The sequence below is a fragment of the Enterobacter sp. 6722112 genome (genome assembly GCF_058661685.1).
Genome location: NZ_JBZWGR010000007.1, coordinates 511,188 through 972,560, shown reverse-complemented (window position 1 = coordinate 972,560; position 461,373 = coordinate 511,188). Strand labels below are relative to the sequence as shown.

The 461,373-nt window shown below is 55.5% G+C and carries 401 protein-coding genes, 6 tRNA genes, 3 rRNA genes, 1 other RNA gene, 4 pseudogenes, 1 riboswitch and 1 other annotated feature (1 of these 417 cut by a window edge); of the genes and pseudogenes, 173 read left to right on the top strand and 242 right to left on the bottom strand.

Annotation, left to right across the window (positions count from 1 at the left end; genetic code table 11):
- Nucleotides 1–26: 26 nt before the first annotated feature.
- A complete protein-coding gene (locus tag AC4OVU_RS06115; RefSeq protein WP_110292347.1) occupies nucleotides 27–917 on the bottom strand; it encodes an oxidoreductase in 891 nt (296 codons plus the stop codon).
- Nucleotides 918–1,022: 105 nt separating this feature from the next.
- Here AC4OVU_RS06115 and AC4OVU_RS06110 point away from each other — a divergent pair, with 105 nt between their 5' ends.
- The gene (locus AC4OVU_RS06110; protein WP_015571201.1) at nucleotides 1,023–2,144 is read left to right on the top strand and encodes a YbdK family carboxylate-amine ligase; all 1,122 of its coding nucleotides are present in this window, start codon (nucleotides 1,023–1,025) and stop codon (nucleotides 2,142–2,144) included.
- Here the strand turns inward: AC4OVU_RS06110 and AC4OVU_RS06105 are convergent.
- The 3 genes from AC4OVU_RS06105 to AC4OVU_RS06095 form a co-directional block, all read right to left on the bottom strand.
- Nucleotides 2,074–5,229, bottom strand: a complete 3,156-nt coding sequence (locus AC4OVU_RS06105) for an efflux RND transporter permease subunit (protein WP_110292346.1) — start codon at nucleotides 5,227–5,229, stop codon at nucleotides 2,074–2,076. The genes AC4OVU_RS06110 and AC4OVU_RS06105 overlap by 71 nt on opposite strands.
- Nucleotides 5,230–5,238: 9 nt before the next feature.
- Nucleotides 5,239–6,303 carry an efflux RND transporter periplasmic adaptor subunit gene (locus AC4OVU_RS06100; RefSeq protein ID WP_491928642.1) on the bottom strand — a complete coding sequence of 355 codons (1,065 nt, stop codon included), beginning with the start codon at nucleotides 6,301–6,303 and terminating at the stop codon, nucleotides 5,239–5,241.
- 106 nt (nucleotides 6,304–6,409) lie between these two features.
- A complete protein-coding gene (locus tag AC4OVU_RS06095; protein ID WP_491438137.1) occupies nucleotides 6,410–9,046 on the bottom strand; it encodes a cation-transporting P-type ATPase in 2,637 nt (878 codons plus the stop codon).
- Nucleotides 9,047–9,614: 568 nt separating this feature from the next.
- On the opposite strand from AC4OVU_RS06095, the gene AC4OVU_RS06090 reads away from it, so the two are divergent.
- A complete protein-coding gene (locus tag AC4OVU_RS06090; RefSeq protein ID WP_110292345.1) occupies nucleotides 9,615–9,863 on the top strand; it encodes a DUF1158 domain-containing protein in 249 nt (82 codons plus the stop codon).
- On the opposite strand, the gene AC4OVU_RS06085 is transcribed toward AC4OVU_RS06090, so the two are convergent.
- On the bottom strand, nucleotides 9,849–11,417 hold the full coding sequence (locus AC4OVU_RS06085; RefSeq protein ID WP_110292344.1) for an alpha/beta hydrolase-fold protein: 1,569 nt from the start codon (nucleotides 11,415–11,417) through the stop codon (nucleotides 9,849–9,851). The two genes, AC4OVU_RS06090 and AC4OVU_RS06085, sit on opposite strands and share 15 nt — an antisense overlap.
- Nucleotides 11,418–11,540: 123 nt before the next feature.
- Between AC4OVU_RS06085 and AC4OVU_RS06080 the strand changes: the two genes are divergently transcribed.
- Nucleotides 11,541–13,685, top strand: a complete 2,145-nt coding sequence (locus AC4OVU_RS06080) for a TonB-dependent siderophore receptor (protein ID WP_491928641.1) — start codon at nucleotides 11,541–11,543, stop codon at nucleotides 13,683–13,685.
- Between the two features lie 162 nt (nucleotides 13,686–13,847).
- Here the strand turns inward: AC4OVU_RS06080 and AC4OVU_RS06075 are convergent, their stop codons facing one another.
- Nucleotides 13,848–14,189, bottom strand: coding sequence for a RamA family antibiotic efflux transcriptional regulator (locus AC4OVU_RS06075; protein ID WP_032670430.1), 342 nt, complete (start codon nucleotides 14,187–14,189; stop codon nucleotides 13,848–13,850).
- A gap of 32 nt (nucleotides 14,190–14,221) precedes the next feature.
- Nucleotides 14,222–15,325: a RomA family MBL fold metallo-hydrolase gene (locus AC4OVU_RS06070; RefSeq protein ID WP_017382551.1), complete on the bottom strand. Its 1,104-nt coding sequence runs from the start codon at nucleotides 15,323–15,325 to the stop codon at nucleotides 14,222–14,224.
- Nucleotides 15,326–15,516: 191 nt separating this feature from the next.
- On the opposite strand from AC4OVU_RS06070, the gene AC4OVU_RS06065 reads away from it, so the two are divergent.
- The 3 genes from AC4OVU_RS06065 to nfsB all read left to right on the top strand — a co-directional run bounded on the left by AC4OVU_RS06065 (nucleotide 15,517) and on the right by nfsB (nucleotide 17,239).
- Complete coding sequence (locus AC4OVU_RS06065) at nucleotides 15,517–16,107, top strand: TetR/AcrR family transcriptional regulator (RefSeq protein WP_003858882.1); 591 nt, start codon at nucleotides 15,517–15,519, stop codon at nucleotides 16,105–16,107.
- Nucleotides 16,097–16,465, top strand: coding sequence for an MmcQ/YjbR family DNA-binding protein (locus tag AC4OVU_RS06060; protein WP_003858883.1), 369 nt, complete (start codon nucleotides 16,097–16,099; stop codon nucleotides 16,463–16,465). Before AC4OVU_RS06065 ends, AC4OVU_RS06060 begins: the two co-directional genes overlap by 11 nt.
- Nucleotides 16,466–16,585: 120 nt before the next feature.
- Nucleotides 16,586–17,239, top strand: a complete 654-nt coding sequence (gene nfsB / locus AC4OVU_RS06055) for an oxygen-insensitive NAD(P)H nitroreductase (RefSeq protein ID WP_003858884.1) — start codon at nucleotides 16,586–16,588, stop codon at nucleotides 17,237–17,239.
- A 36-nt stretch (nucleotides 17,240–17,275) separates the two neighbouring features.
- Here nfsB and AC4OVU_RS06050 read toward each other — a convergent pair whose 3' ends face one another.
- From AC4OVU_RS06050 to AC4OVU_RS06040, 3 genes are all read right to left on the bottom strand, one after another.
- Nucleotides 17,276–17,563 carry a helix-turn-helix domain-containing protein gene (locus tag AC4OVU_RS06050; protein ID WP_015571209.1) on the bottom strand — a complete coding sequence of 96 codons (288 nt, stop codon included), beginning with the start codon at nucleotides 17,561–17,563 and terminating at the stop codon, nucleotides 17,276–17,278.
- Nucleotides 17,544–17,873 (bottom strand): type II toxin-antitoxin system RelE/ParE family toxin, encoded by a 330-nt coding sequence (locus tag AC4OVU_RS06045; protein ID WP_017382553.1) that lies wholly within the window; start codon nucleotides 17,871–17,873, stop codon nucleotides 17,544–17,546. The genes AC4OVU_RS06050 and AC4OVU_RS06045 overlap by 20 nt, the downstream gene beginning before the upstream one ends.
- Before the next feature lie 139 nt (nucleotides 17,874–18,012).
- Nucleotides 18,013–18,882, bottom strand: a complete 870-nt coding sequence (locus AC4OVU_RS06040) for a helix-turn-helix transcriptional regulator (protein ID WP_023296063.1) — start codon at nucleotides 18,880–18,882, stop codon at nucleotides 18,013–18,015.
- A 107-nt stretch (nucleotides 18,883–18,989) separates the two neighbouring features.
- Here AC4OVU_RS06040 and AC4OVU_RS06035 point away from each other — a divergent pair, with 107 nt between their 5' ends.
- Both AC4OVU_RS06035 and AC4OVU_RS06030 read left to right on the top strand, forming a co-directional pair.
- Complete coding sequence (locus tag AC4OVU_RS06035) at nucleotides 18,990–20,426, top strand: MFS transporter (protein WP_017382555.1); 1,437 nt, start codon at nucleotides 18,990–18,992, stop codon at nucleotides 20,424–20,426.
- Nucleotides 20,427–20,493: 67 nt separating this feature from the next.
- On the top strand, nucleotides 20,494–21,738 hold the full coding sequence (locus tag AC4OVU_RS06030; protein ID WP_491928640.1) for a mechanosensitive ion channel family protein: 1,245 nt from the start codon (nucleotides 20,494–20,496) through the stop codon (nucleotides 21,736–21,738).
- Here AC4OVU_RS06030 and AC4OVU_RS06025 read toward each other — a convergent pair whose 3' ends face one another.
- From AC4OVU_RS06025 to AC4OVU_RS05985, 9 genes are all read right to left on the bottom strand, one after another.
- Entirely contained in the window at nucleotides 21,739–22,710 is a 972-nt protein-coding gene (locus AC4OVU_RS06025) for a LacI family DNA-binding transcriptional regulator (RefSeq protein ID WP_015571213.1), read from the bottom strand. It lies immediately after the preceding gene.
- Nucleotides 22,711–22,785: 75 nt separating this feature from the next.
- Nucleotides 22,786–23,928 (bottom strand): Gfo/Idh/MocA family protein, encoded by a 1,143-nt coding sequence (locus AC4OVU_RS06020; RefSeq protein WP_110292342.1) that lies wholly within the window; start codon nucleotides 23,926–23,928, stop codon nucleotides 22,786–22,788.
- On the bottom strand, nucleotides 23,921–24,946 hold the full coding sequence (locus AC4OVU_RS06015; protein ID WP_110292341.1) for a sugar phosphate isomerase/epimerase family protein: 1,026 nt from the start codon (nucleotides 24,944–24,946) through the stop codon (nucleotides 23,921–23,923). The genes AC4OVU_RS06020 and AC4OVU_RS06015 overlap by 8 nt, the downstream gene beginning before the upstream one ends.
- 15 nt (nucleotides 24,947–24,961) lie before the next feature.
- Nucleotides 24,962–26,197: an MFS transporter gene (locus AC4OVU_RS06010; protein WP_015571216.1), complete on the bottom strand. Its 1,236-nt coding sequence runs from the start codon at nucleotides 26,195–26,197 to the stop codon at nucleotides 24,962–24,964.
- Nucleotides 26,198–26,491: 294 nt separating this feature from the next.
- On the bottom strand, nucleotides 26,492–27,880 hold the full coding sequence (pheP, locus tag AC4OVU_RS06005; RefSeq protein WP_017382559.1) for a phenylalanine transporter: 1,389 nt from the start codon (nucleotides 27,878–27,880) through the stop codon (nucleotides 26,492–26,494).
- 102 nt (nucleotides 27,881–27,982) lie between these two features.
- Complete coding sequence (locus tag AC4OVU_RS06000) at nucleotides 27,983–29,956, bottom strand: PhoX family protein (RefSeq protein ID WP_023296058.1); 1,974 nt, start codon at nucleotides 29,954–29,956, stop codon at nucleotides 27,983–27,985.
- A gap of 127 nt (nucleotides 29,957–30,083) precedes the next feature.
- Entirely contained in the window at nucleotides 30,084–32,267 is a 2,184-nt protein-coding gene (locus tag AC4OVU_RS05995; protein ID WP_110292339.1) for a TonB-dependent receptor, read from the bottom strand.
- Between the two features lie 201 nt (nucleotides 32,268–32,468).
- A complete protein-coding gene (gene yahO, locus AC4OVU_RS05990) occupies nucleotides 32,469–32,744 on the bottom strand; it encodes a DUF1471 family periplasmic protein YahO (RefSeq protein ID WP_045334432.1) in 276 nt (91 codons plus the stop codon).
- 225 nt (nucleotides 32,745–32,969) lie between these two features.
- Nucleotides 32,970–33,046, bottom strand: a tRNA-Arg gene (locus tag AC4OVU_RS05985).
- A 303-nt stretch (nucleotides 33,047–33,349) separates the two neighbouring features.
- Here AC4OVU_RS05985 and AC4OVU_RS05980 point away from each other — a divergent pair.
- The 3 genes from AC4OVU_RS05980 to fimZ all read left to right on the top strand — a co-directional run bounded on the left by AC4OVU_RS05980 (nucleotide 33,350) and on the right by fimZ (nucleotide 36,195).
- Nucleotides 33,350–34,012 (top strand): EAL domain-containing protein, encoded by a 663-nt coding sequence (locus tag AC4OVU_RS05980; RefSeq protein WP_110292338.1) that lies wholly within the window; start codon nucleotides 33,350–33,352, stop codon nucleotides 34,010–34,012.
- Between the two features lie 24 nt (nucleotides 34,013–34,036).
- A complete protein-coding gene (locus AC4OVU_RS05975) occupies nucleotides 34,037–34,753 on the top strand; it encodes a helix-turn-helix transcriptional regulator (RefSeq protein WP_110292337.1) in 717 nt (238 codons plus the stop codon).
- 809 nt (nucleotides 34,754–35,562) lie between these two features.
- Nucleotides 35,563–36,195, top strand: a complete 633-nt coding sequence (gene fimZ / locus AC4OVU_RS05970; RefSeq protein WP_003858901.1) for a fimbria biosynthesis transcriptional regulator FimZ — start codon at nucleotides 35,563–35,565, stop codon at nucleotides 36,193–36,195.
- Between the two features lie 50 nt (nucleotides 36,196–36,245).
- Here fimZ and sfmF read toward each other — a convergent pair whose 3' ends face one another.
- The 6 genes from sfmF to fimA all read right to left on the bottom strand — a co-directional run bounded on the left by sfmF (nucleotide 36,246) and on the right by fimA (nucleotide 42,252).
- Nucleotides 36,246–36,767, bottom strand: a complete 522-nt coding sequence (gene sfmF, locus AC4OVU_RS05965) for a fimbria assembly protein (RefSeq protein WP_023296055.1) — start codon at nucleotides 36,765–36,767, stop codon at nucleotides 36,246–36,248.
- Between the two features lie 9 nt (nucleotides 36,768–36,776).
- On the bottom strand, nucleotides 36,777–37,784 hold the full coding sequence (fimH, locus tag AC4OVU_RS05960) for a type 1 fimbria D-mannose specific adhesin FimH (RefSeq protein ID WP_110292633.1): 1,008 nt from the start codon (nucleotides 37,782–37,784) through the stop codon (nucleotides 36,777–36,779).
- Entirely contained in the window at nucleotides 37,777–40,335 is a 2,559-nt protein-coding gene (locus tag AC4OVU_RS05955) for a fimbrial biogenesis usher protein (RefSeq protein WP_110292632.1), read from the bottom strand. Before AC4OVU_RS05955 ends, fimH begins: the two co-directional genes overlap by 8 nt.
- Nucleotides 40,336–40,349: 14 nt before the next feature.
- On the bottom strand, nucleotides 40,350–41,042 hold the full coding sequence (gene fimC / locus AC4OVU_RS05950; protein ID WP_017383236.1) for a type 1 fimbria chaperone FimC: 693 nt from the start codon (nucleotides 41,040–41,042) through the stop codon (nucleotides 40,350–40,352).
- 34 nt (nucleotides 41,043–41,076) lie between these two features.
- Nucleotides 41,077–41,619, bottom strand: coding sequence for a type 1 fimbrial protein subunit FimI (gene fimI, locus AC4OVU_RS05945; protein WP_017383235.1), 543 nt, complete (start codon nucleotides 41,617–41,619; stop codon nucleotides 41,077–41,079).
- Nucleotides 41,620–41,688: 69 nt separating this feature from the next.
- On the bottom strand, nucleotides 41,689–42,252 hold the full coding sequence (gene fimA / locus AC4OVU_RS05940) for a type 1 fimbrial major subunit FimA (protein ID WP_015571223.1): 564 nt from the start codon (nucleotides 42,250–42,252) through the stop codon (nucleotides 41,689–41,691).
- Nucleotides 42,253–42,562: 310 nt separating this feature from the next.
- On the opposite strand from fimA, the gene folD reads away from it, so the two are divergent.
- The 5 genes from folD (at nucleotide 42,563) to AC4OVU_RS05915 (ending at nucleotide 47,121) form a co-directional block, all read left to right on the top strand.
- Nucleotides 42,563–43,429: a bifunctional methylenetetrahydrofolate dehydrogenase/methenyltetrahydrofolate cyclohydrolase FolD gene (gene folD / locus AC4OVU_RS05935; protein ID WP_006809817.1), complete on the top strand. Its 867-nt coding sequence runs from the start codon at nucleotides 42,563–42,565 to the stop codon at nucleotides 43,427–43,429.
- Nucleotides 43,430–43,431: 2 nt separating this feature from the next.
- A complete protein-coding gene (gene ybcJ, locus AC4OVU_RS05930) occupies nucleotides 43,432–43,644 on the top strand; it encodes a ribosome-associated protein YbcJ (protein WP_015571224.1) in 213 nt (70 codons plus the stop codon).
- Between the two features lie 282 nt (nucleotides 43,645–43,926).
- Nucleotides 43,927–45,426 (top strand): PTS transporter subunit EIIC, encoded by a 1,500-nt coding sequence (locus tag AC4OVU_RS05925; protein ID WP_003858916.1) that lies wholly within the window; start codon nucleotides 43,927–43,929, stop codon nucleotides 45,424–45,426.
- Between the two features lie 83 nt (nucleotides 45,427–45,509).
- Nucleotides 45,510–46,526: a Mal regulon transcriptional regulator MalI gene (gene malI / locus AC4OVU_RS05920; protein ID WP_017383234.1), complete on the top strand. Its 1,017-nt coding sequence runs from the start codon at nucleotides 45,510–45,512 to the stop codon at nucleotides 46,524–46,526.
- Between the two features lie 73 nt (nucleotides 46,527–46,599).
- Nucleotides 46,600–47,121, top strand: coding sequence for a metal-dependent hydrolase (locus AC4OVU_RS05915; protein ID WP_045334434.1), 522 nt, complete (start codon nucleotides 46,600–46,602; stop codon nucleotides 47,119–47,121).
- Between the two features lie 91 nt (nucleotides 47,122–47,212).
- On the opposite strand, the gene cysS is transcribed toward AC4OVU_RS05915, so the two are convergent.
- A complete protein-coding gene (gene cysS / locus AC4OVU_RS05910) occupies nucleotides 47,213–48,598 on the bottom strand; it encodes a cysteine--tRNA ligase (RefSeq protein WP_017383232.1) in 1,386 nt (461 codons plus the stop codon).
- A gap of 175 nt (nucleotides 48,599–48,773) precedes the next feature.
- On the opposite strand from cysS, the gene ppiB reads away from it, so the two are divergent.
- The 5 genes from ppiB (at nucleotide 48,774) to mnmH (ending at nucleotide 52,842) form a co-directional block, all read left to right on the top strand.
- Nucleotides 48,774–49,268 carry a peptidylprolyl isomerase B gene (gene ppiB / locus AC4OVU_RS05905; RefSeq protein WP_000256009.1) on the top strand — a complete coding sequence of 165 codons (495 nt, stop codon included), beginning with the start codon at nucleotides 48,774–48,776 and terminating at the stop codon, nucleotides 49,266–49,268.
- A gap of 3 nt (nucleotides 49,269–49,271) precedes the next feature.
- Nucleotides 49,272–49,994 carry a UDP-2,3-diacylglucosamine diphosphatase gene (gene lpxH, locus AC4OVU_RS05900; RefSeq protein WP_491928639.1) on the top strand — a complete coding sequence of 241 codons (723 nt, stop codon included), beginning with the start codon at nucleotides 49,272–49,274 and terminating at the stop codon, nucleotides 49,992–49,994.
- Nucleotides 49,995–50,113: 119 nt separating this feature from the next.
- Nucleotides 50,114–50,623 (top strand): 5-(carboxyamino)imidazole ribonucleotide mutase, encoded by a 510-nt coding sequence (purE, locus tag AC4OVU_RS05895; RefSeq protein WP_003858921.1) that lies wholly within the window; start codon nucleotides 50,114–50,116, stop codon nucleotides 50,621–50,623.
- Nucleotides 50,620–51,687 (top strand): 5-(carboxyamino)imidazole ribonucleotide synthase, encoded by a 1,068-nt coding sequence (purK, locus tag AC4OVU_RS05890; RefSeq protein ID WP_047734327.1) that lies wholly within the window; start codon nucleotides 50,620–50,622, stop codon nucleotides 51,685–51,687. Before purE ends, purK begins: the two co-directional genes overlap by 4 nt.
- A gap of 84 nt (nucleotides 51,688–51,771) precedes the next feature.
- The gene (gene mnmH, locus AC4OVU_RS05885) at nucleotides 51,772–52,842 is read left to right on the top strand and encodes a tRNA 2-selenouridine(34) synthase MnmH (protein ID WP_110292631.1); all 1,071 of its coding nucleotides are present in this window, start codon (nucleotides 51,772–51,774) and stop codon (nucleotides 52,840–52,842) included.
- A gap of 87 nt (nucleotides 52,843–52,929) precedes the next feature.
- On the opposite strand, the gene AC4OVU_RS05880 is transcribed toward mnmH, so the two are convergent.
- The 3 genes from AC4OVU_RS05880 to ybbA form a co-directional block, all read right to left on the bottom strand.
- The gene (locus AC4OVU_RS05880) at nucleotides 52,930–54,075 is read right to left on the bottom strand and encodes a porin (RefSeq protein WP_017383228.1); all 1,146 of its coding nucleotides are present in this window, start codon (nucleotides 54,073–54,075) and stop codon (nucleotides 52,930–52,932) included.
- A 182-nt stretch (nucleotides 54,076–54,257) separates the two neighbouring features.
- On the bottom strand, nucleotides 54,258–56,672 hold the full coding sequence (ybbP, locus tag AC4OVU_RS05875) for a putative ABC transporter permease subunit YbbP (protein WP_110292630.1): 2,415 nt from the start codon (nucleotides 56,670–56,672) through the stop codon (nucleotides 54,258–54,260).
- Entirely contained in the window at nucleotides 56,669–57,355 is a 687-nt protein-coding gene (ybbA, locus tag AC4OVU_RS05870) for a putative ABC transporter ATP-binding protein YbbA (protein WP_047057932.1), read from the bottom strand. The genes ybbP and ybbA overlap by 4 nt, the downstream gene beginning before the upstream one ends.
- On the opposite strand from ybbA, the gene tesA reads away from it, so the two are divergent.
- The 3 genes from tesA to AC4OVU_RS05855 are packed head-to-tail and all read left to right on the top strand — an operon-like array spanning nucleotide 57,326 to nucleotide 59,661.
- Nucleotides 57,326–57,958: a multifunctional acyl-CoA thioesterase I/protease I/lysophospholipase L1 gene (gene tesA, locus AC4OVU_RS05865; RefSeq protein ID WP_003858933.1), complete on the top strand. Its 633-nt coding sequence runs from the start codon at nucleotides 57,326–57,328 to the stop codon at nucleotides 57,956–57,958. The genes ybbA and tesA overlap by 30 nt on opposite strands.
- Nucleotides 57,939–58,748 (top strand): SDR family oxidoreductase, encoded by an 810-nt coding sequence (locus AC4OVU_RS05860; protein WP_006809829.1) that lies wholly within the window; start codon nucleotides 57,939–57,941, stop codon nucleotides 58,746–58,748. Before tesA ends, AC4OVU_RS05860 begins: the two co-directional genes overlap by 20 nt.
- Nucleotides 58,749–58,806: 58 nt before the next feature.
- Complete coding sequence (locus tag AC4OVU_RS05855; RefSeq protein WP_003858935.1) at nucleotides 58,807–59,661, top strand: co-chaperone YbbN; 855 nt, start codon at nucleotides 58,807–58,809, stop codon at nucleotides 59,659–59,661.
- A 51-nt stretch (nucleotides 59,662–59,712) separates the two neighbouring features.
- Here AC4OVU_RS05855 and fetB read toward each other — a convergent pair whose 3' ends face one another.
- Nucleotides 59,713–60,495, bottom strand: a complete 783-nt coding sequence (fetB, locus tag AC4OVU_RS05850) for an iron efflux ABC transporter permease subunit FetB (RefSeq protein WP_017383223.1) — start codon at nucleotides 60,493–60,495, stop codon at nucleotides 59,713–59,715.
- Nucleotides 60,488–61,159 carry an iron efflux ABC transporter ATP-binding subunit FetA gene (fetA, locus tag AC4OVU_RS05845; RefSeq protein WP_015571235.1) on the bottom strand — a complete coding sequence of 224 codons (672 nt, stop codon included), beginning with the start codon at nucleotides 61,157–61,159 and terminating at the stop codon, nucleotides 60,488–60,490. Before fetA ends, fetB begins: the two co-directional genes overlap by 8 nt.
- Before the next feature lie 142 nt (nucleotides 61,160–61,301).
- On the opposite strand from fetA, the gene AC4OVU_RS05840 reads away from it, so the two are divergent.
- From AC4OVU_RS05840 to AC4OVU_RS05830, 3 genes are all read left to right on the top strand, one after another.
- Nucleotides 61,302–62,156, top strand: a complete 855-nt coding sequence (locus AC4OVU_RS05840; RefSeq protein ID WP_015571236.1) for a hypothetical protein — start codon at nucleotides 61,302–61,304, stop codon at nucleotides 62,154–62,156.
- A 154-nt stretch (nucleotides 62,157–62,310) separates the two neighbouring features.
- Nucleotides 62,311–63,225 carry an SPFH domain-containing protein gene (locus AC4OVU_RS05835; RefSeq protein ID WP_003858941.1) on the top strand — a complete coding sequence of 305 codons (915 nt, stop codon included), beginning with the start codon at nucleotides 62,311–62,313 and terminating at the stop codon, nucleotides 63,223–63,225.
- Nucleotides 63,222–63,674, top strand: a complete 453-nt coding sequence (locus AC4OVU_RS05830) for an NfeD family protein (RefSeq protein WP_015571238.1) — start codon at nucleotides 63,222–63,224, stop codon at nucleotides 63,672–63,674. The genes AC4OVU_RS05835 and AC4OVU_RS05830 overlap by 4 nt, the downstream gene beginning before the upstream one ends.
- Here the strand turns inward: AC4OVU_RS05830 and cueR are convergent.
- Complete coding sequence (gene cueR / locus AC4OVU_RS05825) at nucleotides 63,671–64,081, bottom strand: Cu(I)-responsive transcriptional regulator (RefSeq protein ID WP_017383222.1); 411 nt, start codon at nucleotides 64,079–64,081, stop codon at nucleotides 63,671–63,673. The genes AC4OVU_RS05830 and cueR overlap by 4 nt on opposite strands.
- A 108-nt stretch (nucleotides 64,082–64,189) precedes the next feature.
- Between cueR and copA the strand changes: the two genes are divergently transcribed.
- The 3 genes from copA (at nucleotide 64,190) to ybaK (ending at nucleotide 68,211) form a co-directional block, all read left to right on the top strand.
- Nucleotides 64,190–66,688, top strand: a complete 2,499-nt coding sequence (gene copA / locus AC4OVU_RS05820) for a copper-exporting P-type ATPase CopA (protein ID WP_017694389.1) — start codon at nucleotides 64,190–64,192, stop codon at nucleotides 66,686–66,688.
- Nucleotides 66,689–66,738: 50 nt separating this feature from the next.
- Complete coding sequence (locus tag AC4OVU_RS05815) at nucleotides 66,739–67,533, top strand: TraB/GumN family protein (RefSeq protein ID WP_110292629.1); 795 nt, start codon at nucleotides 66,739–66,741, stop codon at nucleotides 67,531–67,533.
- A 198-nt stretch (nucleotides 67,534–67,731) separates the two neighbouring features.
- Entirely contained in the window at nucleotides 67,732–68,211 is a 480-nt protein-coding gene (gene ybaK / locus AC4OVU_RS05810; protein WP_021241623.1) for a Cys-tRNA(Pro)/Cys-tRNA(Cys) deacylase YbaK, read from the top strand.
- Between the two features lie 89 nt (nucleotides 68,212–68,300).
- Here the strand turns inward: ybaK and ushA are convergent, their stop codons facing one another.
- Nucleotides 68,301–69,953: a bifunctional UDP-sugar hydrolase/5'-nucleotidase UshA gene (ushA, locus tag AC4OVU_RS05805; protein WP_017383219.1), complete on the bottom strand. Its 1,653-nt coding sequence runs from the start codon at nucleotides 69,951–69,953 to the stop codon at nucleotides 68,301–68,303.
- Nucleotides 69,954–70,117: 164 nt separating this feature from the next.
- Between ushA and AC4OVU_RS05800 the strand changes: the two genes are divergently transcribed.
- Nucleotides 70,118–71,338 (top strand): MFS transporter, encoded by a 1,221-nt coding sequence (locus AC4OVU_RS05800; RefSeq protein WP_110292628.1) that lies wholly within the window; start codon nucleotides 70,118–70,120, stop codon nucleotides 71,336–71,338.
- Between the two features lie 232 nt (nucleotides 71,339–71,570).
- The gene (ybaL, locus tag AC4OVU_RS05795) at nucleotides 71,571–73,247 is read left to right on the top strand and encodes a YbaL family putative K(+) efflux transporter (protein ID WP_017383218.1); all 1,677 of its coding nucleotides are present in this window, start codon (nucleotides 71,571–71,573) and stop codon (nucleotides 73,245–73,247) included.
- A gap of 93 nt (nucleotides 73,248–73,340) precedes the next feature.
- On the opposite strand, the gene AC4OVU_RS05790 is transcribed toward ybaL, so the two are convergent.
- From AC4OVU_RS05790 to AC4OVU_RS05750, 9 genes are all read right to left on the bottom strand, one after another.
- Nucleotides 73,341–74,645 carry an inosine/guanosine kinase gene (locus tag AC4OVU_RS05790; RefSeq protein ID WP_032104066.1) on the bottom strand — a complete coding sequence of 435 codons (1,305 nt, stop codon included), beginning with the start codon at nucleotides 74,643–74,645 and terminating at the stop codon, nucleotides 73,341–73,343.
- 62 nt (nucleotides 74,646–74,707) lie between these two features.
- Complete coding sequence (gene hemH, locus AC4OVU_RS05785; RefSeq protein WP_017383216.1) at nucleotides 74,708–75,670, bottom strand: ferrochelatase; 963 nt, start codon at nucleotides 75,668–75,670, stop codon at nucleotides 74,708–74,710.
- A 124-nt stretch (nucleotides 75,671–75,794) separates the two neighbouring features.
- Nucleotides 75,795–76,439 (bottom strand): adenylate kinase, encoded by a 645-nt coding sequence (gene adk, locus AC4OVU_RS05780; RefSeq protein ID WP_006809841.1) that lies wholly within the window; start codon nucleotides 76,437–76,439, stop codon nucleotides 75,795–75,797.
- 218 nt (nucleotides 76,440–76,657) lie between these two features.
- Entirely contained in the window at nucleotides 76,658–78,532 is a 1,875-nt protein-coding gene (gene htpG, locus AC4OVU_RS05775; protein ID WP_110292627.1) for a molecular chaperone HtpG, read from the bottom strand.
- A gap of 110 nt (nucleotides 78,533–78,642) precedes the next feature.
- Nucleotides 78,643–79,248, bottom strand: a complete 606-nt coding sequence (recR, locus tag AC4OVU_RS05770; RefSeq protein WP_063946043.1) for a recombination mediator RecR — start codon at nucleotides 79,246–79,248, stop codon at nucleotides 78,643–78,645.
- Nucleotides 79,248–79,580 carry a YbaB/EbfC family nucleoid-associated protein gene (locus AC4OVU_RS05765; RefSeq protein WP_003858972.1) on the bottom strand — a complete coding sequence of 111 codons (333 nt, stop codon included), beginning with the start codon at nucleotides 79,578–79,580 and terminating at the stop codon, nucleotides 79,248–79,250. The genes recR and AC4OVU_RS05765 overlap by 1 nt, the downstream gene beginning before the upstream one ends.
- Nucleotides 79,581–79,633: 53 nt before the next feature.
- Complete coding sequence (gene dnaX, locus AC4OVU_RS05760) at nucleotides 79,634–81,562, bottom strand: DNA polymerase III subunit gamma/tau (protein ID WP_110292626.1); 1,929 nt, start codon at nucleotides 81,560–81,562, stop codon at nucleotides 79,634–79,636.
- Nucleotides 80,240–80,304 (bottom strand) — a sequence feature (DnaX frameshifting element). It overlaps the preceding gene by 65 nt.
- Nucleotides 81,563–81,650: 88 nt before the next feature.
- Nucleotides 81,651–82,202, bottom strand: coding sequence for an adenine phosphoribosyltransferase (gene apt / locus AC4OVU_RS05755; protein ID WP_000127359.1), 552 nt, complete (start codon nucleotides 82,200–82,202; stop codon nucleotides 81,651–81,653).
- A gap of 151 nt (nucleotides 82,203–82,353) precedes the next feature.
- Nucleotides 82,354–82,731 carry a DUF454 family protein gene (locus AC4OVU_RS05750; protein WP_015571246.1) on the bottom strand — a complete coding sequence of 126 codons (378 nt, stop codon included), beginning with the start codon at nucleotides 82,729–82,731 and terminating at the stop codon, nucleotides 82,354–82,356.
- 50 nt (nucleotides 82,732–82,781) lie between these two features.
- Here AC4OVU_RS05750 and priC point away from each other — a divergent pair, with 50 nt between their 5' ends.
- The gene (gene priC, locus AC4OVU_RS05745) at nucleotides 82,782–83,309 is read left to right on the top strand and encodes a primosomal replication protein N'' (RefSeq protein WP_017383213.1); all 528 of its coding nucleotides are present in this window, start codon (nucleotides 82,782–82,784) and stop codon (nucleotides 83,307–83,309) included.
- Between the two features lie 12 nt (nucleotides 83,310–83,321).
- Complete coding sequence (rsmS, locus tag AC4OVU_RS05740) at nucleotides 83,322–83,498, top strand: pleiotropic regulatory protein RsmS (RefSeq protein WP_017694394.1); 177 nt, start codon at nucleotides 83,322–83,324, stop codon at nucleotides 83,496–83,498.
- A gap of 1 nt (nucleotide 83,499) precedes the next feature.
- Here rsmS and mscK read toward each other — a convergent pair whose 3' ends face one another.
- Both mscK and acrR read right to left on the bottom strand, forming a co-directional pair.
- Nucleotides 83,500–86,847 carry a mechanosensitive channel MscK gene (mscK, locus tag AC4OVU_RS05735; RefSeq protein ID WP_023296044.1) on the bottom strand — a complete coding sequence of 1,116 codons (3,348 nt, stop codon included), beginning with the start codon at nucleotides 86,845–86,847 and terminating at the stop codon, nucleotides 83,500–83,502.
- A gap of 113 nt (nucleotides 86,848–86,960) precedes the next feature.
- Nucleotides 86,961–87,614 carry a multidrug efflux transporter transcriptional repressor AcrR gene (acrR, locus tag AC4OVU_RS05730; RefSeq protein ID WP_015571247.1) on the bottom strand — a complete coding sequence of 218 codons (654 nt, stop codon included), beginning with the start codon at nucleotides 87,612–87,614 and terminating at the stop codon, nucleotides 86,961–86,963.
- Nucleotides 87,615–87,755: 141 nt separating this feature from the next.
- Here acrR and acrA point away from each other — a divergent pair, with 141 nt between their 5' ends.
- The 6 genes from acrA to AC4OVU_RS05700 all read left to right on the top strand — a co-directional run bounded on the left by acrA (nucleotide 87,756) and on the right by AC4OVU_RS05700 (nucleotide 94,593).
- Entirely contained in the window at nucleotides 87,756–88,949 is a 1,194-nt protein-coding gene (gene acrA, locus AC4OVU_RS05725) for a multidrug efflux RND transporter periplasmic adaptor subunit AcrA (RefSeq protein ID WP_017694395.1), read from the top strand.
- A 22-nt stretch (nucleotides 88,950–88,971) separates the two neighbouring features.
- Entirely contained in the window at nucleotides 88,972–92,118 is a 3,147-nt protein-coding gene (acrB, locus tag AC4OVU_RS05720) for a multidrug efflux RND transporter permease subunit AcrB (RefSeq protein WP_015571248.1), read from the top strand.
- Between the two features lie 510 nt (nucleotides 92,119–92,628).
- Complete coding sequence (gene tomB / locus AC4OVU_RS05715; RefSeq protein WP_006809850.1) at nucleotides 92,629–93,003, top strand: Hha toxicity modulator TomB; 375 nt, start codon at nucleotides 92,629–92,631, stop codon at nucleotides 93,001–93,003.
- 27 nt (nucleotides 93,004–93,030) lie between these two features.
- Nucleotides 93,031–93,249 carry a hemolysin expression-modulating protein Hha gene (gene hha, locus AC4OVU_RS05710; RefSeq protein WP_015571250.1) on the top strand — a complete coding sequence of 73 codons (219 nt, stop codon included), beginning with the start codon at nucleotides 93,031–93,033 and terminating at the stop codon, nucleotides 93,247–93,249.
- 208 nt (nucleotides 93,250–93,457) lie between these two features.
- Nucleotides 93,458–94,009 (top strand): maltose O-acetyltransferase, encoded by a 552-nt coding sequence (gene maa, locus AC4OVU_RS05705; protein WP_015571251.1) that lies wholly within the window; start codon nucleotides 93,458–93,460, stop codon nucleotides 94,007–94,009.
- A 116-nt stretch (nucleotides 94,010–94,125) separates the two neighbouring features.
- Nucleotides 94,126–94,593: a YlaC family protein gene (locus AC4OVU_RS05700; RefSeq protein WP_015571252.1), complete on the top strand. Its 468-nt coding sequence runs from the start codon at nucleotides 94,126–94,128 to the stop codon at nucleotides 94,591–94,593.
- Here AC4OVU_RS05700 and pdxR read toward each other — a convergent pair.
- The gene (gene pdxR / locus AC4OVU_RS05695) at nucleotides 94,565–96,025 is read right to left on the bottom strand and encodes a MocR-like pyridoxine biosynthesis transcription factor PdxR (protein WP_110292625.1); all 1,461 of its coding nucleotides are present in this window, start codon (nucleotides 96,023–96,025) and stop codon (nucleotides 94,565–94,567) included. The two genes, AC4OVU_RS05700 and pdxR, sit on opposite strands and share 29 nt — an antisense overlap.
- Nucleotides 96,026–96,126: 101 nt before the next feature.
- Here pdxR and AC4OVU_RS05690 point away from each other — a divergent pair, with 101 nt between their 5' ends.
- Nucleotides 96,127–96,837 (top strand): GNAT family N-acetyltransferase, encoded by a 711-nt coding sequence (locus AC4OVU_RS05690; RefSeq protein ID WP_110292624.1) that lies wholly within the window; start codon nucleotides 96,127–96,129, stop codon nucleotides 96,835–96,837.
- Here the strand turns inward: AC4OVU_RS05690 and ykgO are convergent.
- Together ykgO and AC4OVU_RS05680 are read right to left on the bottom strand one after the other, a co-directional pair.
- Complete coding sequence (gene ykgO / locus AC4OVU_RS05685; protein ID WP_003859006.1) at nucleotides 96,834–96,974, bottom strand: type B 50S ribosomal protein L36; 141 nt, start codon at nucleotides 96,972–96,974, stop codon at nucleotides 96,834–96,836. The two genes, AC4OVU_RS05690 and ykgO, sit on opposite strands and share 4 nt — an antisense overlap.
- 2 nt (nucleotides 96,975–96,976) lie before the next feature.
- The gene (locus AC4OVU_RS05680; protein WP_015571255.1) at nucleotides 96,977–97,237 is read right to left on the bottom strand and encodes a type B 50S ribosomal protein L31; all 261 of its coding nucleotides are present in this window, start codon (nucleotides 97,235–97,237) and stop codon (nucleotides 96,977–96,979) included.
- Nucleotides 97,238–97,454: 217 nt separating this feature from the next.
- On the opposite strand from AC4OVU_RS05680, the gene AC4OVU_RS05675 reads away from it, so the two are divergent.
- A complete protein-coding gene (locus AC4OVU_RS05675) occupies nucleotides 97,455–99,023 on the top strand; it encodes an EAL domain-containing protein (RefSeq protein WP_110292623.1) in 1,569 nt (522 codons plus the stop codon).
- Here AC4OVU_RS05675 and AC4OVU_RS05670 read toward each other — a convergent pair.
- Complete coding sequence (locus AC4OVU_RS05670) at nucleotides 99,016–99,288, bottom strand: metal-sensing transcriptional repressor (protein WP_015571258.1); 273 nt, start codon at nucleotides 99,286–99,288, stop codon at nucleotides 99,016–99,018. The two genes, AC4OVU_RS05675 and AC4OVU_RS05670, sit on opposite strands and share 8 nt — an antisense overlap.
- Nucleotides 99,289–99,422: 134 nt before the next feature.
- Here AC4OVU_RS05670 and AC4OVU_RS05665 point away from each other — a divergent pair, with 134 nt between their 5' ends.
- Entirely contained in the window at nucleotides 99,423–100,238 is an 816-nt protein-coding gene (locus AC4OVU_RS05665) for a nickel/cobalt efflux protein RcnA (protein WP_017694400.1), read from the top strand.
- Between the two features lie 35 nt (nucleotides 100,239–100,273).
- Here AC4OVU_RS05665 and AC4OVU_RS05660 read toward each other — a convergent pair whose 3' ends face one another.
- The 3 genes from AC4OVU_RS05660 to yczE form a co-directional block, all read right to left on the bottom strand.
- Nucleotides 100,274–103,363: a beta-galactosidase gene (locus AC4OVU_RS05660; protein WP_110292622.1), complete on the bottom strand. Its 3,090-nt coding sequence runs from the start codon at nucleotides 103,361–103,363 to the stop codon at nucleotides 100,274–100,276.
- Nucleotides 103,364–103,466: 103 nt separating this feature from the next.
- Nucleotides 103,467–104,537 (bottom strand): LacI family DNA-binding transcriptional regulator, encoded by a 1,071-nt coding sequence (locus tag AC4OVU_RS05655; protein ID WP_110292621.1) that lies wholly within the window; start codon nucleotides 104,535–104,537, stop codon nucleotides 103,467–103,469.
- 77 nt (nucleotides 104,538–104,614) lie between these two features.
- A complete protein-coding gene (gene yczE / locus AC4OVU_RS05650) occupies nucleotides 104,615–105,226 on the bottom strand; it encodes a membrane protein YczE (RefSeq protein ID WP_491928638.1) in 612 nt (203 codons plus the stop codon).
- 84 nt (nucleotides 105,227–105,310) lie between these two features.
- On the opposite strand from yczE, the gene yczR reads away from it, so the two are divergent.
- Complete coding sequence (yczR, locus tag AC4OVU_RS05645) at nucleotides 105,311–106,732, top strand: MocR-like transcription factor YczR (protein ID WP_045614997.1); 1,422 nt, start codon at nucleotides 105,311–105,313, stop codon at nucleotides 106,730–106,732.
- A 70-nt stretch (nucleotides 106,733–106,802) separates the two neighbouring features.
- On the opposite strand, the gene AC4OVU_RS05640 is transcribed toward yczR, so the two are convergent.
- From AC4OVU_RS05640 to ffs, 3 genes are all read right to left on the bottom strand, one after another.
- Nucleotides 106,803–107,018 (bottom strand): hypothetical protein, encoded by a 216-nt coding sequence (locus tag AC4OVU_RS05640; RefSeq protein ID WP_015571263.1) that lies wholly within the window; start codon nucleotides 107,016–107,018, stop codon nucleotides 106,803–106,805.
- Entirely contained in the window at nucleotides 107,015–107,266 is a 252-nt protein-coding gene (locus tag AC4OVU_RS05635) for a hypothetical protein (RefSeq protein ID WP_006809862.1), read from the bottom strand. The genes AC4OVU_RS05640 and AC4OVU_RS05635 overlap by 4 nt, the downstream gene beginning before the upstream one ends.
- Before the next feature lie 247 nt (nucleotides 107,267–107,513).
- Nucleotides 107,514–107,610, bottom strand: an RNA gene (gene ffs, locus AC4OVU_RS05630) — signal recognition particle sRNA small type.
- A 170-nt stretch (nucleotides 107,611–107,780) separates the two neighbouring features.
- On the opposite strand from ffs, the gene AC4OVU_RS05625 reads away from it, so the two are divergent.
- Nucleotides 107,781–108,092: an MGMT family protein gene (locus AC4OVU_RS05625; RefSeq protein ID WP_003859016.1), complete on the top strand. Its 312-nt coding sequence runs from the start codon at nucleotides 107,781–107,783 to the stop codon at nucleotides 108,090–108,092.
- Between the two features lie 37 nt (nucleotides 108,093–108,129).
- On the opposite strand, the gene AC4OVU_RS05620 is transcribed toward AC4OVU_RS05625, so the two are convergent.
- Nucleotides 108,130–108,657, bottom strand: coding sequence for a YbaY family lipoprotein (locus AC4OVU_RS05620; protein ID WP_110292620.1), 528 nt, complete (start codon nucleotides 108,655–108,657; stop codon nucleotides 108,130–108,132).
- Nucleotides 108,658–108,860: 203 nt separating this feature from the next.
- Between AC4OVU_RS05620 and tesB the strand changes: the two genes are divergently transcribed.
- A complete protein-coding gene (tesB, locus tag AC4OVU_RS05615; protein ID WP_015571264.1) occupies nucleotides 108,861–109,721 on the top strand; it encodes an acyl-CoA thioesterase II in 861 nt (286 codons plus the stop codon).
- A 95-nt stretch (nucleotides 109,722–109,816) separates the two neighbouring features.
- Here tesB and amtB read toward each other — a convergent pair whose 3' ends face one another.
- The 5 genes from amtB to AC4OVU_RS05590 form a co-directional block, all read right to left on the bottom strand.
- On the bottom strand, nucleotides 109,817–111,103 hold the full coding sequence (gene amtB / locus AC4OVU_RS05610; protein WP_015571265.1) for an ammonium transporter AmtB: 1,287 nt from the start codon (nucleotides 111,101–111,103) through the stop codon (nucleotides 109,817–109,819).
- A gap of 35 nt (nucleotides 111,104–111,138) precedes the next feature.
- Nucleotides 111,139–111,477 carry a P-II family nitrogen regulator gene (gene glnK, locus AC4OVU_RS05605; protein ID WP_006809867.1) on the bottom strand — a complete coding sequence of 113 codons (339 nt, stop codon included), beginning with the start codon at nucleotides 111,475–111,477 and terminating at the stop codon, nucleotides 111,139–111,141.
- A 211-nt stretch (nucleotides 111,478–111,688) separates the two neighbouring features.
- Nucleotides 111,689–113,470, bottom strand: coding sequence for a SmdB family multidrug efflux ABC transporter permease/ATP-binding protein (locus tag AC4OVU_RS05600; protein ID WP_015571266.1), 1,782 nt, complete (start codon nucleotides 113,468–113,470; stop codon nucleotides 111,689–111,691).
- The gene (locus AC4OVU_RS05595; RefSeq protein ID WP_017383197.1) at nucleotides 113,463–115,217 is read right to left on the bottom strand and encodes a SmdA family multidrug ABC transporter permease/ATP-binding protein; all 1,755 of its coding nucleotides are present in this window, start codon (nucleotides 115,215–115,217) and stop codon (nucleotides 113,463–113,465) included. Before AC4OVU_RS05595 ends, AC4OVU_RS05600 begins: the two co-directional genes overlap by 8 nt.
- Nucleotides 115,218–115,247: 30 nt before the next feature.
- Nucleotides 115,248–115,706: an Lrp/AsnC family transcriptional regulator gene (locus AC4OVU_RS05590; RefSeq protein ID WP_015571267.1), complete on the bottom strand. Its 459-nt coding sequence runs from the start codon at nucleotides 115,704–115,706 to the stop codon at nucleotides 115,248–115,250.
- A gap of 115 nt (nucleotides 115,707–115,821) precedes the next feature.
- Here AC4OVU_RS05590 and AC4OVU_RS05585 point away from each other — a divergent pair, with 115 nt between their 5' ends.
- The gene (locus AC4OVU_RS05585; protein ID WP_017383196.1) at nucleotides 115,822–116,868 is read left to right on the top strand and encodes a PLP-dependent cysteine synthase family protein; all 1,047 of its coding nucleotides are present in this window, start codon (nucleotides 115,822–115,824) and stop codon (nucleotides 116,866–116,868) included.
- Nucleotides 116,869–116,909: 41 nt separating this feature from the next.
- On the opposite strand, the gene cof is transcribed toward AC4OVU_RS05585, so the two are convergent.
- Nucleotides 116,910–117,728 (bottom strand): HMP-PP phosphatase, encoded by an 819-nt coding sequence (gene cof, locus AC4OVU_RS05580; protein ID WP_017383195.1) that lies wholly within the window; start codon nucleotides 117,726–117,728, stop codon nucleotides 116,910–116,912.
- Between the two features lie 101 nt (nucleotides 117,729–117,829).
- Between cof and AC4OVU_RS05575 the strand changes: the two genes are divergently transcribed.
- Nucleotides 117,830–119,530, top strand: coding sequence for an SgrR family transcriptional regulator (locus tag AC4OVU_RS05575; protein WP_045339388.1), 1,701 nt, complete (start codon nucleotides 117,830–117,832; stop codon nucleotides 119,528–119,530).
- A 66-nt stretch (nucleotides 119,531–119,596) separates the two neighbouring features.
- The gene (gene queC, locus AC4OVU_RS05570; protein WP_015571271.1) at nucleotides 119,597–120,292 is read left to right on the top strand and encodes a 7-cyano-7-deazaguanine synthase QueC; all 696 of its coding nucleotides are present in this window, start codon (nucleotides 119,597–119,599) and stop codon (nucleotides 120,290–120,292) included.
- A 62-nt stretch (nucleotides 120,293–120,354) separates the two neighbouring features.
- On the opposite strand, the gene AC4OVU_RS05565 is transcribed toward queC, so the two are convergent.
- From AC4OVU_RS05565 to bolA, 9 genes are all read right to left on the bottom strand, one after another.
- Complete coding sequence (locus tag AC4OVU_RS05565) at nucleotides 120,355–120,753, bottom strand: YbgC/FadM family acyl-CoA thioesterase (protein WP_017694410.1); 399 nt, start codon at nucleotides 120,751–120,753, stop codon at nucleotides 120,355–120,357.
- A 97-nt stretch (nucleotides 120,754–120,850) separates the two neighbouring features.
- The gene (locus tag AC4OVU_RS05560) at nucleotides 120,851–121,231 is read right to left on the bottom strand and encodes a helix-hairpin-helix domain-containing protein (protein ID WP_110292619.1); all 381 of its coding nucleotides are present in this window, start codon (nucleotides 121,229–121,231) and stop codon (nucleotides 120,851–120,853) included.
- A 148-nt stretch (nucleotides 121,232–121,379) separates the two neighbouring features.
- The gene (gene ppiD / locus AC4OVU_RS05555; RefSeq protein WP_017383192.1) at nucleotides 121,380–123,251 is read right to left on the bottom strand and encodes a peptidylprolyl isomerase; all 1,872 of its coding nucleotides are present in this window, start codon (nucleotides 123,249–123,251) and stop codon (nucleotides 121,380–121,382) included.
- Between the two features lie 212 nt (nucleotides 123,252–123,463).
- Nucleotides 123,464–123,736 carry a nucleoid-associated protein HU-beta gene (gene hupB / locus AC4OVU_RS05550; protein ID WP_002444653.1) on the bottom strand — a complete coding sequence of 91 codons (273 nt, stop codon included), beginning with the start codon at nucleotides 123,734–123,736 and terminating at the stop codon, nucleotides 123,464–123,466.
- A gap of 210 nt (nucleotides 123,737–123,946) precedes the next feature.
- Nucleotides 123,947–126,301 carry an endopeptidase La gene (gene lon, locus AC4OVU_RS05545; RefSeq protein ID WP_014882775.1) on the bottom strand — a complete coding sequence of 785 codons (2,355 nt, stop codon included), beginning with the start codon at nucleotides 126,299–126,301 and terminating at the stop codon, nucleotides 123,947–123,949.
- A 184-nt stretch (nucleotides 126,302–126,485) separates the two neighbouring features.
- Entirely contained in the window at nucleotides 126,486–127,760 is a 1,275-nt protein-coding gene (gene clpX / locus AC4OVU_RS05540) for an ATP-dependent protease ATP-binding subunit ClpX (RefSeq protein ID WP_015571275.1), read from the bottom strand.
- A gap of 127 nt (nucleotides 127,761–127,887) precedes the next feature.
- Nucleotides 127,888–128,511, bottom strand: coding sequence for an ATP-dependent Clp endopeptidase proteolytic subunit ClpP (gene clpP / locus AC4OVU_RS05535; protein ID WP_006809880.1), 624 nt, complete (start codon nucleotides 128,509–128,511; stop codon nucleotides 127,888–127,890).
- A 260-nt stretch (nucleotides 128,512–128,771) separates the two neighbouring features.
- Nucleotides 128,772–130,070: a trigger factor gene (gene tig, locus AC4OVU_RS05530; RefSeq protein WP_015571277.1), complete on the bottom strand. Its 1,299-nt coding sequence runs from the start codon at nucleotides 130,068–130,070 to the stop codon at nucleotides 128,772–128,774.
- 331 nt (nucleotides 130,071–130,401) lie between these two features.
- On the bottom strand, nucleotides 130,402–130,719 hold the full coding sequence (gene bolA, locus AC4OVU_RS05525) for a transcriptional regulator BolA (protein ID WP_003859051.1): 318 nt from the start codon (nucleotides 130,717–130,719) through the stop codon (nucleotides 130,402–130,404).
- 303 nt (nucleotides 130,720–131,022) lie between these two features.
- On the opposite strand from bolA, the gene AC4OVU_RS05520 reads away from it, so the two are divergent.
- From AC4OVU_RS05520 to cyoE, 7 genes are all read left to right on the top strand, one after another.
- On the top strand, nucleotides 131,023–131,601 hold the full coding sequence (locus AC4OVU_RS05520) for a lipoprotein (RefSeq protein ID WP_110292618.1): 579 nt from the start codon (nucleotides 131,023–131,025) through the stop codon (nucleotides 131,599–131,601).
- 45 nt (nucleotides 131,602–131,646) lie between these two features.
- On the top strand, nucleotides 131,647–133,122 hold the full coding sequence (gene ampG / locus AC4OVU_RS05515) for a muropeptide MFS transporter AmpG (RefSeq protein WP_045347526.1): 1,476 nt from the start codon (nucleotides 131,647–131,649) through the stop codon (nucleotides 133,120–133,122).
- 478 nt (nucleotides 133,123–133,600) lie between these two features.
- Nucleotides 133,601–134,548 (top strand): cytochrome o ubiquinol oxidase subunit II, encoded by a 948-nt coding sequence (cyoA, locus tag AC4OVU_RS05510; RefSeq protein ID WP_006809886.1) that lies wholly within the window; start codon nucleotides 133,601–133,603, stop codon nucleotides 134,546–134,548.
- Nucleotides 134,549–134,564: 16 nt separating this feature from the next.
- On the top strand, nucleotides 134,565–136,556 hold the full coding sequence (cyoB, locus tag AC4OVU_RS05505) for a cytochrome o ubiquinol oxidase subunit I (protein ID WP_017383189.1): 1,992 nt from the start codon (nucleotides 134,565–134,567) through the stop codon (nucleotides 136,554–136,556).
- Complete coding sequence (locus AC4OVU_RS05500) at nucleotides 136,546–137,160, top strand: cytochrome o ubiquinol oxidase subunit III (RefSeq protein ID WP_003859057.1); 615 nt, start codon at nucleotides 136,546–136,548, stop codon at nucleotides 137,158–137,160. Before cyoB ends, AC4OVU_RS05500 begins: the two co-directional genes overlap by 11 nt.
- Nucleotides 137,160–137,486 carry a cytochrome o ubiquinol oxidase subunit IV gene (locus AC4OVU_RS05495; RefSeq protein ID WP_006809888.1) on the top strand — a complete coding sequence of 109 codons (327 nt, stop codon included), beginning with the start codon at nucleotides 137,160–137,162 and terminating at the stop codon, nucleotides 137,484–137,486. Before AC4OVU_RS05500 ends, AC4OVU_RS05495 begins: the two co-directional genes overlap by 1 nt.
- A gap of 11 nt (nucleotides 137,487–137,497) precedes the next feature.
- Nucleotides 137,498–138,385, top strand: coding sequence for a heme o synthase (gene cyoE / locus AC4OVU_RS05490; RefSeq protein WP_003859062.1), 888 nt, complete (start codon nucleotides 137,498–137,500; stop codon nucleotides 138,383–138,385).
- Nucleotides 138,386–138,425: 40 nt separating this feature from the next.
- Here the strand turns inward: cyoE and fucU are convergent, their stop codons facing one another.
- Genes fucU through fucI form a run of 3 tightly spaced genes read right to left on the bottom strand, consistent with a single transcriptional unit; the run spans nucleotide 138,426 to nucleotide 142,078 of the window.
- Nucleotides 138,426–138,854 (bottom strand): L-fucose mutarotase, encoded by a 429-nt coding sequence (fucU, locus tag AC4OVU_RS05485; RefSeq protein WP_022647241.1) that lies wholly within the window; start codon nucleotides 138,852–138,854, stop codon nucleotides 138,426–138,428.
- Nucleotides 138,847–140,250 (bottom strand): L-fuculokinase, encoded by a 1,404-nt coding sequence (fucK, locus tag AC4OVU_RS05480; protein WP_110292634.1) that lies wholly within the window; start codon nucleotides 140,248–140,250, stop codon nucleotides 138,847–138,849. The genes fucU and fucK overlap by 8 nt, the downstream gene beginning before the upstream one ends.
- A gap of 49 nt (nucleotides 140,251–140,299) precedes the next feature.
- Nucleotides 140,300–142,078, bottom strand: coding sequence for an L-fucose isomerase (gene fucI, locus AC4OVU_RS05475; protein ID WP_110292616.1), 1,779 nt, complete (start codon nucleotides 142,076–142,078; stop codon nucleotides 140,300–140,302).
- Between the two features lie 407 nt (nucleotides 142,079–142,485).
- On the opposite strand from fucI, the gene AC4OVU_RS05470 reads away from it, so the two are divergent.
- The 7 genes from AC4OVU_RS05470 (at nucleotide 142,486) to AC4OVU_RS05440 (ending at nucleotide 150,779) form a co-directional block, all read left to right on the top strand.
- Nucleotides 142,486–143,985 (top strand): sugar ABC transporter ATP-binding protein, encoded by a 1,500-nt coding sequence (locus tag AC4OVU_RS05470; protein WP_017383184.1) that lies wholly within the window; start codon nucleotides 142,486–142,488, stop codon nucleotides 143,983–143,985.
- Between the two features lie 2 nt (nucleotides 143,986–143,987).
- Entirely contained in the window at nucleotides 143,988–144,971 is a 984-nt protein-coding gene (locus AC4OVU_RS05465) for an ABC transporter permease (RefSeq protein WP_017383183.1), read from the top strand.
- 46 nt (nucleotides 144,972–145,017) lie between these two features.
- On the top strand, nucleotides 145,018–145,968 hold the full coding sequence (locus AC4OVU_RS05460; RefSeq protein WP_000858088.1) for an ABC transporter substrate-binding protein: 951 nt from the start codon (nucleotides 145,018–145,020) through the stop codon (nucleotides 145,966–145,968).
- Nucleotides 145,969–145,979: 11 nt separating this feature from the next.
- Nucleotides 145,980–147,569: an FGGY-family carbohydrate kinase gene (locus AC4OVU_RS05455; protein ID WP_110292615.1), complete on the top strand. Its 1,590-nt coding sequence runs from the start codon at nucleotides 145,980–145,982 to the stop codon at nucleotides 147,567–147,569.
- A gap of 61 nt (nucleotides 147,570–147,630) precedes the next feature.
- Entirely contained in the window at nucleotides 147,631–148,626 is a 996-nt protein-coding gene (locus AC4OVU_RS05450) for a LacI family DNA-binding transcriptional regulator (protein WP_110292614.1), read from the top strand.
- A 28-nt stretch (nucleotides 148,627–148,654) separates the two neighbouring features.
- A complete protein-coding gene (gene fucA, locus AC4OVU_RS05445; protein ID WP_023296022.1) occupies nucleotides 148,655–149,302 on the top strand; it encodes an L-fuculose-phosphate aldolase in 648 nt (215 codons plus the stop codon).
- A 115-nt stretch (nucleotides 149,303–149,417) separates the two neighbouring features.
- Complete coding sequence (locus tag AC4OVU_RS05440; protein WP_017694418.1) at nucleotides 149,418–150,779, top strand: MFS transporter; 1,362 nt, start codon at nucleotides 149,418–149,420, stop codon at nucleotides 150,777–150,779.
- A gap of 32 nt (nucleotides 150,780–150,811) precedes the next feature.
- On the opposite strand, the gene AC4OVU_RS05435 is transcribed toward AC4OVU_RS05440, so the two are convergent.
- A complete protein-coding gene (locus AC4OVU_RS05435; protein ID WP_017383179.1) occupies nucleotides 150,812–151,303 on the bottom strand; it encodes a YajQ family cyclic di-GMP-binding protein in 492 nt (163 codons plus the stop codon).
- 125 nt (nucleotides 151,304–151,428) lie between these two features.
- On the opposite strand from AC4OVU_RS05435, the gene panE reads away from it, so the two are divergent.
- From panE to AC4OVU_RS05410, 5 genes are all read left to right on the top strand, one after another.
- Nucleotides 151,429–152,340: a 2-dehydropantoate 2-reductase gene (gene panE / locus AC4OVU_RS05430; protein ID WP_047051146.1), complete on the top strand. Its 912-nt coding sequence runs from the start codon at nucleotides 151,429–151,431 to the stop codon at nucleotides 152,338–152,340.
- Nucleotides 152,303–152,896 carry a protein deglycase YajL gene (gene yajL, locus AC4OVU_RS05425; RefSeq protein ID WP_015571288.1) on the top strand — a complete coding sequence of 198 codons (594 nt, stop codon included), beginning with the start codon at nucleotides 152,303–152,305 and terminating at the stop codon, nucleotides 152,894–152,896. The genes panE and yajL overlap by 38 nt, the downstream gene beginning before the upstream one ends.
- Before the next feature lie 300 nt (nucleotides 152,897–153,196).
- Complete coding sequence (locus AC4OVU_RS05420; protein ID WP_062938685.1) at nucleotides 153,197–154,465, top strand: PTS sugar transporter subunit IIC; 1,269 nt, start codon at nucleotides 153,197–153,199, stop codon at nucleotides 154,463–154,465.
- 12 nt (nucleotides 154,466–154,477) lie between these two features.
- Nucleotides 154,478–155,803 (top strand): 6-phospho-beta-glucosidase, encoded by a 1,326-nt coding sequence (locus AC4OVU_RS05415; protein WP_015571289.1) that lies wholly within the window; start codon nucleotides 154,478–154,480, stop codon nucleotides 155,801–155,803.
- Nucleotides 155,800–156,522 (top strand): glucosamine-6-phosphate deaminase, encoded by a 723-nt coding sequence (locus AC4OVU_RS05410; RefSeq protein WP_017383175.1) that lies wholly within the window; start codon nucleotides 155,800–155,802, stop codon nucleotides 156,520–156,522. Before AC4OVU_RS05415 ends, AC4OVU_RS05410 begins: the two co-directional genes overlap by 4 nt.
- Nucleotides 156,523–156,548: 26 nt before the next feature.
- Here AC4OVU_RS05410 and AC4OVU_RS05405 read toward each other — a convergent pair whose 3' ends face one another.
- Nucleotides 156,549–157,283 carry a GntR family transcriptional regulator gene (locus tag AC4OVU_RS05405; protein ID WP_023296016.1) on the bottom strand — a complete coding sequence of 245 codons (735 nt, stop codon included), beginning with the start codon at nucleotides 157,281–157,283 and terminating at the stop codon, nucleotides 156,549–156,551.
- Between the two features lie 69 nt (nucleotides 157,284–157,352).
- Complete coding sequence (gene thiI, locus AC4OVU_RS05400) at nucleotides 157,353–158,801, bottom strand: tRNA uracil 4-sulfurtransferase ThiI (RefSeq protein WP_006809903.1); 1,449 nt, start codon at nucleotides 158,799–158,801, stop codon at nucleotides 157,353–157,355.
- 178 nt (nucleotides 158,802–158,979) lie between these two features.
- On the opposite strand from thiI, the gene xseB reads away from it, so the two are divergent.
- The 4 genes from xseB to AC4OVU_RS05380 all read left to right on the top strand — a co-directional run bounded on the left by xseB (nucleotide 158,980) and on the right by AC4OVU_RS05380 (nucleotide 163,046).
- Complete coding sequence (gene xseB, locus AC4OVU_RS05395) at nucleotides 158,980–159,222, top strand: exodeoxyribonuclease VII small subunit (protein WP_003859094.1); 243 nt, start codon at nucleotides 158,980–158,982, stop codon at nucleotides 159,220–159,222.
- Entirely contained in the window at nucleotides 159,223–160,122 is a 900-nt protein-coding gene (gene ispA, locus AC4OVU_RS05390) for a (2E,6E)-farnesyl diphosphate synthase (protein ID WP_110292612.1), read from the top strand.
- A gap of 24 nt (nucleotides 160,123–160,146) precedes the next feature.
- A complete protein-coding gene (gene dxs / locus AC4OVU_RS05385) occupies nucleotides 160,147–162,009 on the top strand; it encodes a 1-deoxy-D-xylulose-5-phosphate synthase (RefSeq protein ID WP_110292611.1) in 1,863 nt (620 codons plus the stop codon).
- A gap of 62 nt (nucleotides 162,010–162,071) precedes the next feature.
- Complete coding sequence (locus tag AC4OVU_RS05380) at nucleotides 162,072–163,046, top strand: aldo/keto reductase (protein WP_017383171.1); 975 nt, start codon at nucleotides 162,072–162,074, stop codon at nucleotides 163,044–163,046.
- Between the two features lie 90 nt (nucleotides 163,047–163,136).
- Here AC4OVU_RS05380 and thiL read toward each other — a convergent pair whose 3' ends face one another.
- The 5 genes from thiL to nrdR form a co-directional block, all read right to left on the bottom strand.
- A complete protein-coding gene (thiL, locus tag AC4OVU_RS05375; protein WP_017383170.1) occupies nucleotides 163,137–164,108 on the bottom strand; it encodes a thiamine-phosphate kinase in 972 nt (323 codons plus the stop codon).
- Between the two features lie 78 nt (nucleotides 164,109–164,186).
- Nucleotides 164,187–164,606, bottom strand: a complete 420-nt coding sequence (gene nusB, locus AC4OVU_RS05370) for a transcription antitermination factor NusB (protein WP_006809908.1) — start codon at nucleotides 164,604–164,606, stop codon at nucleotides 164,187–164,189.
- A gap of 21 nt (nucleotides 164,607–164,627) precedes the next feature.
- Nucleotides 164,628–165,098, bottom strand: coding sequence for a 6,7-dimethyl-8-ribityllumazine synthase (gene ribH / locus AC4OVU_RS05365; protein ID WP_003859098.1), 471 nt, complete (start codon nucleotides 165,096–165,098; stop codon nucleotides 164,628–164,630).
- 87 nt (nucleotides 165,099–165,185) lie between these two features.
- The gene (gene ribD, locus AC4OVU_RS05360; protein ID WP_110292610.1) at nucleotides 165,186–166,289 is read right to left on the bottom strand and encodes a bifunctional diaminohydroxyphosphoribosylaminopyrimidine deaminase/5-amino-6-(5-phosphoribosylamino)uracil reductase RibD; all 1,104 of its coding nucleotides are present in this window, start codon (nucleotides 166,287–166,289) and stop codon (nucleotides 165,186–165,188) included.
- A 4-nt stretch (nucleotides 166,290–166,293) separates the two neighbouring features.
- Complete coding sequence (gene nrdR, locus AC4OVU_RS05355) at nucleotides 166,294–166,743, bottom strand: transcriptional regulator NrdR (RefSeq protein ID WP_003859099.1); 450 nt, start codon at nucleotides 166,741–166,743, stop codon at nucleotides 166,294–166,296.
- A gap of 152 nt (nucleotides 166,744–166,895) precedes the next feature.
- Here nrdR and AC4OVU_RS05350 point away from each other — a divergent pair, with 152 nt between their 5' ends.
- Together AC4OVU_RS05350 and AC4OVU_RS05345 are read left to right on the top strand one after the other, a co-directional pair.
- Nucleotides 166,896–167,435 carry a SadB/YajI family lipoprotein gene (locus tag AC4OVU_RS05350; protein WP_032649957.1) on the top strand — a complete coding sequence of 180 codons (540 nt, stop codon included), beginning with the start codon at nucleotides 166,896–166,898 and terminating at the stop codon, nucleotides 167,433–167,435.
- Nucleotides 167,436–167,703: 268 nt separating this feature from the next.
- The gene (locus tag AC4OVU_RS05345) at nucleotides 167,704–168,588 is read left to right on the top strand and encodes a nucleoside-specific channel-forming protein Tsx (protein ID WP_032670818.1); all 885 of its coding nucleotides are present in this window, start codon (nucleotides 167,704–167,706) and stop codon (nucleotides 168,586–168,588) included.
- An 88-nt stretch (nucleotides 168,589–168,676) separates the two neighbouring features.
- On the opposite strand, the gene AC4OVU_RS05340 is transcribed toward AC4OVU_RS05345, so the two are convergent.
- The 7 genes from AC4OVU_RS05340 to queA form a co-directional block, all read right to left on the bottom strand.
- The gene (locus AC4OVU_RS05340; RefSeq protein ID WP_017383166.1) at nucleotides 168,677–169,357 is read right to left on the bottom strand and encodes a helix-turn-helix transcriptional regulator; all 681 of its coding nucleotides are present in this window, start codon (nucleotides 169,355–169,357) and stop codon (nucleotides 168,677–168,679) included.
- A gap of 10 nt (nucleotides 169,358–169,367) precedes the next feature.
- Nucleotides 169,368–169,733 (bottom strand): VOC family protein, encoded by a 366-nt coding sequence (locus tag AC4OVU_RS05335; RefSeq protein WP_017383165.1) that lies wholly within the window; start codon nucleotides 169,731–169,733, stop codon nucleotides 169,368–169,370.
- A gap of 138 nt (nucleotides 169,734–169,871) precedes the next feature.
- Complete coding sequence (gene secF, locus AC4OVU_RS05330) at nucleotides 169,872–170,843, bottom strand: protein translocase subunit SecF (protein ID WP_003859105.1); 972 nt, start codon at nucleotides 170,841–170,843, stop codon at nucleotides 169,872–169,874.
- 10 nt (nucleotides 170,844–170,853) lie between these two features.
- Nucleotides 170,854–172,701 carry a protein translocase subunit SecD gene (gene secD / locus AC4OVU_RS05325; RefSeq protein WP_491928637.1) on the bottom strand — a complete coding sequence of 616 codons (1,848 nt, stop codon included), beginning with the start codon at nucleotides 172,699–172,701 and terminating at the stop codon, nucleotides 170,854–170,856.
- A gap of 27 nt (nucleotides 172,702–172,728) precedes the next feature.
- Nucleotides 172,729–173,061, bottom strand: coding sequence for a preprotein translocase subunit YajC (yajC, locus tag AC4OVU_RS05320; protein ID WP_003859109.1), 333 nt, complete (start codon nucleotides 173,059–173,061; stop codon nucleotides 172,729–172,731).
- A 22-nt stretch (nucleotides 173,062–173,083) separates the two neighbouring features.
- On the bottom strand, nucleotides 173,084–174,211 hold the full coding sequence (tgt, locus tag AC4OVU_RS05315) for a tRNA guanosine(34) transglycosylase Tgt (RefSeq protein WP_015571303.1): 1,128 nt from the start codon (nucleotides 174,209–174,211) through the stop codon (nucleotides 173,084–173,086).
- A 53-nt stretch (nucleotides 174,212–174,264) separates the two neighbouring features.
- On the bottom strand, nucleotides 174,265–175,335 hold the full coding sequence (queA, locus tag AC4OVU_RS05310; protein WP_015571304.1) for a tRNA preQ1(34) S-adenosylmethionine ribosyltransferase-isomerase QueA: 1,071 nt from the start codon (nucleotides 175,333–175,335) through the stop codon (nucleotides 174,265–174,267).
- Nucleotides 175,336–175,427: 92 nt separating this feature from the next.
- Between queA and acpH the strand changes: the two genes are divergently transcribed.
- Together acpH and AC4OVU_RS05300 are read left to right on the top strand one after the other, a co-directional pair.
- The gene (gene acpH, locus AC4OVU_RS05305; protein WP_015571305.1) at nucleotides 175,428–176,009 is read left to right on the top strand and encodes an ACP phosphodiesterase; all 582 of its coding nucleotides are present in this window, start codon (nucleotides 175,428–175,430) and stop codon (nucleotides 176,007–176,009) included.
- Nucleotides 176,010–176,136: 127 nt separating this feature from the next.
- Entirely contained in the window at nucleotides 176,137–176,739 is a 603-nt protein-coding gene (locus AC4OVU_RS05300) for a peroxiredoxin C (RefSeq protein WP_003859113.1), read from the top strand.
- Nucleotides 176,740–176,788: 49 nt separating this feature from the next.
- On the opposite strand, the gene AC4OVU_RS05295 is transcribed toward AC4OVU_RS05300, so the two are convergent.
- The 7 genes from AC4OVU_RS05295 to phoB form a co-directional block, all read right to left on the bottom strand.
- Entirely contained in the window at nucleotides 176,789–178,168 is a 1,380-nt protein-coding gene (locus tag AC4OVU_RS05295) for a DUF3999 domain-containing protein (RefSeq protein ID WP_040117263.1), read from the bottom strand.
- On the bottom strand, nucleotides 178,165–180,774 hold the full coding sequence (locus AC4OVU_RS05290) for a DUF2339 domain-containing protein (protein ID WP_491928636.1): 2,610 nt from the start codon (nucleotides 180,772–180,774) through the stop codon (nucleotides 178,165–178,167). Before AC4OVU_RS05290 ends, AC4OVU_RS05295 begins: the two co-directional genes overlap by 4 nt.
- A gap of 91 nt (nucleotides 180,775–180,865) precedes the next feature.
- The gene (gene malZ / locus AC4OVU_RS05285) at nucleotides 180,866–182,683 is read right to left on the bottom strand and encodes a maltodextrin glucosidase (RefSeq protein WP_110292607.1); all 1,818 of its coding nucleotides are present in this window, start codon (nucleotides 182,681–182,683) and stop codon (nucleotides 180,866–180,868) included.
- Between the two features lie 163 nt (nucleotides 182,684–182,846).
- Nucleotides 182,847–184,220 carry a proline-specific permease ProY gene (gene proY, locus AC4OVU_RS05280; RefSeq protein WP_017383160.1) on the bottom strand — a complete coding sequence of 458 codons (1,374 nt, stop codon included), beginning with the start codon at nucleotides 184,218–184,220 and terminating at the stop codon, nucleotides 182,847–182,849.
- An 81-nt stretch (nucleotides 184,221–184,301) separates the two neighbouring features.
- Nucleotides 184,302–185,621, bottom strand: coding sequence for a branched-chain amino acid transporter carrier protein BrnQ (gene brnQ, locus AC4OVU_RS05275; RefSeq protein ID WP_003859118.1), 1,320 nt, complete (start codon nucleotides 185,619–185,621; stop codon nucleotides 184,302–184,304).
- 409 nt (nucleotides 185,622–186,030) lie between these two features.
- A complete protein-coding gene (gene phoR / locus AC4OVU_RS05270; RefSeq protein ID WP_017383159.1) occupies nucleotides 186,031–187,326 on the bottom strand; it encodes a phosphate regulon sensor histidine kinase PhoR in 1,296 nt (431 codons plus the stop codon).
- Nucleotides 187,327–187,347: 21 nt separating this feature from the next.
- Entirely contained in the window at nucleotides 187,348–188,037 is a 690-nt protein-coding gene (gene phoB, locus AC4OVU_RS05265; RefSeq protein WP_003859122.1) for a phosphate response regulator transcription factor PhoB, read from the bottom strand.
- Between the two features lie 187 nt (nucleotides 188,038–188,224).
- Here phoB and sbcD point away from each other — a divergent pair, with 187 nt between their 5' ends.
- Both sbcD and sbcC read left to right on the top strand, forming a co-directional pair.
- Complete coding sequence (gene sbcD / locus AC4OVU_RS05260) at nucleotides 188,225–189,430, top strand: exonuclease subunit SbcD (RefSeq protein WP_017694432.1); 1,206 nt, start codon at nucleotides 188,225–188,227, stop codon at nucleotides 189,428–189,430.
- The gene (sbcC, locus tag AC4OVU_RS05255) at nucleotides 189,427–192,558 is read left to right on the top strand and encodes an exonuclease subunit SbcC (protein WP_110292606.1); all 3,132 of its coding nucleotides are present in this window, start codon (nucleotides 189,427–189,429) and stop codon (nucleotides 192,556–192,558) included. The genes sbcD and sbcC overlap by 4 nt, the downstream gene beginning before the upstream one ends.
- A gap of 515 nt (nucleotides 192,559–193,073) precedes the next feature.
- Here the strand turns inward: sbcC and mak are convergent.
- Entirely contained in the window at nucleotides 193,074–193,979 is a 906-nt protein-coding gene (gene mak / locus AC4OVU_RS05250) for a fructokinase (RefSeq protein WP_047727801.1), read from the bottom strand.
- 123 nt (nucleotides 193,980–194,102) lie between these two features.
- Here mak and rdgC point away from each other — a divergent pair, with 123 nt between their 5' ends.
- Nucleotides 194,103–195,017, top strand: a complete 915-nt coding sequence (rdgC, locus tag AC4OVU_RS05245; protein ID WP_047727800.1) for a recombination-associated protein RdgC — start codon at nucleotides 194,103–194,105, stop codon at nucleotides 195,015–195,017.
- Between the two features lie 47 nt (nucleotides 195,018–195,064).
- Here rdgC and ppnP read toward each other — a convergent pair whose 3' ends face one another.
- The 5 genes from ppnP to AC4OVU_RS05220 form a co-directional block, all read right to left on the bottom strand.
- On the bottom strand, nucleotides 195,065–195,352 hold the full coding sequence (gene ppnP, locus AC4OVU_RS05240) for a pyrimidine/purine nucleoside phosphorylase (RefSeq protein ID WP_003859131.1): 288 nt from the start codon (nucleotides 195,350–195,352) through the stop codon (nucleotides 195,065–195,067).
- A gap of 71 nt (nucleotides 195,353–195,423) precedes the next feature.
- Nucleotides 195,424–196,101, bottom strand: a complete 678-nt coding sequence (locus tag AC4OVU_RS05235; protein WP_003859133.1) for an AroM family protein — start codon at nucleotides 196,099–196,101, stop codon at nucleotides 195,424–195,426.
- Nucleotides 196,102–196,337: 236 nt separating this feature from the next.
- On the bottom strand, nucleotides 196,338–196,529 hold the full coding sequence (gene yaiA / locus AC4OVU_RS05230) for a protein YaiA (RefSeq protein WP_003859135.1): 192 nt from the start codon (nucleotides 196,527–196,529) through the stop codon (nucleotides 196,338–196,340).
- A gap of 44 nt (nucleotides 196,530–196,573) precedes the next feature.
- The gene (gene aroL, locus AC4OVU_RS05225; protein ID WP_017383154.1) at nucleotides 196,574–197,098 is read right to left on the bottom strand and encodes a shikimate kinase AroL; all 525 of its coding nucleotides are present in this window, start codon (nucleotides 197,096–197,098) and stop codon (nucleotides 196,574–196,576) included.
- A 144-nt stretch (nucleotides 197,099–197,242) separates the two neighbouring features.
- Complete coding sequence (locus AC4OVU_RS05220) at nucleotides 197,243–197,701, bottom strand: YaiI/YqxD family protein (RefSeq protein WP_003859141.1); 459 nt, start codon at nucleotides 197,699–197,701, stop codon at nucleotides 197,243–197,245.
- A gap of 97 nt (nucleotides 197,702–197,798) precedes the next feature.
- Here AC4OVU_RS05220 and proC point away from each other — a divergent pair, with 97 nt between their 5' ends.
- Entirely contained in the window at nucleotides 197,799–198,608 is an 810-nt protein-coding gene (proC, locus tag AC4OVU_RS05215) for a pyrroline-5-carboxylate reductase (protein ID WP_110293085.1), read from the top strand.
- Between the two features lie 16 nt (nucleotides 198,609–198,624).
- Here proC and adrA read toward each other — a convergent pair whose 3' ends face one another.
- The 5 genes from adrA to AC4OVU_RS05190 form a co-directional block, all read right to left on the bottom strand.
- A complete protein-coding gene (gene adrA / locus AC4OVU_RS05210; protein ID WP_023296005.1) occupies nucleotides 198,625–199,728 on the bottom strand; it encodes a diguanylate cyclase AdrA in 1,104 nt (367 codons plus the stop codon).
- A 102-nt stretch (nucleotides 199,729–199,830) separates the two neighbouring features.
- Nucleotides 199,831–200,151 (bottom strand): phosphate starvation-inducible protein PsiF, encoded by a 321-nt coding sequence (gene psiF, locus AC4OVU_RS05205; protein ID WP_015571316.1) that lies wholly within the window; start codon nucleotides 200,149–200,151, stop codon nucleotides 199,831–199,833.
- 294 nt (nucleotides 200,152–200,445) lie between these two features.
- Nucleotides 200,446–200,706, bottom strand: a complete 261-nt coding sequence (iraP, locus tag AC4OVU_RS05200; RefSeq protein ID WP_003859148.1) for an anti-adapter protein IraP — start codon at nucleotides 200,704–200,706, stop codon at nucleotides 200,446–200,448.
- 208 nt (nucleotides 200,707–200,914) lie between these two features.
- A complete protein-coding gene (locus AC4OVU_RS05195) occupies nucleotides 200,915–202,129 on the bottom strand; it encodes a multidrug efflux MFS transporter (RefSeq protein ID WP_015571317.1) in 1,215 nt (404 codons plus the stop codon).
- A 169-nt stretch (nucleotides 202,130–202,298) separates the two neighbouring features.
- Entirely contained in the window at nucleotides 202,299–202,982 is a 684-nt protein-coding gene (locus AC4OVU_RS05190) for an extensin-like domain-containing protein (protein WP_017383151.1), read from the bottom strand.
- Between the two features lie 103 nt (nucleotides 202,983–203,085).
- Between AC4OVU_RS05190 and ddlA the strand changes: the two genes are divergently transcribed.
- Nucleotides 203,086–204,183: a D-alanine--D-alanine ligase gene (gene ddlA, locus AC4OVU_RS05185; protein WP_110293086.1), complete on the top strand. Its 1,098-nt coding sequence runs from the start codon at nucleotides 203,086–203,088 to the stop codon at nucleotides 204,181–204,183.
- A gap of 3 nt (nucleotides 204,184–204,186) precedes the next feature.
- On the opposite strand, the gene AC4OVU_RS05180 is transcribed toward ddlA, so the two are convergent.
- A complete protein-coding gene (locus AC4OVU_RS05180; protein WP_015571318.1) occupies nucleotides 204,187–204,408 on the bottom strand; it encodes a DUF2754 domain-containing protein in 222 nt (73 codons plus the stop codon).
- A gap of 248 nt (nucleotides 204,409–204,656) precedes the next feature.
- On the opposite strand from AC4OVU_RS05180, the gene AC4OVU_RS05175 reads away from it, so the two are divergent.
- Entirely contained in the window at nucleotides 204,657–204,959 is a 303-nt protein-coding gene (locus tag AC4OVU_RS05175; protein WP_003859159.1) for a DUF2755 family protein, read from the top strand.
- On the opposite strand, the gene AC4OVU_RS05170 is transcribed toward AC4OVU_RS05175, so the two are convergent.
- Both AC4OVU_RS05170 and sbmA read right to left on the bottom strand, forming a co-directional pair.
- Nucleotides 204,960–206,057 carry a DUF1615 domain-containing protein gene (locus AC4OVU_RS05170; RefSeq protein ID WP_047727254.1) on the bottom strand — a complete coding sequence of 366 codons (1,098 nt, stop codon included), beginning with the start codon at nucleotides 206,055–206,057 and terminating at the stop codon, nucleotides 204,960–204,962. It abuts the gene before it with no gap.
- 12 nt (nucleotides 206,058–206,069) lie between these two features.
- Nucleotides 206,070–207,290 carry a peptide antibiotic transporter SbmA gene (gene sbmA / locus AC4OVU_RS05165; protein ID WP_003859162.1) on the bottom strand — a complete coding sequence of 407 codons (1,221 nt, stop codon included), beginning with the start codon at nucleotides 207,288–207,290 and terminating at the stop codon, nucleotides 206,070–206,072.
- A gap of 351 nt (nucleotides 207,291–207,641) precedes the next feature.
- Between sbmA and ampH the strand changes: the two genes are divergently transcribed.
- Entirely contained in the window at nucleotides 207,642–208,802 is a 1,161-nt protein-coding gene (gene ampH, locus AC4OVU_RS05160; protein ID WP_003859164.1) for a D-alanyl-D-alanine-carboxypeptidase/endopeptidase AmpH, read from the top strand.
- Nucleotides 208,803–208,804: 2 nt separating this feature from the next.
- Here the strand turns inward: ampH and AC4OVU_RS05155 are convergent, their stop codons facing one another.
- Nucleotides 208,805–209,431 (bottom strand): helix-turn-helix domain-containing protein, encoded by a 627-nt coding sequence (locus AC4OVU_RS05155; RefSeq protein ID WP_015571320.1) that lies wholly within the window; start codon nucleotides 209,429–209,431, stop codon nucleotides 208,805–208,807.
- An 89-nt stretch (nucleotides 209,432–209,520) separates the two neighbouring features.
- A complete protein-coding gene (locus AC4OVU_RS05150; protein ID WP_110293087.1) occupies nucleotides 209,521–212,295 on the bottom strand; it encodes an autotransporter outer membrane beta-barrel domain-containing protein in 2,775 nt (924 codons plus the stop codon).
- 452 nt (nucleotides 212,296–212,747) lie between these two features.
- On the opposite strand from AC4OVU_RS05150, the gene hemB reads away from it, so the two are divergent.
- Nucleotides 212,748–213,722, top strand: a complete 975-nt coding sequence (gene hemB / locus AC4OVU_RS05145; protein ID WP_015571323.1) for a porphobilinogen synthase — start codon at nucleotides 212,748–212,750, stop codon at nucleotides 213,720–213,722.
- A gap of 128 nt (nucleotides 213,723–213,850) precedes the next feature.
- Entirely contained in the window at nucleotides 213,851–215,551 is a 1,701-nt protein-coding gene (gene olsF, locus AC4OVU_RS05140; protein ID WP_015571324.1) for a bifunctional ornithine lipid synthase OlsF, read from the top strand.
- Nucleotides 215,552–215,630: 79 nt separating this feature from the next.
- On the opposite strand, the gene tauD is transcribed toward olsF, so the two are convergent.
- The 6 genes from tauD to mmuP form a co-directional block, all read right to left on the bottom strand.
- The gene (gene tauD / locus AC4OVU_RS05135) at nucleotides 215,631–216,482 is read right to left on the bottom strand and encodes a taurine dioxygenase (protein WP_017694443.1); all 852 of its coding nucleotides are present in this window, start codon (nucleotides 216,480–216,482) and stop codon (nucleotides 215,631–215,633) included.
- Nucleotides 216,479–217,306 carry a taurine ABC transporter permease TauC gene (gene tauC / locus AC4OVU_RS05130; RefSeq protein WP_017383144.1) on the bottom strand — a complete coding sequence of 276 codons (828 nt, stop codon included), beginning with the start codon at nucleotides 217,304–217,306 and terminating at the stop codon, nucleotides 216,479–216,481. The genes tauD and tauC overlap by 4 nt, the downstream gene beginning before the upstream one ends.
- Nucleotides 217,303–218,070 (bottom strand): taurine ABC transporter ATP-binding subunit, encoded by a 768-nt coding sequence (gene tauB, locus AC4OVU_RS05125; protein ID WP_015571326.1) that lies wholly within the window; start codon nucleotides 218,068–218,070, stop codon nucleotides 217,303–217,305. Before tauB ends, tauC begins: the two co-directional genes overlap by 4 nt.
- Nucleotides 218,071–218,080: 10 nt before the next feature.
- Nucleotides 218,081–219,043, bottom strand: coding sequence for a taurine ABC transporter substrate-binding protein (tauA, locus tag AC4OVU_RS05120; RefSeq protein WP_023295999.1), 963 nt, complete (start codon nucleotides 219,041–219,043; stop codon nucleotides 218,081–218,083).
- Between the two features lie 222 nt (nucleotides 219,044–219,265).
- Nucleotides 219,266–220,198, bottom strand: coding sequence for a homocysteine S-methyltransferase (gene mmuM, locus AC4OVU_RS05115; RefSeq protein ID WP_015571328.1), 933 nt, complete (start codon nucleotides 220,196–220,198; stop codon nucleotides 219,266–219,268).
- Entirely contained in the window at nucleotides 220,185–221,585 is a 1,401-nt protein-coding gene (gene mmuP, locus AC4OVU_RS05110) for an S-methylmethionine permease (RefSeq protein WP_110292636.1), read from the bottom strand. Before mmuP ends, mmuM begins: the two co-directional genes overlap by 14 nt.
- A gap of 157 nt (nucleotides 221,586–221,742) precedes the next feature.
- On the opposite strand from mmuP, the gene AC4OVU_RS05105 reads away from it, so the two are divergent.
- The 6 genes from AC4OVU_RS05105 (at nucleotide 221,743) to AC4OVU_RS05080 (ending at nucleotide 228,858) form a co-directional block, all read left to right on the top strand.
- Nucleotides 221,743–222,852, top strand: coding sequence for an AI-2E family transporter (locus AC4OVU_RS05105; protein WP_017383139.1), 1,110 nt, complete (start codon nucleotides 221,743–221,745; stop codon nucleotides 222,850–222,852).
- Nucleotides 222,853–222,966: 114 nt separating this feature from the next.
- Nucleotides 222,967–224,751: a diguanylate cyclase gene (locus tag AC4OVU_RS05100; RefSeq protein WP_017383138.1), complete on the top strand. Its 1,785-nt coding sequence runs from the start codon at nucleotides 222,967–222,969 to the stop codon at nucleotides 224,749–224,751.
- Nucleotides 224,752–225,134: 383 nt separating this feature from the next.
- Nucleotides 225,135–225,629: a putative pterin-binding protein gene (locus AC4OVU_RS05095; RefSeq protein ID WP_023303170.1), complete on the top strand. Its 495-nt coding sequence runs from the start codon at nucleotides 225,135–225,137 to the stop codon at nucleotides 225,627–225,629.
- Between the two features lie 17 nt (nucleotides 225,630–225,646).
- A complete protein-coding gene (locus AC4OVU_RS05090; protein WP_039271610.1) occupies nucleotides 225,647–227,584 on the top strand; it encodes a putative bifunctional diguanylate cyclase/phosphodiesterase in 1,938 nt (645 codons plus the stop codon).
- A gap of 259 nt (nucleotides 227,585–227,843) precedes the next feature.
- Nucleotides 227,844–228,101 (top strand): YjhX family toxin, encoded by a 258-nt coding sequence (locus AC4OVU_RS05085; RefSeq protein WP_017694448.1) that lies wholly within the window; start codon nucleotides 227,844–227,846, stop codon nucleotides 228,099–228,101.
- Between the two features lie 10 nt (nucleotides 228,102–228,111).
- Nucleotides 228,112–228,858 (top strand): SAM-dependent methyltransferase, encoded by a 747-nt coding sequence (locus tag AC4OVU_RS05080; RefSeq protein WP_110293208.1) that lies wholly within the window; start codon nucleotides 228,112–228,114, stop codon nucleotides 228,856–228,858.
- Between the two features lie 387 nt (nucleotides 228,859–229,245).
- Here the strand turns inward: AC4OVU_RS05080 and AC4OVU_RS05075 are convergent, their stop codons facing one another.
- Nucleotides 229,246–230,802: a DUF262 domain-containing protein gene (locus AC4OVU_RS05075; protein ID WP_491928635.1), complete on the bottom strand. Its 1,557-nt coding sequence runs from the start codon at nucleotides 230,800–230,802 to the stop codon at nucleotides 229,246–229,248.
- A gap of 675 nt (nucleotides 230,803–231,477) precedes the next feature.
- Between AC4OVU_RS05075 and AC4OVU_RS05070 the strand changes: the two are divergent.
- Nucleotides 231,478–232,046: pseudogene (locus AC4OVU_RS05070) on the top strand (site-specific integrase); the annotation flags it as partial.
- 14 nt (nucleotides 232,047–232,060) lie between these two features.
- On the opposite strand, the gene AC4OVU_RS05065 reads toward AC4OVU_RS05070, so the two are convergent.
- From AC4OVU_RS05065 to proB, 3 genes are all read right to left on the bottom strand, one after another.
- Nucleotides 232,061–232,135: transfer RNA gene (locus tag AC4OVU_RS05065), tRNA-Thr, on the bottom strand.
- A 111-nt stretch (nucleotides 232,136–232,246) separates the two neighbouring features.
- Nucleotides 232,247–233,500: a glutamate-5-semialdehyde dehydrogenase gene (gene proA, locus AC4OVU_RS05060; protein ID WP_110292674.1), complete on the bottom strand. Its 1,254-nt coding sequence runs from the start codon at nucleotides 233,498–233,500 to the stop codon at nucleotides 232,247–232,249.
- A gap of 11 nt (nucleotides 233,501–233,511) precedes the next feature.
- Nucleotides 233,512–234,615 (bottom strand): glutamate 5-kinase, encoded by a 1,104-nt coding sequence (proB, locus tag AC4OVU_RS05055; RefSeq protein ID WP_032652660.1) that lies wholly within the window; start codon nucleotides 234,613–234,615, stop codon nucleotides 233,512–233,514.
- Nucleotides 234,616–234,920: 305 nt separating this feature from the next.
- Between proB and phoE the strand changes: the two genes are divergently transcribed.
- Nucleotides 234,921–235,973 (top strand): phosphoporin PhoE, encoded by a 1,053-nt coding sequence (phoE, locus tag AC4OVU_RS05050; RefSeq protein ID WP_017383128.1) that lies wholly within the window; start codon nucleotides 234,921–234,923, stop codon nucleotides 235,971–235,973.
- A gap of 131 nt (nucleotides 235,974–236,104) precedes the next feature.
- Here phoE and crl read toward each other — a convergent pair whose 3' ends face one another.
- The 3 genes from crl to gpt all read right to left on the bottom strand — a co-directional run bounded on the left by crl (nucleotide 236,105) and on the right by gpt (nucleotide 238,370).
- Entirely contained in the window at nucleotides 236,105–236,506 is a 402-nt protein-coding gene (gene crl, locus AC4OVU_RS05045) for a sigma factor-binding protein Crl (RefSeq protein ID WP_006809999.1), read from the bottom strand.
- 56 nt (nucleotides 236,507–236,562) lie between these two features.
- Nucleotides 236,563–237,807, bottom strand: a complete 1,245-nt coding sequence (gene frsA, locus AC4OVU_RS05040) for an esterase FrsA (protein ID WP_017694464.1) — start codon at nucleotides 237,805–237,807, stop codon at nucleotides 236,563–236,565.
- Nucleotides 237,808–237,911: 104 nt separating this feature from the next.
- Nucleotides 237,912–238,370: a xanthine phosphoribosyltransferase gene (gene gpt, locus AC4OVU_RS05035; protein WP_110292673.1), complete on the bottom strand. Its 459-nt coding sequence runs from the start codon at nucleotides 238,368–238,370 to the stop codon at nucleotides 237,912–237,914.
- Nucleotides 238,371–238,628: 258 nt separating this feature from the next.
- Here gpt and pepD point away from each other — a divergent pair, with 258 nt between their 5' ends.
- Nucleotides 238,629–240,086, top strand: coding sequence for a cytosol nonspecific dipeptidase (gene pepD / locus AC4OVU_RS05030; protein ID WP_032652656.1), 1,458 nt, complete (start codon nucleotides 238,629–238,631; stop codon nucleotides 240,084–240,086).
- Between the two features lie 55 nt (nucleotides 240,087–240,141).
- Here the strand turns inward: pepD and dinB are convergent, their stop codons facing one another.
- The 8 genes from dinB to AC4OVU_RS04990 form a co-directional block, all read right to left on the bottom strand.
- On the bottom strand, nucleotides 240,142–241,200 hold the full coding sequence (gene dinB / locus AC4OVU_RS05025; protein WP_045340407.1) for a DNA polymerase IV: 1,059 nt from the start codon (nucleotides 241,198–241,200) through the stop codon (nucleotides 240,142–240,144).
- 107 nt (nucleotides 241,201–241,307) lie between these two features.
- Nucleotides 241,308–241,508, bottom strand: coding sequence for a (Na+)-NQR maturation NqrM (nqrM, locus tag AC4OVU_RS05020; protein ID WP_003863212.1), 201 nt, complete (start codon nucleotides 241,506–241,508; stop codon nucleotides 241,308–241,310).
- A gap of 2 nt (nucleotides 241,509–241,510) precedes the next feature.
- Nucleotides 241,511–242,734: an NADH:ubiquinone reductase (Na(+)-transporting) subunit F gene (nqrF, locus tag AC4OVU_RS05015; protein WP_015571374.1), complete on the bottom strand. Its 1,224-nt coding sequence runs from the start codon at nucleotides 242,732–242,734 to the stop codon at nucleotides 241,511–241,513.
- Nucleotides 242,735–242,744: 10 nt separating this feature from the next.
- Nucleotides 242,745–243,341, bottom strand: coding sequence for an NADH:ubiquinone reductase (Na(+)-transporting) subunit E (nqrE, locus tag AC4OVU_RS05010; protein WP_491928634.1), 597 nt, complete (start codon nucleotides 243,339–243,341; stop codon nucleotides 242,745–242,747).
- Between the two features lie 6 nt (nucleotides 243,342–243,347).
- Entirely contained in the window at nucleotides 243,348–243,986 is a 639-nt protein-coding gene (locus AC4OVU_RS05005; RefSeq protein WP_003863219.1) for an NADH:ubiquinone reductase (Na(+)-transporting) subunit D, read from the bottom strand.
- Nucleotides 243,979–244,773 carry a Na(+)-translocating NADH-quinone reductase subunit C gene (locus tag AC4OVU_RS05000; RefSeq protein WP_017383124.1) on the bottom strand — a complete coding sequence of 265 codons (795 nt, stop codon included), beginning with the start codon at nucleotides 244,771–244,773 and terminating at the stop codon, nucleotides 243,979–243,981. The genes AC4OVU_RS05005 and AC4OVU_RS05000 overlap by 8 nt, the downstream gene beginning before the upstream one ends.
- Nucleotides 244,766–246,001: an NADH:ubiquinone reductase (Na(+)-transporting) subunit B gene (locus AC4OVU_RS04995; protein ID WP_015571375.1), complete on the bottom strand. Its 1,236-nt coding sequence runs from the start codon at nucleotides 245,999–246,001 to the stop codon at nucleotides 244,766–244,768. Before AC4OVU_RS04995 ends, AC4OVU_RS05000 begins: the two co-directional genes overlap by 8 nt.
- Nucleotides 246,002–246,003: 2 nt before the next feature.
- Entirely contained in the window at nucleotides 246,004–247,347 is a 1,344-nt protein-coding gene (locus AC4OVU_RS04990) for a Na(+)-translocating NADH-quinone reductase subunit A (RefSeq protein ID WP_023295963.1), read from the bottom strand.
- Between the two features lie 300 nt (nucleotides 247,348–247,647).
- Here AC4OVU_RS04990 and dpaA point away from each other — a divergent pair, with 300 nt between their 5' ends.
- Nucleotides 247,648–248,388 carry a peptidoglycan meso-diaminopimelic acid protein amidase gene (dpaA, locus tag AC4OVU_RS04985; RefSeq protein WP_006810008.1) on the top strand — a complete coding sequence of 247 codons (741 nt, stop codon included), beginning with the start codon at nucleotides 247,648–247,650 and terminating at the stop codon, nucleotides 248,386–248,388.
- On the opposite strand, the gene AC4OVU_RS04980 is transcribed toward dpaA, so the two are convergent.
- Both AC4OVU_RS04980 and lpcA read right to left on the bottom strand, forming a co-directional pair.
- Nucleotides 248,359–249,126 (bottom strand): class II glutamine amidotransferase, encoded by a 768-nt coding sequence (locus AC4OVU_RS04980; protein ID WP_017383120.1) that lies wholly within the window; start codon nucleotides 249,124–249,126, stop codon nucleotides 248,359–248,361. The two genes, dpaA and AC4OVU_RS04980, sit on opposite strands and share 30 nt — an antisense overlap.
- Before the next feature lie 48 nt (nucleotides 249,127–249,174).
- The gene (lpcA, locus tag AC4OVU_RS04975) at nucleotides 249,175–249,753 is read right to left on the bottom strand and encodes a D-sedoheptulose 7-phosphate isomerase (protein WP_003863232.1); all 579 of its coding nucleotides are present in this window, start codon (nucleotides 249,751–249,753) and stop codon (nucleotides 249,175–249,177) included.
- A gap of 239 nt (nucleotides 249,754–249,992) precedes the next feature.
- Here lpcA and fadE point away from each other — a divergent pair, with 239 nt between their 5' ends.
- Both fadE and AC4OVU_RS04965 read left to right on the top strand, forming a co-directional pair.
- Nucleotides 249,993–252,437, top strand: a complete 2,445-nt coding sequence (gene fadE, locus AC4OVU_RS04970) for an acyl-CoA dehydrogenase FadE (RefSeq protein WP_015571378.1) — start codon at nucleotides 249,993–249,995, stop codon at nucleotides 252,435–252,437.
- A 107-nt stretch (nucleotides 252,438–252,544) separates the two neighbouring features.
- A complete protein-coding gene (locus AC4OVU_RS04965; protein WP_017383119.1) occupies nucleotides 252,545–253,315 on the top strand; it encodes an amidohydrolase in 771 nt (256 codons plus the stop codon).
- A gap of 85 nt (nucleotides 253,316–253,400) precedes the next feature.
- Here AC4OVU_RS04965 and AC4OVU_RS04960 read toward each other — a convergent pair whose 3' ends face one another.
- The 9 genes from AC4OVU_RS04960 to dnaQ form a co-directional block, all read right to left on the bottom strand.
- Entirely contained in the window at nucleotides 253,401–255,002 is a 1,602-nt protein-coding gene (locus AC4OVU_RS04960) for a gamma-glutamyltransferase family protein (protein WP_110292671.1), read from the bottom strand.
- Nucleotides 255,003–255,011: 9 nt separating this feature from the next.
- The gene (locus AC4OVU_RS04955) at nucleotides 255,012–255,887 is read right to left on the bottom strand and encodes an ABC transporter permease (RefSeq protein ID WP_015571381.1); all 876 of its coding nucleotides are present in this window, start codon (nucleotides 255,885–255,887) and stop codon (nucleotides 255,012–255,014) included.
- Nucleotides 255,888–255,889: 2 nt separating this feature from the next.
- A complete protein-coding gene (locus tag AC4OVU_RS04950; protein ID WP_110292670.1) occupies nucleotides 255,890–256,831 on the bottom strand; it encodes an ABC transporter permease in 942 nt (313 codons plus the stop codon).
- 18 nt (nucleotides 256,832–256,849) lie between these two features.
- Nucleotides 256,850–258,364: an ABC transporter substrate-binding protein gene (locus AC4OVU_RS04945; protein WP_026094397.1), complete on the bottom strand. Its 1,515-nt coding sequence runs from the start codon at nucleotides 258,362–258,364 to the stop codon at nucleotides 256,850–256,852.
- A 2-nt stretch (nucleotides 258,365–258,366) separates the two neighbouring features.
- Nucleotides 258,367–259,449: an ABC transporter ATP-binding protein gene (locus AC4OVU_RS04940; protein WP_015571384.1), complete on the bottom strand. Its 1,083-nt coding sequence runs from the start codon at nucleotides 259,447–259,449 to the stop codon at nucleotides 258,367–258,369.
- On the bottom strand, nucleotides 259,446–260,459 hold the full coding sequence (locus AC4OVU_RS04935) for an ABC transporter ATP-binding protein (RefSeq protein WP_015571385.1): 1,014 nt from the start codon (nucleotides 260,457–260,459) through the stop codon (nucleotides 259,446–259,448). Before AC4OVU_RS04935 ends, AC4OVU_RS04940 begins: the two co-directional genes overlap by 4 nt.
- Nucleotides 260,456–261,175, bottom strand: coding sequence for a FadR/GntR family transcriptional regulator (locus AC4OVU_RS04930; protein WP_015571386.1), 720 nt, complete (start codon nucleotides 261,173–261,175; stop codon nucleotides 260,456–260,458). The genes AC4OVU_RS04935 and AC4OVU_RS04930 overlap by 4 nt, the downstream gene beginning before the upstream one ends.
- Nucleotides 261,176–261,562: 387 nt before the next feature.
- A tRNA-Asp gene (locus AC4OVU_RS04925) sits at nucleotides 261,563–261,639 on the bottom strand.
- 132 nt (nucleotides 261,640–261,771) lie between these two features.
- Complete coding sequence (dnaQ, locus tag AC4OVU_RS04920; RefSeq protein WP_003863237.1) at nucleotides 261,772–262,503, bottom strand: DNA polymerase III subunit epsilon; 732 nt, start codon at nucleotides 262,501–262,503, stop codon at nucleotides 261,772–261,774.
- Here dnaQ and rnhA point away from each other — a divergent pair.
- Nucleotides 262,457–263,035, top strand: coding sequence for a ribonuclease HI (gene rnhA / locus AC4OVU_RS04915; RefSeq protein WP_160840538.1), 579 nt, complete (start codon nucleotides 262,457–262,459; stop codon nucleotides 263,033–263,035). The two genes, dnaQ and rnhA, sit on opposite strands and share 47 nt — an antisense overlap.
- Here the strand turns inward: rnhA and AC4OVU_RS04910 are convergent, their stop codons facing one another.
- Complete coding sequence (locus AC4OVU_RS04910) at nucleotides 263,036–263,752, bottom strand: class I SAM-dependent methyltransferase (protein WP_017383714.1); 717 nt, start codon at nucleotides 263,750–263,752, stop codon at nucleotides 263,036–263,038.
- A gap of 32 nt (nucleotides 263,753–263,784) precedes the next feature.
- On the opposite strand from AC4OVU_RS04910, the gene gloB reads away from it, so the two are divergent.
- Together gloB and mltD are read left to right on the top strand one after the other, a co-directional pair.
- Nucleotides 263,785–264,543, top strand: coding sequence for a hydroxyacylglutathione hydrolase (gloB, locus tag AC4OVU_RS04905; protein WP_491928633.1), 759 nt, complete (start codon nucleotides 263,785–263,787; stop codon nucleotides 264,541–264,543).
- Between the two features lie 68 nt (nucleotides 264,544–264,611).
- On the top strand, nucleotides 264,612–265,976 hold the full coding sequence (gene mltD, locus AC4OVU_RS04900) for a murein transglycosylase D (protein ID WP_023295957.1): 1,365 nt from the start codon (nucleotides 264,612–264,614) through the stop codon (nucleotides 265,974–265,976).
- A 52-nt stretch (nucleotides 265,977–266,028) separates the two neighbouring features.
- Here mltD and AC4OVU_RS04895 read toward each other — a convergent pair whose 3' ends face one another.
- The 3 genes from AC4OVU_RS04895 to AC4OVU_RS04885 all read right to left on the bottom strand — a co-directional run bounded on the left by AC4OVU_RS04895 (nucleotide 266,029) and on the right by AC4OVU_RS04885 (nucleotide 268,993).
- Nucleotides 266,029–266,802, bottom strand: a complete 774-nt coding sequence (locus AC4OVU_RS04895) for a class I SAM-dependent methyltransferase (RefSeq protein WP_110293124.1) — start codon at nucleotides 266,800–266,802, stop codon at nucleotides 266,029–266,031.
- Between the two features lie 77 nt (nucleotides 266,803–266,879).
- Complete coding sequence (locus AC4OVU_RS04890; RefSeq protein ID WP_026080641.1) at nucleotides 266,880–267,680, bottom strand: endonuclease/exonuclease/phosphatase family protein; 801 nt, start codon at nucleotides 267,678–267,680, stop codon at nucleotides 266,880–266,882.
- 137 nt (nucleotides 267,681–267,817) lie between these two features.
- Complete coding sequence (locus tag AC4OVU_RS04885; RefSeq protein WP_045911135.1) at nucleotides 267,818–268,993, bottom strand: MFS transporter; 1,176 nt, start codon at nucleotides 268,991–268,993, stop codon at nucleotides 267,818–267,820.
- A 103-nt stretch (nucleotides 268,994–269,096) separates the two neighbouring features.
- Here AC4OVU_RS04885 and yafC point away from each other — a divergent pair, with 103 nt between their 5' ends.
- The gene (gene yafC, locus AC4OVU_RS04880) at nucleotides 269,097–270,005 is read left to right on the top strand and encodes a DNA-binding transcriptional regulator YafC (RefSeq protein WP_110293125.1); all 909 of its coding nucleotides are present in this window, start codon (nucleotides 269,097–269,099) and stop codon (nucleotides 270,003–270,005) included.
- 22 nt (nucleotides 270,006–270,027) lie between these two features.
- On the opposite strand, the gene dkgB is transcribed toward yafC, so the two are convergent.
- The 8 genes from dkgB to gmhB all read right to left on the bottom strand — a co-directional run bounded on the left by dkgB (nucleotide 270,028) and on the right by gmhB (nucleotide 277,315).
- Nucleotides 270,028–270,831: a 2,5-didehydrogluconate reductase DkgB gene (gene dkgB, locus AC4OVU_RS04875; protein WP_047718561.1), complete on the bottom strand. Its 804-nt coding sequence runs from the start codon at nucleotides 270,829–270,831 to the stop codon at nucleotides 270,028–270,030.
- Between the two features lie 160 nt (nucleotides 270,832–270,991).
- A tRNA-Asp gene (locus AC4OVU_RS04870) sits at nucleotides 270,992–271,068 on the bottom strand.
- Nucleotides 271,069–271,123: 55 nt separating this feature from the next.
- Nucleotides 271,124–271,239: ribosomal RNA gene (gene rrf, locus AC4OVU_RS04865) — 5S ribosomal RNA — on the bottom strand.
- Between the two features lie 192 nt (nucleotides 271,240–271,431).
- Nucleotides 271,432–274,336: ribosomal RNA gene (locus AC4OVU_RS04860) — 23S ribosomal RNA — on the bottom strand.
- Nucleotides 274,337–274,506: 170 nt separating this feature from the next.
- A tRNA-Ala gene (locus AC4OVU_RS04855) sits at nucleotides 274,507–274,582 on the bottom strand.
- 105 nt (nucleotides 274,583–274,687) lie between these two features.
- Nucleotides 274,688–274,764: transfer RNA gene (locus tag AC4OVU_RS04850), tRNA-Ile, on the bottom strand.
- Between the two features lie 70 nt (nucleotides 274,765–274,834).
- Nucleotides 274,835–276,376: ribosomal RNA gene (locus tag AC4OVU_RS04845) — 16S ribosomal RNA — on the bottom strand.
- The 16S, 23S and 5S rRNA genes sit together here with 3 tRNA genes alongside, the layout of an rRNA operon.
- Before the next feature lie 372 nt (nucleotides 276,377–276,748).
- The gene (gene gmhB / locus AC4OVU_RS04840; RefSeq protein ID WP_017694475.1) at nucleotides 276,749–277,315 is read right to left on the bottom strand and encodes a D-glycero-beta-D-manno-heptose 1,7-bisphosphate 7-phosphatase; all 567 of its coding nucleotides are present in this window, start codon (nucleotides 277,313–277,315) and stop codon (nucleotides 276,749–276,751) included.
- A 188-nt stretch (nucleotides 277,316–277,503) separates the two neighbouring features.
- On the opposite strand from gmhB, the gene metN reads away from it, so the two are divergent.
- The 6 genes from metN to proS all read left to right on the top strand — a co-directional run bounded on the left by metN (nucleotide 277,504) and on the right by proS (nucleotide 283,083).
- On the top strand, nucleotides 277,504–278,535 hold the full coding sequence (metN, locus tag AC4OVU_RS04835; RefSeq protein WP_110292746.1) for a methionine ABC transporter ATP-binding protein MetN: 1,032 nt from the start codon (nucleotides 277,504–277,506) through the stop codon (nucleotides 278,533–278,535).
- The gene (locus AC4OVU_RS04830) at nucleotides 278,528–279,181 is read left to right on the top strand and encodes a methionine ABC transporter permease MetI (protein ID WP_003856130.1); all 654 of its coding nucleotides are present in this window, start codon (nucleotides 278,528–278,530) and stop codon (nucleotides 279,179–279,181) included. The genes metN and AC4OVU_RS04830 overlap by 8 nt, the downstream gene beginning before the upstream one ends.
- A 40-nt stretch (nucleotides 279,182–279,221) precedes the next feature.
- Nucleotides 279,222–280,037, top strand: coding sequence for a methionine ABC transporter substrate-binding lipoprotein MetQ (gene metQ, locus AC4OVU_RS04825; protein WP_003856132.1), 816 nt, complete (start codon nucleotides 279,222–279,224; stop codon nucleotides 280,035–280,037).
- Nucleotides 280,038–280,143: 106 nt separating this feature from the next.
- Nucleotides 280,144–280,548: an Rcs stress response system protein RcsF gene (gene rcsF / locus AC4OVU_RS04820; RefSeq protein WP_015572735.1), complete on the top strand. Its 405-nt coding sequence runs from the start codon at nucleotides 280,144–280,146 to the stop codon at nucleotides 280,546–280,548.
- Nucleotides 280,545–281,252, top strand: coding sequence for a tRNA (N6-threonylcarbamoyladenosine(37)-N6)-methyltransferase TrmO (gene tsaA, locus AC4OVU_RS04815; protein ID WP_015572734.1), 708 nt, complete (start codon nucleotides 280,545–280,547; stop codon nucleotides 281,250–281,252). The genes rcsF and tsaA overlap by 4 nt, the downstream gene beginning before the upstream one ends.
- Before the next feature lie 112 nt (nucleotides 281,253–281,364).
- Nucleotides 281,365–283,083, top strand: coding sequence for a proline--tRNA ligase (proS, locus tag AC4OVU_RS04810; protein ID WP_003856138.1), 1,719 nt, complete (start codon nucleotides 281,365–281,367; stop codon nucleotides 283,081–283,083).
- Nucleotides 283,084–283,128: 45 nt separating this feature from the next.
- Here the strand turns inward: proS and nlpE are convergent, their stop codons facing one another.
- Genes nlpE through AC4OVU_RS04795 form a run of 3 tightly spaced genes read right to left on the bottom strand, consistent with a single transcriptional unit; the run spans nucleotide 283,129 to nucleotide 284,825 of the window.
- Nucleotides 283,129–283,827 (bottom strand): envelope stress response activation lipoprotein NlpE, encoded by a 699-nt coding sequence (nlpE, locus tag AC4OVU_RS04805; RefSeq protein ID WP_491928632.1) that lies wholly within the window; start codon nucleotides 283,825–283,827, stop codon nucleotides 283,129–283,131.
- A 39-nt stretch (nucleotides 283,828–283,866) separates the two neighbouring features.
- Nucleotides 283,867–284,283: an alternative ribosome rescue aminoacyl-tRNA hydrolase ArfB gene (gene arfB / locus AC4OVU_RS04800; RefSeq protein WP_006810027.1), complete on the bottom strand. Its 417-nt coding sequence runs from the start codon at nucleotides 284,281–284,283 to the stop codon at nucleotides 283,867–283,869.
- The gene (locus AC4OVU_RS04795; RefSeq protein WP_003856144.1) at nucleotides 284,280–284,825 is read right to left on the bottom strand and encodes a YaeQ family protein; all 546 of its coding nucleotides are present in this window, start codon (nucleotides 284,823–284,825) and stop codon (nucleotides 284,280–284,282) included. Before AC4OVU_RS04795 ends, arfB begins: the two co-directional genes overlap by 4 nt.
- Before the next feature lie 195 nt (nucleotides 284,826–285,020).
- Between AC4OVU_RS04795 and AC4OVU_RS04790 the strand changes: the two genes are divergently transcribed.
- Together AC4OVU_RS04790 and rof are read left to right on the top strand one after the other, a co-directional pair.
- Nucleotides 285,021–285,221, top strand: coding sequence for a YaeP family protein (locus tag AC4OVU_RS04790; protein WP_003856146.1), 201 nt, complete (start codon nucleotides 285,021–285,023; stop codon nucleotides 285,219–285,221).
- Complete coding sequence (gene rof, locus AC4OVU_RS04785) at nucleotides 285,208–285,468, top strand: Rho-binding antiterminator (protein ID WP_003856148.1); 261 nt, start codon at nucleotides 285,208–285,210, stop codon at nucleotides 285,466–285,468. The genes AC4OVU_RS04790 and rof overlap by 14 nt, the downstream gene beginning before the upstream one ends.
- 26 nt (nucleotides 285,469–285,494) lie before the next feature.
- Here the strand turns inward: rof and tilS are convergent, their stop codons facing one another.
- The 20 genes from tilS to rpsB all read right to left on the bottom strand — a co-directional run bounded on the left by tilS (nucleotide 285,495) and on the right by rpsB (nucleotide 308,975).
- Entirely contained in the window at nucleotides 285,495–286,781 is a 1,287-nt protein-coding gene (tilS, locus tag AC4OVU_RS04780) for a tRNA lysidine(34) synthetase TilS (protein WP_086524269.1), read from the bottom strand.
- Between the two features lie 58 nt (nucleotides 286,782–286,839).
- Nucleotides 286,840–287,229 (bottom strand): VOC family protein, encoded by a 390-nt coding sequence (locus AC4OVU_RS04775; protein ID WP_003856151.1) that lies wholly within the window; start codon nucleotides 287,227–287,229, stop codon nucleotides 286,840–286,842.
- A gap of 66 nt (nucleotides 287,230–287,295) precedes the next feature.
- On the bottom strand, nucleotides 287,296–289,428 hold the full coding sequence (locus tag AC4OVU_RS04770; protein WP_049134009.1) for a lysine decarboxylase LdcC: 2,133 nt from the start codon (nucleotides 289,426–289,428) through the stop codon (nucleotides 287,296–287,298).
- A 100-nt stretch (nucleotides 289,429–289,528) separates the two neighbouring features.
- Nucleotides 289,529–290,488 (bottom strand): acetyl-CoA carboxylase carboxyl transferase subunit alpha, encoded by a 960-nt coding sequence (gene accA, locus AC4OVU_RS04765; RefSeq protein WP_003856154.1) that lies wholly within the window; start codon nucleotides 290,486–290,488, stop codon nucleotides 289,529–289,531.
- Nucleotides 290,489–290,500: 12 nt separating this feature from the next.
- Nucleotides 290,501–293,983 carry a DNA polymerase III subunit alpha gene (dnaE, locus tag AC4OVU_RS04760; RefSeq protein WP_017383737.1) on the bottom strand — a complete coding sequence of 1,161 codons (3,483 nt, stop codon included), beginning with the start codon at nucleotides 293,981–293,983 and terminating at the stop codon, nucleotides 290,501–290,503.
- 38 nt (nucleotides 293,984–294,021) lie between these two features.
- Nucleotides 294,022–294,618 (bottom strand): ribonuclease HII, encoded by a 597-nt coding sequence (gene rnhB, locus AC4OVU_RS04755; protein ID WP_047726223.1) that lies wholly within the window; start codon nucleotides 294,616–294,618, stop codon nucleotides 294,022–294,024.
- Complete coding sequence (gene lpxB, locus AC4OVU_RS04750) at nucleotides 294,615–295,763, bottom strand: lipid-A-disaccharide synthase (protein WP_110292745.1); 1,149 nt, start codon at nucleotides 295,761–295,763, stop codon at nucleotides 294,615–294,617. Before lpxB ends, rnhB begins: the two co-directional genes overlap by 4 nt.
- Entirely contained in the window at nucleotides 295,763–296,551 is a 789-nt protein-coding gene (lpxA, locus tag AC4OVU_RS04745) for an acyl-ACP--UDP-N-acetylglucosamine O-acyltransferase (protein WP_491928631.1), read from the bottom strand. Before lpxA ends, lpxB begins: the two co-directional genes overlap by 1 nt.
- A 3-nt stretch (nucleotides 296,552–296,554) precedes the next feature.
- A complete protein-coding gene (fabZ, locus tag AC4OVU_RS04740; protein ID WP_003856165.1) occupies nucleotides 296,555–297,010 on the bottom strand; it encodes a 3-hydroxyacyl-ACP dehydratase FabZ in 456 nt (151 codons plus the stop codon).
- A 104-nt stretch (nucleotides 297,011–297,114) separates the two neighbouring features.
- Complete coding sequence (gene lpxD / locus AC4OVU_RS04735; RefSeq protein WP_015572726.1) at nucleotides 297,115–298,140, bottom strand: UDP-3-O-(3-hydroxymyristoyl)glucosamine N-acyltransferase; 1,026 nt, start codon at nucleotides 298,138–298,140, stop codon at nucleotides 297,115–297,117.
- A 3-nt stretch (nucleotides 298,141–298,143) separates the two neighbouring features.
- Nucleotides 298,144–298,638 carry a molecular chaperone Skp gene (skp, locus tag AC4OVU_RS04730; protein ID WP_006810039.1) on the bottom strand — a complete coding sequence of 165 codons (495 nt, stop codon included), beginning with the start codon at nucleotides 298,636–298,638 and terminating at the stop codon, nucleotides 298,144–298,146.
- Between the two features lie 123 nt (nucleotides 298,639–298,761).
- Nucleotides 298,762–301,179, bottom strand: a complete 2,418-nt coding sequence (gene bamA / locus AC4OVU_RS04725; protein ID WP_110292744.1) for an outer membrane protein assembly factor BamA — start codon at nucleotides 301,177–301,179, stop codon at nucleotides 298,762–298,764.
- Between the two features lie 31 nt (nucleotides 301,180–301,210).
- A complete protein-coding gene (rseP, locus tag AC4OVU_RS04720) occupies nucleotides 301,211–302,563 on the bottom strand; it encodes a sigma E protease regulator RseP (protein WP_058700299.1) in 1,353 nt (450 codons plus the stop codon).
- A gap of 11 nt (nucleotides 302,564–302,574) precedes the next feature.
- Nucleotides 302,575–303,432 carry a phosphatidate cytidylyltransferase gene (gene cdsA / locus AC4OVU_RS04715; protein ID WP_003856175.1) on the bottom strand — a complete coding sequence of 286 codons (858 nt, stop codon included), beginning with the start codon at nucleotides 303,430–303,432 and terminating at the stop codon, nucleotides 302,575–302,577.
- 12 nt (nucleotides 303,433–303,444) lie between these two features.
- On the bottom strand, nucleotides 303,445–304,203 hold the full coding sequence (gene ispU, locus AC4OVU_RS04710; protein ID WP_003856176.1) for a (2E,6E)-farnesyl-diphosphate-specific ditrans,polycis-undecaprenyl-diphosphate synthase: 759 nt from the start codon (nucleotides 304,201–304,203) through the stop codon (nucleotides 303,445–303,447).
- Between the two features lie 185 nt (nucleotides 304,204–304,388).
- Nucleotides 304,389–305,588 (bottom strand): 1-deoxy-D-xylulose-5-phosphate reductoisomerase, encoded by a 1,200-nt coding sequence (ispC, locus tag AC4OVU_RS04705; protein WP_023315432.1) that lies wholly within the window; start codon nucleotides 305,586–305,588, stop codon nucleotides 304,389–304,391.
- Nucleotides 305,589–305,680: 92 nt separating this feature from the next.
- Entirely contained in the window at nucleotides 305,681–306,238 is a 558-nt protein-coding gene (gene frr / locus AC4OVU_RS04700; protein WP_017383739.1) for a ribosome recycling factor, read from the bottom strand.
- Between the two features lie 167 nt (nucleotides 306,239–306,405).
- Nucleotides 306,406–307,131, bottom strand: a complete 726-nt coding sequence (gene pyrH, locus AC4OVU_RS04695) for a UMP kinase (RefSeq protein WP_002889306.1) — start codon at nucleotides 307,129–307,131, stop codon at nucleotides 306,406–306,408.
- 149 nt (nucleotides 307,132–307,280) lie between these two features.
- The gene (gene tsf, locus AC4OVU_RS04690) at nucleotides 307,281–308,132 is read right to left on the bottom strand and encodes a translation elongation factor Ts (protein WP_015572722.1); all 852 of its coding nucleotides are present in this window, start codon (nucleotides 308,130–308,132) and stop codon (nucleotides 307,281–307,283) included.
- Between the two features lie 117 nt (nucleotides 308,133–308,249).
- A complete protein-coding gene (gene rpsB, locus AC4OVU_RS04685) occupies nucleotides 308,250–308,975 on the bottom strand; it encodes a 30S ribosomal protein S2 (protein ID WP_003856207.1) in 726 nt (241 codons plus the stop codon).
- A 321-nt stretch (nucleotides 308,976–309,296) separates the two neighbouring features.
- On the opposite strand from rpsB, the gene map reads away from it, so the two are divergent.
- From map to AC4OVU_RS04665, 4 genes are all read left to right on the top strand, one after another.
- Entirely contained in the window at nucleotides 309,297–310,091 is a 795-nt protein-coding gene (gene map / locus AC4OVU_RS04680; RefSeq protein WP_015572721.1) for a type I methionyl aminopeptidase, read from the top strand.
- 62 nt (nucleotides 310,092–310,153) lie between these two features.
- A complete protein-coding gene (gene glnD / locus AC4OVU_RS04675; protein WP_110292748.1) occupies nucleotides 310,154–312,829 on the top strand; it encodes a bifunctional uridylyltransferase/uridylyl-removing protein GlnD in 2,676 nt (891 codons plus the stop codon).
- Nucleotides 312,830–312,861: 32 nt separating this feature from the next.
- Complete coding sequence (dapD, locus tag AC4OVU_RS04670) at nucleotides 312,862–313,686, top strand: 2,3,4,5-tetrahydropyridine-2,6-dicarboxylate N-succinyltransferase (RefSeq protein WP_003856214.1); 825 nt, start codon at nucleotides 312,862–312,864, stop codon at nucleotides 313,684–313,686.
- Between the two features lie 111 nt (nucleotides 313,687–313,797).
- Nucleotides 313,798–314,187: a DUF3461 family protein gene (locus AC4OVU_RS04665; protein WP_015572719.1), complete on the top strand. Its 390-nt coding sequence runs from the start codon at nucleotides 313,798–313,800 to the stop codon at nucleotides 314,185–314,187.
- A gap of 89 nt (nucleotides 314,188–314,276) precedes the next feature.
- Here the strand turns inward: AC4OVU_RS04665 and AC4OVU_RS04660 are convergent, their stop codons facing one another.
- The 3 genes from AC4OVU_RS04660 to dgt all read right to left on the bottom strand — a co-directional run bounded on the left by AC4OVU_RS04660 (nucleotide 314,277) and on the right by dgt (nucleotide 318,661).
- Nucleotides 314,277–315,434 (bottom strand): CdaR family transcriptional regulator, encoded by a 1,158-nt coding sequence (locus tag AC4OVU_RS04660; protein ID WP_003856217.1) that lies wholly within the window; start codon nucleotides 315,432–315,434, stop codon nucleotides 314,277–314,279.
- Between the two features lie 146 nt (nucleotides 315,435–315,580).
- Nucleotides 315,581–317,014, bottom strand: a complete 1,434-nt coding sequence (gene degP, locus AC4OVU_RS04655; RefSeq protein WP_023303104.1) for a serine endoprotease DegP — start codon at nucleotides 317,012–317,014, stop codon at nucleotides 315,581–315,583.
- Between the two features lie 132 nt (nucleotides 317,015–317,146).
- Nucleotides 317,147–318,661 (bottom strand): dGTPase, encoded by a 1,515-nt coding sequence (gene dgt, locus AC4OVU_RS04650; RefSeq protein WP_045344480.1) that lies wholly within the window; start codon nucleotides 318,659–318,661, stop codon nucleotides 317,147–317,149.
- Nucleotides 318,662–318,743: 82 nt separating this feature from the next.
- Between dgt and mtnN the strand changes: the two genes are divergently transcribed.
- Genes mtnN through AC4OVU_RS04635 form a run of 3 tightly spaced genes read left to right on the top strand, consistent with a single transcriptional unit; the run spans nucleotide 318,744 to nucleotide 320,891 of the window.
- A complete protein-coding gene (gene mtnN, locus AC4OVU_RS04645; protein WP_110292742.1) occupies nucleotides 318,744–319,442 on the top strand; it encodes a 5'-methylthioadenosine/S-adenosylhomocysteine nucleosidase in 699 nt (232 codons plus the stop codon).
- Nucleotides 319,435–320,244: a vitamin B12 ABC transporter substrate-binding protein BtuF gene (gene btuF / locus AC4OVU_RS04640; protein WP_110292741.1), complete on the top strand. Its 810-nt coding sequence runs from the start codon at nucleotides 319,435–319,437 to the stop codon at nucleotides 320,242–320,244. Before mtnN ends, btuF begins: the two co-directional genes overlap by 8 nt.
- A 23-nt stretch (nucleotides 320,245–320,267) precedes the next feature.
- Nucleotides 320,268–320,891, top strand: a complete 624-nt coding sequence (locus AC4OVU_RS04635) for a TRIC cation channel family protein (RefSeq protein WP_003856227.1) — start codon at nucleotides 320,268–320,270, stop codon at nucleotides 320,889–320,891.
- Nucleotides 320,892–320,949: 58 nt separating this feature from the next.
- Here AC4OVU_RS04635 and erpA read toward each other — a convergent pair whose 3' ends face one another.
- On the bottom strand, nucleotides 320,950–321,294 hold the full coding sequence (gene erpA, locus AC4OVU_RS04630) for an iron-sulfur cluster insertion protein ErpA (RefSeq protein WP_003856230.1): 345 nt from the start codon (nucleotides 321,292–321,294) through the stop codon (nucleotides 320,950–320,952).
- A gap of 85 nt (nucleotides 321,295–321,379) precedes the next feature.
- Nucleotides 321,380–322,780, bottom strand: coding sequence for a H(+)/Cl(-) exchange transporter ClcA (gene clcA, locus AC4OVU_RS04625; RefSeq protein WP_017383743.1), 1,401 nt, complete (start codon nucleotides 322,778–322,780; stop codon nucleotides 321,380–321,382).
- A 177-nt stretch (nucleotides 322,781–322,957) separates the two neighbouring features.
- On the opposite strand from clcA, the gene hemL reads away from it, so the two are divergent.
- The gene (hemL, locus tag AC4OVU_RS04620) at nucleotides 322,958–324,238 is read left to right on the top strand and encodes a glutamate-1-semialdehyde 2,1-aminomutase (RefSeq protein ID WP_015572714.1); all 1,281 of its coding nucleotides are present in this window, start codon (nucleotides 322,958–322,960) and stop codon (nucleotides 324,236–324,238) included.
- A 111-nt stretch (nucleotides 324,239–324,349) separates the two neighbouring features.
- On the opposite strand, the gene fhuB is transcribed toward hemL, so the two are convergent.
- From fhuB to hrpB, 10 genes and pseudogenes are all read right to left on the bottom strand, one after another.
- Entirely contained in the window at nucleotides 324,350–326,332 is a 1,983-nt protein-coding gene (gene fhuB, locus AC4OVU_RS04615) for a Fe(3+)-hydroxamate ABC transporter permease FhuB (RefSeq protein WP_017383744.1), read from the bottom strand.
- Nucleotides 326,329–327,219 carry a Fe(3+)-hydroxamate ABC transporter substrate-binding protein FhuD gene (gene fhuD, locus AC4OVU_RS04610; protein WP_110292739.1) on the bottom strand — a complete coding sequence of 297 codons (891 nt, stop codon included), beginning with the start codon at nucleotides 327,217–327,219 and terminating at the stop codon, nucleotides 326,329–326,331. Before fhuD ends, fhuB begins: the two co-directional genes overlap by 4 nt.
- Nucleotides 327,219–328,016: a Fe3+-hydroxamate ABC transporter ATP-binding protein FhuC gene (gene fhuC, locus AC4OVU_RS04605; RefSeq protein WP_003856242.1), complete on the bottom strand. Its 798-nt coding sequence runs from the start codon at nucleotides 328,014–328,016 to the stop codon at nucleotides 327,219–327,221. The genes fhuD and fhuC overlap by 1 nt, the downstream gene beginning before the upstream one ends.
- 50 nt (nucleotides 328,017–328,066) lie before the next feature.
- Nucleotides 328,067–330,277, bottom strand: a complete 2,211-nt coding sequence (gene fhuA / locus AC4OVU_RS04600; protein ID WP_185846952.1) for a ferrichrome porin FhuA — start codon at nucleotides 330,275–330,277, stop codon at nucleotides 328,067–328,069.
- A 204-nt stretch (nucleotides 330,278–330,481) separates the two neighbouring features.
- On the bottom strand, nucleotides 330,482–331,429 hold the full coding sequence (locus AC4OVU_RS04595; RefSeq protein ID WP_223864618.1) for a fimbrial protein: 948 nt from the start codon (nucleotides 331,427–331,429) through the stop codon (nucleotides 330,482–330,484).
- Between the two features lie 44 nt (nucleotides 331,430–331,473).
- Nucleotides 331,474–333,951: pseudogene (locus AC4OVU_RS04590) on the bottom strand (fimbria/pilus outer membrane usher protein).
- Between the two features lie 20 nt (nucleotides 333,952–333,971).
- The gene (locus AC4OVU_RS04585; RefSeq protein ID WP_491928630.1) at nucleotides 333,972–334,685 is read right to left on the bottom strand and encodes a fimbrial biogenesis chaperone; all 714 of its coding nucleotides are present in this window, start codon (nucleotides 334,683–334,685) and stop codon (nucleotides 333,972–333,974) included.
- 43 nt (nucleotides 334,686–334,728) lie between these two features.
- Nucleotides 334,729–335,337 (bottom strand): fimbrial protein, encoded by a 609-nt coding sequence (locus AC4OVU_RS04580; RefSeq protein ID WP_017383750.1) that lies wholly within the window; start codon nucleotides 335,335–335,337, stop codon nucleotides 334,729–334,731.
- Between the two features lie 272 nt (nucleotides 335,338–335,609).
- Nucleotides 335,610–338,132 (bottom strand): bifunctional glycosyl transferase/transpeptidase, encoded by a 2,523-nt coding sequence (mrcB, locus tag AC4OVU_RS04575; RefSeq protein ID WP_491928629.1) that lies wholly within the window; start codon nucleotides 338,130–338,132, stop codon nucleotides 335,610–335,612.
- A gap of 152 nt (nucleotides 338,133–338,284) precedes the next feature.
- Nucleotides 338,285–340,714, bottom strand: a complete 2,430-nt coding sequence (gene hrpB, locus AC4OVU_RS04570) for an ATP-dependent helicase HrpB (RefSeq protein WP_110293050.1) — start codon at nucleotides 340,712–340,714, stop codon at nucleotides 338,285–338,287.
- Nucleotides 340,715–340,787: 73 nt separating this feature from the next.
- On the opposite strand from hrpB, the gene thpR reads away from it, so the two are divergent.
- The 9 genes from thpR to panD all read left to right on the top strand — a co-directional run bounded on the left by thpR (nucleotide 340,788) and on the right by panD (nucleotide 347,725).
- Nucleotides 340,788–341,342, top strand: coding sequence for an RNA 2',3'-cyclic phosphodiesterase (thpR, locus tag AC4OVU_RS04565; protein WP_003856249.1), 555 nt, complete (start codon nucleotides 340,788–340,790; stop codon nucleotides 341,340–341,342).
- Nucleotides 341,332–342,036 (top strand): DNA/RNA nuclease SfsA, encoded by a 705-nt coding sequence (gene sfsA, locus AC4OVU_RS04560; RefSeq protein ID WP_015572707.1) that lies wholly within the window; start codon nucleotides 341,332–341,334, stop codon nucleotides 342,034–342,036. Before thpR ends, sfsA begins: the two co-directional genes overlap by 11 nt.
- 176 nt (nucleotides 342,037–342,212) lie before the next feature.
- Nucleotides 342,213–342,668: an RNA polymerase-binding protein DksA gene (dksA, locus tag AC4OVU_RS04555; RefSeq protein WP_001155232.1), complete on the top strand. Its 456-nt coding sequence runs from the start codon at nucleotides 342,213–342,215 to the stop codon at nucleotides 342,666–342,668.
- Nucleotides 342,669–342,727: 59 nt separating this feature from the next.
- Nucleotides 342,728–343,618: a tRNA glutamyl-Q(34) synthetase GluQRS gene (gluQRS, locus tag AC4OVU_RS04550; RefSeq protein WP_023295934.1), complete on the top strand. Its 891-nt coding sequence runs from the start codon at nucleotides 342,728–342,730 to the stop codon at nucleotides 343,616–343,618.
- 42 nt (nucleotides 343,619–343,660) lie between these two features.
- Nucleotides 343,661–345,058 (top strand): polynucleotide adenylyltransferase PcnB, encoded by a 1,398-nt coding sequence (pcnB, locus tag AC4OVU_RS04545; protein ID WP_026080645.1) that lies wholly within the window; start codon nucleotides 343,661–343,663, stop codon nucleotides 345,056–345,058.
- Entirely contained in the window at nucleotides 345,055–345,534 is a 480-nt protein-coding gene (gene folK, locus AC4OVU_RS04540) for a 2-amino-4-hydroxy-6-hydroxymethyldihydropteridine diphosphokinase (protein ID WP_015572706.1), read from the top strand. Before pcnB ends, folK begins: the two co-directional genes overlap by 4 nt.
- Before the next feature lie 123 nt (nucleotides 345,535–345,657).
- Nucleotides 345,658–346,449, top strand: coding sequence for a 3-methyl-2-oxobutanoate hydroxymethyltransferase (gene panB, locus AC4OVU_RS04535; RefSeq protein WP_015572705.1), 792 nt, complete (start codon nucleotides 345,658–345,660; stop codon nucleotides 346,447–346,449).
- 11 nt (nucleotides 346,450–346,460) lie between these two features.
- On the top strand, nucleotides 346,461–347,312 hold the full coding sequence (gene panC / locus AC4OVU_RS04530; protein ID WP_047051290.1) for a pantoate--beta-alanine ligase: 852 nt from the start codon (nucleotides 346,461–346,463) through the stop codon (nucleotides 347,310–347,312).
- Nucleotides 347,313–347,344: 32 nt separating this feature from the next.
- Nucleotides 347,345–347,725, top strand: a complete 381-nt coding sequence (gene panD, locus AC4OVU_RS04525; protein WP_006810068.1) for an aspartate 1-decarboxylase — start codon at nucleotides 347,345–347,347, stop codon at nucleotides 347,723–347,725.
- Between the two features lie 99 nt (nucleotides 347,726–347,824).
- Here the strand turns inward: panD and AC4OVU_RS04520 are convergent, their stop codons facing one another.
- Entirely contained in the window at nucleotides 347,825–348,850 is a 1,026-nt protein-coding gene (locus tag AC4OVU_RS04520) for an IS630 family transposase (RefSeq protein WP_040118421.1), read from the bottom strand.
- A 298-nt stretch (nucleotides 348,851–349,148) separates the two neighbouring features.
- Between AC4OVU_RS04520 and AC4OVU_RS04515 the strand changes: the two genes are divergently transcribed.
- From AC4OVU_RS04515 to AC4OVU_RS04485, 7 genes are all read left to right on the top strand, one after another.
- Nucleotides 349,149–349,754: a fimbrial protein gene (locus tag AC4OVU_RS04515; RefSeq protein WP_045347247.1), complete on the top strand. Its 606-nt coding sequence runs from the start codon at nucleotides 349,149–349,151 to the stop codon at nucleotides 349,752–349,754.
- An 86-nt stretch (nucleotides 349,755–349,840) separates the two neighbouring features.
- Nucleotides 349,841–350,584 (top strand): fimbrial chaperone, encoded by a 744-nt coding sequence (locus tag AC4OVU_RS04510; RefSeq protein WP_045347246.1) that lies wholly within the window; start codon nucleotides 349,841–349,843, stop codon nucleotides 350,582–350,584.
- 81 nt (nucleotides 350,585–350,665) lie between these two features.
- On the top strand, nucleotides 350,666–353,263 hold the full coding sequence (locus AC4OVU_RS04505) for an outer membrane usher protein (protein WP_491928628.1): 2,598 nt from the start codon (nucleotides 350,666–350,668) through the stop codon (nucleotides 353,261–353,263).
- A 36-nt stretch (nucleotides 353,264–353,299) separates the two neighbouring features.
- On the top strand, nucleotides 353,300–353,869 hold the full coding sequence (locus tag AC4OVU_RS04500; protein WP_045347261.1) for a fimbrial protein: 570 nt from the start codon (nucleotides 353,300–353,302) through the stop codon (nucleotides 353,867–353,869).
- A gap of 26 nt (nucleotides 353,870–353,895) precedes the next feature.
- Nucleotides 353,896–354,459, top strand: a complete 564-nt coding sequence (locus AC4OVU_RS04495; protein ID WP_045347243.1) for a fimbrial protein — start codon at nucleotides 353,896–353,898, stop codon at nucleotides 354,457–354,459.
- Between the two features lie 14 nt (nucleotides 354,460–354,473).
- Nucleotides 354,474–355,076, top strand: coding sequence for a fimbrial-like protein (locus AC4OVU_RS04490; RefSeq protein WP_045347240.1), 603 nt, complete (start codon nucleotides 354,474–354,476; stop codon nucleotides 355,074–355,076).
- Between the two features lie 133 nt (nucleotides 355,077–355,209).
- Nucleotides 355,210–356,181, top strand: coding sequence for a fimbrial protein (locus tag AC4OVU_RS04485; protein WP_157843897.1), 972 nt, complete (start codon nucleotides 355,210–355,212; stop codon nucleotides 356,179–356,181).
- 3 nt (nucleotides 356,182–356,184) lie between these two features.
- Here the strand turns inward: AC4OVU_RS04485 and AC4OVU_RS04480 are convergent, their stop codons facing one another.
- The 4 genes from AC4OVU_RS04480 to AC4OVU_RS04465 form a co-directional block, all read right to left on the bottom strand.
- Nucleotides 356,185–357,432: a polysaccharide deacetylase family protein gene (locus AC4OVU_RS04480; RefSeq protein WP_032620926.1), complete on the bottom strand. Its 1,248-nt coding sequence runs from the start codon at nucleotides 357,430–357,432 to the stop codon at nucleotides 356,185–356,187.
- Between the two features lie 63 nt (nucleotides 357,433–357,495).
- Nucleotides 357,496–357,936 (bottom strand): PTS sugar transporter subunit IIA, encoded by a 441-nt coding sequence (locus tag AC4OVU_RS04475; RefSeq protein ID WP_015572698.1) that lies wholly within the window; start codon nucleotides 357,934–357,936, stop codon nucleotides 357,496–357,498.
- Between the two features lie 106 nt (nucleotides 357,937–358,042).
- On the bottom strand, nucleotides 358,043–358,813 hold the full coding sequence (locus tag AC4OVU_RS04470; RefSeq protein WP_003856297.1) for an ABC transporter permease: 771 nt from the start codon (nucleotides 358,811–358,813) through the stop codon (nucleotides 358,043–358,045).
- Entirely contained in the window at nucleotides 358,810–359,736 is a 927-nt protein-coding gene (locus tag AC4OVU_RS04465; protein ID WP_017383763.1) for an ABC transporter ATP-binding protein, read from the bottom strand. The genes AC4OVU_RS04470 and AC4OVU_RS04465 overlap by 4 nt, the downstream gene beginning before the upstream one ends.
- A gap of 107 nt (nucleotides 359,737–359,843) precedes the next feature.
- On the opposite strand from AC4OVU_RS04465, the gene can reads away from it, so the two are divergent.
- The gene (gene can / locus AC4OVU_RS04460; RefSeq protein ID WP_491928627.1) at nucleotides 359,844–360,506 is read left to right on the top strand and encodes a carbonate dehydratase; all 663 of its coding nucleotides are present in this window, start codon (nucleotides 359,844–359,846) and stop codon (nucleotides 360,504–360,506) included.
- Nucleotides 360,507–360,591: 85 nt separating this feature from the next.
- Here the strand turns inward: can and hpt are convergent, their stop codons facing one another.
- Nucleotides 360,592–361,128 (bottom strand): hypoxanthine phosphoribosyltransferase, encoded by a 537-nt coding sequence (gene hpt / locus AC4OVU_RS04455; protein WP_003856303.1) that lies wholly within the window; start codon nucleotides 361,126–361,128, stop codon nucleotides 360,592–360,594.
- 206 nt (nucleotides 361,129–361,334) lie between these two features.
- On the opposite strand from hpt, the gene AC4OVU_RS04450 reads away from it, so the two are divergent.
- The gene (locus AC4OVU_RS04450) at nucleotides 361,335–363,725 is read left to right on the top strand and encodes a glucose/quinate/shikimate family membrane-bound PQQ-dependent dehydrogenase (RefSeq protein WP_003856304.1); all 2,391 of its coding nucleotides are present in this window, start codon (nucleotides 361,335–361,337) and stop codon (nucleotides 363,723–363,725) included.
- 86 nt (nucleotides 363,726–363,811) lie between these two features.
- On the opposite strand, the gene cueO is transcribed toward AC4OVU_RS04450, so the two are convergent.
- Nucleotides 363,812–365,371, bottom strand: a complete 1,560-nt coding sequence (cueO, locus tag AC4OVU_RS04445; RefSeq protein ID WP_032652587.1) for a multicopper oxidase CueO — start codon at nucleotides 365,369–365,371, stop codon at nucleotides 363,812–363,814.
- A gap of 145 nt (nucleotides 365,372–365,516) precedes the next feature.
- On the opposite strand from cueO, the gene AC4OVU_RS04440 reads away from it, so the two are divergent.
- The 3 genes from AC4OVU_RS04440 to speD all read left to right on the top strand — a co-directional run bounded on the left by AC4OVU_RS04440 (nucleotide 365,517) and on the right by speD (nucleotide 367,630).
- Entirely contained in the window at nucleotides 365,517–365,864 is a 348-nt protein-coding gene (locus AC4OVU_RS04440) for a YacC family pilotin-like protein (protein WP_003856306.1), read from the top strand.
- 101 nt (nucleotides 365,865–365,965) lie between these two features.
- A complete protein-coding gene (speE, locus tag AC4OVU_RS04435; protein ID WP_110293010.1) occupies nucleotides 365,966–366,835 on the top strand; it encodes a polyamine aminopropyltransferase in 870 nt (289 codons plus the stop codon).
- Nucleotides 366,836–367,630, top strand: coding sequence for an adenosylmethionine decarboxylase (gene speD / locus AC4OVU_RS04430; protein ID WP_017694500.1), 795 nt, complete (start codon nucleotides 366,836–366,838; stop codon nucleotides 367,628–367,630). It abuts the gene before it with no gap.
- A 31-nt stretch (nucleotides 367,631–367,661) separates the two neighbouring features.
- On the opposite strand, the gene yacL is transcribed toward speD, so the two are convergent.
- A complete protein-coding gene (yacL, locus tag AC4OVU_RS04425) occupies nucleotides 367,662–368,024 on the bottom strand; it encodes a protein YacL (RefSeq protein ID WP_017694501.1) in 363 nt (120 codons plus the stop codon).
- 212 nt (nucleotides 368,025–368,236) lie between these two features.
- On the bottom strand, nucleotides 368,237–370,834 hold the full coding sequence (acnB, locus tag AC4OVU_RS04420) for a bifunctional aconitate hydratase 2/2-methylisocitrate dehydratase (RefSeq protein WP_017383766.1): 2,598 nt from the start codon (nucleotides 370,832–370,834) through the stop codon (nucleotides 368,237–368,239).
- Nucleotides 370,835–371,283: 449 nt separating this feature from the next.
- Between acnB and AC4OVU_RS04415 the strand changes: the two genes are divergently transcribed.
- Nucleotides 371,284–372,738 carry a DUF3300 domain-containing protein gene (locus tag AC4OVU_RS04415; RefSeq protein ID WP_110293011.1) on the top strand — a complete coding sequence of 485 codons (1,455 nt, stop codon included), beginning with the start codon at nucleotides 371,284–371,286 and terminating at the stop codon, nucleotides 372,736–372,738.
- A gap of 10 nt (nucleotides 372,739–372,748) precedes the next feature.
- Nucleotides 372,749–373,540: a DUF2950 family protein gene (locus AC4OVU_RS04410; protein WP_047717362.1), complete on the top strand. Its 792-nt coding sequence runs from the start codon at nucleotides 372,749–372,751 to the stop codon at nucleotides 373,538–373,540.
- A 52-nt stretch (nucleotides 373,541–373,592) separates the two neighbouring features.
- Here the strand turns inward: AC4OVU_RS04410 and lpdA are convergent, their stop codons facing one another.
- From lpdA to pdhR, 4 genes are all read right to left on the bottom strand, one after another.
- Nucleotides 373,593–375,017: a dihydrolipoyl dehydrogenase gene (gene lpdA / locus AC4OVU_RS04405; protein ID WP_003856313.1), complete on the bottom strand. Its 1,425-nt coding sequence runs from the start codon at nucleotides 375,015–375,017 to the stop codon at nucleotides 373,593–373,595.
- A gap of 175 nt (nucleotides 375,018–375,192) precedes the next feature.
- Nucleotides 375,193–377,088: a pyruvate dehydrogenase complex dihydrolipoyllysine-residue acetyltransferase gene (gene aceF / locus AC4OVU_RS04400; protein ID WP_017694504.1), complete on the bottom strand. Its 1,896-nt coding sequence runs from the start codon at nucleotides 377,086–377,088 to the stop codon at nucleotides 375,193–375,195.
- A gap of 14 nt (nucleotides 377,089–377,102) precedes the next feature.
- Entirely contained in the window at nucleotides 377,103–379,766 is a 2,664-nt protein-coding gene (gene aceE, locus AC4OVU_RS04395; RefSeq protein WP_003856315.1) for a pyruvate dehydrogenase (acetyl-transferring), homodimeric type, read from the bottom strand.
- 123 nt (nucleotides 379,767–379,889) lie between these two features.
- Nucleotides 379,890–380,654: a pyruvate dehydrogenase complex transcriptional repressor PdhR gene (pdhR, locus tag AC4OVU_RS04390; protein ID WP_015572686.1), complete on the bottom strand. Its 765-nt coding sequence runs from the start codon at nucleotides 380,652–380,654 to the stop codon at nucleotides 379,890–379,892.
- A gap of 537 nt (nucleotides 380,655–381,191) precedes the next feature.
- On the opposite strand from pdhR, the gene aroP reads away from it, so the two are divergent.
- From aroP to AC4OVU_RS04375, 3 genes are all read left to right on the top strand, one after another.
- Nucleotides 381,192–382,562: an aromatic amino acid transporter AroP gene (gene aroP / locus AC4OVU_RS04385; RefSeq protein WP_015572685.1), complete on the top strand. Its 1,371-nt coding sequence runs from the start codon at nucleotides 381,192–381,194 to the stop codon at nucleotides 382,560–382,562.
- A 164-nt stretch (nucleotides 382,563–382,726) separates the two neighbouring features.
- Complete coding sequence (locus AC4OVU_RS04380; RefSeq protein WP_039271703.1) at nucleotides 382,727–384,124, top strand: glycoside-pentoside-hexuronide (GPH):cation symporter; 1,398 nt, start codon at nucleotides 382,727–382,729, stop codon at nucleotides 384,122–384,124.
- Nucleotides 384,125–384,134: 10 nt separating this feature from the next.
- A complete protein-coding gene (locus AC4OVU_RS04375) occupies nucleotides 384,135–385,085 on the top strand; it encodes a glycoside hydrolase family 43 protein (RefSeq protein WP_047062347.1) in 951 nt (316 codons plus the stop codon).
- Between the two features lie 18 nt (nucleotides 385,086–385,103).
- On the opposite strand, the gene ampE is transcribed toward AC4OVU_RS04375, so the two are convergent.
- Both ampE and ampD read right to left on the bottom strand, forming a co-directional pair.
- Nucleotides 385,104–385,958: a beta-lactamase regulator AmpE gene (gene ampE / locus AC4OVU_RS04370; RefSeq protein ID WP_003856320.1), complete on the bottom strand. Its 855-nt coding sequence runs from the start codon at nucleotides 385,956–385,958 to the stop codon at nucleotides 385,104–385,106.
- Nucleotides 385,955–386,518 (bottom strand): 1,6-anhydro-N-acetylmuramyl-L-alanine amidase AmpD, encoded by a 564-nt coding sequence (gene ampD / locus AC4OVU_RS04365; protein ID WP_017694507.1) that lies wholly within the window; start codon nucleotides 386,516–386,518, stop codon nucleotides 385,955–385,957. The genes ampE and ampD overlap by 4 nt, the downstream gene beginning before the upstream one ends.
- Before the next feature lie 87 nt (nucleotides 386,519–386,605).
- Between ampD and nadC the strand changes: the two genes are divergently transcribed.
- The 4 genes from nadC (at nucleotide 386,606) to hofC (ending at nucleotide 390,677) form a co-directional block, all read left to right on the top strand.
- Entirely contained in the window at nucleotides 386,606–387,499 is an 894-nt protein-coding gene (gene nadC, locus AC4OVU_RS04360; protein WP_015572681.1) for a carboxylating nicotinate-nucleotide diphosphorylase, read from the top strand.
- Nucleotides 387,500–387,673: 174 nt separating this feature from the next.
- A complete protein-coding gene (gene ppdD / locus AC4OVU_RS04355; RefSeq protein WP_015572680.1) occupies nucleotides 387,674–388,111 on the top strand; it encodes a prepilin peptidase-dependent pilin in 438 nt (145 codons plus the stop codon).
- 12 nt (nucleotides 388,112–388,123) lie between these two features.
- Nucleotides 388,124–389,503, top strand: coding sequence for a type II secretion system protein GspE (gene gspE, locus AC4OVU_RS04350; protein ID WP_032670555.1), 1,380 nt, complete (start codon nucleotides 388,124–388,126; stop codon nucleotides 389,501–389,503).
- Entirely contained in the window at nucleotides 389,493–390,677 is a 1,185-nt protein-coding gene (hofC, locus tag AC4OVU_RS04345; RefSeq protein ID WP_017694511.1) for a protein transport protein HofC, read from the top strand. The genes gspE and hofC overlap by 11 nt, the downstream gene beginning before the upstream one ends.
- A 33-nt stretch (nucleotides 390,678–390,710) precedes the next feature.
- On the opposite strand, the gene AC4OVU_RS04340 is transcribed toward hofC, so the two are convergent.
- Nucleotides 390,711–391,754, bottom strand: a complete 1,044-nt coding sequence (locus AC4OVU_RS04340; protein WP_017383777.1) for a GMP reductase — start codon at nucleotides 391,752–391,754, stop codon at nucleotides 390,711–390,713.
- 228 nt (nucleotides 391,755–391,982) lie between these two features.
- On the opposite strand from AC4OVU_RS04340, the gene coaE reads away from it, so the two are divergent.
- Genes coaE through yacG form a run of 3 tightly spaced genes read left to right on the top strand, consistent with a single transcriptional unit; the run spans nucleotide 391,983 to nucleotide 393,550 of the window.
- Nucleotides 391,983–392,603 (top strand): dephospho-CoA kinase, encoded by a 621-nt coding sequence (coaE, locus tag AC4OVU_RS04335; RefSeq protein ID WP_015572677.1) that lies wholly within the window; start codon nucleotides 391,983–391,985, stop codon nucleotides 392,601–392,603.
- Entirely contained in the window at nucleotides 392,603–393,346 is a 744-nt protein-coding gene (gene zapD, locus AC4OVU_RS04330) for a cell division protein ZapD (RefSeq protein ID WP_017383779.1), read from the top strand. The genes coaE and zapD overlap by 1 nt, the downstream gene beginning before the upstream one ends.
- 9 nt (nucleotides 393,347–393,355) lie before the next feature.
- Entirely contained in the window at nucleotides 393,356–393,550 is a 195-nt protein-coding gene (gene yacG, locus AC4OVU_RS04325; protein WP_003856332.1) for a DNA gyrase inhibitor YacG, read from the top strand.
- A 34-nt stretch (nucleotides 393,551–393,584) separates the two neighbouring features.
- Here yacG and mutT read toward each other — a convergent pair whose 3' ends face one another.
- The 23 genes from mutT to leuO all read right to left on the bottom strand — a co-directional run bounded on the left by mutT (nucleotide 393,585) and on the right by leuO (nucleotide 420,751).
- Nucleotides 393,585–393,977, bottom strand: a complete 393-nt coding sequence (mutT, locus tag AC4OVU_RS04320) for an 8-oxo-dGTP diphosphatase MutT (RefSeq protein ID WP_047062368.1) — start codon at nucleotides 393,975–393,977, stop codon at nucleotides 393,585–393,587.
- 57 nt (nucleotides 393,978–394,034) lie between these two features.
- Entirely contained in the window at nucleotides 394,035–396,740 is a 2,706-nt protein-coding gene (gene secA, locus AC4OVU_RS04315; RefSeq protein ID WP_015572673.1) for a preprotein translocase subunit SecA, read from the bottom strand.
- Between the two features lie 58 nt (nucleotides 396,741–396,798).
- Nucleotides 396,799–397,302 (bottom strand): secA translation cis-regulator SecM, encoded by a 504-nt coding sequence (secM, locus tag AC4OVU_RS04310; RefSeq protein ID WP_032103219.1) that lies wholly within the window; start codon nucleotides 397,300–397,302, stop codon nucleotides 396,799–396,801.
- A 280-nt stretch (nucleotides 397,303–397,582) separates the two neighbouring features.
- Entirely contained in the window at nucleotides 397,583–398,500 is a 918-nt protein-coding gene (gene lpxC, locus AC4OVU_RS04305) for a UDP-3-O-acyl-N-acetylglucosamine deacetylase (RefSeq protein ID WP_003856337.1), read from the bottom strand.
- A 101-nt stretch (nucleotides 398,501–398,601) separates the two neighbouring features.
- Nucleotides 398,602–399,753: a cell division protein FtsZ gene (gene ftsZ / locus AC4OVU_RS04300; protein WP_003856338.1), complete on the bottom strand. Its 1,152-nt coding sequence runs from the start codon at nucleotides 399,751–399,753 to the stop codon at nucleotides 398,602–398,604.
- A 63-nt stretch (nucleotides 399,754–399,816) separates the two neighbouring features.
- A complete protein-coding gene (gene ftsA / locus AC4OVU_RS04295; RefSeq protein ID WP_003856340.1) occupies nucleotides 399,817–401,073 on the bottom strand; it encodes a cell division protein FtsA in 1,257 nt (418 codons plus the stop codon).
- Complete coding sequence (ftsQ, locus tag AC4OVU_RS04290) at nucleotides 401,070–401,912, bottom strand: cell division protein FtsQ (RefSeq protein ID WP_003856342.1); 843 nt, start codon at nucleotides 401,910–401,912, stop codon at nucleotides 401,070–401,072. Before ftsQ ends, ftsA begins: the two co-directional genes overlap by 4 nt.
- A gap of 1 nt (nucleotide 401,913) precedes the next feature.
- A complete protein-coding gene (locus AC4OVU_RS04285) occupies nucleotides 401,914–402,834 on the bottom strand; it encodes a D-alanine--D-alanine ligase (protein ID WP_110292512.1) in 921 nt (306 codons plus the stop codon).
- A complete protein-coding gene (murC, locus tag AC4OVU_RS04280) occupies nucleotides 402,827–404,302 on the bottom strand; it encodes a UDP-N-acetylmuramate--L-alanine ligase (protein ID WP_003856345.1) in 1,476 nt (491 codons plus the stop codon). The genes AC4OVU_RS04285 and murC overlap by 8 nt, the downstream gene beginning before the upstream one ends.
- Nucleotides 404,303–404,361: 59 nt before the next feature.
- Nucleotides 404,362–405,426, bottom strand: a complete 1,065-nt coding sequence (gene murG, locus AC4OVU_RS04275) for an undecaprenyldiphospho-muramoylpentapeptide beta-N-acetylglucosaminyltransferase (RefSeq protein WP_110292513.1) — start codon at nucleotides 405,424–405,426, stop codon at nucleotides 404,362–404,364.
- Nucleotides 405,423–406,667, bottom strand: a complete 1,245-nt coding sequence (gene ftsW, locus AC4OVU_RS04270; protein ID WP_006810115.1) for a cell division protein FtsW — start codon at nucleotides 406,665–406,667, stop codon at nucleotides 405,423–405,425. Before ftsW ends, murG begins: the two co-directional genes overlap by 4 nt.
- Nucleotides 406,667–407,983 (bottom strand): UDP-N-acetylmuramoyl-L-alanine--D-glutamate ligase, encoded by a 1,317-nt coding sequence (gene murD / locus AC4OVU_RS04265; protein WP_110292514.1) that lies wholly within the window; start codon nucleotides 407,981–407,983, stop codon nucleotides 406,667–406,669. The genes ftsW and murD overlap by 1 nt, the downstream gene beginning before the upstream one ends.
- 2 nt (nucleotides 407,984–407,985) lie before the next feature.
- Nucleotides 407,986–409,068, bottom strand: a complete 1,083-nt coding sequence (mraY, locus tag AC4OVU_RS04260; protein ID WP_003856353.1) for a phospho-N-acetylmuramoyl-pentapeptide-transferase — start codon at nucleotides 409,066–409,068, stop codon at nucleotides 407,986–407,988.
- Nucleotides 409,062–410,420 (bottom strand): UDP-N-acetylmuramoyl-tripeptide--D-alanyl-D-alanine ligase, encoded by a 1,359-nt coding sequence (gene murF / locus AC4OVU_RS04255; RefSeq protein ID WP_017383785.1) that lies wholly within the window; start codon nucleotides 410,418–410,420, stop codon nucleotides 409,062–409,064. The genes mraY and murF overlap by 7 nt, the downstream gene beginning before the upstream one ends.
- On the bottom strand, nucleotides 410,417–411,904 hold the full coding sequence (murE, locus tag AC4OVU_RS04250) for a UDP-N-acetylmuramoyl-L-alanyl-D-glutamate--2,6-diaminopimelate ligase (protein WP_017383786.1): 1,488 nt from the start codon (nucleotides 411,902–411,904) through the stop codon (nucleotides 410,417–410,419). Before murE ends, murF begins: the two co-directional genes overlap by 4 nt.
- A complete protein-coding gene (locus AC4OVU_RS04245; protein ID WP_110292515.1) occupies nucleotides 411,891–413,657 on the bottom strand; it encodes a peptidoglycan glycosyltransferase FtsI in 1,767 nt (588 codons plus the stop codon). The genes murE and AC4OVU_RS04245 overlap by 14 nt, the downstream gene beginning before the upstream one ends.
- Nucleotides 413,658–413,672: 15 nt before the next feature.
- Nucleotides 413,673–414,038 (bottom strand): cell division protein FtsL, encoded by a 366-nt coding sequence (gene ftsL / locus AC4OVU_RS04240; RefSeq protein WP_063842518.1) that lies wholly within the window; start codon nucleotides 414,036–414,038, stop codon nucleotides 413,673–413,675.
- Entirely contained in the window at nucleotides 414,035–414,976 is a 942-nt protein-coding gene (gene rsmH / locus AC4OVU_RS04235) for a 16S rRNA (cytosine(1402)-N(4))-methyltransferase RsmH (protein WP_003856366.1), read from the bottom strand. The genes ftsL and rsmH overlap by 4 nt, the downstream gene beginning before the upstream one ends.
- Before the next feature lie 2 nt (nucleotides 414,977–414,978).
- On the bottom strand, nucleotides 414,979–415,437 hold the full coding sequence (mraZ, locus tag AC4OVU_RS04230) for a division/cell wall cluster transcriptional repressor MraZ (protein WP_006810119.1): 459 nt from the start codon (nucleotides 415,435–415,437) through the stop codon (nucleotides 414,979–414,981).
- Nucleotides 415,438–416,028: 591 nt separating this feature from the next.
- Nucleotides 416,029–417,033 carry a catabolite repressor/activator gene (gene cra / locus AC4OVU_RS04225; RefSeq protein WP_003856369.1) on the bottom strand — a complete coding sequence of 335 codons (1,005 nt, stop codon included), beginning with the start codon at nucleotides 417,031–417,033 and terminating at the stop codon, nucleotides 416,029–416,031.
- 179 nt (nucleotides 417,034–417,212) lie between these two features.
- Nucleotides 417,213–417,704 (bottom strand): acetolactate synthase small subunit, encoded by a 492-nt coding sequence (gene ilvN, locus AC4OVU_RS04220; protein ID WP_003856371.1) that lies wholly within the window; start codon nucleotides 417,702–417,704, stop codon nucleotides 417,213–417,215.
- Nucleotide 417,705: 1 nt separating this feature from the next.
- Nucleotides 417,706–419,430: an acetolactate synthase 3 large subunit gene (ilvI, locus tag AC4OVU_RS04215; RefSeq protein ID WP_015572665.1), complete on the bottom strand. Its 1,725-nt coding sequence runs from the start codon at nucleotides 419,428–419,430 to the stop codon at nucleotides 417,706–417,708.
- A 376-nt stretch (nucleotides 419,431–419,806) separates the two neighbouring features.
- Nucleotides 419,807–420,751 carry a transcriptional regulator LeuO gene (gene leuO / locus AC4OVU_RS04210; RefSeq protein WP_017383788.1) on the bottom strand — a complete coding sequence of 315 codons (945 nt, stop codon included), beginning with the start codon at nucleotides 420,749–420,751 and terminating at the stop codon, nucleotides 419,807–419,809.
- Between the two features lie 628 nt (nucleotides 420,752–421,379).
- On the opposite strand from leuO, the gene leuL reads away from it, so the two are divergent.
- The 5 genes from leuL to leuD all read left to right on the top strand — a co-directional run bounded on the left by leuL (nucleotide 421,380) and on the right by leuD (nucleotide 426,239).
- On the top strand, nucleotides 421,380–421,466 hold the full coding sequence (gene leuL / locus AC4OVU_RS04205) for a leu operon leader peptide (protein ID WP_057979999.1): 87 nt from the start codon (nucleotides 421,380–421,382) through the stop codon (nucleotides 421,464–421,466).
- Between the two features lie 91 nt (nucleotides 421,467–421,557).
- Nucleotides 421,558–423,129, top strand: coding sequence for a 2-isopropylmalate synthase (gene leuA, locus AC4OVU_RS04200; protein ID WP_017383789.1), 1,572 nt, complete (start codon nucleotides 421,558–421,560; stop codon nucleotides 423,127–423,129).
- Complete coding sequence (gene leuB / locus AC4OVU_RS04195; protein ID WP_017694521.1) at nucleotides 423,129–424,220, top strand: 3-isopropylmalate dehydrogenase; 1,092 nt, start codon at nucleotides 423,129–423,131, stop codon at nucleotides 424,218–424,220. The genes leuA and leuB overlap by 1 nt, the downstream gene beginning before the upstream one ends.
- A 2-nt stretch (nucleotides 424,221–424,222) precedes the next feature.
- The gene (gene leuC, locus AC4OVU_RS04190) at nucleotides 424,223–425,623 is read left to right on the top strand and encodes a 3-isopropylmalate dehydratase large subunit (protein WP_017383791.1); all 1,401 of its coding nucleotides are present in this window, start codon (nucleotides 424,223–424,225) and stop codon (nucleotides 425,621–425,623) included.
- 10 nt (nucleotides 425,624–425,633) lie between these two features.
- Nucleotides 425,634–426,239: a 3-isopropylmalate dehydratase small subunit gene (leuD, locus tag AC4OVU_RS04185; RefSeq protein WP_015572662.1), complete on the top strand. Its 606-nt coding sequence runs from the start codon at nucleotides 425,634–425,636 to the stop codon at nucleotides 426,237–426,239.
- A 91-nt stretch (nucleotides 426,240–426,330) separates the two neighbouring features.
- On the opposite strand, the gene AC4OVU_RS04180 is transcribed toward leuD, so the two are convergent.
- The 3 genes from AC4OVU_RS04180 to sgrT form a co-directional block, all read right to left on the bottom strand.
- A complete protein-coding gene (locus tag AC4OVU_RS04180) occupies nucleotides 426,331–426,483 on the bottom strand; it encodes a Hok/Gef family protein (RefSeq protein ID WP_010427008.1) in 153 nt (50 codons plus the stop codon).
- Between the two features lie 216 nt (nucleotides 426,484–426,699).
- Complete coding sequence (locus tag AC4OVU_RS04175) at nucleotides 426,700–427,878, bottom strand: sugar efflux transporter (protein ID WP_015572661.1); 1,179 nt, start codon at nucleotides 427,876–427,878, stop codon at nucleotides 426,700–426,702.
- Nucleotides 427,879–427,999: 121 nt separating this feature from the next.
- Nucleotides 428,000–428,152: a glucose uptake inhibitor SgrT gene (sgrT, locus tag AC4OVU_RS04170; RefSeq protein WP_023303076.1), complete on the bottom strand. Its 153-nt coding sequence runs from the start codon at nucleotides 428,150–428,152 to the stop codon at nucleotides 428,000–428,002.
- Nucleotides 428,153–428,240: 88 nt separating this feature from the next.
- Here sgrT and sgrR point away from each other — a divergent pair, with 88 nt between their 5' ends.
- From sgrR to thiQ, 4 genes are all read left to right on the top strand, one after another.
- A complete protein-coding gene (gene sgrR / locus AC4OVU_RS04165; protein ID WP_023303075.1) occupies nucleotides 428,241–429,896 on the top strand; it encodes an HTH-type transcriptional regulator SgrR in 1,656 nt (551 codons plus the stop codon).
- A 36-nt stretch (nucleotides 429,897–429,932) separates the two neighbouring features.
- Nucleotides 429,933–430,033, top strand: a riboswitch (TPP riboswitch).
- A gap of 31 nt (nucleotides 430,034–430,064) precedes the next feature.
- Complete coding sequence (gene thiB / locus AC4OVU_RS04160; RefSeq protein WP_284965368.1) at nucleotides 430,065–431,048, top strand: thiamine ABC transporter substrate binding subunit; 984 nt, start codon at nucleotides 430,065–430,067, stop codon at nucleotides 431,046–431,048.
- Nucleotides 431,024–432,634, top strand: a complete 1,611-nt coding sequence (thiP, locus tag AC4OVU_RS04155) for a thiamine/thiamine pyrophosphate ABC transporter permease ThiP (protein WP_491928626.1) — start codon at nucleotides 431,024–431,026, stop codon at nucleotides 432,632–432,634. The genes thiB and thiP overlap by 25 nt, the downstream gene beginning before the upstream one ends.
- A complete protein-coding gene (thiQ, locus tag AC4OVU_RS04150; RefSeq protein ID WP_047055968.1) occupies nucleotides 432,618–433,319 on the top strand; it encodes a thiamine ABC transporter ATP-binding protein ThiQ in 702 nt (233 codons plus the stop codon). The genes thiP and thiQ overlap by 17 nt, the downstream gene beginning before the upstream one ends.
- A 477-nt stretch (nucleotides 433,320–433,796) precedes the next feature.
- Here the strand turns inward: thiQ and AC4OVU_RS04145 are convergent, their stop codons facing one another.
- Complete coding sequence (locus AC4OVU_RS04145) at nucleotides 433,797–434,564, bottom strand: DedA family protein (RefSeq protein ID WP_047055966.1); 768 nt, start codon at nucleotides 434,562–434,564, stop codon at nucleotides 433,797–433,799.
- Nucleotides 434,565–434,682: 118 nt separating this feature from the next.
- The gene (araC, locus tag AC4OVU_RS04140) at nucleotides 434,683–435,528 is read right to left on the bottom strand and encodes an arabinose operon transcriptional regulator AraC (RefSeq protein ID WP_003856402.1); all 846 of its coding nucleotides are present in this window, start codon (nucleotides 435,526–435,528) and stop codon (nucleotides 434,683–434,685) included.
- Nucleotides 435,529–435,865: 337 nt separating this feature from the next.
- Between araC and araB the strand changes: the two genes are divergently transcribed.
- The 6 genes from araB (at nucleotide 435,866) to rluA (ending at nucleotide 446,090) form a co-directional block, all read left to right on the top strand.
- Nucleotides 435,866–437,575 carry a ribulokinase gene (gene araB, locus AC4OVU_RS04135; RefSeq protein WP_047731000.1) on the top strand — a complete coding sequence of 570 codons (1,710 nt, stop codon included), beginning with the start codon at nucleotides 435,866–435,868 and terminating at the stop codon, nucleotides 437,573–437,575.
- Between the two features lie 10 nt (nucleotides 437,576–437,585).
- Nucleotides 437,586–439,088 carry an L-arabinose isomerase gene (gene araA / locus AC4OVU_RS04130; protein ID WP_015572656.1) on the top strand — a complete coding sequence of 501 codons (1,503 nt, stop codon included), beginning with the start codon at nucleotides 437,586–437,588 and terminating at the stop codon, nucleotides 439,086–439,088.
- Between the two features lie 86 nt (nucleotides 439,089–439,174).
- Entirely contained in the window at nucleotides 439,175–439,870 is a 696-nt protein-coding gene (gene araD / locus AC4OVU_RS04125) for an L-ribulose-5-phosphate 4-epimerase (protein ID WP_015572655.1), read from the top strand.
- A 156-nt stretch (nucleotides 439,871–440,026) separates the two neighbouring features.
- The gene (gene polB, locus AC4OVU_RS04120; protein ID WP_110292500.1) at nucleotides 440,027–442,384 is read left to right on the top strand and encodes a DNA polymerase II; all 2,358 of its coding nucleotides are present in this window, start codon (nucleotides 440,027–440,029) and stop codon (nucleotides 442,382–442,384) included.
- Nucleotides 442,385–442,511: 127 nt separating this feature from the next.
- The gene (gene rapA, locus AC4OVU_RS04115) at nucleotides 442,512–445,418 is read left to right on the top strand and encodes an RNA polymerase-associated protein RapA (protein ID WP_015572654.1); all 2,907 of its coding nucleotides are present in this window, start codon (nucleotides 442,512–442,514) and stop codon (nucleotides 445,416–445,418) included.
- A gap of 12 nt (nucleotides 445,419–445,430) precedes the next feature.
- Complete coding sequence (gene rluA / locus AC4OVU_RS04110) at nucleotides 445,431–446,090, top strand: bifunctional tRNA pseudouridine(32) synthase/23S rRNA pseudouridine(746) synthase RluA (RefSeq protein WP_110292499.1); 660 nt, start codon at nucleotides 445,431–445,433, stop codon at nucleotides 446,088–446,090.
- Nucleotides 446,091–446,121: 31 nt separating this feature from the next.
- On the opposite strand, the gene djlA is transcribed toward rluA, so the two are convergent.
- A complete protein-coding gene (gene djlA, locus AC4OVU_RS04105) occupies nucleotides 446,122–446,937 on the bottom strand; it encodes a co-chaperone DjlA (RefSeq protein WP_015572652.1) in 816 nt (271 codons plus the stop codon).
- A 239-nt stretch (nucleotides 446,938–447,176) separates the two neighbouring features.
- Between djlA and lptD the strand changes: the two genes are divergently transcribed.
- Genes lptD through apaH form a run of 6 tightly spaced genes read left to right on the top strand, consistent with a single transcriptional unit; the run spans nucleotide 447,177 to nucleotide 453,906 of the window.
- Nucleotides 447,177–449,528, top strand: coding sequence for an LPS assembly protein LptD (gene lptD, locus AC4OVU_RS04100; RefSeq protein WP_491928625.1), 2,352 nt, complete (start codon nucleotides 447,177–447,179; stop codon nucleotides 449,526–449,528).
- A 53-nt stretch (nucleotides 449,529–449,581) separates the two neighbouring features.
- Complete coding sequence (surA, locus tag AC4OVU_RS04095) at nucleotides 449,582–450,868, top strand: peptidylprolyl isomerase SurA (RefSeq protein WP_017383803.1); 1,287 nt, start codon at nucleotides 449,582–449,584, stop codon at nucleotides 450,866–450,868.
- Complete coding sequence (pdxA, locus tag AC4OVU_RS04090) at nucleotides 450,868–451,854, top strand: 4-hydroxythreonine-4-phosphate dehydrogenase PdxA (protein ID WP_015572650.1); 987 nt, start codon at nucleotides 450,868–450,870, stop codon at nucleotides 451,852–451,854. The genes surA and pdxA overlap by 1 nt, the downstream gene beginning before the upstream one ends.
- Nucleotides 451,851–452,672 (top strand): 16S rRNA (adenine(1518)-N(6)/adenine(1519)-N(6))-dimethyltransferase RsmA, encoded by an 822-nt coding sequence (gene rsmA, locus AC4OVU_RS04085; protein ID WP_003856423.1) that lies wholly within the window; start codon nucleotides 451,851–451,853, stop codon nucleotides 452,670–452,672. Before pdxA ends, rsmA begins: the two co-directional genes overlap by 4 nt.
- A gap of 3 nt (nucleotides 452,673–452,675) precedes the next feature.
- Nucleotides 452,676–453,053 carry a Co2+/Mg2+ efflux protein ApaG gene (apaG, locus tag AC4OVU_RS04080; RefSeq protein WP_003856425.1) on the top strand — a complete coding sequence of 126 codons (378 nt, stop codon included), beginning with the start codon at nucleotides 452,676–452,678 and terminating at the stop codon, nucleotides 453,051–453,053.
- Nucleotides 453,054–453,057: 4 nt separating this feature from the next.
- Nucleotides 453,058–453,906 (top strand): bis(5'-nucleosyl)-tetraphosphatase (symmetrical) ApaH, encoded by an 849-nt coding sequence (gene apaH / locus AC4OVU_RS04075; protein WP_015572649.1) that lies wholly within the window; start codon nucleotides 453,058–453,060, stop codon nucleotides 453,904–453,906.
- A gap of 39 nt (nucleotides 453,907–453,945) precedes the next feature.
- On the opposite strand, the gene folA is transcribed toward apaH, so the two are convergent.
- From folA to kefF, 3 genes are all read right to left on the bottom strand, one after another.
- Nucleotides 453,946–454,425, bottom strand: coding sequence for a type 3 dihydrofolate reductase (gene folA / locus AC4OVU_RS04070; RefSeq protein WP_003856431.1), 480 nt, complete (start codon nucleotides 454,423–454,425; stop codon nucleotides 453,946–453,948).
- 114 nt (nucleotides 454,426–454,539) lie between these two features.
- Complete coding sequence (gene kefC / locus AC4OVU_RS04065; RefSeq protein WP_023295908.1) at nucleotides 454,540–456,405, bottom strand: glutathione-regulated potassium-efflux system protein KefC; 1,866 nt, start codon at nucleotides 456,403–456,405, stop codon at nucleotides 454,540–454,542.
- Nucleotides 456,398–456,928: a glutathione-regulated potassium-efflux system oxidoreductase KefF gene (gene kefF, locus AC4OVU_RS04060; protein ID WP_017383806.1), complete on the bottom strand. Its 531-nt coding sequence runs from the start codon at nucleotides 456,926–456,928 to the stop codon at nucleotides 456,398–456,400. Before kefF ends, kefC begins: the two co-directional genes overlap by 8 nt.
- Before the next feature lie 371 nt (nucleotides 456,929–457,299).
- Here kefF and AC4OVU_RS04055 point away from each other — a divergent pair.
- Nucleotides 457,300–459,519: pseudogene (locus AC4OVU_RS04055) on the top strand (autotransporter outer membrane beta-barrel domain-containing protein); the annotation flags it as partial.
- Between the two features lie 252 nt (nucleotides 459,520–459,771).
- Here AC4OVU_RS04055 and AC4OVU_RS04050 read toward each other — a convergent pair.
- A complete protein-coding gene (locus tag AC4OVU_RS04050; RefSeq protein ID WP_001567660.1) occupies nucleotides 459,772–460,794 on the bottom strand; it encodes an IS110 family RNA-guided transposase in 1,023 nt (340 codons plus the stop codon).
- A gap of 80 nt (nucleotides 460,795–460,874) precedes the next feature.
- Here AC4OVU_RS04050 and AC4OVU_RS04045 point away from each other — a divergent pair.
- Nucleotides 460,875–461,373 (top strand): annotated as a pseudogene (locus AC4OVU_RS04045) (autotransporter family protein) (its annotated part continues 305 nt past the right edge of the window); the annotation flags it as partial.

Sequence of the window (461,373 nt, the reverse complement as noted above, 5' to 3'; positions counted from 1 at the left end):
GGTCTTCCTTCTCGCCAGACCCTGGCTCACCCCGGCCCCTCGCTCCCCGCCGCCAGAAGCGGCACCACCACATCGCTGACGGGCACCGCAATCCCGTGCCTGCGGCCATAGCGCTGGATCACACCGTTGCGGATGTCCCACTCCATCGGGCAATCCGCCTGACGGTCGGCGAGGATCGACGTGCCCAAATCCACTGGCGCGCGCTGAAAGTTCGCCAGAATCTCCTGCGCCACGTCATCGGCCAGCTTCGCCCCCTCGGCGCGGGCGACGGCCAGCCCCTCGCGCAGGTAGGCCAGCGCCAGTTCGCTGATATCCTCGCGCCTGAACATCCCGGCGCGGCGATTGGCCAGCACCATCAGCCCGGCGACCGCGTTTTGCAGCAGCTTGCGCCAGGCGACGGTGGGGAAATCAGCCGAGAGTTCAACGTCACAGCGCGTGCCGCGAAGCGCCTCCACCACCCGCTGCGCCTGCGGCACGTCCGGCAGCGTAAGGCGCGGTTTGGCGCGCAGCCAGACGGAGGCATCCGGCTCGCGCTGGGCAGGGAACCAGACCACCGAGGGCAGCACCGTTGCGCCATTGACCAAAGGCGCAAGCTGGGCTTTCTGCTCCACGCCGTTTTGCAGCGCGCAGACCACGGTGTTTTCATCGCACAGAGCGCGCAGCCACCCGGCGCTGTCGGCATTTTGCGTCGTTTTGACCGCAAAAAAAACAAGGTCAACGGGGCGCGTAATGACGCTGGGATCGGTGAGTACCGGACCGGGCACCACAATTTCACCCTCATCATGACGCAGGCGCAGTTCCGGATGCGCGGTGCGCCCACACAGCAGCGGCGTGCGGCCCGCTTCATGCAGCACCGCGGCGATGGTGGTCCCAATCGCACCGGGTCCTGTCAGCGCAATGGTTGGATAGTCAGACATGGATCACTCCCCTTTTGCTAAGCCTGCTATCAGTTATACCACCCTGAAAAGAGCGCGCCACGCCCATTGTCTATACTCAACTCATAACAGACAACGGAGTGCGCCATGCCTTTACCCGACTTCAAATCCTCTGAACCTTATACCCTCGGCATTGAGCTCGAACTCCAGGTGGTTAACCCGCCGGGTTACGATCTGAGCCAGGACTCCTCTGCCCTCATCGCCGCCGTCAAAGACGACATCAAAGGGGGGGAAGTCAAACACGACATCACCGAAAGCATGCTCGAAATCGCCACCGGCGTGTGCCAGACCATCGACCAGGCAGCGGCGCAGTTTTCAGTGATGCAGCAGAGCATCCTGCGCGCGGCGGAAGATCAGCATATCCAGATCTGCGGCGGTGGGACGCATCCGTTCCAGAAATGGCAGCGGCAGGAAGTGTGCGACGACGAGCGCTATAACGTCACGCTGGAGCGCTTTGGCTATCTGATTTTGCAGGCGACGGTGTTCGGCCAGCACGTACACGTCGGCTGTCGGACCGGGGACGACGCCATTTACCTGCTGCACGGCCTGTCGCGCTTTGTGCCGCACTTTATCGCCCTGGCCGCCGCATCACCGTATATGCAGGGCACGGACACGAAGTTCGCCTCATCGCGTCTCAACATCTTCTCGGGCTTCCCGGATAACGGTCAGATGCCGTGGGTCAACAGCTGGCAGGAGTTCGAGGGGCTGTTCCGCCGCCTGAGCTCCACCAGCATGATCGACAGCATTAAGGATCTGCACTGGGACATCCGCCCCAGCCCGCACTTCGGCACCGTCGAGGTGCGGGTGATGGATACGCCGCTGACGCTCAGCCACGCCATTAACATCGCCGGGCTTATTCAGGCGACGTCGCACTGGCTGCTGACCGCGCGGCCGTATAAGCATCAGGAACGGGATTTTCTGCTCTATCGCTTTAACCGTTTTCAGGCCTGTCGCTACGGGCTGGAAGGCATTCTGACGGACGTACATACCGGCGAGCACAAAACCGTGGCGGAAGATATCGCCTGGCTGCTCGAGCAGGTTGCGCCGTCGGCCGAGAAGCTCGGCGCGACAAGCGCAATCAATGAGATTGCCCTGCTGTTAAAGCAGGGCAAGAGCGAGGCGCAGCGCATGCGGGACTTTATCGCCGATGGCGGCTCGCTGATTTCTCTGGTGCAGAAGCACTGTGAGCTGTGGGCGACGAGTCCGTAAGGCCGTGGCCCCACTCGCGCAGGCGCTGGAACAGCACGAACAGCGCCGGGATGAACACTATCCCCACCACGGTCGCCACCAGCATGCCGCTGAACACCGTAGTGCCGATGATGCGGCGGCTCTGGGCACCCGCCCCGGTCGCCAGCATCATCGGCAGGACGCCGATAATGAACGACACGGCGGTCATCATTACCGCGCGGAAGCGGCGCGATGCCCCCTCCCGTGCGGCATCGACAATCGCCATTCCATCCATGCGCCGGGCGCGGGCAAACTCCACGATAAGAATTGCGTTCTTGGCGGCGAGGGCTATCAGTAGCACCAGACCTATCTGCACATACACGTCGTTGGCGTAGCCCGCCAGCCACAGCCAGACCAGCGCCCCGCCGATGGCGAACAGCACCGAGAGCATCACGCTCGCCGGCAGCGTCCAGCTCTCGTACTGGGCGACGAGGAACAGCCACGCCATCACCACCGCCGCCAGCACGATCCATATCGCCTGATTGCCGGTCTGCTGCTCCTGATACGACATGCCGCTCCAGGCGTAGTCGTACCCGGCTGGCAGGTTTTCCGCCAGAATCTCGCCCATCGCCGCCATTGCGGTGCTGCTGCTCACCCCTTCCGCTGCCGAGCCGCTCACCGATACCGACGGGAACTGGTTGTACTGCTGTATAAATGGCGCGCCGACGGTCGGCGTGATGGTGATGAGGTTGCTCAGACGCACCCGCTCGCCGCTGTTGCTGCGCACGAACAGCTCGCTGATTTGCTCCGCGCGCTCGCGCCACTGCATCTCGTTCTGCATCACTACGTGGTAGACGCGGTTGTTGACGCTGAAATCCCCGGCGCGCGTGCCGCCAAAGGCGGTTTGCAGGCTGCTGAAGATGCGTGACACCGGCACGTCGAGGCGGGCCGCGCGCTCGCGGTCAACGGTGAGCGTCATCTGCGGCACGTTGCTGCTCCAGGTGGTGAACACGCGGCTCAGCTGCGGGTTCTGGTTGGCTTTCGCCAGCACCTCACGCGTCACGCGCTCCAGCTCCGCCGGGCTTTGCCCCGCCTGCGCCTGAATGCGCAGGTCGAAGCCGGAGGCGTTGCCCAGCCCCGGCAGCGTCGGCGGCGCAAAGGTCATGATGGTGGCTTCCGGCAGGGCCAGCAGTTGCCGCTGCAAGGCGCCCATCACCTCATCCAGCGGCGGACGCTCGCTCCAGTCTTTGAGCATGATGGAGATAAACCCGCCGTTCGATGCGCTGGTGCCGTTGAGGATGTTAAACCCGGAGACCTGAATCACGTCTTCTACCGCCGGGTTGTTAGCGATCAGCTCGCGCGCGGTGGTCATCACCGCTTCGGTGCGCTCCAGCGAGGCTGCCTCCGGCAGCTGGACGCTGGCGAAGAAGTAGCCCTGGTCTTCCTGGGGCAGGAAGCCTTTTGGCATCGACATAAAGCTGAATACCACCACCGCCGCCGCGCCTGCGGTGGCCAGCAGCGCCAGCCACGGGCGCAGGTTTAAAACGTTCACGATGCGGGTGTAGAAACCGCGCGTGGCGTCCAGCCCGTGGTTAAAGGCGCGATAGAGTGCCGCAGGTTTCTCCGGTCGCGGGCGCAGCAACAGCGCGCACAGGGCGGGCGTAAGAGTCAACGCCACCAGGCTTGAGAGCGTGACGGCAGTCGAGAGCGTCACCGCGAACTGGCGGTACAGCTCGCCGACAATCCCCGGCAGGAGCGCCACCGGCACAAACACCGCCAGCAGCACCAGCGTGGTGGCAATCACTGGCCCGGCAATCTGGCGCAGCGCCAGCGCGGTCGCCGCCGTCCGGCTCTGCCCTTCCGCCATCAGCGTTTCGACGCTCTCCACCACTACGATGGCGTCATCCACCACCATGGTCAGCGCCAGAATGATGGCGAACAGGCTCAGCGTATTGGCGGAGTAGCCGAGCGTATAGAGCACCGCGAAGGTGCCCACCAGCGACACCGGAATGGCAAGGGCAACAATCAGCGTCGCGCGCCAGCTTTGCAGGAACAGGGACACCACGACCACCACCGCCAGCATCGTCAGCGCCAGCGAGACGCCAATCTCTTTGATGGTGGCGGCCACAAACGAGGTGGTGTCGAATTTGACTTCATAGACCAGATCGTCCGGGAAGCGCGTGGATAACCGTTCCAGCTCCGCGCGCACCGCATCGGCCACGCGCAGGGCGTTAGCGGACGGCGTCGGGTAGATGCCGAGGTAGGCAGAGTCGTGCCCGTTCAGCTGCGCGCCAGAGCTGTAGCTGCGCGAGCCAAGCTCGATGGTGGCGACGTCCTTCAGGCGCACCAGTTGCCCCATATCCCCGGCGCGGATAATGATGTTGGCAAAGTCGTCGGCCTGATTTAAGCGCCCCAGCCCGTTAATGGTCAGGGTCTGCTGCTGGCCGTTAAACACCGGCGGCGTGCCGACCTGGCCTGCCGCCCCCTGCACGTTCTGCTCGCGCAGCGCCTGCGCCACGTCATCGCTGGTCACGTTCAGGGCGTTCATGCGGTCCGGACGCAGCCAGATGCGCATGCTGTAGTCCCGTGCGCCAAACATCTGTACCTGCCCGACGCCCGGCAGACGCGACAGCGCCTCGCGCACCTGGGTGCTGGCGTAGTTGCTGACGAACAGCGGCGTGTGGGTGTTGTTCGGTGAGTAAAGGCTTACCCCCATCATCAGGTTGGTGGCGCGCTTGCGCACCTGCACGCCGTTTTGCTGTGCCTCGGTCGGCAGCTGCGCCACGGCCTGCGCCACGCGGTTCTGCACGTCGATGGCGGCGAGATCCGGGTCGGTGCCTGCCGCAAAGGTAATGTTCAGGCTATAGCTACCCTCGTCCGAACTGGTGGACTCCATATAGAGCATATGATCCACCCCGTTCAGCTGGGTTTCCAGCGGCGTGGCGATGGCCTCCGCCACGTCAGCCGAGCTGGCGCCCGGCCATGACGCTGACACATTCACGACCGGCGGGGTGATCTGCGGGTACTGCTCCACCGGAATAATCCTCAGCGCGATGGCCCCCAGCAGGGTGATGACCAGCGCAATCACCATCGCAAAGCGCGGGCGTTTGATGAAAAACGTCAGCATGATGGCTCCTTAATTCAGTATCTGGACGGCAACGCCTGGCTGCACGCGCTGCGCACCGTCAGTAATCGCTCGCTCACCGGGCTTCAGGCCGGAGGCAATCTGGAACTGCTGGCCGATCTGTCCGGCGACCTTCAGCGGACGCATTTCGGCTTTATCCTCGGCGTTAACCACCCATGCGAAGAACCCGCGGCCATTCTGCTGTACGGCAGCGGCGGGCAGAGTCAGCACTGGTTGCTCACTTGACGGACGCAGGTAGACGTTCACGTTGCCGCCGGGCAGCAGCTGATGGCGCGGGTTGGCGAACTCGGCGCGCAGCATCACGCTGGCGGTGCCCGGGTCGATGCGGTTGTCCACGGAGGTGAGTTCCCCGCTGATGCGCTGGCCGTTGCTGTCAATCAGCGCCTGCCAGGCCTGCTTCATGGCGCTGATATCCGCATGCTGTCCGGCTTTAGTGGCAAACGTGCCCTCTTCCAGCGCAAAGGCAATGCGGATGGGATCGAGCTGCACCACCTCCACCAGCACACCGCTGGCAGGATTCACCAGGCTGCCGACGTGAAAGTTGCTGTGCCCCACGCGCCCGTCAATCGGTGAGGTAATGCGCGTGTAGTTGAGGGTGACGCTGCGGGTGTCGAGCCGGGCTTTCGCCTGCTCCAGCGCGGCGCTCGCTACGTCGCGCTGCATGCGGGCGTTGTCCACGTCGTGGCGGCTGATGGCGTTGCTGCTGCCCAGGCTTTCGAAGCGTGACAGCTGCTGCTGCGCCTGACGCAGCGTGGCTTCGGCGCTTCTCACTTCGGCCTGCGCCAGACGCAGGGCGGCGCGCGGCTCGGCGTCGTCCAGTTCGAACAACACGTCGCCTTTTTTCACGTACTGCCCGTCGCGGAAGTGGATTCTGGTGATGACGCCTTCCGTGCGGGCGCGCAGTTCAACGGTGTGGATAGCTTCAATGCGACCCGGGATCTGACGCTCGGCGGCGTGGGCGGTCTGCTCCACGGTGGCGACACGCACGGGAATGGCCGCGGCGAATGCGGGTGGCAGGGTGCAGGCGAGGAGCGCGAACAGGAGTGGGAATTTCATGGGAGTACCTCGGCGTTGTTTTCCCTCACCCCGGCCTTCTCCCACAGGGAGAGGGAGGTCAGAGTTCCCTCTCACTGTGGGAGAGGGTTAGGGTGAGGGCAAAAGGTTATGCAGCCTTACGGAACCTGCGGGTCAGTCGCTTCTCGATTTCGACGACGAAGAACATCACGCCCGCCACCGCCAGCGTCACGAACCAGTAGCGCAGCGGCAGCGCTTCGGTGCCGAACAGCATCTGCATAAACGGCAGGTAGATAATCGCCGCCTGGAGCAGGAACAGTACGCCCGTTACCAGCCAGATCCCTTTGTTCGCCAGCAGGCCGCGGTTCAGGGAGAACCCGTCGGTGTTGCGGCAGTTAATCATGTATACCCACTGGGCGCAGACCAGCATCTGCAACAGCACGGTGCGGATGAACTCCGCGCTGTGGCCGCGCGGGGCCAGCCAGGCTTCCAGCGCAAAGGCGGCGATGGCAATCATGGTGCCGACGAAGGCCACGCGCCAGACGGCGTAGGCGTCCATCACGTGCTGCCCGGTCTGACGCGGCGGGCGGCGCATAATGTTGCGCTCGGCGGCCTCGAAGGCCAGGCCGAAGGAGAGCGTGGCGGAGGTCGCCATGTTCATCCACAGGATCAGCACTGGCGTCAGCGGAATGATGTTCCCCGCCAGCAGCGCAATCACAATCAATAGCCCCTGCGCCAGGTTGGTCGGCATGATGAACAGAATGGTCTTCTTCAGGTTGTCGTAAACGCGACGCCCCTCTTTTACCGCGCTGGCGATGGTGGCGAAGTTATCGTCCGTCAGGACCATGTCCGCCGCCTCTTTGGTCACTTCCGTGCCTTTGATGCCCATCGCGATACCCACGTCCGCCTGGCGCAGCGCCGGGGCATCGTTCACGCCGTCACCGGTCATGCCGACGATTTCGCCTTTGTCCTGCAACGCTTTCACCAGGCGCAGCTTATGCTCCGGGCTGGTACGGGCGAAGATGTCATACTTCACCGCCGCTTCCGCCAGCTCGGCGTCGTCCATCTTCTCCAGCTGGTAGCCGGTAACCGCCTGCTCGCTGTTGGTGATCCCCAGCATCTGGCCGATGCTCATCGCCGTCTGTGGGTGATCCCCGGTGATCATCTTCACGCGGATCCCCGCCTGCTGGCAGGCGTTAATCGCCTCAATCGCTTCCGGACGCGGCGGATCCATCATCCCGGCAATGCCGAGGAAGATCAGACCGTGGCTCAGGTCGTCGTGAGTTAATGCCTGCTCGCCGTTCGCTGGCTTGAACGCCGCGGCGACCATGCGCAGCCCCTGACGCGCATAGCGCTCCATCTCCGTTTCCCAGTACGCGCGGTCAAAGGCTTGCGCACCGTTGCGGGTCTGCTGCTGCTCACACAGGGCGAAAATCACGTCCGGCGCGCCGGTAATCAAAATCTGCTCCTCACTGCCAATCTGGTAGTGGGTGCTCATGTACTTGTACTGAGAGTCGAACGGGATCTTGTTAACCAGCGTGGTCACGACCGGCTCGAGGTGGGCCTTGGCCGCCAGCACCTTCAGCGCGCCCTCGGTTGGCCCGCCGGTGATGCCCCACAGGCCACGCTCGTCCTGAATCAGCTGGCTGTCGTTACACAGGTCGATGGTGCGCAGGTACTGCTCCAGCACAGTGCCCGGCTGGATCTGCACCGGCTCGTCGCTGCCTTCGAGGTAGATGTTGCCCACCGGCTCGTAGCTGTTGCCGTCCACGCGATAGCAGGTGTCGGCGGTGATGATGGCTTTCACCGTCATCTCGTTCATGGTCAGGGTGCCGGTTTTATCCGAGCAGACCACGGTCATCGCGCCCAGGGTTTCAACCGTCGGCAGCTTGCGGATAATCGCCCGCTTGCGCGCCATCGCCTGCACGCCCAGGGAGAGGATAATGGAGATAATCGCCGGCAGACCTTCCGGCACGGAGGCTACCGCCAGGCTAATCAGGGAGAGCAGCAACTCGCCCATCGGGATCTCGCGGAACACCAGGCTGAAGACAAACAGCGCGGCCATCATCGCCAGAATGATGGCGAAGATCGCTTTGCCCAGCTTGTCCATCTGCACCAGCAGCGGGGTGCGGTGTTTTTCAATGCCCGCCATCATCTGGTTGATGTGGCCGAGTTCGGTCTCCTGGCCCGTGGCAATGACCACGCCCACGCCGCCGCCCGCGCTGACCGTCGTACCGGAAAAGACCAGGTTCGTGCGGTCGCCCAGCGGTAATTCGCCGTTCAGCGGGCTCGTGTGTTTATCCACCACGGTGGATTCACCGGTCAGAATTGCCTCTTCCACGCGTAAATTATGCGCTTCGATTAAGCGCATATCCGCCGGTATACGATCTCCTGCGCGCAACACAATAATATCGCCCGGGACGATTTCCGTCGTCGGGATAGTTTCATGGTTGCCGTTACGAATAACGCGCGCCTCGCTGGAGAGCATATTGCGAATACTCTTCAGGGATTTTTCCGCGTTACTTTCCTGAATGTGGCCAATTAAGGCATTGATTACCGCCACGCCCAGAATAACCAGCGTATCAACCCAGTGTCCCATTACTGCCGTTAATACGGCGGCTGCCAGCAGGACGTAAATCAGGACATCGTTAAAATGCGCGAGAAAACGCAGCCAGCCCGGCTTGCCTTTTTTCTCCGGCAGCGCGTTCGGGCCATGCTTCTGTAAACGCGCCTGCGCCTCGGCACGGTCCAGGCCATTAGCCTGGCTCTGCGCCTGAGCAAGCACCTGCTCTACGGTCTGCTGGTACGCCTGCCCGCCTGCCCGCCTGCGGGTGGCATATTCTGCGAGAAATTTTTTTTGGTCATGGTATTTTTCCTTCAATATCCGGTGGACGGAAGCCGGAATTCCTTTCTGGCTTTAAATAATTCATTTTTAAGTCTTGCGGGTTAAATTGATCTACCGCAATATATTGACTACCCGGTTATTCAAAACTGATTAAAATTATTTCGACGCGTTGATTTTTACAAAATATTTCTAAACCAACACTAAACGAGGAGGAAGCATGTTTGGTATTTATCGCGGACGGCGTCTGGCGTTATACATTGTCGCAGCCATTGTTATTGCGACGTTAATTGGATATAGCACCTATAGCTTTGTAAAATTATTTTCGTGAGAAAGACGTTTATTTACATAACGCGATATTAATTTAATCGCCCCGAAAATATTATCTATTTTCAGTTATTAATTCGCAGAATAACGGTGGCCTTTTACCCAATTTTGCCAGCGGGGATGATATTGCTTTACGTTTCAGGATGCCGGACAATGACATTTTTAACTGACGATTAACATTACGATGAAAGACCCGTTAGAATCGCTGCTCACCGCAGGGGGCATTTTGCTGATGGCCCTGCTCTCCTGCCTGCTGTTACCCGCGCCGTCGCTGGGTCTGGTGCTGGCGCAGAAGCTGGTTCAGACCTTTCATATGGTCGATCTGAATCAGCTGTACACCATTCTGTTCTGTCTGTGGTTTTTGGTGCTCGGCGCCATCGAATTCTTTATCCTGCGTTTCATCTGGCGCCGCTGGTTTTCACTGGCGTCGTAAGCCAGTGAGATCGCGCATCCCGTGGATCAGCGCTTCACACCAGGCCGCGTAGTCGTGGCCGCTGGATGAGGGGTGGAAGCTGACGCGATAGCCTTTTTTCCTCAGCACCTGTTCAAAATCCTGCGTGGTGCGATAGATGCCGCCGCCCGGCCCCGTGGTTTCAAACTTCCCGGCCTGTAACCAGAAGCGCACCGGATACGGTGGAGACTGTTGGTATTGACGCGTCAGCCAGCCGGGAGCGTCACCTTCCGGCGCCCACCAGTATGAACCGGAAAGGCTCAGCACGTTGCCAAACAGGCGCGGATAGCGCAGCGCCACCCATGAAGAGGCAATTCCCCCGTAGCTTGATCCTGCCAGTACGGTTTTCTGCCGCTGCAAGCCGATGCCCTTCCCCCGCAGCCACGGCAGCAGCTCGTGCGCCATAAAGTCAGCAAAATCCGGGTTCGGCGGCAGCTCGTTGCCGCGACGGGCGTGATCGAGGCTGTCGATAAACACCACGTTAATCGGAGGCAGGTGATGTCGGGCAATCAGACCGTCCAGCACGTTGGCAAAATGGTATTCGTCCTGATAAACCTGTCCGTCGAAAAGGATGAGCGTCCAGCGTGCAGGCTGTGCGCCGCGCGGTTGGTAGATCATCACGTCGCGGGCATTGCCGAGGATGTTGCTGCTCAGCCTCTGGCGGCTCAACGTCCCGTGTAACAGCGGCTGTGCCGTAGCCCGAACGGAGCAGTAGCGCGCCGGGCTGAGATCGAGCAGAGAATAGCGATTCCAGCGATCGGTCTTCTGCTCCCCAAAGCTATTCGGGTTAAGCGGATCGGCCTGCGCGCTTACCAGGATGGCGCGGCGTTGATCGCGGGCAGAGCCTTCAACGATCGGCACATCGGGGGCGAGCTTGTACTGCATCACCGTATCAGCGGGGACCACGTAGCTGCGGAACCAGACGTCGCTGTTGCCCAGACGGAACAGCGGATCGTGATCCCCCGCCGGAGAGCCGAGAATGAAGACGTTATCCCGCGCGCCGCGCCACAGAAAGGTCACCCGCTTATGGCTCGCATCTACCGGCTCCACCATCGGCGTTCCCTGTCGACGCCGCGCCTGCCAGAACGCCTCGGTACTTCCACCGGCAGAAATGACGTTTGCCAGCGCCTTCAGCGTCGGGCTTTCTGGCGCCAGCATCTGCACGCGTGGTAACGGAGAGGTCTCTTTCATCCGCCACTGAAAACGCCACGGCTTGCCAGCTTCGCCGTGTAGCACCAGCGAGGTGTTCTGTTTCACCGGCAGGGCAAACAGCAGCGTGTGTTCCCCGTCCGCAGGACCGTTTTCGATCAGCGTGCGGATGCGACGGTTTTGCCCATCCAGCAGGCGCGCATCCGTCACGCCATGCAGCGTGGCGGAAACGTAATTTTCATCCAGCTCGGGCAGGGAGAAGCAGACTTCGCCGCTGGCATCAAACTTTCCCTGAACATCGCCCTGCCGGGACGACTGCTCGCACGTTGCCGCCACGGCGGGCAGCGCGCCGATCCCCAACAGCAACCCACTCCATACCCTCTTCATTACCGCTTGTTCCCCAACGAAATTTGTTAACAACGCTAATGCAAATGGTAATAATTTGCAATATCATCAACGGCGTTTTACCGGTGTTTTTATGGCGATAGCAACCAAGGACGTTCAATAAAAATGTTTAAAAATAATAAGATAATGCAGCTCTGGCTGCTGAGTCTGGCGACGACCAGCGTCGCGGCTCAGGCAGAAACGAAAGAAGAAACGATTACGGTGACGCAGGGCGTTACTGAAGAGCCCACTGCGCCCGTAAAAGGCATTGTGGCGACGAAAACGCTCTCCGCCACCAAGACCAGCGCGGAGATCGTGAAGACGCCGCAGTCGGTATCGGTGATCACCCGCGATCAGATGAACATGCAGGACGTCACCTCCGTTTCGCAGGCGCTGCGCTACTCGGCGGGCGTGTTTACCGAGTACCGGGGCTCGTCTAACCGTAACGACGAGGTGTTTGTGCGCGGCTTTAGCTACGTGCCGAAATTCCTCGACGGCTTAAGCTTTGGCGCAACGGCTTCCTCACAGACGGGCACAGTTGACCCGTGGCTGCTGGAGCGCGTGGAGCTGGTGCGCGGCCCGGCGTCGGTGCTGTTTGGACAGGTGAATCCGGGCGGGTTAATCAGTATGACCAGCAAGCGCCCGACGGCGGAGGCCATTCACAACGTGCAGTTCCGCACCGGCAATAACGATCTCGCCGAAGGTGCGTTTGATTTCGGCGGCAAGCTGAGCGACGACGGCCGCGTGCTGTATCGCGTGAACGGTATCGCCCGTACGCAGCATAATCAGGTGGACGATTATAAAGAGACGCGGATGGCGATCGCCCCGGCGATCACCTGGTACCCGAACGATCAGACCCGCTTTACGCTGCTGACCAGCTACCAGAAAGATCCGGATGCCGGATACCGCAACTTCCTGCCCGCGTATGGCACGGTGAAAAGTGCCGACGGGAAGTACATCCCGCGCGACTTTAACGTCAGCGATCCGAATTACAATCAATCCTGGCGCGAGCAGACGATGATTGGCTACGAGCTGGAACACCAGTTCGCCGACAACCTCACCTTCCGCCAGAACGCCCGTTACGCCACCATCAAGCAGAAATATCGTTATCTGGTTTACGCCAACAGCGCGGCCAACAGCACGGTGTTGACCCGTCGCGCCCAGCGTGAAGAGCGCACGACCAACGAATTTGGCCTTGATAACCAGCTGGAATATCTACTGGAGACCGGAAGCGTCAACCACACCCTGCTCGGCGGGTTTGATTACAAGACCAGTAAGGATAAACAGCTGCTGGCGCGCGGGAGCGGCTCACAGTATGACCTCGACTGGACAAACCCGGTTTACGGCGTGAACGTGGATGAAAGTACCTTCAAAACGGCCACCGACGAGCAGCAAAATCTCGACCAGATGGGCCTGTATCTTCAGGATCAGATGAGCTGGAACAACTGGGAGTGGCTGGTTTCCGGGCGCTACGACTGGAGCGAAGTGCGTACCAGCGACTTCACCGACAACAGCTTAACCCAGCAGAACGACAACAAATTTACCTGGCGCACTGGCCTGCTGTACGCGTTTGATTCTGGCCTGTCGCCGTACATCAGCTACAGCACCTCGTTTGAACCGAACCTGCAAACCAACCGTGCGCCGGGCGTCGCGCCATTCAGGCCCACTACCGGGGAGCAGACCGAGATTGGTCTGAAATATCAGCCGGTCGACACCACGCTGATGACCCTGGCGCTGTACGATTTGACTCAGGACAACGTAGCGACCTATAACAGCGCTGAAGGCTGGTTCGAAAATGCGGGCAAGGTGCGTTCGAAAGGCGCTGAAGCGGAAATCCACGCCACGCTGATGGATAACATCAACCTGATTGGCTCCTACACTTACACCGATGCAAAAACCGAAAGCACCACGGTGGCGGGAACTGAAGGCAAAACGCCTGCGCGCATTCCAGCGCATATGGCATCGGCGTTCGCCAGCTATACCGTTCCGGGCGGAGCGCTGAAGAGCCTGACCGCTGGCGTGGGGATGCGCTACATCGGCACCAGCTACGGCGATGCGAAGAACACCTTCAAGGTGCCATCGGTGGATCTGTATGACGCGATGCTGCGCTACGATCTGGGCGAGATGAACCGCAGCCTGAAAGGGGCAAGCGTGCAGTTCAACGTCAATAACGTGGCAGACACGAAGTATGTGGCGTCATGCGCAAGCGATACGGCGTGCTTCTACGGGATTGGCCGGACGGTGACGGCGACGGTGAATCACAGCTGGTAGTTAAAGCCGGGTGGCGGCTATGCCTTACCCGGCCTGGATGTCCGCGCTATACGATGTGTTGTAGGCCCGGTAAGCGCAGCGCCACCGGGCAACTTAAAGGCACCGTGCACACAAAAAAGCCGGGTGGCGGCTACGCCTTACCCGGCCTGGATGTCGTCAATTTCAATGTGTCTGGCGGTGATTCTCTTTGCGATACGCCCCGGGCGGCTGGTTGAAGGTGCGGGTAAAGATGCGGGTAAACGTCTGCTGCGAGTCAAACCCGTAGCGCAGGCAGATATCGTACACGCGCTCGTCTGACTCACGCAGATCGCGCGCCGCCATCAGCAGCTTGCGTTCGCGGATGTAGCGCCCCAGACTTTCGCCTTTGTACTGCATAAACAGCCGCTGTAAATGCCATTTTGAGTAACCCGCATGGCGGGCAATCTCTTCGATGCGTAACGGCTGGTGTAGATTGTCATCAATCCATTCGACAATCGTATCAATGACCTGAGCGGAAATCGTCATACTGCTCTCCCCCTCTGCTTCTCGCTTAAACATTATTCCCACCACTCGCGAAATTGTTGCGTGGTATCACTCACCCGCACGGGCTCGCCCAGCTCCGGCGTCAGCAGCCGGTAGTTTTTATCCTTACTGGCTTTCGCCAGCTGGATCAGTGGATCGTTCCAGGTATGTTTCGCCAGCACAAAACGCCCGTTATGTCCCGGTACGACCGCTTTGGCATTGAGATCTGCCGAGGCCTGCGCCGTTTCTGCCGGGTGCATATGGATGTACTTCCAGTCCTGGTCGTACTGGCCGTTTTCCATGATGGCTAAGTCAACTCCGCCAAACTGCTCGCCAATCGCTTTGAAGTGCGGGCCGTAACCGGAGTCTCCGCTGTAGTAGACCTTTCGCTCTGGGGTGACAAACATAAAGCTGCCCCACAGGGTCTGGTTACGCTTAATGCCGCGCCCGGAAAAATGGCGCGCCGGCAGAACGTGCACCGTCAGCGTATCGCTGATATGCACCGACTGGTTCCAGTCCCGCTCGTCGATAATCTCAGGGTTCATCCCCCAGTAGCGCAGATGCGACCCCACGCCCAGCGGGGTGACCACGCGCTTAACCTTCGGCAGCAGCGCCTTGATGGTGGCGTAATCCAGATGGTCATAGTGATCGTGGGAGATAATCAGCAGGTCGATCTCCGGCATGCTCTCCGCACGCCACGGGTACTCCCCCGCAAACGCTTTATTGAGGAAGGAGAACGGTGCGGCGTAGCTACTCAGAACCGGATCGATCAGGATGCGTTTCCCCGCCAGCTGCATATACCAAGAGGAGTGGCCGAGCCACACCAGCGTGTCCTGTTCAGGCGACAGGCTCGCCAGATCGGTTTTCACCAGCGGCAGCGGCTGCGCAGGACGGGCGTTTTCGGTTTTACGGGTAAGGAACTGCCACCACGCCACCAGCATATTTTGTTGCCCGGTAAAGCCCGGCGTAGGGAGCGTGTTATGGAATTGCCCGTCGCGATAGTGCGGAGAGGCTTCCACTTCAGAGAGCTGCGCACCCTGCGGTGGCTGGCCAAATCCGGCATTCAGTACAAACGGTAAACTGGCAGCTGAAGCAATAATCATGACTAACACCACGCAGATGAATAGAGGCTTTTTCATTTCCTGACCCGCCTACGCGCCCCATCCGATGGTTTGCGCGGGTGACACTTGATTATGAGTGAGTAAGCACTCATTATAGATAGGATGATTACGCCGTCAAGAAGGTTTTCGTTCTTTGACATTCCGCGTTGCAGCGTATCAAGGCTCGTGTTTCAATCAGGGCTTTTACAATTGACGGGAGGAAAAATTTAGTGGCACGTCCGAAGAGTGAAGATAAAAAACAGGCCTTACTGGAAGCAGCAACGGCTGCGTTTGCGCAGTCAGGTATTGCCGCCTCAACGGCGTTAATTGCCCGTAATGCGGGCGTCGCTGAAGGGACACTGTTTCGCTACTTTGCTACCAAAGACGATCTGCTGAATGCCCTCTACCTGCATCTGAAGCAGGATCTCTGCCAGACCATGCTGGCGAATCTCGATCGCACCATCACCGAGCCAAAAGAGCATACCCGCAATATCTGGAACAGCTATGTAGACTGGGGCATTCGTAACCCCCTGGCGCATGCGGCTATCCGCCAGATTGGCGTCAGTGAAAAGCTGAACGCCGAAACCGAGCAGGCGGTGAAAGACATGTTCCCGGAACTGCATGAACTGTGTCGTCGTTCGATCCGCCCGGTGTTTATGTCTGACGAGTTTAAAACCTTCGGTGATGCAATGTTCTTATCGCTGGCTGAAACCACCATGGAGTTTGCCGCCCGCGATCCGTCCCGTGCCGTCGATTTTAAAGCGCTGGGCTTTGAAGCCATGTGGCGCGGGCTTGCTGAGGAAGATAACCATGGACAGTAAATCCTTGCAGGAACATGCCAGACGCGTCGCGCTGGAGATGCCTTTTACCGAACATTGCTGGCCGTTTGGCCCGGAGTATGACGTGTTTAAGGTGGGCGGGAAAATTTTTATGCTGATGGCGACCGCACACGGTCGGGCCCACGTCAGCCTGAAATCCGATCCGGAAAAATCGCTGCTCAATCAGCAGATCTACCGTGGCGTGGAGCCCGGTTACCATCTGAATAAAAAACACTGGATCTCACTTTATGGCACGGACGACATCACGCCTGAACTGGTCACCGACCTGATTACGGATTCGTGGAATCTGGTCGTTGATAAACTGCCGAAAAAAGATCAGAAGTGGATTCGGCCAGCCTGATTGTTCGTCTGAGACGAACAGAATAAGCGCTCGAATCGCACTTATCTTTTCCCGCTTCGCGCGGTAATCTGCTTTCCTTTCACGCCCGCCCGCGGGCGAATTTCATCACCAGGAGTTGTTATGGATATTATTTCTGTCGCCCTGAAACGCCACTCTACCAAGGCGTTCGACCCAGCCAAAAAACTGACCGCAGAAGAAGCGGAAAAAATCAAAACGCTGCTGCAATACAGCCCGTCCAGCACCAACTCCCAGCCGTGGCACTTTATTGTTGCCAGCACTGAAGAGGGTAAAGCGCGCGTGGCAAAATCCGCGGCGGGCACCTATGTGTTTAACGAACGCAAAATGCTGGATGCCTCTCACGTGGTGGTGTTCTGCGCGAAAACCGCGATGGACGATGCCTGGCTTGAGCGCGTTGTCGATCAGGAAGAGGCTGACGGCCGTTTCGCCACACCAGAAGCAAAAGCCGCGAACCACAAAGGCCGCTGCTATTTTGCCGACATGCACCGCGTGGATCTGAAAGATGACGACCAGTGGATGGCGAAGCAGGTTTACCTGAACGTCGGCAACTTCCTGCTGGGCGTGGCCGCGATGGGCCTGGATGCGGTACCCATCGAAGGGTTTGACGCCGCGATCCTCGACGAAGAGTTTGGCCTGAAAGAGAAAGGCTTCACCAGCCTGGTGGTGGTCCCGGTCGGGCATCACAGCGTGGAAGATTTCAACGCCACGCTGCCGAAATCTCGCCTGCCGCTGAGCACGATTGTGACTGAATGCTAAGCGCTTCTGGCACGCCGGCTATCGGCGTGCCCGTTTTCAGTAAAGCGTTATCTGCGGATGCTTTACCCCGCACACCAGCGCATAACGCGTTAATGTATCGAGACTCGCCCGGGTAATATTTGCTTCCATTCGTGATACCGTCGGTGCGCTGACGCCCATCCGCTCCGCCACCTGGGCGCGCGTCAGACCAGCATGATTGCGCCATTGCGCCAGCATCTCCCGCAGGCGTTCCTTGCGCTCTTCTGCATCAAAGGAAGCCTGAACTTCTGAATCGCTTAACAGTTCAGCTCTGAGTTCGTCCCAGTCAATAATCTTTTTGCTCATCCAACATCTCCTGTTGTCGTTTCAGTGCCAGACGGAGTTCAGCAGAGGGCGTTTTTTGCGTCTTCTTGATAAACACCCGCAGCAGAAAAATGGTTCTTTCCCGCTGATAAACGTAGATCCCACGAGTATGGATCAGCCCGACGGTTCGGATTTCGAACAAACCATTGGGTAAGGGTTTGCTGTCAGGTTCACGCAATACTGTCGGGTTGTTGCGTAATTTATCAAGCTGGCGAATCAGCTTCGCCTGTACTCCCGCAGGCAATGAGAGGATCTCCTCCCTGACTGCCGCATGAACGATAAGTCTGAACACTGTATTTCATCCCTGATAATATTAGCATGTAAGGCAATTTGCATTAAAGGCTAATTTTGCCTTTCGTGATTCACCTTACCAGCTTATTCCAGGCAGGACCGGATCCGCGTTGATTCCCTGAAAGCCCCTCGCAAAAAACTTATTTCCCCTGCTCCGCCAGCCACGCCATCGCCCTCTCCCCTGCCTCATCCACGGGTAAATAGACCAGCAGCCGCGATCCGTTTCGCGGCGCGGAGTACCAGTACATCTGCTGGAGATGAAAATCCCCCAGCTCGGGATGGGTGAACAGCTTGAGCTGGTTCTCCACGCCGCGCACGTCGTTACGCTGGTGCCACAGGGTTTTGAACTCTTCGGACACCGCAAAAAAACGCGCCAGCTTCGCTTCCCAGAGCGGGTCGCCACGGTGCTCAGCCATGGCCGCGCGGAAGTAGGAGACGAAAATCGGCAGCACGTCGTCACGTTTGCCGAGCCGCGCGCGCCACGCCGGATGGGTGAGGAACAGGTAAATACAGTTGCGATCTTCCGGCGGGATGGCGTTGAAATCGACGCCCATCAGGTGGCCGAAGCTGTCGTTCCACGCCACGATATCGAAATTCGGTTTCTGAATACTGGCAGGTTTCGGCATCAGGGTATCCAGCAGGCGACGCGTGCCTTCGCTGATCCCCTCGCAGCACACCGCCTGCGGGGCTTCGCCCGGCGGCAAACCGGCGAGCACAAAAAGATGCCGGGCTTCGGTCGGGGTGCATTGCAGCGCTTTTGCGATGGCGGCCATCACCGCGCTGGACGGATTGACGTCCCGGCCCTGCTCCAGCCAGGTGTACCAGGTCACGCCGACATCCGCGAGCATCGCCACCTCCTCCCGACGCAGGCCCGGCGTGCGGCGGCGGCCGCTGCGCGGTAAGCCGAGGCGCTGCGGATCGAGGCTTTCGCGCCGGGCTCGCAAAAACGCGCCCAGCTGCTTGCGGGTGTCATCCTGGAGAGAGGTGACAGGTTCAGACATCAGCGTCATAACATCTCCTGCATGGTAGTGTCAGTACCAGTATAAGCAAGAACTGGTACCCGTTTATCAGATGGTTGATGCTACGACTCTACGCTGTTTGACGCAATGGAGTCACCATGAATACGTCAGTTGTTTCACCGGGTCGTGCGGGCCTGATACTGCTGTTAACCGGCCAGATGCTGCCGCTGATTGATACCTCAATCACCAACGTGGCGCTGGATTCCATCACCCATTCATTACACGCCACCGCCACCGAACTGGAGCTGATCGTCGCCCTCTACGGCGTGGCCTTTGCCGTCTGCCTGGCCCCCGGCAGCAAGCTGGGCGATAACCTTGGCCGCCGTCGCCTGTTTATGTGGGGCGTGGCGTGTTTTGGCCTGGCCTCGCTGCTGTGCGGCATGGCGGGCAATATCGAACAGTTGCTTGGCGCGCGCATTCTTCAGGGCGCGGGCGCCGCGCTGATCATGCCGCAAATTCTCGCGACGTTGCATGTGACGTTAAAAGGAACGGCACACGCCAGAGCGATCAGCCTGTTCGGGGGGATCGGCGGAATTGCGTTTATCGTCGGCCAGATGGGTGGCGGCTGGCTGGTGTCGGCGGACATTGCCGGGCTGGGCTGGCGCAACGCCTTCTTTATCAACGTGCCGATTTGTCTGGTGGTGCTGGCGCTGAGCCGTCGCTACGTGCCGGAAACCCGCCGCGACACGCCGTCGCGCATTGACTGGACCGGGACTGTCCTGCTGACGGCAATACTGTGCTGTCTGCTGTTCCCGATGGCGCTCGGCCCGCAGTGGCACTGGTCGTGGCCGCTGAAGGCTGCACTGCTGGCGATTGTGCCGCTGGCCTGTTTGATGGTGCTGAACGCGCGCAAAAAAGAGCGTGAGAATGCCCACCCGCTTATCGCGCCGCGCCTGTTGCAGTTGCGCAGCATCCGCTTTGGCGTGCTGATCGGGATACTCTTTTTCAGCGTCTGGTCCGGGTTCATGTTCTGTATGGCGTTGACCATGCAAAGCGGTCTGGGGATGGCGCCGTGGCAGTCCGGGAACAGCTTTATCGCGCTCGGCGTCACCTATTTTATTTCTGCCTGGTTCGCCCCACGCCTGATTGCCCGCTACAGCACCAGCGCCATCCTGCTGACCGGGCTTGCGATTCAGCTTGTCGGTCTGGTGGCGCTGATCGCCACGTTCCGTCACTGGGGTATGCAGAATACCGCGCTGACGCTGGCCCCGGCCACCGGGCTGGTGGGTTACGGGCAGGCGCTGATTGTAAACAGCTTCTACCGTATCGGGATGCGCGATATTCAGCCTGACGACGCGGGGGCCGCGAGCGCGATTTTAAGCACGCTGCAACAGGCTGCGCTGGGGCTTGGCCCGGCCATTTTCGGCGCGATTTTGCTGCACGGGCTGCAAAATCATCACGGAGATTATACCCAGGCGGTCAACGTCTTCCTGATGGTGGAAACGGCCATGATGGTGGTGCTGGCGCTGGTCACGCTGCGTATGCGTCATCGTCTGTGTTTACCGGTCGTCAAGGCCTGTCCGGCGACAAAATAAAACTGCCTGAATTTGCATAATAGATCCGCAGCCGCCATTATGGGGCTGCATCAATACAGGAGACGTTATGCAGGAATTAATTGCTCAGGTTGAAGAGTTAGGGATTGAAATTAATCACACCACCTCTTTAGTGATTATCTTTGGTATTATTTTTCTTACGGCCATTATCGTTCATTTTATTCTGCACAAAGTGGTGCTGCGCGCATTCGAGAAACGCGCCCAGGCCAGCAGCCATTTATGGTTGCAGATCATTACGCAGAACAAATTATTTCACCGTCTGGCGTTTACCCTCCAGGGGATAATCGTCAACGTTCAGGCGGTTCTGTGGCTGCAAAAAGGCAGCGAAGCGGCGGAATTACTCACCACCTGCGCGAAATTGTGGGTGATGGTTTATGCCCTGCTCTCCTTCTTCTCGTTGCTGGACGTGATTTTCAATCTGTCGCAGAAAATGGCTACCGCCTCGCAGCTGCCGCTGAAGGGGATATTCCAGGGCGTTAAGCTGGTGAGTGCCATTCTGGTGGGGATACTGATTATCTCCCTGCTGATCGGTCAGTCACCCGCCATTCTGATAAGCGGCCTGGGTGCGATGGCCGCCGTTCTGATGCTGGTCTTTAAAGACCCGATACTGGGCTTAGTGGCGGGCATTCAGCTCTCCGCCAACGACATGCTCAAGCTCGGCGACTGGCTGGAGATGCCGAAGTACGGCGCCAACGGCACGGTGACCGACATCGGCCTGACCACCGTTAAAGTGCGCAACTTCGATAACACCATCACCACCATCCCGACCTGGGCGCTGGTGTCCGATGCGTTCATCAACTGGAGCGGCATGTCCGCCTCCGGTGGTCGCCGCATCAAGCGTAGCCTGAATATCGATACCACCAGCATTCATTTCCTCGACGAGCAGGAGCAGCAGAAACTGATTCAGGCGGAACTGCTGAAGCCGTATCTGGCGGCGCGTCATGAGGAAATTAACCTGTGGAATCAGCAGAACGGCGAAGGGGAATCGGTATTAAACCTGCGCAAGATGACCAATATCGGCACCTTCCGTGCCTACCTGAATGAATATCTGCGTAACCACCCGCGCATTCGCAAAGATATGACGCTGATGGTGCGCCAGCTCGCGCCGGATGCCAACGGGCTGCCGATTGAAATATATGCCTTTACCAACACGGTGATCTGGGCGGAATACGAAGATATTCAGGCCGACATCTTCGATCATATTTTCGCGGTGGTAGATGAATTTGGCCTGCGTATTCACCAGTCGCCAACCGGAAACGATATTCGCTCGCTGGCTGGCGTCATCGCCAGATAATCAGGAGCTGGCGCGGGAAATAAAGCGCCAGTCCATCATGACCCTTTCCGTGGGCGCATCCGGGTTGTCGATCTTATTTAACAGCAGATTGACCGCCTTGCGCCCGATATCCCGCGACGGCTGTTCAATAGTGGTGAGTGAAATCATCTCCGCCAGCTCAGTGCCGTCAAAGCCGACCACCGCGATATCTTCTGGCACCCGCAGCCCTGCCTGCTGAATGGCGCGCAGCGCCCCCGCCGCCAGCGTATCGGAAACGGCAAACACCGCATCCGGCGGGTTTGCTTTTAACAGATTTTGCATCGCCGCCATGCCCGCACCAGAGCTGAGCTCACTGGCGTACTCCACCGCCTGATAATCCAGATCCCGCAGGTGTATGACGCTCTTATAGCCGCGCTCGCGCAGACGGGCATATTTGTAGCTGAGGTCGTGGTTGATGAGCGCAATGCGTTTGCGTCCCCCGTCGGCAAGCTGGCTGACAACGTGCTGGGAGGCATCAACATCATTAATCCCCACGCAGGAGACCGCGCCCGCATCGGCGTATTCAGCGCACTGCACCCACGGCGCGTTGCCAATCAGCGCGGCCAGCTCCGGCAGTTTCGAGAACGCATCCATGGTGATAATGCCGTCGACGATTTTGCCGGAGAGCAGGCTTAAGCCCGAGCGGGAGCGCTCAATATCCGAGCCGGAGTTGCACAGCAGAATGCGATAGCCGTTCTTTTCTGCCTCGGCTTCAATGCCCTTCACCACTTCGGCGCAGAACGGGTTGGCGATGTTCGAGACCATCACCAGGATCATATAGCTGCGGGCAGTGCGCAGCTGACGCGCCAGCAGATTGGGCTGATAGTTACTCTCCTGGATCGCCTGCAAAACGCGCTCGCGGTTTTTCGCCTTCACGGTATCGCTGTTATTCAGTACGCGGGAGACCGTTGCCACGGATACCCCGGCCAGTTGAGCGATTTTCTGAATTGACATAGCGACGATACATCCTGCGGTTAGCGTTTTGTGCAGGCTACCATAAATTGATTGCCCGGCGAACCGGGCAATGCGTCAGTATTCCACGCGCACCCAGCGCTGCTGCTGATGACTTTTCATAATCGCATCAATGATATACATCACACAGGCGCCATCGTGGAAGGTGGCAAACTGCGGATTATCCGGCATCGCGCCCGCCTGCACGGCACGGTAAAACTGCGCCATCATATTTTTAAAGGCATCCGGCCAGCCTTCAATGTGCCCGCCGGGGAAGTGGGCGCTGTCGGCCACGTCACGGTTCATCAGGCCCGGATCGTCGCAGAGTATCTGGTTTGCCCTGGCGCGATGGCCGACCCACAGCTGCTGCGGGATTTCCTGATCCCACGCCACCGACTGCTCGCTGCCGTTAATTTCAAAGGTCAGGCGATTTTTTCGCCCCGCGCTCACCTGCGAGACGCTAAAGCTGCCCTTGCTGCCGTCGTCAAAGCGGAACAGCACCGAGCCAAAGTCTTCGGTGGTGACCGGTTTGTCTTCATATTCCGCCTGCTCGTCATGGGAGAAGGTCTGATGACCGCCCGCGCTGGCCTTGCGCGTCGGCCAGACGGTGGATAAATCAGCCATCACCCCGGTAATACGCCTGCCGGTCACATACTGTACCGTATCGCACCAGTGGGAGCCGATATCCGCCACCGCCCGCGACGCGCCACCGAGCGCGGCATCCACCCGCCAGTTGTAGTCGGTTTCCAGCAGCATCCAGTCCTGTAAATAGCTGCCGTGCGAAGCAAACAGCCGCCCGAGGCTGCCCGTACGCATCATGCTCGCCGCCTGGCGCACCATCGCAAACTGGCGATAGACAAAACTCACGCCATGCACCACGCCTGCCTGCTCCGCCAGCGCCACCAGCTCGCGCGCCTCGTCCGGCGTCATGCACAGCGGCTTTTCGGAAAACACGTGCTTGCCCGCACGCAGGATCTGGCAGTTAATCTCCGCGTGCAGGTGGTTCGGCGTGCAGTTGTGCACCGCGTGCAGATTAGGGAGCGCGAGCAGTTCCTCCACGCTGGCACAGGCGTGCGGCACATTGAGCTGGTGCGCCTTTTCCTGCGCCTTAACGAGCGAGCCGTCACAGAGCGCGACCACCTGCACAAACCCGAGACGCCTGAGCGCCTCGATATGTGCCGGGCCAATAAACCCGCTGCCGATAATCCCGACGTTAATCATGGCTGCCCCCTGCGGCGAAATCATCAAACGCCCGTCCGGAAACCGGGATGATATGACGGCGGATAAATTCACTGCCCTCACTCGCGCCGGTATCGCCATCCTTCAGGCAGCATTCCCACTCCAGCACCGCCCAGCCGTCGTAGTCGTACTGGGTCAGCTTGCTGAAAATGCCCTTAAAGTCGATCTGTCCGTCGCCGGGCGAGCGGAAGCGTCCGGCGCGGTTGATCCACGGCTGGTAGCCGCCGTAGACGCCGCTGCGCCCGCAGGGGCGGAACTCGGCGTCCTTCACGTGGAACGCTTTAATGCGCGCATGGTAGATATCAATAAAGGTCAGATAGTCCATCTGCTGGAGCAGCATATGGCTTGGATCGTAGAGAATATTACAGCGCGGATGGTTATCGACCAGCGCCAGAAAACGCTCGAAGGTGACGCCGTCGTGCAGATCTTCCCCCGGATGCAGCTCAAAGCAGACGTCCACGCCCTGCTCGTCGAAGGTATCCAGAATCGGCCGCCAGCGGGCTGCCAGCTCCCCGAATGCATCCTGAAAACGCTGCTCGTTGTGCGGCGGCCACGGGTAGAAAAACGGCCAGGCCAGCGATCCGGAGAAGGTGGCGTGTGCTTTCAGGCCTAATCGGGCCGAGGCGACCGCCGCCTGCTTCAGCTTTTCCGTCGCCCACGCCTGAAGCGCCGCCTCGTTACCGCGCACGGAAGCAGGGGCGAAATGGTCAAACGCCTCGCTGTAAACCGGGTTTACCGCAACAAGCTGCCCTTCCAGATGGGTCGACAGCTCGCTGATGACCAGCCCATGCGCGGCCAGCCTGGCGGTGATGTCGTCGCAGTAGGCCTGACTCTCTGCGGCTTTCTCCACATCAAAGATATGCGGATGGTTGCAGGGGATCTGCACCGCTTTGTAACCCTTCCCCGCCGCCCATCCTGCCAGCCCGTCGAGCGTGTTGAAGGGCGCTTCCCCGCCAATAAACTGCGACAGAAAAATGCCCGGTCCTTTCATTGTCCTCATACCACCTCCTGAACGTTACGCCTTGTCATCGTCATACTTAAACGTGAGAAGGAAAATCAGCGCGATCGCCGCGGCAGCCACCGCCGGGATCCACCAGAATGTGACCCACGCCTGCGGCACGGTCTGCCCTGCCACCAGACGGTTGTAGAGCGCGCCGGAAATCTGCGAGCCGAGCAGCATGCCGATGCCGTAGGTGAACATCACGATCATGCTCTGCGCCTGGCCTTTGACCTTTTCGCCCGCCACGCGGTCGGTGTAGATAAAGCCAACGACAAAGAAGAAATCGTAGCAGACGCCGTGGAGCAGAATGCCGAGATACAGCAGAATGCGCCCCTCCTCGCTGACGCCCAGCGCGAACATGGCATAACGCACGAACCACGCCAGCATGCCGATCAGCAGCATATATTTCACGCCCAGGCGGCGGAACAGCAGAGGAATAACCAGCATGAAGACGATCTCAGACATCTGCCCGAAGGACATGGCGGTGCTGACGTCGGCAATGCCGGCATCCGCCAGATACGAGGCGGTGTAGGCGTAATAGGTGCCGAGCGGGACGGAGATCAGCATCGCGCAGACGGAGAAGACGAAGAAGTGGCGGGTTTTGAGCAGAGCGAAGGCGTCCGCGCAGAAGAGATCCCGCACCTTTACCGGCAGGCCTTTCGCCGGGGCGGGCGTGTGCGGCAGCGTCAGGCTGTAGATCGCCAGCAACACGGAGCTGACCGCCGCCACCTGGAAGATGGTGACGCTGGACGCCACGCCGGTGACGCCGATGAAAATGCCCGCCGCGATCCAGCCGATGGTGCCGAACACGCGCACTACCGGGAAGGTTTTATCCACGTTCGCCAGACTGTGAAACGCAATGTTGTTGGTCAGCGCCAGCGTCGGCATATAGCAGAGCGTGTAGCCAAACAGCAGGCCAATCAGCAGCGCGCCGTTCTCAGCAATCAACGCCCCCGGCACGAACCAGAGGATCGCCGCGCCCGCGAGGTGCATCACCGCCATCACCTTCTGCGAGGCAAAGAAGCGGTCCACCAGCATCCCGAGCACGAACGGCGAAAGAATGGAAGCGATGGGTCCGGCAGAGAACGCGTCGCCAATCAGCAAAGACATGTTGTGCCGGGTCATCACCAGGCCAAGCGTGACCGACCAGCTACCCCAGATAAAAAATTGCAGAAACATCATCAGCGACAGACGCGGCACCAGCAGCCGGTGCTGTGTTATCGCCTTTTCACTACTCTCAGTTGACACCATGATAAGCCTCACCCGGAAAAAGTAATCGATTACAAATTCGCTCAAATGAAAAGTAATCGATTACAAAATAAAGATCCTGTGGATCAAAACAGAATTGGGAGGGGAGTCACGATAAAGGTGAAGGGGAGGTGCCGGGTGACGGCTGCGCCTTACCCGGCCTACTAAATAACGTCCCCGAACATGTAGGCCCGGTAAGCGCAGCGCCACCGGGCGTGAAGGCGGGTGCGGTCTGGTTTGGTGCGGTCTGGTGCCCTCACCCCGGCCCTCTCCCACAGGGAGAGGGAGAAAACCGCGCTACTTTTTGCGTGAAAGCTTAAACGCGATAAACAGGAACACCACCCACACCGGCAGCAGCATCGCTGACAGGCGCATCTCATCCATGGTGCACATCAGCACCAGAATCAGGCCGAGGAAGGCGATACAGAGGTAGTTCCCCGCCGGATAGAGCAGCGCTTTAAACTGCGTCTCGCGCCCCTTGCGTCGCATCGCCGCGCGGAAGCGAAGGTGCGCCAGGCAGATCATGATCCAGTTCAGCAGCAGCGTGGCGACAACCAGCGCCATCAGCAGGCCAAACGCCTCTTTCGGCAGCAGATAGTTAATCAGCACCACCAGCGAGGTGATAGCGCCAGAAAGGAACAGCGAATTGATCGGCACGCCGCGACGGCTGACGCGGGTGAGGAACTTCGGCGCGTTGCCCTGTACGGAGAGCCCAAACAGCATGCGGCTGTTGGAGTAAACCCCGCTGTTGTAAACCGACAATGACGCCACGAGAATGACGAAGTTGAGCGCCGAAGCCACCACGTTGCTGTTCAAATCGTGGAAGATCATCACGAACGGGCTACTGTCAGATTTCACTTCTACCCACGGATAGAGCGCCAGCAGCACCACCAGCGAGCCGATATAGAACAGCAGGATACGGTACACCACCTGGTTGACCGCTTTCGGAATGCTTTTGTGCGGATCGCGCGCTTCAGCCGCGGTGATGCCAATCAGCTCCAGCCCGCCGAAGGAGAACATAATGACCGCCAGCGACAGGATCAGCCCTTTCCAGCCGGTCGCCAGAAAGCCGCCGTGCTGCCACAGGTTGTCGATGCTTGCACGCTCGCCGCCGTGACCGGAGAACAGCAGCCACAGGCCAAAGCCGATCATGCCGATAATCGCCAGCACCTTAATCAGCGCAAACCAGAACTCGGTCTCGCCATACAGGCGCACGTTCACAAGGTTAACGGCGTTAATGATGATGAAGAAGGCCGCGGCCCAAATCCACGTCGGCACGTCCGGGAGCCAGTACTGCATATAGATGCCGGCGGCGGTCAGCTCTGCCATGCCCACCAGCACGAACATCACCCAGTAGTTCCAGCCGGAGAGGAAGCCTGCGAACGGCCCCCAGTATTTATAGGCAAAGTGTGCGAAGGAGCCGGACACCGGCTCTTCAACGACCATCTCGCCGAGCTGGCGCATGATCAGGAAGGCGATAATCCCGGCGATAGCGTAACCCAGCAGAACCGCCGGGCCAGCCATTTGAATGGCGGGGCCGATGCCGAGAAACAGCCCGGTACCGATCGCGCCGCCAAGGGCAATTAACTGAATATGTCGATTTTGCAAACCACGTTGCAGCGTCGGACTCTGATCCGACGAAGCTTCAGCGCTACCATGGCCTGAAGCGGATGACGCGTCTTTCACGCCCTACCCCTGTCTCTTTTTTAGAAGGGGCACGTTTTAACACTTCATGCTGGTGGTAGCAAGCTTAACGCCGGGCCAGCGCATGCGCCCGGCGGATAAACGTCACGACCCGATGATCCCGCCGTCCGCTTTGGTAATCACCACCGTTGACGATCGCGGACGCCCGTTCGGGCTGGCGTCTGGCCAGTTGGAAACAGCGCGCGGATTGGCCGGGTCGGTAATATCATCCCCGCCCTCCCCCGGATGCTGAATGTTGATAAACAGCGTGCGGTTGTCCGGCGTAAACGCAATGCCGGTGATTTCACATCCGCGCGGCCCGGTCAGAAAACGGCGATACTCGTTGGTGCCCGGAATGGTGGCGACCATCTGGTTATTGCCCATCCCCTCGTACGCTTTCTTATTGATGGTGCTGGAGGAGACGTCGGTCTGGATCCACAGGACGCCCTGGTGATCGAACGACAACCCATCCGGGCTGCCGAATGCCGCGCCCTGCATGGAGCCTTTGGCCTTCGGATCGTCGCCGTCGGTACGCCCGGCCATAACCAGAATATCCCACTTAAAGCGTGCGGCGGCAGGATCGGCACCCTCTTCGTGCCAGTGCATGATGTGACCAAATACGTTGTTGGCGCGCGGGTTAGCGGCATCGACCGGTGCCTTCCCCTCTTTACCGCGATCGCTGTTGTTGGTGAGCGTACAGTAGACGCTGCCGCTGGCGTGCGGATCGACGGCAATCCACTCGGGACGATCCATTTTCGTTGCCCCCACCGCGTCGGCCGCCAGGCGGGTTTTGATCAGCAGATCGCCCTGGCTTTCAAACCCGTTGCTTTTATCCAGGCCATTTTGCCCGAAGATCAGCGGCAGCCAGTCGCCGCTTCCGTCCTGGTTGAACCTGGCGACGTACAGCGTGCCGGACGTCAGCAGCTGCATATTGGCTTCCCGGTTCGCGGGATCGTATTTTTTGTCGGAGACAAACTTATAGATGTACTCAAACTTCTGGTCGTCGCCCATGTAGACCACCACGCGATTATCGGCGGCGAGCGTGACGGCGGCCCCCTCATGCTTGAAGCGGCCCAGCGCGGTGTGCTTGCGCGGCGTGGAGGTCGGGTTGTAGGGATCGATCTCCACCACCCAGCCGAAACGGTTGGGTTCGTTAGGGGTTTTATCGACGCTGAACCGCTCATCCACCTCGTTCCAGCGATAGGACTCATCGCTGTCGCTAATGCCGTAGCGTTTTTCCAGCGGATTGAGATCGGCTTTTTTCACAAAAATGTCCGACCAGTTCTCCTCGCAGGTGAGATAGGTGCCCCAAGGCGTGTGGCCGTTGGCGCAGTTCTGCATGGTGCCCAGAACGCGTTCCCCCTGCGGATCGGCGGCGGTTTTCATTAAATCCTGATGCCGCGCCGGGCCGGTAAGCTGCATCGGCGTATTGACGGTAATACGCCGGGCGAAGGAAGACGGACGCACCACCTCCCAGCCGCTGCCCGTTTTTTTCACTTCCACCACCGACACGCCCATCGCGTTCTGCCCCTTGCGGGCTTTATCGAGGCTCCAGTTCGCCGTACCGTCGGTAAACAGCATCCCGTTATCGATGTATTCATGGTTCAGCGCCAGCAGGCCATGTTCCGGGTTTTGCGCCCCCTGCGGCAGGCTAAACCACGCCATGCCGTCGTGGTGCATGCCCGCCTGCACAGCCTGTTCGTCTGTGGTATTGCTGGCGTCCGGCTTAAATGCCGGCATGTTGTCTTTGATCCCCGTCGGATCACCCCAGCGATAGAACGGGCGGGCAATATAGCCTTCTGGCACCCTGACCGTGTCTTCCGTGGAGACGTCGATGCTGGTAAAGCCCAGGGAAACTGCTTTTGCCAGCGCAGAAGGCTTCGATACCGCGGCAATGGCATTTTCGGGTGTGATCAGATACGGGAATGATACGGCGGCCCCCGCTACGGCCCCCATCTGGAGAAAACGGCGGCGGGAGAGAAACACCTCTGCCACCTCGGAGAATACCGGGTTAGCGCTGCGGTTACTGATATCGTCGCGATGTTCTTTTTTAAATACGGATTTGAGGGGTCTGCCCATAGCGGCTTCCTGTCATTGGCCAAGAGGTAAGGATGTGGCGACCAGTGTAAGAAGCTTTTATTACAATTTTATAACACGACAACGAAGGGATTGGGGCGTCCCTGCCCCGGATAACGAGGTGGAACGCTTAGAACTCGTAGCCAACCGAGACCTTAAAGGTACGCGGCTCGCCCTGAGTGATGTAAGTACCGGAATCGTCCACGCTTGACCAGTAGTTCTCGTTGGTCACGTTGTCGATGCCAGCCCGCACGGTCATCTGGTTTTCATTGTGGTTCACCGCGAAGCGATAGCGCATACCCAGATCCAGCGTGGTGTAGCTGTCCAGCTTTTTGGTGTTCGCAAGATCGGCATACTGCGTGCCGGAGTGGTTAACGCGCGCGGTCGCCGTCAGGCCTTCAATCGGCTTGATGTCGTACTCTGCGCCCAGCACGGCGTAGAAGCTCGGAATACCGATCGCATCGTTGCCCTGATTGACGCCGTTTTTGGTTTTGGTCAGCTCGGCCTGCAACCAGGTGGCGCTGGCATTCAGGCGCATCCCGAGCATGGGCTCGCCGAAGACGTTCAGCTCCACGCCGCGGTTACGCTGTTCTGCATCCAGGCCGTAGTGACCGCTGTCGTCAAGGATCGCCGACGGCATTTTGATCTCAAACAGCGCCAGGGAGCCGCCCACGCGGCCAAAGTCCGCCTTTACGCCCACTTCGTTCTGCTTAGAGTGCACGATACCGGTGCTCTGGCCGTAGTTAGTAGCAGTGTTCGGCGCAGTTTCACCGGGCTGTAACGCCTCGGTGTGGTTGGCGTAGAGGGAAATTTCCTCCCACGGTTTATAGACTACGCCGTAGGTTGGCATCCAGCGGCTGCCGTCGAAACCGTCCGCGTCGTTTTCCGCGCCGGTGATTTTGTTGTACCCACGGATGACAACTTTCTGATGACGTGCGCCTGCGGTGAACAGCAGCCTGTCATCCAGCACGCCCAGGGTATCACTCAGCAGCCAGCCCTGCGTGCGGGTGCGCCCGCTGGTCAGCGGATCGCTGTATTTGCCGCCTAAGCCGCTGAAGTTGCTGCTGTCCGGCATAGCCACGCCGGTGTTGTGGTAGATATTGGTGGTTGGGTTATCCGCCGCAGCCGACATCTTCCACGCGATTTTTTCGTTTTTGGTCATCGCCGAATACCCGACGTTCACCTTATGCGAGACGAAGCCGGTAGTGAAGTTACCGCGAATGCCCGCCATGCCGCTGACGGAATCGCTGATGCGGTTGGTATCAAGGCGGCTGACCGTCGCATTACCGCTCTTATCGAGGAGCTTCGGCGCGCTGTAGATCCCTTCTTCGTGCGCGTGCTGCGCGCCGAGACCGGTATACGCCGTCCAGCTATCGGTGATGTCATACTCGCTGCGCCACATCCCGAACTCGTTTTCGATATCGCTGTAGGCCCACTTCTGCGAGAAGTTGCGATCGTTCTTCGGCGGTTCAGGCACAAAGTCCACCGCCGAGATGTTGACGCTGGTCGGGCTGCCGTGGAAGGTTTTTTTCTGGTAGCCCAGGTCCAGCGAGGTGCGGAAGCGGTCGCCTCTGTAATCCAGTCCGGTGGAGAGCAGCGTGGTGCGGCGGCGGTCGTTCGGCACGCCGGTTTCGCCTTCGCGATGCACGAGGTTCACGCGCGCGCCAAACTGGTCGTTATCACCAAAGCGACGACCCGCATCCAGCGTGGTGCCAATCTGGGAATTCGAGGTGTAGTCGACGCCCACTTTCGCCTGCGGGGTGTCGCCCGCGTGTTTCGGCTCAAGGTTGATCATCCCGCCCACGCCGGAGCTTGCGGCGCCGTTCATCAGCGAGTTGGCGCCTTTGAAGATCTCGATGCGGTCAACCATCTGGGCATCCACCACCTGACGCGGCAGCACGCCGGACAATCCGCCAAAGGTCATATCGTCGCCGTCAAACTTCAGGCCGCGAATGCGGAAGGTTTCCGCGCTGTTGCCGTACCCCTGAACGAACTGCACGCCCGCGTCGTTAGCGACCACGTCAGCAATGGTTTTCGCCTGCTGATCTTCCACCAGCTTCGAGGTGTAGCTGATGATGTTGAACGGCACGTCCATGGCGTTCTGCTGACCGAGCATCCCCATTCGTCCGCCGTTCGCCACCTGCCCGTCAAGGAAGGCGGGCACCAGCTGGTCGCCGCCGGGTTTGAAATCACTCCCCGCGGTGGACTGGACGACAATGGTGTCCTCTTTTTTCTCATCCGCCGCAAAAGCGGAGTGGGTTACCGCGCCGATGGCAATCGCCAGCAGTGTTTTGTGCATTGTGGTGTTGTTCATAATGAGCTCTTAACGTGCGCGCAAAAATGACCCGTTGTCGGGCCTTAAATGTTATTAAAAGAAATGCAAATGAGAACTATACGCATTATGCATGCGTAATCAAGTGTCAACGGGCCTCTCTGAGCGAGAAGCGGCAAGAAACAATGTTGAGGGGGAGATACGGCGCGCAACCACCCCGCAACAGGGGTGGTTGCTAAGGCATTATTTTTTCTTGTAAATATCGGCAGTGCCGTGAATTTTGTTGTTGGTGTTGCCGGAAGTCAGCACCAGCACATCAGCACCTTCTTTATCGGCTTTCTCAATCAGCTCTTTTTTCGCGTCGTCTACTGAGACTTCATTGGAAGTGCTAACCGTACCGATTTTTTCATACTGTGATTCAACTTTCTCAAACTCGTTTTTCGTCAGCAGTTCAGCCGCAAAGGTATTGGTGGTAAACAGAAATGCAGCGCCCATCAAAATAGCAGTCGTTTTTTTCATAACCTTTTTCCTTGAGATTAATCAGCAACTACAAAAAGCCCCACGAGTAAGAGTGAGGTGATATGAGCATGGTAGAGGAATAACAAAATTGCCACAGCGTAAGAAAAATACTGTTATAACAGTCAATTGTGCTGTGAAAAATGTGCGTTAACGCTACTTTCGCGAGGGGTGTTTCATGGAGAAAATCAGCAGGGCGTCGCGCGGGCGGCAATCTGTGAAAATTAATGGCACGCCCTGTAGGATTCGAACCTACGACCTACGGCTTAGAAGGCCGTTGCTCTATCCAACTGAGCTAAGGGCGCACGGAGAAGAGTGTACTTCGCGGTGGTGAAACGCCTGGAATTATACGGTCAATGCGTAGTGAGTCAATGCCTTTTCCGCCTTCTCTGGCGATAATGACTAGCTGATTGTAAATACGGCTGTTTTTTCAACATTTATCCCTCTTTTACGGGCTGCGAAAAGGCTTAGCCGCTTTTAAGTAACGCCTGCTGTTTTCCTGTTCACTTCACCTTCACACTGTCCTGCGGTATCCCGGCCGCCTGGAGGCTGGAAGTGAACAGGACGACGGAGTGACAGCGCCAGAACAGACAGGTTTCCCCTCGTGCGTGCAGCACATCTCACACGACATTACAGGCATTAAGCTTGAACCCATTGTCGCCCTCTCCTCTTCACGCACGGTGGGGGCCGAAGTGCTCAGCGTGCTGTCGCCGCATCAGCAAAGCGAAAGCTTTTTCCAGGACTGGTCAGCCGCCCGGGCGCTTATGCTGCTGGAAGCACAGATCGCCGCGTTAAAAAACCCCTTCCCCTGTGACAACCTTTTCATAAATTTGCCGATAACCGTTCTGACCATACCGGAAATGTTCCAGCGTTTACTGCAACTTAACAGCCCACCGCTGAACATTGAACTCGTGGAGCCTGCCTCGTTCTTTTCACTCTCAGACCCGGCGCGTCTGAGGGTGAGTTGTGCGCTTCAGCAGTTGACCGCGCGAGGACACCGGATCTGGCTGGATGATATTGATGAAGCGTCAGGACAAGCATTTTTATCCTGCCGCCTGCCATTAAGCGGAATAAAAATCGATAAGATCGCTTTCTGGCGTTTACGTGAAACGCAGGCGCTGACACAGCTGGTCACCCTTTGTTCAAAAATCGCTGCGAATGTGCTTATTGAAGGCATTGAAACAGAACGGGACCGTACTTGCGCGCTTCATGCTGGCGCGCGCTTCGGTCAGGGATATTATTGGCCATCCTGGAGATGGCAGGAGGACTGAACGGTCATCGCCAAGAGGGAAGCTATGCGAATGACAGTGCGCCGTTACCGGCGTCGTCGGACAGGAAGTGATTCACTGGGTTCTACGCACTCGCCTTTTGCTCTCCCATTTTTTGATCGTCTCGAATATTTGAGCCAGTCAATCAACCAGACCCGCAAAACCGATGCTCCCTTTATCATTCTGGTCACACAGGATAATTTTTTCCGTTCCGGTTTACTGAGCGGGCAGTCGCCCCTGAGCAGTTGCTGCGACTATTCCACGCTGGAAGCCGCCCTCAGTGATTTAAATCACTGGCCTTCATCGCGTCTGGTAATAGACATTGAGAGCCGCGCCTCGCCGCTCATCGACCTGCTGGACCGATTACGCCGCCACAGCCTGTTCGCCCCCTACCTGACACCCTACCTGCTCGTCCGCGCCGATGATTATGATGCTCGCCTGTTTTGTAAAGCGGCTGGCCCTTTTCATGTGCTTGAACGCCAGCTAACGGCGCTGGCTATGCAACAAACCTTGCTGGAAGCACCGTCACCGGCCGGCAACCGCAAAGAGTGGTTTTCACGGGATGAATGGCCGATCTTACAGGCGCTGTCGCAGGGGAGCTCCTTGCGGCAGATCGCGCAGTTACAGAACCGCCCCTACAGCCGCATTATTTACCGTCTCAGCTGCATCCTGGCGAAACTTGGGCTGAATCATCGTCATGAGTTGCTACATCTTCTCAACAACCTCTCAGATTTCACGTATTAACGTATTCAGTAACTTCTTAATTCCTAAAGACCTTTAGGAAATTACTTAGGATGTATGTTAAATTTTTGTGTTTTTTAACAAAACTTTCGATTTTATAACTATTCCTAATTCCAGGTCTTAAACCATGCGAAATGCTGCCGGTACGCTCAACGAGAGTGATTTTATCCATGCGTTAAGGTTCTGGCGCTTCAGTTAACAGGATGATAATGGTGTAAAAACAAGCGATTCACCTGTAAAAGAATGCGATGAGAGGTGAAGAAAACAGCAGATAGTACTGTTCTGTTGTTGGGAACGGCAATTTGCCAGGAGGCGTTTGAAACGGAGAGATGACGCACGAAATGGCGGATTTCAGGGATGGCAGGCAGGCGGGATGCTGGTTGTCACAGCCTGCTCGCTGTTAACATTCATTTAACATACAGTAAAATCGTTTATTTTTTGTTATTACATAAAGATGAAAGTGTGTGGTAAATGCAATATCAGGACATTTTTGCTAATTTTAAAAAGTTAGTGATTCAGATCCAGAACATAATAATCAGCAATATATGGATATTAATTTACAGGCTTTTCGGACAATACTTAAACGGTATAATAAGACGTGTTTGACACGCGAATAAGAAAAATCATTTTGCCATAACCAGCCTTATGAGATAACTGCGCTGAGGCATTGATATCACCACTACGTAAACAAGGATGCTTTCGCTCTTCCCAGGGACATTTACCGTACAAGGATCTGCGCAATTATCCTTCCGGCTTTTCGAGAGTTTTAACAAAACTCAGCATAACGCTTTTAACAATCTGAGGCATAAAAAATGAAACCGGCATCCGTTATCATTATGGACGAACACCCTATCGTCAGAATGTCGATAGAAGTCCTGCTACAGAAAAATAAAAACATCCAGGTCAAACTGAAGTCAGGCGACAGCCACGAGGTGCTTGACTGTATACGCAACCACCCCATTGACCTGGTCATTCTCGATATTGAAATGACGGGCACGGATGGGTTCGTATTACTGAAAAGAATCAGGAACTTAAATAAAGACATTAAGGTTCTTTTCCTCTCTTCGAAATCTGAAGCCTTCTACGCAGGACGCGCCATCCGCGCCGGGGCAAATGGTTTTGTCAGTAAGCGAAAAGATCTGGGGGAAATTTATAACGCGGTGGAAATGATCCTGACGGGCTATTCCTTCTTCCCCTCAGAAACATTGAGTTTTATAAACCATCTGGGCTCGCGGACGGGCGCCGCTGTGGATATGCCATTATCAAATCGTGAAGTGACGGTTCTGCGATATCTGGCGAACGGATTATCTAATAAGGAGATTGCGGATCAATTATTACTTAGCAACAAAACAATTAGCGCCCATAAGTCTAATATCTTTTCCAAGCTGGGCGTGCAAAGTATCGTTGAATTAATTGATTACGCGAAAGCGCACGAATTACTGTAATCCTACCCTCTCCCTGCAACATATAACCGTTACAGGGAGAGTGGATACGATTAATTATAATTAATCATGAAAGTTGCATCGGCGTCAGCCCGTCCCGGCTGCGGGTTATCCGCCGTGGCGATATAATTGGCATAAAACGACAGTTCGGCATTTCCCTGCGCATCTACCGCCACCGTCTGGCTGGCCTGCTGCAACGCGAGGCGCGTTTTATCCCGGTCGAGGATCTCCACGGCCACGTTGCTGGCCGCGCTGGCATCATTCAGCGCCAGCAGGCTATTATCATGCCCGTCCATCTTCCCCGTAAATGTGACCGAAGCCGCCCCCGGCGGACATCCGGTCAGCTTCAGGGTGAACGGTACAGGCTGCGTCCGGCTCCCCGTTGTGCGAAGCTGTTTCGTGGGCCAGGTGCCGAGCGTGACGGTTTTATTGCTGTCGTCCCCCTCCGCCACGCAGGTAAAATCCACGATATTGCCGTAGAGCTGAATGTTAATTTCCCCAAGCGCCGTCTCTGCGTGTGCAGGGGAGCAAAGCGCAAAGAGCGCGACGGCTAAATACCGCATTCCGTTTCGCATACCTGCTCCTTAGTCGTAGTCGACGCGTAAATAGCCGCGAGAGGTAAAACGCCCCTCGGCAGGTTTTTTACCGGTTACGCTGACGGGCCACGCGCGGATCCCCACCTGCGCCTGAGCGCTGTCGTCCAGACGGAACGGGATTTTGCTGGTCAGGTTGTTGGGCGTCAGCGGCACGCCATTACTGTTGGCAATCACAAAACCCACATCCGCGTTATCGGAAACCAGCGCACTGCCTGAAACCTTCTCCGCTTCAACACGCATCGTGAGCATGGCGTTCGCCTCGACGTTGGTGCATTTGATGCCGATGGTTTTGCTTTGCGCTGAGATCCCCTCCGGCTTATTCCCGATGCCTGCTTTACTGAACAGGGAGGCGCCGATGTCGCCGAAATCGAACTCCACCACATTCCCGGCATTAATTTCACAGCTCTGAGGTACCTGAATAGTCCCGCTGTAGCTGATGGTATAAACCGGCGTGGTGAGCGGATCCGAGGAGGTCGTGGTGACGTAAACCCGGAACATGGTCGCCCGGGGGATCACCACCATATTGATAAAGCGTCGGGTCACTTTAAGCCGGAAGACGAAGCTGGAATCCTGTACGCCAAACGGTTTGTTTTTAGACACATTCGGGTGGCTCCCCATCTGAATGTAGCTTTTGGGCGGATAAAACGTGCCAGCGTAGCTGTCGGTGATTTTCATCGCCCCGTCCAGATAGTCGTTTAGCTTCAGATACTGGTAGCCATCGCTGGTGCCCGTAACAGGGAAATCGGTAACATAGCTGCGCTTGGTGGTGTTCCCGGACGTTCCCTTAGGGCAGACGGCGTTGACGCCCACCCACTGGGACTTCTCGCTGAGCGTGACAATCTGCCCCACCTGGTTATTGGAGCTGTTAAATTTATCCGTCAGGTCGTAATACACCTCCGTCGGCACGCCATTTTCATTGACGCAGACCGTGGCGAAGGCCTCAGATAGCGGAAAAAACGCCAGCAGGGATAGCCCCAGATAATGGATTTTATTCACAGCGGATCCCCTTAAGTGTGATCGCCTGTTGCAGGCTTTGTTCTGGCAGGCTGTAGGGCGCACGACACTGGGACTGTTTCCCGTCTCCCCACTGAATCAGCAGTTCTCCGCTCAGCGGCAGCCCGCTCAGGTAAATCTGACCGTCATCTCCCACCATGCTGGTTACGCCGCTCTGCGTCTCACGCACCACCGCCCCAAACGGTACAGGCTGGTTATCACGCTTCACGGTGAGCAGCGCACGCACGCCGATGCGGGTGTCAAAACTGGCGCGCACCAGCGCACCGTTCGTCGGCACGACGCTGGAAACGTTATTTTCAATGTCGGTGTTGTTGCTCATGGTGTTGGTGTCGAGCGCCACGCGGTTGTAACGGTACACCGTGGCGTACGGCATCACCGCATAGCCACGCCAGTCTGTTTTGACGCCGGTCTGGTTTTCGACGCTCACGCCTGACGCGCCCGGCGCTTTGATCAAGACGTTGGTATCGCCCAGCGGCTGACTGAATGTGATGCCGTCTGAATGCCCTACCACGCCGCCGGAGAGCTGCCAGTTGAGGTCGTGCTGATCCCGGGCGTAGTTGTAGCCCACGCCCAGCGTGCCGTACGTCGCCTGCCAGTTAGCGCTGGCGCTGCCGCTGGCACCGTTATTGCTGGTGTGACCCTGCGTGACGCTGTAGTTCAGGTTACGATCCTGGAGCAGCGTTCCGCTGATCCCGGTCTGCCAGCTGGTATCACCGTCGCTGTTACGGCTGGCAGAGGCTGTGGCATAGGCCCGGTCGATCGCGTTATCGCGACGGTAGCCGTGACGGGTGAACAGGCTGAACGGGACGGAGACGTTGAACGAGGCGATCCGGTCGGTTCCGTCAATGCCGACGGCCTTGTTCCACGACCAGGATAAGGCGTAGCTGACCCCTTTCACCCCGCCCGCGTAGCCAAGCTGATACCAGACGTTGGATTCGCTGGTGCCCCAGTAACTCTGCTGGCTGCCCGACACGTACACCGAGCCGTAATCGCCGAGAGACTGGGAGATATTGAGCTGGAAACGCCCTTTTTTATTCAGCGTCAGGTTGTGATAGCTCTGCACGTCCGGCACGCCGTCATCGTCCTGATCGTCGCCATACTGGTAGCCTTCCATTGTGCGCCAGGCCACATCGTCGAGGGTGTAGAAGCCTTTGGTCGAGTAGCGATAGCCCAGCAGCTGGAAGTTGGTGCCGAATCCGTTAAGGGATTTTGCGTACAGGAACCGCAGGGACTGCCCTTCATGGCGGCTGTCATCGGCAAGCTGGCTGCGGGCATGGGTGAGATCAAGTGAAACCGCCCCCCAGTCACCGAGGTTTTTACCCGCGCCAATGGCGATGGCGGTATAGCGCGAGGCCAGCTGCGTTCCGCCGTACAGCGTGTAGCCGTCGGCAAGACCCGCAATCATCGTACCCTGAGTAAAGAACGGCGTGTCCTGCTCGCTGTTGCCGCTGCGATAGTCCCCTGCCACCAGATCGTATTTCCAGCGTCCTTTACGCTGGAGCAGCGGAACGGTGGAATACGGGACGGTGTAGCGCTGCTGGCTGCCGTCCTTCTCTTCCACCGTCACCTCCAGGTCACCGCTTGAGGAGGTCGGGTTAAGATCAGTTATCGCAAAAACCCCCGGCTGCACATAGCTCTGGTAAATCACGTATCCGTTCTGGCGGATCACCACTTTGGCAGGGGTGCGGGCGATTCCGCGCACGGTAGGCGCGTAACCTTGCAGGCTGTCCGGGTACATACTGTCGGACGAATAGAGGCGACCACCGCGAAAACCAACGCTGTCGAAGACATCGTTACCGGTGTTGCTGTCGCCAAGCACCAGCTCGCTTTTCAGCGGGATGATCGTACGCTGCGCCCAGGTACCAATATTTTGCCAGCGGCTGTGCCGCTGGCCGTTGCTTTCGGTATAACGCCACGCGCCGTTATTGCGTAATCGCCAGGCGCCATAGTTCAACCCGCTTTGCAGGTTCAGATAGTAGCTGTCGTCGTCGCTGCCCCGGTTGCCGGTAAAGCTGTAGTTCAGCAGCGCGGCGGGGATGCCTTCATCCCACTGTTCAGGTGGAATATACCCGCGGGCGCTGTTTTGCATCGCCACCTGAGGCAGGCTGACGTTCAGGCGCAACGAGGCGAAGTTGAACGCCGTTTCGCTGCCCGGAATAGCCGTGGTGAGCGGAACGCAGGTATCGCCCTGCACGTTGCTCAGTTCCGGGAAGGCGGCGATATTGACGCCAAAGCGATCGAGCATCGCGCGCGTAATGCACGGCGACAAACCGCCCGCGACCGGCGGCGTGTTGTCAGCTTGCTCAAACCGCACGTCCTGCGTGCCGATAAACTCATCGTTACGCCAGATATCGACGCGATAGACGCCCGGTGCCTGCTGGTGGCCTTTTTCAAAACGCGACAAATCCGCCACGTTCGCCGTGTCATCGGAGAGAAACGCCGGGTTAAAGTAGCTTTCGCCCCAGCCAGCGAGTGGCCAGAGCGTTGCCATCAGTGCCAGCGCAACCGGGCAGTAACGCCATTGAGTGTTCATCGCCCTGTCTCTGCTCACAGGCTGACGCTACGCGCCGGCGTAATGGCGCCATAGTCATTCACACTCTGCCAGGAGAGCGTGCCGCTCGCAGCGGCAGGCAGCACCTGCTGCGCCGAGCTTTTAGGAGCAACCATCAGGTTATCCAGCGTCTGACCGCCGAGCTTCAGATTGACCAGCGTGACGTAATACGGCGAGGCATTGCTCACCTTAAGATGGTTGCCGACGCGCTCAAAGCGCAGCTGTGAGAGCGCCTCTTCCGGCGGCATCGCCAGGTTAGCCGGGCGAACAAACAGCTTGATACGTGACAGAATAGCCAGTTGCAGGACGTTGTTGCCGTCCTGATGTTTTTTGCTGACGGAGGGAATCGCTTTGACGTTCATGTAAAAGAGTGATTCGCGATCGGCAGGCAGCGCCGGGCCTGCGTAGATAATGCGCAGGGTGTTTTCGCTGGCCGGCTCGCTGACAAACAGCGGCGGCGTGACGGCAAAGGTTTTTTCCTTTTGCCCGTTGGCATTTTCTATCCACGCGTTAATTAAATAGCGCTCTTGTTTATTGCTGTTGGTGATCGCCAGCGACGTTTGTTTGGCATCGGCCGGATAAATAACGCGCGTCGCGCCCAGCGCAATTCCGCCGGACGCATTCGCGCTGGCAGAAACCATCATCAAAATAAAAGATAAAAACAGTCCAGGTTTAATCAGGGTGTTCATCACAACCGTACCTTTAATAATTAGTTCGCAGGCGTCAGGGATAAATCAACGTAAACCAGACATTCGACTGAATAGTGCCTGGTACAAGGTGTTCGGAAATTGCCCGGTAGCGGGCGCTGAAATGAAATACCAGCTCGCGGGTGTCAATGGGTAACCAGCTCACCGCCGTCGCGTTCGGGATGATCTGACGTTGCTGTTCGTCAAAAAGCGCCAGCCCGACACCACTGCTGACCGCATTTTCCCCCGGCCGCGATGTCGCCAGGAAAACCTGCGGGTCTTCTGCCGGTGTCACTCCCTGGAACTGGATCCCCACGGTGCGGGAGACGTCCACGCTGCAATCCAGCAGACGTACGGTGAAAGGCACATTAACCGTGGAAAAGCTGCCGACGCCGGAAAAGGCGTTTGTGCGGTATTGCCCCATATCCACGCGCATATTCTGGCTGTCCGGGGCCACGGCGCAGCCGCCATTAACCAGCTCTCCCCTGAGGTGTACTTTGCCGCCGTCTATGACCACGGTATGTGCGTTTACCGCTGAGGCAATCGCAAGGGCACACAGCAGTATCCCAGTCCTTGTCATCCTTCGCTCCCGGTATAGGCGATCAAAAGACCTCTTCCCTGAGGCCAGCCACATCCCTGTACTCAGGCATTACTCGTATTTCATTACGAATGTTGCGTCCGCGTTTGCCTGGCCTGGCTCGGTGGTCGCCGCCGTGGCTTTATAGCGCGCGGTGAAGTTCAGGGTGTTAGTCCCTTCAATCAGGTTCTGCGCCGCAGAGAAGGTGGCGCCGTCCGGGGTCAGCGTGGAGGATTTGCTGTCGAGGATCTCAATACCCACGCCCTTCGCGGAGTTGTCGTTATTACCGGAGCTTACCGCCAGCAGCGTTTTGTCGGTGGCGTCGATCTGGCCGGTAAACGCGACAGCAGCGGTTTTCGCTACCGCAGGATCGCAGTCGTTCAGTTCGATGGTGAACGGAATATTGGAGGTGGTGTCACCTACTTTAGTGAATTTCGCGGTACGGTACTGGCCAAGATTAACCGTCTGCTCTGAAGAGTCAGTATTCACTGAGCACGCGGCATTCACTAATTCACCTTTAAAATGCACCGTACCACCGTTTACAGATACAGGCGTGGTAGTATCTTCTGCGTGAGCGGCACCCGCGACCAGGGCCAGAGTTGCAATAACAGTAGAAGCAATGTTGCTGAGTTTCATGTCTATTCCTTTAAAATGTAAATAACCCTTCCCGCGCATATTCGGGAATAAGAAATACGATCAATTAAAAAATTGAAGGCTTATTTCGGAGAGGACAAAGTAGCTCAGGAATTTATTTTGTAATATGTCAAAACGCTGCCATTTTGCCAGGTCACATCCTAATCACCTCTAAGAAATTGACCATGCCCTGAGAAGGGATTTTGCGGGACATCGATGAAATCTCGTAAAGGGTGACTGACAGCGGCGCTCGCTTCTGACAAAATACAGGCAATCCCTCCTTTCTAACGTTACAGACGGAATCTTCTCTCTGATGGCAGCAAAGATTATTGACGGTAAAACGATTGCGCAGCAGGTGCGCTCTGAGGTTGCGGAAAAAGTGAAGGCGCGTAAAGCCGCCGGATTTCGCGCCCCCGGGCTGGCCGTTGTGCTGGTTGGCAGCAACCCGGCTTCGCAAATTTATGTCGGCAGCAAACGCAAAGCGTGTGAAGAGGTGGGGTTCGTCTCCCGCTCTTACGATCTGCCGGAAACCACCAGCGAAGCGGAACTGCTGGAACTGATCGACACTCTGAATGCCGATAAAGAGATCGACGGCATCCTGGTTCAGCTGCCACTGCCTGCGGGCATTGACAACGTGAAGGTGCTGGAGCGCATCGCGCCAGACAAAGATGTTGACGGTTTCCATCCGTATAACGTAGGCCGACTGTGCCAGCGCGCGCCACGCCTGCGTCCGTGCACCCCGCGCGGCATCGTGACGCTGCTGGAGCGTTATAACATCGATACCTATGGCCTCAACGCCGTGGTGATTGGCGCCTCCAACATCGTGGGCCGCCCGATGAGCATGGAGCTGCTGCTGGCGGGCTGTACCACCACCGTTACCCACCGCTTTACTAAAAACCTGCGTCACCACGTCGAAAACGCCGATCTGCTGATCGTTGCGGTCGGCAAGCCGGGCTTTATTCCGGGCGAGTGGATCAAAGAGGGCGCAATCGTCGTGGACGTGGGTATTAACCGTCTGGAAAATGGCAAAGTGGTCGGCGACGTGGTGTATGAAGATGCCGCAGCGCGCGCATCCTATATTACTCCGGTCCCGGGCGGCGTAGGCCCGATGACGGTAGCAACACTGATTCAGAATACCTTGCAGGCGTGCGAGGAGTATCACGACGTAGAGGACGCGTAATCATGGCAACTTTTTCTTTAGGTAAACACCCGCACGTTGAGCTGTGCGATCTGTTGAAGCTGGAAGGCTGGAGCGAAAGCGGCGCGCAGGCGAAGATCGTCATCGCCGACGGGCAGGTAAAAGTAGACGGCTCGGTGGAAACCCGCAAGCGCTGCAAAATTGTCGCGGGTCAGACCGTGAGCTTCGCAGGACAGAGCGTGACCGTGACGGCCTGAGCTGTCTGATGCCCGGTGGCGCTGCGCTTACCGGGCCTACGTACTGTCTCCGTTTGTAGGCCGGGTAAGGCGAAGCCGCCACCCGGCAATTTCTCTCACAATCCCCTCACACCCATCACGGTTAATTATCGATCAACTTCAAATAATCACTATTCCCTCTGGCGAAATGTGAAAATTAAGTTGCGCGATTTTCAGACTTTCCCCACGATAAGTAGAACGTTCTACTAAAACGTTCTACTTACAATAACAGCGTGAAAAAAGCGCTACTCGGGGGAAATCAGCATGAGCCTGATATCAGGGTTTGTTAAATCGCTGTCTAAGTTATCGATGATTGGTCGCGCCTTAATGCTGCCAATTTCACTGCTTCCCGCTGCGGGCCTGCTGCTGGCCTTCGGCGATAAGTTCCATCTGCCGCTGATGATGAACGCCGGCGGGGTTATCTTTGATAACCTGCCGATGCTGTTCGCCATCGGCTCTGCCGTTGGACTGGCTTCGGAATCCGGCATTGCCGCACTCTCTGCGGCGGTCTCCGTGTTTGTCACCAACATCACCATCAGCACCGTGCTGAGCATCACGCCGGAAATGGCCTCTCAGGGCGGCAAATACGCCATGGTCGTTGGCATTCCGACGTTGCAGATGGGCGTCTTTGGCGGCCTGATCTGCGGTATTCTTGCGGCCTGGTGTTACAACCGCTTCCACACCATGCAGCTGCCGGAGTTCCTCGGCTTCTTCTCCGGCAAGCGCTTTGTGGCGATTGCGACGGCGTTTCTGTCGTTCCTGCTCGGCCTGCTGCTGCCGTACGTCTGGCAGCATATTCAGTCCGGGATCGACGCCCTGTCCGTGGTGGTGAACGGCGATAACCAGGCGGCCTCGACCTTTATCTTCGGGCTGGTGGAGCGCGCGTTGATCCCGCTCGGCCTGCACCATATCTGGTATCCCTCCTTCTGGTATTCGTTCGGGGATTACACTACCCAGGCGGGTCAGGTGATCCACGGTGACCAGACCATCTGGTTCAAGATGCTGGAAGAGGGAGTGAAATCCTTCAGCAGCGACACCTACCAGAACGCCGGGAAATTCATGCAGGGCGAGTTCCCGCTGATGCTGTTCGCACTGCCCGCGGCGTGTCTGGCGATGTACCACGAAGCGCACACGAAGAATAAGAAAATCGCGGCCGGTATTCTGTTCTCCGCTGCCCTCACCTGCTTCCTGACGGGCATCACCGAGCCGGTAGAGTTCACCTTTATCTTCGTGGCGCCGATCCTTTACGTCTTCAACGCCATCATGGCGGGCCTGGCGTACATGACCATGTACCTGCTGCATGCGCACATCGCCAAGTCGTTCTCGGCGGGCTTTATCGACTACCTGTCGTTCGGGATCCTGCCGTCGTTTAACGGCTATCAGACCAACTTCCTGAGCGCCATTATCATCGGCATTCCGATGGCATTGATCTACTACTTCACCTTCCGCTTCGTGATCCGTCGCTTCGACGTGAAAACGCCGGGCCGCACCGAAGTGACCGCCAGCGCGAATGACAAGTCCGATTCCGAACTTGCCACCGAAATCATCGGCCTGCTGGGCGGTGCGCAGAACATTGATTCCGTCGGCTCCTGCATCACGCGTCTGCGTCTGGAAGTGGCGAAGAGCGAAGCGGTGGACCGGGACGGGCTGAACGGGCTTGGCGCGCGCGGCGTGGTGTTCGTTGGCGATAACGGAATACAGGTGATTTTCGGGGCCAGAGCACAGTTTATCGCCCAGACCATGTCCACGATGATTGGCAAATAATAAGATGCCTGAAGGAGGCGTCTCCTGTACGCTGGGGGACGCCTCTTATCTGGCTGATAATCGGGAAATTTCAGGGAGCGGTTTTGAAGAAAGTCAGCATTATTGATGTCGCAAAGCATGCGGGCGTGTCGGTTTCTACCGTTTCGCTGGTGCTGCGCCAGAAAGGGAAGATCTCAGAGGCGACGATCGGGAAGGTCAATGCCGCCATCACAACGCTGGGCTATGTTCATAACGTCGCCGCTGCCAATCTTCGCGCCAACACCTCCAACTTAATCGGCCTGATCCTGCGCGACTTCAGCGACAGCTTTTCCATCAAGGTGATGGCGAGCATCGTTCAGGAGCTGGAGAAACAGGGTTATATGGTTTTTCTCGGTCAGCCGCTGAACGACGGCGAACATCTTGAGCGTACCCTGCTCTCATTTAAGCAGCAGGGCGTGGCGGGCGTCATCTACCTGGCGTCGGACACCCGCGCCGCCTCTCTTCCGGAACACATTCGTCACTGCCCGCTGCCGCTTGTGGCGGTTTCGCAGTCGTTGCTGGAAGAGAAATGCAACCTGGTGATGCGCGATAATCGCCAGGCGGCGAACCTGGCCGCGCGTTATCTTATCGAGCGCGGGCACCGTAACATCGCCTACATTGGCGGGCGCGACGGGTGCCGTATCCGCGAGCAGCGCCTGCTTGGTTTTCGCAGCGCGATGACGCAGAGCGGCCTGGTCTGGCGTGAGGAATATTCTCCCGCCTGCACCGATGACACGCAGGCGGCGGCCATGGCGACTCGTCAGCTGCTGGAGAAGAACAACACGATTACCGCCCTGCTCTGCCATTCACCGGACGCGATGATCGGTTCAATCTCAGGTATTCACCAGGTGGGGCGCACGGTGGGTAAAGACGTGTTTTTAACCCAGCAGGTGGCGCTGATTGGTTTTGAAGATATGCTCCACATTAATCTCACGTCGCCGTCACTGACTTACGTTTCGTCTGCCAGCGAAGAGACCGGCCGCCAGGCGGCAGGGCTGATGATCCGCAGGCTGAAAGAGCCGGATCTGCAAACGCAGCGCATTACCCTCTCCGGGCAGCTTATCGCGCGGGAATCGGCGTAAAATCAGAATTTAGCACAGGTTTGCTGCGGCGGATCTGCTGCTATATTCCCATGATTTGCCATGGATAAATGCAATGCCTACCATTATCACCCACGCTGCCGTACCTCTGTGTCTGGGCTTAGGGCTCGGAACTAAAGTCATCCCACCCCGCCTGCTGTTTGCCGGGATCGTCCTCGCCATGCTGCCCGATGCCGACGTACTGGCGTTTAAATTCGGTGTTGCCTACGGGAATATTTTCGGCCACCGCGGTTTCACTCATTCGCTACTGTTTGCCCTGGTGGTGCCGATACTCTGCGTGCTGGCAGGCCGACGTTGGTTCAGGGCCAGCCTGACGCGCTGCTGGCTGTTTTTAACCGTGTCATTGCTGTCGCACAGCCTGCTGGATTCAATAACGACAGGCGGGAAAGGCGTCGGCTGGCTGTGGCCATGGTCTGATGAACGCTTCTTTGCGCCGTGGCAGGTCATTAAGGTCGCGCCGTTTGCGCTGTCACGCTACACCACGCCGTACGGGCATCAGGTAATCATTTCAGAACTGCTGTGGGTGTGGCTGCCGGGAGTCGTGCTGATGGGGTTGCTGTGGTGGAGGCGGAGGTAAAAGAAAAGCCGGGTGGCGGCTACGCCTTACCCGGCCTACGGTCGTGATTTTGTAGGCCCGGTAAGCGTTAGCGCCACCGGGCGTTACGGACCTACTTACGACGCCAGGTGGTTCCCTGCGGGCCGTCTTCCAGAATAATGCCCATCTCGGTCAGACGGTTACGCGCCGCATCCGCCGCCGCCCAGTCTTTCGCCTGACGCGCTTCGAGACGTGCTTTGATCAGTGCTTCAATTTCCGCCACTTCACCGTCGTCCGCCTGCGCGCCGCTTTGCAGGAACAGGTCCGGCTCCTGCTCCAGCAGGCCGAGCACGGAAGAGAGCTTACGCAGATGAGACGCCAGCGCATTGGCCGCCGCCATATCTTCTGACTTCAGGCGGTTCACCTCACGCGCCATGTCGAACAGCACGGAGTAGGCTTCCGGGGTGTTGAAGTCGTCGTTCATGACCTCAACGAAGCGGGCCTCGAACGCCTCACCGCCTGCGGCCGGAACAGATTTATCGGTGCCGCGCAAGGCGGTATACAGACGCTCCAGCGCAGCGCGCGCCTGCTTCAGGTTCTCTTCGCTGTAGTTCAGCTGGCTGCGATAGTGGCCAGACATCAGGAAGTAGCGCACGGTTTCCGCGTCGTAATACTTCAGCACGTCGCGCACGGTGAAGAAGTTACCCAGCGATTTCGACATCTTCTCGCGGTCAACCATCACCATCCCGGAGTGCATCCAGTAGTTCACGTACTCGCCGCCGTGTGCACAGGTGGACTGCGCGATTTCGTTTTCATGGTGCGGGAACATCAGATCCGAACCGCCGCCATGGATGTCGAAATGGTTGCCCAGCTGCTTGCAGTTCATCGCGGAACATTCAATGTGCCAGCCCGGACGCCCTTCGCCCCACGGGGATGGCCAGCTCGGTTCGCCCGCTTTGGACATCTTCCACAGCACGAAGTCCATCGGATTACGCTTCACGTCAACCACGTCCACGCGCGCACCGGCCTGGAGCTGGTCCAGATCCTGGCGGGAAAGCGCACCGTAGGTTGGGTCCGTCGGCACCGAGAACATCACGTCGCCGTTGTCCGCCACATAGGCGTGACCGCGCTCGATCAGCTTTTGGGTGATATCAATGATTTCATGGATATGGTGGGTCGCACGCGGCTCGCTGTCCGGGCGCAGAATATTTAAGGCATCAAAATCCTTGTGCATTTCGGCGATCATGCGATCCACCAGCGCAACAAAGCTTTCGCCATTTTCATTAGCACGTTTAATGATTTTGTCGTCGATGTCGGTGATGTTGCGCACGTACTTCAGGTTATAGCCCAGGAAGCGCAGGTAGCGAGACACCACGTCAAACGCGACAAAGGTACGGCCATGGCCGATATGACAGAGATCATAAACCGTAATACCACACACGTACATGCCGACTTCCCCGGCATGGATAGGTTTAAATTCCTCTTTTTGGCGCGTCATTGTATTAAAGATTTTTAACATCGAAGATTCCATGTAAACACGTGTGTGGATTGTTTGTTCCTTATAATACCCATAATTCGGAGTACGGTCAGCACACAATGCAAGGTGATCGTGTCCTGTGGTTATGCTATAACAAGCCCCTATATGTGACCCGAGCACGGGTCGACGCACCACAATAACGGAACAGGATGCAAAAATGGTTACTTTCCACACTAATCATGGCGATATCGTAATCAAAACCTTTGATGACAAAGCGCCTGAAACAGTTAAAAACTTCCTGGACTACTGCCGCGAAGGTTTCTACAACAACACCATTTTCCACCGTGTGATCAACGGCTTTATGATCCAGGGCGGCGGTTTCGAGCCTGGCATGCGCCAGAAAGAGACGAAAGAAGCGATCAAAAACGAAGCGAACAACGGCCTGAAAAACACCCGTGGTACGCTGGCAATGGCCCGTACTCAGGCGCCACACTCTGCGACCGCACAGTTCTTCATCAACGTAGCGGACAACGACTTCCTGAACTTCTCTGGCGAAAGTCTGCAAGGCTGGGGCTACTGCGTATTCGCAGAAGTGGTTGAAGGAATGGACGTGGTCGACAAGATCAAAGCCGTTTCTACTGGCCGCAGCGGTATGCACCAGGACGTTCCTAAAGAAGACGTTGTGATCACAAGCGTGACCGTCAGCGAGTAATTCGTGGCGACACTCTTTATTGCGGATCTGCATCTGCAAACAGAAGAACCGGCGATAACCGCCGGTTTTCTGCGTTTTTTACGCGGTGAAGCGAAAAGCGCCGACGCGCTGTACATTCTGGGCGACCTGTTTGAGTCCTGGATAGGCGACGACGATCCGAACCCGCTGCACCGTGAGATAGCTGCGGCCATTAAAGTGCTGGTGGATTCCGGCGTCCCCTGCTATTTCATTCACGGCAACCGTGATTTCCTGATCGGCCAGCGCTACGCCCGCGAGAGCGGTATGACGCTGCTGCCGGAAGAGCAGGTGCTCAACCTCTATGGCCGCAATATTCTGATCATGCACGGCGACACGCTCTGCACTGACGATACCGGCTACCTGGCGTTTCGCGCCAAAGTTCACACCCCGTGGATCCAGAAAGTGTTCCTCGCCCTGCCGCTGTTTATCCGCAACCGCATCGCCGCCAGAATGCGCGCGGGCAGCAAGGCCGCCAACAGCAGCAAATCGATGACCATCATGGACGTCAATCCGCAGGCGGTGGTGAAGGTGATGGAGAAGCATCGCGTTCAGTGGCTGATCCACGGCCATACCCATCGTCCCGATGTGCATTCCCTTATCGCCAACGGCGAGCCCGCCCATCGCGTGGTTTTAGGCGCCTGGCACAGCGAAGGATCGATGGTCAAAGTTACGCCGGAAGGTGTCGAACTGATCGCCTTCCCGTTTTAACGCCTCCCCGTCTTTTCGCTCATTTCCCGACCACGCAACCGTTTTCCTTGCCGGTATTACATGCTATTCTCTGTGCCCTCGAAAGCAGTGTGTTCCGCACCACAGGAGTTTTAAGACGCATGTCTTCCCGCAATAATCCGGCGCGTGTCGCCATCGTGATGGGGTCCAAAAGCGACTGGGCTACCATGCAGTTCGCCGCCGAAATCTTTGAAATCCTGAATGTTCCGCACCACGTCGAAGTGGTTTCCGCGCACCGTACGCCGGATAAACTGTTCAGCTTCGCCGAAAGCGCCGAAGAGAACGGTTACGAGGTGATCATTGCCGGTGCGGGCGGCGCAGCACATCTGCCGGGCATGATTGCCGCCAAAACGCTGGTGCCGGTACTGGGTGTTCCCGTGCAAAGCGCCGCGTTAAGCGGGGTGGATAGCCTTTACTCTATCGTCCAGATGCCGCGCGGTATTCCTGTCGGTACCCTGGCGATTGGTAAAGCAGGTGCGGCAAATGCCGCCCTGCTGGCCGCGCAGATCCTGGCGACGCATGATAAAGAGTTGCATCAGCGTCTGGCGGAGTGGCGTAAAGCCCAGACCGATGAGGTGCTGGATAACCCGGATCCGCGGGGTGCAGCATGAAGCAGGTTTGCGTTCTTGGTAATGGTCAGCTTGGCCGGATGCTGCGTCAGGCCGGTGAGCCGCTGGGTATTGCCGTCTGGCCCGTCGGGCTGGATGCCGAGCCGGAAGCCGTGCCGTTCCATCAGAGCGTGATCACCGCCGAAATTGAACGCTGGCCGGAAACCGCCCTGACCCGCGAGCTGGCGCGCCATAACGCCTTTGTGAACCGCGACGTCTTTCCGATCATTGCCGACCGTCTCACGCAAAAACAGCTTTTCGACAAGCTCGGCCTCGCGACCGCGCCGTGGCAGCTGCTTTCCGATAAGCGCGAGTGGGATGACGTCTTTGCGATGCTGGGAGACCTGGCGATTGTGAAGCGTCGCGTCGGCGGCTACGACGGCCGCGGGCAGTGGCGCCTGCGCGCGAACGACACCGCCGAGCTGCCGGACGACTGCTACGGCGAGTGCATTGTTGAGCAGGGCATTAACTTTAGCGGTGAAGTGTCGCTGGTTGGCGCGCGCGGGCATGACGGGCACACCGTTTTTTACCCGCTAACGCATAACCTGCATCAGGACGGGATTCTGCGCACCAGCGTCGCCTTCCCGCACGCCAATGCTGACCAGCAGGCGCAGGCGGAAGAGATGCTCTCTGCCATTATGCATGAGCTGGGCTATGTGGGCGTGATGGCGATGGAGTGTTTCGTCACGCCGTCGGGTCTGCTGATCAACGAACTTGCGCCGCGCGTGCACAACAGCGGCCACTGGACGCAAAACGGCGCCTCCATCAGCCAGTTCGAGCTGCACCTGCGCGCCATCACCGATCTGCCGCTGCCGCAGCCGGTGGTGACCAGCCCGTCGGTGATGATCAACCTGATCGGCACCGATCTGAACTACAACTGGCTGAAGCTGCCGCTGGTGCACCTGCACTGGTACGACAAAGAGGTGCGTCCGGGGCGTAAGGTCGGCCATCTGAACCTGAACGATACCGACACGGACCGTCTGAGCGCCACGCTGGAAGCGATTGTTCCCCTGCTGCCGCCAGAATATGCGAGCGGTATTGTCTGGGCGCAGTCAAAACTGAAGTAAGTATCCCTCGCCGGGGAGTTGACCTTCCCCTTCCCCGGCGTACAATCCCCGCCCATTGCTGCTCAGTTTTCTTCTGGAACCACCATGAACGATGGAACGGACTATCGCGCGATCCTCGCGTCCGATACCCCTTTAATCGACGTTCGCGCGCCGATCGAATTTGCCCAGGGTGCGATGCCCGCCGCACTCAACCTGCCCTTAATGAACGACGACGAGCGTGCCGCCGTCGGCACCTGCTATAAACGCCAGGGTCCGGACGCCGCGCTGGCGCTCGGCCATAGCCTGGTCAACGGCGAGACGCGCGAGGCGCGCATCAGCGCCTGGCGGGAAGCCAGCCTTGCCCATCCTGAGGGCTACCTTTGCTGCGCGCGCGGTGGCCAGCGCTCACACATCTCCCAGGCCTGGCTGAAAGAGGCGGGCATCGACTACCCGCTGATCCGCGGCGGCTATAAGGCCCTGCGTCAGACGGCGATTCAGGTGACCATTGAGCAGTCACAAAAGCCGATGGTGCTTATCGGCGGCTGTACCGGTAACGGTAAAACGCTGCTGGTTAAGAAGCATGCGCAGGGCATCGATCTGGAAGGGCTGGCGCACCATCGCGGCTCGTCGTTTGGCCGCACGCTCACCCCGCAGCTTTCTCAGGCGAGCTTCGAGAATCACCTTGCGGTTGAGCTATTGAAAAAAGACGCCGCGCGCTGGGTGCTTGAAGACGAGGGCCGGATGATTGGCTCTAACCACCTGCCGGAGTGCCTGCGCGACCGCATGGCTGAAGCGCCTGTCGTAGTGGTCGAGGATCCGTTTGAGATCCGTCTTGAGCGCCTGCGCGAAGAGTATTTCGTCCACATGTGGGCCGACTTTTCTGCCGCCTACGGTGAAGAGGCGGGCTGGAAAGCGTACAGCGAATATCTGCATCACGGCCTGTACGCCATTCGTCGCCGTCTGGGGCTGCAACGCTTTGCGGAATTTACCGCCCTGCTGGATGCCGCGCTTGTCGAGCAACAGCGTACTGGCAGCACTGACGCGCACTTCAGCTGGCTTGTGCCGTTGCTGAAGGACTATTACGACCCGATGTACGGCTATCAGCTGGAGAAAAAGGCGGAGAAGATTGTGTATCGCGGGACGTACGAAGAAATTGCTGAGTGGCTCGATCGCTGAAAAAAGCCGGGTGGCGGCTACGCCTTACCCGACCTACGCGTACTTTTGTAGCCCCGGTAAGCGCAGCGCCACCGGGGAACAAACCACTTAGAAGTCGTAACGCAGACGCACCAGGTTCATATCGCCCAGGTTGTCGGTGCTGGAGGTGAACACGTGTTCGTAATCCACGCGGAAACCGTAATCCAGCTGGAAGCTGATACCCACACCGTTGTCGATGCGCTGGTAGTTACGGCCATTCACGTACTCAATACGGTCGCCCATGAAGTACGGCTGGATGGATTTCACCGCATACTGACCAACCGGGAACTTGTAACCCGCAAAGTATTCAATACCCCATGCATCACCGGCGAAGTAGTCGTTAACGGACACTTTTTTGGTGGTCAGGAAGTTCTGATACCAGCCGCCGCCTGCGGAGAAGGTCCAGTTATCCGGCGTCCAGCTCAGGGCGGTACCAAGGATGTTCTGGTCGTAGGATTTGCTGTCGCCGTTGTCCGGGTTACGCATGTCCGCGCGGGTGTAGTTCCACGCTGCGCCCCAGGTCAGATCGGTAGTCAGGTGATAATCGATACCCAGTGAACCGCCGCCTTTACGTTTGTAACGCAGGCCGTTGCCCGGCAGGTATTCGCTGTCTTCAAACAGGTAAGAGGCGTAGATGTCAGCATCGCCCACGGTTTTCTTGTACTTCAGCATCTGGCGTGAACGGTAAGAGCCGTCATAGTCGCCGTTGATCCCGTTACCTGGCGCCTGACCAATCATGTCGTAGTCCCAGATATCGGTTTTTGCGCCCACTACGTCATAGTACACGCTGTTCTGCTGGCCGAAGGTCAGCGTACCCCAGGTGTCGCTCTTCAGACCGGTGTAGAGCATACGACGAGAGGTGTCGTGCGCGCCGTCGGCGTAGTGATGATCCCAGTTGAACTGCGCCGGAATGTTCACACCCAGCTCGTAGTAGCTGATCCAGCTGATGTCATCGAACAGGTAGTAATCCGCAGCGAAACGGAAGCGGGTGCCGCCGTCAAAGCCGTTGCGCTTGTAGCTGTTTTTGCCGTCATCACCGGTCATATTCTGGAACTGAGGACGAATACTGCCGCCAACGGTGAAGTTCAGGCGGCTCAGCGGGTTACCCGCCTGCGGATCCTGTTTCAGAAGGGTGATTTCCGCCTGAGATGCGAAAGAAGCCAATGCCACTGCTGCGCCGATCGTTGTCGCCAGCGCTGTTTTTCTTATAGTCATTCTTTTTCCTTGATAGACACGCTGCTAAATATTTAGCTGGTGAATATTAACCGGAAAAATTCGGGCTGTGTGGGCGGGTTTTTAATGTTTTGTGCTACTAAATGCAGGGGCATTAACGATTTGTGCCGTTAAGCGATGACGAACCAGCAGAAATGCCGGTGCGTCATCATCACATCAGTAAACTAGCTGACAAACTGGCGGAATAGCGCTTTACCTTTCAACAGCCGGGTTCCGAGCCAGCCGCCGCACAGGGACAGCAGCACGGCGCCGCAGACGGGCAGCGTGAGCCACAGCCGCCAGTCGGGCTCCCACGGGAAGTCGAAGACTTTGCTCTGGAGTACCGCCAGCGCGGTTTCCGCCCCGATGGCCGCCACCAGGCCCGCCACCAGACCGAGCAGGGCAAATTCGCTCCACAGCGTGGCGCGCAGCAGCCGTTTACTTGCTCCCAGCGTGCGGTAGACCACCAGCTCCTGATGACGCTGACGCATGCCCACCTGCACCTGCGCCAGCAGCAACAGCACACCGCAGACGGTCACCAGCACTACCATCACCTCCAGCGCGCGGCTCACCTGCTCCAGCACCTGCCCGACCTGTTTGAGGAGCGCGCCGATATCCAGCAGGCTCACCGTCGGAAATTCCCGGTTAAGCTGCGTCAGCATGCCGTTGCCGTTTTCCCAGCGGAAGCTGGTGAGCCAGCTCTGGGGCTGTCCGTCCAGCGCACCCGGCGGGAAGATGAAGAAGAAGTTTGGTCGCAGGCTTTCCCAGTCCACCTTACGCAGGCTGGTAACTTTGGCGGTGAAATCCTGGGTATCACCGGTGAAGGTCACGCTGTCGCCGAGGTTCACGTTCAGCCGTGTTGCCAGCCCCTCCTCCATCGACACTTCCCCCGCTTTCGGCGGCCAGGTGCCGGCAACGATCGGGTTATGGTCCGGACGTTTCGCCTGCCAGGTCAGGTTGAGTTCGCGATTGAGCGATTCATCCTTATTTCCCTCCGTCGACTGGCCGTTGATCTGCGTCAGGCGGGCGCGCACGATCGGATAGAACGATTCCGGAATAATGTGATGCTCAGACAGGAAACCCTTCAGCGGCGTCACCTGTTCGGGAGCAATGTTGATCAGGAAATAGTTCGGGCTTTCCGGCGGAAGCTGTTGCTGCCAGCGATCCAGCAGATCCCCGCGCAGCACCAGCAGAAGCGCCAGCAGCATAAACGACAGCGAAAATGCCGAGAGCTGGCTGAGGGTAGACCACGGCTGGTGCAGCAGTCGGTTAACCGCTAACCGTATGGGGAGTGATTTAACTGTCAGCTTTCTCAGGACATTAAGCAGTATCCAGCCCACTACGCCGCACAGCAGCGCCAGCACCACCGCGCCCGCCAGCACCGCCCACAGCAACGTACTGCCGCCCATCAGCCAGGCCAACAGCCCGACCGCCACCGCAATAATCACCGGCAGGTAGAACTTCAGCGGCCAGAGGCTGGCCACCACATCGCGGCGCAGCACGCGCAGCGGCTGGGTGGCGAGCAGCAGCCGGTACGGGCGTAACCCTACCAGCAGGGAGATCGTCGTCATCGCGCCGATGGCCCACAGCCACGGCCAGAGGCTGGCAGGCGGTAATGCGGCGGGGAGTACCGGTTTGAGCAGCACCATCAGCAGCTTTTCAAACAGCAGCCCTATCGCCCCGCCGGTCAGAGCCGACAACGCCAGCACCATCAGCCACTGGCCGACAATCAGCTTGCGCAGCTGCGCGCGGCCCGCGCCGAGGGTTTTGAGGATCGCCGCCAGATCGTAACGGCTGCGGCAGTAGTGCCCCATCGCCACGGCAACCGCCGCAATGGCAAGCAGCAGAGTTAACAGCGCCGACAGCAGCAGGAACTGCTGGGAACGTTCGAGGGATTTGCCGAGCGCCCCGTCATCCTGCTCCAGCCCGTACCAGCGGTGTTCCGGCTTGAGCTGCGGCAGGAGCCATTTTTCGTACGCCTCCAGCTGCGCAGGCGTCCCGCCAAACTTATACCGCCAGGTGACACGGCTTCCCGGCTGGACGGCGTTGGTTTTCGCCACATCAGCGCTGTTCATCAGCAGGCGCGGCGCAAGCTGGAACGGATTAAATCCAGAGTCGGGCTCCTGCACCACTTCCCCGGCAATTTTGAGTGTCGCGTCGCCGACGTCGATACTGTCGCCGGGTTTCAGGTTCAGCAGCGCCATCAGTCGCGATGCCAGCAGGACCGTACCGGCCGTCGGTTTTAGCCCCGGCGGGCTGGTTTGTAAGTCACCGTACATCGGGTAGATGTCATCCACGGCTTTTACGCTTGCAAGCTGCGGCGTGTCGCCCGCAAAGGTCATAGTCTGAAAGGTGATCTGCTCCCCTACCTTCAGCCCCTCTTTGCGCGCTTCCTCAATCCAGCCCGGCGGCACGGGGCGAGAACTTTGCAGAGCCCGGTCCCCGGCCATAAATTCCCGACTCTGCTGGCTAAGCCCTTTCTCCATACGATCGCTGACGCTACCGAGCGCCAGCACGCAGGCCACCGCCAGGCTCAACGCCAGCCAGACAATCAGCAGCGAGGGCGAGCGCCACTCGCGCCAGAACCAGCGGGCAATCATGCTTCCTCCTGAAGAATACCGTTCACCAGCCGCAGGCGGCGGTCGCAGCGGGCGGCCAGCTGCGGATCGTGGGTAACCAGAATCAGCGTGGTGCCGTGCTCGCGGTTGAGGGAAAACAGCAGATCGGCAATTTTGTCCCCGGTTTTACGGTCGAGATTGCCCGTTGGCTCATCGGCAAACAGCACTTCAGGGCGCCCGTTAAACGCCCGGGCCAGCGCCACGCGCTGCTGCTCACCGCCGGAAAGCTGTGCCGGAAGGTGGTCGAGACGTTTTCCCAGCCCCAGCTGTTCCAGCAACGCCCTGGCGTGATCGCGGCTTTCACGGGTATTATCACCACGCAGCAGGCCGGGCAGCTCAACGTTTTCCAGCGCGTTCAGCGTCGGGATCAGCATGAATGACTGAAAGACAAACCCGATATGCCGGGCACGCAGCGCGGCGCGGGCCTCTTCATCAAGCGCGTGGAGGGGCTGGCCGACCAGGTTCACTTCCCCACTGCTGCCATCGTCCAGACCGGCGAGAATGGCCAGCAGCGTGGACTTACCGGAACCGGATTCACCAATCAGGGCGATGGTTTCGGCACGTTTGACAACGAGTTCAACTCCGGTGAGGATGGAAAGCTCGTGTTCTCCCTGACCGACGGACTTCTTAAGACGATGAACTTCAACAATGTTTTCCGCTGGCATTTGCCCTTCCTGTTTTTGATGCTGATGACCTTCCGCGCGGCGGCTGCGGACACGTTATTGATTCTGGGCGACAGCCTGAGTGCGGGCTATCGTATGGCCGCCAGTGCGGCCTGGCCCGCCCTGCTCAATGATAAATGGCAGTCCCGGGCGTCTGTCGTGAACGGCAGCATCAGCGGCGATACGTCGCAGCAAGGCTTATCGCGCCTGCCTGCCCTGCTTAAGCAGCATCAACCGCGTTGGGTGCTGGTTGAACTGGGCGGTAATGATGGTTTGCGCGGCTTCCAGCCTCAGCAAACGGAGCAAACGCTGCGGACCATTTTGCAGACCATTAAGGCCGCCAATGCCCAGCCGCTGCTGATGCAAATTCGCCTGCCCGCCAACTACGGCCGTCGGTATAATGAGGCGTTTAGCGCGATCTATCCTAAGCTTGCCAAAGAGTTTGATATTCCGCTGCTGCCATTTTTCATGGAAGAGGTCTATCTGAAACCCCAGTGGATGCAGGATGATGGCATTCACCCCAATCGCGATGCCCAGCCGTTCATTGCCGACTGGATGGCAACCCGGCTGGCTCCTTTAGTAAAACATGACTCGTCAAACAGCTGAGAACCTGACAGGTAAAGTTATGCAAAAATCGGTCTTAATAACAGGATGTTCCAGCGGAATTGGCCTTGAAAGCGCCCTTGAACTGAAACGTCAGGGGTTTTGGGTACTGGCAGCCTGCCGCAAACCCGAGGATGTCGAACGCATGCGAGGGCTGGGATTTACCGGCATTCTGCTGGATCTCGATTCGCCAGAGAGCGTAGAGCAGGCCGCCGATGAGGTTATCGCCCTGACCAACAACCGTCTTTACGGTCTCTTCAACAATGCGGGCTACGGCGTGTACGGCCCGCTACAGACTCTCTCACGGGAACAGCTGGAGCAGCAGTTCTCCGCAAACTTTTTCGGGGCGCATCAGCTTACCATGCGCCTTCTCCCCGCCATGCTGCCGCACGGCGAAGGGCGCATCGTGATGACCTCCTCGGTCATGGGCCTGATCTCCACGCCGGGCCGCGGGGCTTACGCCGCCAGCAAATATGCGCTTGAAGCCTGGTCCGATGCGTTGCGCATGGAGCTGCGCCACAGCGGTATTAAGGTCAGCCTGATTGAACCGGGCCCGATCCGCACCCGCTTTACGGAAAACGTTAACCAGACGCAGGCGGACAAACCGGTCGAAAACCCCGGCATCGCGGCGCGTTTTACGCTTGGGCCAGAAGCCGTCGTTGCCAAAGTGCGCCACGCGTTTGAGAGCGATACCCCTAAAATGCGCTATCCGGTCACGCTGGTAACCCATGCCGTCGGCTGGTTGAAACGCCTGCTGCCGGGGCGGATGATGGACAAAATTTTGCAGGGTTGAGTTGAAGCGACGACGCTTACCCCCATGTAAAGAGTAAACCGATAAAAGAGAATGCCGCATGTCCGTACAGAATATCGTCAACATAACTGAAGCTAACCTGCAACAGACGCTCGAACAGTCAATGACTAAACCGGTGCTGTTCTACTTCTGGTCTGAACGCAGCCAACACTGCCTGCAACTGACGCCGGTCCTGGAAAGCCTTGCCGCGCAGTACAACGGTCAGTTCATTCTGGCGAAGCTGGATTGTGACGCCGAACCAATGGTGGCTTCCCAGTTTGGCCTGCGCGCGATCCCAACCGTCTACCTGTTCCAGAACGGTCAGCCGGTGGATGGCTTCCAGGGGCCGCAGCCGGAAGAGGCGATCCGCGCCCTGCTGGATAAAGTTCTGCCGCGCGAAGAAGAGCTGAAAGCGCAGGAAGCCATGGCGCTGATGCAGGAAGGTAAGTACGACGAGGCGCTGCCGCTGTTAAAAGACGCGTGGCAGCTGTCGAACCAGAACAGCCAGATTGGTCTGCTGCTGGCAGAGACCCAGATTGCGCTGCACCGCCCTGAAGACGCGGAAGCCGTGCTGAAAACGGTGCCGATGCAGGATCAGGATACCCGTTATCAGGGTCTGGTGGCGCAGATTGACCTGCTGAAACAGGCGGCCGATACCCCTGAAATTCAGCAGCTTCAGCAGCAGGTTGCGGACAACCCGCAGGATGCCGCGCTGGCAAGCCAGCTGGCGCTTCAGCTTCATCAGGTGGGGCGTAACGAAGAGGCGCTGGAGCTGCTGTTTAGCCATCTTCAGAAGGACCTGGGCGCCGCAGACGGACAGGCGCGGAAGATGTTCCAGGAGATCCTGGCCGCGCTGGGTACCGGTGACGCGCTGGCGTCGAAATATCGTCGTCAGCTGTACGCGTTGCTCTACTAGCAAAAAAATGCCCGGTGGCGCTAACGCTTACCGGGCCTACAAAAGCCGATATTACCCCGTCTTTTTCAACTGCGTCACCACCAGCTGGTGGCGCGCGTTGTAAAACTTCCGATAGGTCAGGTAGCAGGCAATGATGGTGGACAGGCTCGCCGTAGAGAGCAGCATAAACGTCACCATAATCTGGTACTTAATCGCTTTTACCGGATCGATACCGGCAAAAATCAGCCCCGACATCATGCCCGGCAGGCTCACCAGACCCACCGTTTTGGCGGAATCCACCGTTGGGATCAGCGAAGAGCGAATGCTGTCGCGGATCAACCGCGCCGAGGCCACCTTCGGCGTCGCGCCCAGGCTTAGCTTCTCCTGAAGCTGCTGCTGTTCACTGCTGAACCGTTGCCCCAGATTGTTGTAGCACAACCCGACCGCCACCATCGCATTGCCCGCAATCATCCCGGAAATGGGGATCACCTGCATCGGCGTAAATTCTATCGAGCCGGAGAGTACCAGTACCGCCAGCGTTAACGCGGTCCCGGTAGTGATGGCGATCAACGACGAAATGAACGCTTTATCGATGTATTTACTGCGTTTCTGCGCGTTCCATGCCGCGTTAAAGCAGATAAACAGCACCATCAACAGGGTCAGCACGGCATGATTGACGTTGAAGATGTATTTCAGCACATAGCCGACGATGATGAGCTGAATGACCGCGCGGGCGATACTCCAAAGAATATCTTTTTCCAGCCCCAGCTTTTCCCGGTAGCTGACCACAATCGCCACCAGCACCAGGACCATCGACAGCGCCAGCGATTCGTTGGTTATGTTATGTTCACCCACGATGAGCCTCCTCCATTTTCCCGCCCTGCGGCCTGAGCGTGATGACATCATCCGCATGGGTAATTTCATTTGAATCATGCGTCACCCACAGCACGGCAATATTCTGCTCCCGGGCGTAGCGATGGATAATGTCATTGACGTTGCGCTTGTTAGCGTCATCCAGCGCGCTGGTGATTTCGTCCAGCAACAGCGCCTTCGGCAAGAATTGCAGGTTACGGATCAGCGAGACGCGCTGCTTTTCCCCTCCCGACAGTTCGGCGATCGATTTGGTCAGCGTCTCCGGCGAAAGCCCGAACCGGGTCAGATCGTCGGTAAACTTTTTCGGATCAGGCGTTTGGTTGCGGATGTGCCAGGGGAAAACCAGATTGTCGTACACCGTGTCGCCAAACAGGGACGGCGTTTGCACGCAGTATGACACCTGCTGGCGATAGCTTTCCGGTGAAAGCGTGGCGATATCTTTTCCTGCAAACAGGATGGTTCCCTCCGTTGGGCTCAGTAGCGAAGCCACAATTTTCAGGAGGGTGCTTTTGCCGCAGCCGGAGGGGCCAGTTATCAGTTTAAATTCGCCCGGAGAGAGACAAAAATCGACGTGCTGAAGGATGGTGTTATCACCCACACGAAAGCCAACATCCCTGATATCCAGAAGATTTTTTTTATTATTCATTCCGATTCCGTTAACCGCTGTAATAAGAACAGCCTTTAGCATAATCCTTTCCGCTACGCAGCGCGAATAGCCTTAACCTATAGCAAGTGTTAAACTTTTTGCTCGCTAATTGTCACCTCTATAACTACAGGAAGTCAGCAACATGACACATATCTTTTATGAGTTCTCTTCCCTGAAGCCTGGTGTTCCTGATGTGGAAACATTAATGGAAGTCATCAATTCTTCTGAACTCACGCGTTTTGTCATGGGTGCAGAGGTGGTCGATTTTGTTAAGAAGGCGCTCATCGTTAACACCACAATCGGTAGCTTTAAAAACTGCTATTTTGCTTTCGATGATGGAGCGTACTTTCTCGAATTTGACGGCAAGGGTAAATCCAGACGCTTTACTGAGGTGCCGGACTGGTTCGTTTCCCCCGCGGAATTTGCCCGCTCGCAATGGCTGATTAACCATGATCTGGCCGATGTGAAGGCGACGGCGTTTATTGACGTGCTGATGTCCTACCCGCTTAAAGAGCGCCGGGCGCACTGCAATCTGCTGTTTGGTCTGGATCTGCATAAGGTCAATGTGGTTCCGGCGCCTACAGCCCCTGCCGGAAAAATGGGCAATAAAAACGGAAAAACCACCAAGCCTCGCGTCACAGATCTCGGCTCTTTTGAGCTTTTTACCGCGTTCTTTGCGCGTATGAAAACCGCCGTCAATGCTAATGAATTCCCTACCCTACAGGTGCTGACCGGCCAGGAGGATCTTACAAAAGCGCCGCACAGCTTAAAGCAAGGGATCAGAACCTGGTTTAAGGCGATTACCGGCGATCTGCCGCCGAACAACAAACGTGTCGGGGCGGGCAATGCGGTATTGTTCTGCGCTCCCGTTCGCGAGCAGATCCAGCAGATAGAGGCCATCGGCCTGGAAAAATACTATCAGGGCTTATCAAAAGCTATCGCTGACGCCGGGGATGGGTTTATCACTGACTTCAGCTATACCTGGTCTGAAAAGTAACGCTTTGCGCCCCGCATCCCGAACGGGGCGTTTTATTTCTGCCAGTCCGGTTCCCACCTCTTTACAGGGGCGAAATCCTGTTCGTTAGCCGATATACTTACGTTCAACAAATACGCAATTTTTCTCGTTACGGCATGCAAAACAGGAGGTTTTTATGCTCATCGTTGTTCCTGTCCTTATTTTCGTTGCGCTGGTTATCGTGGGCGCAGGCGTCAAAATTGTCCCGCAGGGTTACCAGTGGACCGTCGAACGCTTCGGTCGCTACACCAATACTCTTCAGCCGGGTTTAAGCCTGATCGTCCCGTTCATGGACAGAATTGGGCGTAAGATCAATATGATGGAGCAGGTGCTGGATATCCCTTCCCAGGAAGTCATCTCCAAGGATAACGCCAACGTCACCATCGATGCGGTGTGCTTTATTCAGGTGATTGATGCGCCGAAAGCGGCCTATGAGGTGAGCAACCTGGAGCTGGCGATCGTCAACCTGACCATGACCAACATCCGTACCGTGCTTGGCTCAATGGAGCTGGACGAAATGCTCTCCCAGCGCGACAGCATTAATACCCGCCTGCTGCACATTGTGGATGAAGCCACCAATCCGTGGGGGATCAAAGTGACACGCATTGAGATCCGCGACGTGCGCCCACCGGCAGAGCTGATTGCTTCCATGAACGCGCAGATGAAGGCCGAGCGTACCAAGCGTGCCTATATTCTTGAAGCCGAAGGGGTGCGTCAGGCTGAAATCCTGAAAGCGGAAGGGGAAAAACAGTCGCAGATCCTGAAAGCCGAGGGCGACCGTCAGTCTGCCTTCCTCCAGGCGGAAGCGCGTGAACGTTCGGCAGAAGCGGAAGCCCGCGCGACGCAAATGGTCTCCGAGGCGATTGCCGCCGGGGATATCCAGGCCGTGAACTACTTCGTCGCGCAAAAATATACCGATGCGCTAAAGGAGATCGGCTCCGCGAACAACAGCAAGGTGGTAATGATGCCGCTGGATGCCAGCAGTCTGATGGGATCTATCGCCGGAATTGCCGAGTTGATCAAAGACGGCGGAAACGAGCGTAAAAAATGATTGAGCTCATCGTTGCACATCCTCATGCGTTCTGGCTAAGCCTTGGCGGTTTACTGCTGGCCGCTGAGATGCTTGGCGGCAACGGTTATCTGCTGTGGAGCGGGGTTGCCGCGGTGATTACCGGGCTGGTCGTCTGGCTGCTGCCTGTCGGCTGGGAGTGGCAGGGCGCGCTGTTTGCCGTGCTGACGCTGCTGGCCGCCTGGCTGTGGTGGCGCTGGCTGAACAAACGGGTGAAGGCGCAGAAGCCGGTCGACGCGCACCTCAACCAGCGTGGGCAGCAGATCGTGGGTAGACGCTTTACGCTTGATAACGCGCTGATCAACGGACGCGGTCATATGCGCGTGGGGGACAGTTCGTGGCCGGTGGTGGCCGACGATGACCTCAGCGCCGGCACGCGGGTTGAGGTCATTGCGGTGGAAGGCATTACCCTGCGGGTTAAAGCCTGTTAGGCGTGGGTTTTACGGTGGCAGCAGCCGGAAAGATTGTCGATAATCGGGCACTCGGCGCTGTCATCTCCCGGGCAGGATTCTGCCAGCTGTAACAGTTGCTCACGCATCGCCTGTAATTCGATGATATGGCGTTCGATCTCCGCCACTTTTTCCAGCGTACGTTTTTTCACGTCGGCACTGTGGCGTTTCGGATCGTTAAACAGGTTAACCAGCTCGCCGCACTCTTCAAGGTTAAATCCTACCTGTCTTGCCTGGCGCAGTAACGTCAGTTCATCAAGATGCAGCTGCGTATAGCTGCGGTAGCCGTTTTCACTGCGCAACGGTGGCGTCACCAGCCCTTTTTCCTCATAAAAGCGAATCGCTTTGCTGGTTAAGCCGGTTTTTTTCGCAACATCGCTGATATTCACATTTCCCCCTTGACCTTCCCCTTGATGGAAGGTTTAACCTTCATAACAGTTAGCGAAAAGCAGAGTGAAGGTCAACAATTGACCAGAACATTATACGGGAGTTTTGTTATGTCTCACACTATTGACCTGACACTGGACGGCCTCTCCTGCGGCCACTGTGTCAAACGCGTTAAAGAAAGCCTGGAGCAGCGTCCTGACGTGGAAAGCGCTGAGGTGAGTATCGATCATGCCGCCGTGACCGGCAGCGCCAGCGCCGACGCGCTGATTGATACCATTAAACAGGCCGGTTACGGGGCGGAGTTAAGCCACCCAAAGGCTAAACCGCTGGCAGAGTCATCATCCCCGTCGGAAGCACTGACAGCGGCCACTCCTGAGCTTCCGGTAGCTGATGATATTGATGACAGCCAACAGCTGCTGATCAACGGCATGAGCTGCGCCAGCTGCGTCTCCCGGGTACAAAACGCCTTACAGGCGGTACCGGGCGTCGCACAGGCACGGGTAAACCTGGCGGAGCGTACTGCGCTGGTGATGGGCAGCGCCTCCGCCGCAGAGTTAGTGCAGGCCGTGGAGAAAGCGGGCTACGGGGCGGAGGCCATCGAAGATGATGCCGAGCGCCGCGAGCGCCAGCAGGAAACGGCTGTCGCCACTATGAAGCGTTTCCGCTGGCAGGCGATTGTCGCCCTGCTGGTCGGTATTCCGGTGATGGTGTGGGGCATGATGGGTGACAACATGATGGTCACCGCTGACAACCGCACCCTGTGGCTGGTGATTGGTCTGATTACCCTTGCGGTGATGGTGTTTGCTGGCGGACATTTCTATACCAGCGCCTGGAAGAGCCTGAAAAACCGCACCGCGACGATGGACACGCTGGTCGCGCTCGGTACCGGCGCGGCGTGGCTGTATTCGATGAGCGTGAACGTCTGGCCGCAGTGGTTCCCGATGGAGGCGCGCCATCTCTATTATGAAGCGAGTGCGATGATTATCGGTCTGATTAACTTAGGCCATATGCTCGAAGCCCGCGCGCGTCAGCGCTCGTCGAAAGCGCTGGAAAGATTACTCGATTTAACCCCGCCGACGGCCCGCGTGGTCACGGACGACGGGGAAAAAAGCGTTCCGCTCTCAGAGGTACAGCCGGGAATGACGCTGCGCCTGACCACCGGCGACCGCGTGCCCGTCGACGGTGAAATCACCCAGGGCGATGCCTGGCTGGATGAAGCGATGCTGACCGGCGAGCCGATACCCCAGCAGAAATCTCAGGGCGATGCGGTGCATGCGGGTACGGTGGTACAGGACGGCAGCGTACTGTTCCGCGCCAGCGCGGTCGGGAGCCATACCACGCTGTCACGCATCATTCGCATGGTCCGCCAGGCGCAGAGCAGTAAGCCGGAGATTGGTCAGCTTGCCGATAAAATCTCCGCCATTTTTGTGCCGGTGGTCGTCGGTATTGCCCTGCTGAGCGCGGCGATCTGGTATTTCTTCGGCCCGGCGCCGCAGATTGTCTACACCCTGGTGATCGCCACCACGGTGCTGATCATCGCCTGCCCTTGTGCCCTTGGCCTGGCCACGCCGATGTCGATTATCTCTGGCGTCGGACGCGCCGCCGAATTTGGCGTACTGGTCCGTGATGCTGACGCCCTGCAACGGGCAAGCACGCTGGACACCCTTGTCTTTGATAAAACCGGCACGCTCACCGAGGGCAAACCGCAGGTGGTGGCCGTCAGTACCGTTGGCTGTACGGAGACGGACGCCTTGCGCCTGGCCGCCGCGCTGGAACAAGGTTCCAGCCACCCGCTGGCGCGCGCCATCCTGGAGAAAGCCGGTGATGGCCGTCTGCCGCAGGTCAGCAACTTCCGCACCCTGCGCGGTTTAGGGGTCAGCGGTGAAGCCGAAGGCCATACGCTGCTGCTGGGCAACCAGGCACTGCTGACTGAACACGGCGTTGATACGTCCGCGCTGGACGCAGAGCTAAACGCGCAGGCCTCTCAGGGCGCGACGCCGGTTCTGCTGGCGAGGGATGGTCAGGTGGCGGCGCTGCTGGCCGTGCGCGATCCGTTACGCCAGGACAGCGTAGATGCCTTACAGCGCCTGCACCGCGCGGGCTATCGTCTGGTGATGCTGACCGGGGACAACCCGACCACCGCCAACGCCATTGCGAAAGAAGCCGGTATTGATGAGGTGATCGCGGGCGTGCTGCCGGACGGCAAAGCGGACGCCATCAAGAACCTGCAAAGTCAGGGTCGCCAGGTGGCGATGGTGGGCGACGGCATCAACGACGCCCCGGCGCTGGCGCAGGCTGACGTAGGCATTGCGATGGGCGGCGGGAGCGATGTCGCCATTGAAACCGCGGCGATCACCCTGATGCGCCACAGCCTGATGGGGGTGGCGGATGCGCTGGCGATTTCGAAAGCCACGTTGCGCAACATGAAGCAGAACCTGCTGGGGGCCTTCGTCTATAACTCGCTCGGCATTCCGATTGCCGCCGGGATTTTGTGGCCGCTGACCGGCACCCTGCTGAACCCGGTTGTTGCGGGTGCGGCGATGGCGCTCTCGTCAATTACCGTGGTGAGCAACGCTAACCGCCTGCTGCGGTTTAAACCGAAGGATTGAACCTTGTACCCGTACGCGCTAGCATGAACCTTTCCGATCATGGAGCGCGTATGGGTCTGTTTAATCGTCTAAAAACATCGTTTCGCGCCCTTTTTCCCCGCCGTTATGCCTGGCCCGGTATGGATATTTCGCTTCCGGGCGGGCAGCATCTGCACCTGGTGGGAAGCATTCATATGGGCACGCAGGACATGTCCCCCCTGCCCTCCGGCCTGATTAAACTGCTGAAGCGCGCCGACGCGCTGATCGTCGAAGCCGACATCTCCGGCCATGAATCGCCGTTTGCCGGGCTGGAAAGCGATCGCCCCCTGGCGGAACGTCTTAACGGGACGCAGCTGGCTGAGCTTACCCGTCTTGCGGATGAGACCGGCGTCTCGCTCTCAATGCTCGACACTCTGCCCCTGTGGCAAATTGCCATGGTGCTACAGGCCACCCAGGCGCAGCGCCTGGGGCTGCGCGGCGATTACGGTATCGATTATCAACTGCTGAATGCGGCAAGGGCGCGCAACCTGTCCGTCATTGAACTGGAAGGCACGGACAGCCAGATTGCGCTTCTTCGCCAGCTTCCCGATGACGGCCTGATACTGCTGGATGATACCCTGACCCACTGGCACACCAACGCGCGTCTGCTGCAAACGATGATTGGCTGGTGGCTGGATGCGCCGCCCGCAGACGGTAAGCTGGCGTTACCGTCGACGTTCAGTGAATCGTTGTATGATGTCCTGATGAACGCGCGCAACCAGGCGTGGCGGGAGACGCTATATGCCCTGCCTGCCGGTCGTTATGTTGTCGCGGTTGGCGCGTTGCATTTGTACGGAGAAGGGAATTTGCCGTCGCTGCTGAAATAAAAAAATGGCCAATATTTCTATTGGCCCGTCAAAGAGGAATTTCATCGTTTTTATTATACCGAAGTGACCTTCGGCTGAGCCGATTGTCGCTCAAAGTGACCATCACTGCCAATACTATTGCGCAAGATGGTGCTATTTTTTAGACAAACGTCAGGCGTATGCTGCTGGTATGAATCGTCTGTCGTAAGAAGGATAGCCATGACTCCCGCCGTTAAATTACTCGAAAAAAACAACATTTCTTTCCGGATCCATACCTACGATCACGATCCGAACGAAACCAACTTTGGTGATGAAGTGGTGCGCAAGCTGGGGCTGAACGCGGACCAGGTCTACAAAACGCTGCTGGTCGCGGTGAACGGCGATATGAAGCACCTCGCCGTGGCAGTGACGCCCGTCGCCGGACAGCTTGATCTGAAGAAAGTGGCCAAAGCGCTGGGAGCGAAAAAGGTCGATATGGCTGACCCGATGGTTGCGCAACGCACAACGGGTTATCTGGTCGGCGGGATCAGCCCACTCGGCCAGAAAAAGCGTCTGCCGACGCTGATCGATGCGCCTTCGCAGGAATTTGAGACGATCTATATTTCTGGCGGCAAACGCGGGCTGGATATCGAACTGGCCGCAGGCGATCTGGCGAAAATGCTGGACGCTAAATTTGCAGATATTGCGCGCCGGGATTGAGAAAATTGCCCGGTGGCGCTGCGCTTACCGGGCCTACGATTCAAATGTAGGCCGGGTAAGGCGAAGCCGCCACCCGGCAAAAAAACGCACTACTGCCAGCTCACCTCGCCTTTCGGCTCATACATGTTCACGTCAATCGGTGAATTTTGCTGGATAAACTGCTTCAACACTTCCGCATCAATAAACCCGGTATTTACATAGCCCGGTTTGTTATCGATATGCGGATAGCCGTCGCCGCCGGTGGCGTTAAAGCTTAACGTTGCCAGGCGGTAGGTTTTCGCCGGATCAACCGGTTCGCCTTTGATTTTGAGATCGTTAAGCTTGCCGTCCTTCGCGACGAAGCTGACGTTAGCAAACTGCGGATACGCCCCGGAATCCGGCTTCATCTGCGCCACGGCGGTCAGGTAGTCAATCACCTCCTTCCCGCTCATGTCCGCATAGACCACCACGTTGCCAAACGGCTGCACTTTGAGCACGTCTTTATAGGTGATGTCTCCGCCTTCAATGGAATCACGAATACCGCCGCCGCTCATCACGCCGAAATCCGCATTCGTGCGCGCCATCTGCGCGGCCAGCACCAGACGCCCCATGTTGGTCTGTACAAAGCGGACTTTGCTGCGGTCCCCTTCCAGTCGTCCGTTAAGCGTGCCAATCTTCACGTCCAGCTGCGCTTTCCCTTTGCTCTGGAACGGCGTCAGCAGCGAGAGCATCTGCTGGTTTTCAGCGATCTCTGGCGTGTAGAGTACCCGCTCGCTTTTGCCGTCCGGGTAGGTCACTTTCTTCTTCAGGTTGACCGGGATGAGCTGATAGTGCACCAGCTTCATCTCGCCGTTACGGAATTCGAAATCCGCGCGGCCAACGTATTTACCCCACTCGTGGGCCTGTACAATCCAGATCCCGTTCTGACGATCCGGCGCACACGGCGTGCCGGGCACATAATCTGCCTGCTTTTTATTCTCAGAAGCCATGCAGACCGGATCCTGTGAGTGACCGCCCACAATCATCGCCAGCGAGCCCGCTGGAAGGCTGCGCGCCATCTCCACGTCGCCCGGCGCGTTAGAGCCGTGCTGACCGTTATCGTAATGCCCCATGTGGGTGGTCGCGATAATCACATCCGGTTTTTCATTCTGCTGCAACTCCTGGATCACCAGCTTCGCTTCGTCCGCCGGTTTACGGAATTCGATGTCGGTGAAAAATTCAGGGTTGCCAATTTTGGCCGTATCATCGGTGGTTAAGCCGATGACCGCGATCTTCAGATCCTGACGCTTAAACAGCGCCCACGGTTTAAACAGACGCTCGCCGGTGCTTTTCTGATAAATATTGGCGGAAAGGAACGGGAATTTGGACCACTTCTCTTGCTGGCGCAACACGCTCAGCGGATTATCAAACTCGTGGTTTCCGACCGCCATCGCGTCGTAACCAATTAAATTCATGCCGCGGAAATCAGGCTCGGCATCCTGTAAATCAGATTCCGGCACCCCGGTATTAATATCCCCGCCCGACAGCAGCAGGACGCTGCCGCCCTGGGCCGCGACCTCTTTACGAATGCCGTCCACCAGCGTTTTTTGCGCCGCCAGGCCATATTCACCGTATTCGCTGCGCCAGAAATGGCCGTGATGATCGTTAGTATGCAGAATGGTAATTTTATAGGTTTTATCTTTTTCATACGCCTGCGCGGGCAGGCTTGTCAGCCCCCATGCGGCGATGAGCGCCAGCGCGACGCCACGCTTCATTAACTTCATTTTCTCTCTCCCTGACCCATAGACAAACGCAAAAATTACAGTGACTCACAAGAATAGACAAATAAGTTTTCAGAATTGCGACTTTCTTCAAATGTCACGGACGGGTATGTTAGTCGGATAATAATTACTCCCTGCATCTCTAATAACAAATCGACGTGGTATTTATGGCAATCAGTGAATCAACCCAGCCCGTCCAGGGCGCTCCGGCGTCGCCGCCGAAATCGCGCACTTCCTTTAAAGTATTAGGCGCAATCAGTCTCTCTCATCTGCTCAACGACATGATCCAGTCGCTGATTCTGGCGATCTACCCGCTGTTGCAGTCTGAGTTCTCATTAACCTTCGTGCAGATCGGGATGATCACCCTGACCTTCCAGCTGGCCTCTTCGCTGCTACAGCCGGTGGTGGGCTACTGGACGGACAAATACCCGATGCCATGGTCGCTGCCCATTGGCATGTGCTTCACCCTGAGCGGGCTGGTGCTGCTGGCCATGGCGGGCAGCTTTGAGGCGGTACTGGTTGCCGCGGCGCTGGTGGGAACCGGTTCATCGGTGTTCCATCCGGAATCGTCCCGCGTGGCACGTATGGCCTCAGGCGGACGTCACGGGCTGGCGCAGTCTCTGTTCCAGGTGGGGGGTAACTTTGGTAGCTCCCTCGGTCCTCTGCTGGCGGCGGTAATTATCGCGCCTTACGGCAAAGGCAACGTGGCGTGGTTTGTGCTGGCCGCGCTGCTGGCGATTGTCGTCCTGGCGCAAATCAGCCGCTGGTATGCCGCGCAGCATCGCGTAAATAAGGGAAAACCTGCCGCGAAGATAACCAATCCCCTTCCGCGCAATAAGGTTATCCTTGCCGTCAGCGTGCTGCTGGTGCTGATTTTCTCGAAATATTTCTATATGGCGAGCATTAGCAGCTATTACACCTTCTATCTGATGCAAAAATTCAGATTATCAGTACAAAACGCCCAGTTCCACCTCTTTGCCTTCCTGTTTGCGGTGGCGGCAGGCACGGTGATAGGCGGCCCTGTGGGGGATAAAATTGGACGTAAATATGTCATTTGGGGCTCTATCCTCGGCGTCGCGCCGTTTACGCTTGTTTTACCGTACGCAACGCTGGAATGGACCGGAATATTGACGGTGATTATTGGTTTTATTCTCGCATCGGCATTTTCAGCCATCCTGGTCTACGCGCAGGAGCTGCTGCCGGGACGTATCGGTATGGTTTCCGGCCTCTTTTTCGGTTTTGCCTTTGGCATGGGCGGCCTTGGCGCTGCCGTGTTGGGGATGGTTGCAGACCACACCAGCATCTTCCTGGTCTATAAAATCTGCGCTTTCCTGCCACTTCTGGGGATGTTGACCATATTCCTGCCTGACAATCGTCATAAAGCGTGACTTCACGGCTGCCAAAGTTAAACTTTGGCAGCCGGATAACCTGATGCCATAAGGCTTTCCTCTCCCTCCCCTCAGCAAATTTATCAAAATCTGCCTTTTTTCATGCTTATTGCCTTTTTATTGTGATTTCAACAATTATTCATAAACATAAGCGTAAAAATTGTCATAAACTATTAATCGGCTTTTTGGTATTTGCACCAAAAATGGATCACCCATCGCGAAAGGAGACGGAATGCACCACGCCACACCGCTTATCACCACCATTGTTGGTGGACTTGTGCTCGCTTTTATTCTCGGCATGATTGCCAATAAATTGCGTATTTCGCCCCTGGTAGGCTATTTACTGGCGGGCGTGCTGGCAGGGCCCTTTACGCCGGGTTTTGTCGCTGATACCAAACTGGCGCCTGAGCTGGCGGAATTGGGCGTGATCCTGCTGATGTTTGGCGTCGGACTGCATTTTTCCCTGAAGGATCTGATGGCGGTAAAGTCGATCGCCATACCGGGAGCGATCGCCCAGATAGGGGTGGCGACGCTGCTGGGCATGGCGCTTTCGGCGGTGCTGGGCTGGTCAATCATGACCGGTATCGTATTTGGGCTGTGTCTTTCAACCGCCAGTACCGTGGTGCTGCTGCGCGCGCTTGAAGAGAGACAGCTGATAGACAGCCAGCGCGGGCAAATCGCGATTGGCTGGCTGATTGTTGAAGATCTGGTGATGGTGTTGACGCTGGTACTGCTGCCCGCCGTCGCCGGGATGATGGAAAAAGAGAATATCGGCTTCGCCTCGCTGGCGCTGGATATGAGCATTACCATCGGTAAGGTTGTGGCGTTTATCGCCATCATGATGCTGGTGGGCCGCCGTCTGGTGCCGTGGATCATGTCCCGCAGCGCCGCCACGGGCTCGCGTGAACTGTTCACGCTTTCGGTCCTTGCGCTGGCGCTGGGCATTGCCTTTGGCGCCGTCGAGCTGTTTGACGTCTCCTTTGCGCTGGGCGCGTTCTTCGCCGGGATGGTGCTGAACGAGTCCGAGCTGAGCCACCGCGCCGCGCACGATACCCTGCCGCTACGTGATGCATTCGCAGTGCTGTTCTTCGTCTCCGTCGGGATGCTGTTCGACCCGCTGATCCTCATTCAGCAGCCGCTGGCCGTGCTGGGTACGCTGGCAATCATCATCTTTGGTAAGTCCGTTGCCGCCTTCTTCCTGGTACGGATGTTCGGCCATTCGCCGCGCACGGCGCTGACCATCGCCGCCAGCCTGGCGCAGATTGGCGAGTTCGCCTTTATTCTGGCCGGTCTGGGGATGGCCCTGAACCTGCTGCCACAGGCGGGGCAAAATCTGGTGCTCGCGGGGGCGATCCTCTCCATCATGCTAAACCCGGTATTGTTTGCCCTGCTGGAAAAATATCTCGAGAAGACCGAAACCCTCGAAGAGCAAACCCTGGAAGAGGCGATTGAGGAGGAGAAACAGATCCCGGTGGATATCTGCAACCACGCGCTGCTGGTCGGTTTTGGCCGCGTCGGCAGCCTGCTCGGTGAGAAGCTGATGGCCCAGGGCATTCCGCTGGTGGTGATTGAGACGTCACGCACCCGCGTCGACGAGCTTCGCGAGCGCGGCATCCGCGCGGTGCTGGGCAACGCGGCTAACGAAGAGATTATGAATCTGGCGCATCTGGACTGCGCCCGCTGGCTGTTACTCACTATCCCGAACGGTTACGAGGCTGGCGAGATTGTCGCCACAGCCCGTGAAAAATGCCCGCATATCGAAATCATTGCCCGCGCCCATTATGATGACGAAGTGGAGTACATCACCGAGCGCGGCGCGAACCAGGTGGTGATGGGTGAGCGTGAGATTGCGAATACGATGCTGACAATGCTGACGAAACCGCCGGTTGAAGAGGCGGTGACGGGTTAAGTTTTGTGCGGCCTGATGCCCTCACCCTGGCCCTCTCCCACAGGGAGAGGGAACAAACACTAAAAACGGCAACCACAGGTTGCCGTTTTGCTTTTACCTGTCCCAATACGCCTCTTCGAGGCTGTCTTCCCGTTCCGGCAGCCCCCGCGTTAAGCGCGGTGAATGCTGGTTCAGCACCTGATAACTCACGCGGTTCGCGTACTTGCACACCTGCGCCAGCGAGGAGTAGGTCAGCCAGTTGAAGGTGTGCTTGCTGGAATTCGGCACATTGGTTTTGTGGTAGGCGTTGGCGGTGATGTCGTGCAGCAGCGCGGCCAGCGCGCCGTCGCCCGCGCCGTTGGTGTTCATGATCTTCTCGGGGCCACCCATATACGGTGCGATGTGGGAGAAGATACGCAGCGGGTTGATGCAGTCTTTATGACGCATGGCGCGGCTGAACTCGTACTGGTTAAATTCGGCGATTGCGCCCGGCAGCAGCGGGTGCTGGGTTTTCCGCTTGCTCTCTTCTTCCGTGAAGCCCGCCATATACAGCCCGACCGGCCCGGCGGTGCAGAGCACCAGATCTACCCAGTCCAGCGCCTTATCAGACGCCAGCAGCGGATCGCTTTCGCCGGTCAGCGCTTCGGCTTCTTCTTCATTCATCGCCAGAATCGAGACGTGTTCTTTCAGGAAGGCCTGCCACCACTCCGGGTTGTCGGCAATGACGAATTTGGTGCCCAGCGTCAGAACCACAGGCACGTTGTATTTCTTCGCGTACTCAATTGCCTTCATGGTTGCGTCCGGCATTGGTTCGCCCGGCTTGCAGCGCACCAGATAGGAGGTCAGTACCAGCGCAGACGCGCCCGCGATCACCTCTTCCGGGATACTTTCAGCGCGCAGCTTGTTCATATGGCCGGGGCTGATGGCAAAGGTACGCTCGCCGGAATCGCTTATCAGCGTAAAGCAGCGGCCAATCGGCCCGTCAACGCCCTGCAAATAGTTCAGATCGGTGCGGCTGGAGGTATTGCACAGGTAGCGGTAGGCATAGCCACCGATTTCGATATTGCTGCACATCACGCCAAGCAGCACCGAGCGGTCGTCTGCCAGTACGGAGTAGTTGTGCATGGTGTTGCCGATGGTGCCGCCGGCAAACTGGTGGGTGATAAGATTTTCGCGCACCAGCTCCTGATACAGCGCTTCAGCAACGTCATCCTCAATCACCAGCGAGTGCCCGGCGCTCAGACCGTAACGTGCGACAAACGCATCATCCACTTTGGCTTCAATGTCCACCAGCGTCTGATCGATACCGACCACCCAGGCAGCGCTGGTTTCGCTTTCCTGCTGAATTTGCTGTAACAGCGGATCGCGGGCATCGACGGGGAAATAGTGTTTGGACTTACGTTTACCGGGAAATTTCATGGTCTGAACTGTGCAAAGAATACGAGCCGGGAATGGTAGCACAAACCCGGCCCGTAACGCGATCAGCGGCGGGTGGTGACCAGTGAGACCATCATGTCGATGTGTTCAGGGGAGTCGTTAAGCGCAGGAATGTATTCGTATTTCGTTCCGCCCGCCTCCATAAAGAACTCTTTGTTCTGGACGGCAATCTCTTCCAGCGTTTCCAGACAGTCCGCCGAGAAGCCCGGCGACATCACCTGAATGTGCTTCACGCCCTTCTCGCCCAGCATTTTAAGCGTTTCATCGGTATACGGGGTCAGCCACGGTTCACGGCCGAAGCGCGACTGGAAGGTCATCATCACCTTCTCAGGCGGCAGGCCGAGGGCGGAGACCAGCTCGCGGGTGGTATCGCGGCAACGCTGGGGGTAATCATCCCCTTCGTTCGCGAAACGCTGCGGAATACCGTGATAGGAGAGCAGCAGCAGATCCGGCTCGCCGTGTTTTTCAAACGACGCGCGCGCGCTGCTGGCAAGCGCCTGAATGTACAGCTCGTTATCGGCGTAGTCGCGGATAAAGGTGATGCCCGGTATACGGCGGCGGGTCGCCAGAATGCGCGCCAGTTCGTCCCAGACGGCAGCCACCGTGGAGCACGAATACTGCGGATAAAGGGCCAGCACCACAATGTGTTCAACGCCCTGCGCCAGCAGAGAGTCGACGGCGCTTTCCAGGGACGGCTTACCGTAGCTCATGCCGAGCGCAACGGGCATGTCCGGCAGGCGGGCGGCCAGCGCCTTCTCCTGACGACGGCTGTACACCATCAGCGGCGAGCCCTCTTCCATCCACACGGACTGATAGAGCTTTGCCACACGCGGGGAACGAATCGGCAGAATGACGCCACGCAGCAGTGGCCACCACAGCAGTCTTGGGGTATCCACGACGCGCGTGTCGCTTAAAAATTGTCGCAGGTAGCGTTTGACCGCCGCTGGAGTAGGTGCTTCTGGGGTGCCCAGATTGGCAAGCAGGATGCCGGTTTTCGCCTGACTCATTCACGCCTCTTAACCATTTGATAGGCTGTCAATTGTAGCGGAAATGCGTTTAAACGAAACCCATTGCTGTAATAGGTAAGATGAGAATTTTTCTCACCCGGGGCTCCGGGTGAGAGAGGTGCGCTTAGCCGAGGATTTTTTCCAGCTCTGCACGTACGTCAGCCACGGCTTTGGTGCCGTCCACTTTCGCGTATTTGGTGTTACCCGCCTGCGCTTCTTTGGTGTAGTAGCCGATCAGCGGTGCGGTCATCTGATGGTATTCCACCAGGCGTTTACGCACGGTCTCTTCCTGATCGTCTTTACGGGTGGTCAGCTCTTCGCCGGTCACGTCGTCTTTGCCTTCAACCTTAGGTGGGTTGAATTTGATGTGGTAAACGCGGCCAGAAGCAGCGTGTACGCGACGGCCAACGATACGGTCAACGATCAGCTCGTCTGGTACGTCGAACTCCAGCACGTAATCCACGTTGATGCCCGCTTCTTTCATGGCGTCAGCCTGAGGAATGGTGCGCGGGAAGCCGTCCAGCAGGAAACCGTTACGGCAGTCTTCCTGAGCAATGCGCTCTTTAACCAGCGCGATAACCAGTTCGTCGGTCACCAGTTTGCCTGCGTCCATGATGTCTTTCGCTTGTTTACCCAGCTCGGAGCCAGATTTAACAGCGGCGCGCAGCATGTCACCGGTGGAGATTTGCGGAATACCGTATTTCTCCATGATGAACTGAGCCTGAGTTCCTTTACCCGCGCCCGGAGCGCCAAGCAGAATAATACGCATTGCGAAAATCCCCTCAAAAGTCGATTCAATTTTTCAAAAAGCGCTAAACAATACCACCAGAACGGGTATGGCTCAAGGAAGGCGGGAAGGCTGAAACGGTTAACGGGGGGAGATAATTTGGCTTCGTGCGGTCTGGTGCCCTCACCCTAACCCTCTCCCTGTGGGAGAGGGAACTCTTTCACCCTCTCCCACAGGGAGAGGGCCGGGGTGAGGGAAGATTACGCCAGCAGCAGCGCATTCACACGTTTAATGAACAGGTTAGGATCTTCCAGCGTACCGCGCTCGGCCAGCAGGGACTGATCCAGCAGCAGTTCAACCCACTCCGCAAAGCGGGCGTCGTCCTGGGTATCCGCCGCGCGTTTCACCAGCGGGTGATCCGGATTAAGCTCAAAGATATATTTCACATCCGGCACGGCCTGGCCCGCCGCAGCGAACAGTTTCGCCATCTGGGTGCTCATTTCGTCCGCATCGGTGGTGACAATGGCTGGCGTATCGGTCAGACGGTGCGTGAAGCGCACCTCTTTCACGCGGTCGCCCAGCAGCGTTTTAACGCGCTTAACGAACGGCTCCAGCGCCTTCTCGGCTTCTTTCGCGCTGTCGTCCACTTCATCCGCCAGCTTATCGATAGACTCGTCGGCTTTGGCAACGGACTGGAAGGATTTACCGTCGAACTCGGTCAGGTAGTTCATCATCCACTCGTCGATGCGGTCAGACAGCAGCAGCACTTCGATGCCTTTCTTACGCAGTAGTTCCAGATGCGGGCTGCTCTTCGCTGCCGCATAGCTGTCGGCGGTGATGTAGTAGATCTTCTCCTGCCCTTCTTTCATGCGGGAGACGTACTCTTCCAGCGACACGGTCTGGGCGGAGGAGTCGTTGTGCGTAGAGGCGAAGCGCAGCAGTTTAGCGATAGCTTCCACGTTCGCAGTATCTTCCGCCGGACCTTCTTTCAGCACCAGGCCAAACTGTTTCCAGAAGGTCTGGTATTTTTCCGCATCGTCCTTCGCCAGTTTTTCCAGCATCTGCAACGCACGTTTGGTCAGGGCGTTGCGCAGGTTACGGGTGACGGTGCTGTCCTGAAGAATTTCACGGGAGACGTTCAGCGGCAGATCGTTGGAGTCTATCAGGCCACGCACAAAGCGCAGGTAGTTCGGCATGAACTGCTCGGCGTCGTCCATGATGAAGACGCGCTGCACGTACAGCTTCAGGCCGTGCTTGTGATCGCGGTTCCACATGTCCCACGGCGCCTGCGCCGGAATGTACAGCAGGCTGGTGTACTCCTGTTTCCCTTCCACACGGTTGTGGCTCCAGGTCAGCGGATCGGTGAAGTCGTGGGCGATGTGCTTGTAAAACTCGTTGTACTCGTCGTCTTTAATTTCAGCTTTATTACGCGTCCACAGCGCCTGCGCCTTGTTGATTTTTTCCCAGGAAACCACGGTTTCGCCGTCTTTCTCTTCCTGTTTTTCAATCTCAACCGGCAGCGCGATGTGGTCGGAATATTTGCTGATGATGGAGCGTACGCGCCAGTCGTTCAGGAAATCGTCTTCGCCTTCACGCAGGTGCAGGGTGATTTCGGTGCCGCGATCCGCTTTGGTGATGTCATCAACGGTGTACTCGCCTTCACCTTTAGACTCCCACAGCACGCCGTTCTCGGCGCTGTCGCCCGCGGCGCGGGTGCGCACGGTGACTTTATCCGCCACGATGAACGCCGAGTAGAAGCCCACGCCAAACTGACCGATCAGCTGGCTGTCTTTCGCCTGGTCAGAGCCCATGGACTCCAGAAACGCTTTGGTGCCGGATTTGGCGATGGTCCCGAGGTGGTCGATCACCTCGTCACGGTTCATCCCGATGCCGTTATCGGCGATGGTCAGGGTGCGGTTCTCTTTATTGAACGAGACGCGCACGCGCAGTTCGCCGTCGCCTTCATACAGATCCGGGTTAGACAGCGCGCGGAAGCGCAGCTTGTCCGCCGCATCGGAGGCGTTGGAAATCAGCTCACGCAGGAAAATTTCTTTGTTGGAATACAGGGAATGGATCATCAGGTGCAGAAGCTGTTTTACTTCTGACTGGAAACCACGGGTTTCTTGTCCTTTCATCTAAGTCGACCTCAACAATGCCATTTAATGGGGTTGTAAAACGTTGAGTGAGAGATGGGGATAAGGGGGGAAATTTTCAAGCGGAGGCCGCGCGCGCAGCCTCCGTTTGGTCAGAAAATAATCTTGTGACGTCCGGCCAGCGAGTGCGACAGCGTGGTGCCGTCGACCATCTCCAGCTCACCGCCGACCGGCACGCCGTGGGCGATGCGGCTGGCGTCAACGCCGTACTGCGCGCACAGCTCGGCGATGTAGTTGGCGGTTGCCTCCCCTTCCACCGTCGGGTTGGTGGCGAGGATCACCTCTTTGATGGTTTCCGACTCCAGGCGCTGCTCCAGGCGATCGAGACCGATATCGTCCGGGCCGATGCCATCCAGCGGGGAGAGATGCCCCATCAGCACGAAATAGCGGCCGGAATACTGCCCGGTTTGTTCGATGGCGTAGATGTCCGCCGGACTCTCCACCACGCAAATCTGACCGTTTTCCTGACGACGCGGGTTCGTGCAGATGTTACATACGTCCTGCTCGGTAAAGGTCCGGCAATCCGCACAGTGGCCAATTTCTGACATGGCGCGGGTCAGAGCCTGCGCCAGGCGCATCCCGCCGCTGCGGTCGCGCTGCAATAGCGTAAACGCCATACGCTGCGCCGACTTCGGGCCAACGCCCGGCAGGCAGCGCAGTGCTTCCATTAACTGCGTGAGCAGCGGACTGGTTTGCATCAGAATGGCATCTTAAAGCCCGGCGGCAGTTGCATACCGCTGGAAACAGAGGCCATTTTCTCTTTCTGGGTTTCGTCGATACGGCGAGCGGCATCGTTAAACGCGGCTGCAACCAGATCTTCCAGCATCTCTTTGTCGTCTTCGAGCAGGCTCGGGTCGATTTCAACGCGACGGCAGTTATGCGCACCGTTGATGGTCACCTTGACCAGACCGGCACCGGATTCACCCGTGACTTCCAGCTGAGCGATCTCTTCCTGCATCTTCTGCATTTTTTCCTGCATCTGCTGAGCCTGCTTCATCAGGCCACCCAGACCGCCTTTTCCACCAAACATAGGCTTCTCTCTTCTTTCACGTTAAGGATTACAACCGTAAGTCAGACTCACGATCAAATGGGGCGAATACTCTCTTCATCCAAATCGGCGTCGAAGAACCGGCGCAGGGTCTGGATGTTGTTATCCGCAATTATCGCCTCGCGCGCCTGCGCGAGCTTCTCTTCATAAATGGCCTGACGCCACTCGAGCGGCGTTTTCACCGCCGGATTATCATCTTCAATGATAGTCAATTCAACCGGTACACCCTGTAATGCGGTAAGCGCCTCGGCCAGCGCCTTTTGCGCGCCAGGGGAGTTGAGGTGCCGCTGGCCAGGGCGCAGGTGCAGACGCACCTGATTACCGTCCTGCTCTTTCCAGGCGTTCAGCGCGACCTGCTCCAGCAGCTTCGGCAGTTGCAGTTTGCTGACCTCGGCGGCCCAGGCATCGCGCTCAATGGATTCTTCCGCGAGCTTCGCGGATAGCTCCGGCGTTTTTTCATGCTCCAGCGCCTTTTTCAGCGCTTTTGGCGTGGCGACCACTTCCTTGACCGTTTCAACAACGGTGGTCGCCTTCCAGCGGTATGCCTCTTCTTTCGCCGGGGCTTTTTGCTCGAGCGCGGACGGTGCCGGACGCGACTGCACGCGCTCCGTTACCGAGGCCAGTCGTTCAAGCGCGGCGTTGTTCACCGGCCGCGCTCTTGCAGGCGCTGCCGGTTCACTCTTTTTTGGTTTGGTTGCTCCCTGCGCACGTTGCAACTGGCTTCGTGCGGCAAGCACCGAACTGGTGGCATCCGACAGCGGCACGTTTTGCGGCGGCGGCGATGCCGGTTGCGGTGGCACCTGCTGCGGTGACATTACCGCGGTCGGCGCTACCGGCGCAAAGGACTGCCGGGGCGTTTCCGGCTCCGGCAATGGCTTGCGCGGATGGAAGGCCAGCGCGCGCAGCAGCGTCATTTCAACGCCCATCCGGCGATCCGGTGCAAACGGCAGCTCTTTGCGGCCAATCAGCAGCGTCTGATAATAAAGCTGAACGTCAGCCGGCGGCACGGTGCGCGCAAGTTCACGCATCCGCTGTTCAATGGTCGCCATGTCCGCGCCAATGGCCGACGGAGACAGTTGCAGCATCGCCACGCGGTGCAGCAGGCTGAGCATCTCGACAAGCAGCGCTTCCCACTCAATGCCACGGGCAGCGGCGTCGTTGACGAGCGCCATCACTCGCTCACCGTTGGCGGCAATCATCGCTTCAATAAGCGACAGCGCCTGATCGTCATCCAGCGTGCCGAGCATGGTACTGACCGCGTCGGTGGAGAGTTTACCGTCACCGCTGGCAATCGCCTGGTCGGTCAGGCTCAGCGCATCGCGCAGGCTGCCGTCCGCGGCACGGGCCAGCAGTTGCAGCGCACGCGGCTCGTGGACAATGTTCTCTTCATCGAGGATATGCTCAAGCTGAGCGCGGATCTGCTCAACGTCGAGCGCCTTCAGGTGGAATTGCAGGCAGCGCGAGAGGATCGTGACCGGCAGCTTTTGCGGATCGGTGGTCGCCAGCAGGAATTTGACATGCGCAGGCGGCTCTTCCAGCGTTTTCAGCAGGGCGTTGAAGCTGTGGCGCGACAGCATGTGCACTTCATCGATCAGATAGACCTTGAAGCGGCCGCGCGCCGGGGCGTACTGCACGTTGTCGAGCAGATCGCGGGTATCTTCCACTTTGGTGCGCGAGGCGGCGTCGATCTCAATCAGATCGACAAAACGCCCCTGCTCGATCTCACGACAGTTGTCGCACACGCCGCACGGGGTGGCGGTGATCCCGGTTTCGCAGTTCAGACCTTTTGCCAGCAGACGGGCAATAGAGGTTTTACCGACGCCGCGGGTGCCGGAAAAAAGATAGGCGTGATGGATGCGACCTAGCGACAAGCCGTTCGCCAGGGCCGTCAGCACATGTTCCTGACCGACAACGTCAGCAAAGGTTTGTGGTCGCCATTTACGGGCTAACACCTGATAACTCATGGGCAGGCTCTGCAACGCTGGAAGGTGAATTAATGGAGGGGAATGCTATCACAACCTCACCCATTGAGCGAGGTTGTGAGATACGGGATTAATGTCCCGGGAATGGCACCAGGCTGTAGCTGGTAATACCCTGTTTTTCCAGGCGCTGCTCGCCGCCGAGATCGAACAGGTTGATGATGAATGCCGCGTCGGTCACTTCCCCGCCCAGACGACGGATCAGCTTCACGGTCGCTTCGATGGTGCCGCCGGTTGCCAGCAGATCGTCCACCACCAGCACTTTGTCGCCTGGCTTGATGGCATCAACATGAATTTCCAGCTGATCGGTGCCGTATTCCAGCTCATAGCTCTCAGCAATGGTTTCACGCGGCAGTTTGCGCGGCTTACGCACCGGCACAAAACCCACGCCCATCGCCAGCGCAACCGGTGCGCCAAACAGGAAGCCACGGGCTTCAGTACCTACTACTTTGGTGATCCCGGCGTTTTTATAACGCTCAACCAGCAGTTCAATGCTGAGGGCGTACGCTTTCGGGTCTTCCAGCAAGCTGGTGACATCGCGGAAAAGAATGCCAGGTTTTGGATAGTCCTGGATACTTTTGATGCTATTTTTCAGATATTCAAGCTGCTGTGCAGTTGCGGTCATCGGTTTGTGCCTAAATGAAACAGTGTTACTCACGGCGCGCGACGAGTCGGTCAAAGTAACAGTTGTTTAACCTTTGACCAGGCGCACCTGTGCTCGAAAACGGTCGAATTTACTGGCTGTGCGCCATAATTGCAACCGCCATGATGAGGCTTCAGTGCTTTTGTTGCTTTTCATCAACCACGGGGATCCGCCACATAAAGATCAGCAGGCAAACCAGGATCGCCAGCAGCAGAATGCGCACCCACATCATTTTCACCAGCCATAACGAGACGGCGAAGGTGATCAGGATGAAGGCAATGGCGCGCGGCTTAGCCCCGGGCGGCATGGCCCGGTGTTTTTGCCAGTGCCGCAGGTAGCCGCCAAACCACGAGCGGTACAGAAGCCAGTGGTGAAAACGCGGCGACGAGCGGGCGAAGCACCAGGCGGCCAACAGGATAAACGGGGTGGTCGGCAGCAAGGGTAAAACCACACCCAGCGTGCCCAGCACTACCGCGAGCCAGCCAATGATGATTAAAATAGTACGCTGCATAATGCGAATCGTTATCAAACTGAACGGCTACTTTACCACTGGAGAGCGCCTTGAAAACAGCACTGCTTCTTGAGAGGCTGCAAAATCAGCTGATCGCGCTGCGGGCGCAGGCCACGCCGTTGATGGGCCACGCCACGCTGAAACCGCGCTTTGACCGGCAGCTCTTCCGCACCCGCAGCACCGTCATTGAGGATTATCTTGCTGAAGCGCAGACCAATCTCGACGAGCTTCGTCACGCGGTTGAGAGTGAACAGCAGGAACAGGTCGCGTGGCTTGCGGAGCATCTTACCGAGCAGATCACCGCCCTGCACCGCGAAATCGCCGCCTGGCCGTTACGGGCGTGGGACAGCGCCTCGCCGGGGCTCGGTAAATGGCAGCGCAAGCGGCTGGAGAACCAGGAGTTTGAGCGCCGTCTGTTTGAGATGAAGCGCGAGCGCGAAGCCCGCCTGAACACCAGCGAAACGCTGGAAGAGCAGCAGTTATTAATGCGTGAAATCAGCGCGCTGGAAGGCCGCATCGTCCGCTGCCGTCAGGCGCTGGATGAGATTGAACGCGTCATTGAACGCCTGACCCGTTAACAGGAGCCACTGATGTCACTGGAAAATGCCCCCGACGAGGTCAAGCTGGCCGTCGATTTAATTATGCTGCTGGAAAATCACGAGATCCCGGCGGAGACGGTGCTGAAAGCGCTGGAGATTGTGCGACGAGATTTTGAGGGGAAACTTCCCCCTCACCCTACCCTCTCCCCAGAGGGGAGAGGGAAATAGATTAGGCGGGAGTAGGGTCGTCCCCCTTAATCTCGCGCTTCACTTCCGTATGCTCATCGCCTTTCTCGTTGCGCAGATGAACCTCAAGCTGGTTAAAGGCGATATTAATATCGTTTTCACGACACAGACGGTCAATGGTGCGGTTCAGCTCATCGACGGTGTAGCTGCGATCGCGCAGTTCGCGTACGTACAGGCGCAGCTCATGATCCAAAGTGCTCGGCCCGAAGGTGGTGAAGAATACCGCTGGCGCAGGATCGTGCATCACTTTTGGATGGTCGGCTGCCGCCTTCAGCAGTACCTCTTTCACCTTGTCCAGATCCGAGCCATAGGCCACCCCGAGTCGGATCACCACGCGAGTGGTGGTATCCGAGAGCGACCAGTTGATCAGACGCTCGGTCACAAACGCTTTGTTCGGGATGATCACCTCTTTACGATCGAAGTCGGTAATGGTGGTCGCACGAATGCGGATCTTGCTGACGGTCCCGGAGAAAGTACCGATGGTGACGGTATCGCCGATACGCACCGGACGTTCGAACAGGATAATCAGGCCAGAGACAAAGTTACCGAAGATCTCCTGCAAGCCGAAGCCCAGACCCACCGACAACGCCGCCGCCAGCCACTGGAGTTTATCCCACGAGACGCCCAGCGAGCCGAATACCGTCATCGCCCCGACAATAATAATGACATAGTTCAGGATGGTGGTAATGGCGTACGACGCCCCCTGACGCAGGTTCAGCCTTGAGAGCACCAGCACTTCCAGCAGACCCGGCAGGTTGCGGATCAACGCCCAGGCAACCACTGACGACACCAGCGCAAAGAGCAGGCTGCCCATGGTGACGCTTTTCATTACCGCAGCGCCCGCTTCGGTACCGTTGTATTGCCAGAGCGTGATACTGTCGAGGTAGGCGAAGACGGTAATTAAATCAGACCAGATGGCCCAGAACATCACCGCAAACAGGGCGATCATCACCAGCATGGTAATACGCATCGTTTGCTGGTTAACCTGCTCCAGAGCAATGGTCGGCTCTTCCTGCGGCTCTGCCCCTTCAGCCCCCTCTTTCACCTGATGCTGCCGACGGGCAACAGCACGACGATAAGCAATGCGGCGCGCCGCCACGCTCAAACCACGCAGCACGGTCTGGAACAGCAGGTTCCATACAATCACCAGATAAACCGTTTCGATCCAGCGACCGGACAGACGCAGCGTGGTATAGAAGTAACCCGTCGCCGTCAGCACCATCAGCGCCAGAGGAATGATCGCCAGTACCGTTACGGTAGCCAGACGAAGATTGTGGGACTCTTTATCCCGCCAGCTGTCGCGGCACATTGGCCACATCAGAACGGCAATCAGCAGCAGGTTCAGCATAATCACCAGTTGCCCCAGCACGTCATCCATCAGGTGCAGCGGGGAAAGCTCCGCCACAACTGACCAGAAGTGCAGCGGCAGCAGCGCGAGGCTGATGCGCACAATCTGGCGACGCCAGTGGCTGGTGAGTTTTTCCGGCATGTTGAAGTGGCGGACGGCGACGCCATCTTTTTCCAGCACTTTCCAGCACAGACCAAACACCAGCCAGAACAGCGCCAGCTTCTTGCTGAACGCCCACAGCAGATCGCTGATATTCAGCTGCATGGTCAGCAGGATCAGGCCCACGGCGAGTATCAACAGGCAGACCGGCAGAGCACGGATCAGATCGATCAGGATCGCTTTCGGGGTGTGCAGTTGGCTGTCGTTACGCAGTTGCCCCACTTCCGAGGCCAGCTTCGCCTGGTACTGTTTCAGCCATTTCAAACGCCAGCGTATGACGCCAGCGATGAGCAGCAAAGGCAGCCCCGTCAGGAAGGCAATCATCACCGCAGGCCAGGCTTTCTCCCAGTTCACGGTAATTTTCATGCTTTTGATCTGGGATTTCAGCGTTTCCGGGAAAGATTTAAACCAGTCCCAGTCCATGGGTTTATTGCTGTTCACCCAGAAAATCTGCTGGGTCAGGATCTCCTGGAGGCTTTTAGAAACGCTCACCAGCTGCTGCTGGTTGATTTGCAGGTTAATCGCCATCATCAGCTGGTTGCCCAGCTGCTTGTTAAGCTGATCGAGCAATTCGCGGCGCATGTCCACCACCTGCAACAGCGCGTCGTGAACTTCAGCATTCACTTCACCTGAATGGCCCTCTTCCACTTTGGCAACGAAGGTATCGCTCTGAAATAGCGCATCGCGCTGCTGGTTAACGTCAAACTGTTCAAGACGCAAATCCGCAATGCGGTTGGTCATGTCTTCCAGCTCGTCGGCGGAAGGCAGCGTCTGCTGTTGCTGGTAGAGAATGCGCGACAGCAGCAGGCTGCCCTTCAGGACGGCAATCTGCTCCTTGACGTTGCGCTCGGCCTGCAAAGCGCGATCCAGCCAGTTTTTGACCTTAATATTCTGCTGCACCAGCGCGCTGCCGCTTTCAGTCGCCTGAATCAGACGCTCGCTCAGTTGGTGGTTAATCTCCAGCTCCTGCTTCACCAGCGGGTTGGCCTGAATACGGGCCGTCTCGTCTGGCGAAACCGCTTCCTGCGCCGTTTTTTCAGTCAGCGTCAGGCGCTTGCTGTTCACCGCTTCCTGCAACAGCTGAAGCTGATGCTCAAGCCGGTTGATATTCGCGGTCACGTAGTCACGCTGTTTTTGCAGCGCATCCTGTAGCACCGTGTTGCCTTCCAGGCTCTTACGCTGCTGTTCAATCTCCGCGTTTAGCAGCGTCTGCTGGATGTTCAGCAGCGTTTGCTGGGTGGGACGAAGCGCCCCTTCCCCCACGGTGATGCCATTCAGACGGTTACGTATCTGCTGTAGCTGTTGCGACGCCGAGTACATAGCGTTCTGCACGCGCTCAGGCTGGGTTTGCAGCGAAACCAGCTGGCTGTTGTAGGTTGAGAGATCGGACTGCGCCGTTTGCAGATCGTCCAGCAGCTGCGCCACGCGCGACTCAAGCTGGCGCAACGACAGCGTGGCAAGCGTTTTTCGGGTTTCATCGTCGTTATCGACGTCGCTGAGCGCACTCAGCGCCTCCGTTGCCTTACGCATGTTCTCCGGCGCCTGAGCGACCTTCTGCCGTAGCTGGGCCGTTTCGGCTTTGATGCGATCGATCTTGTCCAGCGTTTCCAGGGTTTCCGTCAGATCCTGCTGAACGAGTTTTTCCTGGGCGGAGAGATCTTTTTGCTTATTCAGGGTGTCGAGTTGCGACTGAACATCAGCACGCGTGGGAATGTCACTGCCGTTGTCTGCACGGGCCCATGAAAGCGGCGCGGCTGCAAAGTAAAACAGCAGGATCAAAAACAGGGCCAGAACAGGATGTTGCGAGCGATTGATGTGCAGCATAGTTGTGAATGTGATGTGAGAAATGACCGGAAATAGTCGGGCATGAAGGATATCACGCCCGGCTGAAGCAGAATAGTACGACGGAAAGGGTCTACGATTTTTCCCATGCCCGATCAGGCAGAGCGCGGGCTAAGTTTACTTTGAAGGGTCGGACAGAGCTGGCACATCTCAAGAAAAATTTCGACGTAGCTGCGCGCCTCTGATCTGAGATCGAACGACTCCGGAGCAAAAAGCCAGTTTTCCATCAGGCCGGAAATATAGCTGCGCATCAGGATCGCCGCCCGGCGGGTGAGTAATGTGGCAGGAAGCATTTTGGCCTGCATGCACTCCGTGAGGACCTGTTCGATGCGATCGTAGCTTTCCAGACACAGGTCGCGCTGCGCCTGCTGAACCACCGCCATTTCACCAACGAACTCACATTTATGGAAGATGATTTCCATCATCAGACGACGACGCTCTTCAACAACCGTCGCTTCAAGGATATATACTAGAATTTCTCTTAACACTGAGAGTGGATCGTGAGGGAATTTTGCCCGATACTCACTCTCAAGATCGCTAATGCTGGACTCTGAAAGCTCCCAGATTTCACCAAACAGATCGGACTTGTCTTTGAAATGCCAGTAAATCGCTCCCCGCGTGACGCCCGCGGCCTGAGCAATCTGTGCCAGCGAGGTTGCCGAAACACCCTGCTGTGAGAACAAACGCATTGCCACATCCAGAATGTGTTGTCGGGTTTCCAGCGCTTGTTGTTTGGTTTTTCGTGCCATACGTTGATGAATTTACAGGAGTCAGATTTACATACATTTATGAATGTATGTACCATAGCATGACGATAATATAAACGCAGCAATGGGTTTTTAGACTCAGGACCCTTGATCAATTTGAAATCGGACACTCGAGGTTTACATATGAACAAAAACAGAGGGTTAACGCCTCTGGCGGTCGTTCTGATGCTCTCAGGCAGCTTAGCGCTTACAGGATGTGACGACAAACAGGCTCAACAAGGAGCTCAGCAGGTGCCAGAAGTTGGCGTCGTGACGCTCAAATCCGAACCTCTCCAGATGACAACAGAACTACCGGGCCGCACCAGCGCCTACCGCATTGCGGAAGTGCGTCCGCAGGTGAGCGGTATCATCCTGAAACGTAACTTCACCGAAGGCGGTGATGTCAAGGCAGGCGAGTCTCTGTATCAGATTGATCCAGCAACCTATCAGGCGTCTTATGAGAGCGCTAAGGGCGATCTGGCCAAAGCCGAAGCGGCAGCCAAAATCTCGCAGCTGACGTTGAATCGTTACAAGAAACTGCTCGGCACGCAGTACATCAGCCAACAGGATTACGATTCTGCCCTGGCCGATGCACAGCAAGCCAACGCAGCCGTTGTGGCGGCGAAAGCGGCGGTAGAAACCGCGCGTATTAACCTGGCCTACACCAAAGTGACCTCCCCTATCAGCGGTCGCATTGGTAAATCAGCCGTCACCGAAGGTGCGCTGGTGCAGAACGGTCAAACCAACGCGCTGGCCACCGTGCAGCAGCTCGACCCGATCTACGTTGACGTCACCCAGTCCAGCAACGATTTCCTGCGTCTCAAACAGGAGCTGGCTAACGGCACCCTGAAACAGGAAAACGGTAAAGCCAAAGTGGAACTGGTTACCAACGACGGTATCAAGTTCTCACAGACTGGCACACTGGAATTTTCTGATGTGACCGTCGATCAGACCACCGGCTCTATCACCATCCGGGCCATTTTCCCCAATCCGGATAAAACCCTGCTGCCGGGTATGTTCGTACGCGCCCGTCTTGAGGAAGGGACTAACCCAAGCGCCATTCTGGTTCCTCAGCAAGGTGTGACCCGTACGCCACGCGGCGATGCGAGCGCACTGGTTGTGGGTGCCGATAACAAAGTCGAAACACGCAATATCACTGCAACGCAGGCGATTGGCGACAAGTGGCTGGTAACGGAAGGTCTGAAAGATGGCGATCGCGTAATTATTACTGGTTTGCAAAAAGTTCGTCCTGGTGCGCAGGTCAAAGCTCAGGAAGTGAAATCTGACGACAAACAACAAGCGTCGGCCGCTGGCCAGTCAGAACAAACCAAGTCTTAACATAAACAGGAGCCGTTAAGACATGCCTAATTTCTTTATCGATCGCCCCATATTTGCGTGGGTGATCGCCATAATCATCATGCTGGCCGGGGGACTTGCGATCCTGAAGCTGCCTGTCGCGCAATATCCAACGATTGCGCCGCCGGCAGTGACGATCTCCGCAACCTATCCGGGCGCTGATGCCAAAACGGTGCAGGATACCGTTACGCAGGTTATCGAACAGAACATGAACGGTATCGATAACCTGATGTACATGTCCTCAAACAGTGACTCAACCGGTACGGTTCAGATCACCCTGACCTTTGAATCCGGTACGGATGCGGACATTGCACAGGTTCAGGTGCAGAACAAATTGCAGCTGGCGATGCCTCTGCTGCCGCAGGAAGTACAACAGCAGGGCGTGAGCGTCGAGAAATCGTCCAGTAGCTTCCTGATGGTTGTCGGCGTGATCAACACCAACGGCACCATGACGCAGGAGGATATTTCCGACTACGTGGGCGCCAACATGAAGGACGCCATCAGCCGTACGTCTGGTGTGGGTGACGTTCAGCTGTTCGGTTCCCAGTACGCGATGCGTATCTGGATGGATCCGAATAAACTGAACAACTTCCAGCTGACGCCGGTTGACGTGATCAGCGCAATTAAAGCGCAGAACGCCCAGGTTGCCGCCGGTCAGTTGGGTGGTACACCGCCGGTGAAAGGCCAGCAGCTTAACGCGTCGATCATCGCGCAAACGCGTCTGACCTCCGCCGATGAGTTCAGCAAAATTCTGCTGAAGGTGAATCAGGACGGTTCGCAGGTTCGCCTGCGTGACGTGGCGAAGGTTGAGCTGGGCGGCGAGAACTACGACATCATTGCGAAGTTCAACGGTAAACCGGCTTCCGGTCTGGGTATCAAACTGGCGACGGGCGCGAACGCCCTGGACACCGCGACGGCTATCCGTGCAGAACTGAAGAAGATGGAACCGTTCTTCCCGTCAGGTCTGAAAATCGTTTATCCGTATGACACCACGCCATTCGTTAAAATTTCGATTCACGAAGTGGTGAAAACCCTGGTTGAGGCGATCATTCTCGTCTTCCTGGTGATGTACCTGTTCCTGCAAAACTTCCGCGCAACGCTGATCCCAACCATCGCGGTGCCGGTTGTACTGCTCGGGACCTTCGCGGTGCTGGCGATATTTGGCTACTCGATAAACACCCTGACGATGTTCGGGATGGTGCTCGCCATCGGCTTGCTGGTGGATGACGCCATCGTGGTGGTCGAAAACGTCGAGCGTGTCATGGCGGAAGAAGGCCTGCCGCCGAAGGAAGCAACCCGTAAATCAATGGGCCAGATCCAGGGCGCGCTGGTCGGTATCGCGATGGTACTGTCTGCGGTATTTATCCCGATGGCCTTCTTTGGCGGCTCTACCGGTGCGATTTACCGTCAGTTCTCCATCACCATTGTTTCGGCGATGGCGCTGTCGGTACTGGTTGCACTGATCCTGACGCCAGCCCTGTGCGCGACGATGCTGAAGCCGATTCAGAAAGGCGGTCACGGCGAGCATAAAGGCTTCTTCGGCTGGTTCAACCGCATGTTTGATAAGAGTACGCACCACTACACCGACAGCGTGGGTAACATCCTGCGCAGCACCGGTCGTTACCTGCTGCTCTATATCATCATCGTGGTGGGGATGGCTTTCCTGTTCGTTCGTCTGCCAAGCTCGTTCCTGCCAGATGAAGACCAGGGCGTGTTCCTGAGTATGGCGCAGCTTCCGGCCGGTGCGACGCAAGAGCGTACGCAAAAGGTGCTGGATGAAATGACCGACTACTTCCTGACCAAAGAGAAAGACAACGTCGAATCCGTGTTTGCGGTTAACGGCTTTGGCTTCGCGGGTCGTGGTCAGAACACCGGTATCGCCTTCGTTTCTCTGAAAGACTGGTCTGAACGTCCGGGCGCAGAGAACAAGGTAGAAGCCATTACCGGCCGCGCGATGGGCACCTTCTCACAGATTAAAGATGCGATGGTCTTCGCCTTTAACCTGCCAGCGATTGTTGAACTGGGTACGGCGACCGGCTTCGACTTCCAGCTGATTGACCAGGGCGGTCTGGGCCACGAAAAACTGACTCAGGCGCGTAACCAGCTGTTTGGCGAGGTGGCAAAACACCCTGACCTGCTGGTGGGCGTACGTCCTAACGGTCTGGAAGATACGCCGCAGTACAAGATCGATATTGACCAGGAAAAAGCGCAGGCGCTGGGTGTTTCCATCAGCGACATTAATACCACGCTGGGTGCAGCCTGGGGTGGCAGCTACGTCAACGACTTCATCGACCGTGGTCGCGTGAAGAAAGTCTACGTGATGTCCGAAGCGCAATACCGTATGCTGCCGAACGATATCAACAACTGGTATGTTCGCGGCAGCGATGGCCAGATGGTGCCGTTCTCCGCCTTCTCAACCTCGCGCTGGGAATACGGTTCACCGCGTCTGGAGCGTTATAACGGCTTGCCATCGATGGAAATCCTCGGTCAGGCAGCCCCGGGCCGAAGCACCGGTGAAGCCATGAACCTGATGGAAGAACTGGCCAGCAAGCTGCCTGCGGGTGTCGGCTACGACTGGACCGGCATGTCCTATCAGGAACGTCTGTCCGGTAACCAGGCCCCTGCCCTGTACGCCATTTCACTGATTGTGGTGTTCCTGTGTCTGGCGGCATTGTATGAGAGCTGGTCGATTCCATTCTCCGTTATGCTGGTGGTTCCGCTGGGGGTTATCGGTGCGCTGCTTGCCGCAACGTTCCGTGGGCTGACCAACGACGTTTACTTCCAGGTGGGCCTGCTGACAACCATTGGCTTGTCGGCGAAGAACGCGATACTAATCGTCGAATTCGCCAAAGATCTGATGGAGAAAGAAGGAAAAGGCCTGATTGAAGCAACGCTGGAAGCCGTTCGTATGCGTTTGCGTCCAATCCTGATGACGTCCCTGGCATTTATCCTCGGCGTTATGCCGCTGGTTATCAGCTCCGGCGCGGGCTCCGGCGCACAGAACGCAGTAGGTACCGGCGTAATGGGTGGGATGGTAACCGCGACCGTTCTTGCGATCTTCTTCGTACCGGTGTTCTTCGTGGTGGTTCGCCGCCGCTTCAGCCGTAAGAATGAAGACGTTGAGCACAATCATTCGGTAGAACATCACTGATACCGGTTTCACATGATAAAAAGGCCGCATTTGCGGCCTTTTTCTTTTTCAGAAAAAATCATAAAATAGACCTATTGCCTTTCTATTTATTTTCCTCCTTTTTAATAAGGCCTATCATAATAGGCCGATAACTTACACCAGGAACTCAGCATTCTTTTATTATCATTTCGTGACGTAAATTATTCGGACTATTCCTAAGCAATGGAAAATATCTGAAGATATCTGGTTTCGGACTTCACATGAAACTTTGCGCTAACTCAATGAATTCTAAGGAACCGATAAAAATCGTCTTTTTTATTGATTAACGCGTTCGCTGCAAAAGGTAGATTTGCGTAAAGGCTCGAACAGTAACGATTTAATTGTAATTTTTCGTAATAGCGCGGTGAAATCTTGATCAGAGTGGCTTATAGTTAGAGTTATCAGGAACACAGCTCCCGTGTGGCTAAGCAAGTTGTATCCATCCCGACATGATGTTCGGTGAGTAAAAAATCACTCAGAAGGGGATGCGCTATGGACGAGTACTCGCCAAAAAGGCATGATATCGCGCAGTTGAAATTTCTCTGCGAATCCTTGTACCATGACTGCCTTGCCAATCTTGAAGAAAGTAACCATGGCTGGGTGAACGATCCAACGTCTGCTATCAATTTACAGCTTAACGAGCTGATCGAGCATATCGCCACCTTCGCACTTAATTATAAAATTAAGTACAATGAAGATAATAAGTTGATAGAGCAAATTGATGAATACCTGGACGACACCTTTATGTTGTTCAGCAGCTACGGCATTAACGCACAGGATTTGCAGAAATGGCGTAAATCAGGAAACCGTCTATTTCGCTGCTTCACTAATGTCAGCAGAGCTAATCCGGTTAGTCTTTCCTGTTAAAATTATTACAATTACTAAGGTGAATTTATGTCTGATAAACCATTAACAAAAGTCGATTATTTGATGCGCCTGCGACGCTGCCAGTCAATTGACACCCTTGAACGAGTTATTGAGAAAAATAAATACGAGCTGTCTGATAATGAACTGGCGGTATTTTATTCAGCTGCCGACCATCGTCTTGCTGAGCTGACCATGAATAAACTGTATGACAAGATCCCCTCTTCGGTGTGGAAATTTGTTCGTTAATCGTTGAAGAGAGACTGTAAAGGCATTACGCCCGTTGTTAAGCTGAATTTACCTTTCGAATTACGCTTCAAATGCAAACGCCAGGTTCCCGTATAAAACGTATTTATGCGCAAGAATGTTGTGACTCCCGTCACAGCCACTTTTAGGGAACGTTCCCTTTCTGGTTAATCCTCTTTACGCTGCGTAAAACGATTCCAGAGAGGTTCCCATGAGTGAAGAAAAACAGAAGATGATTGCAGGTGAATATTACCGCCCTGGCGATGACACGCTGAGGGCTGACCGTTTACGCGCGCGTCATCTTGTTCACCGCTATAACCATACCGCACCCGATGAGAAGGCCGAACGTCGCGCCTTATTAGCTGACCTGCTGGGTCAAAGCGAAGGTGCGTATATAGAGCCAAGCTTCCGCTGCGACTACGGGTATAACATCTATCTGGGCAACAATTTTTACGCTAACTTCGATTGCGTCATGCTGGACGTCTGCCCTGTCCGCATTGGCGATAACTGTATGCTTGCACCGGGAGTGCACATTTATACGGCCACGCATCCTCTGGATGCGACCGAACGTAACAGCGGGCTGGAGTACGGTAAACCGGTCACCATTGGTGATAATGTCTGGATCGGCGGACGCGCGGTGATTAATCCAGGCGTGACCATTGGCGATAATGCGGTTATCGCTTCCGGCGCGGTAGTGACCAAAGACGTGCCGGCCAATGCGGTAGTGGGCGGGAATCCGGCGAAAATCATTAAAATGATCTAAGCGCATCCTGAGTAACTGTTATGCTTTTTCCTGGCATAACTGTTACTTTCATCGCATAAACCCCTCTCATAAAATAGGCAGATCACCTGTATTTTTAACAATCATAAAGGCAAAAAATGACAGAGATACAGCGCCTGCTTACCGCCACCATCGACGATCTCAATACCCGCGAAAAGCGCGACAATCGCCCGCGCTTTAGCATCAGCTTTATTCGCAAACACCCCGGATTGTTCGTCGCCATGTACGCCGCCTGGCTGGCAACGCTTATCGTCATGCTGAAGTCTGAAACACTGGTCGATTCCGTCTGGCTACTGGTTGTGCTGTTCGTGGTGTTTAACGCGTTTTTCTTTTTCGACGTCAATCCGCGTTACCGGTATGAAGATATCGACGTACTCGATTTCCGCGTGTGCTACAACGGGGAGTGGTACAACACGCGCTACGTGCCGAAGGAGCTGATCGACAGCATCCTGCACTCGCCAGCCGTCGAAGCCGGGCAAAAAGAGAAGTTGCAGAAAATGGTCATCACTAAGGGCCAGCTCTCTTTTTATGATGTCTTTACCCTTTCCCGCCCCACTGCTGTGTAATGAGCGCCTGAAGACGTCGGATACCCGGCGCAAACTGCGAAGCAGAGGTATTACCGTAACCTAAAACCAGACCGGTTTGCCCCTGCTTCGTCTCAAGGTAATACCCGCTCAGCGCAGCGGGTGCCAGCTGAAACGCTCTCGCCTGCTCCACCAGCCGCAGGTCGTCGATACCGTCAATTGCCAGCGTCAGATGCATTCCCCCTTCCCCGGCAAGAACACGATGCGGCGTATGAAGCTCTGCGCTCAGCACCTCCCGCAGCTGGCGGTAACGCTTACGATAAAGGCGGCGCATGGCGGCAAGATGTCGTGCATAGTGGCCTTCCTCAATAAACAGCGCCAGGGTGCGCTGTTCAGCGCGATGCCCGCCGCGCAGCAGCGAGCCGATGGCCGGACGCGCCGCCTTCGCCAGCGCTGGCGGTAACACCATGAACCCCATCCGGAGCGATGGAAACAGCGTTTTGCTGAACGTCCCCAGATACACAACGGGCGCATTGTTGACCATTCCGAGCATCGCCGGGACGGGCTCACCGGTATAACGAAATTCGCTGTCGTAATCATCCTCAATGATCCACGCGCTGTGCTGCCGGGCCAGTTCCAGCAGCGCCAGACGCCGCCGCGCGCTGAGCACGCTTCCGCAAGGGAACTGATGCGATGGCGAGGTAAAAATCAGCGTGGGTGAAGGCGCAGACAACCCTTCCCAGCACATCCCCTCGTCATCCACCGGTATGCCGGACATCGCCAGGCCGGTTTTGACGAAAGCGCTTTTGGCGCCGCTATAGCCGGGATTTTCCACCCAGGCAACATCCCCCGGCTCGCTTAACAGCATCGTGCACAGATTGACGCCCTCCAGCGCCCCTTCGGTTATCACAATCTGGCTGGCATCGCAGTCAATGCCGCGGGACAGCGCAAGATGGCGGGCAACGGCGGCCCGCAGCGTCGGCTCGCCGGCCGGGTCGCCATACCCTAACAGGGTGCTTCCCTCCTCGCGCAGAACACGATCGTACAACCGCCGCCACAGCGGTAAGGGGAAATAGTTGATGGCAGGCGTTCCCGGCGTAAACGCCATCACCGGGGTGTCGCGCGGCACAGGCGCGGGCAGCAGGGCGACACGTTTTGTCAGCCTGACGTCCGGGTCCGGTAATGTCCGGGTAATCGTCCGAGGAGCGAATTGCCCCACCCGCGTACCCTGGCGGCTACGCAGCAAATAACCTTCGAGCGTGAGCTGGTCCAGCGCCGCATTGACGGTGTTTCGGGACACCGAGATCTGCTGCGCCAGCGTTCGCGAGCCGGGCAAATGGCTGCCGGACCGGAGCCTTCCGCACAGTATGGCCTCCCGCAAAGCAAGATAGAGCGCACGCTGGAGCGTCTCTTCCCCACGTTTTTTCAGCGCAGCATGGATCAAGGTGTAAAGCTCATCACCCGGTATATTCATCTTTCCTCCTCGTGGTACCAGAAAAACATAGCCTGGTGGTTCTTTTTAAGGAACCAGCAATTCATTAATCTGGAGATCTTTTCAATATGACGGGAATAAAGATGAATACATTCAATGAGTTTGGACAACCTGTAGGTGAAAGCCTTTTCGACTGGCAGCCTCGCCCGCACCCGTCCCGGGTGATACTTCAGGGTCGCTATTGTCGGCTTGAGCCGCTGCGCGTGGAGCATGCCCCGGCGTTGTTCTCTGCGTATTCCCTGGCCGGAGATACCCGAAGCTGGACGTGGCTGCTGCGTGAACCCGATGCCACCGCAGAGGAGTTTGCCGAATGGGTGGCGAGCGTGAGCGAATTAGCCGATCCCATCCACTTTACCGTTATCGATAACCAGACCCAGTCTCCTGTCGGGACGCTGTCCCTGATGCGGATCGATCCTAAAAACGGCGTTGTGGAAGTGGGATATGTTCACTTCTCGTCACTGTTAAGTCGCACGCCCATGTCGACAGAAGCGCAGTATCTGCTGATGCGGTACGTGTTCGATACCCTGGGCTACCGGCGTTATGAATGGAAGTGCAACAGCCTGAACGAACCCTCCCGCAAAGCGGCTCTGCGTCTGGGCTTTCAGTTTGAAGGGCGTTTTCGCCAGGCGCTGGTCATTAAAGGCCGAAACCGGGACACCGACTGGTTTTCAATTCTCGACAAAGAGTGGCCAGTGCTGGCGAGCGCGTTTGAAAGCTGGCTTGCCACCGACAATTTTACCGCCGATGGCAAACAGAAAAGCTCCCTGGAAAGCTGGCGAGAGACGCGCGTTTAGCGTCTTTTTTTACGTCCCTGCACCGCCTTAAAGCGCGGGTTAGATTTGCAGATCACGTATAAGCGTCCCTTGCGTTTGACTATCTGGCAATCCGGGTGACGCTGTTTTGCACTGCGCAATGAGTTCAGCACCTGCATGATTAGCCTCGCTTCGCATCAAGAAAGCCACCAAAACGCTTGCGGAAGCGTGCCGCGCTGCCATCCGTCGAGAAGGTCTTCTGCTTCCCGGTATAAAACGGATGTGATTTAGAGGAGACATCAAGGGTAACGTAGGGATACGTTTTCCCCTCCAGCTCAATTTCACGGTCTGTCTTAATTGTTGAGCCGACTTTAAAGTATTCATTAGCCGTGGTGTCGTGAAACACAACGGTGCGATAGGTTGGATGGATATTCGGTTTCATCTCTGGTCTTCATGTATTGTTATAACATAACAAAATACTATCTGAGCTTTGCTGCAAAAACAACCCCTGTCACGCACAGCCTGTTTTTGAAAGGTTGATTCAGATACCTGCCTGAGACTGTCACATGCTATAACTATATCATTTAGCGATAAAAAACTTTTTCTTCTGGCGCGCAAACTCCAGGCCCAAGGTGGGCATATGGAAAGGATAAAGCAGCATGCGAACCCGACATCTGGTCAGCCTGGTAACAGGCATACTGATCTTCTCTGTGCTGGTCCCTGTGTGCCTCAGTATCTGGCTGGCGCATCGTCAGGCAGAGGATAAATTTGTGGACGCTCTGGACAGCTATGCCTCGCGCGTCCTGATCCGTACCGACAGAGTCGTTGCGCAGGCAAAACAGGCGCTCACGCACCTACAGACATTCCACGCCCCACCCTGCACTCCCCCGCATTTACGCGAAATGCGTCGGGTTGAATTCTCATGGCGCTATATTCAGGAAGTGATGTATATCGATAACCAGAAGCCGCTCTGCTCATCCCTTGAACAATCCAGTAATACGGCGATCTTACCGCCCCCGATGCGGATCACCGCAGACGGGTATAGCGCGTGGCTCACCTCGCAAAACGACCTCGGCATTCACCGCTATATGGCCGTTCTGGGGAAAGGACATTATCTGGTGATGGTTGATCCTGCCTCGCTTGTGGATGTTGTCCCGTTTGGTGAAATTTCGATGGATGCCGCCCTGGTGGGCAGTGAAACCCATCGGATATTTGCCAGAAGCAATATTGTCGACCCGTATATTCTTTCTGTCGTTAAGGAGCAGCAGGACGTTACGCGCGTACAATACAACGGCTCGATGTACGTGTTGAAACCTGTACCCGAACTGGGTTTTACGGTGATCGCGTGGGCGTCGTTAAAACCGCTGGCGGAATCGTGGCACCAGCAGCTGATCATCTGGCTACCGGCTGGCATCTTGCTAAGCCTGGCTGGTGCCCTTATTGTCCTGCGCATCCTCCGCCGTTTGCTGTCACCGCGTAACCGCCTGATCGACGCAATCAACAACCGGGAGATCGAGGTTTACTATCAGCCCATCGTAGCGCTGTGCAGTGGAAAACTGGTGGGTGCTGAAGCGCTGATGCGCTGGCCGCAGCCAGATGGCAGTCACCTGTCGCCCAATCTCTTTGTGCCGCTGGCTGAGCAGACGGGGCTTATTTCAACGCTGACGCAGCTGGTGGTGAATAAGGTGTTTGAGGATTTAGGCGCCTGGCTGCATCATCACCCGGAACTGCACATTTCTGTCAACCTTGCGCCATCGGATTTAGCGTCCCCCGAGCTGCCTCGCCAGCTGAGTCAGTTGCTCAACAAATGGGGCGTCCACCCGCGCCAGATCGCCCTTGAATTAACCGAGCGCGGCTTTGCCGATCCCGCCGTCAGCGTGCCTGCCATCGCTGCGTTTCGCCGCGCCGGACACGCTATCTACATTGATGATTTTGGCACGGGTTACTCCAGCCTGAGCTATTTGCAGGATCTGGATGTCGATACCCTGAAGATTGATAAATCCTTTGTGGATGCGCTGGATTACAAGAACGTGACTCCCCACATCATCGAAATGGCCAAATCGCTTAAACTGGCGATGGTCGCAGAAGGCATTGAAACTGAAGGGCAGATCGAATGGTTGCATCGCCACGGCGTGCAGTACGGCCAGGGCTGGTATTTCAGCAAGGCGCTGCCTAAAGAGGATTTCATTCTCTGGGCCGGGCACAACCTGGAGAAGCACATTACTTAAGGTACGATTTGATCACCTGCATCACGACCCCGAGATCGGCCTCGCGCTGCGCTTCCTCTGGCTCTTTCACCACGTGATCGGTTAAATGCCCCTCAATCACTTGCATCATCATACCGTTTACCGCGCCCCTGATCGCCGCCAGCTGCTGTAACACCTCGGCGCATTCATGATCGCTGTTAAGCATTTTTTCCAGCGCAGCGCTTTGCCCCTGAATTTTTTTCAGGCGGGTCAATAACTTCTTTTTATCACGAACTGTGTGTGACATCGCTTAGCTCCTCTTTGGTGGCGTAAAAAGCATATCACGCTCTACTCCCCCTGGGTATTTTTCTACTGGGGGGTAGTATTATACTACTGGGGGGGAGTAGTATTCTCGGCATGTTTTCCACCCCGGAATGTTCAATGAACGATTTTTCTTCTCTTCTACAGCAGGGTAACGCCTGGCTGTTTGTCCCCAGCGCCATCCTGCTTGGCGCGCTCCATGGCCTTGAGCCAGGCCATTCAAAAACAATGATGGCGGCTTTCATTGTGGCGATCCGCGGTACGCTGAAACAGGCTGTGTTGCTTGGGTTGTCCGCAACGCTGTCTCATACGGCGGTCGTCTGGATCATTGCGATGGCGGGATTATGGTTTGGTCGGGGATGGGATGCAGATACTTCTGAGCCCTGGTTTCAGTTGATTTCCGGGGTTCTGATCGTGTTGATCGCCCTGTGGATGGCGTGGCGAACCTGGCATGAGAGCCAGCCGCATCACCACCATGATGATCATCATCACCATCATGATCATCACGACCACGCGCATCATCACGACCACACGTCTCCTCTGGTTGAAGAGGAGTGGCAGGATGCCCACCAGCGCGCACACGCCCAGGACATTAACCGACGCTTCAACGGTAAAGAGGTCACCACCGGGCAAATCGCGCTATTCGGCCTGACCGGTGGGCTTATCCCCTGTCCGGCCTCCATTACGGTGCTGCTGATCTGCCTGCAACTGAAACATTTCGCGCTCGGCGCCACGCTGGTGTTCAGTTTCAGTATCGGACTGGCGCTCACTCTCGTCGCCTCTGGCGCAATTGCCGCATTAAGCATGAAACATGCGGCGAAGCGCTGGCCCGGCTTTAGCGCCTTTTCGCGCAAGGCGCCGTGGATCTCAGCGGCACTGATCGCGGTAGTCGGGATTTATATGAGCATTCACGGCGCAAGCGGGATCCTGAGATAAGCATTGCGGCCACGGCAGTGGCCGCACGTGTCGGCTCAGCCGTTCTGCTGCCAGCTAAACGTGTAGCGCAGCCGGCGGTTTTGCAGAATGAAGGCCGGGGCTACGCTCGGGCTCCATGAGTCGTCTCCCCCTACGCCCATGTGAAACGCATCAAGATTCAACCAGCAGCCAGCCTCTTCCCGCAGCAAGTGCTGATGCGTTGTCTCATGCAGCTGTCGCTGGCTATAACGGCTCAGGGAGAAATGGAACTGTCCCTGCAACTGATGGGAGCCAAACGTCAGCTCGCGGGTGTCGCAGCGCAAACCATTTTCCGTCGGGAAGATATACGGCGTCTGCATCTCTTCCAGCGGTAACGCCCAGCGCCCCTGCTGCGCCGCCAGTTTTCTGTCCGGATAGTTCTCCAGTGGCCCGAGCCCCAGCCAGCGCACCGTTTCCGGGATATCCGCCAGCATAACGCTCAGGCCCACGCGAGCGGGCTCAGGAATGTCAGATGCCACCGTCACCTGCACATCACCGTGCAGTACCCCGTGGTCATCAATCCGCCAGACCTTGCAGCTGATAAACAGCGCTTTACCCTGATGCTCCCAGACGTGCTGCGTGGTCACCACCACCTCACGGGCATGCTGCTCCGCTTCACACTGGAGGAGGCGCGAGGACATCTCATACATCCCTGCCGCTTTCCAGCGTTCCACCCACGCGTTCGGATCGATGCGGGTCGCCTCGCTGACGCCAATGTCATTGTCCAGCGGCGCACGGGTGAAGTTATCCGTTAGCGGGGAACGGAGCGTTTCAGCGCCCTCGTTCCACCACTGGGTCAGGTTTCCGGTGAGACGGCTAAACTGCCAGCGCTGCTGCTGATGAGTAATGTCCAGCGCTTCGTCCTGCACCGTTAGCTGCGGAGGGGTTCCGCCTGCTTTCGGTGGCGCAAGGTACAGCGGAGCCGGGAGCGGCCACTGATCCCAGGCACAACGGTGGCCGGGCGGCGACCACGGCGTGGCATGCGGCTGAACGATCTCCACGTTGAGCCAGACCTCGCCCGGCTCAGCATCAAGCTCAGGCAGCGGGATCTCAACGCGCTGCGTCTCCTGAGGCGCAACAGAGAGGGGTGTTTCGCCGGAAGCCAATACCGCACCGTCACGCGCCACTGACCATCGCAGATGCTCGTTGTCAGTATGACGGAACAGATAATCGCTCTGGATATCGACGACCAGCGGAACGGTGCTCACCAGCGTAAAGGTAAAGAACTGCTGGGCACGCTGCGCCTCGTAAAGGGCGGGGTGCGGAGTGCGATCGGGAAACACCAGCCCGTTGAGGCAGAACTGACGGTCGTTGGGCTTATCGCCAAAATCGCCGCCGTAGGCCCAGTATGCCGTGCCGTCTTCCGCTTTTTTCGTCAGCGCCTGATCGACCCAGTCCCAGACAAACCCACCCTGCAACCGGGGATGGCTGCGGAATGCCTGCCAGTAGCTGGCAAAGCCGCCAAAGCTGTTGCCCATCGCGTGGGCATACTCGCACAGGATCAGCGGACGGGTTTCGTCCGGCATGCCGATCCACTTTTTAATCGACCACTTTGGCACCGCCGGGAATGGCTGATCCTGATCGACGCGGGCATACATCGGGCAGACAATATCGGTAGCGGCCGTACTGGCGCCACCGCCTTCGTACTGCACCGGCCGCGTGGGATCGGCGGTTTTCAGCCAGCGGTACAGCGCATCGTGATTCGCCCCATGCCCGGACTCATTCCCCAGGGACCAGATGATGATGGACGGATGATTCCGGTCCCGCTGCACCATACGCGTTACGCGTTCGCTCATGGCAGGCAGCCAGCGCGGATCGTCCGCCAGGCGGCTCATCGGCACCATGCCGTGGGTTTCAATATTCGCCTCATCGACCACGTACAGGCCGTAGCGATCGCAAAGCGTGTACCACAGAGGATGGTTCGGATAATGCGAGCAGCGCACGGCGTTGAAGTTATGCTGCTTCATCAGTTCGATGTCGCGGCGCATGGTCGCCTCATCCATCACCTGCCCCTTCTCAGGATGATGTTCGTGACGGTTCACGCCGCGGATCAGCAGCGGTTTGCCGTTAAGCTTCAGCAGGCCGTTGCTGATTTCGACGCGTCTGATACCGACATCGCAGGCTTCAGTCTCCAGCACGTTACCCTGCGCATCCCGAAGCGACATTGTCAGCCGATAGCATTCCGGTGTTTCAGCGCTCCACAGCGCGGGAGCGTTCACGGGGATCGCCACCGTGAGCCGTTCTGCCCAACTGCCACGTTCGTCCACGATGGCCGATCCGGGCTGCTGCGTGGTTTGCGCGCAGGCTTCGCCGTTACGCCACAGGGTAAACGCCACCTCGCATTCGGCGTAGCGTGAGCCTTCCAGCGCAACGTCAACCCGGAGTATCGCCCGATCGCATTCGGCATTCAGATCGGTCACGATCTGATAATCGGCAATTCGCGTTTCCGGCTTGTGCAGCAGCGAGACGTCACGGAAAATGCCGCTCATCCGCCACATGTCCTGATCTTCCAGGTAGCTTCCGTCGCACCAGCGTAACACCATCACCGCCAGACGGTTCTGCCCCGGTCGCAGCACCGCGCTAAGATCGAACTCCGCAGGCAGACGGCTGTCCTGCGAATAGCCCACCCACTGGCCGTTACACCACAGATGAAAAGCTGAATTCACCCCGTCAAAAATAATGCGGGTTTGCCCGCTGCACAGCCAGGCATCATTCATCTCAAATGTGAGCGAGTAACAACCAGTTGGGTTTTCAGCCGGAACATACGGCGGGTTCACATTTATCGGATAGGTGACGTTGGTATAGATGGGAGTGTCAAATCCCTCCATCTGCCAGTTCGACGGCACGGGCATCCCAACGGCGTCAGCCAGATCGTCCGTTATCCATGCCTCGGGAACCTGCTCTGGCGACGGGAAAAAGCTGAATCGCCAGACGCCGTTAAGCAGACGCTTGCTCAGCGAAAGTTTATCCTCGCGGGCGAAGGTTTCATCGCGCCAGCTATGAAAAGGCGCGTGTGTGGCCAGACGATTCCACTGCGTCACGCCCGGGTTTTCCCAGTCACGACGCGCCAGAAGTGCGCTGAGGGTCAGCGGCAATGTAGAAGACATATCAACCTCTTTGCGAAGCGCTCACAATTTTAGCCAACATGCCCTGGTAAACGATGGCGGTAAAGACTTTGATCGTCACCAGGCGAGCACGATCACAAAAGTGCTAGCTGCGCGCCAGTTTCTCCGCCAGCAGCGCCAGCGTTCTGAGCTGTTGTGCCAGATCTTCACGATCGGCCTGCTGTGCGGCGCGCGGCGCGGTGGAATGACGTACTATCAACGTAACGGGAAGTTGTTCCTGCCAGCATTCGTCGTGATTGGCAGGTGCCATCAGCCACTCCACGCTGCGCTCACCGGCCTCGCGGAACGCCTGCCGAACGGTGGTGAGCGGAGGTGAAAACCACGCGCTGTCAGCCGTATCATCAAATCCGACAACCGAGATCTGCCCCGGTACCGCAACGCCTTTTTCCGCACAGGCGCGTAAAACGCCAAGCGCCATCTGATCGTTAGCGACGAGGATCGCCTCCGGCAGCTGCGCGCCCGCCAGGAGCTGATGCCCTTTCTCATAGCCCGAGGCCGCGCTCCAGTCGCCCTGCGCCACCGCAAACGCCTCCACGCCGGCCCGGGCCAGCGTGGTTTTCCATCCCGCCAGACGAGCCCGGGCAGAGACAGAACTTTCCGGCCCGGCGAGCAGCGCAATTCGCTGGTGCCCCAGCGAAAGCAGATGCTCTGCCCCCAGGCCAGCGCCCTGTTCGGCATTGAAAACAAGGCTGTTAACCCGAGCTGTGGGGGAAACATCGAGAAAAAGAACCGGGGTCGGCGAGGCCATTTCCTGAAGCATTTCTGCCTGTGCATCTTCCAGCGGAACGTTCACCAGCAGCGCCTCCACGCGCTGCGCCAGTAATTCCTGCAAAGCAGCCTGACACTGCGCGGGTTGCTCCACCATGGAGATGAGTACGCTAGCCCCCTGCTCCACTGCCCGGGATTTTACAGCTGAGGCGATTTGCGACGGCGCATGCAGCGCCAGATCGCTGGTCATTAGCCCCAGCGTGCGGGTACGTTTCCCGGCCAGCTGCTGCGCGCCACGGTTAGGCACATAGTGTAGCGCCGCCATGGCCTGCCGGACCTTTTCCCGCGTACGGGCAGAAACGTGTTCTGCGTCGTTAATCACCCGGGAAACGGTCTGATAGGAAACGCCCGCCACGCGGGCAACGTCATAAAGAGTGATCGCTTTCATACATTCTGGCGTCGTAAAAAGAGAAGTCTCTATTCTGACACAGTTACGCCATCATAGCCTGTGAGCGCTTCGCAAAATTAAACAATCCGCTCCGGCCGCGCGGCTTTCTGAATGCGCGGTCCCTGACGAAACCACGGCAAACAGAGCTGGATCAGCGGGCCGATGGTTAATGCATACAGTACGGTTCCAACGCCAAACGCTCCCCCGAGGAGGTAGCCGACGATCAACACGGTCACCTCGATCGCGGTACGCACGCTGCGGATCGACCAGCCCAGCCGGGCATGTATGCCGGTCATCAGACCGTCGCGCGGGCCTGCGCCAAAACCCGCGCCGATATACATCCGGGTGGCAAGGGCGTTAACCACAATGCCGGAAACCAGCAGGGTGATGCGCACGGGCAGCGAGGTGAGCTCAGGGATCAGCGCCATTGACGCATCGGCCGCCAGACCAATACAAATCACATTACTGATAGTACCCAGTCCCGGCAGCTGACGCAGCGGGATCCACAGCAGCAGCACCGCGGCCCCGGTTAAAATAATCACCGTGCCGATACTCATCCCGGTCTGGATGGCGACGCCAAGGTGAAAGACATCCCACGGGTCGACACCCAGATCCGAACGAATAAACATCGCGGTTGAAAGCCCGTACAGGCCTAAACCGACATAAAGTTGTACCAGACGACGTACCATTTTCTCTTCTCCGAAGAACCAGGTTCCATCTTCGGTGAAAATGGCACTATGATTAATGTCCAGTTTTCAAATAGTGGACTGCATATGTCATCACGTCGTTTTGGAAGCCAGTCTCTGGTACGCCTGTTAGGGCACTGGCAGCAAGCCTCTTCCCGCACCCCGCTGTGGCGCCAGCTGGCTGACGCGTTACGCCTGTTAATTCTGGATGGCAGGCTGGCGTTAAACACGCGCCTGCCCGGAGAGCGGGAACTGGCCGCCGCTCTGAGCGTAAGCCGCACCACCATCAGCAGCGCGCTGGCGCATCTGCGGGAAGAGGGTTATCTGGAGAGCCGTCACGGCAGCGGTTCGCGGGCGATCCTGCCAGACCGCCGCGCCGTGCCCACGCTTTCTACTGCCAGCGCGGCGCTGGATCTCTCAACCGCCGCACTCAACGCGGGACCAGAGATCCACCAGGCCTACGCCCACGCGCTGACGGCCATCACGCCGAATCTGGCGCTGACCGGGTACGATCAGCTTGGGCTTCCGGCGCTGCGTGAAGCTATCGCCGCCCGCTACACCGCACGCGGTCTGCCCACCCGGGCAGACGAAGTGATGGTGGTGAACGGCGCCGTCAGCGGCTTCGCCCTGATCTTGAGAATGATGACCGGTCCCGGGGATCGCGTGGTGGTGGATCATCCCACCTACCCGCTGGCGATAGCCGCTATTCAGGGGGCGCTATGCCGGCCCGTGGGCGTCTCGCTGCCTGAAACGGGCTGGGATACCGACGGTTTTGCCGCAACGCTTGCCCAGACAGCCCCGCGTCTGGCCTATCTGATGCCGGATTTTCATAATCCAACCGGACGTTGCATGGATGCCGCGACGCGCCAGACCATAACCGACATCGCCGCGCAGACCCGCACCACGCTGGTGGTGGATGAAACCATGGTCGATCTCTGGTTCGATGTTCCCCCGCCGCCGCCGCTGGCCGCCTTTAACCCGGAGGCCACGGTGATGACGCTGGGTTCCGCAGGTAAAAGCTTCTGGGGTGGGCTGCGTCTCGGCTGGATCCGCGCCTCGTCACGCACTATCGCCACCCTCGCGCAAACGCGCGACACGCTGGATCTGGGCTCTCCGGTGCTGGAACAGCTGGCCACGCTGTGGCTTATCGAAAACAGTGCAACCTTCCTGCCTGCCCGGCGGCAAATGCTGGCAGAACGGCGCGACCGCTGCGGCCAGATGCTGCGGGAACATTTCCCCGAATGGCGGTTTCAGGAAGCGGAGGGAGGGCTTTCATACTGGATTGAATTACCCGGCATGCTGGCGACACAGCTGGCGGCACGCGCCGAAACGACAGGCATCATTATGGGCACCGGCACGCGTTTTGGACTATCAGGCGCGTTTGACCGCTACCTGCGTATGCCCTTCTCACTCAGTTCACCAGAACTTGAAGAGGCATTATTGCGGATCAAACCGCTGTGGCGTGCATTAAATAAAAGTGTAGCGCCAGTAAAACGGAGCCTGGTGTAAATTATTCGCCAGAAACAATAAAAACTGCTGACTGTATCGCATGCAGTCAGCAGTTTACATGAAGAACAACTTAATGTTGAGGAGGGATCGGGAAGCCTTTCAGCGAAATAATGAAATTATCCCCTTCTTTCTTTATTTTTGCACCGGTATCACACCAGTCAGACGCAATACGAAAGAACTCATCACTTCCTACATTCCAGCCAAGACGAACATGTTTCACGTAGCCGGAACGTAACAGGTTGCAGGCCTCGTTGTAGTCACTGGCAGTCGATAGTTGTTGTTTCATTTTCTCTTCTTCAGAAGTTTACGTAGTGCTTTGATTTCTTTAGGAGTAAATGGAGTTACGCTCTCTTCTTCCGTATGCTGATTATCAACATCCTCTTCCGATACTCCCGCCTCTTCTACTGCTTCAAATGCCAGCAGCAGCAGTTTCTCTGTGGTCACGCTTAAATTCTCATTATTGTCTTCCGCATAGTGGCGAAGTCTTTCTTTTAGCGCTTCATCAATTTTAACGTTTAAAACCGCAGTAACCATGATTGTCACATCCTTTCGGAACACGTGTTTAATTTAATACACGAAGATAAGTTTGTTATCCAGATATATATTTTTTAGCTTATAACAGAATAAAGGCATCGAAAAATAAAATGACAGTCTATTATTACAGGTTTATGACATTATTATTTCAGTTAAATGAAGGTTGCATTACAAAAAAAACAATAGTCACATAATTTAGAAGGTTTATTCAGGGGAACGACTGGAGAGGAGCTCAAATGGGTGGGGGCCCTGCCAGCTACATCCCGGCACCCACGTCGTCTGCCCTGGCTGCTTCCTTCCGGACCTGACCTGGTGAACAGAGTAGCGTTGCGGGAGAACCAACAGAGCCCCCATTGAGAGCGTTGATAACCAACGCGCTGGCGCATTATCCCTGCGGAGCACCTCAATTGCAAGCTGCTGGCAACCGGATGCTGGATTATTGCGCAAACTGCCCCGACAATCTTCTTTATCTTCGTATAACATTACCCTTCGCTGATTTCCCGCAGGAGAAACAATGGACGAACATGACACTTTCCCACAGCGAGTGTGGCAAATCGTAGCCTCGATCCCGGAAGGCTGTGTCACGACCTATGGGGAAGTCGCCCGGCTGGCGGGTTCTCCGCGTGCGGCGCGTCAGGTAGGCGGCGTGCTGAGGAGGCTACCGGAAGGAAGCACGTTACCGTGGCACCGGGTCGTCAATCGCCATGGCGCCATTTCCCTCACCGGGCCAGACTTGCAGCGCCAGCGTCAGGCTTTACTTTCAGAAGGGGTGCAGGTGTCCGGGGCAGGACAAATTGATATGCAGAAGTATCGCTGGGAGTACTGACGCCCTCTCCCGTCAACATGGAGAGGGCGAAAGAGAATTACAGCTGTGTTGGCGGTGTAGGCAGAGTCGGCTGATTGTTCTGCGTTGCAACAGGTACTTCAGTTTGCTGCACCGGTACCAGGGTCAGGTCGATTTTGGTGCCGCCTTTGTTGACCGCTTCCTGCACGGTATCGGTGATAAAGACCAGCTTATCGTTGATCGTTACCGCCGCGCTCAGGAGGATACGCGCATTGGGTTGCACGTCAGACGGGTTGTACGGCAGCACAAAGCTGAACGGCGCCTGTTTACCCTCTGTACGAACCGCGCGCTGCGCAAGCACTTTGGACGGCGCATCCGCCAGGGAAGCATCAGACAGCGTGACCGTTAAAACCGCATCCGGCGGCAGCGCAACCTTCTGTTTGATCCAGATCGTACCGGAAACATTTGGCTGCTGAATAGCTTGCTGTGAAAGGGTGTTAATCCCGTTTGCGCTTGCTGCTGGCACCGGTACATCGGCACTCTTACCAGCACAGGCGGACAACGCTACCGCAATTGCTACACCACTGAGCATAGGCACGAGTTTCATTGAAGTCTCCTTATCATCAATGCACCAGCGGGATCGATCCCATCTGATGTCGTTTTATTCACATAACGAATACAAGTGTGGCACAAATCACGGATTTATGCCTAATTTCGTCCGGATATTAAGATTATTCTACCCATCGGACCACTTTCATTTCTGGGTTATACTCAGCGTATCTTTCGCCACGGCGTTTATTGAGGACCACTATGAGTCAGGCACTGAACAATCTGCTGACATTACTGAACCTGGAAAAAATAGAAGAAGGGCTATTTCGCGGACAGAGCGAAGATTTAGGCTTACGCCAGGTTTTTGGCGGCCAGGTCGTGGGGCAAGCGCTGTATGCCGCCAAGGAGACCGTCCCGGCAGACCGTCTGGTGCACTCGTTTCACAGCTACTTTTTACGCCCCGGTGACAGCGCTAAACCGATTGTTTACGACGTGGAAGTTCTGCGTGACGGTCAAAGCTTCAGCGCCCGTCGCGTGGCGGCCATCCAGCATGGCAAACCCATCTTCTACATGACCGCCTCGTTCCAGGCGCCAGAGCCGGGCTATGAGCATCAAAAAAAGATGCCGTCTGCCCCGTCGCCGGACGATCTGAAATCGGAAACCGAAATTGCCCGCGCTCTCGCGCATCTGCTGCCGCCGCAGGTAAAAGAGAAGTTTCTGTGCGATAAACCGCTGGAGATCCGCCCGGTCGAATTTCATAACCCAATGAAGGGGCATACCGCTGAGCCCGCCCGCCAGGTGTGGATCCGCGCCAACGGCAGCGTACCCGCAGATTTACGCGTGCATCAGTACCTGCTGGGGTATGCGTCGGATTTCAACTTCCTGCCGGTTGCGCTACAGCCGCACGGTGTGGGCTTCCTCGAAAAAGGGATGCAGGTAGCCACAATTGACCATTCCATGTGGTTCCACCGTCCATTCGATATGAATGAATGGCTGCTTTACAGCGTGGAAAGTACCTCTGCGTCCAGCGCGCGCGGCTTTGTACGCGGGGAGTTTTACACTCAGGATGGCGTGCTGGTGGCTTCTACCGTGCAGGAAGGTGTGATGCGTAATCGCGGGTGATGTAAAAAGCCCGGTGGCGCTGCGCTCACCGGGCCTGCGAATTGTGCTTTTTCAGGCCGGGTAAGGCGAAGCCGCCGCCCGGCAAGGCACTCAAATTATGCGTTATAGGCATTCTCGCCGTGGCTGTTGACGTCCAGGCCTTCGCGCTCCTGCTCTTCCGGCACACGCAGCCCAACGGTCATATCAGCCAGCTTGTAACCGATAAAGGCCACAACACCGGACCAGACAACGGTGATCGCGATGCTTTCCAGCTGTACCAGCACCTGATGCATCATGGTCACGCCTTCTGCGTAACCCACACCGCCCAGAGATTGGGCAGCAAAGATACCGGTCATGATACAGCCGACGATGCCGCACACACCGTGTACGCCGAATACATCACACGGATCGTCAACGCGCAGAACACGTTTCAGTGCGGTAACGCCCCACAGCCCCGCCAGTCCTGCGACGATACCGATCAGCAGCGCACCGCCCACGCCCACGTAACCGCACGCTGGCGTAATACCTACCAGACCGGCAATCGCCCCGGAACAGGCACCCAGCAGCGATGGCTTGCCGCGAACGGCCCACTCGCCAAATACCCATGAGAGGATAGCGCCGGCGGTTGCCACAACGGTATTCACGAAGGCCAGCGCGGCGATTTCGTTAGCGGCGCTGGCTGAACCTGCGTTGAAGCCGAACCAGCCAAAATAGAGGATGGCGGTGCCGGTAAAGACCATCGGCAGATTGTGCGGCTTGAATGCTTCCTTCCCGAAGCCCACGCGCTTACCAATCAGGTAGGCGCCTACCAGACCTGCTACCGCGGCGTTGATGTGCACAACGGTACCGCCCGCAAAGTCCAGCGCGCCATGGGAAGCCAACAGACCACCTCCCCAGACCATATGCGCAATCGGGATATAGGAGAGCGTCAGCCAGACCACCACGAAAATCAGTACCGCAGAGAAGCGGATACGCTCAGCCAGCGCGCCCACAATCAGCCCCACGGTGATGCAGGCGAATGAGCCCTGGAACGCGACATGAATATACTGATAAAAACTGCCCATCACCGCGGTCAGTTCGATATTTTTCAGCATCGCCCAGTTAACGTTGCCGAAGAAGGCGTTGCCCTCCCCGAAGGCCAGCGAGTAACCGTAAACCACCCACAGCACACACACCAGCGCGAACGTGACGGCAACCTGCGTCAGCATGGAGAGTACGTTCTTGCCGCGGATCAGGCCGCCGTAAAACAGCGCGATCCCCGGAATCGTCATGAACAGCACCAGCGCGGTGCAAATCATCATAAAGGCGTTATCGGCTTTGTCTGCCACAGCAGGTGCAGCCATTGCCAGGCCCGGCAGCAGTGCCAGCGAACCCAGACCTGTTTTCATTGTTGCTTTCTTCATTTTCTCGATCCCTATCACTGTGTGCCAGGAGTTACTTACAACGCCGCTTCGTCAGATTCGCCGGTACGGATGCGAATGACGCGCTGTAGTTCGGCAACGAAAATTTTGCCGTCGCCAATTTTTCCGGTGTAGGCTGCTTTGCTGACGACATCAATCACCTCATCAAGCTGATCGTCGGCAATCGCCACATCAATCTTCACTTTTGGCAGGAAGTTAACGCTGTATTCCGCCCCGCGATAAAGCTCGGCATGACCTTTCTGACGCCCAAAGCCTTTCACTTCGGTGACAGTCAGTCCCTGAATACCCATGGAAGACAGCGCTTCACGCACGTCTTCGAGTTTGAATGGTTTGATTACCACCGTAACCAGCTTCATATATCCCCTCCAGTCAGAATTCGGTAATGGCCGCAGCTAACACGAAAGGGATATTGCAAAGGGTGTGCCAGAAGTGAAAGGTGAGGAGGAAAGCGCCGCGGCGCGGATGCGCCGGGAAGAGGCGAAAAAAAACGCACCATGGCAGTGCAGGGTGCGTTTCAGTTTTGCACCAACGGTTAAGTCTGTTAGCGCATTGCCTTGTTATGGTGCATCAGGCGCTGAGTGACTCTTCCTCGCGCGCGCTGGCGGCCAGTTCGTCGCCTGCCAGCTGCAACTGATACATCTGCCAGTAGCGTCCTTTTGCCTCAAGCAGCGCTCTGTGCGTCCCCCGTTCAACGGCCTGGCCACGGTGCAGCACCAGAATGGTATCGGCATCGACGATGGTTGAGAGGCGGTGGGCGATTACCACCAGCGTAGTGCGATCCCGCACGGCAGCCAGCGCCTGCTGGATCGCCTGCTCGGTACCGGAGTCAATGCTTGCGGTCGCTTCATCCAGAATTAACACCTGTGGCGTCTCAATCAGCACGCGCGCCAGCGCAAGAAGTTGCTTTTGCCCGACCGAGAGATTATTGCCCTGCTCACCCAGCCGGGTATGGATCCCCTCGCTTAACCCGCGCGCCAGATCCGCAAGCTGCACCGTTTCCAGCACCTCCCATACCTGCTCAGGCGTGAAAGGTCGTCCCAGCGTCACGTTGGCATAAAAGGTATCCGCCAGTACCACCGGATCCTGCTGCACCATCGCGACGCCCTTACGTAACGCGTTGTGGCTAAGCGCGGCAAGCGGCCGTCCGTCCAGACGGATCTCCCCCTGCGTCAACGGATAGTAGCCCATCAGCAAACTGGCGAGCGTGCTTTTGCCGCTGCCGGTATGCCCAACCAGGGCGACAAAACCGCGCGACGGTACCTCGAGGTTGATATCCTGCAAGACAAGCTGGTCGTCGCGGTAGGCAAACGAGACATGATCAAACGCTATGGATCCACTTTCCAGCGGGCGTTCGTCATCGCCATAGGTCTGACGCGGCCTGTCCATCAGCTCGAATACACGCTCGCCCGCAACCACCGCCTGTTGCAGCATCGATTGCTGCGTGGTGAGTTCAATCAGCGGTTCGTTAAGGCGTCCAAGGTAGCTGATAAATGCGTACAGTACCCCCACCTCGATGGTTCCGCGCGTCGTCAGGCCAAACAGCATCAACAGCCCGCACAGCACCAGCGCAGAGAAGAGGCTCAGCAGCGGGCGTAACAGGAAGCCATCCAGCCGTAACGTCTGCATCCGCGCCATATAGTGCGAGCGGCTGGCTTCTCCCATTCGCTCGCCAAAACGCGCCTGCTGGCGAAACTGCTGGATAACGCTCATGCCGTTGATCACTTCGTTGAAGCCATCATTGATATCTGCGAGGTAAGCGCGCACGCGACGAACAATCGGCGTGCTGTAGCGCTGGTAAATTACCATCACAATCAGCACCGCCGGGAAAATAGCGATCGCCACCAGCGCCATACGCCAGTCCAGGCTGAACATCGCCACCAGCATCGCGCCAATCAACGCGGCACTGCGCAGAACCGTTGCGACAACGGTTACATAGAGGTCGCGGATCACCTCGGTGTCATTGGTGACGCGCGAAATAACCTGCCCGACCGGCTGAGTATCAAACTCGCTCAGCGGCTGGCGCAGCGCGGCATCCATCACATCCGTGCGAAGCTGCTGGACCACGCCCACGGCGGCCCGGTTAAACAGCAACGACTGCGCATAGTGCAGCCCCGCCGCCGTCAGCTGTAGGCCGACATACGCCACGCCCAGCCCCGCCACCAGCCCCAGCGGCAGATAGTTTTTCGCCACCATATTGTCGATGAAATAACTGATAAGCAGCGGACCGGTCACCTCCGCAATCGCGGCGATCCACAGCAACAGCACGGCGATGGAAAGCGGTTTGCGCCACGGTGAGCCATAGGCCAGCAGCCGTTTTAACGTCGGCCACATCTGTCCAAACTTACGCATCGGCGACCTCCTCATCCAGCGCGGCTTCAAGCTGTTGATAGCGGTACATATCCCGATACCATCCGGTCTGCCCGGCAAGCTGCTCATGCTGACCACGCTGAGCAATATGCCCGTGCTGAAGCACCAGAATTTCACTGGCTTCGGTAAGGGCCGACAGACGGTGCGCGCTGATGATGACCGTGCGCCCCTCTCCCCACTGGCGAAGGTTATGCAAAATTTGATGTTCAGTACGCCCGTCAACTGCGGACAGCGCATCATCCAGTATCAGGATCTCAGCGTCCAGCAGCAGCGCGCGGGCAATAGAGATACGCTGTTTTTGTCCGCCGGAGAGCATAACGCCCCGCTCACCCACTTCCGTATCGTAGCCCTGCGGCAGGCGCAGAATATCCTCGTGGACGCTGGCCAGACGCGCCACGTGCTCGATCTGGTCCTGTGTCGCCGTCGGACACCCGAGCGCGATATTGTTGGCAATGGTGTCTGAAAACAAAAACGGCGTCTGGCTGACGACCGCCAGGCGGCTGCGCCAGTCATCCAGCAGCAGACGTGGCAGAGGGACGTCGTGGAAACGGATATCGCCTTCGCTCACGTCAAAATGGCGCTGAATCAGTGACAGAATGGTGCTTTTACCGGAACCCGTCGGGCCACAGATGCCCAGCATCTGACCAGGACGCAGCGTGAAACTGACGTTCTCAAGCACCGGATGTTCCGTTTGCGGGTAGATAAAGGCGCGGATATCAGCCTTGAGAATACCCGGACCTTCCGGCACCGGCTCGCTGCCATCGTTCACGACCGGCACTTCCGCCAGCATGGCGCGGATACGGCTGTAAGCGGCGCTCCCGCGTTCAACGATATTAAACATCCAGGCCAGCGCCAGCATCGGCCAGATCATCAGCCCAAGGTACATCGCAAAGCTGGTTAACTGCCCGAGGGTCATCGTGCCTTGCACCACCATCCAGCTGCCGCCGCCCACTGCCAGCAGGTTCGCCATGCCAATCGCAATATAAATTGTCGGATCGAAACGGGCATCAATACGCGCCACGCGCATGTTTTTCGCGCCGGTATCGGCGGCGTCGGCGGCAAACAGCGCGGACTGGCGGTCTTCCAGACCAAACGCTTTAATCATGCGGATGCTGGTCATGCTCTCCTGGGTGCGATCGTTCAGCGACGAGAACGCCGCCTGCGCCAGCTTAAAGCGTTCATGGAGCTGCTCGCCGTAGCGGTTAATTGCCAGCGCCATCAGCGGCATCGGCAGCAGCGCCAGCAGCGTGAGCTCCCAGCTAATTTGCGTAGACATCACAATCAGTACCGCACAGCCCATCACCAGGGAATCCACCAGCGTTAGCACCCCTTCACCGGCGGCAAACACCACGCGGTCTACATCGTTAGTGGCGCGGGCGATGAGATCCCCGGTACGGTGACGCAGATAAAACTCAGGGTGCTGGCGGCTCAGCTGGCGGTAAAAGTCCTCGCGCAGCTCAACGGCAAGCTGATAGGACGCGCCGAACAGCAGCACGCGCCAGACATAACGCAGCAGGTAAACCACCACGGCCGTCAGCACCAGCGTACCGCCCCACATCATCACCCGTGCGGCGGTGTAATGTTGTTCCGTAACGCCATCCACGACGTAACCCACCACTTTGGGCGGGATTAGTTGCAGAATGGCAATGATAATAAGCAGGGCCACCGCGCCGAGGTAGCGTTGCCACTCCCGACGAAAGTACCAGCTTAATTGGGCAAATAATCGCACGCGGTCTTTTCCTGAAGGTATTTTAAGAAGTTATTCAATGGGTAACGCTGTGGTGTATTTAATCTGTTCCATGGCGAAACTGGAGGTGACATCGGACAAGCCTGGTACGCTATTGACCAGCCGCTTGTAGAAATCATCGTAGCGCTTCATGTCTGCCACCTGAACGCGCATCAGATAGTCGTATTCCCCCGCCATGCGCCAGAAGCCGAGCACTTCGGGCATGTCGGAAACCTGGGTGACGAAGCGGCAGTACCATTCGCTACTGTGATGCTGCGTTTTTATCAGGACGAAGGCGGTCAGTCCAAGCCCCAGTTTTTCGGGATCCAGCAACGCCACGCGTCCCAGCAGAATGCCATCATCTTCCAGCTTCTTGAGGCGCTTCCAGCACGGTGTGGTGGTCAGATTAACGGCATCTGCCAGCGCCTGCAAAGAGAGGGTGCAGTCGCTTTGCAGCAAAGAAAGCAGCTTACGATCAATTTTATCTAACATAGCCACCTCGAAGAGAAAATTATTCTCCTTACATTCTATTTTAAAGGTCAGATAGCAACAATTTTTTCTGTGCTTTTCGCTATGCTGGGCACAAAATGACAAACGGATAACTACGATGAATAGCACCTGGGTTAAACATGCCATCAGCGAAATAAATGCCGACTATCAGCGCTCGGCAGACACCCACTTGATCCGCCTGCCTCTGCCTGGATTTCCCGGCATTCAGCTTTACCTGAAGGATGAAAGCACCCATCCTACCGGCAGCCTGAAGCATCGCCTGGCGCGTTCACTCTTTTTATACGGTTTATGTAACGGCTGGATTAAAGAAGGCACCACGATTATTGAATCGTCGTCCGGATCAACTGCCGTCTCCGAAGCCTACTTTGCCCGCCTGCTGGGCCTCCCGTTTATCGCCGTGATGCCCTCCTGCACGGCGAAACGTAAAGTCGAACAGATCGAATTTTACGGCGGACGCTGCCATTTTGTGGAAAGCGCCTGCGAAATCTATGCGGCCTCCGAAATGCTGGCCCGCGAACTGAATGGTCACTATATGGACCAATTCACCTTCGCCGAGCGCGCCACCGACTGGCGCGGCAATAATAACATTGCGGACAGCATTTTCCGCCAGATGACCCACGAGCCGCATCCAGTTCCCTCTTACATTGTCATGAGCGCGGGCACGGGCGGAACCTCCGCCACCATCGGACGTTATATCCGCTGTCAGGGTTATGATACGCAGCTGATGGTGGTTGACCCGCAAAACTCGGTGTTCCTCGATTACTGGCAATCCCGCGATGCCAGCCTGCGCAGCCCCGTGGGGAGCAAGATCGAAGGGATTGGTCGCCCGCGCGTCGAACCCTCGTTCATTCCGGACGTTGTGGATGAGATGCTCCGCGTGCCGGACGCCGCCAGCGTCGCGACGGCGCACTGGCTGGAGACACAGCTTGGCCGTAAAGTCGGGGCTTCCACCGGCACCAATATGTGGGGCGCGCTACAGCTGGCCGCGAGGATGCGCGAAGAAGGCCGTACCGGCTCTGTCGTCACGCTGCTGTGTGACAGCGGGGAGCGCTACCTGGACACCTATTACAACGCAGAATGGGTGCAGGCAACTATTGGCGATGTAGAACCGTGGAAAGCGCAGATTTCGCAGCTGGTGAAATAAAAAAAAGCCAGGCTTTAGCCTGGCTTGCTGGAAGGGTCTCACTATTCGGGGGAATATGGGAGGTTATTTTTGTCCAGCCAATGCGTCAAAAAATGGGACACCGCTTCGTTACGACAGTGTCCGATAACCGGTAAATGCGGGAGCGCGGCGATAAGTTGCGGCATCGCGTTCCCCATAATCAGTCCACGACCCACGCTGCTCAGCATCTCGTGGTCGTTCATGGCGTCACCAAAGGCCATACAGTCCTGCATCGTCAGCCCCAGATGATCGCTCAGCACCGCCAGCGCAGATCCTTTGTTACAGCCCACCGGCAGCACTTCAAGGCAGTCCACCGCCGAGAAGGTCAGGTGCGCCCGGTCGCCCAGCGCCTCGTTTAGTTGAATACGCAGGCGGCAGAGATCGTCGTGATCGCCACAGAAGCAGATCTTGGTCACCTTGTGTGCTGGAATGCGGCGCAAATCGATAAGCTGATATTTAAAGCCGCTGTAAACGTGAGCGTGCAGCAAGGCCGGGATCTCACGCCCGGTAAACCAGCCTTCATCATTAAAAACATGCACGCTGGCCTGCGTATCCCAGGTGCTGTGCAGGACAATGTCCGCCACTTCCGGATTCAGATCCTGACGGTGCAGCATATTGCCGTCGACGGAGTGAATGCGCGTCCCGTTGCCGGTGATCAGGAACGCATCGAGGGCAAATGTTCCCAGCAGATGGCGCATCTCGAGAACATGACGACCAGTGGCAAACGTCAGGGTGACTTCACGCTCGCGCAGGCGCTTAAGTGTGTTCAGGGTTTTCTCCCCTAAACGGTGATCCGGCATTAACAGCGTGCCGTCCATATCAAATGCAGCGAGCCGAGCCATAATTACTCCCGAAATGTGATGCGGTTAACTTGTGCATCAGTATTACGTGAGATATACGGAAGTAATAGTGAATAGATGATAATTATTGTTCCGGGTTTTTCATGCGCCAGCTTAATCGTCTTAACCAGTATCAGCGTCTGTGGCACCCCTCCGCCGGCGCACCGCAGCAGGTTACCATCAGTGAACTTGCCAGCCGCTGCTTTTGCAGCGAGCGACATGTTCGCACCCTGCTGCGCCAGGCGCAGGAGGCGGGCTGGCTAAGCTGGCACGCCCGCTCCGGACGAGGTAAGCGTGGGGAATTACGCTTTCACGTCACCCCGGATTCGTTGCGTAATACGATGATGGAAGAGGCCCTGAAAAGTGGACAGCAGCACAACGCGCTGGAGCTGGCCCAGCTCGCGCCTGAAGATTTGCGATCGCTGCTGCATCCGTTTATGGGCGGGCAGTGGCAGAACGATACGCCGACGCTGCGTATTCCCTACTATCGCTCGCTGGAGCCGCTTCAGCCGGGGTTTCTCCCTGGCCGGGCGGAGCAGCATCTGGCGGGACAGGTATTCTCAGGTTTGACGCGTTTTAATGGTACCAGCAGTGAACCCACGGGCGATCTGGCGCATCACTGGGAAATCTCCGCTGACGGCCTGCGCTGGCATTTCTACATTCGCTCCACCCTGCACTGGCATAACGGCGATAAAATAGAGACGGCACAGCTCCGGCAAAGCCTGACGGCGCTGTTATCGCAGGCCGGCATGGGCACGCTTTTCCGCAGCGTCTTACGTATCGAAACCACGCATCCGCAGTGCCTGACGTTTATTCTTCATCAACCTGACTACTGGCTGGCGCACAGGCTGGCAACCTACTGTAGCCGTCTGGCGCATCCCGATTACACGGTGGTGGGCAGCGGTCCCTTTCGGCTGAGCGTTTTTGAGCCTGAACTGGTGCGTCTGGAAAGCCACGAGCAGTATCACCTTGGCCATCCGTTGCTTAAGGCTATCGAGTACTGGATCACGCCCCAGCTTTTTGACTACAGTCTGGGCACCAGCTGTCGCCACCCGGTGCAAATCGCCATTGGCGAGGCCGACGAGCTGGCCAGCCTGCGGCTGGTGAGTAACAGCACCAGTCTGGGTTTCTGCTACCTCACGCTGAAACAGAGCCCACGTCTGAGCGAACTTCAGGCAAAGCGGCTGATTAATATCATTCATCTCTCAACGCTGCTGCACACGCTTCCCCTGAACGAAGGGCTCATCACCCCTACCGAGGAACTGCTTCCCGGCTGGGCGATCCCCCAATGGCCTGATTTAACCGACGTTGCGCTGCCAGAGGCATTGACGCTCGTCTACCACCTGCCGGTTGAGCTTCACACCATGGCCAGCCAGTTAAAAGCATACCTTGCGCGGCAGGGTTGTGAACTGACCGTCATCTTTCACGACGCCAAAACGTGGGACGGGTGCCAGCAGCTTGCCGATGCAGACATCATGATGGGAGACAGACTGATTGGCGAAGCGCCAGCGTACACGCTTGAGCAGTGGCTCCGCTGCGATGCGCTCTGGCCGCATCTGCTGAGCGCACCGGCATACGCCCATTTGCAGGCCACGCTGGATGCGGTGCAGACGCAGGCCGACGAACGTGACCGACACGCAGGACTTCAGGCTATCTTCAGCCGGTTAATGGAGACAGCCGTCCTGACGCCGCTCTTTAACTACCAGTATCAAATCAGCGCGCCTCCGGGCGTCAACGGCATACGCCTTAACACTCGCGGCTGGTTTGACTTCACCGAAGCCTGGCTTCCTCCCCCAAACGCGTGAAGAAGCTGGTCGCCGCTTTAGCCAGGCGTTAACATGACGCTTTTACTGTAACTGTCGAGATGATCTATGAAACGTGCCGTCGTCGTGTTCAGCGGAGGACAAGATTCCACCACCTGCCTGATTCAGGCGCTTCACCAGTATGATGAAGTGCACTGCGTCACTTTTGATTATGGTCAGCGTCATCGCGCTGAAATCGATGTCGCTCGTGAACTGGCCCTCAAACTGGGCGCCCGCGCTCATAAAGTGCTGGACGTGACGCTGTTAAATGAACTGGCCGTCAGCAGCCTCACCCGCGACAGCATTCCGGTGCCTGATTACGAACCGGATGCCAGCGGCATTCCGAACACCTTCGTACCGGGCCGCAACATTCTCTTCCTGACCCTGACGGCGATCTATGCCTACCAGGTGAAAGCCGAAGCGGTGATCACGGGCGTATGTGAGACCGACTTCTCTGGCTACCCGGACTGCCGGGATGAATTCGTGAAAGCACTCAATCACGCTGTCGATCTGGGAATGGCAAAAGAGACCCGCTTCGAAACGCCGCTGATGTGGCTGGATAAGGCTGAAACCTGGGCCCTGGCCGACTACTGGGGCAAGCTGGATGTTGTTCGCAACGAGACCCTGACCTGCTACAACGGCATTAAAGGGGACGGCTGCGGGCAGTGTGCCGCCTGTAACCTGCGCGCGAACGGTCTGAATCATTATTTTGCGGATAAAGCGGGCGTGATGGCCGCGATGCAGAAAAAGACCGGGCTGAAATAAGGGCTACCTGACCGTGCTGTCGAACGGTAAGTGTCGACAGCACAGTTATTCCTGAACATTTCTTACGCGATCATCAGCTCCAGCTTTTCGCGCAACTCCCCTTCCAGCGGCAACGCTTTCTGGGTTTTGAGATCGATACAGACAAAGGTGATCAGCGCATCGGCCACCACCTGCCCTTCTGGCTCCAGCGTAACGACCTGGCTCAATACACCACTTTTGCCATTCAGTTGTTGGACCTCACTGGTCACGGTGAGCACATCCCCCAGCACAGCCGGGCGGCGGTAGTTAATGTTGATATTGACGACCACAAACGCGATGTTGTGTGCGGTCAGCCACTGGAAGCTTTCGCTGTTCTCCAGGCCGTCCCAGCGCGCCTCTTCAAGAAATTCAAGGTAGCGGGCGTTATTGACGTGCTGGTAAACATCGAGGTGATAACCACGGACTTTGATTTGTGTCTGCATAGCGCAATAGCCTTTCGTTGTTATAGGTTCAGAGGTCATAACTGGTATGACCTCTTTATCCTGGCAAATTTTTGCCGCAGTGCAAGTGATTACGCGATTACAGCGTCAGGTGTGCGAGATTGCGCTCAACCAGCGCGCTGCCCATACCCGGCACCTGCTTGAGATCGTCAAGGGTTTTGAAAGGGCCATACTCTTCACGATAGCTGACGATGGACTGCGCTTTTTTTAGACCCACACCATTCATAACGCGAGCAAGATCGTCCGCAGAGGCAGTATTGATACTGACCCGCGTACCCTCGTCCTCAATGGCTTTCGTGCTGGCCGTCGCGTTGGCTTTAACATGACCTTGTGACGTTGCATCGGCCTGGTTTTGTGCAGCCTGCGCTTTAACCGAGGGGGACGCCGCCAGCGCGCCCGCACTCATCCCGGAAGTGGCAATAGCCAGTGTAATTAACAGTGCTTTGATTCCACATTTCATGCTGTTTTCTCCTTGTTTGTTGACAGCCACGCCACGATAACCGCACGGGAAAACAGGGACAAACAACAGATTGCAGAAATGGAAAAGGCCGCGAAAGCGGCCTTTAGTTTTTGCAGAGCGTTACTAAAATCTGCGAGCAGATACGTAATTATTGCTCCTGAGTGACCACATCACCCAGTTTGATTTTGGCTTCTTTACGCAGGTTGCTCATCATCGCTTCGAAAGCAATCTGGGCATTGTTCTGGGTAATTCCCTGAACCATGGCCTTCTTCTGCGCGTCTGGCAGCGTACCGGCTTTTACTTCATCCAGCGCCAGAAGCACCACGTTACCCTGCATATCGGTCGTGGTGCCAAAGACAGGTTTGTCTTTCGCCGGCAGGCTCAGGCCAAACGCCGCCTGGCTGACAGGATCCTGACCGGTACGGCTCAGCGTTTTTGCTTCGCCAAAGCTCAGGCCAGCCGCTTTCAGCGCATCGTTCTTACCGGCTTTCAGATCGGCCAGAATTTTCTCTGCATCCAGTTTTGCCTGCTGTGCCGCTTTGTTGTGTTTGACCAGCGCCACAACCTGATCTTTCACTTCCGCCAGGGGCTTCACTGCCTCGGCTTTGTGCTCGCTGACGCGCAGTACGAACGCTCGGTCACCATCAACGGTAATGATGTCTGAGTTGCTGCCCGGCGTACCGTTCTCACCGACCAGACCACCATTGAAAATGGCATCTGAAACTGGTTTGAAGTTCAGTTCTTCCGGCAGGTTTTCGTGGCTGAACCAGCCCGTCTCAACCGCTTTAACGCCAGCAGCCTGCTCAGCACCCGCCAGTGATTCGTTGTCGTTGCTTGCGGCATCGCTCACTTTCTGTTGCAGAGCATAGAAGGCGTCCAGCGCTTTCTCCTGCTTCACTTTCGCAGCGATATCATCACGAACGTCAGCCAGCGGCTTGGTTTTCGCCGCCACAACATCGTCCAGACGCGCCACCAGGAAACCAACGGAGGATTTGATTACACCAGACAGTTGGCCTTTCTCTTTCAGGCCTGCATTTTTCAGCTCGTCCGGGGTAGTGGACTCTTCCAGCCAGCCCATATCACCGCCGTTTTTGGCAGAAATAATGTCGGTGGATTTTGCTTTCGCTAAGGTGGCGAAATCAGCGCCTTTGTTCAGCTCGTCCAGCACGGCTTTCGCTTCTGCTTCCGTTTTGGTCTGGATCACGCTGTAACGGTTACGCTGCGGCTGAGTGAACTGATCCTGATGCTGGTCGTAATAAGACTGGATCTCGGCGTCAGTCGCGTTTTCCTGCATCGCAGCTGCATCCAGCTTGATATAGCTTACGCGGAACTGTTCCGGAGAGATGAAGTTGTTCTTGTTTTGCTCGTAGTAAGCATTAACTTCAGCGTCGCTAACCTGCTGTTTCGCTGCCAGTGCGTTGACATCAATCGTCGCTTCACGCACCACGCGTTGCTGCGCCACCAGTGCCGCCAGCTCTTCAGTTTCGCCTTTCAGCATGAAATCGGTGCCCACCACCGCGTTAATCAGCTGTTGCGTGGTCAACTGGTTACGCAGCGCCTGAGCGTACTGGTCAGCCGTCATACCCATCTGGTTAACAATGCTGTTGTAACGCGCGTTGTCGAACTTTCCATTAGACTGGAAAGCCTGCGTCGAGAAGATGGCTTTTTTAACCTGCTCATCGCTGATGCCCAGACCCAGGCTTTTCGCGTACTGATCCAGCAGCGCTTCGTCGATAAGGCGGTTCAGCGTCTGCTGACGCAGGTTTTTCATATAGCCTTCGTTGGCTGCAAGTTCAGAGTATTGGTCGCCCAGCTGTTGCTGCATGCGGTTACGTTCACCAGCAAAAGCGTTCTCGAACTGCCCACGGCTAATTTCCTGGCCATTCACTTTTGCGGCGTAGTTCGCGCCACCGCCGATGAGGTAACTACTCACACCGGTCAATATGAACGACACGATAATGATACCGAAAATAATCTTGAGCACGAGACTGTTAGCAGCCGTGCGTAAGCTGTCCATCATGGTGTAACAACACTCCGCTGTAGGTGACTGGTTACCTGACGCTGACGGAAAATCCTGACCGTCGCGCGTAAAGGCGTATTGTGACAAGAAAACAGGGCAATTGTCAGCCCACAACTCGCATAAACTCGCACAAATCAGGTCTGGACAAACAAAAAAGGCACATCAAACGATGCGCCCTTGTACTTTTCAGCTTCCCTGGAGCGGGAAAGCAATCAGTTTACTGCGTCTTTCAGCGCTTTACCTGCACGGAAACCCGGCACTTTAGCGGCAGCAATGGTGATCTCTTTACCGGTCTGAGGGTTGCGGCCAGTACGGGCTGCACGCTCTTTAACCGCAAAAGTACCGAAGCCTACCAGTGCAACGTCGTCCCCAGCTTGCAGAGATTCAGTAACAGAAGCAATTAAAGCATCTAAAGCACGTCCCGCTGCAGCTTTAGAAATATCAGCACCCGCAGCAATTTTGTCAATCAGTTGAGATTTATTCACTGTTCTCTTCCTCTCTTTATAATTTATATCGCACCTGAATCCTTCACAGCGCGACCGCGCAGCAGTTATATCAGTCCTGCTATGACCTTACAACACCCGTTGTTGATGGCTAACCCAATCAGCAATCTAAATTAGCTATACAAAAAAAGGCTGGCAAGTACGAAATGACTTACCAGCCTTGTTTTTATTGGCGCTCTTTGCGCGAGGTCACTATTTTGCGGTTACAACCTGCATTCCGGACGGTTCATTTTGCAGTGCGAGAGTCAGAACTTCCTCAATGCGTTTCACCGGATGGATCTGCAAATCGGCAATAACGTTGTCCGGAATCTCTTCCAGATCGCGTTTATTTTCGTAAGGGATCAATACGGTTTTGATCCCACCGCGGTGTGCCGCCAGCAGTTTTTCTTTTAACCCGCCGATAGGCAGTACCTGACCACGCAGCGTAATTTCACCGGTCATGGCCACATCAGCACGAACCGGGTTCCCTGTCAGGCAGGAAACCAGCGCCGTACACATGGCAATACCCGCGCTTGGGCCATCTTTCGGCGTCGCCCCTTCCGGAACGTGAACGTGAATGTCGCGTTTTTCGTAGAAATCCGGGTTGATACCCAGTTTTTCCGCACGCGCGCGCACCACGGTCAGCGCCGCCTGGATGGACTCCTGCATCACTTCACCCAGTGAACCGGTGTAGGTCAGCTTGCCTTTGCCCGGGACACAGGCGGTTTCGATGGTCAGCAGATCGCCGCCCACTTCCGTCCATGCCAGACCGGTCACCTGACCAACGCGGTTTTCGTTGTCCGCACGACCGTAGTCGAAGCGCTGAACGCCAAGGTAAGCATGCAGATTGTCGCCGTTAATCACAATGTGCTTCAGGCTCTTATCCAGCAGCAGCTGTTTCACCGCCTTACGGCACAGCTTAGAGATCTCACGCTCGAGGCTACGAACGCCCGCTTCACGGGTGTAATAGCGAATGATGCCAATAATCGCGCTGTCCTCGACGGTCAGCTCGTTGGCTTTCAGCGCGTTACGCTCAATCTGTTTCGGCAGCAGGTGCTGCTTAGCAATGTTCAGCTTCTCATCTTCGGTATAACCGGAGAGACGGATCACTTCCATACGGTCCAGCAGCGGGGCCGGAATGTTCATGGAGTTGGAGGTCGCCACGAACATCACATCGCTCAGGTCGTAGTCCACTTCCAGGTAGTGATCGCTGAACGCCACGTTCTGTTCTGGATCAAGCACTTCCAGCAGCGCCGACGCCGGATCGCCACGCATGTCCGAAGACATTTTGTCGATCTCATCGAGCAGGAACAGCGGGTTTTTAACCCCCACTTTCGCCATCTTCTGGATCAGCTTGCCCGGCATAGAACCGATGTAGGTACGGCGGTGACCGCGGATTTCCGCTTCATCGCGTACGCCGCCCAGCGCCATACGGATATACTTACGTCCGGTCGCTTTGGCGATGGACTGGCCCAGAGAGGTTTTACCCACGCCTGGAGGCCCTACCAGGCACAGAATTGGGCCTTTGATTTTGTTCACACGGCTCTGTACCGCGAGGTACTCAAGAATGCGGTCTTTCACGCGTTCCAGGCCGTAGTGGTCGGTATCGAGGATTTCCTGCGCCTGACGCAGGTCTTTTTTGACCTTGCTGCGGGCATTCCACGGAACCTGCACCATCCACTCAATATAGCCGCGCACGACGGTCGCCTCTGCCGACATCGGAGACATCATTTTCAGCTTCTGCAACTCAGCTTCGGCTTTCTCTTTCGCCTCTTTCGGCATCTTCGCCGCGTCGATCTTACGCTTCAGCGCTTCGTTTTCATCCGGCGCATCGTCCATCTCGCCGAGCTCTTTCTGAATGGCTTTCATTTGCTCGTTCAGATAGTACTCACGCTGCGATTTTTCCATCTGCTTTTTGACGCGGTTGCGAATGCGCTTCTCAACCTGGAGCAGATCGATCTCAGACTCCATCATCGCCATCAGGTATTCCAGACGTTCGTTAACGTCGGACATTTCCAGCACGGACTGTTTGTCAGCAAGCTTCAGCGGCATGTGCGCAGCGATGGTATCCGCCAGACGTGCAGGATCGTCGATGCTGTTCAGCGACGTCAGCACTTCAGGTGGGATTTTCTTGTTCAGCTTGATGTAGCCTTCGAACTGGCTGATCGCGGTGCGTACCAGCACTTCCTGTTCGCGCTCATCAAGTTCCGGTGAATCAAGGTACTCTGCCTTCGCAGAGAAGTGCTCGCCATCGTCTGACAGAGTGGTAATACGCGCACGCTGTAAGCCTTCCACCAGCACCTTCACGGTGCCGTCTGGCAGCTTCAGCATCTGCAAAATAGAGGCCACGGTCCCGACGGTGAAAAGATCGTTTACACCCGGCTCATCCGTTGATGCTTCCTTCTGCGCAACCAACATGATTTTTTTATCATGATCCATGGCGGCTTCGAGGCAACGGATAGATTTTTCCCGCCCTACAAATAAGGGTATGACCATGTGCGGATAAACCACCACATCGCGCAACGGCAATACGGGGATTTCAATGCGTTCAGAACGCTCAGGATTCATAGAGCTCTCTCTTAGTTTAGTGTCCGCCAGGTAAACTGGTCATGTAACTGTGCTTCACACAACCATTAACATGTAATCCAGTATATGGGGATGTTTCCCATACATTCAACGCCATGAATACGGAAAAAGTAAAGGGGAGATAAAATCCCCCCTTTTTGATTAACTGATTGTATGAAATGGTGAATTATTCGCCAGATGCCTGCTGCGCTTCCGGTTTACCGTAAATCAGTAACGGCTTGGACTGGCCACCAATGACGGACTCGTCGATCACGACTTTTTCAACGTCTTCCATAGAAGGAAGATCGTACATCGTGTCGAGCAATGCTGCTTCTACGATAGAACGCAGGCCACGGGCACCGGTTTTACGCGCCATCGCTTTCTTGGCAATCGCGTCCAGTGCTTCGTCACGGAATTCCAGCTCAACGCCTTCCAGATTAAACAGCGCCTGATACTGCTTGGTCAGCGCGTTTTTCGGCTCTTTCAGGATCTGAATCAGCGCGTCTTCGCTCAGTTCATTCAGGGTCGCCACAACCGGCAGACGGCCGATAAATTCCGGAATCAAACCGAATTTGATCAGATCTTCCGGTTCAACCTGCGCCAGCAGCTGGCCTTCGTTTGGTTTTTCAGACGTGGCTTTCACCGTTGCGCCAAAACCAATGCCGGAGCCGGTTTCCACACGGTGAGAGATCACTTTATCCAGGCCTGCAAACGCACCACCACAGATAAACAGGATCTTGGAGGTATCAACCTGCAAGAATTCCTGCTGCGGATGTTTACGCCCACCCTGCGGTGGAACAGCCGCAACCGTACCTTCGATCAGCTTCAGCAGCGCCTGCTGCACGCCCTCGCCCGAGACGTCACGGGTGATCGACGGGTTGTCTGATTTACGGGAGATTTTGTCGATCTCATCGATATAGACGATCCCGCGCTGGGCTTTCTGTACGTCGTAATCGCACTTCTGGAGCAGCTTCTGGATAATATTTTCTACGTCTTCACCCACATAACCGGCTTCGGTCAGGGTGGTGGCATCCGCCATGGTGAACGGAACATCCAGCAGGCGCGCCAGCGTTTCCGCCAGCAGGGTTTTACCGGAACCTGTAGGCCCGATCAGCAGAATGTTACTTTTGCCCAGTTCTACGCCATTGCTGGTATCGCCGTTACGCAGACGTTTGTAGTGGTTGTATACCGCCACCGCCAGCACTTTTTTCGCCTGCTCCTGACCAATGACATAGTCGTCCAGGTGGTGGCGAATCTCGTGTGGCGTTGGTAACGCGCTGCGCTCACGGTGCGGCGCGACTTCTTTAATCTCTTCGCGAATGATGTCGTTACATAAATCGACGCATTCGTCGCAGATATACACGGACGGCCCGGCAATCAGTTTACGCACTTCATGCTGGCTTTTGCCGCAAAAAGAGCAGTACAGCAGTTTGCCCGAACCATCTTTGCGTTTATCTGTCATGAGTCCAAACCTCTTTTTAAGTTCTATGTGCCGCACATGACGACGCAAATGCCATTCTCAGACGCAAGCTGCTTACAGGCAACGTGCCGCCCTACCTTAGTATAGCGGCACACTCGCGTCGCGGGCATCAATTACGATGGGTCAAAATGGAGTCGACTAAGCCGTACTCAACTGCCTCTGGTGCAGAGAGGAAGCGATCGCGCTCGGTATCGCGCTCGATCTGCTCGAGAGGTTGACCCGTATGCTGCGCCATAAGTTCATTCATGCGCGCTTTTACTTTCAGAATTTCTCGGGCGTGGATTTCAATATCCGTCGCCTGGCCCTGGTAACCACCCAGCGGCTGGTGAATCATCACGCGGGAGTTAGGCAGGCAGAAACGCTTACCTTTCGCCCCTGCGGTTAACAGGAAAGCACCCATGGATGCCGCCTGCCCCATACAGATGGTACTGACATCCGGCTTGATGAATTGCATGGTGTCATAAATTGACATGCCCGCCGTAATCACACCGCCTGGCGAGTTGATGTACAGGTAAATGTCTTTTTCCGGGTTTTCCGCTTCCAGGAACAGCATCTGCGCCACGATCAGGTTAGCCATATGGTCTTCCACCTGGCCGGTCAGAAAGATAACGCGTTCCTTGAGCAGACGGGAATAGATATCGAAAGAACGCTCACCGCGTGAGGTCTGTTCAATAACCATTGGCACCAGCGCCATATGGGGTGCAAAGTTATCTCGTTCGCCACTGTATGACATTTCCGTCTCCTGGTTCAAAATTGAAAACACCTGCTGTACTGATTGTAACCTTATGGACGGATTATCAGCCAGTCTCAATCATCGTGATTACATACTAATGGGGGTCGTTATGCCCTATTTCAAGCATAACAACGTTTTGTTGTAACGCTAACACTGAAAGGGCGTTTTAGCACCCTTCCAGGACTAAAGCTGTGATAAAAAAAACCCGTCGCCGGAGGGCAACGGGTTTTTTGTTCAAACTTTAAACCGTCGGGGCGAAATTACGCCTGCTGGTTCATGAGTTCGGTGAAAGAGGTCTCTTTTTCGGTCACTTTCGCTTTCGCCAGTACCGCTTCAACAGCCTGCTCTTCCAGTGCGACGTTGCGCATGTTGTCCATCAGCTCTTTGTTCTTACCGTAGAACTCGATCACTTCAGATGGATCTTCGTATGCAGAAGCCATCTCCTCGATCAGGCCTTTCACACGCTCTTCGTCAGCTTTCAGCTCGTGGGTACGAATCACTTCGCCCAGCAGCAGGCCGACAACAACGCGACGTTTCGCTTGCTCTTCGAACAGCTCGCGTGGCAGTTCCATCGCTTGCTGCTGGTTGCCACCGAAGCGCTGTGCAGCCTGACGGCGCAGAACGTCGATTTCGCTGTCGATCAGGGCCGCAGGAACGTCGATGTCGTTCGCTTTCACCAGACCTTCAATCGCCTGAGACTTCACGCGGTTACGTACAGCGCCGTTCAGCTCGCGCTCCATGTTTTTACGCACTTCGGTACGCAGGCCCGCAACAGAACCATCTTCCACGCCGAAACGCTTGATGAATTCTTCGGTCAGTTCTGGCAGTTCGCGCTCTTCCACTTTCTTCAGGTTGATAACGAACTTCGCTGCTTTACCTTTCAGGTTTTCAGCGTGGTATTCTTCAGGGAAGGTCACGTCAATGGTGAACTCTTCGCCAGCTTTGTGGCCTTTGATACCGTCTTCGAAGCCTGGGATCATACGACCCTGGCCCATCGCCAGTACGAAGTCAGACGCTTTACCGCCTTCGAACTCTTCGCCGTCTACAGAACCGGTGAAGTCGATGGTTACGCGGTCTTCCGCGTCAACAGCGCCTTCTTTCTCTTTCCAGTTCGCCTGCTGCTTACGCAGGGTATCCAGCATGCCGTCAACGTCTTCGTCAGTCACGGAAACGATCGGTTTTTCAACTTCGATAGATTCCAGACCTTTCAGCTCAACTTCCGGGTACACTTCGAACTCTACGGAGTAGGTGAAGTCTTCGCCCTGCTTGTATTCACCTGGAACGTAGTTCGGCGCGCCGGCTGGATTGATTTTTTCTTTGATGATCGCGTCGATAAAGTTGCGGCTCATCAGTTCACCCAGCACATCCTGACGCACGGAAGCGCCATAACGCTGAGCAACAACATTCATTGGTACTTTGCCCTTGCGGAAGCCGTCAATACGTACTTTTTTTGCTACGTTGACCAGCTCGCTTTTCACAGCAGTTTCGATGCTGTCAGCAGCGATAGTAATCGTTACACGGCGGCCAAGGCCTTGAGTGGTTTCAACTGAAACTTGCATCTTGTTACCTCAAAAAAATCACAGTGCTCGGTCAACTCTGAATCTGTCTGTTATACCGGGATGCTCTCTTATGTGCAGATTCACATTCCCTGTCGCCAGAATCATCCCGAAGACATTCAATAAGACGCGGCATTATAGCGGCATCACTTAGGTGAGTCGAGAACGGTTGGAGCATGTTGCTGCGGCTTTTTTCACACTTTAAGGCTATTTTTAGCCTTAAAAACGCGCCATCCGCTCAAAACTCAGACAAAACAAAACGGCCCGAAGGCCGTTTTGACGAAATCTGTAAGCAACATACTGGAAAAACTCCGGCGGTTGCAAATCCGATTTATCAGGCGATGGTGCCTGCACCCCGACAAGGCGGTGATGCGAATACCGTATCCTGTAGCCCTTCCCATTCCTTAATGGTGTAGGTATGCAGCGCCAGCGCATGTACGGTTGTGGAGAGTTCTTCCGTCAAGGTGCTGTAGATCAAGCGGTGTCGGTTCAGGAAACGTTCTCCCGTGAAGCGATCGCTGACCAGAACCACTTTAAAGTGGCTTTCAGAACCTGCCGGCACGTTATGACGATAGCTTTCGTCGACAACTTCGAGAAACACAGGGTTGAACGCTGCCCTTAATTTTTCTTCTATCTGTTCACGTATCATCATGAAATCACTCCTCCGACAACGCTAAGGTGTCACCCATCCCTTTAAATATTAGCCGCTTTTACCGGTTCCATTACACCTTGACAACAAATATTTAGCTTTCGTCTGATTTTCTCATCCAAACGAATGAAGTTCACTATGAGGTTCATACGTTTTGTCACTTACAGGCAGAGAAAAGCGGAAAGGCGGTCAGTTTTCGGACAAGGCGATGAATTTACATGCGTTGACCACTTCCCCTGGCCGTTAGCGATGTTATGATGGCGGCAATTTTTCTCTCTTTGCTTACGATTCGTTGAGAACCCGAAAATGTTAAAAAAACTCTTCTTTCCGTTGGTAGCACTCTTTATGCTCGCCGGCTGCGCGACTCCGCCGACGACCATTGACGTTTCACCAAAAATTACCCTGCCTCAGCAGGATCCAAGCCTGATGGGCATCACAGTCAGCATTAATGGCGCCGATCAGCGTCAGGACCAGGCGCTGGCGAAAGTGACTCGCGACAACCAGCAGGTCACGCTGACCGCCTCCCGCGACCTGCGCTTCCTGTTGCAGGAAGTGCTGGAAAAACAGATGACCTCCCGTGGCTACATGATTGGCCCAAGCGGCGCGGTTGATCTGCAAATCATCGTGAACAACCTGTACGCTGACGTCTCCCAGGGTAACGTTCGCTACAACATTGCGACCAAAGCCGATATCGCCATCATTGCTACCGCGAAGAACGGCAATAAAATGAACAAAAACTACCGTGCAAGCTATTCCGTTGAAGGCGCATTCCAGGCCTCCAACAAAAATATCGCTGACGCGGTTAACAGTGTGCTGACTGACACCATTGCCGACATGGCACAGGACACCAGCATTCACGACTTCATCAAGCAGAACGCCCGTTAATCCTGCTGACTGACCCGGTGCTTCACCGGGTCAGTTCATAAGAACATGTCCAGTCACTACTTACGTATTTTCCAGCAACCGAAATCAGCTATTCTGCTGATCCTTGGTTTCGCCTCCGGTTTACCCCTTGCGCTCACCTCCGGCACGTTACAGGCGTGGATGACGGTTGAGAACATCGATCTTAAAACCATTGGTTTCTTCTCGCTCGTCGGCCAGGCTTACGTCTTTAAGTTCCTGTGGTCGCCGGTGATGGATCGCTATACCCCACCGTTCCTCGGGCGCCGTCGCGGCTGGTTAGTGATGACGCAGGTGCTGCTGTTGCTGGCCATTGCCGCAATGGGTTTCCTTGAGCCGTCAACACAGCTGCGCTGGATGGCCGCGCTTGCGGTGGTCATCGCCTTCTGCTCCGCTTCGCAGGACATTGTTTTTGACGCCTGGAAGACGGACGTCCTGCCAGCAGAAGAGCGTGGCGCCGGTGCGGCAATTAGCGTGCTTGGCTACCGCCTGGGTATGCTGGTTTCCGGCGGGCTGGCCCTCTGGCTTGCCGACCGCTATCTCGGCTGGCAGGGAATGTACTGGCTGATGGCCGCTCTGCTGATCCCCTGCATTATTGCCACGCTATTCGCGCCTGAACCGAGCGATGTGATTCCGGTCCCCCGCTCGCTGGAGCAGGCCGTCGCCGCACCGCTCCGCGACTTCTTTGGTCGCAATAATGCCTGGCTGATCCTGCTGCTGATTGTCCTTTATAAGCTTGGCGACGCTTTCGCCATGAGTCTGACCACCACCTTCCTGATCCGCGGCGTCGGGTTTGATGCGGGCGAAGTCGGCGTGGTGAACAAAACCCTGGGACTGTTTGCCACGATCGTCGGCGCGCTGTACGGCGGCGTATTGATGCAGCGCCTGTCGCTGTTCCGCGCTCTGCTGATCTTCGGCATCCTTCAGGGCGCATCGAATGCCGGTTACTGGCTGCTGTCGATCACCGACAAGCATATGATCAGCATGGCGACGGCGGTATTCTTTGAAAACCTGTGTGGCGGTATGGGCACTGCGGCATTTGTCGCCCTGCTGATGACGCTGTGCAATAAGTCATTTTCCGCCACCCAATTTGCGCTACTGTCTGCCCTTTCTGCCGTCGGGCGCGTATACGTTGGCCCCGTCGCGGGCTGGTTTGTTGAAGCTCACGGCTGGCCGACGTTTTATCTCTTCTCGGTGGTGGCGGCGGTGCCGGGGATTTTATTGCTGCTGGTCTGTCGCCAGACGCTGGAATATACCCAGCGGACGGAACACTTCATGCCGCGCACGGAATATCAGGCTGCCTATCGGTTTGCCCTGCGTCTGCTGATGGCTGGTTGTCTTGCGCTGGTAGTGTGGCTCGCGGTACTCATCTTGAATGCGACGACCACCTTGTCGCTTCCGTTTGAAACCCAGCTGCTTGATGCAGGGGTGTTACTCGCCATCGTGGGTATCCTGACCGGTGGGATGCTGGATTTCATGTCATTGCGGAAAACGCAGATGACATGAAGTAAAAAGCGAAAGGTTATTTCCCGTTGTAATAACGACACGAAATTATAACGGCGAAATAACCGCCATCGGCAAAAAAAATATTTGTTGTTTTGTGCGGGATAGCATTCGGAAATTATTGGAGCTTATTTCGCTACGCTATTTTCCGTTAAACGATTCAGCATTCGAAAGATTGAATTTTCGTTTTTTAGTTGTCTTTTTATTGATAATTAATTGTTAATTATTTGTGTATTTTTCACAATGGTTATACCAATTGTCCCTTTTGCGGTATGCTGGGGCACCCTTTCGTTATAACGCCCGCTCCGTGCGGCTTCCCCCGGAAAACGCGACATAATTTGCAACACTTGTGACATGTGCGGCAGAACCCGGTAACACCTTCCTGACACAGGGCTAATGATGTTTACAGTAATGTAACCTTCCCGTAAAATGCCCCCACACTTTAAACGCCACCAGACTCCCGTGGAATTGAGGTCGTTAAATGAGACTCAGGAAATACAATAAAAGTTTGGGATGGTTGTCATTATTCGCAGGCACTGTATTACTCAGTGGCTGCGATTCTGCACTACTAGACCCCAAAGGACAGATTGGACTGGAACAACGTTCATTGATACTGACGGCTTTTGGCCTGATGTTGATTGTGGTTATTCCTGCCATCTTGATGGCTGTTGGTTTCGCCTGGAAGTATCGTGCGAGCAATAAAGATGCGAAGTATAGCCCTAACTGGTCACACTCCAATAAAGTGGAAGCTGTGGTCTGGACGGTACCTATTCTGATCATCCTGTTCCTTGCTGTACTGACCTGGAAAACCACTCACGCACTTGAGCCGAGCAAACCGCTGGTTCACGATGAAAAACCTATTACCATTGAAGTGGTCTCCATGGACTGGAAATGGTTCTTCATCTATCCAGAACAGGGCATTGCTACCGTGAATGAAATCGCCTTCCCGGCGAACACTCCGGTTCAGTTCAAAGTGACCTCCAACTCCGTAATGAACTCCTTCTTCATCCCACGTCTGGGCAGCCAGATTTACGCGATGGCCGGTATGCAGACTAACCTGCACCTGATCGCGAATGAAGCAGGCACCTACGACGGTATCTCCGCCAGCTATAGTGGCCCGGGCTTCTCGGGTATGAAGTTCAAAGCTATCGCTACGCCAGACCGCGCGACTTTCGACCAGTGGGTTGCAAAAGCGAAGCAGTCTCCAAACACCATGTCTGACATGGCGGCGTTCGAAAAAGTGGCTGCACCTAGCGAATACAACAAGGTGGAGTACTTCTCTAACGTGAAACCGAATCTGTTCAAAGACGTTATTGGCAAATTTATGGATCACGGCATGAGCATGGACATGACCCAGCCTGAAGGCGAGCACAACACGCACCAGGGTATGGAAGGCATGGACATGAGCCACGCGGAAACCGCTCACTAAGGGGCCGAGGAAGAAAATGTTCGGAAAATTGACACTGGATGCAGTGCCCTACCATGAACCGATTATTATGGTTACGGTGGCTGCAATTATCATTGGTGGCGCGGCCTTAGTTGGCCTGATCACTTACTTCGGTAAGTGGAGCTACCTGTGGAATGAGTGGCTGACTTCGGTTGACCACAAAAAACTCGGTATCATGTACTGCATCGTCGGTATCGTCATGTTAATTCGTGGCTTTGCGGATGCAATCATGATGCGTAGCCAGCAGGCGCTTGCGTCTGCGGGCGAAGCCGGCTTCCTGCCACCGCACCACTACGATCAGATCTTTACCGCCCACGGCGTTATCATGATCTTCTTCGTGGCGATGCCGCTGGTAATCGGTCTGATGAACGTGGTCGTTCCGCTGCAAATCGGCGCGCGCGACGTTGCGTTCCCGTTCCTGAACAACCTGAGCTTCTGGTTCACGGTTGTCGGCGTTATCCTGGTTAACCTGTCACTGGGTGTGGGCGAATTTGCTCAGACCGGCTGGCTGGCCTACCCGCCGCTGTCGGGAATTGAGTACAGTCCGGGCGTGGGCGTTGACTACTGGATTTGGGCGCTTCAGCTCTCCGGTGTCGGTACCACCCTGACCGGTATTAACTTCTTCGTGACCATCCTGAAGATGCGTGCACCAGGTATGACGATGTTCAAGATGCCAGTATTTACCTGGGCATCTCTGTGCGCCAACGTCCTGATTATCGCGTCGTTCCCAATTCTGACCGTCACCATCGCGCTGCTGACCCTGGATCGCTATCTGGGCACCCATTTCTTCACGAATGATATGGGTGGCAACATGATGATGTACATCAACCTGATTTGGGCCTGGGGTCACCCGGAAGTGTACATCCTGGTTCTGCCGGTGTTCGGTGTGTTCTCCGAAATCGCGGCAACCTTCTCGCGTAAACGCCTGTTTGGTTACACCTCTCTGGTGTGGGCAACCGTATGTATTACCGTACTGTCGTTCATCGTCTGGCTGCACCACTTCTTCACCATGGGTGCGGGCGCCAACGTAAACGCCTTCTTCGGTATTACCACCATGATTATCGCGATCCCGACCGGGGTTAAGATCTTCAACTGGCTGTTCACCATGTACCAGGGTCGTATCGTGTTCCACTCAGCTATGCTGTGGACCATCGGCTTCATCGTGACCTTCTCCGTAGGTGGGATGACCGGCGTACTGCTAGCGGTACCAGGTGCTGACTTCGTTCTGCACAACAGCCTGTTCCTGATTGCGCACTTCCATAACGTTATCATCGGTGGCGTGGTCTTCGGCTGCTTCGCTGGTGTGACCTACTGGTGGCCAAAAGCGTTCGGTTTCACCCTGAACGAAAAATGGGGTAAACGCGCGTTCTGGTTCTGGATCATCGGCTTCTTCGTGGCGTTTATGCCGCTGTACGTGCTGGGCTTCATGGGGATGACCCGTCGTCTGAGCCAGCAGATCGATCCGCAGTTCCACCCAATGCTGATGGTTGCAGCGGGCGGCGCAGCGCTGATTGCCTGCGGTATTCTGTGCCAGCTGATTCAGTACTACGTGTCTATCCGTGACCGTAACCTGAACCGCGACCTGACCGGTGACCCGTGGGGTGGCCGTACGCTGGAGTGGGCGACCTCTTCTCCGCCTCCGTTCTATAACTTTGCCGTAGTGCCGCACATTCACGAGCGTGATGCATTCTGGGAAATGAAAGAAAAAGGTGAAGCGTACAAGCAACCTGAGCATTACGAAGAGATCCATATGCCGAAAAACAGCGCCGCGGGCATGGTTATTGCCGCTTTCGCAACGGTATTTGGTTTCGCAATGATCTGGCACATCTGGTGGATGGCGATTGTTGGCTTCGCTGGCATCGTAATCAGCTGGATTGTGAAGAGCTTTGACGAGGACGTGGACTACTACGTACCAGTCCGTGAAGTTGAAAAGCTGGAAAACCAGCATTTTGACGAGATTTCTAAAGCGGGGCTGAAAAATGGCAACTGATACTCTGGCGCACTCAACTGCCCACGCGCATGAACATGCGCACCATGATACAGGACCGACGAAAGTCTTCGGTTTCTGGATCTACCTGATGAGCGACTGCATCCTGTTCTGCTGTCTGTTCGCAACCTATGCCGTTCTGGTGAACGGCACAGCGGGCGGCCCGACCGGTAAGGACATCTTTGAACTGCCGTTCGTTCTGGTTGAAACCGCACTGCTGTTATTCAGCTCCATCACCTACGGCATGGCGGCTATCGCCATGTACAAAAACAACAAGAGCCAGGTTGTCTCCTGGCTGGCGTTGACCTGGCTGTTTGGTGCTGGCTTTATCGGGATGGAAATCTATGAATTCCATCACCTGATCATGGAAGGTTTCGGCCCGGATCGTAGCGGCTTCCTGTCAGCGTTCTTCGCGCTGGTAGGCACCCACGGTCTGCACGTGACCTCGGGTCTGATCTGGATGGCGGTGCTGATGTTCCAGATCTCCCGTCGCGGCCTGACCAGTACTAACCGTACCCGTATTATGTGCCTGAGCCTGTTCTGGCACTTCCTGGACGTGGTATGGATCTGTGTGTTCTCTGTTGTCTATCTGATGGGGGCGATGTAATGAGTCATTCTAACGATCATGGCGCTTCCCACGGCAGCGTAAAAACCTACATGACAGGTTTCATCCTGTCGATCATTCTGACGGTGATCCCGTTCTGGATGGTGATGAACGGTTCTGCATCTAAGCCTGTTATCCTGGGCGCAATCCTGGTGACCGCGGTGATTCAGATTCTGGTGCATCTGGTTTGCTTCCTGCACATGAACACCAAGTCCGATGAAGGCTGGAACATGACGGCCTTTATCTTTACCGTGATTATCATCGCTATCCTGGTAGTCGGTTCCATCTGGATTATGTGGAACCTTAACTACAACATGATGGTTCACTAAGAGCGGCGAGTATGTTTAAGCAATACCTGCAAGTCACGAAACCAGGCATCATCTTTGGCAACCTGATCTCCGTAATCGGAGGGTTCCTGCTGGCCTCTAAAGGCAGCATTGATTACACCCTCTTTATTTACACGCTGGTCGGTGTGTCACTGGTGGTTGCGTCCGGTTGTGTATTTAACAACTACATCGACATGGATATCGACAAGAAGATGGAAAGGACCAAAAATCGGGTGCTGGTTAAAGGCCTGATTGCTCCTTCCGTCTCGCTGGTGTACGCCACCTTGCTGGGTATTGCTGGCTTTATGCTGCTGTGGTTTGGTGCTAACCCGCTGGCCTGCTGGCTGGGGGTGATGGGGTTCGTGGTGTATGTGGGCGTCTACAGCCTGTATATGAAACGTCACTCCGTCTACGGCACGCTGATTGGTTCTCTCTCCGGCGCGGCGCCGCCGGTGATTGGCTACTGCGCCGTCACGAACGAGTTCGACAGCGGTGCGCTCATCCTGCTGGCTATCTTTAGCTTGTGGCAGATGCCGCACTCCTACGCCATCGCGATTTTCCGCTTTAAGGATTATCAGGCGGCGAACATTCCGGTTCTGCCGGTCGTGAAAGGCATTTCGGTTGCCAAGAACCACATCACGCTCTACATCATCGCTTTTGCCGTGGCAACGCTGATGCTCTCTCTGGGCGGTTACGCCGGATATAAATATCTGGTGGTAGCAGCTGCGGTGAGCGTATGGTGGCTCGGCATGGCCCTGCGCGGTTACAAAGTGGAAGATGACAAAGTCTGGGCACGCAAGCTGTTTGTGTTCTCGATTGTCGCCATCACCTCCCTGTCCGTGATGATGTCCGTAGACTTCATGGTGCCTGATTCACAAAACCTGCTGACTTACGTCTGGTAAGAAGGCTGATGTAAAAACGCCGGGTTTAGCCCGGCGTTTTTTATTGGTACGGCGTAACCCCTTTCTTTAACAGTATATTGCCGTATTTCGCGGTCTCGCCCGTCACCACGATGGCGTACGCTTTCTGTGCCCGCGCATAAAACGCATAACGGTCAATACGCGTAATCCCCTCCCCTTCCGCCTCACCAAAGAGTGCGTTGCGATAGCGCGCTTCTACCTGTATATCGAGCGTATCCCCGTCGACAGGGGCCATCATCACCAGCGGTGGCGCATAGCTGTCCAGTTCAAACAGCGGTATCACCGCGGCCAGCAAATCGCTGATGAGCAGGCCATCTGCGCGGATCGTCTTTGGCCCCAGGCTGTGCGCGGGAAAGTGAGCATCTGCAAAAATAATCTCGTCACCATGACCCATTTCTGCCAACGTTTTCAGCAGCTCGGGTGAAATCAGAGGGGATATCGTTTTAAGCACAAGGTTGCTCCTCAGGATAGAAATAACGGTAACGATAGTGGACCCGATCGCGAGCAGCCTCAGCGCTGGCCGTTTCTCCGACGCCCCACCATCCGTACAAAGACGCCCCCAGCACGGTCGTATCAGCCTCTTCAAGAACCTTCACCGGGATCCCAAGCGCATTGGACTTGAGCTGATTCCACAGCATATTGCGGCTACCTCCCCCCACCAGCAGGAGTTCACGCGCCTTAAATTGCGCGATCGCCTCCAGCGCCAGGCATTTTTCTTGCAGATGCACCGTGAGTCCTTCCAGGGCTGCGCGGTAAAAATGGGCTGGCGTTGTGGTGAGCGTAACGCCCTGCCAGCCGGCGAGTGGAGAATCGAGCAGTTGGGTATTCATCGTGACGCCATCCGCGCCGTTCGGAATTGCCGCCGCCTGAGCCAGAATAGTGTCCCAGTCGGTACCAGGCGACCAGAACAGCGCGCGGATCCACTCCAGTACGCCAGACGCCAGATATTGCATTCCCGGATTATAGAGCCCCGTCCGGCTATCCAGTTCGCAGGTCGCACCCGGGTATTGCCCCAGTAAAGCGGTATCAACCTGCGAGGTGCGCGCCATTAAAATCTCCCAGGTACCCGAAGAGAGAACTGGCTCATTAATTCCCGCCCCGGCGCCAAAAAGGGCAAACTGCGTGTCGTGCCCGGCGGAGATCACCGGCACACCGCAAGGCAATCCGAGCCTGGATGCAGCGTCGGGCCGCAATTCACCAATCCTTTCTCCGGGGGAAACCAGCGGCGGGAAAAGGGAATGAGGCACGCCGATCTTGCTTAAGATCGTTTCACTGAAGCGCTGCTGATGCAGATCGAACATCTGACTGGTACCGGCCATCGTGAGATCGGTCGTCATCTTTCCAGTCAGGCGATGGTTGATTAGCGAGGAGATAAAAAGCCAGGCGTGAGCACGCTGTAACAGATCGGAATGGTTGTCCTGAAGCCAGCCTAGCTTATACAACGTGTTAAAACTAAACTGCCCAACGCCGGTGATCTGCTGTAGTTCTGCCGGGGAGCATGAACGGGCAACCGCTTCCATCACCGGCACGGTTCGCGGGCACTTCCAGCTGATGATCGGGTAAAGCAGTTCTCCCCGCTCATCTACCAGTGCGCCATCCACGCCAAAGGTCGTCACACTCATTCCGCACAGTTGATGCTCGCTCAGCGCTGCGCTGATTTTCTGACAACAGACGGCAAACCGTTGCATGATGGCGTCGAGCGACCACTGGTGCCAGGCCGGATTTTCAGCGGCGCTTTCGCTTTCGTTCGCCACCGCGGCGCGCGCCACAATATTCCCTTCGGGATCCAGCGCAATGGCGCGCACGTTCGTCGCGCCACAATCGAGAACCAGAAAACATTTTTTCATCGCGGTCCCCACAGGCTGCCAGCCCGCCGGAGCAGGCTGGCAGGCCGGATTAATGTTTGTATAACGGTCCGTAATTTTCACAGGCGCGGTAATCCTGCCCTTCCGGATCCATACCGTGAGCGCCCCAGGCCGTCGGCCGATAAATCAGCGCCTCCGGTACGTTATGCATGCATACAGGGATGCGCAGCATGGACGCCAGGGTGATGAAATCAGCGCCGACGTGCCCGACGGTTAATACCCCGTGGTTAGCGCCCCAGTTCGCCATCACTGAATAGACGTCGCTAAACGGGCCTTTACCGGTCAGGCGTGGGGCAAACCAGGTGGTGGGCCAGGTTGAATCGGTGCGCTTATTCAGAATGTCATGTACGTGTTCCGGCAGCTCAACACTCCAGCCTTCCGCTATCTGTAATACCGGACCCACACCCTTGATGAGGTTTACGCGGGTCATGGTAAATGGCACGCCACCCCGGGTGAGGAAGTTTGATGAGAAACCGCCCCCGCGGAAGTATTCATGCACCGCCGGACACCAATGGGTTGCGGCCAGGCACGCGTTGGCTTCCTGCTCAGTAATGTCCCAGTGTGGTTTCAGGGTCGGTTTCCCCTCGGCGTCTTTCTGCTCCGCTGTACCGTCCAGCGCCGCCGAGCCGGAGTTGATCAGATGAATAATGCCGTGCTCAGCCCGTCCAGTGAGCTTCTGGCCGGTAACACGCTCAACCGACTCCGGCGACCAGTAGGTGCGTACATCAGCAAAAATCTGCGCGGTGCCGGTCATCAGATGCCCAAACAGCATCGCTACCCCGTTAAGGCTGTCATTTTCCGTCGCCACTACCAACGGCTGGCGAATACCGTTCCAGTCGAAAGAGCTGTTCAGCAGCGCCTCTGCGGTATCGCCATTTGGATACTGATCCGTCCAGTGGCGCTGCCCCTGGAAACCGGACGCAATGGCGTTATAGCCCAGCGATTCCTCCACGCGGCCCATCGCAGCGAGTTTAGGGTTGCCCTGCATCATGTCGCGGATGCACATCGCCATTAGCAGGCTCTCCCGCAGGATCGCGGCATTTTCCTGTTCATTGCGACGATACTGCTCTGCGTTTTTATCCTCGCCGAAACGGAAATGTGCCTTCGCCCAGCTCAGGGCCAGCTCAAGTTCTTGCTCGTCGTAAATCTTATGATCGATGCGGCGACGCAGTTCGGTCATATCCACCGCCTGCACCTTCATCCCCAGCCAGGATTCAAAGAAGTTGTGATCGACAATCGAGCCCGCGATCCCCATTGAGACACCGCCCACCGACAGATAACTTTTCCCCTTCATGCTGGCGACCGCCAGGCCCGCCCGGGCGAAGCGCAACAATTTTTCCTCAACGTCTGCCGGGATGGTCTCGTCGCCCGCATCCTGTACATCGTGGCCGTAAATGGAAAACGCCGGGATCCCTTTCTGGTTATGCGCTGCCAGCGCCGCTGCGAGGTATACCGCCCCCGGACGCTCGGTGCCATTAAAGCCCCAGATCGCTTTCGGGCGCAGCGGATCCATATCAATGGTTTCACTCCCGTAACACCAGCAGGGGGTGATGGTGATCGTCAGACCAACGTGGCACGTGCTGAACTTCTCTTCGCAAGCGGCGGATTCCGCCATTCCGGCAATGCAGCTGTCGGCAATTACGCACTCTACGGGCGTACCGCAGGGGTGGCGTAATTTTTCACTGAGTAGCGCCGCCGTGGCTTTCGCCATGTTCATGGTCTGCTCTTCCAGAGACTCGCGTACGCCCATTCGGCGGCCATCAATAACAGGTCGAATGCCAATCTGGGGTAACGCTTTTATCGTTTTCATAGCCCTTCCTCACGTTGGTTAACCTATCCGTCTCAGGGGCATAGCCGTGAAAAAGCGCCCGGGCAGCACCGTGAACGGAAAGCGGTGAAATTTGCTAACTCGAATTAGCTTAGGGTTCTCACTAAAAATGAGACAAGATAAATGTGCAGGATCTGTGAGCAGTTTCACGATGAGAGGTCAAAATTCGATCAGCGTCAGGTATTACGATTCAGCAAAAACTAAACATATCGTTTAAATTCAATTAAATAACAAAATACCTTTGCACGACGTCACAATTTGAATACAAATGATTTGGCTAAATTATGACCCTAAAATAGCTTTTAAGGACGAAAGCTAAGTCGAGTTAGCTTAATAACTAAATCACTGTGGCTTGTGATTCATTGCCTTTCCAACACAGGAATTTTGCAATGTCAGAGACTCTTATTCAGATGACGCGCATCACCAAACGCTTTCCCGGCGTGCTGGCGCTGAATCAGGTTGATTTCGATTTACGCCGCGGCGAAGTTCATGCCCTGTTAGGTGAAAACGGTGCCGGCAAATCGACGCTGATGAAAATATTATCCGGTGTTTACCAACCCGATTCCGGTGAAATTCGCTTTGAAGGGCAATCCGTATCATTCAGCGATCCGCTAAGTGCTCAGCACGCAGGTATTACGATTATCCATCAGGAATTTAATCTCTTTCCCGATTTAACCGTGGAAGAGAATATCTTTATTGGCCGTGAATTCTGCAAAAATAGTCGCTGGCAGTTAGATAAACGCGCCCAGCGACAGGCGGTTGAGAAAATACTGCACACGCTGAATTTAAAAATCGCCCCGGACGCCCGCGTCAGTGAATTAACCGTAGCCCAGCAGCAGATGGTTGAAATTGCCAAAGCGATTTCGGTCAATGCCAAAGTGCTAATCATGGATGAACCCACCGCCGCGCTGACCGAAAGTGAAATCGAGAGTTTATTTGACGTCACGCGGATGCTCAAGGCTCAGGGCACGGGGATAGTCTACATCTCGCACCGTCTGGAAGAATTGGCGCTGATCGCCGATCGCGCGACCGTCATGCGCGACGGACAATACATCGCCACCGTAGATTATGAAACGGTTCAGATCGGCGAGCTTATCGCCATGATGGTTGGCCGCAATCTCGATAACATCTACCCAAAACGCCCGCCGCATCAGCGCAGAGAAAAAGTGCTGGAGGTGAATGGCCTGACGCGAAATGGTGTACTGCACGACATCAACTTTACCCTCTGGCGCGGTGAGATCCTCGGCCTCGCTGGCTTAATGGGCGCAGGCCGAACGGAACTGGGCCGGGCCCTGTTTGGCGCCGATGCGATCGACGCCGGTACCCTGACGCTGAACGGCACCCCCACACGGATTAAAGACGTGGCTGACGCCATTGAGAAAGGCATCAGCTATTTAACAGAAGACCGCAAAAAAGAGGGACTCGCCCTCGGCCTTTCCGTTGAGATGAACATTATGCTCGGCAATTACCCGGACTACGCCGGCGCCGCGGGTAATGTCGATGAAAAACGCTGCCGGGAGTCCAGCCAGAAACTGGTGGATGCGCTGCGAATAAAAACGCCGCATCTGGAACAGGCGGCACTGAATTTAAGCGGCGGTAATCAACAGAAGATCATTATTGCCCGCTGGGTCTGTAAAGATACCGATATTTTAATTTTTGATGAGCCAACCCGGGGAATTGATGTTGGCGCCAAGCTGGAAATTTATGAACTAATGAACCGCCTTGTCGCTAAAGGTAAATCGATCATCATGATTTCATCCGAACTGCCGGAAGTATTAGGAATGTGCGACCGCATACTTGTGATGCGCAGCGGCCACATTGCCGGCGAAATAGAGGCTGAGCACGCCACCCAGGAAAAAATCATGCAATACGCCACGCTGGAGGATTAATCATGTCCGTTACCGTTCCATCGCCGCAAAGCGGAAGTCATACGATGAAAATAAATAAAGCGCTCCTGATGCGTCTGGCGCCTCTTTTTAGCCTGGTATTGCTGGTTCTGTTTTTCAGCTTCAGCTCACCGTTCTTCTTTAATACTGAAAATATCATGACTATCGCCCTGCAAACGGCGGTGATTGGCATCATGGCCATTGGCGTAACCTTTGTGATTATTACCGCCGGGATCGACCTGTCGCTCGGATCGGTGGTGGCGTTCTCAGGGGTTGCGGTGGGCATCGCCGCCGGGTTTGGTATGCCGCTGCCGGTCTGTATTCTGGCAGGCGTGCTCGCCGGCGGGCTTTGCGGCTATGTGAACGCGTTTCTGGTCACCAAAATGACCATACCCCCGTTTATTGCCACCCTCGGCTTAATGATGTCGGTACGCGGCATCAATATGGTGATGACCGATGGCCGCGCGATTTATTTTTCTGACTACCCGCAGTTCAAGCTGCTAGCGCAGGGTCGCCTGTTCGACGTCCTGCCTTACCCGGTGTTCTACCTGGTCATCGTGGCACTGATCGCCATGTGGATCCTGAAGAAAACGGTGATGGGCCGCTATATCTACGCTGTCGGCAGCAATGAAACGGCGGCACATCTTTCCGGGATCAAAGTCCAGCGAGTGAAAATTTTCGTTTACGCCTTATGCGGCCTGTTAACCGGCGTGGCCGGGGTGATCCTCGCCTCTCGTCTCAATTCAGGCCAGCCAACCGTAGGCGTGGGTTATGAGCTGGAAGCCATTGCGGCGGTAGTGATCGGCGGTACCAGTCTGATGGGCGGCGTGGGCACGATTGGCGGCACCATCATAGGCGCGTTCATTATGAGCGTGCTGAAAAACGGCCTCAATCTCATGGGCGTGTCCCAGTTCTGGCAGATGGTGGCGATGGGCGTGGTCGTCGTTGCCGCCGTCTACCTGGACACGTTACGTAAAAGAATGCGTTAGGTTCTCGATACAACAAGCCCTGCCAACCCTACAACGGAGCAAAATAATGAAAACCAGCCATATCCTGAGCGCCCTGTCGCTCGTTGCCATCCTGTCCAGCAGCGCGCTGGCAAAAGATTTGAACCTGCCGGTAGTCAGTAAAGGTTACCAGCACGAATTCTGGCAGACGGTCAAAATGGGGACGGAAGCTGCCGCAAAAGAGTTGGGTGACAAAACCAGCTACGTTGGCCCTGCCGATGAAACGCAAATCGCCGAGCAGATCCAGTTAGTCGAAAACACCATGGCACAAAAGCCAAACGGCCTGTTGCTGGCCGCGCTTGATGCAAACGCCCTTGCCCCGCTGGTCGAAACCGCCAACAGCCGGGGGATCAAAGTGGTGACCTTCGACTCGGGCGTGAACTCCGATATCCCGGCCAGCTTTGTCGCCACCAATAACCGTAAGGCGGGCGCACAGGCTGCGGATGCGCTGGCGGAGCAGGTAGGCCAGAAGGGGAAAGTGGGTATTATCGCCCACGTAGCCGGAACGACGTCCGCCATTGAGCGCTCTGAAGGATTCAGCGAGCGAATGAAAGAGAAGTACCCGAATATTCAGGTACTGCCGGTGCAATATAGCGACGGCGACCCGCAAAAGGCGATGGATAAAACCATTGATATGGTTCAGGCCAACCCGGATATCGCCGGTATTTATGCCACCAACGAAGGCTCAACCCTGGGCGTTGCGAACGCTATCGACAGCCAGAATCTGAAGGGCAAAGTGAAAGTCATCGGTTTTGACAGCACCGAAGCCATCATTAACTTCCTCAAAAACGGCGTGATTCAGGGCTTCGTGGTGCAGGACGCGTACCAGATTGGTTATCAGGGCATAAAGGCGCTGAACGCGGTGATTTCCGGACAGACGGTGGCTAAGGAAATTGATATTCCAGTGAAATATGTCAATGCGCAGAATATCAACACCCCTGAAATTGATAAACTGTTACATCCGTTTGGTAAAAAATAAGGAAGTTTATGATGAGTGACGGCTATTTCCTCGGGGTCGATGTGGGTTCAGCCAGCGTTCGTGCTGGGCTTTACTCTGCGCAAGGCGAGCGTTTGAGCTTCGCGCCCCGTCCGATTTCGCAGTTTCACGCCAGCAACGCGCGCGTGGAACAGTCCTCCGCGGAGATCTGGCAGCAGGTTTGCGCGGTGGTGCGGGAAGCCGTCGACTCCTCTGGGATCTCACCCGACGCCATTCGTTCGATTGGCTTCGACGCCACGTGCTCGCTGGTCGCGCTGGATGCTGAGGGTAACGGCCTGAGCGTGTCCCCCGACAGTCCGGCATCGCAGGACATCATTATGTGGATGGATCATCGTGCTCACGAAGAAACTGTTCGCATCAATGCCACACGCGATCCGGCCCTGTGCTACGTGGGCGGCGAGGTGAGTATTGAAATGGAACTGCCAAAACTGCTGTGGTTGCAGCGACATCATCCTGAAACATGGAATCAGGCCTGGCGCTTTTTCGACCTTGCCGATTTTCTGGTCTGGAAAGCGACGGGCCAGGACGCCGCCAGCCTGTGCACCCTCACCTGCAAATGGAACTACCTTGCGCATGAGGCGCAGTTCAGCGAATCGCTGCTCAGGGAGGTGGGGCTGGAGACCTTACTGACAAAAATTCCCGATACTATTCTGGACGTCGCTGAATGCGTCGGGAAACTCAGCCCACAGGCAGCGCAAGCTCTGGGGTTGCCCGAAGAGGTGGTTGTGGCAAGCGGCATGATCGATGCCCACGCGGGTGGCGTGGCGCTGACGGGCTCACACCCGGAGGGCACGCTGGCGCTCATCAGCGGAACCTCGAACTGCCATATGCTTGCCAGTCAGACGGAGATCCATACGCCCGGCGTCTGGGGGCCTTACTGGAGCGCCATGCTGCCGGGCTACTGGCTGACGGAAGGCGGGCAAAGTGCTGCCGGGGCGCTGGTCGACTGGACGTTGCGCGAGCACGGAGCCAGCGCAGACCTGTTTGCAAAAGCAGAAGCGGCGCAACGCCATCCGGTGGCGCTGCTCAACGACTGGGTAGCCGCGCTTGAACAGGAAGAAAAATATCCCACCCGCAACCTGCACATTCTGGCCGATCACCACGGCAACCGCTCGCCGCGTTCGCGTCCGGATGCGCGGGGCAGCGTGGTCGGTCTGACATTAGAAACCGGTGAACGTGCGCTGGCGAGGCTCTATCTGGCCACGCTACAGGCCATAGCCTATGGCACACGACATATTATGGATACCCTGAAACATCACGGGCACACCTTGTCGCGCATTGTCATTTGTGGAGGAGCCACCCATAACCGGCTCTGGCTGCGGGAGTATGCCGATGCCACGGGCTGCGATATTCATCTCTTAGCCGAAGAAGATGCCGTCACTCTCGGCGCGGCCATTTGCGGCGCTGTGGCGAGCGGTGCATGGGCAACGCTCACCGATGCCACCCGGGAAATGGTCAAAGCCGGCGACATCATCACCCGTCGGCCGGAAACCGCGGCTTTCCACAGGCAAAAATATGAGGCGTACCTGATGCTGTGGACCCAGCAGCAGGCGCTTAATCTCCTGATGCAGCAGGAAATGTAATGGCAGGATGCGTATGCTTTATCAGCAGTTTTTTACGTACGTTAAGGATTGAGGCGTAGCGATGGCCAAAACAGTTGAACAGATAGCGAAGGATCTGAATTTATCCGTCACCACCGTGCGGCTGGTACTGAGCGGGAAAGCCGAACAGTATCGGATCAGCGTGAAAACACAGTCCCGAATTAATGAACACGTCGAGCGCTTCGGCTATACCCTCAACCATTCGGCGCGCAGTCTTAAGCTAAACAAAACCGAGACGCTGGGACTCATCGTGCCCAACATCTCGAACGTGTTCTTTGCAACGCTCGCCGAGAAACTCGAACTGCGCTGCCGCCGTTCGGGCTACCAGCTGATGATCAGCTGTACTTACAACGATGTGGATTACGAAAATAAGCTGGTCAAAGCCCTGATGGCGCGCAACGTGGACGGCTTGTTTATCGTTCCCTCGACGCTGGAAAACCAGCAGCATCATTTGCGGCAGATCCAAAAACCACTGGTGCTCCTCGACCGGGATTTTGGCTTTACTGACAACGCGCTGGTTGAGAGTCATAACGAGGCCGGGGGGGATGAACTGGCCCGCAACATGCTGGCAGAGAGAAAAACGCCGCTCTGGTTCCTTGTGGGCGATACCGCACTGCCCAGTATTACGGACCGTCTGAACGGCTACTTACAGGCCCTGAAAACAGCCGGTATTCACCATCGCGAGTGGGTCATCGAAGGGCCGGACAATACGCCGGAGGGCGGATATGCCCTGATGGATTCGCTTATCGACAGCCAGGGTGTTCCGCAGGCGTTTATCGCCTCATCGTTACCCGTTCTGGAAGGGGCAATTGAAGCCCTGCGGACGCGTACCGGCACCGTGCCCCAACACATCAATATCGGCACCTTCGATGAGCACCCCATGCTGGGGTTCCTGCCTAACAGCGTCTGGTCCATGCAGCAGGATGAAAATACCTGGGCGGAAAAAGCGTTTGAACTGATGCAGCGAGCCATCGACGGCGAAGCGGTCAACGAGACGGCGAAAGTCGATATGAAGCTGGTCAAACGTTCCCGCCAGTAAAAATAAAACTGTACCCGGAGAATAAAAAATGGAACGAGCCCGATTAGCCAGAGACATTATCGACACCTGCCTTGAGATGACCCGCATGGGGTTAAATCAGGGCACCGCCGGCAATATCAGCGTTCGCTATCGCGACGGCATGCTGATTACGCCGACCGGGATTCCCTACGAGCATCTGACCGAAGAGAGTATCGTCTATGTAGATGCACAGGGGCGACACGAAGAAGATAAACTGCCCTCCAGCGAATGGCGTTTTCATCAGGTTGTGTATCAGACCCGCCCGGATGCTAACGCCGTCGTCCATAACCATGCGGTTAACTGTACCGCCGTCTCGATACTCAACCGCCCCATTCCTGCTATTCACTATATGATTGCCGCCGCCGGGGGAAACTCCATTCCCTGCGCCCCTTACGCGACCTTCGGGACGCGCGCGCTGTCAGAGCATGTCGCGGTCGCATTACGCGATCGCAAAGCGACGCTCTTACAGCACCACGGCCTGATAACCTGCGAAGAAAATCTTGAAAAGGCACTGTGGCTGGCGCAGGAGGTAGAGGTGCTGGCAAAACTCTACCTGACCACGCTGGCGATAGTGGATCCCGTTCCGGTACTCAGTGACGATGAAATTGCCATTGTTCTTGAGAAATTCAAAAGCTACGGATTGCGCGTCGAGGCGTAATTTTTTTATCCGGGGGTGCTTTTATCACACCCTCGTAATATCTCTTAAACAAACACCTATTTACCGCACTTATCACCCCGCCTAAACTATGGCCTGCTTTTTGGTAGAGGTGGTAATGAACGATTATAAAATGACGCCAGGCGAACTGCGTGCGACCTGGGGTTTAGGGACTGTTTTCTCGCTGCGGATGCTTGGCATGTTTATGGTCCTGCCCGTTCTGACCACATATGGCATGGCGTTACAGGGTGCCAGCGAAGCGCTAATCGGTCTGGCGATTGGTATCTACGGTCTGGCGCAGGCGATATTCCAGATCCCCTTTGGCCTGCTCTCCGACCGCGTGGGTCGCAAACCGCTGATTGTCGGCGGGCTGCTGGTGTTTGTACTTGGCAGCATCATCGCCGCCCTCTCCCACTCCATCTGGGGAATTATTCTTGGGCGCGCCCTGCAAGGTTCCGGGGCGATTGCCGCCGCCGTGATGGCGCTGCTGTCAGACTTAACCCGCGAGCAAAACCGCACCAAAGCCATGGCGTTTATCGGCGTCAGCTTCGGCGTCACGTTTGCCATTGCCATGGTGCTGGGGCCTGTTATTACTCATGCGCTCGGCCTGCACGCCCTGTTCTGGATGATTGCGGTGCTGGCGACCATCGGGATCGCACTCACGCTGTGGGTTGTGCCTGACAGTAAAAACCATGTCCTGAACCGTGAATCCGGGATGGTGAAAGGCTGCTTCAGCAAAGTCATCGCCGAGCCGCGCCTGCTTAAGCTGAACTTCGGCATTATGTGCCTGCACATTCTGCTGATGTCCACCTTCGTCGCCCTGCCCGGTCAACTGGCCGCAGCAGGTTTCCCGGCGGCAGAGCACTGGAAAATTTATCTGGTCACAATGCTGATCTCGTTTGTCTCCGTAGTGCCCTTCATTATTTACGCCGAAGTGAAGCGCAAAATGAAACGCGTCTTCGTGGGCTGCGTGGCGTTACTGCTGATTGCCGAGATTGTGCTGTGGGGCGCTGGCCCGCATTTCTGGGAACTGATCGCCGGCGTACAGCTGTTCTTCCTGGCGTTTAATCTGATGGAAGCCCTGCTGCCGTCGCTTATCAGCAAAGAGTCTCCGGCAGGATACAAAGGCACCGCGATGGGCATTTACTCCACCAGCCAGTTTCTCGGCGTGGCGATCGGCGGGTCGCTCGGCGGCTGGGTGGACGGTCTGTTTGACTCCCAGACCGTTTTCCTCGCCGGTGCGCTGCTGGCGATGCTCTGGCTGTTTGTTGCCAGCACCATGAAAGAGCCGCGCTATGTAAGTAGCCTACGGGTAGAAATTCCCGATGACGTGGCAATCGGTGACGCGTTAAAACAGCGTCTGGAAGCGACAGAGGGCGTGAGCGAAGTGCTGATTGTCCCGGAAGAGCGCAGTGCGTATGTCAAAATTGACAGCAAAGTGACTAACCGCTTTGAGGTGGAGCAGGCGCTGAAGGCCTGAAAAAATGCCCGGTTTAGCCGGGCATGATTGTCTTAATCGCGGAAGTTTTTAAACTGGAATGGCTGACCGAGATCGCCGCCACGCACCAGCGCCATCACGGATTGCAGGTCATCACGGGATTTTCCGGTCACGCGGATCTCTTCACCCTGGATCTGCGCCTGCACTTTGAGCTTACTGTCTTTGATAAGCTTAACGATTTTTTTCTGTACCGCGCTCTCAATCCCCTGCTTCAGCTTCGCTTCCACAAACCAGGTTTTGCCGCTGTGAACAAAATCTTCCGGTACATCGAGTGAGGTCCCTTCAATGCCGCGCTTGAGCAGCTTGGCGCGCAGAATATCCAGCAACTGGTTGACCTGGAAATCAGACTCGCTCAGGACTTTGATCGTCTTGTTCGCGTCGTTCAGTTCAATGGTCGCCTCAACGCCACGAAAATCGAAACGTGACTCAACCTCACGGACAGCATTTTCTACGCCGTTACGCGCTTCCTGCAAATCAACTTCAGAAACAATATCGAAAGATGGCATCTTTTCTTCTCCCTTCATTTTTGTTGCGTTGCATAATACCCGCAACGAGGCATAACGAGAAGCTTAGCTGATGGCGCTATACTTGGCGTCATAGCACCTGGCGCCGTTGCAGGTGAGGAGGAACGATGAAAGTAACAGTGCTTGGATGCGGAGCCCTTGGCCAACTCTGGCTTACAGCGCTATGCAAACAGGGACACGACGTTCAGGGCTGGCTGCGAATTCCCCAGCCCTATTGCAGTGTGAACGTAATTGGTACAGACGGTTCAATTTTTAACGAGTCTTTGACGGCAAACGATCCGGAATTTCTCGCCACCAGTGATTTGCTGCTGGTCACGCTGAAGGCCTGGCAGGTCTCCGATGCGGTGAAAAGCCTGGCCGCCCAGTTACCTGAAAGCACGCCAATCCTGCTGATTCACAACGGTATGGGTACCATTGAAGAGCTAAAATCTGTCCGGCAACCGCTGCTGATGGGGACAACCACCCACGCGGCACGTCGCGACGGTAACGTCATTATCCATGTTGCCAGTGGTATCACCCATATCGGTCCTGCGCGTGAACAGCCCGGCGATTACAGCTATCTTGCGGATACCCTGCAAAGCACGCTGCCTGACGTCGCCTGGCACAATAACATTCGCGCGGAACTGTGGCGCAAACTGGCGGTCAACTGCGCGATCAATCCGCTGACCGCCCTGCTGGATTGCCCTAACGGTGAACTGCGTCAGCATCCCGATCGGGTAGCGCTGATTTGCCGGGAAGTTGCCGCCGTCATTGAACGCGAAGGCTACCACACCTCAGAGTCCGATTTACGTTATTATGTCGACCAGGTCATTGAGAGTACGGCAGAAAATATCTCCTCAATGTTGCAGGATATCCGGGCTATGCGGCATACCGAAATTGATTACATTACCGGTTATCTGTTAAAACGCGCCCGGGCACACGGTATTACCGTTGCGGAAAACAGCCGTCTGTTTGAGTTAGTAAAACGAAAGGAGAGTGAGTATGAGCGCATCGGCACTGGTATGCCTCGCCCCTGGTAGCGAAGAGACAGAAGCGGTCACCACCATTGATTTGATGGTGCGTGGTGGTATTAAGGTTACTACCGCCAGCGTCGCCAGCGACGGAAGTCTGGCGATTACCTGCTCGCGTGGGGTGAAGATCCTGGCGGATGCACCGCTTGTACAGGTGGCGGACGGTGATTACGACATGATCGTTTTGCCGGGTGGGCTGAAGGGTGCAGAGTGTTTCCGCGACAGCCCGCTGCTGGTTGAAACCGTTCGTCAGTTTCATCTTTCCGGGCGTATCGTCGCGGCAATCTGTGCGGCCGCAGGTACGGTGCTGGTTCCGCACGACATTTTCCCCATCGGCAATATGACAGGCTTCCCTGGCCTGAAGGACACAATTCCGGAAGACCAGTGGGTGGATAAACGCGTGGTCTGGGATCCGCGCGTTAACCTGCTCACCAGCCAGGGGCCGGGCACCGCCATTGATTTTGGCCTGAAGATTATTGACCTGCTGGTTGGGCGCGAAAAAGCGTACGAAGTGGCGTCATCGCTGGTGATGGCGGCGGGGATTTATAATTTCTACGAAGCCTGATGTCCTCCCGGGCTGGCAACGCGCTGGCCCGTCTGCCCTACAGAAATAGTGCAGCCAGCGTCACAGTTCTGCGATTCATTTTCCTGCCCTGAAGCGTCTCCCCACCGTTTTACCCTTTCAAAAACCCTTTATTTTCAGACAAATAATCAAATCTGCACCGCATTGCATGCCTGTTTGACAGGCTAAAAGAACCGTGAAAAACCGCATTCAACTGGTATATACCAGTTTAAAAATCCGCCAACAAAGCCTGATAACATCAACAGCGGCGGGAGAGCAGAAATCTCTTCTGGAGTAAGCAATGTGATTACATTTCTTGAGCACAGAGTCATTCCTGTACTGATTCGCGTAGGCGAAAATAAAATACTGGTCGCCGTGCGCAACGGTATTGCGCTGACCTTACCCTTCACCATCACCGGTAGCCTGTTTCTCATTCTCGCCAATCTACCGATACCCGGCTGGAGTGAATGGCTTGGCCCGTTTGCCGAAAAGCTCAGCGCCCCGGTGGGCGTTACCTTTGGTGCGATAGGGCTGATTTCTGCGGTGGGTATCAGCTACAACCTCGCGAAGGAGTACAACCTCAACGCTATCACCTGCTGCATAGTCACGCTGGTGGTTTTCTTACTGGCGCAACTCAACGACAGCTATCAGCTCAACGTTGACAATCTTGGTGCGGCGGGGCTGTTTTCTGCCATCATCCTGGCGATTTTGACGGTGCACATCGTGCGATTTTTTATCCGGCACAACGTCGTGATCACCCTGCCGGAGGGCGTGCCTCCTGCCGTGGCGCAATCTTTTGCGAGCCTGATCCCCGCCGCGGTAGCAATCACTCTGATCTGGCTGATTAGGGTCATCCTGAATTTTGATATCAACCACTTCTTCACCCTGCTGCTCAGCCCGCTCGTCTCCGGCCTCGGTTCGCTGCCGGGCATGCTGGTGCTTATTTTTCTGATTTCGCTGCTGTGGTGCTGCGGCATACATGGCGACAACGTGCTTTCCGGCATCACCAGTCCCATTTTCCTGAAATACATCGCTGAAAATACTCAGGCCTATCTGCATCATCAGCCCATTCCCCATATTACCGCCGACGGGTTTTATATCGTCTTTATGTGCCTGGGCGGAACGGGCGCGACCATGGGGCTGGTCATTGCCATGCTGCGTTCCCGCAGTCGGCTGTACAAATCAGTGGGCAAGCTCTCCCTGCCCTCCGCGATATTTTGTATTAACGAACCTGTCATTTTCGGTTGCCCGATAGTCTTCAACCCACTGCTGATGATCCCGTTTACCCTGACGCCGATGATCCTGTGCATCTCAACCTGGTCGCTGATGTACTTCGACATCATTGGTCGCCCCGTCTTACAGATCCCCTGGACCATGCCGCCGATTTTCGCCGCATGGTTCGTGACCGGCGGCAATATCCCTGCCGTGATCTGGTCCGTCTGCACGCTGGTTATTTCCGCCCTGGTCTGGCTGCCGTTTTTCAAACTGGCCGAGCGCAAACAACTTGAAACCGAAGCGGCCGAAGAGAATGCCCGCCGCAACGCAGACACGCTTTCCAACCCCATCTTGTAAAAAGGAACCACGATGAAAAAGCTCAAGGTTGTCACTATTGGCGGCGGCTCCAGCTACACGCCAGAATTGATCGACGGTTTTATCAAACGCTACGCAGAGCTGCCGGTCACCGATTATTATTTGCTGGATATTGAAGAGGGAAAAGAGAAGCTGGAGATTGTCGGAAAGCTGGCCCAGCGCATGGTAGCTGAAGCCGGGCTCCCAATGAATATCCACCTGACGCTCGATCGGGAAGAGGCGCTGAAAGATGCCGATTTTGTCACCACGCAGCTGCGTGTCGGCTTTCTTGATGCCCGCATCAACGATGAAAAAATCCCGCTAAAATACGGCGTTCTGGGGCAAGAGACGACAGGTCCCGGCGGGTTTATGAAAGCTCAACGCACGATCCCGGTCCTGCTGGATATCTGTAAGGACATGGAAAGATGGTGCCCGAACGGCTGGCTGATTAACTTCACCAACCCGGCCGGGATTGTCACCGAGGCAATCACCCGCCACTCGGCCATTCGGACCATAGGCATTTGCAGTGGCGCAAACAGCATGATGATGGACATCGCCAAAGCCTACGGCGTGCAGAAGTCGGACGTTTACGCACGCATTATTGGTCTGAACCATCTTATTTTTGCCGACCAAATTTTCCTCAAGGGAGAGGATTATACCGACGACTTTATTGAAAAACTGGCCGAGGGCAGCGCAAATAACTCCCTGAAAAATATACCGGACATTGGGTTTAGTGCCCGCTTTGCCAGGGCACTCCACATGTACCCTATCTCTTACCTCAAATACTATTTTTTGACCCGCGAGATGACCGACGCCGCGCTGCGCGATGCAAATACTAAGGGAACCCGCGGCGAGCAGACGCGCGAAATTGAGCAACGGCTTTTTACGCTTTATCAGGACCCCCATCTCGCGCACAAGCCGAAAGAGCTGGAGCAGCGCGGAGGCGCCTGGTACTCCGATACTGCATGCTCGATCATCAGCGCTATTTATAACGATAAAAAAGAGATCCACGTCGTAAATGTTCCTAACAGGGGCACAACACCCGATCTGCCGGATCACGTTACGCTGGAAACCAACGCCATGATCGACCGAAACGGCGCGCATCCCCTCGCCTATGGCAGGCTGCCCGTGAAGATCCGCGGCCTGATCCAGAGCGTGAAGGCCTATGAAGAGCTCACCGTTGAGGCCGCTGTCACTGGAAATTACGACACGGCGCTGCTGGCGCTGAGCGTAAATCCCCTTGTGCCTTCTGCCGCCGCGGCAGAACAGATCCTTAATGAATATCTTGAGGTCAACCACCGTTATTTACCCCAGTATGCTAAACGTAAGGACGCACAATGAACGTAGAACAGACAGACGATTATGCGGCGCTGAGTGACGCCGTGGCGAAAGCGGTCATTGAAACCGTTACGCAAAAACCCGATGCGCTGATTTGCATCGCGGGTGGAGATACGCCGCTGGGCGTTTTTGCCGCGCTTGTGCACGCCAGCAAACAGGGTAGGGTCGATTTTTCCCGTGCGGCATTTGTTGGCCTGGATGAGTGGCTGGGGCTCGGTCAGGCCGATAAAGGCAGCTGCCGGGAGATGGTATGGGGCCATTTCTTCAGCCACCTGGCCCTGCGCGACGATCAGATCTGTTTCTTTGATGGCCTGACGCAATCCCCCGAGGAAGAGTGTCAGCGTGTGGATAACTTTATTACGGCCCACGGTGGGCCTGACATCATTGTGTTGGGGATCGGTATGAACGGCCATATCGGCTTCAATGAACCGGGCGCCGCCCTCGATACCGGTTGCCACATCGTGGACCTGGATGCGGTGACGCAGGCCGTTTCGGTTAAATACTTCGGCCAGCAGCGTCATATCCGTCAGGGCATTTCGCTGGGGATGAAGACTATCCTGGCCTCACGGGCCATTATTTTGATGGCAAGCGGCGAGAAAAAAGCCGACATCATCGCAACAACCGTCAATTCCGCACCGGACCCGGCGGTTCCCGCGACGCTGCTAAAGCCGCACCCACGGTTAAGGATCATTGTCGATAAAGCGGCAGCCGCTAAGCTGTAAAAGAGAAACAGGCGCTGATGCGCCTGTTATCGTTTGATGTGCATATTCTTGACGCGGAAAATATCTGCCCGGTTGTAGCTGATGGAGAAGTTAAATGCTCTACCGTCATCGAGGCGCGTGACTTCGGTAATTTTCAACATCGGCTGGCCTGGCAGAATATTGAGATGGGCCGCCAGCTCCTCATCAAAAAGATCCGCTTCAATCAGTGAATCGGCGTCGCTGATTTTCTTACCGGTAAAGTCTTCAATATAGCCATACAGCGATCCCACTTCGAGAATAGCCTGCGGAACAGTGGCAACCACCTTGTGAGGAATATTGCTGTCTTCAATTAACACCGGCTGTCCGTCCAGTAAACGGATACGGCGAATAAACCAGACATCATCACCCTGCGCAATTTCGAGGTGCTGTGCCAGCGCCGCGTCGGCGTGAAGGGTCGTCAACGTCAGCAAGCGGCTGGTTACGTTGACCCGCCCCTGAAATTCACGGGAAAACCCGAGAATACTGTCACTCTTTTCATTATTCAGAATGTAAATATTGCTGGCAGTATTCTTTAAAACAAACATGCCCTTGCCGTGGATACGCTCGATATACCCTTCCTGTACCAGCATCGCCATGGCTTTCTGAACCGTTACGCGCGTAACGTCATAAATACCGGCAAGATCGCGCTCCGACGGAATGCTTTCGCCCTTTTTGTAGACTTCATTGAGAATATCTTTTTTGATTCTCTCTTTGATTTCCCAGTACTTATGTTTTTTTTCCATTGTCGATTACCCGGCCAAAAAGAGCATAGAATCGCAGGCCCGGTAGCGCTCGCGCCACCGGGCGAGAAACTACGGGCGATACACCTTCACGTTCGCGAAGCCCTGCTCACGCAGATACAGCGCCTGCAAACGGCTCATGACCCCACGTTCGCACCACAGCAGATACGTTTTGCTCTGGTCGAGATCGCCAAACTGGGTGCTCAGCTTGTAGAACGGCAGCGAAACCACCTCGACGCCTTCCACCTGCAACGGCTTGTCATCCTGCTCATCAACAGAACGGATATCCAGAATCGTATCGTTAGCACCGAAGCCGCTGACCGTCTCCACCTCAACCACTTCCTGCTCGGTCTGCTGAGCGATCTCACGGATATCGATGTTGGACGCTTCCGCCACCACTTTTTCCAGGATGCTGAAATCGAAGTTCTCTTCTTCCGCTTCGATCTTCGCCTTCACCGCTTTGATGGTTGGACTTTTTGAGATCACACCGCAATATTCCGGCATGGTGCGGGCAAAATCTTCAGTACCGATTTTACGCGCCAGATCGATGATGTGCTCTTTATCGTGAGAGATCAGCGGACGCAGGATCAGCGTATCAGACACGTTATCGATAAGACGCAGGTTGGTCAGCGTCTGGCTGGAGACCTGCCCCAGCGCTTCACCGGTGACCAGCGCCTGCACGCCGTAGCGCTCAGCCACTTTAGACGCCGCACGTACCATCATGCGCTTCAGCACCACGCCCATCTGACCGTCGTCCACTTTTTCGAGGATTTCGCCGACCACCGGCTCAAAGTTGATCGCCACAAAACGCACGCGGTGAGAGCTGCCGAAGCGGTTCCACAGGTAATGCGCCACCTGACGTACGCCGATTTCATGCGCCGCGCCGCCCAGGTTAAAGAAGCAGTAGTGCACGCGGCAGCCACGACGCATCAGCATATAGCTGGACACGCCGGAGTCGAAACCACCGGAGATCAGCGACAGCACATCTTCCTGAGTGCCGATAGGGAAACCGCCAATACCTTCATAACGACCCTTGACCAGCAGCAGGCGATCGTTTTCGATCTCAAGGTTAACGGTGACGTCCGGGTTAGTCAGGCGCACGCGCGCCGTTTCAACGTGCTGGTTCAGACCACCACCGACGTAGCGCTCAACCTCAATAGAGCTAAACTCATGCTTACCCCGGCGCTTCACGCGCACGCAGAACGTTTTCCCTTCGATCTGGTCGCGGTACTGCACCAGCGCCTTTTCGAAGATATCGTGCATATCGGTGAAGGGAACGTCTTCCACTTCCAGAATATGGTGAATACCCGGGATACGGGTCAGCGCGTCGCGAATATCAAGACGTTTGTTTTCGTCTTTCGCGCGGACTTCTACGTGGTCCCAGTGACGCACCACGGCGAGCGTTTCGTCGTAGTGTTTTAATACGTTACGAATGTTCCCGGTGAGAATTTTAATAAAGCGCAAACGCACGGATTGGCTTTTGATGGTGATTTCAGGGAACAATTTAATGATAAACTTCATGGCGGCAATGTTTCTTAGGCAAGCTTATAAAGGCTTGTAGTGGAAAATGATACAGCAGCCCACACCCGTGGCTGCATCCAGGCGCGCAAGTATACCACCATCGCGCCACTCGCGTTATTTGATAATTGCCCCGAGTCCGTTACCATGTCAGGGCGAAAAATTTAAGAGTCAATTCACTATGCCGAAGAAAAACGACGCACCGGCCAGTTTCGAAACTGCGCTGAGTGAACTGGAGCAGATCGTTACCCGTCTTGAGAGTGGCGATCTCCCGCTGGAAGACGCGCTCAACGAATTTGAACGCGGCGTGCAGCTCGCGCGCCAGGGGCAGGTAAAACTCCAGCAGGCCGAGCAGCGTGTGCAGATCCTGCTTTCCGACAGCGAAGACGCTAAAACCACGCCATTCACACCGGACGCCGAGTAAATGGATTTTTCCAACGCGCTTCAGGCGCGCATCATCCGCGCCAACGATGCGCTGCGCCGATTCATTGAGCCGCAGCCTTTTCAGAACACTCCACTGGTTGAAGCCATGCACTATGGCGCACTCTTGGGGGGTAAACGCCTGCGTCCGTTCCTGGTGTATGCCACGGGCAATATGTTCGGTATCAGCGATAACACGCTGGACGCCCCGGCAGCCGCCGTGGAGTGTATCCACGCCTATTCGCTGATCCACGATGATTTGCCGGCCATGGACGATGACGATCTGCGTCGCGGTCAGCCAACCTGCCATATCAAATTTGGCGAAGCGAATGCCATTCTGGCGGGGGATGCGCTGCAAACCCTGGCCTTCTCCATTCTGAGCGATGCGCCGATGGTTGAGGTGAGCGATCGCGATCGTCTGGCAATGGTGTCCGAACTGGCAATGGCCAGCGGCGTCGCCGGGATGTGCGGCGGCCAGGCACTGGATTTAGAGGCTGAAGGGCGTCAGGTTACTCTGGAACAGCTGGAGCGCATCCACCGTCACAAAACGGGCGCACTGATTCGTGCAGCCGTTCGCCTGGGCGCGCTGAGCGCGGGTGAACGCGGGCGTAAAGCCCTGCCGGTTCTGGACAGATACGCAGAAAGTATCGGTCTGGCATTCCAGGTTCAGGATGACATTCTGGATGTGGTGGGCGATACTGCAACATTGGGAAAACGTCAGGGTGCGGATCAGCAGCTTGGCAAAAGTACCTACCCCGCCCTGTTGGGCCTTGAGCATGCCCAACGTAAAGCCCGGGATCTGATAGACGATGCCCGCCGGTCGCTGAATGAGCTGGCCGCGCAATCGCTGGATACCTCGGCACTGGAAGCGCTAGCGGACTACATAATCCAGCGTGATAAATAAACTATAAATCTCGATGAGCCTTTGATGAGTTTTGATATTGCCAAATACCCGACACTGGCGTTAGTTGACTCCACTCAGGAGTTACGTCTGTTGCCGAAAGAGAGTCTGCCGAAGCTGTGTGACGAGCTGCGTCGCTACCTGCTCGACAGCGTTAGCCGCTCCAGCGGCCACTTCGCCTCCGGACTTGGCACGGTTGAGCTGACCGTGGCGTTGCATTACGTCTATAACACGCCGTTCGATCAGCTGATCTGGGATGTAGGCCACCAGGCCTATCCGCACAAAATTCTGACCGGACGTCGCGATAAAATTGACACCATTCGCCAGAAAGGGGGCCTGCACCCGTTCCCGTGGCGCGGCGAGAGTGAATATGATGTGTTAAGCGTCGGCCACTCTTCCACCTCCATTTCTGCGGGCATTGGTATTGCCGTTGCCGCCGAAAAAGAGAATAAACAACGCCGCACCGTCTGCGTGATTGGCGACGGGGCGATCACCGCCGGGATGGCCTTTGAGGCCATGAACCACGCGGGCGATATCAAACCGGACATGCTGGTGATCCTCAACGATAACGAAATGTCGATCTCCGAGAACGTCGGCGCGCTGAATAACCATCTGGCGCAGCTGCTGTCCGGCAAGCTTTACTCCTCACTGCGTGAAGGCGGTAAAAAAGTCTTCTCCGGCGTACCGCCGATTAAAGAGCTGCTTAAGCGTACCGAAGAACACATCAAAGGCATGGTCGTGCCGGGTACGCTGTTCGAAGAGCTGGGCTTTAACTATATTGGCCCGGTGGACGGCCACGATGTGCTGGGCCTGGTGACGACGCTTAAAAACATGCGCGACCTGAAAGGCCCGCAGTTCCTGCATATCATGACCAAAAAAGGGCGTGGTTACGAACCGGCGGAAAAAGATCCGATCACCTTCCACGCGGTGCCTAAGTTCGACCATACCAGCGGTTGTCTGCCGAAAAGCAGCGGCGGGATGCCAAGCTACTCAAAAATATTTGGCGACTGGCTGTGCGAAACGGCGGCGAAAGACAACATGCTGATGGCGGTGACGCCTGCCATGCGTGAAGGCTCCGGCATGGTGGAGTTTTCCAAAAAATACCCGGACCAGTATTTCGACGTGGCTATCGCCGAGCAGCACGCGGTAACCTTTGCTGCGGGCCTGGCGATTGGCGGCTACAAGCCGGTGGTAGCGATCTACTCTACCTTCCTGCAACGCGCCTACGATCAGGTTATCCATGACGTTGCCATTCAGAAGCTGCCGGTGCTGTTTGCTATCGATCGCGCGGGCATTGTGGGGGCTGATGGCCAGACGCACCAGGGCGCGTTTGATCTCTCCTTCCTGCGCTGCATCCCTGATATGGTGATCATGACGCCAAGCGACGAAAACGAGTGTCGTCAGATGCTGTATACCGGTTACCACTATCAGGACGGCCCCTGCGCGGTACGTTATCCGCGCGGTAATGCCCTTGGCGTTGAATTACAGCCGCTGGAAAAACTGGATATCGGTAAAGGTCTGGTGAAACGCCGTGGTGAAAAAGTGGCGATCCTGAACTTTGGTACGTTGATGCCGGAAGCGGCAAAAGTCGCTGAAAACCTGAATGCGACGCTGGTCGATATGCGCTTCGTGAAGCCGCTCGATGAATCTCTGATTCTGAGCATGGCGGAAAGCCATGACGTGCTGGTCACGCTGGAAGAGAACGCCATCATGGGTGGCGCGGGTAGCGGCGTGAACGAAGTGCTGATGGCGAACCGTAAAGCCGTTCCGGTGCTTAATCTCGGCCTCCCTGACCACTTCATCCCGCAAGGCACCCAGGATGAGGCGCGCGCCGACATTGGTCTGGACGCCGCCGGTATCGAAGCTAAAATCCGCACCTGGCTGGCCTGATCCCTCCCCTTTTCTGCTCCTGCTATGCTTAAACGTATTGTTTAAACAGCAGGAGCGGAACCATGCAATACACGACATTAGGAAAAACGGACCTTAAGGTGTCCCGGCTTTGCCTGGGATGCATGACGTTTGGCGAGCCTGACCGGGGAAATCATGCCTGGACGCTGCCGGAAGAGAGCAGCCGCCCTATCATCAAGCGCGCCATTGACGGCGGCATCAACTTCTTCGATACCGCCAACAGCTACTCAGACGGCAGCAGCGAAGAGATTGTCGGCCGCGCCCTGCGAGATTTTGCCCGTCGTGATGACGTTGTGGTCGCCACTAAGGTGTACTACCCGTCAGGCGATCTGGCGGAAGGCCTTTCTCGCGCGCAGATCCTGCGTTCCATTGATGACAGCCTCAGACGCCTGAACATGGATTACGTCGACCTGCTGCAAATCCACCGCTGGGATTACAACACCCCGATCGAAGAGACGCTTGAAGCGTTAAACGACGTTGTGAAAGCCGGTAAAGCGCGCTACATCGGCGCATCGTCCATGCATGCCTCACAGTTTGCCCAGGCGCTCGATCTCCAGGCGCAGCACGGCTGGGCGCGCTTTGTCACCATGCAGGATCACTACAACCTGATTTACCGGGAAGAAGAGCGCGAGATGCTGCCGCTCTGCTACCAGGAAGGCGTGGCGGTGATCCCGTGGAGCCCGCTGGCGCGCGGAAGGTTAACCCGTCCGTGGGGGGAAACTACCGCCCGGCTGGTATCGGATGAAGTGGGTAAAAACCTGTATGACGATACAGAAGCCAGCGATGCGTTAATTGCCGAACGCTTAGCCGGGATCGCCGACGATATCGGTGCAACGCGCGCGCAGGTGGCGCTGGCGTGGCTGCTGAGCAAGCGCGGTGTCGCCGCGCCGATTGTGGGCACATCGCGGGAAGAACAGCTGGATGAGTTGTTAAGTGCGGTGGACTTATCGTTGACGCCGGAGCAGATTGCCGAGCTGGAGACGCCGTATCAGCAGCATCCGGTGGTAGGGTTTAAGTAAACACTTGCCGGGTGGCGCTACGCTTACCCGGCCTACAAATAAAGTGCGATCGTAGGCCGGGTAAGGCGAAGCCGCCACCCGGCAAAACACTCACCCAAAGTGATCGTACCCTTTCCAGTCAAGCGTAACCGGGGCGCCGTCGCGGACAAACAGCAACCCTTCACTTTCCGGCATCACCTGCCCGATGCAGGTAAATTTCGCCCCCAGATGCGCTAGCGCCACATCCAGCGTCCCGCGATTCAGCTCAGGCACGGTGAAGCACAGCTCATAATCTTCTCCACCGGATAACGCCCAGCGCAGCGCCTGTTCAGGTTCGACATGGCGAAGCAGTTGCTCCGACAGCGGGAACAGATCCAGGTCAACGCGTGCGCCCACGCCGCTGGCCTTCAGGATATGGCCGAGATCGGAGATCAGCCCGTCAGACAAATCGATAGCCGAACTGGCCCGCTCGCGGAGCGCCTGACCGTGCAGAATACGCGGCGTTGGCCGCAGATGGCGCTTCACCAGATACGCCGCATCGTCAGCCTCTTCAACCGTTAAGCGATTCTGAAGGATAGCTAACCCCGCGGCGCTGTCGCCCGGCGTACCGGTCACGTAGATCCAGTCGCCTGGTTTTGCACCCGAGCGCTTCAGCGCGCGCCCGGCAGGCACATAGCCGTGGATTGCCAGGGTCATGGACAGCGGACCGGCGGTGGTATCACCGCCAATCAGCTGCATATCGTAATAATTCAGCTGTTCAAACAGGGCATCGCTGAAGGCTTCAAGCCAGGCTTCATCCACCTCCGGCAGGGTCAGAGCCAGCGTCAGCCAGGCCGGGTCGGCGCCCATTGCCGCCAGATCGCTGACGTTCACCGCCAGCGCTTTATACGCCAGATCGGCAGGATCGATATCCGGCAGGAAATGACGCCCACACACTAAGGTGTCGGTGCTGATTGCCAGCGTCTGTTTTTCGGGAATATTGAGAAGTGCGCAGTCATCGCCAATGCCGGTTTCAACATCAAGACGAGAGGTTCTGACACGGTCGAAATAACGGGCAATCAGGGAGAATTCGCCGCATGCCATACGTTATGCCTCAGCAAATTAAATAAAAAAACCGGAGCCGCACTGCCAAAAAGGCAATGCAAGACTCCGGTTTGCGGATCACTTTTTGTGGGGACGGATCGCAGGTGCGGCTTTATCCAGCACGCCGTTAACAAACTTGTGGCTGTCTTCAGCGCCGAAGGTTTTCGCCAGTTCGATCGCTTCGTTGATGGCCACTTTGTACGGCACATCATCACGTTTAGACAGCTCAAACAGCGCGATACGCAACACTGCTTTTTCGACCTGGCCCAGCTCTTCGAGCAGACGGGACAGGTATGGCTTCATCAGACCATCGAGATACGCGCTATTAGTCGCCACTCCCGACAGCAGTTCACGGAAGTACAGAACGTCAACGTCTTTCACGTCCTGTTCTGACAGGAACTGGTATTCAACATCAGCGATGTCGTTCTGGGACAACTGCCAGGAGTAAAGTGCCTGGACGGCACATTCACGGGCGCGGCGACGAGCAGCAGGTTTCACGGAATTCCCCTTACAAAAAAATCAGGCCTTGATGGCTTTCAATACATTGATCATTTCAAGCGCGGTCAGTGCAGCTTCTGCACCTTTGTTACCGGCTTTAGTGCCAGCACGTTCGATGGCTTGTTCAATACTTTCGGTGGTCAGCACGCCGAACGCGACAGGGATTTCAGCATCCTGTGCAACGTGTGCCAGACCGTTGCTTGCACCGCCCGCAACGTATTCGAAGTGCGCAGTGCCGCCACGAATAACGGTACCCAGCGCAATCACCGCGTCGTATTTACCGGTTTTCGCCAGCGCGCCCGCTGCCAGTGGCAGTTCGTAAGCACCTGGTACCCAAACGACGGTAATGTTGTCATCTTTAACCTGGCCGATACGTTTCAGGGCGTCAACCGCACCTTCCAGCAGGCTATCGTTGATGAAGTTGTTGAAACGCGCAATGGTGATGGCGACGCGAGCGTCCGGGGTAGCTACAGCAGCTTCAATAATGTTCATACTCTTCCTTTACGGGTTCATTTGGCCCCGCAGGGGGGCGGATTTTATCATAATACTTTGCGCACTGCTTCCCTATTTCAGGAGCAATTACGCTGTCGTTAAATGGAGGCAGACATCCGGGCCTACCGGACGAATCTCGCTGAATGAGAGTTGCGGCGCATCGGCCAGTTTTTCAAGGCCGGGCAACACAAACAGGCCGCGCGCGTCGTTACCTAACAGTTTAGGCGCAACGTAGACGAGAAGCTCATCCACCAGCCCCGCCTGAAGCAGCGCGCCGGCAAGCGTCGGGCCGGCTTCAACCCAGATGCTGTTGACCTGCTGTTTGCCGAGCAGCATCATCAGCACCACGAGATCGAGATGCCCGTTATGTTCCGGCACCATAATACTGCGCACGCCTTGCGGCCATTCGCGCGTATCTTCTTTGGTGCGGGCAATCCAGGTTTCACCCGGCTGCTGCACGATGCGGTGCTCCGGCGTCACGCGGTTCTGGCTATCAATAATAATGCGCAGCGGCTGACGCAGGTTCTCCTGCGGATAGAGCGCTTGGGTATCCGCATTCAGCTCTTCCCAGCGCACGGTCATGGCCGGATCGTCAGCCAGTACCGTTTCACTGCTGGTGAGAATAGCATGGCTTTGCCCGCGCAGACGTTGCACATCGCGCCTTGCCTGCGGCGAGGTGATCCACTGGCTCTCGCCGTTCGCCATCGCCGTGCGGCCATCCAGTGAAGCGCCAAGCTTAAGCTGGATAAAGGGGAAGCCGGTGCGCATGCGCTTCAGAAAGCCTTTATTCAGGGCTTCCGCATCCTGCATCATCAGGCCGTGGCTGACGTCGATACCTTCCTGTTGCAGACGATACAGCCCGCGGCCCGCCACCTGCGGGTTAGGATCCTGCATGGCGGCGACAACGCGCGAGACGCCCGCCGCAATCAGCGCTTCACAGCACGGCGGCGTACGTCCGTGATGGCTGCATGGCTCCAGCGTCACGTAGGCCGTCGCGCCACGCGCTTTCTCCCCCGCCATGCGCAGGGCATGCACTTCGGCATGCGGCTCGCCTGCGCGGTAGTGAAAACCTTCCCCCACGATCTCGCCATCTTTAACAATGACGCACCCGACATTGGGGTTAGGGTGAGTGGTAAACCGACCGCGCTGCGCCAGCTTCATGGCGCGCGCCATGTACATCTCATCGTGCATGGGCTTAATCCTGTAAGCGGGCGATCTCTTCGCCAAACTCTTTGATGTCTTCGAAGCTGCGGTAAACGGAGGCAAAGCGGATATAGGCGACTTTATCGAGCTTCTTCAGCTGTTCCATCACCAGATTGCCGATCATTTTGCTCGGCACTTCGCGCTCGCCTAACCCCCGCAGATAAGATTTAATATGGTTTAACGCCATTTCGACATCATCGGAGCTGACGGGCCGTTTTTCCAGCGCCTTGAGCATCCCGCTACGCAGTTTCTCTTCATTGAACGGTTCGCGCACATCGTTACTTTTTACCACGCGCGGCATTACCAGCTCTGCCACCTCAAAGGTGGTAAAACGCTCGTTGCACACCAGACACTGCCGACGACGACGCACGGAAGACCCTTCGCCTACAAGACGCGAGTCGATGACTTTGGTATCCACAGCGGAGCAAAATGGGCAATGCATACGATGTCCCTGTTATCTGGTTAACTGATTTCTATTTTACCCTGAACTGGCCCGACAACAAAGGAAGAGCTTTTTGAGACAAAGGATCTATGCCTGACGGCACTATCCTGTCTACCATTGCAGCAATCTGTGATTTCAAGGAATTAAACGCAATGACAAGACGTTACCTGAAAATAGTGCTGGTGGGGAGCCTGTTCACGCTCAGCGCCTGCGCACAGCAAAGCGAAGTCCGCGAGATGAAACAAAGCGTGAATACGCTTAACGTGGCGATGGACAAACTTAACAAAGAAACCGTGAAGATCACCCAGCAGAACGCGCTGAATGCCAAATCCAGCAATGGCGTTTATTTATTGCCAGGTGCAAACACGCCCGCGCGTCTGAACAGCCAGATTGGCACGCTAAAGATGTCTGTGGTGAATGTTGCAGCGAATGCCGATGGTACTCGCGCAACATTACGCATTCAGGGTGAGTCCAACGATCCGCTTCCCGCGTTCAGCGGCACCGTAGAGTGGGGCCAGATTCAGGGCACCACGGAGAGCTATCAGGAAGTGAACGTGAAGAATCAGCTCTTCACCGCCCCCGCCAGCACGCTGGCGCCGAGCGATGTTGATATCCCGCTCCAGCTGAGCGGACTGACCCCAGAACAGCTGGGCTTTATCCGTATTCACGACATTCAACCCGCCGCGCAATAACCCGCCCTTCTAGCGGAGTGAAATGTCACTCCGCTAACATTTACATTTCGTATGGATTGGCAACATAAATGATTGCCGCTACAATCCCGCCCGTCTAAAGTACGCAAACGTGAACGCAATCGATTACGTATGTGAGAGATATGTGAAACAACACATATTTTTGTGAGCAAGGATTCCTATAATAGGCTCCGCAGAAATACGAAATATTTAGAAACGCAATTCGCGCATTTTTCACTCCCGGAAGGGAATTTCAATCAGTGGCATGATTATGAAAAAAACATTATTCGCAGCCGGTGCAGTTCTGGCACTCTCCACCTCTTTCACTGTTAACGCAGCGGAAAACGACAAACCACAATACCTTTCCGACTGGTGGCATCAGAGCGTTAACGTTGTAGGCAGTTACCATACCCGTTTCGGACCGCAGATCCGTAACGATACTTACCTCGAGTACGAAGCATTCGCTAAAAAAGACTGGTTTGATTTCTATGGCTACATGGACGCACCGGTATTCTTCGGCGGTAACACCGACGCGAAAGGTATCTGGAACCACGGTTCCCCACTGTTCATGGAGATCGAACCCCGCTTCTCCATTGATAAACTGACCGGTACCAGTCTGGCGTTTGGTCCGTTCAAAGAGTGGTATTTCGCAAACAACTACATCTACGACATGGGTCGCAACAAGTCCGGTCGCCAGAGCACCTGGTACATGGGTCTGGGTACAGACATTGAGACTGGCCTGCCGATGAGCCTGTCCATGAACGTCTACGCAAAATACCAGTGGCAGAACTACGGCGCCGCGAACGAGAACGAGTGGGACGGCTACCGTTTCAAAGTGAAATACTTCGTGCCAATTACCCAACTGTGGGGCGGCAACCTGAGCTATATCGGCTTCACCAACTTTGACTGGGGTTCAGACCTGGGCGATAACGATTTCCGCGACCTGAACGGCAGAAAAGCGCGCACTAACGACTCCATCGCGTCCAGCCACATCCTGGCGCTGAACTACGATCACTGGCACTACTCTGTTGTTGCGCGTTACTGGCACAACGGTGGCCAGTGGAACGACGACGCCAGCCTGAACTTTGGCAACGGCGACTTCAGCGTTCGCTCTACCGGTTGGGGTGGTTACCTGGTCGTGGGTTACAACTTCTAATCAGTGCGGATTCCGCCCGGTGGCGCTACGCTTACCGGGCCTACGATCCGAATGTAGGCCGGGTAAGGCGTAGCCGCCCCCCGGCTTTTTACTGCCTCACCTTGCGCAAAAAATCTGCCAATGACCTGTCCGCACTCTCGCTAAACCGCCTCTCCGTCTGCACAATATTGAGGCATCGGTCGAGCCGGAAACAGCGGTAGTCATCGCGTCGCTCGCACCACGCAGCCAACAGCCAGTGCTCCCCCCAGAAGAACAGCCCAAGCGGCTGCACCTCACGCCAGGTTAACTGCCCGGCCTCATCACGATAATGCAGCGCCAGCACGCGCTGCGCAGATATCGCCTGATGAATCACATCAAATCCGCTGCGGGAATGGGGCTGAAGCGCAATATCCGGCGCATATATACGCGTCTGCTCCGCCTTGCGGCGGCTCTCTTCTGGCAGGATCGCCAGCACTTTTTCCTGGGCCGACTCCAGCTCGCGCGACAGCGATTCCCCGCCCCAGGTTTTGAGCAGGCGAATCGCCACCATCAGCGCCTCGGACTCTTTGTTGGTCAGCATCAGCGGGGGTAAATCAAAACCCGACATCAGCCGATATCCGCTTCCCGCCTCGCCTTCCACCGGCACGCCGGAAAGCGACAGGTCGCGGATATCGCGGTACACCGTGCGCTCGGACACGCCAAGCCTTTCCGCCAGATGCGCTGCCGTTGTCAGACGCCTGCCCCGAAGGATCTGCACAATCTGGAACAAACGGTCAGCGCGTCGGGTCATCGGTTTACTCTCATACCGGTTGATGGAGGCCGACGCGATTACCTTCGCTGTCGGTAAACAGGGCTATAGTGCCAATGCCTTGCGGCAGTTCCAGCGGGCCAAACACGCACTCACCGCCCGCAGAAGCAATACGATCGAGCGTGGCCGCCAGATTGTCAGTATGCAGGTAAATAATAGCGCCCTGCGAAGACGGTGTAACGCCGTCAAATTTCGCCAGCGCGCCGCCGGTGGCCGGATCCTCGTGCGGGAAAATCGCCAGATCAGCCACGTCCATCTTCTCGCGCCGCAGCGCGACCTGCATCACCGACTCATAAAATTTGATGGCGCGATCCATATCGGCGACCGGAATTTCAAACCAGTTAATAACACTTTTCATACGTCCTCCTGCCTGTTGTTAGGGTTCAGAAGGAGTCTACGACAGGGCTCCTGACAGCATACTGTCAGGAGTGTTTGTGAGATGCAGACAAAAAAAATCCCGGCCAACAGGCCGGGATTTCGATACTACATAAGACTCTTACGGCAGAATGGACGGCTGATCCGCCCCTTCTTTCTCGACTTTCTGCTGGATCAGATGCTCGCGCTTCATGCCCAGCTTCAGCGCCAGTGCGGACGCGACGTAGATAGACGAGGCCGTACCGATAGACACACCGATCAGCATGGTCAGCGAGAAGCCTTCCAGCACCGGGCCACCGAACAGGAACAGCATCAGGATCACCATCAGGGTGGTGCCGGAGGTGATCAACGTACGGTGCAACGTCTGGGTCAACGACACGTTAAAGATTTCGTACGGCGTGCCGCGACGGATCTTACGGAAGTTTTCACGAATACGGTCAGATACCACAATACTGTCGTTCAGTGAGTAACCGATAACGGACATCAGGGATGCCACAATCGTCAGGTCAATCTCAATGTGGAACAGAGACAGTATGCCCATGGTGATCACCACGTCGTGCGCCAGGGCGATAACCACGCCTGCCGCCAGTCGCCACTCAAAGCGGAAACCGACGTAAATCAGGATCGAGATCAGCGCCACCAGCAGCGCCATCGCACCGGTCTGCGCCAGGTCAGCACCAACGCTCGGGCCGACAAACTCAATACGCTTAACCGTTGCATCCTGGCTGGTCGTTTCGTTAATAACCTGGACGACCTTGCTGCCCAGCTCCTGGCTGCCGTTGGCATCGTGTACCGGCGGCATACGCACCATGATGTCGCGGCTGCTGCCGAAGTTCTGTAGCAGCGGCTCTTCAAAGCCCGCTTTTTGCAGAGACTCACGCATCTGGTCCATATCGACCGGTTTTTCCAGGGTAATTTCAATCACCGTACCACCGGTGAAATCCAGACCCCAGTTAAAGCCTTTCACGCCCATAATGACGATGGACAAGATCAGCAGAAAACCTGAAATGCCGAAGGCCCAGTAGTCCCAGCGCATAAAGTCCCAGACTTTACGGCCGTGGTTCAATTGTTCAACAGTATATTCCTGTGCCACAACGCACTCCTCAGATAGACAGCTTTTTGACGCGCTTGCCGCCGTACAGCAGGTTCACGATGGCACGGGTGCCGACAATAGCGGTAAACATCGACGTTGCGACACCGATACCGGTAGTAATCGCAAAGCCTTTGATCGCGCCAGTACCCACTGCATACAGGATAAGAACCTTAATCAGTGTTGTTACGTTCGCATCGAAGATGGAGCTGAACGCCCCTTTGTAGCCTTCTTCAATCGCCTGCTGTACAGAACGACCGTTGCTCAGCTCTTCTTTGATACGTTCGTTTATCAGTACGTTGGCGTCGACCGCCACCGCAAGGGTTAGAACGATACCCGCAATCCCCGGCATGGTCAGCGTCGCCCCCGGCAGCAGGGACATGATACCGATGATCAGCACCAGGTTGGCAATCAGCGCGGAGGTCGCAATCAGGCCGAACTTCTTATAGAAGAAGATCATGAAGATGATGGACACCGCCAGACCGGCCAGACACGCTTCCAGACCCTGTTTGATGTTCTGCATACCCAGGGTTGGACCGATGGTACGTTCTTCAACAATCTGAATTGGCGCAATCAGCGCACCGGCACGCAGCAGCAGAGAGAGCTGACGCGCTTCGTTCGGGTTGCTGATACCGGTAATACGGAAGCTGTTACCCAGACGAGACTGGATGTTGGCGATGTTAATCACCTCTTCCTCTTTCACCAGCACGGCACGGCCATTGGCGTCTTTCTTACCGCTGTCTTTGTACTCCACGAACAGGGTCGCCATCGGCTTGCCGATGTTGTCCTTGGTGAAGTTAGACATGATGTTGCCGCCTGCGCTATCCAGCGAGATGTTAACCTGCGGCTGGTTGTGCTCATCCTGGCTTGAAGTGGAGTCGGTGATATGGTCACCGGTCAGGATCACGCGTTTGTACAGCACAACAGGCTGGCCTTCGCGGGTCTGTTTCACTTCAGAATCGCCCGGCACACGGCCTGAAGCCGCAGCAGCCTGGTCGACATTGGAGTTAACCAGACGGAACTCCAGGGTCGCCGTCGCGCCCAGAATCTCTTTCGCACGGGCGGTATCCTGGATACCCGGCAGTTCGACCACGATACGGTCAGCACCCTGACGCTGTACCAGTGGCTCAGCCACGCCCAGCTGGTTTACACGGTTACGCAGAATGTTAATGTTCTGCTGAACGGCGTATTCACGTGCTTCACTCAGACGCGCGTCGGTCATTACCGCACGCAGCTGGTTGCTGCCCTGAGAGGTGATCACCAGATCGCGGTGACGCTGAGACAGATACGTCACAGCCTGATCGCGTGCCGCGCTGTCGCGGAACGTGATGCTCAGGCCGTAGTTATCTTCTTTACGTACGGTGGTGTACGGAATGCCCTTATCGCGCAGATCGCTGCGCAGGCTGTCGATATTCTGTTCCTGTAGCTTGCCGAGCGCGGTATCCATATCCACTTCCATCAGGAAGTGAACGCCGCCACGCAGGTCAAGACCCAGTTTCATTGGCTCTGCGTTCAGCGCAGCCAGCCAGCGTGGGGTTGCAGGAGCAAGGTTAAGCGCCACGACATACTTATCACCCAGCACGCCCATCAGCGCTTCACGTGCGCGGAGCTGCGTGTCGGTGGTGTCGAAGCGAGCAAGAATTGCGCCCTCTTCCAGTGCCACAGACTTAGCGGTAATTTTTTCTTCTTGTAACGTTTTCTGGACCTGGATCAGCGTTTGCTCACTGGCGGCGACACCGCGCGCGCCAGTGATTTGAACGGCCGGATCCTCACCATACAGGTTGGGAAGCGCGTACAGCAGGCCGACGATAATCACGACGACCAGCATGATGTACTTCCACAAAGGATAACGGTTTAACACGGCAGTTCCCTTTGGGAAAAGTTGGGATTACAGCGCCTTCATGGTGCCTTTCGGCAGAACGGCAGCTACGAAGTCACGTTTGATAACCACTTCAGTGGTGTCGTTGAGGGCGATAGCAATGTAGCCGTTTTCCGCTACTTTGGTTACGCGACCCACCAGGCCACCATTGGTCAGGACTTCATCGCCCTTCGCGATGGAGTTCATCAGGTTTTTGTGCTCTTTAGTACGCTTCTGCTGTGGACGCAGGATCATGAAGTAGAAGATCAGACCGAACACAACCAGCATCAGAATCAGAGACATCGGGCTGCCCTGCGCTGGTGCACCCGTTGCTGCTACCGCATCAGAAATAAAAAAGCTCATTCAAATTCCCTCATTATTAAAATTAATCAACGTTCAACGGTGGAACATCCCGCCCCTGACGTTGGTAGAAATCGGTCACGAAGCTCTCTAATTTACCCTCTTCGATAGCCTTACGTAAACCAGCCATTAAGCGCTGATAATAACGAAGATTATGAATGGTATTGAGACGCGCCCCCAAAATCTCGTTGCAACGATCGAGATGATGTAGATACGCGCGAGAATAATTGCGACAGGTATAGCAATCGCACTCGGAATCGAGCGGGCTGGTGTCACTCTTATGCTTCGCGTTACGGATTTTCACCACGCCATCGGTAACGAACAGATGACCGTTACGCGCGTTTCGGGTTGGCATAACGCAGTCGAACATATCAATGCCGCGACGTACGCCTTCCACCAGATCTTCTGGTTTACCCACACCCATCAGGTATCGTGGTTTATCCGCCGGGATTTGCGGGCAGACATGCTCCAGAATGCGGTGCATGTCTTCCTTCGGCTCACCCACAGCCAAACCGCCGACAGCGTAGCCATCAAAGCCTATCTCTACCAGACCTTTAACCGAGATATCGCGTAAATCTTCGTAAACGCTGCCCTGGATAATGCCGAACAGCGCATTTTTGTTTTGCAGGGCGTCAAAACGGTCGCGGCTACGCTTCGCCCAACGCAGGGACATCTCCATAGAACGCTTGGCGTAGTCCCAGTCCGCCGGGTATGGCGTACATTCGTCGAAGATCATTACGATATCGGAGCCGAGATCGTACTGAATCTCCATAGACTTTTCCGGATCGAGGAAGATTGGATCGCCGTTGATCGGGTTACGGAAGTGTACGCCCTGCTCGGTGATCTTACGGATATCGCCCAGGCTGAAGACCTGGAAACCGCCGGAGTCGGTGAGGATCGGGCCTTTCCACTGCATGAAATCGTGCAGGTCGCCGTGGAGCTTCATGATCTCCTGACCCGGACGCAGCCACAGGTGGAAGGTGTTGCCGAGGATAATCTGTGCGCCAGTGGCTTCAACTTCTTCCGGCGTCATTCCTTTTACGGTGCCGTACGTGCCCACAGGCATAAACGCGGGGGTTTCTACCACGCCGCGATCAAACACCAGACGACCGCGACGCGCGCGGCCATCGGTGGTATCGAGTTCAAATTTCATTTTTTCTCCGACGTCAGAAAAACAGTCCAACGTTGTAATACGGTGCCGCGGACTTATTCCCCGACACGCTCATTCAAAGCCTGCGGATTGTACGTGATAAACATCGCGTCACCGTAGCTAAAAAAGCGATATTTTTGTTCTACCGCAGACTTGTAGGCGTTCATCGTATGCTGATACCCCGCAAACGCGGAAACCAGCATAATCAACGTCGATTCAGGCAGATGGAAGTTGGTCACCAGCGCATCAATGACTTTGTACTGATAGCCCGGGTAGATAAAGATCTGCGTATCGCCAAAGAACGGCTCAATCAGCTCGCTTTTCGCGGCCTGCGCAGCGCTCTCAAGGGAACGTACCGACGTTGTACCGACGGCCACGACACGATTACCGCGCGCTTTCGCCGCCAGCACCGCATCCACAACCTCCTGTGGCACTTCGGCATACTCAGAGTGCATGATGTGGTCTTCGATGCTGTCCACGCGCACCGGCTGGAAGGTGCCTGCACCAACGTGCAGCGTCACGAAGGCCATCTCAATGCCCTTGGCGCGCAGCTTTTCCAACAGCGGTTCATCAAAGTGCAGGCCCGCCGTTGGCGCCGCCACCGCGCCAGGCTTCTGGCTGTAGACGGTCTGATACAGCTCGCGGTCGGCCTCTTCGTCCGGGCGCTCAATATACGGCGGCAGCGGCATGTGGCCGATAGCGTTCAGGATGTCGAGCACCGTGCGCTCGTCGTTGAATTCCACTTCAAATAGCGCGTCGTGACGCGCGGTCATGGTCGCTTTGATGCTCTCGTCATCCCCCAGCAGCAGTTCAGCGCCCGGCTTCGGCGCTTTGGAGGCGCGAATATGTGCCAGAATACGTTTATCATCGAGCATACGTTCGACCAGCACCTCAATCTTACCGCCGCTGGCTTTACGGCCAAACAGACGCGCCGGGATCACGCGGGTATTGTTAAAGACCAGCAGATCGCCAGGGTTGAGCTTGTCGAGCAGATCGGTGAAAGTACCGTGCGTCAGCGCGCCCGTTGGCCCGTCCAGTGACAGCAAACGACAGCTGCTACGCTCAGGCATGGGGTAGTGAGCAATCAGGGATTCAGGTAGTTCAAAGGAGAAATCGGCGACGCGCATGACGTATACTCGTGACTTAAAAACAGGCGGCATAGTCTAGTGCTCACACCCTTTTGCTGCAACAACTAGCCGCCACCGGACAACGAAAACGCATGAATTTTCTCGCTCATCTGCATCTCGCTCATCTCGCGGACAGCTCCCTCTCCGGCAATTTGCTGGCCGATTTTGTACGCGGCAACCCCGCGGAAGCGTACTCCCCTGAGGTTGTCGACGGGATTTTTATGCACCGCCGCATCGACGTGCTGACCGATAACCTGCCGGAAGTGACGGAAGCCAAAGCCTGGTTCCGCCCCGAAACCCGACGCGTGGCGCCGATCACGCTCGACGTCATGTGGGATCATTTCCTGTCGCGCCACTGGTCCCGGCTGTCGCCTGATATGTCGCTGCCTGAGTTTGTGCGCTACGCCCACGCGCAGGTGTCGATCATTTTGCCGGACTCCCCGCCGCGCTTTGTGAATCTGAATAACTATCTCTGGTCTGAACGCTGGCTGGAGCGATACCGCGAGATGGATTTCATTCAGAACGTCCTGAACGGCATGGCGAGCCGTCGACCGCGTCTGGACGCGCTGCGCGACTCATGGCATGACCTGGATGAACATTATGATGCGCTGGAAACCCGCTTCTGGCAGTTCTACCCGCGTATGATGACGCAGGCGAAAAATAAAGAACTGTGAAGTCGGTTCGATTGATAGGTAAAAGCTGGTGGAACGATTGTTACCACCTCTTTGTCTTATTCCCGTACTGCCTCTATACTGGCCCGCGTTGCGTTCCAAATAACCTTAGTATCTACAGGAGAATCATATGGTTCTGGTAACTCGTCCGGCTCCGGATTTTACAGCTGCCGCCGTTCTGGGCAATGGTGAAATCGTTGAAAACTTCAACTTCAAACAGCACACCAACGGTAAAGCGACCGTTCTGTTCTTCTGGCCAATGGACTTCACTTTCGTTTGCCCGTCTGAGCTGATCGCGTTCGACAAACGTTACGAAGAATTCCAGAAGCGTGGCGTGGAAGTGGTTGGCGTCTCCTTCGACTCTGAATTTGTACACAACGCATGGCGTAACACCCCTGTCGAAAACGGCGGCATCGGTGCAGTGAAATACGCGATGGTTGCGGACATCAAACGCGAAATCCAGCAGGCTTACGGTATCGAACATCCGGACGCTGGCGTTGCACTGCGTGGTTCTTTCCTGATCGACGCGAACGGCATCGTTCGTCACCAGGTTGTGAACGATCTGCCGCTGGGTCGTAACATCGACGAAATGCTGCGCATGGTTGACGCGCTCCAGTTCCACGAAGAGCATGGTGAAGTGTGCCCGGCTCAGTGGGAAAAAGGTAAAGAAGGTATGGCGGCTTCCCCAGACGGCGTAGCTAAATACCTGTCTGAGAACGTATCCAGCCTGTAATCGGCACGGTTTACCAAAAAACCCGCGAATACGCGGGTTTTTTTATGGCTTATGCTGCGCCGTCTTTTTTTACCTCGCGCCAGATGCGCCATGCCATACCCGCAAGCACCATCACCCCCGCAATCAGTACGCCCCAGACCATCAGCGTTTTCATTCTGCTTTCCTGCTCAGCCGCAGACGTCGCGGTTAAACGCGCCTCGCCACCCAGCGGGACAGGTTCCAGCGTATCCGCCATCGGCAGGGCTGCCAGATCGTAGGTTTTACGCAGTTCGGTCGGGATCAGCATATCCGTCTCCACGCTCGCCGGTTTCGCAGCCCCGTTCCCCCACGCGAGCAGGTACGGCCCCTTCCCCTGCGCGTTAAACACCAGATCGTAGCGCACGCGTTGCCCGGTCACGCCAGGCAGGTTCTCAGGCAAACGCGCATTGAGGGTCTTGATTTTTACCGCCTCGACCAGCCCGCCAGGGAGCGGAACAGGTTCAGACGTTTTGCCGCCGAGCTGGTAGATCACCTCTTTTTTCAGCGTATGCCACCGATCCTTATCCGCCTCCCGCCAGGCTATTTCTGCCGGGAGAACACCGTCGCCATTCAGCATGAAGCCGATCGCACTCAGAGGCTGCGGATGTTTCCAGCGCCACACGGCTTCGCTTTCGGATAACCGCTCCCCCTCTCCCGCCAGGCTAATGTGCTCAGATTCCGGCTGTTCAGTCGCGTTAATCGCGTTGACGCCGGTTAACGTCAGGGCAGAACGCCCCGTGTTCAGCACCAGCAGCAGATAACGATTCGCCTCAGGCGATAACACCAGATCGGTATCGATGCGGTCGAGCTTCAGGCGATCCTGTCCACTCATCACGTCCAGCAGGGGCATCTCTTCGCGCAGGGTATACCAGTTTTTCAGATCCTCGCTGTAATAGACCGATGCCGTCCCCTGCCACGAGCCCTGCGGCGTGTCCCAGAAAAGCTGGAGCTGAGAGAGCGGAACCTCCGTCGCGTTTTCCGGCAGGGTCAGCAGATAGTGCTGTCCGGCAGCCGCCGCGTGTTGCCCTTCCAGCACAATTTCCACGCCGTTTCTGGCCCGTAGCATAATTTTATCGCCGCTGTCCTCTTCTCCGCCCGGCGAGGCGTTAAGCGCAAAGAGGCGCAGCGCCGTGGTGGTCGGTGCCGGCTGCGGACGCGTCGTGGTAACCAGGCTGAACGGTACCGGCTCGCCCGACTGATTAAACACGCGCACGTCGCGCAGATCGGGCGATGTGCTCTGCTGATAAACCGCCAGCGGCAGCATGACCCGATACCACGGCGAAGAGGCAGAGGTATCAAGGGACAGGCCATAGGCATAATCCCGCGGGGATTCCGCTGGCGCGCCCTCGCAGAATGCCGGACCGGCCACGGCCAGCAGTGCCGCACAAACAACCGCGTTCATCCATTTCATTTTTCTTCTCCTGCTTTAGGCGGTAGCGGCGAGAAATAGCCCACAATCAGGACCAGGATCGCCACGCCAATAAACGCGACGGCGCGCGCCAGGCCGCCACCGCCCGCGCTGTCCACCAGCATCAGTTTGAGCATGACCACCCCCAGTAGCGCCGCACCGCCAAGCCACTGCTGACGGGAGGCGTGACGGGTGGCGCGGATCATGACCACCAGCGCGCACAACATCCAGAACAGGGCAAAGGTGGTCTGAATAAGCCGCGAATGCCACAACGACTCCCAATTCCAGGCCACCTCGCCGTACCACGCCAGCGCGCGCAGCAATGCGCCGTTAAGCCACCAGAAACCCAGGGCCATCAGCACAACGGCGGGCCACGGACGGGACTGCGCAAGCGATGCCGGATAGTAGCGATCCACTTCCCGATAAAACACCACCAACCCCAGCAGCGCGAACGCCGCCCCTTCCTCAAGCGGGTTCACCAGCGGCAGCCATGTCTGTTGATAGACCACACCGTCCTGCAAATTGGTCACGACCAGCAATACCACCAGCGCCACAACCACAGGGATCGCGGCAAGGCAGGCGTAGAGCGCAGGCCATACCCGGAACGGCCACCCGCGACGCCGTACGGCCGCGGAGAGCGCCATAATCACCCCACCGCCAACAGCCATCGCAATGCCGCTTCCCCAGGCCGCCATGCCCCACGGCAGGGAGCGGGCAAACCAGTAAAGCTCGGCGGCTATGGCGAGTAAAATCATCCACACCAGCGACAGATGCAGTCCCATTGAGATGCGCGGCAGAAGTTTATCTTCGTCGCGCCGCAGCAGCATCAGGGCGGCAGGCAGCGCAATAGCCCAGGCCAGATTTGCCCAGCTGGCCGCCAGGATTTGCTGTTGCCAGATCTGATACAGCACCATCAGCAGCATCACCGGCCACAGCAGCCATTTGCTGGCATCCAGCTCCCGCCACGCCAGACGAGCGGCAGCCTGCCGCCATCCCCAGGCCGACGCCGCCGTCAGCGCCATTACGCCTTCCAGAACCGATAACTCCTGCTTCAGGAACAGCTGCGACGCGCCCAGCAGCGCCACTAACCAGAACAGCAGCCCACCGGCCAGCAATGCCCAACTGCCCGGCAGTGCGATTTTCTGCCACAGCCAGGCCGCAGCCAGCCAGCAAAGACTGAGCACTGCGAAAATAAGCAGCAGGCTCAACGAGGTGACGCCGTCCATTTGCGCCCATATCGCGCTGCCGAGCGCCAGCACCAGCAGCGCCGTCCCGCTATAGCTCATGCGCCGCTGCTGCTGTTGCACGCCCAGCCAGAGAATACCCAGCCCTTCCAGCGCCCAGGCCATCGCCGTCCAGCGCGCTGAAAGCGCCAGCGGAATGGCAAGCGTGGCAAACCCGCCGCCGATCGCCAGCGCCGCCATAATCAGTGGCCGCCCGACAGACGGATAGCGTCGCAGTGCGAGAAACGCCAGTGAGAGATAAAACGCCCCATAGCCCAGCGCGCTGAGCGCCGGGCCGTACGTCCAGTGAGACGTCATGCCATACTGCATCCCAAAACCAATCAGCGGCGGAGCAAACAGCAGTGCGCCGTCAATAATCTGTTTGCCTTTTTCCTGCGCCCGCAGCGACAGCGCCACGCTAAACACGCCAAAAATAAGCGTATTGGCAATCAGGAACAGCTGACAAATAACATAGTCTTCCGGCTGGTAGTCGCTCAGCCCCCACACCCCGCCAACGCCAAACGTAAAGAGCAACCCGAGCAGGTTGAGCTCGCGCCAGTGCTGCCAGATGCTGATGACGAGAATGCCGATGGATAACAGGAGATAGAAGGAGAACAGCGCCACAAAGCTGCCGCCTCCGGTAGACAACAGCAGCGGCGCAAGGTATCCGCCGAGGCTCGCCAGCATGGCAAGGCTCAGCGCCTTTTGCAGCACGGCCAGCCCGACGCTCGCCGCGCAAATCACCACCAGCAGCGTAAACGCCAGCGTCATCGGCAGCATTTGCCACAGCCGGAATGCGCCAAAGACGGTTAGATAAAGCACGCCGGTCGCCCCGCCCTGGAGGATCAGCGCGTAGATCCGCTGCCTGTGCCGCAGCCGCCATCCAACGGCCAGCAGAACCATGGCAAACAGCGCCGTGGCGGCAAGACGCAGCTCAAGCGGAAACAGTGAATGTTCAACGGTATAGCGCAGCAGGAAAGAGAGGCCGAGGAAGAGCAGTACAATCCCCAGTTTTGCCAGCGGATTGCCCTGCATAAACCAGCGCGTCAGCGAGGACAGGATGCCGCCAAAGGCGGAAGGCCGTTTTGCCGCCGGTACAAGCGCTGGTTCTGCTTCAGTGACGGGCGGTTCGGGACGCCAGGGATCGACAGGTGCGGTAACGGCTTCTGCCACCGACGCTGGCGTCTCCACCGGCGCGGCGGTCTGCACCGGCTCCGGCGCTTTCTCAGTGACACCGCGCTGCTCAAGCGCCTCAATGCGCTGGCGAAGCCGGGCGATCTCCTGCCGCGCCGCCGTGCTTCGGTTAAAACCTATCACCGCGAGCACGGGTGCCACGACCAGCGCAAAAACCAGGAACAAACAGCCAAGGATGTAAAGCTCGTCCATGTTTCCACCTTCACCGTAAACGATCCGCTAAGATTGACACAAATCGTTGCATTTGCGCCATCTTAAAAGGTGAAAACCATTCTGCCTGCGCTTAGCTGCCGAACCAGACCGCAGCGGAGATCGCGGGCAGCGTGAGCACGCTCTCCTGGAACGTCGCTTTACCCTCTTTGATCTTCCACGTTTTACCGGCCAGCAGCGGTGAATCTTCCAGCACCACTTCACACGCCTCGCCCCGGTTGATCGCCACCAGCACGCGCTGCTGGTTATAGACGCGGACAAACACCACTACGTTATCGTGGGCGTACATCACCTGACAGCCCCCGTAGCGCAGGGCCTGACTCTGCCTGCGCAGCGTCGCCATACGCTGGTACAGGCTGAACAGATCCTGATCCTGTTTTTCACTCTCCCACGGGAAGGTTTTACGGCAGAACGGATCGTTATTCCCCTCCAGCCCCACTTCATCGCCATAGTAGATGCAGGGTACGCCCGGCCAGGTAAAGAGCCAGGTCACCGCCAGCGGCAGACGCGCCACATCTTTACCCAGCAATGATTTAAAGCGCGCGGTATCATGGCTGTCGAGCTGGTTAAACATCCGCAGCTGCTGCTGATGCGACAGGCCAGCGCGATAGTTTTCCATCCACGCCATGCAGGTTTCGGCGTCGATATGCTGCGGATCGTAAGAGATATCGGTGTTAGCGAGGAAACCCCACAGCGGGAAGGTGAAGCCGCGATAGTTCATCGCCGCGTCTTCTGCATCAGCCTGCAACCACTGACGCGCATCGCCAAAGTGCTCCCCGAAGACGAACGCTTCCGACCGGGCCGCTTTTGCCGACCGGGTAATGGCGGCGACATGTTGAAGGTTATTCCGCGCCCCGCCTGATTCACCCAGCATATGCACCACGTCCAGCCGCCAGCCGTCCATGTTCCACGGCGCTTTCAGCCAGTGGCGCACGATGCTGTCGTCGTCGCCGTAGATCTCATTCACCAGCGATGGCGACTGGAAATCGAGCTTCGGCAGGCTCGGGTAGCCCAGCCAGTCCAGGGCGCGGCCATTCTCATCAAAACTGTACCAGTCACGCTGCGGTGAGTCCGGATTATGGCATGCGCCGCTCATCGACTGATTATGACGGTCAAACCACGCGTGAGAATCACCGCTGTGATTGAACACGCCATCAAGGATCAGGCGCATACCCTCTTTTTGCGTGTTGTGCCGCAGCCGCAGCAGCGCCTCGTCACCGCCAAACTGCTCGTCAACGTGGCGGTAGTCCTGCGTATCGTATTTGTGCACGCTTGGCGCTTTAAACACCGGGTTCAGGTACAGCGCCGTGACGCCGAGCTTTTTCAGGTACGGCAGTTTTTCGCTGATACCGTCGAGATCGCCGCCGTAAAAGGTCGATCCCCCCGCCTGGGCGGTCAGCGGCTCGTCCCATTTTTTCAGAATGATGTCGTGACCGACCGCATGATGGTAATAAACCTTGTCCTGATCGGCGTTGCGCTTTTCGCTGCGCGCAAAGCGGTCCGGGAAAATCTGGTAAAAGACCTGATCGTTAACCCACTGCGGGCCGTTATCCGGGTGATCCACGGCAAACTGCTCCAGCCGGGCCGGAGGAAAACGGCTGAAGCCCTGCGGGGTAAACCACAGCTGCCGGTTGTTCCACAGCAGCTTGAAGCCGTAGCGGCGACGCGGCTGCCCGCTGCGCAAATCGATATTTGCCCGCCACGCCGTGACGCCCGGCTGCGGCTGGCTGCGCACTTTGTGCATTTTCAGCGACGTTTCTTCGTTATCCACTTCGGCGCGCAGGGTCACACGTTCAGGCTGATTGTCCCCTGCCAGCCAGAGCGTAATCACGAGGTTGTCTTTGTTTTGCTTAACAAATGGGGCAACCGGAAGGTGCCAGGCGTTTAACATCACGAATCCCCTTTGATGAAATTGACGTCACCTTGCCACAGGGTGATTAAAGATAGCTCATCGTGTTCGGGATTATTGGGGGAGGAGAACGGAGGAGGAGATTTTTTCCAGGGCAAAAGGGAGTGTAGGCCGGGTAAGCGCAGCGCCACCCGGCATTTTTACCTTACTGTGCTTCCGCCAGCTGACGATCGCGGCGACATTTAAACATCCAGCCCACCAGCAGCAGGACGATCCACGCGAAGCCCACGTACAGGGAAATACGGGTATCCGGGTGATAACCAATCAGGCCAATGATGAAGACCAGGAAGATGAGACCGACAATGGTCGTTGGCACGCCGCCCGGCACTTTAAACTTCAGCGCTTTGGCCTCTTCTGGCGACAGGCGGCGACGGAACGCAATCTGCGATAGCAGGATCATGATCCACACCCACACCGTCGCAAAGGTCGCCAGTGACGCAATCACCAGGAAGACGTTCTCCGGCATGATGTAATTCAGGTAAACCGAGAACAGCAGCGCCACGGTCATGACCAGCACCGTTACCCACGGGGTGCCGCGACGCGACGTTTTGGCAAACACCTTCGGCGCACTGCCCTGCTCCGCCATGCCGTGCAGCATACGACCCACGCCGAACACGTCACTGTTGATGGCCGACAGCGAGGCGGTCAGCACCACAAAGTTGAGAATGCTGGCGGCAAACGCAATGCCCATATGCTGGAAAGTCAGGACAAACGGGCTGCCGTTGGTGCCCACCTGGTTCCACGGGTAGATGGACATAATCACAAACAACGTGCCCACGTAGAACACCAGGATACGCATCGGCACCGAGTTGATGGCGCGCGGAATGGACTTCTCCGGATCTTTCGCTTCCCCGGCGGTGATGCCGATAATCTCAATACCGCCATAGGCGAACATGACCATCTGGAGCGACATGACCATCCCGAGCCAGCCGTTGCTGAAGAAGCCGCCGTTGCTCCACAGGTTATGGATGCCGGTTGGCTGCCCACCGTTGCCGATACCCCAGATGATGATGCCGAAACCGGCGAGGATCATGATGATAATGGTCGCGACCTTGAAGAAGGAGAACCAGAACTCCAGCTCGCCAAACACCTTCACGCTCATCAGGTTGACGGCGCAGATGATCAGCACCACGCTCAGTACCCAGATCCAGTGCGGCACGGCGGGGAACCAGACCCCCATATAGATGCCAAACGCCGTCACATCGGCAATGGCGACAATCAGAATTTCGAAGCAGTAGGTCCAGCCGGTGATAAACCCGGCCAGCGGGCCTAAGTTTTCTTGTGCGTAGCGGGAGAAGGAACTGGCAGAGGGGTTGTGAACCGACATCTCCCCCAGCGCACGCATGATGATATAGGCCGCCACGCCGCCGATGATGTAGGCCAGCAGAACGCTTGGGCCGGCCATTTTGATGGCATCTGCCGAGCCATAAAAAAGACCGGTGCCGATAGCCGAGCCCAGCGCCATAAAGCGGATGTGGCGGGTGCTCAATCCACGTTTAAGTTTGTTAGTGCTTTCCATTAAAATCTTGCCATTCAACACGAAAAAAACAAAAAACCACGGGGCCTTAAGCCCCGTGGTTAAACAATTTGTTGCCGTTGATTAATGGGCGTTGGATGTCACCTGACGCCCTGCCGCACGGTCCCAGATAATCGCCAGAACCAGCGCTACAACGGAAGGCATCAGCCAGGCCAGGCCCTGCTCGGACAGCGGCAGACGCTGTGTCCAGGCTGGCAGGATTTCTGCAAATGCTGATGCTTTGATCCCGTCTAGGATACCAAAAATCAGGCTGATAAACATGGCCGGCGCAATAATTCGCGTCGAGTTATGCCACCACGGGCGGGTGAAGCTCAGCACCACCAGCACGATACATGGCGGATAGATCGCCGTCAGCACCGGAATTGACACCTGAATCAGGTGGCTCAGACCGAGGTTTGACACCGCCATGGAGAAGATGCCAAGAATAAACACCAGCGTGCGGTAAGAGAGCGGCAGATACTGAGCGAAGAACTCCGCGCAGGCGCAGGTCAGACCCACCGCCGTCACCAGACAGGCCAGGAAAATCAGCGCCGCCAGCAGCATGCTGCCTGCACCACCAAAGGTATGCTGCACGTAAGCATGCAGGATCGCCGCGCCGTTTGCGCTCTGATCGACCAGCGTTGCGCTATCTGAACCCAGACGGAACAGCGCCAGATACAGCAGCGTCAGGCCGACACCGGCCATCAGGCCAGCCCAGATGGTGTAGCGAGTCAGCAGGCGCGCTTCGGTCACCCCGCGGGAACGCGCGGCGTTAACGATAACAATACCAAACACCATCGCACCGAGCGTATCCATTGTCAGATAGCCGTTCACGAAACCGTTTGAGAACGCCGCGTTCTGATAAGCGTCCATCGCGGAGCTGATGGGCCCCGCAGGCCAGACGATGGCCGCAACCGCCAGCACGATCAGCGCCACAATTTTCAGCGGAGCCAGGAAGTTACCCACGGTATCCAGCAGTTTGCCGGGATAGAGAGAAACCAGAATCACGATGGCGAAGTAAATGAGGCTGTAAATAAACAGCGGCATCGCGCCGTCACCGGTCAGCGGGGCGATACCCACTTCAAAGGAGACGGTCGCCGTACGCGGGGTCGCGAACAGCGGGCCAACGGCCAGATAGCAGACGGTTGCCAGCAGAACGCCAGCCACTTTGCCAATCGGGGTGCTGAGGCTGTCCACACCGCCACCGACTTTCGCCAGCGCGATAACGGTCAGTACCGGCAGGCCCACGGCAGTAAGCAGGAAGCCAAACGCAGCCGTCCAGACGTGTTCACCCGCCTGTAAGCCAACCATTGGAGGAAAAATGATGTTACCTGCGCCAACGAACAGCGCAAATGTCATAAAGCCCAGCGCGATAATGTCACGCGATTTCAAGTGATGGGTCATAAAACCTTACTGCCTGTGGATGTGGTGTTGAATACGTTGAGATTTTCGCCATCCCGCACGGGACGATACAGCGGAAAATTTGCTCAATTTCAGCGGGATATGCTCCCGTCCTGGCGTGGCGAAGAATAGTTTTTCGATTTACCACGCAAATACAGTCGGTCTGACAGTATATTGGGGGCAATTTAAACGCTTATAACGTTTAAAGGCAAGAAGGGATCGTAAAACCAGAACAATATGCCAGCATGAAAATTCAGACCAACATAATATGCCATGTATAAGAAAAACTCATGGCTAATCATGCGAACAAAAAAGCACCAGCCGTATAATATTCATCCGCGTTTCGCTTGACTGCAAAGCAAACGGGCCAGCAATCGCTGGCCCGTGGAAAGGTAGCCTGACACATCTGCCGTCAGGCGCTTTTTTTGGCAATTAATCGTTCCGGAATCACGAAGCTAAAGCGCGTGCCCTTACCCAGGGTGCTTTCAATATTGAGCCGGCTTTCGTGGTGGCTGACGGCATGCTTCACAATTGCCAGTCCCAGTCCGCTCCCGCCGGTCTGCCGCGAGCGCGCCTTATCCACCCGGTAGAATCGTTCGGTGAGACGCGGGAGGTGCTCGGGCCCAATCCCCGGCCCGTTGTCCTCGACGCTAAACTCAGCGCCCGCCGGGGTATGCTGCCAGCACACCGCGATATGCGTCCCTTTCGGGGTATGATTCACGGCGTTATAGACCAGGTTTGAGATAGCGCTTCGCAGCTCATCTTCACTGCCGAGCACTTTCAGCGTGTTATCAACGTCAAAACTCAGGGTGTGCTGATTATGACTCAGCGTTTGGGCTTCGCGCTCCACCACCCGCAACATCATCGGCACATCAATGATGTCGTTTAGCGCCAGCGACGGGGCAGCCTCAATCTTTGAAAGCGTCAGCAGCTGTTTGACCAGCCCTTCCATGCGGAACGTCTGCTCCCGCATGGTATGCAGTGCTTTCTCACGCGGCGCCCCCTCAAGCGTTTGCTCCTGCATCATCTCCAGGTAGCCCTGAAGCACCGTCAAGGGCGTACGCAGCTCGTGGCTGACGTTGGCAAAGAAGTTACGTCTCGCGCCCTCAAGCTGGTGCATCTGGGTAACGTCCCGCGCTACCATCAGCCACTGCCGATCGCTGTAGGGCATCACGCGGATTTCCAGATGGCGACCGTTATTGAGCTTCAGATTGTGCGGGCGCGAAAAATCCCGCTTTTTCAGATACAGCGTGAACTCGGGATAACGCAGAAGGTTCAGGATGTTCTGACCATTATCATCCGGCCAGCGCAGGCCCAGCAGCTGTTGCGCGAGGCCATTACACCAGAAGATTGTCCCTTCTTCTGTCGTCAGGATCACCGCGTCCGGCAGCGACTCCGCACCGCTACGAAAGCGTTTGATCAGGCTTCCCAGCTCACGACGGCGCTTTTTGTTACGCATCTGCATCTGGTGCAGGCCGTAGAGTAGCGGTTCCCAGCTCCCGCTTCCCGGCGGGGGTGTCATACTTCTGTCGACCCACAGCCACCAGGAGAGACGCAGTAAATTCCAGAAATGCCAGACGAGCAATCCCGTCACGGCCACCAGTAAAAACCACGGCAGATAGCCAAAGATAGCCCCCAGAATGAGGGCCGGAATACAGCATAAGATCAGTTCAAAGACGAGCCTTTTCCATGACAGACGTTCCAGCACGCGTCACACTCCTGTCATTGTTCAGAAACGGGTCGAGAAACGATAACCCGTGCCGCGGACCGTCTGTACCATGCGATCGTGGCCGCTCAGTTCCAGTGCTTTACGCAGGCGGCGAATATGGACGTCAACCGTTCGGTCTTCGACATAGACGTTAGTTCCCCAGACGTTATTCAGCAACTGTTCGCGGCTGTAAACGCGCTCCGGGTGGGTCATAAAGAAGTGCAGGAGTTTAAATTCGGTCGGTCCCATATCGAGGGGATTTTCACCGGTCATGACCCGGTGTGAGGTAGGATCCAGGCTCAGCCCCTGCATCTCAATCACCTCTTCCACCGCCATCGGTGAAATACGGCGCATCACGGCTTTGATACGCGCCACCAGCTCTTTCGGGGAGAACGGTTTAGTGATGTAATCGTCCGCGCCGGTTTCCAGACCGCGCACGCGATCCTCTTCCTCGCCGCGCGCCGTCAGCATTACCACCGGGATATCGCGGGTCATCGCCTCGCGTTTGATATGCTTGATAAACTGCAATCCGGAACCGCCAGGCAGCATCCAGTCCAGCAGGATCAGATCGGGCCAGGGTTCATTCAGCTGGTTCACCGCGCTGTCATAATCTTCCGCTTCAACCGGCTGGAAGCCATTTTGTTCAAGCACGAAGCACACCATTTCACGGATCGGAGCTTCATCTTCTACGACCAGAATACGTCTCGCCATACTTTGCCCTGTCTTATCGTATTTAAGTTACAAGTCTGTAATGCGGCGTCATTATGCGTCAGATTTATGACAGATTTATGAAAAACATTACCACTATAAATAGCAAACTGTTGTTTTATTACAGCGGTTATTTTCCGTTCCCCGAACGTTTATAATCCTGCTTTCTTATTATTGCCACGGATCTTTTATGCGCATACTTCACACCTCAGACTGGCACCTGGGTCAAAATTTTTACAGCAAAAGCCGCGCCGCGGAACATGAAGCGTTCCTGAACTGGCTGCTGGAGACGGCTCAGGCTCACGAGGTGGACGCGATTATTGTGGCGGGCGACATTTTTGATACCGGATCGCCGCCGAGCTATGCGCGTGAGCTGTACAACCGTTTTGTGGTCAACCTCCAGCAAACCGGTTGTCACCTGGTGATTGTCGCCGGAAACCATGACTCGGTGGCGACGCTGAATGAATCCCGCGATATTCTGGCGTTCCTCAATACCACCGTGGTGGCCAGCGCCGGACACGCGCCGCAGATCCTGAAAAAACGCGACGGCACGCCGGGCGCAGTGCTGTGCCCAATTCCGTTTTTACGCCCGCGCGATATCGTGCAAAGCCAGGCAGGTCTGTCCGGCAGCGAAAAACAGCAGCATCTGTTGCAGGCCATCACCCGCTATTATCACCAGCAACATACGGAAGCCTGCGCCCTGCGCGGCGATCAGGCCATTCCGATCATTGCCACCGGGCACCTCACCACCGTCGGAGCCAGTAAGAGTGATGCGGTGCGCGAGATCTATATCGGTACGCTGGACGCGTTTCCGGCGCAAAACTTCCCCCCCGCCGACTACATTGCCCTCGGGCATATTCACCGGGCGCAGATCATCGGCGGCTGCGAGCATATCCGCTACTGCGGCTCGCCCATTTCGCTCAGTTTTGACGAAACGGGCAAGGCCAAATCCGTGCATCTGGTGAGCTTCACCGGAGGCAAACTCAGCGCCGTTGAGACGCTTGAGGTGCCGGTCACCCAGCCGCTGGCGGTGCTGAAAGGCGATCTGGCCGCCATTACCGCTCAGCTTGAGCAGTGGCGCGGCGCAGCGCTTAATCCCCCCGTCTGGCTCGATATCGAAATCACCACCGACGACTACCTGTACGATATGCAGCGTAAAATACAGACGCTGACGGAAGACCTTCCCGTGGAGGTGCTGCTGGTACGCCGCAGCCGCGAGCAGCGCGAGAAAATACTGCTCAACGCCCAGCGTGAAACGCTTAGCGAACTTCGGGTTGAAGAGGTGTTCGCGCGGCGGCTTGCGCATGAAGAGGTGGACGAGGCCAGACGCACCAGGCTTAACGAGCTGTTTGCCCAGACCCTGCATTCCCTCCATGACGAGGACGAAAACGCATGAAAATTCTGAGCCTGCGCCTGAAAAATCTGAATTCGCTAAAGGGTGAGTGGAAAATTGATTTCACCGCGGAGCCGTTCGCCAGCAACGGGCTGTTTGCCATCACCGGCGCAACCGGCGCGGGTAAAACCACGCTGCTGGATGCCATCTGCCTGGCGCTTTACCACGAAACGCCGCGTCTTAATAAGGTCTCTCAGGCGCAAAATGACCTGATGACGCGCGATACTGCCGAATGCCTGGCGGAAGTAGAATTTGAGGTCAAAGGTGTTGCTTATCGCGCTTTCTGGAGCCAGAACCGCGCCCGCAACCAGCCGGACGGGAACTTACAGGCACCGCGCGTTGAGCTGGCCCGCTGCGAAGACGGCAAAATTCTGGCCGACAAAGTCACGGATAAGCTGGAACAAACCGCCACACTCACCGGGCTGGACTATGGTCGCTTTACCCGCTCGATGCTGCTCTCTCAGGGGCAGTTTGCCGCCTTCCTGAATGCCAAACCGAGCGATCGCGCTGAGCTGCTGGAGGAACTGACCGGCACGGAAATTTACGGCCAGATTTCTGCCATGGTTTTTGAAAAACACAAAGCGGCACGTAACGCGCTGGAGATGTGCGAAGCGCAGGCCGCAGGGGTTATGCTGCTGAGCGAGGAACAGCAGCAGCACTTACAGCAAAGTTTGCAGGCACTTACTGACGAAGAAAAAGTCCTGCTGGCACAGCAGCAAAGCCAACAGAAAGATTTTCAGTGGCTTACGCGTAACGACGAACTGATACGTGAGCAGCAGCGCGCAGCCGCTTCGCAGCAGCAGGCGCAACAGGCTCTGACGGACGCCGCGCCCCAACTGGCGAAGCTCAAGCTGGCACAGCCCGCCGCCCAGCTACGTCCGCTGTGGGAGTATCAGCAGGAGCAGACCACCCGCCTGTCGCAGACAACAGAGCGAATTGTTGAAGTAAATACTCGCTTACTCCACAGAGCGGCGCAGCGCTCGCGTATCCGTAACGGTGCGCTGCGAAACCGTGAACAGTTGCAGGCAGAGCACACGGTACTGACGCAGTGGCTGACCGAACACGATCGTTTCCGTCATTGGGGGCAGGAAATTGCCGGCTGGCGGGCGCATTTTACGCAGCTGAATCGCGATAAAAATCAGCTTGTTGCCCAGGCAGCGCGCATGGCTGAGCTTCGTCAGAAGCTGGCTGAGATGCCTGAAAGTAGGTTGACGCTGACGGCTGAGGATCTCGCGACGGCAATGGAGCGACAGGCACAATCGCGGGCGCTCCGCCAGCGTCTGACAGCGCTTCACGCTCGCTTTCAACCGCTGCAAAAACGGCTGCGCCAGAATGCGGAAAGCGTGCAGAAAGCGCAGGCTGAGCAGGCTAAGCTCAATGAAACGCTGATCCTGCGGCGTCAGCAGTTCAAAGAGAAAAATCAGCACTATGCCGACCTGAAAGCGCTCTGTGAGCGTGAGGCGACAATCAAGGATCTTGAGAACTATCGTGCACAGCTCGAAGCGGGTAAGCCTTGCCCGCTCTGCGGTTCACGCGAACACCCGGCAGTTGTGCAATATCAGGCGCTTGAACTGACCGACAATCAGCGCCGCCGCGACGCGCTGGAGAAAGAGGTTGCCGCGCTAAAAGAGGAAGGATTGCTGGTGCTCGGGCAGGTGAATGCGCTGACCCAGCAGATCCAGCGCGAGACAGAGGAAGCACAGACTCTCTCTGAGGAAGAGCAAGCACTCACTAAAGAGTGGCTGGAGGTCTGCGCCTCCCTGAACATAGCGCTGAATATTCAGGATGATATTGCCCCCTGGATGAGCGAACAGGAACAGTATGAACGCCAGCTGTATCAGCTCAGCCAGCGTCTGACGCTGCAAAACCAGCTCAATGAACAGGAAGGTCAGGCGCGCCAGTACCAGCAGCAGCTGACGGCGACGCGTCAGGCGCTGGCGGCCTCGTTACAATCGCTGTCGCTTAGCGTGCCCGATGAAGGGGCTGAAAGCGCCTGGCTGAGCGCGCGCGAAAGCGAATATACCCTGTGGCAGGAAAAACAGGCCCAGCACGGTACGATTCAGGAAGGTATTAACGCCCTGATGCCCATTCTGGAAACGCTGCCGGTTACCAATGATGCAGAAGCCGACGCGGTTATCCCTGAGAACTGGCGCGGCATCCACGACGAATGCGTGTCGCTGCAAAGTCAGCTCACCACCCTACAGCAACAGGAGACGCTTGAGCGTGAACGGCTCCAGCAATCACAGGCTCAGTTCAACGCCGCGCTGACCGCGAGCTGCTTTGCCGATCGGGAAGCATTTCTCTCCGCCCTGCTGGATGAAACGTCGATCCGCCAGCTTGAACAACAAAAGCAGACGCTGGAGAACCAGCTCCAGCAGGCCACGGCGCTTTCGGTGCAGGCAAGCATGCAGCTTCAGGCGCATCAGGCACAGCGCCCCGAGGGGCTGGAAACCGATGCCGCAACGCTTCAGGCGCAGTTACACCAGCTGGCGCAACAGCTTCGGAACAACACCACGCATCAGGGGGAGATCCGCCAGCAGCTCAAACAGGACGCCGATAACCGTCTGCACCAGCAGGCGCTTATGCAGCAGATTGAGGAGGCGGCGCGTCAGGCCGACGACTGGGGCTATCTCAACGCGCTGATAGGCTCCAGCACCGGCGATAAATTCCGTAAATTCGCCCAGGGGCTGACGCTGGATAATCTGGTGTGGCTTGCCAACCAGCAGCTCAACCGTCTGCATGGCCGCTATCTGCTTCAGCGTAAAGCCAGCGACGCGCTGGAGCTGGAAGTGGTCGATACCTGGCAGGCCGATGCGGTACGCGATACCCGTACCCTTTCCGGCGGGGAGAGTTTCCTGGTCAGTCTGGCGCTGGCTTTAGCGCTTTCCGATCTGGTCAGTCACAAAACGCGCATTGACTCGCTGTTCCTGGATGAAGGATTCGGCACGCTCGACAGCGAAACGCTGGACACCGCGCTGGACGCGCTCGACGCGCTGAACGCCACCGGGAAAGCCATTGGCGTGATCAGCCACGTAGAGGCAATGAAAGAGCGCATTCCGGTGCAGATCAAAGTGAAGAAGATCAACGGGCTGGGATATAGCAGGCTGGACAGGGAGTTTGCGGTGCAGTAAATGGGGGGATGATGCGCTCTGGTGCCCTCACCCTGGCCCTCTCCCTGTGGGCTGAGAGTTCCCCACAAAATAATGCCTGCACAGACGGCCCCTCTCCCTTGAGGGAGAGGGCTGGGGTGAGGGGGAACATACGGCTCTGGTGGTCATTCCGTTCACGTTATGTTCCTTGCTACTCTGTCACGACATGAGCGGTGAACGTGCCAGGGTGGCTCAGTCGCCACCACCCTGGCGACCCGGGCTTCCGGCGGAAAATCGCCGCTTCGCGGTGCCTTCGGCTTATTCCTTCCGGCTTATCGGGGACGGGCGGAGGTAACATCCCTGTAAAGCCCGCCCTCTCGGCGCATCCCTGCGCCTCGCCCCGGCCTACAGGAAACGCCTCAGCGATTTACAGCCGGACCGAGGCATCGCTGAAAGCCCTCAGTTATTCTGAGGCAACGTTATAGCTTTTGCTTTCAAATTACTGGGGTAGCCTCTCCCCACGGGGAGAGGCTACAAACATCAAAAACGGTTTGCGTTTATTCCGGCCAGAGCCACGCCGCGCCGCGTACGCCGCTGGAGTCACCGTGGACGGCTTTGCGGATCGGCGTTTCGCACTCGCCGCCAAATACCCACTGTTTCACCAGCGTTGGCACCGTGGCGTACAGCCGGTCGACGTTGCTCATGCCGCCGCCCAGTACAATCACGTCGGGATCGAGGATATTGATCACATGCGCCAGGGACTTAGCCAGCCGCATTTCGTAGCGGCTGAGCGCCAGTTCAGCCACCGGATCCTGCTCCTCAACCAGACGCATAATCTCGTTACCTTTCAGCGGCTGGCCGCTCAGACGGTGATAATCGGTGGCAAACCCCGTGCCGGAGATAAAGGTCTCAATACAGCCCTGCTTGCCGCAGTAGCACGGCACTTCGGCGCGGTATTTGAGTTCATCTTCATCCATCCACGGCAACGGATTGTGCCCCCACTCGCCCGCGGTGCCGTTGCCGCCAATATGCGAACGCCCGCCGATAGCCACGCCCGCCCCGCAGCCAGTGCCGATAATGACCGCAAATACGGTCTGCGCGCCAGCTGCTGCGCCATCCACGGCCTCAGACACCGCCAGGCAGTTAGCGTCATTCGCCAGACGCACCTCCCGGTTCAGGCGTTGGCTTAAGTCTCTATCAAACGGCTGACCGTTGAGCCAGGTGGAGTTGGCGTTTTTCACCACGCCGGTATACGGCGAAATGGAGCCGGGGATCCCCATCCCGACCGTGCCCGTCTCGCCCGTTGCCTGCTCTGCCATATCGACCAGGCGGGCAATCGTCTCTATGGTCTGGTGATAATCATCGCGCGGCGTAGGCAGACGGTGGCGAAACAGTTGCTCCCCCTGCTCGCTCAGCGCAATAACTTCTGTTTTGGTGCCGCCCAAATCAATCCCAATACGCACAAGACACTCCTCATTATTTTGATTATCAACAGAGTAGAAGCCCGCTTCCCGATTAGCAATGCAAGCGATGCGACAATTCGTTATCATGCCCGCTGATTTAACGACAAGGCCGTGGAAATTATCATGCTGTGGTTCAAAAATTTGATGGTTTACCGTCTCAGCCGCGACGTTTCGCTGCGTGCAGAAGAGATGGAAAAACAGTTAGCCGCTTACTCCTTTACCCCTTGCGGTAGCCAGGATATGGCAAAAACCGGCTGGGTTCCGCCAATGGGTTCTCAAAGCGATGCGCTGACCCACGCCAGCAGCACGGGGCAAATCATCGTTTGCGCCCGTAAAGAAGAGAAGATCCTGCCGACGCCCGTGGTTAAGCAGGCGCTCGAAGCGAAGATCTTCAAGCTGGAAGCTGAACAGGGCCGTAAGCTTAAAAAAACCGAAAAAGATTCGCTGAAGGATGAAGTGCTGCACTCGCTGCTGCCGCGCGCTTTTAGCCGCTTTAGCCAGACCATGATGTGGATCGACACTGTTAACGGGCTGATCATGGTGGACTGCGCCAGCGCCAAAAAAGCGGAAGATACGCTGGCGCTGCTGCGTAAGAGCCTTGGCTCATTACCGGTGGTACCGCTGGCGCTGGAAACGCCGATTGAGCTGACCCTGACCGAGTGGGTGCGCAGCGGGACTGCCGCGCAGGGCTTCCAGATCCTTGATGAAGCAGAGCTGAAAGCGCTGCTGGAAGATGGCGGCGTGATCCGCGCGAAGAAACAGGATCTGGTGAGCGACGAAATCGCCGTGCACATTGAAGCGGGCAAAGTGGTGACCAAACTGGCACTCGACTGGCAGCAGCGCATTCAGTTTGTGATGTGTGATGACGGCTCCGTGAAGCGCCTTAAGTTCTGCGATGAACTGCGCGATCAGAACGAAGATATCGACCGCGAAGATTATGCTCAGCGCTTTGACGCAGACTTTATCCTGATGACCGGCGAGCTGGCGGCGCTGATTCATAACCTGGTGGAAGGTCTCGGCGGCGAAGCGCAGCGCTGACAGGCAAAACGCAGGCCGGGTAAGCGAATGCGCCACCCGGCATGCTTTTATTTCAGATAGCGGCACAGATAAGAGGTTGGCTCTGCAACCTGCAAATGGAACTCGCTGTGGCCCGGCACGTTGAAGACCTGCCCGGCACTATAGACTTTCCACTCCGTTTCACCCGGCAGCAGGACGTTCAGCGCGCCGCTGACCACCGTCATCTCTTCCGCTTCTGCGGTGCCAAAGGTGTATTCCCCTTCCGCCATTACGCCGACACTGGCGCGGCCAGTGCTGCTGCTGGTAAAACCAATGGATTTCACTTTACCGGAAAAGTATTCGTTACTTTGAAGCATGAACTGGCCCTTATATTTATAGAGAAAAATCCACTATAGGGGCCATGCTCATGACCTGTCACGCAAAATCATTACACCAGTAATTCTGACGCCAGGCGCGCCATCAGGACGTTAGAGAGCAGCACCGGAACATCCAGCGCCTTTTGCAGTAAATCACGATGCCGCTGATGGAAGCCCAGGCAGTCGAGCATCAGGACATCCGCCCCTCTGTCGATCAACTCCTGCCCGGCCGCAATCAGCTTCGCTTCGCTGTCCCAGAACGGGTTTGCCAGCGCGTACAGCGGGGTGTGCTCCAGCGCGGCCCACTTCACCGTCTGGTTATCCAGCAGTTCCTCAACGGGAACGATGACCCCAACCTGATGACCATCAACAATTGAGGCCACCAGCGGGGGGATAATCCGCATCGGTTCGAGCAGAATGGCATTACGCGCGCTGAGCCCTTTAACGGGTGCCGTGCTCATCAGCAAAATAACGTCATAGTCCTGATTGTCGAGCACTTCGATCACGCCCTGTAGCGCGCGTTCGATTTTCTGGCGCGACACATGCGCCAGTTTACCGTCACTGAGTAACGTTGCCAGGGGATCTTCCCCCTCTCCGACCGCGTAGTCTTCCATGACCTCTTCCCGACTCAGCTTCCCTAACAGACTGAGATGCGTAATTTGTTGTTCAGAGACATGCTCGGTTAAGAGCGGTAATACTTCGCTTACAGGCACCACACCAATCGTGAGGATCGCCAACGTCGCCTTCATTTTGATCGCCTTCCGTTACTACCACAACTGCCACACAGGTACAGGCTCACTACGCTGCACTGTTCATTTTTTCAACAAAACAGCACCAAGGGTAGCAGGGGATCTCTACACCGTAATGTAAAGATCGACTGGCCTTTCCGAATCCACCTGTAATAACTAAATATTAACTGCTGCTTAACATCAGCGATATGTTAAAAGTGTGATTCAGGCACGGTTGTAACGAATTCGGATTCCTGTCAGGACTTCTCAGGATCCTCATAGCGCCGTTTCGCATCCAGCGCTTCCTGTTCGGTTTCATGTTCGCTGATCAGCGAATCAGGTTTAGGGTGATCGGCACGCAGCTGGTACCAGGTTACGGTCTGATCGCCGTTACCTTTTTCAACGGTAACGATGCGGGCTTCACGTGGATAGGGAGGTCTGGTTGGCATAGCTCATCCTTTTTTTATGTCTGAGCTATGAGTATAGACGGCTGTTAGCTGGCGCAAGCCAAACGCAGGGCGGTAATAATCTGAATCGCAACTTTCTCGGGTGACGCTGACGCATCCACAACGTGGTGTGCCGCCTCGCGGTACAGTGCATCGCGTTCGGCGAGGACGTCGCTGACCTCTTCACTCAGCGGTTTCGCGGTCAGCGCCGGGCGCTGTCCCTCTTCCGGAAACGCCTCCAGCCGCCCCACCAGCGTAGAAACCGGGGCACAGAGGTAGATCACGACACCCTTTTCGCGCATAAACTGGCGGTTATACGGCGCCAGAATAATGCCCCCACCGGTCGCGATCACGGTTGACGGCGCGGTCACCGCTTCCAGCGTGGCTGTTTCACGCGCACGAAAGCTCTCCCAACCCTCATCTTCAACGATATCGGCGATGGTCTTACCGGCATTCTCCTGGAGCCAGTGGTCAGTATCGACAAACTGACTCTGGCACAGACGCGCCAGCTCCAGACCAACGGTGGTTTTCCCACAGCCGCGAGGGCCAACTAAAAAGATGGGTGGGTTCATAACCAGGTGTTCCCCTTGCTGCCGGATAACTGAAGGCTGTAAAGAAATGATTGCAGTAGATGTTGCGCTAACTTTACTGCAAAGCGGTACGGAATGACAAGCCTGTGGAAGCCACACTGTACCACAAAACCGCCCGGAGGTGGGCTACGCCGGGCGGCGCTTCACTTCCAGCAGCCATTTATCCAGCTCGGCGGCAAACTGCTGGCGATCGCGCTGCGACAGGCTGTCCGGCCCACCGGTTTGCACGCCGCTGGAACGAAGCGTATCCATAAAATCACGCATGGTGAGCTTCTCCCGGATCGTTGCCGGCGAATAGCGTTCTCCGCGCGGGTTCAGCGCCGCCGCCCCTTTCGCCAGTACATCGGCAGCCAGCGGGATATCCGCGGTGATCACCAGATCTCCTGCGTCACACAGGCGTACTATCTCGTTATCCGCCACGTCAAACCCGGCCGGAACGCGCAGAGAACGGATGTATCTGGAGGGCGGCACGCGGATATTCTGGTTCGCCACCAGCGTCAGCGGCATCTGCACGCGCTCGGCAGCACGAAATAAAATCTCTTTGATGACATTCGGACACGCGTCCGCATCAACCCAAATCGCCATAGTCTCTCCCCATTATGATTCTGGTGACTATTGTCGCCTGCATTTCGTTGTTAAGCTATCAATGAGAGATAACAACGCATAATAACGGAGAGACGTGATGGATAAGAAAATCGGGTTTATCGGCTGCGGAAATATGGGCAAAGCTATCCTCGGCGGACTGATTACCAGCGGGCAGGTGCTGCCGGGGCAGATTTGGGTCTATACCCCATCCCCGGATAAAGTCGCGGCGCTGCGTGATGAGTATGGTGTCAACGCTGCCGAAAGCGCACAGGACGTGGCTCAGGTGGCGGATATTGTCTTTGGCGCCGTTAAGCCGAATATCATGATTAAAGTCCTGAGCGAGATCACCTCCAGCCTTAACAAAGAGACCCTGGTGGTATCGATTGCCGCAGGCGTGACCCTCGATCAGCTCGCCCGCGCGCTGGGCCACGACCGTAAGATTGTTCGCGCCATGCCAAACACCCCGTCGCTGGTGAATGCCGGTATGACATCCGTTACCCCGAACGCGCTGGTCACATCTGAAGACGTGGCGGATGTACTGAATATTTTCCGCTGCTTCGGCGAAGCGGAAGTGATTGCCGAACCGATGATCCACCCGGTAGTCGGCGTGAGCGGCTCTGCCCCGGCGTATGTCTTTATGTTTATCGAAGCCATGGCCGATGCCGCCGTACTGGGTGGAATGCCGCGCGCGCAGGCCTACAAATTTGCAGCGCAGGCGGTGATGGGTTCGGCCAAAATGGTGCTGGAAACAGGTAAACATCCGGGCGAACTGAAAGATATGGTGTGCTCACCGGGGGGCACAACCATTGAAGCCGTGCGCGTGCTGGAAGATCGCGGGTTCCGCTCCGCCGTGATCGAGGCGATGGAAAAATGCATGGAAAAATCAGAGAAGCTCAGTAAGTCCTGATGCGCTACGCCGGGCGTCAGGCGGCCACTTCGGTGCGGCCCCGTCCGGCATTTTTGGCTTTATAGAGGGCCACGTCCGCCGCCTTTAGCCATTCACGATAGTGGGTGAACTGCGCCCCCCAGGGGGCAACCCCAACGCTGATACACAACCTCGCCATAGGTGCTCCGTGCAGCGGCATGTTGACCAGCCGTTCGTGGACGCGCGACATCGCAGCAATCGCGCTGTCGGCAGGCGTGCCGGACATGATCACCGCGAACTCATCCCCGCCAAAACGGCCAATATAATCGCCTGAGCGTAGGGTCAGCTGAAGCTGGCGCGTGATGGCGACAATCGCTTCATCTCCCACGTCATGCCCCCAGGTGTCGTTGATCGTCTTGAAGTGATCGATATCGATGAGCAGTATCGTCGCCTGTCGATGGCTTCGACGGCAGGCCTCAAATTCGTTACGTAGCAGCGTTTCCCAGTGACGGCGATTGAATACGCCGGTCATTCCGTCGCGGGTACTCATCAGCTCAAGCCGACGCTTATGCTCTGCCAGACGGATCGCCGTGCGGTGGCTGAGCCAGGCAAACAGTATGGGGTAGACCACCAGCACGGGGAGCGTCAGCCACAACGCCAGCGGTTCAGAGGTCAATACCACAGGAGTACCCGTGGATTGCACGGTGAGCAAGGCAGACAGGGCAAGCAGCGCCAGTCCTGTCAGAAATAACCGACATCCCCCCGATCCCATCATATTCATGCCGATCATCACGATCAGCGCCGCCGTTGGTAGCGCATTGAACCCTGTTAGCCCCATCCAGACACCGGCAATAATGGCATCGATTTTCAGATTAACAATTTCACTGCTGTGGGGTTCAGCCGAACGAAAAGCCAGCTGCCAGGCCAGATGGGGCCAGACAAAGACCCAGCCCACCAGCAATAACCACCAGACGCCGGAAAGAAACTGGCTCACCAGAACGCTGGCAAGCGGAACAAATAGCGCCGCCAGACCAACGATGCGTGCCAGCCGTATTCGCCGGGCAAATCGCAGACCGGAACGGTATGAATCATCCTGAGAAAGCTGCTGGTGCCACGCTTCCCGAATGTTCTCGTGATTGTCATAAAACTCATCATTCATCATTTTTGGGAATATTCTGAAACATTTTCCCAAATTATAGAGAGGGGGATAGCGGGGAAAGTATGAAATTTTGGGTGAGCCACAGCCGTGACTCACCCGTTAGCACTACGCCTGTTTTTTGAGGCACGCGCTCATAAACTTGCTGCGATCGTCGCCTTTCAGCATCTGCTGTGTCGCCTGGGCGTTGCACTCACGCATTTTTTGCTGCTGTGGGGTCAGGCTTTTTTCACCGGGTTTAGCCGCACCATTTTTAAGGCAGTCGCTCATGTACGTTTTACGGGCATCCCCTTTCAGGCTTTGCGATGTCGCCTGTTGGTTACAGGTCGTCATGCGCTGCTGCTGGGGCGTTAACGTTTTCTCTTCCGCGTGTGCTGAGGCGATCAGACACAGGCCAGAGAGCAGGGTAACCAGTATTGTTGTTTTCATTGCACCATCCTTTATGTGAAGTTCCACGTTAAGTCTGGCTCGTTACGGGAAAAAAACCACCCAGCGACTCTGATTTTCGCCGGGCTCTGCGGTTATTTCAGCCCTGTATCGGCACAATATTCATTAACCGGTTTCGCCGGGGGGGAGGCGGTAATTAATAACAGAAATTATGCGGTGAAAGGTGTGCTCTGTCTCAATTTAATTTTCCCTGCATAAATGTGTAAAAATAAAAACAGAGCGACGCCAGGCATCCTGCATGACAATTCTGTGACACGTCATTTCACCTCAGACAGGTTAGCTGCGAGGATGCCTTAAAAGCTTCTTTACGTATTGCTGAAGCAGCTCCGCATCTTCCGCAGGCACCTGGGAATCAGGACGCGCTTTTTCCAGCGCGCCTTCAACGTTGTCGATCAACGCCTCCTGCTCCGGTTTTGCCATCTGTCGCAGCAGCGCCGTCACAACGATTTCCAGCGCCTCGACCTGGGCAACCAGCTCTTTCGACTCTTCTTCCTTTTGGGCAAGCTTAACCAACAACTCAGCAATGAGATTTTTCATGGTGCTATTTCCTTATGTGATTTCCCCTGAAATTAACACCCTCTCTGAATAATGAAAAGCATGGATTGGCTTTATCTTATGCAAAAGTGACATCGCTGCCAAAAAAGATATTTCAGCGCGAAAGCGAAACGTTTTCCTGAAAGAAAGGCGCCGCATTTCGTTATATAAAAATGCGGCGTTCATAAGAATAAATAATATATTATCGTGTTTACCGGGCCGACTTTGCCTCAGCGATTCGCCTGCGGCGTCGCAAGGCAAAGGCCAGTTGAATAATATTCAGCAGGACCACCACCGCCGTCGCGGCAAATACCCAGCGGAAACCCGCCATCGCCGAGACCGAGGCGCCGATAAGCGGGCCCGCTACGTTGCCTAAATACATGAACGACTGGTTGTAGCCAAAAATGCGGCCGGTTACCTGGTCACTGGAATATTTCACCAGCAGCGTCTGAACAGCGGGCAGCATGGCGCCATCTGCGAAGCCAAGCAGGAAGCGCAGGATGCCGAGCTGAAGAGGTGTGGTGACGAATGACATGGCAAAGAAAAGGATCACCGCAATGATGAGCGTTGCCATCAGAATACGTGCCGTACCGATCCTGTCGCCCAGTTTCCCCAGACGCGGAGCAGACATCAGCGCCGACACGCCCGGCACCGCGGCAATCATCCCGCTCAGAAAAGCAATGTTGCTGCTGTCCGGCGCCATCGACTTGATAAACAGCGCCAGAATCGGCCCTACCGAACCGTTACAGAGCTGGATCACCATCGTCGTCACAAAGAGGCTAATCATCAGGCCAGGATAAGGCAGCGAGGCGAAAACCGCTTTTCCGCTCAAGCGTTCGGATTTACTGACAACAGGCCGCCCGCCCTCTTTAATCAGAAAAAGGGTGACCAGAAAGCTGATCGTTAGCAGGATCGCGGTAATGATAAAGACCGCACGCAGCCCGACATGGTCCGCCAGGAAGCCGCCGAGCAGCGGGCCGCCAATGACCCCGCTGATCTGGGCCGTGGAAAGCGTGCTGAGCGCCCAGCCGCTTCGCTCACGCGGTACCTGTGAGGCCACCAGCGCCATGGCATTCGGAATGTAACCGGAGGTCAGCCCCATTATCGCCCGCAGAATAAACAGCTGCCAGACGTTGGTGGCGAAGGCCTGGAGCAAAATGGCTATCGCCATCCCCAGCGAGGCGCGGAGCAGCATCAACTTGCGCCCCTTGCGATCCGCCAGGCTGCCCCACATCGGCGACACAATGGCGGAGACCAGAAACGTCACGCTGAACGTCAGGCCGGACCACATCGAGAGCGCTTCATGGGAAGTCACTCCCAGCTGCGACACATACAGCGGCAGGAAGGGCAATATCTGGCTGATAGCCAGTCCGGTGAAGAAGCAGCCGAACCAGACTGAAATGAGATTAACTTTCCAGGATTCCATAACAGAAATAGTCTTCATTTTTAGGCGAATTCGCCGACAGATTAGCAAGTTACGCGCAATGACATAGCGCCAGAGATGCGGCCTTGCAGACTTTGGTGTTTTATCTTCCCAGTCATCATATTTGTGAAATAAGTCACAATTTATCCAATTTTTGGCGGAAGATTATGCTTCATCGACATAATCCATAGCCGCGCATCCCCAGATGGAAATGGTTGGCATGGGCGGCATTATAGTCCGGCCCCAGACCGTTACCGTAATAGCCACAGCTTGCCGAGAGCAGGGCCTGTAGCCAGGGCTGCGTCTTTTCCGCTTTCCAGCCGTTCAGGACGGTAACGCGCTGTCCATTTGCCAGCCTGAAAGCGCTGATATCCAGCGCATCCGCCGTGGCATGTTCGCTGCGCCGCGCATCCGGGCGGCTGTAGATATTGCGGCAAGCGAAGCTGCCCAGATGTTCAATACGCGTAAGCTCGCTTCCGGTCCAGGTTTTGGTGAGCGGTCGGGCCTGCTGGCTGACAAACAGCGCCGAACTTAACGCCAGCGGACAACTGGCCAGAAAGCTGCTGTTCAGGCTCACCGGGCCAAAATCGCGCACGCGCACCACGTTACTCAGCGGACACTCACCGGCGCTGTCAGCGACAGCCTGGGTACGGATAAGCTGGCGTTGATTCGCCTGCGCTAACAGGCTTTCGCATGCCTGCGGTGTTAAACGTCGAAGTTTAAACTGGGTTATTTTTCCGGGCGGATCGTCAAGCGTAAGCGGCACGAAAGGATTGTAATACGGCGGCAACCAGCGGTAGCCCACCGTGGCGATCCCGGCAATAACAATAAGAATAAGCAGACCTTTTCCTTTCACGCGCCCCCCTTCAGCATCCCCAAAACATTATGGCAGAAGGCCGCGAAACCCGCCGGGCATCGTGGTATGTTATGGGCTTTTCGTCAGACTGGAAGAGAGTGAGATGGCAAAGCAGCGCGTAGGTATTGTCTTTGGGGGAAAATCGGCAGAGCACGAGGTGTCATTGCAATCGGCTAAAAATATCGTTGATGCGATTGATAAAAGCCGTTTTGACGTGGTGCTGCTGGGCATTGATAAACAGGGCCAGTGGCATGTTAACGATGCCAGCCAGTATCTGTTACACGCTGACGATCCGGCGCACATTGCCCTTAATCCTTCTGATATCAGCGTCGCAACGGTTCCGGGCGTGGAACAGGGACAGCTTATCGATGCCGGGAACGCGCAGGCGCTGGCACAGATTGACGTGGTATTCCCTATCGTTCACGGCACGCTGGGCGAAGACGGCTCCCTGCAAGGCATGTTGCGGATGGCGAACCTGCCGTTTGTCGGTTCCGATGTGCTGGGCTCTGCCGCCTGCATGGATAAAGACGTCACAAAACGTCTCCTGCGCGACGCCGGTCTGAATATTGCGCCGTTCGTGACGCTCACTCGCGCCAACCGCGATAAACACAGCTTCGCGCAGATCAAGGCGCAACTTGGCCTGCCGCTGTTTGTGAAACCGGCGAATCAGGGCTCGTCCGTCGGCGTCAGCAAAGTCACCAGCGAAGCGCAGTTTAACGATGCCGTTCGTCTGGCCTTTGAATTTGACCATAAGGTGGTAGTTGAGCAGGGAATTAACGGTCGTGAAATTGAGTGCGCCGTACTGGGCAACGACTTCCCGCAGGCGAGTACCTGTGGTGAAGTGGTACTGAACAGTGACTTCTATTCCTACGACACCAAATATATTGACGACAAAGGTGCCCAGGTTGTGGTTCCCGCCGCGCTCGATCCTGACGTTAACGACAAGATCCGGGCGATCGCCGTTGAAGCCTATCAGGCGCTGGGATGCTGTGGGATGGCGCGCGTCGACGTGTTTCTGACGCCGGATAACGAGGTGGTGATTAACGAAATCAACACTCTGCCGGGCTTTACCAATATCAGCATGTACCCGAAGCTGTGGCAGGCCAGCGGGATAAGCTATCCGGAACTGATCACCCGCCTGATTGAACTGGCGCTGGAGCGCCACGCCGCTGACAGCGCCCTGAAAAGCTCCGTTAACTAACGGTTAGTCGGCTTTCTCTGCCGTCGTCGTCTCATCGGGACGACGGCGGATAATAAATCCCGCCAGCCAGAAACTGATTACCCAGGTTACCAGCCCAACCGCATAGGTTTGCCAGCCTTTCGCTTCAAATCCCAGCAGCCCGACAACACCGTTGAGAATAAAGATCAGCCCGATCGCAAAGGCGTAGTAATGCCAGTCACGGCGTAATTTGGAAGTGAGCTTCATGACAACTCCGGCAGAAAAAAAACTATCCTCTCACAGTTTGATAAAGGCGTCTGTGGCGGATACGTAAATTCTGAAATGCAGCGCAGTTTCACTTATGTTATCAATTTGTGACGTGATGCAGAAATCGACAATCCAGGAGAAATCCTGAGCCGAATTTCCCACGATTCTGATATTGACAAATGCTATGACCTGTCACACTCACCCTGTACGACGCGTATTAACACAGAGTGATATTATCGGGAGGTCTTATGGCAGACTTTACATTGTCGAAACCGATTTTTGGCGGAAAACAACCAAAAACCTCCACGGCGGGGAATATTGCCTATGCCCTGTTTGTTCTGTTTTGTTTCTGGGCAGGAACCCAACTGCTGAATATGCTGGTGCATGCCCCTGGCGTGTATGAGCATCTGATGCAGGTGCAGGATACAGGCCGCCCGCGCGTTGAAATCGGTTTAGGCGTGAGCACCGTATTTGGACTCATTCCCTTCCTCGCGGGCAGCATGGTTCTGGGCGTGATTGCCCTTGTCCTGCGCTGGCGCAACCGCCACTGATTACAGTCCCATACAGCGTGCCCGACGATCTTCAACGCGTTTCGCGAACCAGGCGGTCGTCAGGTTACGCGTGATCTTCGGGCTTTCCAGCTGAATGCCTGGCAGAATGGCTCTGGGTAAAGCCTTTCCACTTTTCTTCTCGGCCAGCGCAAAGACCTGCTTATACAGATCCGTTTTCTCAAACGCCAGGCTGTCGCCCTTCTCCAGCTGTCGGCGAATGTCGCTGTTGCTCATCTCCAGCTTCGTCGAGAGTTTTCGCACCGCACGTTCGGTGGTCCCGGCCTCACTGCTGCCGTAAGCAATGAGATCGCCGTCCAAAGCGAGCTTCACACCGCTGGCGCGGCTTACCGCATTCTGGAAGGCTGCATTTCGGCTGGCATACCAGCCCGCGTTAAAGTCGGCAAAGCGATACAGCGGTTTATCGTAGTTGGCCGGATAATTCAGCAGGTGATACGTCCCAAACCACAGCCCACCGCGCAGGGAGAAGACCTCCTGACGTACCGTACCGTCGATATCCCACGGATAGCCGTCGGTATGCTTTTCCGCAAATGCGATACTGACCTGCATCGGACCGCCGGTATGCACCGGATTTAGCGAGCCAAACAGCTTCTGCCCCATCGGCACCATATTGATGAAATCATCGAAAATGGCGCTAAGCTGTTTCTCGGTTTTCACCGTATCCAGCCGTTCACTGTAGCTTTTACCGTTTGGCGAGGTGATTTTAAGGGCGGTATGCACCAGGAAAACCGGGATATGCATCGATTCGGCCCGGCGGTCGATCTCCTTCCAGGCGATTTTGTTCAGGCCAGGCACTACAGGATCTGACTGATACATCGATTCCTGCTGCGCCACCGCGAGCACCGAGCAGATATTCTCCTCGGTAGGCGCGATCTTCTGGCTTTTGAAGGTCGCTGCCAGCGCATCAGCCCACTCACTGCGATCCTTCACGCTGGCGGGCATCTTTTGCCGCACCACGCTCGCCACATCAACGGGCTTCTCCCCTTCTTTGAGCGGGGCAGCCCCTTTTTCGGCACAGCCCGCCAGCACAAAAGCGGCGAGTAACGTCAGCGGTAATGCACGTGGTACGGCAAATGGCATAGCAATTCCTTTTTAACCTAATGTATGGGTGACTTCCTGCACGTCCTTATCGTCCAGCTCACGCTCGAAACTGCGTAAACGTTTGTAGATGGACATCAGCTCCACCAGCGTAGTCCAGGAGCTGATCAGATACTGGAACGAACCGCGAACCTGACCAAAGACGTTGGTGATTTGGGTCATCAGACCGAGCGTAATCGTACCCGCAACGATGGACGGGAACAGCAGGAACAACCCGAAAACGTTATCAACCTGAAGATAAAGAATGCGCGCGATATTGAAATACATGTAATGGAAATAGAGGCGGAAATAGTTACGACGTACGGCGCCAAACAGCTCACGCACGGTAGGCGGTGACGCACGGTTGGCATCGTCTTCGCCATACACCAGTTCTTTACGGTAGGCCGCTTCCACGCGCTGGTTTTTAAACTCCAGCCCCGGCAGCTTGATCCCCACCACCGCCAGCAGCCCCGTTCCCATCAGCGACCAGACAATCGCAGCAATCACCAGGCCGTATGGCAGATGGCCGACAATCGGCAGCTCCGGAACGTGCGACGAGAGCGTCACCAGCACCGGCAGGAAGGCGATCAGCGTCATGATGGCGTTGATAAAGCTCACGCCCATATCTTCCAGAGTAGAGGCAAAACGCATGGTGTCTTCCTGCACACGCTGTGCGGCACCTTCGATATGCCGCAGGTGCTGCCAGTGTGCCATATAGTGTTCGTTCATCGCGGTACGCCAGCGGAACACATAGTGGCTGACGAAAAAGTTATTCATCACGCCAATCACCACGGCGATAAGGGCGATGCCGAGGAAGATCCCCACCTCATGGTAGAACTGGTTAATGGTCACTTTATGCGGCGAACTCAGCGCCGTCTGGATCAGATCGTAAAATGGCGCATACCAGGCGTTGACCGCTACGCCCACTTCCACCAGGAACCAGGTGACAAAGATGATTAACGACGTGCCGAGAATCGACCAGTATTGCCAGCGGTGAGGAGAATAGACAAACCAGAACATGGCAAAAAGCCCTACGCAGAGCACGTAATAAGCGTAGAAAAGCAGATAGCTCATGGACCAGAAGCGCGCTGCGCTAATGGGAATATCGCCCGTTGCCCCCGTAAGACGGGTCAGCCACGCGCCGCCACCGGCCTGCCAGAAAATGACAGCCAGCAGCGCCCAAATAAATGCCGACAGGAAAAAGGGCCCCGGCTTTGGGAAAAAAGACTTAAACATTGTGCTTCCTTCTTGTTGTTATGGCTGTTGCTGTGTTCAACATATCGCCACACGAAACCTTGCCTGTGCCAGCCTCCCGGCTCAGGCAAAAAAGTGAGACCTGCGGGTGAATTATTAGTTCGCTTCACAGTTTTCAGGAATTGTTTCGGTGCGTTTCATTCGCAACAGCGATCGTAGCGTCTATCATACGGTCGATGTCACAAAATGGGAGCCACGCCGCAAGTAAATTGTTCAAATTTACCCACGGTTACGTTTTTCTCGCTATCGTTATGCAAATCGGGCCATTGCCCGACGCCGATTAGTAGTATAACTACCCGTAACTTTCCTTATTCACTTGATGGATGCTTTTCGTTGAAACGTTGTCTGCTCTCTATCGCCGCGCTGTGTGCGGTGAGCCTGTCCACCGCCCAGGCAGCACAGCCTCTGACGGCCCCGGTTCTGGCCTCTGACATTGCCGATCGCTACGCGAACCTTATTTATTACGGCAGCGGTGCGACGGGAATGGCGCTGGTCGTGATCGACGGTAACCAGCGGGTGTTTCGCAGCTTCGGTGAAACACGACCGGGAAATAACGTTCGTCCGCAGCTGGATTCCGTTATCCGTGTCGCATCGATAACCAAGCTGATGACCAGCGAAATGCTGGTGAAACTGCTCGATCAGGGCGTGGTGAAACTCGACGATCCACTCAGCAAATATGCACCGCCCGGCGCTCGCGTTCCGACATATCAGGGAACGCCGATCAGACTGGTGAATCTTGCGACCCATACCAGCGCCCTGCCGCGAGAACAGCCCGGTGGCGCTGCGCATCGCCCTGTCTTTGTCTGGCCAACCCGCGAGCAACGCTGGAACTACCTGAGCACAGCAACCCTGAAATCGGCCCCGGGCTCGCAGGCCGGCTATTCTAACCTGGCGTTTGATCTGCTGGCCGACGCTTTAGCGACGGCGTCGGGTAAACCTTACCCTCAACTGTTTGAAGAGCAGATCACGCGTCCGCTCGGGATGAAAGATACCACGTACACCCCTTCCCCGGACCAGTGCAAGCGTCTGATGGTGGCGGAAAAAGGGGCCAGCCCGTGCAATAACACGCTGGCCGCCATTGGCAGCGGTGGCGTTTACTCTACGCCTGGCGACATGATGCGCTGGATGCAACAGTTCCTCTCATCGGATTTTTACGCGCGTAGCAATCAGGCCGACCGAATGCAGACGCTCATCTACCAGCGTGCTCAGCTACGACGCGTCATTGGCATGGATGTTCCAGGTAAAGCCGATGCCCTCGGCATGGGCTGGGTGTATATGGCGCCAAAAGATGGCCGACCGGGGATTATTCAAAAAACCGGTGGAGGTGGCGGGTTCATCACCTACATGGCGATGATTCCGCAATCAAACGTAGGCGCTTTTGTGGTGGTCACCCGGTCGCCAAATACACGCTTCGTGAATATGAGTGATGGCGTAAATAATCTGGTGGCCGAGCTGAGTGCCAATAAAGCGCAGGTGCTTACGGCCTCTAACTGATCTCAATAGTCCGTGGGCAAACGGTTGATACTGATCAGTTTGCCCCGGCTCATATTGATGTAGTTCCCCTGTCGCAGCGCCGCCAGAACCTCAGCAACGACCGAACGAGAAATACGAGTGCTACGCTGAATATGATTCATAACACCAATTTTTGAACGTAGCGTGTCATCCCACTCGGCCATATTGATCAGCATCGCCCGGATTTGGCTATAGGAATTATTTCCGACCAATTGCATGTCACGTTTTCCCAATAAATGGTTAAGCCATGACAGCCAGCAGAAAGCCTCTTGCCAAAGTTGCGCGTCCTGAATAAGCTGGTACGCGTCAGATGCCGGTAAATAAAATCCGGTACAAGGCGTCTGTGCCATCAAAGAATATTCAAGATAGTTTTCATTTATCCATGCGCTTAAACCGTGGATATACGGTGCCCGCGCAATACCCATAAGTAATTCGTCTGATTTACGGTGGACGGCCGTCAGGCCGGATTGTATGACAACGGTCAATGGTTCATCATCATTATTGCCGGTAGTTATTAATTGTTGTGGTTCGATCTTAAATGGGGTACCGGCGACTTCCAGACACTTTATGAGCCGGCTTAATTCAGAAAGTGGCTTCGCATTAACGTTCATGCATACCTCAAGTCATCTGTATCTGTCGGTTCTTTATAATTTTTAAAACACATAAAAAAGCGGGGGAAAAATCCCCCGCGCTTTCTATATTACCAGGTGTATTTCACACCCAGGTTTGCTCCCCAGTTCTGGTCAACGTCGCCGCCGCCCAGATAAGTCGCATCAGTGTAAGCACTGAAGTTTTTCGTGAAGCTGAACTGAGTGCCCAGTCCCACGCGAACCGCAGAGCCTTCCACGCCGTTATCAATGCTGTCATTGTTGATATCAGCATTGTTGTCGGCATCGTCATACACGTAAGCCAGTTTGAAGTAAGGCGTTAATGCCTGCTCGCCGCCGTAGTTGAAGGTATAACCTGCATCCACGCCGAGTTCATAACGCATACTGTCGTAAGACTGACCATCGATACGCATGTCGTTGCTTAGCTGGTAGTCATCACCGGACTGGAACAGGCCAGAGATCGCCGCGTAAGGCGTGACGTAGCCAGACAGGTTTGGTTTCCAGTCATAGCCCAGTTTCATCCCGAAACCAACGGCGTCAGTCGTGGTATTACCGTCAACATACTGACCGTTGCTCATGGTAGCAGAGAGGTCGTTGTTGAAGCGGGTGTAGCTCAGGGAGCTGTCGAGGAAGATGTCGTTCATGAACTTCGCCGACGCGTAGATCATCGCAGTCTGGCTGTCCTGATCGACCTGACCAGTACGATCGCTGATATCACCCTTCGCGAAACCAGCCGCACCACCGACAATCCACTTCGCGTTATTACCGTCGATCTGAGTATCCAGACCTACCATAATGCCGCTTACGTCCTGATCGTAGCTAACGGTGCCATTATCCGCGTCAAAGTTGCCGCCGAAATAGCTCACCCATGCGCCGCCGTTATCTGCCAGGCCATGACGGCTGTTGGTCAGACGGGTACCCACGGTATCCTGTTGCAGATTCCAGATGTTGGTATTAGCAGAAGGAATGCTCAGCGCCATGTTGGCGTAGTCAGTCAGCTCTTCCTGCTGGAGAACAACGGTGTCGCCCTTCTGCTGCGCCTGATAGGTGTATGCACCTAAATCAGCTTTGTTTGCCGCAGTAAAGCTGGCAGCGGTATCCGCGTTATTGTCATAGACGCGAACGATCTCTTTGTTTTCGTAGTCAGCTACGGAGCCTGCGCCGGTCGCATCGTCGATGCGCACTTTATAGTTACCGGCAACGTCACCGTTCACCGCCAGATGGCCGTCAGAGTTCAGCGCGACAACACCATAGTCGTAATCCGCTTTAGAGCGATCGTTGGTGATATAGCGTGCGTTGTTCAGGTCGCTGTTCAGCACATAATCACGGCTGGCAACGTTAAGCACACCGCCATCGGTCAGCACCATATTGTGCGTATCAACCTGACCCAGACCCAGCGCCAGCTCTGCACCGTTGTCCACGGTAATGGTGTTGGCATACAGCTCAGCTGTCTCTTCAGTGAGTGCAGCACGGCTGTAGCTATCCAGATACAGGCTGTCGGTAGCCAAACCACCGCTGTCGCCAATATTCAGGCTAGACGCATTGGTCAGGGTGATGGAATCTGCCAGCAGGCCGGAGTTTTCAACATTGACCTGAGACTGGTTGTTCACCGTCAGCGCGTCGATGTTGGAGATCTTACGGGTATCCCACTCGGAACCGTTATCCAGCGCCACGTTGAACAGGCCGCTCTGATAAACTTCTTCACCTGCAACATGACCGTTGCTGTCAAAGGTAGAATCAGGCCAGATGCTGTTTGGAGAAAGCGTGTGCCAGTCTACATCGCTGTAGCCTTCACCATACATCTGCGCCGTGCCGATGGCTTCAACGCTGGACTGCGCGGCACCCACCCATTTACTGCCGTTGGTCAGCGTGACATCCAGCTTGTCGGTATCATCCCAGCCGTTGGTGGTTGGGTTATAGACGCCGTCATCGGTGGTATCCGTTGCCGGATCGCCATTCTCGTAGAAGTTGTTATCAAAGGTGCTGGCGAAAAGGATGTCGCCGGTAATGGTAGAGTGATCGAAGGTAGCGGTGGTCTGCATAGCGTTATCAGACGCGCCAGCAACAACGATCAGCGCCGCATCATCCGCAGCCGTGGCGTTGGTTTCACCGTAGTCGCTCGGCTTCGCCGTTTGACCGTAGAAGCCACTGGTACCCAGATCGCTGTACGCACCAGAGGTCAGCACAGAATCTTTCACCACCAGCGTATCGGTAAAGATATTGCTGCTGTTAGCAACGCCTTCAACACCGTCGTATGGCGTGTTATCCAGCTCCTGATAACCCTGCGTCAGCGTGATGCCCGCGATATGGGAGTTGTTCTGAATAACGATGTCAGATTCAACGTCCAGCGTGATCGCGTTACCCAGACCATAGGTGTCCAGATAATGCGTTTCAGTGGTTTCACCATTGACGACATCGTAGGCGTAATGCTCGTAGGTATCGTTGATGGTGGAGTTATCAACAGTCAGGCTAAAACGATCATACTGGGTATGAGTGGTACCGTCAGTATCCACGCCATCTGCACACGTCGTGGTCATACACTCTGACGTGATCATGCCGTTAATGGTGCTGTTAGAAATACTTAACGCGTTCGCACGGCCATTGACACCATCATCCAGATAGTATGTCGAAATAACTCCGTTTACGGTTGATTTATTGATGACTGGATAAATGTCACCATCATGTGTGGCATCTGAATAATCCCAGTCAGCATAACCATAATACCAGGGCGTGGACGCGGTATTGTCATAGCCAAAAGTATTATATGTTGTGCCGGATATATCTTTCGCATTGGCCTGAGAAGCGATAGCCAGTGTGCAGGCTAATGCAAGTTGTGATACAACCAGTTTCTTTTTCCATGTTTGCATTGGGTCATCCCTCCTCAGGGACGTAAGCAAGTTTGTCCATCAAATCATTTAGCAACATTAAATTGCGGAAGGAATTATGCAGTTTCACTTCGAAAAGGTTCAATGAATGATTCCATTAAGTCCGTATTCAGACAAATAAGCTTGTAAACCCAGGACAATATCAATCATTATGAATAAATATTATAAATTCAACTGATTGCAAACTACTTTAGTTGCTTCGGCACATATAATAAAAAGCAATAAATCATTTATATTTATAATCCCGAACCAATATAGAAACCTCACCAATATTACATACCACACTGAACACCAGAATAAGCTTTATAATATAGACAAAATACATACAGCGAATATTAGTCGATTTCGAAAATCTAAAAGACAACTTTAGTAAAACACCGCTCCCTGCTTTCAGGTACACTATACCTCTTTGTTCCACAAACATCAGGCATACCATGACCGATTTAATTGCACGTCCCCGTCGCCTGCGCAAGTCTCCCGCACTGCGCGCCATGTTTGAAGAGACAACACTGACCTTAAACGATCTGGTGTTGCCGATTTTTGTTGAAGAAGAGATCGATGACTACAAAGCCATCGACGCGATGCCGGGCGTGATGCGCATTCCTGAAAAGCATCTGGCCCGCGAGATCGAACGCATTGCGAATGCGGGCATCCGCTCGGTAATGACGTTCGGTATCTCCCACCACACTGACGCGACCGGCAGTGATGCCTGGAAAGAAGACGGCCTCGTCGCCCGCATGTCGCGCATCTGCAAAGAGAGTGTGCCGGAGATGATCGTCATGTCCGATACCTGCTTCTGCGAATACACCTCTCATGGCCACTGTGGTGTGCTGTGCGATCACGGCGTGGACAACGATGCGACCCTGCTGAATCTGGGCAAGCAGGCGGTAGTTGCCGCCGCTGCGGGTGCGGATTTCATTGCGCCTTCTGCGGCAATGGATGGGCAGGTACAGGCGATCCGTCAGGCGCTGGACGCTGCGGGCTTCACCGACACCGCCATCATGTCCTATTCCACCAAATTCGCCTCCTCTTTCTACGGTCCGTTCCGTGAAGCAGCCGGCACGGCGCTGAAAGGCGATCGTAAAACCTATCAGATGAACCCGCTGAACCGCCGCGAAGCGATTCGTGAGTCTCTGCTGGATGAAGCCCAGGGCGCTGACTGCCTGATGGTGAAACCAGCTGGCGCATACCTGGATATCCTGCGCGACATTCGCGAACGCACCGAACTGCCGCTGGGCGCCTACCAGGTGAGCGGCGAGTACGCGATGATCAAATTCGCCGCGCAGGCGGGTGCCATCGACGAAGAGAAAGTGATCCTCGAAAGCCTGGGGGCGATCAAACGCGCGGGCGCGGATCTGATCTTCAGCTATTTCGCGCTGGATCTGGCTGAGAAGAAAATTCTGCGTTAATCCGCTTTAGCGCCGGGTAACGACTTCGCCTTACCCGGCCTGCTCTCTGCGCTAATCTTCACCAAACTGCAATATAAACGACATCTCCTCCTTCTACTGTCTGGGCAAGACGGCAGGAGGAGTGATCAATGTTTAGTCTCGACAGCGTTCTTGATGACCTTTGGCCTCAGGCGAGGCCCGCACCCTGGCAAAAAAGTCTGTTAAAAAGACTGCTTCACGAAGACGAATTTCAGCAGTTTGCCGCCAGCCACCGTCACCTGAAAGGGCTGGATATGGTGGAGCAGGTACTGGAACACCTTGATATTCACTGCTCCGTTTCCGCCCGCGACCTCGAACAAATCCCCGAACACGGCCCACTCATTGTGATAGCGAACCACCCCACCGGCACCCTGGATGGGCTGGCGCTGCTGTATGCCGTTTCCCGCGTGCGCCGCGACGTCAGGGTTGTTACCAACAGGATGCTGTCCCACCTTGAGCCCCTCAGTTCATTGTTTATTCCCGTGGATAATATGGGCGGAAGAACCGCAAAAGCTTCGCTGATACAGATGGAGCAGCACCTGCAAAACGCCGGCGTGCTGATCTTCTTTCCGGCGGGCGAAGTTTCCCGCCCAACGCGCAAAGGCATCCGCGATAAAAAATGGCATCCGGGCTTTATCAAGCTGGCCGGCAAACTACGGGTGCCGCTACTCCCGGTACATATCCAGGCGCACAACAGCCTGCTGTTTTATGCCAGTACCCTGGTCTCGCCAACGGTATCCATGCTGCTGCTGATGCAACAGATGTTTCGCCGCCGTCACAGTCAGCTGCCGATCAAAATCGGCCAGCAGATTGCCTGGAATGACCGGTTTAGTTCTACCCTTTCATCGCGTGAGATGGCCGAGCAGTGTCGTCAGCACGTGATACGTCTTGGCAAGGGATTGCCTGGCGTCTTTAAAACCCAGTGCGCCATTGCCCGCCCGGAAGACAGGGCGACGCTCAAGCGCGAACTGGCGCAGGCCGAGTGTCTGGGCAAAACGAGCGATGGTAAGGCCATCTATCTTTGGCAGCGCAACGGGCAGGAAGAGGCGCCTCTGCTGCGCGAGCTGGGGCGGCTGCGCGAGATTGCCTTTCGTGCCGTGGAGGAAGGCAGCGGGAAGCGCCGGGATACCGACAGCTACGATGATGACTATCTGCACCTTATTCTGTGGGATGACGATGACCTGGAGATTGTCGGCGCGTACCGCTTTATGCCAACGGCCATGCAGGTGGAAAAGCGCGGCGTCGAGGGGTTGTACAGCTACAGCCTGTTCCACTACGACGAAAAAATGCAGGACATACTGGAGCACGGTATTGAGCTGGGGCGCAGCTTTATACAGCCGCGCTACTGGGGGCGTCGCGGTCTGGACTATCTGTGGTCAGGCATTGGCGCCTATCTGGCACGCTATCCCCATTACCGTTACCTGTTTGGTCCGGTGTCCATCTCCGGCGGCTTACCGCCAGCCGCACGGGATCTGCTGGTGGCGTTTTATCGTCTCTGGTTTCCGGCCAGCCATCCCCTAGCCGCCTCGCGTCAACCCTACCCGGCCTCACTTCCGGACGTGCTGGCACAGTTTGGCGGAGTGGATTACGTGGATGACCTGACAAAGCTGAAATCCCTGCTCGGCAACCTGGGTTGCGGCATCCCGCCGCTCTACAAACAGTATTCCGAGCTATGCGAACCCGGCGGCGTGCAGTTTATCGATTTCGGCAGCGATCCGGCGTTCAATAACTGTATCGACGGGCTGGTGCTGGTGGATCTGTGTTATCTGAAGGCAAACCGCTATCAGCGGTATATAGAAGCACACCTTTAGCTCCGTTGCCCGGTGGCGCTGCGCTTACCGGGCCTACAATTAAACGTAGGCCGGGTAAGGCAACGCCGCCACCCGGCAATCAAGGCGCACGGTAAAACGGCTTATCCCCCAGGATAGTCGCCCGCTGCATAATCCTTCGCTGCGGCAGGTAATCCGCATTGGCGTAATGCTGCGTGACGCGGTTATCCCAGATCGCCAGATCGTTCTCCTGCCAGCGCCAGCGCACCTGGAACTCCGGTTTGGTGATGTGCGCGAACAGGAAGCCGAGCAGCGCCTCACTCTCTTTTTCCGCTACGTCCACGATACGCGTGGTAAACCCTTCATTCACAAACAGCGCCTGTTTGCCCGTCACCGGATGGGTACGCACCACCGGGTGCAGCAGCGGGGGATGTTTTGCGACCGCATCCAGCCAGCGCTGGTGCTCCTCTTCGCTTTTGCGGTACTTGTACTCCGGGAACGATTTTTTGAAGTCATGCTCCGCCCGCAGGCCGCTCAGCAGAGTCTGGAGCGGCGCGGAGAGCGCCTCAAACGCGGCAATCCCGCTGGCCCATAGCGTATCCCCACCCGTTTCCGGCAGCTGTTTTGCTGCCAGAATCGCCCCGGCTGGCGGTGTGTCGATAAAGGTAACGTCCGTGTGCCAGTTGTCATTATCGGGCGGGTTATCGTTATGGGTGTCCAGCACGATAATTTCCTCCACCCCTTCCGCATGCGGGTAGACCGGGTGGATATGCAGGTCGCCAAAACGCAGGGCCAGCGCGCGCTGCTGCTGCGGGGTAATGGCCTGTTCCCGCAGGAATACCACCTGATGACGCAGCACCGCGTGGTACAGCTGCTCAAACTGGTTATCGCTCAGCGGACGTGTTACGTCCAGGCCCGACACCTGCGCGCCAATATATGGCCCCAGCGGGGTAATGGTCAGTCGTTCACTCATTGTATTTCTCCATGCCAGGGCGTCAGGCGACGCTGTAGCGCGCGCAGTCCCAGTTCTAATCCAAAGGCAATCGCGGCGATCACCGCGATCCCTGCCAGTACCACGTCAGTCGCCAGGAACTCTCCCGCCGACTGCACCATAAACCCAAGGCCGCGCGTGGCGGCTATCAGCTCTGCCGCCACCAGCGTAGACCAGCCCACCCCAAGGCCGATGCGCAGCCCGGTCAGTATCTCCGGCAGCGCGCCTGGTAAAATGACGAACAGCAGTATCTGCGCGCGGCTGGCGCCGAGCGACTGCGCCGCACGTATGCGTACCTGCTGCGCACTTTTTACGCCAGCCAGGGCCGACATGGCTACCGGCGCAAATATCGCCAGGTATATCAGTAAGATCTTTGACGTCTCGCCGATGCCAAACCAGATCACCATCAGGGGCAGGTAAGCCAGCGGCGGGACGGGACGGTAAAGCTCTATCAGCGGGTCGAGAATGCCGCGTACCGTCGGGCTCAGTCCCATCGCGATCCCCACCGGAACGCCAATAATGACCGCCGCCAGCAGCGCCACCAGAATACGCATCAGACTGGCGCCTAAATGCTGCCAGAGCGTGGCATCCATAAAGCCCTGCGGCCCGGCGATGGTAATCAGTTTTTCCAGAACCTGGCCTGGCGGGGGCAGAAACAGCGGGCTGACCCACTGCTGCGCGGCAACCGCCCACCATACCGCCAGCAGCACCACCAGCGTGCTGAGGCTTAAGGTGAGCTGGCGAGAGAACGGCCAGCGTAAGGCAAGGCGCGTCCGCCGCGTTTTTTCACTGAAAACAATGCTCATGAGAACGCCTCCCGTTGCTCAAACACGCGGCTTAAGACGTATTCACGCTGTTCAATAAACAGCGGATCGGATTTGATGCTGCGTACCGGCTCTCCCGCCACATAGCGGCGGGCAAACTCAAGCGGCAGGCGCTCCAGCACGCGTCCCGGCCCCGGTGAGAGCAGCACCAGCTCCGTCGCCATAAACACGGCCTCTTCGATATCGTGGGTGATTAACAGCACCTGCTTGCCGGTTTCGTGCCACAGGCGCAGCAGCAGGGTTTGCATCTGCTCGCGGGTGAAGGCATCCAGCGCCCCGAAAGGTTCGTCCAGCAACAGCAGCTGTGGGTTAGCCGCCAGCGCACGGGCGATCCCGACGCGCTGACGCTGCCCGCCTGAAAGCTGCCAGATAAAGCGTTTTTCAGCCCCCTCCAGCCCGACCTTTTTCAGCATATCGCGCGCCGTATTCAGGCGCTGTTCACGCGCTACACCTGCCAGTTGCAGACCAAACGCAACGTTTTCCTGAACGTTTCGCCACGGGAGTAATCCTTCATTCTGGAAGACCACGCCGCGCTCTGCGCCCGGCCCCGTTACCCGTTTTCCTTCCAGCTGGATCGTGCCGTGCTGATACGGTACAAACCCGGCGATCAGGTTCAGCAGCGTCGTTTTCCCGCAGCCGGACGGCCCTAGCACCACCAGCAGTTCACCGCTGTCCAGCGTCAGGTTGATCTCTTCCAGGGCGGGTTTGCCGCCGTAATCGGCAGACAGGTTTGTAATGTTCAGCATTGCAGCCCCCTTATTTCACAAAGCGATCGGTCACGAACTGGCTGTAATCCGCCGCCACCGCAGGCACTTTGCCCTGCTCTTTCAGGAACGTCGCAGTGTCAACAATCGCTTTGCTCACCGGCCCGTTCAACTGCTGGACCTGCTGCGCAGGCGTCAGATAGGTGTTGCCTTTTACCAGCCCCGGCACGTCAGCTTCCGGCACGCCGCTCAGACGTGAGAGTTTCTCCAGGTTGGCGGGCTGTTTCAGCCATTCATCCGGGTTGCTGATGTATGGCTGCTGTGCGTCGATGGCGCTTTTGGCGAAGGCTTTCACCACTTCAGGGTGTTTCTCGGCAAAGTCCTTACGTACGACCCAGACGTCAAGGGTTGGCGCGCCCCACTGCCCCACTTTTTCGGAGTCGGTCAGCACGGTGCCCTCTTTTTCCAGCTCGTTGACGGCGGGGGCCCAGACGTATGCTCCGTCGATGTCGCCACGCTGCCAGGCGGCAATAATCGCCGGAGGTTGCAGGTTAATGATCTGCACCTGGCCCGGCTTAATGCCCCAGTGTTTCAGCGCTGCCAGCAGGCTGTAATGCGTGGTGGAGATAAACGGCACCGCGATGCGTTTGCCGATCAAATCTTCGGGTTTCGTTATAGTTTTCTTCACTACCAGCGCTTCGGAATTTCCGAGCTGCGACGCCAGCAGGAAAACTTCAATCGGCACCTGCTGGCTGGCGGCCACCGCCAGCGGGCTGGAGCCCAGGTTGCCAATCTGCACATCGCCCGAGGCTAACGCCCGCACAATCGCCGCGCCGCTGTCGAACTTGCGCCAGTCGACGTTCGCCCCGCTCGCTTTGGCGAAGGTGTTGTCCGCCTGCGCGACTTTCGCCGGCTCAGCGGAAGTCTGATACGCGACGGTGACGTCCACCGCCTGCGCCTGAAATGCCCACAGCGCCAGTGCGCCGAGAAGTGTGATTCGCGATGAAATTGCCATAGTGCCTGCTCCCCTTGTTGTTATGAGGGCAGTATTTCCGGCGCGAGAATTTTGATAAAGGAATAAAAAAGAATCGCTAATGACGATTCGTTTTTAGAAAAAAAGCGGGAAAGGATAGTGAATTTTGTGCGGTTGTTTCTCCGGGTGGCGCTGCGCTTACCCGGCCTACGGTTCGTGCAATTTGTAGGCCGGGTAAGGCGCAGCCGCCACCCGGCAAAGACCTCAGCGCTGAACCGTCAGCGCAGCAATATCCTGCGGCGTGGTGCGACAGCAGCCGCCAATCAGCTTCGCACCGGCATCCAGCCACTGCGGTAAATACCCCGCCAGCGTCTCGCAGGCGTCACCATGGTGATGCCAGGTTTTGCTCACCGCATCATAATGCTCGCCGGAATTCGGATAGACCACCAGCGGCAGCGACGTCAGGCTGTGCAGATGCGTCAGCGCCGCGGTGGTGTTTTCCAGCGCGATACAGTTGATCCCCAGCGCGACAACCTGTGGATAGCTTTCGAGCGCAGAAACGACATCCCGCAGCGGCGTCCCGTCACTCAGATGCTCGCTGTCACGCAGGGTAAATGAGAACCATGCCCGGGCGCGAGGATACGCCGTCAGCATCGCCGCCAGCACCTTAATCTCCGGGAAAGAAGGCAGCGTTTCACAGGCCAGCAGATCCGCGCCCGCATCCAGCAGCGCCTCCACGCGGGGACGGTGGAACGCGGTGAACTCTTCAGCGCGACGCACATAATCGCCGCGATATTCAGATCCATCGGCAAGGTACGCGCCGTACGGCCCTACCGACCCCGCCACCAGCAGCGTGCCCGCCTGCGCATTCTCTGCCAGGTACGCTTCCCGCGCTTTGCGTGCCAGCTCTACGCTTTTGCCAATCAACGCCCGGGATTGCGCCTCGTCCAGCCCGCGTGCGGCAAAGCCCGCAGGCGTGGCCTGATAGCTGGCGGTGATCGCCACCTGTGCCCCCGCGCGGTAGTAGTCGAGGTGCACGTCCCGGATCAGCTCCGGGTTTTCCATCAGCACTTTGGCCGACCAGAGGCTGTCGGCAAGGTTACAACCGCGCGCTTCCAGCTCCGTTGCCATCGCCCCATCCAGCACGACAAACGGCTGGTTTTCAAGGAGGGCGGTAAGCGGATTATTCTGCGACATGTTCAGGCTCCTGCGATGTCAGGTTTCGGGTCAGGTAGTACGCACCATAACACAGGGCGACAAACGGAAGCCCGCAATAAAGGGCAATACGCTGGCTGGGGTCAAACCACAGGCCGATACAGGCCACCAGGCAGAGGATAAAGCCAAGCACGGGCACCAGCGGATACCATGGCGCGCGATACTGCAACGCCGAAAGCGGCTGCCCGGACTGCACGTGACGGCGACGAAACACGAAGTGTGACGCGCAGATGCTGATCCACACCGCCACCACCGCAAAACCGGAAATAGCTGACAGGGCCACAAACACCGTATCCGGCGCAACCACGCTGGAGAACAGCGCCAGCACGCCACCCAGCATGGAAACGGAGAGCGCCGTCAGCGGCACGCCGTTTTTGTTGACGCGGGCAAAGCAGCGCGGCAGCGTTTTCTCGTTAGACAGAGACCACAGCATACGGCCAGAGGCATACAGGCCCGAGTTCGCCGCCGAGAGGATCGCCGTCAGGATCACGAAGTTAAAGATATCCGCCGCATACGGAATGCCGACCTTTTCAAACACCACCACGAACGGGCTTTTCTCCACGCCAGCCTGCTGCATCGGGATCAGCGCCGCCAGCACAAACACGGTGCCAATAAAGAAGATGATGAGCCGGGCGATGGTGGTGCGAATAGCAACCGGAATAACCTTGTGTGGGTTTTCCGTTTCTCCTGCCGCGATGCCGATAAGCTCCGTTCCGGAGAAGGCAAAGTTGACCGCCACCATGGTCATCAGGATCGGCAGACCGCCGTGCGGGAACCAGCCTTCGGCAGTAATGTTGCTTAAGCCCGGCGCCGGTGAACCGTCCTGCATCGGGATAAAACCGAAGATCGCCGCCCCGCCGAGAATAATGAAGGCGATGATGGTGATGACTTTCACCAGCGAGAACCAGAATTCCCCTTCGGCGAAGAAGCGCGTGGAAATGACGTTAAGAGCAAAAATCACCACGCAAAAGACGACGCACCACGTCCAGACGGGAACCTGCGGGAACCAGTACTGCATACAGAACCCGGCTGCGGTAAAGCTCGATCCCAGCGCCACTGTCCACGTAAGCCAGTAGAGCCAAGCCACGGTATACCCTGTCGCCGGGCCGAGATAACGAGCGGCGTAGACGTGGAACGCGCCGGTTTCCGGCATCGCCACGGAAAGTTCCCCCAGGCATTGCATAACCAGCCAGACCACCAGCGCACCAATAAGATACGCCAGCAGCGTGCCCGCCGCGCCGGTTGTCGAAATGATGTATCCGGTATTGAAGAATAACCCTGTGCCGATAACGCCCCCCAGCGAGAGCATAATCAGGTGACGGGTTTTCATGGTGCGCTTAAGCTGCCCGTTTTGTTGTTCTGTTTGCATATTACCTTCTAAACGTATGGACATCTAAACATCCAAAGAAGGGTGTTATACCGCGATTGTTAACAAAAGGCCACCCGGCACGACTTCGGCGCAATTATTGGTAAATCTTTAAATCAGTTCTATAGTCGACACAGTTTCTTCTTCACCAGGACTCACTATGCGATTTAACGGACTGACCAAAGGTTTCTTTATTCTCATCCTGGCCCTTGTTACCTGGGCTTTCTTTGACGTGCTGTCACCCTATTTCTCGGCGATTCTGTGGGCCGCGATCCTGACCATCATTTTCAACCCGGTGAAAAACAAATTGCGTACCGCGCTGGGCGATCGCAACGGGCTGGCTTCCCTCCTTACACTCGGCATTATCTGCCTGATCGTGTTTATTCCGTTGATGGTGATCCTTTCCTCGCTCGCGGTGGAACTGAACATGGTTTACACCAAGCTGCAACAGAACAACACGCAGTTCCCGGAAGTCATCGCCGGTATTTTCAACCGACTGCCGGACTGGGCCAGCGGCTTCCTGGCGGATCACAACCTGACCAACGCCGCGCAGATTCAGAAAAAGCTTTCCGATGTCGCGTTACAGGGTGGACAGTATCTGGCGGGAAGCGCGTTCCTGATTGGTAAAGGGACGTTCGGCTTTGCTATTAGCTTCGGCATTATGCTGTACCTGCTGTTTTTCCTGCTCAAAGACGGGCCCTATCTGGTGCGCCAGATCCTCGACTCGCTGCCGCTGTCTGACTTTGCCAAACAGCACCTGTTCGCTAAGTTTGTCGGCGTCTCGCGAGCCACGGTAAAAGGTACGGCGGTCGTGGCAGTGGTTCAGGGTACGCTTGGCGGTATCGCCTTTGCCATCGTCGGTATTGACGGTAGCGTACTGTGGGGAGCGCTGATGGCGTTCCTCTCCCTGGTGCCCGCCGTCGGCTCGGCTATCGTCTGGGTTCCCGCCGCGATCTTCCTGTTTGCCACTCACCAGCTGTGGCAGGGTCTATTCATTGTGGGCTTTTTTGTCATTATCGTCGGGCTGGTGGACAACCTTTTACGTCCGCTGCTGGTGGGCAAAGACACCAAAATGCCGGACTACCTGATACTGATCACCACGCTCGGCGGTATGGAGCTGTACGGCATTAATGGTTTTGTGATTGGGCCGCTGATTGCCGCCCTGTTTATCGCCTGCTGGAACCTCTTCTCCGGCCGCGACCACGCAGGCAACGCCGAGGAGCTGGACGCAGACTTTATCGAAGAGGGAAAAAACCCTCCGGATCTCTAACGAAACGCGTTTTGTCAGGCGGCCCTGTGCCGCCTTTTTTTTCGCGATAAATCAGGGGTTTTCTATAATCTGAAATGAACGCTCTTCCACATTTGTCGTAGAAGGATCCAACAGGTGCGAATCGCCACGATCACAAACTGGGCCTATGGTGTCACGGTGTGCCTGACCATTGCCTCCGGTATCGTCATGCTGATGGCTTCCCATGCCGACAACGTAGAGCGTCAGGCTGTTAAGCAACGACAAATTTTTGACCAGCTTACGGAAGAGATTGAAGCAGAAACCTGGATGCTCTCCGATTTAGCGCGCCTTTACGCCATCAAAAAAGAGCCCGATGTGCTGAAAGCGTACCAGGCGAAAGAAGGTGAACTGAAGAATATTGAACACAAAGTGGGACAGTTAAAAGATACGGGCGCAACGGGCGAAGAGCTGGCGCTGCTGTATGAAGGGCTGAAGATTGTTGATGGCCTACAGGATGAACAGCAGGCAGCAATTGCCAGCGTCGCCCGGGGTGAGGAACAACAGGCCATTGCGTTACTCTTCGGCAAAATCTACGAACTTGAAACGGAACGCGCCCAGAGCAAGATTGACCATTTTCGTATGCTGCTGGATAAGCGCATTATTGCCGATGTCCAGGCGGCGACCAACACGTCGAAAACGCTGCGTACCGCCTCAGAGGTGATGGTCGGCCTGACCGCCCTGCTCTTCTTATTCGTGATGGGCTTTATTCTCAAGCACCGCGTGCTGCGCCCGGTGGTGCGCCTCAGCGATGTGGTTCACCGCCTGGCCTCACAGGATTACGCCGTCGAAACGCCCAATTTCAACCAGGTCGATGAGATAGGCGATATGGCGCAGGCCATTCGCATTTTCCGCGAGAACGGGCTGGCAAGGCAGCGGCTTGAAAAAGAACGCGACGCAGACTGGGCCATCCGCGAGCTGCTCGCACGAATGACCCAGCGCTTGCAGGGGTGCGAGAACGTCAGCGACGTGATTGAGGTGGCAGAGCTGTTTGCTCCCAACATTGCGCCGGGTATCGCCGGACGTCTGTATATCATGGATCGAAACCCGTGGGAGATGCGCTGTGCGGCGGAATGGTTATCTCCACAGGGAGAAAAAAATGCTTTCCACCCCGATCAATGCTGGGCCATACGCCGTGGTCAGAGCCACCCACCGGTCAACGGCGAGCCGGATATCGGTTGCCAGCATCTGCCTGAATCACAAAAAGACAGCTCACTGTGCGTGCCGCTCATTGCGCAGGGGGAAGCCATTGGTTTGCTGTCGTTTCAGAATATCACGCCTGAAACGGCACCGTCCCGCGCATATCTCGAATTAATGGCGGAAGCCCTGGGTCTGGCGCTGGCCAACCAGCGTCTGCGCGATGCCCTGCTGGAAAAAGCGCTATTCGACCCGCTCACCGGCTTGCGTAACCGTCACCACCTGGAAGATACCCTGCGCACTCAGATAGCTCAGGCAATGCGCAATGATGAGCCGGTGAGCTGCATGATGATCGACATCGATCACTTTAAAAGCATTAACGATCGCTTCGGCCATGAGGCTGGCGATCATGTGATTAAGAGCGTGGCGACAATTGTTCAGCGTGCCGTGCACGATGCCGGCCTGGCCTTCCGCTTTGGTGGCGAAGAGTTTCTGGTGCTGCTAACGGGTGCGGATGAGGAAGCGGCTCACGCCTGCGCAACGGAGATTTATAACGGCGTCCATACGCTGTCGCTGCGCTATGGGCTTGCTGAGATTGGCCCGGTGGATGTGTCGATCGGGATCGCCAGTTACCCGCAGCACGCCCAAAGCGACGACCTGCTGCGCGCAGCAGATGTGGCGCTTTACCGGGCGAAAGAGCTGGGGCGCTCGCGGATCGTCAGTTTCAGTATGCTGGAGACGGGTTAACCGAAAATCCCTGCCAACGACGTCAGAGGTATGCGCACTCTCTTATTCCCTCACATTGAGGGTGCGTTATCATTCTTTGTACAAATAAATCAATCTTAACGATGCCACCATTGATAAAAAATGGGGGTGCGTAAATATATCAATAAATCAAAGCGATCATTTTTTAAACCCGGGTGGCTAATTACACTGAGTTTTTATGTTTTAAAAAACGTAAGCTCCAGCCAGAGGTCTGCAATCACGGGGCAAACAACGATTATCCATTTGATTTTAATACATTTAATGAAGTATCGTTTGCAAAAAGCCGTGGCGTTCAACAAAATAGACAAACTTATAGGATAATTAACTTATAATTCTTATACTTCTGATAAAAAGAGGAGGCCAATATGCGAATAATCCTAATGCTGTGCTGCTTTTTGGTACAAAGTTTAAGCTGGGCTGGCGAACTGCCAAAGCCTGTGGGCAAACCCATCTTAACCATTACCGGTAATATAGAAAATACGAACGAAAATGGAAAAGCCGTTTTTGATATTGCCAGCCTGGAAAAACTGGGGATGGTGAGTTTCCAGACGACCTCTCCCTGGTATAATGGCCGCACGAAGTTTGAGGGTATCCCGATGCGCAAACTCATGGAGTATGTGGGTGCAAAGGGTTCGGTCCTGAATGTGGTTGCACTCAATGATTACACGACCGTCATCCCTCTCAGCGACTTCCAGAAATACAACGCCATCCTGGCGTTAAAGGTCAATGGCGAATATATGCGCATCCGCGATAAAGGTCCGTCATTCATCGTCTACCCTTATGACAGTCTTCCTGAACTCAATAATCAGATTTATTACTCGCGATCGGCCTGGCAGGTTAGCAAAATGAAGATTGAATAGTAGTTCAGGAGAACATAATGAACAGGATACTGGTTGGTATCATTTTTTCTCTTTTTATCACTACGGGATATATAGCCTTTCTTGTCTACGACCGTCAGCAGGAGTTGCAAAAATTGACTCACTACACTGAGTCCTGGTCTGTAGCCCAACTGGTATCTGAATATTACCGATTTGAATCATGGATTGGACTGTACGCAACCGAGACTGATGACGTTACGGTAGACCAGGTTCGCATGCGCCTGGAAATCATGCTGAGCCAGAATGATTTATTGAAAGAGGGCGGCCTGGGTCGTTATATAAACAGCGCGAAAGCGCATCAGGTGCTCGCCTTACGCCTGGAAAATATACTGAACTATCTGGATGGTCATCTTGAGAAAATGAGCCGTTCAGAGTTAAAGCTCTATCTGAAAAATATGCATTCACTGGATGCACCGCTAAGCCAGCTTTCATCAACGGCTTTAACAAAAGATGTTAATACAATCAATGAAACTAACCTAAAAATACAGGTTCTGTATTATATTTATTCAGCACTTTCGCTGTTACTGGTTATTTTAAGCTTCATACTGGGCTTTTTGATTATCTATCAAAATAAAAACATCCTCAAAGCACATACACAGGTTAAAACGTTGGCTGAAGAACTTCAGCTGTCCAAAGAAACCCTGCAAATCCAGAATACAAAACTGGAATACGATGTTTATCATGACTCCCTTACCGGTATGAAAAACCGTCTTTTCTTCTGGGATGATCTCAATAAACTTAATCTACAGGCTGAGGAAAAACATATTTCGGTCACGGTGATGTTATTCGATTTAGACCGGTTCAAAGAGGTGAATGATACCTACGGTCATGATGCTGGCGATTTACTGTTACGTGAGGTATCCACGCGCCTTAACGCTTTGAGCCGCTTTTCAGAGACATTTTATCGTTTGGGCGGCGACGAATTTGCGTTTCTCTCCAGTGGCTTAACCGAAGCCGCAGCCGTTTCACGCGCGCGAGAAATCAGTGATAGCATCAGCAAGCCCTATACAATTAATAATCAACTCATCAAAATAGCCACCTGTGTGGGTATTGTTTTATCGGATAACGAACGACGTTCAGATTACCTTTATAAATTTGCCGATCTGGCGCTCTATGAAGCCAAGAAAGAAGGTTCTCAGCAAATCAAAGTCTTCCGCCAGCGAATGCTACAGAAGTTGCAGGAGAGCAGAACCCTTGAAAATGATATGGCAAGAGCAATAGAGAATGATGAGTTTATTGTTTATTACCAGCCTATTGTGAATTCCGTCAGCAAGGAAATTTACGGCTATGAAGCGCTTATTCGCTGGATGCACCCCGTCAAGGGGATGCTCTCCCCGGATAGCTTTATTTTCGCCGCTGAAAAAACAGGCATGATCAACGAGATAGGTAAAACTGTACTTAAGCTGGCCTGTAGGGAAGCGGTCTCCTGGGCTGTTCCGGCCAGGATCTCCGTCAACGTCTCGCCTGTTCAATTGGGCAGCAAATCATTTATTAATACGGTGCAGTCCGTTCTGGCTGAGACCGGGCTACCGGCAAATCGTCTTGAGTTAGAGGTCACAGAGTCATCCCTCTTCAGTGACAGAAATAACCCCATTACGATCCTCAAAAAACTCCGCGCACTGGGCGTAAGAATTTCTATTGATGATTTTGGCACGGGTTATTCGTCGCTCTCCAGACTCAGCGAACTGAATTTTGATAAAATCAAGATCGATAAATCTTTTGTCAATCCGATATCTACGCAGGAAGATGCGCTTAATATTGTGAAGCTGATTACCGGTATGGCTAAAAGCCTTAATATGGGCGTCATAGCTGAGGGCGTTGAGACCGAAGAGCAGCTTGAGCGGCTTCAGGCTCTGGGTTGCGAGCTTGTGCAGGGATATCTTTTCAGCAAACCACAGCCTCAGGTCGACAGCAAAATTAAGAGCGGCCAGGAATGATCCCCTCTCCTCAGCCCGATACCAACCGGGATCACATTTTTCGCCCCTGGGTATTCACTGACAATAAACAGGTGTTATCATTCACCCCGTAAATACCTATCAACTCAATCCGAGGCTTTGATGCTGGAGAATGTAATCATCCGATAATCAGCTTCCCGACCTTTCCAGGCCGGACTGATTATCAATGCGCCGAAATCGTATGCGGACACCGCTGTGTGTTTGCACGTTTTGCACATGATGATTAAACAGGTTTTCCAGTATGAATTTATCCCGTCAGGAACAACGTACCTTACACGTTCTCGCCAAAGGTGGCCGTATTGTGCACGTCCGCGATAACTCTGGCCGCGTCACCGCCGTTGAATGCTATAGCCGCGAAGGGCTACTGCTGGCTGACTGCACCCTCGCCGTTTTCAAAAAGCTCAAAACCAAAAAGCTGATCAAATCCGTTAACGGTCAGCCCTACCGCATTAACACCACCGGGCTGAACAATGTTCGCGCTCAGCCTGATAATCGTTAAGGAGAGGATGATGGATATCCCACGTATTTTTACTGTTAGCGAAAGCGAACACCGCATTCATAACCCCTTTACACCAGAGAAGTACGCGACGCTGGGCCGCGTGTTACGCATGAAGCCAGGCACACGCATTCTCGATCTCGGCAGCGGCTCGGGAGAGATGCTTTGTACCTGGGCACGTGATCACGGTATTACCGGTACCGGCATCGACATGAGCCAGCTCTTCACCACGCAGGCCACGCGGCGCGCAGAGGAACTCGGCGTCAGCGAACGCGTCCATTTCATTCATAACGACGCGGCCGGCTACGTCGCGAATGAAAAATGTGACGTGGCGGCCTGCGTTGGCGCAACCTGGATTGCGGGTGGCGTAGCCGGGACGATGGATCTGCTGGCAAAAAGCCTCAAGCCCGGGGGAATAATGCTCATCGGCGAACCGTACTGGCGTCAGGTACCCGCGACGGCAGAGATAGCTCAGGCCTGCGGCGTCTCGTCGATTGCAGACTTTCTTACTCTGCCCGGTCTGGTTGCGTCTTTCGATCAACAGGGCTATGACCTGGTTGAAATGGTGCTGGCTGATCAGGAAGGCTGGGACAGGTACGAAGCCGCAAAATGGATGACCATGCGGCGCTGGCTGGAGGAAAACCCAGACGATGACTTCGCGCAGGAGGTTCGGGCGGAGCTGACGATAGCGCCTGAACGTCATGTGACGTACACGCGGGAGTACTTTGGCTGGGGGGTGTTTGCGTTAATGGCGCGATAACATGGCGCTGGCGGTATAGCCTTTAGGGTTATGCCGCCGTTCAACTTCTTTGAGGTACAAAACGATGACGCGAAAATGTGCAGCCAATGGCAATATTTGCTGCCATGGTCTGAGAACGAGATTTACTGGAATGCAAGGTTACCGTTTGATTTGAAATGGGGCCCATAATAAGAATAATTCAAGAATACAAATAACTGTTAAAAAATAAGTTTTATATGGGAATATAAAAAAATGCCCCCACCGTGAGACTAGAGACCATTAAAGTAGTCCCATATTCATATAAAGGTTGAGGCCAGTAAAGGAAGGTGTCATACCATTCTCATATATGACACCTTGAAACGCATAAAATAACAATTGCAGCAATAATATCAAGCAAAACGATTCTGATCAGTTTTTAATCGCTTGATTGCAATAAGGATGTGTCAATTGACCATTATCACTATGCCCAACCCCACCTTCTCTAACTCGAATGACATGATCGTATGACACTGATTTAGTAGCATCCAAATAACCTTTACAAATAGGGTATTTTATAGCGGAAAATAGTGCTGCATTAATAAATATCTTACTTTTTTGGTCATCGCTGAATTTCTTTGATTTTGCTGCAAGATCACCAGCAACAATTTTGCCTTGAAGGCCAGCTAGTTGAATTAACTCTACCTCAGATATTTCATCACTCAATTCTAATCTCTTTATTAAATTATCCAAGAACTCTTTATATTTCAAATCCCTTGCCCTATGACTATTTTTCTGAATAATCATAGAAATCAACTCCTTATCTTTTACTAAAATTGACTCTAAATCAGATCTCACAGCAGTGAATTTTTTAAAGAATCCTTTATCGTTATTATTTATCTTTTCAGCTATTAAAGCTGAAGTACCTAAAAACATGGGACTGGTATGTCTACCTGTTGGCCCATAAAAATAAACTGCTGGATGTAATCCTAAGCTACCATCACCATTTCCCGTAATAACCTCAGCCAATTTGATGGCATTAGTCAAAGACTGAATAGTCGTAGCACCAAACTCATCATCGTCCTGTTTATCTAAAGATTTAGGATTACCTTGCTGATCTCTATTAGCAATAAGAATAAAATCGATAAGCAATTGAATCGCAACCCTAACGCCTCTGGCCCCCCCTAGGGGCAAATCAAGAGTCTTAACTGGAGTATTCAAATCAGGATCAAATAGTATGGTATGCAGTTTTTTTGCAGCCTTTTCTATTTTATCTGAGTAATCTTGACTAAATGCCGACCAATAACGATGCCCTTTCCCTGCTCGAATCACTGCGCGTGCCGATATAGATGTCGGTTTATGCCTATTTTTTAAGAGTAGCTCTTCAACCTCATCAAGAGGTGTGCCTTGCATATTAATATTGAAGAATGAACTTTCTGCTTTATCGGCATTGCCTTTGACCCACTGGATAGTTAGCCCTCTAGTCAAAATATTTGTTATTTTATTTCTTTCGGTTGCAGATATATCTTCATCTAATAGCCGTTGTTTAAAATGACGCCAACTTCCAACTCGCTCATTAATCAATTTTCGGGTTTTGTCTGCAATGCTTCTTTGCTCTTTCGAAATTTCAGCACCAAAATATTTTAATGACAACGGACCATCACCATAATCATCCTCAATCCAGGCCTTTAAAACACTTAATCTGTGCCCACCATCAATTACGAATATATATGAACTTTTCCATAAAATTACTGCTGGTATCAGATCGCCATTAACATAACTTTCAAGCATTGATACCACTTGATTTGGTGACCAGTGATTTGTCTCACGTTGAAAATCTGGTTTTCTTAAAATAGCAGTAAAATCATTCAAATCTCTGACCGAAATACTATTTATTGTATCAAAAGTCGTTTCGTCATCAGTTTCAGCAGCAAAATCCGCACGCTTAATCATCGCATCCAAATTTACTAAAATAGCTTTGCTCGCCATGTCTTCTCCGTAAGCCCAACAGTGACTAATTTGATGAGTATCGTCCTGAAATCATGACATTTAACCCAACACTATTGCAACCAAACTGTTAGGTGAAATGTGATCAAGCCATTTTATTTGGCAATTAATCATAGAATTCTCTTCTAGACCAAAATCGCACTTCACTGCACCCTCCTGCGGTTTTCAGATCACAAAAATTTTTTCAGTTGGGATTTTACAAATGATAGCGCCAGACCACGCCACAACTGGGGATATACTGCGAGCAGGGAACTGAAAAGAGTGAAAAGGATTTCAGCTTTTTCAGTTTAGCTTTACTCCAACATCGTCATCACTTGAATTAAGCTATTGATAGTAAAGTGATATAAAATTTCAAGGGAGAATTTTCTTGAAAACTAACGACTCACTTAAAAGTTAACAATCTGATTTTTATGCACATTCTTTCTTAAGCAACTGAAATTTACTGAACCGAAGCCGAGAAAATTTTAGTGAACCCTCCCATGGGAAGTACGCCGATGATACTGTCCTCGATATCCTGTCTCATATTATTCCCTCACGAATTGCGGTTAATGCTTTCGATTGCAGCAGGTATTCAAACGTCGCCACCCAACCACGGTCGTTATCACCGAAGTGGAATGGACTTTCCGCGGTCATGAACGCTTTCACGTATGCCCGGTAGCGCCCTGCTTCTTCCCTGTGGTTATGTTTGCCATTACCTCAGGACTGTGCAGGTCAAATGTGACAGTTCTAGATTGGCCTCAGGTTGACCTTGATAAGTGCATGGCATGGATGCCCCCCGACGAAACAAAAGCCGGCAATGCGATTGGCGTTCCGCTGAACGAAACAGCTTGCGAAATATTGCGCAGCCAGCAAGGAAAGCATAAGCGCTGGGTATTTGTTCATACCAAGCCAGGGTACAGAAGTGACGGGACGAAAACGGCAGCGGTAAGTAAAATGCGGACAGATAGTAATAAGGCATGGAAGGGAGCACTAAAGCGGGCAGGAATTAGCAATTTCCGCTTCCATGACCTCAGGCATACATGGGCGAGCAGGCTCGTTCAGTCTGGCGTTTCACTTCTGGCGCTGAAGGAAATGGGGGATGGGAGACACTGGAAATGGTTCAACGATATGCGCATTTATCTGCCGGACACCTGACAGAGCACGCGAGCAAAATTGACGCGATTATTGGTCTTAATGCCACAAATACGGCACAGGAGGAGAACGTGGTTTACTTGAATGTAAGATAAGTAATTGAAATAACTGGTGCGATAATAGGAGTCGAACCTACGACCTTCGCATTACGAATGCGCTGCTCTACCAACTGAGCTATATCGGCCCTGAAAGGCCGGTTACGAGCGTAACCACGGGGCAAAAGAGTAGATCTAACCGGGTGATGCGTCAATGCCCTTTTGAATCAAACGGCTATTTTTGCATCACCCGCGATTATTTACCCACGAATCGTATCATCACTGTAGCCGATCCACTTGTAGGTGGTCAGTGCTTCCAGCCCCATCGGACCGCGGGCGTGCAGCTTCTGAGTGCTCACAGCCACCTCCGCGCCCAGACCAAACTGGCCGCCATCGGTGAAGCGCGTCGAGGCATTCACGTAAACCGCAGACGAATCCACTTCATTCACAAACCGATCGGCATTGCGCAGGGTGCGCGTCAGGATCGCGTCAGAATGCTGGGTTCCGTGTTCACGAATGTGCGCAATAGCGTCATCGAGATCCGCAACCACCTTCACGTTCAGATCCAGCGACAAATACTCATCGTCGTACTGCTCCGCGTTAACCGGAACGACCTTCGCCGGACCGTCTTTCAGCAGGGCGAGAGACTTCTCATCCGCATGCAGCGTGACGCCACTTTCCGCCATCTGCTTGCTCAGCGCTGGCAGGAAGGTACTGGCGATGCCCTGATGCACCAGCAGCGTTTCCACCGTATTACAGGTGCTTGGACGCTGTGTTTTAGCGTTGACGATAATCTTCAGCGCAGGTTCTACTTCCGCGGTGTCATCCACTACGATATGGCATACGCCAATACCACCGGTGATCACCGGAATGGTAGATTGCTCACGGCACAGCTTGTGCAAGCCCGCGCCGCCGCGTGGGATCAGCATGTCGATGTATTTGTCCATGCGCAGCATCTCGTTGACCAGCGCACGGTCGGGGCTTTCAATCGCCTGCACGGCACCCGCCGGTAAACCACACTCCTCCAGCGCCTGCTGAATGACGTTTACCGTCGCGGCGTTGGTGCGCCAGGTCTCCTTCCCGCCACGCAGGATCGCGGCATTACCGGTCTTCAGGCACAGGGAGGCGACATCCACCGTCACGTTTGGACGCGCTTCGTAAATCACCCCAATGACGCCAAGCGGCACGCGGCGACGCTCAAGGCGTAATCCGCTGTCGAGCACCCCACCGTCAATCACCTGCCCTACCGGGTCGGCGAGGTTGCACACCTGACGGACGTCGTCGGCAATACCTTTCAGACGCGCCGGGGTCAGCGCAAGACGATCGAGCATCGCTTCACTCAAGCCGTTGCGACGCGCTTCCAGCAGATCCTGCTCGTTGGCGAGCAAAATTTCCTGCGACTGAGATTCCAGATAATCAGCGATTTTTTCCAGCACGCGATTTTTCTCGCGGCTGGAAAGGAGCGCCAGTTTATAAGAGGCGGCTTTCGCGGCTGCGCCCATTTGTTCCAGCATGTTCTGGCTCCTTAACGAATAATCATGTCGTCACGATGCACGGCAACCGGGCCATATTCATAGCCCAGGATGGCGTCGATCTGCTGGGAATGGTGACCAGCAATCCGACGCAGCGCGTCGCTGTTATAACGACTTACGCCATGAGCGATGTCGCGACCTTCAATGTTACGGATTCGGATCACTTCACCACGCGAGAAGTTGCCTGTCACGCTTTTAATTCCTTTTGGAAGTAACGAGCTTCCTCTTTCCAGAATAGCGGCGGTCGCGCCTTCATCCACGGTCAATTCGCCAGCCGGTGGCGCACCAAAGATCCAGCGTTTTCGGTTTTCCAGCGGGGACGCCTGGGCGTGGAAGCGAGTGCCCACAGAGATGCCTTCCATCACATCACCGATCACACCCGGACGGCTGCCCGCGGCGATGATGGTGTCGATACCGGCCCGGCACGCCACGTCCGCGGCCTGGAGCTTGGTGCCCATGCCGCCGGTCCCCAGACCAGAAACGCTGTCACCCGCAATGGCACGCAGCGCATCGTCAATGCCGTGAACGTCTTTGATCAGTTCAGCCTGTGGATTAGAGCGCGGGTCAGCGGTAAACAGCCCCTGCTGATCGGTCAGAAGCAGCAGCTTATCGGCCCCTGCCAGGATCGCCGCCAGCGCAGAGAGGTTATCGTTGTCGCCTACTTTGATTTCAGCGGTGGCAACAGCGTCGTTTTCGTTAATGACCGGAACGATATGGTTATCCAGCAGCGCACGCAGCGTATCGCGGGCGTTCAGGAAACGTTCTCTGTCTTCCATATCCGCACGCGTCAGCAGCATCTGCCCGACGTGAATGCCGTAGATGGAGAACAGTTGTTCCCAGAGCTGTATGAGTCGGCTTTGTCCCACGGCGGCCAGCAGCTGTTTGGAAGCGATCGTCGCGGGGAGTTCGGGGTAGCCCAGGTGTTCACGCCCGGCGGCAATCGCCCCGGAAGTCACAATCACAATACGATGCCCTGCGGCATGCAACTGAGCGCACTGACGTACAAGCTCAACGATATGGGCACGATTCAGGCGGCGCGATCCGCCTGTTAACACACTGGTACCGAGTTTTACCACCAGCGTCTGGCTGTCACTCATGATTCTCTGCCGTTCAACAATAAGGGAAAATGATGTCAGTCAGACGTTTTAACAGGTGTCAGCTCCGTTGCCAACTGCCTTAGCGCATGACCCGTCACTTTATTGCGCGGGATCAGGAAGCGTAGCGGCAGATTTTGACAATTTTATTACCGAAAAATTAAAACATACTTTTTTAGACATATTCTTACTTTGTCATAAAACTTTCACCCACGAACGATAAAACCCTTCCTGTTTTTCACGGGGTAATAAGTCGAATCTTATTACTCAGCGAATATTAGCGCGTTTTTATAAAATCAGGATTGAAAATGAAAAAGAGCACTCTGGCATTAGTGGTAATGGGCGTAGTTGCTTCCGCATCTGTTCAGGCAGCAGAAGTTTATAATAAAAACGGGAATAAACTGGACGTGTACGGCAAAGTAAAAGCAATGCACTACATCAGTGATGATGACGCTAAGGATGGTGACCAGACTTACGTTCGTTTCGGCTTTAAGGGTGAAACGCAGATTAACGATCAGCTGACGGGCTACGGACGTTGGGAAGCTGAGTTCGCAGGTAACAAAGCTGAGAGCGACTCTTCTCAAAAAACACGTCTGGCATTTGCCGGGCTGAAACTGAAAGACTTCGGCTCACTGGATTACGGCCGTAACCTGGGCGCGCTGTATGACGTCGCCGCATACACCGATATGTTCCCGGAGTTCGGCGGTGACGGCCTGGCGCAGACCGATAACTTCATGACGAAACGCGCCTCCGGTCTGGCCACATACCGTAATACCGATTTCTTTGGCCTGGTTGACGGCCTGAACATGACCCTGCAATACCAGGGCAAAAATGAAAACCGCGACGTGAAGAAGCAAAACGGTGACGGCTTCGGTACCTCCCTGAGCTATGACTTCGGCGGCAGCGATTTTTCTGTGATTGGTGCGTATGCCAGCTCCGATCGCACTAACGATCAAAACCTTCAGGCACGCGGCGAAGGTAAAAAAGCAGAAGGCTGGGCAACCGGTTTGAAATATGATGCCAACGATATTTATCTGGCCACTATCTATTCCGAAACCCGCAATATGGCCCCTATTTCCGGTGGCTTTGCAAATAAAGCGCAAAACTTCGAAGTGGTTGCGCAATATCAATTTGACTTTGGTCTGCGTCCATCTCTGGGTTACGTGCAGTCTAAAGGCAAAGATATCGAAGGTATCGGCGATGAAGATATCGTGAAATACATCGACGTAGGTGCTACATATTATTTCAACAAAAATATGTCTGCGTTTGTTGATTATAAGATCAACCAGATCGATGACGATAATAAACTGGGCGTAAGCAGCGATGATATCGTTGCGCTGGGCATGACCTACCAGTTCTGATGTTGTGGTAATAAAAAACCGGCGCTGAGCCGGTTTTTTTGTGCCCGGTGACGCTGTGCTTACCGGGCGTACGGGATAGTACATTTTTCATGCCGGGTAAGGCGTAGCCGCCACCCGGCGCTGTGACATCATCAGGCTCTCAGTTTCACCGCTTCGCTGGAAAAATCGTCCGCAGGCTCCAGCTTCAGATCCAGCGTTGCCAGCAGATCACGAGCTTTGCCGTGAAATTCTTTTAGCGTATGCTCCAGACGATCGATCACTTCCTGATCTTTGATACTCGTCGCCTGCCAGTGCCCGTCTTTATTAAACAGGCCAAACTGATAGCTATAGGTAAAACGGTTTTCCTGTGCTTCCATTTCCATCCACCAGCCCCAGAACTCACGTTTTTCGGGTGCAGGCTTCACGTTGACGCAAACAGCCAGGCAGTCGAAAAAAAAGCGATTCTCTTCACACTGCTCTTCTCGAATATACGGGCCAAGAGCCATGAACTTCTTAATCAGTCTACTTTTCGGGTGTCCACTCGGTAACGTCATTGCGATCTCCTTTTGTGAAGCACTGTTTTACCAAACCAACGAAATTTAGCAAACTATTAACACAATCTCTGCGTGATCCAGCGTGTGATCTCTTTCAGCGCTTTGTCAAAATTCTGGTACACCGGGCTGAAGGGTACCTCCAGCAATTTACCATCAGAAGATGACGACGTGATTAAGCGTGACTCCTCTTCCGGGCTAAACGGATCGTTCTTCCAGAAACCGGACATCATCGGGGTTGGGCAGCGGCGGCCGAGTAAGCCCTGCGTTTTTAATGAATAACGATTAAGTTCAATGCGCAACGCTTCGTCTGAAGCATCATGCATGCCAAGTCGGCTCGCCAGCACGTCCAGATACATCTCAGGAACGCTACCCTGACGCGCAGGATCGCTTAACAGAGCATGCACCACCGGGCCAAGACAGGCGACGGCCTTCAGGCGTGAAGATTCAAGGTAGGCAAGCCGTACCGCGACGTTAGCGCCAAAGCGGAAGCCAAACGCGCCAACCCGGGTGTGGTCAACCCAGGGGATATTCTCCAGCGCTTTTAAAGCATGCTGGTGCAGCAGGCTGGAGTCTTGCGTAAGTTTCCATTTGGATGAAAAACCAATGGAAGGCATATCAAGCGTCAGCATGGCGATTCCGTTTGGGGCAAAGTAGCGCTCATACAGGCTGTAATAGTCAATTTGTAACGAGTCCAGTCCACCGCACATCAGAACCGTCGGGAACGGCCCTTCCCCCTCCGGCATATGCAGGAATCCGGTCACCGGGCTGCCACCGGGAATGGCGAACTCAATTTCACGCATCCGGCCAGGCAACCGCTGCGCGGCCTCTTCATAAGCCCGGTTTGCCAGCGCCTGGGCCTGCTCTGCCAGTTCGTCGCCTTTAAGATGCGGATATGCAGCGATGCTGTACAGATTTGCCGCATGCAGCCAGTGCTTTCCGCTGAGAGTGGCGTCTTCTTCCTGGCTCGCTTTTTGCTGCCAGAGCATGGCCTGCTTTGACCATTCGTAGATCCAGTTTCCACCACGGTAGCCCACCACCGTATCGTAGAGATCGCCGTCGGTACGCTCGGACTCGCTCATCACGATACGCGCCTGCACGTCGAGGATTTCACGCGGATCGATGCCGCGCCAGATCCACATCAGGCGGTTAATCATTCGATACCAGTGGGGCACGTTTTTACCGTCTAACGCTGACTGAACGGCAGGCATTGTCCCCGGATTAAACCGACGCACCAGCGTCGACGTTTCAGGGTGCTTGAAACGGGGTTTGAAGAGAGTTTCGGTAAGATTCGCCTGCGTCATTGCGTTGCCTCCATGGATACGTCATATGAAGACCATTGTAACGCGTGGCAGGCTAAAAAGAACAACGCCCGGCATAACCGGGCGTGTAAAGTTACGTACTGAAATTAACGGCCAGAGATAGGCGGTACGAAGACCACGCCCATATCCCATGGCTGTTCAATCCAGGTATCCTGCGGGATATCAATAACGTAATCATCAACCAGTGGGCGACCCGCTGGTTTCGCAAAGATCGTGACGAAGTGCGCTTTTGGATACATTTCGCGGATAGCCACCGCGGTACCGCCGGTGTCCACCAGATCGTCGATAACGATAAAGCCTTTACCGTCGCCTTCCGCGCGTTTCAGCACTTTTAGTTCGCGCTGGTTGTCGTGATCGTAGCTGGAGATACATACGGTATCGACATGACGAATACCCAGCTCACGTGCCAGCAGCGCCCCCGGTACCAGACCGCCACGGCTGACGGCAATAATGCCTTTCCACTGTTCGGAAGGCATCAGACGCGCAGCCAGTTTGCGTGCGTGAATCTGCAACATGTCCCAGGTGACGACGTATTTTTCGCTCATGTGAAGTGTCCCAGCCTGTTTATATACGGCTTAAAAAAATGAGGGTGAACCAGGTTGCGCGAGATTATAGAGATCTGACGCACTAAAAACCAGTGTTACGCGCCATGAGCCTGAGTTTTTACATGCTTAATGCTACCAGCCACGGGAGAAAGTGGTATTCTCAGTTGCATCTCGCAAGCCTGACTTGTGGTAACGATTAACCTGCTAACCCTGTGACCTGCAACATTGTTTTGCAGCGCAACGACAAGGAGACCTATCGTGTCTGAACTGTCTCAATTATCTCCACAGCCACTGTGGGATATTTTTGCCAAAATCTGCTCCATTCCGCACCCTTCCTATCACGAAGAACAGCTTGCCGAACATATTATGGGTTGGGCGAAGGAAAAAGGTCTGCACGCTGAGCGCGACCAGGTTGGCAATATTCTTATCCGCAAACCTGCCACCGCAGGTATGGAAAACCGTAAGCCAGTGGTATTGCAGGCGCACCTGGATATGGTTCCGCAGAAAAACAACGACACCGTTCACGACTTCACAAAAGACCCGATCCAGCCGTACATCGACGGTGAGTGGGTGAAGGCGCGCGGCACGACTTTGGGCGCAGATAACGGCATTGGTATGGCTTCCGCGCTGGCCGTGCTGGCTGACGACAGCGTTGAACACGGTCCGCTGGAAGTGCTGCTGACCATGACTGAAGAAGCGGGCATGGATGGCGCGTTCGGTCTCCAGGCAAACTGGCTGCAAGCGGACATTCTGATCAACACCGACTCCGAAGAAGAGGGGGAGATCTACATGGGCTGCGCGGGCGGGATCGATTTTATCTCTACCCTGCCGCTGTCCCGCGAAGCGATCCCTGCCGGATTCGAGACCTTTAAGCTGACGCTGAAAGGACTGAAAGGCGGTCACTCCGGCGGTGATATTCACCTGGGCCTGGGCAACGCCAACAAACTGCTGGCGCGTTTCCTGGCGGGCCATGCCGCTGAACTGGATCTGCGTCTGGTGGACTTCAACGGCGGTACTCTGCGTAACGCGATCCCTCGCGAAGCCTTCGCTACCGTGGCGGTGCCTGCGTCGAAAGCGGACGAACTGAAAAAACTCTCCAGCGTGTATCTGGAGATCCTGAAAAACGAACTGTCTGCAAAAGAGAAAAACCTGACGGTGGTGCTGGAGTCCGTTACGACGGATAAAGCCGCGCTGACCGCACAGTCTCGTGACACGTTCGTCCAGCTGCTGAACGCAACGCCAAACGGCGTTATTCGCAACTCTGACGTGGCGAAAGGCGTGGTGGAAACCTCCCTGAACGTGGGCGTGGTGACCATGGGTGACGACAGCGCAGAGATCATCTGCCTGATCCGTTCCCTGATCGACAGCGGTAAAGAGTACGTTGTGAGCATGCTGGAATCTCTGGGCACCCTGGCCGGCGCGAAAACGTCTGCAAAAGGCAGCTACCCGGGCTGGCAGCCGGATGCAAGTTCTCCGGTCATGGCACTGGTGCGTGAAACTTATCAGCGACTGTTCAACAGCACCCCGAACATTCAGGTTATTCATGCGGGTCTGGAGTGTGGTCTGTTCAAGAAACCGTATCCGGATATGGACATGGTCTCCATCGGGCCAACCATCACCGGGCCACACTCCCCGGATGAGCAGGTTCACATTGAAAGCGTCGGTCACTATTGGACGCTGCTGACTGAGCTGCTGAAAGCAATTCCTGTTAAGTAATTAGCCGTTTGATGCCCGGTGGCGCTACGCTTGCCGGGCCTACGATTAGCGTAATCTACAGTCCCAACACCAGTTGACGCTCCAGCTGCGGATCCAGCAAGGTGACGTGCAGCCCCACCAGCCTCACCCCTCGTCCGCCCCGCCGTTCTTCCCACGCCTTTTTCGCCGTCGCGATAAGATCCTCTTTGTTGAGGCGTGGCCAGACGTGCTCCTGCGTCGTCTGCTGAAAATCGTTAAATTTCAGTTTGATGCCCTGTCGGGCAATAAGCAGATCCGGTTTGACCTTCAGTAAGCGTCGTTCAAGCTCAGGATAAAGCTGTTCCGTAATAATGGTTTCACACTCGGTCCAGTCATGGATATCTTCGCTCAGCGTGCGTTCAACGCCGACCGATTTACGCAGCCGTTCGTTGTTCACATCCCGGTCATCAATGCCCTGACTGCGTTCCCACAGTACGCGGCCAAACTTGCCAAAACGCTTAAGCAGCAGCGCCAGATCGCTGTGCTGAACGTCTTCGCAGGTGCGTAGCCCCATACTTTCCAGCTTCGCGGCGGAGACTTTGCCCACGCCGGGGATTTTGCTGAGCGGCAGCGTCTTTAAAAACGCCGGAACCTCTTCCGGAGTGATGACGTACTGGCCGTTGGGCTTATTTAAATCGGAGGCGATTTTGGCGAGAAATTTGACCGGCGCGACGCCTGCCGATGCCGTCAGGTTCAGCTCGTTAAAAATAGTCTGGCGGATCTCCTGCGCCATCAGGGTGGCGGAGCCGTGGCAGTGCACGCTGTGGGTGACATCCAGATAGGCTTCATCCAGCGATAACGGTTCAATCAGTGAGGTGTAGCGGGAGAAGATCTCCCGAATGTGGCTCGATGCTTCTTTATAGGCATCAAAACGTCCGGGCAAAAGAGTGAGATGCGGGCACAGTTTCAGCGCCATCGCTGTCGGCATGGCGCTGCGTACACCGTATTTGCGAGCAGGATAGTTGGCGGTGCTGATGACACCGCGCTGAACCCGGCTGCCGCCAATGGCGATCGGAATATCCCGCAGCGCCGGGTTGTCACGCATCTCCACTGCGGCAAAAAAGCAGTCCATATCGACATGGATTATTTTGCGCATAGTAAGCCCTCACTTATTACTGGATAAGTATACAGTAAACAAATGAGGGTTGAGAAGTGCGCGCAGGAATTGTCGGGTGGCGGCGTTGCCTTACCCGACCTGGAAGACTAAATAATGCGTTGCTGCTCGCGAGCCATCCGCTTTTTCCGCGCATCGCACGGTTCCGGACAATCGCACACTTTTTCCATTCCGATGGAAGAGATGCCTCCGCAACTGCCCTGAATGCTTTTACGCTTGATGATCCAGCCTAAGGACATGCCGAAGATCACCAGCACAAACACCGCAAAGGTCGCCAGAAAAGTCAGCATAATCAGCCTCCGAAATCATCAAGCATGATGTTCTCATCTTCCACGCCAAGATCTTTTAGCATCTTAATCACGGCGGCGTTCATCATTGGTGGACCACACATATAGAACTCGCAGTCTTCCGGTGCCGGGTGCTGTTTGAGGTAATTTTCATACAGCACGTTGTGGATGAAGCCCGTATAGCCTGTCCAGTTATCTTCCGGCTGCGGATCGGATAGCGCCACATGGAAGGTAAAGTTAGGGTTATCACGCGCCAGTTGTTCAAACTCATCGTCATAGAACATTTCGCGCAGTGAACGCGCCCCGTACCAGAAGCTGATCTTACGCTTGCTGCCAAGTCGTTTGAGCTGGTCAAAAATATGCGAACGCATCGGCGCCATACCCGCACCGCCGCCGATAAAGACCATCTCCGCGTCAGTATCTTTGGCAAAGAATTCGCCGAACGGGCCGGAAATCGTCACTTTGTCGCCAGGCTTGAGGGACCAGATATACGACGACATGACGCCAGGAGGGGCATCAGGCACATTCGGTGGCGGCGTGGCGATACGCACGTTGAGCATAATAATGCCCTTCTCTTCCGGATAGTTAGCCATGGAATAGGCGCGAAGCGCGGGCTCTTTTACCTCGGAAACAAAGCGGAAGAGGTTAAATTTATCCCAGTCTGCCCGGTACTCCTCAGGCACATCGAAGTCAGCATACGCGACGGTGTGTGCCGGACAATCAATCTGGATATACCCACCCGCACGGAACGGGACGCTCTCCCCTTCAGGGACACGCAGTTTGAGCTCTTTGATGAACGTGGCTTTGTTATCGTTAGAGATAACTTCGCATTCCCATTTTTTCACGCCGAAGATCTCCTCCGGCAGCTCAATCTTCATGTTCTGGCGCACAGCGACCTGGCACGCCAGACGGCATCCCTCTTTCGCTTCACGCTTCGTGATATGCGACAGTTCCGTTGGCAGAATATCACCGCCGCCCTCTTTGACCGTCACACGGCACTGGCCACAGGAGCCACCGCCGCCACAGGCAGACGAGACAAAAATCCCGTTGCCGGAGAGCGTGTTAAGCAGCTTATCCCCTGCCGGGGTACGGATCTGATTCTGCGGATCGTCATTGATATCAATGATCACATCCCCGGAATTGACCAGCTTCGCACGCGCCGCCAGGATCAGCCCTGACAGCACCAGTACTATCAGCGTGAACATCACCACGCCAAGAATAATTTCCATCTGTTAGCCCTTATAGCTGCACACCGGAGAAGGACATAAAGCCCAACGCCATCAGGCCGGTGGTGATAAAGGTGATCCCTAAGCCACGAAGCCCCGCAGGTACGTTGGCATATTTCATTTTTTCACGGATCCCCGCCATGGTGACAATCGCCAGCATCCAGCCGATACCGGAACCGAAGCCATACACAACCGATTCACTGAAGTTGTAATCGCGCTGAACCATAAACGAGACGCCACCGAAGATGGCGCAGTTCACGGCGATCAGCGGCAGGAAGATCCCCAGCGCGTTGTACAGCGACGGGAAGTATTTATCGAGGATCATCTCCAGGATCTGAACAAGCGCCGCAATCACTCCGATAAAGGTGATGAAGTTCAGGAAGCTAAGATCAACCCCCTCCACCAGCGCGCCATCGCGCAGCACGAAGTTGAATACCAGGTTGTTAATCGGAACGGAAAGCCCCAGCACAACGGTAACTGCCACGCCCAGACCAAATGCCGTCGATACCTTTTTAGAAACGGCAAGGAACGTACACATGCCCAGGAAGAAAGCGAGCGCCATGTTTTCAACAAACACCGAGCGCACAAATAAACTCAGGTAATGAGCCATTGTCGGTTACTCCTTTTCCTGCTGTTCAGGCTTCAACGTACGAATCAGCCAGATCAGCAAACCGATAATGAAAAATGCGCTTGGGGCCAGCAGGAACAGGCCGTTCGGCAGATACCAGCCGCCGTTCTGTACCGTATCCAGCACCGGAATGCCAAACAGCTTGCCGCTGCCAATAAGTTCGCGCAGGAAACCAACCGTCAACAGGATCACGCCGTAACCCAGACCGTTGCCGATACCGTCCATAAAGCTCGCCAGCGGTGGCATTTTCATCGCATAGGCTTCAGCACGCCCCATCACGATGCAGTTGGTGATTATCAGGCCGACAAACACCGAAAGCTGCTTCGAGGTTTCATAGGCGAAGGCGCGCAGGAGCTGATCGACCACGATCACCAGCGAGGCGATAATAGCCATCTGCACGATGATCCTCACGCTGTTGGGTATGTGGTGGCGGATCATTGAGATAAACATGCTGGAAAACGCTGTCACCAGCGTTACCGCCAGCGTCATGACCACCGCCGTTTCCAGCTTGGTGGTCACCGCCAGCGCCGAGCACACCCCCAGCACCTGTAGCGTTATCGGGTTATTGGCTAACAGCGGGCCAATCAGCACCTTTTTAACTTCTTTCAGTTCACCCGTATCAGCCATTATTCAGCGCTCCTTCACGTACATTCTTCAGGAAGGGACCAAAGCCCAGTTCACCCATCCAGAAATCAAAGCTGTGCTGCACACCGTTAGAGGTGAGCGTGGCACCGGAAAGGCCATCAACGGCAAATTCATCGCCGGGACGCGCGCCCCCTTTCACCACCTTCAGCGCAGGCTGGCCGTTGTCGTCGAGCACTTTTTTACCAACAAACTGTGCCCGCCAGTTAGGGTTCTCAACTTCGCCTCCCAGCCCTGGTGTTTCGCCCTGATCGTAATAAGTAATGCCTTTGACCGTACGACCATCGGTTTCCAACGCCACAAAGGCGTACATCATTGACCATAAACCGTTGCCATAGATGGGCAACACGATTTCCTGGATGCGCTTTTGCTCGTCACGGACGAGGTAAATCTCCGCGACATTGCTGCGGCGCTTAATGCCTGCCGGATCCTGCGAGGCGTCAAGCGTGGTGCTCATCTGCGGATCTTTTAGCGCCAGCGCCTGGTTGTATTTCGCCGGGTCTTTATCCATTAACTCCCCGGTTTTTAAATCCACCAGCCGTGCGGTAATACGTTCGGCAAACACCGCTGCGACGTCATCCTTCGTCATGCCTTCCTGCATCAGCCCGGCCACGGCCAGGATGTTACGCTGTTTATCCAGCGCTCGTTGCTCCTGCTGTAGCGGCTTTAACCCTACGGCAGAACCGGCTACCACGATGGAACAGACCAGACACAGTACCAGCACCACCAGCAGCGTTTTGCTGATGCTGTCGTTATTTTTGATCTCAGCCACGCGCCTTCCTCCGCTTAATGTTGGCGCGCACGACCAGGTAGTCGAACAGCGGCGCAAACAGATTGGCAAACAGAATGGCCAACATCATCCCTTCCGGATAGGCCGGGTTGACCACGCGAATCAGTACACACATCACCCCAATGAGCGCGCCGTAACACCATTTACCTCTGTCGGTAAACGAAGCCGAGACCGGATCGGTGGCCATGAACATCATGCCAAACGCAAAGCCTCCCAGCACGAGGTGCCAGTACCACGGCATGGAGAACATCGGGTTTGTGTCTGAACCAATGAAGTTGAAAAGCGTGGCGGTGAGTACCATCCCGAGCATGACGCCAGCGACAATGCGCCAGGACGCCACGCGGCCAAAGAGGATGATGGCCCCGCCGATTAAAATCATCAGGGTAGACACTTCACCGATGGAGCCTGGAATATTGCCGATAAACGCATCAAACCAGGTGACAGGCTGTCCGGTTGCATTGTTGACCAGCGTTTCGCCGCCGCCTGCCGCCCACTGTGAAAGTGGCGTCGCGCCGGAGAATCCGTCTGCTGCCGTCCACACCAGGTCTCCCGAGATTTGCGCCGGATAAGCAAAGAACAGGAACGCGCGCCCTGCCAGCGCCGGGTTGAGGAAGTTGCGTCCGGTCCCACCGAAGATCTCCTTGGCAATCACCACGCCAAAGCTGATCCCCATCGCCGCCTGCCAGAGCGGCAGCGTTGGCGGGACAATCAGCGCAAACAGAATAGAGGTGACAAAGAAGCCCTCGTTGATCTCATGTTTGCGAATAATAGCGAACAGCACCTCCCAGAAACCGCCCACGATAAAGACAGTCATATAGATAGGGAGGAAGAAGACAGCGCCCAGCGTCATCATGCTGACCCAGCCGGCATCTGCCGCAAAGCTCACCCCCAGCGACTGCGCCAGACGATAGTGCCAGTCAGACTGAATCACCTGCGCCAGCTGCTCTGCATCGTACATATGGTGCAGCGCCGGAATAGTTTGCAACCCAACGTTATACATCCCCCAGAACATGGCCGGGAAGACCGCAAACCAGACCAGAATCATCATTCGCTTGAGGTCGATGGCGTCGCGAACGTGCGCCGCGCCTTTCGTCACCAGACCCGGCGTGTAGAAAATGGTCGTTGTCGCTTCATACAGCGGGTAGTACTTTTTGAGCTTCCCTTCGGTAAAGTGCGGCTCAATTTTTTCAAAGAGGTGTTTTAAGCCCATGGTTATCCTTCCTGCTCAATGCGGGTTAACACCTCGCGCAATACGGGTCCATATTCGTATTTACCTGGACACACGTAGGTACACAGCGCCAGATCTTCTTCGTCCAGCTCCAGACAGCCCAACGCCTGGGCACCGTCGGTATCGCCGGCCAGGAGATCGCGCAGCAGCACGGTGGGCAGAATATCCAGCGGCATCACGCGTTCGTAGTTGCCAATCGGAACCATGGCGCGCTCACCGCCGTTGGTGCTGGTGGAGAAGTTAAACAGCTTACGACGCAGGAAGTGGCCGAGCGTGGTGCGCGTTACCGAGTATTTTTCTGCACCAGGCAGTACCCAGCCGAACAGCTCTTTCTCGCGTCCTTCAAGCACAACGCTCACCTGAAGATGGAAACGACCCAGCCAGGCCATCGGGCCTGTCGCGTGCCTGCCGCTCAGCACCGAACCGGAAATAATACGGTTTTCACCCTCTTTCGTTTCGCCAGCCAACAGCGCCGTCAGGTCTGCCCCAAGCAGCGTGCGAACCAGACGCGGTTGGGTTGCCTGAGGGCCGCCGATGGCAATAATGCGTTCTGCGCACAGCTCACCCGTGGTGAACAGCTTACCGATAGCGATCACGTCCTGATAATTAAGATGCCAGACCTGTTTCGTCAGGCTTACCGGCTCCAGGAAATGAATATGCGTTCCCACCAGCCCGGCCGGATGCGGGCCGGCAAATTCATTAAAGGCTACCTGCCCTTGCGGATGCCCGCCCAGCTTACCGCCGCTGGCCTGACAGACATGCACTTTGCCCGGCGTCAGGCGCGTTAACACGGTGAGGCCGGCATCGAAAGCTTTTCGTTCCGCCAGGATAAGAGGCTGCGGATCTGCGCTGAGCGGGTTGGTGTCGATGGCCGTGACGAAGATAGCGGCCGGCACAGTGCCAGGCACGGGCGTTTTGCTATAGGGGCGCGTGCGAAGCGCCGTCCACAGTCCCGACTCCAGCAGTTGCGTCTGCACCGCGTCGTGGCTGAGGGTGGCAAGATCGGCGGCGTCAAAACGCGCAAATTCGCGTTTCTCATCGCCTTCAATTTGAATAACAACCGATTGCAGGACGCGACGCTCACCACGATGGATGGCGACAACGGTGCCGCTGGCTGGGGCTGTAAACATAACGCCAGGATTTTTTTTATCCTCGAAGAGCGCCTGACCTTTTATTACGCGATCGCCTTCCTGTACCAGCATCGCGGGACGCATGCCCACGTAATCATCACCTACAATAGCGACATGATGAATACTGGCGCCGGTGGTGACGTGCTGTTCAGGCACGCCAGAGATTGGCAGATCGAGTCCTTTTCTGATTCTAAACATGTGGTTAGCAGGTATCCATGAACAACAATCCAGAGAGGCCGGAGTGTACCATTTTCGGCCCTGCCAGGGGCAGCAAATCCGCCGTCTGGCGCGCCGAAATGCGAGCTATTGCGCAAAGTTCCTGGAGTCAGGACATTATGAATGGGTTATAAAGTAAAACTAATTTGTAAACGCAAAGGTTGGCTCTTGCGAAAATCTCCATCGGTGCTAATGTGAGCGCTCCTGTCCAGATTAGTCTGATTTCGGGTGTCTTTTGCCGTTCTGGCAAGTTGGTCATTGTTTTATCAAGGAACCAGTAGTATGCGTAAAATCGCATTGTTCATTGCGATGCTTCTGATACCGTGCATGTCGTTTGCCGGGCTGCTTGGCAGTAATAGTTCAACGACGCCGGTCAGCAAAGAGTATAAACAGCAGTTGATGGGATCCCCGGTTTATATTCAAATCTTCAAGGAAGAGCGCACACTCGATCTGTTTGTCAAAATGGGCGAGACGTATCAGCTGCTCGATAGCTACAAAATCTGTAACTATTCTGGCGGGCTGGGGCCGAAACAGCGCCAGGGTGACTTCAAAAGTCCGGAAGGGTTTTACAACGTTCAGCGTAACCAGCTAAAACCGGACAGCCGGTTCTATAAAGCGATTAACATCGGTTTCCCCAATGCCTTCGACCGTGCGCACGGTTACGAAGGGAAATACCTGATGATTCACGGTGCCTGCGTGTCTGTCGGTTGTTATGCGATGACGGATTCCGGCATTGATGAAATCTTCCAGTTTGTCACGGGCGCACTGGTCTTCGGCCAGCCGAATGTTCAGGTCAGCATCTATCCGTTCCGTATGACGGATGCGAACATGGCGCGCCATAAATACTCTGTTTACACAGATTTCTGGAAACAGCTAAAACCGGGCTATGACTACTTCGAGCAGACCCATAAGCCGCCGGTGGTGTCCATCGTCAATGGCCGTTACGTGGTGAGTAAACCGCTCAGCCATGAAGTGGTTCAGCCGCAGCTGGCGTCAAATTACGCGGTCCCCGAGACAAAATAGCGCCCACTCGCCTGGCATAATCTTTTGCCAGGTTTCGTTGCCGGTCAGCGGCTGCGTTGCAATGACAGTGACCACATCGTTCGGTGTGGTCTCCTTCTGAAAATCAATTTCCACATCCTGATCGAGCAGCGTGGCGACGCCAAACGGCGCACGTCGGGTGATCCAGAACAGATTCGTCGAGCAGAACGCCATCACGTAGCGCCCGTCAGACAGCAGCATATTAAAGACGCCCTTCTCGCGTAACTCAGACGCCAGTGACGCTATGTACTTAAAAACGGCGGTCATGTTGCCGGGCGTACGGGGGTAGCGCTCGGTCAGCTTGTGCAGCAGCCAGCAAAATGCTTTTTCGCTGTCCGTTTCACCGACAGGACGGAAATTGCCGGTTTCCAGCGACTTATAGCCCGAAAGCTGCCCGTTGTGCGCATAGGTCCAGTTACGGCCCCACAGTTCACGGGTAAACGGATGGGTATTTTCCAGCGCCACTTCGCCGCGATTTGCCTGGCGGATATGGGCGATCACCGAACAGGATTTAATAGGATAGTCCTGCACCAGTCTGGCAATGGGTGAGTTAAAGCTGGGTTGTGGATCTTTAAACGTGCGACATCCTTTGCCTTCGTAGAAGGTAATACCCCAGCCGTCTTTATGCGGCCCGGTTCCTCCACCGCGCTGAACCAGCCCGGTAAAACTAAAGCAGATATCGGTTGGCACATTGGCGCTCATCCCGAGCAGTTCGCACATAGATCACCTCCACAACAGCGGGGGGCACCGGCGCCCCCCAGCGAAGTCTTACTTAACCATCTCTTTTTCGATCAGTTGGATCAGGATGTGGATCACTTTGATGTGAATTTCCTGAACGCGATCCGCATAACCGAAGTGTGGTACACGGATTTCAATGTCCGCTGTACCGTCCATCTTACCGCCATCTTTCCCGGTAAGGGTGATCACTTTCATGCCCTTCTCACGCGCGGCGGCGATCGCTTTGATCACGTTAGCAGAGTTACCGGACGTGGAGATACCCAGCAGCACGTCGCCTTCACGGCCTACGGCTTCAACGTAGCGGGAAAAGATATGGTCGTAACCGAAGTCGTTGCCTACACAGGAGATGTGGCTCACGTCGGAAATCGCAATCGCCGGGTAGCCCGGACGGTTTTCGCGATAGCGTCCGGTCAGCTCTTCGGCGAAGTGCATGGCGTCACAGTGGGAACCGCCGTTACCGCAGGAGAGCACTTTACCGCCGGCTTTGAAGCTGTCGGCAAGCAGGACCGCCGCGCGCTGAATAGCGTGAATATTGGCATCATCTTTCAGAAAATTCGCCAGCGTTTCCGCCGCTTCGTTCAGTTCGTTACGAATAAGATCCTGGTACATGAGGATAATCCTTCAGTATTGATGAAATAACACAGTGGAGTGTACCGGATAGCAGTAAAAGCGAGAAGCTAAAGCCATGCGAATCGTCCGGCGTTTTGATTTTTTGTGCCGGCTAAAACGCGAACAATGTGAACCAGGTTGTAATTATTTTGTAAACACATTGCTAAAGGAAATGACATCAACTACAACCATATCATCACAAGTGGTCAGACCTCCTACAAGCAAGGGAGCTTTTCTTTATGATGATTTTGAGCATTTTCGCAACCGTTGTGCTGCTCGGTGTGTTGTTCTATCACCGTGTCAGTTTATTCCTGAGTAGCCTGATTCTTCTGGCCTGGACGGCTGCACTTGGCGTCGCTGGCCTGTGGAATATCTGGGTCCTTGTTCCCCTGGCCATCATTTTGCTGCCGTTCAACCTGACGCCGATGCGTAAGTCGATGATCTCTGCGCCGGTGTTCAGGGGATTCCGTAAAGTGATGCCGCCGATGTCGCGTACAGAGAAAGAAGCGATTGACGCCGGTACGACCTGGTGGGAAGGCGATCTGTTCCAGGGCAACCCGGACTGGAAAAAGCTTCACAACTATCCGCAGCCGCGTCTGACCGCCGAAGAACAAGCCTTTATTGATGGTCCGGTAGAAGAAGCGTGCCGCATGGCAAACGACTTTGCCATCACTCACGAAATGGCCGACCTGCCGCCTGAGCTGTGGGCATACCTGAAAGAGCATCGCTTCTTCGCGATGATCATTAAGAAAGAGTACGGCGGTCTGGAATTCTCCGCTTACGCTCAGGCTCGCGTACTGCAAAAACTGGCGGGTGTCTCCGGGATCCTGGCGATCACCGTTGGCGTGCCAAACTCCTTAGGCCCGGGCGAGCTGTTACAGCATTACGGTACAGAAGAGCAGAAAGATCACTACCTGCCGCGTCTGGCGCGTGGTCAGGAAATTCCGTGCTTCGCGCTGACCAGCCCCGAAGCGGGCTCCGATGCCGGCGCAATCCCTGATACCGGCGTGGTTTGCATGGGCGAATGGCAGGGCCAGCAGGTGCTGGGCATGCGCCTGACCTGGAACAAACGTTATATCACCCTCGCACCTATCGCCACGGTGTTGGGCCTGGCGTTCAAACTCTCTGACCCGGAAAAACTGCTGGGCGGTGAAGAAGAGCTGGGTATTACCTGTGCGCTGATCCCAACCTCAACCCCGGGCGTTGAAATTGGTCGCCGTCACTTCCCGCTGAACGTGCCGTTCCAGAACGGTCCTACCCGCGGTCAGGATATCTTTGTCCCGATTGACTACATCATCGGTGGCCCGAAAATGGCCGGGCAGGGCTGGCGTATGCTGGTGGAATGTCTGTCTGTGGGCCGCGGCATTACCCTGCCGTCGAACTCAACAGGCGGTCTGAAATCGGTGGCGATGGGGATTGGGGCTTACGCGCATATCCGCCGTCAGTTCAAAATCTCCATCGGCAAGATGGAAGGTATCGAAGAGCCGCTGGCGCGTATTGCGGGCAATGCCTATGTGATGGACGCCGCAGCCTCGCTGATTACCTACGGCATTATGCTGGGTGAAAAACCCGCCGTGCTGTCAGCGATTGTGAAGTATCACTGTACCCACCGCGCACAGCAGTCAATTATTGATGCAATGGATATCGCAGGCGGTAAAGGTATCATGCTCGGCGAAGGCAACTTCCTGGCGCGCGGCTATCAGGGTGCGCCGATTGCCATCACCGTGGAAGGGGCAAACATCCTGACCCGCAGCATGATGATCTTCGGCCAGGGTGCGATTCGTTGCCATCCGTACGTGCTGGAAGAGATGGCTGCCGCGCAGAATAATGATGTGGATGCCTTCGACAAACTGCTGTTCAAACATATCGGTCACGTCGGCAGCAACAAGGTGCGCAGCTTCTGGCTGGGCCTGACGCGCGGGCTGACCAGCGCGACGCCAACCGGCGATGCGACCAAACGTTACTACCAGCATCTGAACCGTCTGAGCGCCAACCTGGCCCTGCTGTCTGACGTCTCAATGGCCGTCCTGGGCGGTAGCCTGAAGCGTCGCGAACGCATCTCCGCCCGTCTGGGTGATGTGCTGAGCCAGATCTTCCTGGCCTCTGCGGTGCTGAAACGCTACGACGATGAAGGCCGTCAGGAAGCGGATCTGCCGCTGGTGCACTGGGGCGTGCAGGATGCGATGTATCAGGCCGAACAGGCGATTGACGATCTGCTGGCGAACTTCCCGAACCGCTTCGTAGCGGGTGCCCTGCGCGCGGTGATCTTCCCGACCGGTCGTCATCACCTGGCGCCGTCCGACAAGCTGGATCACAAAGTGGCAAAAATCCTCCAGGTACCAAGCGCAACCCGCTCTCGTATTGGTCGGGGTCAATATCTGGCACCTACCCCGCATAACCCGGTAGGTTTGCTGGAAGAGGCGCTGCTTGACGTGATGGCCGCCGACCCGATTCACCAGAAGATCTGCAAACAGCTGGGCAAAAACCTGCCGTTTACACGACTGGATGAGCTGGCAAAACAGGCGCTGGCAGGTGGCATCATCGACAACAGCGAAGCTGCGATTCTGGTGAAAGCCGAAGAGAGCCGTCTGCGCAGTATTAATGTGGATGATTTCGAACCTGAAGAGCTGGCGACACAGCCGGTAAAGCTGCCAGAGAAACACCGCAAACCTGAAGCGGCATAAGGCCTTTTGCTCCCACAAACCCCGCCCCGCGCGGGGTTTTTTATTGCCACATTTTCTGGTAATGACGTGCTACAGTGTCAAAAAGTGTTTATTAAGGAGCCTGTATCGTGCCTGGTTTAAAGATTTCTGTTTTGCAGCAACCTTTAGTGTGGATGGACGGCCCCGCCAACCTTCGCCATTTTGATCGCCAGCTGGAAGAGATTACCGGACGCGATGTGATTGTCCTGCCGGAGATGTTTACCACAGGTTTCGCGATGGAGGCAGCAAAACAGTCCATGCCGCAGGACGAGGTGGTGGCCTGGATGCACGCCAGGGCGCAGGAAACAAATGCGTTGATTGCCGGTAGCGTCGCACTCCAGACCGGGCGCGGACCGGTCAACCGCTTCCTGCTGGTCGAGCCGGAAGGAAAAGTCCATTTCTACGATAAGCGCCACCTGTTCCGCATGGCGGATGAACATCAACATTATGAAGCCGGAAGCGAACGCGTGGTATTTGAATGGCGCGGCTGGCGTATTCTGCCGCTGGTCTGCTATGACCTGCGCTTCCCGGTGTGGTCGCGCAACCGCAACGATTATGACCTGGCGTTGTACGTCGCCAACTGGCCCGCCCCACGCTCCCTGCACTGGCAGGCTTTACTGACCGCGCGCGCGATTGAAAATCAGGCTTATGTCGTTGGCTGTAACCGCGTGGGAACGGACGGCAACGGGCATCACTATCGCGGTGACAGCCGGGTGATCAGTCCGCAGGGTGAGATTATTGCCACCGCCGAGCCGCATCAGGCAACACGAATTGACGCTGAGATCTCGTTAACGGCGTTAAAGGAGTATCGGGAGAAGTTTCCGGCCTGGCAGGATGCAGATCCGTTTAGCATTGGTTGAAAAAAAGCCGGGTGACGGCTGCGCCTTACCCGGCCTACAAAAAGCACAGCGTAGGCACGGTAAGCGCAGCGCCACCGGGCGTTAATTAACTCACCAGCGCCTGCCCGTCTTTGCGGCTTTCCGTCGCGGCCACGTAGTGCCCTTCCGGCATACGGTAAATCACCTGCGCACCGCCGAAGTTATAATCCTGAAGCGGATCTTCCACCACGATCTGATGCCCGCGCTCGCGCAGCGCCGCGATAGTATTGCGATCGAACGTTGATTCGACGATCACCTCCCTGCCCTGCACCACGCGCCAGCGCGGTGCATCGATTGCCGCCTGCGGGTTTTGCCCGTGCAGCATAATGCGCAGCGCCAACTGCATGTGCCCCTGCGCCTGCATCGGGCCGCCCATCACGCCGAAGGACATCAGCGGCTTGCCGTTGCCGTCCATCGCAAATCCCGGAATGATGGTGTGGAACGGGCGCTTGCTGCCCGCCAGCGCGTTCGGGTGCGCAGGATCCAGCACAAAGCCGCAGCCCCGGTTTTGCAGGCTGATCCCGGTATCCGGCACCACGATCCCTGAACCGAATCCCATATAGTTGGACTGAATAAACGAGACCATCATCCCACTCGCATCCGCGGTGCTGACGTAAACCGTCCCGCTCTGCGTCGGCGATCCGTACACAAAATCAGAGGCGCTATCGTGGTTGATAAGCGCGGCGCGCGACTTCAGGTAATGGTCGCTCAGCAGTTCTTTCGCCGCGAACGCCATATGTTCTTCATCCGCAACGTAGCGGTCGAGATCCGCCAGCGCCAGCTTCATTGCCTCAATGGAGAGGTGCAGAGACTGCACGGAGTCCGGGTGGTGCTTCTCAATGCCGCACTGCTCAAGAATGCCGAGCGCAATCAGCGTGGCGATCCCCTGACCGTTAGGCGGCAGCTCCTGCACCGAACCGCCCGCGAAGTCGCGCGACAGCAGGTCTACCCAGTCCACGCGATGGTTTGCCAGATCCTCTGCCGTCAGATGCGCACCGTGTTCTTTGGCAAAAGCAGCAATTTTCTGCGCCAGCTCGCCGCGGTAAAACGCGTCACCGTTAGTTTTGGCAATCAGCTCCAGCGAGCTGGCCTGCGCCGGGTTACGGAAGATTTCCCCCACGCGCGGGGCGCGGCCTTCCGGCGCGAAGCAGGCGCTGAAGCCCGGCTGATCTTTCAGCTTGCTATAGCCTCGCTGCCAGAGATGACCAATCAGCGGCGAGACGGGAAAGCCGTTGCGCGCGTAGTCAATGGCAGGCTGCGCCAGCGTGGTCAGCGGCAGCGTGCCGAAGCGCTCCGCCAGCGCGACCCAGCCGGATACCGCTCCCGGCACGGTCACCGCGTCCCAGCCAATTTCCGGCACTGCGCTTTTTCCGGCAAACAGATCCGCATGCCAGCTGGCCGGCGAGCGGCCTGATGCGTTGAGGCCGTGAAGCTTTTCACCGTCCCAGACGATGGCAAAGGCGTCGCTGCCGATCCCGTTGCCGGTCGGCTCAACCACCGTCAGCGCCATCGCGGTGGCAATGGCTGCATCGACGGCATTGCCGCCCAGTTGCAGCATCTTCATCCCCGCCTGCGCCGCCAGCGGCTGCGACGTGGCAACCGCGTTATGGCCCAGCATCGGCGGACGGCGTGAATCGTAACCGGACGTAAAATCAAGCGTTTTGGTCATCATGACTCCTTAGTCGTGGCGCGGATCGAGCGCATCGCGCAGCCCGTCGCCGAGTAGATTAAAGCCCTGCACGGCAAGGAAAATCGCCACGCCGGGGAAAACGGACATCCACGGAGCCTGCTCCAGAAACCCTTTCGCGGTGTTGAGCATGGAGCCCCAAGACGGATTTGGCGGCTGCTGTCCCAGCCCCAAAAACGACAGGCTGGCTTCGGCGATAATCGCCGAGGCGATCGCCAGCGTGGCCTGCACGAGGATCGGCGACATCACGTTTGGCAGGACGTATTTAATGATGATCCAGCGATCCGGCAGGCCAATCGCCCGCGCGCCGTCGATATACTCTTCGTTGCGAATGGCGATCACCTGGCCGCGCGTCAGCCGGGCGAAAATCGGCATTGCCGAGAGACCAATGGCGATCATCGCATTCGTCAGGCTTGGGCCCAAAAATGCCCCCAGCGCGATCGCCATGATCAGGAACGGACAGGCCAGCAAGGCCTCAATAAAGCGCGAGATCACGCCGTCCCACATCTTCTGGAAGTAGCCCGCCACCAGCCCCAGCGGCACGCCGATGACCACGGCAATAATGACCGACATACAGCCCGCCATCAGCGAGGTGCGCGCCCCCCAAATAATGCGGGATAAGATGTCACGCCCCAGCTCGTCGGTGCCGAACCAGTACATCGCCGACGGCGCTTTGCGCACCGCCAGGAAGTTGGCTTTGACCGGGTCGAAGGGGGCGATCCACGGCGCCAGCAGCGCCACCAGGACAAAAAAGCCCACCACAAGTGCGCCAATCACCGCGCTTTTATTGCCGAGAAATTTCTTCAGCACCCGGTTCTGCGCGCGCGGCAGCGTGGGGGCAACGGTTTGCGTCGTCAGTTCCGCCATGGTTAACCTCGCATTTTCGGGTTGATAAGGACGTAGAGCACGTCGGCCAGCAGATTGAGCATCAGGAAGCCGATCGCCACGATCAGCACCACGCCCTGCACCACCGCATAGTCACGATTGAACACCGAGTCGACGATCATTTTGCCAAAGCCCGGAATGGTGAAGACCTGCTCGGTCAGCACCGCGCCGCCCAGTAGCTCGCCGAACAGAAGCGTGGTGAGGGTGATTACAGGCACCAGCGCGTTGCGAAAGGCGTGCTTCAGGATCACTGCTTTCGGCAGCAGCCCCTTAGCGCGCGCGGTGCGGATGTAATCCGCTTTCAGCACTGCAATCATCGACGCACGGGTATGGCGCATCAGCGTCGCCGCCAGTCCGGTTCCGAGCACGGACGCGGGTAGCAGCAGCGTGCGCAGGTTCTGGATCGGATCTTCACTGAATGGCACATAACCGGACGCAGGTAACCATTGCAAGTTCACCGAAAAGACCAGAATCAGCAGGATCCCCAGCCAGAAGTGCGGAATTGATATCCCCGAGATCGCCACAAAGTTCGCCCCGTGATCGACCCAGCTGTTTTTATTCACCGCCGCAAGGATCCCCATGCTGATGCCAAACACCAGCGCGATGATCATCGCCAGCAGAGAGAGCTCCAGCGTGACCGGCAGCTTGCTGGCAATCAGCTGCGTGACCGGTTCATGCGTGCGCAAGGAGACGCCCAGCTCGCCCTGCAGCGCGCGCGTCAGCCAATGGAAATACTGCACGGGGATCGGCGCATCCAGATTAAGCTCAGCACGCAGTTGGGCAATGACCGCCGGATCGCGCTCCTCCCCGGCCATGGCGATCAGCGGGTCGCCGGGCAGCAGCTTTTGCAGCCCGAACACCATCATGCTCACCAGCAATAGCGTCGGGACGGCCAGCAGCAGACGTTTGCAAATCAGTTCCAGCATGGGTTCTCCTCAGGACGTTTATTTTGCCAGCGTCAAACCGGCCAGACGCACGATGCCGTCCGGGTACGGCTTAAAGCCCTGCACGCTTTTGTTCAGGCCAAAAATGCGCGGCTCGAAGTAGAGGTAGGCAATCGGCATGTCGGTCTGGAGCTGCTTCACCACCTTGTCGTACAGCGGCTGGCGTACGGCCTGGTCGGTGCTCTGACGCGCCTGAGTCAGCCATTCATCGATCTGCGTGTTGCTGTATCGGCCGTCGTTCAGGGTGCCTTTACTGTTGATAAAGCCGTAAATGCTGCCATCCGGATCCGGGCGCCCCGACCAGCCGGAGAAGCTCAACTGGTAGTCACCGCTCTGCTGGCGATCCAGCAGCGTGGCGAACTCGGTCATTTGCAGGTTCAGGTTAAAGCCCGCCTCTGCCACCATCGCCTGCAATACCTGTCCCACCTGCTGCGAGGTTGGGTTGTTTGGCACCAGCAGATTGACGCTCAGCGGCGTGGTCACACCGGCGGCTTTCAGCAGCGCTTTGGCTTTATCGACGTCGCGCGGCGGGACCGGCAGGTTAACGTGGTACGGGCTGACCGGTGAAAACGCCTGATTTGCCGGGGTGTAGAGCCCTTCAAAGACCACCTGGTTTAACGCATCGCGATCGATTGCCTGAGAAAACGCCTCGCGCACGCGGGCATCTTTGAACGGATCGTTGGCCGGCACCTTGCCGTTGTTAATATTGAAGGTGATCCCCTGATACCCCAGACCGGTGACCTTCGCCAGCGCCAGCTTGCTGTCGGCTTCGACGGTTTTGACGTCGCTGGCGGCAATGCCTTCGGTCAGGTCGAGATCGCCCGCGCGCAGGTTCGCGAGACGCACGGAGGCATCCGGGATCGGCAGATAGATGATTTTGTCGAAGTGATAGGCGTCTTTGTTCCAGTAGTTGTCGAAGCGGGTCAGAACGATGCGGTCCTGCGACACGCGGCTGTCGAATTTGTATGGACCGGAGCAGACGGGATGGGCGGCAAAGTCAGGCTTTTTCGCCGCATCGGGTGCCATCATCGCGCCCGCGCGGTCGGTGAGCTGCATTAGCAGCGCGGCATCCGGTGTTTTCAGGTGCAGCGCAATCTGCATCGGGCCGGTGACCTCGACCGATTCAACGGATGAGATCTCGCTTTTACGCAGGGAGCCTTTGAGGGTCAGGGCGCGGTCGAGGTTGTATTTTGCCGCAGCGGCATCAAATTTTTCACCGTCGTGGAAGGTCACACCTTCGCGTAGATCCATAGTCAGCGTTTTGCCATCTTCGCTCCAGGCCCAGGATTTTGCCAGACCCGGCACCACTTTCAGGTGCTCGTCGACGTCCACCAGCCTGTCGCACAGGGAGGCAAACACGAAACGGCCATAGTAGGTGCGCGCCAGATGCGGGTCGAGCATATCCGGGTCGGCCCCCAGGCCGATCCGCAGCACGCTTTCAGAATGGGCGGGCAGCGCCGCGCCAAGCAACATAACACTTCCCAGTACGGTCAAAAGAGAATTACGCATTGTCATTATCATGAGTTCCTTGAAGGAAGGGAGGAGTGAGTGGCCGCGTGTTCAAACAGCGCGCGGCGGCGCAGAAAAGCGGCGGATGGCGGTGCGATCTGGATAACGCTGCGATCGCGATTGATCTCCTGCCAGCGATGGCAAGCAACCTGACGTCCGCCGTCGAGCACCTGATTAATCGGCTCGATCTGGCGGCATTCATCTGTAACGTAGGGGCAACGGGTGTGGAAACGGCAGCCGGACGGCGGGTTAGCCGGGTTCGGTAAATCACCCTGCAACAGCGGCGTATCCCGCGCTACGCCTGGCTGCATTTGCGGCGCTGAGGCAATCAACGCCTGGGTATAAGGATGCAACGGTGCGTCGAAGATGTCGTCGACGGTGGCCAGCTCGACGATTTGCCCAAGATACATTACCGCCACGCGGTCGCTCATATGACGGATAACCGCCAGCCCGTGGGCGACGATCACCATCGTTAGCCCCAACTGGTGCTTCAGGCTTTCCAGTAAATTAACCACCTGTGCCTGAACGGAAACGTCCAGCGCAGAAACCGGCTCATCACCCAGCAGCAGCTTTGGGCCTGACGCCAGCGCGCGCGCAATGCCGATACGCTGACGCTGCCCGCCGGAAAATTCGTGTGGATAACGCCCGGCCCAGGCTGAGGGCAAGCCGACCGTCCTGAGTAGCTCGGAGACGCGGTACTGGCGATCCGTTTTTTTCATGTTCTGGTGCAGCCACAGCGGCTCACCGACAATTTGCTCCACCGTCATGCGCGGGTTCAGCGAAGCGAAGGGATCCTGAAAGATGATCTGTAGCTCACGCCGGAGCTGGTTCAGACGGGCGCCCGAGGCGTGGGTGATCTCCTCACCCTGATAAAATACCCGCCCTTCGCTGGCGCCCAGCAGGCGCAGCAGCAGACGACCAAGGGTGGATTTCCCGGAACCCGACTCGCCGACAATTGCCAGCGTTTCGCCAGGCATCACCGACATCGAAACTCGGTCGACAGCGGTGACAAAGCGGGCCGGCGTAAACAGTTTTTTCGGGCCGGGGAAAAGCTTGCTCAGATCGCGGGCTTCAAGAATGGGCATGGTCATGCGGTCTCTCCCAGGGCAATGTGGTGTTCGAGCGGCACGCGGAAGCAGGCAACCTGATGGCCCGTACCAAGCGTAGTGAGCGGTGGTTTTTCAGCATGACAGCGCGTCTGCGCGAAGGGACATCGGGTGGCAAAGCGGCAGCCTTGAGGCATGGATTCCGGCAGCGGGACCGATCCGGGAATAGTTGATAGCTGGCCTTTACGCGCACCCATAGAAGGAAGGGAACCCATAAGGCCAATGGTATAGGGGTGCTGCGGATCGGCAAACAGGGCTTCAACACTCCCCTGCTCCACTACCTGTCCGGCATACATCACCGCCACCTGCTGCGCGACTTCAGCCACCACGCCTAAATCGTGGGTGATCATCAGCACCGCCGTGCCCGTTTCTTCTTTTAAAGTATTGAGCAGGGAGAGAATTTGCGCCTGAATGGTCACGTCCAGAGCGGTAGTGGGTTCGTCAGCAATGAGTAGTTTGGGATGGTTTATCAGCGCCATCGCAATCATCACGCGCTGGCGCATACCGCCGGAAAGCTGATGCGGGTAAGCCTTAAGGCGCATCTCTGCTGCCGGGATCTGCACCTTCTCCAGGATCTGTAGCGCAACCGTCATCGCCTCAGCCCGGGAGATCGTTTGATGGCGCATCACCGCTTCACTGAGCTGATCGCCAAGCGTGAAGGCCGGGTTGAGCGAGGTCATGGGCTCCTGGAATATCATCGCCAGCTCGCTGCCGCGCAGATCGGCATACTCCCGCGGCGAGAGCTTGCGCAGATCCTGGCGGCGGAAATTCATCTCCCCGCTGACGATCCGGGCGCTGGCAGGTAATAACCCCATCAGCGCCAGGGAAGTGATGCTTTTACCGCAGCCGGACTCGCCTACCAGCGCCAGCGTTTCTCCCGCCCTGACCGTCAGCGAGATATCGTCGAGCACGCTCACCGGCGAGCCCGCGAATTTAACGTTGAGGTTTTGCAGCCGCAGTACGGGCGTGGAGTCCTTAAAGGGTATCGTCGTCATAGCGTGGAATCGTCCTCAAGGTGAATAGCCTGAATCAGGGCGGTTTGCAGGCTGAGCAGGTGTTCGCGCATGGCGGCAGCTGCTTCGTTAGGCTGGCGATGAATAATCGCTGACATGATTTTGTGATGGTGGTCGTTGTAGCTATCGACACGTTCAGGGGTGCGGGCAAGTTCGCGTAAATGCTGCCAGCCAGGCTCCCGGCGGACGGCATCTATCGCATCAAAAAGCCCAAGCATCAGGCGGTTACCTGCTGCCTCCGCAATGGCGCGGTGGAAGGCGCTATCCCACAGTTCGTTGAGATCGCGGTCATCCGGGCTGACCTTATTAATGCGTTCCAGCATACGCTGCATGAGCGCGAGGTTTTCCCTGGTGGCACGCAGTGCCGCAAGTCGGGCTAAGCCGGGTTCGAGCTGTAGTCGAGCTTCCATGACTTCCAGCAGGTTGGTTTGCTGAACCAATCCCTGAAGCGCCAACGGCTCAACCGGGGCAGATGGACCAATGAAGGTACCCTTGCCCTGCTTGCGCCAGATACGCCCTTCCTCTTCCAGCACGTCCAGCGCGCGACGCACTTCACGTCGGCCTACGCCGAGAGTGTCCGACAGCTCACGTTCAGTGGGCAGCGGAATGCCTGGTGTTGACTCGTGCTGGTTGATAAGCCCGCGCAGCTGCTCAAGCGCGGTACTGGAATTAGCTAAAAACCGTGAAGGCTTTTCCATATTGGTTCGCTCGCTTTCATCATTGCTTTATTTTTATTAATAATAAGTTATTGATATGACGCAGAACTTAACGTGCTAGTGATTAAGCAATTAACGAACCAATAGCGTATTGGTTCGTTAATTTTCTGAAAAATGATCGGTAACCGAATGATTTCCTACCAATTATTTTACATAATTATTACATAAGAAGATGGGCGCGAAGGTAAGGGTGAGCAAAAAACGCACAAAAACAGTGCAAATAATGCACTAAAATCGTGCATTTGTTAATAAAATGCACCGTACTTATTAACTTTTTGTTAATGAAAATAAAAAGAGGAATAAACAATATTCGAGGGACTATAAAACGACGAAAGCCTGAATCATTTCTGACTCAGGCTTTCTGAATAGTGGCGGAACGGACGGGACTCGAACCCGCGACCCCCTGCGTGACAGGCAGGTATTCTAACCGACTGAACTACCGCTCCACTGTTCCCGTTTGGGGAACGAGGCGAATATTACGGTTTGCCTCTGAACTCGTCAACGCTTTTTCTCAGGTTTTGAATCGTTTGCTGCAAAATTCACCCAAACGGTGATTTAACAAACGTTTCGGCACATTTTCACGTGCGCCACAGACAGCTTCCGCCCTTCTTCTGCACTAAATCGAGACGAGATTCATGGTTCATCAGTTCTTCATCACTGGCTAAAACAACCCGCAGGCGATTCGCCTGACGCACAATACGCTGAATTCCCCCTTCATCCCGCGTCTGCTGGGATTCATTTTCCATACTGAATTTCATCGACGTTTGCCCGCCGGTCATGGTCAGGTAGACATCGGCCAGGATCTGGGCATCGAGCAACGCGCCGTGCAGCGTTCGCTTGGTGTTGTCTATCTCATAGCGAGAGCACAGGGCATCAAGGCTGTTACGCTTGCCGGGGAACATCTTCCTTGCCAGCGCCAGGCTATCCGTGACTTTACAGAACGTATTCGTCTTCGGAATATCACGGTTGAGCTTGCTGAACTCATAGTCCATAAAGCCGATATCGAACGACGCGTTATGAATGACAAGTTCCGCACCTCTGATGTAGTCGAGAAATTCATCTGCGACGTCGGCAAAGGTGGGCTTATCCAGCAAAAACTCATCGGCAATTCCGTGAACGCCGAACGCTTCCGGGTCCACCAGCCGATCGGGTTTAAGGTAAACGTGGAAGTTGTTGCCCGTAAGGCGACGGTTCACCACTTCAACGGCACCAATCTCAATGATTTTGTGCCCTTCGTAGTGGGCGCCAATCTGGTTCATACCGGTGGTTTCGGTATCAAGAACAATCTGGCGAGTAATTGCAGTGCTCATAGCGGTCATTTATGTCAGACTTATCGTTTTACTGAACGTTTCAAATACAGGAAGTCTACCAGAGATGCGTAAACAGGTAGAAATTTTCACCGATGGATCTTGTCTCGGTAACCCAGGGCCCGGCGGCTATGGCGCCATTATGCGCTATCGTCAGCATGAAAAAACATTTAGTGAAGGCTATTTCCTGACCACCAACAACCGCATGGAGTTGATGGCGGCCATCGTGGCGCTGGAAGCGTTAAAAGAACATTGTGACGTGGTGCTGAGTACCGACAGCCAGTATGTCCGCCAGGGCATTACCCAATGGATCCACAACTGGAAAAAGCGGGGCTGGAAAACGGCAGAGAAAAAACCCGTCAAGAATGTCGATCTCTGGAAGCGTCTTGATGCCGCCCTCGGTCAGCACGAAATCAAATGGGAGTGGGTAAAGGGGCACGCCGGTCATCCTGAAAACGAACGCTGTGACGAGCTGGCTCGCGCGGCGGCATCCAACCCGACCCATGAGGATGCAGGTTATCAACCTGAATCCTGATCACGGTTTTTTGTACTGCCGCGTGGCCCCCACGGTCTGGCGGATCCGCGTTTTTGATTTGCTTTGCTTCATCGGGTTGAGCGTAAGGGGGATCGTCCTCTTACGCGCGACAATAAATTGCATGCAGCCCAGCGCGGGTAAATGGGTGCTTAATAAGACCCCGCCTTTACGCGTCCAGGGGATGACCTGAAAACCCCCGTAGCTTAGCACTTCGAAATTTAACAGTGAAAGCCAGTCCAGCTGGCGCATCATGGTAAACATCCTGCTGTTATAAGGCGGCGTGCGACGCAGAACGGGCGTCAGTTTACGTAGCCCCATCAGACTCAGCGGATTAAAACCGCTCAGGATCAGCCAGCCGTCATCAATCAAAACGCGGTCGGCTTCCCGCAGCAGACGATGGGGATCGCTACACCAGGGCAGCGTGTGGGCGAGCAGACAGGCATCAATGGATTTTTCCGCAAACGGCAAATGCAGCGGATCCGCTTTCACCTGAACCGGGGAGCCATTAAGCGATACGCTGACCTGATGCGAGATAGCGCAGCTTTCGGTATTGATTTCTGCGCTCAGATTGCCAATCTTAAGCAGGTGAAAACCATACATTTTCGCGAGCCAGGGTTTAAGCTGAAGTTCTAAGGCCTCGCGATAATATTCACCCCAGGGCAACTCTGCCCAACGTTCCGGTGGTGCGACAGTCTGAGGTATCCTTGCCGGTTTCATCAAAACACCCGCCACGCTATAAGAGGTAATGCATGAATCTTATCAGTATTTCCGCCTTTCAGGACAATTACATCTGGGTTTTAGTCGACGACGATCGCAGATGCATCATTGTTGATCCAGGCGAATCCGCACCGATCCTGCACGCGATTAAAGAAAACGGCTGGCAGCCGGAGGCGATCCTTCTTACCCATCACCATCACGATCATGTCGGCGGTGTTCCCGATCTCCTTGCACGCTATCCCCATCTACCCGTCTACGGACCAGCAGAGACACAGGATAAGGGTACAACGCAAGTTGTCGAAGAAGGCGAAAGTATCCTCATCCTCGGGTGGGAGTTTTCCGTATTTGCTACGCCAGGTCACACTTCCGGGCATCTCTGTTTCTACAGCAAACCTTATCTGTTTTGTGGCGACACGCTGTTTTCTGGCGGCTGTGGAAGGCTGTTTGAAGGCACGCCAGAACAGATGTATCAATCTTTACAAAAAATTAATGCGCTGCCAGCCGAAACCGTAATTTGTTGCGCACATGAGTATACATTAGGGAATATGAAGTTTGCTGCAAGCGTGCTGCCTGAGGATCGGGCGATTCAGGATTATTACCAGAAAGTGAAGGAGTTACGTGCAAAAAACCAAAAAACACTCCCCGTAATTCTGAAAAATGAGCGACAAATAAATTTATTTTTAAGAACTGATGATGTTGATTTAATTAATAAAATTAATAAAGAAACAAATTTGTTACAACCTGAAGCGCGATTTGCATGGTTAAGGTCAAAGAAAGATAACTTCAGATAATTGCGGGTTGCCTTTTCAAAATTTCGCCGTTATCATCGCTCGTCTTTTAAGCAACTATTGACACACACATGAAGGCAAAAGCGATATTACTCGCCTCTGTCCTGCTTGTAGGTTGCCAGTCACAAAACGGCAGCAACGTACAACAGCACGCACAGAGCCTTTCTGCGGCTGGTCAAGGGGAAGCAGGGAAGTTTACGAGTCAGGCGCGATGGTTGGACGATGGGACATCCTTCGCGCAGGAACAAGACTTGTGGGCCTCTATTGGCGACGAGCTAAAGATGGGAATTCCGGAAAACAGCCGGATTCGCGAACAGAAACAGAAGTATTTGAGAAATAAGAGCTATCTCCACGATGTAACATTACGGGCAGAGCCGTATATGTACTGGATAGCCGGGCAAGTTAAGAAACGTAACATGCCTATGGAACTGGTACTACTACCCATAGTGGAGAGCGCTTTTGACCCGCACGCGACGTCTGGCGCCAATGCAGCAGGCATCTGGCAGATCATTCCGAGCACAGGGCGAAATTATGGTTTAAAGCAGACCCGCAACTACGATGCGCGTCGTGATGTTGTCGCTTCAACGACAGCCGCTCTCGACATGATGCAACGTCTGAACAAGATGTTTGACGGCGACTGGTTATTGACCGTCGCGGCGTATAACAGTGGTGAAGGTCGTGTACTGAAGGCAATGAAAGCGAATAAAGCGCGTGGAAAACCCACAGACTTCTGGTCGCTCTCACTGCCACAGGAAACAAAGATTTACGTACCGAAAATGCTGGCACTGGGCGATATTCTCAAGAACAGCAAACGTTACGGTGTACAACTGCCAACACCAGACGAAAGTCGTGCACTGGCGCGTGTCCGCCTCAGCAGCCCGGTTGATATTCAACAGGTTGCCGATATGACGGGTATGTCGGTAAGTAAGCTTAAAACCTTTAATGCAGGTGTTAAAGGCTCCACGCTGGGCGCTAGTGGCCCTGGCTATGTGATGGTTCCGCAGAAACATGCGGAACAGTTACGAGAGTCTTTAGCTTCGGGTGAAATTGCAGCCGTTCAGTCCACGCTGATCGCTGATACGTCGCCTGTAAGCAGCCGCAGCTATAAGGTGCGTTCAGGTGATACGCTTTCAGGTATTGCATCACGTCTTGGCGTGAATGCGAAAGATCTCCAGCAGTGGAATAATCTGCGCGGATCTGGTCTGAAAGTGGGTCAAACGCTGACCGTAGGTGCAGGTAGCAGCGCACAGCGTCTCGCTAAAAACAGCGATAGCATTACCTATCGCGTACGTAAAGGCGACTCGCTGTCCAGTATTGCTAAGCGTCACGGCGTAAACATCAAAGATGTGATGCGCTGGAACAACGATACTGACAACCTGCAACCTGGCGACCAGCTGACGTTGTTTGTGAAAAACAGCGCTACGCCAGATTCCTGATAGTACGATCGCTTGTTAAAAAGGCACCGATTCCCCTCGGTGCCTTTTTTATTTATCCCGCTTTTTGCGCTTCAGCCATAATGGTGTCGCTGGTAAACGAACCATCATCATGCAGTTCAAAGTACGCCTTCACGTCAGCAGAGGCGCTCTCCTGATACAATCGGATCGCCTGAGTCAATGCCTCGGGTGTGCGCATCCGTGCAATCCATGATGTGAACTCCAGCGGCAAACGGTCGGTTATCAATGAGCGTGAAATCAAGCCGGCTTCGGTGATAAACGTAAGCCACTCTCCACTGGAGTAGTTTTGCACGTGCGAGGTATCACGCAGCGCTTCAACCGTCTGGAGCCAGATATTTCGTACCGGATGTCCGGGAGACATCACGTCCATGATGATGAAGATTCCGCCCGGTTTGAGCACGCGTTTCACTTCCCGTAATGCCTGCCCCACATCATGCCAGTGATGTGCAGAGTAACGGCTAATCACAACCTCAAACGACGCATCCTCAAAGGGTAAAGATTCAGCGTAGCCCTGGCGCGTCGTGACGTTATTCAGCCCTTTCGCTTTCGCCGCTTCAGCAACCACATCCAGCATCTGGCTCGATAAGTCATATGCCGTCACCTGAGCAACCTGCTGTGCGGCGGTAAAACTGGCGTGCCCCGCCCCGCAGCCTAAGTCCAGCATGTGCGCGTCAGGAAACGCGGCGAGCCGTTCGCCGAGACGTACCAGATCGCGGCCAGAGGCGTGCACGGCGCTGCTCAGGTAGGCACTTGCCTGAGAACCAAACTGTTTTTCGACGTTGTCATGATGGGAGTGTGTTGTTGTCATGTTGCTGTCCTTTTATGGGTTAAAAAATAAAGGGCAGCACCCGCACAGGCCTGCCCCACGGCAGACCTGACGCACCATTATTTATCAGGTTTGCCGGGACTGAATTCAACTAGTAGAGGATTATGATCGGAGGCGCGCGTCACCAGAACGGAGGCGTCGTGCACGCTTAAACCCCGATAGAATACAAAATCGAGAGGACGACCAAACGCTTTCTTGCGCTGGTCATCGTTAAAACGAACTTCACGCAGCGACATTTCACGCGCGAAGCGGTACAACGCGTTCATACGCGGACGGCTCCAGGCATTGAAGTCCCCGGCCATAATGATCGGCCCACTGTGATGAGCAATCTGATCGCCAATGGGTAGTAACTGCTTACTGTACACATCAACACCCAGGCTGAAGTTCACCGCATGAATGTTTACCACCATCAGCAGGCGGGTGTCGGGCAACGGATAGACCGTGACCAGCGCCGATTTTGCCAGACGCAGGATTGGCTCACGTTCACGCAGCGGGCAGCAATAGACCGGATGTGCGGCTGAAAGGGTCATCACCCCAGAAGGATGCTGTGGCAGAACAAAGGCAGGCACCTGATCGGCTGCAAGATAGTTTGTCGTTGCAAACCTGACCAGCTCAGGCGTGGTTTGCGCCTCCTGTAACAGAACCAGATGCGCATCTTTACCAAAATTTTTAAGTACGGATAACCACTCCGCACGCTGTTGTTTAAAGATGTTCCACACCAGTACGCGAATTTTTTCGTCACTGCTTAATGGCGTGCCCGCTGGTAATGCCTGACCCAGGCTCGCAAACGACCCCGGAGGCAAGATCCTCTCCGCGGGCATTCCGGCAACATAACGCATGGCATAGGTATTTTTTCGCACTTTTGGAAACGACCTCTGTAACATGAACCAGCCCGGAAAACGGACTGGTTCTAATGTTATAGGGATTTTAGGTCACACTTTCAACGCAATTACAGAGAAACCGCTTTCCAGTTTTGTAAGCAAGCACTTACTGATACTTATCCAAGCGCGATACGAGCGGGTTTATCAAGTCGTCCACTCAGACCAATAAGCAGGAAAGCGACAAGCACAATTACCGCACCAATCCATGGCGTTTGGGTTAATCCAACGTGTTCAACCGTCTGCCCGCCGATAACCGATCCGAGTGCGATACCGATATTGAATGCGGCGATATTCAGGCCGGATGCGACATCCACCGCATTGGGCGTATAGCGTTCGGCTTTCTGTACAACATAGACCTGCAATCCCGGTACGTTACCAAACGCGAATATTCCCATAACCAACACAGTTACCAGCGCTGCGTATTGTATCGACGCGGTGAACTGGAAAATCATCAGCAGGACAACCAGCGCGGCGAAGATAAATTTTAGCGCCGGTACCGCACCATGCTTATCTGCAAGCTTGCCGCCCCAGATATTGCCGATTGCGACGGAGATACCGTAGCCCAGTAAAATCCAGCTCACTGCGCCCGGAGAAAAACCAGCCAGTTCCTGCATCATCGGTGCAAGGAAAGTGAACGCAGTGAACACACCTCCATAACCCAGAGCCGTAACGGCATAGATCAGCAGCAGGCGCGGGTGTGTCAGAACCTTAACCTGATCGCTCAGGCTGGCGCTCGCGCGCACCGGAATACTGGAGGGCACCAGCAGCAGGCTGGCTACCAGAGCAATTACGCCCAACAGCGATACAGCAAGGAAGGTTTCTCGCCAGCCAAAATGTTGCCCAATAAACGTTCCTAACGGCACGCCGGTGACCAGCGCGACGGTTAAGCCGCCAAACATAATCGCAATGGCTGACGCCGCTTTCTCTTTTGGCACCAGGCTGGTTGCAATCGTGGAACCGATGGAGAAGAAGACACCGTGCGCGAGGCCAGTCAGCAAACGGGCAATGACCAGGGTAGTGTAGTCCGGAGCCTGCCACGCCAGAATATTGCCGGCGGTGAAGAGCACCATCAGGGCAACTAACAGTTGTTTACGTGGAAAGCGTCCAGTCAGTGCGGTCAGCACAGGCGCCCCAACAGCGACGCCTAACGCGTAAATAGATACCAGCAGCCCGGCAGAAGGCAGCGAAATGGCGAGTTGTTCAGCAATGGTGGGAACAAGTCCTACAATTACAAATTCGGTCGTGCCAATTGCGAAGGCACTGATCGTCAGGGCAAGAAGCGCCAGTGGCATAAATACTCCGTCTCTTCAGGATTAAGATGACAGGCAGTATGCGCCAGTGTTTAAATAACAAAAATGGTTAGAATTTCAATAGAATTTTGCGGATGATGCAATAATGAAAGCCACATCGGAAGAACTGACTATCTTTGTTGCCGTTGTTGAAAGCGGCAGCTTCAGCCGTGCGGCTGAACAGCTCGGGCAGGCGAACTCCGCCATCAGCCGCTCGGTGAAAAAGCTGGAGATGAAGCTCGGGGTAAGTCTGCTCAACAGAACAACGCGACAGCTCAGCCTGACGGAAGAAGGTGAACGTTATTTTCGCCGCGTACAATCCGTTTTGCAGGAGATGGCGGCAGCTGAGACGGAAATAATGGAGTCGCGTAGCACTCCGCGTGGATTGCTACGCATTGATGCGGCGACGCCGGTTGTGCTTCATTTTCTGATGCCATTAATCAAGCCATTCCGGGAACGTTATCCGGAGATGACTCTGTCCCTGGTCTCTTCAGAGACGTTTATTAACCTGATTGAGCGTAAAGTTGATGTGGCGATCCGCGCGGGAACCCTGACGGATTCAAGTTTACGCGCTCGCCCACTGTTCACCAGCTACCGCAAAATTATCGCGTCACCGCAATATATTGCAGAGCATGGCAAACCGGAGACCGTTGAGGAGCTGAAGCAGCACCTGTGCCTGGGCTTTACGGAACCTGTCTCGCTGAACACCTGGCCCGTGGCCTGTCATGACGGACAACTTCATGAGATCACTTGCGGACTTTCGTCTAATAGCGGAGAAACGCTGAAACAGCTTTGTCTTGAAGGAAATGGGATCGCCTGTTTATCAGACTATATGATTGATAAGGAAATAGCTGCGGGTCAGCTTGTGGAACTGATGGCTGACAAACGCTTACCTGTAGAGATGCCTTTTAGCGCAGTGTATTACAGTGACAGAGCGGTAAGTACGCGCATACGCGCTTTTATCGACTTCCTTAGCGAACAAAACAGCTCCCGGAGGAGCTGTGTGAGGGTTTAAGGGTACAGAGGAAGGGCTTTTATTAATCCCAGTCTGGTGCTAACCCTTCCGGGCTGACCAGACGATCGTTGCATTCCAGTGCAGCGATCGCGTTTTTATCTTCATCATCAAGCTGGAGATCCCGCGCTAACAGGTTACTTGCCAGGTTTTCACGTTTGGTTGAAGACGGGATCACGGCATAGCCCTCACCCATCGCCCATGCCAGGATCACCTGTGCGGCTGTCGCATTGTGTTTTTCAGCGATACGTGCAATCACTTCATCTTTCAGCGCCTTACCATATGCCAGCGTCATGTACGAGGTGATGTGAATACCATGCTGTTTCGCCCAGTCCACGACTTTGCGGTTTTGCAGGTAAGGAGAGAGTTCAACCTGGTTGGTGGCAATATTCTCTTTACCCACTACAGCAATCGCCCTTTCCATCAACGGGATGGTGAAGTTAGAGATGCCAATTTTACGCGTTAAGCCCTGCTCTTTCGCTTCCAGCAGCGCCTGCATGAACTCCTCCACAGAGACGGCATCGTCAGGTGATGGCCAGTGGATCAGCGTCAGATCAACATAGTCAGTACGCAGCTTTCTCAGACTTTCCTTCAGGCTTGGGATCAGCTTGTCTTGGCTGAGATTCTCAATCCAGATTTTAGTGGTGATGAAAAGTTCGTCGCGCGGTACGCCACTCTCTTCGATGGCCTGGCCTACGGCAGCTTCGTTATCATAAATCTGCGCCGTATCAATAGCACGATAGCCCAACTCAAGTGCGGTTTTAACAGATGCGATAACAACGTCGTCTTTCAGGCGGAAAGTGCCCAGACCCAGTGCAGGGATAGTCATATGATTCCTCAATCGTTATGTTCATAAACTGAGGAGAATTATCGCTGTAGTTGTTATGCCGAAAAAGATCGTGAACCGCAGAGGATTTTTGCTAATTTCGCAACAATCAAACGACAGATAAGAAAAAAGCCCTGAGCGTTAGCTCAGGGCTTTTAATAAGTGGCGGAACGGACGGGACTCGAACCCGCGACCCCCTGCGTGACAGGCAGGTATTCTAACCGACTGAACTACCGCTCCACCGAATACTTCTGTAACCACCGGATTAATGCACCGGCTTACTACTTAATTTGATGCCTGGCAGTTCCCTACTCTCACATGGGGAGACCCCACACTACCATCGGCGCTACGGCGTTTCACTTCTGAGTTCGGCATGGGGTCAGGTGGGACCACCGCGCTACAGCCGCCAGGCAAATTCTTGTGCTCTGTCCTGTGTCTTTCGCACTGATACTGCGTTGGCTGCTCTCGTAAAGTCAGTCACATACCTCAGTATGCTCCTTCCTTTCCTTCGTTTGCCGCCTTGTCTCAGCGCAAAATCCTTCGGACTCTGAATCTAAGCTGAAAATCGTGTCTGTCTCTTCGCCAAAACACCTTCGGCGTTGTAAGGTTAAGCCTCACGGTTCATTAGTATCGGTTAGCTCAACGCATCGCTGCGCTTACACACCCGACCTATCAACGTCATCGTCTTTAACGTTCCTTCAGGAGACTCAAGGTCTCAGGGAGAACTCATCTCGGGGCAAGTTTCGTGCTTAGATGCTTTCAGCACTTATCTCTTCCGCATTTAGCTACCGGGCAGTGCCATTGGCATGACAACCCGAACACCAGTGATGCGTCCACTCCGGTCCTCTCGTACTAGGAGCAGCCCCCCTCAATTCTCCAGCGCCCACGGCAGATAGGGACCGAACTGTCTCACGACGTTCTAAACCCAGCTCGCGTACCACTTTAAATGGCGAACAGCCATACCCTTGGGACCTACTTCAGCCCCAGGATGTGATGAGCCGACATCGAGGTGCCAAACACCGCCGTCGATATGAACTCTTGGGCGGTATCAGCCTGTTATCCCCGGAGTACCTTTTATCCGTTGAGCGATGGCCCTTCCATTCAGAACCACCGGATCACTATGACCTGCTTTCGCACCTGCTCGCGCCGTCACGCTCGCAGTCAAGCTGGCTTATGCCATTGCACTAACCTCCTGATGTCCGACCAGGATTAGCCAACCTTCGTGCTCCTCCGTTACTCTTTGGGAGGAGACCGCCCCAGTCAAACTACCCACCAGACACTGTCCGCAACCCGGATTACGGGTCTACGTTAGAACACCAGCCATTAAAGGGTGGTATTTCAAGGTTGGCTCCACGCAGACTGGCGTCCACGCTTCAAAGCCTCCCACCTATCCTACACATCAAGGACCAGTGTTCAGTGTCAAGCTATAGTAAAGGTTCACGGGGTCTTTCCGTCTTGCCGCGGGTACACTGCATCTTCACAGCGAGTTCAATTTCACTGAGTCTCGGGTGGAGACAGCCTGGCCATCATTACGCCATTCGTGCAGGTCGGAACTTACCCGACAAGGAATTTCGCTACCTTAGGACCGTTATAGTTACGGCCGCCGTTTACCGGGGCTTCGATCAAGAGCTTCGCGTTGCCGCTAACCCCATCAATTAACCTTCCGGCACCGGGCAGGCGTCACACCGTATACGTCCACTTTCGTGTTTGCACAGTGCTGTGTTTTTAATAAACAGTTGCAGCCAGCTGGTATCTTCGACTGATTTCAGCTCCACCCGCAGGGGCTTCACCTACACATCAGCGTGCCTTCTCCCGAAGTTACGGCACCATTTTGCCTAGTTCCTTCACCCGAGTTCTCTCAAGCGCCTTGGTATTCTCTACCTGACCACCTGTGTCGGTTTGGGGTACGATTTCGTGTTACCTGATGCTTAGAGGCTTTTCCTGGAAGCAGGGCATTTATCACTTCAGCACCGTAGTGCCTCGTCATCACACCTCAGCGTTAATAAGGTACCGGATTTACCTGGAACCTCCGCCTACATGCTTAAACCGGGACAACCGTCGCCCGGCTGACATAGCCTTCTCCGTCCCCCCTTCGCAGTAACACCAAGTACAGGAATATTAACCTGTTTCCCATCGACTACGCCTTTCGGCCTCGCCTTAGGGGTCGACTCACCCTGCCCCGATTAACGTTGGACAGGAACCCTTGGTCTTCCGGCGAGCGGGCTTTTCACCCGCTTTATCGTTACTTATGTCAGCATTCGCACTTCTGATACCTCCAGCATGCCTCACAGCACACCTTCAACGGCTTACAGAACGCTCCCCTACCCAACAACACATAGTGTCGCTGCCGCAGCTTCGGTGCATGGTTTAGCCCCGTTACATCTTCCGCGCAGGCCGACTCGACCAGTGAGCTATTACGCTTTCTTTAAATGATGGCTGCTTCTAAGCCAACATCCTGGCTGTCTGTGCCTTCCCACATCGTTTCCCACTTAACCATGACTTTGGGACCTTAGCTGGCGGTCTGGGTTGTTTCCCTCTTCACGACGGACGTTAGCACCCGCCGTGTGTCTCCCGTGATAACATTCTTCGGTATTCGTAGTTTGCATCGGGTTGGTAAGCCGGGATGGCCCCCTAGCCGAAACAGTGCTCTACCCCCGAAGATGAGTTCACGAGGCGCTACCTAAATAGCTTTCGGGGAGAACCAGCTATCTCCCGGTTTGATTGGCCTTTCACCCCCAGCCACAGGTCATCCGCTAATTTTTCAACATTAGTCGGTTCGGTCCTCCAGTTAGTGTTACCCAACCTTCAACCTGCCCATGGCTAGATCACCGGGTTTCGGGTCTATACCCTGCAACTTAACGCCCAGTTAAGACTCGGTTTCCCTTTGGCTCCCCTATACGGTTAACCTTGCTACAGAATATAAGTCGCTGACCCATTATACAAAAGGTACGCAGTCACCCCATAAAGAGGCTCCCACTGCTTGTACGTACACGGTTTCAGGTTCTTTTTCACTCCCCTCGCCGGGGTTCTTTTCGCCTTTCCCTCACGGTACTGGTTCACTATCGGTCAGTCAGGAGTATTTAGCCTTGGAGGATGGTCCCCCCATATTCAGACAGGATACCACGTGTCCCGCCCTACTCTTCGAGTTCACAGCATGTGCATTTTCGTGTACGGGACTATCACCCTGTACCGTCGGACTTTCCAGACCGTTCCACTAACACACAAGCTGATTCAGACTCCGGGCTGCTCCCCGTTCGCTCGCCGCTACTGGGGGAATCTCGGTTGATTTCTTTTCCTCGGGGTACTTAGATGTTTCAGTTCCCCCGGTTCGCCTCGTTAACCTATGTATTCAGTTAACGATAGTGCAACGGATTGCACTGGGTTTCCCCATTCGGACATCGCCGGGTCAAAGGTTCATATCACCTCGCCGGCGCTTTTCGCAGATTAGCACGTCCTTCATCGCCTCTGACTGCCAGGGCATCCACCGTGTACGCTTAGTCGCTTAACCTCACAACCCGAAGATGTTTCACTTCTGATTGCGAAAATTTGAGAGACTCGAACACACATGAGCTGTGTGTCGTTTCAATTTTCAGCTTGATCCAGATTTTTAAAGAGCAAAACTTCGCAGTGCACCTTTTCAGGTTCACTCTGAAGTTTTCTTGTGTTCGCAGTAAAAGATGGTGGAGCTATGCGGGATCGAACCGCAGACCTCCTGCGTGCAAGGCAGGCGCTCTCCCAGCTGAGCTATAGCCCCATCGTAGTCACCTCTGTACCGGTAATTTTTGTTGAGGCAAGGCGTGGTGACACGAAGCATACTTATGTATGTGAATGTCGCCGCAACGCAGCATCAGCAAAAATTTGGTAGGCCTGAGTGGACTTGAACCACCGACCTCACCCTTATCAGGGGTGCGCTCTAACCACCTGAGCTACAAGCCTGTAGAGGTTTTTTACTGCTGTTTTTCATCAGACAATCTGTGTGGACACTACAAAGGCAGGTTCTTTAAGGTAAGGAGGTGATCCAACCGCAGGTTCCCCTACGGTTACCTTGTTACGACTTCACCCCAGTCATGAATCACAAAGTGGTAAGCGCCCTCCCGAAGGTTAAGCTACCTACTTCTTTTGCAACCCACTCCCATGGTGTGACGGGCGGTGTGTACAAGGCCCGGGAACGTATTCACCGTGGCATTCTGATCCACGATTACTAGCGATTCCGACTTCATGGAGTCGAGTTGCAGACTCCAATCCGGACTACGACGCACTTTATGAGGTCCGCTTGCTCTCGCGAGGTCGCTTCTCTTTGTATGCGCCATTGTAGCACGTGTGTAGCCCTACTCGTAAGGGCCATGATGACTTGACGTCATCCCCACCTTCCTCCAGTTTATCACTGGCAGTCTCCTTTGAGTTCCCGGCCTAACCGCTGGCAACAAAGGATAAGGGTTGCGCTCGTTGCGGGACTTAACCCAACATTTCACAACACGAGCTGACGACAGCCATGCAGCACCTGTCTCAGAGTTCCCGAAGGCACCAAAGCATCTCTGCTAAGTTCTCTGGATGTCAAGAGTAGGTAAGGTTCTTCGCGTTGCATCGAATTAAACCACATGCTCCACCGCTTGTGCGGGCCCCCGTCAATTCATTTGAGTTTTAACCTTGCGGCCGTACTCCCCAGGCGGTCGACTTAACGCGTTAGCTCCGGAAGCCACGCCTCAAGGGCACAACCTCCAAGTCGACATCGTTTACGGCGTGGACTACCAGGGTATCTAATCCTGTTTGCTCCCCACGCTTTCGCACCTGAGCGTCAGTCTTTGTCCAGGGGGCCGCCTTCGCCACCGGTATTCCTCCAGATCTCTACGCATTTCACCGCTACACCTGGAATTCTACCCCCCTCTACAAGACTCTAGCCTGCCAGTTTCGAATGCAGTTCCCAGGTTGAGCCCGGGGATTTCACATCCGACTTGACAGACCGCCTGCGTGCGCTTTACGCCCAGTAATTCCGATTAACGCTTGCACCCTCCGTATTACCGCGGCTGCTGGCACGGAGTTAGCCGGTGCTTCTTCTGCGGGTAACGTCAATCGGCAAGGTTATTAACCTTATCGCCTTCCTCCCCGCTGAAAGTACTTTACAACCCGAAGGCCTTCTTCATACACGCGGCATGGCTGCATCAGGCTTGCGCCCATTGTGCAATATTCCCCACTGCTGCCTCCCGTAGGAGTCTGGACCGTGTCTCAGTTCCAGTGTGGCTGGTCATCCTCTCAGACCAGCTAGGGATCGTCGCCTAGGTGAGCCGTTACCCCACCTACTAGCTAATCCCATCTGGGCACATCCGATGGCAAGAGGCCCGAAGGTCCCCCTCTTTGGTCTTGCGACGTTATGCGGTATTAGCTACCGTTTCCAGTAGTTATCCCCCTCCATCAGGCAGTTTCCCAGACATTACTCACCCGTCCGCCACTCGTCAGCAAAGCAGCAAGCTGCTTCCTGTTACCGTTCGACTTGCATGTGTTAGGCCTGCCGCCAGCGTTCAATCTGAGCCATGATCAAACTCTTCAATTTAAAAGTTTGATGCTCAATGAATTAAACTTCGTAATGAATTACGTGTTCACTCGTTGAGACTTGGTATTCATTTAGTGTCCGAAGACATTAAGAATCCATGTCACTTTGAGTGCCCACACAGATTGTCTGATAAATTGTTAAAGAGCAGTTGCGACGCGCTTCAGCGCTCTGTCGCGAGGTGGCGTATATTACGCTTTCCTCTTTCAGAGTCAACCCGTTATTTCAGGATTTTTTCTCTTCAACCGACCGGGTTGTCTGTGAAGTGATTCACATCCGCCGTGTCGATGGAGGCGCATTATAGGGAGCCGCCGAGGAATGACAAGCGGAAAAATGCATTTTTATTTCAACCGCTCACCTTTTCGCCAAAACGCCTTATTTTTGGTGCTTTTTAATCTCTTTTGGCAGTTCTGCCAGACTAGTTATCACCCAGTCGGCTGCATTTTCTGCTTCTGTGGTGACCGGTTTACCGGTACGCACTAATACCTTGGTACCTACACCTGCCGCCGCTGCTGCCTGCATATCTTCCAGTTTATCGCCCACCATATAAGATGCGGCCATATCAATGTGCAGGAATTCCTGTGCAGAGATAAACATGCCCGGGTGTGGCTTACGGCAATCACAGGTCTGACGATACGCCTCTACACTTCCCTGCGGGTGATGCGGACAATAATAGATGCCATCAAGATCGACGCCACGATCGGCCAGAGACCAGTCCATCCATTCCGTCAGCGTCTCGAATTGCGCTTCGGTGAATTTACCCCGGGCGATACCGGACTGGTTAGTCACCACCACCAGCGCATAGCCCATCTCTTTCAACTGGCGCATGGCATCTATTACGCCCTCGATAAACTCGAACTCATCAATCTCATGGACGTAACCGTGATCCACATTAATAGTGCCGTCACGATCGAGAAAAATTGCGGGTACAGATTTTGCCACCGGTTTGCTCCTGAAAAAGTCTTGTTCAGCTAGTATCTCATGAATCGCAGCGCAATAAAGTGCTCATCGCACAGAGGTGGATTGATTTAGACGTCTGGATGCCTTAACATCCATTTTGTTTACGGTCATTCCCCGTATCTGGCAGAAGAAAATGCCACGGCTAACTTACTTACGATAAAAATAATCTAATGATTAAACTTTCCAATATCACCAAAGTGTTCCAGCAGGGGAACCGAACCATTCAGGCGCTGAACAACGTCAGCCTGCATGTGCCTGCTGGTCAGATTTATGGCGTCATTGGCGCATCGGGTGCGGGTAAAAGTACGCTGATCCGTTGTGTTAGCCTGCTTGAGCGCCCAACCCAGGGCTGCGTAGAAGTTGGCGGCCAGGAGCTTACCGCTCTCTCAGAAAAAGAACTCACCAAAGCGCGTCGCCAGATTGGCATGATTTTCCAGCACTTTAACCTGCTGGCATCCCGCACCGTGTTCGGCAACGTTGCCCTGCCGCTTGAGCTGGATAACACGCCGAAAGAAGAAGTTAGGCGTCGCGTCACCGAACTGCTCGACCTTGTTGGTCTGGGCGACAAGCATGATAGCTACCCGGCAAATCTGTCCGGTGGGCAAAAACAGCGTGTGGCCATTGCCCGCGCGCTGGCAAGCAATCCTAAGGTGCTGCTGTGCGATGAAGCCACCAGCGCGTTAGACCCGGCCACCACGCGCTCTATTCTGGAACTGTTAAAAGACATTAACCGTCGCCTGGGCCTGACGATTCTCCTTATTACGCATGAAATGGATGTAGTGAAACGCATCTGCGACTGCGTGGCGGTCATCAGCAACGGTGAGCTGATTGAGCAGGACACGGTGAGTGAAGTCTTCTCACACCCGAAAACGCCGCTGGCTCAGCAGTTCATTCAGTCCACACTGCATCTGGATATTCCGGAAGATTATCTGGAACGTTTAAAAACAGACGCAACGCCTGACAGCGTCCCGATGCTGCGCATGGAGTTCACGGGCCAGTCCGTTGACGCACCGCTGCTGTCCGAAACCGCGCGTCGCTTTAACGTGAATAACAACATTATTAGCGCGCAGATGGACTACGCCGGTGGCGTGAAGTTCGGCATTATGCTGACGGAAATGCACGGCACACAGGAAGAAACCCAGGCGGCAATTGCCTGGCTGCAAGAACATCACGTAAAAGTAGAGGTACTGGGTTATGTCTGAGCCGATGATGTGGCTACTGGTTCGCGGCGTTTGGGAAACGCTGGCAATGACCTTCGTATCGGGCTTCTTTGGTTTTGTGATTGGGCTGCCGGTCGGCGTGCTGCTGTACGTTACGCGCCCGGGTCAAATTATTGAAAACGCGAAGCTGTATCGCACGCTCTCTGCGCTGGTGAACATTTTCCGGTCTATTCCGTTCATTATTCTGCTGGTGTGGATGATTCCGTTTACTCGCGTGATCGTCGGGACGTCGATTGGTTTGCAGGCAGCTATTGTCCCGCTGACCGTTGGCGCGGCACCGTTTATCGCCCGTATGGTGGAAAACGCCCTGCTGGAAATCCCAACCGGCCTGATCGAAGCTTCCCGCGCTATGGGTGCGACGCCAATGCAGATCGTTCGCAAAGTTCTGCTGCCAGAGGCGCTGCCTGGGCTGGTGAACGCAGCAACCATCACGCTTATCACCCTGGTCGGTTATTCCGCAATGGGAGGCGCCGTAGGTGCTGGCGGTTTAGGCCAGATTGGATATCAGTACGGCTATATTGGCTATAACGCTACCGTAATGAATACCGTTCTGGTATTGCTGGTTGTGCTGGTTTACTTAATTCAATTCTCTGGCGATCGTATCGTCCGGGCTGTTACGCATAAATAACGTTACAAACAACACAAACTCGACGAGTTAAGGATATAACATGGCGTTTAAATTTAAGACCTTCGCAGCAGTAGGCGCACTGATTGGCTCGCTGGCACTGGTGGGTTGCGGTCAGGACGAAAAAGATCCAAACCACATCAAAGTAGGCGTTATCGTCGGTGCAGAACAGCAGGTTGCTGAGGCCGCGCAGAAAATCGCTAAAGAGAAATATGGCCTGGACGTTGAACTGGTGACCTTCAACGATTACGTTCTGCCGAACGAAGCGCTGAGCAAAGGCGACATTGACGCTAACGCCTTCCAGCATAAACCGTACCTGGATCAGCAGATCAAAGATCGCGGCTACAAACTGGTTGCTGTCGGTAACACCTTCGTTTACCCGATTGCCGGTTACTCCAAGAAAATTAAATCTCTGGATGAACTCCAGCCGGGTTCACAGGTTGCCGTCCCTAATGACCCAACCAACCTTGGCCGTTCCCTGCTTCTGCTACAGAAAGTGGGCCTGATTAAACTGAAAGAAGGCGTTGGCCTGTTACCGACCGTTCTGGACGTAACCGAAAACCCGAAAAATCTGAAAATTGTTGAGCTGGAAGCACCACAGCTGCCACGTTCTCTGGACGATGCGCAGATCGCCCTGGCCGTGATCAACACCACTTACGCCAGCCAGATCGGCCTGACCCCAGCGAAAGATGGCATCTTCGTTGAAGATAAAGATTCCCCGTACGTCAACCTGATCGTGACTCGCGAAGACAACAAAGACGCGGAGAATGTGAAGAAATTCATACAGGCATATCAGTCTGAAGAAGTGTACCAGGAAGCCAATAAGGTGTTTAACGGCGGCGCGGTTAAAGGCTGGTAATCTCCCGGCAGTGTAATATCATCAAGACGGGCATTTGCCCGTCTTGTCATTTGTGCGGTCAACTGCTTCAATATCTGACGTTTTGATTATCCACTGAGGAATTATTATGCGTGCTTTACCGATCTGTTTTTTAGCACTGATGCTGAGCGGCTGTTCTATGCTAAGCAGATCTCCTGTTGAACCTGTTCAAAGCACTGCAACCCCGCCAAAAGCGGAGCCAGCAAAACCGAAAGCGCCTCGCGCTGCGCCGGTACGTATTATTACCAAAGCCGACGAGCTGGTCGGTAAGCCATTCCGTGAACTGGGCGAAGTGAGCGGCGAATCCTGCCAGGCAACGAATCAGGACTCCCCACCCAATATTCCGACAGCCCGCAAGCGTATGCAAATCAACGCGTCGAAAATGAAAGCCAACGCGGTACTGCTGCACAGCTGCGAAGTCACCAGCGGCACACCAGGTTGCTATCGCCAGGCGGTATGTATCGGTTCTGCGCTTAACATTACGGCGAAATGAGTTCATTTCAGTTCGAGCAGATAGGCGTTATCCGCTCCCCTTATAAAGAAAAGTTCGCCGTGCCGCGTCAGCCGGGTCTGGTCATTAACGGCGGCGGCGAGCTTCATCTTGTCGCGCCGTATAATCAGGCCGATGCAGTGCGCGGGCTTGAGGCGTTCAGCCATTTATGGGTGGTCTTTGTGTTTCACCAGACCATGGAAGGCGGCTGGCGTCCTACCGTGCGTCCGCCTCGTCTGGGCGGAAATGCCAGAATGGGTGTCTTTGCCACCCGCTCAACCTTCCGTCCCAACCCCATCGGGATGTCGCTGGTCGAGCTGAAAGGCATACGTTGTCAGAAAGATCAGGTCATCCTGGAGTTAGGTAGCCTTGACCTGGTTGATGGCACGCCGGTCATAGATATTAAGCCTTACCTGCCCTTCGCCGAAGCGCTGCCGGATGCCCGAGCAAGCTATGCTCAGGACGCACCGCAGGCAGATATGCCGGTTCACTTCACGTCTGAAATAACGACGCAAATCAGCGAGCTGGAAAAGCGTTATCCTCGCCTGCGTGACTTTATCGTTGAAGTGCTGGCCCAGGACCCCCGTCCCGCCTACCGCAAAGAAGAGGAAGCCGGGAATACGTACGCCGTCTGGCTGCTGGACTTTAACGTGCGCTGGCGCGTGACTGCGGCGGGTTTTGAAGTGTTTGCCCTGGAACCCAGGTAATTTTGTTCTCCTCTCTTTTGGCATCTTTGCCACACTGGTAAACTAAACCACTTTTTTTGTGTCAGGCTGGTGTTTCAGCCTGTTCCAATCGTCGAAATGGAACCGTAACAACATGCGTACTAGCCAATATCTGCTCTCCACTCTGAAGGAGACACCTGCCGACGCCGAGGTGATCAGCCACCAGCTGATGCTGCGCGCCGGGATGATCCGCAAGCTGGCCTCCGGGTTATACACCTGGCTGCCGACCGGCGTGCGCGTCCTGAAAAAAGTCGAAAACATCGTGCGTGAAGAGATGAACAACGCCGGTGCTATCGAGGTGTTAATGCCGGTCGTTCAGCCCTCTGAACTGTGGCAGGAGAGCGGTCGCTGGGAGCAGTACGGTCCTGAACTGCTGCGTATTGCCGATCGTGGCGATCGTCCATTCGTTCTCGGCCCAACGCATGAAGAAGTGATCACCGACCTGATCCGTAACGAGCTGAGCTCTTACAAACAGCTGCCGCTGAACTTCTTCCAGATCCAGACTAAGTTCCGTGACGAAGTGCGTCCACGCTTTGGCGTCATGCGTTCTCGCGAGTTCCTGATGAAAGATGCTTACTCTTTCCATACTTCTCAGGAATCGCTGCAAGAGACCTACGACAAAATGTACGCGGCCTACAGCAAAATCTTCTCCCGCATGGGGCTGGATTTCCGTGCTGTACAGGCTGATACCGGTTCAATCGGCGGTAGCGCCTCCCATGAATTCCAGGTTCTGGCGCAGAGCGGCGAAGACGATGTGATCTTCTCTGACTCCTCTGATTACGCCGCGAACATCGAATTTGCAGAAGCGCTGGCACCGAAAGAACCACGCGGCGCGGCAACGCAAGAGATGACGCTGGTTGATACGCCAAACGCGAAAACTATCGCCGAGCTGGTTGAGCAGTTTACTCTGCCGATCGAAAAAACCGTGAAAACCCTGCTGGTGAAATCGGCTGAAGGTAGCGCTTATCCACTGGTTGCCCTGCTGGTACGAGGCGATCACGAGCTGAACGAAGTGAAAGCCGAGAAGCTGCCGCAGGTTGCCAGCCCGCTGACCTTCGCAACGGAAGCGGAGATCCGCGCCGTGGTGAATGCAGGTCCTGGTTCTCTGGGTCCGGTGAACATGCCTGTTCCGGTGGTCATTGACCGCACCGTTGCGGCGATGAGCGACTTCGCTGCGGGCGCAAACATCGACGGTAAACACTACTTCGGCATCAACTGGGATCGTGACGTGGCGACGCCGGAAGTGGCTGACATCCGTAACGTGGTCGCAGGCGATCCAAGCCCGGACGGCAAGGGTACCCTGATGATCAAACGCGGTATCGAAGTAGGCCACATCTTCCAGCTGGGCGATAAGTACTCGCGCGCAATGAACGCTGCCGTTCAGGGCGAAGATGGCCGTAACCAGGTTCTGACCATGGGCTGCTACGGCATTGGCGTAACGCGCGTTGTTGCTGCCGCTATCGAGCAGAACTATGACGAACGCGGAATCGTCTGGCCGGATAACATCGCGCCGTTCCAGGTGGCGATCCTGCCAATGAACATGCACAAGTCTTACCGCGTGCAGGAGCTGGCTGAGAAACTCTACGCTGAGCTGAGCGCGAAAGGTATCGACGTGCTGATGGATGACCGTAAAGAGCGTCCTGGCGTGATGTTTGCTGACATGGAACTGATCGGTATTCCACACACCATCGTCATTGGCGACCGTAACCTCGACAGCGACGAGATTGAATACAAATACCGTCGCAACGGCGAAAAACAGATGATCAAGACGGGAGATATTCTTGATTACCTGGTGAAAGCCATCAAAGGTTAAGAAACAAAAAACCCCGCCAGTGCGGGGTTTTTTAATGGCTATATCTTATTTGCTTTCGCAGTCTTTCCCCGCAGCAAACTTCGCATCTTTATCTGCCACCAGCGTTTTCACCAGCTCGCCGCTATCCGGGTTTGGCTCCAGCGTAAAATGCCCTTCAACCGTCAGCAACACTGGCTTACTGTCGTTGCCGCGCGCGACGGCATAGTCTCGCTCCAGCTGGGCATTGTTCGCCACGCTGACTTTCTTCCCGGTTGCACAGTCAGTGAAGATCGCCGCATCCGCCATGTAGAAATACATCCCTCGCATCGCCATTGGGGTGGCTGGCAGGGTCGCTTTCACCGGGGCCAACGTGTAGTTGAACTGGGATTCAATCGGATTGCCTTCGCGATCGAGCATCTCCATCCCCTCGCCTTTGGCGCGGAAGAAGGTTTTATCGCCCGTGGTATCCGTCAATACCAGCTTCTCAGCCGTACGCGCCCATGTTCCGTAAGGTGCAAAAGAAGACGGTTCTTTCGCCCCCTGGTAACGCTGGTTCATGACCCAGGTGCCATCTTTTTGCAGGAACAGAGAGGTTTCGATGCCCTCGCAATCTGCACACGGTAATACGCCGCGCCAGCTTTGCTGCATCGGCTTTAATTCTTCATTTTGCGTTGGCTGTAGTACCTGCGTTTCTGAACGGTTATTACAGCCAAAAAGCGCGAACAGGCTTGTCACGGCCAGCGCTGATAATAATGCTTTTTTCACAATACTTTCCTTATGAAAAAGGGTATCCCTTTCGTCACATTATGGGTGACGGACTTTGCCACGCAGTGATTTTACAGTGGATTTCTGCGCCTTCGATGACAACCGACGTTCTTTCGATGCCCGCGTTGGACGTGTTGCCCGGCGACTTTTTTGTACAGCCGTCAGCTCTTTGATGACCGCGACCAACCGGGCTATTGCCGCTTCCCGGTTTAGCTCCTGGCTGCGATACTCCTGCGCTTTAATCACCATCACACCCTCGCTGGTGATCAGGTGATGGCTGGCGGCAAGCAGGCTTTCTTTATAATACTCTGGCAGGCTGGAGGCCCGAATGTCAAAGCGCAAATGGATAGCCGTTGAGGCCTTGTTAACGTGCTGTCCCCCTGCTCCCTGGGCCCGGATGGCGGTGATCTCCAGCTCGTTATCAGGGATGCTGACGTTTCGGGACAATACAATCATGATGCGGGCTGCCAGGCCGTGAGATGAATTTCCAGATTATTCTGAGAATCGGAAAGCCAGATGGCGCCGTCCTGAATCGTCGCCTGTAGCGCCATCGTCCGGCTGGCGAACGCACTCAGCTGCGCCAGCTGTTCATCATCCAGATACCAGACGGTAAGATTTTTGAACTGCGCACATTTATTTTTATTTTGTTGCCACCAGATCTCCGCCGCTCGCTGGTTATAGGCAAACAACGCAACTTCAGCAGACTGGGTGCAGGCCTTTTTGATCCGGCGTTCATCCGGCAGGCCAAGCTCAATCCATAAATCGATACCCAGATGATCGTTGCGCAGCCAGGCTTCCGGTTCATCTTCCGCGCTTAAACCACGGGTAAATTGCAGACGCTCGTCGGCATACTTAATCCACGCCAGCAGGCGCAGCATCATGCGCTCCTGGGTTTCAGAAGGGTGACGCGCCAGCGTCAATGACGCATCCAGAAACTGGTTACGGTCAAGATCCGCCACATTGACCACAGCTTTATAAATTGTCGCTTTCAGCGCCATGAGAGAACTCCTTTCGAATCAGGCGTACATTGTAGCGAAAACCGCGGCAAAAGGCTGTTACGAGGTGGTGGCTCCCTCTTATCAAGGCGCTGATATTGCTTAAATGAGTATGGTATAGTCACCTTGCTAAACCGAGTTTAACTTCGTAGGCTTAATGATATCTCACAGTAAGTCAGTACGCTGGCAGGAGGTGATGTGAATAATTATTGTGAGTTGATTCGCAGACGGTATGCGGAGATCGCCAGCGGAGATCTGGGGTACATTCCGGATGCGTTAGGCTGTGTATTGAACGTGCTAAATGAAGTGGCCTCTGATGAGAGCCTTTCTGAATCGGTCAGGGAAAAAGCAGCGTATGCTGCGGCGAATTTACTGGTGAGCGATTATGTCGATGAATGATACCTATCAACCCATCAATTGTGATGACTATGACAACCTCGAACTCGCCTGCCAGCATCATTTAATACTGACGCTGGAGCTAAAAGATGGCGAAGTGCTAAAGGCAAAGGCCAGCGATCTGGTTTCCCGTAAAAATGTGGAATACCTGGTTGTGGAAGATGCAGGTGCAACGCGTGAGCTACGCCTCGACAAAATTGCCAGTTTCAGCCATCCGGAAATCGGCACCGTTGTGGTGAGCGAATCCTGATAACCAACGGGCAGCCAGGCTGCCCGTTACGCTTTCCATTCAAAATTAACACCCGCTTCAGCCCACCCCTCTTCAGTGATGAAAACCCCTGCCGCCGCGATGAGCGTGTCGCCGTAAAACAGAAGCGGCGTGGTATCACGTCGCCAGGGCGGAACGTTCTGTTCCTGCCAGATTTTCTTCAGCTTACGCCCGCCGTTACGCCCGACGATATGCAGCATGCCGCTGGCCCTGAAGCGTATAGTGACGTTCTCGTCCGGCTCAGGTAGACGCACATTGCCCGAATGGCTTAACGCAACGACACCGCCATTCATCGGTAGCGTTAATGCTTTTTCCGGCGACGGCCAGTCGAGCACAACGTCAGCCAGCGACGGCACAGATTTTACCCACCAGAGTTGCCCTTTATAGCGCCTGACGTCATAACCATTCAGGTGTATACACGGGGCAGCATCTTCCCTCGCCTGTGCAACTTCCTCCCAGATACGGTTGAGCATCGCCCGGGACGGCATAACCGCACGGTGGTAAGCCAGCCAGCGACGAATCAGAGCAGCCCGGCGCACGGGGCTCATCACCTTCAACGGCGCAATGTTCAGGGCACCGTCAGCGGTAGTCAGCGTATCCAGCTCCTCGCTCAGCAACTCATCCAGCAAGCTTTCCTGTTCAGCACACAGCATGGCGCTTCTGGCCGCCGCTTCGGAAAAATGCGCCCAGCGCTCACTCAGCAGCGGTAAGACGCGCAGGCGCAGGAAGTTACGGTCGTAACTGTCGTCCTGATTGCTCTCGTCTTCAATCCAGCACAGATGATGCTGCTGCGCCCAGGCTTCCAGTGATGCGCGCGTCTCACCCAGCAGCGGGCGGATGAGCTCTGTTTCAGCAAAATCTGCGCGCTCAGGCATGGCAGATAACCCCGCAGGCCCGCTGCCCCTCTTGAGCGCCAGTAAAAACGTCTCGCACTGGTCGTCCAGATGCTGCGCGGTGACCAACGCTTCCCCTTGCTGTAATGCGCCGGAAAACGCGGCGTAGCGGGCTTTCCGCGCCTGCGCCTCAATACCCAGCCCCTCATCCTCAAGCGTGACGCGTTCAACGATCAGCGGGATCGCCCACCCTGAACACACCGCTTCGCAGTGCGCTACCCAGTCGTCGGCATGGGGGCTTAAGCCGTGATGGATATGCATTGCCCGCAGCTGGACGTCAGGCTCACGGTCGCGCCAGAGCTTAAGGCGGTGCAGCAAAACGGTGGAATCCAGGCCACCGCTGAACCCCACCAGCAGCTGGCGATAGGGTGAAACGGCGTGCGCGATAGCGGGTAAGGTCATAGGAAATTACACATAAAAAATGCCCGAACTGAACGGGCATTATCACACATGACGGCGATTACTGCTGGTAAAGCTCCAGCGGCAGCCCGTCCGGATCGTTGAAAAAAGTGAAACGTTTATCGGTAAAGGGATCGACACGAATCGCTTCGCAGGCCACGCCGTGGGCTTCCAGATGTTTTACCGCGCTGTCCAGGTCGTCGACGCTGAAGGCCAGGTGGCGCAGGCCGCAGGCTTCCGGGCGTGAAGGACGCGCTGGCGGGAAAGGAAAAGAGAACAGTTCAATCACATATTGTCCGTTTAACGCCAGATCGCCTTTCCAGGAGTCGCGCTCCTCACGGTAAGCCTCGCTCAACAGCGTAAAGCCGAGAACGTCGCAGTAGAATGCCTTACTTTTCGCGTAATCGGTGGCAATGATCGCAATATGATGAACCGCTTTTAAACCCAGCATAGTTTCTCCTTTTTATGATGCTCTGAACGTTACAACCGACAACCCGCCCCTGGCAAGCAGACCCTTTTATTTTAGGACTCTCACCCAGTACACGCCGTTATCATCGCGTTTCGCGCCATGAATGTCCGTTTCAAAGCCCGGATAGTGGCGCCCTACCGAACAGAGCATCAGCAGGAAATCGAGCACCGCCCGGCTCTCCTCGGTGATCATTTCACCCGGCATCAGCAGCGGCACGCCCGGCGGATAAGGCAGGATCATGTTGGCCGATACCCGCCCGACCAGGTTTTCCAGCTCAACGGTTTCAACCTCCCCTTTCACCTGGCGCTGCCACGCCCTGTGCGGCGTCAGCTTCATTTCAGGCAGAACATCAAATGCCTGCAACATCAGGCGCGGCAGATCGTGCTGGCGGATCAGCCTGTGGATCCCCTGGGCCAGATCCTGAATACGCATATTGCGATAGAAGTCAGGATCTTCCGCGTAGAGATCCGGCAGCATATTCTTCACCCGCAGGTTCAGATCATATGCACGCTTAAACTCCATCAGTCCGCGCAACAGCCCCATCGCGCGGGTTTTATCGATCCCGATGCTGAACAGGAACAGCAAATTATAGGGGCCGGTTTTCTCCACCACCACGCCGCGCTCATCAAGGAACTTCGCCACCAGCGCAGCCGGGATCCCTTCCTCACCCATCACACCCTGCTCATCCATGCCCGGCGTCAGGATCGTCACCTTAACCGGATCGAGGAACATGTGGTCCGCATCGGCATCCCGAAAACCGTGCCAGCTCTCCCCCGGCGCGACGGGCCAGCATTCTGCCTCATCAATCTCTTCCGGCTGCCAGATATCAAAGAACCAGCCGTCCGCTTCATCTTTAAGCCGCTGAACCTCTTTTCGGAAATGCAGCGCCCGTTCCACCGAACGATTGATCAGGCGTTTACCCGGATTACCGCGCAGCATCGCCGCCGCCGTTTCGATGGACGCCACCAGCGGGTAGCTCGGCGACGTGGTCGTGTGCATCATAAAGGCTTCGTTGAAGGTGTCCTCGTCGTACTCGCCCTTGATGTGAATGAGAGACGCCTGGGAAAACGCGGCCAGCATTTTGTGCGTCGACTGCGTTTCGAAGAACACCTTGCCCGGCACCCGCTCGCCGCTCATCCCACTTTTACCCGAGTAAATCGGGTGGAAATTGGTGTAAGGCACCCACGCGGAGTCAAAGTGGATCGACGGCACGTCGAGCGTCTGCTTGATCCAGTTCGTGTTGTAAAGCAGCCCGTCATAGGTGGAGTTGGTGATCACCGCGTGCACAGGCCAGCCTGCCTCGGGGATCGCTGCGATCTTATTTTCAATGGCTTCATGCGCGAATTCACGGCGAGGAATGCCGCCGAGAATACCCAGCGCATTACGCGTAGGCGACAGCCAGAGCGGCACCACGTCGCTCATCATCAGCAAATGCGCCAGTGATTTATGGCAGTTGCGGTCAATCAGCAGCGTACTGCCGGCAGGCGCGGCGTACATCCCGACGATTTTGTTCGAGGTTGAGGTACCGTTGGTCACCATGTAGCTTTGCTCGGCGCCAAAGGTCCGGGCGATGTACTCTTCGGCTTCCAGATGCGGGCCGGTATGATCCAGCAGAGAGCCTAACTCGGTGACCGAAATCGACACATCCGCCTTCAGCGTGTTACCGCCGAAGAAATCGTAGAACAGACATCCCACCGGGCTTTTTTGATAGGCTGTTCCCGCCATGTGGCCTGGCGTACAGAAGGTGTACTTCCCTTCATTCACATAGGTGAACAGCGCGCGCGTGAACGGCGGTGTGATGTTATCGAGGTATTCACCGGTGTACTGCTGAATGCGGGTCGCAATGTCCTCGGCAACGCCGAGTGAGTATTCGAAGAACCACAGCGCCATACGCATATCATGCGCGCTCACGTCCATGGTCGAGTGAGTGTTGATAAACGCGTACAGCGGAAGATATTCGTTGAGCTTATTGATATCGCTGCACAACTCCATGTCGTATTCGTCCCAGTCGAATATCACGCCACAGATGCGCGGATTGTGTTCGATAAATTTCAGCAGGTCGGCGCTGTTTTGCGGCCAGATCAGCTGGTATCCGCGTGCTTTGAGGGCTTGCTCCAGCTCCTTGATGGGTTCGTCTTTATAAAAGACGCCGTGTGGCCCCATGATGGCAATGATGTTCATGGTTTACCTCCTTGAAAAACATCAGATAAGCATAGTTAAGGTAAACGGCAGGTATAAAAAAAGCCGCAACAATGTGCGGCTTTTAGGATAATTGTGAGGCTTACGCGTAACCGTAGGTCATCAGACGCTGATAACGACGGTTGAGCAGATCTTCTGTGCTCAGCACGTCCAGGTCCGCCAGATCTGCCAGCAGCTGCGCTTTCAGGGAAGCAGCCATCACTTCCGGCTTACGATGCGCGCCGCCCAGCGGTTCAGGGATAACGGTGTCGATCAGCTTCAGCTCTTTCAGACGTGGGGCAATGATGCCCATCGCTTCAGCAGCCAGCGGCGCTTTATCGGCACTTTTCCACAGAATGGAGGCACAGCCTTCCGGAGAGATAACGGAATAGGTACTGTACTGTAGCATATTCACTTTATCGCCCACGCCAATTGCCAGTGCACCGCCGGACCCACCTTCACCGATAACGGTACAGATGACCGGCACTTTCAGGCGAGACATCTCACGCAGGTTGCGTGCGATGGCTTCAGACTGACCGCGCTCTTCAGCGCCAACACCCGGGTAAGCACCCGGCGTGTCGATGAAGGTGATGATAGGCATATTGAAACGCTCAGCCATCTCCATCAGACGCAGGGCCTTACGGTAGCCTTCTGGCGCTGGCATACCGAAGTTACGACGGATTTTCTCTTTGGTTTCACGGCCTTTCTGATGACCAATAATCATCACCGGACGTCCATCCAGACGCGCGATACCGCCGACGATAGCTTTATCGTCAGCGTATGCGCGGTCGCCTGCCAGTTCGTCAAATTCGTCAAACGCCAGGCGGACATAATCCAGGGTGTACGGACGCTGTGGATGACGCGCCAGCTGGGCGATCTGCCATGCGCCGAGATCGGCAAAGATTTTGCGCGTCAGTTCTACGCTTTTTTCGCGCAGACGATGCACTTCTTCGTCGATGTTAATATCCAGTTTTTCATCCTGACGGCTCACGGCTGTCAGAGAATCGATTTTCGCTTCCAGCTCTGCAATCGGCTGTTCGAAATCAAGGAAATTCAGACTCATAGTATTCCTGTATTAGTCAAACTCCAGTTCCACCTGCTCCGAACCAATGAGGCCACGGAGATCGTTCAGTAAACGATCGCTCGGAGAGACACGCCACGTTGCACCAAAGCGCAACCGCGCACGTGCATCCGCCCTCTGATAGTAGAGATGTACTGGAATGGTCCCCGAGCGGTGGGGTTCCAGAGACTGACGGAGTCGGTTTAAAAGCTGGTCATCAATTTGCCTGTCCGTCAGCGAGATAGCAAGCCCGCGAGCATATTTTTCCCGGGCTTCGTCAATGTCCATCACTTCGCGGGCGGTCATTTTAAGCCCCCCGCTGAAGTCATCAAAGCTGACCTGTCCGCTGACGATAAGTATGCGGTCTTTTTCCAGCAATTGCTGGTATTTATCCAGCGCGTCGGTGAACAACATCACCTCCAGACGCCCGGAACGGTCATCCAGGGTACAGATGCCGATACGATTGCCGCGCTTGGTGACCATTACCCTTGCAGCAATCACGAGCCCCGCAGCCGTGGTGATTTTACCACGTTCTGTCGGATGCATGTCTTTAAGCCTGTGGCCGCCGACATAGCGCTCAATTTCTTTCAGATACTGGTTGATCGGGTGCCCCGTCAGGTACAGGCCTAACGTTTCCCGCTCCCCATCCAGCACCACCTGTTCTGGCCAGGGCTGGCAGTTGGAATAAGACTGCTCAATCTGCTCTGGCTCTTCCGCCAGCACGCCGAACATATCTGCCTGGCCAATGGCTTCCGCTTTCGCGTGCTGATCGGCTGCTTTCAGCGCATCGCCGAGCGAGTTCATCAGCGCGGCGCGGTGTGGCCCCAGCCGATCAAACGCGCCGGACATGATCAGTTTTTCCAGCACCCGGCGGTTCAGTTTTTTGGTATCGGTGCGGGCGCACAGATCGAACAGCTCGCGGAAATAGCCGCCGTTGTTACGCGCTTCGATGATCGCCTCGATCGGCCCCTCACCTACGCCCTTGATCGCGCCGATCCCATAGACGATTTCCCCGTCATCGTTAACGTGGAAATGGTACAGGCCAGAGTTAATATCCGGCGGCAGGATCTTCAGCCCCATGCGCCAGCACTCGTCCACCAGGCCAACCACCTTCTCGGTGTTGTCCATATCGGCGGTCATTACCGCCGCCATAAACTCAGCGGGATAGTGAGCCTTCAGCCACAGCGTTTGATACGAAACCAAAGCATAGGCGGCGGAGTGGGATTTGTTAAATCCGTACCCGGCGAATTTCTCCACCAGGTCGAAGATTTTCATCGCCAGTTCGCCATCGACGCCGTTTTTCTTCGCCCCATCCTCAAAGATGGAACGTTGCTTGGCCATCTCTTCCGGCTTTTTCTTACCCATCGCACGACGCAGCATGTCTGCGCCGCCAAGGGTATAACCAGAAAGCACCTGGGCGATCTGCATGACCTGTTCCTGATACAGGATGATGCCATAGGTTGGCTCCAGTACCGGTTTCAGGCTTTCATGCTGCCACTGCACGTCCGGGTAGGAAATCTCTTCGCGCCCGTGTTTACGGTCGATAAAGTTATCTACCATCCCCGACTGCAACGGCCCCGGACGGAACAGGGCCACCAGCGCGATCATATCTTCGAAGCAGTCTGGTTGCAGACGCTTAATCAAATCTTTCATGCCGCGGGATTCAAGCTGGAAGACGGCTGTCGTCTCCGAGCGTTGCAGCATGTCGAAACTTTTCTTGTCATCAAGCGGGATAGCCGCGATATCCAGCGGCGGTTCGCCGTTCTTCTCGCGACGGGCGTTGATCATCTCCAGCGCCCAGTTGATGATGGTCAGCGTACGCAGGCCGAGGAAGTCAAACTTCACCAGCCCGGCGTATTCCACGTCGTTCTTGTCGAACTGGGTGACCGGATGCTGGCCCGCTTCGTCGCAGTACAGCGGCGCAAAGTCGGTGATTTTGGTCGGGGCGATAACCACCCCCCCCGCATGCTTACCGGCGTTACGCGTGACGCCTTCCAGCTTGCGCGCCATGTCGATCAGCGCTTTCACCTCTTCGTCGGCTTCGTAGATTTCCGGCAGCTGGGGTTCAGCTTCAAAGGCTTTCGCCAGGGTCATGCCCGGATCGGGCGGCACCAGCTTAGAGATTCGATCGACAAAACCGTACGGGTGGCCCAGAACGCGGCCCACGTCGCGGATAACCGCTTTCGCGGCCATCGTACCGAAGGTAATAATCTGCGAAACCGCATCACGACCGTACATATCGGCCACGTGCTCAATCACCTGGTCGCGTTTTTCCATGCAGAAGTCGACGTCAAAGTCGGGCATGGAGACACGTTCCGGGTTGAGGAAACGTTCGAACAGCAGGTCGAATTCCAGCGGATCGAGGTCAGTGATTTTCAGGGCATACGCCACCAGCGAGCCGGCACCAGAACCACGGCCCGGACCTACCGGCACGCCGTTATCCTTCGACCACTGGATGAACTCCATCACGATCAGGAAGTAGCCTGGGAACCCCATCTGGTTGATCACCTGGAGTTCAATATCCAGGCGTTCGTCATATTCAGGACGTTTCTCTTTACGGACCGCTTCATCCGGGAAGAGGAATTCCAGACGCTCTTCCAGACCCTCTTTCGATTTCATGACCAGGAAATCTTCGGTGGTCATGTCTCCCGTCGGGAACTGCGGCAGGAAGTATTCGCCGAGACGCACGGTGACGTTACAGCGCTTGGCAATCTCTACGCTGTTTTCCAGCGCTTCCGGGATGTCCGAGAAGAGCTCACACATCTCCTCTTCGCTGCGCATGTACTGCTGCGATGAGTAGTTGCGCGGACGTTTCGGATCGTCGAGGGTGAAGCCGTCGTGGATGGCGACGCGAATTTCATGCGCGTCAAAATCACCCGCCTCAAGGAAGCGCACATCGTTGGTGGCCACCACAGGCAGGCCACGCGCTTCCGCCAGGGCGACGGCCGCATGCAGGTAGCTCTCTTCATCCGCACGCCCGGTACGGATCAGCTCCAGGTAATAACGATCCGGGAAATACTCTTCGTAGAACGAGACGCACTGATCCACCAGCGCGTTGTTACCGCGCAGCAGACATTTGCCGACATCCCCCATACGGCCACCGGAGATCAGCAGCAGACCTTCGTTCAGCTCCGCCAGCCAGTCGCGGTCAATCCATGGACCCAGTGCGCCGTAACCGCGTTGGTAGGCTTTTGAGATCAGCAGAGTGAGGTTCTGATAACCCGTGTTATTCATAGCTAACACGGAAATCTGCGTCATCTCATCGCCGAGCAGCTCGCTCTGCACATGAAAATCCGCGCCGACGATGGGCTTTAATCCTGCGCCATGCGCCGTTCCGTAGAACTTTACCAGGCCACACAGGTTGGTAAAATCGGTGATCGCCAGCGCAGGCATGCCAAGCGAGGCCGCCTTTTTTACCAGCGGCCCGGTCTTTGCCAGCCCATCGATCATGGAGTAGTCGCTATGCACCCGCAGGTGTACGAAACGTGGTTCAGCCATCTTCAGATCCCGCGTTACTTAATTGCTTGCGTCTTGATTCAGGACACCAGTCCCAGCGCGCGTTTCACCGGGCCAAAGCTGCGCCGATGATGTTCAGTTGCGCCATGTTCAGCCAGCTTTTCCAGATGGAAAGCCGTTGGATATCCCTTGTGCTGGGCGAAACCATACGCGGGATAAGTGAGGTCCAGCGCGGCCATTTCGGCATCGCGCGTCACTTTGGCAATGATTGACGCCGCACTGATTTCTGCGACGCGGCTATCGCCTTTAACAACAGCCATGGAAGGCATCGGCAGCGCCGGGCAACGGTTACCGTCGATCAGCACATACTCAGGCACAATCTTCAGGCCAGCAACGGCACGCTGCATCGCCATCATGGTGGCGTGCAGAATGTTCAGATCATCGATCTCATCCGGCTCTGCGCGCCCGAGACTCCAGGCCAGCGCCTTTTCTTTAATTTCATCGAACAGCGCCAGGCGACGCTTTTCACTCAGTTTTTTCGAGTCGTTCAGGCCAACGATCGGGCGGGCTGGATCGAGGATCACCGCCGCGGTCACAACGGCACCCACTAACGGGCCACGACCGACTTCATCCACACCGGCAACGAGGTGGGTATGGGGATAAATAAATTCCATCATTGTGCTAACTCCAGCACCGCATCGGCCGCCTGCTCATCAGCATTACAGCGGATCAGTTGATGCAGTTCACGGAAGGTATCATGCATCTGGTGGCTGGTTTTACCGTTGGCCAGCAGCGGCAGTAATGCATCAGCCAGTGCCTGCGGCTGGCATTCATCCTGCAAGAGCTCTTTCACCAGTTCGCGACCCGCAAGCAGGTTTGGCAGGGATACGTAATCTGTTTTTACCAGACGTTTTGCCAGCCAGAAGGTAAACGGCTTCATGCGATAACCGACCACCATTGGGCATTTTGCCAGCATACACTCCAGAGCAGCCGTGCCGGAAGCCAGCAGTGCGGCATCACTCGCAAACATGGCTTGCCGCCCTTTTCCGTCCAGCAGGCGGACGTGAAGATCCGGGGCGACGTCGGCTTTGATACGCTCAAACTGCTCGCGGCGTTTGGCATTCACCAGCGGCACGACCACTTCAAGATCGGGATAAGTCTTGTGAAGAATTTGCGCCGTTTTCAGGAAATCGGCACTGAGCATTTCAACTTCCGCACCCCGGCTCCCTGGCAGCAGCGCCAGACAGTGCACATCATGCGGGATGCCCAGTTCGTCACGCGCCGCGTTTTTATCCGGATCCAGCGGCATGGCATCCGCCATGGTATGACCGATAAAACGGCACGGGACATTAAATCTGTCGTAAAACGCTTTTTCGAAAGGCAGAAAAGCCAGCACCAGATTAGTGGATCGTCCGATTTTGAAAACGCGTTTCTGTCGCCACGCCCACACGGACGGACTGACGTAATGGATAGTTTTGATCCCCTGCTTTTTCAGGTTCCCTTCAAGGGTAATATTGAAATCAGGCGCATCAATGCCGACAAATACATCGGGCTTAAGGTCGGTAAAGCGGCGGGTAAGGTCGGCGCGAATATGCAGCAGGCGACGCAAGCGCCCCAACACCTCGACGATGCCCATCACAGCCAGCTCTTCCATTTCATACCAGGCTTCACAGCCTTCGGCCTGCATCAGCGGCCCAGCCACGCCCACAAAGCGGGCATTGGGTACACGGGCTTTAAGCGCGCGGATAAGACCTGCACCAAGAATATCGCCGGAGGTTTCTCCGGCGACCAGGGCGATGGTAAGCGGACGACTGTCGACCATTAACGAATCAGACCACGGGTTGAACGTTCAAAGAATTCCATGAACGTTTTCACTTCAGGGTGCTTATTCGCCAGCTCGGCAATTTCCGGCTTAGCCTCTTCCAGCGTTTTACCGTTACGGTACAGCAGTTTGTACGCGTTGCGGATGGCAGTAATCGCTTCGCGACTAAAACCACGACGCTTGAGACCTTCGATGTTCACGCCAAACGGCGTGGCATGGTTGCCCTGCGCAATCACAAACGGTGGGACGTCCTGCGCCACACCGGAGCATCCGCCGACCATCACGTGTGCACCAATGATGCAGAACTGATGGACTGCGGTCATGCCGCCAATAATGGCGAAATCATCAACCGATACGTGTCCCGCCAGCGTTGCGTTGTTGGCGAGAATACAGCGGCTACCCACGGTACAGTCGTGCGCAATATGCGCATTAACCATAAACAGGTTGTCGCTGCCCACCTTCGTCAATCCACCGCCTTGCGTTGTACCACGATGAATGGTGACGCTTTCGCGAATGCGGTTACGATCGCCGATTTCCACGCGGGTCGGTTCGCCAGCATACTTGAGATCCTGGTTAACTTCGCCGATGGAGGCGAACTGATAGATCTCATTGTTGCAGCCAATGGTGGTATGACCATTCACGACAACGTGAGATTTCAGTACTGTACCCTCACCAATTTCGACATGGGGTCCAACAATACAAAACGGGCCAATGTGGACGTTGGCACCAATGATGGCACCCGTTTCCACAATGGCGGTAGGATGAATAAAGGCGGATTTATCAATCACGTATCAGGCCTCCCGGCTACGCGCACACATCATTGTCGCTTCGCAAACAACTTTGCCGTCAACCATAGCTACGCCTTTGAAGCGAGTCAGGCCGCGACGCGTTTTTTCAAAAGTGACTTCCATGATCATTTGATCACCAGGCACGACCGGACGCTTGAAGCGCGCTTCATCGATACCCGCGAAGTAATAGAGTTCACCCGGTTCCAGTTTACCTACGCTTTTAAACGCCAGAATACCGGTAGCCTGTGCCATCGCTTCCAGGATCAATACACCCGGGAAGATAGGCTTACCAGGGAAGTGCCCCTGGAAGAACGGCTCGTTAACGGAGACATTTTTCACTGCGCGCAGAAAACGACCTTCTTCAAAATCCAGCACACGGTCTACCAGTAAAAACGGATAGCGGTGCGGCAGAAGTTCTAAAATCTCTTCAATATGCAGAGTATGAGTGTCAGTAGTCAAAATACTCTTCCTGTCAAATGTACTAAGTAGCAATAATAACACGGCCTGCCGGTTTATAAACAAAGCCGACAGGCCGGGAAATTTAGCGTTAAACGGATGAACGCTTAGTCTTGTTGATCGATTTTGCGCTCAATCGCTTTGAGTCGCTTGCTCATATCATCAATATTCATCACCAGTGCAGCTGTTTTACGCCAGACCTTGTTCGGTTGCAGCGGAATACCTGAGGAATAAACGCCAGGCTCAGTGATTGGACGCATCACCATACCCATCCCCGTCACCGTGACTTTGTCGCATATTTCCATATGGCCATTGATCACGCTGGCACCGCCAATCATGCAGTAACGGCCAATTTTCAGGCTGCCTGCCATGATAACACCACCCGCAACTGCGGTATTGTCGCCAATCACAACGTTATGTGCAATCTGGCACTGGTTGTCTATGATAACACCGTTACCAATAATGGTGTCGTCAAGCGCACCGCGGTCGATAGTTGTGCAAGCGCCGATCTCCACACGATCGCCGATAATCACGCGACCCAGCTGAGGGATCTTAACCCAGTTACCCCGATCGTTGGCGTAACCAAATCCGTCAGAACCAATCACCGTGCTGGACTGAACGAGACAATTCTCGCCAATCTCAACCTCATGGTAGACAGAGACATTGGCCCACAGACGAGACCCTGCGCCAATTTTCGTATTTTTTCCAACAAAGCAGCCAGGGCCAATCACCACGTTATCACCCAAAACAACGCCGGATTCGATAACGGCGTTTGCGCCGACTGATACGTTGTTACCCAGCTGAGCCGTCGGATCAATCGCAGCACTGGCTGCAATGTTCTGTGCCGGCTGCGGCGTGGTATCAAGAATTTGGGCCATGCGCGCATAGGTCAGGTAGGGATTTTTCACTACCAGTGCAGCGCTAGTGGCAAACGGAAGATCGTCCTGCGTCAGCACAACGGCAGACGCCTGGCACTGGGCCAGGTGTTCACGGTACTTAGGGCTTACCATGAAGGTAATAGTGCCTGCTTTAGCAGATTGCATGGACGCAACAGCGGTGATGACGATATCGCCATCACCGTGTAATTCTGCATCCAACTGCTGAGCTAAATCAGCCAGTCGAATTGAAGGCATTACTTATTTAACCTGTTTCAGAACATCAGCGGTGATGTCTTTAACATCGCTGCTGTTGAATGCAACGGCGTTCGCATCAACAACCAGATCGATGCTCTGATCGGCTGCTACTGCTTTAACGGCAGACTGAATACGCGTCACCAGTTTGCCACGCTCTTCGTTAGAACGACGCTGACGATCCTGCTCGAAAGCCTGTGCTTTCTGAGAGAAGGTCTGGCGCTGAGACATGACGTCTTTTTCCAGTTTGCTGCGCTCGCTCGCTTTCATGGTAGAACCATCACGCTGAAGACGCTGCATCTTGGACTGAAGATCACCTTCCATACGTTGCAGTTCGCTCGCACGGCCTTTGAATTCGTTTTCCAGCGTTGCAGAAACACCGGTTTTCTGTGCAACCTGCTGGAACAAATTACCCATGTTGACGATTGCAATTTTATCCGCTGCCTGAGCAGAAGTTGCCATCGCTAAACCGAGACCTGCAGCTAATAACCACTTTTTCACAATTAACTCCTTACCATCCCATTGGCACCCGAGGGGTACCGTTCTTTGCGTGGCAAGGCGACCGTGTTACCGATCGCCGGTTGTCAGCGCTACACTGCCAACGCATTCCATTGCAGCGGATTATTACCAGGTTTTACCAATGTTAAACTGGAACTGCTCCGCTTTGTCTCCATCGTATTTCTTAAACGGCTGGGCGTAAGAGAAGACCAACGGCCCCAGCGGTGACATCCATTGTAATGCGATACCTGCGGACATGCGAATGTTGCTCGGATCGCTGTAGTCCGGAACCCCCGCCGCACGCATCTGTGCGGTGTTCTCCCAGTTGGTGTCCCACACCGTACCTGCATCCATAAAGAAGGAGGTACGCACGGAGTTCGCATACTTATCACTGATAAACGGCGTAGGCGTGATGAACTCGAGGCTCGCCACGGCCATAGCGTTACCACCTACTGCGTCATCAGAGCTACATACTTGCTTAGGATCACGGCTTGCGCAGTTATCTTCGTCATTACCGCCGTAATAAACCGCTTTCGGACCAATGTTATTGGACTGGAAGCCACGCACGGTGCTTGAACCACCGGCGTAGAAGTTTTCATAGAACGGCAGTTCTTTGCTTCCAATACCGTCACCATAACCCCAACGGGTACGACCCAGAACAACCCACTTGTGATCTTCATCAATTGGGAAGTAGGACGCTGTATCCAGCGTGACCTTGTAGAACTCGTTATCCGAGCCCGGGATAGTCACTTTACCGTTCAGGTTGACGCGTGAACCTTCCGTCGGGAAGTAGCCACGGTCAAGACGGTTGTAGGTCCAACCGTAGTTGAAGGTGAAGTCATCCGCGGCGAAACCGTTGTCATCGCTGGACGTACTCGCCGACTGACCGATGGAGTCCAGGTAACGCCACATCGCCACCTGCGGTTGCATGTTGGACAGGTCGTTATGCACGTACCCTAAACCTGCGCGCAAGGTGTTGTATTCGTTAACCGGGAAGCCAAGCGTACCATCCAGACCGTAACTCTTGTTGGTATACGAGGAGAGGTCCGCATCGTCCGCTTTAAAGTCGTTATAGAAGATACGACCGCCCAGGCTTACACCGTCAACGGTGAAGTATGGGTTGGTAACGGAGAACTCAGAGTAGGTCTGGTAGTCGTTTTTCGTCCCGTTGATACCGACAGAGTAGCCCGTACCCAGCCAGTTATCCTGCTGAACACCGACCTGGAAGCTCACGCCACTTTCAGTACCGTAACCAATACCGAAGTTGAAGCTACCGGTATTACGTTCTTTAACTTTATAAACAACATCAACCTGATCCGGACGACCCGGTACACGCTGCGTATCGGTATCAACCGTTTCGAAGTAGCCCAGACGGTTCAGACGCTCTTTACCCTGGTCTACCAGATCGCTTCCCAGCCATGCCCCTTCCATCTGGCGCATTTCACGGCGCAGAACGGAGTCTTTAGAGGTATCGTTACCTTCGAAGCGGATCTTACGCACGTAGTAGCGGTTGCCCGCATCAACGTTAACGTGCAGCTTAACGGTTTTATCCGTGTCGTTAATTTCCGGCTGCGTTTGCACACGCGGATACGCATAACCATAACGGCCGAGCAGCTTCTTAATGCTGTCTTCCATTTTGGTGACTTTAGATCCGCTGTACAGATCGCCCGGCTGAATTTTGGTCAGAGATTCAATTTCAGCTGAATGTCCTGCCAGGTTGCCGCTGACTTCAACACCCGAAAGCGTGTACTTATCGCCTTCTGTGATGTTAACGGTAATGTAGATACCTTTCTTGTCCGGAGTCAGACTCACCTGAGTTGAATCGATGTTGAAACGGGCGTAACCGCGATCCAGATAGTAACTGCGCAGGGTTTCAAGGTCACCCGCCAGTTTCTGTTTCTGGTATTTACGATCGCCCACCACGTTCCACCACGGCACTTCGTCACGCAGCTGGAAGTTGGAGATCAGTTCGTCGGTGCTGAACGCGTGGTTACCCACAATGTTGATCTGCTGGATCTTCGCAGAAACACCTTCCTGGAAGACCAGTTTCAGGTCAACACGGTTACGTGGCAGCGGTGTAACAACCGCTTTAACGCTCGCGCTGTATTTACCGACGCTGTAGTAGAAATCTTCCAGACCTTTTTCAATGTCTGCAAGGGTTGTGCGGTCCAGAGATTCCCCCACACGAACACCCGATGCCTCAAGGTTCTGCTTGAGCATGTCGTCTTTCACCGACTTGTTACCGGAGAAAGTGATGCTGGCAATCGTTGGACGTTCTTTTACCTGAACCACCAGCGTATCACCATCGCGCAGGACGCGGACGTCCTCAAAGTTGCCAGTGGCAAACAGAGCACGGATGGTGTTACTGATATCTTCATCATTAACCGTATCGCCGGGGCGCACAGGCATACTGAGGAGGGCCGCACCAACGGCGACACGCTGAAGGCCTTCGAAATGAATATCTTTCACTACGAACCCGTCAGCACCGTATACGGTCGCGCTGCTAAACAGCAGCGACGCTATGAGCAACTTTTTCATCGCCATCGTTATTATGCGTTCTTCCTAACTAACTCTCTTACAACCGAGAGAAATCATTGAAAAGTGCAAGCCCCATTAACAGCACCAGCAAAATCGAGCCAATGCGATAACTAAAGTCTTGAACTCGCTCGGATACCGGTCCGCCTTTTAGCTTTTCAATCGCTAAAAACAGCAGATGGCCCCCATCTAATACGGGAAGCGGGAACAGGTTGATTATCCCCAGGTTCACGCTAATCAGCGCAAGGAACATGAGATAGTAAATCACCCCGAACTCCGCTGACATCCCAGCCCCCTGAGCAATCGAAATTGGCCCACTGAGGTTGTTCAGTTTCACATCACCGGTTATCAATTTCCCCAACATGTTGACCGTAAGCTTCATCAGCTGCCATGTTTTATCCGTGGCCTCAACGATGGCGCTAAACGGCCCATACTGGCGTATTGTCTTGTACTCATCTGGCAGTGGGATCACTTTCGGCACAACGCCTGCAAACCCTTCCACCTTACCGCCGCCCGATTTGGTATCCGGGGTGAGAGTCAGTGAGAGCGAACTCCCCTGCCTTTCCACTTCCAGCGCGAGCGGCTTGCCTGGATTATCGCGCACCAGAGTAACAAAGGTCATCCATTGTGTTAATGGCTGACCATCGACTTTAACGATCCTGTCACCCGCTTGTAAACCTGCTTTACTCGCTGCCGATTTGGCCTGTACTTCGGCTAATACCGGCTCGATCTGCGCGCCGCGCGGTCGAATCCCGAGTGCGGCGACAGGGTCCTCTTTGTCTGGCTCAAAGCGCCAGTGGCGTAAATCCAGCACTTTTTCCTGCCGCTGGTCGGAACCAAATGGCGATACGCTGACGGTTGTCTGCTCATCACCAATTTTGGCAACCAGTTGTAACCTCACGGCATCCCAATCAGGGGTTTCGATACCATCAATCGCTTTAAGTTCCATTCCCGGTGTAATTTGCGCCGTTGCCGCAATAGAACCCGTAGTGATTTCGCCCACGACCGGGCGCACGCCAGGCACGCCGATGATAAACACCAGCCAGTAAGCGAAGATAGCGAAGATGAAATTGGCTACCGGGCCGGCAGCGATGATGGCAGCACGTTGTCCAACAGTTTTATTGTTAAACGCGCTATGGCGAAGTTCCGGGGCGACAGGCTCAACGCGTTCGTCGAGCATTTTGACATAGCCGCCCAGGGGAATCAGAGCAATGACAAACTCGGTGCCATGCTTATCGGTGCGCTTCCAGAGCGATTTGCCAAAGCCAATCGAGAATCGCTCCACCCGCACACCACAGCGCCGGGCAACCCAGAAATGGCCAAATTCATGCACGGTAATCAGTACACCCAGTGCAACAATGAACGCCGCCAGATTCCAGAGAATGCTCAGCATAAAACCTTCCGTTATATCGTCCCAAACACCAGTAAAAGCAGGCAAGCAAATACGGGAACAGCCGCGGTAAGGCTGTCAATGCGATCCAGTATTCCGCCATGTCCTGGAATCAGGTGACCACTGTCCTTAATCCCTGCTTCACGCTTAAACATACTCTCGGTTAAATCACCCAGCACCGATGCCAGCGCCGCGAAAATCGAACATACCAGCAGCGTCGAGGGGGCAACCTCAAGATTCGCCCAGACGCCATAGCCCCAGGAGATAATCGCTGCCGTAAACAGGCCGCCGATGAAGCCTTGCCAGGTTTTGCCCGGAGAAACCTTTGGCGCCAGTTTATGTTTGCCGAACAGTTTACCAAACATATAGGCCCCGGAGTCAGCCCCCCAGACGAGAATCATCACATAAAGCAGCCATATCGCGCCGCTGTAGTGGTTTTCGTCATAGTGCCAGGCGCGCAACGCAACCATCCCCCAGAAAAACGGAACAATCGTGAGCAGACCAAAAATAAGGCGCAACACTTTAGAGTTACGCCAGATCGCCGCAGAGCCCGGATAGAAAAGCACTAAAACAAGCGCAGCAATCCACCAGGCCAGCGATATCCATAAGGATCCGGCAACCAGCGGCTGGTGAACATCATGATGATATTCAGGCAAGGTATACAGCATCAGGGCCAGTAAAAAACCACAGAGTACCGCCAGCCATACCCGCTGAGTGCGCGAGGTAAAGCCGCTAAGCTGCCCCCATTCCCACGCGGCGAGCATACACACCACCAGCGTAACAATAGCGAATCCCACCGGAGGCAGTAAAAACAGCGCTGCGATGACGACGGGTATTAATACAAAAGCGGAAATCAGGCGATACTTCAGCAAAAGCTACCCCCATCAGGCGTTATCGCCACCAGGCTCGGTGCCGCCGAAACGACGCTCTCGATTGGCAAAGGCATGCAGCGCACCTTCAAAGTCTTGTTCATCAAAATCTGGCCAAAGAACATCCGTAAAGTAAAGTTCGGCGTAGGCAATTTGCCACAGCAAAAAGTTACTTATGCGATGTTCCCCCCCTGTCCTTATAACCAAATCCACGGGTGCCAGTTCATTCATGCAGATTTGCTGACTCAGCGCCTCTTCATCAATCTGGTCGGGTCTTAACAGCCCTTCCTGAACCTGCTCAGCCAAATGCCGAACCCCCTGGATAATATCCCAGCGTCCGCCGTAATTCGCCGCGATATTGAGCGTCAGGCCGGTATTATTTTCCGTCAGCGCTTCTGCTTTGCGAATCCGTTCCTGCAAACGTGAGTTAAAACGACTGGTTTCGCCAATAATACGCAAGCGGACGTTGTGGCGGTGCAGGCTTTTTACTTCACTATCGAGCGCCCACACGAACAGTTCCATCAACGCAGTCACTTCCTGCGCAGGTCGATTCCAGTTCTCACTGCTAAAAGCATAGAGCGTTAACGCATCAATGCCGTTATTGGCGGCAAAAGAGACGGCGCGGCGAACAGATTTCGCCCCAGCTTTATGCCCAAAGGCTCGTATCTTCCCTTGTCTTTTCGCCCAGCGGCCATTGCCATCCATGATGATTGCAACATGGCGACAGCCATGTGCTGGCAAGTTTTCGCTTATTGGTTGATTCGCAGACAACATAACGCGTTTTTAGTCCCTGAAAGGATTTAACGGTACACAGGAATACTGAAGCCTATACATAAAAAAGCCGTGTCAAACCACGGCTTACCTGACCACTTAAAGCCAAATACCTGCGATCAGGTGGCGCAGACTATATCACTGAAGCCCAACGCTAACAAATAGCACGACGACTAGTGCTTGCTTTATCACCAGCTTGCGAGACGTGTCACCTGTTTACGCGCAACAATGCGTGCCTGTTCATCCACGGCCAGCACCTCTTCCACGCTCTGCGGCTCACGCAAATCCATCATCTCCAGCACGGATAAATTCAACGCGGCGATGTCAGTAAAGCGGATCTGCTGATTCAGGAATGCTTCAACGGTCACTTCATTGGCTGCATTAAGCGCCGTTGTCGCCGCCTGCCCCTGATCGAAGGCCGTCATCGCCAGTTTCAGACAGGGATAACGGTCGTAATCAGGCTCGCTAAACGTCAGTGAACTCAGCTTACAAAAATCGAGAGGCTTAACGCCCGATTTTACGCGGTTTGGCCACGCCATCGTATGAGCAATAGGCGTACGCATATCCGGTTCGCCCAGCTGGGCCAGCACGCTGCCGTCCTGATAGCGCACCATCGAGTGAATCACCGACTGCGGGTGGATCAGCACTTCCATCTGTTTCGCCGACGCATTGAACAGCCAGCGAGCTTCAATGTATTCCAGACCTTTGTTCATCATGGTGGCTGAATCGACGGAGATCTTACGCCCCATTGACCAGTTCGGATGACGACACGCCTGATCCGGCGTCATTGCGCTCAATTCAGACAGTGGCGTTTCACGGAACGGGCCACCAGACCCGGTAAGCAGAATCGACACAACGCCATTCTGCTCCAGGTCAGCGTACCCCAGGTTTTGTTGAAAAGGTTGAGGTAAACTCTGAAAAATCGCGTTGTGTTCGCTATCGACCGGCAAAAGACGCGCCCCACGCTGTTTTACCGCTTCCATAAAGAGGCGTCCGCAGGTGACCAGCGACTCTTTGTTCGCAAGCAGGACATCTTTACCCGCATCAATAGCGGCAAGCGTCGGCAGAAGACCCGCCGCCCCGACGATTGCCGCCATGACCTGATCAACTTCATCAAGCGCGGCCATATCGCACGCCGCCTGTTGCCCGCTGAGTACCTCGGTACGGCAGCCCTTCTCCTGCAACAGCGCTTTCACCTGGCGGGCGCTCTCTTCGTCATCCATCACCGCAAAACGGGGGGTAAACTCCAGGCACTGTTCGACCATTCGCTGCACGTTTTTTCCGGCCACAAGCGCGGCCACGGTGTAGCTGTCAGGATTATGACGTACAACGTCGAGAGTGCTGCAACCGATAGAGCCGGTCGAGCCGAGGAGAGTGAGATGCTTCATGAGATGCCCAAAAGTTAGACCAGATAAAAGCAAAACGCCGCCAGCAAGACTCAATGTCCTTCTGAACGGCGTTTATCAGTGTACAGCGAAAATCAGAACTGCATCAGTTCCGCTTCTTTTTCTGCCAGCGCCGCATCAATTTTCTTGATGGCCGCGTCGGTCATTTTCTGAATGTCGTCCTGAGAACGACGATCGTCGTCTTCGCTGATCTCTTTTTCTTTCAGCAGGGCTTTCACTTTATCGTTCGCATCGCGACGCACGTTACGTACGGAAACACGACCCTGCTCAGCTTCACCACGAACTACTTTGATCAGGTCTTTACGACGCTCTTCCGTCAGCGGAGGCAGTGGAACGCGAATATCCGCGCCGGCTGAGCTTGGGTTCAGACCCAGGTCAGATGCCATGATCGCTTTTTCAACGGCCGGGCTCATTGAGCGGTCGAACACGTTGATTTTCAGGGTACGGGTATCTTCTACCGTCACGCTCGCCAGCTGACGCAGAGGCGTTGGCGTACCGTAATATTCTACGATGATGCCATCCAGCAGGCTTGGGGAAGCACGGCCAGTACGGATTTTGCTGATTTGGTTTTTGAACGCTTCTACGCATTTTTCCATGCGTACTTCAGCATCTTTTCTGATGTCGTTAATCACGTTACGGATCCTTGAAAACTTGTCTCAGGCAGACTATCCGCCAGCACAGCGCTACAGGTGTGCTAAGTATAGTCGCGTTTAATTCATGACAACGCCAAAGGCGCGCCCGGGTAAGATACCACGTCGAAATAAAGCGGAATCTTACCTGTATTTATCGCCGACGGAAATTATTCCGTGATCAAAGTGCCTTCTTTTTCGCCCATAACAACGCGACGCAGCGCGCCAGGCTTGTTCATATTGAAGACACGGATCGGTAGTTTGTGGTCACGAGCCAGCGTAAAGGCGGCAAGATCCATCACTTTCAGCTCTTTTTCCAGCACTTCGCTGTAGGTCAGCTGATCGTACATGGTCGCTGAAGGATCTTTTGCCGGGTCGGCAGTAAACACGCCATCTACTTTGGTCGCTTTCAGCACCACATCGGCTTCGATTTCGATACCGCGCAGACAGGCTGCGGAATCGGTGGTAAAGAACGGGTTACCCGTACCGGCGGAGAGGATCACCACGCGGTTGTTGCGCAGCAGGCTGATGGCCTCTGCCCAGCTGTAGTTATCGCATACGCCATTCAAAGGAATAGCGGACATCAGGCGAGCGTTCACATAGGCGCGATGAAGCGCATCACGCATCGCCAGGCCATTCATCACGGTTGCCAGCATACCCATGTGGTCGCCCACTACGCGGTTCATCCCCGCTTTCGCCAGACCAGCACCACGGAAAAGGTTGCCACCGCCAATGACCACGCCAACCTGAATACCCAGTTCGACCAGTTCTTTGATTTCCTGTGCCATGCGATCAAGGATGCTTGCGTCAATACCGAAGCCTTCCGATCCTTGCAGCGCTTCGCCACTCAGCTTAAGCAGAATGCGTTTGTACACGGGTTTTGCATTGGTAGCCATGTTTCTTTCCTGAGACTGTCAACGATTAAGATGGGGTTAATTCTGGCGACATGATATGTCGCAAATCAGCACAGCGATACTGGAGCCTGTCTGATTTCGTGAGACGGGTGACAAAAAGAAGCCGCCCTCAGGCGGCTCCTTTTCAATCATTAAGACTGCTTGGACATTGCAGCAACTTCTGCTGCGAAGTCAGTCTCAACTTTCTCGATGCCTTCGCCCACTTCGAAGCGGATGAAGCCAGTTACATCAGCGTTGTGCTCTTTCAGCAGCTGAGCAACAGACTTGCTTGGATCCATTACGAAAGGCTGGCCAGTCAGAGAAACTTCGCCGGTGAATTTCTTCATGCGGCCTTCAACCATTTTCTCTGCGATTTCTTTTGGCTTACCAGACTGCATCGCGATGTCCAGCTGAACCTGGTACTCTTTCTCTACCACTTCAGCAGACACGTCTTCTGGCTTAACGAATTCTGGTTTGCTTGCAGCGATGTGCATTGCCAGCTGTTTAACCAGCTCTTCGTCAGCGCCTTTAGCCGCAACCAGAACACCGATACGCGCGCCGTGCTGGTAAGAGCCCAGAACATCGCCTTCCAGGGAAGAAACGCGACGGATGTTGATGTTCTCACCGATTTTAGCAACCAGCGCTACACGCTCTTCTTCGAACTGTGCTTTCAGAACTTCAACGTCAGTGATTTTGCCTGCAACCGCTGCGTCCAGAACTTTGTTAGCAAATGCCTGGAAACCAGCATCTTTAGCAACGAAGTCAGTCTGGCAGTTAACTTCCAGAATGATGCCGTAGTTGCCGTCGATTTTGGTGATGATCACGCCGTCAGCAGCAACGTTGCCTGCTTTCTTAGCTGCTTTGATCGCACCGGATTTACGCATGTTTTCGATTGCCAGCTCGATGTCGCCGTTCGCTTCGGTCAGCGCTTTTTTGCAATCCATCATGCCTGCGCCAGTACGCTCACGCAGCTCTTTTACCAGGGATGCGGTAATTTCAGCCATTCTTAAATCCTCGGGAGATGTGAACTGCCCGGCCGGGAGCCAAACAGTATAAATTGAAAAAAGGGGCCGATAATGGGCCCCTATTCATACACGGTACTAATAAGGGGTAAAACCTTATTATTCAGCTTCTACGAAGCTTTCTTCCGCCTGAGAAGCCAGATCCTGGGAACGGCCTTCACGAACGGTAGCAGCTACAGCGCTCAGGTACAGGCTAACAGCACGGATTGCGTCGTCGTTACCCGGGATAACGAAGTCAACACCGTCCGGATCGGAGTTGGTATCAACGATAGCGAATACCGGGATACCCAGGTTGTTAGCTTCTTTGATTGCGATGTGCTCGTGGTCTGCATCGATTACGAACAGCGCGTCTGGCAGGCCGCCCATATCTTTGATACCGCCCAGGCTGTTTTCCAGCTTGTCCAGTTCACGAGTACGCATCAGCGCTTCTTTCTTAGTCAGCTTATCGAAAGTACCGTCCTGAGACTGGGTTTCCAGATCTTTCAGGCGCTTGATGGACTGACGAACAGTTTTCCAGTTGGTCAGCATGCCGCCCAACCAGCGATGGTTCACGAAGAACTGGTCGCAGCTGTTAGCAGCATCTTTCACAGCTTCGCTTGCAGCGCGCTTAGTACCAACGAACAGAATCTTACCTTTACGGGAAGAGATCTTGTTCAGCTCAGCCAGGGCTTCGTTGAACATTGGTACAGTCTTCTCAAGGTTGATGATGTGAACTTTGTTACGTGCGCCGAAGATGAAAGGCTTCATTTTCGGGTTCCAGTAACGGGTCTGGTGACCGAAGTGAACACCAGCCTTGAGCATGTCGCGCATGGAAACAGTTGCCATGTTTAAAACCTCTATATTGAAAGTTGGGGTTATGCCTCCACGTATCCCATATTACCGACCCCGAAGGGCACCCCGGAATATGTGCCGATACGTGTGTGTTGTTACACAAAGTGAGATTTGTCGCTCCCGTCCAGCCTGTGTATCTGAGATGGATCGGAAGTCCGGCGCGCTTTATATCACAAAACACGGCCAGAAACCAATAATTGTTGGCGGAGTGTGCTGTTAATGATTCTCAATTTGGCACGGGGTGCGCCTGACTGATACCATTGACAACACTTACACTAGTATTGTCGAAAAAATCGACACCGATGGACAGATTACATGGCTATCTCTATTAAGACACCTGAAGAAATTGAAAAGATGCGCGTCGCCGGTCGTCTGGCCGCGGACGTGCTGGAAATGATCGAGCCGTTTGTGAAACCGGGCGTCAGCACTGGCGAACTGGATCGCATCTGTAACGACTATATCGTCAACGAGCAGCACGCGGTCTCCGCCTGCCTTGGCTATCACGGTTTCCCGAAATCCGTCTGCATCTCTATTAATGAAGTGGTTTGCCACGGCATTCCGGATGACGAGAAGCTGCTGAAAGATGGCGACATCGTCAACATCGACGTGACCGTGATTAAAGACGAGTACCACGGCGACACTTCTAAGATGTTCATCGTTGGCAAGCCAACGATTCTGGGCGAGCGTCTGTGCAAAGTGACGCAAGAGAGCCTCTACCTGGCGCTGAAAATGGTGAAGCCGGGCATCCGCCTGCGCACCATCGGCGCCGCAATCCAGAAATTTGTGGAAGCGGAAGGTTTCTCCGTGGTGCGCGAATATTGCGGTCACGGTATTGGTCGTGTGTTCCATGAAGAACCGCAGGTTCTGCACTACGATGCAGACGACGGCGGCGTAGTGCTGCAAAAGGGCATGACCTTCACTATCGAACCAATGGTCAACGCGGGTGATTACCGCATCCGTACCATGAAAGATGGCTGGACGGTAAAAACCAAAGACAGAAGCTTGTCTGCCCAGTACGAGCATACTATTGTGGTTACAGACAACGGCTGCGAAATTATGACGTTGCGCAAGGATGACACCATCCCGGCGATACTGACGAACATTGAGTGATAAGAAGCCGGCGAATGCCGGCTTTTTTAATGGCGATAGCTTTTTCTTATGGGTGGCGCACGATGAGTAATCTCTTACCCGAACAGTATGCTAACACAGCACTTCCCACCCTCCCCGACCAGCCTGATAACCCGGGCGTCTGGCCACCGCATGAGCTGACCTGCGCGCATATCAAAGCCCACATGGAAGTTTTCCATCGCTGGCTGGGTAGCGCATTTGACGCAGGCGTTTCGGCCGAGCAGCTCATTGAAGCGCGCACCGAATTTATCGACCAGCTCCTGCAACGTCTGTGGATCGACTACGGTTTCGGCCAGGTGAGCGACGTCGCGCTGGTTGCGGTCGGCGGCTATGGCCGGGGTGAACTGCATCCGCTCTCTGATATCGACCTGCTGATCTTAAGCCGTAAAAAACTGCCGGACGATCGGGCGCAGAAAATCGGTGAACTGTTGACCCTGCTTTGGGACGTAAAGCTGGAAGTGGGCCACAGCGTACGCACGCTGGAAGAGTGTCTGCTGGAAGGGTTATCTGACCTGACCGTCGCCACCAACCTGATTGAAACCCGCCTGCTGATTGGCGACGTTGCGCTGTTCCTCGAACTGCAAAAGCACATCTTTAGCGACGGCTTCTGGCCTTCGGAAAAATTCTTCGCCGCGAAAGTCGAAGAACAAAACCAGCGCCACCAGCGTTATCACGGTACCAGCTATAATCTCGAACCGGATATTAAAAGCAGCCCCGGTGGCCTGCGCGATATCCACACGCTGCAATGGGTCGCCCGTCGACATTTTGGAGCAACATCACTGGACGAAATGGTCGGGTTTGGTTTTCTGACCGAAGCCGAACGTAACGAACTCAATGAGTGTCTGCATCTGCTGTGGCGCATCCGTTTTGCCCTGCACCTGGAAGTCACCCGCTACGATAACCGCCTGCTGTTTGACCGACAGCTCAGCGTGGCGCAGCGCCTGAATTACCAGGGCGAGGGCAACGAGCCGGTCGAGCAAATGATGAAGGATTTCTTCCGCGTCACCCGCCGCGTCTCTGAGCTAAACCAGATGCTGTTACAGCTGTTCGATGAGGCGATCCTCGCGCTGACGGCAGACGAAAAACCGCGTCCGATTGATGACGAATTTCAGCTGCGCGGCACGCTTATCGATCTGCGCGACGAAACGCTGTTCATCCGCGAACCGGAAGCGATCCTGCGAATGTTCTACACCATGGTGCGCAACAGCACGATCACCGGGATCTACTCCACCACCCTGCGTCATCTGCGCCATGCACGACGCCATCTGAAGCAGCCGCTGTGTTACATCCCGGAGGCGCGCTCGCTGTTCCTGAGCATGCTTCGTCATCCGGGCGCCGTCAGCCGCGGTCTGCTGCCGATGCACCGTCACAGCGTATTGTGGGCCTATATGCCCCAGTGGTCGCATATTGTCGGGCAGATGCAGTTCGACCTGTTTCACGCCTATACGGTAGATGAGCACACGATCCGCGTCATGCTGAAGCTGGAAAGCTTCGCTAAAGAAGAGACGCGATCCCGCCATCCGCTGTGCGTTGATCTGTGGCCACGTCTGGCGCACCCGGAGCTGATCCTGATCGCCGCCCTGTTCCATGATATCGCCAAAGGTCGCGGCGGCGACCACTCCGTGCTCGGTGCCCAGGACGTGCTGAAATTTGCCGAGCTGCACGGCCTGAACTCGCGTGAAACGCAGCTTATCGCCTGGCTGGTTCGCCATCATCTGCTGATGTCAGTTACCGCTCAGCGTCGTGATATTCAGGATCCGGAAGTGATCAAGCAGTTCGCCGAGGAAGTGCAAACGGAGAACCGCCTGCGCTACCTGGTCTGCCTGACGGTAGCCGATATCTGCGCCACCAACGAAACCCTGTGGAACAGCTGGAAGCAGAGCCTGCTGCGCGAACTCTACTTCGCCACCGAAAAACAGTTGCGTCGCGGGATGCAGAACCCCCCCGACATGCGCGAGCGTGTGCGCCACCATCAGTTGCAGGCGCTGGCCCTGCTGCGCATGGATAACATCAACGAAGAGGCACTGCATCAGATTTGGGCGCGCTGTCGCGCCAACTACTTTGTGCGCCACAGCCCAAACCAGCTTGCCTGGCACGCCCGGCATCTGCTGAAGCACGACCTGACAAAACCGATGATTCTGCTCAGCCCGCAGGCCACGCGCGGCGGGACGGAAATTTTCATCTGGAGCCCGGACCGGCCTTATTTGTTTGCAGCGGTCTGTGCCGAGCTGGACAGGCGTAACCTGAGCGTTCACGACGCGCAGATTTTTACCACCCGCGACGGCATGGCGATGGACACCTTTATTGTGCTGGAGCCGGACGGCAGCCCGCTGTCGTCGGACAGGCATGAGGGGATACGCTTTGGCCTCGAGCAGGCGATTACGCAGCGCAGCTGGCAACCTCCGCAGCCGCGTCGTCAGGCGGCAAAACTGCGCCACTTTACCGTCGATACCGAGGTCAATTTCCTGCCGACCCATACCGACCGTAAATCGTTCCTTGAGCTGATTGCGCTCGACCAGCCAGGGCTGCTCGCCCGCGTCGGTCAGGTTTTTGCCGATCTGGGAATTTCGCTTCACGGCGCCCGAATTACAACCATTGGCGAACGAGTAGAAGATTTATTTATAATCGCGACGGCCGACCGGCGTGCCCTTAATAATGACCTGCAACTTGAAGTGCAACAACGGTTGACAGCAGCCCTCAATCCAAACGATAAAGGGTGACGTGTTTTTTAGTGAAATGGAAAGAGTAAACAATGCAGCAGTTACAGAACGTTATTGAGTCCGCTTTTGAGCGTCGCGCCGACATCACTCCGGCAAATGTGGATACCGTGACCCGTGAAGCGGTAAACCAGGTTATTTCCCTGCTGGATTCCGGCGCGCTGCGCGTGGCAGAAAAAATCGACGGTCAGTGGGTTACTCATCAATGGCTGAAGAAAGCTGTGCTGCTCTCTTTCCGCATCAACGATAACCAGGTTATCGACGGAGCAGAAAGCCGCTACTTCGATAAAGTACCAATGAAATTTGCGGATTACGACGAAGCGCGCTTCCAGAAAGAGGGCTTCCGCGTAGTACCACCGGCGGCCGTTCGTCAGGGTGCCTTCATCGCACGCAACACCGTGCTGATGCCATCCTACGTGAACATCGGCGCCTACGTTGACGAAGGCACCATGGTGGACACCTGGGCTACCGTCGGCTCCTGCGCGCAGATCGGTAAAAACGTTCACCTGTCCGGCGGTGTGGGCATCGGTGGCGTTCTTGAGCCACTTCAGGCTAACCCAACCATCATCGAAGACAACTGCTTCATCGGCGCACGTTCCGAAGTGGTTGAAGGCGTGATCGTCGAAGAAGGTTCTGTGATCTCCATGGGCGTTTATATTGGCCAGAGCACCCGTATTTACGATCGCGAAACCGGTGAAATTCACTACGGCCGCGTTCCAGCTGGTTCCGTTGTGGTTTCCGGCAACCTGCCGTCTAAAGATGGCAAATACAGCCTGTATTGCGCGGTCATCGTGAAAAAAGTGGACGCGAAAACGCGCGGTAAAGTGGGCATCAATGAACTGCTGCGCACCATCGATTAATCGGGTATAACAAAAAGCGGGGGCAACCCCGCTTTTTTTATATCCGAAGGTGGCGAAAATAGATTTTTTCGTTAATTATTCATAGGTTATGTTGAGATCAAGGGTACCGCTATGTACGATAATCTGAAAAGTCTGGGCATTACCAATCCTGATGAAATTGATCGTTATAGTCTCCGCCAGGAAGCCAATAACGATATTTTGAAAATCTATTTTCACAAGGACAAAGGAGAGTTCTTCGCCAAAAGCGTGAAGTTTAAATACCCTCGCCAGCGTAAGACCGTTGTCGCTGACGGTATCGGTCAGGGATATAAAGAAGTACAGGAAATCAGCCCTAACCTGCGCTACGTGATCGACGAACTCGATCAAATCTGCCAGCGCGATCGCAGCGAAGTCGATCTGAAACGTAAGATCCTTGACGACCTCCGTCACCTGGAAAGCGTAGTCACCAATAAGATCAGCGAGATTGAAGCGGATCTTGAGAAATTGACGCGTAACAAATGAGCCGTTTTATTGCCCGGTGGCGCTTCGCTTACCGGGCCTACGAACACATGTAGGCCGGGTAAGGCGAAGCCGCCGCCCGGCAAACAGCATCATCTCTGTTCATCCAGCTGCAACGCCACATACAGCAGTAGCCGGTCGTCAAAATTCCCTAAATCCAGCCCCGTCAGTTCCGAGATCCGGTTAAGCCGATACTCCAGCGTATTACGGTGAATAAACAGCGCTTTTGACGTTGCCAGCGGCTGCACGTTATGCCGGAACCACGCCTGCAACGTGCGGCGCAGCAGCCCGTTGTTGTCCATTGCTTTCAGACGCACCAGCGGACGCGCCAGCTCGTTGGCCTGCCAGCCGCCGCGCAGGCTGTCGAGCAGGACCGGCAGCATCAGATCCTGATAGAAATAACTGCGGCTCTCCGGCATGCGCTGTTTACCCACCATCATGGTGGTGCGCGCCGTTCGCCATGAACGAGCGATGCTTCCCGGCCCGGTAAAGTAATTTCCCAGCGCGACGCGAAAACGGAGCTGTCCGTTCTCCTTCATGCGCTCGATTAGCAGCTCAACGCGGCGACGATGATCTTCCGCGTCCCAGCGACCAAACTGATTAAGCGCAGGCTTGAGCACCACCATTTCCGTCAAAGAGACAATCGCCACCAGGTTGTTACGCTCCGGCGTCGCCAGCATGTTTTGCAGCTGCTGTAGCTCCACCATGGCGCTGTCCACACCAAGCTGGCCGCTATCCACCTCAATAACGGCGACCACGCGCGGCTGATTCAGGTCGATACCCAGACGCTGCGCCCATTCGCTCAGGGCAGGCGTGTGCTCCTCAGCCTGAATCAAATTCATCACCAGCTCTTCACGCAGGCGGCTGTCCTGGGCGAGCAGGTGCATCAGACGCGACTGCTCCAGCATCATCTCCGCCGTCATGCAGACCAGCTCACCGTATTTACGCAGCGATTCAGGGTCGCCGGTCAGACCGATAACGCCAACAATCTCTCCTTCCAGACGCAGCGGCAGGTTGATCCCCTGACGGACCCCGTGCAGATGTTTCGCCACGGCGTCATCGATGTCGACCACGCGCCCCTGAGAGAGCACCAGCAACGCCCCTTCGTGCAATTCCCCAATACGCTCACGATCGCCGCTGCCGATAATGCGCCCGCGGGCATCCATTACGTTGATATTGGTATCAATGATGCGCATGGTTCGCGCCACGATATCCTGCGCCATTTTGGTATCAAGATGCCAGCCAGCCATATAACCCTCCCGTGAGCAGAGCTCAAGCATAGGGAAGTTCAGCTAAGGCTGCATTGTGCAGATGCCCAGAGGCAGAGAGAGATGTATGGAGTTGTGGGAAAGGTCACAGAAAAGAGAAAGCCCCTGCGAACAGGGGCTTAAGAAGATTACTGCATCAGGAGATAAATAGAGGTATCACCACGCTGAATATTCAGTGCCAGCACAGAAGGCTTGCTGTCGAGAATTTTGCGCAGTTCAGCGATGTTTTTCACCGGCTGCTGGTTAGCGCCCATGATCACATCACCTTTTTTCAGGCCGATACGGGCAGCAGGTGAGTTCGCTTTCACGTTGTTCACCACCACGCCTTTATCTGCCCCTTTGTTGCTCATCTCGGCACCTTCAATACCGCTGAAGATGGTGCTGGAATCGACCTGATTCTGACTGCTTTGTTGCAGTTCCAGGCTCACGTTAACCGGCTTACCTTCACGCAGCAGGCCGAGGGTCACTTTACTGCCGATTGGCATAGAACCCACTTCCGCACGCAGGGCGGCAAAGCTGCTGATCGGCTTACCGTTCAGAGAGGTGATCACGTCACCCGCTTTAATGCCGGCTTTCGCCGCCGAAGAGTTCGGCATGACCTGGCTTACGAATGCGCCGCGCTGAGCGTCCACTTTCATCGCTTTCGCCAGCTCGGAGTTCAGTTCGGTACCCATGATCCCCAGCTCACCGCGTTTCACCTGTCCATATTGCACCATCTGCGCAGTCAGGTTTTTCACCATGTTGCTCGGGATAGCAAAGCCGATACCGATGTTGCCACCGTCCGGTGCCAGGATAGCGGTGTTGATACCGATCAGCTCACCGTTCAGGTTAACCAGCGCACCGCCGGAGTTACCACGGTTAATGGCCGCATCCGTCTGAATGAAGTTTTCATAGTTTTCCGCATTCAGGCCGCTACGTCCCAGCGCAGAGACGATACCCGAGGTCACGGTTTCGCCCAGACCAAATGGGTTACCGATGGCGACGGTGTAGTCACCCACGCGCAGCGCGTCAGAGTCGGCAAGCTTAATCGCCGTCAGGTTCTTCGGATCCTGGATTTGAATCAGCGCGATGTCGGAGCGCGGGTCTTTACCAACCACTTTGGCATCGAATTTACGGCCATCGCTCATCTGCACCTTAATGGTGTTAGCATTATCTACCACGTGGTTATTGGTCACCACGTAGCCTTTCGCTGCATCAATAATCACGCCCGAGCCGAGTGCCATGAATTTCTGCTGCTGGCCGCCGCCCATGCCGTCATCCCCTGCGCCGCCGCCCTGACAGAACGGGGAGCTCTGGAATGGCGAACCGTCCTGGCAGAATGGCGAATTATCGCCGAAGAACTGCTGGAAATTACGCGGCATACGCGGCGTATTGACGGTCGTGCTGCCCTCAACGTTAATACTCACCACCGATGGCATCACTTTTTCGAGCATCGGGGCCAGGCTTGGCATCTGCTGCGCAGTCGCTGCCGAGGAAGCTGTCTCGGCCGCCATCGCCAGAGGGGACAGCGCTAAACCTAAACTCAGAGCCAGTGCACTCATTGCTAATGTGGTTTTTTTCATGTTTCTCAATCTCGATTTACCAGATAACGCAAAATTGCTGTGTAACTCAGATTCGTTTTATACCGCTTAGTTCCGGGATTAAGTTTATGGAAAAAGTAAAAATTTATTGGTCGTCTTTACAAAACTCATGGCTTATTCAACGGCCATAAGCTTGCGGTATTCATCCCAGGCATACAAATCTGTCATCCCGCTGATATAGTCCTGGATAAGACGACAGCGATAATAATATTCCATGACTGGCCATTGGGAAGAATGGCGTTCTATTTTACTGACGGCTTCAATGTATGCCAGCCGGTGGCGGGTTGAAAGCTTCTGATAGAGACGAGATTCAATCGGCAGGCGGCGAACACGTTCATTTTCGACCAGCTCACTGAACTCATCGACCGTCAGCTGGAGCAGCGGGCCATAAATCTCCAGCAACCCGCTGATAACCCGGTATCCTTGCAGCTCCAGCTGTTCGACATCCGGGTGGCTGAAAACATGGCGAACAGCCACGTTTTTATATAATTCAAGAAGCTGACTAAAACTGCTCTCATCTTCCAGCAGGGCGTGATTAAATTCCCCGCTAAATATCATCGGCAAATTATCAATGAAACGGGCGGCCGCATACGGCACCAGTTTATTCAGCGTGTTCACCCGCAAATACATAAAGAACTGATCTTCGGTACTGCGGCTCAGCGAATTTGAACGCGATTTATCCCAGGCATTCTCGACGACCTGCGCAAACAGAGAACCTTTTTCATGCTCTCCCCAGGCATCATGAAGATGCTGATACAGCTCCTCGACGCTGAATATTCTTTTTTCCACCGCGTCTTCCAGATCGGCCACGCAATAAGAAATGTCATCAGCCGCTTCCATAATCCATGTCAATGGAAAACGGCCATTAGGGGTCAGAGACAGTTCTTTACGCAACCGCGCGATGTATGCTTCTTCCGATAAGTAATAGCCCGGTTTTTTCATCAGGTAGCTATGCGTGGCGGGCGTTTCTCCGGTCCACCATGCGGGACGCGTGTATTTAAGAATACAGCCCACCTGGGCCCAGGTCAGATTCATCCGCATCAGGGAGTGCACCAGACGGATCCCCTGCGCGTTACCTTCGAAATGACACAGATCCTGGCGCACCTTACGGCGCAGATCGTTCAGGCTATCTTCGCCTTCACGCAGGCATAAATCGCGTACCACACAGCGGTCATCGCTGAGCGGCTGGCTTATGGCGTCAGAGGGAAAAAGCCGCTGTTTAAACCAGTCATTGATGGCGGCCTCGCCGAAATGACCAAAGGGAGGATTGCCGATATCGTGCATCAGGCAGGCCATCTCAACGATGCTTTCGAACGGCCCGGTCAGTTCATCCAGTCCGTAGGTTTCCAGCAGACGTTGCTCTTTAAGGCGACTGAGGATCTCTTTCGCAATGTAGCGCCCCACCTGCTGCACTTCCATGGAGTGCGTTAACCGCGTACGCACCGCGGCGTTACGCTCCAGCGGGAACACCTGGGTTTTTTGCTGTAACCGACGGATAGCGGGCGAGTTGATGATGCGTCCGCGATCGCTTTCGAAAATGCGCAGGATCTCATGTTCGCTCTTATCGCCCTGTGGCGAACGGAAACGTCGGTGCCAGTTAATTTTGGTGCGAAAATCGATTGGTGCCATGTGCTCCCCCGCGTGAGAATGCGTTTCCCCTTAACCGCATGATAGACTATGCATCTTAACAAGGCACATCGCGAGTAAATCTATGAAAATCGGCATTATTGGTGCAATGGAAGAAGAAGTTACGCTGCTGCGTGACAAAATTGAGAACCGTCAGACCCTCTCCCTCGGTGGCTGTGAGATCTACACCGGCCAGTTGAACGGTGTTGACGTGGCTCTGCTGAAATCAGGCATCGGTAAAGTTGCAGCGGCACTGGGCGCGACCCTGCTGCTTGAGCGCTGCAAGCCTGACGTTATCATTAATACGGGTTCTGCGGGCGGTCTGGCGCCGACGCTGGAAGTGGGCGATATCGTGGTTTCCGACGAAGCGCGTTATCACGATGCAGATGTCACCGCATTCGGCTACGAATATGGTCAGCTTCCGGGCTGCCCGGCCGGGTTTAAAGCGGATGATAAGCTGATTGCCGCCGCTGAAAGCTGCATTAACGAGCTGAACCTCAATGCGGTGCGTGGCCTGATCGTCAGCGGCGATGCCTTTATCAACGGCTCTGTCGGTCTGGCGAAAATCCGTCATAACTTCCCGCAGGCTGTGGCCGTTGAGATGGAAGCCACGGCCATCGCGCACGTATGCCATAACTTCAGCGTGCCGTTCGTGGTCGTTCGCGCGATCTCTGACGTGGCGGACCAGCAGTCCCACATCAGCTTCGACGAATTCCTGGCCGTTGCGGCCAAACAGTCCACCGTGATGGTGGAAACTCTGGTGCAGAAACTGGCGCGTGGGTAAGGTGTCATTCAGGGCGCTGGTCGCCCTGCTTCTGCTCGCTCCGGCCTGGCTCATCGCCGCGCCGCGGGTGATCACTCTCTCCCCTGCCAATACGGAACTGGCGTTTGCCGCCGGGATCACGCCCGTTGCGGTGAGCAGCTTTTCCGATTATCCACCGCAGGCCGCCCATATCGAACAGGTTGCCACCTGGCAGGGAATGAACCTGGAACGCATCGTGGCGCTGAAGCCCGATCTGGTCCTCGCCTGGCGCGGCGGTAATGCCGAACGGCAGGTGAACCAGCTCTCTTCGCTGGGAATAACGGTAAAATGGGTGGACGCGGTGAGCATCGAACAGGTGGCGCAAACCCTCCGTGACCTCGCGCCCTTCAGCCCTACCCCCCAACGCGCCGGGCAGGCTGCACAGCTGATGCTCAACGACTATGCCGCGCTAAAAGCCCGATACGGCACGCAACCGAAACAACGCGTTTTTCTGCAATTTGGCAGCCAGCCGCTGTTCACTACCGGGAAAGGTTCGATCCAGAACCAGGTGCTTGAAACCTGTGGAGGTGAAAATATCTTTGCCGAAAGCCGGGTTCCCTGGCCCCAGGTCAGTCGTGAGCAGGTTCTGGCACGACAACCGCAGGCCATTGTGGTGGTCGGAAATGCGAGCGAGATTCCTAAAATAGAACAATTCTGGCATCGGCAGCTTAAAATTCCGGTCATCGCACTCAACAGCGACTGGTTTGAACGCGCCAGCCCGCGTATTATCCTCGCCGCAAAACAACTCTGCGCCGAACTGGCAGAGAGTCACTCAAACAGATAAATACCCCCTTCGAGGATTTAACGATGCTCGTGTATTGGCTGGATATTCTTGGCACAGCCGTTTTTGCTATCTCCGGCGTTTTGCTTGCCGGAAAACTACGCATGGATCCTTTTGGCGTACTGGTACTCGGCGTTGTTACGGCGGTGGGAGGCGGAACGATCCGCGATATGGCGCTGGCAAACGGCCCGGTATTCTGGGTAAAAGATCCCACGGATCTGGTGGTGGCGATGGTCACCTGCCTGTTAACCATCGTGCTGGTTCGTCAGCCTCGCAGACTGCCAAAATGGATATTGCCGGTGCTGGATGCCGTCGGTCTGGCGGTCTTTGTGGGAATAGGCGTGAATAAAGCCTTTATTGCCGGGACTGGCCCGCTGGTGGCGATCTGTATGGGCGTGTTAACCGGCGTGGGCGGAGGGATTATTCGCGACATACTGGCGCGAGAAGTCCCGATGATCCTGCGAACGGAAATCTACGCGACGGCCTGTATCATCGGGGGGATTGTTCACGCCACGGCGTATTACACCTTTGCTGTCCCGCTGGAGAATGCGGCGATGCTGGGGATGGTGGTCACGCTGGTGATCCGTTTAGCGGCGATACGCTGGCACCTGAAGCTGCCGACGTTTGCGCTGGATGAAAATTCAAGATAGGCGTCGTTTATAAGCCCGGTAGCGCTTCGCTTACCGGGCCTACAATCTGCATTCAGGCTTAAATACTGAACGAAGAACCACACCCGCAGGTGCTGGTCGCATTCGGGTTAGTCACCACAAAGCGCGAACCTTCCAGACCTTCAGTGTAGTCCACTGAACCGCCCACCAGATATTGCAGGCTCATCGGGTCAACCACCAGCGCGACGCCCTGTTTCTCGATAGTCATATCACCATCGTTAACCTGATCGTCAAAGGTAAAACCATACTGGAAGCCACTACAGCCGCCGCCGGTAATATAAACACGCAGTTTCAGATCCGGATTGTCCTCGTCGGCAATCAGGGTTTTCACTTTTTTCGCTGCTGCTTCGGTAAATTCCAGCGGCAACGCTACGTCATCACTCATCTTATGCTCCCATGAATACTGCGACTGCTATTGGGCAAAAATCACCCAATTCTTTTTGTCATTATCTAATACCCTGGTAATTCATTCAAGTATTCTGCTTCAGGGCCTGTTCAGCTTCCTGTTTCGCCAGGGTACGGGCAAGAATGGTGGAGTATAGCGGTTTTCCACCCAGGAATTGGGCTAATAGTGTCGCGCCGAGACAGGTAATGATCATTGGCAAAATGAGCTGGTAATTGTCGGTCATTTCCAGCACCAGTACGATCCCGGTCAGCGGCGCGCGCAGGGAGGCCGCCAGCAGTGCCCCCATCCCCGCCACCGCAAACGTCCCGGCATCCAGATGGTAGGCCGGGAAACCTGCCGCCGCCGCCATCCCGAACGCCGTACCCAGCAGCGTCCCCAGTGCCAGCATCGGAGCAAAAATGCCGCCCGGGGCGCCAGAGGAGAAGCACAATACCGTGGTGATGACGCGTGAAATAAACATAAACAGCAGCAGGCCTACGCTGAAATTCCCCGCCGCGGCAATGGGAATCAGGCCGAAACCGCCGCCCGCCGCATTCGGTTCGATGAAACCGAGGATCCCGCACACGCCGCCAAGCAGGCCTCCCACCAGCACCCATTTCGTGGTATTTCCGCCATGGATGCGCTGAAACATATCCTGCGCCCGTAAAATCAGGGTGTTAAAAAGCGGGCCGACGACGCCAAAAATCATCCCAAGAACCAGATACAGCCACAGGGTATTGACCGGCGCATTGGTCAGCTTGCCAACTTCAATCACCGCCCCTTCGCCGTTAAAGACGCGAAAGACAATGCTCGACATAATCACGCCGGTAAACACCGCTTTAATGGAGATCAGGTTGTAGCGGAACTGGGCGCGCATCTCTTCAATGATAAACAGGATACCCGCCAGCGGCGCGTTAAACGCCGCAGACAGCCCCGCTGCGGCCCCCGTCGCCAGCAGCGTATGCCGTGCTTCGGCGCTGCGCATACGGAACAGATCGCCGACCATGCGCCCGACGTTACCGCCCAGCTGTACCGTTGGCCCTTCCCGACCGAGCACCATGCCCGCCCCGAGGGTTCCCATCCCGCCGATAAATTTCACAGGAAGCACCCGCCACCAGCGAACCGGGCGTAGCTCCTCCAGCGCCCCCTCAATTTCAGGGATCCCCGAGCCACCTGCTTCAGGTGCGAATTTACGCACCAGAAAATACCCCACCATGGCAAACAGCGCCGAAAGGCCAAAGGCCCACACCCAGACCAGCCATTCCCGATCGGCAAAGCTGGCGACGGTACCTATGCGCCAGTTGAGCACCGCGTTGACCGCTTTCTCGAATGCGACCCCCACCAGCCCGGCCAGCGTACCGACCACGGCGGCTGCCAGCAGAATGGCTAACGGGGTTTTGTCACGGTTGAGCAGCCGCCGGATACTGACCCGGTGCTTCGCGCGCGTAAACTGTTGTTGTTCAAAAGAAGGTGTGTTCTCGTTCATTACCTGTTCTGTTTCGTCATACAAAAGGCCGCAGGGATTCTACCAGAGACAATCCCCTCGTCCCCTGAAAAATACTTAACAATTGTTAAGCCTTCTGAGGGGCAAAAATTTTATAACCTCTTCCGAATCACTTAGAATAGTTGCCTTAACTTATTTCTACGAACCAGGAACGACGCCATGAGCAAGTCTGAAAACCTCTACAGCGCAGCCCGCGAGCTTATCCCAGGCGGCGTAAACTCACCCGTGCGCGCCTTTACCGGCGTGGGTGGCACCCCGCTGTTTATCGAACGTGCGGATGGCGCATATCTGTATGATGTGGATGGTAAAGCCTATGTCGATTACGTCGGCTCCTGGGGCCCGATGGTACTGGGGCACAACCACCCGGCGATCCGCAATGCGGTGATTGAAGCCGCTCAGCGCGGCCTGAGCTTCGGCGCGCCAACCGAGATGGAAGTCAAAATGGCGGAGCTGGTCACCGAGCTGGTGCCAACGATGGACATGGTGCGTATGGTGAACTCCGGTACCGAAGCGACCATGAGCGCTATCCGTCTGGCGCGCGGTTTTACCGGTCGTGACAAGATCATCAAGTTCGAAGGTTGTTATCACGGCCACGCCGACTGCCTGCTGGTGAAAGCCGGTTCCGGCGCGCTGACCCTCGGCCAGCCAAACTCTCCGGGGGTGCCGGCTGATTTCGCGAAACATACGCTGACCTGCACCTATAACGATCTGAACACCGTTCGCGCCGCGTTCGAGCAGTATCCGCAGGAGATCGCCTGCATCATCGTTGAACCGGTGGCGGGCAACATGAACTGTATTCCACCGCAGCCGGATTTCCTGCCGGGCCTGCGCGCACTGTGCGATGAGTTCGGCGCGTTGCTGATCATCGACGAAGTGATGACCGGTTTCCGCGTCGCGCTGGCGGGAGCGCAGTCATACTACGGCGTAGAGCCGGATCTGACCTGCCTCGGCAAAATCATTGGCGGCGGCATGCCTGTCGGCGCGTTTGGCGGCCGTAAGGACGTGATGGACGCGCTGGCGCCAACCGGTCCGGTTTACCAGGCGGGTACGCTCTCCGGTAACCCGATTGCGATGGCGGCGGGCTTTGCCTGTCTGACCGAAGTGGCGCAGCCGGGTATCCACGAAACCCTGACGGACCGGACGACGCAGCTGGCAAACGGCCTGCTGGAAGCCGCAGAAGACGCGGGTATTCCGCTGGTGGTAAACCACGTCGGCGGGATGTTCGGGATTTTCTTCACCGATGCGAAAACCGTGACCTGCTATCAGGACGTGGTGAAATGCGACGTGGAACGCTTCAAACGCTTCTTCCACCTGATGCTGGAAGAAGGCGTGTATCTTGCGCCGTCAGCGTTTGAAGCGGGCTTTATGTCCGTGGCGCACAGCGAAGAAGATATCAATAACACCATCGACGCAGCGCGTAAGGTGTTTGCGAAGCTCTAAGGGCATTGCCGGGTGGCGCTAACGCTTACCCGGCCTACGATGTTCTCCATCTTCCCTTGGGAGAGGGAGCAAAAACGAAAACGGCAATCTAAGGATTGCCGTTTACTTTTATTACCGACTTTGCTTTCTCAACAGATATATAAAGTACGGCGCGCCGATAAAGGTCGACAGCAGGCCCGCCGGGATCTGATACGGGAACAGCACCATCCTTCCGCACCAGTCAGCAAAGACCAGGATCGCTCCGCCCGTCAGCGCAGAGATCACGATATGCGGCAAAGTCCTGCGGAAGCCCATCATACGGGCGATATGCGGCGCCATTAATCCGACAAAACTGAGCGGGCCGATAGTCATGGTGGCCGTCGCCGTCAGGCACGCGGCCAGCAGCAACAGGGCGATACGCGTTGGCGTCAGCGCCACCCCGACCGCGCGGGCGGTATCCCCACCCAGCGGCAGAATGGTCATCCAGCGACGGCACAGCGGCACAATCGCCAGCAGCACGATCATCACAATCCCGGTATGCACCACCTGACTGCCGGTGGCGTTGTACGTTGAACCGGAAATCCAGGTCAGGATCTGCGCCATGCGCGGATCGCCGCTCGCCTGCAACATCATCAGCAGCATAGTAAACGCGGTGCTGAGCGCCATCCCGGCCAGCAGCATGCGGTGAGGTGAGAACCCCCCTCGCCCGGAGGCGATCAGGATAATCATCAGCGTGACTGCCGCGCCGATACTCCCGGCAGGCATCAGCCAGCCGAACGCATTTCCCGGCACGAGGAACAACATTAACACTACGCCAAACGCGGCCCCGGAGCTGATCCCTAATACTTCCGGGCTTGCCATCGGGTTGCCGGTGAGACGCTGGATAATACAGCCCGCCACCGCCAGCATGACGCCCGCAATCAGCGCGGAGAAGATCCGCGGCCAGCGCCACTGCATGAGTTCATGCAGCAAATCCCCCGTCGCCCAGTGCCAGCCCGTGGCGTCGCGTCCCAGCGAGAGTGCGGCAAACGAGGCGATAACCAGCACCGCCAGCCCGGCAAGGCTGAACCACACCACCGACTGACGTTCGGCATGTACTTTATCGCCGGCATCCATTGCCGGGGCGCTAATGCTGCGCAGGCGCGGCAACAGCCACAGCAGCAGCGGCGCGCCGATCAGAGCCGTCACCGAGCCCGTGGAAACTTCCATCCAGACGCGCGCCAGCCAGAGAATGAGTTGATCGGAAAGCCAGAGGATCAGCGCGCCAATCAGCGGAGCCAGCATCAGACGCGCCAGCAGACGGCGCGCGCCGAGCATTTTTGCCAGCAACGGCGCAAACAGGCCGATAAACCCGATGATGCCGACGGCGTTAACCAGTAACGCGCTCAGCACAATCGCCAGGGTCAGGGCTGCCAGACGCGCCAGCGACAGCGCCAGCCCCAGATTGCGCGCCACGCCGTCATCGAGGCCCATCAGCGTCAGCGGACGCAGCAGCAGCAGCGTCAGCACCACGCCGCCGAACAGCTGCGGCCACAGGCGCTGGACGATACTCCAGTCGGTCTGGGTGAGCGTGCCGGTACTCCACATAAACATGCTTTGCAGCTGGTCGTGGTGAAACAGCACCAGCAGCTGGTTGATCGCCCCACAGTAGAGGCTGACGACCAGCCCCGCGAGGATCAGCGTGACCGGCGAGAGACGTTTTCCCCAGGCCACGCCAAAGACCAGCGCACCGACCACACATGCGCCTGCCAGCGCGGCAAACTGCGAGGTTAACGCTCCCGGCAGGGTCCAGAGAGTGGTGATGGTGATCCCCAGCTGAGCCCCCGTCGCCACGCCCAGCGTGGTCGGCTCTGCAAGCGGGTTACGCAGCACCTGCTGAAACAGTACGCCCACCAGTCCCAGTCCCGCCCCGACCAGCAGGGAGATAGCCAGACGCGGCAGCAGGCTGTAGTGGAACAGCATTTGCTGAATATTATCGATATCCGGTGCGGCAAACGCGGCTGCCCACTGATCGCGCGGTAACGCCGTGCTCAGGTTAAAGCCGGTTAACATCAGGGCAGCCAGAAAAATGAGCGCTAACAGCAACATTGGGAAACGAGCCATACGCGTGCTCATGCCTTGCCTCCCAGTGCATTGTCCAGCACGCGGGCAAAATGCATTGCCGACAGCGTCGCGCCGTAGAACCATACCGCTGGCGCGCGCAGGAAGCGCTGCTCGCGGACGAACGGCATTGCCTGCCAGAGCGGGGTCGCCATCAGGGTTTGCATCTCGCGCTCGTTCCCGTGATCGAAGCACAGCACGTCCACATCATGAAACGCCGCCAGACGGTCAATACCCACGGCGGTACTGCCCCAGAATGTCATCTCGCCTTCCCAGGCATTGCGAATGCCAAAGCTGTCGAGCACTTCCTGGAACAGACAGTTATTTCCAAAGACCAGCATATGGCGGGCATCCAGCAGGGTTACCATCAGCAAAGGCCGATCGCCACGATGGGCAAAGCGCGGCTTGAGGGAATCAATCAGCGCATCAAATTCATCGAGATGTTTTTTCGCCTGAGCCTCACGGTTGAGAAACTGCGCCATCTCGTGGATGGAATTTTTTGCCATGGTCAGCGGCTTTTTGCCGTCGCTAAAGGAAAAGCCCCGTCCGGGCGCAATCTTCGCCATGGTCTCTTCCGACGGGCCATACCCCGCAGACCAGAATAAATAAGACGGTTTCATCTGGGTGAGAAGCTCAAGGTTCGGCTCCGTACGCAGGCCAATGTCGATGACGGAGTCCGGCAGTTTTGGCTCATTCACCCACAGGGTGTAGTTGGGAATATCAGCCACGCCGTAAGGCGTCACGCCAAGCGCCATCATCAGTTCGACGGGCAACCACTCCAGCGCCACGATGCGGTGCGAATCGATAGCCGCAGCGCGGGCCGGGCCCATCTTTAACAGCAGCGGTGAGAGCACCATGGCCGTCAGCAGGCGACGGCGGCTAATGAATGTTGAATCCAGCATCAGTAGACAAAGCTCACGGGTGCAGCCCCGGCTGGGTGAGGCAGGATGCCCATAGGAATACCGTAGATATGTTCCAGCGTTTCGCTGCGCATCAGTTCGGCAGGCGTACCCTGAGCGATCATTTCACCGCCGCGCAGCGCTACCAGGTAGTCGCAATAGCGTGCCGCCATGTTGATATCATGCAGAACGGCAATCACCGTCAGGCCGCGCTGCTGACTTAAGCGATGCACCAGCGCCAGGACGTCAACCTGATGAGCAATATCCAGCGCCGAAGTGGGTTCGTCGAGCAGCAGGCAGCGGCTGTCCTGCGCCACCAGCATCGCGATCCATGCGCGCTGACGCTCGCCACCGGACAGGCTATCCACCAGACGGTGCGCCAGCGGTTTTAACCCAACCAGCGCGATCGCCTCTTCCACTTTCTCTCTGTCAGCGACGCCAAAACGCCCGAGCGCACCGTGCCACGGATAACGTCCAATCGCCACCAGCTCGCGCACCGTCATCCCCTCAGCCTGCGGCAACTGCTGCGGCAGATAGGCCACCTTGCGGGCAAAGGCCTTACTGCTCCAGCTCGCCAGCGGCTGGTCATCCAGCAATATGTCGCCCTCGGACGGCGGCTGATGACGACCCAGCATCTTCAGCAGCGTCGATTTACCGGAACCATTGTGCCCGATTAAACCGGTCACTTTACCTGCGGGAAACGTCAAAGAGAGCGGATGCAGCAAGGTGCGCCCGGGTACGCGAAAGGAGAGATTGTTAAGCGTGAAGGTGGAGTCGGATTGCGTTTTATTATCCTGCATGTCAGCCAACTTAAATAAAAAGGGCACGGCGAACCGTGCCCATAAAGAGGTTAGAAGCGGAAGGTCGCGGTGGCAACAACCTGGCGTCCTGCTCCCCAGTAGCATGCATACTCGCTGTAGCAGCTGGAGACGTATTCACGGTCAAAGATGTTGTTCACGTTGACGCCGACGGAAGATCCCGGCAGACCGAAGCGCGCCAGATCGTATTTCACGGTCGCATCCGCCAGGGCATAACCCGCGACGTTAAAGGACTCATAGGCTTTAGGCGACGCTGAGGAGTAGTACGTCACCGTGTTACCGATGTAACGCGCGCCCGCACCGACGGTCAGGCCACTCAGCGCCGTCTCGTGGAAGGTGTAATCCGCCCACAGGGATGCCATGTTGCGCGGTACTTCTGCCGGACGACGACCTTCATACCAGGTATCATGGGTATATTCCGCATCGGTGTAGCTGTAGGCCGCCGTTACGTTCACATTAGCCGACACCGCCGCTTTCGCTTCCAGCTCAAAGCCACGGGAGCGAATTTCACCGCCCTGCACGCTAAAGCCGCTGGTCGGGTTCGCCGGATCGGCGGTCAGGTTGTTGTTCTTGGTCAGCTGATAGACCGCGGCCGTCACCACAACAGGCAGATCTTTCGGAACATACTTCACGCCCGCTTCATACTGCTTGCCGCGCGCCGGATCGAACGGTTTGCCACCCTGGGTGGTACCAGAGAGCGGCTCAAAGGATTCACTGTAGCTGAAGTATGGGGTGATCCCGTTATCGAACAGGTAGTTAATCCCCCCGCGCCAGGTAAATGCCTGATCGTTAATTTCCGCGGTGGTCCCGTTATTACGGTTAAAGGCAGACGTTTTCGCAAAGTCATAGCGGCCACCCAGGGTGAGTACCCACTTATCCCATTCCGCCTGATCCTGCGCATAGAGCCCGGTCTGCTCCTGGCGATTGAGCATGGCATACGGGAAGTTCACATTGACGTTCGCATTGCCGTGCTGCGGATTGTTCATGCTGATCGGATCGGCGGTACCGTAGTCAGCATCAATGTCATTGCGCATACGAAGGTAATCCACACCCGTCAGCAGCGTATGGTCAACGGCGCCGGTCGCGAATTTCGACTGGATCTGTGTATCAACCGTGAACGAGTTGAGGTCTTCATCTGAGCGCACGTACGCGCGGCTGATCTGGGCCGGGGCGATATAGCCGTTACCGTAAACTGAACGGTAAAGCGTGTTGATTTTGGTATAACGCAGGTTCTGACGCACGGTGAAGGTGTCGTTGAATTCATGCGCGAAGCTGTAACCCACCATTTCCTGACGACGGGAGATCTTATTGTCTTCATCGCCTTCGTTGAAGTCGGTCGGCAGTTTGTGCGCCTTTCCGTTAGCATCATAGTAAGGCACAACGGTACCTTCACGCGGCAACCAGCCGTAGTAACCCGCATCCGGATCGCTCTGGAAATTGCTCAGGAAAGTGAAATCGGTTTTATCATCAGGACGCCAGCTGAAAGACGGCGCAATCGCGTAACGAGTAGACTTCACCATTTCCTGCTGCGCGTTTTCACTGCGCCCCAGACCGGTCAGACGGTAGGACCACACGCCGTCATCGTCAATCGCGTCGCTGAAATCAAACCCGGTCTGCCAGAGGTTATCCGTCCCCATTTTGAACTGAATTTCTTTTAACGGTTCCGTGGTTGGACGCTTGCTGACCATACTCACTACGCCGCCAGGGTGGCTTTTTCCATACAGTACGGACGTCGGGCCTCGCAGCAGCTCTACGCGCTCCAGGAAGTATGGGTCCATCGACGCTTCAGAGTAGTTATCCCCTTGCAGCTTCATACCGTCCAGATACTGGTTGGTGTTCACTGTACTGGAGGTCGTAAAACCACGAATAGAAACCACGTCATAGGTCGTGGAGGCGCCGCGCGTTGCGAAAACGCTCGGCGTGTAGGCCAGCGCCTGTTTAACCGTCCCCGGCTGTTTCATGTCCATCTCTTCACGTGTGACCACGGAAATGGACTGCGGGGTTTTCTCGATCGGTGTATCGGTTTTCGTCGCCGTTGCAGTGCGCTTTGCTGCAATCGTCGGTGCAGGACCCCAGGCACTTTCCTGCGCTGCCGGTGCGGCAGTCACGGTGATGGTTTCTTCTTTTTTCGGGGTTTCGGCGGCATGAGCATAAGCAGACATGCCGGCAACCGCTGTGGCTACGACGACCGCGATTTTACGCAGCGACGTGTTAATTGGCTGAGCAGTATTGGAAAGCGCCATGATGGATCTCTGATGGAAAAGTGAATGATAACGTAAACGAGAATTATTATTATGACCGCAGAATAATATGCGAAACGTTGGCTGCATAGCAAGCAGTATGCGGCCCTACAAGATTTAAGGGTTTAAGAATTAACCAGATGAAAATAGAGGGTTAATGAAGTTAGCGAAATGATCGCTAAAGCCCGCCGAAACGGGCCGGAGGGCTTAACGATAGAAGAGTTCGAAAGTCGCGACGGCGTCGACTTTCCCGGCTTTAACCTCTCCCGTTTTGATGTAACGGGCTTTGAGTGGGATCTCAACCGGGACGTTGTCCTGGCTACGGGTTATTGCCGTGTAGCTCTGGTCGAACTGTAACACCGCATCGTTCTTGTCGAGGATTTGAATGCCTACGCCGCTTGCAGCGTTGTCTCCGGTAGCAATGTTGAGGATATTGCCATCCGTTACGCCAGTCGACCCTGCACTGGTGAACTGATAATCAATTTTTGTCCCGGCGGCGCAGTCCTTAATATCAATCCTGAAACGACTGTCGGTCAGGATGTCGGAATACTGACCGTTAAAATCGTGCACATTGACCGTTTCCAGCGGCACGTAGATGTTTTTATCCACCAGGTTACAGGTGTTTGTTGTGATATGTACACTGGTTGGTGAAAAGCGGATTTCGCCTATCACGTCGTTATCGTAAGTTTCATGTGAGGTTAACAGGGACGTATTAAGATCGCCCTCTTCGACTTCACCAATAACGATCAACTGAGCGGTAGCCCGGAAATTGTAATTCGTTGAAAAGCTTCTGATCGTGCCAAGATAAGTTTCCGGCCTGATAATGTCTTCTTCGGTATAGCTGGGGAACTGGGTTGTAGACGCTGCAACGCGAATGCCAATCCCGGTCACGTTGGTTTTATACACTCCGGGTAAAACATCTTCACGTGCATCAGCATCACTCAATGAGAGATAGCCTCTACGTACCCGAACGGAATCACCATCACATCTTTGCGCAATTTCACCTGATTCCACGCTGGCGTCATAAATAATGGTACCGACCTGAACGTCTGGCTCAAGCTGGATGACAGCGGGAATGTTGAAGGTAACAATTCCCCCGCTACTTCCGCCTCCCGTAAATGTACAAGTTGCGAATGCCGGAGCTGAAAACAGCATGATTAGGCCAGCCATTGCGCTGATGAATAGTTCTTTGCTACGCCTCATTGGCAATTTACCGTCATTTTCAAAATAGTTGCTGAGCGCCCGGGAGGGAGATCCCCCGCCCACGCACACCGTTGATCGCGCCCGTCACCCCACTGCACATTCAGGGAAACCGCTTCATGCAGACCGGTAAGCCAGACTTCTCCTTCATCACCGACGATAGCCGTTGCACTTTCCTGCGTGACAATGGCGCCGAAAGGCACCGGCTTGCCGTGGAAAAGCAGCGTGATAAGCGCACGCTTCCCCACTCGTGCATCAAAATTCGCTGAGATGGCCGCACCTTTTGTTGGGACAACATCCTAGGTAGCGGCGGCAATTTCAATATCTTCACGATCCTGGGTGTTGACCGTAATACCGTTTTTCCGGTAGGCCGTCAGGGAAGGGACAATCGCGTTACCAAAGCGATCGGTGTAGATCCCTCGCCCGTTCTGTACTTTGACGTTATCGCCATCTTTGATATGGACAATGGCAAAGGCGTCGCGGACGGATTGCCCCAGGGTTACTCCATGTTCATGCGCAACAATTGAACCCTGCGCGCTGTAGTTCCACTGTCGGTTATCGCCCCCGTAGTTATACCCCAGCCCGACATCACCGGCAGATCCCCGGTAGCGCCCGGATACACTGCCACCATAGCCAGTATCGTGACTGGCATAGGTCTGCTGGAGGTTATAGCTGAGGTTATTGTTCTCAAGTGCCGTGCCGCCGATCCCTACCTGATGCGAAACGAATCCACCGCTGGCAGTGTTGGCGCTGTAAGTTGACCAGGCGTTCGCTAGCCAGCGTGAAAGAGGTACGTTGACCATCAACGCCATTTGCCGATCGGTATTGGCGTCCGGCGTACGCGTCAGGCTGTAGCTTACCGACCAGGTTATACCGCGCCAGCCGGAGCTTAGCCCCGCACTGACGCTGCGCTCGTGTCCCGCCATGTTCCAGTAATCCTGCTGATAGCCATTAAGGTAAGCCGATCCCCAATCCGAAACGCGTTGGGAAAGATTAACCTGCATGCGGCTGCGCCGATTATTGGTTCGCCGATAGGTATAAATCCCATCGTCAATCTCGCTGTCACGCTGGTCGACAGCTTCCTGAAAGGTATAAAACCCTGAGGTGGAATAACGGTAGCTGGCAAGCGTCACGGTGGTGTCTGTATCCGGAATATCCCTGGAATACTGCGCACGCCATGACATCCCGCGGGCATCATCTCGTCCATCATCAAAAGCCGTACGGGCGGCGGTCACATCCACGGATGCCGATCCGAAACGGCCAAGATCGGCCCCTGTTCCCGCCAGCATAGCCTGATACGACGATGCAACGAGCGCGCCGGCGTATGTTGTTACGCCATAAGGCAGGCCGTAAATGACCGTCCCTTGCAGAAAAGGGGGCTCGTCCTCACCTTCATTACCGCGATAACGCCCTGCCGCCAGCGAATATTTAAATGCCCCTTCCCGCTGTAGCACCGGTACCGATGCGCTGGCCTGGATGAAGCTGTGTTCGCTGCCGTCGGCCTCTTCCACCGTCACCTCCAGATCCGCGCCGGATGTGACCTGGCTTAAATCGCGGATCTCAAATGGCCCCGGAGAGACGTTGCTTTGATAAATGGTGTAGCCGTTTTGCCTGATGGTGACCTTTGCATCGCTATTTGCGATACCACGCACCACGGGGGCAAACCCCTGCTGGCTGGTGGGCAGCATGGAAGTATCCGTTTCCACCTTCACGCCGGTCATTTGGACGCTGTCGAAAAGCTCGCCGTTAGTGTACGTCTGGCCTATCTCAAGCTGGCTTTGCAGGGTTTTGATATCACGTTGCAGCGTACTGGCGATTGCATCCCAACCGGCGTTGTCACTCCAGGTGCTGTTGTTACGCAACCGCCACGCCCCGAGGTTGATCCCCGACTCCAGGCCAAGCCATGCAGATGACGTTTTACCAGAACGATAGTGCTGCTGAGAGCCGCTAAACTGGTAGCTTGTCCAGGCGGCGGGAGCACCGTCATCCCAGAATTTCGGCTCGATAGCCCCGGCCGCAGCCTGATCGCGGTATTTTTGCGGGATCACCAGCTTGAGGGTCTGATTATCCTGGTCGTAATCGTAGCGGGCATTATCAATAAAATGGGAGATGTCATCGATTATCACCGCATCATCCAGATCTTTCATATCCGGGATCGTGTCGACTTTTACCCCTAATGCACGCAGATCCGCTTTGGTCAGCTCCGGTAACAGGCGCTGCTTATCGTCAGACAAGATCCAACTCACCGTGCGTTTATCCAGAACATCCCGATCCCACATAATGGTCGTCAGAAAGTTTCCCGGCAGTAAGCCATTATCATTGATGAAATTTTTTAGCGTTGAGGTGTTTTCCAGCGGAGTGTCCATCTCAAGGATCCGCAGGTTAAATTCGTCATCTGCACTCACAGGCTGGATCATCGCGAGCAGCGCTAACGCGATTCCCTTCAGAACCTGTTTGTAGAGTGGAGATGACGACATAGGGTACCAGCATTGTGTGTTTAAAGAGCCTGCTTGCGCTGGGAGGTTTGCGCGCCGAAATCGCTAATAGCAGTCCACGTCACGGGCCCGTTTGCAGATTGAGGCACAGAAAAATATTGCTCGCTGAAAGGTGCGACCATCATTGAAATCGCCCCCGGCGTTGTTCTTGTGTCAGTCACAGGGACACTTTTCCCGCCCACGGCCAGCTCGCCAAAGGAGACGTAAAACGGCGTTGGGTTTTTCGCAATGAGCTTGTTCCCCTGGCGGCGGAAGGTGATTTTTTCATAGGCTTGTAGCGCATCGGTTTCTTTCAAATCAGCAGGACGCCAGAACAGCTTCAGACGCGTTTTCATCGCGAATTGCAGCGTATTCTTGTCTTTTAAGTCAGGTGATAACGCCGAGACGGATTTCACATTCGCCAGAAATAAAGATTCGCGATCTGCGGGCAGATTTTTTTTATCGCCGGTAAAAATGATGTGCAAAAGGGTCTGACGATTTCCCTGTAATTTATAGACAGGCGGCGTAATGATGAAAGGTGCTTTTGCATCGTTGGGGTAACTCACCCAGCTTTGCACCAGATATCGAGTATGAGGGTCTTTATTTTTGAGTGCTATTTGTACTTCGGATTTATTCGATGGATAAATAATTCGCGTGCCACCGAGAACCACACTTGCCTGTACTGAACAGCAAGAGATAATCAAACATCCACCTAACAATTTTAATAAATAATTCATACTACGTTCCAGAAGGCAGCCCTTTCAGGCTGCCAAAATAGATTTAGCGATAAACAACCTCGAACGTTGCAGATGAGGAGTAGTGACCTGCTGTTGGTTTGTTATCACCAACCTGAATAACTTTCGCGGTGTAATTAAAGACAGATGCTGTGGCGCCAGTGGCATCGTTCGCAACATCGGTACCGGCTTCCGGTTCTGATCCGTTGAAAACCACGTCCCCCTTAGTCCCATTTTCATTACTGACAATGATGCCAACGTTGGTCGCATTGCCAGCGCCGGAAAGATCGTTCTTCAGGCGCTTGTATTCCGCATCCGTTGTGGTGCCGCTGAACTTGAGGTTCAGTTTGGCAACCAGCGGATCACATTTTTTCACTTCAATCTTAAAGGCCTTCGACGTCCCGACCTGACCGTCAGTACCAAAATCAGAAGGATAAGTATCTGCAAATGTGACGGTGGAAGTATTGGACCCCGAGCCATCAACATCAATTTCACAGGTATCCGCCACAATTTTTCCGGCGAAATTTACCGTACCAGAATCATTCGCTGCAAATACCGGCAGAGAAAGTGCAGCCATAAACGTGCTGGCCAGCACCGTTGAAACAACATATTTACTCATAACAATATCCTTATATGTGATGATGAAGATATCCATTCTTGATATATACAAAAATGTTGGGAAGTCCTCTAAGGAATATCCTGTGAGGTCAGTAAATTTCTGGGGAGGATTTAATCAGATTATTCTTCATCACGTCTAGATCGCAAAATGATAATGCCCGAATAATCGGACACAACTTTCTGTTTTAGATGAAAAAAAGCAAAAATTAATAATTCTACATTTTAAATTTAATAATTTTAAATATAAATGAATGTAAACATAAAAAAAGGCCGCTTAATCCTTAAGCGGCCTTTTATTCAGGAAACTAATTAGTTTCCGCCAAACATGTCTTTGATCCAGCCGGCGACACCGTCGCTGTCTTTCTTCTCATTCTGCTGCTGCGGCTGTTGCTGCGGCTGCTGGGGTTGAGAAGACTGATCGAACGGGTTACCTGTCGGTTCTTCTGGCTGACTTTGCTGGCACAGCGCATCCGGGTTAGTCGTCCAGACCGGCAGCGTACGCATCCCGCCACCGCAAATAAAGTTGCCCGATGCGTCCACGCCCATATCAACGATATCTTCCGGGGCAACCAGGTTCAGCGGCACCGGAGACTGGTTGGCCAGATAGCGCTGGTAAATCGACATCGCACCGCTCGCGCCATACAGTTTGGTCGGCTGGTTGTTATCGCGCCCCACCCAGGTGATGACCACTTCACGACCATCAATACCGGCGAACCAGGTATCGACGTTGTTGTTGGTGGTCCCGGTTTTACCCGCCAGATGCAGGCCCGGATACTTCGCTCCCAGCTGGCGGCCGGTACCGCGCTGGACAACCTGCTGCATGGTCCACAGCGTCATATAGGCCGCCTGCGCCGGAACTGCACGTTCTGCCTGCGGGAAGCTCTGATACAGCACGGAGCCATCTTCGGCAATCACCGAACGCAGAGCGGAAAGCGGAGCACGGTTACCGCCGCTGGCGATGGTCTGGAACGCCTGCGCCACTTCGATTGGCGTCAGGTTAAGCGCCCCCAGAATCATCGCTGGCACCGGGTGCAGCTGATCTTTCGGTACCCCCAGCTTCTGCCAGGTGTCGGTAATGGCCGGCAGGCCCAGCGCCATTCCGAGGTTAACCGTTGGCACGTTCATCGAGCGGGTTAACGCATCCACCAGCATGACCTGGCCGCTGAACTGTCTGTCATCGTTCTGCGGTGACCAAACCTGGCCGTTAGGCTGGCGCAGGGAAATTGGCGCATCGGCAATCCAGGTATTCAGGCGATAAAGATTCGGCTGGCTCAGCGCGGTCAGATAGGTCGCCGGTTTTGCCAGTGAACCAATTGAACGACGCGCCTGCATGGCACGGTTATAGCCCGCAAACTGCGGCTCAGCACCGCCCACCATGGCACGAACTTCGCCGGTGTTACGGTCAACCACTACCATCGCGGTTTCCAGATCGCTCAGCTTACGCTGCTTTTTCAGCGCCGGAATACCTTCTACCGCCGCTTTTTCTGCGGCGTCCTGTGCCACGGAGTCAAAGGTGGTAAAGATCTTCACGCCGGAGAGATCTTTCACTTTATCCCCGAGCTTAGACTGCAGCTCCTGACGCACCATCTGCATAAAGGCAGGCTGCGGAGAGATCACCCCACCACGCGGCTGAACGCCCAGCGGACGCGCGCTCAGCATGTCGTACAGCTCCTGGTCAATCACCTGCTGTTGTTGCAGCAGACGCAGCACCAGGTTACGACGCTCCAGCGCCAGTTTCGGGTTACGCCACGGGTTGTAGATCGACGCGCCTTTCACCATGCCCACCAGCAGCGCCTGCTGGTCAAGGCTCAGCTCTTCTACCGGACGACCAAAGTAGTACAGGCTCGCCAGCGGGAAGCCGCGGATCTCGTTGTCACCGCTCTGACCGAGGTACACCTCGTTCATGTACAGCTCAAGAATACGATCCTTGCTGTAGCGCGCATCCATCAGCACGGCCATGTACGCTTCGTTGGCTTTACGCCAGTAAGAGCGCTCGCTGGAGAGGAACAGGTTTTTCACCAGCTGCTGGGTCAGGGTACTTGCCCCCTGCACCGTACGCCCGGCAGTCAGGTTCGCCAGTACCGCACGACCAATGGAGTAAAGGCTAATACCGTCGTGCTCGTAGAAGTGGCGGTCTTCGGTTGCCAGCAGGGTATCTACCAGCAGATCCGGGAAGCCATTACGCGCCACGAACAGGCGCTGTTCGCCGTTTGCGGACGACAGCATGGTGATGAGACGCGGATCGAGACGGAAGAAACCGAACTGGCGATCGTTATCCATGTTCTCAATGGTTTCCAGACGATCGCCGTCAAAGGTCAGACGCGCGCGCACCTGCCCTTCTTTACTGTCCGGGAAGTCGAACGGACGGCGGATCATCTCAATGCTTTTCGCCTGGACGGTAAATTCACCCGGACGGGTCATTTTCGTGACCTGACGATACTGCGTGGCTTGCAGCAGCTTCACCATCTCGTTCTTGCTGATGGACATGTCCGGCTCAAGGTTCACCATGCGGCCGTACACTGCCGCAGGCAATTGCCAGACTTTCCCGTCGATACGGCTGCGGATCTTCTGATCCAGATAAACGCCGTAAATCGCGATCAGGACAACAAAAACAATGAACAGCTTCAGCAGCAACCAGAACCAGCCGCGCTTACCACGAGGCTTACGCCCTTTGCCTTTCACTTTACGTGGCATCGGTTCTTCATCCTCATAATCGTCTTCATAGTCATCGTCATACTCCTCATCTCTGAGGCGACGACGGCTTACCTTTTCTTTCGCCGGACGCGTCGGCTTTCCCTTACGTCCTATTGGCTCGCGGTCATTCCCCGCCATGCTTTTTCTCCGCAACATTCAGGCGCAAAGGCCAGATTTTCTTATCTTGCACAGGTCAGTGAAAGAAGAAATCTCTCAAAGTTTGTTTATCCCTTTCCCCGTGGGAGAGGGCCGGGGTGAGGGCATCAGGCCGCACTCCCCTTTTCGATCCATTACGAATATTTCTTCGTGCGCCGTGTCGGCGCGGTATTCGCCGGATCGTCCGGCCAGACGTGTTTGGGATATCGCCCTTTCATCTCTTTCTGCACTTCACGATAGCTCCCCGCCCAGAACGCCCCCAGATCGCGGGTGATCTGCAAGGGACGATGCGCAGGCGAAAGCAGCTCAAGCACTAACGGCACGCGCCCTTCAGCGATGGACGGCGTGGTGGCCTCACCAAACATCTCCTGCATCCGAACCGCCAGCGCCGGCGGATTATCCTCATGATAACGAATGGCAATCCGGCTCCCGGTTGGCACAGTGTAATGCCCAGGCAGTTCACTATCCAGACGTTGACGTAACGACCAGTCCAGTAAATTCTGTAACGCTGCCTTAACATCAAGCGCCTTCAGGGCGCGCAGCGAGTGTACGCCGTTCATCTGCGGCAACAGCCACTGTTCAAGCGTCGCGAGCAGCGTCTCATCATCCACCGCTGGCCACCCCTGTTCCGGCAGCCACTTCGCGGCGCAATGCAGGCGAATGCGATACTGTTCGGCCTCCGGCGTCCAGTTCAGTACGCTCAGCCCTTTTTCCCGAATGCCGTTCAGCATCGCCTGGTGTAACTCTTCCTCCGACGGCTTCGCCAGCGGTTTCGTCCCGAGCGTCAGTTTGCCAATCTGGCTACGACGGAACGCCTTCAGCGTGCCCTGGGCATCATCCCATTCCACGATGTCAGATTGCTGAAGCAGCTGCGGGCAGGCACGCGTCAGCGCGTCAATATCCACGGCAACCGCCTGTAAAATACGCGCGTCCGGGGAGTGGCTGCCCTGGAGCAAGAGCGGCGCGATCAGCCATTCGTGACGCGTCAGGGCGTCATCGCTGTCCAGCATCGCGCCCATCCCATTTGCCAGCTGATAGCGACCATCCAGCCCGCGACGGCGAGCGATCCTGTCCGGGAAGGCCTGGGCCAGCAGAGGGATAACTTTATCGCTGTCAGGCGAACCGCCCCGGCAATTCAGGCGTTTACACAGCTGCTGCGCGCGTTGTTGCCAGTTTCCCTGATGGCGAGAAAAGGCCTGTCCCAGATCGCTGCTGCCACCGCGCGGCGGCTCCTCAAGAATAGCCGCCAGTTTTGCCGCCGTGGCAATTTCATCGTCGCCCTGTGCTGCCACCAGCATTGCCGCCAGACGCGGATCGTTGCCCAGCGCCGCCATTTTCTGACCGCGCGCCGTCAGTCGCTCGCCTTCCAGCGCGCCAAGCTGGGTCAGCAGGCTGCGCGCGGCGGAAAGATTCACGACAGGCGGAGGATTAAGCCAGGTGAGCTGGTCAGGGTCCGGGCAGCCCCACTGCATCAGATCCATCACCAGCCCGGAGAGATCGCTTTGTAAAATCTCAGGCGTGCTCTGCAATGCCGCACGCTCCGCCTGCTCGGCGCTGGTTAAATGCAGGCAAATACCCGGCTCAAGACGCCCTGCTCGCCCTGCGCGCTGCACCATCGAGGCCTGGCTGATGCGCTGCGTCAGTAGCCTGGTCAGCCCGGTACGCGGATCAAAACTGGCTACCCTCTCCTGCGTACTGTCCACCACCAGGCGAATGCCTTCGATGGTCAAACTGGTTTCCGCGATATTGGTTGCCAGCACCACTTTGCGCTGCCCCGCCGGTGCGGGAAGGATCGCCTTGCGCTGGTCAGCCAACGGCAGCGCGCCGTAGAGCGGGCACAGCATAACGTCACCGTTCACCCGGGATGCCAGCTGCTCCTGTACGCGCTGGATTTCGCCTACGCCGGGTAAAAACAGCAGCAGCGAGCCGGGCTCCTGGCGGAGCAATTCGGCGGTGGCGATGGCAACCGCTTCGTCAAAACGCTGATGGGTAGGCAGCGGCTGATAGCGGCGCTCGACCGGGAACGCACGCCCTTCAGAGGAGATCATCGGCGCGTCAGGGAGCGTCTGCCGGAGCCGCTCGTTATCCAGCGTCGCCGACATAATCAGCAACCGAAGGTCGTCGCGCAGCCCCTGCTGAACGTCGAGCAGCAGCGCAAGGGCCAGATCGGCCTGGAGGCTGCGCTCGTGAAATTCATCAAGGATCACCAGCCCGACGCCGGTCAGCTCCGGATCGTTTTGCAGCATACGGGTGAGAATACCCTCGGTGACCACCTCCAGCCGCGTGGACGGTCCAACGCAGGTTTCGGCGCGCATCCGGTACCCTACCGTCTCGCCCGGTTTTTCATTCAGCAGTTCAGCCAGGCGCTGCGCCACATTGCGCGCCGCCAGCCTGCGCGGCTCCAGCAGGATAATTTTCCCGCTGATGCTCCCCTCGCGCAGAATTTGCAGGGGCAGCCAGGTGGATTTACCCGCTCCGGTGGGCGCGCTGAGCAAAACCTGTGGCGCATGTTCTAAAGCTGCGAGTAGCTCAGGAAGGACGACGGCGACGGGCAAAGAGGACACTTACGGCTCCAGAGGGTTAACATTAATCGGCGTACATTGTAGCATCGGCGCATATCATTACCGAGTCTTGCGCATGTCTGAGTCAAAACGGCTATTCTTCGCCATTGAATTACCCACCACGCTTCAACGGCAGATTGTTCGCTGGCGCGCCAGCCACTTCCCCGCGGAAGCGGGCCGCCCCGTCGTCGCCGCCAATATGCACCTGACGTTAGCCTTTCTTGGTGAAGTAAGCGCTGAAAAGCAGCGCGCGTTAAGCGCAATGGCCGGACGCATTTCGCAGCCGGGGTTTACGCTGCATCTTGACGATGCCGGGCAATGGCTGCGCTCTCGGGTGGTCTGGCTGGGGACGCGGCAGCCCCCTCGCGGACTGCTACAGCTCGCCAACATGCTGCGGGCGCAGGCCGCGCGCAGCGGCTGTTATCAGAGCCCGCAGCCGTTTCATCCCCACATTACCCTGCTGCGCGATGCGGGTCAGGCCGTTGCCATCCCGCCACCGGGCTTTCACTGGTCCTTTCAGGTGAATGAATTTGCGCTGTACGAATCTGCCTTTGTACAAGGACGCACCCGCTATACTCCGCTTCAGCGCTGGACGCTGGGCGACACGTTAAGGAATCCTGATGAAGTTTAGCCCTGCACTCCAGCCCGCCACGCTGATCCAGCGTTACAAACGCTTTCTCGCTGACGTGATCACCCCTGAGGGCGAAACGCTCACGCTGCACTGCCCTAACACCGGCGCCATGACCGGTTGCGCCACGCCGGGTGACACGGTCTGGTATTCCACATCAGAAAATACTAAACGCAAATATCCTCATACCTGGGAAATGACCGAGACGCAAAGCGGGGCATTTATTTGCGTGAATACCCTGCGCGCAAATCAGCTGGTTAAGGAAGCCCTGACAAATGGAATGCTTCCTGAACTGGTGGGTTACGGCACGCAAAAAAGCGAAGTGAAATATGGCGATGAAGGCAGCAGAATTGATTTTATGTTACAGGCGGAAGAGCGCCCTGAGTGCTATATTGAAGTGAAATCAGTGACGTTAGCGGAACAGGAAAACGGCTTCTTTCCGGATGCGGTAACGCTACGTGGCCAGAAGCATCTGCGAGAGCTAATGAGTGTAGCGGCGGCGGGCAAGCGCGCCGTGTTGCTGTTTGCGGTTCTGCATTCAGCCATTGAACGGTTTTCCCCGGCCCGTCATATTGATCCTAAATACGCGCAATTGTTGAATGAGGCACAAAAGCAGGGGGTAGAGATTTTCGCTTATAAAGCGGAACTTTCTGCCGATAATATGACTCTGAGATCCTCTCTTCCCATTGTCTTATAAGGGATTAGACGATTGACTAATAAGTGTTCTGGCCGCGTGCGCAAATACGCTTTTCCTCACAGGGTTGTCAAGTGTTACGTTTAGATAATTGCCATACGGAAAAGCATCTGCTATTTATAGCGACCTGATTTTTCCCCCAACACGGGGATCGATAGTGCGTGTTAAGGAGAAGCAACATGCAAGAAGGGCAAAACCGTAAAACATCGTCCCTGAGTATTCTCGCCATCGCTGGGGTGGAGCCGTATCAAGAGAAGCCGGGCGAAGAGTATATGAACGAAGCCCAGCTGTCGCACTTCAAGCGTATTCTTGAAGCATGGCGTAATCAACTCAGGGATGAAGTCGATCGCACCGTTACACATATGCAGGATGAAGCTGCTAACTTCCCGGACCCGGTCGACCGTGCCGCTCAGGAAGAAGAGTTCAGCCTCGAACTGCGTAACCGTGACCGCGAGCGCAAACTGATCAAAAAGATCGAAAAAACGCTGAAGAAGGTCGAGGACGAAGATTTTGGCTACTGCGAATCCTGCGGTGTTGAAATCGGTATTCGTCGCCTGGAAGCGCGTCCAACAGCCGATCTGTGCATCGACTGTAAAACGCTGGCAGAAATCCGCGAAAAACAGATGGCCGGCTAACGCCTGCCCTCTCACTACTCAGCTAAGGCGGGAGTCTCTCCCGCCTTGTTACCGTTGATATGTCTGAATCTCACTATATCGGGCGCTTTGCGCCATCTCCCTCCGGTGAATTACACTTCGGCTCATTAATTGCCGCGCTCGGCAGCTACCTACAGGCTCGCGCCCGTCAGGGTCAATGGCTGGTCCGCATTGAAGATATCGATCCTCCACGTGAAGTTCCCGGTGCAGCAGAAACTATTCTGCGTCAGCTGGAACATTACGGTCTTCACTGGGACGGCGACATACTCTGGCAGTCTCAACGCCATGATGCCTACCGTGAACGTCTGGCGTGGCTTGCTGAACAGGGCCTTTCCTATAACTGCACCTGCACGCGGGCGCGAATTCAGAGCGTGGGTGGCGTTTACGACGGCCACTGCCGTACGCGGCACAACGGTCCTGAGAATGCCGCCGTGCGGCTGATACAGCGTTCTCCGGTGACGCAGTTTACCGACGTACTCTCAGGAACAATTCAGGCGGATGAACGCCTGGCGCGTGAAGATTTTATTATTCACCGTCGTGATGGTTTGTTTGCCTATAACCTGGCGGTGGTTATCGATGACCATTTCCAGGGCGTTACGGAAATCGTGCGCGGGGCGGATCTGGTTGAGCCTACCGTGCGGCAAATATCGCTTTACCAGCAGTTTGGCTGGGCGGTGCCGGATTACATCCATCTGCCGCTGGCAGTCAATGAACAGGGAAATAAGCTATCGAAACAGAATCATGCCCCGGCGCTGCCTGACGGCGATCCGCGCCCGGTTTTGATCGACGCGCTGCGATTTCTCAACCAGAATGTAACGCAGGAATGGCAGGATCTGAGTCTGGATGAATTGCTGAAAACGGCCATTGCTGACTGGACGCTTATGGCCGTGCCAAAAATCCAGCATTCTCAAATGCGTTGCGCTGAGCTATGATTAGCCGCTTTTTTGATAACAAAACACACTACGAGGTGTACTATTTTTACCCGAGTCGCTAATTTTTGCCGTAAAGTGCTGAGCCGCGAAGAGAGCATGGCGAACGACGCTATTGCACAGCCACACATGTCGGTCATTCCGCGTGAGCAGCACAATATTTCCCGCAAAGATATCAGTGAAAATGCCCTCAAGGTGCTCTATCGTCTGAATAAAGCAGGCTACGAGGCCTATCTCGTCGGCGGCGGGGTGCGCGATTTACTGCTGGGCAAAAAACCAAAAGATTTCGACGTGACGACCAGCGCCACGCCTGAGCAGGTGCGTAAATTATTCCGCAACTGCCGTCTGGTTGGCCGCCGTTTCCGTCTGGCGCACGTGATGTTTGGACCGGAAATTATTGAAGTGGCGACCTTCCGCGGTCACCACGAAGCGGGCGTTAACGATCGCACGACTTCCCAGCGCGGCCAAAACGGCATGCTGCTTCGTGACAACATCTTCGGCTCTATTGAAGAAGATGCTCAGCGTCGCGATTTCACCATCAACAGCCTTTACTACAGCGTGGCGGATTTTACCGTGCGCGATTACGTCGGCGGTATGCAGGATCTGAAAGACGGTCTGATTCGCCTGATCGGCACGCCGGAAACACGCTATCGCGAAGATCCGGTCCGAATGCTTCGCGCCGTGCGTTTCGCCGCCAAGCTGAACATGCGTATCAGCCCGGAAACCGCAGAGCCGATCCCGCGCCTGGCGACGCTGATCAACGACGTGCCCCCTGCCCGTCTGTTTGAGGAGTCGTTAAAGCTGCTCCAGGCAGGCTACGGGTTTGAAACCTACAACCTGCTGCGTGAGTACAACTTGTTCCAGCCGCTGTTCCCGACCATTACCCGCTACTTCACCGAAAACGGTGACAGCGCAATGGAGCGGATAATTGCGCAGGTGCTGAAGAACACCGATACCCGTATTCATAACGATATGCGCGTGAATCCGGCGTTCCTGTTCGCGGCCATGTTCTGGTATCCGCTGCTGGAAACGGCGCAGCGCATTACCCAGGAGAGCGGTCTCGCCTATTATGATGCGTTCGCGCTGGCGGCAAACGACGTGCTGGACGAAGGCTGTCGCACGCTGGCGATCCCGAAACGTATTACCACGCTGGTGCGTGATATCTGGCAGCTTCAGCTGCGTATGTCCCGCCGTCAGGGTAAACGCGCCTGGAAGCTGATGGAGCATCCTAAGTTCCGCGCCGCGTTCGATCTGCTCTCTCTGCGTGCTGAAGTTGAAAGGAACCCGGAACTACAGCGCCTGGCGCAGTGGTGGGGCGAGTTTCAGGTTTCTGCGCCACCGGAGCAAAAAGATATGCTTACGGATCTGGATGATGAACCGGCACCGCGCCGTCGTCACCGTCGCCCGCGCAAACGCGCACCGCGTCGTGAAGGTACGGCATGACCCTTGCGTATATCGCCATCGGCAGCAATCTGGCCTCTCCGCTGGAGCAGGTTAACGCTGCCGTGCAGGCCCTGGGAGAGATCCCCCAAAGCCGCATTGTCGCGCTGTCCTCATTTTACCGTACGCCGCCGCTCGGCCCGCAGGATCAACCTGATTATCTGAACGCCGCCGTGGTGCTGGAAACGACCCTTGACGCAGAAACGCTGCTGGATAATACCCAGCGTATTGAGCTACAGCAGGGTCGTGTCCGCAAAGCCGAACGCTGGGGACCGCGCACGCTCGATCTCGATATTATGCTTTTCGGTCACGAGGTGATTAACACCGAACGCCTCACCGTTCCGCATTACGACATGAAAAACCGCGGGTTTATGCTCTGGCCGCTGTTTGAAGTCGCGCCCGATCTCACCTTCCCTGACGGCTCCTCGCTGCAAGCCGTTCTGCAAAATCTCAACGCGGATAAACCGGCCCGCTGGTAATCCCGCCTCCGCATCGATTAACCATTCCTTATTTGCGGTTAATCGATTGCCTAAAATCATTGTTCCCTCAAATGTTACTGTTAGAATGCGCAAAGATTCGCTTTTGGGCCATCAGGAAACAGTATGAAACCAACCACCATCTCCTTATTGCAGAAATGCAAACAGGAAAAAAAACGCTTCGCCACTATCACCGCGTATGACTACAGCTTCGCAAAACTGTTTGCCGAAGAAGGGATCAACGTCATGCTGGTCGGAGACTCGTTAGGGATGACGGTACAAGGACATGATTCCACTCTGCCGGTCACGGTCGAGGATATTGCTTACCATACCCGCGCCGTGCGCCGGGGTGCCCCCGCCTGCCTGCTGCTTTCCGATCTGCCGTTTATGGCGTATGCCACCCCGGAGCAGGCCTTCGAAAATGCGGCGACAGTGATGCGCGCCGGCGCCAATATGGTCAAAATCGAAGGCGGCGCCTGGCTGGTCGATACGGTGAAAATGCTCACCGACCGCGCCGTGCCGGTTTGTGGTCATTTGGGGCTGACGCCGCAGTCGGTCAACATCTTTGGCGGATATAAGGTGCAGGGCCGAGGCGATGCGGCGCAGACGCTGTTTGATGATGCCGTGGCGCTGGAAGCCGCGGGCGCGCAGCTGCTGGTGCTGGAGTGTGTGCCGGTTGAGCTGGCTAAGCGTATCACTGAGGCGCTGTCGATTCCGGTGATCGGCATCGGCGCGGGTAACGTCACCGATGGCCAGATTCTGGTCATGCACGACGCCTTTGGGATCACCGGTGGCCATATTCCAAAATTTGCTAAAAATTTCCTGTCAGAAGCAGGCGACATGCGTGCTGCTGTGCGGCAGTATATTGCCGAGGTTGAGTCCGGCGTTTATCCGGGCGAAGAACACAGTTTCCATTAAGGAGTCCAGGTGTGCTAATCATAGAAACCCTGCCGCTGCTGCGTCAGCATATTCGTCGGGCGCGTCAGGAAGGTAAACGTATCGCCCTTGTCCCAACCATGGGCAACCTGCACGACGGCCATATGAAGCTGGTCGATGAAGCGAGAGCCCGGGCAGATATCGTGGTGGTCAGTATCTTCGTTAACCCGATGCAGTTCGATCGCGAAGACGATCTGGCGCGCTACCCACGTACCTTGCAGGAAGATTGCGAGAAGCTCAAAAAACGTCATGCGGATATCGTCTTCGCACCGGCACCCGCAGATGTATATCCCCAGGGTACCACTGAATCGACTTATGTCGACGTGCCGGGTATTTCGACCATGCTGGAGGGCGCCAGCCGCCCGGGCCATTTCCGTGGCGTCTCCACCATCGTCAGCAAGCTGTTTAACCTGGTGCAGCCGGACATCGCCTGCTTTGGCGAGAAAGATTTCCAGCAGCTGGCGCTGATCCGCAAAATGGTTGCCGACATGGGCTACGACATCGAGATCGTCGGCGTGCCGATTGTACGCGCGAAAGATGGCCTGGCGCTCAGCTCCCGTAACGGCTATCTAACCGCCGAACAGCGTAAAATTGCGCCGGGCTTAAGCAAAGTCATGAATACCATGGCAGAGCAACTGCTGGCAAAAGCGTTAACAGCAGAAGAGATTATCGCCCTGGCTGAACAGGCGCTGAACGAGAAAGGTCTTCGTGCTGACGACGTTCAAATTCGGGATGCCGATACGCTTCTGGCGCTTACGGAGACCAGCAAACGTGCGGTAATTCTGGTGGCGGCATGGCTCGGCCAGGCCCGCCTTATCGACAACAAAGTGGTTGAGCTGGCGTAGTTTTACTACCCGGAAGATGAAAGGTAAACGTAATGATTCGCAAAATGCTGCAAGGTAAGCTTCACCGTGTGAAAGTCACCCAGGCCGACCTGCATTATGAAGGCTCCTGCGCGATCGACCAGGATTTCCTTGATGCTGCGGGCATCCTTGAAAACGAAGCGATTGATATCTGGAACGTTAACAACGGCAAACGTTTCTCAACCTACGCGATTGCTGCCGAGCGCGGTTCTAAAATCATCTCCGTTAACGGCGCGGCTGCACATTGCGCGGACGTAGGTGATATCGTCATTATCGCCAGCTTTGTCATGATGTCCGATGAAGAAGCACGCCGCTGGCAGCCGAAGGTGGCTTATTTCGAAGGCGACAACGATATGAAACGCACCGCGAAGGCGATTCCGGTTCAGGTGGCGTAAGCGTATCTAAGATATAATTAAATTACCCGGAGAGCACTTCGGGTAATGAATTCATAATTTCAGGGAATAAATAAAACACATTAATATACCCAATAAACCTCAAGATGCAGGTTTGAGCACCTGAAAATGATCGTTAATTCGGGACGTCAGAAAACCCGCTATCCCCGGTAACGTATGGCTGAAAAATTCAGATATTGCATCCCTGAACTCCCTGCTGTTGCTGAAGTAGCGGTTATTCCGGGCATGTTCGTTCATTAACTTCCACATTCGTTCTATCGGATTCAGGTTCGGGCTGTACGGCGGGAGGTAATGAAGTTTTATATTTACCACCTCCGCCCAGTCTTTCACTAACTGTGAACGGTGATAACCAGCACCATCCAGAATAACATGAACTTTCTGCTGATAATCTGGATAAATTTTACGTATCTCATTGAAAAAACGAGATACGTTGTATTCATTAACCGTTTTATATTCGCAGATTAGCGGATGTTCCGGGGCCTTCAGATTCAGCGCCCCCATGATATTCAGCCGTGTACGACTACCTGTTGTTTTTACCGCTTTTCTCTGGCCTTTACGTATCCAGCCATAACCTATTTTGGTGGCCTGAGTCGGATGGACAGCATCAATAAAAAGAACCGGTTCATCACCTGCGGTGGCTTTGAGTTCCTCATAATATTCAATGAATTGCTTTTGTTTCTCTTCACTGAATTTATGCGGGACGCCTGACGGTTTTTTATAGGTGAAGCCGTTCCGGTGCAGCCACTTATTCATTCCCGGAATGCTGAAAACGATGTTCCATGTCCGCGCGACAAACGCGACAATATCACGGGTATGGTAAAATAAATTGTCGGATAAGTGGCTGATTAAAAAAGCCGTTTGTTCAGCGCTGAGTTTGCTGTCTGAGCCGCCATTTTCGGGCTTCAGCTTGCCTTTGTTCAGAAACTCGCTGATATGGTGGTCAACAGTAGTCTGATGCAGGCGTAAAGCCTGAGCGATCATGGCCGAACTCCAGCCCTCGGAGGCCAGAAGAATGGCTTTAATGCGATCGCAAACGCGCTTATCACGACTGGAGTCATGAAGACGCTCAAGTTCAGCTTTTTGTTGGTCAGTGATAAAGATTTTCATGGGGACAGCATGATCTCCTGTTGCTGAAAAATCAAGCGTCTTCAATGATCACGGGTATATAAATTTATTATTGATATACCACCAATCTCTATTCACGCCATACATCACCTATAACTCATAATTATCAGCAACCTATAAATACACTTATTAACTAAAAAAACGTTTAAGTAATTCTAATGGCAAACGACTTTCCATCGCCATCCCCCCTCAATTAGAATCCTTTTCCCGAAACATTAGTTCGGAACAAACATAGGCTTTGCGTATGTTTAATTTTTAGCATTTAATATGGATATAAAAAATGTCTTTTAATAAATTAGGTCTGGCAACTGTAGTAGCAATGGTTCTGAGCGCTGGTTCTGCAATGGCGGCTCCTTCAGATACAGGTACCATTACTTTCCACGGTATGGTTTCTAACAACACCTGTAAAGTATCCCTGGATCAGAAAATTGACCAGGACGGTAACGATTTCGACGTTAACCTGGATACCGTGTTTGTAAAAGATTTCGCCACTGCACTGAGCACCGACAGCACCTTGGGCGAGAAGAAATTCTCCCTGACGCTGACCGGCTGTGATTCTGCTACCGTTTCTCAGGCATCTGCTCAGTTCGATTCATGGGCGGGTTCTTCTTCCACTTCCGGCGGCCTGCTGGTTCCACCAACAAACACCCAGGGCGCTGCGAAAAACGTCAACCTGGTTCTGTCAAACGATGGCAACTCTGCTACCGATCAGATCAAACTTGATCAGACCAACAACACCCAGAAAGCCACTATTGATACCAATGGCGCAGGCGCACTGTATTACCGTGTAGCTTACACCCAGGGTCAGGGCTGGGACGCAAACAGCAACCCAGTAACTGCGGGTGTTGTTCAGGCTCAAGCTGCTTTCACAATGATCTACGAATAATTCTAAAAACGTAGTTCAAGAGTACTATTCATCCCCTGACATTCGTCGGGGGATTATTTGATATCATTCCAACAGGAAGTGGAAAAATGTTAAGTACATCATTTTATAAGGGATTAAAAGTAGCCTGCCTTACTGCTGCTGTTTTTGCATCATTTCAGGCAAGTGCGGATATCGTTATTTCGGGTACGCGTATTGTTTATCAACAATCGCAGAAAGATGTCATTGTTTCTTTAGATAACCGTGGTAAAAAACCGTTATTGGTACAGTCATGGCTCGATGATGGCCGTGATGATACTAACCCACAAGAATTAAAATTACCGTTTATTATCACTCCACCTGTATCCAGAATTGATCCGCAAAAAGGTCAATCCGTTCGTATTTCTTATCTGGGCGGTTCATTGCCTAAAGATCGAGAATCCTTATTCTGGTTCAATGTGCTTGAAATCCCACCAAAATCAAAAGTAAAAGACGGTGAAAGCCCAAACCAGCTTCAGTTAGCATTCCGCACGCGTATTAAACTCTTTTTCCGTCCTGACGGCCTGAAAGGTACGCCAGGAGACGCTGCAGCCAAAGTAACATGGTCGCAGCAAAAACAAGGCAGCACGGTTAACCTGGTCGCCCACAATGATTCACCTTATAACGTTTCAATTTCGAACGTCACATTGAAATCCGCAGGCAAAGTATACCAGGTTGATCATAAATCAATTTTACCTTTTAGCACTCAAGCCATGCAGATAAAAGGCCTCAGCAATACGACTGTGGGTTCTGTTGCTTACGAAACGATTAACGACAATGGCGGCTCTGATAATTTCGAAGCCAAACTCAATTAATCAATACAACACCGCCACATTATAAAAATAAAACGTTCGAATGCTGTGAAGCATTCGAGCGGCGACTTGTCTGGATGAAGCATGCTATTTCAACGTTCACTCTTATGCCTCGCTATCTGTGCAGCATTACCGCTACATGCCAGCGAGAATGGAAAAAATAATGTAGACACCGCTTCCGAATCAGAATCGGCCATTGAATTTAATGACCAGTTCCTTATCGATAATGGTGGAAGTATCAACGTTGAGCGTTACGCTTACGGCAACCCGGTATTGCCGGGCACCTACCGTGTAAAAGTGAATTTGAATGGCAATTCAAAATCCACGGTTGAGATGACATTCGTTGATAATAAAACGCCTCGCGCCTCAGCATGTCTGACAAAACTCATCTTGGCTCAATCAGGTATAGATACCAGCAAATTAGGCGATGACGTCGAGAAGGATGAAGCGGCCTGTGTAGATATAAAGAAATATTATCCTGGTGCATCTGAGCATTTTGACAGCGGTAAGCAGGAAATGGATCTCAATTTTCCACAGATCTATGTGCTTAAACTCCCTGCGGGGTATGTCGATCCCTCTTTATGGGATGACGGCGTTACCGCTGGATTGCTCTCATACGATCTCAATACCTGGCACAGCGAATCTAACGGAACAAACTCGGATACTGCCTATGCAGGGCTGCGCTATGGCCTGAACATGGGTGCGTGGCGTTTACGTTCTCGCGGCAGCATGAACTGGGACAGCGATAACGGTTCGCACTATTCAAGCCAGGATATCTATCTTCAGCGAGACATTACACCGCTTAACGCACAGATGGTTTTGGGTGATTCCTACACCCGCGGCGATATCTTTGACTCGGTGAGCCTGCGTGGGACGCGGATGTTTAACGATGACCGCATGCTCCCACAAGGCGCTACTGGTTATGCGCCCGTGATTCGCGGCGTGGCAAACAGCAACGCTAAAGTTAGCGTAATGCAAAGCGGTAACAAGATTTATGAAACGACCGTTCCACCGGGTGCTTTTGAGATCAATGACCTCAGTACCACAGGCTATGGCAATGATTTGATTGTTACCGTTGAAGAAGCTGATGGAAGTAAACGGACGTTTACCGTTCCGTTCTCCTCGGTAACGCAAATGCTCCGCCCGGGTTCCAGCCGGTGGGATGTCGGTTTAGGCGAGCTGAATGATGATTCACTGCATGACAAACCCAAAGTCGGTTATGCGACCTATGCGTATGGCCTGAATAATACCTTTACCGGCTACGTTGGCGCGCAATATACAGATATGGATTTCTATGCCAGCCTGCTTGGCCTGGCAATGAACACCCGTATTGGTGCATTTGCATTCGACGTGACGCAGTCCTATGCCGACATCGATGGGCTCGACACGCTTAAAGGACAGAGTTACCGGCTGACCTACAGCAAAATATTGGAAGCGACAAACACCTCCTTGAACGTGGCAGCCTATCGCTTCTCAACGGAGGATTACCTTAGCCTGAATGATGCCGCCTCTTTGCAGGACAGTATCCATCATCAGGAATACGGTAACCGTTCCTATGACAGCAATGCGCAACTGTATGCTGACTATCAGCGTACAAAAAACCAGGTTCAGGTCAGTCTTAACCAGCCGTTAAATGTAAGCGGTGAGGAATACGGTTCTCTCTATATTAGCGGCACCTGGGAGGATTACTGGAACGATAGCAGTTCAACTTCTGACTACAGCCTGGGCTACAACAATAGTTTCGCGTACGGCAGCTATAACGTTTCACTCCAGCGTACCTATAACGAATCGGGTGAGAAGGATGACAGCGTATACGTCAACCTCAGTGTCCCGTTCAGCGTTTTTGATAAAGACCATACGCAGTCAGGCGGGTTTAACAACGTCAACATGAGCCTGCGCTCAGATTTGAAAGGCGGTACCAGCTTCAACTCTACGGCGAGCGGTAACACCAAAAACAGTGACGTCAGTTACTCCGTTAGCGCCTCTTCAAGTGGTGGAAATTACGGCAATCTCAACCAGATCAGCGGTTTTAGCTCATGGAACAGTCCTTACGGCCCTCTCGGTGTCTCGGCGTCCTTTGGTGATGACAACAGTAAGCAATATTCTGCGAGTTACAACGGTGGGATGGTTGTTCACTCAGGTGGCGTTGTATTTACGCCAGGCAGTATCGGCGAAACGGATTCACTGGCGCTGGTGAAAGCGAGTGGCGCGACAGGGGCTCGCCTGGGTTATGGCCAGAGCCGTATTGATAGCTCCGGGTACGGCATTATGCCGTATATGTCTGCCTACAGAGAAAACCGGGTTTCAATTGATATCAGCACCCTCGAAGCGGATGTCGAAATTAAAAACACAAGCGCAGTTGCTGTGCCGCGTAATGGCTCCGTTGTATTAGTGAATTTTGAAACGGACGAAGGCCGTTCGCTTGTTCTGGAATTACAACGTTCTGATAAGGGCTTTATTCCGCTGGGCGCAGATGTGCTGAACGAGAAGAATGAACCAATTGGAACAGTAGGACAAGCTGGGCAAGCGTATGTACGCGGTGTGGAAGATAAAGGTGTCCTGAGAGTGGTATGGGGCAGCGATAGTACCAGTTCTTGTACCGTACATTATCAGATCCCAGCGAATGCGCAAAAAGCGGGTCTCACGACCCTTCTGAGTAATCAACAGTGCCAAATGCAATGATATTTACAACAGGGAATCACACCCATGGGAAATAATATGAAGAAACAACGTTGCGGTTATTCATTAATCGCATTAGCAATGTTAGCGATGACAGGATCTGCTGCAGCAACCGATCTGAATGTTAATTTCACGGCCAATATTCGCGAAACCACCTGCGATATGAAGCTGGTCGGCGGTGAAGGTTCAGATACGCAGCAAACGCTGACTATCGGTACTAACGGTCAGGTACGCATAGATGATGTCAAAGCAGGAACGGCAAATGCCGCTTTCAAAATCGTGATGGTTGAATGCCCGGCATCGCTGACTTCGCTGAAAACAACGGTAAAAGGTACGGCATCAGGTATTTTACCGACCGGGCTTACTAACCAGATTACCGGAGCCAATGGCGGTTCTGACTATGCTGCCGTTGAAATCGCCCGAGAGTCTGCACCAACAGCGCCCTTTACCATCAACTCAAAGACAGATTCTCAACGTCTGGTCTGGACTTCTACAGAAATCGAGAATAAGGAGGTTCCTTTGGTGGCCACATTACGTGAAACCAAAGCGAACAGTATGACAATAGGCGATTTTCAAGCCGTGGCTACCTTTGAATTTAGCTACGAATGATTGGTGCAGGAAAACGGAGCAACCTTATGAATTTTAAATCAACTTTTATCGCCCTGTCCGTTTCTACCCTTCTGTTCTCTGGAATGGCAAGTGCAGCAATTACAGGCACCAGCAGTGTCGAATTAACAATCAAATCAAAAATTGTATCAGGCACCTGTACAGCAAAAGTGCTTAACGGTGCAGGAACTGCGTCCAGTGAAATTGCCTTTGGCGACGTGTACAAATCCGATGTGGCGAATAAAACCCGCGTCGAGCCGTTAAAAATTGCCTTTACAAACTGTTCTGGGGTAACGAAGGCGACGGTATCCGCGGCGAGTAGCGCGGGTGGGGGATGCTCAGGTCTCAATGCGGACGGAGATTCTTATGCCGCAGGGTTATCAACTGGCTTCGAAATTTGGTCAGGATCTGTCGATACAGGCGTAATGCTGAGCTGCAAAAGACCTCCGGCGGCACAGGAAGTCACCATTGCTGACGGTGCAGCGGAATTCCCGATGAGCTCGCGTATCGTGATTGCGAAAGACAAAACTATTGCTAATGTTGGCACAGGTGCCGTTACCGCACCGGTAACCTTTACTGTCACCTACCCATAATTCCAGGAACCATCATGCAACAATCACCGTTTACATTATACCAGCCCGGTCTTGTGTTGCTAATGGGCCTGGCTGGTAACATCCTGCCTGGCGTAAGCCAGGCAGGCTCTGGGCTCGACGTCAATCTTACGGCCAATATTGTTAATAGCACCTGTAAGTTAAGCGTTGAGAATGGCGGAGAGATCTATCTCCCCAACGTGATGCGGAATTGGTTTTATAACGCTGATGGTAGCGATCGCTATACGGCTACCGATGATGCGGGCGGTACGCCTTTTAAGATCCATGTTGATGATTGCTACGGAGACAGCAGCACCGCTAAAAAGCTGAATTTTAGCTTCTCGCCACAATCAGGATTTTGGCCGGGGCAAAACCAGGTATTTAAAAGTGAAGAGACTGCTGCCGGGGCAGCCAAAAATGTTGGCGTCGTCCTTTTCTCTGAGAAATATAAAACGAATGTTTTAAACAAAGACGGTACGTCAAAAGTCATTTATGACGTAAGCGGCCAGGGTACTGCATTTTTAACGGATTATCAGTTCTACGCCCGGTATCAGAACACTGGCGTAGTAGCTGGCGGTATCGTCACCAGTAAAGTACGAGTTGACGTCACTTACGAATAATAACCAGAACAGGAAAAGGATGAGAATGTTCAACGCTTTCAGAAAGGGTTTCAGTTTTAAAGGCCCAATGGCGTTTGCCATGGCGAGCTTGTTGTTATCCCTTAGCCAGACAGGCTGGGCAGGGGAGTGCCGAATGAACGATGGGAATGGCGGCACCACTACCCTGATCAACGCCGAGTATTCAGGCGGCCCCATCCGCCTTCCACCACCGGGGAACTATATCGGCGCCCTTTTTAACGTTAACCTCACACCAGGCATTCAGGCCCAGTGTGGTCCAGGAAACGATGGCTATAACCTCATGTCTCAAACAGACCCGTCCGTGTTCGTGGGGAGCCATTATGGCGAGGCCATGTTTGAAACGAATATTCCCGGCATTCATTATTCCGTGAGGGTTCACACTGCCGAAAGCGATGGTGGTAAAGGAGCCTATTTCGGAACGAATACCACCGGCTGGGCCATGGTTTCTGCATCCGAAAATGCTGACCCCTGGGATAAAAAATGGATTAATACCTCAGTTCATATTTTTATTGATGATGGCTATCAAGGGAACCCGAATAAAGAGACTTTCATCAAACCCAAACCAGGGACTTTGGGAAAAATGTCGATTGGTGATCCAAATGACAGTAACAACCAGCCATGGACATTTATGGTCAATGAGAACTCATTCCAGATCCCTATTGTGCTTCCTACCTGCGACATTGCCATGCTTTCGGATGGGACTAACGATGTTGACCTGGGAGAATATTATGTCTCAGACATCAAAAACAATCGGATCAAGGATGTCCCGTTTTCCATCAGGCTGGATAACTGCACCAGCGTGGCATCGTTCACGACCAAGCTGACAACGACAAAATTAACCGGAACTAACAATGACCTTCTTGGTAACACATTGTCGTCCGGAGCTGAGGGGGCAGGTGTGAGAATAATGTATAACGGGACGTCCCAGCTTATCCCGAATAATCCTAACTCAACCTATGTCGTAACGGACTATTACACGCCGGGTTCAAAGCAAATTGATTATGTTGCCCAGCTGGTAGCCAATGGCAGCACGGTGAAGCCGGGTTCGTTTAAAGCCACTGGCGTGTTCACCCTTTCTTACGATTGACCCCTACCCCTGCGGCTGATTGCTGATCAGCCGCGACATTGTCTCCAGCGAATCCGTTCTCAGAATATACAGTCGCTTCAGTAAGAACGGATTATCCCCCGGCTTCACCTTCCCCTTCACCGTTGTCACTGCCAGATGAAAACCGGCATCATTCGCGGCTTTAATCGCTTTATTGTCATACCCGCCAAACGGGTACGAAACATACAGCACGCGCGGGTTGAACTGCGCCAGTGCACGCCGTGAGCGTTCAAAATCGTACAGGATCACGTGATAGCTGCGGCTCAATAAGATGGGGTGCTTATACCCATCCACGCGATGCAGAAAGTGGGTGTGAGACTGAATGTCGAACACATCCTGGATGCCCTTGATTTCCTGAACGCTCATAAACTGTAGCGATCGGGGATCCCACTTCTGCGGGTGACCTTTGATGCGGGATGAGATAATAAACGCCGTCGCGTTGAAGCCATACTCTTTCAGCACCGGATACGCGTAGCGGCTCACCGATTTCAGGCCATCATCAAAAGTGATCACCACCGCTTTCGCGGGGAGGTTCATCTTGTTACGCACGTACCCTTCAAGCTGGTACATCGTCAGCGTGGTATAGCCTTGATCGCGTAACCAGGCCATCTGATTATTAAACGCACGTACGCTGGTTGTCGTGGAGGTATGTCGAAAACGGGTGTTCTCTTCATCACGCAGGATATGGTGGTAGGTCAGAACCGGCAGTCCGTTATCTTCCTGTGCATCCAGGCTGCTGATCCACGCCAGACGATTGCCGATGCGAATTTGAAACCAGGTCTGGTTCAGGCGATCTTTCAGCTTATTCAGAATCGGATAGCGAAGATTGGCGCTTAAGGTGCCAAAGGGCGCGCTTCCGCTGCTGGGGGCGTTATACACCGGCGTGTCTTTCCAGGTGATGAGGTTTTGATTGCTGAGCGGCTTGTTCAGATCGCCCAGACTATCCTCAACGCGTTGCTTACCCTGCACTTTTTCCAGGTGCTCTTTATCAATAAACCCCGTACCGAATCCGAAACGAAATTCATAGTAATCCGCCGCGGCCGGAAAGACGGCGAGGATCTGCCCGGCGCGGACATTGCCCACGTTCACGACGGCATTTCCCACCTGCGCCCAGATGGCCGCATCTTCGGTGGTTTGCATATATTGGGCAGGAAGGCCTTGCTGACTGGTCAGGCTGGCAGACGCACCACCGGAGACCAGTAGCAGAAGGATAAAGATAACGCGCATGAGCATGGGATATAAATCGATACGGAAAATCAGTCGCCATTGTAGCAAAAGCGACATCAATACCAATGTTTAATGCTTATACAGATCGTGAAGCAGAACGAAAGGCGGATTCTTCTGCTGCTGGTGCCACAGGCTGCTCACGCCCGGCGAGCCCTGCGCCACAATGGCGTGACGAAACTCAGCGCTGCTCAACGTTGCGCGCAGCGGATACATCGCTTCGAGTAAAGGCAGGCTGATACCGGAGATTACTTCACAGTTATCATGCTTATGGCTCATTAACGCCGCTGAACGGTAAGGCGCCGCGCCCGATCTGTCGGTGAGAAAAATCACGCCATCACCGGTGTCGGTTTCATGCAGCGCGTCGCACATCATCCGGCTTAGCATATTGGTGCTCAGCCCTCGCCAGTAATTTACCGCACGACATTGCGCCAGAGGGCCAAATCGGGCCTCCAGCTTCAGGAGCATTTCCTGTGCCTCTTCATCGTGGCAGGTGATAACCCATCCCAGCATATCGTCTCTCCTTAGCAGGCGAGTAGTTTATCCAGGTGAAGGTTAGTTTACGGTGATAACTGTCAAAGAAAGTGCCCGGCAAACAGAACGTCTGCCGGGCAGAAGGTTAGCTACGCAGCCCACGTCCACGCTGGATCAGATACCAGCACAGCAGATAGAACGCCACGATAAACACCACCAGCACCACAACGGTGGTGAACAGCGGGACATCGGTAATGCCGAGGAAACCAAAGCGGAAGCCGCTGATCATATAGACAATCGGGTTCAGGTGCGACAGCGCCTGCCAGAACGGCGGCAGCAGCGTCAGGGAGTAAAACACCCCGCCCAGATAGGTCAGCGGCGTCAGCACGAAGGTCGGGATCAGGCTGATGTCATCGAACGTTTTGGCGAACACGGCGTTCAGCAAGCCAGCCAGTGAGAACAGGATCGCCGTCAGCAATAACGTGAGCGCCACGAACAGCCACGAGTGCACCTGGAACGGTACGAAGAACAACGAAATTGCCGTCACCAGAATACCCACGCACAGCCCGCGCGCCACGCCGCCGCCCACGTAACCGGCGATAATGACATGCGTCGGCACTGGCGCCACCAGCAGCTCTTCAATGTTGCGCTGGAACTTGGCGCTGAAGAATGAGGACGCCACGTTCGCGTAAGCGTTGGTGATCACTGCCATCATGATCAGGCCCGGCACGATAAACTGCATATAGGTAAAGCCGTGCATCTCACCAATGCGGGAGCCAATCAGGTTGCCGAAAATGATGAAGTAGAGCGTCATGGTGATCACCGGCGGCACCAGGGTTTGCACCCAGATGCGCATAAAGCGGTTAATCTCTTTCGCCCAGATGCTTTTCAGCGCGACCCAGTAAAGATGCGTCATGCCTTGTCTCCTTGTTTATCGTGCACCAGAGAGACAAACAGCTCTTCCAGTCGGTTCGCTTTGTTACGCATGCTTAATACCTGAACGCCCTGCGCGCTCAGCTGGGAGAACACGCTGTTGATTCCCTGCTCGCGCAGCACTTCTACCTCCAGCGTCGAGGTATCGACCAGGCGATAGTTATACCCCTCCAGCTTCGGCAGGGCGCTTTTCGCCGCCAGGTCGAGAATAAAGGTTTCTGATTTCAGCTTGGAGAGCAGGTTCTTCATCGAGGTGTTTTCCACCAGCTCGCCGTGCTGAATGATGCCGATGTTGCGGCACAGCATCTCCGCCTCTTCCAGGTAGTGTGTGGTCAGGATGATGGTGGTGCCTTTGTCGTTCAGATCCTTCAGGAAGCCCCACATGGAACGACGCAGTTCAATATCCACGCCAGCGGTCGGTTCATCAAGAATGAGCAGCTTTGGCTCGTGCATCAGCGCGCGAGCAATCATCAGGCGGCGCTTCATCCCCCCGGACAACATCCGCGCGCGCTCGTTACGCTTCTCCCAGAGATCAAGCTGTTTCAGGTACTTTTCGCTGCGCTCAAGCGCCTCTTTGCGCTCAACGCCATAGTAACCCGCCTGGTTAACAACAATCTGCTGTACCGTCTCGAACGGGTTGAAGTTGAACTCCTGCGGCACCAGCCCCAGCTGGCGCTTGGCGTTGACCACGTCTTTTTGCAGGTCGTAGCCAAACACGCTGACGCGGCCCGAGGTTTTATTGACCAGCGAGCTGATAATCCCGATGGTGGTCGATTTTCCCGCCCCGTTCGGCCCCAGAAGCGCGTAGAAATCTCCCGCTTCGACTTTAAGATCTATCCCGCGCAGCGCCTGGACGCCCCCCGGGTAGGTTTTTTTGAGCTGTTCAAGCTCCAGTGCAATCGCCATGAATTCAACTTACCTTAAGTTCTGACACACGTTGTGTGGTTTCATTAAAAGTCGGGTTACCCTATAGTAGCGCAACGCAATCACTTGGTTACAGGTCGCTAACCTCCATGAACGACATAGATACACTCATCAGCAACAATGCACTATGGTCAAAAATGCTGGTGGAGGAAGACCCCGGATTTTTTGGAAAACTGGCACAGGCGCAGAACCCGCGCTTTCTCTGGATTGGATGTTCCGACAGCCGCGTCCCCGCCGAACGTCTGACCGGTCTTGAACCGGGCGAACTGTTTGTTCACCGCAATGTTGCTAACCTCGTTATTTATACCGATCTCAACTGCCTTTCGGTTGTTCAGTATGCCGTTGACGTTCTGGAGGTTGAGCACATCATTATTTGTGGCCACTACGGCTGCGGCGGCGTACAGGCGGCGGTCGAAAATACAGAGCTGGGGTTAATCGATAACTGGCTGCTGCACATCCGTGATATCTGGTTCAAACATAGCTCACTGCTGGGCGAAATGCCGCAGGAGCGCCGTCTCGACACGCTGTGTGAGCTGAACGTGATGGAGCAGGTCTATAACCTGGGCCACTCGACGATTATGCAGTCTGCCTGGAAACGCGGGCAGAAGGTCTCCATCCACGGCTGGGCGTACGGTATTCACGACGGCCTGCTGCGCAATCTGGAAGTGACCGCCACCAACCGCGAAACGCTGGAACAGCGTTACCGCTCGGGAATTGCCAACCTCAAGCTTAAGCACGTTAATCATAAATGACAAAGCCGGGTGGCGGCTGCGCCTTACCCGGCCTACATGTGCCCATTCGTAGGCCCGGTAAGCGTAGCGCCACCGGGCAAAAGTACTATTCGTCCAGAATCACGACTTTCCCAACATACGGCAGATGGCGATAACGCTGCGCGTAATCAATGCCGTAACCCACCACGAATTCGTCCGGGATGGAGAAACCAACGAACTCCACCGGCACCTGCACTTCACGGCGTTCAGGCTTATCCAACAGAGTACAAATCGCCAGTGATTTTGGTTCACGCAGGCTCAGGATCTCACGCACTTTAGAGAGCGTGTTGCCGGAGTCGATGATGTCCTCAACAATCAACACATCTTTGCCACGAATATCTTCATCCAGATCTTTCAGGATTTTCACATCACGGGTTGTGGACATGCCGCTGCCGTAGCTGGAGGCGGTCATAAAATCGACCTCGTGCGGCACCTGCACTTCACGGCACAGGTCTGCCATGAACATGAAAGAGCCACGCAACAGACCGACCAGCACCATTTCGCTGCCGCTGTCCTTGTAATGTTCGGTGATTTGACGACCCAGTTCGGCGATACGCGCTTTGATCTCGGCTTCCGGGATCATCACTTCAACAGTATGTTTCATATTACTAACCAAATGATTTTAGTGAAAATCTCTCAATGCGGATGACTCTCGCTCCGGCATCGATACGCAAGCCAGCCATTATACCAGTAAATGGATAAGCCTGGCGTATGAGTTATAAAAAGCAATATTTGTGATTCCGATCACAGTTGTTAATACCTATAATTAATTGCTAGCAAATAATTAACAAAACTGACGAGTACTTTTCTATGGCTGAAACAAAAACTAAACAGCCGCGTCTACTGGTGACATTAACAGCCGCGTTTGCCGCATTCTGCGCGCTGTATTTGTTAATCGGTGGCGTATGGCTGGTCGCGATTGGCGGCTCCTGGTACTACCCGATTGCGGGTCTGGTTATGGTTGGCGTAACCGTCCTGCTTTTACGCAGAAAACAATCTGCTCTGTGGCTGTACGCAGCGTTACTGCTCGCAACCATGATCTGGGGCGTCTGGGAAGTCGGGTTCGACTTCTGGGCGTTGACGCCGCGCAGCGACATTCTGGTCTTCTTCGGTATCTGGCTGATCCTGCCGTTTGTCTGGCGTCGTCTGATCGTCCCTTCCAGTGGCGCCGTGGCCGGTCTGGTCGTTGCCCTGCTGATTAGTGGCGGCATCCTGACCTGGGCCGGTTTTAACGACCCGCAGGAGATCAACGGTACGCTGAACGCGGAATCCACGCCGGCTGCGGCTATTTCGCAGGTGGCGGACGGTGACTGGCCAGCTTATGGTCGTAACCAGGAAGGTCAACGCTACTCCCCGCTGAAGCAGATCAACGCGGACAACGTGAAAAACCTGAAGGAAGCCTGGGTATTCCGTACCGGCGACCTGAAGATGCCAAACGATCCGGGTGAGCTGACCAACGAAGTGACCCCGATTAAAGTGGGCAACATGCTCTACCTGTGTACGGCGCACCAGCGTCTGTTCGCGCTCGACGCGGCTACCGGTAAAGAGAAATGGCACTTTGATCCACAGCTGAACTCCAACCCGTCGTTCCAGCACATTACCTGCCGCGGCGTCTCTTACCACGAAGCGCGCGCCGATAATGCCAGCCCGGAAGTCATTGCCGACTGTCCTCGCCGCATTATGCTGCCGGTGAACGATGGCCGCCTGTTTGCCATTAACGCTGAGACCGGCAAGCTGTGCGAAACCTTCGCCAATAAAGGCATTCTGAATCTTCAGACCAACATGCCGGACACCACGCCGGGCCTGTATGAGCCGACCTCCCCGCCAATCATCACCGATAAAACCATCGTGATTGCCGGTTCGGTAACGGATAACTTCTCTACCCGTGAAACCTCCGGCGTTATCCGTGGTTTCGACGTGAACACCGGTAAACTGCTGTGGGCCTTCGACCCGGGCGCGAAAGATCCTAACGCGATCCCATCGGATGAACACACCTTTACCTTTAACTCACCGAACTCCTGGGCACCGGCAGCGTATGACGCGAAGCTGGACCTGGTCTACCTGCCGATGGGCGTGACCACGCCGGATATCTGGGGCGGTAACCGTACGCCGGAGCAGGAACGTTACGCCAGCTCCATCGTGGCGCTGAACGCAACGACCGGTAAACTGGCATGGAGCTACCAGACCGTTCACCACGATCTGTGGGATATGGATATGCCGTCCCAGCCGACGCTGGCGGACATTACCGTTAACGGTAAAACCGTACCGGTGATTTACGCCCCGGCGAAAACCGGTAACATCTTCGTGCTTGATCGTAGCAACGGTAAGCTGGTTGTTCCTGCGCCGGAAAAACCGGTTCCGCAGGGTGCGGCCAAAGGCGACTACGTCACCAAAACGCAGCCGTTCTCTGACCTGAGCTTCCGTCCGAAGAAAGATCTCAGCGGTGCAGACATGTGGGGTGCCACCATGTTTGACCAGCTGGTATGCCGCGTGATGTTCCACCAGCTGCGCTACGAAGGGATTTTCACCCCGCCGTCAGAGCAGGGTACGCTGGTCTTCCCGGGTAACCTGGGGATGTTCGAATGGGGTGGGATCTCCGTTGACCCTAACCGTCAGGTCGCCATCGCTAACCCAATGGCGCTGCCGTTCGTTTCCCGCCTGATCCCTCGTGGTCCGGGTAACCCAATGGAGCAGCCGAAAGATGCGAAAGGCAGCGGTACCGAAGCCGGTATCCAGCCACAGTATGGCGTTCCTTATGGTGTGACACTGAATCCGTTCCTGTCTCCGTTTGGTCTGCCGTGTAAACAGCCTGCCTGGGGTTACATCTCCGGTCTGGATCTGAAGACCAACAAGATCGTCTGGAAGAAACGTATTGGTACGCCACAGGACAGCATGCCGTTCCCGATGCCTGTTCCAGTGCCTTTCAATATGGGTATGCCAATGCTGGGTGGCCCAATCTCCACCGCCGGTAACGTGCTGTTCATCGCGGCAACCGCAGATAACTACCTGCGCGCGTACAACATGACCAACGGTGAGAAACTGTGGCAAGGCCGTCTGCCAGCCGGTGGACAGGCAACGCCGATGACCTATGAAGTGAATGGCAAGCAGTACGTTGTCATCTCTGCGGGTGGTCACGGTTCGTTTGGCACGAAGATGGGCGACTATATTGTCGCGTATGCACTGCCTGACGACGCTAAGTAACGAAAAAGCCCGGTGGCGCTAACGCTTACCGGGCCTATGGGTGCCCTATGTAGGCCGGGTAAGGCGAAGCCGCCACCCGGCTTTTTTTATACGGTAAAACCGAGCATCATCCCCGTATCTTCATGCTCCAGCAGATGACAGTGGGCCATATAGGCAAACTCTTTCGGCGCCTCGTGGTCAAACTTCACCAGCACCTCGCTGACGCCGCCTTCCACCCTCACCGTATCTTTCCAGCCCGCACGATGCGCCTCCGGCGCTTTACCATTTTCAGACAGAATACGGAACTGCGTGCCGTGGATATGGAACGGGTGCAGCATCATGTCACCTTCGCCTGAAATCACCCAGCGTTCAAACTGCCCTTTCGTGGCGGCGAACATGGGCGTGTTCATATCGAACGCTTTGCCGTTGATGCGGTTGGCGTTGTGGAAATCGAAACCATGGCCGCCGTGATCCATGCCGCCCATTTTACCGTGGTCCATATTCATATGGCCCATCATCTGGCCATGATGCATTCCCGCCATGGCCTGATTGCCGTACTTCTTCATTAGCGCCTGCATGCCCATCATGTCGAGCATCGGATCCATAGAAAGCTGAAGTTTACGCTGCGTAAGCCCGTCCAGCGACGGGAGTGCTGGCAGCGTGGTGAGGGTCTCCGGCAGCGTACCGGAGGCGGTGATCTGTAGCGGCTGAATGCGCAGGACCGGATGCGGCTTATCAAACGGCGCAACGGCCATCCCCATCTGGCTGACCGGCAGGGTCACCAGGTCAAACGCTTTGCCATCGCTGATGTCCACCAGCACCTCGAAGCGCTCCCCCATCAGCATCGGCAGCTCGCTCACCTTCACCGGCTCCGGCAGCAGGCCGCCGTCGCTTGCCACCACGTAAAGCGGGCGTTTATCGCTGGTGGCGAAGTTCAGCGAGCGGGCGTTACAGCCGTTAAGCAGACGTAAGCGCAGCCAGCCTTTTGGCGCGGCATGCTGCGGGTAGATCGCGCCGTTGGTCAGGAGTGTATCGCCAAACCAGCCTACCGCCGCGCTCATTACGTCCAGCTGATAGTCAATTTGCCCGTCAGCGTTGAATTTTTTGTCCTGCACAATCACCGGGACATCGTCGATTCCCCACTGTTTCGGCAGGCGCAGCAGGCGGCTTTCATCGTCTTCAATCAGCACCAGACCGGCCAGCCCCATCGCCACCTGATGGCCCGTTTTGCCATGCTGATGCGGGTGGAACCAGCAGGTCGCCGCGCGTTGTTCCGGAGTAAAGGTTACGCTGCGTTTACCACCAGGCCTGATAATGCCCTGAGGCCCTCCATCCACTTCGCCCGGGACTTCCAGCCCGTGCCAGTGCAGCGTGGTCTCTTCCGCAAGCGTGTTATGAATGTCTACCGTCACCGCCTTCCCTTTGCGTAACTGCAACGCCGGGCCGAGCAGATTGCCGTTATAGCCCCACGTCGTGGCGGCGTGCTGACCGAACGTGGTTTTACCGGCCTGCACCACAAGCTGAATCCGGCTGCGGGCATCTGCGGCGAGTAATTCAGGAATGGGTAAAGCCGGTCTGTCGGCGGCAAAAACGGCGCGGCTCCAGAGAGGTAACGCGCTGGCAACCCCCAGTGCGGCAGAAAATTTTAAAAAATCACGACGTTGCATGTGCATTTCCTTATTTCCAGCAGGCGATCTTTTGAGCATAAACCCTCCCCTTACCGGAAGGTCAAGCACGGCGGCAATAATAAAGATCGTCGGCCTGGCATCAAGTATGCTAACGTTAATTTTCCGTGATGCAGTGGTAAAGGCAATGAAGACGTTTTTCAGAACAATTTTGTTCGCCAGCCTGATGGCGATGTGTGCGAACAGTTACGCGCTAAGTGAAAACGAAGCGGAAGATATGGCCGATCTGACGGCAGTTTTTGTTTTTCTGAAAAACGATTGTGGTTACCAGAATTTACCCAATGGGCAAATTCGTCGCGCACTGGTCTTTTTTGCCCAGCAGAACCAATGGGACCTCAGCAACTACGACAGCTTCGACATGAAGGCGCTCGGTGAAGACAGCTACCGTGATTTAAGCGGTATTGGCATTCCCACTGCTAAAAAATGCAAAGCGCTGGCTCGCGATTCACTCAGCCTGCTCGCCTACGTGAAGTAACCTTCCCGACGCCCCTTGTTGACCCGTTAACCGCCTCACGGCGGTGTTGTGTTGCGCCCATCTGCCGGATGTAATGGATGTTAACGAAGGAGGTGCTCCCCATGACCGAAAAAACGGTATGGCAAGAAACGCTGCATGACCAGTTTGGTCAGTATTTTGCCGTGGATAACGTGCTCTATCATGAGAAAACCGATCATCAGGATTTGATAATCTTCGAAAACGCCGCCTTTGGCCGCGTGATGGCGCTGGACGGCGTGGTGCAAACCACCGAGCGCGACGAGTTTATCTATCACGAAATGATGACCCACGTCCCGCTGCTGGCCCACGGCCACGCGAAGGACGTGCTGATTATCGGCGGCGGCGACGGCGCGATGCTGCGTGAAGTCTCTCGCCATCAGAATGTCGAAACCATCACCATGGTGGAAATCGACGCCGGTGTGGTGTCGTTCTGCCGCCAGTATCTGCCCAACCATAATGCCGGCAGCTATGACGATCCGCGGTTTAATCTGGTTATCGATGATGGCGTCAATTTTGTTAACCAGACTACGCAAACGTTTGATGTCATTATCTCTGACTGTACCGACCCTATCGGTCCGGGCGCGTCGCTGTTTACCTCGGCGTTTTACGAAGGCTGCAAGCGCTGCCTGAAGCCTGGCGGAATTTTTGTGGCGCAAAACGGCGTTTGCTTCCTGCAACAGGATGAAGCGCTTGATAGCCACCGTAAGCTGAGCACCTATTTTGCTGACGTCAGCTTCTACCAGGCGGCGATCCCCACTTACTACGGCGGGATCATGACCTTTGCCTGGGCGACGGATAACGACGTTCTGCGCCATCTCTCTACCGAGATCGTGCAGGCCCGCTTCCACCAGGCCGGACTCCAGTGCCGCTACTACAACCCGGCGATCCACACCGCAGCCTTTGCGTTGCCTCAATATCTGCAAGACGCGCTGTCCTCAAAGGAGGTGAACTAATTGAAAAAGCTTAAACTGCATGGCTTTAACAATCTGACCAAAAGCCTGAGTTTTTGTATTTACGATATCTGCTACGCCAAAACAGCAGAAGAGCGCGATGGTTACATCGCCTATATCGATGAACTCTACAACGCCAACCGTCTGACCGAGATCCTGACAGAGACCTGCTCGATTATCGGCGCGAACATCCTGAATATCGCGCGCCAGGATTATGAGCCTCAGGGTGCGAGCGTCACCATTCTGGTGAGTGAAGAGCCGGTTGACCCGAAGCTTATCGACAAAACCGAGCACCCCGGCCCGCTGCCGGAAGTGGTAGTCGCCCACCTGGATAAAAGCCACATCTGCGTGCACACCTACCCGGAAAGCCACCCGGAAGGCGGGCTGTGTACCTTCCGCGCGGATATTGAAGTGTCGACCTGCGGCGTGATTTCACCGCTGAATGCGTTGAATTATTTAATCCACCAGCTGGAATCCGATATCGTCACTATTGATTATCGCGTGCGCGGTTTTACCCGTGATATCAACGGCATGAAGCACTTCATTGATCATGAGATCAACTCCATTCAGAACTTCATGTCCGAGGACATGAAGTCGCTGTACGACATGATGGATGTGAACGTCTATCAGGAGAATATCTTCCATACCAAGATGATGCTTAAAGAGTTCGATCTTAAGCACTATATGTTCCATACCAGGCCGGAAGATTTAAGTGACGAAGAGCGTAAGGTCATTACCGACCTGCTCTGGAAAGAGATGCGCGAAATTTACTACGGCCGTAACATTCCGACCGTGTAAACGTGATCCGTAGCAGGGACGCTTCGGGGAGTTACTTCTGTTTCATAAAATCGCGGTAGGCGTTCAACACGCTCAGAAAGTCTTCCACGCCGCACAGCGACAGGCTCTCTTCGTCGTAGTAGCTCATCCCCTCTTCCATCTCATCACCCGAGAACTCAAGTTGGTTGGCGCGCACCATCACCTCTTCGCCATCCATCCACAGCGTGTATTCGTGCCCGGCGCGTTGCCAGGAGCGTTCACTGCCTTTCACCGTTTCCGCCGCCTGTTCGACTTCATCCAGCAGCGCGAGGTTCTCTTTCACCTCTTCGTTAAACCAGTGTCCAACGGCTTCGTGCCCCATCGACATTCGCACTTTCACCACGCCGGTGATGTCGCGCAAAAATTCGTAATCCATAGCGTTTTCCTCTGCAAAGCCATTAGGGTAATTATCGCAGCAGAGAGGAAGAAAAAAAGCGGGAGAGGTGGGAGGAATGAAAATAAAAAACCCACCGACGTTGCGATGGGTTTTGTAGGCCCGGTAAGCGTAGCGCCACCGGGCAATGGGTCAGGTACGGAGCGGTCTGGTGCCCTCACCCCCAGCCCCTCTCCCACGGGAGAGGGTAGCATTTATACTGCGGTCTGGAAGATCACCCCGTCAGCCTTCTCGGTGTACTGAGAGAGCTGGTCGAAGTTCAGATAGCGATAGGTATCCACCGCCGTCTTATCTACCTGCGCCACAAAGGTCTGGTACTCTTCCGGCGTTGGCAGTTTGCCAATCAGCGCCGCAACCGCCGCCAGCTCCGCAGAGGCCAGGTAAACGTTCGCCCCGGTTCCTAAACGGTTAGGGAAGTTACGGGTTGAGGTGGAAACCACCGTCGCACCGTCGGCCACGCGCGCCTGGTTGCCCATACACAGGGAACAGCCAGGGATTTCGATACGCGCCCCGCTCTTACCAAACACGCTGTAGTAGCCCTCTTCGGTCAGCTGCGCCGCATCCATACGGGTTGGCGGCGCCACCCACAGACGGGTCGGCAGCTGGCCTTTGTGGGTATCCAGCAGCTTACCGGCAGCACGGAAGTGGCCGATGTTGGTCATACAGGAGCCGATGAACACTTCGTCGATCTTATCGCCCTGCACGTCAGAGAGCAGACGCGCATCGTCCGGATCGTTAGGCGCACACAGGATTGGCTCTTTGATATCCGCCAGATCGATCTCAATCACCGCCGCGTACTCTGCGTCAGCGTCGGCTTCCAGCAGCTGCGGATCCGCCAGCCATTTTTCCATACCCTGAATACGACGCTCCAGCGTACGACGGTCGCCGTAGCCTTCCGCTATCATCCACTTCAGCAGCACGATGTTGGAGGTCAGATACTCAATAATCGGCTCTTTGTTCAGCTTGATGGTACAGCCCGCCGCAGAACGCTCGGCTGAGGCATCGGTCAGCTCGAACGCCTGCTCCACTTTCAGATCCGGCAGACCTTCAATTTCCAGAATGCGGCCAGAGAAGATGTTTTTCTTGCCTTTCTTCTCAACGGTCAGCAGACCCTGTTTAATGGCATACAGCGGGATTGCGTGCACCAGATCGCGCAAGGTAATGCCCGGCTGCATTTTACCTTTGAAGCGCACCAGCACCGATTCCGGCATATCCAGCGGCATCACGCCGGTCGCTGCGGCAAACGCCACCAGACCTGAACCCGCCGGGAAGGAGATCCCGATTGGGAATCGGGTATGGGAGTCACCGCCGGTACCGACGGTATCCGGCAGCAGCATGCGGTTCAGCCAGGAGTGGATAACGCCGTCGCCCGGACGCAGGGAGACACCGCCACGGTTCATAATGAAGTCTGGCAGCGTGTGGTGCGTGGTTACGTCAACCGGCTTCGGATACGCCGCGGTGTGGCAGAAGGATTGCATCACCAGATCGGAAGAGAAGCCCAGGCACGCCAGGTCTTTCAGTTCATCACGGGTCATTGGGCCAGTGGTGTCCTGAGACCCCACGGAGGTCATTTTCGGTTCGCAGTACGCGCCAGGACGGATACCAGTGACGCCGCAGGCGCGACCCACCATTTTCTGCGCCAGAGAGTAACCGCGGTTGCTCTCGGCCACGTCTTTCGCCTGACGGAATACGTCACTGTGCGGCAGACCCAGCGCTTCACGCGCTTTGGTGGTCAGGCCACGGCCGATGATCAGCGGAATACGGCCACCGGCACGCACTTCGTCGATCAGCACGTCGGTTTTCAGTTCGAAGCTGGCCAGCAGTTCGTTGGTTTCGTGGTTGCGCACTTCGCCTTTATACGGGTAAACGTCAATCACGTCGCCCATGTTCAGGTTGCTCACGTCCACTTCAATTGGCAGCGCGCCCGCATCTTCCATGGTGTTGAAGAAGATTGGCGCAATTTTGCCGCCGAGGCACAGGCCGCCGCCGCGCTTGTTCGGCACGTGCGGAATGTCGTCGCCCATGAACCACAGCACGGAGTTGGTGGCGGATTTACGGGAAGAACCGGTACCGACCACGTCACCGACGTAAGCCAGCGGGAAACCTTTTTGTTGCAGGGCTTCGATCTGTTTGATCGGGCCAACCACGCCTGGCTGATCCGGCTCAATGCCTTCACGGGCGTTTTTCAGCATCGCCAGGGCGTGCAGTGGGATATCCGGGCGAGACCATGCATCCGGAGCCGGAGAAAGGTCATCGGTGTTGGTTTCACCGGTCACTTTAAAGACGGTAACGGTAATTTTTTCAGCAAGCTGAGGGCGGTTCAGGAACCATTCGGCATCGGCCCAGGACTGCATCACCTGCTTCGCGTAAACGTTGCCTGCTTTGGCTTTTTCTTCCACATCGTAGAAGTTATCGAACATCAGCAGCGTTGAAGAGAGCGCTTTGGCAGCAATTGGCGCCAGCTTGTCGTTATCCAGCGCGTCAATCAGCGGATGAATGTTATAGCCGCCCTGCATGGTGCCGAGCAGTTCAATCGCTTTTTCAGGAGTAACCAGTGGGGAGGTGGCTTCGCCTTTGGCAACGGCGGCAAGGAATCCGGCTTTTACGTAGGCAGCTTCATCTACGCCAGGCGGTACACGGTTGATCAGCAGATCTAACAGGAATTCTTCTTCGCCCTCAGGCGGGTTCTTCAGCAGCTCGACGAGCGCGGCCATTTGGGTTGCATCTAACGGTTTGGGTACAATTCCCTCGGCGGCACGTTCTGCTACGTGCTTACGGTATTCTTCTAGCACGACGGTTCTCCTCGCTCTCATTGTCATATGCGGCGGGCGTTCTCTTCACGCTCCTGTGAGACAGCAGTTTGTAGGGTAAATGCCCGATACCGCGTCGGGCAGCATAGCAGGATTTCTGCACAGTGTTAATCTGTTTACAAAAAAGCAACATTAAAAAATTTGCTGAATCGTTAAGCATGGTATAGCACCCCGTCACCGGGCCCGAAAGCAGTTCCGTAAGTTTGTCGCCACCCCAGCAACTAGCTGCTGGCCGCTCGCAAGAGCGGCCTTCTGAATGTCCGTCGCCTGCTCAGCCATCCGATATAATTGTGTAATAAATACTCACACTCTTTATCCGGATGCTTCGGAGGTTTTCCCAACAAAAGTCAAAACTGTAAAACACGGGTGAATGATACTCGCGGCAACAGCAACGCCTCACGGCACTGCACTCGTCTCGTTGGAGTCAATCTATGAAGTTGCCTTTTAAACCACATCTTCTTGTTCTGCTTTGCAGTGCGGGGCTGTTTGCCGCCTCGGGCGTCATGTTCGTTAAAAGCCGCGCAACGGAACCCGCTCCCGCACCTGCGCCGGTAGCCCCGCAGCTTCCCGCCCCGGCAGCACAGCCTGCCCCGGTGGCGACTCCGGCCTATACCGCCGCGCAGATCGATCAGTGGACAGCGCCCATTGCGCTCTATCCCGACGCGCTGCTGTCGCAAATTCTGATGGCCTCAACCTATCCGGCGAGCGTGATTCAGGCCGCCCAGTGGTCAAAGGACAACCCTAAAATGCAGGGCGATACCGCCATTCAGGCGGTCAGCGGGCAGCCATGGGATGCCAGCGTGAAATCGCTGGTCGCCTTTCCGCAGTTAATGTCGTTGATGGGAGAAAACCCGTCGTGGGTACAGAGCCTCGGCGACGCCTTTCTGGCCCAGCCAAAGGATGTGATGGATTCCGTGCAGCGTCTGCGCCTGCTCGCGCAGCAGACAGGCACGTTGCAATCCACCCCGCAGCAGACCGTCACCACCGTGAAAAAATCTGCGCCAGCCTCCACCAGTACAGCCGCGACGTCAACGTCGGCTAGTCCGACGGTGATTAAAATTGAGCCAGCCGATCCACAGGTGGTTTATGTCCCTACCTACAACCCTTCCACCGTTTACGGCACGTGGCCAAACGCCAGCTATCCGCCTGTGTATCTGCCCCCGTCTCCCGGCCAGCAGTTTACCAATAGTTTTGTCAGAGGCTTTGGCTATAGCCTCGGCGTAGCCACTACCTATGCGCTGTTCAGTAACATAGACTGGGACGATGACGACGAACATCATCACGATCATGATGACGATCACCACGGCGGTTATTCGCATAACGGCGATAACATTAATATTAATGTTAATAACTTCAATAAGATCACCGGCGAGCACCGTACCGATAATCATCAGGTCTGGCAGCATAATCCGACCTACCGCAACGGCGCGCCCTACGCCAATAGCCAGCTTGCCAGCCGCTATCATCAGACTTCAGTGCCGGGCGGGCTGAGCGCTACCCGGCAGCAGCCGGTCAACCGCGATAGCCAGCGGCAGGCCGCGATGGCGCAGGTACAGCAGTCGACGGGCAAAACCCTCACACAGCTACAGCATGGCGACGCGCATTTCCCGCAACATTCAGCGTCCGCGCAGCAGCTGAAGCAGCTCTCTCAGCGCAGCAACTATCGCGGCTACGACAGCGCGCGGCCCCACGCACAACAGATGAATAATACTCTTGCGCAAACCAGACGCCCGACGCAGGTTCAGCATCAGCCGCTGCGGGCAAACGCCCTGAGCGGCAACGACAGCCGCTCGGCCAACTGGCAGGCCCAGCACCAGCGCGGGCTGGAAAGCCGCCAGCAGCTGTCCGAACATCATACCGAACACCGTGAATTCCATCGTCGTTAAGGAAGCCGCTATGAACATGAAACCGATCGGTGGAATGCTGTTGTTGATGGTATCCACCTTCGCCTGCGCCCAGCAATCTTTCTCCACGCCTGAGCAGGCGGCCAATGCCCTGACGAAGGCCATCAGCGAGCAGAATGAGAGCGCGATGGCCGACCTGCTGGGGGATAACTGGCGCGACTATCTGCCACCTGAAGGGGTTGATCCGGAGGCGGTAGCTCGATTCCTGCGTGACTGGAAGATTAACCATCGTACCGAAATCAGCGGCGATATCGCCCATCTGTCAGTTGGCGATAACGGCTGGCAACTCCCCATACCGGTAGTGAAGAAAAAAGAGGGCTGGCAATTTGATATGCAGAAAGCGGCTAATGAGATCCTGACCCGCGAAATCGGCCGCAACGAACTCGCGGCTATCGGAGCGCTGCACGCCTACGTCGACGCACAGCAGAGCTACTACGCCATGAACCATCGCTATGCGCACAAGATTGTCAGCACACCAGGGCTAAAAGACGGCCTGTACTGGCCCATCTCGCCGGGCGAAGCGCCAAGCCCGCTGGGTCCCGCCTTCAGCCCGCCGGAGCCTGGTATGGGCTATCACGGTTATCGGTTCCGCATTCTGCCGGATAAAAATGGCTTTGCGATGGTTGCATGGCCCGTGAGCTATGGTCAGACGGGGGTAATGAGCTTTGTCGTTAACCAGGATGACAAGGTGCATCAGGCAGACCTCGGCAACGATTCGGCACAAAAAGCGCAGGCGCTCGCTGCATACCACCCGGATAAAACCTGGCAGCCTGTCACCCCCTGAACGCGGCGCATAAAAAAAGCGGCCTGAGGCCGCTTTTTTCATCTGAAGAAACTTATTTCTTCTTCGCTTTCGCGTTTGGCAGGTCGGTGATGCTACCTTCAAACACTTCTGCCGCCAGGCCCACGGACTCGTGCAGAGTCGGGTGAGCGTGGATGGTCAGCGCGATGTCTTCCGCGTCACAGCCCATTTCGATAGCCAGACCGATTTCACCCAGCAGCTCGCCGCCGTTGGTACCGACAATCGCACCACCGATCACGCGGTGAGTCTCTTTGTCGAAGATCAGTTTGGTCATACCGTCTGCGCAGTCGGACGCGATAGCACGGCCAGAAGCAGCCCACGGGAAGGTGGCGGTTTCGTAGCTGATGCCTTTCTCTTTCGCTTCTTTCTCAGTCAGACCGACCCATGCAACTTCTGGCTCGGTGTAGGCGATAGATGGGATCACTTTCGGATCGAAGTAGTGCTTCATGCCGGCGATAACTTCAGCGGCAACGTGACCTTCGTGAACACCTTTGTGCGCCAGCATTGGCTGACCGACGATATCGCCGATAGCAAAGATGTGCGGCACGTTGGTGCGCAGCTGTTTGTCAACGCGGATGAAGCCACGGTCGTCCACTTCCACGCCAGCTTTGCCCGCGTCGAGGTTTTTACCGTTCGGCACACGACCGATAGCCACCAGCACGGCGTCGTAACGCTGTGGTTCGGAAGGGGCTTTTTTGCCTTCCATGGAAACGTAAATACCGTCTTCTTTCGCTTCAACGGCAGTCACTTTGGTTTCCAGCATCAGGTTGAATTTCTTGCTGATGCGTTTGGTGAAGACTTTAACGATGTCTTTGTCGGCAGCCGGGATAACCTGGTCGAACATTTCAACCACGTCGATCTCTGAACCCAGCGCATGGTACACGGTACCCATTTCCAGACCGATGATACCGCCGCCCATAACCAGCAGACGCTTAGGAACGGTTTTCAGCTCCAGCGCATCGGTGGAATCCCACACGCGTGGATCTTCATGTGGAATGAATGGCAGTTCGATTGGGCGAGAGCCTGCCGCGATGATCGCGTTGTCGAAGTTAATCACGGTTTTGCCGTTTTCGCCTTCCACTTCCAGGGTGTTCGCACCGGTGAATTTACCCAGACCGTTTACCACTTTCACTTTACGGCCTTTGGCCATACCCGCCAGACCGCCGGTCAGCTGAGTGATAACTTTCTCTTTCCAGGTACGAATTTTGTCAATGTCGGTTTTCGGCTCGCCGAAGACGATACCGTGTTCAGCCAGCGCTTTGGCTTCTTCGATAACTTTCGCTACGTGCAGCAGCGCTTTAGAAGGGATACAGCCGACGTTCAGACAAACACCGCCGAGGGTGCTGTAACGTTCTACGATGACGGTTTCCAGACCTAAATCCGCGGCGCGAAATGCTGCGGAGTAACCTGCCGGGCCTGCCCCAAGTACTACGACCTGAGTTTTGATTTCTGTGCTCATCATGACCTCTTAATGTATACCCGTCGTCCACCGGGTCGTTCTATCCGCCCGTATTTTACAAAATTGTTAACAATTTTGAAACAACAAACGGCTCACGAATTATCGCTTTCACCAATAACCTCAAAAACCCCATGAGATTATCAGAAAAAAGCCGGCCGACTGGCCGGCTTTTCGATTACATCACCAGGCGGCGAATGTCGCTCAGCATGTTGTTGATGATGGTGATGAAACGCGCACCATCAGCCCCGTCGATCACGCGGTGGTCGAAGGACAGAGAGATTGGCATCATCAGACGCGGCACGAACTCTTTGCCATTCCACACCGGCTCCATCGCGGACTTGGACACACCGAGGATAGCCACTTCCGGCGCGTTCACAATCGGCGCGAAGTGGGTGGTACCCAGGCCGCCGATGCTGGAGATAGTGAAGCAGCCGCCCTGCATTTCGCCGGCAGTCAGCTTACCATCACGCGCTTTTTTGGAGATGGTGGTCAGTTCACGGGACAGCTCAGTGACGCTCTTCTTGTTCACGTCTTTGAAGACCGGAACAACCAGACCATTTGGCGTATCAACCGCAACACCGATGTTGATGTACTTCTTCAGCGTCAGCTTCTGGCCGTCTTCGGACAGGGAGCTGTTGAAGCGAGGCATCTGCTCAAGGGCAGCGGCAACCGCTTTCATGATGAAGACCACTGGAGTGAACTTCACGTCCAGCTTACGCTTCTCAGCTTCGGCGTTCTGCTGTTTACGGAACGCTTCCAGATCGGTGATATCGGTCTTATCGAAGTGGGTAACGTGCGGGATCATTACCCAGTTACGGCTCAGGTTAGCACCCGAGATTTTCTGGATACGGCCCAGTTCCACTTCTTCGATTTCACCGAACTTGCTGAAGTCCACTTTCGGCCATGGCAGCATGCCCGGGATACCGCCACCGGCAGCAGCAGGTGCAGCTTCGGCGCGTTTCACCGCATCTTTCACGTAAGCCTGAACGTCTTCGCGCAGGATACGGCCTTTACGACCAGTGCCCTTCACTTTCGCCAGGTTCACACCGAATTCGCGCGCCAGGCGACGAATCAGCGGAGTCGCGTGGACGTAAGCGTCGTTTTCAGCGAACTCAGATTTTTCTGCTTTAGCAGCAGGGGCAGCAGCCGGTTTAGCAGCCTGAGCCGGTGCAGCAGCCGGTGCCGGAGCAGCCGCGGCAGCTGGAGCGGCGGCAGGTGCTGCGCCTTCCACTTCGAAGACCATGATCAGAGAGCCGGTAGATACTTTGTCGCCGGTGTTGATTTTGATCTCTTTAACGGTACCGGCGAACGGCGCAGGCACTTCCATAGAAGCTTTGTCGCCTTCAACGGTGATCAGTGACTGTTCAGCGGCAACTTTGTCGCCCACTTTTACCATCACTTCGGTCACTTCAACTTCGTCACCGCCGATGTCCGGTACGTTAACGTCTTTCACGCCGCCAGCAGCCGCTGGTGCAGCAGCCGGAGCCGGAGCAGCTTCCGCTTTCGCTGGAGCCGCAGCGCCTTCAGCGCCCGCCACTTCGAAAATCATGATCAGGGAACCCGTAGACACTTTGTCGCCGGTGTTGATCTTGATCTCTTTAACGGTACCCGCGAACGGTGCCGGCACTTCCATAGAGGCTTTGTCGCCTTCTACGGTGATCAGTGACTGCTCGGCCGCAACGGTATCGCCCACTTTCACCAGGATTTCAGTGACTTCAACTTCGTCACCGCCGATGTCAGGCACGTTCACTTCTTTCGCTGCCGCGGCCGCTGCTGGAGCAGCAGCAGGAGCGGCTTCTTTCTTCTCTTCCTGCGCAGGTGCAGCTGCTGCTGCACCGTCGGCGGAATCGAAAATCATGATCAGTTTACCGGTCTCGGTTTTATCGCCAACAGAGACTTTGATCTCTTTAACGATGCCAGCCTGAGGAGACGGGACTTCCATAGAAGCTTTGTCGCCTTCTACGGTGATCAGCGACTGTTCAGCTTCAACTTTGTCGCCCACTTTGACCAGGATCTCGGTGATTTCAACTTCATCAGCCCCGATGTCCGGTACATTGATTTCGATAGCCATTATTCTTTTACCTCTTACGCCAGACGCGGGTTAACTTTATCTGCATCGATGTTGAATTTGGTGATTGCGTCTGCAACCACTTTCTTATCGATTTCGCCACGTTTAGCCAGTTCGCCCAGTGCTGCTACTACCACGTAGGAAGCATCAACTTCGAAGTGGTGACGCAGGTTTTCGCGGCTGTCAGAACGACCGAAGCCGTCAGTACCCAGTACGCGATAATCATCAGCTGGAACGTAAGTACGAACCTGCTCAGCGAACAGTTTCATATAGTCAGTAGACGCCACCGCTGGCGCGTCGTTCATCACCTGAGCGATGTACGGAACGCGTGGGGTTTCCATTGGGTGCAGCATGTTCCAGCGCTCACAATCCTGGCCATCACGCGCCAGTTCAGTGAAGGAGGTAACAGAGTACACATCGGAACCCACACCGTAGTCTTTCGCCAGGATCTGCGCTGCTTCACGAACGTGACGCAGGATAGAACCGGAGCCCAGCAGCTGAACTTTACCTTTGCTACCTTCGATGGTTTCGAGTTTGTAGATACCTTTACGGATACCTTCCTCGGCACCTGCTGGCATTGCCGGCATGTGGTAGTTTTCGTTCAGGGTGGTGATGTAGTAGTAAATATTCTCTTGCGCTTCACCGTACATGCGCTGCAAGCCGTCATGCATGATGACTGCCACTTCGTACGCGTAAGACGGGTCGTAAGAGATACAGTTAGGGATAGTCAGAGACTGAATGTGGCTGTGACCATCTTCGTGCTGTAGACCTTCACCGTTCAGGGTCGTACGACCAGAAGTACCACCGATCAGGAAGCCGCGAGCCTGCTGGTCGCCTGCCTGCCAGCACAGGTCACCGATACGCTGGAACCCGAACATGGAGTAGTAGATGTAGAACGGGATCATCGGCAGGTTATTGGTGCTGTAAGAAGTCGCAGCAGCCAGCCAGGATGCGCCTGCACCCAGTTCGTTGATACCTTCCTGAAGGATCTGACCTTTCTCGTCTTCTTTGTAGTATGCAACCTGCTCACGGTCCTGCGGGGTGTACTGCTGACCGTTCGGGCTGTAGATACCGATCTGACGGAACAGACCTTCCATACCGAAAGTACGCGCTTCGTCGGCGATGATTGGAACCAGACGATCTTTGATCGACTTGTTCTTCAGCATCACGTTCAGGGCACGAACGAAAGCGATAGTGGTAGAGATCTCTTTGTTCTGCTCTTCCAGCAGCTGAGAGAAATCTTCCAGCGCTGGCAGTTCCAGCTTCTCGGTGAAGTTAGGCTGACGAGCAGGCAGGTAGCCTTTCAGCGCCTGACGACGTTCGTGCAGGTACTTGTGCTCTTCAGAACCTTCCGGGAAGGTGATGTAAGACAGTTTTTCTACCTGCTCATCGGTCACTGGAACGTTGAAACGGTCGCGGATATAACGCACGCCGTCCATGTTCATTTTCTTAACCTGGTGAGCGATGTTTTTACCTTCTGCGGTATCACCCATGCCGTAACCTTTGATGGTGTGGGCCAGGATCACAGTCGCTTTACCTTTGGTTTCACGCGCTTTTTTCAGTGCAGCGTAAACTTTCTTCGGATCGTGACCACCGCGGTTCAGCGCCCAGATCTGCTCGTCAGTCCAGTCTGCAACCAGGGCTGCGGTTTCAGGATATTTGCCGAAGAAGTGCTCACGAACGTAGGCACCGTCTTTGGATTTGAAGGTCTGGTAGTCGCCGTCAACGGTTTCGTTCATCAGCTGGATCAGTTTACCGCTGGTGTCTTTACGCAGCAGCTCATCCCAACGACCGCCCCACATCACTTTGATCACGTTCCAGCCAGCACCTGCGAAGATGCCTTCCAGTTCGTTGATGATCTTGCCGTTACCGGTTACCGGACCATCCAGACGTTGCAGGTTACAGTTGATGATGAAGCACAGGTTGTCCAGCTTCTCACGGGTCGCGATGGTTATCGCGCCTTTAGATTCTGGCTCATCCATTTCACCGTCGCCCAGGAAGGCGTAAACGGTCTGCTCAGAGGTGTCTTTCAGACCACGGTGTTCCAGGTACTTCAGGAATTTAGCCTGATAGATCGCACCGATTGGACCCAGACCCATAGATACGGTCGGGAACTGCCAGAACTCAGGCATCAGTTTAGGGTGCGGGTAAGAAGACAGACCCTTACCGTGAACTTCCTGACGGAAGTTGTTCATCTGCTCTTCAGTCAGACGACCTTCCAGGAAGGCACGTGCATAGATGCCCGGAGAGATGTGGCCCTGGAAGTACACCAGATCGCCGCCATCTTTCTCGTTAGCTGCACGGAAGAAGTGGTTGAAGCACACTTCGTAAATGGTCGCAGAAGACTGGAAGGACGCCATGTGGCCACCCAGTTCCAGGTCCTTCTTGGATGCGCGCAGAACGGTCATGATGGCGTTCCAGCGGATAGCAGAACGGATACGGCGTTCCAGATCCAGATTGCCCGGGTATTCCGGTTCGTCTTCGACGGCAATCGTGTTTACGTAGTTGCTAGCCCCTGCACCTGAAGCCACTTTCACGCCGCCTTTGCGTGCTTCTGAAAGCAGCTGATCAATCAGATACTGAGCGCGCTCAACACCTTCTTCACGGATGACCGATTCGATCGCCTGTAGCCAGTCGCGAGTTTCGATCGGATCCACGTCATTTTGGAGACGTTCTGACATGGGGGTATTCCTTATCTATCTAATACGTTGATTTGTCTGGAACCTGTCCCATTGTATTTTCGCCAGAAAACACAATAAGACAGGTTCTGCGTTTAGTTGCCGCGCTCTAAAAGTACCTGGCGCTTAATCCTTTCGTTGCTGTATGCGGCGTAATGAACGTTCGCGACGCGATTGTTCACGGCTGCGGTCCAGCAAGATTTCCTCAATGAAAGCCAGATGGCGGTGCGACGCTTCGCGCGCCTGCTCCGGTTCCCCGGCCATTATCGCCTCGAATACTCGGGTGCGATGGTTGCTTACCAGCGGGAGCATCTCCCGACGGGCATACAACAATTCAAAATTCTGACGAACGTTCTGGGCCAGCATCGGCTCCATGCAGCGTAGCAGATGGAGGAGCACCACGTTGTGCGCCGCTTCGGTGACGGCAATTTGATACTGGACGACGGCATTGGACTCGGCGTCTAAATCGCCGGACTGCTGTGCCCGTTCAATGGCCTGATGCAGCTCGCGAATACGTACGCGGTCTTCATCAGTGCTGCGAAGGGCGGCGTAATAAGCCGCGATACCTTCCAGCGCGTGACGGGTCTCAAGCAGATCAAACTGGGATTCTGGGTGGTCAGAGAGAAGTTCTACCAGCGGGTCGCTGAAGCTCTGCCACAGGCTGTTTTGCACAAAGGTTCCGCCACCCTGGCGACGGAGCAACAGGCCCTTTGCTTCGAGACGTTGAATCGCCTCACGCAGAGAGGGGCGTGAAACGTCGAACTGTTTTGCCAGCTCGCGTTCTGGCGGGAGTTTCTCGCCCGGGCGCAGTGTCCCTTCGAGAATCAAAAACTCCAGCTGCTGCTCAATCACATCGGAAAGTTTTGGTTGGCGAATTTTGCTGTAGGCCATATTCCCTGTCTTACGCCTTTTTGCCCGGAGTCAATTGGTCTTACCAATTTCATGTTCGTATCGCTAAAGTAACAAAGTATTCACCTTCTGTCCATATTGGTTTTGATTGAAATCAGTAAACCCGGCACATTTTAACAACCTTACAGAACTAACGTTTCAGGAATGTAACTTTGCACAAATGAAATGGTTACTACCAAAGAGGCAGTTTTAACCATAATGAAACGAGGGTTTTTGCAATCTGAAGCGATTCAACAAGGCAAAAAATGAAAATTCGCCCTCTTCTGACGCATTTCTATTCTATAGGTTGGGGTATGAGGGGTTAACGTACCGATTTACAATTGGTTTCTTTTTATTCAAGTCGTCTTCATCCCTTCATAAAGCAGGTGCATTCGCTGGCGCTTACCACTATTCTTGCGCTAACGGAAGCCATCTCCGCTTTTTTCGGTATCGTTAACCGTAAAGAAATAAATACAGAATATGGACTTTCATAATTACACACGCACAGCGTGAACATAACAACCACACACGAGGTTTCAAATGGAAGCTCAACAGCATGGCGATCAGCTAAAGCGCGGCCTTAAAAACCGCCATATTCAGCTCATCGCCCTGGGCGGTGCTATTGGTACTGGCCTGTTTCTGGGCAGTGCATCGGTTATCCAGTCTGCCGGTCCGGGCATTATTCTGGGGTACGCGATTGCGGGTTTTATTGCATTTCTGATTATGCGCCAGTTAGGTGAAATGGTTGTTGAGGAGCCGGTCGCAGGCTCATTCAGCCACTTCGCCTATAAATACTGGGGCAGCTTCGCAGGTTTCGCCTCGGGGTGGAACTACTGGGTTCTGTACGTTCTGGTTGCCATGGCCGAGCTGACCGCCGTTGGGAAATACATTCAGTTCTGGTACCCGGAGATCCCCACCTGGGCGTCTGCGGCGGCCTTCTTCGTCATTATCAATGCCATTAACCTGACCAACGTAAAAGTGTTTGGTGAGATGGAGTTCTGGTTTGCCATCATCAAAGTGATTGCCGTTGTAGCGATGATCATCTTCGGCGGCTGGCTGCTGTTCAGCGGCAACGGCGGTCCGCAGGCCACCGTGCGCAACCTTTGGGAGCAAGGCGGGTTCCTGCCGCACGGCATGACCGGTCTGGTGATGATGATGGCAATAATCATGTTCTCCTTCGGCGGTCTGGAGCTGGTGGGCATCACCGCCGCGGAAGCCGACAACCCGGAGCAGAGCATCCCGAAAGCCACAAACCAGGTTATCTACCGTATTCTGATCTTCTATGTGGGCTCCCTGGCGGTCCTGCTCTCCCTGCTGCCATGGACGCGCGTGACGGCGGATACCAGCCCGTTTGTGCTCATCTTCCACGAGCTGGGCGACACCTTCGTGGCGAACGCGCTCAACGTCGTGGTGCTGACCGCCGCGCTCTCCGTTTATAACAGCTGCGTTTACTGCAACAGCCGTATGCTGTTCGGCCTGGCGCAACAGGGCAACGCACCGAAAGCGCTGCTTACCGTTGATAAGCGTGGCGTACCGGTTAATACCATCATCGTGTCGGCGGTCGTGACGGCGCTGTGCGTTCTGATTAACTACCTGGCACCGGAATCTGCCTTCGGTCTGCTGATGGCGCTGGTGGTTTCCGCGCTGGTGATTAACTGGGCGATGATTAGCCTCGCGCACATCAAGTTCCGCCGCGCCAAGCACCAGCAGGGCGTAACCACGCGCTTCCCTGCCCTGCTCTATCCGCTGGGGAACTGGGTTTGCCTGCTGTTCATGGCAGCTGTGCTGGTCATCATGCTCATCACCCCAGGCATGGCGATTTCCGTCTACCTGATCCCGGTCTGGATTGCGATCCTCGGCGTGGGCTATATGGTGAAACAGAAAAATGCCAAAACGGTGAAAGCGCACTAAGTGTTTTCTCGCTGTACTCGCGGTTGCGGGTACAGCGTCTTGTTACCTTCCTCACAAATTCGCGCCCACAGCAAAATCCTCCATATCACCGCCTTTATATTGCAACGCATATATTCGTTTGCCAGCGAATAATTCTCTCCATACCGAAACCCGGAGAGCTGTCGATGAATAACAACAAACTGTCAGTAAAAGAAAAGATCGGCTATGGCATGGGTGACGCCGGATGCAACATTATCTTTGGCGCCATCATGTTATTTGTTAACTACTTTTATACGGATATTTTTGGTCTGGCTCCTGCACTGGTTGGCGTTTTACTCCTGTCCGTACGCGTCATTGATGCCGTCACGGACCCAATTATGGGCGCGATTGCCGACCGTACCCGCAGCAAATATGGCCGGTTTCGTCCATGGCTGCTGTGGATTGCCTTCCCCTACGCGCTGTTCAGCATCCTGATGTTTACCACGCCTGACTGGAGCTATAACAGCAAAGTTATCTATGCCTTTGTCACCTACTTCCTGCTGTCGCTGACCTATACCGCCATCAACATTCCGTACTGCTCGCTCGGCGGCGTGATCACCAACGACCCGAAAGAGCGCGTTGCCTGCCAGTCCTACCGTTTTGTTATGGTTGGTATCGCCACGCTGCTGCTGTCGCTGACGCTCCTGCCGATGGCCGACTGGTTCGGTGGGGATAACAAAGCCAAAGGCTACCAGATGGCGATGACCGTGCTGGCGCTGATTGGTACCTGCATGTTCCTGTTCTGCTTCGCCACGGTGCGCGAGCGCGTGCGTCCGGCGGTGCAAACCCATGACGAACTGAAAAACGACCTGAAAGACGTGTGGAAGAACGACCAGTGGGTGCGGATCCTGCTGTTAACCCTGTGCAACGTCTGCCCTGGCTTTATCCGCATGGCGGCCACCATGTATTACGTCACCTGGGTCATGGGGCAAAGCACCCATTTCGCCACGCTGTTTATCAGCCTGGGCGTGGTCGGCATGATGTTCGGCAGTATGCTGGCGAAAGTGCTGACCGACCGCTGGTGTAAGCTGAAGGTCTTCTTCTGGACCAACATCGTGCTGGCGATTTTCTCAACCGCCTTTTACTTCTTCGACCCGAAAGCGACGACAACCATTGTCGTGCTCTACGTCCTGCTGAACATCCTGCACCAGATCCCGTCACCGCTGCACTGGTCGCTGATGGCCGACGTGGACGACTACGGTGAATGGAAAACCGGGAAACGCATCACCGGGATCAGCTTCTCCGGCAACATCTTCTTCCTGAAGCTGGGTCTGGCGATTGCCGGGGCAATGGTCGGCTTCCTGCTCTCCTGGTACGGCTACGACGCGGGCGCAAAAGCGCAGAGCGCGGACGCCATCAACGGGATCGTGCTGCTGTTTACCGTCATTCCCGGCATTGGATACTTAATTACCGCGGGCGTAGTACGTCTGCTGAAAGTGGACCGTGAGACCATGAAGCAGATCCAGTCCGATCTGGAAAAGCGTCGCACCAACTATCGCGAGCTGAACGATTATCAGGAACTCAAAGCCGCTGAGACTAAATAAGGAAAGCCGAATGCAAACCTGGCCAAACCCGTTTATTGAACAACGCGCCGACCCGTATATCCTGCGTCACGATGGGCAATATTACTTTATCGCCTCCGTACCAGAGTACGATCGGCTGGCGATCCGCCGCGCGGACTCGCTGGAAGGTTTACGCGATGCCGAAGAGGTGGTTGTCTGGCGCAAGCCCGACACCGGCCCGATGAGCCAGCTGATCTGGGCGCCGGAGCTGCATCATATCGACGGCAGGTGGTACATCTATTTTGCCGCCACGCATACCCAGGCGCTCGATCAGCTCGGGATGTTCCAGCATCGAATGTTTGCCATTGAATGCGCAGATCGCGATCCGCTTACCGGTACGTGGGTGGAAAAAGGGCAAATCAAAACCCCGTTTGACACCTTCGCGCTGGATGCCACCACCTTTGTTCATCAGGGTAAACGCTGGTATCTGTGGGCGCAAAAAGCTCCGGATATTTCCGGTAACTCCAATCTTTACCTGTGTGAAATGGAAAATCCGTGGACGCTGAAAGGCGAGCCGGTGATGCTCAGTAAACCGGAATATGACTGGGAGTGCCGTGGGTTCTGGGTCAACGAAGGCCCGGCGGTGCTGTTCCATGGCGATAAGCTGTTTATCAGCTATTCCGCCAGCGCCACCGACGAGAACTACTGCATGGGATTACTGTGGGCAGACCTGAATGCCGATCCGCAAAACCCGGCTAACTGGCATAAATCCCCGCGCCCGGTGTTCGTCACCAGCTACGAAAACCGTCAGTATGGGCCAGGCCATAACAGCTTTACGCAGACGCCGGAAGGCGAAGATGTGCTGGTCTACCACGCGCGAAACTACACTGCAATTGAAGGCGATCCGCTTTACGATCCCAATCGCCATACTCGCCTGAAACTCGTCCGCTGGAACGAAAACGGGATGCCTGACTTCGGCATCCCGCCTGCGGATACGCCGTAACAGCTTCGGCGCGCTGGCTTAGACCAGCGTGCCGTAAATCGTCAGCAGCGCCACAATCACCACCACCACAAAGGATGTTTTCTTCGCCATCGAGACGGCAGCTTTTGGCGTTGCGACTTTGTCCGTGTGCGGCTCACGCGCCAGCGAGAACTGTGCCAGTCGGGTTAAAACCTGATACTGCGAGGTATGGCGGTCTGCAAGGGAGACAAACCACGCGGGCAGCGCCTTTTCACCGTGACCGATGAGGGCATAGACCACGCCTACCAGACGCACCGGAAGCCAGTCGAGCACGTGCAGGATGGCATCAATGCCGGACTGTAGACGTTCATGCGGCGTAAGATAGCGGGCAAGCCAGGTCTGCCAGGCGCGCAGGAACGCATAACCCATCAGCAGTACCGGCCCCCAGGGTCCGCCCACCACGAACCAGAACAGCGGCGCCAGGTAGTAACGGAAGTTGATCCACAGCAGCGCGTTTTGCAGCTCCCGCAGAAACTCGCGTTCATCGCAGTCCGGCGGTACGCCGTGGATCATCGTCAGCTCGCTCGCCATCGCGCCGCGCGCGTGGGCATCATCCCGGGAAGCGGCTTTCAGATACGCGTGATAGTGCAAACGCACCTTGCCCGCGCCAATACACAGCACGCCGAGCAGGATCCACACCACCAGCAGCGGCACGTTGAAAAAGAGGCCGTAAAGCGAGCGCAGCAACAGGAACGTAATCGCCATCACGCCTGCCGCCATCAGCAACGTGCGCAGCATGGAAAAATGCCTGATGCGGCGGAATAACACCTCCAGCCGATGATCCAGATGCCAGTGCTCGCCGAGCTTAAATAGGCGTTCAGCGATCATAACCAGCAGCATGGTAAACAACGTCATGTTATCTCCTTATCTGACGACGTGGTAAGCATGGCGTGAAACCGGGACCAGTCAAACGCCGGGCCGGGGTCGGTTTTTCTTTCGGGGGCGATGTCGCTGTGCCCTGTAATATTGTCTGCAATGGCGGGATAGCGCCCGATTAACGTTTGCGTTACAGCAACCAGTTTCTCATATTGCGCATCGGTGTAAGGCGTGGTGTCCGTTCCTTCCAGTTCAATTCCAATGGAGAAATCATTGCACCGCTCGCGCCCCTGATACATCGACACGCCAGCATGCCAGGCTCGCTTATCAAAAGGAACATACTGAACCACTTCGCCATCACGACGGATCAGACAGTGCGCCGATACGCGCAGATGCGCAATCTCAGCAAAGAAGGGGTGGGCATCGGGATCTATCGTTCCAGTGAATAACGCATCGATCCACGGACCGCCAAACTCACCCGGCGGGAGACTAATATTGTGAACCACCAGCAGTGTGGGCTTTTCATCCTCCGGGCGGCAGTCGTGGTGCGGCGACGGTACATGCCGCGCGTCCACCAGCCATCCGTTTTCTAACAACATGCTGGAACTCCTTATCTATGGTGCTGTTACTCGGTTCAGAGTAGCATGTTTCAATATTATGATTCGTTACCAATTTGGAGTTTTATCATGCCGCCTCGCCGCTATAACCCCGACCACCGACGTGACGCGCTTCTGGAACGTATTAATAGTGATATCCCGGCAAGCGTTGCCCATGCCCTGAAAGAAGATCTCGGCGGCGACGTCAGCGCCGATAACGATATTACCGCCCAATTGTTGCCAAAAGAGACACGCTCGCATGCGGTGATCATCACCCGCGAAGCGGGGGTTTTCTGCGGCAAACGCTGGGTTGAGGAGGTCTTTACCCAGCTGGCAGGCGACGAGGTGCAGGTAACATGGCACGTTGAAGACGGTGATGCGGTCACGGCGAATCAGCCACTGTTCGAGCTGGACGGCCCGTCCCGCGTCTTGCTGACCGGTGAACGCACCGCGCTCAATTTTGTGCAAACGCTCTCTGGCGTTGCCAGTGAAGTACGCCGCTACGTTGACCTGCTGGCAGGCACCCGCACGCAGTTGCTGGATACCCGTAAAACCCTGCCGGGCCTGCGCACCGCGCTGAAATACGCGGTACTCTGCGGTGGCGGCGCCAACCATCGTCTGGGGCTATCCGATGCCTTCCTGATCAAAGAGAACCACATTATTGCCTCTGGCTCGGTGCGTCAGGCCGTGGAAAAAGCCTTCTGGCTACATCCGGATGTGCCGGTCGAAGTGGAAGTGGAAACGCTGGAGGAGCTGGACGAGGCCATTAAAGCGGGGGCTGACATCATCATGCTCGATAACTTCGACACGGAGCAGATGCGTGAAGCGGTCAAACGCACAAACGGCCAGGCGCAGCTTGAGGTGTCCGGCAACGTGACGTTCGACACCATCCGCGAATTTGCTGAAACCGGCGTCGATTACATCTCCGTTGGCGCCCTGACCAAGCACGTCCGCGCCCTCGACCTCTCGATGCGCTTCAAATAAATTAGCCTCCCCTCTCCGCCCGGAGAGGGGAAATACGAAACCGCTCGCAATTACGCTGTCCTTCTCTGCAACACTGAATCATTTCCCTGAAAGCCCCTTCACGTTCACGCTTTTGTCCCTCGTTTCTGCATGCTGGCACTGCCACAGTAGCGCCACTTAACGTAAGGAGCAGACATGAACAGACAACAAGGATTTACCCTGATTGAGCTAATGGTGGTCATTGGCATTATTGCCATCCTGAGCGCCATTGGCGTTCCGGCCTATCAGAACTACCTGCGAAAAGCGGCGCTCACCGATATGCTGCAAACGTTCATCCCCTACCGCACCGCCATTGAGCTTTGCGCCCTGGATCGTGGTGGTGTGGATAGCTGCGACGCAGGCACCAATGGCATCCCCTCCCCGACAACCACACGTTACGTTTCAGCGATGAGCGTGGCAAAGGGGGCCGTATCGTTAACAGGGCAGGAAAGCCTTAACGGACTTGAAGTGCTCATGACACCGATCTGGAGCGACGGTAACGGTATGACGGGCTGGACGCGTGACTGCAAAATTGCGTCCGACACGGCGCTCAGACAAGCCTGTGAAGATGTTTTCCGCTTCGACAACAACTGACAGGAGTGGACAATGAATACCGAACAGCTAATGACGCTCTGTCAGCGCCATCACGCACTGCTACTCGCAAGCGACACCGATATGATCAGCATTGCGGTGGTGGGTAATCCTGCCTCTGAGCTGATGGAAGCGTTACGCTTCGCCACGCAGAAGCGCATTGATATTGAGTGCTGGACGGCAGAACGGATGGAAAAACGGCTTCAGTCCGTCTCATCATCACACCTGCCGGGCATAGCGCCAAACTCAGCCGCTGACGTGCTCAGTACAACCTTGCAGCAGGCAGTAAACCAGCGGGCTTCTGACATCCATATTGAACCGACGGAGCACGGCTACCAGATCCGTTTGCGAATCGACGGTGTTCTCTACCCGCAACTGCCGATCTCTGCCACCCTCGGGACGACGCTTGCCGCACGCCTGAAGGTGCTGGGTCAACTGGATATTGCGGAGCGCCGGCTGCCGCAGGACGGCCAGTTTACGGTGGAGCTGGCAAGCGTCCCCGTCTCTTTTCGTATCGCAACCCTTCCCTGTAGCGGTGGAGAAAAAATCGTGCTTCGTCTGCTTCACCAGGTACAGCAGGCACTGGAGCTTGAACAGCTGGGGATGAGCGCAGACCAGCAGGCCCGTTTTGCCGGGGCGCTTAACAGCCCTCAGGGGTTGATTCTGGTCACCGGCCCGACCGGTAGCGGGAAAACAGTGACGCTGTACAGCGCGTTACAGGTGCGAAATACCCCTGACGTCAATATTTGCAGCGTGGAAGATCCCGTTGAAATCCCGCTTGCAGGCTTAAACCAGACGCAGATTAATCCGCGTGCGGGGCTGACCTTCCAGAGCGTGCTGCGTGCCCTGCTCAGGCAGGATCCTGACATCATTATGGTGGGTGAAATTCGTGACGGCGAAACGGCAGAAATTGCCATTAAGGCGGCGCAAACCGGACATCTGGTGCTGTCCACCCTCCATACTAATTCGACGACTGAAACGCTGGTACGGCTGCAACAGATGGGCGTCGCGCGCTGGATGATCTCTTCGGCGCTCTCGATGGTGATTGCCCAGCGACTGGTGCGCCGTTTATGTCCGTACTGCCGACAGGAAGCCAGCCGCCACACCGAATTACCCCGCACGCTGTGGCCCCGGCCGCTTCCTCGCTGGCAACCCACCGGCTGCGATCGCTGCTACCACGGTTTTTATGGTCGCGTAGCCATTTTTGAAGTGCTCGTCATCGACGACACGCTGCGGCAGGCCATCGCCAGCGGAGCAAGCACGGAGGTGATTGGGTCCAGCGCTCGTCAGGCGGGAATGACCTCTTTGTTTGAGCATGGCTGCATGGCCGTAGAACAAGGGCTGACCACGCTCGAAGAGCTGTTGCGCGTCCTGGGAATGCCCGATGGCTGCTAATTCGCTCTGGCGCTGGCGTGCCCTGAACACCGAGGGGGAGGTGCAAACCGGCACCCTCTGGGCCATCGACCGTGACGCAGCTTACACGGCTCTGGTGCTTAAACAACTGCACCCGCTGGCGCTAAAACGCTGTCAGCAGCGCCACCGATGGCAGGTGCAGCACTGCTACGATATTTTTCGCCAGCTCGCCACGCTGCTACAGGCTGGACTCACGCTATCCCAAAGCCTGCACATGCTGGCGGAACAGCATCCTTTGCAGCACTGGCAGGCGCTGCTGCACAGTCTTGCTGATGACCTGAGCGAAGGTTGCGCCCTGTCAGAGGCCATGAAGAAATGGCCAGAGGTGTTTAGCCCTCTTTATGTCTCAATGGTGAAGACGGGTGAGCTGACGGGTAAGCTCGAAGCCTGCTGCCGTCAGCTTGCGCAGCAACAAAAATCCCAGCAGCAGCTTAGTGCGAAGGTGAAGAAAGCGCTGCGCTATCCGCTGATCATCCTGACGCTGGCCGTTTTCGTGGTGCTGGCGATGGTCACGCTGGTTTTGCCTGAGTTTGCTGCAATCTACAAAACGTTCAACACCCCGCTCCCTTTGCTCACGCAGGCAGTCATGGGGCTGGCGGCCTTGGTTCAGGCGCATATCCTCACCCTTTTGACCCTGCTCGTGGCAATGGTTGTCATCGCCTGTAAGCTGCGGCGGCATCCACGCTGGCAGTATGTCTTGTTACACGTACCGGTGATGGGCACGCTGACGCGCGGGCAAAAACTGGGGCAGATTTTTACCGTGCTGTCATTAACCCAGCAGGCCGGAATTGCCTTTTTACAAGGACTGGAGAGTGTGGAGGAGACCGTTGAGAGGGGCTACTGGCAGGAGAAACTCCGTGAGATACGCAGCGATATCGAACAGGGGATGCCCGTGTGGTCCTCCTTCCAGAAGGCCTCTGTTTTTACGCCACTGTGTATTCAGCTCATTCGCACCGGAGAAGTGTCGGGTTCACTGGATGTGATGCTGATGAATCTGGCCCGCCACCATACGGAACAGACATTTCAGCAGGCAGACAATCTGGCAGCGCTTCTTGAGCCTTTGCTACTGGTCGTGACGGGTCTGATTATTGGCACGCTGGTGGTGGCAATGTATTTGCCGATTTTCCATCTGGGGGATGCAATGAGCGCGGGGTAATGCTGGCGCACGGACGCGCGCCAGCCGTAGCCGTCAGAGGCTATTAAATACGCGGTTTTCCTGCTCCTGAACGCGGATAAACGTCGTGCGTTTCGTCAGCTCTTTCAGGCGGGAAGCACCAACGTAGGTGCAGGCAGAACGCAGACCGCCGAGGATATCGCGCGCCGTGTTTTCGACCGGACCACGCAGTGGCAGCTTAACGGTTTTGCCTTCCGCCGCACGGTATTTCGCGACACCGCCCACGTGACGGGTCATCGCGGATTCAGAGCTCATTCCGTAGAACAGCATGAATTTCTCGCCGTTCTCTTCCACCACGGTACCGCCGCTCTCTTCGTGGCCTGCCAGCATGCCGCCGAGCATCACGAAATCCGCGCCGCCGCCGAAGGCTTTCGCGACATCGCCTGGCATGGTGCAGCCACCGTCGCTGATGATCTGGCCGCCCAGACCGTGCGCAGCGTCAGCGCATTCAATTACCGCAGACAGCTGCGGATAACCCACACCGGTTTTCACGCGCGTGGTGCAAACGGACCCCGGGCCAATGCCAACTTTCACAATGTCGGCCCCGGAGAGGATCAGCTCTTCACACATTTCACCGGTCACCACGTTGCCCGCGATGATGGTTTTGGTTGGCCAGGCCTCACGTGCCTTGCTGACGAACTGAACGAAATGCTCGGAATAACCATTTGCCACGTCAATGCAGACAAAATTCAGCGCTGGATTGGCGTTCAGGATCTGTTTGGTTTTCTCGAAATCTGCATCAGAGGTACCGGTCGAGACCATCACATGCTTCACCACGTCAGCCGAGGCGGAGGCGACAAACGCATCCCACTCTTCAGCGCTGTAGTGTTTGTGTACCGCAGTAAGGATGTCGAATTGCGCCAGTGCGGTAGCCATCTCGAAGGTTCCGACGGTGTCCATGTTGGCCGCGATAATCGGCACGCCAGACCACGTCTGACCGGAATGCTTAAAGGTGAATTGACGTTCGAGTTCAACGTCTGAGCGACTTTTCAGTGTAGAGCGTTTAGGGCGGATAAGAACGTCTTTGAAACCTAACTTCAGATCTTCTTCGATACGCATGTGCGGATTCCTGGGGTTAGAGGCAAATATATTAAAAGCACAACTCCAGTGACGCTATCATACGCACTAATACCTGCTCCGCAAGACTGCGAAATTCTCTTTTTTTACGCTACAATCCTATAAATTTACCTGGTAAAAAGCGGGTAAAGAGAGCTAAACATTGGCTGTTGTAAGTTTGAATTTTAAGCAACTGATTTTAAAACTGAATAATTCCCAGGATCTGATTTAATGGGGTATATCGTCGCATTAACCGGCGGCATCGGTAGTGGTAAAAGCACCGTTGCGCACGCGTTTGCTCGTCTCGGCATCACGATTATCGACGCCGATATCATTGCCCGTCAGGTGGTAGAACCCAATACACCCGCCTTAAACGCCATCGAAGCGCATTTTGGTCGCCCCGTGATACAGGCTGACGGCACCCTGAATCGTCGGCAGCTGCGTGAGTGCATATTTTCCGATCCAGCGGAAAAAGCCTGGCTTAATGCCCTGCTCCACCCCATTATCCACCAGGAAACTCAGCGTCAGATTGCCGCAGCCAGTTCGCCCTATGTGTTGTGGGTGGTCCCGTTACTGGTGGAAAATCAGCTTCAAAATAAAGCAGACAGAACACTGGTGATTGACGTTTCCCGCGAAACGCAAATCCAGAGAACCATGGCGCGTGACAATGTTTCTCGCGAGCATGCTGAACAAATTCTTGCCGCACAGGCCACGCGCGAAGCGCGCCTCGCCATTGCGGATGATGTTATTGATAATAACGGCGCACCAGATGCCATTGCATCGGATGTTGCTCGTCTGCACGCGCAGTATCTGACCTTCGCCGCGCAGGCCGTTGCACAGGAAAAACCATAATGTCGACTCATATCCTTTTTGAGCACCCGCTTAACGAAAAAATGCGTACCTGGCTACGCATAGAATTTCTTATTCAACAGCTTTCACAACATCTGCCTGTCAACGATCACGCCACGGCGCTGCATTTTTTCCGCAACGTGGGCGATCTGCTGGATGTGATTGAACGCGGCGACGTCCGCACTGAGCTGTTGAAAGAGCTGGAGCGCCAGCAGCGTAAATTACAGGCCTGGGCCGAAGTACCGGGCGTGGATCAAAGTCGAATTGACGCTTTACGCAAGCAGCTAAAAAACAGCAGCACGACCCTGATGGCCGCGCCGCGCGTTGGCCAGTTTTTACGAGAGGATCGTCTGATTGCGCTGGTGCGCCAGCGCCTGAGCATACCGGGCGGATGCTGTAGCTTTGACCTGCCAACGCTGCATATGTGGCTGCACATGCCGCAGGAACAGCGCGATCGCCAGGTGAACAGCTGGCTGGGCAGCCTGGAGCCGATGAATCAGACGTTATCCCTGATCCTCGATCTTGTGCGTAACTCGGCCCCGTTCCGCAAACAAACCAGTCTCAACGGTTTCTATCAGGATAACGGCGACGACGCCGATCTTCTGCGCCTGAACCTGTCTCTTGGCGAGCAGCTTTACCCGCAAATTTCCGGACATAAAAGCCGTTTCGCGATCCGCTTTATGCCGCTGGACAGTGAACATGGCACCGTGCCGGAACGCCTCGATTTTGAACTGGCCTGTTGTTAAGGAGTGCCAATGTCTGACGTAACCACCGTAAACTGCCCAACCTGTGGGAAAACTGTCGTCTGGGGAGAAGTGAGTCCATTTCGCCCATTCTGCTGCAAGCGCTGTCAGCTTATAGACCTGGGCGAATGGGCGGCGGAAGAGAAACGCATTCCGAGCGAAGGCGATCTCTCGGATAGCGATGACTGGAGCGAGAACCAGCAGTAACGTTCAAAGCCTGCTGGCGCGTCGCTTAGCAGGCCTACGGTTGTGCGGCCAGCCGGAGGATCACAGGCTCATTGGCAGGCGGGAATTTTTCCGCATCGCTGGCCTTAAGCTCAATCCAGTTACCCGGCTGCCCCTCTTTTCCCCACGGCTCACCTTCCCAGTTTTCAACCAGCCAGAACCACAGCGTGATGTGACGATCCGGAAACTGGTACTCCAGCTTATCGAATAGCGTTGCGCCAAGCGGGGTGATCCCCACCTCTTCCTGAAGCTCACGCACCAGCGCCTGCTCCGGCGTTTCACCTGATTCGATTTTTCCGCCGGGGAATTCCCATTTGTTGGCCATGTGCGCATCGGCGGCACGTTGGGTAATGAAGATCTGATTTTGCGGGTTGCGAATGATCCCGACAGCAATTTGCAGTGTTTTCATCATGTCACTTCCATAAAAAAGGCGCAGATATCTGCGCCTTTTCAGTTTGTTATGTTCTTAGCTCAGACGGCCGTGGCACGCCTTGTATTTTTTGCCGGAACCGCATGGGCACGGATCGTTACGACCGACTTTACGATCGCCCGTCTGCGCTGCGATTGCCGCTGCGGCTTCGCTCTCATCGGTCTGATGGCTCAGCTGCTGCATCTGTGCCAGACGCTCAGCTTCTTCACGACGCTGCTGCTCCATCGCTTCCACTTCTTCCGGCATACGCACCTGAACTTTGCTCAGGGTGCTGATGACTTCATACTTCAGCGACTCCAGCATGGCAGCAAACATGGAGAAGGATTCACGCTTGTACTCCTGTTTCGGATCTTTCTGCGCATAACCACGCAGGTGGATACCCTGACGCAGGTAGTCCATTGCCGCCAGATGCTCTTTCCACAGGGAGTCCAGGGTCTGCAACATTACGCCTTTCTCGAAGTGACGCATCATCTCTGCGCCAACCACTTCTTCCTTACGCTTGTAGACGTCCAGCGCGGTTTCGTAGATACGCTCGCGCAGGGTCTCTTCGTGCAGCTCAGGCTCTTTGTCCAGCCACTCTTTGATTGGCAGTTCGAGATCGAAGTCGTTTTTCAGACGTTCCTGCAAACCTTCGATATCCCACATCTCTTCCAGAGACTGCGGCGGAATGTGCGCGTCGATAGTGGCTTTGAACACATCTTCGCGAATGCTGTTGATGGTTTCGCTCACGTCGGACACGTCCAGCAGTTCGTTACGCTGGGTGTAGATCGCACGACGCTGGTCGTTGGCAACGTCATCATATTCCAGCAGCTGCTTACGAATATCGAAGTTGCGGCTTTCTACTTTACGCTGGGCGTTGGCAATCGCTTTGGTAACCCACGGGTGCTCGATCGCTTCGCCAGGTTTCATGCCCAGTTTACGCATCATGCCGGACACACGGTCAGAGGCGAAAATACGCATCAGCGCATCTTCCATAGACAGATAGAAGCGGGAAGAACCGGCATCACCCTGACGACCTGCACGACCGCGCAGCTGGTTATCGATACGACGAGATTCATGACGCTCGGTACCAATGATGTGCAGACCACCGGATGCCAGCACCGCGTCGTGACGCACCTGCCAGTCGGCTTTGATCTGCGCGATTTGCTCTGGGGTTGGGTTTTCCAGCTCCGCCACTTCGGCCTGCCAGCTACCGCCGAGCATAATATCGGTACCACGACCCGCCATGTTGGTGGCGATGGTTACGGCAGCCGGGTAACCGGCCTGCGCAACGATATCTGCTTCTTTAGCGTGGAACTTGGCGTTCAGAACGTTGTGTTTGATGCCTGCTTTGGTCAGCTCGTTAGATACCACTTCGGATTTCTCGATGGAGATGGTCCCCACCAGTACCGGCTGGCCCTTCGCGGTACGTTCGCGAATATCTTCGATGATCGCCTGAATTTTTTCCGCTTCAGTCATGTATACCAGGTCCGGCATATCCTTACGGATCATCGGACGGTTGGTAGGTACTACCACGGTATCCAGCTTATAGATGGAGCTGAACTCAAACGCTTCGGTATCTGCGGTACCGGTCATCCCCGCCAGCTTCTCGTACAGACGGAAGTAGTTCTGGAAGGTGATGGATGCCAGCGTCTGGTTTTCGTTTTGAATATCCACGCCTTCTTTCGCTTCCACGGCCTGGTGCAGGCCATCGGACCAGCGACGTCCCTGCATGGTACGGCCGGTGTGTTCATCGACGATGATGACTTCGCCGTCTTTAACGATGTAGTCAACGTCGCGGGTGAACAGGGCGTGCGCGCGCAGTGCGGCCGTTACGTGGTGCATCAGCATGATGTTGCTCGGGGAGTACAGAGACTCGCCCTCTTCCATAATGCCTTCAGCCACCAGCAACTCTTCGATTTTCACCAGGCCGCGTTCGGTCAGGTTGACCTGACGCGCTTTTTCATCCACGGAGAAGTGACCTTCACCCTGGAAGGTATCGGAGTCTTCTTTCTCCTGACGCAGCAGGTGAGGAATGATTTTGTCGACTTTACGGTACATCTCGGAGCTGTCTTCGGCCGGGCCGGAGATGATCAGCGGGGTACGCGCTTCATCGATCAGAATGGAGTCAACCTCATCCACCAGCGCATAGTGCAGTTTACGCTGGACGCGCTCTTCCGGGCTGAACGCCATGTTGTCACGCAGGTAGTCGAAGCCGTATTCGTTGTTGGTGCCGTAGGTGATATCCGCGTTATAGGCTTCACGCTTGGCAGGTGCCGGCAGGCCGGACATGTTAATGCCCACGGTCATGCCGAGGAATTCGAACAGTGGACGGTTGTTTTCTGCGTCGCGCTGCGCCAGATAGTCGTTGACGGTAACAACGTGAACGCCCTTACCCGTCAGCGCATTCAGGTAAGCCGGCAGCGTTGCCGTCAGGGTTTTACCTTCACCGGTACGCATTTCCGCGATGCAGCGCTCGTTGAGCACCATCCCGCCCAGCAGCTGCACGTCGAAGTGACGCATGCCGAACACGCGTTTACTGGCCTCACGTACAACGGCGAAGGCTTCCGGGATCAGGCTTTCTAAGGTTTCACCTTTCTCCAGACGCGCACGGAACTCCGCGGTTTTCGCTTTCAGCTCATCATCAGTGAGCTTCTCCATCGCCGGTTCCATACCGTTGATGACGTTCACAGCTTTGCGCATGCGGCGCAGGGTACGATCGTTACGACTACCAAAAACTTTGGTTAACAATTTGATTAGCATAATAAATTCTCAAACGCCCCAGTCGGGCAGATAAATTAAGGTATTGAAAAAGGTTAATTTAGCTGAGGCGTTGAGGCCCGGCACGGATGCCGTGAACCTGGCTAATCCATGTCGAAACAGAGAAGGATGCAGGGGAAACAAAATCCGTTTGCGCCGTCTGATTTACGGTCACTGGCGGCTGGTTGTCCTGCGTCAGAAGCGCATTAAGCGTATCGAGCAGGGCAAGATGCTGAGCCTGAACCGGCAGCGTTTCTTCCGCAACAGGCATCGTCTGCGGCGCCATCGCGAATGACAGATGGCGGATAACCGTGCGAATCGCGTGCTGCTGCCAGTAATCAACGGAGAAATTGGGACGACGGCTGGCTTCAAGCCATGCGAGATTAGTGAAGTTAACCCGTGTGGTGAGATCGTGTTTGGTCGTCGTGGAACGTGCTGGCGTGGCCGCGTCTGCGCTGTTGCTGAGCACAGGCAAGCCGAAACTCGCCGCGACCATCCCCAATAAGAGATGCGGCCAGAAGTAACGTCTGCCAAATTGTCGCCAGCGCGTCAGTATTCCGCTCACTTGCTCCACCACGTTCGCCCGCCAGTGCAGGCTGAGTTCAGTTATTCTTTTTTAGCGCCCAGATATTACCACTAAAGCCAATACACGGCAGCAGGAATGACACCTTGCAGCAGGTAAAAACGGTCAATAATGCAGCGAACACACCGTTATTCGGCACCCGACACAGGCCAGGGGTGAGGGGGACAAATTAAAGAAGGGCAGAAATAAAAACGACTGGCTTCCCTGGTCGGAGAGAGTACCAGGTGAACCAGTCGCTTTTCTTACGAAACGGCTTTAACCGTTACGCCAGGACCATAGTCGGGGCTTTGAACGCCAGCGGCAGTTCAGCTTCGTCTTCGAAGGTCACATATTCCCAGGCTTCCTGTTTTGCCAGGACGGCCTGCAACAGTTTGTTGTTCAGTGCATGACCGGATTTAAACGCGGTAAATGCACCAATGATGTTGTGACCACACATGAAGAGGTCGCCGATCGCGTCCAGCATTTTGTGACGAACAAATTCATCTTCAAAACGCAGGCCGTCTTCGTTCAGTACGCGATAATCGTCAACAACGATGGCACAATCGAAGCTGCCGCCCAGGCACAGGCCGCGGGATTGCAGATATTCGATATCACGCATAAAGCCGAAGGTACGTGCTCGGCTGATCTGACGCATGAACGCATCCGCAGAGAAGTTCATCGCATAGCGCTGAGTGCTGGAGTCAATCGCCGGATGGTTAAAATCGATGGTGAAGTCCAACGAGAAACCATTGTACGGTTTGAATTCAGCCCATTTGTCGCCATCTTCGACGCGAACGGTCTCTTTAATGCGAACAAATTTCTTCGCGCAGTTCAGTTCTTCGATGCCGGCATCCAGCAACAAATAAACGAACGGAGCAGCACTCCCGTCCATGATCGGGATTTCTGGCGCATCGACTTCAACCATAATGTTGTCGATACCCAGACCCGCCAGGGCGGCGTTCAGGTGCTCTACGGTAGAAATCCGCACGTCATGCTCGTTCACCAGACAAGTACAGAGCATAGTATCACGCACAGATTTGGCATCGGCCGGAAAATCTACCGGTGGATTCAAGTCGGTGCGACGATAGATGACCCCGGTATTGGCCGGCGCAGGGCGTAACGTCAGTGTGACTTTCTTGCCGGTATGTAAACCGACACCCGTCGCCTGAACGATACGTTTAAGTGTCCTTTGTTTGATCATCGTATAATCTCGCCAAATTAACTATCCAACCGAGAGTGTATATCACTAACGGTGGGCCAGTTTAGCACAAAGAGCGCAAATCCCCAAATTCCAGCCAATTCTTAGTCAGCTTGCTTACGCAGGAACGCCGGGATATCCAGATAATCTGGCTCTTTTGCCGTTTGTGGAGTTGGGTCGTTCACCACTTTCGCAGCGGGTTTTTGCTCCTGAGTCAGAGGCGCCATACCGTGCTGCTGGTAACGATCCATAACCGGCTGCTGAGTCTGTTTGTTGGTCACCAGGGTGATCTCAGGACGCTTGTCCATACCGATACCGGTGGCCACAACGGTCACACGCAGTTCGTCGTTCATTTCCGGATCAAGGGACGTACCGATAACAACGGTCGCGTTGTCAGAGGCGAACGCACGGATGGTGTTACCCACGGTTTCGAACTCATCCAGACGCAGGTCAAAGCCAGCGGTAATGTTGACCAGCACGCCGCGCGCACCAGACAGGTCGATATCTTCCAGCAGTGGAGAAGAAATCGCCATTTCAGCGGCTTCTTCCGCACGGTCTTCGCCGCTCGCCACGCCAGAGCCCATCATCGCGTAGCCCATCTCGGACATCACGGTGCGAACGTCTGCAAAGTCAACGTTCATCAGACCTGGACGGGTAATCAGTTCAGCAATACCCTGAACCGCGCCTTTCAGCACGTCGTTTGCCGCGCCAAAGGCGTCCAGCAGAGAGATACCGCGACCCAGCACTTTCAGCAGCTTGTCGTTCGGGATGGTAATCAGAGAGTCCACGTGCTTGGACAGCTCGGTGATACCCTGCTCCGCGAAAGCCATACGCTTCTTACCTTCAAAGTTGAAAGGCTTGGTCACGACAGCAACGGTCAGAATACCTAAATCTTTAGCGACTTCCGCCACAACGGGTGCTGCACCGGTACCTGTACCGCCGCCCATACCCGCTGCGATGAAGACCATGTCTGCACCGTCCAGTGCAGCGCGCAGCGCTTCACGATCTTCTTCTGCCGCGTTGCGGCCCACTTCCGGGTTAGCCCCTGCTCCCAAACCTTTGGTGATGCCACCACCGATCTGAATCGTCTGGCCAACAGCCGTTTTACGCAGCGCCTGCGCATCGGTGTTCACCGCGAAGAATTCAACACCTTCGATGCGCTCGCGCACCATGTGCTCTACGGCATTACCGCCGCCGCCACCGACGCCGATGACTTTAATCACCGCGTCGTTGGTTAATTCCATAGGTTCAAACATAATCTCTCTCTCCGTTGTGCCTGTCGCCCGAGACCGCTAATTCTCTCCGGTCTCTTAAAAAAATTAAAACTCTTTTCGCAACCAGGTGTTAAGTCGTTTGACCCAAGACCCCACCGAGACGCGTTTTTCCACTTCTGCTTCACCACTCAAATGGGATTCTTTCCCGTAGTGCAGCAGGCCCACGGCCGTTGAGTAATACGGCTCCTGAGCGTAATCCGTTAAACCGGTAATATTCAGCGGCGCACCAATACGCACCTGCGTATGGAAAACGCGCTGAGCGCAGGCCGCAAGACCTTCAATTTGCGCTGCCCCGCCGGTTAATACAATCCCCGCCGCGAGATGATGTTTCACACCCTGCTGGCGAAGCTGTTCCTGTAACTGCAAAATCTCTTCGTTGACCAGGTTGAGCAGCTCGGTATAACGCGGCTCAATCACCTCTGCCAGCGTCTGGCGTTGCAGGCTGCGCGGCGGTCGCCCGCCTACGCTCGGCACTTCAACGCTCTCGTCTTTGCCGACGATAGAGCCCAGCGCGCAACCATGGCGCACTTTAATCGCCTCTGCATCGCTCGGTGGCGTACCAAAGGCGTAAGCGATATCGCTGGTCACCACATTCCCGGCGTACGGGATCACTTTGGTGTGGCGTAACGCACCGCCGGTATAGACGGCCATGTCCATTGTACCACCACCAATATCGACCACACAGACGCCCAGTTCACGTTCGTCTTCGGTCAGCACGGAATAGCTCGCGGCAAGACCGGCGAAAATGAGTTGGTCAACTTTCAGGCCACAACGTTCAACGGCTTTTACAATGTTCTTCGCCATATCGTTGTGACATGTGATCAGGTGCACTTTTGCCTGCATACGCACGCCCGACAGACCGACCGGATTCTTGATGCCTTCCTGGTAGTCGATCGCGTATTCCTGCGGGATCACATGCAGCACACGGTGCTCGTCGCGAACACGCACGGATTTCGCCGTGTGGACAACGTTCTCAACGTCTTCCTGCGTCACCTCTTCTTCAGAAATCGGCACCATACCGATTTCATTCTGGCAGCTGATGTGCTTACCAGACAGGGCCAGATAGACAGAGGAAATCTGGCAATCTGCCATCAATTCAGCCTGGTCGATGGCGCGCTGAACGCATTTCACCACCGACTCAAGGTCGTTTACCCCACCTTTATCCATACCACGGGAGGGGCAGCTGCCCACGCCAATGATATTGACCATACCGTCGGGCAGAACTTCCCCTACCAAAGCGGCAACCTTCGCGGTGCCAATCTCCAGTCCTACTACCAATTTTCTGTCCGTCGACTTGATCATTGTTGTTCTGCCTGTACCTGTGCCTGATTTTGTTGCTGATTAGGTTCCTCGACCGGAGCCGGCTCCCAACCGACTGCTGCGCCTGAGTCATAGCGCAAATCAACGTAGCTTATCCGTTTGCCATCCGTCTGCGCCTGCTGCTGTAAAACCGGGTAAAGTTCTACAAAACGCGCCAGACGTTTCATTGTGTCGCCGCGGCCAAGATTGAGCTTAATGCCATTCGTTAGGGTCAACTGCCAGGAACGGCGCGCCGTCATCGCAGCATCTTTTAACGTAAAGCGATCCTTAGCCAGCACCTGCCCCATCTCACGAAAACCCTGCAATACTTCGTTTTCGCTGCCTTCCGGGCCATACAACATCGGTAAATTCTGCTTGTTGACACGATCGCTCGGGACGCTGAACGAATTTCCGTCTACGTCAACCATATGCTGATCATTCCAACGCGCAATCGGCACATATTCAACCAGATGAATCTTCAATTCATCTGGCCATTGTTTTCTGACACTCGCCTGTTTTATCCACGGCAGACGTTCAATCTGACTCTGGATAATGTTGACGTCCTGCGTCATAAAGGTGCCAGGCGACCCAAGCGCCAGAATCGACTGGCGAATGTCATCGTTACGCGTGTAGTGTCGCTCCCCGGTCACCACCAGCTTCGACAGCGGCAACCGCTGCGCGTCTTCCATCCAGCCCAGCACCATCCAGCCGCTGATAAACACGGTGCACAGCACCCCGAGCAGGAAGATGATCCCTGCAAGACGCGTTCCATTACTCCGGCGCGAAGAGGAATATTCTTCTTCGTCATCGCGGTTGCGCGTGTTCAATGCAGCCTGAGACATATCAGCCCGCCTGGTCCAGAATACGTACGACTAACTGCGAGAAGCTCATTCCCGCCTGACGCGCCGCCATCGGCACAAGGCTATGGCTGGTCATACCCGGAGACGTGTTTGCTTCCAGCAGATAAAATTGCCCGTCACCGTCAAGCATCACGTCAATGCGTCCCCAGCCACGACATCCCAGCACATTCCAGGCTTTAAGCACCAGAGACTGTAATTCGGCCTCACGCTCTGCTTCAAGACCCGCTGGGCAGAAATATTGCGTCTCATCAGAGAGATACTTCGCCTCATAATCATAGAAGACTCCGGCGGGTTGGATGCGAATTGACGGTAAAATTTCTTCGCCAAGCATCGCGACGGTAAATTCCGGCCCGCTAAGCCATTTTTCAATCAGAACTTCTTCATCATGTTGAAATGCAAGTGCTAAAGCGTCAGCCAAATCTACAGCTTTATCGACTTTGGACATTCCCACGCTCGACCCTTCACGGCTCGGCTTCACAATAACCGGTAAGCCCAGTGCCGCAATGCGTGTATTAACGCTGTCCGACAGACCCATTTCATATTCACGACGCGTCAGTGCAACCCATGGCGCAACGGGCATACCCGCCCCCTGCCACAGCAGTTTGCTGCGCAGTTTATCCATGGAGATGGCGGATGCCATCACGCCGCTGCCGGTGTACGGCATGCCGATCAGCTCCAGCAGCCCCTGCAACGTGCCGTCTTCACCGCCGCGACCGTGCAACGCGATAAAGGCTTTATCGAAGCCCATCGCTTTCAGCTGCGTGACGTCCACCTCTTTCGGATCAACCGGATGCGCGTCCACGCCACCTTCACGCAGGCCCGCCAGCACGGCAGCGCCCGAATTCAGAGAAACCTCGCGTTCGGCGGAAGTGCCGCCAAACAGGACAGCAATCTTATCAGCCATGACGCTCGTCCTCCTGAGTTTGCGGCTTCAGTTTGATTTCAGCTAAGGTACGGGCGATTTTGCCGATATTTCCCGCGCCCTGAATCAGGATCAGATCGTTACCCGTCAGGACCGGGGCAAGCATTTCAGCCACCTGCGCCGGGTCGGGAACCAGAATAGGATCCACTTTACCGCGTCCACGGATGGTACGACATAAAGAACGACTGTCCGCACCCGGAATCGGAGTTTCACCCGCTGCATAAACATCCAGCATCAGCAGGGTATCGACCTGCGAAAGGACGTTGGCAAAATCGTCATACAGATCGCGAGTACGCGTGTAACGGTGCGGCTGGAAGATCATGACCAGATTCTTTTCCGGCCAACCCGCGCGTGCCGCTTTGATGGTTGCGTCCACTTCCGTCGGATGGTGACCGTAGTCGTCTACCAGCATCGCAGAACCTGGCTTACCGTTTACCGGCTCCAGCGGGAATTCACCGAGGAAGTCGAAGCGACGGCCCGTCCCCTGGAAGCTCTCCAGTGCGCGCAGGATCGCTTCATCGTCAATGCCTTCTTCTGTCGCAACAGCCACCGCCGCTGCCGCATTCAGGGCGTTGTGACGTCCCGGCGCGTTCAGGGTGACATGCAGCAGGTCTTTATCCTGACGCGCGAGGGTGAAATGCCCCTGCGCACCGATCTGCTTGTAATCTTCTACGCGTACATCCGCGTCTTCGCTGAAGCCGTAGGTCGTAATTTGACGCCCGACGCGCGGCAGCAGCTCGCGAATAACCGGATCGTCCACGCACATCACCGCACGGCCATAGAACGGCAGGTTGTGCAGGAAGTTAATAAAGGTCTGCTTTAAGTTCTCGAAGTCGCCCTGGTAAGTGTCCATATGGTCAGCTTCGATGTTGGTGACGATCGCCACCATCGGCTGTAGATGCAGGAACGACGCATCGCTCTCATCCGCTTCCGCAATCAGATAACGGCTGTGGCCCAGACGCGCATGCACGCCAGCGGCTTTCACCAGACCACCGTTAACGAACGTCGGGTCGAGACCCGCTTCCGCATAAATGCTGGAGACCATCGCTGTTGTGGTGGTTTTACCGTGCGTACCGGCCACCGCAATGCCGTGACGGAAACGCATCAGTTCCGCCAGCATTTCCGCGCGACGGATCACCGGGATGCGCGCCTCATGCGCCGCAACGATTTCCGGGTTATCCGCGGAGATAGCGCTGGACACCACAACCACGCTCGCATCGCTCACGTTTTCCGGGCGATGATTGAAATAGATAGTCGCCCCCAGCGACGCCAGCTGCTGCGTAACAGGGTTTGGCGCCAGGTCAGACCCGCTGATCTGATAGCCTTCGTTAGCTAACACTTCGGCAATACCGCCCATGCCAGCACCACCGATGCCGACAAAGTGAATGTGCCGGACGCGACGCATCTCGGGCACGATAGAACGCAGTTTTGCCAGTTGTTGTGTATTCATTCTCTAAACGCCATCGACTACTTCAAAAAAATCGTGCAGCGCAACACGCACTGCGAGAATTATGCCTGGGCTGCCAGGCTCACTTCTTTTGCCACCCGTTCCGTTGCATCCGGGATAGCGGTCGCGCGTGCGCGTTGCGCCATCTCCAGTAATACATCCCGGTTCCAGCCCGCCAGGGTAGTGGCGACCGCATCAGCGGTAAATTGTGGCTGCTCAAAAATCTTCGCTGCGCCCGCTTTCTCAAGCGGCAGCGCATTCCAGTACTGCTGTCGGTCTTTGTGCTGGAACGGCACAAACAGCGCCGGTAAACCGGCGGCGGCGATTTCGCTCACCGTCAGCGCGCCCGAGCGACAGACCACAACATCGGCCCAGGCATAGGCTGCGGCCATATCATCAATAAATTCAGTCACTTTATGCTGCGGCAGACCTTCCTGCACGTAGGCCTGCTCAACGGTCTGCTGAGCGCCCTTCCCGCTCTGGTGCCAGATGGTCACCGCATCACCCAGTTTTGCCGCAACCTGCGGCATCGTCTGGTTTAAAATACGTGCGCCCTGGGAACCGCCGACGACCAGCACGCGCACCGGCCCTTCGCGACCCGCCAGACGCGTATCTGGCAGCGGCAGCGCCAGCACGTCCACACGTACCGGATTCCCTACGACATCCGCTTTCGGGAATGCCCCGGGGAAGGCCTGCATAACTTTGGTGGCGATTTTTGCCAGCCATTTGTTGGTCAACCCGGCAATACCGTTCTGCTCATGCAGAACAACGGGGATGCCCAGTGACCACGCCGCCAGTCCGCCCGGACCGGAAACGTAACCGCCCATGCCCAGAACGACGTCAGGCTTAAAACGCTTCATAATGGCGCGCGCCTGACGCCAGGCATTGAAAATGCGCACCGGCGCCAGCAGCTGCGCCTTGATCCCTTTGCCACGAAGGCCAGAAATACGAATAAAGTCGATCTCGATACCGTGTTTAGGTACCAGATCGGCTTCCATGCGGTCTGCGGTTCCCAGCCAGCGTACCTGCCAGCCCTGTTCCATTAAATGGTGCGCAACCGCCAGTCCCGGGAACACGTGTCCACCGGTACCGCCTGCCATCACCATTAACCGCTTCGGTTGATTCATCGTGAACCTCGTGTAAACGCCTGAGCTTTCTCCAGACGCGTTTCATAATCTATGCGTAACAAAAACATGATGGCCGTCGACATGATCAACAGACTCGAACCACCATAACTGATCAACGGCAACGTCAGACCTTTGGTCGGCAGCATACCCGCTGCCGCCCCAACGTTTACCAGCGCCTGGAAGCTAAACCAGATACCAATTGAGCAGGCCAGGAAACCGGAGAAGCGGTGATCGATCTCCAGCGCTTTCCGGCCAATCGACATGGCGCGGAAAGCGACGAAGAATACCATTAATAGCGCCAATACCACACCGATATAACCCAGTTCTTCCCCAATAATGGAGAAGATGAAGTCGGTGTGCGCCTCCGGTAAATACTCCAGTTTTTGCACCGAGTTGCCCAGGCCTTGACCCCAGACTTCGCCGCGACCAAACGCCATCAGCGACTGCGTCAGCTGGTAACCGCTGCCGAACGGATCTTCCCATGGGTTCCAGAACGAGGTCACACGGCGGATACGGTAGGGTTCGGCGAGGATCAGCAGCACCACCGCCGAAATCCCCATCCCGATGATGGCAATGAACTGCCACAGTTTTGCGCCCGCCAGGAACAGCATCGCCAGCGTAGTGACAAACAGTACGACTACCGTACCGAGGTCGGGCTGCGCCAGCAGCAGGATCGCGAGGACCAGAATCACGCCCATCGGTTTTAAGAAGCCACGAAGGTTGTTACGAACTTCGTCAACTTTACGCACCAGGTAGTTAGCCAGGTAGCAGAACAACGACAGTTTGGTGAACTCCGCGGGCTGAATACGCAGTGGCCCAAAGGCAATCCAGCGTGATGCCCCGTTAACGGAGCTCCCGACAACCAGCACGATCAACAGCATGATGATTGAGGCGATGAGCATGGCTGTACTGTGCCGCTGCCAGAACGACATCGGCAGACGTAAGGTGATCATTGCCAGGCAGAACGCGAGAATGATGTACAGCCCGTCACGCTTGGCAAACAGGAACGGGTCGTTTGCCAGACGCTGTCCGACAGGCATTGACGCCGAGGTGACCATAATAAAGCCGATCGCCGCCAGCCCCAGCGTGAGCCAGAACAGCGTGCGGTCGTACATGATCAGGCTGTCGGAATCTTTATCCCGGGAAGCCATCACCCAGCCTTTCAGCGCCGTAAACAGCCATACCAGGATACCAAATCCTGGCAGGCGCGGCATTTTCAGGCGAGGGAGAGATAAACGCATCAGCCTAACTCCTTCGCCAGGCGGGTAAAGACATCACCCCGCTGTTCGAAACTCTTGAATTGATCGAGGCTGGCACAGGCTGGTGAGAGCAGTACCATATCGCCGGGCTTCACGCGTGGGGCGATGAGGCGCATCGCCTGCTCCATGGTCTCGGTTTGCTCGGCGACTTCAGGACGCAACGCTGCCAGCTCGCTGCCATCGCGGCCAAAGCAATACAGGCGCACGTTATCACCGTTGAGGTACTGCTTCAGCGAGGAGAAGTCAGCCGATTTACCGTCGCCGCCCAGCAGCAGGTATAGCGTGCCATCAACGTGCAAACCGTTCAGTGCCGCCTCGGTGCTACCCACGTTGGTCGCTTTGGAATCGTTAATCCAGCGTACGCCGTTGTGCTCCAGCGCCAGCTGGAACCGGTGCGCCAGGCCGGTAAAGGTGGTGAGCGCCTTCAGGCTTGAAGATCGCGGCAGGCCAACGGCATCCGCCAGCGCCAGCGCCGCCAGGGCATTGGTGTAGTTATGCTGGCCGGAGAGCATCATTTCTTTCACGTTCAGCACTTTCTCACCTTTCACGCGCAGCCAGGTTTCGCCCTGCTGACGGTTAAGGTGATAGTCACCCATATTAATACCGAAGCTAATGCAGCGATCGTCTGCGCCGCGCACCGGCATGGTGAGTGCATCATCGGCATTCACTACGCAAACTTTGGCATTTTCATAAACGCGCAGTTTGGCCGCACGGTACTGCTGCAAGCCGAACGGGTATCTGTCCATATGATCTTCGGTGACGTTTAGGATCGTCGCCGCCGCCGCATGCAGGCTTGAAGTGGTTTCCAGCTGGAAGCTGGAAAGCTCAAGGACGAACAGCTCACACCCTTTATCAAGCAGCATCAGAGCGGGCAGACCAATGTTACCGCCCACGCCGACATTTTTGCCCGCCGCCTTCGCCATTTCCCCCACCAGCGTGGTGACGGTGCTTTTACCGTTTGAACCGGTAATGGCGACGATCGGGGCCTGCGCCTCCCGGCAGAACAGTTCGATATCGCCGACAATCTCAACGCCTGCATCCGCGGCGGCGCTCAGGGAAGGATGCGCCAGCGCCATACCGGGACTGGCAACAATCAGATCGGCGGCCAGCAGCCACTCATCATTCAGACCACCCAGGTGGCGTTCTACCTGCTCCGGCAGCTTGTCCAGACCCGGCGGAGAGACGCGCGTATCCATCACGCGCGGCGTCACGCCACGTGCAAGGAAAAAGTCTACGCAGGAGAGGCCGGTGAGGCCTAACCCGATGATAACGACTTTTTTGCCCTGGTAATCTGCCATGATTAACGTACCTTCAGCGTTGCCAGGCCAATCAGCACCAGCATCAGCGAAATAATCCAGAAGCGCACAATGACGCGCGGCTCCGGCCAGCCTTTCAGTTCATAGTGGTGGTGAATCGGTGCCATACGGAAGATGCGCTGACCGCGCAGCTTGAAGGAACCGACCTGCAAAATCACCGACAGCGTCTCAACCACAAACACACCGCCCATGATCACCAGCAGGAACTCCTGACGCAGCAGCACGGCGATAATGCCCAGCGCGCCGCCCAGCGCCAGTGAACCGACGTCGCCCATAAAGACCTGCGCCGGATAGGTGTTAAACCACAGGAAGCCCAGCCCCGCCCCGACAATCGCCGTACAGACGATCACCAGCTCACCCGCATGTCGCAGGTACGGGATGTGCAGGTAGTTTGCAAAGTTCATGTTACCGGTCGCCCACGCCACCAGCGCGAAACCGCCCGCGACAAACACGGTTGGCATGATGGCCAGGCCGTCCAGACCATCGGTCAGGTTGACGGCGTTGCCGGTGCCGACGATCACAAAGTAAGCCAGCAGAATGTAGAACAGCCCCAGCTGCGGCATCACGTCTTTGAAGAACGGCACCACCAGCTCGGTGGCCGGGGTGTCTTTTCCTGCCAGATAAAGCGCGAAGGCCACGCCCAGCGCAATCACCGACATCCAGAAATACTTCCAGCGGGCGATCAAACCTTTGGTGTCTTTGCGCACGACTTTACGATAGTCGTCAACAAAACCGATGATCCCGTAGCCAACCAGCACGGTCAGCACGCACCAGACGTAGGGGTTAGACGGATAGGCCCACAGCAGAACGGACACCACAATCGCGGTCAGGATCATGATCCCGCCCATGGTCGGCGTACCGCGCTTGCTGAAGTGCGATTCCGGACCATCGTTGCGTACAACCTGGCCGAAAGAGAGTTTTTGCAGACGGGCAATCATGCGCGGGCCCATCCACAGCGAGATGAACAGCGCAGTCAGCAGGCTGACGATGGCGCGAAACGTCAGATAGGAAAAGACGTTAAAGCCTGAGTAATATTTGACCAAATGTTCGGCCAGCCAAACTAACATGTCCCGTTCTCCTGTAATGCGTGCACAACCTCTTCCATGGCGGCACTACGTGAACCTTTAACTAAAACAGTCACAATCTGTTTTTCTGTAATCAATGCCTTCAGGCGTTCGATCAGTGCAGATTTATCGGCAAAATGTTCGCCAACTTCACTGGCATCGGAAATGGCCTTGCTCAGCGTGCCTGCGCTCAATACGCGGTCAAGCCCGGCGGCTTTCGCCGCTTCACCCACCTGAACATGGCAGGCTTCGCTTTCATCACCCAGCTCGGCCATATCGCCCACAACCATCACGCGATAGCCCGGCATCTCAGACAAGACCTGCACGGCCGCCGTCATGGAGCCGACGTTAGCGTTGTAGGAGTCATCCAGCAGAAGTTTGTTTTCAGCCAGCTGGATCGGGAAAAGACGCCCCGGCACGGCTTTTAAATTTGCCAGACCTGCTTTGATCGCCGCGTGTGAGGCACCTACCGCCATTGAGAGCGCTGTCGCAGCAAGCGCATTGGCGATGTTATGACGACCGGGCAGGGGCAGCAGCACCTCGATGTCGCCCGTTGGGGTCGTGAGGGTGAACTCGGTGCCGTGTGACGTCACATGAATGTTGGTCGCCGAAAAATCACTGTTTGCCGCATTCGGTGAGAAGCGCCAGGTTTTGCGTGAACCAATGATGCTCTGCCAGTTCAGCCAGTCGTTGTTATCGGCGTTCATAATGGCGATGCCGTCATCCGGCAGTCCGGTATAAATTTCACCTTTCGCTTTCGCCACACCGGCCAGCGAACCAAAACCTTCAAGATGTGCCGCCGCCAGGTTATTCACCAGCGCCGCTTCCGGACGCGTCAGGCTCACGGTCCAGGCGATTTCGCCCTGATGGTTAGCCCCTAACTCAATCACCGCATATTCATGCTCGTGGGTCAGGCGCAGCAGCGTCATCGGTACACCGATGTCATTATTAAGGTTGCCCGCCGTATAAAGCGTGTTACCGCACTGGCTAAGGATCGCCGCCGTCATCTCTTTAACGGAGGTTTTACCCGACGAGCCCGTCAGCGCCACGACGCGTGTTGGCACCTGCTGGCGAACCCATGCCGCCAGCTCGCCAAACGCCAGGCGCGTATCTTTCACCACAATCTGCGGCAAATCGATATCGAGCTTACGGCTGACCAGCAGCGCGCCCGCGCCGTTATCTTTAGCCTGTTGCGCAAAATCGTGGGCGTCAAAACGCTCGCCCTTCAGCGCCACAAACAGGCAGCCCGCCGTCACCTTACGGGTGTCGGTGGTCACAGCCTCAATGGTTAGATCCTGACCATGCAGCATCCCCTGCAATACCGCAGCGGCCTGGCTTAACGTAATGCTAATCATGCCACCACTCCCAGCAGACGCGCTGCCGTCACGCGGTCGGAATAATCCAGACGACGATTGCCGACGATCTGATAATCTTCATGACCTTTACCGGCCAGCAGAACCACATCGTTCTCCTGCGCCTGCATAATGGCGTTAGTCACGGCCTCCGCACGGCCTTCGACCACGCGCGCACGACCCGCATCCAGCATGCCCGCCAGAATGTCATTGATAATGGCCCGCGGCTCTTCGGTACGCGGGTTGTCATCGGTTACCACGGGAATATCCGCGAACTGCTCAGCGATGGCGCCCATCAGCGGACGTTTGCCCTTGTCGCGATCGCCACCGCAGCCAAACACGCACCAGAGCTTGCCTGCGCAGTGCAGACGCGCCGCTTCCAGCGCTTTTTCCAGCGCATCCGGCGTGTGTGCGTAATCCACGACCACCGTCGGCTTGCCCGGCGCGCTGAACACTTCCATGCGGCCACAGACCGGTTGCAAACGCTCAGACGTTTTCAGCAGATCCGCCATCGGGTAGCCCAGCGCCAGCAGCGTCGCCAGCGCCAGCAGCAGGTTACTGACGTTAAAGGCCCCCATCAGGCGGCTTTCAATTTCACCTTCGCCCCAGGTGGAAGCGAAGCGGATCGTCGCCCCACTATCGTGGTAGTTCACCTCGACCGCCTTCAGCCAGCGGCCGCGGCAGTTCGGATTAATGCGATCTTCCATCGACACCGCCACCGCATCCGGCAGTTTTTCCAGCCAGCGGCGACCGACTTCGTCGTCGGCGTTAATGATCGCCTGCCCGTGGTGGTGAGTGGAATAAAGCAGCCATTTCGCCGCTTCGTAGTGCTCCATATCACCATGATAATCAAGGTGATCGCGGCTCAGGTTAGTAAAGACAGAGGCAGCAAATTTCAGGGCCGCCACGCGATGTTGTACCAGACCATGGGAAGAGACTTCCATCGCAGCGAAGGTCGCCCCCTGCTCAGCGAGGCCCGCCAGCACACGCTGCACGTCAACCGCCGAGCCTGTAGTGTTTTCCGTCGGGCTTACTTTGCCCAGAAGACCGTTCCCCACCGTGCCCATGACGGCACCGGTTTCGCCCAGCAGCTGTGCCCACTGCGCCATCAGCTGAGTGGTGGTGGTTTTTCCGTTGGTTCCTGTCACGCCAACCAGCTTTAACTGGTCGGAAGGTTCGTTGTAAAAACGTCCTGCCAGCGCGGAGAGACGCTCATTCAGCTGGCTGAGATAGATGACCGGCACGCCGTGCATTTCACGGATCTCACCGTCTGTTGCCTCATCTTTGGCCTCAGCAATAATGGCAGCAACACCTTGCGCAATCGCCTGCGGGATATAACGACGCCCGTCCGCCTGATGACCCACTACTGCCACAAAAAGATCGCCAGAAGCCGCTACGCGGCTGTCCAGTACCATCTCTCGCAGTGCTCGCGCAGGTAGCATAGGCACCCACGGAGCAAGAAGGTCGCGCAAATTACGATCTGCCACCTGTTCCCTCGCCTTGATTAATTACAAATTCACTTTTTTCGCCCGTCGCCAGCGCATCCGGTTCAATGTTCATGGTGCGCAACACGCCGCCCATAATAGCCCCGAACACAGGCGCGGAGACGGCGCCGCCGTAGTATTTACCCGCCTGCGGATCGTTGATGACGACCACCAGCGCAAAACGCGGATTGCTTGCAGGCGCTACGCCTGCGGTATAGGCAATGTATTTGTTGATATAGCGGCCGTCCGGCCCCACTTTTTTCGCTGTACCGGTTTTAATGGCGATACGATAGCCCTTAATTGCGGCCTTCACGCCGCCACCGCCAGGTAACGCGACGCTTTCCATCATATGCACGACGGTACGAACGATAGATTCCGGGAAAACACGTTCCCCCGGAACCGGTGGATCAACTTTGGTGATCGACAGCGGACGATAAATGCCATAGCTGCCAATCGTTGCGTAGACTCGCGCTAACTGTAAGGGAGTTACCATTAGCCCGTAGCCGAAAGAGAAGGTGGCCCTCTCTATGTCAGACCACCGTTGTTTTTGAGGATATAAGCCACTGCGTTCTCCGACCAACCCCAAATTGGTCGCCTTTCCCAGCCCAAAACGTGAGTAAGTATCTACTAACGCTGAGGACGGCATCGCTAACGCCAGTTTTGACACACCGACGTTACTCGACTTCTGTAAGACCCCGGTCAGGGTCAGTTCGCTGTAACGTGCCACGTCTTTGATTTCGTGACCGTTAATTCGATAAGGGAACGTATTCAGAACGGTATTTTCGTTGACGATGCCTCGCTGTAGAGCCGTCATCACCACCATAGGTTTTACGGTTGAGCCGGGTTCAAACACATCGGTGATGGAGCGGTTACGCATTGCATCTTTTGCTGTACCGGCAAAATTATTCGGGTTGTATGAGGGGCTACTGGCCATCGCCAGCACTTCACCTGTCGCCACATCCACCAGCACGGCGCTGCCCGATTCCGCCTTGTTAAACGCGACGGCGTTGTTCAGCTCACGATAGACCAGCGCCTGCAAGCGTTCATCAATACTCAGGGCCAGGTTGTGCGCGGCCTGGCTGTCTGTCGAGGAAATGTCTTCAATGACGCGACCATAGCGGTCTTTACGCACGATTCGCTCGCCAGGCTGGCCGGTAAGCCACTTGTCGAAGCTTTTTTCAACGCCCTCAATCCCCTGGCTATCCACGTTGGTAAAGCCAATCAGGTGCGCGGTGACTTCGCCCGAAGGATAGTAACGGCGGGATTCTTCCCGCAGATGAATGCCCGGCAGCTTCAGTTTCTTAATGTAGTCAGCCATGTCAGGGTTCACCTGACGGGCAAGATAGATAAAGCGCCCTTTTGGGTTGGCGTTAACGCGCGACGCCAGCTGATCCAGCGGCATTTTCAACGCGTCTGACAGCGCCTTCCAGCGGTTATCAAGGGTGATCCCGCCTGCATCGTGTAACTCTTTCGGATCGGCCCAGATCGCCTTCACCGGCACGCTCACCGCCAGCGGACGGCCGGAACGATCGGTGATCATCCCACGAGAGGTAGAAACTTCCTGCACGCGCAGAGAACGCATATCACCCTGACGTACCAGCATGTCAGGCGCGATGATTTGTAGCCACGCCACGCGTCCCAGCAGGAAACCCAGCGCCAGTAAAATGCAGCCGCAAAGCAACGCAAAACGCCAACTGACAAAGTTGGCCTGTTCTTCCTGGCGTTTTGGTTTTAGCGTTTTTGCCGCTGCTTTCATGCGTCGCGTTTTCCCTTATTTTTGTACTACGATATTTTCCTGCGAAGGATCAACATGCTGTAATTGCAGTTTTTCCGTTGCGATCCGTTCAACCCGGCTGTGATCGCCGAGCGCGTTTTCTTCAAGGATCAGATTTCGCCATTCAATATCCAGCGCATCGCGTTCCAGTACCATCTGTTCGCGCTGCGCAGTTAATAAACGGGTATGGTGAGCGGTGGTGACCACCATGACTGCCGTCACAATGATGCAAATGAACAAGCAGAGTGGCAGCTTCCCAAACCGCAAAAGATCGTCGCCGATCACGCCAGGCAAGGCATGGCGCTCGTTGCTTCCTAACGATCCCTTAACTTTGCTTAGGGTGTCTGTCACTCTGCTGATCATGCGTTCGTCCTCTCTGCAATACGCAGCACTGAACTACGGGCACGTGGATTCTCTGCCACCTCTTCTTCGCCCGGCATCAACTTGCCTAATGCTCGCAACTGACGGCCTCCCAGCTTTCTGAGTTGTTCTTCCGTCATCGGCAACCCAGCTGGAACCTGCGGACCGCGGCTCTGTTCACGCATAAAGCGTTTTACGATGCGATCTTCCAGCGAATGGAAGCTGATGATGGATAACCGCCCACCCGGGGCCAGCACGTCGAGCGAGCTTTTTAGCGCCAGCTCTATTTCCTCCAGTTCACTGTTTACCCAGATACGAACCGCCTGGAAGGTACGGGTCGCAGGATGTTTGTGCTTGTCCTTCACCGGCGTTGCCGCCGCGATGACTTCTGCCAGCTCTTTGGTACGGGTCATTGGCTCAACGCGGTTGCGCTCCACGATGGCGCGCGCAATACGTTTGCCAAAGCGTTCTTCACCGAAGGTTTTGATTACCCAGGCAATATCCGCTTCGTCAGCAGTTTGTAACCATTCAGCGGCAGACTGGCCGCGAGTGGGGTCCATACGCATATCCAGCGGCCCATCACGCATAAAGGAGAAGCCGCGTTCTGCATCATCAAGCTGTGGTGAAGAGACGCCAAGATCGAGGAGAATCCCGTCGATCTTGCCGGTCAGGCCGCGCTCAGCGACATAATCCGCAAGCGCAGAGAAAGGTCCATGCACGATGGAAAAGCGAGGATCATCGATGGTTTGCGCAACGGCAATCGCCTGCGGATCGCGGTCAATTGCCAGCAGGCGTCCTTCCGCTCCAAGCTGGGAGAGGATCAAACGCGAGTGACCACCGCGACCAAAAGTGCCATCAATATAGATGCCGTCTGGACGAATATTCAGGCCGTTAACGGCCTCATCCAGCAGCACCGTTGTATGTTTATAATTTTCCATCATATTTATAGAGACAAGTCCCGCAGCCGTTCCGATAATGTTGCGGAATCAGACTGCTCAGCGTCGATATCTTCCTTGACCTGTTGATACCAGGTCGTTTCGTCCCACAGTTCAAACTTGTTGAACTGCCCGACCAGCATCACTTCTTTAGTCAGACCGGCGTGTTGCCGCAACACAGGCGCAATCAATAATCGCCCGGCGCTATCCATCTGACATTCACTGGCATGTCCCAATAACAACCGCTGCACGCGGCGTTCTTGCGGGTTCATGCTCGACAGTCGCGACAGCTTTTGCTCAATGATTTCCCATTCAGGCAAAGGGTAAAGCAGCAGGCAGGGGGAGTTGATGTCAATGGTGCAAACCAGTTGACCCGAAGCGTTCTCAATCAGCTGGTCGCGGTATCGGGTTGGTACCGATAAACGCCCTTTGCTGTCGAGATTGACTAACGTTGCTCCACGGAACATGCCAGCCTCACCCCTCCTCACCACTTTAACCCACAAATTCCCACCTGAAGGAGTTTACGGAGCGAGGGAAAAGCTTGTCAAGCCAGGACTCTCTCTATACCGGCGCGAAAGCACCGTATTTACAGAGCAAGAGTGACCTGGCTAATAACTACACAACTGGCGAGGCAAAATTAACGTTATGAATATTTGTAAGAAAAAAACCGAATATGCACACGAGCGTTAAGACTCACTCAATATCATCGCAGGGAAATATAAAGTGTCAGTTTGCGACGCGGGCAGCATTTTAAGGCATATCGCCGGGGGATAACAGCACCAGATTAAGCGCAAGGCAATATGGATTCGTTCGTGTACATTGAGGGCTGAAGGGGAGAGTAAAAAATGGCTGAATATTCATCGGCTGGCGGCTGTTTGTAACAAAACAATACAAAAGAATGCCCGTTAAAAATTATAATTGCGCTTTTTAACGCCAAAACGGATTCAGAAAAATAGCCGGCTACGAATCTTAGAGATAAATCCTAATTTTTATCCGGGAATTATTTCCCGCAATAAATGCGCCGCAAAAGGGGCAGTTTTACCGCCCCTGTGGAAATATTAATGGCGGCTCAAAATCCCGCGCCGATAGAGATTACGTTTGATACGCGTAAGCCCGGGTTTCGGTTTGCGAGGTTCATCCAGGCTTGCCAGAACAATCTCAAGCACGCGCTCGGCGACGTCGCGGTGACGCTGAGCCACGGCCAGCACCGGACATTGCAGGAAGTCGAGCAGTTCGTTATCGCCGAAGGTCGCAATCGCCAGATCGGATGGCAGCTTGCCATCGCGACGTAACGTCACGTCCATCACCCCCTGCAACAGGGCAAACGAGGTGGTAAACAACGCCTGCGGCATCGGGTGCGTTTCCAGCCATTTCTCGAACAGTTGAGCAGCCGCTTCGCGCTCATAGCTGTTGGCATACAGATAATGAACGTCACGCGGATCGTCTTTCCACGCCGTACGGAACCCTTGTTCACGCAGGAAGCTCACGGATAGTTCAGGCAAAGCGCCAAGATAGAGCACCGTTTCCGCCGGGAAGGTACGCAGCTCGGCAGCCAGCATTTCTGCATCGTCCTGATCGGCGCCTACGACGCTGGTGAAATGTTCACGATCCAAAGCACGATCCAGCGCCACAATCGGGAATGGATCGTTCGCCCAGCGCTGATAGAAAGGATGCTCGGGTGGTAAAGAGGTCGACACGATGATGGCGTCAACCTGACGTTGCAGCAGATGCTCAATGCAGCGCATCTCGTTGTCGGGCTGATCCTCGGAGCAGGCAATCAACAGCTGATAGCCCCGCTGACGAGCCTGACGTTCAAGATAGTTGGCGATGCGGGTATAGCTGGTGTTTTCCAGATCCGGGATCACCAGGCCAATCGAGCGGGTGCGTCCGGCACGTAAACCTGCGGCGACAGCATTCGGATGGTAATTATGCTCACGAACGACTGCCATCACTTTCTCAACGGTCTTATCGCTGACACGATACTGCTTTGCTTTACCGTTAATCACATAGCTGGCCGTGGTTCTCGACACGCCGGCGAGCCGGGCGATTTCATCCAGTTTCACAATTGCCCCTCAAAAAAAGAAAAAAGTCCATGGCCCTGTCAAGGTTATGGTTAAATATTTTAACATCTAAACGCAGAATAGCTTTCACGGCAACCGCTTTTGTCCGCGTTGTCGGCGGATTACGCAAAAAAAAGCCCGGCTTTGGCTACCGGGCTGAAAGAGGCGAACCTTTTGCGCAACTAACGCATGATTTTATCGCCGCGCGAGAGGCCAACAACGCCAGAGCGCGCAACTTCAACAATTTTTGCCACATCCCTGACGGAGGCCAGGAACGCATCCAGCTTATCGCTCGTTCCGGCAAGCTGCACAGTATATATAGAAGGCGTGACGTCAATGATCTGCCCACGGAAAATATCCGTGTTACGCTTGACCTCTTCACGGCCATAACCGCTGGCCTGAATTTTCACCAGCATCACTTCACGTTCGACGTAAGCCCCCTGCCCCAGCTCGCTGACGCGCAACACGTCCACCAGCTTGTGCAATTGCTTTTCGATCTGCTCAAGCACTTTTGCATCGCCGACAGTCTGGATCGTCATGCGGGAGAGCGTTGGATCATCGGTCGGCGCAACGGTCAGGCTTTCAATGTTGTATCCGCGCTGCGCAAAAAGCCCAATGACGCGTGACAGTGCGCCCGACTCATTTTCCAGTAATACAGATAATATCCGGCGCATATCAGGTTCTCTCCGTTTTGCTTAACCACATTTCATCCATACCACCGCCACGGATATGCATCGGATAAACGTGCTCTGTGCCGTCTACGATGACGTCCATGAAGACGAGGCGATTGTTTTTAACGTGCTCAAGCGCTTCGCCGAGCTTCGCTTCCAGCTCTGACGGATCGGTTACCCGCATGCCAATATGACCATAGGCTTCAGCCAGACGGACAAAGTCCGGAAGTGACTTCATATAAGACTGAGAGTGACGGCCGGAATAAATCATATCCTGCCACTGCTTCACCATACCGAGGTAACCGTTATTCAGGTTAAGCACCAGCACTGGCAACTCATATTGCAGCGCAGTAGAAAGCTCCTGAATATTCATCTGTATACTGCCATCACCCGTTACGCAGATAACCGTTTCGTTCGGCAACGCAAGCTTCACCCCCAGCGCGGCGGGCAGACCAAAGCCCATCGTGCCAAGCCCGCCTGAGTTGATCCAGCGACGCGGTTTATCAAACGGGTAATACAACGCAGCGAACATCTGATGCTGGCCTACGTCAGAAGTGACATACGCCTCGCCTTTGGTCAGATGCCAGATCGTCTCGATCACCGCCTGCGGCTTGATGTTCTCACTCTGCGTGTCGTATTTAAGGCACTGACGGCCGCGCCATTGTTCGATTTGCTGCCACCAGTCACGGATCTCATCCAGCGGTTGAGAGGCGGTCTCCTGCGCCAGTAGTTCCAACATTTGATCCAGCACCTGTCGTGCGTCCCCCACGATGGGCACATCCGCCGGCACCGTTTTAGAGATAGAAGTAGGATCGATATCAATGTGTAGCACCGTCGCATTCGGACAGTATTTCGCCAGGTTATTGGTGGTGCGATCGTCAAAACGTACGCCGACGGCAAAAATCACATCAGAATGGTGCATCGTCATATTGGCTTCATAGGTGCCATGCATACCCAGCATGCCCAGCGCCTGACGGTGGGTAGCCGGGAATGCCCCCAGCCCCATCAGCGATGACGCGACAGGAAGATTCAGCTTCTCAATCAGTTCGCGTAGTTGCGTTTCACAGGCTGCATTGACGGCGCCGCCCCCCACATAGACTACGGGCTTTTTCGCAGCCAGCAGCGTTTGCAGCGCACGCTTAATCTGGCCTTTGTGCCCTTGCGTCGTCGGATTATACGAACGCATGCTCACCGACTCAGGCCACAGGTAAGGCAGTTTATTCGCGGGATTGAGAATATCTTTTGGCAGATCGACAACCACTGGCCCAGGACGACCGCTGGCGGCCAGCCAGAAGGCTTTTTTCAGCACGCCCGGGATATCTTCCGTTTGCTTAACCAGAAAGCTGTGCTTCACCACGGGGCGTGAGATCCCCACCATGTCGCATTCCTGAAACGCATCATAGCCAATCAGTGACGTCGCCACCTGTCCGGAGAGAATGACCAGTGGAATAGAGTCCATATACGCAGTCGCAATGCCGGTGATGGCATTGGTCGCTCCCGGCCCCGAAGTGACCAGCACTACACCCACTTCTCCCGTGGCGCGGGCCAGGCCGTCAGCCATATGCACAGCAGCCTGTTCATGACGAACCAGAACATGATCAATACCGCCTACCGTGTGCAGCGCGTCATAAATATCGAGAACCGCGCCTCCGGGATAGCCAAACACTTGTTTCACGCCCTGATCGATAAGCGATCGGACGACCATTTCCGCGCCAGACAACATCTCCATGCTTTGCCTCCAGGCTTTTGTTATAGACGGTCAACAGAATTCATTTCCGCGCCGTCTTCTGACAGGGTAAACCCATCTTATAATGTGCAGAGTGAGGGATACCTTAACCGCTCGTTATGAGGCAGGCAATTAGCAAACGGAATGCGGGAATGGGCAATAAAAGCAGAAAAAATAGCTGTCAGACACGAATATGGTGAATTCGTCTGGTATAAGGGGAGACGCTAATAATTCATCTCTTAAAAAGAGGATGGATCAGGAAATCATCTATTTTTAAGCCGCCCTGAGCGTCTGAAAAAATGCGCACAGAACAAAATATTGCCTGCATAAAAAATCACAGAATAAACCGCATGGCACCATGCGGTTTATTCACCCTGACTTATCGACGACAAATATTGATCAGCAACTCTTCCATCCACTGGTGCCCTTTATCCCGCCCCGCCGCTTCATGCCAGGAAAGATAACAGGTACGGCTATTCAGCTTGAGCGGCAGAGGTAAAATTTGCAGGCTCAGCGAATCGGAGAACTCTTCAGCAAGCCAGCGCGGTGCAATAGCGACTAGCTGCGTCTGAGAAACGACATTTAAAACGCTGACCATCGCCATCCCCTGATAGGCCACGCTGGCTTGTTTATCGGCAGTGTCATACCACGGCTGACTGAACGAAGCATATCTGTCCAGAGCAACAACGGCATGCTGCTCGCTGTAAACATCGCTTTCACGCAGCGGCGAATTCATGCGTGGATGTTTTTTGCTGGCGACTAACACCATTTCATCTTTAAACAACGGAACACAGGCAAACTCTGGACGGCGAAACTCTTCGTAGCCCAGAACGAACTCCGTTTCCTGATAACGAAGCTGGTGCTCAGTGTTTTGATTTAAAGATGATTTAAAAACGAGATGAATATTAGGAGCAATCTGTTCAACTTTATTATATATAACAGACGTCAAATAATTGTCTAACGGACTGCAAACACAGAGATGGAAAACCCGCTCACTGCTTAAAGGTTCAAACCCTGAGCCGGGAAGCTCATTTTGAACCAGCTGTAGCGCCTGACGAATCGAACCGAATAGCTGGAATGCACGCGCCGTGGGCTGGATACCTCTTCCATACCGGACGAATAACTCGTCATTAAACATCACCTTAAGTCTGGCTACGGCATTACTCACGGCAGGTTGAGACATTCCCAGAGATTGCGCTGCTCGCGTAATATTCTGCTCCTGCATAACTGCATCAAATACAGTTAACAGGTTGAGATCCACTGTGCGTAACTGAGGCTTAACCCCATCATAAGGCTGTGGTTGGTTAATATTATTTTCTGGCATTTCTGACTCCACTGTCACGCTAAATTCCCTTTGCCAAAGTACAGTAATAACTTCGAAAAATATGATTTACCATGCATATACAACAAGCGAAAGGAAATTATTTAAAATTCAGAATATATAAAGAACCCTCATTCAAGAGATGGCATTAAGCATCCCCTGAATGAAGAGCTAAAAATCGTTCAAATGATATCTAAAACTTTAATGCAGGCATGAAACCATAAAGCTGGCAAATACACAATCACCGCCTTAGTTAATAATAACTTAAGTATTATTAAACTATGAAGGGCATACACCACGATTTCATTAACAAAATGATATCAATATTGATAACTTTCCCGCCCATGATTCATTCATAGAACTTATAACTCAATGAAATAAAACACATTCCATTTCACAGCACATCGGTAAAAATACTGTGTTCAATTGCTACCAATTATATTCAAATTATTCCAGAGATGAATCTCAAGTCCAATAATAGACAATTAAATCGGTTAACAGCGTAAAAACCAGCACAATTAGCTAATGTGTTTATCCTGCGCTGAGTGGCCGTTTTGCCTGAGAGGGGTTGACATGAGTCGGCGTATCCAGTACCACTAAAAGCATATCGCATTCATCTGGAGCACGATTCATGATTCGCACCCTTCGTTTCACCGGTCTACTACTACTAAACGCATCCACTGTGCGCGGTAGACTGGCGGGCGAAATTCAGCGTTGAATCGTCTTCAGTAAAACTCAAAACCCGCGCCACTGCGCGGGTTTTTTTATGCTCGTAGCAAGGCGCCCTAAGACTGACAAGGACCTAACCCATGAGCCAGCAAGTCGTTATTTTCGATACTACTTTACGTGACGGTGAACAGGCATTACAGGCGAGCCTGAGTGTTAAAGAAAAACTGCAAATTGCGCTGGCCCTCGAACGCATGGGTGTAGACGTAATGGAAGTCGGCTTTCCCGTCTCCTCGCCGGGTGATTTCGAGTCAGTACAGACCATCGCCCGCACCATCAAAAACAGCCGCGTATGCGGTCTGGCTCGCTGCGTTGAGAAAGATATTGATGTGGCCGCGGAATCCCTGAAAGTTGCAGAAGCCTTCCGTATCCATACATTCATTGCCACCTCCCCCATGCACATTGCAACCAAGCTGCGCAGCACGCTGGATGAAGTGATCGAACGTGCGGTGTATATGGTTAAACGCGCGCGTAACTATACTGATGACGTCGAATTCTCCTGTGAAGATGCAGGCCGCACGCCGATTGACGATTTGGCCCGTGTAGTGGAAGCCGCGATTAATGCCGGAGCCAGAACCATCAACATCCCGGATACCGTCGGCTACACCATGCCGTTTGAGTTCTCTAACATCATCACCGGCCTGTACGACCGCGTACCTAATATTGATAAAGCCATCATCTCTGTTCACACCCACGATGATTTGGGTCTGGCTGTGGGCAATGCCATCGCTGCCGTCCACGCCGGCGCGCGTCAGGTAGAAGGGGCAATGAACGGCATTGGTGAACGCGCCGGCAACTGCTCGCTGGAAGAAGTGATCATGGCGATCAAGGTGCGCAAAGACATTATGAACGTACACACTCGCATCAATCACAACGAAATCTGGCGCACCAGCCAGACCGTGAGCCAGATTTGCAATATGCCGATCCCGGCGAACAAGGCGATTGTTGGTACTGGCGCGTTCGCTCACTCCTCCGGTATTCACCAGGATGGCGTGCTGAAGAACCGTGAAAACTACGAAATCATGACTCCGGAATCCATCGGTCTGAACCAGGTTCAGCTGAACCTGACCTCACGCTCTGGCCGCGCGGCGGTGAAACACCGTATGGAAGAGATGGGGTATCAGGACAGCGATTACAACATGGATCAGCTGTACGACGCATTCCTGAAGCTGGCTGACAAGAAAGGCCAGGTCTTCGATTACGACCTGGAAGCGCTGGCATTTATCAACAAACAGCAGGAAGAGCCAGAACACTTCCGTCTGGACTACTTCACCGTTCAGTCAGGCTCAAGTGATATCGCTACCGCCTCCGTCAAGCTGGCCTGCGGCGATGAAATTAAAGCGGAAGCCGCCAACGGTAACGGCCCTGTGGATGCCATTTACCAGGCGATTAACCGCGTCACTGAGTACGACGTAGAGCTGGTGAAATACGACCTGACGGCAAAAGGGCACGGTAAAGACGCCCTGGGCCAGGTTGATATCGTCGTCAACTATAACGGTCGCCGTTTCCACGGTGTGGGTCTGGCGACAGATATCGTTGAATCCTCCGCGAAAGCGATGGTGCATGTCCTGAACAACATCTGGCGCGCCGCCGAAGTTGAAAAAGAGTTGCAACGCAAAGCTCAGAATAAAGAGAACAACAAGGAAACCGTGTGATGTCGAAGAATTACCATATTGCTGTGTTGCCGGGTGACGGTATTGGCCCGGAAGTGATGACACAGGCGCTGAAAGTACTGGAAGCCGTACGTTCGCGTTTTGCGATGAAAATTACCACCAGCCACTACGACGTGGGCGGTATTGCCATTGATAACCACGGTACTCCCCTGCCGAAAGGGACTGTAGAAGGCTGCGAGAATGCCGATGCCGTTCTGTTTGGATCCGTGGGTGGCCCTAAGTGGGAACATTTGCCTCCAGCAGAGCAGCCAGAGCGCGGCGCGCTGCTGCCGCTGCGTAAACACTTCAAACTGTTCAGCAACCTGCGTCCGGCGAAGCTGTACCCGGGGCTGGAAGAGTTTTGCCCGCTGCGCGCCGATATCGCCGCCAACGGTTTCGACATTCTCTGCGTGCGTGAGCTGACCGGCGGGATCTACTTCGGGCAGCCCAAAGGCCGCGAAGGCAGCGGTCAGCATGAGAAAGCGTTTGATACCGAGGTGTATCACCGTTTTGAAATTGAACGTATCGCTCATATCGCGTTTGAGTCAGCGCGCAAACGCCGCCGTAAAGTGACCTCTATTGATAAAGCGAACGTGCTCCAGTCGTCTATTTTGTGGCGCGAAATCGTCAGTGAAGTTGCCAGGCAGTACCCGGACGTTGAGCTGTCACATATGTATATCGACAACGCAACGATGCAGCTGATTAAAGATCCGTCCCAGTTTGACGTGCTGCTGTGCTCCAACCTGTTCGGCGATATTCTCTCGGATGAGTGCGCCATGATCACCGGCTCCATGGGTATGCTGCCCTCGGCCAGCCTGAACGAAGAAGGCTTTGGCCTGTACGAACCGGCGGGCGGCTCCGCGCCGGATATCGCAGGTAAAAACATCGCCAACCCGATTGCGCAGATCCTCTCCCTGGCTCTGCTGCTGCGCTACAGCCTGGATGCAGGCGATGCAGCAACCGCAATTGAAAACGCCATTAACCGGGCGTTAGAAGAAGGCGTCCGTACCGGTGATTTAGCACGCGGCACGGCGGCAGTCAGTACCGATGAAATGGGCGACATCATTGCCCGCTATGTCGCTGAAGGGGTGTAATCATGGCTAAGACGTTATATGAGAAGTTGTTTGATGCGCACGTTGTTTACGAAGCACCAAACGAAACCCCACTGTTGTACATCGACCGTCATCTGGTACACGAAGTGACCTCTCCTCAGGCATTTGACGGCCTGCGCGCGCACAAGCGCCCGGTGCGTCAGCCGGGTAAAACCTTTGCCACGATGGATCACAACGTTTCCACCCAGACCAAAGACATCAATGCATCTGGCGAGATGGCACGTATCCAGATGCAGGAGCTGATTAAGAACTGTAACGAGTTTGGCGTGGAGCTGTACGATCTGAACCACCCCTATCAGGGTATCGTCCACGTAATGGGGCCTGAGCAGGGTATTACTCTGCCGGGCATGACCATCGTCTGCGGCGACTCCCACACCGCGACGCACGGCGCATTTGGCGCCCTGGCGTTCGGGATTGGGACCTCTGAAGTTGAACACGTTCTGGCGACGCAGACCCTGAAGCAGGGCCGCGCCAAAACCATGAAGATTGAAGTGAAGGGTAAAGCTGCGCCGGGTATCACCGCGAAAGATATCGTGCTGGCGATTATCGGCAAAACCGGCAGCGCAGGCGGCACCGGTCACGTCGTGGAATTCTGCGGCGACGCTATCCAGGCGCTGAGCATGGAAGGTCGTATGACCCTGTGCAACATGGCCATTGAGATGGGCGCCAAAGCAGGCCTGGTGGCCCCAGACGAAACCACCTTCAATTATGTGAAGGGGCGTCTGCATGCCCCGAAAGGACAGGATTTTGACGACGCGGTAGCGTACTGGAAAACCCTGAAAACGGACGAGGGGGCAATTTTTGATACCGTTGTGACGTTACAGGCGGAAGAGATCGCCCCGCAGGTCACCTGGGGCACCAACCCGGGCCAGGTGATTTCCGTCAACGACAGCATTCCTGACCCGGCCTCCTTTGCCGATCCGGTCGAACGTGCCAGTGCGGAAAAAGCGCTGGCTTACATGGGGCTGAAACCCGGCGTACCGCTGACCGACGTGAGCATTGATAAAGTATTCATCGGCTCCTGTACCAACTCCCGTATTGAAGATTTACGCGCAGCGGCAGAAATTGCTAAAGGCCGCAAAGTGGCGCCGGGCGTGCAGGCGCTGGTTGTGCCGGGCTCCGGGCCGGTGAAAGCCCAGGCGGAAGCGGAGGGTCTGGATAAGATCTTTATTGAAGCAGGCTTCGAGTGGCGCCTGCCGGGTTGCTCCATGTGTCTGGCCATGAACAACGACCGCCTGAATCCGGGCGAGCGCTGTGCCTCCACCAGCAACCGTAACTTTGAAGGCCGTCAGGGCCGCGGTGGGCGCACCCACCTGGTCAGCCCGGCAATGGCCGCCGCTGCGGCAGTCACCGGTCATTTCGCCGATATTCGCAGCCTGAAATAAGGAGACAATCATGGCAGAGAAATTTACCCAACATACGGGCCGGGTTGTCCCTCTGGACGCCGCTAACGTCGATACTGACGCGATCATTCCTAAGCAGTTTTTGCAGAAAGTGACGCGCACGGGTTTTGGTGCGCATCTGTTCAACGACTGGCGTTTCCTCGACGATAAAGGCGAAGTGCCGAACCCGGAATTCGTCCTGAACTTTCCGGAATACAAAGGGGCTTCCATTCTGCTGGCGCGGGAAAACTTTGGCTGCGGATCGTCGCGTGAACATGCGCCCTGGGCATTAACCGACTACGGCTTTAAGGTGGTTATCGCCCCGAGCTTCGCGGATATCTTCTACGGCAACAGCTTCAACAACCAGCTGCTGCCGGTGACGCTGAGTGACGAACAGGTCGATGAACTGTTTGCGCTGGTGCAGGCGAATCCGGGGATTTCGTTTGAGGTGGATCTGGAAGCGGAAGTGGTGAAAGCCGGGGATAAGATCTACAGCTTCAGCATTGATGCGTTCCGCCGCCACTGCATGCTGAACGGTCTGGATAGCATTGGCCTGACGCTGCAACACGAAGAGGCTATCTCCGCTTACGAGAAAAAACAGCCTGCGTTTATGGGTTAAAGGCAATGGCCCGCAGGGCGCGGGCCATTGATAAGGGTGCGTTGAGGCTCAACCACTCTGGAGTGGCGGGGAAAACTCCCCGCCAATACTGCTAACGTTTTGCTTCGTAAGCCAACACTGCCGCCAGCTCTGTTTTCTCCTGTCTGAAGTGCAGCTCACACAGCGAGTCGCGCACCATCCAGGTGAAGATCAACAGCGTCGTACAGATCAGAAACAAACCTAACAGCAGAGTACGTTTTGGCATTCCAGCCTCCTTATTGCTTTTCGGCAATGAAGAGACTAACCTCGCAATGTTGGTTGTGAAGTTGGTCTCCCCATCAGTTTTTTGATGTGGGACTCTCCACTGTTTGCCTCTTGCGAAAGCCTGAGGCAAACAGCCTCAAGCACCCGTCACGCACTCTATGCGCCTTCTCTGCGCCTGTCAGAAAATCGTTTCATTTCGTGAAGCCGCCTTCCAGAATCAAACGTCTTTTACCCGGCACGTCAGCATCAGCGTGACGAGCGAAATCGCTGCGATCACCCAGTACACGGATGCATGCCCATAGCTTTGCGACAGCGCCCCCTGAATCACCCCTGCCAGAATCACGCCGGTAGAGATACTGTTGGTAAACAGCGTGGTCGCGGAGCCTGCGCGCCCCGGCATTAAATCCTGGAACCAGAGCATGCCTATCCCGGCAACGATTCCGATAAACACCGCGTTAAACAGCTGTAACGCCAGCAAGGCTTCACGCGAATGGAACAGGATCAGCCCCGCGTAGAACAGTACCCCGGCCGCCACGGCGACGACCATCATCCGACGCTTTCCGAAACGTTTGACGTAGTAACCCGCCAGAATCATCGCCGGGATCTCCAGCCCGGCAGCGGTGCCCATCAGAATACCCGCGAGCTTGTCGGGCAGTCCCAGATCGCTGCTGATCCACAGCGGCATATCAATAATGTACATGGTGTTGCAGGTCCACATCAGCGTGGAGGCGATAAACAACATGCGGACGTTTTTATCCTGCCAGCCGCTCACCTGCGTGATGGGCTTGTCCGTCACCTGCTCTACGCGCGCCACCGATGGCAGCGCAAAGGCTATCAGCGCCAGGCTGATGACAAAAATCCCCGCCGCGATGGAAAACATGGTGGTGAAGCCGTAGTTCAGCGCCAGCATAAACGCCAGCGGCGGACCGATGACCCACGCGAGAGAGAGCTGCGCACGCATCACCGAGCTGAACATCACCACTTCCCTCGCCGAGCTGTCGGCGTACTCCCGGGCCAGGGCGAACAGTTGCGGCATGGCGGTGTTCGCCAGAGAGGCCAGCAGCACGCCGCAGGTAATGAGCGTCAGGTAATGGCGGTTGAAGGCAAACAGCAGCGCGTTGCCCACGGCCATGGCGCAACAAAAGAGGATCAGCTTGCGGCGATCGCCCTGGCTGTCGGATCGTTTCGCCAGCCACAGGCTGACGAGGATCCCGGCAATGGCGTTGACGGTGTAGAACAGGCCCACCCAAAACGGCTGCGCCCCCACCTCGCGGCTGAGAAACAGGCTCAGCGTCGGCGCCTGAAGCGCGCCGGCCACGCCCATCATGAAGGCCACCAGCATAAAAGCGGCGTACACGCCATTCAGGCGTCGCCCCATCGTCATCAACCAGAGCATGCGCAAGTCCTTATGAAAGCGAATCGAAATTGGGTGGAATAGTAAACGAAAAAAGCCAGCAAAAAACATTTTGCTGGCGGGTGATTAGCACCAATACTCAGTCACACATGATCGAGGCGAGTTAGCGAGAAGAGGTCGATTTCGTAACGTCCCACTGCATCAGATCTTCCAGTATTCTCAGTCGCTGCTCTGCGCACTGGCGGGCCAGCCAGGACACTCCCTTTGTCGCTGAAAAATAGTGCTGATAAAACTGACGTGCGGTAGACCTCTTCATAATTTACCTCCTCGCTTCATCGATAAGGATTATTGGCTTAATATAGGGATTAATAAATTGCTGATTTTTTGTCAGGAGTTCCCCTTTTATGCCTTCCGGTCGTCTGCAACAACAATTTATCCGCCTCTGGCAGTGCTGCGAGGGGCAATCGCAGGAGACCACGCTGAACGAGCTGGCCGAGCTCCTCAACTGCTCCCGGCGTCATATGCGCACGCTCCTTAATACCATGCAGCAGCAGGGCTGGCTAAACTGGGAGGCCGAAGCCGGACGCGGCAAGCGTTCGCGCCTGACTTTCCTTTATACCGGCCTGGCGTTACAGCAACAGCGAGCGGAGGATCTGCTGGAGCAGGACCGCATCGATCAGCTGGTCCAGCTGGTGGGCGACAAAGCCGCCGTGCGCCAGATGCTGGTCTCGCATCTGGGACGCAGCTTTCGTCAGGGACGCCACATTCTGCGGGTACTTTACTACCGCCCAATGAAAAATCTGTTGCCCGGTACGGCGTTACGTCGCTCTGAAACCCACATGGCCCGGCAGATATTCAGCGGTCTGACGCGGATAAATGAGGAAAACGGGGAACTGGAAGCGGATATTGCCCATCACTGGCAACAGGTGTCTCCGCTGCACTGGCGCTTCTTTCTACGCCCCGGCATTCATTTCCACCATGGACGCGAGCTGGAGATGCGCGACGTTATCGCCTCTTTAGAGCGCGCCCGCACGCTGCCGCTCTATTCGCATATCGCACGGATCCACTCTCCAACGGCCTGGACGCTGGATATTGAGCTTTCGCAGCCGGACAAATGGCTTCCGTGGCTTCTGGGCTACGTGCCATCAATGATCCTGCCTGCCGAGTGGCGATCCCTGAACAATTTTTCCAGCCAGCCGATTGGTACGGGCCCCTACTCCGTTTCACGGAACAACAGTAATCAACTGAAGATCCGCGCCTTTGATGATTACTTTGGCTATAGGGCGTTGATCGACGAAGTGAACGTCTGGGTGTTACCGGATCTCAACGAAGAGCTGAGCGCAGGCCTGACCCTGGAAGGGCCAACAGCCGGTGAAAAGGCGTTCGAAAGCCGCCTGGAGGAGGGCTGCTACTACCTGCTCTTTGATAGCCGCAGCCATCGCGGGGCAAACCACGACGTCCGCAGGTGGATAAGCCATATTCTGGCGCCCGCTAACCTGATTTATCACGCAGAGGAGCAATACCAGACCTGGTGGTTCCCGGCCTATGGCCTGCTCCCACGCTGGCACCATGCGCAGCCCGTCCGCAGCGAAAAGCCTGCCGGACTGGAGACCATCACCCTCAGCTACTATCGCGACCACATTGAGCACCGTTTTCTGGCGAGGATCATGAGCACGCTGCTGGCAGCCGAAGGCGTGACGCTGGCGATACAGGAAGTCGATTATGATGAATGGCATCGCGGAGACGTCATCAGCGATATCTGGCTCAACAGCGCGAATTTTACGCTGCCGCTGGATTTCTCGCTCTTTTCTCACCTGTACGAGGTGCCCCTGATTCAGCACTGTATCAACCGGGACTGGCAGCAGGACGCCGCGCGGTGGCGGGCGGGAGAAATGGATCTGGCCGCCTGGTGTCAGGAATTACTGACCGGGCAGACGATCGTACCGCTGATTCACCACTGGCTGCTGATCCAGGGGCAGCGCAGCATGCGCGGTCTGCGGATGAATACCCTCGGCTGGTTTGATTTTAAATCCGCCTGGTTTGCGCCGCCGGAGCCATAACGCTTTCGTAATATTCACCAAATCATTACAATAGCGCCGTTCTCAACGGGGTGCTGCATCACTGATGTGCGCTGAGATAATACCCGTCGAACCTGATCCGGATAACGCCGGCGAAGGGATTTGAGGCTGTCTCTCAAAATCCTTTGCCACTCAACCCTGAGGTGCAAAGTGTTAAAAAACGTTCTTCCTCTGCTGGCGCTGGTTGCGCTGCCTGTTTTTGCTAAGCCTGTTCTGACGGTCTACACCTACGACTCCTTCTCCGCCGACTGGGCCCCCGGCCCGGTGGTAAAAAAAGCCTTTGAAGCCGACTGCAACTGCGAGCTGAAATTCGTGGCGCTGGAAGATGGCGTCTCGCTGCTCAACCGTCTGCGCATGGAAGGCAAAAACAGCAAAGCCGACGTGGTGCTCGGGCTGGATAACAACCTGCTGGAAGCCGCCACCCAAACCAGACTGTTCGCCAAAAGCGGCGTGGCGGCAGATGCCGTCAACGTACCGGGCGGCTGGAAAAACGACACCTTCGTTCCCTTTGATTACGGCTACTTTGCGTTTGTCTACGATAAAAACAAGCTGAAGAATCCGCCCAAAAGCCTGAAAGAGCTGGTCGAAAGTGACCAGAAATGGCGCGTAATTTATGAAGATCCGCGTACCAGCACGCCGGGTCTGGGGCTGCTATTGTGGATGCAGAAAGTCTACGGGGATAAAACGCCGGAAGCGTGGCAGAAGCTGGCCGCGAAAACCGTTACCGTCACCAAAGGCTGGAGCGAAGCCTACGGCCTGTTCCTGAAAGGCGAAAGCGATCTGGTGCTGAGCTACACTACCTCTCCGGCCTACCACATTATCGCCGAGAAGAAGGATAACTACGCCGCCGCGAACTTTGCTGAAGGGCATTATTTGCAGGTGGAAGTAGCCGCCCGCACCGCCGCGAGCAAACAGCCGGAGCTTGCCGAAAAATTCCTGAAATTTATGGTCTCCCCGGCATTCCAGAATGCTATTCCGACAGGAAACTGGATGTACCCGGTCACTGACGTTGCGCTGCCGGCAGGCTTTGAGCAGCTAAACAAGCCGCAAACCTCACTGGAATTTACGCCGCAGCAGGTTGCCGCCCAGCGCGCCGCATGGATTAGTGAATGGCAACGCGCCGTCAGCCGCTGATCCCCGGCTGGTTAGTTCCCGGGCTGCTCGCCGCCATACTGATGGTGGTCGTCAGCCTGGGTGCATTCCTTGCGCTGTGGTTTAACGCGCCAGAGAGCGATCTGCTCGCCCTCTGGCACGACAGCTATCTCTGGCACGTCATCCGTTTCTCCTTCTGGCAGGCGTTTCTCTCCGCGCTGCTGTCGACGATCCCGGCCATTTTCCTTGCACGCGCCCTCTATCGCAGACGTTTCCCCGGCAGGCTTGCCCTGCTGCGGCTGTGCGCGATGACGCTGATCCTGCCCGTGCTGGTGGCGGTGTTCGGCATTCTGAGCGTCTACGGTCGACAGGGCTGGCTGGCATCCCTCTTCAACCTGCTTGGTCTGGAATGGACCTTCTCCCCTTACGGCCTGAAAGGCATTCTGCTGGCGCATATTTTTTTCAATATGCCGATGGCGACGCGCCTCTTTTTACAGGCGCTGGAAAACATTCCCGGTGAGCAGCGTCAGATTGCCGCCCAGCTTGGCATGCGCGGCTGGTCGTTCTTCCGCTTTGTCGAATGGCCGTGGCTGCGACGCCAGATTGCCCCGGTGGCCGCGCTAATCTTTATGCTCTGCTTCGCCAGCTTCGCGACCGTGCTTTCTCTCGGCGGCGGGCCGCAGGCCACCACCATTGAGCTGGCGATCTATCAGGCCTTAAGTTACGACTACGATCCGGGCCGCGCCGCGCTGCTGGCGATGGTGCAGATGGTCTGCTGCCTGGCGCTGGTGTTACTCAGCCAGCGGCTGAGTAAAGCGATCCCCACAGGCAGCAATCACTTGACAGGCTGGCGCGATCCGCAGGACAGCCTGCACAGCCGCGTCGCGGATTTTATGCTGATCGCGCTGGCCCTCCTGCTTCTGCTGCCCCCGCTGCTGGCCGTTATCGTTGATGGCCTGAATCGCAATGTGTTGTCGGTACTGCAACAGCCTGTCCTGTGGCAGACGACGTGGACCTCATTGCGCATCGCGCTGGCAGCCGGGCTGCTGTGCGTGATCCTGACCATGATGCTGCTCTGGAGCAGCCGCGAGCTGTACGCGCGTCATGCCTGTAAAGCCGGACACGCGCTGGAACTGACGGGTATGCTGATCCTGGCGATGCCGGGTATTGTGCTGGCGACCGGATTCTTTTTACTGTTCAACAGCACCATCGGCCTGCCGGAAAGCGCCGACGGCATCGTCATTTTTACCAACGCGCTGATGGCTATCCCTTACGCGCTCAAGGTGCTGGAAAACCCGATGCGCGACGTCAACAGCCGCTACAGTTTGCTGTGTCAGTCGCTGGGCATGCAGGGCTGGAAGCGTCTGAAGGTGGTCGAACTGCGCGCGCTAAAGCGTCCGCTGGCTCAGGCGCTGGCGTTTGCCTGCGTGCTGTCGATTGGCGATTTTGGCGTTGTGGCCCTCTTTGGCAACGAGGATTTCCGCACGCTGCCGTTCTGGCTTTATCAGCAAATTGGCTCCTATCGTAGCCAGGACGGCGCCGTCACGGCACTTTTACTGCTGGTGCTGTGCTTTGCGTTATTTACCGTTATCGAAAAACTTCCGGGGCGTGATGTTAAAACTGACTGATGTAACCTGGCTTTATGAGCACCTGCCAATGCGTTTTACCCTCTCCGTTCGTCAGGGAGAGCGAATCGCAGTGCTTGGCCCCAGCGGGGCCGGAAAAAGTACCCTGCTCAATCTGATTGCCGGTTTTTTGCAGCCTGCCAGCGGGTCGATCGTCATTGATAATGGCGAATATACCTACGCTCCGCCGGCTAAGCGCCCGGTGTCGATGCTGTTTCAGGAAAACAATCTGTTCAATCATCTTACGGTGTGGCAGAACATCGCGCTGGGTATGGATCCGGGGTTAAAACTCAGTGTTGCGCAGCGTCAGACGCTGGAGGCGATCGCCGAACAAATGGGCCTGGCTGCGTTTATCAACAGACTACCGGGTGAGCTTTCCGGCGGCCAGCGCCAGCGCGTGGCGCTGGCACGCTGTCTGGTGCGCAAGCAGCCGCTGCTGCTGCTCGACGAACCCTTTTCGGCGCTCGACCCGGCCCTGCGTCAGGAGATGCTCTCACTGGTTGAGGAGGTTTGCGAGCGCGAGCAACTGACGATGCTGATGGTTTCGCATAGCATCGAAGATGCCGCACGCATCGCGCCGCGATCGGTGGTGATCGCGGAGGGACGTATTTTGTGGGATGGGGAAACAGAAGAACTTCTGAGTGGTAAGGCGGGGGCATCTTCACTTTTAGGTATTCGTGCGGTCTGATGCCCTCACCCTGGTCCTCTCCCACAGGGAGAGGGATCCCCAGTAATTTGAAAGCAAAAGCGATAACGTTGCCTTCAGAATAACTGAGGGCTTTCAGCGATGCCCTGGTCCGGCTGTAAATCGCTGAGGCGTTTCCTGTAGGCCGGGGCGAGGCGCAGGGATGCGCCGAGAGGGCGGGCTTTACAGGGATGTTACTTCCGCCCGTCCCCGATAAGCCGGAAGGAATAAGCCGAAGGTACCGCGAAGCGGCGATTTTCCGCCGGAAGCCCGGGTCGCCAGGGTGGTGGCGACTGAGCCACCCTGGCACGTTCACCGCTCATGTCGTGACAGAGTAGCAAGGAACATAAAGTGAACGGAATGACCACCAGAGCCGTATGTTCCCCCTCACCCCAGCCCTCTCCCTCAAGGGAGAGGTGGCCGTCTGTGCAGGCATTATTTTGTGGGGAACCCTTAGCCCACAGGGAGAGGGAAAACACCTTAACGGCTCACCACCTTCAACAGGATCTCACCGTACACCGGCATCAGCGGGTGGCGAATCAGCGCCACCAGCGCCACGACAGCCACTCCCAGCGTCAGCGGGGCCAGCCAGAGCAGGCGCGTGCGCGGAAGATAGCGCGTCAGGCGATCAACACTGGCTTTCGCGCTGCGCCACAGGCGCCAGCAGAACCAGACCGCCAGCCACAGCAGGACCGCCGTTCCCAGCAGCAGCCACTTGAACTCGCCGCTTTGCATACCGTCAGGAATATCGATGGCCGCGCCCGCCAGGATCCCCGGCAGGAAGTAGAACGGCGGCCAGAAGACGCAGCCGATGATGTTCGGCACCACAAACTTCGCGACGGGCAGATCCAGCATCCCGGCCACCATCGGCACCAGCGGGCGCGTTGGGCCAACAAAGCGCCCCACGAGGATGGTGAACATGCTGTGCTGGTGCAGCGCGTGCTCGGTTTTATCCAGCAGCGCTTTATTTTTTTTCATGAACGACCAGCGGTGCAGCGGCTTCTTAAAGCGCCAGCCCAGCCAGAAGGAGATCCAGTCCCCCAGCAAACAGCCAATAATACCGGCCATCCACGCCTGCCAGAAATTGACCTCGCCGCTGCCGATCAGCGCCCCAAGCCCCGCCATCATCACGGTGCCGGGCAGGATCAGCCCGACCAGCGCCAGCGACTCCAGAAACGCCACCAGCGCCACGGCGATGAGCGAATACATAACGGACTGGGTAATAAAATGTTCCAGCAATGCCTGCATAACTATTCCGGTCAGAAAACGAATCAGCGATTCTGCTTAGCGCCCTGCACCGCGTCAAGGCATCAATTGTCTGAATAGTTTACAAGATGCGCCTGAAGTTCACCTGAATGTTTACCGATTATTCACATCCCGCACGGAATTCGCTCGGGCTGGCACCGGTGCACTTCTTAAACACGCGAGAGAAATAGAGCTGATCTTCAAAGCCGACGTTACGCCCGACGGTGGCGATAGGCATTCGGGTGGTGCTGAGCAGCAGTTTCGCCTGGCTGATGCGCTGATCCTCACGCCAGCTGAGTACACTCACGCCAAGCTGCTGGCGGAACAGATGAGAGAGCCGTGACGGCGACAGACACACATGCTGGGCGACGCTGGCAATATCAAACTGGCTGTCGGCAAGGTGGTCGCTGATGTACTGGCAGGCGTCGCGGACGCGGTTGTCCAGCGGCGGATTAAGCGACTCGTTGATGGCCTCCATGCGGCGCAGCAGCACCTGTTCAAGCAGGTTGATGGCCAGCAGTTCGGCGTAGCGCCCGCCCGCCTGCCCTGCCTCAATAATCTGTGCGAACAGCTCACGGAACTGCGCCAGATGCGCCTCATCCGGGCGATATAAACCGGTATGGGCGAAAATGGCCGGCCACGAGAGCCACTCCTGCCAGTAGGCGCGCGGACGGAAATAGACCCACTGGTGATACCACTCTTTGGCATCCGGATGGCGCCCGTAGTGGTGGATCTCCCCCGGCGGGAACAGCAGCATATCACCGGGGCGGCAGATAAACTGCTGATCCCCGTTTTTGACGACCCCTTCTCCGCGTACGGTCAGGTTCAGGATATATCCCTTCATGCCAAGAGGGCGATCGACGTAAAAATCGAGATATCCCTCGGCCTCAATTGGCGTCAGCCCCGCCACCAGATGGGCGTTAAATGAGTAGCCCGGCAGTAAGGGATCGTTTTGCGGTTCGGCCATAGATTCAGTTCTCCCAAGGGTCCTGAAGGAAACCAATTGTCCATATCGATAAAAGCAGTATAAAAATGGCCCGCGAAAAGATCCAAAAAGCATCACGCCTCTTTTACGTCCGCCATGTTTCAGCCTTCCCCCCTGATTTGTCCGCCAGTACGGGCAGATAAGCAGTAACAAAAGTGTCTATAAGTGCGGCAGAAATGTCCACATAGAATATTTGCACGGCGTCACACTTTGCGTGGCTACAGCAATTTAGTCCATAAGATTAGCGGATCCTGCCTGACGATTTTTGTCCCCAGTCTCTAATGTTCTTCCATACCTGTTTTTTGGATGGAGCAACACCATGGCAATTGCAATTGGCCTCGATTTTGGCAGCGACTCAGTTCGCGCGCTGGCAGTGGACTGTACGACTGGCCAGGAGATAGCAACCAGCGTTGAGTGGTATCCGCGCTGGCAAGAGGGGCGCTACTGCGATGCGCCGAACAACCAGTTCCGCCACCACCCGCATGATTACATTGAATCAATGGAAGCGGCGATCAAAACCGTGCTGGCGGAGTTGACGGACGCCCAGCGGGCCGATGTCGTGGGGATTGGCGTCGACAGCACCGGCTCAACGCCTGCCCCTGTCGATGCCGAAGGCCGCGTACTGGCGCTGCGACCGGAGTTTGCCGACAACCCGAACGCCATGTTTGTGCTGTGGAAAGACCATACCGCCGTGGAAGAGGCGGAAGCCATCACCCGCTTATGCCATCAGCCGGGCAAAACTGACTACTCCCGCTACATCGGCGGGATTTACTCCAGCGAGTGGTTCTGGGCCAAGATCCTGCACGTTACCCGCGCGGACGCGTCGGTCGCACAGGCAGCGGCATCATGGATTGAGCTATGCGACTGGGTTCCCGCCCTGCTCTCCGGCACCACTCGCCCGCAGGATATCCGCCGCGGCCGTTGCAGCGCCGGGCATAAATCGCTGTGGCATGAAAGCTGGGGGGGGCTGCCTCCGGCAGCGTTCTTCGATGAACTCGATCCGATCATCAACAAAAACCTGACATACCCGCTGTTTACCGACACCTTCACCGCCGATATTCCGGTCGGCACGCTCTGCGAAGAGTGGGCGAAACGCCTCGGTCTGCCGCAAAACGTGACCATTTCCGGCGGCGCGTTCGACTGCCATATGGGTGCCGTGGGCGCGGGTGCGCAGCCCAACACGTTGGTGAAAGTTATCGGCACCTCCACCTGTGACATTCTGACGGCAGATAAAGCCAGCGTCGGCGACCGCGCGGTGAAAGGCATCTGCGGTCAGGTTGACGGCAGCGTGGTACCCGATTTTATCGGCCTCGAAGCGGGTCAGTCCGCCTTCGGCGATATCTACGCCTGGTTTGGCCGTGTGCTCGGCTGGCCGCTGGATCAGCTGGCAGCCGCGCATCCTGAACTGAAAACACAGATTACCGCGAGCAAAAAACAGCTCCTGCCGCAGCTCACCGAAGCCTGGGCAAAAAATCCGTCTCTCGACCACCTGCCGGTGGTGCTGGACTGGTTCAACGGGCGTCGTACGCCGTTTGCCAACCAGCGTCTGAAAGGGGTGATTACCGATCTCAACCTCGCGACCGACGCGCCCGCGCTGTTTGGCGGCCTGATCGCCGCCACCGCATTCGGCGCGCGCGCCATTATGGAGTGCTTCACCGGGCAGGGCATTGACGTAAACAACGTGATGGCGCTGGGGGGCATCGCCCGTAAAAACCCGGTGATTATGCAGGCCTGCTGCGACGTGCTGAACCGGCCGCTGCAAATTGTGGCCTCCGATCAGTGCTGTGCGCTGGGCGCCGCGATTTTCGCTGCCGTGGCCGCAGGCGTCCATGCGGATATCCCGACCGCGCAACAGCATATGGCGAGCGCCGTCGAAAGTACGCTCCAGCCGCAGACTCAGCAGGCACAACGCTTTGAACAGCTTTATCAGCGCTACCAGCAATGGGCAAAAAGCGCCGAACTTCACTATCTCCCTGTCGCCGCCCCGGCCAAAAGCACCGCGGACACTACGGCAACCCTGACACATTAAGGACACGATAATGACCATTTTTAATAATTATGAAGTGTGGTTTGTGATTGGCAGCCAGCATTTGTACGGACCGGAAGCGTTGCAGCAGGTGACGAAACACGCGGAGCACGTTGTGAATGCGCTGAACGCGGAAGCCAAACTGCCGTGCAAACTGGTGCTGAAGCCGCTGGGTACCACCCCGGACGAAATCACCAACATTTGCCGCGATGCCAATTACGATGACAAATGCGCTGGCCTGGTGGTGTGGCTGCACACCTTCTCGCCAGCCAAAATGTGGATCAACGGCCTGGCTATCCTCAACAAACCGCTGCTGCAATTCCACACGCAGTTCAACGCCTCCCTGCCGTGGGACAGCATCGACATGGACTTCATGAACCTGAACCAGACCGCGCACGGCGGCCGCGAGTTCGGCTTCATCGGCGCGCGCATGCGTCAACAGCATGCCGTGGTGACCGGGCACTGGCAGGACGGTCAGGCACAAAAACGTATTGGCTCCTGGATGCGTCAGGCGGTATCTAAGCAGGATACCCGCCACCTGAAAGTGGTGCGTTTCGGCGACAACATGCGCGAAGTGGCGGTCACCGACGGTGATAAAGTGGCCGCGCAGATTAAATTTGGCTTCTCCGTCAACACCTGGGCGGTGGGCGACCTGGTGCAGGTGGTGAATGACATCAGCGATGGCGACGTTAACGCGCTGGTGGACGAGTACGAAAGCAGCTATCGCCTGACGCCTGCGGCACAGGTCAACGGTGACAAGCGCCAGAACGTGCTGGATGCCGCACGTATTGAGCTGGGCATGAAGCGTTTTCTGGAACAGGGCGGCTTCCATGCCTTCACCACCACCTTTGAAGATCTCCACGGCCTAAAACAGCTCCCGGGTCTGGCGGTACAACGTCTGATGCAGCAGGGCTACGGCTTTGCGGGCGAAGGCGACTGGAAAACTGCCGCTCTGCTTCGCATCATGAAGGTGATGTCGACCGGTCTACAGGGCGGCACCTCTTTTATGGAGGACTACACCTACCACTTCGAGAACGGCAACGATCTGGTGCTCGGCTCGCACATGCTGGAAGTGTGTCCATCCATCGCGGTTGAAGAGAAACCGATCCTCGACGTGCAGTACCTCGGCATTGGCGGCAAAGCGGATCCTGCCCGTCTGATCTTCAACACCCGTACCGGCCCGGCCATTAACGCCAGCCTGATCGACCTCGGCGATCGTTTCCGCCTGCTGGTGAACTGCGTCGATGCGGTTGAAACCCCGCATTCTCTGCCGAAACTGCCGGTCGCCAACGCTTTGTGGAAAGCACAGCCTGACCTGCCAACCGCCTCGGAAGCCTGGATCCTGGCCGGCGGCGCGCACCACACCGTATTCAGCCACGCGCTTGACCTGAACGATATGCGTCAGTTTGCCGAGCTGCACGACATCGAACTGACCGTGATTGATAACGACACCCGTCTGCCAGCCTTTAAAGACGCGCTGCGCTGGAACGAAGTCTATTACGGTTCAAAACGCTAAGTACGGAGTGCCCGGTGGCACTTCGTTTACCGGGCCTACGGTTCTGTAGGCCGGATAAGCGCAGCGCCAACCGGCAGGAGACGACAATGTTAGAAGATCTCAAACGTCAGGTACTCGAAGCCAACCTGGCGCTGCCAAAACATAACCTCGTAACCCTGACATGGGGCAACGTCAGCGCCGTTGACCGGGAAAAAGGGGTGTTCGTGATCAAGCCTTCCGGCGTGGATTACACGGTAATGACCGCAGAAGACATGGTGGTGGTCAGCATCGAAACGGGTGAAGTGGTTGAAGGCAATAAAAAGCCCTCCTCCGATACGCCCACTCATCGCCTGCTGTATCAGGCCTTCCCGACCATCGGCGGGATTGTGCATACCCATTCGCGTCACGCGACCATCTGGGCGCAGGCGGGCCAGCCTATTCCGGCCACCGGCACCACCCACGCGGACTACTTTTACGGCACCATTCCCTGCACGCGTCTGATGACCGATGCGGAGATCAACGGTGAGTACGAATGGGAAACGGGGAACGTGATTGTCGAAACCTTCGAAAAACAGGGAATCGACGCGGCGCAAATGCCCGGCGTGCTGGTGCACTCCCACGGCCCGTTTGCCTGGGGTAAAAACGCGGAGGACGCGGTGCACAACGCGATCGTGCTGGAGGAAGTCGCCTATATGGGGATCTTCTGCCGCCAGCTGGCACCGCAGCTGCCGGATATGCAGCAAACCCTGCTGGATAAGCATTACCTGCGTAAGCACGGTGCGAAAGCCTACTACGGGCAGTAAACCCTTGCCCGGTGACGCTGCGCTTACCGGGCCTGCGGAACCTGTAGGCCGGATAAGCGCAGCGCCATCCGGCGGAACGGGCACTGTATAAAACCCCAGCAAACACCCCTCAACCAGGCTATAATCAGGCCTGGTTTTGTTTTATGGGATAACGGCGTGACGCAGGCGCAAGAAGGCTTTTTACTGACCAGACACTGGCGGGATACCCCTCAGGGTACTGAGGTTGAATTCTGGCTGGCAACGGACAACGGCCCGCTAAACGTTACGCTCCCGCCGCAGGAGTCCGTGGCCTTTATTCCTGAAGCTCACGTCGAGAAAGTGAAACAACTGCTACGCGGCGAAAACAACTGGCGCCTTACGCCGCTTCAGCTGAAAGATTTCCACCGCCAGCCGGTTTACGGCCTTTATTGCCGCGCTCATCGCCAGTTAATGCGCTATGAAAAACTGCTCCGTGAAGCAGGCGTGACGCTTTACGAGGCCGACATTCGCCCGCCTGAACGCTTTCTGATGGAGCGGTTTATCACCGCCCCCGTCTGGGTAGATGGCACCGCGCAAAACGGCAGGATCGTTAACGCGCGCCTGAAGCCTAATCCGCACTATCGCCCGCCGCTAAAGTGGGTGTCGCTGGATATTGAAACCACCCGCCATGGCGAACTGTACTGCATTGGCCTGGAAGGCTGTGGGCAGCGGGTTGTCTATATGCTCGGGCCGCCGAACGGCGATGCGTCCGCGCTGGATTTTAATCTGGAGTACGTCAACAGCCGCCCGCAACTGCTGGAGAAGCTTAACCAGTGGTTTGCCGAGCACGATCCGGATGTTCTGATCGGCTGGAACGTAGTGCAGTTTGACCTGCGCGTGCTGCAAAAACATGCCGAGCGTTACCGTATCCCGCTGATTCTGGGGCGCGGCAACAGCGAGCTGGAGTGGCGTGAGCACGGTTTTAAGAACGGCGTATTCTTTGCACAGGCCAATGGTCGCCTGATTATCGACGGCATCGAGGCGCTGAAATCCGCCTTCTGGAACTTCTCTTCCTTCTCGCTGGAAGCGGTCGCCCAGGAACTGCTCGGCGAAGGTAAATCCATCGACAATCCCTGGGACCGAATGGACGAGATCGACCGGCGCTTTAACGAGGATAAACCGGCGCTCGCTACCTATAACCTGAAAGATTGCGAGCTGGTGACGCAGATCTTCCACAAAACCGAGATCATGCCGTTCCTGCTGGAACGCGCAACGGTGAACGGTCTCGCGGTCGACAGGCACGGCGGCTCGGTAGCGGCCTTCAGCCACCTCTATTTCCCGCGGATGCACCGGGCGGGCTATGTCGCCCCTAATCTCGGCGACGTGCCGCCGCAGGCCAGCCCCGGCGGTTACGTGATGGATTCACGGCCCGGACTGTATGACTCGGTGCTGGTGCTGGATTATAAAAGCCTGTACCCGTCAATTATCCGCACGTTTCTGATTGATCCGGTGGGGCTGGTGGAGGGGATGGCCCAGCCAGACGATGCGCACAGCACCGAAGGGTTTCTTGGAGCTCGCTTCTCGCGGAAAAAACACTGCCTGCCCGAAATTGTGGGAAACATCTGGCATGGCCGCGACGAGGCGAAACGCCACGGCAACAAGCCGCTCTCACAGGCGCTGAAAATCATTATGAACGCCTTTTACGGCGTGCTGGGTACCAGCGCCTGCCGCTTCTTTGATCCCCGGCTGGCGTCTTCCATCACCATGCGCGGGCACGACATTATGCGCCAGACCAAAGCGCTGATTGAATCCCGGGGCTATGACGTTATTTATGGCGATACCGACTCCACCTTTGTCTGGCTGAAAGCGGCCCATTCAGAAGACGACGCCGCGCGAATCGGCAAAGAACTGGTCGCCTACGTGAACGACTGGTGGCGCGAAAATTTGCAAAAAGAGCGGTTAACCAGCGCGTTAGAGCTGGAGTTTGAAACCCATTTTGCCCGCTTTTTAATGCCGACCATTCGCGGAACCGACCAGGGCAGCAAGAAGCGCTACGCCGGGCTGATTCAGGACGGTGACACGCAGCGGATGGTCTTTAAAGGGCTGGAGACGGTGCGCACCGACTGGACGCCACTGGCGCAGCAGTTCCAGCAGACGCTCTACCTGCGGGTGTTTCGCAACGAGCCGTATCAGGACTACGTGCGCGACACCATCGCCAGCCTGATGGCGGGTGAACTGGATGACCAGCTGGTGTATCGCAAGCGCCTGCGCCGCCCGCTGGCCGAATATCAACGTAACGTTCCTCCCCACGTACGCGCCGCGCGGCTGGCGGATGAAGAGAATGTTCGCCGGGGCCGTGCGCCGCAGTATCAGAACCGGGGTACGATCAAATACGTCTGGACAACTAACGGCCCGGAACCCGTTGATTACCAGCAGTCTCCGCTCGATTACGATCACTACCTGACCCGCCAGCTTCAGCCGGTTGCGGAGGGAATTTTACCGTTCATCAATGACGACTTTGCTACACTAGTGACAGGACAACTTGGGCTATTTTGACGCGTGACGAAACCGTTGCCATCCAGTACCATAGCGCCCTTTCCATTCCCGGACCCATTTTTCGATGACCGTCTTTTTTGACGGGGTCGAACTATTGCCTGCAATTAAAGATTAGAGCCGAACAACTATGCCTTTTACACTTGGTCAACGCTGGATCAGCGATACAGAAAGCGAACTTGGATTAGGAACCGTCGTTGCCGTCGATGCGCGCATGGTTACCCTCCTTTTCCCTGCTACCGGTGAAAACCGCCTGTACGCTCGCAATGACTCCCCTGTTACCCGCGTAATGTTCAATCCGGGCGACACCGTGACCAGCCACGAAGGCTGGCAGCTGAAGGTTGAAGACGTAAAAGAAGAGAATGGACTGCTCGCCTACATTGGAACGCGTCTTGATACCGACGAGACGAATGTTATCCTGCGTGAAGTGCTGCTCGACAGCAAACTGGTTTTCAGCAAGCCGCAGGACCGTCTGTTTGCCGGGCAAATCGACCGAATGGATCGCTTCTCCCTGCGCTACCGCGCGCGTAAGTTCCAGAGTGAACAGTACCGCATGCCGTGGAGCGGCCTGCGCGGCCAGCGTACCAGCCTTATTCCCCATCAGCTGAATATCGCCCATGACGTGGGCCGTCGCCATGCGCCTCGCGTGCTGCTGGCTGACGAAGTGGGCCTGGGTAAAACCATCGAAGCAGGCATGATCCTGCACCAGCAGCTGCTCTCTGGCGCTGCCGAGCGCGTGCTGATTGTGGTGCCGGAAACGCTGCAACACCAGTGGCTGGTCGAGATGCTGCGCCGCTTTAACCTGCGCTTCTCCCTGTTCGACGACGAGCGCTATGCCGAAGCCCAGCACGACGCGGACAACCCGTTTGAAACCGAACAGCTGGTGATCTGCTCCCTGGACTTCGTACGCCGCAGCAAGCAGCGCCTGGAGCACCTGTGCGACGCAGAATGGGATCTGATGGTCGTCGACGAAGCGCACCACCTCGTCTGGAGCGAAGATGCGCCAAGCCGTGAATACATGGCGATTGAGCAGCTTGCCGAGCGCGTACCGGGCGTTCTGCTTCTGACCGCCACCCCGGAGCAGCTGGGTCTTGAGAGCCACTTCGCCCGTCTGCGCCTGCTCGATCCGAACCGATTCCACGATTTTGAGCAGTTTGTTGAAGAGCAGAAAAACTACCGTCCGGTGGCGGACGCCGTTGCGCTGCTGCTGGCCGGTAATCGTCTCTCTAATGATGAACTTAACACCCTCAGCGATCTGATCGGCGAGCAGGATATTGAGCCGCTGCTTCAGGCCGCGAACAGCGACAGCGATAATGCGGGATCTGCGCGTAAAGAGCTGATCGACATGCTGATGGACCGTCACGGCACCAGCCGCGTGCTGTTCCGCAACACCCGTAACGGCGTGAAAGGCTTCCCGAAACGCGAGCTGCACACCATCAAACTGCCGCTGCCGACCCAGTACCAGACGGCGATTAAAGTCTCCGGCATTATGGGCACCCGTAAATCAGCGGAAGATCGCGCGCGCGATATGCTCTACCCGGAGCAAATTTATCAGGAATTTGAAGGCGACACTGGCACCTGGTGGAACTTCGATCCGCGCGTGGAGTGGTTAATGGGTTATCTGACCGCGCACCGTTCCCGGAAGGTGCTGGTGATCTGCGCCAAGGCAGCCACCGCCCTGCAACTTGAACAAGTGCTGCGCGAGCGCGAAGGTATTCGCGCCGCCGTGTTCCATGAAGGCATGTCTATTATCGAGCGCGACCGCGCTGCGGCGTGGTTTAGTGAAGAGGACAGCGGCGCGCAGGTTCTGCTGTGCTCCGAAATCGGTTCTGAAGGCCGTAACTTCCAGTTCGCCAGCAATCTTGTGATGTTCGATCTGCCGTTTAACCCGGATCTGCTGGAGCAGCGAATCGGCCGTCTGGATCGTATCGGTCAGGCGCACGATATTCAGATCCACGTTCCGTATCTGGAGAAAACCGCCCAGTCCGTTCTGGTTCGCTGGTACCACGAAGGCCTGGATGCGTTTGAACATACCTGCCCGACGGGCCGCACCATTTATGACCAGGTGCATAGCGATCTGATCGGTTACCTCGCGGCGCCGGAAAACACCGAGGGCTTTGATGAGCTGATCAAATCCTGTCGAGAGAAGCACGACGCGTTGAAAGCTCAGCTGGAGCAGGGTCGCGATCGCCTGCTGGAGATCCACTCCAACGGCGGTGAAAAAGCGCAGCAGCTGGCCGAAAGTATCGAAGAACAGGACGATGACACCAGCCTGATCAGCTTCTCCATGAACCTGTTCGACATCGTCGGCATTAACCAGGACGATCGCGGCGAGAACATGATCGTGCTGACCCCGTCCGATCATATGCTGGTGCCGGATTTCCCGGGCCTGCCGGAAGACGGCTGCACCATCACCTTTGAGCGTGATGTGGCGCTTTCCCGCGAAGATGCACAGTTCATCACCTGGGAGCACCCGCTGATCCGCAACGGTCTGGATCTGATCCTCTCCGGCGATACCGGCAGCAGCACCATCTCCCTGTTGAAGAACAAAGCCTTGCCTGTGGGCACGCTGCTGGTGGAGCTGATCTACGTTGTGGAAGCGCAGGCGCCGAAACAGCTTCAGCTTAACCGCTTCCTGCCGCCAACCCCGGTGCGTCTGCTGCTGGATAAAAACGGTACGAACCTGGCCGGCCAGGTGGAGTTTGAAAGCTTCAACCGTCAGCTGAGCGCGGTGAACCGCCATACCGGCAGTAAGCTGGTGAATGCGGTGCAGCAGGACGTGCATGCCATTCTGCAACTGGGTGAAGCCCAGGCCGAAAAAGCGGCCAGAGTGCTGATCGATGCGGCGCGTAGCGAAGCCGATGAGAAGCTTTCTGCCGAGCTGTCGCGTCTGGAAGCGTTGAAAGCAGTGAACCCTAACATTCGTGACGATGAGCTGGCCGCCATTGAGAGCAACCGCCAGCAGGTGCTGGAAAGCCTGAATCAGGCGGGATGGCGTCTCGACGCCCTGCGTCTTATCGTTGTGACGCATCAGTAAGCGGAGCGCAAGATGGTAATGGAGCCCTACAATCCCCCGATGGATCCGTGGCTGGTCATTCTGTATCAGGACGAGCATATTATGGTGGTTAACAAGCCGAGCGGCTTGTTATCCGTGCCGGGGCGTCTGGAAGAGCATAAAGACAGCGTGATGACGCGTATCCAGCGTGATTATCCCCAGGCCGAGTCTGTCCATCGTCTGGATATGGCGACCAGCGGCGTGATTGTGGTGGCTCTGAATAAAGTGGCAGAACGCGAGCTGAAGCGTCAGTTCCGCGAGCGCGAGCCGAAGAAACAGTATGTCGCGCGCGTCTGGGGCCATCCGGCGCAGGCGGAAGGGCTGGTGGATTTACCGCTGATTTGCGACTGGCCGAACCGGCCAAAGCAGAAGGTGTGTTACGAAACCGGCAAGGCCGCGCAAACCGAGTATGAAGTGCTGGAGTACGCGCCGGATAACACCGCGCGCGTCCTGCTGAAGCCGATTACCGGGCGCTCCCACCAGCTGCGTGTGCATATGCTTGCGATGGGTCACCCCATTCTGGGGGACAGATTCTATGCGCCGCCGGAAGCGCTGGCGTTAGCGCCGCGCCTGCAACTGCATGCGCAGACGCTCACCATCACCCACCCTGCTTTCGGCAACGCCATGACGTTCAAAGCCCCGGTGGACTTCTGAAAAAATGGCCCGACTGTGTCGGGCCATTTTTTTATTTAAAACCTTTCTGCTCTTTAATCAGCTCGTAGGCTTTCTGGATTTCCTGCGCTTTTTGTTTCGCCATTTCCATCATCTCTGGCGGCAGGCCTTTCGCCACCAGCTTATCCGGATGGTGCTCGCTCATCAGCTTACGATAGGCGCGTTTGATGGTCGTGACATCGTCAGACGGCTTCACGCCGAGGACGTTACAGGCATCTTCAAGCGTAGGGCCACGCTGCGCCTGCTGCCAGCCGCCGCCGGACGATTGCTGCTGATAACCGCCGCCAAAGTGCGCGCCGCCCTGCATCATGCGCAGGAACTGATCGAACTGCATGCGGGAAATGCCCAGCTCTTCAGCAATCACATACAGGACGTCCCGTTCATTCGGATGCAGAGAGCCATCCGCGAAGGCGGCCTGGATTTGAATTTCCAGAAACATCCGAATTAAATCAAAACGCCCGAAACAGATGCTACGGAACTGCCGCATTTTTTCACGCAGCGGGTAGTGATCTGATTTACCAATCCGAAACGCATTCTGCGCCGCGATGCGGGATTCGCCGTGCAGATTCATGCGATCCATAAAGACGCTGGCCACCTGAATATCGGCTTCCGTTACGCGTCCTTTTGATTTGGTTAAGTGCCCCATCACCTCGAAGGTGGTGGAGAAAAAGAGTGACTGGCGCTCGCGCTGGTTGGCAAACCAGGCCATTTTGCGGCTGCGTGCTTTATCAAACATATGGCCGATAATGAGGCCAAGAACGACGCCCCAGAATCCGGCACCCATAATAATTGCGAACGCAACGCCGATTATTTTACCCCAATACTGCATATACTCCCCGAATGGTCATGTTCCTGGCCGACGCAACGCCATCATTACAGTGGTCGCGCCACGGTCAATTGAGGGACATCGCCTATAATTTGCATTATCATACTCGTCATTCGATAGCGAGCCTAACACTCTGGCGCGCAAACGGGCAGGATTAACGCTGGTACTGCGCTGATGAGTAAGATAGTCTCTGAGCGTTTGTAAGCCGTAGCCACTGATGACGGAACAATAAAATACAACGTATGAAAAAACGTATCCCCACCCTTCTGGCCACAATGATTGGCACCGCCCTGTATAGCCAACAGGGGCTCGCAGCCGATCTCGCCTCGCAGTGTATGCTTGGCGTCCCAAGTTACAATCGCCCACTGGTGAAAGGCGATACGAATGACTTACCCGTCACCATTAATGCCGACAGCGCAAAAGGTAATTATCCTGACAATGCGACCTTTACGGGCAATGTCGATATTAACCAGGGAAACAGTCGCCTGCTTGCTGACGAAGTGCAATTGCACCAGAAGCAACCGGAAGGTGCTCAGGCGCCTGTCCGTACGGTGGATGCGCTGGGTAATGTGCACTATGACGACAATCAGGTCATCCTGAAAGGTCCGAAAGCCTGGTCGAATCTGAATACCAAAGACACCAACGTCTGGGAAGGTGATTACCAGATGGTCGGTCGTCAGGGGCGCGGTACCGCGGACCTGATGAAGCAGCGCGGCGAAAACCGCTACACCATTCTCGAAAACGGCACGTTTACCTCCTGTTTGCCAGGGTCAAATACCTGGAGCGTTGTGGGCAGTGAAGTGATCCACGACCGTGAAGAACAGGTTGCAGAGATCTGGAACGCCCGTTTTAAACTCGGCCCGGTGCCCATTTTCTATAGCCCTTACCTGCAACTGCCTGTGGGTGACAAACGTCGTTCAGGTTTCCTGATCCCGAACGCCAAGTACAGCACGTCGAACTACTTTGAGTTCTACCTGCCGTACTACTGGAACATTGCGCCCAACATGGACGCCACGATCACGCCGCACTATATCCATAAGCGCGGTAACATCATGTGGGAGAACGAATTCCGCTATCTGACCAAGGCGGGCGCGGGTCTGATGGAATTTGATTATCTGCCATCAGATAAGGTGTTCCAGGACGAGCATCCGAGCGAAGGTGATAAGCACCGCTGGATGTACTACTGGAAGCACGCCGGGGTATTGGATCAGGTGTGGCGTTTCAACATCGACTACACCAAAGTCAGCGATCCGTATTACTTCAACGACTTTGATTCTAAATACGGCTCCAGTACCGACGGTTACGCCACGCAGAAATTCAGCGTGGGCTACGCCATTGAGAACTTTGACGCGACGGTGTCGACCAAACAGTTCCAGGTATTTGATACACAATCGCGTAGTACCTATGGTGCCGAGCCGCAGCTGGACGTGAACTGGTACCAGAACGATGTGGGTCCTTTCGACACGCGCGTTTATGCTCAGGCGGTCCATTTCGTCAACACCAACTCGGATATGCCGGAATCAACGCGTCTGCATATCGAGCCGACGATCAATCTGCCGTGGTCAAACGACTGGGCGAGCCTGAATACCGAAGCTAAGCTGATGGCCACCCACTACCAGCAGAAAAATCTGGACTGGTATAACAAACGCTATGGCACCGATCTTGAAGAGTCGGTAAACCGTACGCTTCCGCAATTCAAAATGGACGGGAAGCTGATCTTCGAACGTGATATGGGCCTTCTCGCCGATGGATACACCCAGACGCTTGAGCCGCGTATGCAGTATCTGTACGTGCCTTATCGCGATCAGAGCAAAATTCAAAACTACGACTCTTCCTTCCTGCAATCAGACTACAGCGGCCTGTTCCGTGACCGTACCTACGGCGGGCTTGACCGTATTGCGTCTGCTAACCAGTTAACGACTGGCGTCACAACGCGCGTATATGATGATGCTGCCGTTGAACGTTTTAACGTTTCTGTTGGTCAAATCTACTATTTCACCGAGTCTCGTACCGGTGATGACGACATTAACTGGGAGAAAGACAACAAAACGGGCTCACTGGTATGGGCGGGCGACACCTACTGGCGCATGACGGATCGTTGGGGTCTGCGCGGTGGTGTTCAGTACGATACACGACTGGACAATATCGCGACGGGCAGCGCAGCCATCGAATACCGTCGTGATGAAGACCGCATGTTGCAGTTGACGTACCGTTACGCCAACCCGGAGTATATCCAGGCGACGCTGCCAAACTATGCGAATACAGACCAATACAAAGACGGTATTTCACAGGTGGGTACCGCCGCGAGCTGGCCGATCGCCGATCGTTGGTCAGTCGTCGGGGCCTACTACTATGACACGAATGCCCAAAAACCTGCTGACCAGATGCTGGGTCTGCAATACAACTCCTGCTGTTACGCAATACGTGTCGGTTACGAACGCAAACTTAACGGCTGGGATACGCAAAACAGTCAGGGCAAATATGATAACGTGATCGGCTTTAATATCGAGTTGCGCGGCCTGAGTTCTAACTACGGTCTGGGCACGCAGCAGATGCTGCGCTCGAACATTCTGCCGTATCGTAGTTCATTGTAATGTGCTTGATTTACAACGTAATCCGCTTTGCGGTTAATTGAAATGGAAAAAGTATGAAGAACTGGAAAACGCTGCTACTCGGTGTCGCTATGGTTGCGAATACCAGCTTCGCGGCCCCACAGGTTGTCGATAAAGTCGCGGCTGTGGTTAACAACGGCGTCGTGCTTGAAAGTGACGTTGACGGTTTGATGAAATCTGTAAAGCTCAACTCGGGCGAAGCAGGTCAACAGCTTCCGGATGACGCTACGCTGCGCCACCAGATCCTGGAGCGTCTGATCATGGATCAGATTGTTCTTCAGATGGGCCAGAAAATGGGCGTGACGATCTCTGACGAGCAGCTCGATCAGGCGATCGCCAACATTGCAAAGCAGAACAACATTACCCCGGATCAGATGCGTAGCCGCCTGGCCTATGACGGCATCAGCTATGCCACCTACCGTAATCAGATCCGTAAAGAGATGCTGATTTCAGAAGTGCGTAACAATGAAGTCCGTCGCCGCGTCACCATCCTGCCTCAGGAAGTGGATGCCCTGGCAAAACAAGTGGGGAATCAGAATGATGCCAGCACTGAGCTTAACCTGAGCCACATCCTGATCCCACTGCCGGAAAACCCAACTTCCGATCAGGCGGCTGAGGCGGAAAGCCAGGCGCGCGCTATCGTTGAGCAGGCGCGTAATGGCGATGACTTCGGCAAGCTGGCGATCACCTATTCCGCTGACCAGCAGGCGCTGAAAGGCGGCCAGATGGGCTGGGGCCGTATTCAGGAGCTGCCATCCCTGTTTGCCCAGGCGCTGAGCACGGCGAAGAAAGGCGACATCGTCGGTCCAATCCGTTCCGGTGTGGGCTTCCACATTCTGAAAGTGAACGACCTGCGCGGCCAGAGCCAGAACATTTCGGTTACCGAAGTGCATGCGCGTCATATCCTGCTTAAGCCGTCTCCGATCATGACTGACGATCAGGCTCGTGCGAAGCTGGAACAGATCGCGGCAGACATCAAGAGCGGTAAAACCACCTTCGATAAAGCGGCAAAAGAGTTCTCTCAGGATCCTGGCTCTGCAAACCAGGGCGGTGACCTGGGTTGGGCGGCAGCGGATATTTACGATCCGGCTTTCCGCGATGCGTTAATGAAGCTGAATAAAGGCCAGATGAGCGCGCCGGTGCACTCCTCCTTCGGCTGGCATCTGATCCAGCTGATGGACACGCGCAACGTGGATAAAACCGACGCGGCGCAGAAAGACCGTGCGTATCGCATGCTGTTTAACCGTAAGTTCTCTGAAGAAGCCGCAACCTGGATGCAGGAACAACGCGCCAGCGCTTACGTGAAAGTGTTGAGCAACTGATGAAACCGCATCGTGTTGTGATCACCCCCGGCGAACCCGCCGGGATTGGGCCTGACCTTGTGGTTCAGCTCGCCCAGCGCAGCTGGCCGGTAGAGTTGGTTGTCTGCGCAGATGCAACACTGTTACAAGACCGGGCAGCCTTGCTCGGTCTGCCTTTAACGCTCCTCCCTTACGTTGAAGGCCAACAGCCCGCACCGCAGCAGGCGGGTACTCTCACCCTGCTTTCTGTTCCGCTCCGTGCGCCTGTTGTCCCCGGTGAGTTACACACTGAAAACGGCCACTACGTCGTCGAGACGCTGGCGCGCGCCTGTGACGGTTGCCTTCAGGGCGAATTTGCCGCCCTGATCACCGGTCCGGTGCATAAAGGCGTGATCAATGACGCGGGCATTCCGTTTACCGGGCATACCGAATTTTTCGAAGAGCGTTCGCACAGCCCGAAAGTGGTGATGATGCTGGCAACCGAAGCAATGCGCGTTGCGCTGGTAACAACGCACCTGCCGATCAAAGCCATTCCGGATGCCATTACGCCTGAACTCCTGCGTGAGATCATTGGCATTTTGCATCACGATCTGCAAACCAAATTCGGCATTCCGCAGCCGCATGTGCTGGTTTGCGGCCTGAATCCGCACGCGGGTGAGGGCGGACATATGGGCACCGAAGAGATCGACACCATCATTCCGGTGCTTGAGGAGATGCGGGCGAAGGGGATGAACCTCAGCGGGCCTCTGCCTGCCGACACCCTTTTCCAGCCCAAATACCTGGATAATGCCGACGCCGTACTCGCGATGTACCACGATCAGGGTCTGCCCGTGCTAAAATACCAGGGCTTTGGCCGCGGGGTGAATATCACCCTCGGTTTACCCTTTATTCGAACGTCCGTTGACCACGGTACTGCGCTGGATCTGGCAGGCCAGGGAAAAGCGGATGTCGGCAGTTTTATTACGGCGCTTAATCTCGCCATCAAAATGATTGTTAATACTCAATGACTAATCGAGTCCATCAGGGCCACTTAGCCCGTAAACGCTTCGGGCAAAACTTCCTCAACGATCAGTTTGTGATCGACAGTATCGTTTCTGCCATTAATCCGCAGAAAGGTCAGGCCATGGTCGAAATCGGCCCGGGTCTTGCCGCGCTGACCGAGCCGGTAGGCGAACGCCTCGACGAACTGACCGTTATCGAACTCGACCGCGATCTGGCCGCGCGTCTGCAAACGCACCCGTTCCTCGGGCCGAAGCTGACGATTTATCAGCAGGATGCGATGACCATGAACTTTGGCGAACTGTCAGAAAAAATGGGACAGCCGCTGCGCGTGTTCGGTAACCTGCCGTACAACATCTCCACCCCGCTGATGTTCCATCTGTTTAGCTATACTGATGCCATTGCCGACATGCACTTCATGTTGCAAAAAGAGGTCGTTAACCGTCTGGTTGCAGGGCCGAACAGTAAAGCGTATGGTCGTTTAAGCGTGATGGCGCAATATTACTGCAACGTGATCCCGGTATTAGAAGTACCGCCTTCCGCATTCACGCCACCGCCAAAGGTAGATTCTGCGGTTGTGCGCCTGGTGCCACATAAAACGATGCCGTACCCGGTCAAAGACCTGCGCGTGCTGAGCCGTATCACGACAGAAGCCTTTAACCAGCGCCGTAAAACGATTCGTAACAGCCTTGGCAATCTGTTTACCGTTGACGTATTAGCTGAGTTGGGCATCGACCCGGCAATGCGTGCGGAAAATATTTCCGTAGAGCAGTACTGCAAGCTGGCTAATTACATCAGCGACAATGCGCCGCCGAAGGAGAGCTAAGCCATGATTGATTCGCCCCGCGTCTGTGTTCAGGTTCAAAGCGTCTACATTGAGTCCCAATCCACACCGGATGAAGAACGTTTTGTCTTTGCTTATACCGTAACCATTCGCAATCTGGGGCGGATGCCTGTGCAACTGCTCGGGCGCTACTGGCTTATCACCAACGGCAATGGCCGTGAAATTGAAGTCCAGGGCGAAGGTGTGGTCGGTGAACAACCCCATATCGCCCCTGGCGAAGAGTATCAGTACACCAGCGGCGCGGTAATTGAAACGCCGCTGGGTACCATGCAAGGCCATTATGAAATGGTCGATGCCGACGGCAATGCTTTCCGCATTGCTATTCCCGTATTCCGTCTCGCCGTACCTACACTTATTCATTAATCTAATGTCTACATATCTGATTGGCGACGTTCACGGTTGCTACGATGAACTGATCGCATTATTAAAACAGGTCGACTTCACCCCCGGGCAGGACACGCTCTGGCTGACGGGCGACTTAGTGGCGCGCGGTCCCGGTTCCCTGGACGTCCTCCGCTATGTCAAATCGCTGGGTGACAGCGTGCGCATGGTGCTGGGCAACCACGATCTGCATCTGCTGGCCGTATACGCCGGGATCAGCCGTAATAAGCCGAAAGATCGCATTACCCCCCTGCTGGAAGCACCGGATGCCGATGAGTTGCTCAACTGGCTGCGTCGCCAGCCGCTGCTACAGATTGACGAAGAGAAAAAGCTGGTGATGGCGCATGCCGGCATCACGCCTCAGTGGGATCTTGAGACGGCAAAAACCTGCGCGCGCGACGCCGAAGCGGTGCTGGCGAGCGACTCCTATCCGTTCTTCCTGGATGCGATGTATGGCGACATGCCGAATAACTGGAGTGATGACCTCAGCGGCCTGGCGCGACTGCGTTTTATCACCAATGCTTTTACGCGGATGCGCTACTGCTTCCCGAACGGGCAACTGGATATGTATTGCAAAGATACGCCTGAAAATGCCCCTGCGCCGCTTAAGCCATGGTTTGCGATTCCGGGCCCCGTGACAAACGAATACAGTGTGGTATTTGGACACTGGGCATCGCTGGAAGGAAAAGGCACCCCGGAAAATATCTATGCGCTGGATACCGGATGCTGCTGGGGCGGGGATTTAACCTGCTTACGCTGGGAAGATAAAACTTACTTTGTGCAGCCATCCAACCGACAGCTGGACTTAGGCGAGGGTGAGGCAGTCGCCTCCTGAAGATATTTATCCTCTCCCTTCGGGGAGAGGATAAAACCGTTAACGACGTTCCAGAATTTCGAAGCAGTAGCTGTGTGAGTTCTGCGCATCCGCATCGTGAAACTCACTGAATACGGACTCCCACTCGTCCGGATCGTAATCCGGGAAATGGGTATCCCCTTCCACTTCCGCATCAATGTGCGTCAGATACAGTTTCTGCGCTTTTGGCAGGAACTGCTCATACACACGCCCCCCGCCGATCACCATGATCTCTTCGGCATCGCCGCAGGCGGCAATGGCTTCATCTACGGACTTAACCCACTGAACGCGATCGTCAGTGCCCGGCTGGCTACTGATCACAATATTCTTACGACCCGGCAGCGGACGACCAATCGACTCCCAGGTCAGGCGGCCCATCACTACCGGCTTGTTTAACGTAGTACGTTTAAACCATGCGAGATCGGCAGGCAGGTTCCACGGCATGGCGTTTTCCATGCCGATAACGCGGTCTACCGCCAGCGCTGCAATCAGACTGATCATTGAAAATTTCCCGGATGCAAAAAATTGCCGCCACTATACGGAAAGCTTAATCTTTCGTCGACTGGCGGCAGGGTAAAGAATTAGAAATTTTTTAATATTGCTGGCAACTCCACTTCACGCAGAGGGTTTACTCTCCGGTTCATCCGCAGGATCACCAGTATGCTTGCCCTCTTCCGTTCCTTGCCAGCCGTGGCGCTGAACCAGCGACAGATGATTACGATCCTCGTTGATGATCTCCGTCAGCATGGTGCTGGTGCGTTTAAACACCGCAGCGCGTTCGGTTGCCGTACTGCTCGCCATCGCCACCATCTCTTCCACCATCTCATGATTAAAACGGCGGAACAGATCGGCACGCTCACGTGCCTCATACGCGCCAAGCCCCAGGCTTTCCAGCGCCATGCGGCCAGATTTGAGCGCCCCTTCGAAGGTTTCACGTTCAGGGGCTGCCACACCCGCCTGACGCAGCTGGATGTAGTGATCCACATCGCGCGCACGGGAGATAATGGTCAGATGCGGAAAATGCTCTTTGACCAGCTCAACCATCTGCATACTGGTCTCTGGATCGTCAATGGCATTAATCAACACCTCGGCTTTCGCCGCCCCGGCGGATTCCAGCAGATCGACGCGGGTCGCATCACCGTAAAACACTTTCATATCGAATTTACGCAGCGTATCGACATGGTCAGGATCGTGATCGAGAATGACCATTTTGACACCGCTGGAGAGCAGTAAACGGCCAGTAATCTGCCCGAAGCGGCCAAATCCGGCGATGATCACCCGCGGCTGCTCCTCGTCGATCTCATCGGCTTCTCGCTCCTGTTCGCTTCCCGTTTTCTCCAGACGCGTCAGCAGCACCAGCAGGATCGGCGTTGCGGCCATCGACAGCGCAACCGCCAGCGTCAGCGCTTTTGCCCATTCCGGATCAAGTACATTTGCCATCTGCGCTGCGCCAAAGACCACGAAAGCAAACTCACTCCCCTGCCCCAGCAGCACGGCAAACCAGCGGCGTTGCGGTTTTGGCACATTTAACGGGCGGGCAATCAGCCACAGCATCGCCATTTTAATGACCAGGAAACCCACCAGCAGAATGATGATGCGCAGCGGATGGGTTACCAGCGTCCCGAAGTCGATAGACATCCCGACGCCGATGAAAAACAGCCCCAGCAGCAATCCTTTAAACGGCTCGATATCGCTTTCCAGCGCGTGACGGTATTCGGAGCTTGCCAGTAAGACCCCCGCGAGGAAGGCGCCCATTGCCATCGACAGCCCGGCCTCTTCCAGCAGCAATCCAAAACCAAACACCAGGAATAACGCAACGGCGCTGAATACTTCGCGCAGGCCAGAGCGAGCAACAAAGCGCAGCAGCGGACGCGTTACGTAGCGACCAAGCAGAACAACCAGCGCCAGCGCACCGGCAACCTTCAGCGCTGATAAGGCAAATGCTCCCAGCGTCGTTGATGCGCCGCTGGCTGCCAGCAGCGGGATCATCGCCACCAGCGGGATGGCGGCAATATCCTGGAACAACAGTACGGAGAAGGTGCTGCGCCCCATTTGCGACACCGTCAGATTACGCTCGTTCATTGCCTGCATGGCAATCGCCGTCGAGGAGAGCGCCAGCGTCATGCCGATCAGCTCTGCGACTTTCCACTCCATCCCCAGCAGAATGCAGAACCCGCCCAACAGCAGACCGCAGGCCAGCATTTGCAGGGCGCCTCCGCCAAACACCGAGGCGCGCAGTTTCCACAGCCGCTGCGGATCCAGCTCCAGACCAATCACAAACAGCATCAGCACCACGCCGATCTCCGCAAAATGCAGGATCGACTCGGCATCCGTCACCAGCCGAAAGCCCCAGGGGCCAATCACACACCCGGCAATCAGATAGCCGAGCACCGAGCCCAGCCCCAGACGAACCGCCACGGGCACAATTAATGCCGCCGCGCCGAGGTAAATCAGCGCCTGTATCAGCGTATGGCTATCCATTGTGCGTCTCCTGCCACTCAAGTAAACGTTGTTTGTAGTGACGAGCCTGCGCCTGCAAGGTTTCATCGTCGCAGACAAAGGTACAGTGCATCGCAAAAGGCGGAAGCCAGTTCAGACCGCAGTAAAGGGCAGTAGCCTGGAGCGGCTGCGCCAGCACGTCAAATCCGGGGAAGGCGCCAATCTCAAAGTGGCTTTCCCCCCCGCCGGTGGTAACAGCCCACATCAGGCTTTTGCCCTGAAGCGCGTTGCCGTTGTGTCCATATGCCCAACCGTGGGAGAAAACTTTGTCGATCCACAATTTCAGCAGCGGAGGCGTGCTGTACCACTGCATCGGATGCTGCCAGACGATCAGATCGGCACGGGAGAGCGCCTCCTGTTCGGCGGCGACATCGATATTGAAATCAGGATAGAGTTGATAGAGGGAACGTATCTCTACGTTTTCAAGCGTCCTTGCCTGCTCAAGCATCCGCTTATTCGCATGCGAGTGCTGCGGATAGGGGTGCGCATAAATTATCAGAATCATGTATATGCCCGTCTTTTACTTTTCTTGTAGCAATGAGTGTAGACAGTTACCACCCCGACTTAAAGGGGTCATCTTACGCTTCAAAGTAAATCGCAAGTATTGGCAATCATCACCACCTTAACAGCGATTACGGCGCTAAAGAAAGAAAACGACGCGTACGACAAATTCATGCCGCAAAATAATAGTAACAACTCATATTGCCAACAGATATTTTTAGAGGACCTTAAGTCATTCTTTAATAAAACAGTCTGTACATAACCCATTGAAAAAATAATAATTTTACGCTCTTTGTTTTGAGCTCATTATTTAGGCGATCGATATACGTTTCACACACGTGTCGAATATTCCTTCTCACTCAAATGGATGTGTACATGAGCAACAAACCCTCCCAATTAAATAATACAACCAAAACTCTGGGAAAGATATTTCCTGCCTTGTTGATATGCACCCCTGCGGTTGCGTTTTCTGCAACGATTGACCAATCAACTTCTGTTCCTCAAGATTTCTCAGCCGATGCTGAATATGTTATTAATAAAGACGTGACGATATCTTCCGCAGATAGTGAAGCGGCGGTATCTGTCACTGGGTTTACTATCAATAATATCACTAACGAAGGGAATATTTCCGGTAGGGAAACTGGCCTGGATATAAATACTGCCGCGCAACGTGTTGTGGTGAATAACGAGGAAGGTGCCGCCATCACATCGAAATCGGCTACAGCTATTAGTATTGAATCAATGCAAGGTGAAATTAGCAACCGTGGGAATATAACCGCTTTTGAGGATGGTATATTCGTTAGTGAAAACTCATCGGCTGTAAGTATTTCAAATAGCACAACCGGAGTTATTAAAGGTAAAACTGGCCTGAACGCACTTGCAGGCGTTGCCATTAATAATGCGGGTACGATCACTGGCACAGCGAATGATGGAATCGCTCTGAGCGAGGGTAACACTAAGGTCATAAATACTGGTAACGTGCAGGGTGCGCAATACGGTTTTAATGTAACGAATAATGCAAAAGTAGATATCACGAATAGCGGAACGATTAGTGGTGATACAGCCGCTGTTATGTTTGCCAGCAATAAAAATAACACCCTGGTGCTTGATACGGGTTCCACTCTTATCGGTGACGTTATTTCCACCAATTCCACGGGAAACACTCTCACCCTGATCGGCACCGGTACGGAAGACAGTAACTTTGTGGGTCTGAACGAAGGCGACGGTTTTGCCAGTATAAAAATGATGGGCGAAAATTGGGCGCTGTCGGGCGATCTCGATATTATTGGCTCTGGCGATTCCTTGCTGATAGACACGGGCGCGTTAACCCTGTCAGGCGCGGTATCGAATACCGGTAATACACGGGTGGCCAAAGATGCTTCGTTGCAACTGGGCGATGGCGAAAAAACCGCGACCCTCAGCGGTGGGCTCACCAACAACGGTACCGTCATTTTTAACCAGGGAAGCGATTTCACTTTCGCCACCGACATGACCGGTAGCGGTAACGTCGAAAAAGTTGATTCCAACACCCTGACCCTGACGGGCAAAAATAGCTATACAGGGGATACGGTTCTGCACGGCGGCACCACGCTGGTCTCCACCGGCGCAACGCTCGGCGTCAAGGGCAGTAACGCCACCGTTACCGTTGAAAATGGCGCGACCTTTGCCACCGCAGGCGAAGTGAACAACAACATCGCGGTTCTTAGCGGCGGTACGCTGGCGGCATGGAATGCAGTCCAGGGTAACTCCACGCTCAGCGCTTCCGGCGTCGATACCATCAACGGCAACGTGACTAATGGCGGCACGCTGTTACTCAGTGCGGCTAATAAGAGCGTTGGCAATAATTTTACGATTAATGGCGACTACACCGGCTCTGACGGTAGCCAGATCGTGATGAACAGCACCCTGGGTGAAGATAATTCACCAACTGATCACCTCACTATTACGGGTAGCAGCTTCGGTCAGTCTGGCATCAGCATCACCAACATTGGCGGCGCAGGCGCGCAAACCATTAACGGTATGGAAATTGTCAGCATCGGCGGCAGTTCCGAAGCCCAACTGACGCTGGCAAAACCGGTCGTTGCAGGCGCCTGGGAATATAGCCTCTACCAGCACAGTGACGGCAACTGGTATCTGGAATCAAAGGCGACGCCTTCTGATGAGCCTTCCGACGACACCGATGACGGTGGCAATACTGATGATGGCGATAACACCGACAACGGCGGCAACACCGATGATGGTGGCAACACCGACAATGGCGGTAACACCGATAACGGTGGCAACACCGATGATGGTGGCAACACCGACAACGGCGGCAACACCGATAACGGCGGCAGCACCGATAACGGCGGCAGCACCGATAACGGCGGCAACACCGATAACGGCGGCAGCACCGATAACGGCGGCAGCACCGATAACGGCGGCAACACTGACAACGGCGGTAACAATGCTCCGGAAGTCATGGCACCTGAAGTGGGTGCTTACTTAGGTAACTACCTTGCCGCACAGGGCATGTTCCTGCATAAGCGTGACGATCGCGACCAGATCACCTTCCGCAATGAAGACGACCTGAACACCTGGATGTACTATAAGGGCTTCCCCGGCATGTCAACGCCGGTGTTTACGGTTTCTGTCTGCACTATAGTAAAAAAATAAAGGGGAGAGACTGCGGTACTATAAACGGTCATGATGAATCGTCATCGATTCGGACCCTGATGAAAGACGCTCGTGAGGCTCTAGTTCGTTAGTCGGGTACACTTGCCCTGTACAATAAGCAGATATACCTCACGGGGTCTAACCCTTTATCATCAACGAGTTGCAGAACAGATGGTCATACAGCTTTGTACTTTAGCTGGCTGAGTACAACCTGAAATCATCACCGTAATGCAATGATGCCCAGCACAGTCTTGCATTTTTGGCAGCGATGGCAACAACAGCGCGCCAGTATCCTCTGCGTTCGACCAGTGAGCAGACCCAACGACTGAATAAATCAGTCCTTTTCTCCGCCCCGATCAGTACCGAGCGGGCACCCTGAACCAGAAGTGTTCTCAGATACGAATCGCCAGCTTTCGTTATCCTGCCAAGCTTCGACTTTCCGCCGCTGCTGTACTGCGATGGTGTCAGTCCCAGCCAGGCTGCCAGCTGGCGCCCATTCTTAAAATCATGTGCATTACCGATACTGGCGACCAGCGCACAGGCCGTTGTGGGGCCAACGCCCTTCAATTCCATCAGCCGCTGACTGCGATGATCTGTTTTGGCCATGCGGGACAAAATTCGGTCATATTCAGCGATGTTATCTTCAATGCGAGCAACGTGCTCCAGCAAATCATCAACACATTGCTGAACCTGAAGTGGTAAAGAATTCTTCTGCTCAAAAACTATGTGGCGCAGGGCATCTGTACTTTGTGGGGCGATAACGCCGAATTCAGATATCAACCCCCGGAGACGATTATATGTTGCTGTTTTCTCTTCGATAAAACCCTGTCGGGTACGATGCAGACACTGCATTGCCTGCTGGCTCTCATCCTTAACCGGCACAAACCGCATATGTGGGCGACGAACCGCCTCGCAGATAGCCTGAGCATCAGCTGCATCATTTTTCCCTGATTTACCAGCCATGCGGTAAGGCGATACAAATTTAGCGGCCATCAGACGCGGCTCATGACCATACTGCCGAAACAGTCTTGCCCAGTAATGAGCCCCGGAGCACGCCTCCATCCCGATAACACAGGGCGGCAAACCAGCAATCAGCCCGGGAAGAGCTGCGCGGGTTACTCTGGATTTAACCAGAACGGTTTTGCCATTCTGGTCAACGCAATGAACAGCGAACACATTTTTAGCAAGATCGATACCGACAGTAGTAATGGTCATAACGAATCCCTCCGGGGTTGTGTTTACCCCATGATTGCACAAGAGTTAATCAGGCGCATAATCAGGGGAAGTCCCTTCCATTCGTTAAGGGTCGCTATCACGAGAACGATGCGGGTGGCGATAAAGTCAGCTACGACACCACCACCACCGTACTGCAAGTCGGCAGCGATTTCATGAGCAAGCCAATGGATAACGGTATCCTGCGTGCTGGCGGGATGTTCGGTGCAGGCCAGGCGAAGACCCACTCTGATGCGAAGCACAACGTACGTGACGCACAGGGTAAGGTTGATGGCTTCAATGTTGGGCTGTACGCCACCTGGCAGGAAGATCAGAAATTACGTCTGGGCAGCTACGTTGATACCTGGGCCGCTTACAGCTGGTACAACAACAACGTCACCAGCAATCGCAACGATGAAGACTACGATAGTGAAGGTTTCGCCGCGTCTGTTGAAGTCGGCCACGCGTGGATAATCCAGTCTGAAAATGAACGCACCTGGAAGATCGAGCCGCAGGCGCAGGTGATTTACAGCTATCTCGATCAGGAAAATCATACCGATCGCGACGGCGTACGCGTCACTA

Excerpts from the sequence above, each read along its gene's own strand:
- gloB (WP_491928633.1), top strand. The coding sequence starts at position 263,785 with ATGAATCTTATCAGTATTTCCGCCTTTCAGGACAATTACATCTGGGTT.
- AC4OVU_RS04910 (WP_017383714.1), bottom strand. The coding sequence starts at position 263,752 with ATGAAACCGGCAAGGATACCTCAGACTGTCGCACCACCGGAACGTTGG.
- clcA (WP_017383743.1), bottom strand. The coding sequence starts at position 322,780 with ATGAACGAGAACACACCTTCTTTTGAACAACAACAGTTTACGCGCGCG.
- cueO (WP_032652587.1), bottom strand. The coding sequence starts at position 365,371 with ATGCAACGTCGTGATTTTTTAAAATTTTCTGCCGCACTGGGGGTTGCC.
- degP (WP_023303104.1), bottom strand. The coding sequence starts at position 317,014 with ATGAAAAAAACCACATTAGCAATGAGTGCACTGGCTCTGAGTTTAGGT.
- AC4OVU_RS04515 (WP_045347247.1), top strand. The coding sequence starts at position 349,149 with ATGTCTTTTAATAAATTAGGTCTGGCAACTGTAGTAGCAATGGTTCTG.
- AC4OVU_RS04180 (WP_010427008.1), bottom strand. The coding sequence starts at position 426,483 with ATGCCAAAACGTACTCTGCTGTTAGGTTTGTTTCTGATCTGTACGACG.
- fadE (WP_015571378.1), top strand. The coding sequence starts at position 249,993 with ATGATGATTTTGAGCATTTTCGCAACCGTTGTGCTGCTCGGTGTGTTG.
- AC4OVU_RS05415 (WP_015571289.1), top strand. The coding sequence starts at position 154,478 with ATGAAAAAGCTCAAGGTTGTCACTATTGGCGGCGGCTCCAGCTACACG.
- AC4OVU_RS05690 (WP_110292624.1), top strand. The coding sequence starts at position 96,127 with ATGAATACATTCAATGAGTTTGGACAACCTGTAGGTGAAAGCCTTTTC.
- xseB (WP_003859094.1), top strand. The coding sequence starts at position 158,980 with ATGCCGAAGAAAAACGACGCACCGGCCAGTTTCGAAACTGCGCTGAGT.
- AC4OVU_RS04495 (WP_045347243.1), top strand. The coding sequence starts at position 353,896 with ATGAATTTTAAATCAACTTTTATCGCCCTGTCCGTTTCTACCCTTCTG.
- fimA (WP_015571223.1), bottom strand. The coding sequence starts at position 42,252 with ATGAAACTCAGCAACATTGCTTCTACTGTTATTGCAACTCTGGCCCTG.
- tauA (WP_023295999.1), bottom strand. The coding sequence starts at position 219,043 with ATGGCAATTTCATCGCGAATCACACTTCTCGGCGCACTGGCGCTGTGG.
- panE (WP_047051146.1), top strand. The coding sequence starts at position 151,429 with ATGAAAGTAACAGTGCTTGGATGCGGAGCCCTTGGCCAACTCTGGCTT.
- hemH (WP_017383216.1), bottom strand. The coding sequence starts at position 75,670 with ATGAGTCAGGCGAAAACCGGCATCCTGCTTGCCAATCTGGGCACCCCA.
- surA (WP_017383803.1), top strand. The coding sequence starts at position 449,582 with ATGAAGAACTGGAAAACGCTGCTACTCGGTGTCGCTATGGTTGCGAAT.
- AC4OVU_RS06080 (WP_491928641.1), top strand. The coding sequence starts at position 11,541 with ATGTTTAAAAATAATAAGATAATGCAGCTCTGGCTGCTGAGTCTGGCG.
- rcsF (WP_015572735.1), top strand. The coding sequence starts at position 280,144 with ATGCGTGCTTTACCGATCTGTTTTTTAGCACTGATGCTGAGCGGCTGT.
- araA (WP_015572656.1), top strand. The coding sequence starts at position 437,586 with ATGACCATTTTTAATAATTATGAAGTGTGGTTTGTGATTGGCAGCCAG.
- rapA (WP_015572654.1), top strand. The coding sequence starts at position 442,512 with ATGCCTTTTACACTTGGTCAACGCTGGATCAGCGATACAGAAAGCGAA.
- AC4OVU_RS04885 (WP_045911135.1), bottom strand. The coding sequence starts at position 268,993 with ATGCCACTGGCGCTTCTTGCCCTGACGATCAGTGCCTTCGCAATTGGC.
- fimZ (WP_003858901.1), top strand. The coding sequence starts at position 35,563 with ATGAAACCGGCATCCGTTATCATTATGGACGAACACCCTATCGTCAGA.
- araB (WP_047731000.1), top strand. The coding sequence starts at position 435,866 with ATGGCAATTGCAATTGGCCTCGATTTTGGCAGCGACTCAGTTCGCGCG.
- ispU (WP_003856176.1), bottom strand. The coding sequence starts at position 304,203 with ATGTTGTCTGCGAATCAACCAATAAGCGAAAACTTGCCAGCACATGGC.
- AC4OVU_RS04930 (WP_015571386.1), bottom strand. The coding sequence starts at position 261,175 with ATGGAAAAGCCTTCACGGTTTTTAGCTAATTCCAGTACCGCGCTTGAG.
- ybbP (WP_110292630.1), bottom strand. The coding sequence starts at position 56,672 with ATGATTGCCCGCTGGTTCTGGCGCGAGTGGCGCTCGCCCTCGCTGCTG.
- queC (WP_015571271.1), top strand. The coding sequence starts at position 119,597 with ATGAAACGTGCCGTCGTCGTGTTCAGCGGAGGACAAGATTCCACCACC.
- cof (WP_017383195.1), bottom strand. The coding sequence starts at position 117,728 with ATGGCTCGGCTCGCTGCATTTGATATGGACGGCACGCTGTTAATGCCG.
- accA (WP_003856154.1), bottom strand. The coding sequence starts at position 290,488 with ATGAGTCTGAATTTCCTTGATTTCGAACAGCCGATTGCAGAGCTGGAA.
- lpxB (WP_110292745.1), bottom strand. The coding sequence starts at position 295,763 with ATGGTCGACAGTCGTCCGCTTACCATCGCCCTGGTCGCCGGAGAAACC.
- AC4OVU_RS04595 (WP_223864618.1), bottom strand. The coding sequence starts at position 331,429 with ATGCTGTTTTCAGCTCCGGCATTCGCAACTTGTACATTTACGGGAGGC.
- AC4OVU_RS06110 (WP_015571201.1), top strand. The coding sequence starts at position 1,023 with ATGCCTTTACCCGACTTCAAATCCTCTGAACCTTATACCCTCGGCATT.
- folD (WP_006809817.1), top strand. The coding sequence starts at position 42,563 with ATGGCAGCAAAGATTATTGACGGTAAAACGATTGCGCAGCAGGTGCGC.
- AC4OVU_RS05075 (WP_491928635.1), bottom strand. The coding sequence starts at position 230,802 with ATGGCGAGCAAAGCTATTTTAGTAAATTTGGATGCGATGATTAAGCGT.
- amtB (WP_015571265.1), bottom strand. The coding sequence starts at position 111,103 with ATGAAGAAAGCAACAATGAAAACAGGTCTGGGTTCGCTGGCACTGCTG.
- leuA (WP_017383789.1), top strand. The coding sequence starts at position 421,558 with ATGAGCCAGCAAGTCGTTATTTTCGATACTACTTTACGTGACGGTGAA.
- AC4OVU_RS05105 (WP_017383139.1), top strand. The coding sequence starts at position 221,743 with ATGCGATTTAACGGACTGACCAAAGGTTTCTTTATTCTCATCCTGGCC.
- AC4OVU_RS06030 (WP_491928640.1), top strand. The coding sequence starts at position 20,494 with ATGCAGGAATTAATTGCTCAGGTTGAAGAGTTAGGGATTGAAATTAAT.
- murF (WP_017383785.1), bottom strand. The coding sequence starts at position 410,420 with ATGATTAGCATTACGTTAAGCCAGGCCGCTGCGGTATTGCAGGGGATG.
- AC4OVU_RS05575 (WP_045339388.1), top strand. The coding sequence starts at position 117,830 with ATGCGCCAGCTTAATCGTCTTAACCAGTATCAGCGTCTGTGGCACCCC.
- ppdD (WP_015572680.1), top strand. The coding sequence starts at position 387,674 with ATGAACAGACAACAAGGATTTACCCTGATTGAGCTAATGGTGGTCATT.
- nadC (WP_015572681.1), top strand. The coding sequence starts at position 386,606 with ATGCCGCCTCGCCGCTATAACCCCGACCACCGACGTGACGCGCTTCTG.
- AC4OVU_RS05880 (WP_017383228.1), bottom strand. The coding sequence starts at position 54,075 with ATGACTATAAGAAAAACAGCGCTGGCGACAACGATCGGCGCAGCAGTG.
- AC4OVU_RS04380 (WP_039271703.1), top strand. The coding sequence starts at position 382,727 with ATGAATAACAACAAACTGTCAGTAAAAGAAAAGATCGGCTATGGCATG.
- AC4OVU_RS04940 (WP_015571384.1), bottom strand. The coding sequence starts at position 259,449 with ATGACCATGCCCATTCTTGAAGCCCGCGATCTGAGCAAGCTTTTCCCC.
- AC4OVU_RS05800 (WP_110292628.1), top strand. The coding sequence starts at position 70,118 with ATGGCAATCAGTGAATCAACCCAGCCCGTCCAGGGCGCTCCGGCGTCG.
- sgrR (WP_023303075.1), top strand. The coding sequence starts at position 428,241 with ATGCCTTCCGGTCGTCTGCAACAACAATTTATCCGCCTCTGGCAGTGC.
- tesA (WP_003858933.1), top strand. The coding sequence starts at position 57,326 with ATGAACTTCAACAATGTTTTCCGCTGGCATTTGCCCTTCCTGTTTTTG.
- ykgO (WP_003859006.1), bottom strand. The coding sequence starts at position 96,974 with ATGCAGGTGCTGAACTCATTGCGCAGTGCAAAACAGCGTCACCCGGAT.
- cyoB (WP_017383189.1), top strand. The coding sequence starts at position 134,565 with ATGTTCGGAAAATTGACACTGGATGCAGTGCCCTACCATGAACCGATT.
- rdgC (WP_047727800.1), top strand. The coding sequence starts at position 194,103 with ATGCTGTGGTTCAAAAATTTGATGGTTTACCGTCTCAGCCGCGACGTT.
- AC4OVU_RS05500 (WP_003859057.1), top strand. The coding sequence starts at position 136,546 with ATGGCAACTGATACTCTGGCGCACTCAACTGCCCACGCGCATGAACAT.
- araC (WP_003856402.1), bottom strand. The coding sequence starts at position 435,528 with ATGGCCGAACCGCAAAACGATCCCTTACTGCCGGGCTACTCATTTAAC.
- AC4OVU_RS04470 (WP_003856297.1), bottom strand. The coding sequence starts at position 358,813 with ATGACGCATCTTTACTGGGTCGCGCTGAAAAGCATCTGGGCGAAAGAG.
- AC4OVU_RS05660 (WP_110292622.1), bottom strand. The coding sequence starts at position 103,363 with ATGTCTTCTACATTGCCGCTGACCCTCAGCGCACTTCTGGCGCGTCGT.
- folA (WP_003856431.1), bottom strand. The coding sequence starts at position 454,425 with ATGATCAGTCTGATTGCAGCGCTGGCGGTAGACCGCGTTATCGGCATG.
- lon (WP_014882775.1), bottom strand. The coding sequence starts at position 126,301 with ATGAATCCTGAGCGTTCTGAACGCATTGAAATCCCCGTATTGCCGTTG.
- tgt (WP_015571303.1), bottom strand. The coding sequence starts at position 174,211 with ATGAAATTTGAACTCGATACCACCGATGGCCGCGCGCGTCGCGGTCGT.
- AC4OVU_RS05005 (WP_003863219.1), bottom strand. The coding sequence starts at position 243,986 with ATGGCTGATACGGGTGAACTGAAAGAAGTTAAAAAGGTGCTGATTGGC.
- AC4OVU_RS06105 (WP_110292346.1), bottom strand. The coding sequence starts at position 5,229 with ATGCTGACGTTTTTCATCAAACGCCCGCGCTTTGCGATGGTGATTGCG.
- AC4OVU_RS04770 (WP_049134009.1), bottom strand. The coding sequence starts at position 289,428 with ATGAACATCATTGCCATCATGGGGCCACACGGCGTCTTTTATAAAGAC.
- ilvN (WP_003856371.1), bottom strand. The coding sequence starts at position 417,704 with ATGCGCCGGATATTATCTGTATTACTGGAAAATGAGTCGGGCGCACTG.
- AC4OVU_RS06010 (WP_015571216.1), bottom strand. The coding sequence starts at position 26,197 with ATGGTGTCAACTGAGAGTAGTGAAAAGGCGATAACACAGCACCGGCTG.
- thiL (WP_017383170.1), bottom strand. The coding sequence starts at position 164,108 with ATGGCATGCGGCGAATTCTCCCTGATTGCCCGTTATTTCGACCGTGTC.
- AC4OVU_RS04580 (WP_017383750.1), bottom strand. The coding sequence starts at position 335,337 with ATGGATATCTTCATCATCACATATAAGGATATTGTTATGAGTAAATAT.
- AC4OVU_RS05180 (WP_015571318.1), bottom strand. The coding sequence starts at position 204,408 with ATGAAGCTCACTTCCAAATTACGCCGTGACTGGCATTACTACGCCTTT.
- murD (WP_110292514.1), bottom strand. The coding sequence starts at position 407,983 with ATGGCAGATTACCAGGGCAAAAAAGTCGTTATCATCGGGTTAGGCCTC.
- rpsB (WP_003856207.1), bottom strand. The coding sequence starts at position 308,975 with ATGGCAACTGTTTCCATGCGCGACATGCTCAAGGCTGGTGTTCACTTC.
- leuB (WP_017694521.1), top strand. The coding sequence starts at position 423,129 with ATGTCGAAGAATTACCATATTGCTGTGTTGCCGGGTGACGGTATTGGC.
- AC4OVU_RS04285 (WP_110292512.1), bottom strand. The coding sequence starts at position 402,834 with ATGGCTGATAAGATTGCTGTCCTGTTTGGCGGCACTTCCGCCGAACGC.
- mrcB (WP_491928629.1), bottom strand. The coding sequence starts at position 338,132 with ATGGCGGGGAATGACCGCGAGCCAATAGGACGTAAGGGAAAGCCGACG.
- araD (WP_015572655.1), top strand. The coding sequence starts at position 439,175 with ATGTTAGAAGATCTCAAACGTCAGGTACTCGAAGCCAACCTGGCGCTG.
- dnaQ (WP_003863237.1), bottom strand. The coding sequence starts at position 262,503 with ATGAGCACTGCAATTACTCGCCAGATTGTTCTTGATACCGAAACCACC.
- AC4OVU_RS05590 (WP_015571267.1), bottom strand. The coding sequence starts at position 115,706 with ATGTTAGATAAAATTGATCGTAAGCTGCTTTCTTTGCTGCAAAGCGAC.
- AC4OVU_RS05625 (WP_003859016.1), top strand. The coding sequence starts at position 107,781 with ATGGACGAACATGACACTTTCCCACAGCGAGTGTGGCAAATCGTAGCC.
- AC4OVU_RS05750 (WP_015571246.1), bottom strand. The coding sequence starts at position 82,731 with ATGCAGCGTACTATTTTAATCATCATTGGCTGGCTCGCGGTAGTGCTG.
- ftsA (WP_003856340.1), bottom strand. The coding sequence starts at position 401,073 with ATGATCAAGTCGACGGACAGAAAATTGGTAGTAGGACTGGAGATTGGC.
- malZ (WP_110292607.1), bottom strand. The coding sequence starts at position 182,683 with ATGTTAAACGCCTGGCACCTTCCGGTTGCCCCATTTGTTAAGCAAAAC.
- AC4OVU_RS04995 (WP_015571375.1), bottom strand. The coding sequence starts at position 246,001 with ATGGGCTTAAAACACCTCTTTGAAAAAATTGAGCCGCACTTTACCGAA.
- yacG (WP_003856332.1), top strand. The coding sequence starts at position 393,356 with ATGTCTGACGTAACCACCGTAAACTGCCCAACCTGTGGGAAAACTGTC.
- AC4OVU_RS06025 (WP_015571213.1), bottom strand. The coding sequence starts at position 22,710 with ATGTCAATTCAGAAAATCGCTCAACTGGCCGGGGTATCCGTGGCAACG.
- tig (WP_015571277.1), bottom strand. The coding sequence starts at position 130,070 with ATGCAAGTTTCAGTTGAAACCACTCAAGGCCTTGGCCGCCGTGTAACG.
- yajC (WP_003859109.1), bottom strand. The coding sequence starts at position 173,061 with ATGAGCTTTTTTATTTCTGATGCGGTAGCAGCAACGGGTGCACCAGCG.
- AC4OVU_RS04245 (WP_110292515.1), bottom strand. The coding sequence starts at position 413,657 with ATGAAAGCAGCGGCAAAAACGCTAAAACCAAAACGCCAGGAAGAACAG.
- aroP (WP_015572685.1), top strand. The coding sequence starts at position 381,192 with ATGGAAGCTCAACAGCATGGCGATCAGCTAAAGCGCGGCCTTAAAAAC.
- proY (WP_017383160.1), bottom strand. The coding sequence starts at position 184,220 with ATGGAAAGCACTAACAAACTTAAACGTGGATTGAGCACCCGCCACATC.
- AC4OVU_RS05860 (WP_006809829.1), top strand. The coding sequence starts at position 57,939 with ATGACTCGTCAAACAGCTGAGAACCTGACAGGTAAAGTTATGCAAAAA.
- AC4OVU_RS04950 (WP_110292670.1), bottom strand. The coding sequence starts at position 256,831 with ATGCTGGAACTGATTTGCAAACGTCTGCTGCTGGCCGTCCCGACGCTA.
- folK (WP_015572706.1), top strand. The coding sequence starts at position 345,055 with ATGACCCTTGCGTATATCGCCATCGGCAGCAATCTGGCCTCTCCGCTG.
- AC4OVU_RS05175 (WP_003859159.1), top strand. The coding sequence starts at position 204,657 with ATGGCAGACTTTACATTGTCGAAACCGATTTTTGGCGGAAAACAACCA.
- cyoA (WP_006809886.1), top strand. The coding sequence starts at position 133,601 with ATGAGACTCAGGAAATACAATAAAAGTTTGGGATGGTTGTCATTATTC.
- hpt (WP_003856303.1), bottom strand. The coding sequence starts at position 361,128 with ATGAAACATACTGTTGAAGTGATGATCCCGGAAGCCGAGATCAAAGCG.
- cysS (WP_017383232.1), bottom strand. The coding sequence starts at position 48,598 with ATGTTAAAAATCTTTAATACAATGACGCGCCAAAAAGAGGAATTTAAA.
- yczR (WP_045614997.1), top strand. The coding sequence starts at position 105,311 with ATGTCATCACGTCGTTTTGGAAGCCAGTCTCTGGTACGCCTGTTAGGG.
- kefF (WP_017383806.1), bottom strand. The coding sequence starts at position 456,928 with ATGATTCTGATAATTTATGCGCACCCCTATCCGCAGCACTCGCATGCG.
- AC4OVU_RS04450 (WP_003856304.1), top strand. The coding sequence starts at position 361,335 with ATGGCTGAAACAAAAACTAAACAGCCGCGTCTACTGGTGACATTAACA.
- AC4OVU_RS05405 (WP_023296016.1), bottom strand. The coding sequence starts at position 157,283 with ATGGAAAAAAAACATAAGTACTGGGAAATCAAAGAGAGAATCAAAAAA.
- yahO (WP_045334432.1), bottom strand. The coding sequence starts at position 32,744 with ATGAAAAAAACGACTGCTATTTTGATGGGCGCTGCATTTCTGTTTACC.
- tauC (WP_017383144.1), bottom strand. The coding sequence starts at position 217,306 with ATGAGCATTGTTTTCAGTGAAAAAACGCGGCGGACGCGCCTTGCCTTA.
- ybcJ (WP_015571224.1), top strand. The coding sequence starts at position 43,432 with ATGGCAACTTTTTCTTTAGGTAAACACCCGCACGTTGAGCTGTGCGAT.
- hha (WP_015571250.1), top strand. The coding sequence starts at position 93,031 with ATGTCTGATAAACCATTAACAAAAGTCGATTATTTGATGCGCCTGCGA.
- AC4OVU_RS04895 (WP_110293124.1), bottom strand. The coding sequence starts at position 266,802 with ATGACAACAACACACTCCCATCATGACAACGTCGAAAAACAGTTTGGT.
- gpt (WP_110292673.1), bottom strand. The coding sequence starts at position 238,370 with ATGAGCGAAAAATACGTCGTCACCTGGGACATGTTGCAGATTCACGCA.
- frsA (WP_017694464.1), bottom strand. The coding sequence starts at position 237,807 with ATGACGCAGGCGAATCTTACCGAAACTCTCTTCAAACCCCGTTTCAAG.
- metN (WP_110292746.1), top strand. The coding sequence starts at position 277,504 with ATGATTAAACTTTCCAATATCACCAAAGTGTTCCAGCAGGGGAACCGA.
- rof (WP_003856148.1), top strand. The coding sequence starts at position 285,208 with ATGTCGATGAATGATACCTATCAACCCATCAATTGTGATGACTATGAC.
- mmuM (WP_015571328.1), bottom strand. The coding sequence starts at position 220,198 with ATGTCGCAGAATAATCCGCTTACCGCCCTCCTTGAAAACCAGCCGTTT.
- dksA (WP_001155232.1), top strand. The coding sequence starts at position 342,213 with ATGCAAGAAGGGCAAAACCGTAAAACATCGTCCCTGAGTATTCTCGCC.
- clpP (WP_006809880.1), bottom strand. The coding sequence starts at position 128,511 with ATGTCATACAGTGGCGAACGAGATAACTTTGCACCCCATATGGCGCTG.
- dnaE (WP_017383737.1), bottom strand. The coding sequence starts at position 293,983 with ATGGCTGAACCACGTTTCGTACACCTGCGGGTGCATAGCGACTACTCC.
- yacL (WP_017694501.1), bottom strand. The coding sequence starts at position 368,024 with ATGGATTACGAATTTTTGCGCGACATCACCGGCGTGGTGAAAGTGCGA.
- AC4OVU_RS06070 (WP_017382551.1), bottom strand. The coding sequence starts at position 15,325 with ATGAAAAAGCCTCTATTCATCTGCGTGGTGTTAGTCATGATTATTGCT.
- proA (WP_110292674.1), bottom strand. The coding sequence starts at position 233,500 with ATGCTGGAACAAATGGGCGCAGCCGCGAAAGCCGCCTCTTATAAACTG.
- lpxC (WP_003856337.1), bottom strand. The coding sequence starts at position 398,500 with ATGATCAAACAAAGGACACTTAAACGTATCGTTCAGGCGACGGGTGTC.
- AC4OVU_RS04475 (WP_015572698.1), bottom strand. The coding sequence starts at position 357,936 with ATGCTGGGATGGGTTATCACCTGCCACGATGAAGAGGCACAGGAAATG.
- panD (WP_006810068.1), top strand. The coding sequence starts at position 347,345 with ATGATTCGCAAAATGCTGCAAGGTAAGCTTCACCGTGTGAAAGTCACC.
- bamA (WP_110292744.1), bottom strand. The coding sequence starts at position 301,179 with ATGGCGATGAAAAAGTTGCTCATAGCGTCGCTGCTGTTTAGCAGCGCG.
- AC4OVU_RS04980 (WP_017383120.1), bottom strand. The coding sequence starts at position 249,126 with ATGTGCGAACTGCTCGGGATGAGCGCCAATGTGCCAACCGATATCTGC.
- thpR (WP_003856249.1), top strand. The coding sequence starts at position 340,788 with ATGTCTGAGTCAAAACGGCTATTCTTCGCCATTGAATTACCCACCACG.
- AC4OVU_RS05410 (WP_017383175.1), top strand. The coding sequence starts at position 155,800 with ATGAACGTAGAACAGACAGACGATTATGCGGCGCTGAGTGACGCCGTG.
- ftsZ (WP_003856338.1), bottom strand. The coding sequence starts at position 399,753 with ATGTTTGAACCTATGGAATTAACCAACGACGCGGTGATTAAAGTCATC.
- metQ (WP_003856132.1), top strand. The coding sequence starts at position 279,222 with ATGGCGTTTAAATTTAAGACCTTCGCAGCAGTAGGCGCACTGATTGGC.
- AC4OVU_RS05925 (WP_003858916.1), top strand. The coding sequence starts at position 43,927 with ATGAGCCTGATATCAGGGTTTGTTAAATCGCTGTCTAAGTTATCGATG.
- glnD (WP_110292748.1), top strand. The coding sequence starts at position 310,154 with ATGAGTAATCTCTTACCCGAACAGTATGCTAACACAGCACTTCCCACC.
- tomB (WP_006809850.1), top strand. The coding sequence starts at position 92,629 with ATGGACGAGTACTCGCCAAAAAGGCATGATATCGCGCAGTTGAAATTT.
- cyoE (WP_003859062.1), top strand. The coding sequence starts at position 137,498 with ATGTTTAAGCAATACCTGCAAGTCACGAAACCAGGCATCATCTTTGGC.
- zapD (WP_017383779.1), top strand. The coding sequence starts at position 392,603 with ATGTCGACTCATATCCTTTTTGAGCACCCGCTTAACGAAAAAATGCGT.
- tsf (WP_015572722.1), bottom strand. The coding sequence starts at position 308,132 with ATGGCTGAAATTACCGCATCCCTGGTAAAAGAGCTGCGTGAGCGTACT.
- yafC (WP_110293125.1), top strand. The coding sequence starts at position 269,097 with ATGAAAGCCACATCGGAAGAACTGACTATCTTTGTTGCCGTTGTTGAA.
- nrdR (WP_003859099.1), bottom strand. The coding sequence starts at position 166,743 with ATGCATTGCCCATTTTGCTCCGCTGTGGATACCAAAGTCATCGACTCG.
- AC4OVU_RS05670 (WP_015571258.1), bottom strand. The coding sequence starts at position 99,288 with ATGTCACACACAGTTCGTGATAAAAAGAAGTTATTGACCCGCCTGAAA.
- AC4OVU_RS05495 (WP_006809888.1), top strand. The coding sequence starts at position 137,160 with ATGAGTCATTCTAACGATCATGGCGCTTCCCACGGCAGCGTAAAAACC.
- acrA (WP_017694395.1), top strand. The coding sequence starts at position 87,756 with ATGAACAAAAACAGAGGGTTAACGCCTCTGGCGGTCGTTCTGATGCTC.
- yaiA (WP_003859135.1), bottom strand. The coding sequence starts at position 196,529 with ATGCCAACCAGACCTCCCTATCCACGTGAAGCCCGCATCGTTACCGTT.
- AC4OVU_RS05600 (WP_015571266.1), bottom strand. The coding sequence starts at position 113,470 with ATGCGTAAGTTTGGACAGATGTGGCCGACGTTAAAACGGCTGCTGGCC.
- map (WP_015572721.1), top strand. The coding sequence starts at position 309,297 with ATGGCTATCTCTATTAAGACACCTGAAGAAATTGAAAAGATGCGCGTC.
- dpaA (WP_006810008.1), top strand. The coding sequence starts at position 247,648 with ATGCGTAAAATCGCATTGTTCATTGCGATGCTTCTGATACCGTGCATG.
- mnmH (WP_110292631.1), top strand. The coding sequence starts at position 51,772 with ATGAACGATGGAACGGACTATCGCGCGATCCTCGCGTCCGATACCCCT.
- ybaL (WP_017383218.1), top strand. The coding sequence starts at position 71,571 with ATGCACCACGCCACACCGCTTATCACCACCATTGTTGGTGGACTTGTG.
- ppnP (WP_003859131.1), bottom strand. The coding sequence starts at position 195,352 with ATGCTTCAAAGTAACGAATACTTTTCCGGTAAAGTGAAATCCATTGGT.
- fhuC (WP_003856242.1), bottom strand. The coding sequence starts at position 328,016 with ATGCAGGATAATAAAACGCAATCCGACTCCACCTTCACGCTTAACAAT.
- AC4OVU_RS05915 (WP_045334434.1), top strand. The coding sequence starts at position 46,600 with ATGCCTACCATTATCACCCACGCTGCCGTACCTCTGTGTCTGGGCTTA.
- lpcA (WP_003863232.1), bottom strand. The coding sequence starts at position 249,753 with ATGTACCAGGATCTTATTCGTAACGAACTGAACGAAGCGGCGGAAACG.
- sfmF (WP_023296055.1), bottom strand. The coding sequence starts at position 36,767 with ATGCGAAACGGAATGCGGTATTTAGCCGTCGCGCTCTTTGCGCTTTGC.
- ilvI (WP_015572665.1), bottom strand. The coding sequence starts at position 419,430 with ATGGAGATGTTGTCTGGCGCGGAAATGGTCGTCCGATCGCTTATCGAT.
- hofC (WP_017694511.1), top strand. The coding sequence starts at position 389,493 with ATGGCTGCTAATTCGCTCTGGCGCTGGCGTGCCCTGAACACCGAGGGG.
- yajL (WP_015571288.1), top strand. The coding sequence starts at position 152,303 with ATGAGCGCATCGGCACTGGTATGCCTCGCCCCTGGTAGCGAAGAGACA.
- nqrM (WP_003863212.1), bottom strand. The coding sequence starts at position 241,508 with ATGCTGACTTTTCTGGCGACCTTTGCGGTGTTTGTGCTGGTGATCTTC.
- AC4OVU_RS04465 (WP_017383763.1), bottom strand. The coding sequence starts at position 359,736 with ATGGCGATTGCACTGGAGCTTGAACAGCTCAAAAAAACCTACCCGGGG.
- phoE (WP_017383128.1), top strand. The coding sequence starts at position 234,921 with ATGAAAAAGAGCACTCTGGCATTAGTGGTAATGGGCGTAGTTGCTTCC.
- AC4OVU_RS05195 (WP_015571317.1), bottom strand. The coding sequence starts at position 202,129 with ATGGAATCCTGGAAAGTTAATCTCATTTCAGTCTGGTTCGGCTGCTTC.
- ddlA (WP_110293086.1), top strand. The coding sequence starts at position 203,086 with ATGGCAAAGCAGCGCGTAGGTATTGTCTTTGGGGGAAAATCGGCAGAG.
- AC4OVU_RS05675 (WP_110292623.1), top strand. The coding sequence starts at position 97,455 with ATGCGAACCCGACATCTGGTCAGCCTGGTAACAGGCATACTGATCTTC.
- nqrF (WP_015571374.1), bottom strand. The coding sequence starts at position 242,734 with ATGGAAATTATTCTTGGCGTGGTGATGTTCACGCTGATAGTACTGGTG.
- AC4OVU_RS05095 (WP_023303170.1), top strand. The coding sequence starts at position 225,135 with ATGCGAATAATCCTAATGCTGTGCTGCTTTTTGGTACAAAGTTTAAGC.
- dxs (WP_110292611.1), top strand. The coding sequence starts at position 160,147 with ATGAGTTTTGATATTGCCAAATACCCGACACTGGCGTTAGTTGACTCC.
- AC4OVU_RS04145 (WP_047055966.1), bottom strand. The coding sequence starts at position 434,564 with ATGCAGGCATTGCTGGAACATTTTATTACCCAGTCCGTTATGTATTCG.
- ushA (WP_017383219.1), bottom strand. The coding sequence starts at position 69,953 with ATGAAGTTAATGAAGCGTGGCGTCGCGCTGGCGCTCATCGCCGCATGG.
- apaH (WP_015572649.1), top strand. The coding sequence starts at position 453,058 with ATGTCTACATATCTGATTGGCGACGTTCACGGTTGCTACGATGAACTG.
- fucI (WP_110292616.1), bottom strand. The coding sequence starts at position 142,078 with ATGAAAACGATAAAAGCGTTACCCCAGATTGGCATTCGACCTGTTATT.
- adrA (WP_023296005.1), bottom strand. The coding sequence starts at position 199,728 with ATGATGAATGATGAGTTTTATGACAATCACGAGAACATTCGGGAAGCG.
- AC4OVU_RS05840 (WP_015571236.1), top strand. The coding sequence starts at position 61,302 with ATGACACATATCTTTTATGAGTTCTCTTCCCTGAAGCCTGGTGTTCCT.
- sbcC (WP_110292606.1), top strand. The coding sequence starts at position 189,427 with ATGAAAATTCTGAGCCTGCGCCTGAAAAATCTGAATTCGCTAAAGGGT.
- ispC (WP_023315432.1), bottom strand. The coding sequence starts at position 305,588 with ATGAAGCATCTCACTCTCCTCGGCTCGACCGGCTCTATCGGTTGCAGC.
- AC4OVU_RS04960 (WP_110292671.1), bottom strand. The coding sequence starts at position 255,002 with ATGACCAAAACGCTTGATTTTACGTCCGGTTACGATTCACGCCGTCCG.
- gspE (WP_032670555.1), top strand. The coding sequence starts at position 388,124 with ATGAATACCGAACAGCTAATGACGCTCTGTCAGCGCCATCACGCACTG.
- rsmA (WP_003856423.1), top strand. The coding sequence starts at position 451,851 with ATGACTAATCGAGTCCATCAGGGCCACTTAGCCCGTAAACGCTTCGGG.
- sbcD (WP_017694432.1), top strand. The coding sequence starts at position 188,225 with ATGCGCATACTTCACACCTCAGACTGGCACCTGGGTCAAAATTTTTAC.
- AC4OVU_RS05995 (WP_110292339.1), bottom strand. The coding sequence starts at position 32,267 with ATGAACAACACCACAATGCACAAAACACTGCTGGCGATTGCCATCGGC.
- AC4OVU_RS06075 (WP_032670430.1), bottom strand. The coding sequence starts at position 14,189 with ATGACGATTTCCGCTCAGGTCATTGATACGATTGTCGAATGGATTGAT.
- AC4OVU_RS05345 (WP_032670818.1), top strand. The coding sequence starts at position 167,704 with ATGAAAAAAACATTATTCGCAGCCGGTGCAGTTCTGGCACTCTCCACC.
- AC4OVU_RS05460 (WP_000858088.1), top strand. The coding sequence starts at position 145,018 with ATGAAAACCAGCCATATCCTGAGCGCCCTGTCGCTCGTTGCCATCCTG.
- leuO (WP_017383788.1), bottom strand. The coding sequence starts at position 420,751 with ATGCCAGAAAATAATATTAACCAACCACAGCCTTATGATGGGGTTAAG.
- tesB (WP_015571264.1), top strand. The coding sequence starts at position 108,861 with ATGAGTCAGGCACTGAACAATCTGCTGACATTACTGAACCTGGAAAAA.
- tauD (WP_017694443.1), bottom strand. The coding sequence starts at position 216,482 with ATGAGTGAACGACTGACCATTACCCCGCTGGGGCCATATATTGGCGCG.
- AC4OVU_RS06050 (WP_015571209.1), bottom strand. The coding sequence starts at position 17,563 with ATGAGCAAAAAGATTATTGACTGGGACGAACTCAGAGCTGAACTGTTA.
- AC4OVU_RS05520 (WP_110292618.1), top strand. The coding sequence starts at position 131,023 with ATGTTAAAAAAACTCTTCTTTCCGTTGGTAGCACTCTTTATGCTCGCC.
- ampD (WP_017694507.1), bottom strand. The coding sequence starts at position 386,518 with ATGTTGTTAGAAAACGGATGGCTGGTGGACGCGCGGCATGTACCGTCG.
- AC4OVU_RS04830 (WP_003856130.1), top strand. The coding sequence starts at position 278,528 with ATGTCTGAGCCGATGATGTGGCTACTGGTTCGCGGCGTTTGGGAAACG.
- sgrT (WP_023303076.1), bottom strand. The coding sequence starts at position 428,152 with ATGAAGAGGTCTACCGCACGTCAGTTTTATCAGCACTATTTTTCAGCG.
- AC4OVU_RS06085 (WP_110292344.1), bottom strand. The coding sequence starts at position 11,417 with ATGAAGAGGGTATGGAGTGGGTTGCTGTTGGGGATCGGCGCGCTGCCC.
- AC4OVU_RS05635 (WP_006809862.1), bottom strand. The coding sequence starts at position 107,266 with ATGGTTACTGCGGTTTTAAACGTTAAAATTGATGAAGCGCTAAAAGAA.
- AC4OVU_RS06000 (WP_023296058.1), bottom strand. The coding sequence starts at position 29,956 with ATGGGCAGACCCCTCAAATCCGTATTTAAAAAAGAACATCGCGACGAT.
- AC4OVU_RS04050 (WP_001567660.1), bottom strand. The coding sequence starts at position 460,794 with ATGACCATTACTACTGTCGGTATCGATCTTGCTAAAAATGTGTTCGCT.
- apaG (WP_003856425.1), top strand. The coding sequence starts at position 452,676 with ATGATTGATTCGCCCCGCGTCTGTGTTCAGGTTCAAAGCGTCTACATT.
- AC4OVU_RS04500 (WP_045347261.1), top strand. The coding sequence starts at position 353,300 with ATGAAGAAACAACGTTGCGGTTATTCATTAATCGCATTAGCAATGTTA.
- AC4OVU_RS05765 (WP_003858972.1), bottom strand. The coding sequence starts at position 79,580 with ATGTTTGGTGGAAAAGGCGGTCTGGGTGGCCTGATGAAGCAGGCTCAG.
- fimI (WP_017383235.1), bottom strand. The coding sequence starts at position 41,619 with ATGACAAGGACTGGGATACTGCTGTGTGCCCTTGCGATTGCCTCAGCG.
- AC4OVU_RS05090 (WP_039271610.1), top strand. The coding sequence starts at position 225,647 with ATGAACAGGATACTGGTTGGTATCATTTTTTCTCTTTTTATCACTACG.
- rsmS (WP_017694394.1), top strand. The coding sequence starts at position 83,322 with ATGTCACTGGAAAATGCCCCCGACGAGGTCAAGCTGGCCGTCGATTTA.
- maa (WP_015571251.1), top strand. The coding sequence starts at position 93,458 with ATGAGTGAAGAAAAACAGAAGATGATTGCAGGTGAATATTACCGCCCT.
- AC4OVU_RS05465 (WP_017383183.1), top strand. The coding sequence starts at position 143,988 with ATGTCCGTTACCGTTCCATCGCCGCAAAGCGGAAGTCATACGATGAAA.
- AC4OVU_RS04375 (WP_047062347.1), top strand. The coding sequence starts at position 384,135 with ATGCAAACCTGGCCAAACCCGTTTATTGAACAACGCGCCGACCCGTAT.
- AC4OVU_RS05975 (WP_110292337.1), top strand. The coding sequence starts at position 34,037 with ATGCGAATGACAGTGCGCCGTTACCGGCGTCGTCGGACAGGAAGTGAT.
- AC4OVU_RS04510 (WP_045347246.1), top strand. The coding sequence starts at position 349,841 with ATGTTAAGTACATCATTTTATAAGGGATTAAAAGTAGCCTGCCTTACT.
- kefC (WP_023295908.1), bottom strand. The coding sequence starts at position 456,405 with ATGGATAGCCATACGCTGATACAGGCGCTGATTTACCTCGGCGCGGCG.
- recR (WP_063946043.1), bottom strand. The coding sequence starts at position 79,248 with ATGCAAACCAGTCCGCTGCTCACGCAGTTAATGGAAGCACTGCGCTGC.
- gluQRS (WP_023295934.1), top strand. The coding sequence starts at position 342,728 with ATGTCTGAATCTCACTATATCGGGCGCTTTGCGCCATCTCCCTCCGGT.
- fetA (WP_015571235.1), bottom strand. The coding sequence starts at position 61,159 with ATGAATAATAAAAAAAATCTTCTGGATATCAGGGATGTTGGCTTTCGT.
- aceE (WP_003856315.1), bottom strand. The coding sequence starts at position 379,766 with ATGTCAGAACGTCTCCAAAATGACGTGGATCCGATCGAAACTCGCGAC.
- AC4OVU_RS04340 (WP_017383777.1), bottom strand. The coding sequence starts at position 391,754 with ATGCGTATCGAAGAAGATCTGAAGTTAGGTTTCAAAGACGTTCTTATC.
- mraZ (WP_006810119.1), bottom strand. The coding sequence starts at position 415,437 with ATGTTCCGTGGAGCAACGTTAGTCAATCTCGACAGCAAAGGGCGTTTA.
- sbmA (WP_003859162.1), bottom strand. The coding sequence starts at position 207,290 with ATGTTTAAGTCTTTTTTCCCAAAGCCGGGGCCCTTTTTCCTGTCGGCA.
- hemL (WP_015572714.1), top strand. The coding sequence starts at position 322,958 with ATGAGCAAGTCTGAAAACCTCTACAGCGCAGCCCGCGAGCTTATCCCA.
- proS (WP_003856138.1), top strand. The coding sequence starts at position 281,365 with ATGCGTACTAGCCAATATCTGCTCTCCACTCTGAAGGAGACACCTGCC.
- tauB (WP_015571326.1), bottom strand. The coding sequence starts at position 218,070 with ATGCTGAACATTACAAACCTGTCTGCCGATTACGGCGGCAAACCCGCC.
- AC4OVU_RS05335 (WP_017383165.1), bottom strand. The coding sequence starts at position 169,733 with ATGAAAAGTGTTATTAACTGGTTTGAAATTCCGGTCGCCGATATGGAT.
- ftsW (WP_006810115.1), bottom strand. The coding sequence starts at position 406,667 with ATGCGTTTATCTCTCCCTCGCCTGAAAATGCCGCGCCTGCCAGGATTT.
- can (WP_491928627.1), top strand. The coding sequence starts at position 359,844 with ATGAACGACATAGATACACTCATCAGCAACAATGCACTATGGTCAAAA.
- ribD (WP_110292610.1), bottom strand. The coding sequence starts at position 166,289 with ATGCACGATGAGATGTACATGGCGCGCGCCATGAAGCTGGCGCAGCGC.
- AC4OVU_RS06060 (WP_003858883.1), top strand. The coding sequence starts at position 16,097 with ATGGACAGTAAATCCTTGCAGGAACATGCCAGACGCGTCGCGCTGGAG.
- rluA (WP_110292499.1), top strand. The coding sequence starts at position 445,431 with ATGGTAATGGAGCCCTACAATCCCCCGATGGATCCGTGGCTGGTCATT.
- murC (WP_003856345.1), bottom strand. The coding sequence starts at position 404,302 with ATGAATACACAACAACTGGCAAAACTGCGTTCTATCGTGCCCGAGATG.
- AC4OVU_RS05665 (WP_017694400.1), top strand. The coding sequence starts at position 99,423 with ATGAACGATTTTTCTTCTCTTCTACAGCAGGGTAACGCCTGGCTGTTT.
- phoB (WP_003859122.1), bottom strand. The coding sequence starts at position 188,037 with ATGGCGAGACGTATTCTGGTCGTAGAAGATGAAGCTCCGATCCGTGAA.
- AC4OVU_RS04660 (WP_003856217.1), bottom strand. The coding sequence starts at position 315,434 with ATGGCTGGCTGGCATCTTGATACCAAAATGGCGCAGGATATCGTGGCG.
- AC4OVU_RS05655 (WP_110292621.1), bottom strand. The coding sequence starts at position 104,537 with ATGAAAGCGATCACTCTTTATGACGTTGCCCGCGTGGCGGGCGTTTCC.
- AC4OVU_RS05835 (WP_003858941.1), top strand. The coding sequence starts at position 62,311 with ATGCTCATCGTTGTTCCTGTCCTTATTTTCGTTGCGCTGGTTATCGTG.
- pdxR (WP_110292625.1), bottom strand. The coding sequence starts at position 96,025 with ATGAATATACCGGGTGATGAGCTTTACACCTTGATCCATGCTGCGCTG.
- AC4OVU_RS05155 (WP_015571320.1), bottom strand. The coding sequence starts at position 209,431 with ATGAACGTTAATGCGAAGCCACTTTCTGAATTAAGCCGGCTCATAAAG.
- leuL (WP_057979999.1), top strand. The coding sequence starts at position 421,380 with ATGATTCGCACCCTTCGTTTCACCGGTCTACTACTACTAAACGCATCC.
- adk (WP_006809841.1), bottom strand. The coding sequence starts at position 76,439 with ATGCGTATTATTCTGCTTGGCGCTCCGGGCGCGGGTAAAGGAACTCAG.
- AC4OVU_RS05295 (WP_040117263.1), bottom strand. The coding sequence starts at position 178,168 with ATGAAATGGATGAACGCGGTTGTTTGTGCGGCACTGCTGGCCGTGGCC.
- AC4OVU_RS05640 (WP_015571263.1), bottom strand. The coding sequence starts at position 107,018 with ATGAAACAACAACTATCGACTGCCAGTGACTACAACGAGGCCTGCAAC.
- dinB (WP_045340407.1), bottom strand. The coding sequence starts at position 241,200 with ATGCGCAAAATAATCCATGTCGATATGGACTGCTTTTTTGCCGCAGTG.
- AC4OVU_RS04775 (WP_003856151.1), bottom strand. The coding sequence starts at position 287,229 with ATGCTGGGTTTAAAAGCGGTTCATCATATTGCGATCATTGCCACCGAT.
- mtnN (WP_110292742.1), top strand. The coding sequence starts at position 318,744 with ATGAAAATCGGCATTATTGGTGCAATGGAAGAAGAAGTTACGCTGCTG.
- thiQ (WP_047055968.1), top strand. The coding sequence starts at position 432,618 with ATGTTAAAACTGACTGATGTAACCTGGCTTTATGAGCACCTGCCAATG.
- coaE (WP_015572677.1), top strand. The coding sequence starts at position 391,983 with ATGGGGTATATCGTCGCATTAACCGGCGGCATCGGTAGTGGTAAAAGC.
- panB (WP_015572705.1), top strand. The coding sequence starts at position 345,658 with ATGAAACCAACCACCATCTCCTTATTGCAGAAATGCAAACAGGAAAAA.
- fhuD (WP_110292739.1), bottom strand. The coding sequence starts at position 327,219 with ATGCTGGATTCAACATTCATTAGCCGCCGTCGCCTGCTGACGGCCATG.
- lpxD (WP_015572726.1), bottom strand. The coding sequence starts at position 298,140 with ATGCCTTCAATTCGACTGGCTGATTTAGCTCAGCAGTTGGATGCAGAA.
- AC4OVU_RS05620 (WP_110292620.1), bottom strand. The coding sequence starts at position 108,657 with ATGAAACTCGTGCCTATGCTCAGTGGTGTAGCAATTGCGGTAGCGTTG.
- AC4OVU_RS05300 (WP_003859113.1), top strand. The coding sequence starts at position 176,137 with ATGGTTCTGGTAACTCGTCCGGCTCCGGATTTTACAGCTGCCGCCGTT.
- brnQ (WP_003859118.1), bottom strand. The coding sequence starts at position 185,621 with ATGACCCATCACTTGAAATCGCGTGACATTATCGCGCTGGGCTTTATG.
- AC4OVU_RS05565 (WP_017694410.1), bottom strand. The coding sequence starts at position 120,753 with ATGCAGACACAAATCAAAGTCCGTGGTTATCACCTCGATGTTTACCAG.
- AC4OVU_RS05855 (WP_003858935.1), top strand. The coding sequence starts at position 58,807 with ATGTCCGTACAGAATATCGTCAACATAACTGAAGCTAACCTGCAACAG.
- rseP (WP_058700299.1), bottom strand. The coding sequence starts at position 302,563 with ATGCTGAGCATTCTCTGGAATCTGGCGGCGTTCATTGTTGCACTGGGT.
- ampE (WP_003856320.1), bottom strand. The coding sequence starts at position 385,958 with ATGACGTTGTTTACCATGCTGCTGGTTATGATCGCTGAACGCCTATTT.
- ftsQ (WP_003856342.1), bottom strand. The coding sequence starts at position 401,912 with ATGTCTCAGGCTGCATTGAACACGCGCAACCGCGATGACGAAGAAGAA.
- tsaA (WP_015572734.1), top strand. The coding sequence starts at position 280,545 with ATGAGTTCATTTCAGTTCGAGCAGATAGGCGTTATCCGCTCCCCTTAT.
- fucA (WP_023296022.1), top strand. The coding sequence starts at position 148,655 with ATGGAACGAGCCCGATTAGCCAGAGACATTATCGACACCTGCCTTGAG.
- AC4OVU_RS05455 (WP_110292615.1), top strand. The coding sequence starts at position 145,980 with ATGAGTGACGGCTATTTCCTCGGGGTCGATGTGGGTTCAGCCAGCGTT.
- AC4OVU_RS04990 (WP_023295963.1), bottom strand. The coding sequence starts at position 247,347 with ATGTTTAGAATCAGAAAAGGACTCGATCTGCCAATCTCTGGCGTGCCT.
- murG (WP_110292513.1), bottom strand. The coding sequence starts at position 405,426 with ATGAATCAACCGAAGCGGTTAATGGTGATGGCAGGCGGTACCGGTGGA.
- olsF (WP_015571324.1), top strand. The coding sequence starts at position 213,851 with ATGTTTAGTCTCGACAGCGTTCTTGATGACCTTTGGCCTCAGGCGAGG.
- AC4OVU_RS05085 (WP_017694448.1), top strand. The coding sequence starts at position 227,844 with ATGAATTTATCCCGTCAGGAACAACGTACCTTACACGTTCTCGCCAAA.
- AC4OVU_RS04585 (WP_491928630.1), bottom strand. The coding sequence starts at position 334,685 with ATGAATTATTTATTAAAATTGTTAGGTGGATGTTTGATTATCTCTTGC.
- ppiB (WP_000256009.1), top strand. The coding sequence starts at position 48,774 with ATGGTTACTTTCCACACTAATCATGGCGATATCGTAATCAAAACCTTT.
- purE (WP_003858921.1), top strand. The coding sequence starts at position 50,114 with ATGTCTTCCCGCAATAATCCGGCGCGTGTCGCCATCGTGATGGGGTCC.
- ftsL (WP_063842518.1), bottom strand. The coding sequence starts at position 414,038 with ATGATCAGCAGAGTGACAGACACCCTAAGCAAAGTTAAGGGATCGTTA.
- AC4OVU_RS05220 (WP_003859141.1), bottom strand. The coding sequence starts at position 197,701 with ATGGCGATTTGGGTTGATGCGGACGCGTGTCCGAATGTCATCAAAGAG.
- AC4OVU_RS05235 (WP_003859133.1), bottom strand. The coding sequence starts at position 196,101 with ATGAAGGCGACGTTGGCGATCCTCACGATTGGTGTGGTGCCTGTAAGC.
- AC4OVU_RS04665 (WP_015572719.1), top strand. The coding sequence starts at position 313,798 with ATGTACGATAATCTGAAAAGTCTGGGCATTACCAATCCTGATGAAATT.
- glnK (WP_006809867.1), bottom strand. The coding sequence starts at position 111,477 with ATGAAGCTGGTTACGGTGGTAATCAAACCATTCAAACTCGAAGACGTG.
- AC4OVU_RS05560 (WP_110292619.1), bottom strand. The coding sequence starts at position 121,231 with ATGAAATGTGGAATCAAAGCACTGTTAATTACACTGGCTATTGCCACT.
- AC4OVU_RS05350 (WP_032649957.1), top strand. The coding sequence starts at position 166,896 with ATGACAAGACGTTACCTGAAAATAGTGCTGGTGGGGAGCCTGTTCACG.
- ybaK (WP_021241623.1), top strand. The coding sequence starts at position 67,732 with ATGACTCCCGCCGTTAAATTACTCGAAAAAAACAACATTTCTTTCCGG.
- thiP (WP_491928626.1), top strand. The coding sequence starts at position 431,024 with ATGGCAACGCGCCGTCAGCCGCTGATCCCCGGCTGGTTAGTTCCCGGG.
- AC4OVU_RS05380 (WP_017383171.1), top strand. The coding sequence starts at position 162,072 with ATGCAATACACGACATTAGGAAAAACGGACCTTAAGGTGTCCCGGCTT.
- AC4OVU_RS04520 (WP_040118421.1), bottom strand. The coding sequence starts at position 348,850 with ATGAAAATCTTTATCACTGACCAACAAAAAGCTGAACTTGAGCGTCTT.
- purK (WP_047734327.1), top strand. The coding sequence starts at position 50,620 with ATGAAGCAGGTTTGCGTTCTTGGTAATGGTCAGCTTGGCCGGATGCTG.
- djlA (WP_015572652.1), bottom strand. The coding sequence starts at position 446,937 with ATGCAGTATTGGGGTAAAATAATCGGCGTTGCGTTCGCAATTATTATG.
- dkgB (WP_047718561.1), bottom strand. The coding sequence starts at position 270,831 with ATGACTATCCCTGCACTGGGTCTGGGCACTTTCCGCCTGAAAGACGAC.
- AC4OVU_RS05440 (WP_017694418.1), top strand. The coding sequence starts at position 149,418 with ATGAACGATTATAAAATGACGCCAGGCGAACTGCGTGCGACCTGGGGT.
- mltD (WP_023295957.1), top strand. The coding sequence starts at position 264,612 with ATGAAGGCAAAAGCGATATTACTCGCCTCTGTCCTGCTTGTAGGTTGC.
- ispA (WP_110292612.1), top strand. The coding sequence starts at position 159,223 with ATGGATTTTTCCAACGCGCTTCAGGCGCGCATCATCCGCGCCAACGAT.
- ppiD (WP_017383192.1), bottom strand. The coding sequence starts at position 123,251 with ATGATGGACAGCTTACGCACGGCTGCTAACAGTCTCGTGCTCAAGATT.
- AC4OVU_RS04440 (WP_003856306.1), top strand. The coding sequence starts at position 365,517 with ATGAAGACGTTTTTCAGAACAATTTTGTTCGCCAGCCTGATGGCGATG.
- queA (WP_015571304.1), bottom strand. The coding sequence starts at position 175,335 with ATGCGCGTCGCCGATTTCTCCTTTGAACTACCTGAATCCCTGATTGCT.
- AC4OVU_RS05815 (WP_110292629.1), top strand. The coding sequence starts at position 66,739 with ATGGGTCTGTTTAATCGTCTAAAAACATCGTTTCGCGCCCTTTTTCCC.
- AC4OVU_RS04415 (WP_110293011.1), top strand. The coding sequence starts at position 371,284 with ATGAAGTTGCCTTTTAAACCACATCTTCTTGTTCTGCTTTGCAGTGCG.
- AC4OVU_RS05830 (WP_015571238.1), top strand. The coding sequence starts at position 63,222 with ATGATTGAGCTCATCGTTGCACATCCTCATGCGTTCTGGCTAAGCCTT.
- AC4OVU_RS06035 (WP_017382555.1), top strand. The coding sequence starts at position 18,990 with ATGAATACGTCAGTTGTTTCACCGGGTCGTGCGGGCCTGATACTGCTG.
- lptD (WP_491928625.1), top strand. The coding sequence starts at position 447,177 with ATGAAAAAACGTATCCCCACCCTTCTGGCCACAATGATTGGCACCGCC.
- ribH (WP_003859098.1), bottom strand. The coding sequence starts at position 165,098 with ATGAACATTATTGAAGCTGCTGTAGCTACCCCGGACGCTCGCGTCGCC.
- fhuA (WP_185846952.1), bottom strand. The coding sequence starts at position 330,277 with ATGGCGCTTTCCAATACTGCTCAGCCAATTAACACGTCGCTGCGTAAA.
- lpdA (WP_003856313.1), bottom strand. The coding sequence starts at position 375,017 with ATGAGCACAGAAATCAAAACTCAGGTCGTAGTACTTGGGGCAGGCCCG.
- AC4OVU_RS05290 (WP_491928636.1), bottom strand. The coding sequence starts at position 180,774 with ATGGACGAGCTTTACATCCTTGGCTGTTTGTTCCTGGTTTTTGCGCTG.
- yczE (WP_491928638.1), bottom strand. The coding sequence starts at position 105,226 with ATGGTACGTCGTCTGGTACAACTTTATGTCGGTTTAGGCCTGTACGGG.
- AC4OVU_RS04480 (WP_032620926.1), bottom strand. The coding sequence starts at position 357,432 with ATGCTCATGCGCGTTATCTTTATCCTTCTGCTACTGGTCTCCGGTGGT.
- bolA (WP_003859051.1), bottom strand. The coding sequence starts at position 130,719 with ATGATGATACGTGAACAGATAGAAGAAAAATTAAGGGCAGCGTTCAAC.
- erpA (WP_003856230.1), bottom strand. The coding sequence starts at position 321,294 with ATGAGTGATGACGTAGCGTTGCCGCTGGAATTTACCGAAGCAGCAGCG.
- mmuP (WP_110292636.1), bottom strand. The coding sequence starts at position 221,585 with ATGCAAACAGAACAACAAAACGGGCAGCTTAAGCGCACCATGAAAACC.
- mscK (WP_023296044.1), bottom strand. The coding sequence starts at position 86,847 with ATGCTGCACATCAATCGCTCGCAACATCCTGTTCTGGCCCTGTTTTTG.
- nfsB (WP_003858884.1), top strand. The coding sequence starts at position 16,586 with ATGGATATTATTTCTGTCGCCCTGAAACGCCACTCTACCAAGGCGTTC.
- AC4OVU_RS05585 (WP_017383196.1), top strand. The coding sequence starts at position 115,822 with ATGAATAGCACCTGGGTTAAACATGCCATCAGCGAAATAAATGCCGAC.
- psiF (WP_015571316.1), bottom strand. The coding sequence starts at position 200,151 with ATGAAAACAACAATACTGGTTACCCTGCTCTCTGGCCTGTGTCTGATC.
- pdhR (WP_015572686.1), bottom strand. The coding sequence starts at position 380,654 with ATGGCCTACAGCAAAATTCGCCAACCAAAACTTTCCGATGTGATTGAG.
- secA (WP_015572673.1), bottom strand. The coding sequence starts at position 396,740 with ATGCTAATCAAATTGTTAACCAAAGTTTTTGGTAGTCGTAACGATCGT.
- sfsA (WP_015572707.1), top strand. The coding sequence starts at position 341,332 with ATGAAGTTTAGCCCTGCACTCCAGCCCGCCACGCTGATCCAGCGTTAC.
- pyrH (WP_002889306.1), bottom strand. The coding sequence starts at position 307,131 with ATGGCTACCAATGCAAAACCCGTGTACAAACGCATTCTGCTTAAGCTG.
- AC4OVU_RS04175 (WP_015572661.1), bottom strand. The coding sequence starts at position 427,878 with ATGCTCTGGTTGATGACGATGGGGCGACGCCTGAATGGCGTGTACGCC.
- aroL (WP_017383154.1), bottom strand. The coding sequence starts at position 197,098 with ATGAACCCACCCATCTTTTTAGTTGGCCCTCGCGGCTGTGGGAAAACC.
- AC4OVU_RS05340 (WP_017383166.1), bottom strand. The coding sequence starts at position 169,357 with ATGACCCGACGCGCTGACCGTTTGTTCCAGATTGTGCAGATCCTTCGG.
- dgt (WP_045344480.1), bottom strand. The coding sequence starts at position 318,661 with ATGGCACCAATCGATTTTCGCACCAAAATTAACTGGCACCGACGTTTC.
- AC4OVU_RS04945 (WP_026094397.1), bottom strand. The coding sequence starts at position 258,364 with ATGACAATGCGTAATTCTCTTTTGACCGTACTGGGAAGTGTTATGTTG.
- AC4OVU_RS06090 (WP_110292345.1), top strand. The coding sequence starts at position 9,615 with ATGAAAGACCCGTTAGAATCGCTGCTCACCGCAGGGGGCATTTTGCTG.
- acpH (WP_015571305.1), top strand. The coding sequence starts at position 175,428 with ATGAATTTTCTCGCTCATCTGCATCTCGCTCATCTCGCGGACAGCTCC.
- AC4OVU_RS05700 (WP_015571252.1), top strand. The coding sequence starts at position 94,126 with ATGACAGAGATACAGCGCCTGCTTACCGCCACCATCGACGATCTCAAT.
- leuC (WP_017383791.1), top strand. The coding sequence starts at position 424,223 with ATGGCTAAGACGTTATATGAGAAGTTGTTTGATGCGCACGTTGTTTAC.
- arfB (WP_006810027.1), bottom strand. The coding sequence starts at position 284,283 with ATGATTGTATTGTCCCGAAACGTCAGCATCCCTGATAACGAGCTGGAG.
- tilS (WP_086524269.1), bottom strand. The coding sequence starts at position 286,781 with ATGACCTTACCCGCTATCGCGCACGCCGTTTCACCCTATCGCCAGCTG.
- nqrE (WP_491928634.1), bottom strand. The coding sequence starts at position 243,341 with ATGGCTCATTACCTGAGTTTATTTGTGCGCTCGGTGTTTGTTGAAAAC.
- leuD (WP_015572662.1), top strand. The coding sequence starts at position 425,634 with ATGGCAGAGAAATTTACCCAACATACGGGCCGGGTTGTCCCTCTGGAC.
- clpX (WP_015571275.1), bottom strand. The coding sequence starts at position 127,760 with ATGACAGATAAACGCAAAGATGGTTCGGGCAAACTGCTGTACTGCTCT.
- AC4OVU_RS04410 (WP_047717362.1), top strand. The coding sequence starts at position 372,749 with ATGAACATGAAACCGATCGGTGGAATGCTGTTGTTGATGGTATCCACC.
- AC4OVU_RS06100 (WP_491928642.1), bottom strand. The coding sequence starts at position 6,303 with ATGAAATTCCCACTCCTGTTCGCGCTCCTCGCCTGCACCCTGCCACCC.
- proB (WP_032652660.1), bottom strand. The coding sequence starts at position 234,615 with ATGAGTGACAGCCAGACGCTGGTGGTAAAACTCGGTACCAGTGTGTTA.
- ampG (WP_045347526.1), top strand. The coding sequence starts at position 131,647 with ATGTCCAGTCACTACTTACGTATTTTCCAGCAACCGAAATCAGCTATT.
- ybbA (WP_047057932.1), bottom strand. The coding sequence starts at position 57,355 with ATGCCAGCGGAAAACATTGTTGAAGTTCATCGTCTTAAGAAGTCCGTC.
- hemB (WP_015571323.1), top strand. The coding sequence starts at position 212,748 with ATGACCGATTTAATTGCACGTCCCCGTCGCCTGCGCAAGTCTCCCGCA.
- AC4OVU_RS05450 (WP_110292614.1), top strand. The coding sequence starts at position 147,631 with ATGGCCAAAACAGTTGAACAGATAGCGAAGGATCTGAATTTATCCGTC.
- AC4OVU_RS05955 (WP_110292632.1), bottom strand. The coding sequence starts at position 40,335 with ATGAACACTCAATGGCGTTACTGCCCGGTTGCGCTGGCACTGATGGCA.
- fimC (WP_017383236.1), bottom strand. The coding sequence starts at position 41,042 with ATGAACACCCTGATTAAACCTGGACTGTTTTTATCTTTTATTTTGATG.
- AC4OVU_RS06020 (WP_110292342.1), bottom strand. The coding sequence starts at position 23,928 with ATGATTAACGTCGGGATTATCGGCAGCGGGTTTATTGGCCCGGCACAT.
- AC4OVU_RS04935 (WP_015571385.1), bottom strand. The coding sequence starts at position 260,459 with ATGACGACGATACCCTTTAAGGACTCCACGCCCGTACTGCGGCTGCAA.
- speE (WP_110293010.1), top strand. The coding sequence starts at position 365,966 with ATGACCGAAAAAACGGTATGGCAAGAAACGCTGCATGACCAGTTTGGT.
- thiI (WP_006809903.1), bottom strand. The coding sequence starts at position 158,801 with ATGAAGTTTATCATTAAATTGTTCCCTGAAATCACCATCAAAAGCCAA.
- copA (WP_017694389.1), top strand. The coding sequence starts at position 64,190 with ATGTCTCACACTATTGACCTGACACTGGACGGCCTCTCCTGCGGCCAC.
- fucK (WP_110292634.1), bottom strand. The coding sequence starts at position 140,250 with ATGAAAAAATGTTTTCTGGTTCTCGATTGTGGCGCGACGAACGTGCGC.
- AC4OVU_RS04635 (WP_003856227.1), top strand. The coding sequence starts at position 320,268 with ATGCTCGTGTATTGGCTGGATATTCTTGGCACAGCCGTTTTTGCTATC.
- rsmH (WP_003856366.1), bottom strand. The coding sequence starts at position 414,976 with ATGATGGAAAATTATAAACATACAACGGTGCTGCTGGATGAGGCCGTT.
- crl (WP_006809999.1), bottom strand. The coding sequence starts at position 236,506 with ATGACGTTACCGAGTGGACACCCGAAAAGTAGACTGATTAAGAAGTTC.
- AC4OVU_RS05470 (WP_017383184.1), top strand. The coding sequence starts at position 142,486 with ATGTCAGAGACTCTTATTCAGATGACGCGCATCACCAAACGCTTTCCC.
- AC4OVU_RS05150 (WP_110293087.1), bottom strand. The coding sequence starts at position 212,295 with ATGCAAACATGGAAAAAGAAACTGGTTGTATCACAACTTGCATTAGCC.
- acrR (WP_015571247.1), bottom strand. The coding sequence starts at position 87,614 with ATGGCACGAAAAACCAAACAACAAGCGCTGGAAACCCGACAACACATT.
- AC4OVU_RS05790 (WP_032104066.1), bottom strand. The coding sequence starts at position 74,645 with ATGAAATTTCCCGGTAAACGTAAGTCCAAACACTATTTCCCCGTCGAT.
- fhuB (WP_017383744.1), bottom strand. The coding sequence starts at position 326,332 with ATGAGCACGCGTATGGCTCGTTTCCCAATGTTGCTGTTAGCGCTCATT.
- AC4OVU_RS04505 (WP_491928628.1), top strand. The coding sequence starts at position 350,666 with ATGCTATTTCAACGTTCACTCTTATGCCTCGCTATCTGTGCAGCATTA.
- AC4OVU_RS06015 (WP_110292341.1), bottom strand. The coding sequence starts at position 24,946 with ATGAGGACAATGAAAGGACCGGGCATTTTTCTGTCGCAGTTTATTGGC.
- AC4OVU_RS04485 (WP_157843897.1), top strand. The coding sequence starts at position 355,210 with ATGAACGATGGGAATGGCGGCACCACTACCCTGATCAACGCCGAGTAT.
- apt (WP_000127359.1), bottom strand. The coding sequence starts at position 82,202 with ATGACCGCAACTGCACAGCAGCTTGAATATCTGAAAAATAGCATCAAA.
- AC4OVU_RS04795 (WP_003856144.1), bottom strand. The coding sequence starts at position 284,825 with ATGGCGCTGAAAGCGACAATTTATAAAGCTGTGGTCAATGTGGCGGAT.
- proC (WP_110293085.1), top strand. The coding sequence starts at position 197,799 with ATGGATAAGAAAATCGGGTTTATCGGCTGCGGAAATATGGGCAAAGCT.
- AC4OVU_RS04490 (WP_045347240.1), top strand. The coding sequence starts at position 354,474 with ATGCAACAATCACCGTTTACATTATACCAGCCCGGTCTTGTGTTGCTA.
- AC4OVU_RS05435 (WP_017383179.1), bottom strand. The coding sequence starts at position 151,303 with ATGCCATCTTTCGATATTGTTTCTGAAGTTGATTTGCAGGAAGCGCGT.
- dapD (WP_003856214.1), top strand. The coding sequence starts at position 312,862 with ATGCAGCAGTTACAGAACGTTATTGAGTCCGCTTTTGAGCGTCGCGCC.
- AC4OVU_RS06115 (WP_110292347.1), bottom strand. The coding sequence starts at position 917 with ATGTCTGACTATCCAACCATTGCGCTGACAGGACCCGGTGCGATTGGG.
- mraY (WP_003856353.1), bottom strand. The coding sequence starts at position 409,068 with ATGTTAGTTTGGCTGGCCGAACATTTGGTCAAATATTACTCAGGCTTT.
- AC4OVU_RS05170 (WP_047727254.1), bottom strand. The coding sequence starts at position 206,057 with ATGCCATTTGCCGTACCACGTGCATTACCGCTGACGTTACTCGCCGCT.
- acrB (WP_015571248.1), top strand. The coding sequence starts at position 88,972 with ATGCCTAATTTCTTTATCGATCGCCCCATATTTGCGTGGGTGATCGCC.
- AC4OVU_RS05080 (WP_110293208.1), top strand. The coding sequence starts at position 228,112 with ATGGATATCCCACGTATTTTTACTGTTAGCGAAAGCGAACACCGCATT.
- htpG (WP_110292627.1), bottom strand. The coding sequence starts at position 78,532 with ATGAAAGGACAAGAAACCCGTGGTTTCCAGTCAGAAGTAAAACAGCTT.
- AC4OVU_RS04955 (WP_015571381.1), bottom strand. The coding sequence starts at position 255,887 with ATGGCGGAACTGACGACGCAAACCGTTGCCCCCACGCTGCCGCGCGCG.
- dnaX (WP_110292626.1), bottom strand. The coding sequence starts at position 81,562 with ATGAGTTATCAGGTGTTAGCCCGTAAATGGCGACCACAAACCTTTGCT.
- AC4OVU_RS06040 (WP_023296063.1), bottom strand. The coding sequence starts at position 18,882 with ATGACGCTGATGTCTGAACCTGTCACCTCTCTCCAGGATGACACCCGC.
- AC4OVU_RS05680 (WP_015571255.1), bottom strand. The coding sequence starts at position 97,237 with ATGAAACCGAATATCCATCCAACCTATCGCACCGTTGTGTTTCACGAC.
- mutT (WP_047062368.1), bottom strand. The coding sequence starts at position 393,977 with ATGAAAACACTGCAAATTGCTGTCGGGATCATTCGCAACCCGCAAAAT.
- iraP (WP_003859148.1), bottom strand. The coding sequence starts at position 200,706 with ATGAAAAATCTCATTGCTGAGTTGTTGGTTAAGCTTGCCCAAAAGGAA.
- rnhB (WP_047726223.1), bottom strand. The coding sequence starts at position 294,618 with ATGATGGAATTTATTTATCCCCATACCCACCTCGTTGCCGGTGTGGAT.
- aceF (WP_017694504.1), bottom strand. The coding sequence starts at position 377,088 with ATGGCTATCGAAATCAATGTACCGGACATCGGGGCTGATGAAGTTGAA.
- pdxA (WP_015572650.1), top strand. The coding sequence starts at position 450,868 with ATGAAACCGCATCGTGTTGTGATCACCCCCGGCGAACCCGCCGGGATT.